General features: G+C 62.6%; 417 protein-coding genes, 5 tRNA genes, 1 other RNA gene and 35 pseudogenes (2 of these 458 cut by a window edge). 274 read left to right on the top strand and 184 right to left on the bottom strand.

What is annotated here, in order from left to right; all coding sequences use genetic code 11:
* The 3 genes from EKK97_RS15190 to EKK97_RS15180 all read left to right on the top strand — a co-directional run.
* Positions 1–8, top strand: partial view of a dicarboxylate/amino acid:cation symporter gene (locus EKK97_RS15190; RefSeq protein ID WP_159553133.1) — the 3' portion only. Its footprint begins 1288 nt before the window's first position; 8 of the gene's 1296 nt are visible here — the last part of the coding sequence; the start codon falls outside the window, past its left edge; its stop codon occupies positions 6–8.
* An 80-nt stretch (positions 9–88) separates the two neighbouring features.
* Complete coding sequence (cuyB, locus tag EKK97_RS15185) at positions 89–1546, top strand: cysteate racemase (protein ID WP_159553131.1); 1458 nt, start codon at positions 89–91, stop codon at positions 1544–1546.
* Positions 1547–1600: 54 nt separating this feature from the next.
* Positions 1601–2554, top strand: coding sequence for a LysR substrate-binding domain-containing protein (locus EKK97_RS15180; protein ID WP_159553129.1), 954 nt, complete (start codon positions 1601–1603; stop codon positions 2552–2554).
* A 7-nt stretch (positions 2555–2561) separates the two neighbouring features.
* Here the strand turns inward: EKK97_RS15180 and EKK97_RS15175 are convergent, their stop codons facing one another.
* Positions 2562–3938: a glutamine synthetase family protein gene (locus EKK97_RS15175; protein WP_159553127.1), complete on the bottom strand. Its 1377-nt coding sequence runs from the start codon at positions 3936–3938 to the stop codon at positions 2562–2564.
* Between the two features lie 233 nt (positions 3939–4171).
* Here EKK97_RS15175 and EKK97_RS15170 point away from each other — a divergent pair, with 233 nt between their 5' ends.
* From EKK97_RS15170 to EKK97_RS15160, 3 genes are read left to right on the top strand one after another with little or no spacing between them, the layout of a single operon-like run.
* Positions 4172–4933: a gamma-glutamyl-gamma-aminobutyrate hydrolase family protein gene (locus EKK97_RS15170; RefSeq protein WP_159553125.1), complete on the top strand. Its 762-nt coding sequence runs from the start codon at positions 4172–4174 to the stop codon at positions 4931–4933.
* 11 nt (positions 4934–4944) lie between these two features.
* Positions 4945–6402: an aspartate aminotransferase family protein gene (locus EKK97_RS15165; protein ID WP_159553123.1), complete on the top strand. Its 1458-nt coding sequence runs from the start codon at positions 4945–4947 to the stop codon at positions 6400–6402.
* Complete coding sequence (locus EKK97_RS15160; protein WP_159555813.1) at positions 6396–7901, top strand: aldehyde dehydrogenase; 1506 nt, start codon at positions 6396–6398, stop codon at positions 7899–7901. The genes EKK97_RS15165 and EKK97_RS15160 overlap by 7 nt, the downstream gene beginning before the upstream one ends.
* Before the next feature lie 77 nt (positions 7902–7978).
* Here the strand turns inward: EKK97_RS15160 and aguA are convergent, their stop codons facing one another.
* The 3 genes from aguA to EKK97_RS15145 all read right to left on the bottom strand — a co-directional run bounded on the left by aguA (position 7979) and on the right by EKK97_RS15145 (position 12079).
* Positions 7979–9001, bottom strand: a complete 1023-nt coding sequence (gene aguA / locus EKK97_RS15155; RefSeq protein WP_236551237.1) for an agmatine deiminase — start codon at positions 8999–9001, stop codon at positions 7979–7981.
* 106 nt (positions 9002–9107) lie between these two features.
* Positions 9108–10577, bottom strand: coding sequence for a Na+/H+ antiporter NhaC family protein (locus EKK97_RS15150; protein ID WP_159553121.1), 1470 nt, complete (start codon positions 10575–10577; stop codon positions 9108–9110).
* A gap of 92 nt (positions 10578–10669) precedes the next feature.
* Positions 10670–12079 (bottom strand): aminotransferase, encoded by a 1410-nt coding sequence (locus EKK97_RS15145; protein ID WP_159553119.1) that lies wholly within the window; start codon positions 12077–12079, stop codon positions 10670–10672.
* A 164-nt stretch (positions 12080–12243) separates the two neighbouring features.
* Between EKK97_RS15145 and EKK97_RS15140 the strand changes: the two genes are divergently transcribed.
* Together EKK97_RS15140 and EKK97_RS15135 are read left to right on the top strand one after the other, a co-directional pair.
* Positions 12244–13491, top strand: coding sequence for a M20 family metallo-hydrolase (locus tag EKK97_RS15140; protein WP_159553117.1), 1248 nt, complete (start codon positions 12244–12246; stop codon positions 13489–13491).
* Positions 13488–14987 carry an aldehyde dehydrogenase gene (locus EKK97_RS15135; RefSeq protein WP_159553115.1) on the top strand — a complete coding sequence of 500 codons (1500 nt, stop codon included), beginning with the start codon at positions 13488–13490 and terminating at the stop codon, positions 14985–14987. Before EKK97_RS15140 ends, EKK97_RS15135 begins: the two co-directional genes overlap by 4 nt.
* Positions 14988–15078: 91 nt before the next feature.
* On the opposite strand, the gene EKK97_RS15130 is transcribed toward EKK97_RS15135, so the two are convergent.
* Entirely contained in the window at positions 15079–15897 is an 819-nt protein-coding gene (locus tag EKK97_RS15130) for a helix-turn-helix transcriptional regulator (protein ID WP_111414303.1), read from the bottom strand.
* Between the two features lie 194 nt (positions 15898–16091).
* On the opposite strand from EKK97_RS15130, the gene rmuC reads away from it, so the two are divergent.
* Positions 16092–17468 (top strand): DNA recombination protein RmuC, encoded by a 1377-nt coding sequence (gene rmuC / locus EKK97_RS15125; protein ID WP_159553113.1) that lies wholly within the window; start codon positions 16092–16094, stop codon positions 17466–17468.
* A 36-nt stretch (positions 17469–17504) separates the two neighbouring features.
* Here rmuC and EKK97_RS15120 read toward each other — a convergent pair whose 3' ends face one another.
* The 5 genes from EKK97_RS15120 to gatC all read right to left on the bottom strand — a co-directional run bounded on the left by EKK97_RS15120 (position 17505) and on the right by gatC (position 23320).
* On the bottom strand, positions 17505–19199 hold the full coding sequence (locus tag EKK97_RS15120) for a methyl-accepting chemotaxis protein (protein WP_159553111.1): 1695 nt from the start codon (positions 19197–19199) through the stop codon (positions 17505–17507).
* Between the two features lie 230 nt (positions 19200–19429).
* Positions 19430–19981, bottom strand: a complete 552-nt coding sequence (locus EKK97_RS15115) for a cupin domain-containing protein (RefSeq protein ID WP_159553109.1) — start codon at positions 19979–19981, stop codon at positions 19430–19432.
* Positions 19982–20033: 52 nt separating this feature from the next.
* A complete protein-coding gene (gene gatB / locus EKK97_RS15110; protein ID WP_159553107.1) occupies positions 20034–21488 on the bottom strand; it encodes an Asp-tRNA(Asn)/Glu-tRNA(Gln) amidotransferase subunit GatB in 1455 nt (484 codons plus the stop codon).
* A complete protein-coding gene (gatA, locus tag EKK97_RS15105) occupies positions 21488–22948 on the bottom strand; it encodes an Asp-tRNA(Asn)/Glu-tRNA(Gln) amidotransferase subunit GatA (RefSeq protein WP_159553105.1) in 1461 nt (486 codons plus the stop codon). The genes gatB and gatA overlap by 1 nt, the downstream gene beginning before the upstream one ends.
* An 84-nt stretch (positions 22949–23032) precedes the next feature.
* On the bottom strand, positions 23033–23320 hold the full coding sequence (gene gatC / locus EKK97_RS15100; RefSeq protein WP_159553103.1) for an Asp-tRNA(Asn)/Glu-tRNA(Gln) amidotransferase subunit GatC: 288 nt from the start codon (positions 23318–23320) through the stop codon (positions 23033–23035).
* A 179-nt stretch (positions 23321–23499) separates the two neighbouring features.
* Here gatC and EKK97_RS15095 point away from each other — a divergent pair, with 179 nt between their 5' ends.
* The 8 genes from EKK97_RS15095 to tldD all read left to right on the top strand — a co-directional run bounded on the left by EKK97_RS15095 (position 23500) and on the right by tldD (position 33446).
* Entirely contained in the window at positions 23500–24537 is a 1038-nt protein-coding gene (locus tag EKK97_RS15095; protein WP_104201758.1) for a rod shape-determining protein, read from the top strand.
* Between the two features lie 129 nt (positions 24538–24666).
* Complete coding sequence (gene mreC / locus EKK97_RS15090; protein ID WP_159553101.1) at positions 24667–25542, top strand: rod shape-determining protein MreC; 876 nt, start codon at positions 24667–24669, stop codon at positions 25540–25542.
* A complete protein-coding gene (mreD, locus tag EKK97_RS15085; protein ID WP_159553099.1) occupies positions 25542–26033 on the top strand; it encodes a rod shape-determining protein MreD in 492 nt (163 codons plus the stop codon). Before mreC ends, mreD begins: the two co-directional genes overlap by 1 nt.
* An 11-nt stretch (positions 26034–26044) precedes the next feature.
* Positions 26045–26641 (top strand): Maf family protein, encoded by a 597-nt coding sequence (locus EKK97_RS15080; RefSeq protein WP_159553097.1) that lies wholly within the window; start codon positions 26045–26047, stop codon positions 26639–26641.
* Between the two features lie 53 nt (positions 26642–26694).
* Positions 26695–28158 carry a ribonuclease G gene (rng, locus tag EKK97_RS15075; protein WP_159553095.1) on the top strand — a complete coding sequence of 488 codons (1464 nt, stop codon included), beginning with the start codon at positions 26695–26697 and terminating at the stop codon, positions 28156–28158.
* Positions 28159–28165: 7 nt separating this feature from the next.
* On the top strand, positions 28166–31369 hold the full coding sequence (locus tag EKK97_RS15070) for a YhdP family phospholipid transporter (protein ID WP_236551236.1): 3204 nt from the start codon (positions 28166–28168) through the stop codon (positions 31367–31369).
* Positions 31366–31995 (top strand): YhdP family protein, encoded by a 630-nt coding sequence (locus tag EKK97_RS24845; protein WP_236551235.1) that lies wholly within the window; start codon positions 31366–31368, stop codon positions 31993–31995. The genes EKK97_RS15070 and EKK97_RS24845 overlap by 4 nt, the downstream gene beginning before the upstream one ends.
* On the top strand, positions 31992–33446 hold the full coding sequence (gene tldD / locus EKK97_RS15065) for a metalloprotease TldD (protein ID WP_159553093.1): 1455 nt from the start codon (positions 31992–31994) through the stop codon (positions 33444–33446). The genes EKK97_RS24845 and tldD overlap by 4 nt, the downstream gene beginning before the upstream one ends.
* Before the next feature lie 92 nt (positions 33447–33538).
* On the opposite strand, the pseudogene yjgA reads toward tldD, so the two are convergent.
* Positions 33539–34044: pseudogene (gene yjgA, locus EKK97_RS15060) on the bottom strand (ribosome biogenesis factor YjgA).
* A gap of 147 nt (positions 34045–34191) precedes the next feature.
* Here yjgA and pmbA point away from each other — a divergent pair.
* Complete coding sequence (gene pmbA, locus EKK97_RS15055; RefSeq protein ID WP_159553091.1) at positions 34192–35532, top strand: metalloprotease PmbA; 1341 nt, start codon at positions 34192–34194, stop codon at positions 35530–35532.
* A 128-nt stretch (positions 35533–35660) separates the two neighbouring features.
* On the opposite strand, the gene EKK97_RS15050 is transcribed toward pmbA, so the two are convergent.
* The 11 genes from EKK97_RS15050 to EKK97_RS15000 all read right to left on the bottom strand — a co-directional run bounded on the left by EKK97_RS15050 (position 35661) and on the right by EKK97_RS15000 (position 43839).
* Positions 35661–35930 (bottom strand): HPr family phosphocarrier protein, encoded by a 270-nt coding sequence (locus EKK97_RS15050; RefSeq protein ID WP_159553089.1) that lies wholly within the window; start codon positions 35928–35930, stop codon positions 35661–35663.
* Between the two features lies 1 nt (position 35931).
* Positions 35932–36852 (bottom strand): RNase adapter RapZ, encoded by a 921-nt coding sequence (rapZ, locus tag EKK97_RS15045; RefSeq protein ID WP_159553087.1) that lies wholly within the window; start codon positions 36850–36852, stop codon positions 35932–35934.
* Between the two features lie 46 nt (positions 36853–36898).
* On the bottom strand, positions 36899–37369 hold the full coding sequence (gene ptsN, locus EKK97_RS15040; RefSeq protein WP_159553085.1) for a PTS IIA-like nitrogen regulatory protein PtsN: 471 nt from the start codon (positions 37367–37369) through the stop codon (positions 36899–36901).
* 6 nt (positions 37370–37375) lie between these two features.
* A complete protein-coding gene (gene hpf / locus EKK97_RS15035) occupies positions 37376–37684 on the bottom strand; it encodes a ribosome hibernation-promoting factor, HPF/YfiA family (protein WP_159553083.1) in 309 nt (102 codons plus the stop codon).
* Positions 37685–37793: 109 nt separating this feature from the next.
* Complete coding sequence (locus tag EKK97_RS15030; protein WP_159553081.1) at positions 37794–39212, bottom strand: RNA polymerase factor sigma-54; 1419 nt, start codon at positions 39210–39212, stop codon at positions 37794–37796.
* Positions 39213–39366: 154 nt separating this feature from the next.
* A complete protein-coding gene (gene lptB / locus EKK97_RS15025) occupies positions 39367–40092 on the bottom strand; it encodes an LPS export ABC transporter ATP-binding protein (RefSeq protein ID WP_159555811.1) in 726 nt (241 codons plus the stop codon).
* A 7-nt stretch (positions 40093–40099) separates the two neighbouring features.
* A complete protein-coding gene (lptA, locus tag EKK97_RS15020; protein WP_159553079.1) occupies positions 40100–40627 on the bottom strand; it encodes a lipopolysaccharide transport periplasmic protein LptA in 528 nt (175 codons plus the stop codon).
* 13 nt (positions 40628–40640) lie between these two features.
* A complete protein-coding gene (gene lptC, locus EKK97_RS15015) occupies positions 40641–41246 on the bottom strand; it encodes an LPS export ABC transporter periplasmic protein LptC (protein ID WP_159553077.1) in 606 nt (201 codons plus the stop codon).
* A 12-nt stretch (positions 41247–41258) separates the two neighbouring features.
* Positions 41259–41816: a KdsC family phosphatase gene (locus EKK97_RS15010; protein ID WP_159553075.1), complete on the bottom strand. Its 558-nt coding sequence runs from the start codon at positions 41814–41816 to the stop codon at positions 41259–41261.
* 24 nt (positions 41817–41840) lie between these two features.
* Entirely contained in the window at positions 41841–42851 is a 1011-nt protein-coding gene (locus EKK97_RS15005) for a KpsF/GutQ family sugar-phosphate isomerase (RefSeq protein WP_159553073.1), read from the bottom strand.
* A 28-nt stretch (positions 42852–42879) separates the two neighbouring features.
* Positions 42880–43839: a calcium/sodium antiporter gene (locus EKK97_RS15000; protein ID WP_159553071.1), complete on the bottom strand. Its 960-nt coding sequence runs from the start codon at positions 43837–43839 to the stop codon at positions 42880–42882.
* A gap of 137 nt (positions 43840–43976) precedes the next feature.
* On the opposite strand from EKK97_RS15000, the pseudogene EKK97_RS14995 reads away from it, so the two are divergent.
* From EKK97_RS14995 to hisD, 9 genes and pseudogenes are all read left to right on the top strand, one after another.
* Positions 43977–44747, top strand: a pseudogene (locus EKK97_RS14995) (ABC transporter ATP-binding protein); the annotation flags it as partial.
* A gap of 37 nt (positions 44748–44784) precedes the next feature.
* Positions 44785–45566 (top strand): annotated as a pseudogene (gene mlaE, locus EKK97_RS14990) (lipid asymmetry maintenance ABC transporter permease subunit MlaE).
* A 37-nt stretch (positions 45567–45603) separates the two neighbouring features.
* Entirely contained in the window at positions 45604–46068 is a 465-nt protein-coding gene (gene mlaD, locus EKK97_RS14985; protein ID WP_159553069.1) for an outer membrane lipid asymmetry maintenance protein MlaD, read from the top strand.
* Between the two features lie 25 nt (positions 46069–46093).
* Positions 46094–46755 (top strand): annotated as a pseudogene (locus EKK97_RS14980) (MlaC/ttg2D family ABC transporter substrate-binding protein).
* Positions 46752–47084, top strand: a complete 333-nt coding sequence (locus EKK97_RS14975; RefSeq protein WP_159553067.1) for an STAS domain-containing protein — start codon at positions 46752–46754, stop codon at positions 47082–47084. The pseudogene EKK97_RS14980 and the gene EKK97_RS14975 overlap by 4 nt, the downstream one beginning before the upstream one ends.
* Positions 47085–47203: 119 nt before the next feature.
* Complete coding sequence (locus EKK97_RS14970; RefSeq protein WP_159553066.1) at positions 47204–47473, top strand: BolA family protein; 270 nt, start codon at positions 47204–47206, stop codon at positions 47471–47473.
* A 13-nt stretch (positions 47474–47486) separates the two neighbouring features.
* Positions 47487–48749, top strand: a complete 1263-nt coding sequence (murA, locus tag EKK97_RS14965; RefSeq protein WP_159553064.1) for a UDP-N-acetylglucosamine 1-carboxyvinyltransferase — start codon at positions 47487–47489, stop codon at positions 48747–48749.
* 42 nt (positions 48750–48791) lie between these two features.
* Entirely contained in the window at positions 48792–49445 is a 654-nt protein-coding gene (hisG, locus tag EKK97_RS14960; RefSeq protein ID WP_159553062.1) for an ATP phosphoribosyltransferase, read from the top strand.
* A 62-nt stretch (positions 49446–49507) separates the two neighbouring features.
* Complete coding sequence (gene hisD, locus EKK97_RS14955; protein WP_159553060.1) at positions 49508–50830, top strand: histidinol dehydrogenase; 1323 nt, start codon at positions 49508–49510, stop codon at positions 50828–50830.
* A 24-nt stretch (positions 50831–50854) separates the two neighbouring features.
* Here the strand turns inward: hisD and EKK97_RS14950 are convergent, their stop codons facing one another.
* The gene (locus EKK97_RS14950; protein ID WP_159553058.1) at positions 50855–52057 is read right to left on the bottom strand and encodes a Do family serine endopeptidase; all 1203 of its coding nucleotides are present in this window, start codon (positions 52055–52057) and stop codon (positions 50855–50857) included.
* 99 nt (positions 52058–52156) lie between these two features.
* Here EKK97_RS14950 and EKK97_RS14945 point away from each other — a divergent pair, with 99 nt between their 5' ends.
* Positions 52157–52918, top strand: a complete 762-nt coding sequence (locus EKK97_RS14945; protein WP_159553056.1) for a Nif3-like dinuclear metal center hexameric protein — start codon at positions 52157–52159, stop codon at positions 52916–52918.
* Positions 52919–52942: 24 nt separating this feature from the next.
* Here the strand turns inward: EKK97_RS14945 and EKK97_RS14940 are convergent, their stop codons facing one another.
* Positions 52943–53389 (bottom strand): Z-ring associated ZapG family protein, encoded by a 447-nt coding sequence (locus tag EKK97_RS14940; RefSeq protein ID WP_159553054.1) that lies wholly within the window; start codon positions 53387–53389, stop codon positions 52943–52945.
* A 210-nt stretch (positions 53390–53599) separates the two neighbouring features.
* On the opposite strand from EKK97_RS14940, the gene zapE reads away from it, so the two are divergent.
* The 8 genes and pseudogenes from zapE to EKK97_RS14900 all read left to right on the top strand — a co-directional run bounded on the left by zapE (position 53600) and on the right by EKK97_RS14900 (position 59919).
* The gene (zapE, locus tag EKK97_RS14935; protein WP_159553052.1) at positions 53600–54784 is read left to right on the top strand and encodes a cell division protein ZapE; all 1185 of its coding nucleotides are present in this window, start codon (positions 53600–53602) and stop codon (positions 54782–54784) included.
* 173 nt (positions 54785–54957) lie between these two features.
* The gene (gene rplM, locus EKK97_RS14930; protein WP_111414267.1) at positions 54958–55386 is read left to right on the top strand and encodes a 50S ribosomal protein L13; all 429 of its coding nucleotides are present in this window, start codon (positions 54958–54960) and stop codon (positions 55384–55386) included.
* Positions 55387–55399: 13 nt separating this feature from the next.
* Positions 55400–55789 carry a 30S ribosomal protein S9 gene (gene rpsI, locus EKK97_RS14925; RefSeq protein WP_159553050.1) on the top strand — a complete coding sequence of 130 codons (390 nt, stop codon included), beginning with the start codon at positions 55400–55402 and terminating at the stop codon, positions 55787–55789.
* Between the two features lie 212 nt (positions 55790–56001).
* Positions 56002–56595, top strand: coding sequence for a ubiquinol-cytochrome c reductase iron-sulfur subunit (gene petA, locus EKK97_RS14920; protein WP_159553048.1), 594 nt, complete (start codon positions 56002–56004; stop codon positions 56593–56595).
* The gene (locus EKK97_RS14915; RefSeq protein WP_159553046.1) at positions 56595–57854 is read left to right on the top strand and encodes a cytochrome b; all 1260 of its coding nucleotides are present in this window, start codon (positions 56595–56597) and stop codon (positions 57852–57854) included. The genes petA and EKK97_RS14915 overlap by 1 nt, the downstream gene beginning before the upstream one ends.
* Entirely contained in the window at positions 57854–58621 is a 768-nt protein-coding gene (locus tag EKK97_RS14910; RefSeq protein WP_159553044.1) for a cytochrome c1, read from the top strand. Before EKK97_RS14915 ends, EKK97_RS14910 begins: the two co-directional genes overlap by 1 nt.
* A 155-nt stretch (positions 58622–58776) precedes the next feature.
* A pseudogene (sspA, locus tag EKK97_RS14905) lies at positions 58777–59402 on the top strand (stringent starvation protein SspA).
* 52 nt (positions 59403–59454) lie between these two features.
* Positions 59455–59919, top strand: a complete 465-nt coding sequence (locus tag EKK97_RS14900; protein WP_159553042.1) for a ClpXP protease specificity-enhancing factor — start codon at positions 59455–59457, stop codon at positions 59917–59919.
* A 110-nt stretch (positions 59920–60029) separates the two neighbouring features.
* Here EKK97_RS14900 and EKK97_RS14895 read toward each other — a convergent pair whose 3' ends face one another.
* Genes EKK97_RS14895 through EKK97_RS14880 form a run of 4 tightly spaced genes read right to left on the bottom strand, consistent with a single transcriptional unit; the run spans position 60030 to position 63444 of the window.
* On the bottom strand, positions 60030–60611 hold the full coding sequence (locus EKK97_RS14895; protein ID WP_159553040.1) for a BON domain-containing protein: 582 nt from the start codon (positions 60609–60611) through the stop codon (positions 60030–60032).
* 5 nt (positions 60612–60616) lie between these two features.
* Positions 60617–61210 (bottom strand): phosphoheptose isomerase, encoded by a 594-nt coding sequence (locus tag EKK97_RS14890; RefSeq protein ID WP_159553038.1) that lies wholly within the window; start codon positions 61208–61210, stop codon positions 60617–60619.
* A gap of 49 nt (positions 61211–61259) precedes the next feature.
* Positions 61260–61628, bottom strand: coding sequence for a YraN family protein (locus EKK97_RS14885; RefSeq protein WP_159553036.1), 369 nt, complete (start codon positions 61626–61628; stop codon positions 61260–61262).
* Positions 61612–63444 carry a penicillin-binding protein activator gene (locus EKK97_RS14880; protein ID WP_236551234.1) on the bottom strand — a complete coding sequence of 611 codons (1833 nt, stop codon included), beginning with the start codon at positions 63442–63444 and terminating at the stop codon, positions 61612–61614. The genes EKK97_RS14885 and EKK97_RS14880 overlap by 17 nt, the downstream gene beginning before the upstream one ends.
* A 58-nt stretch (positions 63445–63502) precedes the next feature.
* Between EKK97_RS14880 and rsmI the strand changes: the two are divergent.
* The 17 genes and pseudogenes from rsmI to lpxC all read left to right on the top strand — a co-directional run bounded on the left by rsmI (position 63503) and on the right by lpxC (position 82416).
* A pseudogene (gene rsmI, locus EKK97_RS14875) lies at positions 63503–64359 on the top strand (16S rRNA (cytidine(1402)-2'-O)-methyltransferase).
* 54 nt (positions 64360–64413) lie between these two features.
* Positions 64414–64778, top strand: an RNA gene (gene rnpB / locus EKK97_RS14870) — RNase P RNA component class A.
* Between the two features lie 65 nt (positions 64779–64843).
* On the top strand, positions 64844–65800 hold the full coding sequence (rsmH, locus tag EKK97_RS14865) for a 16S rRNA (cytosine(1402)-N(4))-methyltransferase RsmH (protein ID WP_159553034.1): 957 nt from the start codon (positions 64844–64846) through the stop codon (positions 65798–65800).
* A 35-nt stretch (positions 65801–65835) separates the two neighbouring features.
* Positions 65836–66141 carry a cell division protein FtsL gene (ftsL, locus tag EKK97_RS14860; RefSeq protein ID WP_201296898.1) on the top strand — a complete coding sequence of 102 codons (306 nt, stop codon included), beginning with the start codon at positions 65836–65838 and terminating at the stop codon, positions 66139–66141.
* Positions 66138–67846: pseudogene (locus EKK97_RS14855) on the top strand (peptidoglycan D,D-transpeptidase FtsI family protein). The gene ftsL and the pseudogene EKK97_RS14855 overlap by 4 nt, the downstream one beginning before the upstream one ends.
* Before the next feature lie 31 nt (positions 67847–67877).
* Positions 67878–69385 (top strand): annotated as a pseudogene (locus tag EKK97_RS14850) (UDP-N-acetylmuramoyl-L-alanyl-D-glutamate--2,6-diaminopimelate ligase).
* Positions 69382–70747: pseudogene (locus tag EKK97_RS14845) on the top strand (UDP-N-acetylmuramoyl-tripeptide--D-alanyl-D-alanine ligase). Before EKK97_RS14850 ends, EKK97_RS14845 begins: the two co-directional pseudogenes overlap by 4 nt.
* A 9-nt stretch (positions 70748–70756) precedes the next feature.
* Positions 70757–71839, top strand: coding sequence for a phospho-N-acetylmuramoyl-pentapeptide-transferase (gene mraY / locus EKK97_RS14840; protein WP_159553030.1), 1083 nt, complete (start codon positions 70757–70759; stop codon positions 71837–71839).
* A 37-nt stretch (positions 71840–71876) separates the two neighbouring features.
* The gene (gene murD / locus EKK97_RS14835) at positions 71877–73259 is read left to right on the top strand and encodes a UDP-N-acetylmuramoyl-L-alanine--D-glutamate ligase (protein WP_159553028.1); all 1383 of its coding nucleotides are present in this window, start codon (positions 71877–71879) and stop codon (positions 73257–73259) included.
* Positions 73249–74508 (top strand): putative lipid II flippase FtsW, encoded by a 1260-nt coding sequence (gene ftsW / locus EKK97_RS14830; RefSeq protein ID WP_159553026.1) that lies wholly within the window; start codon positions 73249–73251, stop codon positions 74506–74508. The genes murD and ftsW overlap by 11 nt, the downstream gene beginning before the upstream one ends.
* A 29-nt stretch (positions 74509–74537) precedes the next feature.
* Positions 74538–75593, top strand: coding sequence for an undecaprenyldiphospho-muramoylpentapeptide beta-N-acetylglucosaminyltransferase (gene murG / locus EKK97_RS14825; protein WP_234286918.1), 1056 nt, complete (start codon positions 74538–74540; stop codon positions 75591–75593).
* A gap of 58 nt (positions 75594–75651) precedes the next feature.
* On the top strand, positions 75652–77064 hold the full coding sequence (murC, locus tag EKK97_RS14820) for a UDP-N-acetylmuramate--L-alanine ligase (protein WP_159555810.1): 1413 nt from the start codon (positions 75652–75654) through the stop codon (positions 77062–77064).
* The gene (locus EKK97_RS14815; RefSeq protein WP_159553022.1) at positions 77061–77990 is read left to right on the top strand and encodes a D-alanine--D-alanine ligase; all 930 of its coding nucleotides are present in this window, start codon (positions 77061–77063) and stop codon (positions 77988–77990) included. Before murC ends, EKK97_RS14815 begins: the two co-directional genes overlap by 4 nt.
* On the top strand, positions 77987–78709 hold the full coding sequence (locus tag EKK97_RS14810; protein WP_159553020.1) for a cell division protein FtsQ/DivIB: 723 nt from the start codon (positions 77987–77989) through the stop codon (positions 78707–78709). Before EKK97_RS14815 ends, EKK97_RS14810 begins: the two co-directional genes overlap by 4 nt.
* Before the next feature lie 196 nt (positions 78710–78905).
* Positions 78906–80188: pseudogene (gene ftsA, locus EKK97_RS14805) on the top strand (cell division protein FtsA).
* 33 nt (positions 80189–80221) lie between these two features.
* A complete protein-coding gene (gene ftsZ, locus EKK97_RS14800; RefSeq protein WP_159553018.1) occupies positions 80222–81394 on the top strand; it encodes a cell division protein FtsZ in 1173 nt (390 codons plus the stop codon).
* 111 nt (positions 81395–81505) lie between these two features.
* Positions 81506–82416 (top strand): annotated as a pseudogene (gene lpxC / locus EKK97_RS14795) (UDP-3-O-acyl-N-acetylglucosamine deacetylase).
* Between the two features lie 80 nt (positions 82417–82496).
* On the opposite strand, the pseudogene bioA reads toward lpxC, so the two are convergent.
* The 7 genes and pseudogenes from bioA to bioB all read right to left on the bottom strand — a co-directional run bounded on the left by bioA (position 82497) and on the right by bioB (position 88580).
* Positions 82497–83763 (bottom strand): annotated as a pseudogene (bioA, locus tag EKK97_RS14790) (adenosylmethionine--8-amino-7-oxononanoate transaminase).
* Between the two features lie 192 nt (positions 83764–83955).
* Positions 83956–84040, bottom strand: a tRNA-Leu gene (locus tag EKK97_RS14785).
* Positions 84041–84084: 44 nt separating this feature from the next.
* Complete coding sequence (gene bioD / locus EKK97_RS14780; RefSeq protein ID WP_159553016.1) at positions 84085–84786, bottom strand: dethiobiotin synthase; 702 nt, start codon at positions 84784–84786, stop codon at positions 84085–84087.
* The gene (locus EKK97_RS14775) at positions 84783–85589 is read right to left on the bottom strand and encodes a methyltransferase domain-containing protein (RefSeq protein ID WP_159553014.1); all 807 of its coding nucleotides are present in this window, start codon (positions 85587–85589) and stop codon (positions 84783–84785) included. The genes bioD and EKK97_RS14775 overlap by 4 nt, the downstream gene beginning before the upstream one ends.
* The gene (locus EKK97_RS14770; protein WP_234286883.1) at positions 85586–86320 is read right to left on the bottom strand and encodes an alpha/beta fold hydrolase; all 735 of its coding nucleotides are present in this window, start codon (positions 86318–86320) and stop codon (positions 85586–85588) included. Before EKK97_RS14770 ends, EKK97_RS14775 begins: the two co-directional genes overlap by 4 nt.
* The gene (gene bioF / locus EKK97_RS14765) at positions 86317–87471 is read right to left on the bottom strand and encodes an 8-amino-7-oxononanoate synthase (protein WP_159553010.1); all 1155 of its coding nucleotides are present in this window, start codon (positions 87469–87471) and stop codon (positions 86317–86319) included. Before bioF ends, EKK97_RS14770 begins: the two co-directional genes overlap by 4 nt.
* A 5-nt stretch (positions 87472–87476) precedes the next feature.
* Positions 87477–88580, bottom strand: a complete 1104-nt coding sequence (bioB, locus tag EKK97_RS14760; protein ID WP_159553008.1) for a biotin synthase BioB — start codon at positions 88578–88580, stop codon at positions 87477–87479.
* Between the two features lie 253 nt (positions 88581–88833).
* Between bioB and EKK97_RS14755 the strand changes: the two genes are divergently transcribed.
* Together EKK97_RS14755 and EKK97_RS14750 are read left to right on the top strand one after the other, a co-directional pair.
* The gene (locus EKK97_RS14755) at positions 88834–89568 is read left to right on the top strand and encodes a ComF family protein (protein ID WP_159553006.1); all 735 of its coding nucleotides are present in this window, start codon (positions 88834–88836) and stop codon (positions 89566–89568) included.
* Positions 89569–89621: 53 nt separating this feature from the next.
* Positions 89622–90608 (top strand): serine/threonine protein kinase, encoded by a 987-nt coding sequence (locus EKK97_RS14750; RefSeq protein ID WP_201296897.1) that lies wholly within the window; start codon positions 89622–89624, stop codon positions 90606–90608.
* 36 nt (positions 90609–90644) lie between these two features.
* Here the strand turns inward: EKK97_RS14750 and EKK97_RS14745 are convergent, their stop codons facing one another.
* Positions 90645–91220, bottom strand: coding sequence for a hypothetical protein (locus EKK97_RS14745; RefSeq protein WP_159553004.1), 576 nt, complete (start codon positions 91218–91220; stop codon positions 90645–90647).
* A 277-nt stretch (positions 91221–91497) separates the two neighbouring features.
* On the opposite strand from EKK97_RS14745, the gene folE reads away from it, so the two are divergent.
* The 4 genes from folE (at position 91498) to EKK97_RS14725 (ending at position 94457) form a co-directional block, all read left to right on the top strand.
* Positions 91498–92055, top strand: coding sequence for a GTP cyclohydrolase I FolE (folE, locus tag EKK97_RS14740; protein ID WP_159553002.1), 558 nt, complete (start codon positions 91498–91500; stop codon positions 92053–92055).
* Positions 92056–92120: 65 nt separating this feature from the next.
* Positions 92121–92531, top strand: a complete 411-nt coding sequence (gene folX / locus EKK97_RS14735) for a dihydroneopterin triphosphate 2'-epimerase (RefSeq protein WP_159553000.1) — start codon at positions 92121–92123, stop codon at positions 92529–92531.
* An 85-nt stretch (positions 92532–92616) separates the two neighbouring features.
* Positions 92617–92934 carry a DUF4190 domain-containing protein gene (locus EKK97_RS14730; protein WP_159552998.1) on the top strand — a complete coding sequence of 106 codons (318 nt, stop codon included), beginning with the start codon at positions 92617–92619 and terminating at the stop codon, positions 92932–92934.
* A gap of 65 nt (positions 92935–92999) precedes the next feature.
* A complete protein-coding gene (locus EKK97_RS14725; RefSeq protein WP_159552996.1) occupies positions 93000–94457 on the top strand; it encodes an NAD-dependent succinate-semialdehyde dehydrogenase in 1458 nt (485 codons plus the stop codon).
* Positions 94458–94573: 116 nt separating this feature from the next.
* Here EKK97_RS14725 and purH read toward each other — a convergent pair whose 3' ends face one another.
* The 9 genes and pseudogenes from purH to ppa all read right to left on the bottom strand — a co-directional run bounded on the left by purH (position 94574) and on the right by ppa (position 103324).
* Positions 94574–96154, bottom strand: coding sequence for a bifunctional phosphoribosylaminoimidazolecarboxamide formyltransferase/IMP cyclohydrolase (gene purH, locus EKK97_RS14720; RefSeq protein ID WP_159552994.1), 1581 nt, complete (start codon positions 96152–96154; stop codon positions 94574–94576).
* A gap of 73 nt (positions 96155–96227) precedes the next feature.
* Entirely contained in the window at positions 96228–96566 is a 339-nt protein-coding gene (fis, locus tag EKK97_RS14715) for a DNA-binding transcriptional regulator Fis (RefSeq protein WP_159552991.1), read from the bottom strand.
* Entirely contained in the window at positions 96563–97606 is a 1044-nt protein-coding gene (gene dusB / locus EKK97_RS14710; RefSeq protein WP_159552989.1) for a tRNA dihydrouridine synthase DusB, read from the bottom strand. Before dusB ends, fis begins: the two co-directional genes overlap by 4 nt.
* Before the next feature lie 86 nt (positions 97607–97692).
* Positions 97693–98605 (bottom strand): annotated as a pseudogene (prmA, locus tag EKK97_RS14705) (50S ribosomal protein L11 methyltransferase).
* A gap of 78 nt (positions 98606–98683) precedes the next feature.
* A pseudogene (gene accC, locus EKK97_RS14700) lies at positions 98684–100023 on the bottom strand (acetyl-CoA carboxylase biotin carboxylase subunit).
* Between the two features lie 27 nt (positions 100024–100050).
* A complete protein-coding gene (accB, locus tag EKK97_RS14695; protein ID WP_159552987.1) occupies positions 100051–100512 on the bottom strand; it encodes an acetyl-CoA carboxylase biotin carboxyl carrier protein in 462 nt (153 codons plus the stop codon).
* Between the two features lie 210 nt (positions 100513–100722).
* Positions 100723–102111, bottom strand: coding sequence for a protein-disulfide reductase DsbD (gene dsbD / locus EKK97_RS14690; RefSeq protein ID WP_422672682.1), 1389 nt, complete (start codon positions 102109–102111; stop codon positions 100723–100725).
* Positions 102030–102563, bottom strand: coding sequence for a protein-disulfide reductase DsbD domain-containing protein (locus EKK97_RS26145; RefSeq protein WP_422672680.1), 534 nt, complete (start codon positions 102561–102563; stop codon positions 102030–102032). Before EKK97_RS26145 ends, dsbD begins: the two co-directional genes overlap by 82 nt.
* Before the next feature lie 230 nt (positions 102564–102793).
* A complete protein-coding gene (gene ppa, locus EKK97_RS14685) occupies positions 102794–103324 on the bottom strand; it encodes an inorganic diphosphatase (RefSeq protein WP_159552985.1) in 531 nt (176 codons plus the stop codon).
* Positions 103325–103654: 330 nt separating this feature from the next.
* Between ppa and EKK97_RS14680 the strand changes: the two genes are divergently transcribed.
* Positions 103655–105310 carry a protein kinase domain-containing protein gene (locus EKK97_RS14680; protein WP_422673572.1) on the top strand — a complete coding sequence of 552 codons (1656 nt, stop codon included), beginning with the start codon at positions 103655–103657 and terminating at the stop codon, positions 105308–105310.
* Between the two features lie 64 nt (positions 105311–105374).
* Here the strand turns inward: EKK97_RS14680 and EKK97_RS14675 are convergent, their stop codons facing one another.
* A complete protein-coding gene (locus EKK97_RS14675) occupies positions 105375–106634 on the bottom strand; it encodes a 6-phosphofructokinase (protein WP_159552981.1) in 1260 nt (419 codons plus the stop codon).
* A 179-nt stretch (positions 106635–106813) separates the two neighbouring features.
* Here EKK97_RS14675 and mpl point away from each other — a divergent pair, with 179 nt between their 5' ends.
* From mpl to EKK97_RS14660, 3 genes and pseudogenes are all read left to right on the top strand, one after another.
* Positions 106814–108193, top strand: a complete 1380-nt coding sequence (mpl, locus tag EKK97_RS14670; protein ID WP_159552979.1) for a UDP-N-acetylmuramate:L-alanyl-gamma-D-glutamyl-meso-diaminopimelate ligase — start codon at positions 106814–106816, stop codon at positions 108191–108193.
* On the top strand, positions 108186–108803 hold the full coding sequence (locus EKK97_RS14665; protein ID WP_159552977.1) for a flavin prenyltransferase UbiX: 618 nt from the start codon (positions 108186–108188) through the stop codon (positions 108801–108803). Before mpl ends, EKK97_RS14665 begins: the two co-directional genes overlap by 8 nt.
* 72 nt (positions 108804–108875) lie before the next feature.
* Positions 108876–109498 (top strand): annotated as a pseudogene (locus EKK97_RS14660) (LysE family translocator).
* Positions 109499–109625: 127 nt separating this feature from the next.
* Here EKK97_RS14660 and EKK97_RS25925 read toward each other — a convergent pair.
* The 5 genes from EKK97_RS25925 to EKK97_RS14645 are packed head-to-tail and all read right to left on the bottom strand — an operon-like array spanning position 109626 to position 112865.
* The gene (locus EKK97_RS25925) at positions 109626–109805 is read right to left on the bottom strand and encodes a hypothetical protein (RefSeq protein ID WP_340162874.1); all 180 of its coding nucleotides are present in this window, start codon (positions 109803–109805) and stop codon (positions 109626–109628) included.
* Positions 109793–110521, bottom strand: coding sequence for a phosphatase PAP2 family protein (locus tag EKK97_RS25920; protein ID WP_340162873.1), 729 nt, complete (start codon positions 110519–110521; stop codon positions 109793–109795). The genes EKK97_RS25925 and EKK97_RS25920 overlap by 13 nt, the downstream gene beginning before the upstream one ends.
* Positions 110422–111027 carry a DedA family protein gene (locus tag EKK97_RS25915; RefSeq protein WP_340162872.1) on the bottom strand — a complete coding sequence of 202 codons (606 nt, stop codon included), beginning with the start codon at positions 111025–111027 and terminating at the stop codon, positions 110422–110424. The genes EKK97_RS25920 and EKK97_RS25915 overlap by 100 nt, the downstream gene beginning before the upstream one ends.
* A 43-nt stretch (positions 111028–111070) precedes the next feature.
* Positions 111071–112003 (bottom strand): diguanylate cyclase domain-containing protein, encoded by a 933-nt coding sequence (locus EKK97_RS14650; RefSeq protein WP_159552975.1) that lies wholly within the window; start codon positions 112001–112003, stop codon positions 111071–111073.
* A complete protein-coding gene (locus tag EKK97_RS14645) occupies positions 111996–112865 on the bottom strand; it encodes a hypothetical protein (RefSeq protein WP_159552973.1) in 870 nt (289 codons plus the stop codon). The genes EKK97_RS14650 and EKK97_RS14645 overlap by 8 nt, the downstream gene beginning before the upstream one ends.
* Positions 112866–112955: 90 nt before the next feature.
* On the opposite strand from EKK97_RS14645, the gene EKK97_RS14640 reads away from it, so the two are divergent.
* From EKK97_RS14640 to lipB, 11 genes and pseudogenes are all read left to right on the top strand, one after another.
* Positions 112956–114257, top strand: coding sequence for a glutamate-5-semialdehyde dehydrogenase (locus EKK97_RS14640; protein ID WP_159552971.1), 1302 nt, complete (start codon positions 112956–112958; stop codon positions 114255–114257).
* A gap of 68 nt (positions 114258–114325) precedes the next feature.
* Complete coding sequence (gene nadD, locus EKK97_RS14635) at positions 114326–114955, top strand: nicotinate-nucleotide adenylyltransferase (RefSeq protein ID WP_159555808.1); 630 nt, start codon at positions 114326–114328, stop codon at positions 114953–114955.
* A gap of 66 nt (positions 114956–115021) precedes the next feature.
* Positions 115022–115384: a ribosome silencing factor gene (rsfS, locus tag EKK97_RS14630; RefSeq protein ID WP_159552969.1), complete on the top strand. Its 363-nt coding sequence runs from the start codon at positions 115022–115024 to the stop codon at positions 115382–115384.
* Complete coding sequence (gene rlmH / locus EKK97_RS14625; RefSeq protein ID WP_159552967.1) at positions 115381–115848, top strand: 23S rRNA (pseudouridine(1915)-N(3))-methyltransferase RlmH; 468 nt, start codon at positions 115381–115383, stop codon at positions 115846–115848. The genes rsfS and rlmH overlap by 4 nt, the downstream gene beginning before the upstream one ends.
* A 42-nt stretch (positions 115849–115890) precedes the next feature.
* Entirely contained in the window at positions 115891–117798 is a 1908-nt protein-coding gene (gene mrdA / locus EKK97_RS14620; RefSeq protein ID WP_159552965.1) for a penicillin-binding protein 2, read from the top strand.
* 3 nt (positions 117799–117801) lie between these two features.
* On the top strand, positions 117802–118962 hold the full coding sequence (gene rodA / locus EKK97_RS14615; RefSeq protein ID WP_159552963.1) for a rod shape-determining protein RodA: 1161 nt from the start codon (positions 117802–117804) through the stop codon (positions 118960–118962).
* A 52-nt stretch (positions 118963–119014) separates the two neighbouring features.
* Positions 119015–120223: a lytic murein transglycosylase B gene (mltB, locus tag EKK97_RS14610; protein ID WP_340162871.1), complete on the top strand. Its 1209-nt coding sequence runs from the start codon at positions 119015–119017 to the stop codon at positions 120221–120223.
* Positions 120114–121111, top strand: a pseudogene (locus EKK97_RS14605) (septal ring lytic transglycosylase RlpA family protein). Before mltB ends, EKK97_RS14605 begins: the two are co-directional and overlap by 110 nt.
* Before the next feature lie 52 nt (positions 121112–121163).
* Positions 121164–122375 (top strand): D-alanyl-D-alanine carboxypeptidase family protein, encoded by a 1212-nt coding sequence (locus EKK97_RS14600; protein ID WP_159552961.1) that lies wholly within the window; start codon positions 121164–121166, stop codon positions 122373–122375.
* Positions 122376–122445: 70 nt separating this feature from the next.
* Entirely contained in the window at positions 122446–122760 is a 315-nt protein-coding gene (locus EKK97_RS14595) for an HP0495 family protein (protein ID WP_159552959.1), read from the top strand.
* On the top strand, positions 122760–123458 hold the full coding sequence (lipB, locus tag EKK97_RS14590) for a lipoyl(octanoyl) transferase LipB (protein WP_159552957.1): 699 nt from the start codon (positions 122760–122762) through the stop codon (positions 123456–123458). The genes EKK97_RS14595 and lipB overlap by 1 nt, the downstream gene beginning before the upstream one ends.
* Positions 123459–123532: 74 nt before the next feature.
* On the opposite strand, the gene lipA is transcribed toward lipB, so the two are convergent.
* The gene (gene lipA / locus EKK97_RS14585; protein ID WP_159552955.1) at positions 123533–124588 is read right to left on the bottom strand and encodes a lipoyl synthase; all 1056 of its coding nucleotides are present in this window, start codon (positions 124586–124588) and stop codon (positions 123533–123535) included.
* A 172-nt stretch (positions 124589–124760) separates the two neighbouring features.
* Positions 124761–125749 (bottom strand): annotated as a pseudogene (locus EKK97_RS14580) (LysR family transcriptional regulator).
* Between the two features lie 38 nt (positions 125750–125787).
* Here EKK97_RS14580 and EKK97_RS14575 point away from each other — a divergent pair.
* The 8 genes and pseudogenes from EKK97_RS14575 to EKK97_RS14545 all read left to right on the top strand — a co-directional run bounded on the left by EKK97_RS14575 (position 125788) and on the right by EKK97_RS14545 (position 135267).
* On the top strand, positions 125788–126795 hold the full coding sequence (locus EKK97_RS14575; RefSeq protein ID WP_159552953.1) for an ATP-binding protein: 1008 nt from the start codon (positions 125788–125790) through the stop codon (positions 126793–126795).
* Between the two features lie 156 nt (positions 126796–126951).
* Positions 126952–129402, top strand: a complete 2451-nt coding sequence (locus EKK97_RS14570; protein ID WP_159552951.1) for a DUF3141 domain-containing protein — start codon at positions 126952–126954, stop codon at positions 129400–129402.
* A 281-nt stretch (positions 129403–129683) separates the two neighbouring features.
* Positions 129684–132309: pseudogene (topA, locus tag EKK97_RS14565) on the top strand (type I DNA topoisomerase).
* 44 nt (positions 132310–132353) lie between these two features.
* Positions 132354–132769 (top strand): annotated as a pseudogene (locus EKK97_RS26140) (DUF6586 family protein).
* A 156-nt stretch (positions 132770–132925) separates the two neighbouring features.
* Positions 132926–133459: a 2-hydroxyacyl-CoA dehydratase gene (locus EKK97_RS14560; RefSeq protein WP_236551233.1), complete on the top strand. Its 534-nt coding sequence runs from the start codon at positions 132926–132928 to the stop codon at positions 133457–133459.
* A gap of 63 nt (positions 133460–133522) precedes the next feature.
* Positions 133523–133828 carry a hypothetical protein gene (locus EKK97_RS14555; protein ID WP_159552947.1) on the top strand — a complete coding sequence of 102 codons (306 nt, stop codon included), beginning with the start codon at positions 133523–133525 and terminating at the stop codon, positions 133826–133828.
* A 370-nt stretch (positions 133829–134198) separates the two neighbouring features.
* Positions 134199–134811 (top strand): annotated as a pseudogene (locus tag EKK97_RS14550) (L,D-transpeptidase family protein).
* Between the two features lie 192 nt (positions 134812–135003).
* Positions 135004–135267 (top strand): Lpp/OprI family alanine-zipper lipoprotein, encoded by a 264-nt coding sequence (locus EKK97_RS14545; RefSeq protein WP_149326529.1) that lies wholly within the window; start codon positions 135004–135006, stop codon positions 135265–135267.
* Between the two features lie 126 nt (positions 135268–135393).
* On the opposite strand, the pseudogene EKK97_RS14540 reads toward EKK97_RS14545, so the two are convergent.
* Both EKK97_RS14540 and mfd read right to left on the bottom strand, forming a co-directional pair.
* Positions 135394–136474 (bottom strand): annotated as a pseudogene (locus EKK97_RS14540) (L,D-transpeptidase family protein).
* 203 nt (positions 136475–136677) lie between these two features.
* Positions 136678–140126: pseudogene (gene mfd, locus EKK97_RS14535) on the bottom strand (transcription-repair coupling factor).
* A gap of 234 nt (positions 140127–140360) precedes the next feature.
* Here mfd and EKK97_RS14530 point away from each other — a divergent pair.
* The 21 genes and pseudogenes from EKK97_RS14530 (at position 140361) to EKK97_RS14430 (ending at position 159761) form a co-directional block, all read left to right on the top strand.
* Positions 140361–141824, top strand: a complete 1464-nt coding sequence (locus EKK97_RS14530) for a glyceraldehyde-3-phosphate dehydrogenase (RefSeq protein ID WP_159552945.1) — start codon at positions 140361–140363, stop codon at positions 141822–141824.
* Between the two features lie 365 nt (positions 141825–142189).
* Complete coding sequence (locus EKK97_RS14525) at positions 142190–143539, top strand: Na(+)-translocating NADH-quinone reductase subunit A (RefSeq protein WP_159552943.1); 1350 nt, start codon at positions 142190–142192, stop codon at positions 143537–143539.
* Positions 143539–144765 (top strand): NADH:ubiquinone reductase (Na(+)-transporting) subunit B, encoded by a 1227-nt coding sequence (locus EKK97_RS14520; protein ID WP_159552941.1) that lies wholly within the window; start codon positions 143539–143541, stop codon positions 144763–144765. The genes EKK97_RS14525 and EKK97_RS14520 overlap by 1 nt, the downstream gene beginning before the upstream one ends.
* Positions 144766–145578 carry a Na(+)-translocating NADH-quinone reductase subunit C gene (locus tag EKK97_RS14515; protein ID WP_159552939.1) on the top strand — a complete coding sequence of 271 codons (813 nt, stop codon included), beginning with the start codon at positions 144766–144768 and terminating at the stop codon, positions 145576–145578.
* An 11-nt stretch (positions 145579–145589) separates the two neighbouring features.
* Positions 145590–146258 carry an NADH:ubiquinone reductase (Na(+)-transporting) subunit D gene (locus EKK97_RS14510; protein WP_159552937.1) on the top strand — a complete coding sequence of 223 codons (669 nt, stop codon included), beginning with the start codon at positions 145590–145592 and terminating at the stop codon, positions 146256–146258.
* A 1-nt stretch (position 146259) separates the two neighbouring features.
* Positions 146260–146877, top strand: coding sequence for an NADH:ubiquinone reductase (Na(+)-transporting) subunit E (gene nqrE, locus EKK97_RS14505; RefSeq protein WP_159552935.1), 618 nt, complete (start codon positions 146260–146262; stop codon positions 146875–146877).
* A 62-nt stretch (positions 146878–146939) separates the two neighbouring features.
* Entirely contained in the window at positions 146940–148172 is a 1233-nt protein-coding gene (gene nqrF, locus EKK97_RS14500) for an NADH:ubiquinone reductase (Na(+)-transporting) subunit F (protein ID WP_159552933.1), read from the top strand.
* Positions 148169–148948 (top strand): hypothetical protein, encoded by a 780-nt coding sequence (locus EKK97_RS14495; RefSeq protein WP_159552931.1) that lies wholly within the window; start codon positions 148169–148171, stop codon positions 148946–148948. The genes nqrF and EKK97_RS14495 overlap by 4 nt, the downstream gene beginning before the upstream one ends.
* 17 nt (positions 148949–148965) lie before the next feature.
* Positions 148966–149232: a (Na+)-NQR maturation NqrM gene (gene nqrM / locus EKK97_RS14490; RefSeq protein WP_159552929.1), complete on the top strand. Its 267-nt coding sequence runs from the start codon at positions 148966–148968 to the stop codon at positions 149230–149232.
* Between the two features lie 51 nt (positions 149233–149283).
* Positions 149284–150674 (top strand): annotated as a pseudogene (gene sthA, locus EKK97_RS14485) (Si-specific NAD(P)(+) transhydrogenase).
* A 451-nt stretch (positions 150675–151125) separates the two neighbouring features.
* Positions 151126–152076 (top strand): glycosyltransferase family 2 protein, encoded by a 951-nt coding sequence (locus EKK97_RS14480; RefSeq protein WP_159552927.1) that lies wholly within the window; start codon positions 151126–151128, stop codon positions 152074–152076.
* Positions 152077–152089: 13 nt separating this feature from the next.
* On the top strand, positions 152090–153283 hold the full coding sequence (locus EKK97_RS14475) for a CDP-glycerol glycerophosphotransferase family protein (RefSeq protein WP_159552925.1): 1194 nt from the start codon (positions 152090–152092) through the stop codon (positions 153281–153283).
* Between the two features lie 301 nt (positions 153284–153584).
* Positions 153585–154004: a hypothetical protein gene (locus EKK97_RS14470; RefSeq protein WP_159552923.1), complete on the top strand. Its 420-nt coding sequence runs from the start codon at positions 153585–153587 to the stop codon at positions 154002–154004.
* Positions 154001–154756 (top strand): hypothetical protein, encoded by a 756-nt coding sequence (locus EKK97_RS14465; RefSeq protein ID WP_159552921.1) that lies wholly within the window; start codon positions 154001–154003, stop codon positions 154754–154756. The genes EKK97_RS14470 and EKK97_RS14465 overlap by 4 nt, the downstream gene beginning before the upstream one ends.
* Before the next feature lie 469 nt (positions 154757–155225).
* Positions 155226–155795: an NAD(P)-dependent oxidoreductase gene (locus EKK97_RS14460; RefSeq protein ID WP_159555807.1), complete on the top strand. Its 570-nt coding sequence runs from the start codon at positions 155226–155228 to the stop codon at positions 155793–155795.
* A 1-nt stretch (position 155796) separates the two neighbouring features.
* Positions 155797–156999 (top strand): glycosyltransferase family 4 protein, encoded by a 1203-nt coding sequence (locus EKK97_RS14455; RefSeq protein WP_159552919.1) that lies wholly within the window; start codon positions 155797–155799, stop codon positions 156997–156999.
* Positions 156950–157363 (top strand): hypothetical protein, encoded by a 414-nt coding sequence (locus EKK97_RS14450; protein ID WP_159552917.1) that lies wholly within the window; start codon positions 156950–156952, stop codon positions 157361–157363. The genes EKK97_RS14455 and EKK97_RS14450 overlap by 50 nt, the downstream gene beginning before the upstream one ends.
* Before the next feature lie 73 nt (positions 157364–157436).
* Positions 157437–157898, top strand: coding sequence for a hypothetical protein (locus tag EKK97_RS14445; RefSeq protein ID WP_159552915.1), 462 nt, complete (start codon positions 157437–157439; stop codon positions 157896–157898).
* Positions 157895–158167, top strand: a complete 273-nt coding sequence (locus tag EKK97_RS14440) for a hypothetical protein (protein ID WP_159552914.1) — start codon at positions 157895–157897, stop codon at positions 158165–158167. Before EKK97_RS14445 ends, EKK97_RS14440 begins: the two co-directional genes overlap by 4 nt.
* A gap of 110 nt (positions 158168–158277) precedes the next feature.
* Positions 158278–158928, top strand: a complete 651-nt coding sequence (locus EKK97_RS14435) for a sugar transferase (RefSeq protein WP_159552912.1) — start codon at positions 158278–158280, stop codon at positions 158926–158928.
* Positions 158925–159761 carry an aldolase/citrate lyase family protein gene (locus tag EKK97_RS14430; RefSeq protein ID WP_201296896.1) on the top strand — a complete coding sequence of 279 codons (837 nt, stop codon included), beginning with the start codon at positions 158925–158927 and terminating at the stop codon, positions 159759–159761. The genes EKK97_RS14435 and EKK97_RS14430 overlap by 4 nt, the downstream gene beginning before the upstream one ends.
* Before the next feature lie 125 nt (positions 159762–159886).
* Here the strand turns inward: EKK97_RS14430 and EKK97_RS14425 are convergent, their stop codons facing one another.
* The 6 genes from EKK97_RS14425 to leuS all read right to left on the bottom strand — a co-directional run bounded on the left by EKK97_RS14425 (position 159887) and on the right by leuS (position 166112).
* Entirely contained in the window at positions 159887–160312 is a 426-nt protein-coding gene (locus tag EKK97_RS14425; protein WP_159552910.1) for a DUF488 domain-containing protein, read from the bottom strand.
* Positions 160313–160337: 25 nt separating this feature from the next.
* Positions 160338–161288 (bottom strand): PA2778 family cysteine peptidase, encoded by a 951-nt coding sequence (locus tag EKK97_RS14420; protein WP_159552908.1) that lies wholly within the window; start codon positions 161286–161288, stop codon positions 160338–160340.
* An 11-nt stretch (positions 161289–161299) separates the two neighbouring features.
* Positions 161300–161692: a PA2779 family protein gene (locus EKK97_RS14415; RefSeq protein ID WP_159552906.1), complete on the bottom strand. Its 393-nt coding sequence runs from the start codon at positions 161690–161692 to the stop codon at positions 161300–161302.
* 182 nt (positions 161693–161874) lie between these two features.
* Positions 161875–162933 (bottom strand): DNA polymerase III subunit delta, encoded by a 1059-nt coding sequence (gene holA, locus EKK97_RS14410; protein ID WP_159552904.1) that lies wholly within the window; start codon positions 162931–162933, stop codon positions 161875–161877.
* A gap of 79 nt (positions 162934–163012) precedes the next feature.
* A complete protein-coding gene (locus EKK97_RS14405) occupies positions 163013–163507 on the bottom strand; it encodes an LPS-assembly lipoprotein LptE (RefSeq protein ID WP_159552902.1) in 495 nt (164 codons plus the stop codon).
* Between the two features lie 22 nt (positions 163508–163529).
* Positions 163530–166112, bottom strand: coding sequence for a leucine--tRNA ligase (leuS, locus tag EKK97_RS14400; RefSeq protein ID WP_159552900.1), 2583 nt, complete (start codon positions 166110–166112; stop codon positions 163530–163532).
* Between the two features lie 208 nt (positions 166113–166320).
* Between leuS and EKK97_RS14395 the strand changes: the two genes are divergently transcribed.
* Positions 166321–166836, top strand: a complete 516-nt coding sequence (locus EKK97_RS14395; protein ID WP_159552898.1) for a zinc ribbon-containing protein — start codon at positions 166321–166323, stop codon at positions 166834–166836.
* 4 nt (positions 166837–166840) lie between these two features.
* On the opposite strand, the gene EKK97_RS14390 is transcribed toward EKK97_RS14395, so the two are convergent.
* Positions 166841–168169, bottom strand: coding sequence for a hypothetical protein (locus tag EKK97_RS14390; RefSeq protein WP_159552896.1), 1329 nt, complete (start codon positions 168167–168169; stop codon positions 166841–166843).
* Positions 168170–168227: 58 nt separating this feature from the next.
* The gene (locus EKK97_RS14385; RefSeq protein ID WP_159552894.1) at positions 168228–169118 is read right to left on the bottom strand and encodes a LysR family transcriptional regulator; all 891 of its coding nucleotides are present in this window, start codon (positions 169116–169118) and stop codon (positions 168228–168230) included.
* Between the two features lie 398 nt (positions 169119–169516).
* Between EKK97_RS14385 and leuC the strand changes: the two genes are divergently transcribed.
* The 5 genes from leuC to EKK97_RS14360 all read left to right on the top strand — a co-directional run bounded on the left by leuC (position 169517) and on the right by EKK97_RS14360 (position 173951).
* Positions 169517–170962 (top strand): 3-isopropylmalate dehydratase large subunit, encoded by a 1446-nt coding sequence (gene leuC / locus EKK97_RS14380; RefSeq protein ID WP_159552892.1) that lies wholly within the window; start codon positions 169517–169519, stop codon positions 170960–170962.
* Between the two features lie 3 nt (positions 170963–170965).
* Positions 170966–171619: a 3-isopropylmalate dehydratase small subunit gene (leuD, locus tag EKK97_RS14375; RefSeq protein WP_159552890.1), complete on the top strand. Its 654-nt coding sequence runs from the start codon at positions 170966–170968 to the stop codon at positions 171617–171619.
* A 199-nt stretch (positions 171620–171818) separates the two neighbouring features.
* Positions 171819–172898 (top strand): 3-isopropylmalate dehydrogenase, encoded by a 1080-nt coding sequence (gene leuB / locus EKK97_RS14370; RefSeq protein WP_159552888.1) that lies wholly within the window; start codon positions 171819–171821, stop codon positions 172896–172898.
* A 97-nt stretch (positions 172899–172995) separates the two neighbouring features.
* Complete coding sequence (locus EKK97_RS14365) at positions 172996–173472, top strand: lasso peptide biosynthesis B2 protein (protein WP_159552886.1); 477 nt, start codon at positions 172996–172998, stop codon at positions 173470–173472.
* A gap of 206 nt (positions 173473–173678) precedes the next feature.
* A complete protein-coding gene (locus EKK97_RS14360; protein WP_159552884.1) occupies positions 173679–173951 on the top strand; it encodes a PqqD family peptide modification chaperone in 273 nt (90 codons plus the stop codon).
* A gap of 12 nt (positions 173952–173963) precedes the next feature.
* Here EKK97_RS14360 and EKK97_RS14355 read toward each other — a convergent pair whose 3' ends face one another.
* On the bottom strand, positions 173964–175781 hold the full coding sequence (locus tag EKK97_RS14355) for an ABC transporter ATP-binding protein (RefSeq protein WP_159552882.1): 1818 nt from the start codon (positions 175779–175781) through the stop codon (positions 173964–173966).
* Positions 175782–175832: 51 nt separating this feature from the next.
* Complete coding sequence (locus tag EKK97_RS14350) at positions 175833–176963, bottom strand: nucleotidyltransferase domain-containing protein (RefSeq protein ID WP_159552880.1); 1131 nt, start codon at positions 176961–176963, stop codon at positions 175833–175835.
* Positions 176964–177483: 520 nt separating this feature from the next.
* On the opposite strand from EKK97_RS14350, the gene asd reads away from it, so the two are divergent.
* The 18 genes from asd (at position 177484) to EKK97_RS14260 (ending at position 195162) form a co-directional block, all read left to right on the top strand.
* The gene (gene asd / locus EKK97_RS14345) at positions 177484–178596 is read left to right on the top strand and encodes an aspartate-semialdehyde dehydrogenase (protein WP_159552878.1); all 1113 of its coding nucleotides are present in this window, start codon (positions 177484–177486) and stop codon (positions 178594–178596) included.
* A gap of 159 nt (positions 178597–178755) precedes the next feature.
* Positions 178756–179664 (top strand): tRNA pseudouridine(38-40) synthase TruA, encoded by a 909-nt coding sequence (gene truA / locus EKK97_RS14340; protein WP_159552876.1) that lies wholly within the window; start codon positions 178756–178758, stop codon positions 179662–179664.
* A 247-nt stretch (positions 179665–179911) separates the two neighbouring features.
* Positions 179912–181678: an asparagine synthetase B family protein gene (locus EKK97_RS14335; RefSeq protein ID WP_159552874.1), complete on the top strand. Its 1767-nt coding sequence runs from the start codon at positions 179912–179914 to the stop codon at positions 181676–181678.
* Positions 181678–181824 carry a hypothetical protein gene (locus EKK97_RS14330; RefSeq protein WP_159552872.1) on the top strand — a complete coding sequence of 49 codons (147 nt, stop codon included), beginning with the start codon at positions 181678–181680 and terminating at the stop codon, positions 181822–181824. The genes EKK97_RS14335 and EKK97_RS14330 overlap by 1 nt, the downstream gene beginning before the upstream one ends.
* Before the next feature lie 133 nt (positions 181825–181957).
* Positions 181958–182227, top strand: a complete 270-nt coding sequence (locus EKK97_RS26135) for a lasso RiPP family leader peptide-containing protein (protein WP_422672661.1) — start codon at positions 181958–181960, stop codon at positions 182225–182227.
* A 201-nt stretch (positions 182228–182428) separates the two neighbouring features.
* Entirely contained in the window at positions 182429–183529 is a 1101-nt protein-coding gene (locus tag EKK97_RS14320) for a PqqD family protein (RefSeq protein ID WP_159552868.1), read from the top strand.
* 246 nt (positions 183530–183775) lie between these two features.
* Positions 183776–184588: a hypothetical protein gene (locus tag EKK97_RS14315; protein ID WP_159552866.1), complete on the top strand. Its 813-nt coding sequence runs from the start codon at positions 183776–183778 to the stop codon at positions 184586–184588.
* A gap of 12 nt (positions 184589–184600) precedes the next feature.
* On the top strand, positions 184601–185254 hold the full coding sequence (locus EKK97_RS14310; RefSeq protein WP_159552864.1) for a phosphoribosylanthranilate isomerase: 654 nt from the start codon (positions 184601–184603) through the stop codon (positions 185252–185254).
* Positions 185255–185317: 63 nt separating this feature from the next.
* Positions 185318–186532 (top strand): tryptophan synthase subunit beta, encoded by a 1215-nt coding sequence (gene trpB / locus EKK97_RS14305; RefSeq protein WP_159552862.1) that lies wholly within the window; start codon positions 185318–185320, stop codon positions 186530–186532.
* Positions 186533–186534: 2 nt separating this feature from the next.
* Positions 186535–187350, top strand: coding sequence for a tryptophan synthase subunit alpha (trpA, locus tag EKK97_RS14300; RefSeq protein ID WP_159552860.1), 816 nt, complete (start codon positions 186535–186537; stop codon positions 187348–187350).
* 82 nt (positions 187351–187432) lie between these two features.
* A complete protein-coding gene (gene accD / locus EKK97_RS14295; RefSeq protein ID WP_422672658.1) occupies positions 187433–188458 on the top strand; it encodes an acetyl-CoA carboxylase, carboxyltransferase subunit beta in 1026 nt (341 codons plus the stop codon).
* Entirely contained in the window at positions 188458–189765 is a 1308-nt protein-coding gene (folC, locus tag EKK97_RS14290; protein ID WP_159552858.1) for a bifunctional tetrahydrofolate synthase/dihydrofolate synthase, read from the top strand. Before accD ends, folC begins: the two co-directional genes overlap by 1 nt.
* Positions 189762–190475 carry an SPOR domain-containing protein gene (locus EKK97_RS14285; RefSeq protein WP_201296895.1) on the top strand — a complete coding sequence of 238 codons (714 nt, stop codon included), beginning with the start codon at positions 189762–189764 and terminating at the stop codon, positions 190473–190475. Before folC ends, EKK97_RS14285 begins: the two co-directional genes overlap by 4 nt.
* Positions 190476–190480: 5 nt before the next feature.
* Complete coding sequence (locus EKK97_RS14280) at positions 190481–191050, top strand: CvpA family protein (protein WP_159555804.1); 570 nt, start codon at positions 190481–190483, stop codon at positions 191048–191050.
* A 56-nt stretch (positions 191051–191106) separates the two neighbouring features.
* Entirely contained in the window at positions 191107–192630 is a 1524-nt protein-coding gene (gene purF / locus EKK97_RS14275; RefSeq protein WP_159552856.1) for an amidophosphoribosyltransferase, read from the top strand.
* Positions 192631–192641: 11 nt separating this feature from the next.
* A complete protein-coding gene (locus tag EKK97_RS14270) occupies positions 192642–193838 on the top strand; it encodes an O-succinylhomoserine sulfhydrylase (RefSeq protein ID WP_159552854.1) in 1197 nt (398 codons plus the stop codon).
* A gap of 145 nt (positions 193839–193983) precedes the next feature.
* Positions 193984–194538 (top strand): cytochrome b, encoded by a 555-nt coding sequence (locus tag EKK97_RS14265; protein WP_159552852.1) that lies wholly within the window; start codon positions 193984–193986, stop codon positions 194536–194538.
* A 39-nt stretch (positions 194539–194577) separates the two neighbouring features.
* Positions 194578–195162 (top strand): YceI family protein, encoded by a 585-nt coding sequence (locus tag EKK97_RS14260; protein WP_159552850.1) that lies wholly within the window; start codon positions 194578–194580, stop codon positions 195160–195162.
* A gap of 80 nt (positions 195163–195242) precedes the next feature.
* On the opposite strand, the gene EKK97_RS14255 is transcribed toward EKK97_RS14260, so the two are convergent.
* Entirely contained in the window at positions 195243–196037 is a 795-nt protein-coding gene (locus EKK97_RS14255; protein ID WP_159552848.1) for a 2OG-Fe dioxygenase family protein, read from the bottom strand.
* Between the two features lie 273 nt (positions 196038–196310).
* Here EKK97_RS14255 and EKK97_RS14250 point away from each other — a divergent pair, with 273 nt between their 5' ends.
* From EKK97_RS14250 to EKK97_RS14235, 4 genes are all read left to right on the top strand, one after another.
* The gene (locus EKK97_RS14250) at positions 196311–198152 is read left to right on the top strand and encodes a putative bifunctional diguanylate cyclase/phosphodiesterase (protein ID WP_159552846.1); all 1842 of its coding nucleotides are present in this window, start codon (positions 196311–196313) and stop codon (positions 198150–198152) included.
* 33 nt (positions 198153–198185) lie between these two features.
* Positions 198186–199556 (top strand): MATE family efflux transporter, encoded by a 1371-nt coding sequence (locus tag EKK97_RS14245; protein ID WP_159552844.1) that lies wholly within the window; start codon positions 198186–198188, stop codon positions 199554–199556.
* A gap of 81 nt (positions 199557–199637) precedes the next feature.
* Positions 199638–200108 (top strand): periplasmic heavy metal sensor, encoded by a 471-nt coding sequence (locus EKK97_RS14240; RefSeq protein WP_159552842.1) that lies wholly within the window; start codon positions 199638–199640, stop codon positions 200106–200108.
* A gap of 438 nt (positions 200109–200546) precedes the next feature.
* Positions 200547–201245 carry a hypothetical protein gene (locus EKK97_RS14235; protein ID WP_159552840.1) on the top strand — a complete coding sequence of 233 codons (699 nt, stop codon included), beginning with the start codon at positions 200547–200549 and terminating at the stop codon, positions 201243–201245.
* Between the two features lie 69 nt (positions 201246–201314).
* On the opposite strand, the gene EKK97_RS14230 is transcribed toward EKK97_RS14235, so the two are convergent.
* Positions 201315–202847: an NCS2 family permease gene (locus EKK97_RS14230; protein WP_159552838.1), complete on the bottom strand. Its 1533-nt coding sequence runs from the start codon at positions 202845–202847 to the stop codon at positions 201315–201317.
* A 197-nt stretch (positions 202848–203044) separates the two neighbouring features.
* On the opposite strand from EKK97_RS14230, the gene EKK97_RS14225 reads away from it, so the two are divergent.
* Positions 203045–203791 (top strand): Crp/Fnr family transcriptional regulator, encoded by a 747-nt coding sequence (locus EKK97_RS14225; RefSeq protein WP_159552836.1) that lies wholly within the window; start codon positions 203045–203047, stop codon positions 203789–203791.
* A 154-nt stretch (positions 203792–203945) separates the two neighbouring features.
* On the opposite strand, the gene EKK97_RS14220 is transcribed toward EKK97_RS14225, so the two are convergent.
* Entirely contained in the window at positions 203946–205133 is a 1188-nt protein-coding gene (locus tag EKK97_RS14220) for an amino acid aminotransferase (RefSeq protein WP_159552834.1), read from the bottom strand.
* Entirely contained in the window at positions 205134–205421 is a 288-nt protein-coding gene (locus EKK97_RS14215; protein ID WP_234286913.1) for a 4a-hydroxytetrahydrobiopterin dehydratase, read from the bottom strand. It abuts the gene before it with no gap.
* A gap of 162 nt (positions 205422–205583) precedes the next feature.
* On the opposite strand from EKK97_RS14215, the gene EKK97_RS24835 reads away from it, so the two are divergent.
* Positions 205584–205949, top strand: a complete 366-nt coding sequence (locus EKK97_RS24835; protein ID WP_236551231.1) for a hypothetical protein — start codon at positions 205584–205586, stop codon at positions 205947–205949.
* Entirely contained in the window at positions 205943–206197 is a 255-nt protein-coding gene (locus EKK97_RS24830; protein ID WP_236551230.1) for a hypothetical protein, read from the top strand. The genes EKK97_RS24835 and EKK97_RS24830 overlap by 7 nt, the downstream gene beginning before the upstream one ends.
* A gap of 10 nt (positions 206198–206207) precedes the next feature.
* On the opposite strand, the gene EKK97_RS14205 is transcribed toward EKK97_RS24830, so the two are convergent.
* Together EKK97_RS14205 and cfa are read right to left on the bottom strand one after the other, a co-directional pair.
* A complete protein-coding gene (locus EKK97_RS14205; protein ID WP_159552832.1) occupies positions 206208–207116 on the bottom strand; it encodes a GGDEF domain-containing protein in 909 nt (302 codons plus the stop codon).
* Between the two features lie 225 nt (positions 207117–207341).
* The gene (gene cfa / locus EKK97_RS14200; RefSeq protein WP_159552830.1) at positions 207342–208493 is read right to left on the bottom strand and encodes a cyclopropane fatty acyl phospholipid synthase; all 1152 of its coding nucleotides are present in this window, start codon (positions 208491–208493) and stop codon (positions 207342–207344) included.
* A gap of 182 nt (positions 208494–208675) precedes the next feature.
* On the opposite strand from cfa, the pseudogene pyrF reads away from it, so the two are divergent.
* Positions 208676–209376: pseudogene (pyrF, locus tag EKK97_RS14195) on the top strand (orotidine-5'-phosphate decarboxylase).
* Between the two features lie 3 nt (positions 209377–209379).
* On the opposite strand, the gene lapB reads toward pyrF, so the two are convergent.
* Genes lapB through EKK97_RS14180 form a run of 3 tightly spaced genes read right to left on the bottom strand, consistent with a single transcriptional unit; the run spans position 209380 to position 211199 of the window.
* Positions 209380–210567, bottom strand: a complete 1188-nt coding sequence (gene lapB, locus EKK97_RS14190) for a lipopolysaccharide assembly protein LapB (RefSeq protein ID WP_159552828.1) — start codon at positions 210565–210567, stop codon at positions 209380–209382.
* Positions 210568–210873, bottom strand: a complete 306-nt coding sequence (locus EKK97_RS14185; RefSeq protein ID WP_159552826.1) for a LapA family protein — start codon at positions 210871–210873, stop codon at positions 210568–210570.
* Between the two features lie 29 nt (positions 210874–210902).
* Positions 210903–211199, bottom strand: coding sequence for an integration host factor subunit beta (locus EKK97_RS14180; protein WP_104201932.1), 297 nt, complete (start codon positions 211197–211199; stop codon positions 210903–210905).
* A 200-nt stretch (positions 211200–211399) separates the two neighbouring features.
* Between EKK97_RS14180 and EKK97_RS14175 the strand changes: the two genes are divergently transcribed.
* Both EKK97_RS14175 and EKK97_RS14170 read left to right on the top strand, forming a co-directional pair.
* Positions 211400–211693, top strand: a complete 294-nt coding sequence (locus tag EKK97_RS14175) for an FAD assembly factor SdhE (RefSeq protein WP_159552824.1) — start codon at positions 211400–211402, stop codon at positions 211691–211693.
* A gap of 1 nt (position 211694) precedes the next feature.
* Complete coding sequence (locus EKK97_RS14170) at positions 211695–212045, top strand: hypothetical protein (RefSeq protein WP_159552822.1); 351 nt, start codon at positions 211695–211697, stop codon at positions 212043–212045.
* Positions 212046–212079: 34 nt separating this feature from the next.
* On the opposite strand, the gene nadB is transcribed toward EKK97_RS14170, so the two are convergent.
* On the bottom strand, positions 212080–213678 hold the full coding sequence (gene nadB / locus EKK97_RS14165; protein WP_159552820.1) for an L-aspartate oxidase: 1599 nt from the start codon (positions 213676–213678) through the stop codon (positions 212080–212082).
* Positions 213679–214223: 545 nt separating this feature from the next.
* Between nadB and EKK97_RS14160 the strand changes: the two genes are divergently transcribed.
* The 3 genes from EKK97_RS14160 to EKK97_RS14150 are packed head-to-tail and all read left to right on the top strand — an operon-like array spanning position 214224 to position 216141.
* On the top strand, positions 214224–214415 hold the full coding sequence (locus EKK97_RS14160) for a DUF1654 domain-containing protein (RefSeq protein WP_159552818.1): 192 nt from the start codon (positions 214224–214226) through the stop codon (positions 214413–214415).
* Complete coding sequence (locus EKK97_RS14155; RefSeq protein ID WP_159552816.1) at positions 214412–214858, top strand: LexA family protein; 447 nt, start codon at positions 214412–214414, stop codon at positions 214856–214858. Before EKK97_RS14160 ends, EKK97_RS14155 begins: the two co-directional genes overlap by 4 nt.
* A 2-nt stretch (positions 214859–214860) precedes the next feature.
* Entirely contained in the window at positions 214861–216141 is a 1281-nt protein-coding gene (locus EKK97_RS14150) for a Y-family DNA polymerase (RefSeq protein ID WP_159552814.1), read from the top strand.
* A 9-nt stretch (positions 216142–216150) separates the two neighbouring features.
* On the opposite strand, the gene EKK97_RS14145 is transcribed toward EKK97_RS14150, so the two are convergent.
* Positions 216151–216504: a hypothetical protein gene (locus EKK97_RS14145; protein ID WP_159552812.1), complete on the bottom strand. Its 354-nt coding sequence runs from the start codon at positions 216502–216504 to the stop codon at positions 216151–216153.
* Between the two features lie 431 nt (positions 216505–216935).
* Positions 216936–217106 (bottom strand): Arc family DNA-binding protein, encoded by a 171-nt coding sequence (locus tag EKK97_RS26130; RefSeq protein ID WP_422672649.1) that lies wholly within the window; start codon positions 217104–217106, stop codon positions 216936–216938.
* A gap of 85 nt (positions 217107–217191) precedes the next feature.
* Between EKK97_RS26130 and EKK97_RS14135 the strand changes: the two genes are divergently transcribed.
* Complete coding sequence (locus tag EKK97_RS14135; protein ID WP_267964129.1) at positions 217192–217455, top strand: Arc family DNA-binding protein; 264 nt, start codon at positions 217192–217194, stop codon at positions 217453–217455.
* A gap of 179 nt (positions 217456–217634) precedes the next feature.
* The gene (locus EKK97_RS14130) at positions 217635–219602 is read left to right on the top strand and encodes an acyltransferase family protein (protein ID WP_159552806.1); all 1968 of its coding nucleotides are present in this window, start codon (positions 217635–217637) and stop codon (positions 219600–219602) included.
* A gap of 58 nt (positions 219603–219660) precedes the next feature.
* On the opposite strand, the gene EKK97_RS14125 is transcribed toward EKK97_RS14130, so the two are convergent.
* The 44 genes from EKK97_RS14125 to EKK97_RS13910 form a co-directional block, all read right to left on the bottom strand.
* Entirely contained in the window at positions 219661–220197 is a 537-nt protein-coding gene (locus EKK97_RS14125) for a hypothetical protein (RefSeq protein WP_159552804.1), read from the bottom strand.
* A 9-nt stretch (positions 220198–220206) separates the two neighbouring features.
* The gene (locus tag EKK97_RS14120) at positions 220207–221337 is read right to left on the bottom strand and encodes a hypothetical protein (protein WP_159552802.1); all 1131 of its coding nucleotides are present in this window, start codon (positions 221335–221337) and stop codon (positions 220207–220209) included.
* Positions 221337–221987 carry a baseplate wedge 1 family protein gene (locus EKK97_RS14115; RefSeq protein WP_159552800.1) on the bottom strand — a complete coding sequence of 217 codons (651 nt, stop codon included), beginning with the start codon at positions 221985–221987 and terminating at the stop codon, positions 221337–221339. The genes EKK97_RS14120 and EKK97_RS14115 overlap by 1 nt, the downstream gene beginning before the upstream one ends.
* Positions 221984–223183: a baseplate J/gp47 family protein gene (locus tag EKK97_RS14110; RefSeq protein ID WP_159552798.1), complete on the bottom strand. Its 1200-nt coding sequence runs from the start codon at positions 223181–223183 to the stop codon at positions 221984–221986. Before EKK97_RS14110 ends, EKK97_RS14115 begins: the two co-directional genes overlap by 4 nt.
* Positions 223183–223539 (bottom strand): contractile injection system sheath initiator, encoded by a 357-nt coding sequence (locus EKK97_RS14105; RefSeq protein WP_159552796.1) that lies wholly within the window; start codon positions 223537–223539, stop codon positions 223183–223185. Before EKK97_RS14105 ends, EKK97_RS14110 begins: the two co-directional genes overlap by 1 nt.
* Positions 223536–224183 (bottom strand): Gp138 family membrane-puncturing spike protein, encoded by a 648-nt coding sequence (locus EKK97_RS14100; RefSeq protein ID WP_201296894.1) that lies wholly within the window; start codon positions 224181–224183, stop codon positions 223536–223538. Before EKK97_RS14100 ends, EKK97_RS14105 begins: the two co-directional genes overlap by 4 nt.
* Positions 224176–224469, bottom strand: a complete 294-nt coding sequence (locus tag EKK97_RS14095) for a phage baseplate plug family protein (RefSeq protein WP_159552794.1) — start codon at positions 224467–224469, stop codon at positions 224176–224178. The genes EKK97_RS14100 and EKK97_RS14095 overlap by 8 nt, the downstream gene beginning before the upstream one ends.
* Complete coding sequence (locus EKK97_RS14090) at positions 224466–224786, bottom strand: phage baseplate protein (protein ID WP_159552792.1); 321 nt, start codon at positions 224784–224786, stop codon at positions 224466–224468. The genes EKK97_RS14095 and EKK97_RS14090 overlap by 4 nt, the downstream gene beginning before the upstream one ends.
* Positions 224787–224812: 26 nt before the next feature.
* The gene (locus EKK97_RS14085) at positions 224813–225145 is read right to left on the bottom strand and encodes a phage baseplate protein (RefSeq protein ID WP_159552790.1); all 333 of its coding nucleotides are present in this window, start codon (positions 225143–225145) and stop codon (positions 224813–224815) included.
* Positions 225146–225148: 3 nt separating this feature from the next.
* The gene (locus EKK97_RS14080; RefSeq protein WP_159552788.1) at positions 225149–226072 is read right to left on the bottom strand and encodes a baseplate hub protein; all 924 of its coding nucleotides are present in this window, start codon (positions 226070–226072) and stop codon (positions 225149–225151) included.
* Positions 226069–226227, bottom strand: a complete 159-nt coding sequence (locus EKK97_RS14075) for a hypothetical protein (protein WP_159552786.1) — start codon at positions 226225–226227, stop codon at positions 226069–226071. Before EKK97_RS14075 ends, EKK97_RS14080 begins: the two co-directional genes overlap by 4 nt.
* Complete coding sequence (locus EKK97_RS14070; RefSeq protein WP_159552784.1) at positions 226227–227573, bottom strand: transglycosylase SLT domain-containing protein; 1347 nt, start codon at positions 227571–227573, stop codon at positions 226227–226229. The genes EKK97_RS14075 and EKK97_RS14070 overlap by 1 nt, the downstream gene beginning before the upstream one ends.
* Positions 227574–227756: 183 nt before the next feature.
* Positions 227757–228134: a hypothetical protein gene (locus tag EKK97_RS14065; protein WP_159552782.1), complete on the bottom strand. Its 378-nt coding sequence runs from the start codon at positions 228132–228134 to the stop codon at positions 227757–227759.
* Positions 228134–228538, bottom strand: coding sequence for a hypothetical protein (locus tag EKK97_RS14060; RefSeq protein WP_159552780.1), 405 nt, complete (start codon positions 228536–228538; stop codon positions 228134–228136). Before EKK97_RS14060 ends, EKK97_RS14065 begins: the two co-directional genes overlap by 1 nt.
* 4 nt (positions 228539–228542) lie before the next feature.
* Positions 228543–229718 carry a DUF3383 family protein gene (locus EKK97_RS14055; protein WP_159552778.1) on the bottom strand — a complete coding sequence of 392 codons (1176 nt, stop codon included), beginning with the start codon at positions 229716–229718 and terminating at the stop codon, positions 228543–228545.
* A gap of 77 nt (positions 229719–229795) precedes the next feature.
* On the bottom strand, positions 229796–230338 hold the full coding sequence (locus EKK97_RS14050; RefSeq protein ID WP_159552776.1) for a phage neck terminator protein: 543 nt from the start codon (positions 230336–230338) through the stop codon (positions 229796–229798).
* Positions 230335–230739 carry a hypothetical protein gene (locus EKK97_RS14045; RefSeq protein ID WP_159552774.1) on the bottom strand — a complete coding sequence of 135 codons (405 nt, stop codon included), beginning with the start codon at positions 230737–230739 and terminating at the stop codon, positions 230335–230337. Before EKK97_RS14045 ends, EKK97_RS14050 begins: the two co-directional genes overlap by 4 nt.
* Positions 230736–231335 (bottom strand): hypothetical protein, encoded by a 600-nt coding sequence (locus EKK97_RS14040; protein ID WP_159552772.1) that lies wholly within the window; start codon positions 231333–231335, stop codon positions 230736–230738. Before EKK97_RS14040 ends, EKK97_RS14045 begins: the two co-directional genes overlap by 4 nt.
* Before the next feature lie 2 nt (positions 231336–231337).
* Entirely contained in the window at positions 231338–231754 is a 417-nt protein-coding gene (locus EKK97_RS14035) for a DUF4054 domain-containing protein (RefSeq protein WP_159552770.1), read from the bottom strand.
* A complete protein-coding gene (locus EKK97_RS14030; RefSeq protein ID WP_159552768.1) occupies positions 231754–231894 on the bottom strand; it encodes a hypothetical protein in 141 nt (46 codons plus the stop codon). Before EKK97_RS14030 ends, EKK97_RS14035 begins: the two co-directional genes overlap by 1 nt.
* A 16-nt stretch (positions 231895–231910) precedes the next feature.
* Positions 231911–232312 carry a hypothetical protein gene (locus tag EKK97_RS14025; protein ID WP_159552766.1) on the bottom strand — a complete coding sequence of 134 codons (402 nt, stop codon included), beginning with the start codon at positions 232310–232312 and terminating at the stop codon, positions 231911–231913.
* Between the two features lie 2 nt (positions 232313–232314).
* Positions 232315–233247 carry a DUF2184 domain-containing protein gene (locus EKK97_RS14020; protein ID WP_159552764.1) on the bottom strand — a complete coding sequence of 311 codons (933 nt, stop codon included), beginning with the start codon at positions 233245–233247 and terminating at the stop codon, positions 232315–232317.
* 11 nt (positions 233248–233258) lie between these two features.
* The gene (locus tag EKK97_RS14015) at positions 233259–233777 is read right to left on the bottom strand and encodes a structural cement protein Gp24 (RefSeq protein ID WP_159552762.1); all 519 of its coding nucleotides are present in this window, start codon (positions 233775–233777) and stop codon (positions 233259–233261) included.
* The gene (locus EKK97_RS14010) at positions 233777–234964 is read right to left on the bottom strand and encodes a DUF2213 domain-containing protein (protein ID WP_159552760.1); all 1188 of its coding nucleotides are present in this window, start codon (positions 234962–234964) and stop codon (positions 233777–233779) included. Before EKK97_RS14010 ends, EKK97_RS14015 begins: the two co-directional genes overlap by 1 nt.
* Positions 234961–235827, bottom strand: coding sequence for a phage head morphogenesis protein (locus EKK97_RS14005; protein WP_159552758.1), 867 nt, complete (start codon positions 235825–235827; stop codon positions 234961–234963). The genes EKK97_RS14010 and EKK97_RS14005 overlap by 4 nt, the downstream gene beginning before the upstream one ends.
* Positions 235796–237373: a DUF1073 domain-containing protein gene (locus EKK97_RS14000; protein ID WP_201296893.1), complete on the bottom strand. Its 1578-nt coding sequence runs from the start codon at positions 237371–237373 to the stop codon at positions 235796–235798. Before EKK97_RS14000 ends, EKK97_RS14005 begins: the two co-directional genes overlap by 32 nt.
* A 20-nt stretch (positions 237374–237393) precedes the next feature.
* Positions 237394–239049, bottom strand: a complete 1656-nt coding sequence (terL, locus tag EKK97_RS13995) for a phage terminase large subunit (RefSeq protein WP_159552754.1) — start codon at positions 239047–239049, stop codon at positions 237394–237396.
* A complete protein-coding gene (locus EKK97_RS13990) occupies positions 239050–239619 on the bottom strand; it encodes a terminase small subunit (RefSeq protein WP_159552752.1) in 570 nt (189 codons plus the stop codon). It abuts the gene before it with no gap.
* 4 nt (positions 239620–239623) lie between these two features.
* Entirely contained in the window at positions 239624–240118 is a 495-nt protein-coding gene (locus EKK97_RS13985) for a 3TM-type holin (RefSeq protein WP_159552750.1), read from the bottom strand.
* 28 nt (positions 240119–240146) lie between these two features.
* Complete coding sequence (locus EKK97_RS13980) at positions 240147–240473, bottom strand: phage holin, lambda family (protein ID WP_159552748.1); 327 nt, start codon at positions 240471–240473, stop codon at positions 240147–240149.
* A gap of 65 nt (positions 240474–240538) precedes the next feature.
* Positions 240539–241168, bottom strand: coding sequence for a glycoside hydrolase family 19 protein (locus tag EKK97_RS13975; RefSeq protein ID WP_159552746.1), 630 nt, complete (start codon positions 241166–241168; stop codon positions 240539–240541).
* Between the two features lie 241 nt (positions 241169–241409).
* On the bottom strand, positions 241410–241850 hold the full coding sequence (locus EKK97_RS13970) for a hypothetical protein (protein ID WP_159552743.1): 441 nt from the start codon (positions 241848–241850) through the stop codon (positions 241410–241412).
* A complete protein-coding gene (locus EKK97_RS13965) occupies positions 241829–241987 on the bottom strand; it encodes a hypothetical protein (RefSeq protein ID WP_159552741.1) in 159 nt (52 codons plus the stop codon). Before EKK97_RS13965 ends, EKK97_RS13970 begins: the two co-directional genes overlap by 22 nt.
* A gap of 34 nt (positions 241988–242021) precedes the next feature.
* Entirely contained in the window at positions 242022–242507 is a 486-nt protein-coding gene (locus EKK97_RS13960) for a RuvC family protein (RefSeq protein WP_159552739.1), read from the bottom strand.
* On the bottom strand, positions 242504–242941 hold the full coding sequence (locus tag EKK97_RS13955; protein ID WP_159552737.1) for a DUF968 domain-containing protein: 438 nt from the start codon (positions 242939–242941) through the stop codon (positions 242504–242506). The genes EKK97_RS13960 and EKK97_RS13955 overlap by 4 nt, the downstream gene beginning before the upstream one ends.
* On the bottom strand, positions 242938–243126 hold the full coding sequence (locus tag EKK97_RS13950; RefSeq protein ID WP_159552735.1) for a hypothetical protein: 189 nt from the start codon (positions 243124–243126) through the stop codon (positions 242938–242940). The genes EKK97_RS13955 and EKK97_RS13950 overlap by 4 nt, the downstream gene beginning before the upstream one ends.
* Positions 243127–243382: 256 nt before the next feature.
* Positions 243383–243886 carry a hypothetical protein gene (locus EKK97_RS13945; RefSeq protein ID WP_159552733.1) on the bottom strand — a complete coding sequence of 168 codons (504 nt, stop codon included), beginning with the start codon at positions 243884–243886 and terminating at the stop codon, positions 243383–243385.
* Positions 243883–244170 (bottom strand): hypothetical protein, encoded by a 288-nt coding sequence (locus tag EKK97_RS13940; protein WP_159552731.1) that lies wholly within the window; start codon positions 244168–244170, stop codon positions 243883–243885. The genes EKK97_RS13945 and EKK97_RS13940 overlap by 4 nt, the downstream gene beginning before the upstream one ends.
* Positions 244157–244474, bottom strand: a complete 318-nt coding sequence (locus EKK97_RS13935) for a hypothetical protein (protein ID WP_159552729.1) — start codon at positions 244472–244474, stop codon at positions 244157–244159. Before EKK97_RS13935 ends, EKK97_RS13940 begins: the two co-directional genes overlap by 14 nt.
* Positions 244471–244770, bottom strand: coding sequence for a hypothetical protein (locus EKK97_RS13930; RefSeq protein WP_159552727.1), 300 nt, complete (start codon positions 244768–244770; stop codon positions 244471–244473). The genes EKK97_RS13935 and EKK97_RS13930 overlap by 4 nt, the downstream gene beginning before the upstream one ends.
* Positions 244771–244772: 2 nt before the next feature.
* Positions 244773–246164: a replicative DNA helicase gene (gene dnaB / locus EKK97_RS13925; protein WP_159552725.1), complete on the bottom strand. Its 1392-nt coding sequence runs from the start codon at positions 246162–246164 to the stop codon at positions 244773–244775.
* Entirely contained in the window at positions 246161–247081 is a 921-nt protein-coding gene (locus EKK97_RS13920) for a replication protein (protein ID WP_159552723.1), read from the bottom strand. Before EKK97_RS13920 ends, dnaB begins: the two co-directional genes overlap by 4 nt.
* Positions 247082–247083: 2 nt before the next feature.
* A complete protein-coding gene (locus tag EKK97_RS13915; RefSeq protein WP_159552721.1) occupies positions 247084–247284 on the bottom strand; it encodes a hypothetical protein in 201 nt (66 codons plus the stop codon).
* Between the two features lie 155 nt (positions 247285–247439).
* Positions 247440–247652 carry a transcriptional regulator gene (locus EKK97_RS13910; protein WP_159552719.1) on the bottom strand — a complete coding sequence of 71 codons (213 nt, stop codon included), beginning with the start codon at positions 247650–247652 and terminating at the stop codon, positions 247440–247442.
* Between the two features lie 109 nt (positions 247653–247761).
* On the opposite strand from EKK97_RS13910, the gene EKK97_RS13905 reads away from it, so the two are divergent.
* The 17 genes from EKK97_RS13905 (at position 247762) to EKK97_RS13830 (ending at position 256793) form a co-directional block, all read left to right on the top strand.
* Positions 247762–248472: an XRE family transcriptional regulator gene (locus EKK97_RS13905; protein ID WP_159552717.1), complete on the top strand. Its 711-nt coding sequence runs from the start codon at positions 247762–247764 to the stop codon at positions 248470–248472.
* Positions 248469–249149, top strand: coding sequence for a hypothetical protein (locus EKK97_RS13900; RefSeq protein ID WP_159552715.1), 681 nt, complete (start codon positions 248469–248471; stop codon positions 249147–249149). The genes EKK97_RS13905 and EKK97_RS13900 overlap by 4 nt, the downstream gene beginning before the upstream one ends.
* A 167-nt stretch (positions 249150–249316) precedes the next feature.
* The gene (locus EKK97_RS13895; RefSeq protein ID WP_159552713.1) at positions 249317–249694 is read left to right on the top strand and encodes a helix-turn-helix transcriptional regulator; all 378 of its coding nucleotides are present in this window, start codon (positions 249317–249319) and stop codon (positions 249692–249694) included.
* Between the two features lie 305 nt (positions 249695–249999).
* The gene (locus EKK97_RS13890) at positions 250000–250185 is read left to right on the top strand and encodes a hypothetical protein (RefSeq protein ID WP_159552711.1); all 186 of its coding nucleotides are present in this window, start codon (positions 250000–250002) and stop codon (positions 250183–250185) included.
* 349 nt (positions 250186–250534) lie between these two features.
* Positions 250535–250774 carry a hypothetical protein gene (locus tag EKK97_RS13885; protein ID WP_159552709.1) on the top strand — a complete coding sequence of 80 codons (240 nt, stop codon included), beginning with the start codon at positions 250535–250537 and terminating at the stop codon, positions 250772–250774.
* A complete protein-coding gene (locus EKK97_RS13880; RefSeq protein ID WP_159552707.1) occupies positions 250771–251001 on the top strand; it encodes a hypothetical protein in 231 nt (76 codons plus the stop codon). Before EKK97_RS13885 ends, EKK97_RS13880 begins: the two co-directional genes overlap by 4 nt.
* On the top strand, positions 250991–251287 hold the full coding sequence (locus EKK97_RS13875; protein WP_159552705.1) for a hypothetical protein: 297 nt from the start codon (positions 250991–250993) through the stop codon (positions 251285–251287). The genes EKK97_RS13880 and EKK97_RS13875 overlap by 11 nt, the downstream gene beginning before the upstream one ends.
* Positions 251284–251517, top strand: coding sequence for a hypothetical protein (locus tag EKK97_RS13870; protein WP_159552703.1), 234 nt, complete (start codon positions 251284–251286; stop codon positions 251515–251517). The genes EKK97_RS13875 and EKK97_RS13870 overlap by 4 nt, the downstream gene beginning before the upstream one ends.
* Before the next feature lie 97 nt (positions 251518–251614).
* Positions 251615–251818, top strand: coding sequence for a hypothetical protein (locus EKK97_RS13865; RefSeq protein ID WP_159552701.1), 204 nt, complete (start codon positions 251615–251617; stop codon positions 251816–251818).
* A gap of 72 nt (positions 251819–251890) precedes the next feature.
* Positions 251891–252640, top strand: a complete 750-nt coding sequence (locus EKK97_RS13860) for a recombinase family protein (RefSeq protein WP_159552699.1) — start codon at positions 251891–251893, stop codon at positions 252638–252640.
* 31 nt (positions 252641–252671) lie between these two features.
* The gene (locus EKK97_RS13855) at positions 252672–254252 is read left to right on the top strand and encodes a Heme peroxidase (RefSeq protein WP_159552697.1); all 1581 of its coding nucleotides are present in this window, start codon (positions 252672–252674) and stop codon (positions 254250–254252) included.
* Positions 254253–254304: 52 nt separating this feature from the next.
* On the top strand, positions 254305–254670 hold the full coding sequence (locus tag EKK97_RS13850) for a hypothetical protein (RefSeq protein WP_159552695.1): 366 nt from the start codon (positions 254305–254307) through the stop codon (positions 254668–254670).
* Entirely contained in the window at positions 254667–255059 is a 393-nt protein-coding gene (locus EKK97_RS25495; RefSeq protein ID WP_277987314.1) for a DUF2303 family protein, read from the top strand. Before EKK97_RS13850 ends, EKK97_RS25495 begins: the two co-directional genes overlap by 4 nt.
* Complete coding sequence (locus EKK97_RS25490) at positions 255047–255463, top strand: DUF2303 family protein (protein WP_277987313.1); 417 nt, start codon at positions 255047–255049, stop codon at positions 255461–255463. Before EKK97_RS25495 ends, EKK97_RS25490 begins: the two co-directional genes overlap by 13 nt.
* Positions 255464–255507: 44 nt before the next feature.
* Positions 255508–255789: a hypothetical protein gene (locus EKK97_RS13840; protein WP_159552693.1), complete on the top strand. Its 282-nt coding sequence runs from the start codon at positions 255508–255510 to the stop codon at positions 255787–255789.
* A 258-nt stretch (positions 255790–256047) separates the two neighbouring features.
* Positions 256048–256590, top strand: a complete 543-nt coding sequence (locus tag EKK97_RS13835; protein WP_159552691.1) for a hypothetical protein — start codon at positions 256048–256050, stop codon at positions 256588–256590.
* Positions 256587–256793 (top strand): hypothetical protein, encoded by a 207-nt coding sequence (locus EKK97_RS13830; protein WP_159552689.1) that lies wholly within the window; start codon positions 256587–256589, stop codon positions 256791–256793. The genes EKK97_RS13835 and EKK97_RS13830 overlap by 4 nt, the downstream gene beginning before the upstream one ends.
* Positions 256794–256817: 24 nt before the next feature.
* Here the strand turns inward: EKK97_RS13830 and EKK97_RS13825 are convergent, their stop codons facing one another.
* Positions 256818–257459 (bottom strand): hypothetical protein, encoded by a 642-nt coding sequence (locus tag EKK97_RS13825; protein WP_159552687.1) that lies wholly within the window; start codon positions 257457–257459, stop codon positions 256818–256820.
* 143 nt (positions 257460–257602) lie between these two features.
* Between EKK97_RS13825 and EKK97_RS13820 the strand changes: the two genes are divergently transcribed.
* The 8 genes from EKK97_RS13820 to EKK97_RS13790 all read left to right on the top strand — a co-directional run bounded on the left by EKK97_RS13820 (position 257603) and on the right by EKK97_RS13790 (position 263792).
* On the top strand, positions 257603–258850 hold the full coding sequence (locus EKK97_RS13820) for a DNA cytosine methyltransferase (protein WP_236551229.1): 1248 nt from the start codon (positions 257603–257605) through the stop codon (positions 258848–258850).
* Positions 258805–259404, top strand: a complete 600-nt coding sequence (locus EKK97_RS24825; RefSeq protein ID WP_236551228.1) for a DNA cytosine methyltransferase — start codon at positions 258805–258807, stop codon at positions 259402–259404. Before EKK97_RS13820 ends, EKK97_RS24825 begins: the two co-directional genes overlap by 46 nt.
* Before the next feature lie 24 nt (positions 259405–259428).
* The gene (locus EKK97_RS13815; protein WP_159552685.1) at positions 259429–260817 is read left to right on the top strand and encodes a helicase-related protein; all 1389 of its coding nucleotides are present in this window, start codon (positions 259429–259431) and stop codon (positions 260815–260817) included.
* Positions 260818–260825: 8 nt separating this feature from the next.
* Complete coding sequence (locus EKK97_RS13810; protein WP_159552683.1) at positions 260826–261716, top strand: DNA-methyltransferase; 891 nt, start codon at positions 260826–260828, stop codon at positions 261714–261716.
* Entirely contained in the window at positions 261713–261874 is a 162-nt protein-coding gene (locus EKK97_RS13805; protein ID WP_159552681.1) for a hypothetical protein, read from the top strand. The genes EKK97_RS13810 and EKK97_RS13805 overlap by 4 nt, the downstream gene beginning before the upstream one ends.
* Positions 261864–262406 carry a hypothetical protein gene (locus EKK97_RS13800; RefSeq protein ID WP_159552679.1) on the top strand — a complete coding sequence of 181 codons (543 nt, stop codon included), beginning with the start codon at positions 261864–261866 and terminating at the stop codon, positions 262404–262406. The genes EKK97_RS13805 and EKK97_RS13800 overlap by 11 nt, the downstream gene beginning before the upstream one ends.
* A gap of 202 nt (positions 262407–262608) precedes the next feature.
* Positions 262609–262932 carry a helix-turn-helix domain-containing protein gene (locus EKK97_RS13795; RefSeq protein ID WP_159552677.1) on the top strand — a complete coding sequence of 108 codons (324 nt, stop codon included), beginning with the start codon at positions 262609–262611 and terminating at the stop codon, positions 262930–262932.
* A 50-nt stretch (positions 262933–262982) separates the two neighbouring features.
* Complete coding sequence (locus tag EKK97_RS13790; RefSeq protein ID WP_159552675.1) at positions 262983–263792, top strand: tyrosine-type recombinase/integrase; 810 nt, start codon at positions 262983–262985, stop codon at positions 263790–263792.
* A 39-nt stretch (positions 263793–263831) separates the two neighbouring features.
* Here the strand turns inward: EKK97_RS13790 and EKK97_RS13785 are convergent.
* The 6 genes from EKK97_RS13785 to uvrY all read right to left on the bottom strand — a co-directional run bounded on the left by EKK97_RS13785 (position 263832) and on the right by uvrY (position 267399).
* A tRNA-Leu gene (locus EKK97_RS13785) sits at positions 263832–263918 on the bottom strand.
* A 39-nt stretch (positions 263919–263957) separates the two neighbouring features.
* Positions 263958–264031: transfer RNA gene (locus EKK97_RS13780), tRNA-Cys, on the bottom strand.
* Positions 264032–264125: 94 nt separating this feature from the next.
* Positions 264126–264200 (bottom strand) — tRNA-Gly (locus tag EKK97_RS13775).
* A gap of 70 nt (positions 264201–264270) precedes the next feature.
* Positions 264271–264819 (bottom strand): CDP-diacylglycerol--glycerol-3-phosphate 3-phosphatidyltransferase, encoded by a 549-nt coding sequence (gene pgsA / locus EKK97_RS13770; RefSeq protein ID WP_159552673.1) that lies wholly within the window; start codon positions 264817–264819, stop codon positions 264271–264273.
* A gap of 68 nt (positions 264820–264887) precedes the next feature.
* Complete coding sequence (gene uvrC, locus EKK97_RS13765; RefSeq protein WP_234286847.1) at positions 264888–266702, bottom strand: excinuclease ABC subunit UvrC; 1815 nt, start codon at positions 266700–266702, stop codon at positions 264888–264890.
* 49 nt (positions 266703–266751) lie between these two features.
* Complete coding sequence (gene uvrY, locus EKK97_RS13760) at positions 266752–267399, bottom strand: UvrY/SirA/GacA family response regulator transcription factor (RefSeq protein ID WP_159552669.1); 648 nt, start codon at positions 267397–267399, stop codon at positions 266752–266754.
* Between the two features lie 258 nt (positions 267400–267657).
* Here uvrY and EKK97_RS13755 point away from each other — a divergent pair.
* Positions 267658–267733: transfer RNA gene (locus EKK97_RS13755), tRNA-Ala, on the top strand.
* Positions 267734–267804: 71 nt separating this feature from the next.
* Here EKK97_RS13755 and EKK97_RS13750 read toward each other — a convergent pair.
* Positions 267805–268047: a hypothetical protein gene (locus EKK97_RS13750; RefSeq protein WP_159552667.1), complete on the bottom strand. Its 243-nt coding sequence runs from the start codon at positions 268045–268047 to the stop codon at positions 267805–267807.
* Between the two features lie 198 nt (positions 268048–268245).
* On the opposite strand from EKK97_RS13750, the gene EKK97_RS25485 reads away from it, so the two are divergent.
* On the top strand, positions 268246–270831 hold the full coding sequence (locus tag EKK97_RS25485; RefSeq protein WP_277987312.1) for an amidase: 2586 nt from the start codon (positions 268246–268248) through the stop codon (positions 270829–270831).
* A gap of 37 nt (positions 270832–270868) precedes the next feature.
* On the opposite strand, the gene EKK97_RS13735 is transcribed toward EKK97_RS25485, so the two are convergent.
* Positions 270869–272611, bottom strand: coding sequence for a diguanylate cyclase domain-containing protein (locus EKK97_RS13735; RefSeq protein WP_159552663.1), 1743 nt, complete (start codon positions 272609–272611; stop codon positions 270869–270871).
* 279 nt (positions 272612–272890) lie between these two features.
* On the opposite strand from EKK97_RS13735, the gene EKK97_RS25900 reads away from it, so the two are divergent.
* Positions 272891–273649 (top strand): PDC sensor domain-containing protein, encoded by a 759-nt coding sequence (locus tag EKK97_RS25900; RefSeq protein WP_340162870.1) that lies wholly within the window; start codon positions 272891–272893, stop codon positions 273647–273649.
* A gap of 17 nt (positions 273650–273666) precedes the next feature.
* Complete coding sequence (locus EKK97_RS25895; protein ID WP_340162869.1) at positions 273667–274890, top strand: GGDEF domain-containing protein; 1224 nt, start codon at positions 273667–273669, stop codon at positions 274888–274890.
* Between the two features lie 324 nt (positions 274891–275214).
* On the opposite strand, the gene EKK97_RS13725 is transcribed toward EKK97_RS25895, so the two are convergent.
* The 3 genes from EKK97_RS13725 to flgA all read right to left on the bottom strand — a co-directional run bounded on the left by EKK97_RS13725 (position 275215) and on the right by flgA (position 276459).
* Positions 275215–275664, bottom strand: a complete 450-nt coding sequence (locus tag EKK97_RS13725; RefSeq protein ID WP_159552661.1) for a flagella synthesis protein FlgN — start codon at positions 275662–275664, stop codon at positions 275215–275217.
* A complete protein-coding gene (gene flgM, locus EKK97_RS13720) occupies positions 275661–275942 on the bottom strand; it encodes a flagellar biosynthesis anti-sigma factor FlgM (protein WP_159552659.1) in 282 nt (93 codons plus the stop codon). The genes EKK97_RS13725 and flgM overlap by 4 nt, the downstream gene beginning before the upstream one ends.
* Positions 275943–276078: 136 nt before the next feature.
* The gene (gene flgA / locus EKK97_RS25480; protein WP_277987358.1) at positions 276079–276459 is read right to left on the bottom strand and encodes a flagellar basal body P-ring formation chaperone FlgA; all 381 of its coding nucleotides are present in this window, start codon (positions 276457–276459) and stop codon (positions 276079–276081) included.
* Positions 276460–276952: 493 nt separating this feature from the next.
* Between flgA and flgB the strand changes: the two genes are divergently transcribed.
* The 11 genes from flgB (at position 276953) to flgL (ending at position 287606) form a co-directional block, all read left to right on the top strand.
* On the top strand, positions 276953–277366 hold the full coding sequence (flgB, locus tag EKK97_RS13710) for a flagellar basal body rod protein FlgB (RefSeq protein WP_159552657.1): 414 nt from the start codon (positions 276953–276955) through the stop codon (positions 277364–277366).
* A gap of 34 nt (positions 277367–277400) precedes the next feature.
* Positions 277401–277808: a flagellar basal body rod protein FlgC gene (flgC, locus tag EKK97_RS13705; protein WP_159552655.1), complete on the top strand. Its 408-nt coding sequence runs from the start codon at positions 277401–277403 to the stop codon at positions 277806–277808.
* A 2-nt stretch (positions 277809–277810) separates the two neighbouring features.
* Positions 277811–278500: a flagellar hook assembly protein FlgD gene (flgD, locus tag EKK97_RS13700; protein WP_159552653.1), complete on the top strand. Its 690-nt coding sequence runs from the start codon at positions 277811–277813 to the stop codon at positions 278498–278500.
* Between the two features lie 55 nt (positions 278501–278555).
* Entirely contained in the window at positions 278556–279827 is a 1272-nt protein-coding gene (gene flgE, locus EKK97_RS13695) for a flagellar hook protein FlgE (RefSeq protein ID WP_159552651.1), read from the top strand.
* 20 nt (positions 279828–279847) lie between these two features.
* Complete coding sequence (locus EKK97_RS13690; protein ID WP_159552649.1) at positions 279848–280603, top strand: flagellar basal body rod protein FlgF; 756 nt, start codon at positions 279848–279850, stop codon at positions 280601–280603.
* A gap of 112 nt (positions 280604–280715) precedes the next feature.
* Complete coding sequence (flgG, locus tag EKK97_RS13685; protein WP_159552647.1) at positions 280716–281498, top strand: flagellar basal-body rod protein FlgG; 783 nt, start codon at positions 280716–280718, stop codon at positions 281496–281498.
* Positions 281499–281589: 91 nt separating this feature from the next.
* On the top strand, positions 281590–282255 hold the full coding sequence (locus EKK97_RS13680; protein WP_422673571.1) for a flagellar basal body L-ring protein FlgH: 666 nt from the start codon (positions 281590–281592) through the stop codon (positions 282253–282255).
* A 21-nt stretch (positions 282256–282276) separates the two neighbouring features.
* Positions 282277–283416 (top strand): flagellar basal body P-ring protein FlgI, encoded by a 1140-nt coding sequence (locus tag EKK97_RS13675; RefSeq protein ID WP_234286844.1) that lies wholly within the window; start codon positions 282277–282279, stop codon positions 283414–283416.
* Positions 283416–284561 (top strand): flagellar assembly peptidoglycan hydrolase FlgJ, encoded by a 1146-nt coding sequence (flgJ, locus tag EKK97_RS13670; RefSeq protein WP_159552643.1) that lies wholly within the window; start codon positions 283416–283418, stop codon positions 284559–284561. The genes EKK97_RS13675 and flgJ overlap by 1 nt, the downstream gene beginning before the upstream one ends.
* A gap of 61 nt (positions 284562–284622) precedes the next feature.
* Positions 284623–286290 carry a flagellar hook-associated protein FlgK gene (gene flgK / locus EKK97_RS13665; RefSeq protein WP_159552641.1) on the top strand — a complete coding sequence of 556 codons (1668 nt, stop codon included), beginning with the start codon at positions 284623–284625 and terminating at the stop codon, positions 286288–286290.
* 20 nt (positions 286291–286310) lie between these two features.
* Positions 286311–287606: a flagellar hook-associated protein FlgL gene (gene flgL / locus EKK97_RS13660; protein WP_159552639.1), complete on the top strand. Its 1296-nt coding sequence runs from the start codon at positions 286311–286313 to the stop codon at positions 287604–287606.
* Between the two features lie 179 nt (positions 287607–287785).
* On the opposite strand, the gene fliR is transcribed toward flgL, so the two are convergent.
* The 13 genes from fliR to fliF form a co-directional block, all read right to left on the bottom strand.
* On the bottom strand, positions 287786–288577 hold the full coding sequence (gene fliR, locus EKK97_RS13655) for a flagellar biosynthetic protein FliR (RefSeq protein ID WP_159552637.1): 792 nt from the start codon (positions 288575–288577) through the stop codon (positions 287786–287788).
* 25 nt (positions 288578–288602) lie between these two features.
* Positions 288603–288872: a flagellar biosynthesis protein FliQ gene (gene fliQ / locus EKK97_RS13650; RefSeq protein WP_159552635.1), complete on the bottom strand. Its 270-nt coding sequence runs from the start codon at positions 288870–288872 to the stop codon at positions 288603–288605.
* Positions 288873–288913: 41 nt separating this feature from the next.
* Positions 288914–289648: a flagellar type III secretion system pore protein FliP gene (fliP, locus tag EKK97_RS13645; protein WP_159555801.1), complete on the bottom strand. Its 735-nt coding sequence runs from the start codon at positions 289646–289648 to the stop codon at positions 288914–288916.
* A gap of 44 nt (positions 289649–289692) precedes the next feature.
* Positions 289693–290130, bottom strand: a complete 438-nt coding sequence (gene fliO / locus EKK97_RS13640; RefSeq protein WP_159552633.1) for a flagellar biosynthetic protein FliO — start codon at positions 290128–290130, stop codon at positions 289693–289695.
* Positions 290127–290705, bottom strand: a complete 579-nt coding sequence (gene fliN, locus EKK97_RS13635) for a flagellar motor switch protein FliN (RefSeq protein WP_159552631.1) — start codon at positions 290703–290705, stop codon at positions 290127–290129. The genes fliO and fliN overlap by 4 nt, the downstream gene beginning before the upstream one ends.
* Positions 290698–291744: a flagellar motor switch protein FliM gene (fliM, locus tag EKK97_RS13630; RefSeq protein WP_159552629.1), complete on the bottom strand. Its 1047-nt coding sequence runs from the start codon at positions 291742–291744 to the stop codon at positions 290698–290700. The genes fliN and fliM overlap by 8 nt, the downstream gene beginning before the upstream one ends.
* Before the next feature lie 18 nt (positions 291745–291762).
* Complete coding sequence (fliL, locus tag EKK97_RS13625) at positions 291763–292197, bottom strand: flagellar basal body-associated protein FliL (RefSeq protein ID WP_159552627.1); 435 nt, start codon at positions 292195–292197, stop codon at positions 291763–291765.
* A 151-nt stretch (positions 292198–292348) separates the two neighbouring features.
* A complete protein-coding gene (locus EKK97_RS13620) occupies positions 292349–293656 on the bottom strand; it encodes a flagellar hook-length control protein FliK (RefSeq protein WP_159552625.1) in 1308 nt (435 codons plus the stop codon).
* Positions 293657–293675: 19 nt separating this feature from the next.
* Complete coding sequence (gene fliJ, locus EKK97_RS13615) at positions 293676–294131, bottom strand: flagellar export protein FliJ (protein WP_159552623.1); 456 nt, start codon at positions 294129–294131, stop codon at positions 293676–293678.
* Positions 294128–295528, bottom strand: coding sequence for a flagellar protein export ATPase FliI (gene fliI / locus EKK97_RS13610; protein WP_422673570.1), 1401 nt, complete (start codon positions 295526–295528; stop codon positions 294128–294130). The genes fliJ and fliI overlap by 4 nt, the downstream gene beginning before the upstream one ends.
* Positions 295529–295543: 15 nt before the next feature.
* Positions 295544–296290, bottom strand: a complete 747-nt coding sequence (locus tag EKK97_RS13605; RefSeq protein ID WP_159552621.1) for a flagellar assembly protein FliH — start codon at positions 296288–296290, stop codon at positions 295544–295546.
* On the bottom strand, positions 296283–297287 hold the full coding sequence (gene fliG / locus EKK97_RS13600; RefSeq protein ID WP_159552619.1) for a flagellar motor switch protein FliG: 1005 nt from the start codon (positions 297285–297287) through the stop codon (positions 296283–296285). The genes EKK97_RS13605 and fliG overlap by 8 nt, the downstream gene beginning before the upstream one ends.
* The gene (gene fliF, locus EKK97_RS13595) at positions 297280–299019 is read right to left on the bottom strand and encodes a flagellar basal-body MS-ring/collar protein FliF (protein WP_159552617.1); all 1740 of its coding nucleotides are present in this window, start codon (positions 299017–299019) and stop codon (positions 297280–297282) included. The genes fliG and fliF overlap by 8 nt, the downstream gene beginning before the upstream one ends.
* Positions 299020–299330: 311 nt before the next feature.
* Here fliF and fliE point away from each other — a divergent pair, with 311 nt between their 5' ends.
* Entirely contained in the window at positions 299331–299660 is a 330-nt protein-coding gene (fliE, locus tag EKK97_RS13590; RefSeq protein WP_159552615.1) for a flagellar hook-basal body complex protein FliE, read from the top strand.
* A 3-nt stretch (positions 299661–299663) separates the two neighbouring features.
* On the opposite strand, the gene EKK97_RS13585 is transcribed toward fliE, so the two are convergent.
* The gene (locus EKK97_RS13585; protein WP_159552613.1) at positions 299664–300029 is read right to left on the bottom strand and encodes a flagellar protein FlaG; all 366 of its coding nucleotides are present in this window, start codon (positions 300027–300029) and stop codon (positions 299664–299666) included.
* A 295-nt stretch (positions 300030–300324) separates the two neighbouring features.
* Here EKK97_RS13585 and EKK97_RS25470 point away from each other — a divergent pair, with 295 nt between their 5' ends.
* From EKK97_RS25470 to EKK97_RS13525, 12 genes are all read left to right on the top strand, one after another.
* A complete protein-coding gene (locus EKK97_RS25470) occupies positions 300325–302847 on the top strand; it encodes an EAL domain-containing protein (RefSeq protein WP_159552611.1) in 2523 nt (840 codons plus the stop codon).
* A 109-nt stretch (positions 302848–302956) separates the two neighbouring features.
* Complete coding sequence (locus tag EKK97_RS13575; protein ID WP_159552609.1) at positions 302957–303973, top strand: OmpA family protein; 1017 nt, start codon at positions 302957–302959, stop codon at positions 303971–303973.
* Between the two features lie 149 nt (positions 303974–304122).
* Positions 304123–305892, top strand: a complete 1770-nt coding sequence (locus EKK97_RS13570; RefSeq protein ID WP_340162868.1) for a methyl-accepting chemotaxis protein — start codon at positions 304123–304125, stop codon at positions 305890–305892.
* Positions 305893–305994: 102 nt separating this feature from the next.
* On the top strand, positions 305995–307428 hold the full coding sequence (fliD, locus tag EKK97_RS13565; protein ID WP_340162867.1) for a flagellar filament capping protein FliD: 1434 nt from the start codon (positions 305995–305997) through the stop codon (positions 307426–307428).
* 178 nt (positions 307429–307606) lie between these two features.
* Positions 307607–308434, top strand: coding sequence for a flagellin N-terminal helical domain-containing protein (locus EKK97_RS13560; RefSeq protein ID WP_159552605.1), 828 nt, complete (start codon positions 307607–307609; stop codon positions 308432–308434).
* 193 nt (positions 308435–308627) lie between these two features.
* Complete coding sequence (locus EKK97_RS13555) at positions 308628–309845, top strand: FliC/FljB family flagellin (RefSeq protein WP_159552603.1); 1218 nt, start codon at positions 308628–308630, stop codon at positions 309843–309845.
* A gap of 317 nt (positions 309846–310162) precedes the next feature.
* The gene (locus tag EKK97_RS13550) at positions 310163–311485 is read left to right on the top strand and encodes an O-linked N-acetylglucosamine transferase, SPINDLY family protein (RefSeq protein ID WP_159552601.1); all 1323 of its coding nucleotides are present in this window, start codon (positions 310163–310165) and stop codon (positions 311483–311485) included.
* Between the two features lie 5 nt (positions 311486–311490).
* A complete protein-coding gene (locus EKK97_RS13545; RefSeq protein ID WP_236551226.1) occupies positions 311491–313047 on the top strand; it encodes an O-linked N-acetylglucosamine transferase family protein in 1557 nt (518 codons plus the stop codon).
* A 6-nt stretch (positions 313048–313053) separates the two neighbouring features.
* On the top strand, positions 313054–313614 hold the full coding sequence (locus EKK97_RS13540) for an acyltransferase (RefSeq protein ID WP_159552599.1): 561 nt from the start codon (positions 313054–313056) through the stop codon (positions 313612–313614).
* A gap of 56 nt (positions 313615–313670) precedes the next feature.
* The gene (locus EKK97_RS13535; RefSeq protein ID WP_159552597.1) at positions 313671–314432 is read left to right on the top strand and encodes a hypothetical protein; all 762 of its coding nucleotides are present in this window, start codon (positions 313671–313673) and stop codon (positions 314430–314432) included.
* 101 nt (positions 314433–314533) lie between these two features.
* Positions 314534–314728 (top strand): hypothetical protein, encoded by a 195-nt coding sequence (locus EKK97_RS13530; protein ID WP_159552595.1) that lies wholly within the window; start codon positions 314534–314536, stop codon positions 314726–314728.
* A 322-nt stretch (positions 314729–315050) separates the two neighbouring features.
* Positions 315051–315407 carry a hypothetical protein gene (locus EKK97_RS13525; RefSeq protein ID WP_159552593.1) on the top strand — a complete coding sequence of 119 codons (357 nt, stop codon included), beginning with the start codon at positions 315051–315053 and terminating at the stop codon, positions 315405–315407.
* A 94-nt stretch (positions 315408–315501) separates the two neighbouring features.
* On the opposite strand, the gene EKK97_RS25890 is transcribed toward EKK97_RS13525, so the two are convergent.
* Both EKK97_RS25890 and EKK97_RS25885 read right to left on the bottom strand, forming a co-directional pair.
* Positions 315502–316914 (bottom strand): putative bifunctional diguanylate cyclase/phosphodiesterase, encoded by a 1413-nt coding sequence (locus EKK97_RS25890; protein WP_479688640.1) that lies wholly within the window; start codon positions 316912–316914, stop codon positions 315502–315504.
* Positions 316915–316983: 69 nt separating this feature from the next.
* A pseudogene (locus EKK97_RS25885) lies at positions 316984–317577 on the bottom strand (transporter substrate-binding domain-containing protein); the annotation flags it as partial.
* Between the two features lie 536 nt (positions 317578–318113).
* Here EKK97_RS25885 and EKK97_RS13515 point away from each other — a divergent pair.
* Together EKK97_RS13515 and EKK97_RS13510 are read left to right on the top strand one after the other, a co-directional pair.
* Complete coding sequence (locus tag EKK97_RS13515) at positions 318114–320882, top strand: EAL domain-containing protein (RefSeq protein ID WP_159552589.1); 2769 nt, start codon at positions 318114–318116, stop codon at positions 320880–320882.
* A 14-nt stretch (positions 320883–320896) separates the two neighbouring features.
* Positions 320897–324292 (top strand): bifunctional diguanylate cyclase/phosphodiesterase, encoded by a 3396-nt coding sequence (locus EKK97_RS13510; protein ID WP_159552587.1) that lies wholly within the window; start codon positions 320897–320899, stop codon positions 324290–324292.
* Between the two features lie 159 nt (positions 324293–324451).
* On the opposite strand, the gene EKK97_RS13505 is transcribed toward EKK97_RS13510, so the two are convergent.
* Positions 324452–324955: a hypothetical protein gene (locus tag EKK97_RS13505; RefSeq protein WP_201296892.1), complete on the bottom strand. Its 504-nt coding sequence runs from the start codon at positions 324953–324955 to the stop codon at positions 324452–324454.
* 122 nt (positions 324956–325077) lie between these two features.
* On the opposite strand from EKK97_RS13505, the gene EKK97_RS13500 reads away from it, so the two are divergent.
* The 35 genes and pseudogenes from EKK97_RS13500 (at position 325078) to EKK97_RS13350 (ending at position 361105) form a co-directional block, all read left to right on the top strand.
* Entirely contained in the window at positions 325078–325308 is a 231-nt protein-coding gene (locus tag EKK97_RS13500; protein WP_159552585.1) for a DUF2835 domain-containing protein, read from the top strand.
* 203 nt (positions 325309–325511) lie between these two features.
* Positions 325512–326732: a GGDEF domain-containing protein gene (locus tag EKK97_RS13495; RefSeq protein ID WP_159552583.1), complete on the top strand. Its 1221-nt coding sequence runs from the start codon at positions 325512–325514 to the stop codon at positions 326730–326732.
* 82 nt (positions 326733–326814) lie between these two features.
* Positions 326815–327927, top strand: a complete 1113-nt coding sequence (locus tag EKK97_RS13490) for a hypothetical protein (RefSeq protein WP_159552581.1) — start codon at positions 326815–326817, stop codon at positions 327925–327927.
* 38 nt (positions 327928–327965) lie between these two features.
* The gene (locus EKK97_RS24800; protein WP_236551225.1) at positions 327966–328421 is read left to right on the top strand and encodes a hypothetical protein; all 456 of its coding nucleotides are present in this window, start codon (positions 327966–327968) and stop codon (positions 328419–328421) included.
* Positions 328418–329893: pseudogene (locus EKK97_RS24795) on the top strand (PAS domain S-box protein); the annotation flags it as partial. The gene EKK97_RS24800 and the pseudogene EKK97_RS24795, both read left to right, overlap by 4 nt.
* 206 nt (positions 329894–330099) lie before the next feature.
* Entirely contained in the window at positions 330100–330783 is a 684-nt protein-coding gene (locus EKK97_RS24790) for a putative bifunctional diguanylate cyclase/phosphodiesterase (protein ID WP_340162982.1), read from the top strand.
* Between the two features lie 85 nt (positions 330784–330868).
* The gene (locus EKK97_RS24785) at positions 330869–331675 is read left to right on the top strand and encodes a flagellar brake protein (protein ID WP_236551224.1); all 807 of its coding nucleotides are present in this window, start codon (positions 330869–330871) and stop codon (positions 331673–331675) included.
* A 119-nt stretch (positions 331676–331794) separates the two neighbouring features.
* Complete coding sequence (locus EKK97_RS24780; protein ID WP_236551223.1) at positions 331795–332559, top strand: HD-GYP domain-containing protein; 765 nt, start codon at positions 331795–331797, stop codon at positions 332557–332559.
* 173 nt (positions 332560–332732) lie between these two features.
* Positions 332733–334097: a flagellar filament capping protein FliD gene (gene fliD, locus EKK97_RS13475; RefSeq protein WP_159552579.1), complete on the top strand. Its 1365-nt coding sequence runs from the start codon at positions 332733–332735 to the stop codon at positions 334095–334097.
* Positions 334098–334171: 74 nt separating this feature from the next.
* The gene (fliS, locus tag EKK97_RS13470; protein WP_159552577.1) at positions 334172–334591 is read left to right on the top strand and encodes a flagellar export chaperone FliS; all 420 of its coding nucleotides are present in this window, start codon (positions 334172–334174) and stop codon (positions 334589–334591) included.
* 7 nt (positions 334592–334598) lie between these two features.
* Positions 334599–334976 carry a flagellar protein FliT gene (locus tag EKK97_RS13465; protein WP_159552575.1) on the top strand — a complete coding sequence of 126 codons (378 nt, stop codon included), beginning with the start codon at positions 334599–334601 and terminating at the stop codon, positions 334974–334976.
* On the top strand, positions 334973–335806 hold the full coding sequence (locus tag EKK97_RS13460; protein ID WP_159552573.1) for a hypothetical protein: 834 nt from the start codon (positions 334973–334975) through the stop codon (positions 335804–335806). Before EKK97_RS13465 ends, EKK97_RS13460 begins: the two co-directional genes overlap by 4 nt.
* Before the next feature lie 114 nt (positions 335807–335920).
* Positions 335921–336319, top strand: coding sequence for a flagellar hook-length control protein FliK (gene fliK, locus EKK97_RS13455; RefSeq protein WP_159552571.1), 399 nt, complete (start codon positions 335921–335923; stop codon positions 336317–336319).
* Complete coding sequence (locus EKK97_RS13450; protein WP_159552569.1) at positions 336300–336581, top strand: EscU/YscU/HrcU family type III secretion system export apparatus switch protein; 282 nt, start codon at positions 336300–336302, stop codon at positions 336579–336581. Before fliK ends, EKK97_RS13450 begins: the two co-directional genes overlap by 20 nt.
* A gap of 350 nt (positions 336582–336931) precedes the next feature.
* Positions 336932–337258, top strand: coding sequence for a flagellar transcriptional regulator FlhD (flhD, locus tag EKK97_RS13445; RefSeq protein ID WP_159552567.1), 327 nt, complete (start codon positions 336932–336934; stop codon positions 337256–337258).
* 1 nt (position 337259) lies between these two features.
* Complete coding sequence (flhC, locus tag EKK97_RS25880; RefSeq protein ID WP_340162866.1) at positions 337260–337967, top strand: flagellar transcriptional regulator FlhC; 708 nt, start codon at positions 337260–337262, stop codon at positions 337965–337967.
* Positions 337968–338002: 35 nt separating this feature from the next.
* A complete protein-coding gene (gene motA / locus EKK97_RS13435; protein WP_159552565.1) occupies positions 338003–338875 on the top strand; it encodes a flagellar motor stator protein MotA in 873 nt (290 codons plus the stop codon).
* A complete protein-coding gene (gene motB / locus EKK97_RS13430) occupies positions 338872–339822 on the top strand; it encodes a flagellar motor protein MotB (RefSeq protein WP_159552563.1) in 951 nt (316 codons plus the stop codon). Before motA ends, motB begins: the two co-directional genes overlap by 4 nt.
* Positions 339823–339872: 50 nt before the next feature.
* Positions 339873–341989, top strand: a pseudogene (gene cheA / locus EKK97_RS13425) (chemotaxis protein CheA).
* 2 nt (positions 341990–341991) lie between these two features.
* Positions 341992–342486 carry a chemotaxis protein CheW gene (locus tag EKK97_RS13420; protein WP_159552561.1) on the top strand — a complete coding sequence of 165 codons (495 nt, stop codon included), beginning with the start codon at positions 341992–341994 and terminating at the stop codon, positions 342484–342486.
* 81 nt (positions 342487–342567) lie between these two features.
* The gene (locus EKK97_RS13415; protein ID WP_159552559.1) at positions 342568–343908 is read left to right on the top strand and encodes a methyl-accepting chemotaxis protein; all 1341 of its coding nucleotides are present in this window, start codon (positions 342568–342570) and stop codon (positions 343906–343908) included.
* Positions 343909–344052: 144 nt separating this feature from the next.
* Positions 344053–346239: a methyl-accepting chemotaxis protein gene (locus EKK97_RS13410; protein WP_159552557.1), complete on the top strand. Its 2187-nt coding sequence runs from the start codon at positions 344053–344055 to the stop codon at positions 346237–346239.
* Positions 346240–346287: 48 nt separating this feature from the next.
* The gene (locus tag EKK97_RS13405; RefSeq protein ID WP_159552555.1) at positions 346288–348474 is read left to right on the top strand and encodes a methyl-accepting chemotaxis protein; all 2187 of its coding nucleotides are present in this window, start codon (positions 346288–346290) and stop codon (positions 348472–348474) included.
* 20 nt (positions 348475–348494) lie between these two features.
* Positions 348495–349336: pseudogene (locus EKK97_RS13400) on the top strand (CheR family methyltransferase).
* Positions 349337–349554: 218 nt separating this feature from the next.
* On the top strand, positions 349555–350616 hold the full coding sequence (locus tag EKK97_RS13395; protein WP_159552553.1) for a protein-glutamate methylesterase/protein-glutamine glutaminase: 1062 nt from the start codon (positions 349555–349557) through the stop codon (positions 350614–350616).
* Positions 350617–350680: 64 nt separating this feature from the next.
* Positions 350681–352447: a methyl-accepting chemotaxis protein gene (locus tag EKK97_RS13390; RefSeq protein WP_159552551.1), complete on the top strand. Its 1767-nt coding sequence runs from the start codon at positions 350681–350683 to the stop codon at positions 352445–352447.
* 80 nt (positions 352448–352527) lie between these two features.
* The gene (gene cheY / locus EKK97_RS13385) at positions 352528–352917 is read left to right on the top strand and encodes a chemotaxis response regulator CheY (RefSeq protein ID WP_104203809.1); all 390 of its coding nucleotides are present in this window, start codon (positions 352528–352530) and stop codon (positions 352915–352917) included.
* 39 nt (positions 352918–352956) lie between these two features.
* The gene (gene cheZ / locus EKK97_RS13380; protein ID WP_159552549.1) at positions 352957–353646 is read left to right on the top strand and encodes a protein phosphatase CheZ; all 690 of its coding nucleotides are present in this window, start codon (positions 352957–352959) and stop codon (positions 353644–353646) included.
* A gap of 206 nt (positions 353647–353852) precedes the next feature.
* The gene (gene flhB / locus EKK97_RS13375) at positions 353853–355049 is read left to right on the top strand and encodes a flagellar biosynthesis protein FlhB (protein WP_159552547.1); all 1197 of its coding nucleotides are present in this window, start codon (positions 353853–353855) and stop codon (positions 355047–355049) included.
* Positions 355046–357127, top strand: coding sequence for a flagellar biosynthesis protein FlhA (gene flhA, locus EKK97_RS13370; RefSeq protein ID WP_159552545.1), 2082 nt, complete (start codon positions 355046–355048; stop codon positions 357125–357127). Before flhB ends, flhA begins: the two co-directional genes overlap by 4 nt.
* Before the next feature lie 3 nt (positions 357128–357130).
* Positions 357131–358393: a flagellar biosynthesis GTPase FlhF gene (gene flhF / locus EKK97_RS24770; protein ID WP_236551222.1), complete on the top strand. Its 1263-nt coding sequence runs from the start codon at positions 357131–357133 to the stop codon at positions 358391–358393.
* A complete protein-coding gene (locus tag EKK97_RS24765; RefSeq protein WP_236551221.1) occupies positions 358339–359331 on the top strand; it encodes a hypothetical protein in 993 nt (330 codons plus the stop codon). The genes flhF and EKK97_RS24765 overlap by 55 nt, the downstream gene beginning before the upstream one ends.
* Complete coding sequence (locus EKK97_RS13360) at positions 359332–359925, top strand: hypothetical protein (RefSeq protein WP_234286832.1); 594 nt, start codon at positions 359332–359334, stop codon at positions 359923–359925.
* Entirely contained in the window at positions 359922–360344 is a 423-nt protein-coding gene (locus EKK97_RS13355; protein ID WP_159552543.1) for a flagellar protein FlhE, read from the top strand. The genes EKK97_RS13360 and EKK97_RS13355 overlap by 4 nt, the downstream gene beginning before the upstream one ends.
* A gap of 56 nt (positions 360345–360400) precedes the next feature.
* The gene (locus EKK97_RS13350) at positions 360401–361105 is read left to right on the top strand and encodes an RNA polymerase sigma factor FliA (RefSeq protein WP_159552541.1); all 705 of its coding nucleotides are present in this window, start codon (positions 360401–360403) and stop codon (positions 361103–361105) included.
* 172 nt (positions 361106–361277) lie between these two features.
* Here the strand turns inward: EKK97_RS13350 and EKK97_RS13345 are convergent, their stop codons facing one another.
* The gene (locus EKK97_RS13345) at positions 361278–362054 is read right to left on the bottom strand and encodes an EAL domain-containing protein (protein WP_159552539.1); all 777 of its coding nucleotides are present in this window, start codon (positions 362052–362054) and stop codon (positions 361278–361280) included.
* Positions 362055–362305: 251 nt separating this feature from the next.
* Between EKK97_RS13345 and EKK97_RS13340 the strand changes: the two genes are divergently transcribed.
* Together EKK97_RS13340 and EKK97_RS13335 are read left to right on the top strand one after the other, a co-directional pair.
* Positions 362306–363124, top strand: coding sequence for a motility protein A (locus EKK97_RS13340; RefSeq protein ID WP_159552537.1), 819 nt, complete (start codon positions 362306–362308; stop codon positions 363122–363124).
* Positions 363117–363800 (top strand): OmpA/MotB family protein, encoded by a 684-nt coding sequence (locus EKK97_RS13335; RefSeq protein WP_159552535.1) that lies wholly within the window; start codon positions 363117–363119, stop codon positions 363798–363800. Before EKK97_RS13340 ends, EKK97_RS13335 begins: the two co-directional genes overlap by 8 nt.
* Before the next feature lie 83 nt (positions 363801–363883).
* Here EKK97_RS13335 and argF read toward each other — a convergent pair whose 3' ends face one another.
* On the bottom strand, positions 363884–364804 hold the full coding sequence (gene argF / locus EKK97_RS13330; protein ID WP_159552533.1) for an ornithine carbamoyltransferase: 921 nt from the start codon (positions 364802–364804) through the stop codon (positions 363884–363886).
* Between the two features lie 158 nt (positions 364805–364962).
* On the opposite strand from argF, the gene EKK97_RS13325 reads away from it, so the two are divergent.
* Positions 364963–365313, top strand: a complete 351-nt coding sequence (locus EKK97_RS13325) for a Grx4 family monothiol glutaredoxin (protein WP_159552531.1) — start codon at positions 364963–364965, stop codon at positions 365311–365313.
* Positions 365314–365516: 203 nt separating this feature from the next.
* The gene (locus tag EKK97_RS13320; RefSeq protein ID WP_201296891.1) at positions 365517–366158 is read left to right on the top strand and encodes an HPF/RaiA family ribosome-associated protein; all 642 of its coding nucleotides are present in this window, start codon (positions 365517–365519) and stop codon (positions 366156–366158) included.
* Positions 366159–366172: 14 nt separating this feature from the next.
* Here EKK97_RS13320 and rnt read toward each other — a convergent pair whose 3' ends face one another.
* The gene (gene rnt / locus EKK97_RS13315) at positions 366173–366835 is read right to left on the bottom strand and encodes a ribonuclease T (RefSeq protein ID WP_159552529.1); all 663 of its coding nucleotides are present in this window, start codon (positions 366833–366835) and stop codon (positions 366173–366175) included.
* A gap of 230 nt (positions 366836–367065) precedes the next feature.
* On the opposite strand from rnt, the gene EKK97_RS13310 reads away from it, so the two are divergent.
* The 4 genes and pseudogenes from EKK97_RS13310 to EKK97_RS25870 all read left to right on the top strand — a co-directional run bounded on the left by EKK97_RS13310 (position 367066) and on the right by EKK97_RS25870 (position 369947).
* Complete coding sequence (locus tag EKK97_RS13310) at positions 367066–368286, top strand: argininosuccinate synthase (protein WP_159552527.1); 1221 nt, start codon at positions 367066–367068, stop codon at positions 368284–368286.
* A gap of 116 nt (positions 368287–368402) precedes the next feature.
* Positions 368403–368702 carry an HlyU family transcriptional regulator gene (locus EKK97_RS13305; RefSeq protein WP_159552525.1) on the top strand — a complete coding sequence of 100 codons (300 nt, stop codon included), beginning with the start codon at positions 368403–368405 and terminating at the stop codon, positions 368700–368702.
* Between the two features lie 100 nt (positions 368703–368802).
* Positions 368803–369156, top strand: a pseudogene (locus EKK97_RS25875) (DUF294 nucleotidyltransferase-like domain-containing protein); the annotation flags it as partial.
* A gap of 113 nt (positions 369157–369269) precedes the next feature.
* A complete protein-coding gene (locus tag EKK97_RS25870; RefSeq protein ID WP_340162981.1) occupies positions 369270–369947 on the top strand; it encodes a putative nucleotidyltransferase substrate binding domain-containing protein in 678 nt (225 codons plus the stop codon).
* Here the strand turns inward: EKK97_RS25870 and EKK97_RS13295 are convergent.
* Entirely contained in the window at positions 369936–371165 is a 1230-nt protein-coding gene (locus tag EKK97_RS13295; protein WP_159552523.1) for an EAL and HDOD domain-containing protein, read from the bottom strand. The two genes, EKK97_RS25870 and EKK97_RS13295, sit on opposite strands and share 12 nt — an antisense overlap.
* A gap of 508 nt (positions 371166–371673) precedes the next feature.
* On the opposite strand from EKK97_RS13295, the pseudogene EKK97_RS26125 reads away from it, so the two are divergent.
* A pseudogene (locus EKK97_RS26125) lies at positions 371674–371925 on the top strand (helix-turn-helix domain-containing protein); the annotation flags it as partial.
* 9 nt (positions 371926–371934) lie between these two features.
* Entirely contained in the window at positions 371935–372189 is a 255-nt protein-coding gene (locus tag EKK97_RS24760; RefSeq protein WP_234286830.1) for a hypothetical protein, read from the top strand.
* Positions 372190–372264: 75 nt separating this feature from the next.
* Here the strand turns inward: EKK97_RS24760 and EKK97_RS13285 are convergent, their stop codons facing one another.
* The 6 genes and pseudogenes from EKK97_RS13285 to EKK97_RS13260 all read right to left on the bottom strand — a co-directional run bounded on the left by EKK97_RS13285 (position 372265) and on the right by EKK97_RS13260 (position 379525).
* Positions 372265–373497 carry an EAL and HDOD domain-containing protein gene (locus EKK97_RS13285; protein ID WP_159552519.1) on the bottom strand — a complete coding sequence of 411 codons (1233 nt, stop codon included), beginning with the start codon at positions 373495–373497 and terminating at the stop codon, positions 372265–372267.
* A gap of 232 nt (positions 373498–373729) precedes the next feature.
* Positions 373730–376465, bottom strand: a complete 2736-nt coding sequence (locus tag EKK97_RS13280; protein ID WP_159552517.1) for a sensor histidine kinase — start codon at positions 376463–376465, stop codon at positions 373730–373732.
* A 4-nt stretch (positions 376466–376469) separates the two neighbouring features.
* A complete protein-coding gene (locus EKK97_RS13275) occupies positions 376470–376670 on the bottom strand; it encodes a hypothetical protein (protein ID WP_201296890.1) in 201 nt (66 codons plus the stop codon).
* Positions 376667–378729 (bottom strand): annotated as a pseudogene (locus tag EKK97_RS13270) (3'-5' exonuclease). The gene EKK97_RS13275 and the pseudogene EKK97_RS13270 overlap by 4 nt, the downstream one beginning before the upstream one ends.
* Positions 378729–379100: a response regulator transcription factor gene (locus EKK97_RS13265; protein WP_159552513.1), complete on the bottom strand. Its 372-nt coding sequence runs from the start codon at positions 379098–379100 to the stop codon at positions 378729–378731. The pseudogene EKK97_RS13270 and the gene EKK97_RS13265 overlap by 1 nt, the downstream one beginning before the upstream one ends.
* Positions 379101–379237: 137 nt before the next feature.
* Complete coding sequence (locus tag EKK97_RS13260) at positions 379238–379525, bottom strand: MotA/TolQ/ExbB proton channel family protein (RefSeq protein WP_159552511.1); 288 nt, start codon at positions 379523–379525, stop codon at positions 379238–379240.
* A 268-nt stretch (positions 379526–379793) separates the two neighbouring features.
* On the opposite strand from EKK97_RS13260, the pseudogene EKK97_RS13255 reads away from it, so the two are divergent.
* The 4 genes and pseudogenes from EKK97_RS13255 to EKK97_RS13240 all read left to right on the top strand — a co-directional run bounded on the left by EKK97_RS13255 (position 379794) and on the right by EKK97_RS13240 (position 383472).
* A pseudogene (locus tag EKK97_RS13255) lies at positions 379794–381466 on the top strand (carbon starvation CstA family protein).
* 14 nt (positions 381467–381480) lie between these two features.
* Entirely contained in the window at positions 381481–381783 is a 303-nt protein-coding gene (locus EKK97_RS13250; protein WP_159552509.1) for a cory-CC-star protein, read from the top strand.
* 205 nt (positions 381784–381988) lie between these two features.
* The gene (locus EKK97_RS13245; protein ID WP_236551220.1) at positions 381989–382945 is read left to right on the top strand and encodes an ArsA family ATPase; all 957 of its coding nucleotides are present in this window, start codon (positions 381989–381991) and stop codon (positions 382943–382945) included.
* Positions 382946–383061: 116 nt separating this feature from the next.
* On the top strand, positions 383062–383472 hold the full coding sequence (locus EKK97_RS13240) for a ketosteroid isomerase-related protein (RefSeq protein WP_159552507.1): 411 nt from the start codon (positions 383062–383064) through the stop codon (positions 383470–383472).
* Between the two features lie 55 nt (positions 383473–383527).
* On the opposite strand, the gene EKK97_RS13235 is transcribed toward EKK97_RS13240, so the two are convergent.
* The 7 genes and pseudogenes from EKK97_RS13235 to metG form a co-directional block, all read right to left on the bottom strand.
* Complete coding sequence (locus EKK97_RS13235) at positions 383528–384271, bottom strand: YdcF family protein (RefSeq protein ID WP_159552505.1); 744 nt, start codon at positions 384269–384271, stop codon at positions 383528–383530.
* Positions 384272–384283: 12 nt separating this feature from the next.
* Positions 384284–385081: a hypothetical protein gene (locus tag EKK97_RS13230; RefSeq protein WP_340162865.1), complete on the bottom strand. Its 798-nt coding sequence runs from the start codon at positions 385079–385081 to the stop codon at positions 384284–384286.
* Complete coding sequence (locus EKK97_RS25865; RefSeq protein ID WP_340162864.1) at positions 385027–385344, bottom strand: hypothetical protein; 318 nt, start codon at positions 385342–385344, stop codon at positions 385027–385029. The genes EKK97_RS13230 and EKK97_RS25865 overlap by 55 nt, the downstream gene beginning before the upstream one ends.
* A gap of 85 nt (positions 385345–385429) precedes the next feature.
* Positions 385430–386067 (bottom strand): annotated as a pseudogene (nth, locus tag EKK97_RS13225) (endonuclease III).
* Positions 386068–386092: 25 nt separating this feature from the next.
* Positions 386093–386878 carry an RnfABCDGE type electron transport complex subunit B gene (locus EKK97_RS13220; protein WP_159552503.1) on the bottom strand — a complete coding sequence of 262 codons (786 nt, stop codon included), beginning with the start codon at positions 386876–386878 and terminating at the stop codon, positions 386093–386095.
* 164 nt (positions 386879–387042) lie between these two features.
* Entirely contained in the window at positions 387043–388635 is a 1593-nt protein-coding gene (locus EKK97_RS13215) for a diguanylate cyclase domain-containing protein (protein ID WP_159552500.1), read from the bottom strand.
* Between the two features lie 228 nt (positions 388636–388863).
* A complete protein-coding gene (gene metG, locus EKK97_RS13210) occupies positions 388864–390906 on the bottom strand; it encodes a methionine--tRNA ligase (protein WP_159552496.1) in 2043 nt (680 codons plus the stop codon).
* Positions 390907–391138: 232 nt separating this feature from the next.
* Between metG and EKK97_RS13205 the strand changes: the two genes are divergently transcribed.
* From EKK97_RS13205 to EKK97_RS13185, 5 genes are all read left to right on the top strand, one after another.
* Positions 391139–391408: a hypothetical protein gene (locus EKK97_RS13205; protein WP_159552493.1), complete on the top strand. Its 270-nt coding sequence runs from the start codon at positions 391139–391141 to the stop codon at positions 391406–391408.
* A gap of 271 nt (positions 391409–391679) precedes the next feature.
* Positions 391680–392804, top strand: a complete 1125-nt coding sequence (locus EKK97_RS13200) for an alpha/beta hydrolase family protein (RefSeq protein WP_234286824.1) — start codon at positions 391680–391682, stop codon at positions 392802–392804.
* 78 nt (positions 392805–392882) lie between these two features.
* The gene (mepA, locus tag EKK97_RS13195; RefSeq protein ID WP_234286823.1) at positions 392883–393692 is read left to right on the top strand and encodes a penicillin-insensitive murein endopeptidase; all 810 of its coding nucleotides are present in this window, start codon (positions 392883–392885) and stop codon (positions 393690–393692) included.
* Between the two features lie 149 nt (positions 393693–393841).
* The gene (locus tag EKK97_RS13190) at positions 393842–394612 is read left to right on the top strand and encodes a hypothetical protein (protein WP_159552491.1); all 771 of its coding nucleotides are present in this window, start codon (positions 393842–393844) and stop codon (positions 394610–394612) included.
* A 5-nt stretch (positions 394613–394617) separates the two neighbouring features.
* Positions 394618–395541, top strand: a complete 924-nt coding sequence (locus EKK97_RS13185; RefSeq protein ID WP_159552489.1) for a LysR family transcriptional regulator — start codon at positions 394618–394620, stop codon at positions 395539–395541.
* Between the two features lies 1 nt (position 395542).
* Here the strand turns inward: EKK97_RS13185 and EKK97_RS13180 are convergent, their stop codons facing one another.
* Genes EKK97_RS13180 through EKK97_RS13170 form a run of 3 tightly spaced genes read right to left on the bottom strand, consistent with a single transcriptional unit; the run spans position 395543 to position 397567 of the window.
* Entirely contained in the window at positions 395543–396433 is an 891-nt protein-coding gene (locus tag EKK97_RS13180) for a hypothetical protein (RefSeq protein WP_159552487.1), read from the bottom strand.
* On the bottom strand, positions 396426–397370 hold the full coding sequence (locus tag EKK97_RS13175; RefSeq protein WP_159552485.1) for a phosphorylase family protein: 945 nt from the start codon (positions 397368–397370) through the stop codon (positions 396426–396428). Before EKK97_RS13175 ends, EKK97_RS13180 begins: the two co-directional genes overlap by 8 nt.
* Entirely contained in the window at positions 397370–397567 is a 198-nt protein-coding gene (locus tag EKK97_RS13170) for a hypothetical protein (RefSeq protein WP_159552483.1), read from the bottom strand. Before EKK97_RS13170 ends, EKK97_RS13175 begins: the two co-directional genes overlap by 1 nt.
* A 304-nt stretch (positions 397568–397871) precedes the next feature.
* Here EKK97_RS13170 and EKK97_RS13165 point away from each other — a divergent pair, with 304 nt between their 5' ends.
* The 4 genes from EKK97_RS13165 to EKK97_RS13155 all read left to right on the top strand — a co-directional run bounded on the left by EKK97_RS13165 (position 397872) and on the right by EKK97_RS13155 (position 402109).
* A complete protein-coding gene (locus tag EKK97_RS13165) occupies positions 397872–399134 on the top strand; it encodes a hypothetical protein (RefSeq protein WP_159552481.1) in 1263 nt (420 codons plus the stop codon).
* Between the two features lie 30 nt (positions 399135–399164).
* Positions 399165–399539 carry a hypothetical protein gene (locus EKK97_RS13160; RefSeq protein WP_159552479.1) on the top strand — a complete coding sequence of 125 codons (375 nt, stop codon included), beginning with the start codon at positions 399165–399167 and terminating at the stop codon, positions 399537–399539.
* 183 nt (positions 399540–399722) lie between these two features.
* Positions 399723–400571 carry a 3'-5' exonuclease gene (locus EKK97_RS24755; RefSeq protein ID WP_236551219.1) on the top strand — a complete coding sequence of 283 codons (849 nt, stop codon included), beginning with the start codon at positions 399723–399725 and terminating at the stop codon, positions 400569–400571.
* Positions 400514–402109, top strand: coding sequence for a DNA polymerase II (locus EKK97_RS13155; protein ID WP_236551218.1), 1596 nt, complete (start codon positions 400514–400516; stop codon positions 402107–402109). The genes EKK97_RS24755 and EKK97_RS13155 overlap by 58 nt, the downstream gene beginning before the upstream one ends.
* A gap of 33 nt (positions 402110–402142) precedes the next feature.
* Here EKK97_RS13155 and EKK97_RS13150 read toward each other — a convergent pair whose 3' ends face one another.
* A complete protein-coding gene (locus tag EKK97_RS13150) occupies positions 402143–403300 on the bottom strand; it encodes an AtpZ/AtpI family protein (protein WP_159552477.1) in 1158 nt (385 codons plus the stop codon).
* 294 nt (positions 403301–403594) lie between these two features.
* On the opposite strand from EKK97_RS13150, the gene EKK97_RS13145 reads away from it, so the two are divergent.
* The 3 genes from EKK97_RS13145 (at position 403595) to EKK97_RS13135 (ending at position 408218) form a co-directional block, all read left to right on the top strand.
* Positions 403595–403870, top strand: coding sequence for a hypothetical protein (locus EKK97_RS13145; protein ID WP_159552475.1), 276 nt, complete (start codon positions 403595–403597; stop codon positions 403868–403870).
* A gap of 242 nt (positions 403871–404112) precedes the next feature.
* Positions 404113–405147 (top strand): efflux RND transporter periplasmic adaptor subunit, encoded by a 1035-nt coding sequence (locus EKK97_RS13140; RefSeq protein WP_236551217.1) that lies wholly within the window; start codon positions 404113–404115, stop codon positions 405145–405147.
* A gap of 14 nt (positions 405148–405161) precedes the next feature.
* A complete protein-coding gene (locus EKK97_RS13135) occupies positions 405162–408218 on the top strand; it encodes an efflux RND transporter permease subunit (RefSeq protein WP_159552471.1) in 3057 nt (1018 codons plus the stop codon).
* Between the two features lie 20 nt (positions 408219–408238).
* On the opposite strand, the gene EKK97_RS13130 is transcribed toward EKK97_RS13135, so the two are convergent.
* The 3 genes from EKK97_RS13130 to EKK97_RS13120 all read right to left on the bottom strand — a co-directional run bounded on the left by EKK97_RS13130 (position 408239) and on the right by EKK97_RS13120 (position 413447).
* A complete protein-coding gene (locus EKK97_RS13130) occupies positions 408239–411418 on the bottom strand; it encodes a transglycosylase domain-containing protein (RefSeq protein WP_159552469.1) in 3180 nt (1059 codons plus the stop codon).
* A gap of 144 nt (positions 411419–411562) precedes the next feature.
* Complete coding sequence (gene thiI, locus EKK97_RS13125) at positions 411563–413047, bottom strand: tRNA uracil 4-sulfurtransferase ThiI (protein ID WP_159552467.1); 1485 nt, start codon at positions 413045–413047, stop codon at positions 411563–411565.
* A gap of 115 nt (positions 413048–413162) precedes the next feature.
* Positions 413163–413447, bottom strand: coding sequence for a hypothetical protein (locus EKK97_RS13120; protein WP_159552465.1), 285 nt, complete (start codon positions 413445–413447; stop codon positions 413163–413165).
* A 484-nt stretch (positions 413448–413931) separates the two neighbouring features.
* On the opposite strand from EKK97_RS13120, the gene EKK97_RS13115 reads away from it, so the two are divergent.
* From EKK97_RS13115 to EKK97_RS13070, 10 genes are all read left to right on the top strand, one after another.
* On the top strand, positions 413932–416163 hold the full coding sequence (locus EKK97_RS13115) for a TolC family outer membrane protein (protein ID WP_159552463.1): 2232 nt from the start codon (positions 413932–413934) through the stop codon (positions 416161–416163).
* A gap of 111 nt (positions 416164–416274) precedes the next feature.
* Positions 416275–418446 carry a type I secretion system permease/ATPase gene (locus tag EKK97_RS13110; protein WP_159552461.1) on the top strand — a complete coding sequence of 724 codons (2172 nt, stop codon included), beginning with the start codon at positions 416275–416277 and terminating at the stop codon, positions 418444–418446.
* A gap of 20 nt (positions 418447–418466) precedes the next feature.
* Positions 418467–419888: an HlyD family type I secretion periplasmic adaptor subunit gene (locus tag EKK97_RS13105; RefSeq protein ID WP_159552459.1), complete on the top strand. Its 1422-nt coding sequence runs from the start codon at positions 418467–418469 to the stop codon at positions 419886–419888.
* Complete coding sequence (locus EKK97_RS13100) at positions 419888–420499, top strand: response regulator transcription factor (RefSeq protein ID WP_340162863.1); 612 nt, start codon at positions 419888–419890, stop codon at positions 420497–420499. Before EKK97_RS13105 ends, EKK97_RS13100 begins: the two co-directional genes overlap by 1 nt.
* 184 nt (positions 420500–420683) lie before the next feature.
* Positions 420684–429806 carry a retention module-containing protein gene (locus tag EKK97_RS13095; protein ID WP_159552455.1) on the top strand — a complete coding sequence of 3041 codons (9123 nt, stop codon included), beginning with the start codon at positions 420684–420686 and terminating at the stop codon, positions 429804–429806.
* 255 nt (positions 429807–430061) lie between these two features.
* Positions 430062–436601, top strand: coding sequence for a retention module-containing protein (locus tag EKK97_RS13090; protein ID WP_159552453.1), 6540 nt, complete (start codon positions 430062–430064; stop codon positions 436599–436601).
* A 116-nt stretch (positions 436602–436717) separates the two neighbouring features.
* Positions 436718–438211, top strand: coding sequence for a type I secretion C-terminal target domain-containing protein (locus tag EKK97_RS25455; protein ID WP_159552451.1), 1494 nt, complete (start codon positions 436718–436720; stop codon positions 438209–438211).
* A 60-nt stretch (positions 438212–438271) separates the two neighbouring features.
* The gene (locus EKK97_RS13080; protein ID WP_159552449.1) at positions 438272–438751 is read left to right on the top strand and encodes a hypothetical protein; all 480 of its coding nucleotides are present in this window, start codon (positions 438272–438274) and stop codon (positions 438749–438751) included.
* 419 nt (positions 438752–439170) lie between these two features.
* Entirely contained in the window at positions 439171–443829 is a 4659-nt protein-coding gene (locus EKK97_RS25450; protein ID WP_159552447.1) for a DUF5801 repeats-in-toxin domain-containing protein, read from the top strand.
* Positions 443830–443918: 89 nt separating this feature from the next.
* Complete coding sequence (locus tag EKK97_RS13070; RefSeq protein WP_159552445.1) at positions 443919–444248, top strand: tryptophan synthase subunit beta like protein; 330 nt, start codon at positions 443919–443921, stop codon at positions 444246–444248.
* Positions 444249–444308: 60 nt separating this feature from the next.
* On the opposite strand, the gene EKK97_RS13065 is transcribed toward EKK97_RS13070, so the two are convergent.
* From EKK97_RS13065 to EKK97_RS24720, 10 genes and pseudogenes are all read right to left on the bottom strand, one after another.
* Positions 444309–446240, bottom strand: a complete 1932-nt coding sequence (locus EKK97_RS13065) for an EAL domain-containing protein (RefSeq protein WP_159552443.1) — start codon at positions 446238–446240, stop codon at positions 444309–444311.
* Positions 446241–446331: 91 nt separating this feature from the next.
* Positions 446332–446937 (bottom strand): transglutaminase-like cysteine peptidase, encoded by a 606-nt coding sequence (locus tag EKK97_RS13060; protein WP_159552441.1) that lies wholly within the window; start codon positions 446935–446937, stop codon positions 446332–446334.
* A gap of 383 nt (positions 446938–447320) precedes the next feature.
* Positions 447321–447872, bottom strand: coding sequence for a cation diffusion facilitator family transporter (locus tag EKK97_RS26260; RefSeq protein ID WP_479688630.1), 552 nt, complete (start codon positions 447870–447872; stop codon positions 447321–447323).
* Entirely contained in the window at positions 447851–448102 is a 252-nt protein-coding gene (locus EKK97_RS26255) for a cation diffusion facilitator family transporter (RefSeq protein ID WP_479688639.1), read from the bottom strand. Before EKK97_RS26255 ends, EKK97_RS26260 begins: the two co-directional genes overlap by 22 nt.
* Complete coding sequence (locus EKK97_RS26250; protein ID WP_479688629.1) at positions 448054–448506, bottom strand: cation diffusion facilitator family transporter; 453 nt, start codon at positions 448504–448506, stop codon at positions 448054–448056. Before EKK97_RS26250 ends, EKK97_RS26255 begins: the two co-directional genes overlap by 49 nt.
* A pseudogene (locus EKK97_RS13050) lies at positions 448503–449695 on the bottom strand (1-acyl-sn-glycerol-3-phosphate acyltransferase). The gene EKK97_RS26250 and the pseudogene EKK97_RS13050 overlap by 4 nt, the downstream one beginning before the upstream one ends.
* A gap of 25 nt (positions 449696–449720) precedes the next feature.
* Positions 449721–450650, bottom strand: a complete 930-nt coding sequence (locus EKK97_RS13045; protein WP_159552439.1) for a recombination-associated protein RdgC — start codon at positions 450648–450650, stop codon at positions 449721–449723.
* A gap of 301 nt (positions 450651–450951) precedes the next feature.
* Entirely contained in the window at positions 450952–451227 is a 276-nt protein-coding gene (locus tag EKK97_RS13040; protein WP_236551216.1) for an acyl-CoA thioesterase, read from the bottom strand.
* Between the two features lie 177 nt (positions 451228–451404).
* The gene (locus EKK97_RS24725; protein WP_236551215.1) at positions 451405–451614 is read right to left on the bottom strand and encodes a CBS domain-containing protein; all 210 of its coding nucleotides are present in this window, start codon (positions 451612–451614) and stop codon (positions 451405–451407) included.
* Between the two features lie 17 nt (positions 451615–451631).
* Positions 451632–451955, bottom strand: a complete 324-nt coding sequence (locus EKK97_RS24720) for a CBS domain-containing protein (RefSeq protein WP_236551214.1) — start codon at positions 451953–451955, stop codon at positions 451632–451634.
* Positions 451956–452602: 647 nt separating this feature from the next.
* Between EKK97_RS24720 and gyrA the strand changes: the two genes are divergently transcribed.
* The 6 genes and pseudogenes from gyrA to rpsA form a co-directional block, all read left to right on the top strand.
* Positions 452603–455347, top strand: coding sequence for a DNA gyrase subunit A (gene gyrA, locus EKK97_RS13030; protein WP_159552437.1), 2745 nt, complete (start codon positions 452603–452605; stop codon positions 455345–455347).
* A 175-nt stretch (positions 455348–455522) separates the two neighbouring features.
* Positions 455523–456606 (top strand): annotated as a pseudogene (serC, locus tag EKK97_RS13025) (3-phosphoserine/phosphohydroxythreonine transaminase).
* Positions 456607–456609: 3 nt separating this feature from the next.
* Positions 456610–457701, top strand: coding sequence for a prephenate dehydratase (gene pheA / locus EKK97_RS13020; protein WP_159552435.1), 1092 nt, complete (start codon positions 456610–456612; stop codon positions 457699–457701).
* A gap of 26 nt (positions 457702–457727) precedes the next feature.
* Positions 457728–460025 carry a bifunctional prephenate dehydrogenase/3-phosphoshikimate 1-carboxyvinyltransferase gene (locus EKK97_RS13015; protein WP_159552433.1) on the top strand — a complete coding sequence of 766 codons (2298 nt, stop codon included), beginning with the start codon at positions 457728–457730 and terminating at the stop codon, positions 460023–460025.
* A complete protein-coding gene (cmk, locus tag EKK97_RS13010; protein ID WP_159552431.1) occupies positions 460022–460711 on the top strand; it encodes a (d)CMP kinase in 690 nt (229 codons plus the stop codon). The genes EKK97_RS13015 and cmk overlap by 4 nt, the downstream gene beginning before the upstream one ends.
* Before the next feature lie 179 nt (positions 460712–460890).
* Positions 460891–461373, top strand: the 5' end (the start) of a protein-coding gene (rpsA, locus tag EKK97_RS13005; RefSeq protein ID WP_159552429.1) for a 30S ribosomal protein S1. It continues 1194 nt past the right edge of the window; only the first 483 of its 1677 coding nucleotides appear in the window; the start codon lies at positions 460891–460893; its stop codon lies off the right edge, out of view.

Here is a 461373-nt window from a genome sequence, read left to right as displayed (position 1 = left end):
TCACCTGAACCTCTAAAAATCCGTACTGGCAGCGTTGAATCGTGGCTGCCGGTACGGATCGATGTAGGCGTCAAAGGAGACAGCCGCCATGAGGCGTGAAGTATCCGGTTGCAGCTCTTCCGTCAGACCGGTAGTTCGCTATGGAGTCGTGGGTGGACTAGGGGCGCTTGGCAGTGCCGATGTGCTGATCAAGACAGTGCGGGCTGCACAGAACTGTAAGCCGACCGGTGGTGTCGATATTGCCTTCGAGCAGCGCCACTTCGACGACGGCCCCGGCATTGCCGATGAAGACTACAATCCCATTCGTCGAAAGTTTTATGTATACGATGTTCTAAAGGGTATGCAGGGAAAGGTTGAGAATGCCTTGGTCCCTTGCTTCCTGTCTCATACCTTCCTTTCCGAAATCACACCAGAAATAAGCTACAACGTTGTCGACATATTCGATGCTTTGCTGGATCACATTCGTGGAAAATATCCGGAGGCGCGCAAGATCGGGGTGCTGACTTCCAGCTATGTGAGGGCTTCGTGTCTCTTTGAACAGCGCTTCGAAGGCTGCGCTGAGATCGTGTATCCGGATCAAGTCGTGCAGCGCGATGCCCTGATGCAAGCGATCTATGGTCCTTCAGGCATCAAGAGCGGTCATCACGGGAGCGGGTGTCTGCAATTGTTGTTGGAGACCTGCGATAACCTCGTCACCAAGGGCGCCGACATCATCGTGCCGGGGCTGAGCGAGATACCGGTGCTGATGGCGTCATTGCAGTCCCTGACGCCGGTGCCCTTGTTGGATTCGAATCTGATTTATGCCGAGTATGCGCTAGGCCATGACCGTGAGCGTGAACGCCACTCCTTCAAGTTAGGCGTGCTGGGCGGAGTCGGGCCCGCGGCGACGGTCGATTTCATGCGTAAGGTGGTCAGCCTGACCCGTGCCGAACGTGATCAGGACCACCTCAAGATAGTCGTAGAGCAAAACCCTCAGATCCCTGATCGTACTGCCAATCTCATTGGTAATGGCGAGGATCCGAGTATTCCGATGCTGGCTACCTGCCAGCGTCTTGAAGCAGAGGGAGCCAACGCGATAGCCATCCCCTGCAATACGGCACATGCTTTCGTGGCACGGATTCAACCTTATATCGGCATACCCATCATCAACATGCTGACCGCTGTGGTCGACCACCTCGGTGCCGGCAACGAATCTTTCACCCGGGTGGGGCTGCTGGCGACCAGTGGTACCGTGGAGAGCCGCGTCTACCATGACATCATGTCGTCCTCAGGCCGTGAAACTCTGGTTCCAGCGCCGGAGTTTCAGGCGCGTGTCATGGAGGCCATCTATGGCAGCCGGGGGGTAAAGGCCGGGTATGTATCGGGTGAATGCAGCGAGCATCTGCACGCCGCCATTGATCACCTGCTGGAAAACGGTGCCGAGGTCATCATTCTCGGCTGCACTGAGCTGCCGCTGATCGAGCTTGACCCAGTGCGGTGTCAACACGTAACGCTTCTGGACCCGACTGAAATATTGGCTCACAGCTGTGTGGCACTGGCGCAGTAACCGGCTGCTTCCCCAAGGAAACATGAGGCTGGCGGCGAGGAGGGCATTGACGTTATGCTGGGACTCATGTCTCCCTGCGTTCTGGGCCATGCCGTGGAAATGAACTGGCTGGAAGATTTCCTCACCTTGGCTGCCACACGCAACTTCTCGCGCGCCGCAACGCTGCGCAATGTGACTCAGCCAGCTTTCAGCCGCCGTATTCGCAATCTCGAATACTGGGTCGGCGCCCCTTTGTTCGATCGCAGTGTTTTCCCTGTAGCTCTTACCCCGGTTGGGGAGTCCTTTCAGCGCACCGCACAGGATGCTCTCTCGTTGCTACGCGTCGGGCGTGAGGAAGCGCTGGGGTTTGTGCCTCAGATCGAGGAGGTCGTCTCCATCTCCGCCTCGCATACCCTGGCGGTCAGCTTCTTCGTGGACTGGCATGAGCAGCTGCAAAGTCGTTTAGGTAGTATCAGGGCGAGGGTCGTGGCCGATCACGTGGCAGGATGCGTCGAGGCTTTGATCAGCGGCAACTGCGACCTGATGCTTGCCTATAACAGCCCCTTGTTACCGACACTGACCGATATCGGACGTTATCCCTCGATAGTACTGGGCTCCGAGCGGCTGGTGCCGGTCAGCGCTGTGGGTAAAGCGGGACAGGCAATATACCCACTCGATGACGACACAACACCTCAGCCTTATCTCTGCTATTCCACGGACAGTTATCTTGGCCGCATGACGGCGCTGATCCTGGCGCGTGAGAATCTCTCGTCACGACTGCAGTTTTGCTATGAATGCTCCATGTCCGACGTGCTGAAGCGAGGTGCAATCGCCGGTAGCGGGATTGCCTGGGTACCGGAGCGTGCCGTGCGTGATGAGTTATCGACAGGACGGCTGGTTATTGTCGGCGATGCCTCCCATACCGCACCACTGGATATTTGTCTCTTCCGACATGCCGAACACGATCAGCCCATTGCGGAGCGAATCTGGCAGACGTGCTTGAAGATACAAGAAGAAGAGTTGCTGTAAGTCGCCACTACACGTGCCTGAGATACCAGGCATACTCCAACTGGCTCACCGTCTGCATGGCCAGGTCGCGCTCGGCGCGCCGATTGGCAACGAAAACGTGGACGAAATCGCGGCCCAGGGCATTCTGCAACGGCTCGCTGGCTTCCAGCAGGTCGAGGGCTCGATGCCAGCTGTTGGTCAAGGAGGGCTCGAACTGCTCGTAGGCGTTGCCGGTGACAGGGGCGGGCGGCGTCAGCCGTTCCGCAATGCCGTGCTCGATGCTGGCCAGCAGCACGGCGAGCAGCAGGTAGGGGTTGACGTCGGCACCGGCAACACGATGCTCGATACGGCGTGCGTCGTTGCTGCCCGAAGGAATACGCAGTGCCACCGAGCGGTTGTCGAAGCCCCAGGTGGGCGTCATGGGCACGTAGAGACCTGGCTGGAAGCGGCGGAAGGAGTTTAGGTTGGGGGCACAGATCGCCATCGACGCCGGCATCAGCGCCAGCATCCCGGCAACGGCCTGATGCAGGGTGGCGCTGCCGAGCGGATCGCCGTCGGGAGCGGCGAACACGTTGCGGCCGCTGGCGTCGAGCATGCTGAGGTGCACATGGGTGCCGTTGCCGGCCTCGAGGCCATAGGGCTTGGCCATGAACGTGGCCTCGAAGCCGTGATTGAGCGCTACGCCCTTGATCAGGCGCTTCAGCAGGACGGCGCTGTCGCACGCCCTGAGCGCATCGTCGCAGTGGCCGAGGGTGATCTCGAACTGACCCGGCGCGCACTCCTTGAGCGCCGTATCGAGCGGCAGGCCCTGGCACTCGGCCGCCCGCTGCACGTCTTCGAGAAAGTCGGCATATTCGTCGAGTTCGCCGATGGAGTAGAGCTGGCTCTGGCTGGCACGCTCGCCGCTGCGGGGCGAGCGCGGCGGTTGTATCAGTCCGTCCCCGGTGCGCTCGCGATCCAGCAGATAGAATTCCATCTCCACGGCGACAACGGGCGTCAGGCCGCGCTTGTGCAGTCGTTCCAGCTGGCGTGACAGTACCTGGCGCGGGTCGGCGAAAAAGGGGGTCTCGTCGGGCTCGACCATGGTCATCAGCAGTTGCCCCTGGCGGCCATTGCGCAGCCACGGCGTCGGCATCAGGGAGCCCGCCACGGGCCGGCAGACCCGGTCGCTGTCGCCGATGGCGAGTCCCAGCCCGGTGGCTTCGATGGTGTGGCCATTGATATCCAGGGCGAAGACCGATGCCGGAAGGTTGACGCCCTGCCGGCAGACCTTGTCCAGGTTGTCTCGCGGGATGCGTTTGCCACGCATGACACCGTTGAGATCGCTGATCAGTAGGTCGATGCTGTCGATGTCAGGGTGGCGCGCGAGAAATTCCCGGGCCTGATCGGCGCTGAGCGGCGGCATGGGGCACCTGTGAGTGTCGCTGGGTCGTTATTGACGTCTATCTTTCGATGATGAGTCAGTGTTGTCAAATCCTTTACGTTTGGCCGGGGAAAATCTCTTGCTTGGTTCGAGACGAGTCCTGTCTTTCATTGCTTGGTTGAGTGTCGGGCAGGGGCGGGCTGGATTTTTTTGCCTCGATAGTGGAAAGTTTAATCAACACTATTTGCGCCAATCTGATTTTCGAGGAGGCCGCCATGCCGAGCCGACCCCTGGTGGGCGTCATTGCCTGTCGCCGTGAGGTGGAGGGGCACCCCGCCCATGTGGTAACCGACAAGTACTTGAGTGCGCTGCGTACCTATGGCCTGGCGCCGGTGGTGCTGCCGGTTTGGCAGGACGCCGTGGACGGCGATCTGCTTGCTCATCTGGACGGTCTGTTGCTGACCGGCAGCTACTCCAACGTCGAGCCTGCGCGTTATGGCGCTGAGCGGGCACCGGAAAACACCCGCGACGATCCGCATCGTGACGCCGCCGCCTTGGCCTGGATACCCGCCTCCATTCGGCGCGGCCTGCCGCTGCTGGGGATCTGTCGCGGCTTTCAGGAGCTCAACGTGGCCTACGGTGGCACGCTGCACCAGGCGGTGCAGAATGTGCCTGGACTCTCCGACCACCGCGAGCCCGAGGCCGACTACGCGACCCGCTATGCCCCCGCGCATGACGTCGAGATTCGCGCCGGTGGCCGCCTGGCGACGCTGTATGCCGAACCGCAAACGAGGGTCAATTCACTGCACCAGCAGGGTATCGATCGCTTGGGTGACGGGCTGAAGGTGGAGGCGGTGGCGCCGGACGGGCTGATCGAAGCGATATCGGTGGCCGCAGCCTCGGCTTTCGCCCTGGCTGTGCAGTGGCACCCCGAATGGCGTACACAGGAGCACCCGCTCTACCACGCGCTGTTCGAAGGGTTTGCCAGCGCCTGCCGCGAGCACAGTGACGAGCGCTCACTGGCCTTGACGAGCTGATCGGGGGAGCCATGCATACCGAGACCTACCGCCAGTTGGATCGGGAGCACCACCTGCACCCCTTCACCGACTTCAAGGCGCTGGGCGATGAGGGTAGCCGTATCGTCATCCACGCCGAGGGCGTCTACATCCATGACAGCGAGGGCAACCGCATCCTCGACGCCATGGCCGGGCTGTGGTGCGTCAATCTGGGCTACGGCCGCGAGGAGCTGGTCGAGGCGGCCACCGCGCAGCTGCGAGAACTGCCTTACTACAACAACTTCTTCAAGAGTACCCATCCGCCGGCGGTGAAGCTGGCCGAGATGCTGTGCCGACTGGCGCCGGCGCACATGAACCGGGTGTTTTTCACCGGCTCGGGCTCCGAGGCCAACGACACCGTGCTGCGCATGGTACGTCGCTACTGGGCGCTCGAAGGCAAGCCCGACAAACAGTGGGTGATCGCCCGCGAGAACGCCTATCACGGTTCCACCGTGGCTGGCATGAGCCTTGGCGGCATGGCGCCGATGCATGCCCAGGGCGGCCCGACGGTGCCCAAGATCGCCCATGTGCGGCAGCCCTATTGGTTTGGTGAGGGAAAGTTTGCAGAAGGGCGGGTTGGAGAAGGGTGCGATATCAGCCCGGAAGCGTTCGGCCGCGAGTGCGCCGCAGCCCTGGAGGCGAAGATTCTGGAACTCGGCGAGGAGAACGTCGCCGCCTTCATCGCCGAGCCGGTGCAGGGCGCGGGTGGCGCCATCATTCCGCCGGAGAGTTACTGGCCGGCCGTCAAGGAGGTGCTGGCCAGGTACGACATCCTGCTGGTAGTGGACGAAGTGATCTGCGGCTTCGGCCGGCTGGGGGAGTGGTTCGGCAGCGTCCACTACGATTTGAAACCCGATCTGATGCCCATCGCCAAGGGGCTCTCGTCCGGCTACCTGCCGATCGGCGGCGTGCTGGTGGGCGACCGAGTCGCCGAGACCCTGATCGAGCGCGGCGGCGAGTTCTTCCACGGTTTCACCTATTCGGGGCATCCGGTGTGCGCTGCCGTGGCGCTGAAGAATCTCGAGCTGATGCAGGCCGAGGGCATCGTCGAGCGGGTGCGTGACGACGTGGGACCCTATCTCGCCGAGCGCTGGGCCACCCTGGCCGATCACTCCCTGGTGGGCGAGGTGCGCTCGCTGGGGTTGATCGGGGCACTGGAGCTGATCGACCCCGACACCGGCGAGCGCTTCGACAAAGCGCGGTTCCCCAAGGGCTTTGGCGTCGGCACCCTGTGTCGCGACATCTGCTTCGATCATGGCCTGGTGATGCGCTCGGTGGGTGATACGATGATCATTTCGCCGCCGCTGGTCATTACCCGCGCCGAGATCGATGAGCTGGTCCGCCTGGCCTGGGAGGCGCTGGACGAGACTGCAAGGCGACTGGCCGCACGCGAACAGGCGGATGGTCCAGCTATCATGATCCAGCCATCAATAGAGGAGTCCCGATCGTGAGCCGTACGCCATCCCCCCGCACCCTGGCCGATTGGCAGGCCAGGGCTGCCGAGCTTTCTTTCGAGTCGCGGGCCTTTATCGACGACACCTTCGTCGCTGCCGAGAGCGGCGACACCTTCGAGTCGCGCAACCCGGCCACCGGCGAGGTTCTCGCCCAGGTGGCGAGCTGTGACGAACCCGACGCCGCGCGCGCCGTGGCGGCGGCGCGCCAGGCCTTCGCCGGCGGCGAGTGGGCGCGCCTGGCGCCGGGCAAGCGCAAGAAGACCCTGCTGCGCCTGGCCGACCTGATGGAGGCCCACAAGCACGAGCTGGCGCTGCTCGACACCCTCGACATGGGCAAGCCCATCTCGAGCTCGCTGGGCGACATGGCCGGCGCCATCGGCTGCATTCGCTACCAGGCCGAGTGCATCGACAAGCTCTACGGCGAAGTGGCGCCCACCGGCGAGGAGACCCTGGCGCTGGTGCTGCGCGAGCCCATCGGCGTGGTGGCGGCCATCGTGCCGTGGAACTTCCCGCTGATGATGACCGCCTGGAAGATCGCCCCGGCGCTGGCCGCCGGCAACAGCGTGATTCTAAAACCCTCGGAGAAGTCGCCGCTCTCCGCGCTGCGTCTGGCCCAACTGGCCAAGGAAGCCGGCCTGCCCAAGGGCGTGTTCCAGGTGCTGCCGGGCTTCGGCCACACCGTGGGCAAGGCCCTGGCGCTCTCCCACGAGGTCGACTGCCTGGCCTTTACCGGCTCCACCGCGGTGGGCAAGCAGCTGATGCAGTACGCCGGGCAGTCCAACCTCAAGCGGGTCTACCTGGAGTGCGGCGGCAAGTCGCCCAACCTCGTCTTCGCCGACTGCAAGGACCTTGACCGGGTAGCCAGCCACGCCGCCGCGGCGATCTTCCACAACCAGGGTGAAGTGTGCATCGCCGGCTCCCGGCTGCTGGTGGAGAACACGATTCGCGACGACTTCGTCGAGCGGGTACTCAAGGCCGCCGAGAACATGCAGCCGGGCGATCCGCTGGACCCGGACAGCTTCATGGGCGCCATCGTCGACGAGGTTCAGCATCGACGCATCCTCGACTACATCCGCCAGGGCGTGGAAGAGGGCGCGCGGCTGCGCAGCGGCGGCCAGGCACTGGAGGGGCCGGGGCTGTTCATCCCGCCCACGGTGTTCGACGGCGTCACGCCGCAGATGACCATCGGCCGCGAGGAGATCTTCGGTCCGGTGCTGGCGGTGTTCGGCTTCGACACGGAAGAGGAGGCGGTGGCCATGGCCAACGACACGCCCTACGGCCTGGCGGCGGGGCTGTGGAGCCAGGACATCGACCGCATCCTGCGCGTGACGCGGCGGCTGCAGTCGGGCCAGGTGTTCGTCAACAACTGGGCCGGGGGCGACCAGACCATGCCCTTCGGCGGGGTCAAGCAGTCGGGCAACGGGCGCGACAAGTCGCACCACAGCCTGGAGGAGTATTCCGAACTCAAGAGCGTGTGGATGTCGCTGACACTATAGCGACACGCGGAACCGAACGACGGGCCGACCGCGCGCTGTGCGGTCGGCCCGTGTTGTTGCTGCAGCTTGCCTGTCGCTCACGGCAACCGGCGCTTGGGCTGTTGCTGGGTGATGCAGTGGATGTTGCCGCCACCGAGCAGGATCTCCCGGGCCGGCACGCCCACAATCCGCCTGTCGGGAAACAATCCTTGAAGAATATCGCGAGCCTGCTCGTCCCGGGTCGGGTCCAGTAGCGGCATCACCACCACCGAGTTGCCGATATAGAAGTTGACGTAGGAACCGGCCATGCGGTCGCCGGGGCGCCGCGGATGGGAGCTGCTCAGCCGGTCGATGCCGCTGGCCTCGTCCTCCTCGATGAACAGCGGACCCGGTTGGGGCAGCTTGTGCACAAGCAGCTTGCGGCCCTTGGCATCAGTCGACGATTCCAGCACTTGTAGGGCCTCCCGGCAGATGGCGTGCTGGGGATCGGTCTCGTCATCGCACCAGCTCAGCACCACCTCGCCGGGGGTGACGAAGCAGCAGAGGTTGTCGACGTGGCCGTCGGTTTCGTCCAGGTAGCAGCCCCGCGGTAGCCAGATGATCTTGTCGACACCCAGGGTCTCGTGCAGCACCCGCTCCATCTCGGTGCGATTCAGGCCGGGGTTGCGGTTGGGGTTGAGCAGGCACTCTTCGGTGGTCAGCAGCGTGCCCTCGCCATCGACATGGATAGCGCCGCCCTCCAGCACCACGGGAGCCTTGAAGCGCTCGATGCCGAGCATCTCGGCGATCTTGGTGCGGATGCGCTTGTCCTTGTCCCAGGGGAAGTAGAGCCCACCCTTGAGACCGCCCCAGGCGTTGAACTCCCAGTCCACCATGGCTAGGCGTCCGTCCGGGTGGGTCAGGAAGGTGGGCCCCACGTCGCGCATCCAGGCATCGTTGCTGGAGAGTTCCACCACCCGCACGTGGGCGGGCAGCTGATGGAGGGCATTCTCGTATTGGTCGTCGTTGACGCCGACGTAGACCGTCTCGCTTTCAGAGATGGCGGTAGCGACCTCGACGAAGGCCTGCTGGGCCGGCTTGGCTCCGAAGCGCCAGGTATCGGGCCGCTGGGGCCACAGCATCCAGCAGGCGTCGTGGGGGCGAACTCTGCCGGCATGGCGAATCCCCGGGCTCGGGGGAGGACCTAACAGTGTGAGAATCAATAAGTGGTTGGTTCATGATGCTTTCTCACAGGTGGCCTGCGACCAGGAAGATCGCGGCGGCGATGGCGGCGGCGATCAGCACGTAGGGCAACTGGGTCAGGGCGTGGGCCATGGGCGTGCAGCCGGCCCCCTGGGCGGAGAGCACCGTCGAGTCGCCGTAGAAGCAGGCGTGACTGCCGAAGGCGCTGGCCGAGATCAGGGCGCCGACCACCAGCGGCATGTGAGCATCGAGGCTGGCCGCCAGCGGCAGCACGATGGGCATGGCCACGGCGAACAGCCCCCAGAAGGAGGCGGTGGCGAACGCCAGGAAGGCCATGGTGACGAAGACCACCGCCGGCAACATTCCCGGCGTCATCAGCGGCTGCACGGTGCTGATCACATAGTCGGTGAGCCCCAGGGCGTCGTTGACCTCCTTGAGGCTGAAGCCGGCCACCAGGGTGCCCAGCGGCATGATCATCGCCTTGAAGCCGTCGAGCGCGGTGTCGAAGGTGTCGTGGAAGCTCAGCAGCCGTTGGCTGGCGATCAGTACCAGGGTCACGGCGAGCGCCACGATCACGCCGCGTAGGATATCGATGTCGTAGTACCAGGTGAAGAAGATCAGCGTGACGATGGGCAGCAGGAAGTTGAGCAGGTGCGGCCGCTTGCGTCCGTCGTCTGCCGCTTCCAGGGCGCTGTCGTCGACGCCCGTCGGAATCGGCTGGCCGGCCGCGGCGCGGGCCTCGGCGGCCTTCATGGGGCCGAGATTGGGGATCCAGCCCAGAGCCACCAGGGGGACCAGGGCGGCGGCCACCCAGGCGTAGAACATGAAGGGAATCGCCTCGATGTAGAGGTTCATGCCGTTGCCGGCGATGTCGTTCTCTTCCAGCAGGCCGGCAAAGAACACCGCCCAGGTGGAGAACGGTACCAGAATGCAGATTGGCGCGGCGGTGGAGTCCACCACGTAGGCGAGTTTCTCGCGCGAAATGTTGAAGCGATCAGTGATCTTCTTCATCGACGCGCTGATCGCCAGGGCATTGAGATAGTCGTCGACGAAGATCACCAGGCCCAGCAGCCAGGTGGCCAGCAGGCTCTGGCGGCGGCTATGGATATGCTTGGTGACGGCATCGCCGAAGGTCAGCACACCGCCGGTCTTGACCAGCAGGGCGATCAGGCTGCCGAACAGGCCGCAGACCAGGATGATCCAGGTGACGGTATCGTTGCCCAGCACCCCGAGCAGGATGTCGGAGCCCTGGGAGACCACGCTGGTGGGGTCGACCATCAGCAGGCCGACCAGGGCGCCCGCGAGCAGCGATTCGATGGTGCGTCGCGTGAGGATGGCCATGCCCAGCACCACGGTGGTGGGTAGCAGGCTGTAGATGCCGTAGTCGTCGCCGTCGAACAGTGCGAAGCCGCCGAGGCTGGCAATCAGCACGACACCGAGAAACAGCAGGCCACCCTTGGTGGCGCTGCCGAAGCTTTGGGGGTGGGCCGTCGGACCCGAAGGAGAGTGTGTCATGGTCGTTCACCTTTGTTGTTGTACATCGCACGATGGCTGGCCCCGCCGGGAAATGCCGAGTCATACATGCGCATGCGGCGGCTGCCGGCGGGTTACAGATAACCGTCCTTGCGTAGCGATGCCGTGGTGGCGGTGAAGGCCTCGTCGAGGATTGCCACTACCCGATCCACCACGTCACGATTCCAGATCAACGGCGGCGAGATGATGTTGAGGTGGCCCACCGGGCGAATGATCAGGCCGCGCTTCTGGGCCTCGGCGGCGACCCGGTCGCCGACCCGTGCCTCCACCGGCAGCAGCTCCTTGGAGGCCTTGTCGGCGACGTTCTCGATGGCCAGCATGAAGTGGCTGCCCCTCACGTCGCCGACGGTTTCATGATGCGAGAGCGTCTTGAGCTGCCGCTCCAGGTAGGGGCCCACCTCGCGTATGTTGGCGCAGATGCCCTCGCGCTCCATGATCTCGATGTTCTTGAGCGCCGCCGCACAGCTCACCGGATGGCCGGAGTAGGTGAAGCCGGTGCTCAGCACGCCGCCCTTGCGCTGGGGCGTGCCCAGCACCTCGTAGATCTCGTCGGAGATCAGGGTGGCGCCCAGGGGCGCATAGCCCGACGACAGCCCCTTGGCGCAGTTGATGATGTCCGGCTGGGTATCGAACACCGCCTCGGAGGCAAAGAAGTGGCCCAGGCGGCCGAAGCCGGTGACCACCTCGTCGGCGATATAGAGGATCTCGTGGGCGCGGCACACCGCCTGCATGCGGGCGTGGTAGCCTCGAGGCGCCATCAGCACGCCGCCGGCGCCCATGATCGGCTCGGCAATGAAGGCGGCGATGTTCTCGGCACCGATGCGCTCGATGGTCTCCTCGAGTTCGGCCACCAGATGGCCGCAGTACTCCGCTTCGCTCATCCCCTTCGGCCGGCGATAGAGGTTGGCCTCGCTCAGGTGGGTGACCAGGTGATCCAGGGTGTCGAAGCCCCAGTTGTTGCTCTCGATGCCGGTCAGGCTCGCTGCCAGGTAGGTGGTGCCGTGGTAGGCGTTGTTGCGCGACAGGATACGCTTCTTGTTCGGCTTGCCCAGGCGATTGAAGTAGTAGTGCACCAGGCGAATGGTGGCGTCGTTGGCCGCCGAACCGCCGCAGCTGTAGAAGACGTGGTTGAGGTTTGCCGGGGCCAGCTCGGCGAGCTTGGCGGCGAGCTCCGCCGCCGGGGCGTTGGAGAGGTTGTTGAAGGTGGAGAAGTAGGCCATGCGGGTGGCCTGCTCGGCCATGGCCTGGCCGATCTCGGCGCGGCCGTGGCCCACGTTGACGCACCACAGGCCGGCGATGCCGTCGATGAAGCGGTTGCCATGGATGTCCTCCACGTAGATACCGTCGCTGTCGACGATCAGGTCGCAGCCCTTGTCGTGGAACAGGCTGAAGTCGGTGAAGGGGTGGATGAAGTGGTCCCTGTCCTTCTGCCACAGCGCCTGGGCATCAAGGGGCCGGGGCGGAGTACGGGTAGCGGTGGTCATGGTCGGCCTCGCGTGTCCGATGTCATTGTTGGAGTGTGCTGCTTTGAGGTCAGGGCCAGACTAGCGAGGGGGCGGAAGCGGGGAATATATCCTGATTGGGGTATATCGGTTCCGCGACGGGTCGGCCTAGGGTTGGGGTATAAAGACAAAGGGAGGCAACCTGCATGAGCGTTTCCATCGACGGCCAGCGGCTCTGGGAAAGTTTGATGGCCATGGCCGAGATCGGCCCCACCGAAAACGGCGGCAGCTGCCGCCTGGCATTGACCGAGGAGGATGCCGCCGGTCGGCGCTTGCTGATCGAATGGTGCGAGGCGCTCGGCTGCACGCTGCGAATCGATCGGGTCGGCAATCTCTTTCTGCGTCGCTCCGGCAAGCGCGACGACCTCGATCCGGTGGCCATCGGCAGTCATCTCGACACCCAGCCCAAGGGCGGACGCTTCGACGGCATTCTCGGGGTGCTGGCGGGGCTCGAGGTATTCCGCACCCTGCATGACCGGGGCATCGTCACCGAGCGCCCGCTGGAGCTGGTGGTGTGGACCAACGAGGAGGGCAGCCGTTTCGCCCCGGCCATGGTGGCCTCCGGCACCTATGCTGGTGAATTCAGCGTCGAGTCGACCCTGGCTCGCAAGGATCGCGATGGCGTCTCCTTCGGCGAGGCGTTGTCCGCCTGCGGCTTCGCCGGCGAGCTGCCGGTGGGCGAACCGCGACTCGATGCCTTCTTCGAGCTGCACATCGAGCAGGGGCCGGTGCTGGAGGAGGAGCAAGAGGCCATCGGCGTGGTCACCGGCGTGCAGGGCATGCGCTGGTTCGACGTCATCCTGCGGGGCCAGTCGGCCCATGCCGGGCCCACGCCGATGCGCTATCGCCACGATGCCCTGGCCGCCGCAGCACGCCTGATCGATCGCCTGCAGGCTCTGGCCATGGCCGACGGCAGCGGCGCCACCAAGGTGACCTTCGGCTGCCTGGAGATCGACAGCCCCTCGCGCAACGTGATTCCCGGCGAGGTGCGCCTGAGCGTGGACCTGCGCCATGTCGACGAGGGTGAACTGGACGACCTGGAGGCCCGCTATGACCGGGAGCTGGCCGCCGCGGCCGAGGCCTTCGGCGTGGAAGCGACCAGCGAGCGCATCTGGGCGTCGCCGGTGGTCAACTTCGATGCCGGCTGTATCGAGGCCGTCGAGCGCGCTGCCCGCGCCCAGGGGGTGCCATACCGGCGGATGATGAGCGGTGCCGGTCATGATTCTGTATATGTATCGCGGGTGGCGCCGACCTCGATGATCTTCATCCCCTGCCGTGACGGTATCAGTCACAACGAGGCCGAATACGCCACGCCGGAACACTGTGCCCTGGGCGCCCAAGTGCTCTGCGATGCCCTGCTGGAACGAGCCAACCGTCAAGGAGGTGTGCAATGAGCATTGAGATTCCCAGAACCCGCGACGATTGGCACGCCCTGGCCGAGTCACTCGGCTTCGAGGCCCGTGCCTTTATCAACGACGCCTTCGTCGCTGCCGAAAGCGGCGATACCTTCGAGTCGCGCAACCCGGCCACCGGCGAGGTTCTCGCCCAGGTGGCGAGCTGTGACGAACCCGACGCCGCGCGCGCCGTGGCGGCGGCGCGCCAGGCCTTCGCCGGCGGCGAGTGGTCGCGGCTGGCGCCGGGCAAGCGCAAGAAGACCCTGCTGCGCCTGGCCGACCTGATGGAGGCCCACAAGCACGAGCTGGCGCTGCTCGACACCCTCGACATGGGCAAGCCCATCTCGAGCTCGCTGGGCGACATGGCCGGCGCCATCGGCTGCATTCGCTACCAGGCCGAGTGCATCGACAAGCTCTACGGCGAAGTGGCGCCCACCGGCGAGGAGACCCTGGCGCTGGTGCTGCGCGAGCCCATCGGCGTGGTGGCGGCCATCGTGCCGTGGAACTTCCCGCTGATGATGACCGCCTGGAAGATCGCCCCGGCGCTGGCCGCCGGCAACAGCGTGATTCTAAAACCCTCGGAGAAGTCGCCGCTCTCCGCGCTGCGTCTGGCCCAACTGGCCAAGGAAGCCGGCCTGCCCAAGGGCGTGTTCCAGGTGCTGCCGGGCTTCGGCCACACCGTGGGCAAGGCCCTGGCGCTCTCCCACGAGGTCGACTGCCTGGCCTTTACCGGCTCCACCGCGGTGGGCAAGCAGCTGATGCAGTACGCCGGGCAGTCCAACCTCAAGCGGGTCTACCTGGAGTGCGGCGGCAAGTCGCCCAACCTCGTCTTCGCCGACTGCAAGGACCTCGACCGGGTAGCCAGCCACGCCGCCGCGGCGATCTTCCACAACCAGGGTGAAGTGTGCATCGCCGGCTCCCGGCTGCTGGTGGAGAACACGATTCGCGACGACTTCGTCGAGCGGGTACTCAAGGCCGCCGAGAGCATGCAGCCGGGCGACCCGCTGGACCCGCAGAGCTTCATGGGCGCCATCGTCGACGAGGTTCAGCATCGACGCATCCTCGACTACATCCGCCAGGGCGTGGAAGAGGGCGCGCGGCTGCGCAGCGGCGGCCAGGCACTGGAGGGGCCGGGGCTGTTCATCCCGCCCACGGTGTTCGACGGCGTCACGCCGCAGATGACCATCGGCCGCGAGGAGATCTTCGGTCCGGTGCTGGCGGTGTTCGGCTTCGACACGGAAGAGGAGGCGGTGGCCATGGCCAACGACACGCCCTACGGCCTGGCGGCGGGGCTGTGGAGCCAGGACATCGACCGCATCCTGCGCGTGACGCGACGGCTGCAGTCGGGTCAGGTGTTCGTCAACAACTGGGCCGGCGGCGACCAGACCATGCCCTTCGGCGGGGTCAAGCAGTCGGGCAACGGCCGCGACAAGTCGCACCACAGCCTGGAGGAGTACTCCGAACTCAAGAGCGTGTGGATGTCGCTTTCGCTCTGAGGGCTCACCACGACAGGCTACCGACATCGCCTGTTAGGAAATCCTCGACTTGCCGGTTCTCCATGTCTGGGGTGCCGGCTTTTTACGCGTCTCATACCGCCTGCTGGCGTGATACCAGCGCCACATGATCGAGGAACAGCCGGAACAGTTGCGATTGGCTGGAGACCTCGAGACGTTGGTAGATGTGCTTGCGGTGTACCTTGACCGTACCGTCGCTGATGTCGAGTTCCCGGGCCGCCGATTTCGTCGAGTGGCCGGCCAGCAGCAGACGCACGATCTCCTGCTCCCTTGCCGTCAGTACCGCGGCGCCGAAGCTGGCGAGTGCGGCTTCCACCGGTTCCTGCTCCGCGAGACGCTGCTGGAACTGACTTCCCTGCCATTTCCAGTACTCGGTCAGCAGGGCCTCGGCAATGGGTGACACGTAGCGCAACGCCTGCAGCGCACGGCGGGTCAAGGGCGGCGACTTCGTCCCGAAGCCGAGCGACACGGCGATCACCACCTCCGCTTCGACCCGGCAGAAAATGCCGACTTCATCGACCAGGCCCAAGGCACGATAGTAATGAGCGTAGTACTCACTGGCTTCGAAGCGATCCGGGGCCAGCTCGCGCAGGCGATGGGCACCCTGATCCAGGCCATTGCTCACTGCTGCGAAGAAGGGATCGAGCAGATAGGCCTGGCTCAGGTAGCGCTCGACGCCCTGCTCGTGGCGATGTGGCGGGTAGTCGTCGTGGATCAGCAGCGGTTGCCGACGACCACGATAGGCGTTGATCAGCACGGTTTCGTGACCCACCAGCTCGCGCAGGGATTGATCGAGCCTGGCGGGGAAGTCGGGGGTCGCCGCCGTGCGCAGCAGGCGAGCCAACTGCTGGTGCCAGGCATGGCTTTCGGAGCGGGCAAGGAAATCGAGCATGGGTAGGTGCGTCAGTAGAGCCTGGCTTTCACGATAGCATGACCCTGCGTTGATGCCTGGATGCCGTTCGTTGATGGCTGAGCGGACGAAGAAACGATGAACGATGCCATGTTGGATGCGATGCAGGCCGTGACAAACTCAGCGGTATTGAGGAGACTTGCGAGCTATCCCTTTGCTGCAGCAGGAGAATGCCCTTGACCGATCTCACCACGCTGCTGGCCTCTCTTCCCCAGGATATTGCCCTGATGGCTGTCGCGTTGGCGGCGTTCCTGTTTGCCTTCGGCTTTTCCGGCTGGCTTGCCGCACGACGTCAGCGCGCCGATGCGGCGCGGCACGAGACCGCCATGAACGAGCTGCGCGAGCGGCTGGCCGAGCGTGAGCAGCGCCTCGAGCAGCTTCAGCGCGAACTGGGCGAGGTGCAGGTACGCGAGGCGCGCCTGGCTACGACCCTGGAGCAGAAGCAGCAGCACTTCGAGGCGCAGCTGGCCCTGCTGCGCGATAGCCGCGACCAACTGCGCCAGGAATTCGAGAACCTGGCCAACGAGATTCTCGAACGCAAGGGGCGCGCCTTCTCCGAACTCTCCCAGCAGCGCATCAGCGGCCTGTTGCAGCCGATCCAGGCCGAGATGAAGGGCTTTCGCGAGAAGGTCGAGACGATCCACCGCCACGATACCGAACAGCGCGCCGGGCTGCGCGCCGAACTACGCCATCTGCAGGCGCTCAATCGTGAGATCACCGACCAGGCCGAGCGCCTCACCCAGGCTCTGCAGGGGCAGAAGAAGGTGCAGGGCAACTGGGGGGAGCTGATGCTCGAGAACGTGCTCGAGGGCTCCGGCCTGCGCCCCGGCAAGGATTATCAGCGCGAGGTGAGCTTCGCCACGGCCGAGGGTCGCCGGCGGCCCGACGCGGTGGTCTACCTGCCCCAGGGGCGCCACCTGGTGATCGACGCCAAGACCTCTCTCGCCGCCTATGTGCGCTACGTCAACGCCGAGGACGAGGTGGAGAGAGGGCAGGCCCTGGCCGCCCATGCCACGGCGGTGGGCGAGCGTATCGCCGAGCTGGCCGACAAGCACTACTACGACCTGCCGGGCCTCAACTCGCCCGACGTGGTGATCATGTTCATTCCGGTCGAGTCTGCCTACGTCGAGGCGCTCAAGCACGACGAGACCCTCTACCAGCGTGCCATCGAGCACAATGTGCTGGTGGCGACCCCCACCACGCTGTTGACCAGCCTCAACGTGGTACGCCAGCTGTGGCGCTTCGAGGACCAGAGCCGCCACAGCGCCGAACTCGCCAGCCGCGCCGAGCGGTTCTACAACAAGCTGCGCCTGTTCCTCGAGAGCATGCAGGAGGTACAGGCGAAGCTCGACGGCGCCCGCGACAGCTACGACCGCGCCATGGGGCAGCTGGTCAACGGCCGCGGCAACCTGATCAAGCAGGCTGCCGAGTTCCAGGAACTGGGCGTAGCGGTGAAGAAGGAGCTGCCCGCCGAGCTGGTCGAGCGGGCCGGGCTTGAGCTCGAAACGGCGGCGTCGGCCAGGGGCACGAGGACGAATGACGAGACGCCGTGAGGCGATACCGGCCGCCCGCAGGCGACCGGCTCGAGCCTAGAAGCTCGCCCATTCGGGTTGGGTGGTTCGCTCCAGCTGGTGCAGGAGGGGGCGCTTCGCCTGGGTCGGCATGCTTACCAACTGGCTCGTGTGGCGCTCCAGGCCGGGGCCGTTCGCCGGCAATTGGAAGGCTGACATGGCCGTCAGCAGCTGTCGCGCCTGCTGACGCAGGTTGTCGGCTGCCGTGGCGCTCTCTCCCACCAAAGTGGCGTTCTGTTGGGTGACCCGGTCCATCTCGGCTACGGCGGTACCGGCTTCCTGCACGCCGGCGCTCTGCTCAACGCTGGCCTGGCTGATCTCACGCATCAACTGGTTGACCCGTGCGATGGCTGCGACGATCTCCTCCGTGGCCTGGCGTGCTTCCGTGGCCCTGGCGTTACCGCTCTTCACGCGCTCCACGTTGCTGGTGACCAGCTCATTGATTTCGCTGGCGGCATCGGCGCTCTTCTGGGCAAGTTTGCGCACCTCGGCGGCGACCACAGCGAAGCCACGGCCGTGTTCACCGGCACGTGCCGCCTCGACTGAGGCGTTGAGCGCCAGGATATTGGTCTGAAAGGCAATGTCATCGATGGTCGAGATGATTGTCGCGATCTCGCCGGCGCTCTTGTCGAGCTCATCCATCGTTGAGGCCATCTGTTCGATTGCAATGCCTCCCTGGCGGGCCGTATTCGATGCGTTCTCTGCCTCGCGGCTGGCCTGGCCGGCGTTCTCTGTGTTCTGCACCACGGTACCGTTGAGCTCCTCCATGGCCGAGGCGGTCTGGGTCAGGGCGCTGGCCTGCTGCTGGGTTCGTGATGCGAGATCGGTATTGCCCTCGGCAATCTGCTCGCTATTGCTGGCCACCGCTTCGGCGGCGGCTCGCACCTGTGACACGATGTCTTGCAGCTGGCGCGCCATCGCTACCTGGGCGGCCATTATGCTGCGCTCGTCGTTCTTGCGCAGGCGTCCGGTTGTCGCCAGCTCGCCGCGGCCGATTGCCTCGGCGAAGGCACGTACCTCATGCGGTTCGGCGCCCAGTTCGCGCAGCAGCTGGCGCGAGAGGAGATAGGCAATGGATCCTCCCAGGACCAGGGCCACCAGGCACAGCGCCAGCATCAACTTCTGGAAGCCGGCGGCGGTATCGCGCGCCAGGGCGGTATCGGCTGCGCTCTCGGCCTCCTGGTGATCGAGGAAGTCGTTGATACGATCGAGCCAGGCAAAAAAGGCCGGCCCAGCACCGCGCAGAAGGGCCTCTCTTGCGCCATCCAGATCGCCCTGGTCGCGGCGCTCCATTACCTGGCTGGCGAATTGCTGCGTGACATCGGCTTGTTGCTCGATGGCGGCCAACAGCTCGCGCTCGCGCGGCGTGACGCTATCGCGCGTCACATCGCTCATGCCGTCGGCGGCGAGGCGGTAGTCATCGGCCAGCGTCCGGTAGTCGCGCATGAGCGTGGCAAGGTCCGTCGGCGACTCGACGAGGGTCATGTCGCGCAGCAGGATAGCGCGGTCGTGCACGCTGCCGCGCCAGTCGATGGCGTGGCGCTGCTTGGCGCCATTGACCTCGTTGATGGTGGTCAGGCTGCGGTCGATGCGGTTGACCTGCACGATGCCGATGGCGGTGAGCAGGACGATCAGGGCGAGCACAGCGGAGAATCCGGCTAGCAGGCGGCTGCGGATGCCGAGCCGGACGAGGCGGGGCGGGAATGCCTTCATGGTTGTCGTTCCTTCTGCGTACGTGGAGGCGTGACCTCGAGACGTTCATTGTTGTACAGGTTGTACCATAAAACTTGTACATAAAATGTACAAATATTTTCAGCCTATCCTGACGATAGTCGCGTCGAAAGAAGTTCGTTGCGCTATGCAATGGGCACGCAAAAAGAAACCTGCCGCGTTGGGCAGGTGATGAAACTTGTACAGAAGGGCGGCTCGGAAAGGCGGCGTGGCTAGAAGGTGCGTGCCGGGGTGCAGCAGCTTACCAGTCGGCAGGGGATCTTGCCGGGGTTACGGAAGCGGTGCGGCACGTTGGTATCGAAGTAATAGGCCTCACCGGGGCCGAGCAGGCGGGTTTCAGGGCCGATGGTGATCTCGATCTCGCCCTCGAGCACCACGCCGGCCTCCTCGCCCTGGTGGGCGATCATCTCGCGGCCGGTATCGGCGCCGGGGGGGTAGGTCTCGATCATGAAGGCCAGCGCGCGGCTGGCGCGATTGGCGCCGACCAGCTTGTAGATGACTTCGCCGCTGCCCACATCGGCCAGTTCCTCGGCGGAGTAGAAGACCTGGTTACGGCTCTCCATGTCCATGGTGAAGAAATCCCCGACGCTGATGGGGATAGCGTCGAGGATCTTCTTCAGCGAGCTGACCGAGGGGCTGACCTTGCCCTGTTCGATCAGCGACAGGCTGGAGTGGGTGACCCCGCAGCGCTTGGCCAGCTCGCGCTGGGAAATGCCGCGCAGGGTGCGCAGGGCGCGCAGGCGCGTGCCTACATCGTCCGACATGCCGGTCTCCTCGTCCACGGCGTGCGCCGTCGACGACGGCGCTCCGACAGGCTCAGCAGAGGGCATCCAGCTTCTGCTTGAGCAGCTGATTGACCTGTTGCGGGTTGGCGGTGCCGCGCGAAGCCTTCATCACCTGACCGACAAAGTAACCGATCATCTTGCCACGCTTGTCCGGCTCGGCGTCGCGATACTGGGCCACCTGAGCCGGGCTGTCGGCAATGACCTGGTCGATCATCGTCTCGATGGCGCCGGTATCGGTGACCTGCTTGAGCCCCTGGGCCTCGATGATGTCGTCGGCGCTTGCACCTTGGCCGTTCCACAGCGCCTGGAACACCTGCTTGGCGGCCTTGCCGTTGATGGTGTCGTCGATGACCCGCACGATCAGCTCGCCGAGCTGGCGGGCCGACACCGGGCTGTCCTTGATCGACAGGTTCTCACGGTTCAGGGCTCCGGAGAGTTCGCCCTGGACCCAGTTGGCGGCCTGCTTGGCATCTCCACAGACGTCCCTCACCTCGTCGAAGTAGTCGGCCATCTCGCGGGTGGCGGAGAGCACGCTGGCGTCGTAGGCGGAAAGTCCCAGCTCGTTCTCGAAGCGGGTGCGCTTCTCGGCGGGCAGTTCCGGCAGGTTGTCGCGCAGGTGGTCGATATAGGCCTTGTCGAGCACCACCGGCAGCAGGTCGGGACAGGGGAAGTAGCGATAGTCGTTGGCTTCCTCCTTGGTGCGCATGCTGCGGGTCTCGTCGCGCTCGGGATCGAACAGGCGGGTTTCCTGCACCACTTTGCCGCCCTCTTCGAGCAGCTCGATCTGGCGCTCTACCTCGAAGGCGATGGCACGCTCGACGAAGCGGAAGGAGTTGACGTTCTTGATCTCGGCACGGGTGCCGAAGGTTTCCTGTCCCTTGGGGCGCACCGAGACGTTGACGTCGCAGCGCATCGAGCCCTCGGCCATGTTGCCGTCGGAGATGCCGAGATAGGTGACGATGGAGTGGATCGCCTTGAGATAGGCGGCGGCCTCTTTCGCCGAGCGCATGTCGGGCTCGGAGACGATCTCGAGCAGCGGCGTGCCGGCGCGGTTGAGGTCGACGCCTGTCATGCCATGAAAGTCTTCGTGCAGCGACTTGCCGGCGTCTTCCTCGAGGTGCGCGTGGTGGACGCGGATCGGTTTGGTGGTGCCGTCCTCCAGGGTGATCTCGACCACACCGGCACCGACGATGGGCTGGTACATCTGGCTGGTCTGGTAGCCCTTGGGCAGGTCGGGGTAGAAGTAGTTCTTGCGATCGAAGACCGAAACCTCGGGGATCTCGGCATGAATCGCCAGGCCGAACTTGACCGCCATGGCCACGGCGGCCTCGTTGAGAACCGGCAGTACCCCGGGCAGGCCCAGGTCGACGGCACAGGCCTGGGTGTTGGGCTCGGCGCCGAAGGCGGTGGAGGCGCCGGAGAAGATCTTCGAGCGGGTGGCGAGCTGGACGTGGACCTCCAACCCGATCACGGTTTCCCATTGCATCAGGCGTTCTCCTCGGCGAAGGCGGGGCGTTGACGGTGCCAGTCGGTGGCCTGCTGGAACTGATGGGCGACGTTGAGCAGGCGCGCCTCGGTGAAGTGGCTGCCCAGTATCTGCAGCCCGATGGGGCGGCTGCCGGCGAAACCGGCCGGTACGCTCATGCCGGGAATGCCCGCCAGGTTGATGGCAATGGTGTAGATGTCCTGCAGGTACATCGAGACCGGATCCTTCTTGGCGCCGAGGTCGAAGGCCGGCGTGGGCGAGGCCGGGCCCATCAGTACGTCGACCTCTTCGAAGGCATCGAGGAAGTCCTGGCGGATCAGGCGGCGTACCTGCTGGGCCTTCTTGTAGTAGGCGTCGAAGAAGCCTTCGGAAAGGGTGTGAGTGCCGATCAGGATGCGACGCTTGACCTCGTCACCGAAGCCCTCGGCGCGGCTGCGCTTGTACAGGTCGATCAGGTCGGCTGGGTTGGCGCAGCGGTGGCCGAAGCGCACGCCGTCGAAGCGCGACAGATTCGACGAGGCCTCGGCGGGAGCGATGACGTAGTAGGCCGGGATCGCGTAGTGGGTGTGCGGCAGGCTCACCTCGCGCACGCTGGCGCCGAGCGATTCATACACCTTGATGGCATCGCGTACCGCCGCCTCCACCTGCGGGTCGAGGCCGTCGCCGAAGTACTCGCGGGGCAGGCCGATCTTGAGGCCGGTGAGGGGCGTGTCGAGCTCCTCGGTGTAGTCGGGCACGCCGCGCGCCACGCAGGTGGAGTCGCGCAGGTCGTGGCCGGCCATGGCCCCCAGCAGCAGCGCGCAGTCTTCGGCGGAGCGGGCCATGGGGCCGGCCTGGTCGAGGCTCGAGGCGTAGGCGATCATGCCGTAGCGCGACACCCGCCCATAGGTGGGCTTGAGTCCGGTGATGCCGCAGAAGGCGGCGGGCTGGCGGATCGAGCCGCCGGTGTCGGTGCCGATGGCGGCCGGGACCAGGCCGGCAGCCACTGCCGCCGCGCTGCCGCCCGAGGAGCCGCCGGGTACCGCGGTGAGATCCCAGGGATTCTTCACTGCACCGTAGTGGCTGTTCTCGTTGGAGGAGCCCATGGCGAACTCGTCCATGTTGGTCTTGCCCAGGCTGACGGTACCGGCGGCCTTGAGCTTCTCGACCACGGTGGCGTCGTAGGGCGAGATGAAGTTGTCGAGCATTCGTGAACCGGCGGTGGTCTTGATGTCCTGGGTGCAGAAGATGTCCTTCAGCGCCAGGGGCAGGCCGGTCAACAGGTCTGCCTCGCCAGCCGCGCGTGCCTTGTCGGCAGCGTCGGCGGCAGCCAGGGCCTGGTCGTAGGTGACGGTGATGAAGCTGTTCAGCTTGCCGTCGAGGCGGTCGATGCGGCCCAGCAGGTGCTGGGTCAGTTCGCGGCTGGAAAACTCGCCGGCTTCGAGCGAACGGGCCAGTTCGGCAAGGGTCTTGTCATGCATGCGGCATGGCTCCATGAAGGCGTGCCGTGAGAGAGAAAGCGGATCCTGCGTTGACCGACGGCCGCTGTGGCGGCCGGCCGGGGCTCATTCGACGACTCGAGGAACGAGGTAGAGCCCGTTCTCCACGGCCGGCGCGCAGCGCTGGAAACGGCTGCGCTGGTCGCTCTCGGTGACTTCGTCGGCACGCAGGCGCTGAGTGACGTCCAGCGGGTGAGCCAGCGGCGCGACGCCTTTGGTGTCGAGACCCTGGAGCATGTCGACCATCTCGAGAATGCGGCCTAGGTCGTCCACGTAGCGGGCGGCTTCGTCGTCGGTCAGGCCGAGGCGGGCCAAATGGGCGGCCCGCTGCACGTCTGCGTGTTCAAGCGCCATGAGCTGAGTGTCCTCGCACGGATTAGAGTGTTATGCACAGCAGGAAAAGGTACCATATCCGACGCGTGGCGGGCACTCTTCTCGCACCCGCAGCGGTGCCATGTCGCTTGCTGCACGGGGGCCGCGATGATACCGTTTGCCTCCGCACTGGTCCCGGTCTGCACTAGGTAACGACGTCCATGTTCAAACGCTTGAGGGGGCTGTTCTCCAGCGATCTTTCCATCGATCTGGGTACGGCCAATACACTGATTTATGTCCGCGGTCGCGGTATCGTGCTCGATGAGCCGTCGGTAGTGGCCATTCGCCAGTCCGGCAACATGCGCAGCGTGGCCGCGGTTGGCGCCGATGCCAAGCGCATGCTGGGCCGTACGCCAGGCAACATTACCGCCATTCGGCCGATGAAGGACGGCGTGATTGCCGACTTCACCGTCACCGAGCAGATGCTGCAGCACTTCATCCGCAAGGTGCACCAGAGCACCTTCCTGACCCCGAGCCCGCGAGTGCTGGTCTGCGTGCCCTGCATGTCGACCCAGGTCGAGCGTCGGGCGATCAAGGAGTCCGCCGAGGGGGCCGGTGCCCGCGAGGTATTCCTGATCGAGGAGCCCATGGCCGCCGCCATCGGCGCCGGCCTGCCGGTGGATGACGCCCAGGGTTCGATGGTGGTGGACATCGGTGGCGGTACCACTGAGATTGCCATCATCTCGCTCAATGGCGTGGTCTACTCAGAGTCGATCCGCGTCGGCGGCGACCGCTTCGATGAGGCTATCTCCGCCTATGTGCGGCGCCACTACGGCAGCCTGATCGGCGAGGCCACCGCCGAGCGCATCAAGGAAGAGATCGGTTGTGCCTACCCCGGCGGCGAGTTGCGCGAGATCGACGTGCGCGGTCGCAACCTGGCCGAGGGTATCCCGCGCAGCTTTACCTTGAACTCCCATGAGATCCTCGACGCGTTGCAGGAAACGCTCTCTTCGATCGTGGCCGCGGTCAAGAGCGCGCTGGAGCAGTCTCCGCCGGAGCTTGCCTCGGACATCGCCGAGCGTGGTCTGGTGCTGACTGGCGGCGGCGCCCTGCTGCGTGATCTCGACAAGCTGATCGCCGAGGAGACCGGTCTGCCGGTCATCGTCGCCGAAGATCCGCTGACCTGCGTGGCGCGTGGGGGCGGGAAGGCGCTCGAGATGATCGACCGCCACACCTTCGAGCTGCTCTCGAGCGACTGACGGCTGCAAGGCCGCCTACCAGTGCGAATCGAAGTCTGAACAGGCGCAGCCAGCCGACGTGCTGCGCCCAGTGCGGGGGGGACGTCTATTAAACCGCTGTTCTCGCACGGTTCTGTGCCCGGCTACCGCATGCTGTTGTGTGCGGTGGCCGCTTCTGCTTTGATGTTCGTCGATCACCGCTTTACCCGTATGGAAGAGGTGCGTGCGCAGCTCACCACGGTCGTGGCGCCGATCCAATGGCTGGTGGCCGTGCCGAGCGACGTACTGGCCTGGGGGTCGCTGGCGCTCTCCGACCAGCGTGCCCTGGTGGAGGAGAACCGGCGCTTGCGTGAACAGGTGCTACACCTGTCGCACCGGGTCCAGCACATGTCGAGCCTGACCGCGGAAAACGTGCGCCTGCGTGAATTGCTGGGCGCCGCGGCACGCCTCGACGCCTCCTATATTACCGCCGAACTGCTCTCTCTCGACTCTGACCCGTTCACTCACCAGATGGTAATCGATCGCGGTCGCCGCAACGGTGTCTTCGTGGGTCAGCCGGTGCTGGACGCCTCGGGCCTGGTGGGGCAGGTGACGGCCGTTTCCGCCTATTCCAGCCGGGTCTTGATGGTGGCCGATGCCAGCCATGCGTTGCCGATCCAGGTCAACCGCAATGGGCTGCGTTTCGTGCTGCAAGGCAGCGGCCAGTACGATGCACTGCGTGTGATACATGTGCCGGACACGGCCGACATTCGCGTGGGCGATTTGCTGGTGACCTCGGGTTTGGCGGGGCGGTTCCCACCGGGATATCCCGTGGCGCGGGTCACCGAGGTGGTACACGATCCGGGACAGCCGTTCGCCCGGGTGACGGCCGAGCCGGTGGCGCGCCTGCAGCGCTCGCGTCACTTCCTGCTGGTGTTTCCGCCCGACCCCGTGCCGGTACCGGATGACGAGATGTGGGACCGCGAGCCGCCCGACGAACCTGAGGTCGATGCCGAACTGGCATCTGCGATGGAGGAGCTGGATTGATGCCAAGCGGACCGCGAACGGCACTGCCCTGGATGTGGTTCACCCTGCTGCTGGCACTGTGCCTGCAGGTGATGCCCTTGGCCGAGGGCTGGCAGATCTGGCGTCCCGACTGGCTCGGCCTGATGCTCATCTATTGGTGCATGGCAGCGCCCGATCGGGTGGGAGTCTTCCATGGCTTCGTGCTTGGCATACTGCTTGACCTCATCGAGGGGGCGCCGCTGGGTCAAAATGCCTTGACTCTGTCGCTGCTGGCCTTCCTCGCGGCGCTGGTCTATCCCCGCTTTCGCACCTACTCCCTCGTTCAGCAGTCTCTGTTGATCCTGGTGCTGCTCGGATTGGTGCAGTTGGTCGAGCAGTGGCTGCGAACCCTGTTCGGCCCTTTCTCGATGCACCTTGCCTTCCTGCTGCCTTCATTGATCGGGGCCGCACTTTGGCCTTGGCTGGCTACCATGTTCCAGGCTTTCGAGCGGCGCCTGGCGAGGAGCGACTAAGGAGCGACAGCATGAGCGATGCACCGTGTTCGCCCGCGCTCTGCCTGGCTTCGGCTTCTCCGCGCCGGCGTGAGCTGCTGGCCGGTATCGGACTCACCGTCGAGGTCCGGCCAGTGGACATCGATGAGACGGCGCTGCCTGGCGAGCTTCCCGAGGCCTACGTGGTGCGTCTGGCCCGGGAGAAGGCGCTCGCGGGTGGACGCCATTCGACGCTTCCGACATTGGGTTCGGATACGGCCGTGGTCTGCGATGGCCGGATTCTCGGCAAGCCTGCCGACAGGGCCGAGGCGGCCGCCATGCTGCGCCTGCTGTCGGGCCGCGGGCACGAGGTGCTCACCGCCGTGGCAGTGATGGGGCCGGCCGGGTTGCTCGAGACTTGCGTGGCGACGCGAGTCTTCATGAGGGATATCAGCGACAGGGAAATGGCGGCCTACTGGGATACCGGCGAGCCGGCCGACAAGGCGGGCGGCTATGCCATTCAGGGGCTGGCGGCGATCTTCGTCGAACGCATCGAGGGCAGCCACTCGGCAGTGGTGGGGCTGCCGTTGTTCGAGACGGCGCAGCTGCTGGCGCGACAGGGCGTGCCGATTTGGAATGGTGCTGTCTAGCCGCATCACTATGTCATAATGCGGCGAAGACTGAATTGGACAAGGACTTCCGCATGAGCGGCGAAGTACTGATCAACCTGACGCCGATGGAAACCCGCGTGGCGGTGGTGGAAAACGGCGTGTTGCAGGAAGCGCTAATCGAGCGTACGCGGCGACGCGGCATCGTCGGCAATATCTACAAGGGCCGCGTGGTGCGGGTACTACCCGGCATGCAGGCGGCCTTTGTCGATATCGGCCTCGACCGCGCGGCTTTCATTCATGCCCACGAAGTGATGCCGCCGGGAACCCCACCCGAGGAGCAGGCCTCCATCGGCCAGTTGCTCCATGAGGGCCAGGCTCTGGTCGTTCAGGTCACCAAGGATCCCATCGGCTCCAAGGGTGCGCGTCTGACGACCCACCTGTCGGTGCCGTCGCGCTACCTGGTCTACATGCCCGACTCCCCCCATCATGGCGTGTCCCAGCGTATCGAGGACGAGCGTGAGCGCGAGCGGCTGCGCGAACTGCTCGAACTCTGCCAGGCCGAGCAGGAGATCGAGATCACCGGCGGCTTCATCGTGCGCACGGCGGCGGAGAACGTGGGCAAGGACGAACTTTTCTCCGACATGCACTTTCTCCTGCGGCTATGGCGCAAGGTCAGCGAGCGCAAGGTGACCGCACCGGCGCCCAGCGTGATCTACGACGACCTGCCGCTGTTCATTCGTACCCTGCGCGATCTGATGCGCGACGAGATCGAGAAGGTGCGCATCGATTCGCGCGAGAACTACGTCAAGCTGCTTGAGTTCGCCGAGGAGTTCATGCCCGACTGCACGGCGCGCATCGAGTACTATCCCGGTGAGCGACCGATCTTCGACCTCTACAGCGTCGAGGATGAGATCCAGAAGGCGCTGGGCCGCAAGGTCCAGCTCAAGTCCGGCGGCTACCTGGTGATCGATCCCACCGAGGCGATGACCACCATCGACGTCAATACCGGCGGCTACGTGGGGCATCGCAACCTCGAGGAAACCATCTTCAAGACCAACCTCGAGGCAGCCAACGCCATTGCCCGCCAACTGCGCCTGCGCAATCTCGGCGGCATCATCATTATCGACTTCATCGACATGGAAGATCCCGAGCATCAGCGTCAGGTGCTGCGGGTACTGGAGAAAGCGCTGGAGCGCGACCATGCCAAGACCAAATGCACCGGCGTCACCGAACTGGGGCTGGTGCAACTGACGCGCAAGCGCACCCGCGAGAGTCTGGAGCAGACACTGTGCGAGTCGTGCCCCACCTGTGGCGGTCGCGGTACCCTGAAGACCGCCGAGACGGTGTGCTACGAGATCTTCCGCGAAATTCTGCGCGAAGAGCGTGCCTACAGCGCCGAGACCTATATGGTGCTGGCCTCTCAGCCGGTGGTGGATCGGCTGCTCGACGAGGAGTCCGCGGCGGTTGCCGACCTGGAAGCGTTCATCGGCAAGACTATTCGCTTCCAGGTCGAGGGCCATTACTCCCAGGAGCAGTACGACATCGTGCTGATGTGAGCGGCCGATGTCCTCCTCTCGTCAGATAGGACGCTGGGCCCTCACGCTCCTGGCCACGCTGTTGGCGCTGGCGGCGGTAGTGCTGTTGGCGCTGCGTGTGGCACTGTCCCAGGTCGATCAAATGGCGCCACGCGTCGAGCGGCTGCTCGAGGCGCGAACGGGAGCGGCGGTTCAGCTGCACGAGTTCAATGCCAGGCTGGCACGGCTCGATCCCGTGATCGAAGGGGGCGGTCTGTCGCTCAACACCCAGGAAGGGGACGCCGGCCTGCCTCTTCTCGAGGTCGAATACGCCCGGCTGTGGCTCGATACCTCCGCCAGCCTGCGTACCGGCGTGCCGGTGGTCGCTGATGCTCGCATGCGTGGGTTGACCCTTCATCTCTATCAGGATGAGCAGGGCGGCTGGCACTGGCCAGACCCGGCCAGGATTCCACCGGAGCTGCTCGAAGGCGAGTTCGATCTTGAGCGACTCGATTTCTGGGTCGGGTTACTGCTGCGCCAGCGAGCCTGGGTGGAGGACGTGCGGCTGGTGCTGCATGGTCGCGAGCGCCGGGTCGACATGCTGGCGCCGCGGCTATTGCTCACTGGTGATGAGCGGCGTGCCCATCTCGAAGGCGAGGTGCACCTGGAGGGACAAGAGGAAGCCTCGTTGCAGGCCGCGCTGGAGATTTTTCCCGGACCTACCGGCTTTCGCGATTTCAGCGCGGCGCTTCAGGCCGAGATGAAGCTCGACACGCTGATCGATCTGGTCGAGGTGTTCACTCCCGACGATCCCTTGAGGTTGGAGGATGCCAGCGGTGACGTCACCCTGTGGGGACGTTGGCACCGTGGTGCCCTGGCCGATGCGCGTATCGATCTCGACATCCCGCGGCTGGCGCTGCGCCGCGATGATGCACCGATCGTATTGGAACCGTTCAGGGCGCGTGGTCAGTGGTTGCGCAGCGACTCGGGCTGGGAGGCCTGGTTGCAGGGCGACGCCTCGGCCGCCGAATGGGCGGAGCCGGATGAACTCGAGCGTGAGCGAGAGCCGGCGCTGCCACACTTCTGGCACCTGCGCCATGATGGCGAGGGCTGGTGGCTGACCACCAGTCAATTCGAGCTGGCCTCGCTTGCCGCTTGGCGTGAACGCATTCTACTGCCCGAAGGGCTGGTGCGTACCATCGATGCCCTGGGGCCTCGTGGCCTGGTTTCGGGCTTGGGAGTCGGTCGGCGCAACGGGCATTGGGTGGCACAGGCCGCCGTGCATCAGGTCGAGGTGGAGCCCTGGGACGAGGTCCCGGGAGGCGGTCCGCTGGATGCCTGGGTCGAAGCACGGGACCTCTCCGGTCGGGTCGAGTTCGTCGGCGTGGGCGAGCCCGCCCTGAAGATACCGCAGCTCTATCAGGCTCCGATGGAGCTTTCCCATGCCAGTGGCGAGGTGCGCTGGACCTACGAGGGACCACGTACCTTCGTCAGTGGACGCAATCTCAAGGCCGGCTGGCAGGATGCTGAGGTCGAGGGAAGCTTCGGCCTAGCGATCGGTGGCGGCGTACATGGTGGCTTGGGCCTTGACCTGCGCTTCCGCGATGTAGATGCACTGGAGCGGCCGCTGGTGGACTGGCTGCCTGCCGATGTGCTGGGCGAGGAGCTAGACGCCTGGCTGGCGGCGGGCGTGGCCGGCCGCGTGCCGTCTGGCGAACTCAAACTGCATCTGCCGCTCCGACGCGGCGGCAGCGGCCTTGAGCCACGTCTTCAGCTCGACCTTGAAATCGTCGACGGCCGGCTGCCGTTCGATCCGCAGTGGCCGGTGATCGAATCGGTCGAAGGCCGGCTGCGTGCCGGCATCGGCACCCTCGATGCCGAGGTGCGCTACGCCGAGAGCCTGGGTGTCGAGGGGACCAACGGTCAGGTTGCCATCGAGGATGACGTACTCCGCGTGACTGGCGATCTGGCTGCCGATGCCGATGGCATCCGGCGCTATTTACGGGCGATTCCGGTCGACGGCATGGAGCAGGTCGACGATTGGCGCGGAGAGGGCCGCGCCAGCGGTAGCATCGAGCTTACTACCCTGCTGGGGGAGGATGACGGCTTTCGGCTCGACCTCGAAACCGACGTCGATATGCAGCGTCTCGTCTACCTGCCGCTGGAAGTGCCTCTCAGCGATGTGAAGGGGGCGCTCGCCTGGCGTCAGCGCGATGAAGAGGGTGGGCTCGAGGGCCGCTTGGAAGGGCGTTTGTTCGGCGGGCCGTTCAATGCTGAGATCGATACTCTGGCAGGCTACGTTGCACTCGATGGCGCCGCTGAGGTGGATAGAGTGTCGCAGCGCTTCGATGCCGGTGCGCTCGGCGCTCGGCTGTCGGGTCGCCTGCCGTGGCGCGGCCGCTTCGAGCTTGGCGAAACGCGCAATACGGTTCGCTTCGACAGCAGCCTGCAGGGTGTCGCCATCGACCTGCCGTCGCCGCTGGGCAAGGCGGCTGGGGAGAGTCGTCCGCTGTGGATCGAAGCCGATCTCGATCAACAGCGGGTGGAAGCCGAAATGGGCGGTGATGCCCGCCTGCGCTGGCGCGGCCTGCCGTGGTCGGATCTGGGCCAGGGTCAGTTCTGGCTTGGGCGACTGCCCGAAGCGCCCAGTTGGCCCGAGCAGGAGGGATGGTCGGGTACCCTTTACCAATCCCGTCTCGACCTGGTGGAGTGGAGTACGGCGCTGGCACCGATGCTTGGCAATGGCTCGCCGGATAGCGGTGCGGGCTCTGGGGCGCTACGTCGCCTGCGAGTGGAGACCGCCTGTCTCGTCGGTCCGCAGGATTGCCTAGGCACCATGACCGCCGATGCACGGCCGCACACCGGCGGTGGTTGGCGTGTCGGCCTGCGGGGAGACCTGCTCGAGGGTTACCTCGATTACCGTCCGTCGCTCACCGACCCCTTGGATATCGCACTAGAGCGTTTGACCCTCGATGGACTGCTCCCCGCACAGCCGGAAGGGGCCGGCAACCTGCTCGAGGAGCTCGACGTACCGCCCGATCCCACGCCGCTGCCTCAGTGGACCAGCGAGCTTCCCGATGGTCGCCTGCGTATCGCCGACATTCTCTACCAAGGACGCCAGATCGGTCCGTTGACCGCTCATTGGCAAAGTGGGCCGCAGCGGCTCAGCATCGTCCCTCTGGGACTGACCCTGGGCCAGATTTCGGCCCGGGGGAAGTCGTCTGGGAGTCCGCCGGTCCGGGCGACAGCTTGACTCGCTCGCGGCTCGATCTCGATGGGCGTGATCTGGGCACTGCACTGGAGCGGCTCGGTCAGCCGGTCTCGATCCGCAGCGGCGAGACGCGCGTGCGCAGTCAGCTGGCCTGGCCGGGACCGCCCTGGCAGTTCGCCCTGGCGCGTTCGCGAGGCAGTATCGAAGTCGAGTTGCGCAATGGCCGCTTCGTCAATCTGGAGTCGCCGACGGCGCGGGTGGTGGGGCTGCTCAACGTCGACAATCTGGTGCGCAGGTTGCGCATGGACTTTTCCGACGTGACCGGGCAGGGCACGGCCTTCGATCGGGTGAGTGGGGCTGCTACCCTGTATGGAGGCGTACTGGAAACCAATGGTCCGGTGCTCATCGATGGCCCGGCCACTTCCTTCACCCTGGACGGCACCGTCGATCTGGCACGACGGGAACTGGATCAGCGTCTGGGCGTCACAGTGCCAGTCAGTAGCAGCCTGCCGCTGGCCGCGGTTATCGCCGGTGCGCCAGTAGTGGGCGGTGCCCTGTTCATTGCCGACCGTCTGTTCGGCAGAGCCATCGACCGGGTCACCCGAATTCACTATCGCGTGCGAGGCCCCTGGACCTCGCCGGACATCACACTGGAAACCGCCGAATGACGACATCTTCACCTGCCTTGCTCGATACCGCCGTCGAGATCCTATTGCACCCCGGTGGGCTGGATATCGACGCCCTCGATGCTGGACTCGGCCACGTGCTGGCTCCGGGGGTCGATTATGCCGACCTCTATTTCCAGAGAAGCTGGCACGAGAGCTGGGTGCTCGAGGATGGCGAGGTCAAGGAGGCCGGCTACAACATCGACGGGGGCGTCGGTGTGCGTGCCATGGCGGGCGAGAAGACCGGCTTCGCCTATTCCAACCAGATCACTCTCGATGCCCTGGCGGAAACGGGGCGCACGGCCTCGGGCATCGTGCGCAGCGGAGCGCGTCTTCCGCTTGGTTCCCGAGTCGTGAGCCAGGGCGCGTTGCGCTATGCCGCAATCGATCCTCTCGCCGGCCTGTCGGCGGAAGAGAAGATTGCCATGCTCAAGCAAGCCGACCGGGTGGCGCGTGCCGCCGACCCGGCTGTCTCCCAGGTCAGCGCATCGCTCACCGGCGTGCACGAGGTCGTGCTGGTGCGTGCCAGCGATGGCACCCTGGCGGCGGACATTCGGCCGCTGGTGCGTTTCAACGTCAGCGTCATTGCGGTCCGGAATGGACGACGTGAGCGTGGCAGTGCGGGTGGCGGCGGGCGCTATGCCATGTCGCGGCTGCGCGATGACAACGCCGCCGAGCGCTTTGCCAAGGAGGCGGTGCGTCAGGCGCTGGTAAACCTGGAGGCAGTGGACGCTCCGGCCGGGCAGATGCCGGTGGTGCTTGGCCCCGGTTGGCCGGGGATTCTGCTTCACGAGGCGGTGGGGCACGGCCTGGAGGGCGACTTCAACCGCAAGGGCAGTTCCGCCTTTGCCGGTCGCATGGGGCAACGTGTCGCTGCGCCTGGCGTGACGGTGGTGGACGATGCCACCCTGGCCGATCGGCGCGGCTCCATGAGCGTGGACGACGAAGGCACACCGGGCCAGAACACCACGTTGATCGAGGACGGCATCCTCACCGGCTACATGCAGGACAAGCTCAACGCCCGGCTGATGGGCATGACGCCCACCGGCAATGCCCGGCGCGAGTCGTTCGCCCACATGCCGATGCCGCGCATGACCAATACCTACATGCTGGCTGGCCAGGACGATCCGGCCGACATCATCGGCAGCGTCAAGCGTGGTATCTATGCGGTCAGCTTCGGCGGTGGCCAGGTGGACATCACCTCGGGCAAGTTCGTGTTCTCGGCGAGCGAAGCCTATTTGATTGAGAATGGCAGGATCACCGTGCCGGTGAAGGGCGCCACCCTGATCGGCAACGGGCCGGAGGCGATGGGGCGGGTGTCGATGATCGGCCACGACCTGGAACTCGACACTGGCATCGGCGTATGCGGCAAGGAGGGACAGGGCGTGCCGGTGGGGGTTGGCCAGCCGACGTTGAAGCTTGATGAGCTCACCGTTGGAGGAACGCAATCTTGACCACTACGAGGGCCGCAAGCTTGTAGATCCTGCGGGCTGCGGGCTGCGGGCTGCGGGCTTTGCTCGTTGCCCGAGGCCCGTAGCTCGCCGCGCTATAGTCCGGCCGTATCGCGGATCAGCCGGAACAGTTTGCGGGCGTTGGCTGGGGGCTTGCCCCGTTCGCGCTCGCTTCTGGCGTTGCGGATCAACTGGCGAAGCGCCTGGCGATCGACATCGGGATAGTCGGCGATGAAGGCCTCCACGGCCTCGTCGCCTTCGTCGATCAGCCGGTCACGCCACTTCTCGAGACGATGGAAGGCCAGATCGCGGCGACGGTTCTCCTGCTCGATTTCGTCGAACACGGCCTGGATCGCTTCCAGGTCCTCGCGCCGCATCAGCTTGCCCACGTACTGCATGTGGCGCCGGCGCCCCTCGTGGAGCGGATGCGGGAGGTTTCCTCGACGGCGGCGAGCATGTCCTCGGAAAGCGGGAAGCGGGCACGTTCCGCGGGAGTCATGGCGATGATCTGCTCGCCCAGTGCCTGCAGCGCATGCATTTCACGCTTGAGCTGCGACTTGCTGGGTCTTTCGTCGGAGGGGGAGGGAATATCCTGGGTCATGCCGCATCCAAGTGGTAAGGGATTGGAATTCGGTTGGCCATCGCGCAGCGAACAGGCCCGAATGGCAGCAGTATATCAGGCCGCCGCCTTGCGGCGGGAAGTGACACTTGCGAGGACCGGCTTGGCCGGTGAATGAGGGAGACACACATGACCAAGGCTTTCGATGCCGCTGCCCAGCAGGCCCTGCTGGAGTCCCGCGCCGAGCAGGCGCTGCTTCTGGCGAAGCACCTGGGGGCGGATGCCTGCGAAGTGGGAGCCAGTGTCGATCAGGGAATCGGCATCAGCGTACGTGAAGGAGAGGTGGAGTCCGTCGAACTCTCCCGCGACCAGGGAATTGCCGTCACGGTCTACCTGCGCGGCCACAAGGGCAGCGCCTCCTCCACCGATGCCAGCGATGCCTCGATCCGTGAGGTCGTGGAGAAAGCCATGGCCATCGCGCTGTATACCGGTGAGGATCCTGCGGCGGGGCTGGCCGATGCCGAGTTGATGGCCACCGACCTGCCGGACCTCGACGTGCACCACCCCTGGTCGCTCTCCACCGAACAGGCCGTCGAGCTGGCACTGGCCTGTGAAGCGGCCGGGCGTGCCGAGTCCGGCATCCGCCAGTCCGAGGGGGCGTCGCTCTCCAGTGGCGAGGGGGTGCGGGTGTATGCCAATAGTCATGGCTTCCTCGGCAGTCAGCGTGGTAGCCGGCATTCGCTGTCCTGCATGTTGATCGCCGAAGATGAGGGCGGCATGCAGCGCGACTACGATTACACCAGTGCGCGCAATCCCCGCGACCTGTTGGCCGCAGAGGAAGTGGGCAAGCGTGCCGCCGAGCGCACCCTGCGTCGCCTGGGCGCGCAGCGGCCGGCCACTGGGCGCTTGCCGGTGCTGTTCGATGCCACCGTGGCCAGCGGTCTCGTCGGCCACCTGATGAGTGCCATAGCCGGTGGTGCGCTCTATCGCCAAGCGTCGTTCCTGTGCGACCGGTTGGGTGAACCACTGTTTCCCGACTGGTTCAGCTTGGGCGAACGGCCCATGGAGCGCGGCGCCATGGCCAGCTCGCCGTTCGACAACGATGGCGTGCAGACTCGCGACAACGTTTTCATCGAAGCAGGGCGCCTTGCCAGCTACATGCTCTCGGCCTACAGCGCGCGGCGTCTTGGCATGCAGACCACCGGCAACGCAGGCGGGGCGCGCAACCTGCGCATCACGGCCCCGCTCGAGTCGCGCGAGGCACTGCTCTCGCGGATGGGTCGAGGCGTGCTGGTCACCGAGCTAATGGGGCAGGGGGTGAACGGTGTCACCGGCGACTACTCCCGCGGTGCGGCCGGCTTCTGGGTTGAGAACGGCGAAATCCAGCATCCAGTGGAGGAGTTCACCATTGCCGGCAATCTCGAAGCGATGTTCAAGGGGCTGGTCGGCGTGGGCAGCGACATCGATACCCGCGGCAGTATCCATACCGGCAGTTGGCTGATCGACGAGATGACCGTGGCCGGCTCATGAGCTGAATGGGCGCTTTACGCTTTCCCCATTAAGTTATCGGGAATGAGCGAGCGATGGCCAGGCCAGGCGAAGCCCGACGGCACTGCGAAGAGGGCTTCAACACCGCATGGCCGAGCGCAGCCATTCCCCTAGTTATCCTCTTCGAAGCGGGCCTCGAACAGAGCCTCGATGGCCTCCAGGGCCGCTTCGGCATCCTCTCCTGCGGCGCTGACCTCGAGTTCGGTGCCGCAGGGTGCGCCCAGCATCAGCAACGCCATGATGTTGTTGGCATCGGCCTGCTGGGGGCCCCGGCTGACGATGATACGTGCATTGAAGGGCTGGCAGCACTGCACCAGCTTGGTGGCAGCGCGAGCGTGCAGGCCGCGTTTGTTGGTCAGGATCAGCTTGCGGCAGGGCACGCTACGATTCCTTGTGGTCAGGCGTCTCGGCGGTCGGCTCCTGTGTGGCGGTGACCGGCGTATGGATACCGAGTTCGCGATGACGCAGGCGCACGTCCGGCTGCTGCTGTGCCAAGTGGTGCGCGAGACGTTCGGCGAGATAGACAGAGCGGTGCTGGCCACCGGTGCAACCGATGGCGACGGTAAGGTAGCTGCGGTGAGAATCGCGATACGCCGGTAGCCAGCGTTCGACCCAGGCGATGATATCGTCGAGCATTTGCTGAACCAGCGGGTACTGCTCCAGGAATTCCACGATGCTGGGCTCCCTGCCGGTGGCTGAGCGCAGGCGGGGGTCCCAATAAGGATTGGGCAGGCAGCGCGCATCGAAGACGATGTCGGCATCGAGCGGCACGCCGCCCTTGAAGCCGAACGATTCCACGGTCAGGGTCAACTGGTCGGCGCGATGGCTGGCCACCTGCTCGGTGATACGGCCGCGAAGGTCGTGCACCGACAGCCGCGAAGTGTCGATGATCAGGTCTGCCAGGTTGCGAATGTCGCTCAACGTGGCGTCTTCCGACTCGATGGCTTCACCCAGGGTCATGTCGCGGCCACGGGTCAGGGGGTGGCGACGCCGGGTGGCGGAGTAGCGCTCGTGCAGGATCTTGGCATCGGTCGTCAGGTAGACGATCTGGCAGTCGACCTGCTTGGCGCGCAGCTCTTCCAGCAGCCGCGGGAAACGTTCCAGGGCATGAGGCAGGTTGCGTGCATCGATGCTGACGGCGATGGAAGTCTGGATCGTAGGGGAGTTACGTAGCTCATCGACCAGCGACCCGAGCAGCATCGCCGGCAGGTTGTCGATGGCATAGTAGCCAATGTCCTCGAGCGCTTGCAGTGCGATCGATTTGCCAGAGCCGGAACGGCCGCTGATGATCACAAGCTGCATGAGGGTTCTCCTGATCAGGGGCTGGCCGAACGGCGTAACGAAAAATTCAGGCCGAGGACTGTCGTCGTATCGCTTCGATGAGACGCTCGTGGAGTTCGCGCTGGCTCTCGCATTTGCGCAGCCGTGCACGTGTGTCGGCATCGTTCATCACGCTGGCCACCTGGCTCAGCAGCGACAGGTGGGTGTCGTCGGCCTCCTCGGGTACCAGCAGTACGAAGACGAGATCGACCGGTTCGCCGTCGATGGCGTCAAAATCGATGGGCTCCGCCAGTTTGAGAAAAGCCGCCACGGGGCTATGGCAGTGTGGGCTACGGGCATGGGGAATGGCGACGCCATTGCCGATGCCAGTGCTACCCAGCCTCTCGCGGCCGACCAGCCGGCTGAAGACTTCCTGGCTGTCGAGGCTCGGAGTGTTCTGCGCAATGAAGGTGCTGAAGAACTCCAGCACCCTCTTCTTGCTGCCTCCCGGAACGTCGAACAGCGCGCGTTCCGGGGGCAGGATGGTTTCCAGTGTCATGGCAACTCAGCGAATGCCGGCGCCCTGGGCGCGCGCCTGGGCTTTTTCCTTGTGTTTGACCAGTTGACGGTCGAGCTTGTCGGTCAAGGCATCGATAGCGGCGTACATGTCGGGATCGGAAGCTTCGGCATGCAGGTCGGCGCCGGCGGCATGTATCGTACAGGCGGCTTGTTGGCGTTCCTTCTCGATCGAGAGCGTGACCTGCACGTTGGTAATGTTGTCATAGTGGCGTTGGACGCGGTTCAGCTTCTCGCTCACGTAGTCACGCAGTGAATCGGTCAGCTCTACATGATGGCCGGTGATGTTGACTTGCATGACAAGCTCCTTCGTCCTTCGGGTGGTAGCTCGATTGTAACCCTTTTTACTGCCCTGCAAACCCCCTCGAGCCGCCGAGATTGTCTGGCGTCAACGTTACGTGGAGGCCTCAGCGAAAACGCTTGCGCTCGCTCGAGGAGGGAATCCCCAAGGCCTCACGATACTTGGCAACGGTGCGGCGTGCCACCTGAATCCCGTCGTCTGCGAGCAATTCCACCAGGCGGCTGTCGGAGAGCGGCTTGCGTGGCGGCTCATCGGCGATCAGCTTGCGAATGCGGGCGCGAATCGCCGTGCTGGAGTGGGCGTCGCCATCGCCGTTGCCGCCGACATGGCTGGAGAAGAAGTACTTGAGTTCGAACACACCGCGTGGCGTGTGGATGAACTTTTGTGTGGTCACGCGAGAGATGGTCGACTCATGCATCTCGACGGCCTGAGCGATATCGGCCAGCACCAGGGGCTTCATGGCTTCCTCGCCCTGCTCGAGGAACTCGATCTGGCGCGCCATGATTTCGCGGCCCACCCGTAGCAGGGTGTCATTGCGGCTCGCCAGGCTCTTCATCAGCCAGCGCGCCTCCTGCAGGTGATCCTTGAGAAACTGATTGTCCTGACTCTTGTCGGCGCGGCGCACCAGGGCAACGTAGTCGGGTTGGATGCGCAACCGGGGCAGGGCGTCGGCGTTCAGCTCGACACGCCAGCCGGACTCGTCATGATAGGCAACCAGATCCGGCGTGACGTAGCTGCTGCCGACCTCGGCATAGGCGCTGCCCGGGCGGGGGTTCAGCGAACGGACCAGGGCGATGACCTCGTCCAAGGCTTCGTCGTCCAACCCCAATCGGCGCTTGAGCAGGCGGCGATCGTCGGCGGCCAGGGCTTCGAGAAACTGGCGCACCAGGCGGCGGGTCTGGGGTAGCAGGGGCGTGTCGTCGGGCAGGGTGGCTAGCTGCAGCATCAGGCACTCGCGCAAGTCGCGGGAGAATACCCCGGTAGGCTCGAACTGCTGCAGTCGCAGCAATACCTGCTCGACTTCCCGTACGGTCAGGCCGTCGAGGCCCTGCTGGCGCAGTCCGTCGCGGATCTCCTCCAGTGTCTGGGCCAGGTAACCGGCACCATCGACGGCATCGATCAAGCTCTCGGCGATAATGTGCTGGCGCTCGCTCAGGTCGGTCATCGCCAGTTGCCAGACCAGGTGTCCGGCCAGGGTCTGCTCCGAGGCCTGACGCTCGAAGTCGGGGCCTTCGCCAGTGACACCCGAGCCGCTGCCATGATCGGGGTAGGTATCGGTCCAGTCGCTGTCGGTCGACAGCTCGTTGGGTATTTCGCTGGCCCAGTCTTCGCTTTGGGCTTCGCTGACGGCCTGTTCACCAAAGCCGTCGTCGAGCTCCAGCATGGGGTTGGATTCCAGCGCCTGTTGGATCTCCTGGCGCAGGTCGAGAGTCGAAAGCTGCAGCAGGGCGATGGCCTGCTGCAGCTGGGGAGTCATGGTCAGCTGGGTGCCGACACGCAGTTGCAAAGATGCTTTCATGGCCATGAGAATACGGGGCTCATTTGCCGGAAAACTCTACCCTAGACCGGCGTGCGATGACTTGCAAGCGAAATAACTGCAATAAGCATGCCATCGGCAATATTCATGCCTTTTGAGTAACTTTTAATTTAAATCATAGTGTTGCCGGGGTGGTTGGGGTTTAGAGCCGGAAATCCTCTCCCAGGTAGACTTCTCGTACCCGCTTGTTGGCGAGAATGGCCGCAGCGTCCCCTTCGGCGATGATCTGGCCGTCGCCGACGATATAGGCCGAATCGCAGATATCGAGCGTTTCGCGAACGTTGTGGTCGGTGATCAGGACACCGATGTTGCGTGCCTTGAGCTGACGGATGATGCCCTTGATCTCGCCCACCGAGATCGGGTCGACCCCGGCAAAGGGTTCATCGAGCAGAATGAACGCCGGTTCGGTGGCCAGGGCGCGGGCGATCTCGACACGTCGGCGTTCGCCGCCGGACAGGCTCATGCCCAGGTTGTCGCGAATGTGGGTGACGTGGAAGTCCTCCAGCAGGCGTTCGAGCCGCTCGTGCCGCCCGTGGCGGTCGAGGTCCTTGCGCGTCTCGAGGATGGCCATGATGTTGTCGGCCACCGACAGCTTGCGGAAAATCGAAGCTTCCTGCGGCAGGTAGCCGATACCAGCCTGGGCACGCTCGTGCATCGCGCTGTGCGAGAGGTCCTGGTCATCGATGTGGACTTCGCCAGCATCCGCTTTCACTAGCCCGACGATCATGTAGAACGAAGTCGTCTTGCCGGCCCCGTTGGGGCCGAGCAGGCCGACCACGCAGCCCTGCTCGATGGAGAGGCTGATGTCGTGTACCACGCGGCGGCGTTTGTAGCTCTTGGCCAGGTGCCGGGCATGCAGGGTCTTCATTGGCATCTCAGCGCTCCGGCTGCAGGGTCATGCGGATACGCTGGCGCCCCTCGACGCCTTCGCTTTCGGCACGGGCCTGGACGACGCGGCGATCGAGGAAGTACTCGAGATAGCCGCCGTCGAAGGTATCGCCGCCCTGGTGCAGTTCGGCGCGGTCGATCAGTTCCACCCGTCGTTCGGCCACATGATAGATAATGGTGCGCCCCCAGCCGCGTACCACGGGCTGCTCGGGATCGGGCTGCTGTTCGATGTAGGCGCGTTCGCCGCGTGCCGTGGCACGCGAGAGTTCGCCGGCAGCATTGCGTTGGAACTCCACCCGGTCGCCGGTCAGGCGCATGCTGCCCTGGCGAATATCGACATCGCCGGTGTAGACCGCCGTGCCGGCACGGTCGTCCAGGTCGAGCCGGTCGGCCTCCACTTCGATGGGCTGGTCGGCATCGCGCTGCTGCGCCATGGCCGAGCCGGCTACCCACGCCATGCCAACCAGCGCCAGGGTGAGCAGCGTTCGGGCGGTTGGGAGCTTGCATCGCTTCATGGCGTGAAATCCTCTAGGTTGACGGCTTCGGCGGCCTGCCCCGGCTGGGCCCCTTCCGGGGGTGGTGGCCGCGCACATTGTCGGTCAAACGCGCCCGGTTGTCATGGATCCAGGCATCGAAGCGCTCGCCGCGCATGCGCTGCGGCGGTTGCTGCAGCAGGGCGGGCGTATCGCTCCAGGCGTGTCCTACGTTGGAGTCGAAGTGCAGGATATCGGTGTCGAGCTGCCAGCGCTCCTCGGGGGCAAGGAGTCGAGCCTCGCCAGTGAGCGTCAGCGGGTTGCCGCTGGGGCCGAGCCGTCCTTCGGTGGCGTTGGCGATCCACAGTCGGCCCTCGCGGTCGATCAGGTGGGCCAGCGGCGTGACGGCGCGGGTGACGTCGTCATGAGGCGTGTGTACCAATCTAGGGCTCTCCAGGCGTTGATGAGCCCTGCCGCTGGCATCGAAGCGGGTCAGTTGCGCCTGCTCCAGGTAGTAGTCAGGCTCGCCGGCTTCGTCCGTGGGCACCGGGCCCGGCGCCGGCGCTTGCCAAGGGTCCAGCCAGGCGATTAAGCCGCCCAGGGCGACCAGCAGCAGGAAAAGCCAGACACGAAATGAGGGGCGCGGCAACCGGCGCAGCATATCCAGGTGGCCTCAGCGCTTGCCGTGGAGGTAGGTGTCGATCAGGGCGTCGCGATGCCCCTGGGCCTCGAGCAGCATGTCGCAAATCTCGCGCACCGCGCCATGTCCACCGCTGCGTTCGGTGACATGGTCCGCCAGGGCGCGGATATAGGACGGAGCGCCGGGAACGGTGATGCCGATGCCGGCGCGCTGGATGGGGGCCAGATCGGGCAGGTCGTCGCCACAGTAGGCGACTTGCTCAAGTTCGATTCCCTTGCGCTGGCATAGCTCGCGCAGGATGGCGAGCTTGTCTTCACAGCTCTGGAAGACATGGTCGACACCGAGGGCCGCGGCGCGATGGCTGACCATGGGCGACTCGCGTCCGGTGAGAAAAGCCACCTGGAGGCCGGCGCGACGCAGCAGCTTGATGCCCAGGCCGTCCTGAGTATGGAATGCCTTGATTTCGACGCCGTCGGATTGGAAGTAGAGGCGGCCGTCAGTGAGGATGCCATCCACGTCCAGCGCCAGCAGACGAATCCTGCGCAGGCGGTCGAGAAGGCGTGGATCGATAGTAGAGGTGGCCAGAGCCATGGGCTCTCCTTGGTCAGGGTGATGTCAGATCACGCCGCTTCGCAGCAGATCGTGCATGTGCAGGGCTCCGATGGGGTGGCCCTCTTCGTCGACGACGGCCAACGCCGTTATCAGGTTGTCCTCCATCATGCGCACCGCCTCGGCGGCCAGCACGTCGGGGGCAATGCGTTTGCCGGGGCGGGTCATGACGTCGTCCACTGTCAGCTTGCTGAGGTCCTGGTGCTGATCGAGCGTGCGGCGCAGATCGCCGTCGGTATAGACACCGATCAGTCGATTCTGCTCATCGACAACGCAGGTAAAGCCGAGCCCTTGTCGGGTGATCTCGAGCAGGGCGTCGCGCAGGGGGCTGCCCAGCGGTACCCGCGGCAGTCGCTCGCCTTGATGCATCAGGTCGCTGACCCGCAGCAACAGACGCTTGCCCAGGCTGCCGCCGGGGTGCGAGAGAGCGAAATCCTCGGCGGTAAAGCCGCGTGCCTCGAGCAGTGCCACCGCCAGAGCATCACCCAAGGCCAGAGCGGCCGTGGTCGAGGCCGTTGGTGCCAGATCCAGCGGACAGGCTTCGCGCGCCACGCCGGCGTCGAGATGGGCGTCGGCGTGGCGGGCTAGCGTCGAGTCGGGGCGCCCGGTCATGCTGATCAGTGGCGTGCCGATGCGCTTGAGCAGCGGCAGGAGCGCCGTTACCTCAGCCGTTTCGCCGGAGTTAGAAAGTGCCAGCACCACGTCGCCTGGCGTGATCATCCCCAAGTCGCCGTGGCTGGCTTCGCCGGGATGGACGAAGAAAGCCGGGGTGCCGGTGCTGGCGAGGGTGGCAGCGATCTTGCCGGCGATATGGCCCGACTTGCCCATGCCGGTCACCACGACGCGCCCCTGGCAGGCGAGCATCAGTTCGCAAGCGCGATCGAAGTGGCTGTCGAGCCGGTCGGCGAGCGCGGCGATGGCCTGTTCCTCGACTTGCAGCGTGCGACGGGCGCTGTCGCGCAACGCCGAGGAATCCTGGGCGGAAGGGGCGGGTGAGGAGGATTGGTCTGCGGTCATGACGATGATTGTTGCCTGATGTGAGGTTTCACTCAAGGGTGGCACCGCCGCTGAGTCCGAGCCAGACGAGATAAGCGGCGTAGGTGGCAAGAAAGGCAGCGCCGGCGACCCGGCCTAGACGGCCTTGGCGTTGCCACAGCAACAGGATGGCCATGGCCAGGGTCAGCAGCAGCATGACACGGTAGTCCCGTCCGGCGGCGTCCGGATGTGGTGCGCCGGGCGCCAGCACGGCAGGTATCGGCAGTACGGCCAGCAGGTTGAAGAGGTTGGAACCGATCACGTTGCCGATCGCCAGGTCGTGCTGGCGTTTCAAGGCGCTGGCCACACAGGCGGCCAGTTCCGGCAGGCTGGTGCCCACGGCAACCACGGTGAGGCCGATCACCAGTTCGCTGATGCCCAACCCTCGGGCCAGTTCGCTGGCTCCCCACACCAGGGCGCGAGAGCTGAGCGACAGCAGCACGAGGGTGAGGACGACCCACAGCAGGGCGTGCTTGAGCGTCATGTCCGGTATTGCGTCGCCCGGTATGGTGTTGGGGGTATCGGGAGTGTCGGCCCGCACCAGCCACCACACGCTGAAGATCATCAGCAGCACCAGGATCAGGGCGTCGAAGCGACCCAGAATGCCGTTGGCCAGCGCATAACCGGTGACCCCGGTGGCCCCGAGCAGTAGCGGTAATTCGCGACGTACCAGGGAAAAGGGTACCGGGATGGGGCGAACCAGGGCCGTGGCCCCCAGTACCAGGCCAATATTGGCGATGTTGGAGCCAAGGGCGTTGCCGGTAGCCAGGTCGGGAAGGCCATCGAGCGCAGCGAACAGGGCCACCACCATCTCGGGAGCCGAGGTGCCGAGCGCCACGATAGTCATGCCGACCAGCAATTCGCTCAGCCCGGTGCGCCTGGCAGTGGCGGCGGCGGCGTTGACGAAACGATCGGCGCTCCAGGTCAGAACGGCGAGGCCGCAGGCGACCGTGATGAGAGGTAGCAGCATGGCAGCGATCATGGCGATGGAAGGGGGCACATTAGACGTCTTCAGTGGTTCGGGTGCAAGCCATTGGACGGGTTGGGCTGGCGCCGGGCGGAAGAGTTAGGATACGATGTTCGATAATTTTTCCTGGACTTTGCGGCATGATCGATTCCCCCTTCGTGGAGGTGAGCAATCTGCATTTCTCGCGAGGCGAGAAGGTCATCTTCAGCGGCGTCGAGCTGCAGATTCCCCGTGGCCGGATCACGGCCGTCATGGGGCCCAGTGGCACCGGCAAGACGACGCTGCTCAAGCTGATCGGTGGCCAATTGGTTCCCGATGCCGGTCGGATCCTGATCGATGGTCATGACGTTCATGCCCTGTCGCGCAAGGCTCTGTTTACCCTGCGCCGACGGATGGGCATGCTGTTCCAGAGCGGTGCTCTGTTCTCCGATCTCAGCGTATTCGAGAACGTGGCATTCCCGCTGCGGGTGCATACCGACTTGCCGCCGACGATGATTCGCGACCTGGTGTTGATGAAACTCCAGGCCGTGGGGTTGCGCGGGGCGCGAGAGCTGATGCCTGCCGAGCTATCGGGCGGCATGGCGCGCCGCGTTGCTCTGGCTCGGGCAATCGCATTGGATCCTGAGCTGGTGCTCTACGACGAGCCATTCGTGGGCCAGGATCCGATCTCCAAGGGCGTGCTGGTGCAGTTGATCAAGCAGCTCAACGATGCGCTCGGGCTGACCTCCGTCGTGGTATCGCACGATATTCAGGAGACGCTCTCGATAGCCGATTATGTCTATGTCATCGCTGACGGCCAGGTCATGGCCCACGGCACGCCGGACAGCCTCGACATCGACGATGATCCGCGCGTCAGCCAGTTCGTGCACGGCGAGCCGGACGGTCCCGTGCCTTTCCATTATCCGCGCCCGACTACTTCCACGACATCCTCAACCTGGAGGGGCGGCCATGATCGGGCGCATCCTGAGTCTCGGGCGGCGCGGCTGCGATGTGCTCGAAGCGCTGGGGCGCTCGGGCCTGTTCCTCGCGCAGTCCGGTGTCGGCATCCCGTCCCGCGAGGGTTGGTACCTGTGGTTGCGCCAGATGCATTTCGTCGGTGTGCTGTCGCTGGCCATCGTGCTGGTATCGGGGCTGTTCATCGGCATGGTGCTGGCACTGCAGGGCTATACCATTCTGGTCGACTTCGGTGCCGAGCAGGCGCTGGGCCAGATGGTGTCGCTGTCGCTGTTGCGCGAGCTGTCACCGGTGGTGGCGGCGCTGTTGTTCGCAGGACGTGCCGGCTCGGCGCTGACCGCCGAGATTGGCCTGATGAAGGCCACCGAGCAGCTCACCAGCATGGAGATGATCGGCGTCGACCCTCTGCGCCGGGTGGTGGCACCGCGGCTGTGGGCCGGGTTCGTGGCGCTGCCGCTGCTCACTGTCGGCTTCAGCGTGATCGGGATCTACGGCGGCTACCTGGTCGGCGTCGAGTGGCTGGGGTGTTCGAAGGCTCCTACTGGGGCAACATGCAGGCCAGTGTCGATTTCATCGAGGACGTCGGCAACGGCATGGTCAAGAGCCTGGTATTCGCGCTAGTGGTGACCTGGATAGCGGTATTCCAGGGCTACGACCTGGTGCCGACGTCGGAAGGTATATCCCGTGCCACCACGCGTACGGTGGTGTATTCCTCATTGGCGGTGCTGGGCCTCGACTTCGTTCTTACCGCGCTGATGTTCGGAGGATTTTCCTGATGCCTGGTGACTATTTAACGCGTAACGGAGTGGCAGCATGAAGCGCAGCAAGACAATGGAGCTGGGTGTCGGCCTGTTCATGCTGGCCGGGATCCTGGGGTTGCTCTTCCTGGGGCTGCGGGTCAGCGGGCTGACTTTTTCCGTGCCGAGCGACACCTTTCGGCTCGAGGCCAATTTCGCCAACATCGGCAGTCTCAAGCCGCGTGCCCGAGTCACCATGTCGGGTGTCACGGTGGGGCGGGTGACGGCCATCGAGCTCGATCGTGAATGGTATGACGCGCGTGTGATACTCGAGCTCGACGCGGAACTGGAGGGGCAGCTGTCGCGTGACACCACGGCGGCCATCCTGACGGCCGGCCTGCTCGGCGAGCAGTACGTCGGCCTCACCGTGGGTGGGGATCCCGAAATGCTGAGTGACGGCGATATCATCCGCGACACCCAATCCGCCCTGGTGCTGGAGGAACTGATCCAGCAGTTTGTGTCCAATATGGTCAGCGACTGAGCCACCTATTTTTTGAGGTCGATCCATGAGCCAGATGACTCTTCCCTTCGTTGTGTTTCGCCGCCTGTTGCTCGGCCTGTGCCTGACCCTGACCAGCATGACGGCGCTGGCCGCTCCCGAGCGTAGCCCCGAGCAGGTCATTCGCGACAGCGTCGACGAGCTGATGGGGCAGATCGAAGGGCGCAAGGACTACTACGCCAGCAATCTGGATGAACTCAAGACGCTGGTCGACGACAGCCTCGAGGACATCGCCGATTTTCGTTACATCGGTGCCAGCGTGATGGGGCGCTATTTCCAGAACGCCTCCCCCAGCAGCGCTCCCGGTTCGTCAACGTGTTCCGCCAGACCCTGATCGATACCTACACCAAGGGGTTGGTGACCTTCGACTATCGCGAGCTGCGCGTGCTGGATAGTCAGCGTGCGCCGCGCCATGAGGATCAGGCATCCGTAGCCATGGAGGTTGTGGCGATGGACGGCACGGTCTATCCGGTCAGCTACACGCTGCGCCAGAGCGAGGGGCAGTGGAAGGTGGTCAACGTCATCGTCAACGGTATCAACCTGGGGCTGACGTTCCGCAACCAGTTCGACCAGGCCATGCGCGACCATGGCCGCGACTATGACGCGGTGATCGCCAACTGGTCGCCGGAAATCGCTACCGAGGAACTGGAAGAGGGCGGCAACGCGTGAGTCGCCTGCTCGAGCGTGGTGGCGTTCTGCTGGAGGCCGGCCCGGAGGGGTTGGCCGTCAGCGGCGATGTCGATTTCGAGATTGCCGCGCCGCTGGTCGAGGCGGGAACCGCCTGGCTGGTCGAACGGCCCGCCGGTACGCGCCTCGTGCTCGACCTGGAGGGCGTCGAGCGGGTGAGCAGTGCCGCTCTCAGCGTACTGCTTGAGTGGACGCGCCAAGCGCGTAAGGCGGGCGTCAAGATCAGCGCCGTGCGCCTATCCGAGCCGCTGGCTCGGTTGACGCGGGCAGCGGGGCTCGACGAGCTGCTACCGCTTGCCGGTCAGGCCTGATCGGCTCCGGCATCGCCAAGCGCGATGCTTTTCTTTACCATGTGGGGATTCTTGTTCTCGGCGGCGGCCCGTATGGGGCCGTGCGCCGCTCCATTCGTGCCACAGGAGTTCCGTTTTTCATGCAACCCAGTGATGTCAAGGCGCTGCTAGAGGCACGCCTCGAGGATTGCGAGTTTCATATCCAGGGTGAGGGCTGCAATTTTCAGGTCATCGCCGTGGGTGAGGTCTTCGACGGTCTGTCGCCGGTCAAGCGTCAGCAGTTGATCTATGGCGCGCTCACCGAGGAAATCGCTTCCGGAGCCGTGCATGCCGTGAGCATCAAGACCTATACGCCGGCGCAGTGGGCGAGCGCGCCGGAGAACGTGTCTTCACGCAGCCAGGGTGCCTGACGGTCTAACGCTCATGGACAAGTTGATCATTACCGGCAACGGACCCGTCGACGGCGAGGTCTGGGCCAGTGGCGCCAAGAATGCGGCGCTGCCCATCCTGTGCGCAACCCTGCTGGCCGACGAGCCAGTGACCATCGGCAATCTGCCGCATCTCCAGGACATCACCACCACGCTGGAGCTACTGGGACGCATGGGCGTCGAGCCGGTGATGGGCGAGAAGATGTCCATCCAGCTCGACGGCTCGCAGGTGCGCGATTGTCACGCTCCCTATGAACTGGTCAAGAAGATGCGCGCCTCGATCCTGGTTCTCGGACCGCTGCTGGCGCACTTCGGCCATGCTGACGTCTCCCTGCCCGGTGGCTGCGCCATCGGCTCGCGCCCGGTCGACCTGCACATTCGCGGGCTCGAGGCCATGGGCGCCGAGATTCGCGTCGAGGGGGGCTATATTCGGGCGCGTGTCGACGGCCGACTCAAGGGCGCCACCATCTTCTTCGACACCGTGACCGTTACCGGTACCGAGAATCTGCTGATGGCGGCAACCCTGGCGGAAGGCACCACGGTGTTGGAGAACGCGGCCCGTGAACCCGAAGTGGTGGATCTGGCCGAGTGTCTGATCAAGATGGGGGCGAAGATTCGCGGCCACGGCAGCAACAATATCGTCATCGAAGGGGTCGAGCGTTTACATGGCGCCTATCATGACGTCATGCCCGACCGCATCGAAACCGGAACCTTTCTGGTCGCCGCCGCTCTGTCGCGCGGCCGGGTCCGGGTACGCAACACCCGTGCCGACATTCTCGAGGCGGTACTGGCCAAGCTCGAGGAGGCCGGAGCCAGGATCGCCGTTGGCGATGGCTGGATCGAGCTGGACATGGAAGGCCGGCGTCCGCGCCCGGTCAATATCCGTACCGCCCCCTATCCCGGTTTTCCGACCGACATGCAGGCCCAGTTCGTGGCGCTCAACGCCGTGGCCGAAGGTACCTCCCGGGTGGTCGAAACCATCTTCGAGAATCGCTTCATGCACGTTCAGGAGCTGAACCGCATGGGAGCGAAGATCGCGCTCGAGGGCAATACCGCCATGATCACCGGCGTCGAGCGTCTTTCCGGCGCTCCGGTGATGGCCACCGATCTGCGCGCCTCGGCGTCGCTGGTGATCGCGGCGATGATGGCCGAGGGCGAGACCCTGGTCGATCGTATCTATCACATCGACCGCGGCTACGAGTGCATCGAAGAGAAACTGCAGCTGCTGGGAGCCAGGATTCGCCGCATTCCCGGCTGAGCGGGCGATGCGGGGCCAGCAGTTTCCGAATTAGGCGAGAGCATGAGCAAGCAATTGATTCTGGCCCTGTCGAAGGGCCGCATCCTCGACGAGACCCTGCCGCTATTGGCGGATGCCGGCATCGTTCCGGCCGAGGATCTGGGCAAGAGCCGCAAGTTGCTTTTCGACACCAACCTCGACGCCGTTAAGCTGGTCGTCATTCGTGCTACCGATGTGCCGACTTATGTACAGCTCGGCGCCGCCGATCTGGGCGTGGCGGGCAAGGACGTGCTGCTCGAGCATGGTGCCGAGGGGCTCTATGAGCCGCTGGATCTCGAGATCGCCAAGTGCAAGCTGATGACGGCAGGCATCGACGGCGCAAAACCGGCCCGTGCGCGGCGTCGCGTGGCCACCAAGTTCGTCAACGTGGCGCGTCGCTACTACGCCGAACAGGGTATTCAGGCCGAAGTGATCAAGCTCTACGGGGCCATGGAGCTGGCGCCGCTGATGAACCTGGCCGACGAGATCGTCGATATCGTCGATACCGGCAATACCCTGCGCGCCAATGGCATGTCGCCGCGTGAGCTGATTGCGCCGATCAGTACGCGCCTGGTGGTCAACAAGGCGGCCATGACCATGAAGCACGAGCAGCTCAAGCCGCTGGTCGCGCGCCTCGCCCAGGCGGTGGAGCGGCGCAGGGCGGATGCCGAGGCGTAGTCCCGGTAACTCGCCGCCGCTCGCGGCAACGGTACATTTTTCACGTGGAGGCGTATGCGACCATGAGCGACACCTTATTCGAATCCGTCGATATCGCCCGGCTGTCGACCGAGGCTGCCGATTTCGAGACCCGGCTCGATGCGCTGCTGGCCTGGGAGGGCGTTTCCGATGCCAATGTCCAGGCACGCGTGGAGGAAATCATTTCGGCGGTCAAGGCGCGGGGCGATGCGGCCCTGATCGAATTCTCCAACCGTTTCGATCGCTTGACGGCAGCCAGCATGAGCGAGCTGACGCTGGACGCCGGGCGTCTCGAGCAGGCGTTTCGGGGCCTGTCCGAGGAGCAGCGGGACGCCCTGGCCCAGGCCGCCGAGCGCATTCGCCTCTATCACGAGCGGCAGAAGCCAACTTCCTGGTCCTATACCGAGGCCGATGGCAGCGTGCTCGGCCAGCAGGTCACACCGCTCGATCGGGCCGGTATCTACGTGCCGGGCGGCAAGGCGGCATATCCCTCTTCGGTACTGATGAACGCCATTCCCGCTCACGTAGCGGGCGTGCGCGAGATCGTCATGGTGGTGCCTACTCCCGACGGGGTGCTCAACGAGCTGGTGCTAGCGGCGGCGCACCTGGCCGGCGTCGACCGGGTATTCACTATCGGCGGTGCCCAGGCGATAGCGGCCATGGCCTACGGCACCGCCAGCGTGCCGCGCGTCGACAAGATCGTAGGGCCAGGCAACATCTACGTAGCGACCGCCAAGCGGGCAGTCTTCGGCCAGGTGGGTATCGACATGATTGCCGGTCCTTCGGAGATTCTGGTCGTGTCGGACGGCGGAACCGATCCGGAGTGGTTGGCCATGGACCTGTTCTCCCAGGCCGAGCACGACGAAGATGCCCAGGCGCTGTTGGTCAGTTGGGACGAGTCCCACCTGGCGGAGGTCGAGGCGGCCATCGCTCGCCTGCTGCCGACGCTCGAGCGCCATGAGATCGTGCGCCAGTCGCTGGCGCGGCGCGGTGCGTTGATTCTCTGCCGCGACCGCGACGAGGCCGTGACGCTGATCAATCGCATTGCTCCGGAGCACCTGGAGCTTTCCATGGCCGACCCGGAGGCACTGCTGCCGCAGGTACGCCATGCCGGCGCTATCTTCATGGGGCGCTATACCGCCGAGGCACTCGGCGACTACTGCGCGGGACCCAACCACGTACTGCCGACCTCCGGCACGGCACGCTTCTCCTCGCCGCTGGGTGTTTACGACTTCCAGAAGCGTTCGTCGATCATCCACTGCTCCGAAAGCGGAGCCTCGACCTTGGGCAGGGTGGCCTCGGTGCTGGCGCGCGGCGAATCGCTGACGGCGCATGCCCGCTCAGCCGAGTACCGTATCAAGGATTGAGAAGGAATCGAGAAGGGGCGTTCGTCAGCGCTCGGGCCGGCGGCTCGGCGGCAGCGGGCGCTCTCCCACCTCCAGATCGACGGTGAACTTCTCGCCACTGCGTACCACGGTGAGGGGCAGTGTGGCGCCGGGTTCGATGGCGGCGATGTCGCTCATGGCGGCACGCGCATCGAGAATGGGGCGTCCATCGACCTCCAGCAGCACGTCGCCGGGGCGTAGCCCGGCCAGGGCCGCGGGTCCTTCCGGCACCACGGCCGAAATGACGACGCCACGTGGCGCCTGCAGGCCGAATGAGGCAGCCAGATCCTGGGTCATCTCCTGTGCCTCGATGCCGAGCCAGCCGCGAATCACGCGCCCCTGGGTCACCAAGGCTTCCAGGATGGAGCGGGCGAGGCGGGTGGGAATGGCGAACCCGACTCCCTGGGAGCCTCCCGAACGCGAGAAAATAGCGGTGTTGATACCGACCAGCGAGCCCTCTGCATTGATCAGTGCGCCGCCGGAGTTGCCGGGATTGATGGCGGCATCGGTCTGGATGAAATCCTCGTAGGCACTCAGCCCCAGATGGCTGCGCCCCGTGGCGCTGATGATCCCCATGGTGACGGTCTGGCCTACCCCGAAGGGGTTGCCGATGGCCATGGCGATGTCGCCTATCGCCACATCTTCGGTGTCGGAAAGCTGAATGACCGGCAGATTGTCCAGGTCGATGCGCAGCACGGCCAGGTCGCTTTCTGGGTCGGTGCCGATGACCTCTGCCAGGGTCTCCCTACCGTCGCGCAAGGCCACCTGAATCTCGTCGGCGCCATCGATGACATGATGGTTGGTCAGGACGTAGCCATCTGCGCTGACGATGACGCCGGAGCCCAGGCTCGACAGCAGGCGCTGCTGGGTCGGCAGGTCGTCGCCGAAGAACTGGCGGAAGAACGGATCCGACATCAGCGGATGCTCCTCGCGTGCCACCACCCGGGATGAATAGATGTTGACGACCGCCGGAGCAGCCTTTTCGACGGCCTCGGAGTAGCTGACCGGACCTTGCTGGCGAGCCAGTGGCTGCGCCTGCTGGAGTTCGGGCGAGGGGCGCGATAGCTGTTGCTGGAGTTCGCTCTGTGGCGCGGACGGAGAGGGCGAGGAAGGCCCTTGGAGTAGCTGCGGAAAGGTATTGAGCAAGACGATGGCCAACAGCACGCCGATGAGGACGGGCAGGGCATAGGCAATGAGAGAACGACGCATGCGGCGCTTCCTGGTCGGCGGGCGGTCGATGGCATCCCGCTCAGTCGTTACAATGGAGCCAATTGTAACATCGACACCGAAGCGCTGTCCGGAGGTGAGATGATTTTGCGCGATGACCTGGTACGGGCCTGCGATACGCTGCTCGGTGCCCCCACATTCAAGGACTATACCGTCAACGGTCTTCAAGTGGCAGGGCGTGAGGAGGTGCGTCGAGTGATGAGCGGCGTGACTGCGTGCCAGGCGCTGCTGGAGGAGGCGGTGGCATGGGATGCGGACCTGCTGCTCGTTCACCATGGTTATTTCTGGAAGAACGAGCCGGTGCCCATCACCGGAATCAAGCAGCGCCGCATCCGTACGCTGCTGCTCAACGACATCAACCTGCTGGCCTACCACTTGCCGCTTGATGCCCACGCGGAGCTTGGCAACAACGCCGAACTTGGCCGTCGGCTCGGATTCCGCGTGGAGGGCTGTGCCGACGGTGAGCTGGGGCAAGGGTTGGTATGGCTCGGGAGTGTGCCCGAGCCGACGGCGCCCAAGGCTCTGGCGAACCATGTGGGGGTGTGCCTGGGACGTGAACCGCTACTCGTCGAGGCGCCTGGCGGCGAGCTGGTGCGCTGCGTGGCGTGGTGTACCGGCGGGGCGCAGGACATGATCACCCAGGCCTGGGAGGCAGGTGCCGATGCGTTCATTTCGGGTGAGATCTCCGAGCGTACCACGCACCTGGCGCGCGAACTGGGCATCCACTACCTGGCCGCAGGGCATCATGCCACCGAGCGTTATGGCGTCCAGGCGCTGGGCGCCTGGCTCGAGCGTGAGTTCGGCGTCATGCATCGCTTCGTCGATATCGATAACCCGGCGTGACGTTCATCTTTCGCGGCGCAGGAATCAATAGCGCGGGGGCTGGGGGAGTTCGCTCTTCTCGGTGCTGGGTTTGAGACCGAAATCCTCGGATAGGGTGCCGCCAGAACCGTCGGCATAGTCGCGTGGCGCCGGTACGTCGTCGCTTTCGGTCAGGGCCGGCTGGTCGGCTGCCTTGAGCCGATTCTTGTCCTGAGGTTCGCAATGCAGTGTGCTGGCATCCTCGGTGATGCGGTGTTCGAGGGTACGCATCTCGCGCTGAATGTTGCTCACCATCATGCCGACTTGGGTGAAGTGCTCGTTCATGCCCTCCCGAAGGACGCTGAGTTCGCGTTCACGCTCGGCCACCTGGCGGCGCAGCTCCTGTAGCCGGGTGGCCGATGTGCCAAGGGCACGATAGCCGAAGACGCCGATGCCAAGGCCGACCAACAGGCTGACGATAGCTACGATCCAGTTAACATTGCCGTAATCCACGAAGTTCTCCCTGATGCTGATACACGCCGGAGTTAGTGCCGCTGCCCGGTTCGAGTCATGTCTGGCCGGCCCATTATAGAAGCCTTGGCTGTCGGCGGGTCAACGCTGGACGATGCGAAGCGCCTCATCCTTTTTTCTGCGCGTGGCGTGCAGGATGCGTATAATGCGGGGCCTGCAACGATACGAGCCAAGATCAGCAAGGAATCTCTCATGTGCGCGACCGTGACTCCTGCGGGATCCCGTTCGGCCGATGCCAGTACCCCGCTGGCGCGTTACCGGGCCGATCTCGAGCGCGACGACTTTCATTACGATCCTGCCCAGGAGCAGGCCGTCGAGCACTTGCAGCGCCTGTATGACCATCTCGTAGCCTCACCTCGGACCGAGCCGCGTGCCGTCACCACCGGGCGGGGGCTCAAGTCTCGCATGGCCGGTCTGTTCGGCAAGCGGGAAAGGGCGAGGGAGGCGCCGGCTCTACCGTCAATCCAGGGTCTCTACTTCTGGGGCGGAGTGGGGCGCGGCAAGACCTATCTCGTCGATACGTTCTACGAGTCCCTGCCGTTTCCCGACAAGATGCGTACCCACTTTCATCGTTTCATGCAACGGGTGCACAACGAGCTCGAGCACTACAAGGGCGAGAAGAATCCGCTGACGCTGATTGCCGGCAAGTTCGCCGCGGAGGCGCGAGTGATCTGCTTCGACGAGTTCTTCGTCAAGGACATCACCGACGCGATGATCCTGGCCAACCTGCTCGAGGCGCTGTTCGAGCGTGACGTGGTCCTGGTGACGACCTCCAACATCGTGCCCGACGAACTGTACAAGGATGGCCTGCAGCGCGCTCGCTTCCTGCCGGCCATCGAGTTGATCAAGCGCCACTGCCGCGTGGTCAATGTCGATTCGGGGGTCGACTATCGCTTGCGCGCCTTGCAGCGTGCCGAGATATTCCATGCTCCCCTGGACGAGGCTGCGGAGCGGGAGCTCGAGCGTAGCTTCCGCGAAATTGCCCGGCACGAAGGGGAAGCTGACGTACCGGTGGAGATCAACCACCGTGTATTGCGCGCGCGGCGCCTGCACGACGACGTGGTGTGGTTCGAGTTTCGTGAGCTGTGCGACGGGCCGCGCAGTCAGAACGACTATATCGAGCTCGCCCGCGAGTTCCATACCGTGCTGGTCTCCAACGTGACTCGCATGGGAGCGTCCACCGACGACCAGGCGCGTCGCTTCATCAACATGGTGGACGAATTCTATGACCGTGGCGTCAAGCTGCTGATGTCGGCCGAGGTGCCGGCCGAGTTGCTTTACGCCGATGGGCGCCTGGGCTTCGAGTTCCAGCGCACCCAGTCGCGGCTGCAGGAGATGCAGTCGCACGAGTACCTGGCTTTGCCGCACAAGCCGTGACGACGGGGAGGCGATAGGGCTTTAATTCGCGCGGGCAGATCATGTAGAATACGCCCTCCTCGACCGTTGTCGCCGCTGCTGCGGGTGGCAACCAAGAAAAATAGGGATGATCCCGGTTGTGCTTCGGGCACGTGGGGTCCAATACACTTGTTTGATTTTGTGGTGATTTCTCCATGAAAACGTTCACTGCTAAGCCGCAGTCCGTACAGCGCGACTGGTACGTCGTCGACGCGGCGGACAAGACGCTCGGCCGTCTGGCTACCGAAATCGCTCGTCGTCTGCGCGGCAAGCACAAGCCCGAGTTTACCCCTCATGTCGATACCGGCGACTACATCGTCGTGATCAACGCCGAGAAAGTGCGGGTCACTGGTAACAAGGCCAAGGCCAAGACCTACTACCGTCACACCGGCTACCCGGGCGGTCTTCGCTCCATGAATTTCGAGAAGATGATCGCGCACGCTCCCGAGCGCGTGATCGAGTCTGCCGTCAAGGGCATGCTGCCCAAGGGGCCGCTGGGGCGCGCCATGTATTCCAAGCTCAAGGTCTACGCCGGCGCCGAACATCCGCACGCCGCCCAGCAGCCGCAAGAACTGAACATCTGAGGGGATCATCACCATGGCACAGCAGTATTACGGTACCGGGCGCCGCAAGACATCCACTGCCCGTGTTTTCCTCAAGCCGGGCACCGGCAAGATTACCGTCAACAATCGTGAGCTGGACCAGTATTTCGGTCGTGTAACCGGCCGTATGGTGGTGCGTCAGCCGCTCGAGCTGACCGAAACTCTCGGTCAGTTCGATGTCTATGTCACCGTCAAGGGCGGTGGTGGTTCCGCTCAGGCCGGCGCCATTCGTCACGGTATCACCCGTGCACTGATGGAGTACAACGAGGACTTCCGCCCGGCGCTGCGTGCCGCTGGCTACGTTACTCGCGACGCTCGCCAGGTGGAGCGTAAGAAAGTCGGTCTGCGCAAGGCGCGTCGTCGCCCGCAGTTCTCCAAGCGCTGATCTCACTCAGTCGCTGGCAAAAAACCCGGGCATTTGCTCGGGTTTTTTATTTCTTATTTCAAGATATTGCGTCGAGAATTCCACCTTGGTCAGGACTGCCTTGTCTTGTGCGTGGCAGCTCGATTCCTTAAGATATGCCGGATTTGGTATCCGTGGTCGCGGAACTCATTCCGTGCTGGATCAACGGGTAAGCTGATGGGAGAAACCAGAAAATGGCAGACAACGGCGTGAACAAAGGGCGGCGCCGTCTCCTCCTGGGTGCCACCACCGTCGTAGGGGCGGTGGGGGCCGTGGGAGTGGCGGTTCCCTTTGTGGCTTCCTGGCAGCCGAGTGCCAGGGCAAGGGCGGCGGGGGCGCCAGTGAGCGCAGATGTCTCGAAACTCGAGCCGGGGCAGCGCATGACCGTCGAGTGGCGCGGACGTCCGGTCTGGGTCGTGCGGCGCACTCCGGACATGATCGAGCGCACCGAGAATCTCGACCCTGCCCGTCTGGCCGATCCGGACTCCCAGGAACCGCAGCAGCCAGCATACATAACGGGTCCGTTGCGTTCGGTACGCCCGGAATACTCCGTACTGATCGGCATCTGTACCCATCTGGGTTGCTCACCGTTGTTCCGCCCCGAGCCGGACGACGTCGACATGACGGCCTGGCCCGGCGGTTACTTCTGTCCCTGTCACGGCTCCTACTTCGACCTGTCGGGCCGTGTCTTCCGCAACGTGCCGGCGCCGCTCAACCTCGAGGTGCCGCCGTACCGCTTTGATGGCGACGCCGTGATCGTCGTCGGCGAAGATGAGGAGGCTGCCTGATGGGTAACCCGAATCGAGTCAAGGCAGAAAGCGGCATCATGCGCTGGGTGGACGACCGCTTCCCCGCCACGCAGATGTGGCAGGACCATCTGTCCAAGTACTACGCACCCAAGAACTTCAACGTCTGGTACTTCTTTGGTTCCCTGGCACTGCTGGTGCTGGTCAACCAGATCCTCACCGGCGTCTGGCTCACCATGAGCTACAACCCTTCGGCCGAAGGGGCATTCGCTTCCGTCGAGTACATCATGCGCGATGTGGAGTACGGTTGGCTGATCCGCTACCTGCACTCCACCGGGGCTTCCGCCTTCTTCGTGGTGGTCTACCTGCACATGTTCCGCGCGCTGCTGTACGGGTCCTACAAGGCGCCGCGTGAGCTGGTGTGGATCTTCGGCATGGCGATCTACCTGATGCTGATGGCCGAGGCCTTCATGGGCTATCTGCTGCCGTGGGGCCAGATGTCCTACTGGGGCGCCCAGGTCATCATCTCGCTGTTCTCCGCCATTCCCTTCGTCGGTCCTGACCTGGCCCAGTGGGTGCGCGGCGACTACCTGATCTCCGGCATCACCCTGAACCGTTTCTTCGCCCTGCACGTGGTGGCACTGCCCATCGTGATTCTGGCGTTGGTGGTACTGCACCTGATCGCCCTGCACGAAGTGGGTTCCAACAACCCCGACGGCATCGACATCAAGAGCAAGAAGGACGAAACCGGCAAGCCGCTGGATGGCATCCCGTTCCATCCGTACTACACCGTCAAGGACGTGTTCGGCGTGGCGGTCTTCCTGTTCGTGTTCGCCGCGGTGGTGTTCTATTTCCCCGAGGGTGGCGGTTACTTCCTCGAACGGCCCAACTTCGAGCCGGCCAACCCGATGGTGACGCCGGACCATATCGCACCGGTGTGGTACTTCACTCCCTTCTACGCCATCTTGCGCGCCATCACCTTCGATCTGTTCGGGCTCGATGCCAAGTTCCTCGGCGTGGTGTTCATGGGCGGTGCCATCGCCGTGCTGTTCGTGCTGCCCTGGCTCGACCGCAGCCCGGTCAACTCCATGCGCTACAAGGGCTGGATGTCCAAGGTGATGCTGACCCTGTTCGCCATCAGCTTCATTGTTCTGGGCGTTCTCGGGGCTCTTCCGGCCACGCCGATGCGTACCGCGGTGGCGCAGCTGTGCACGGTGCTCTACTTCGCCTTCTTCCTGCTGATGCCGTTCTACACCAGGATGGAGAAGACCAAACCCGTTCCGGAAAGGGTGACTGGCTAATGAAAAAGCAACTGTTCGCACTGCTCTTCGCGCTGGTGCCTTTTTCCGCATTCGGTGCCGGCGCCGTGGATGTGCCTTACTCGATGACGCCGGACCTGCGTAATGAAGCCTCGCTGCAGCGTGGCATGCAGCTCTTCGTCAACTACTGCATGGGCTGTCATTCGCTGGAGCATCAGCGCTTCGCGCGTGCCGCCGAGGATTTCGGCATGCCCCAGGATCTGGTCGAGGAGAACCTGATCTTCTCGTCCAGCCTGGCGTTCAACGACCAGATGCGTATCGCCATGGATCATGACGATGCCGCCAACTGGTTCGGCTCGGCGGCACCGGACCTGACCCTGCATGGGCGTCTGCGCGGTCCCGACTGGATCTATTCCTACCTGCTGACCTTCTACCGTGACCCGAGCCGTCCCAACGGGGTCAACAACGAGGTCTTCCCCATGGTGGCCATGCCCAACGTGCTTGAGCCGCTGCAGGGCGTTCAGGAGAAGGTCTGTGCCGAGACCGATCGTCCCGTCGAGGGTGCCGAGCTCGATCCGCTCACCGGCAAGTACCAGTCCTGTGAAGTGCTGCAGGTGACGCGTCCGGGGAGCATGGAATCCGAGGAATTCCAGGAAGCGGTCTATGACTTGACCAACTTCCTGACCTACGTGGGCGAGCCGTCCAAGCTGCAGGCCCAGGTGCTGGGACCGAAGGTGCTGATCTTCATCTTCATCTTCGGTGTGCTGGCCTACCTGCTCAAGCGCGAGTACTGGCGCGACATTCACTGATTCGGACGAATCGGTACGTCGTGCCGCAGGGGGCGTATGGCCAAACGGTGCCATGCGCCCCCTGTGCATTGTTCCCTGTTCGAGTATGCATGCCCCACCCTGAAGTCCGGTGCGCGTGCTATCATGCTGGTTCGAATTGATGTGAGGATTGTTACATGGGTGTAGTGGCCAAGCGGTCGTCGATGATCTTCTATTCGGGAGGCGATGATCATTTCAGTCATCGCGTCCGCATCGTGCTTGCCGAGAAGGGTGTGGCGGTCGATATCGTCGAGGTCAACGGCGACCAGCGTCCCGAGGAACTCGCCGACCTGAACCCCTACAACAGCGTGCCGACCCTGGTCGATCGCGACCTGGCGCTCTATGAATCCAAGGTGATGATGGAATACCTGGACGAGCGTTTTCCCCATCCGCCGCTGCTGCCGGTGTACCCGGTCGCCCGCGCCCAGAGCCGGCTGTGGATGCACCGCATCGAGCGTGAGTGGTGTCCTCTCGTCGAGCAGATCGAGAGCGGCAGCAAGAAGGACGTGGAGAAAGCGCGCAAGGAACTCCGCGAGAGCCTGGTAGGAATTTCTCCGATCTTCGAGGACGTTCCTTATTTCATGAGCGAAGAGTTCTCGCTGGTGGATTGCTGCATCGCCCCGATTCTTTGGCGTCTTCCGGTGCTTGGCATCGAGCTTCCGGAGAAGCAGGTCAAGCCCTCGTCGCTTACATGGAGCGCCTGTTCGAGCGCGATTCCTTCGTATCGTCACTGAGCGAGAACGAGCGCGAAATGCGCACCTGAACCTGGCGTCGGGCGTGCCCGGCGCCAATAGACTGGAGGAGGGCAGAACGTCATGTTGTCGAGCCGTCCCTATCTTGCCAGAGGCCTCTACGAGTGGCTTCTGGATAACGATCATACTCCCTATATCGTGGTGGATGCCGAACAGCCTGGTGTCAGCGTGCCGCGCCAGTTTGTGCAGAATGGACAGATAGTGCTCAACGTGGGACCCGCCGCCGTGCGGGACCTGCGCATCGAGAACGATGCCGTCAGCTTTCATGCCCGCTTCGGTGGGCAGCCCATGCAGGTCGTGGTGCCGATGCCGGCGTTGGTGGCGATCTATGCTCGCGAAAATGGAGTGGGCATGGTGTTCGGCCACGAACCGACCATGCCGGCGCCGCAGCCGGATGAAGAAGCCGCCAGCGAACGGCCTGGGCTCAGTAGCGTCGAGAGTGACAAAGAGGGCGATGCCGCGGCGAAGCCGGAGCGTGACAAGGCGACGTCGTCCAAGAAGCGGCCTTCGCTTCGCGTCATCAAGTAGCACCGTCCGGCTTTGGGCCCGAGGCTTCAGACGCAGAGCGACCAAACGCAGAACGGCAGGTCATTGACCTGCCGTTCTGCGTTCGGGGCCATGCCCTTCGGTGAGCGCGTTCAATCGAGATAATCGAACACCTTGACGATTCGCTGGATGCCGCCGACGTCGGCCACGGCCTCGACGATGCGGTCCGCTTCGGCGCGGCTGACCATGCCCATGATATAAACCGTGGCATTCTCGGTGACGAAGCGCAGTCGGCTGGTATCGATGCTTTGATCGGCAGCCAGCGTCGTACGAATGCGCGTATTGGTCCAGGTGTCCGAGAGGCGCTGGCTGGCCGGCAGGTTGGCGGCTACGGTCAGCTCGTTGTGCACGTCGCGCACATTGCGCACTTCCAGCGCCACTTCGTTGGCCTTCTGCTTCAGCTCTTCGCTCGGCACCTGGCCGGTGAGGAGCACGATGCCGTTATAGCTGTCGACGTTGATGCGCGCATCGCCGAGTCGTGCATCACTGCGGCGCAGGTTGTGCGCAATCTTGGTTTCGATGCTCTCGTCTTCCACTTGGGCGCCGAGCGTACGCTTGCCGTAGTTCTCGTCGATGGTGCCGGGGGTGGTGACGCCGGTGACCGTGGTGCAGCCGCTGAGGGCGAGGGTCAGGGCGGCCAGAAGGCAAACGAACAGTCTGGTTGAGGTCGTCATGAGAATTACTCGCTGCTGCCGAACAGTTGTTCATCGATGAGGTCGCACAGGCAGTGGATCACCAGCAGGTGAACCTCCTGGATGCGTGCCGTGGAAGTCGCCGGGACGCGTATCTCGCAGTCGTCCTGGCCGAGCAGGGAGGCCATGTCGCCGCCGTCGCGGCCGGTGAGGGCGACCACGGCCATGTCGCGATCGTGAGCCGCCTGGATCGCCTGGATGACGTTGCCTGAGTTACCGCTGGTGGAAATGGCCAGCAGGATGTCGCCGGGTTGGCCGAGGGCTCTGATCTGCTTGGAGAAGACCTCGCTGTAGCTGTAATCGTTGGCGATCGAGGTCAGCGTCGAGGTATCGGTGGTCAACGCGAGTGCCGGCAGGCTGGGGCGCTCGCGCTCGAAGCGATTGAGAAGCTCGGAGGAGAAGTGCTGGCTGTCGCCAGCGCTGCCTCCATTGCCACAGGCCAGTATCTTGCCTTCATTGACCAGGCACTGAACCATCATCTGGCTTGCTACCTCGATGAAGGGTGGCAATACCTCGCTGGCATAGGTCTTGGTGTCGATGCTGGCGTTGAAATGGCCGAGTATGCGTTGCTGAAAATCCATTCTGTGGTGTCCTGGCTGTGAAGTCCTGGTCGCGAGACGATAGAGCCGGTCAGAACGCTTCGAAGGCGCCCTGTACCCATTCGAAGTCGAGCGCGGGCGGGCTGCCGATCACGGCCAGCACGTCGAAACGGCAGGGACATGATAGCCGGTTGCGCGCCAGATAAAAACGCGCGGCATGGACCAGCCGGCGCTGCTTGGTGGCGGTGACGGTCTCGAGTGGGTGGCCGTGGCGTATGTCGCTGCGATGGCGGACCTCGACGAAGACCAGCGTCTCGCCATCGCTCATCACCAGATCCAGCTCGCCGCCCTTGAACTGCTGGTTGCTGGCGATGAGCGTGAGGCCCCGGGCCGAAAGCCACTCCGCGGCCAGGCGCTCGATGCGCGCACCGCGAGCGCGGGCGTCAACGGAGCTGGCCATTGCCGCCCAGGTCGCCGTCAAGCAGATCGAAGGTCAGGATGGGGCGCGGTACGCCACGCTCGAAGCGTGCCCAGGGCAGGCGACGCTCGATGCGTCCGTCATGCCCGGCGACCAGCAGGCCCGTGGCGCCGAACAGCTCGCTTTCGGGCAGTAACTGGAACTGCGGCAGTCGGCGTGCCAGTTCATAGGCGTCGACGCCCATCGCCATCAGTCGGAAGGTGGAGGGGTCGGCATCCTGATGCAGCTCCTGGAAGCTGGCAAGGTAGGGTAGTGCCTCCACTCCGCCCACTGCCGCATCGGGAATCTGCCAGGGGATGTCGACGAAGTTGACCTCGTCGAGGTCATGGTCGAGCAGCGGCTGTGGGCGCCCTTCATAGAGATGCGAAGTGGCATAGATGGGGAGGTCGGCGGCGCCGTAGTAATCGAGCGTCGGTGGTACCTGGCGGGCATAGCTGGGCAGGGCCAGCAGGAACAGCATGTCCGGACGGCCGCCGGCAAGCACCCGGCGAGTACTCTCGGTTGCCGAACCGCGCGGGTCGTAGGAGACGCTGTTGGTAATGGTGCCGTTGCGGCTGCGCCACTCCTGCTCGAAGGCACGGCCGACGCGGGCGCCCCACTCGTTGTTCGGCACCAGCATGGCGCTGCGGCGATGGCCGTCCTCGTAGGCACGCCGCGCGACCTGGCGCGCCTCGTCTTCGGCCGACAGGCCATACTGGAAGAGGCCTTCGGCCCGGTTCGACGAGCCGGCGCCATAGTTCAGCGCCAGGGTTGGCAACGGTACGCTGTCGCGGGCCTCGAGTTCGCTGACCTGGTCTTTGTCGAGCGGGCCGATGACGACCTGGGCGCCAATGTTGCGCGCTTCGGTGTAGAGGGCGTCGAGATTGCCGAGGCTGGCATCGAGAAACGAGAGCCTCACCCCGCCGTTGCGTTCGACGCTGTGCAGGTGATGGGCGCGTATGCCGGTGCGGATCGACTCGGCGACGCTGGCCAGAGGGCCGCTGTCGGGCAGAAAAATGGCAATGTGGCGGACTTCCTTGCCGCGCAGCTCGCGCAGTGCCAACAGTTCGGAAGGTACGTTGCGGGCGGCCGGGTGCTGGGGGTTGCGCTCGCGCCAGGACTCCAGTCGCGCGAACAGACGTTCGATGTCGCCGTCGCTCTCGCGTACCAGACTGGCAAGGCCGAGCCAGCCTAGGGTCAGCTCGTCGGCGTCCTCACGCAGGCTGGCCAGTTCGTTACCGTCGAGGCGGGACAGCGAAGTCCAGATGGCATCGTTGAGCGCCTCCCGCTCGGTGCGGGCCTGAACGTACATCAGCATTGCGGCCGCGGCGCGATACTCGTCTACCCGTAACAAGGCGCGTCCCATACGTTCGCGCAGGATCAGGCCGGCATCGCGCGGCATGTCGACTTCATCGAGCAATTGCCCGGCCTGGATCACGGCCCGGGGCTCTTCCAGCTCCTCGCCGAGTTCCGACAGCAGCATTGCCCAATGCAGACGATGCTCGCCAGGCAACTGGGCATCGTCGATTCCGCTGGCGATCTCCAGTGCCTGGGTGCGCTGGCCGCGGCGTGCTAGGATGTCGGCCGCCTCGAGCCGGCTGATGGCGGCCTGCTCGGGGGGCTGTTGCTGCGCCTGCTCGAGGAGATAGCCGGGATCGTCATCGGGTACACGCTCGACGATACCGGGGGGGCACAGCCGGCCACCAGGAGGGCGAATAGCGCAATGGCCAGCAGGCCGCGAGGCTTTTTCAGCATGAATCCTTCCTTGTCTGCAGGTCCCGAGCGGCAGGAATCGCTCCCTGAACCCGGCATTCAACATTACATTCGGCCAACGACATCACATTCGGCCAAGCCCGACAGACTCCGGAGGAGCCGCCATGTCCGACAATCATCTAGGCACATTGTACGTGGTCGCCACGCCGATTGGGAATCTGGAGGACTTGAGCCCTAGAGCGGCGCGGGTGCTGGGCGAAGTCGCCCTGGTAGCTGCCGAAGACACCCGCCACACGGCGCGGCTGCTGCAACATCTCGGGCTCGCAGTGCCCATGCTCTCACTGCATGAGCACAATGAGGCGGCCAGGGTCGATCAACTCGATGAGCGGCTGGCCCGCGGCGAGAGCATTGCCCTGGTCAGCGATGCCGGGACGCCGTTGATCAGCGATCCCGGTTTCGTGCTGGTGCGCGAGCTGCGCGCACGCGGACGACGCATCGTGCCGGTGCCGGGCGCCTGTGCCCTGGTGGCGGCGCTGTGTGCCGCTGGCCTGCCGACCGACCGGTTCCTGTTCCAGGGCTTCCTGCCGGCCAAGGGGGAGCGAGACGGCAACGCCTCGAAGGGCTCGTGGAAAGGGAAGAGACGCTGATCTTTTATGAATCGCCGCATCGCATCCGCGAGACGTTGGCCGACATCGCTACGGTCTGCGGCGACCGGCGCCTGGTACTGGCTCGGGAGTTGACCAAGTCCTTCGAGACCTTTCTCGACGGCAGCGCCGCGGCGCTGCTGGCATGCATGGAAGCCGACCCGAACCAGGCCCGCGGCGAATTCGTGATCATGCTGGCAGGCGCCGAGGCGCGCGAGAGCGCGGACGCTGCCAGCCTGGAGGCCGATACGTTGCTGGCGGCGCTGCTGGCCGAAGGCGTGGGGGTAAAGCAGGCGGCGGCGGTGGCTGCGCGTCTGCTGGGCGGCGCGAAGAAGGTGTGGTATGAGCGGACCCAGGCGCTCAAGGAGGCGCGCTGAACGGGGTGCCGAAAGACATTGAGAGGCCTCGGGCGCGCTGGTATTCTTGCGCTCGGAGTCGGCCAGACAGTCGCCGCCGGCAGCGCTTGCGAGTGCTGCGGGGGGAGGAAAGTCCGGGCTCCATAGGGCAGGGTGCCAGGTAACGCCTGGGCGGCGCGAGCCGACGGAAAGTGCAGCAGAGAGCAGACCGCCTACGTCTCCCGCGGGAGGCCGGCAAGGGTGAAAGGGTGCGGTAAGAGCGCACCGCGCGCCTGGTAACAGTGCGTGGCACGGTAAACCCCACCCGGAGCAAGACCAAATAGGAACCCAATGGCGTGGCCCGCGTCGGGTTCGGGTAGGTTGCTGGAGGGCCGCGGTGACGCGGCTCCTAGATGAATGACTGTCCTCGACAGAACCCGGCTTATCGGCCGACTCCCCGTATGAAACCCTCCGCGTCCGGCCGTAGCCGGTGCGTTCATTCAAGTTCGAGACATCGGGAAAGCGCATGCCGCCATCCGCAGCTGAACCGAGCCGACATGGCTTTCGTCATGCCAGCGTGCTGCTGGACGGCGCCGTGGATGCGCTCGTTCACGACCCCAGTGGGGCCTATCTTGACGGCACCTTTGGTCGCGGCGGCCACTCGCGTGCCATCCTTGAGCGGCTGAGCCCTGAAGGGCGCCTGCTGGCCATCGACCGCGACCCCCATGCCATTGCCGAAGCGCGGAAGCTGGACGACCCGCGCTTTGCCATCGAACAAGGTGAATTCGCCAAACTGGACGCTATCGCGGCGCGTCATGACCTGCATGGGAAGCTGGCCGGGGTGCTGCTGGACATTGGCGTGTCTTCACCGCAGTTGGACGATCCCGAGCGGGGCTTCAGTTTCCTGCGAGACGGCCCGCTGGACATGCGCATGGATCCGACCCAGGGCGAGAGTGCCGCCGAGTGGCTGGCCCGTGCCCGTGAAGCCGATATCGCCCATGTGTTCAAGGCCTACGGCGAGGAGCGCTTCGCCAAGCGCCTGGCACGAGCCATCGTGACACGCCGTGCCGAAAGGCCGTTCCTGCGCACCGGGGATCTTGCCGAGGTGCTCAAGGCTGCCCATCCTGCCTGGGAGAAGGGCAAGCATCCCGCCACGCGAGCCTTCCAGGCGCTGCGCATCCATGTCAACGGTGAGCTGGAGCAGCTCGACGCGGCGTTGACGGCCGCGCTCGAGGCGCTGGCGCCGGGCGGGCACCTGGTGGTCATCAGCTTCCATTCCCTCGAAGATCGTCGGGTCAAGCGTTTCATTCGCGAGCACGTGCGTGGAGATGCCGATCTGCCGCGTGGCATGCCAGTGCGGGAGGAGCAGCTTGCCAAGCGCCTGGAGATGCTGGGCAAGGCGCAACGGCCCACGGCGGAAGAGGTCGAAGGCAATCCGCGTGCCCGCAGTGCCGTGATGCGCGCGGCACGCAAGCGGTTCTGAGGAACGGCATGAGACAAGGAAGAGTGCCAACACGAATGCCGAAAGGCGTTGCCTGGCGACCCGCCTGGCGGCCCAGTTGGCGCCTGCTGCTGATCGTGGGGCTGGTGCTGGCATGCCTGGCCAGCGCCACGGCAGTGATCAGCGCGAGTCATCAGACGCGTGCTCAGTACGTTCGCCTGCAACAGCTCGAGCGCGAGCGCGATCAGCTGCAGACCGAGTGGGGGCAACTGCTACTCGAAGAGAGCGCTTGGTCGTCGCCGGCGCGCATCGAGCGCCTGGCCGTCGAGCGGCTCGATATGCGACTGCCTCATGTCAACGAAGTCGAGGTCATCCGACCATGAGCACGGACGTACGTGGTGGCGTGACCCCGCGGCGGCGGCCGCCCATGGCGCCGATGGGCGCGATGCGTTATGGCTTGGTGCTGGGTCTGGTGATCCTGGCCATGCTGCTGCTCGCGGAAGAATCGTGACGCTGCATGTCTTCGATCGCCCCTTTCTTCAGGGGCAGGGAGATGCCCGCACCCTGCGCACCGAATCGCTTACCGCCCACCGTGGCATGATCACCGACCGCAACGGCGAGCCGCTGGCCATCTCCACGCCGGTGGTGACGCTCTGGGCCAACCCCCAGGAAGTGCCCGACGATCGCATCCAGCGGTTAATGCTGGCGCAGGCGCTGGGTATGGGGCTGGACGACCTCGATGCCAGACTGGAGCGTTTCACCGAGCGCGAATTCATGTTCCTGCGACGCCAGTTGACGCCGGTTGCCGCCCAGAGGGTGCTCGATCTTCGTGTGCCGGGCGTTTACGCCCAACACGAGTATAAGCGCTACTACCCGGCCGGCGAGGTGGTGGCTCAACTGCTCGGTGTGACCAACGTGGACGACATGGGACAAGAGGGGGTGGAGCTCGCTTACCAGCCCTATTTGGCCGGCACTCCAGGCCAGCGGCGTGTGATCAAGGATCGACGCGGCCGTTTGGTGCGCGACCTGGCAGTACTGCGCGAGGCTCAGCCGGGCGGTGAGCTGACGCTTTCCATCGATCAGCGGCTGCAGTACATGGCCTACCGTGAGCTCAAGGCAGCGGTGGCCGAGCACAATGCCGACGGCGGCGTCGTGGTCATGATGGACGCCCGAACCGGCGAGGTGCTGGCCATGGCCAATCAGCCCTCCTACAACCCCAACAACCGCGCCGGCATCGACCCTCGCGGCCTGCGCAACCAGGCCATCGTCGACGTGTTCGAGCCGGGGTCGGTTATGAAGCCGTTGGCCATGGCGGCGATCATGGAGAGCGGTCGCTTCGACAGCGACGTGGTAGTGGATACCTCGCCGGGCTGGATGCGTATTGACCGCTTCACCATTCGCGACATTCGCAACTATGGCAGGCTGGACCTGGCGGGCATTCTGGAGAAATCGTCCAACATTGGCATGTCCAAGCTGGTATTGGAGCTCGACGACCCGTTGGTTCCCGATCTTTATCGTCGGCTCGGCTTCGGTCAGAGTACCGAAACGGGTTTCCCGGGCGAAGCCGTGGGGCACATGCCGGCTCCGGTGCGCTGGTCGCGCAGCCAGTGGGCAGCGCTCTCGTACGGCTATGGGCTGTCGGTCTCGGCGTTGCAGCTGGCTAGCGCCTATACCGCCCTGGCCAACGGCGGGGTACGCCTGCCACCCTCGCTGCTCAGGTTGGACGAGGCTCCCGCTGGTACGCCGACCATCGATCCGCAGGTGGCCCATGAGTTGCTACGCATCATGGAGCAATCCGTGCAGCCGGGAACCGGTGCCCGGCGTGCCATGGTGCCGGGCTACCGGGTGGCCGGGAAATCGGGTACGGTGCGAAAGACCGGCGCCGCAGGCTATCAGGAAAACGCCTACCGCAGTTTGTTTGCCGGGATTGCGCCAGTCTCCGACCCGCGCATCGTCACCATCGTCATGATCGATCATCCGCGGGGCGAGAGTTACTTCGGCGGTGCCGTGGCGGCACCGGTGTTCTCGCGCGTCACGGGTAGCGCTCTGCGCCTGCTCGATGTGCCACCGGATCAACGTGAGAGATGAACCCAGCCCTCCCTATGACTGAGGTGCGTCGATGCAGGTAAGTGCTTCACGTCTCCAGGCGGCGCTGCGCCGCTGTTGGCCCGGCCTGTCGATGCCGGAGTTCGACTCGTCCGTACCGGTTCGCCTGGTGCTCGACAGTCGCCAGGTCGCGCCGGGCGACGTCTTCGTGGCCGTGCCGGGAGTGTCCGGCGACGGTCGCTCATATCTGTCCCAGGCGCTCGAGGCCGGGGCCGCCCAGGTGCTCTATCACCTCGAGCCGGGTGAGGCGCCTCCCGCCGAGGCTTGCGATCGACCGGTGCTTGGCCTGCCATTCCTGCGCCAGCGTCTCGGCGAACTGGGTCGCCTGCTGTTCGAGGTGCCCGATGCGATGGAGCTGATTGGCGTCACCGGGACCAATGGCAAGAGTTCCGTCACCCACTACATTGCCGAACTGAGCGATGCGCTGGGCCGTGATGCCGGTCTCATCGGGACGCTGGGCGTCGGTCGCCCAGGACGGCTCGCGGATACCGGGCTGACGACACCGGGGCCGCTGACGCTGCAGGAGGCGCTGGGCGAAATGGCCGCGCAGAGCATCGGACGGGTGGCCATGGAGGTTTCTTCCCATGCGTTGGAGCAGGGGCGTCTCGACGGCTGCCATGTCACCGCAGCGGTATTCACCAACCTGAGCCGCGACCATCTCGACTATCACGGCAGCATGGCGGCCTATGCCGCGGCCAAGGCGCGCCTGTTCCGTCGCTCCGAGCTTGCACTGGCCGTGGTCAACGCAGACGATCCGCTCGCACGTCTCATGCTGGCCGGCGTTCATGCCGGCGTGCGTGTGCTGGCGGTCGGTGACGACCCGGCGGCGACGCTGCGCGTGATCGACTGGCAGTCCAGCGACAGCGGCCAGTGGGCGCTGGTAGCGACCCCTCAGGGGGAACGCGCCCTCGAGCTTCCGCTGATGGGCCGCTTCAACCTCGACAACGTTCTGCTGGCCATCGCGACCTTGTATGGCTTGGGGGAGTCGCTCGATGCGCTGTTCGCCGCGGCTTCGCGGCTCGAGCCGGTGCCGGGGCGCATGCAGCGGGTGGGGGGCATGGGCCGGCCGGTCGTGATCGTCGACTATGCGCATACACCGGAAGCGCTGGAGAATGCTCTGGGTGCGCTGCGCGCCCACTTGCCTGGCAAGGGGCGTCTGTGGTGCCTGTTCGGTTGTGGAGGGGATCGCGATAGCGGCAAGCGTCCGCTGATGGCGGCTGCCGCCGAACGGCAGGCAGACTGGCTGATCGTGACCGACGACAATCCCCGAAGCGAGGATCCGCAGCGCATACGCGAGCAGATCCTGGCGGGGCTCTCGGCCGGAGCCCGGCAGCGAATCCAGAACATCCCGGGCGCGGAGAGGCCATTGCGTGCACCCTGGCGCAGGCATCGGACGAGGATGTGGTGCTGATTGCTGGCAAGGGGCACGAGCCCTATCAAGAAATCGCCGGCGTGCGCCATCCTTTCAGCGATGTCGCCGAGGCCGAAGCCGCACTGGCTCGCCGCAAGGAGGAGCAATGAGAGGCTCCGGTCTGCAGACCCTGAACGCCATTTGCGAAGCGCTCAGTATTGCGGCACCCGAGAGCGATCTTCCCGTAGGCGACATCGTCAGTGACACCCGCCGGCTGACGTCTGGCAGCCTGTTCGTGGCGCTGCGCGGTGAACGTTTCGACGCGCACGATTTCGTCGCCCAGGCGCGTGAAGCGGGGGCGGTGGCGGCCCTGGTCGAGCACCGCGTCGACGACTCGCTGCCGCAACTGGTGGTTCCCGACACTCGCCTGGCGCTGGGGCTGCTGGGCCGTGCCCGGCGTCGCGCCTGGGGTGGCCCGCTGGTGGCAGTGACCGGCAACAGCGGCAAGACCAGTGTCAAGGAGCTGTTGGCCCAAGTGCTCGGCCAGCGGGGCAAGACCCTGGCAACGCTGGGCAATCTCAATAACGATATCGGTGCTCCGCTCACCCTGCTGGGGCTCACCGACGAGCATCGTCAAGCGGTGGTGGAGCTGGGGCCAACCATCTCGGAGAGATCGCCTGGACCGCCACGCTTGCCGAGCCGCAGGTAGCCATCATCACCAACGTCACCGGAGCCCACATCGGCGAATTCGGCGGCATGGGCCAGATCGCCCAGGCCAAGGCCGAGATATTGGTCGGCCTGGGGGCCAACGGCGTGGCGGTGCTCAATCGCGATGATGTGTATTTCCCGTTCTGGGCCGAGTTGGCCGCACCGCGGGAAGTACTCGACTTCGGTTTCTCCGAGCAGAGCCGGGTGAGGGCCACCGAGCTGGCCTGCGACGCCTTGGGGCGCTATGCTTTCACGCTTGTCGTGGATAGCCGCGATATCGGTCGGGTGCAGCTCGCGCTGTTAGGACGCCATAGTGTCGCCAATGCTCTGGCGGCTGCGGCGGGAGCGCTGGCGCTGGGTGGGAAGGCCACCAGGTGCTGGCTGGACTGGCAGCGGCAGAGCCGATGTCGGGGCGCCTGAGCCCGGTAAGCGGAATCCGGGAGAGCCGCTTGCTGGACGATAGCTATAACGCCAACCCGGGAGCGGTCAAGGCAGCGCTTGCGCTGCTGGCCGAGCTGCCTGGCCCCAGGTGGTGCCTGCTTGGCGCCATGGGAGAACTGGGGGTGGATTCGGATCGATTCCACGCCGAGGTTGGCCAATACGCACGAGAGCTGGGGATCGACGTGCTGATGACCTGTGGGGCGGCGGCACTGTCCGCGAGCCAGGCATTCGGTGACAACGGGCATCATTTCAACGACCACGAGGCGCTAACGCGCCATGTCCTGGACCATCTACCCACCGGTGCCAGCGTACTTATCAAGGGTTCGCGCAGCGCTGGCATGGAACGGGTTGTGGCGGCGCTACGAGCTGACGCATCAAGGTGAACGCAACACATGCTGCTTTTTCTGGCTAATTTCCTGGCGCAATACCAGAGCGCCTTCAACGTCTTCAACTATCTGACCCTGCGCATGATCCTCGGTACCATGACGGCGCTGCTGCTGTGCCTGTGGTTGGGACCCTGGATGATTCGCCGCCTGGTCGAAAGGCAGATTGGCCAGGCGGTGCGCGACGACGGGCCGCAGTCGCATCTCTCCAAGGCCGGTACGCCGACCATGGGCGGTGCGATGATCCTAATGGCGATCGCCGTCAGCACGCTGTTATGGGCCGATCTCTCCAACCGTTTCGTATGGATCGTGCTGGTGGTGACGCTGGGGTTCGGCGCGATCGGCTGGGTCGACGACTACCGCAAGGTGGTAGAGAAGAATCCTCGAGGGCTGCCGGCACGCTGGAAGTACTTTTGGCAATCGGTGATCGGTCTGGCGACGGCCCTGGTGCTCTACTTCACGGCGACCAGTGCGGTGGAAACCAGCCTGATCGTGCCGCTGTTCAAGGACATCGTGCTGCAGTTGGGTGTGTTCTACATCCTGCTCACCTATCTGGTGATCGTTGGCAGCTCGAACGCCGTCAACCTCACCGATGGCCTCGACGGCTTGGCGATCATGCCCACCGTCATGGTCGCCATGGGGCTGGCAATCTTCGCCTATGCCAGTGGTAATGCGGTATTCGCCAACTACTTGCAGATTCCCAGTATTGCCGGGGCCGGGGAACTGGCCGTGTTCTGTGCCACCATCGCCGGCGCCGGTCTCGGCTTTCTGTGGTTCAACACCTACCCGGCCCAGGTCTTCATGGGCGACGTCGGTGCGCTGGCGCTGGGAGCGGCGCTGGGTGTGGTCGCCGTGATCGTGCGCCAGGAGATCGTGCTGTTCATCATGGGCGGTATCTTCGTTCTGGAAACCATCTCGGTGATCCTGCAAGTCGGCTCCTACAAGCTGACCGGGCGACGTATCTTCCGCATGGCGCCGCTGCATCACCATTACGAACTCAAGGGCTGGCCGGAGCCGCGTGTCATCGTGCGTTTCTGGATCGTCACCGTGGTGCTGGTGCTGGTTGGCCTGGCCACTCTGAAGATTCGCTGATCCAGGGAGACCGAGCCCACCGAGCGAGGAGGCTGCAATGCCCAAGGTGGCGAAGGGGGTGACACTGGTGGTCGGGCTCGGCATATCGGGCCGGGCGATCTGCCGCCATTTGGCTCGTGAAGGAGTGCCCTTCATGGTGGCCGATACGCGCACGGCGCCACCCGGAGTCGACGAGTTCCGTGCCGCTCATCCAGGTGTGGCGCTGCACTGCGGAGCGCTCACGGCCCTTGACATGAGCGAGGCGGCCGAAATCGTGGTAAGCCCCGGCGTCGACCCGGCAACACCTGGGCTGGCCGAAATGCGCAGGCATCGTCGCGCGGACGGAGCGCCACTGTTGGTTGGCGAGATGGCCCTGTTCGTGCGCGCGGCGCGCGCACCCATCGCCGCCATTACCGGCTCCAACGCCAAATCCACCGTTACCACTTTGCTTGGCGAGATGGCCAGGTTGGCTGGCTGGCGGGTGGCGGTGGGCGGCAACCTCGGTACACCGGCTCTCGACCTGCTGGTCGACGTGCCTGATGCGGAACTCTACGTGCTCGAACTCTCGAGCTTTCAGCTCGAGACCACGCCATGCCTGGGTGCCGAAAGTGCGGCGTTTCTCAATCTGTCCGAGGACCATCTCGACCGGCACGGCGACATGGCGGGCTACCGCGATGCCAAGCTGGCCATCTTCCGTGGTGCAAGGCACGCCGTCGTCAACGCCGAAGATCCCATGACCTGGCCACTCGAAGCGCTGCCTGCCATCGACCGCTTCACTACCCAGCCGCCTGGGACAGAGGAATGGGGCATTGCGTCCCGCGAGGGACGCGACTGGCTGATGCATGGAGCGACGCCGCTGCTGCCCACCGACGAAATGGGGTTGGCGGGACGACATAACCAGGCCAACGCCCTGGCCGCCTTGGCCATGGGCAGTCATCTCGGTTTACCTCTCGAGTCGATGTGCGAGATGCTGCGCCGGTTCAAGGGGTTGCCGCATCGCAGCGAGCTGATCGCCGAGTTCGGCGGCGTGCGCTGGGTCAACGACTCCAAGGGCACCAATGTCGGCGCGACGCTGGCGGCCATCGCTGGGCTGGGGCCCACGCTACAAGGGCGCCTCGTGCTGCTGGCTGGTGGTCTGGGCAAAGGGGCGGACTTCACGCCTTTGGCCGCGCCCATGGCTCGCTATGGACGCGAGGCGATCCTGTTCGGAGCCGATGCCGCCAAGCTTGCCGCAGCCCTGCAAGAGAGTGTGCCTGTGACTCGGGTCGCCGATCTCGAAGCTGCCATGCAGCGCGCACGCGCAATCGCCGAGTCCGGCGATTGCGTACTGCTCTCGCCAGCGTGCGCCAGTCTCGATCAGTTTCCCAACTACTTGGCCCGTGGCGAGGCGTTCCGGGAGCGGGTACACGAGTACGTCGAGGAGGCGGGGCATGTCAGCTAAGGCCAAGCAGGCATCCAAGGTGAGATTCGCGCGCTTGCGGCGGCTGCGGGAACGGCTCTCTACTCGTGATCAGCCGTTCGATGGCTGGCTGCTGTTCGCCGCCCTGGCGTTGATCCTGATCGGCTGGGTCATGGTCACCTCGGCATCCACCGAAGTGGCAGCGAGTCTGACTGGCAACCCGTGGTACTTCAGTCAGCGACACGCACTGTTCGTGGCCATGGCATTGGTGGGGGCTGCCGTCGCGCTACGTTCGCCGCTGGCCTGGTGGCGCGCCAACGGCCCACTGCTGCTGCTGGTCAGTATCGCGCTCTTGCTACTGGTGCTGTTCGTCGGTCGCGAAGTCAACGGCAGCCGACGCTGGTTGTCGATTCCCCTGCTGCCTTTCAACCTGCAAGTGTCGGAAGTGGCCAAGCTGTGCCTGATCGTCTACCTGGCCGGTTATCTGGAGCGTTTCCTGCCCGATGTGCGCCGTCGCTGGGGCGCCTTCCTGCGCCCGCTGCTGGTAATGGGGGTCGTCGCCGTGCTGCTCATCCTCGAACCCGATTATGGGGCGATGGTGGTGATGACCGGCTGCGTGATGGGTATGCTGCTGATGGCAGGTGCTCCCTGGGGGCGCTTCGTCTTCATCCTGGCGGGTGTCGGCCTGCTGGGCTTCTATATCGCCATTGCCGAGCCGTACCGGCTGGCGCGGCTGACGAGTTTTTCCGATCCCTGGGCGGACCAGTTCGCCAGCGGCTACCAGTTGACCCAAGCCCTGATCGCCTTCGGACGCGGCCACTGGCTGGGGATGGGGCTCGGCAACAGCGTGCAGAAACTGTTCTACCTGCCAGAGGCGCACACGGACTTCGTCTTTGCCGTGCTGGCCGAGGAGCTCGGCCTGTTCGGTGCCGTCGGCGTGGTGGGCCTGTTCGCGCTGCTGATTTGGCGGGCAATGGCGGTGGGGCGGCGCGCCGAGCTGGCAGGATTGGCCTTTGCTGCCTATATCAGTTACGGCATCGCCATGGTGATCGGTGCCCAGGCCTTCATCAACATTGCCGTGAGTACCGGCATGCTGCCAACCAAGGGCCTGACCCTTCCGCTGCTCAGCTATGGCGGCTCAAGCCTGCTGGTGAGCGCTGCCATGGTTGCCTTGCTGCTGCGGGCGGATATCGACACTCGCCGGGTGCTGCGACGTGCCAGTCCTGCCGCACCGCGGGAGGTGGCGGGGCGGCGTGAGCCCAGGCTCAACCAACAAGAGGTCATGAAGTGAAGCAGGCAGCAAGGCGGCGTGTACTGATCATGGCAGGCGGCACCGGCGGACACGTGATCCCGGCGCTGTCGTTGGCTCGTGGCCTGCGGGATGAAGCGCTGGAGGTGCATTGGCTGGGTAGTCCTCAGGGCATCGAGAACCGCCTGGTGCCAGCGGCTGAGCTTCCTCTGCACCATATTTCGGTGGCCGGCCTGCGCGGTAACGGGGCGGCTGGTTGGCTGCTGGCCCCGTTCAATCTGACCCGTGCGGTATGGCAGGCGGCGCGAATCATCCGCCGGCTCGATCCGGTATTGGTCGTGGGCCTCGGCGGCTTCGCCAGTGGCCCTGGTGGGCTGGCGGCCTGGCTACTGCGCCGGCCATTGGTCATCCATGAGCAGAACGCCGTGGCCGGCTTGACCAACCGCGTGCTGGCTCGCCTCGCCCGACGTGTCTATGCCGCTTTCCCGCAGGCATTCGGCAGTCGGAGCGAGGTGGTCGGCAATCCGGTGCGCGACGAGATCGCCGCCTTGGGCGAGTCGCCGCGCGAGGCACAGGCGATGCGGGAGCGGCGCTTGCGAATGCTGGTCGTGGGGGGCTCCTTGGGGGCGCTTCCGCTCAATCAGCGCCTTCCCGAAGCGCTAGCCGCGCTGCCCGAGGAGCGCCGTCCCGAGGTACGCCACCAGGCCGGTCGCGACAAGGACGCGGCCACCCGTGAGGCCTACGCGGAGTATGGCGTCGAGGCCGAGGTGAGCGCCTTCATCGATGACATGGCCGAGGCCTATGCCTGGGCCGACCTGGTGGTGTGTCGGGCCGGGGCACTGACCGTGTCCGAAGTGGCCGCCGCTGCCAAGCCGGCTCTGTTCGTGCCTCTACCCCATGCGGTGGACGATCACCAGACCGCCAATGCGCGTGCCCTGGTGGAGTCGGGGGCTGCCCGGCTCATGCCGCAACACGAGATGACTGCAGCGGCGCTGGCCGAGAGCCTGACGACGCTGCTCGAACCCGACACTCTTGCCACCATGGCCCGGCAGGCGCGCCAATGCGCCCACTTCGATGCCGTCGAGCGCCTGGTGGCCGGTTGCATGGAGACAGCGCTTGAGCGATAGCACCTTGAGGCCGGTTCCCGGTCAGGCAACGCTGCCCCGCCATGGGCGGGGCCTGGGCATGCGCCGTATTCGGCACATCCATTTCGTCGGCATCGGCGGTGCCGGCATGTGCGGCATCGCCGAGGTGCTCGCCAACCAGGGCTATCAGGTCAGCGGCAGCGACCTGAAAGCCTCTCCGGTGGTGAGCCGTCTGCGTGAGCATGGCATTCGCGTCGCCATCGGCCACGCCGAGGACAACGTTGCCGGGGCCGATGTGGTGGTGGTCTCCACCGCCGTGGATTCGGCCAATCCGGAGATTCGCTGGGCCCAGGAGCATCGCGTGCCGGTGGTGCGCCGTGCCGAGATGTTGGCCGAACTGATGCGTTTCCGTCACGGTATCGCGGTAGCTGGTACCCACGGCAAGACCACGACTACCAGCCTGACGGCGACACTGCTGGCCGAAGGCGGGCTCGATCCGACTTTCGTCATCGGCGGCAAGCTGACCAGCGCCGGTACCAATGCCCGGTTGGGCGAGGGCGACTACCTGGTCGCCGAGGCCGACGAGTCGGACGCTTCGTTCCTCCACCTGCAGCCGATGGTGTCCATTGTCACCAACATCGACGCCGATCACATGAGTACCTACGGCGGCGATTTCGAACGGCTCAAGGGTACCTTCATCGAGTTCCTGCATAACCTGCCCTTTTACGGCCTGGCCATCCTGTGCATCGATGACGAGCACGTGCGTGGACTGCTCGATCGCATCCATCGACAGTTCGTCACCTACGGCTTCAGCGAGGATGCTGACTACCGGATTGCCGACTTCACCCAGCAGGGGGGAGAGGTTTCCTTCACCGCGCTGCGCCCCGATGGGCTGGCACCGCTGCAGGTACGCCTGGGCATGCCGGGTCGGCACAATGCGCTCAACGCCCTGGCGGCGATCGCCGTGGCAACCGATGCCGGCGTCGACGATGCCGCCATTCTGCGCGGGCTGGCCGGGTTCGCCGGGGTAGGGCGCCGCTTCCAGGTGCATGGGCATTTCGCGCCACCGAGCGGTAGCGGCGAGGTGATGCTGGTGGATGATTATGGCCACCACCCGCGTGAGGTGGAGATGGTGATCAAGGCGGTGCGGGCCGGCTGGCCCCAGCGACGGCTGGTGATGATCTACCAGCCGCACCGCTTCACTCGCACGCGCGATCTCTACGAGGACTTCGTGCGTGTGCTTGCCGGAGTCGACGTGCTGTTGCTGCTTGACGTCTACAGCGCCGGAGAGACCCCGATCCCTGGGGCCGACGGCAAGACCCTGGCGGGCTCCATACGTCAGCGTGGCACGCTCGATCCGATTTTCGTGCAGCACAAGTCGGAGCTGCCGGCACTGCTGGCCAAGGTATTGCGAGCCGACGACATCCTGATCACTCAGGGTGCGGGTGATGTGGGCGGTATCGCGCTGGGGCTGGCCGAGAGCCGACTGATTCTCGATGAGGTGGAGCTATGATGCGGGCAAGCGAGTTTGGGCGGGTCGCCGTACTGTACGGTGGAAATTCCGCCGAGCGCGAGGTATCCCTCAGAAGTGGCGCGGCGGTGTTGGCGGCACTCGAGCGTAGCGGCGTCGACGTGATTGGCTACGATCCCGCCGACGGCGGGCTAGTCGGTCTCGAAGCGCTTGCCCCTGATCGCGTATTCATTGCCCTGCATGGTCGGGGTGGGGAAGACGGCACCCTGCAGGGGGCGCTCGAGCTGCTCGGCATCCCCTACACCGGCAGCGGCGTGCTGGCCTCGGCGCTGGGCATGGACAAGCAGCGTACCAAGTTGGTCTGGCAGGCCGTGGGGCTGCCCACTCCCGAATCGCTGATGCTCGAAGCCGATTCCGATTGGGAAGACATCGTGGCCCGGCTGGGTCTACCGCTGATCGTCAAGCCGGTGCACGAGGGCTCTACCCTGGGCATCAGCATCGTCGAAAGCCGTGAGGCCCTGGAAGCGGCTTACCATGAGGCGGCTCGCTTCGATGCACGGGTCATGGCCGAGCGCTTCATTCGCGGTGAGGAGTACACGGTTTCGCTGCTGGGCGCGCGCGTGTTGCCCGCCATCCGCGTCGAAGTCCCTAGCGGCTTCTACGATTACGAGGCCAAGTACAATTCCAACGATACGCGCTACCATCTGCCCTGTGGGCTCGAGGCCACACAGGAGGCGGAGCTCGGCGAGCTGTGTCGCCAGGCCTTCGAGGCCATCGGCGGCGAGGGGTGGGGGCGCATCGACGTGATGTGCGATGGCGAAGGGCGCTTCTGGCTGATCGAAGCCAATACCTCGCCGGGAATGACCGACCATAGCCTGGTGCCTCAAGCGGCTGCCCATGCCGGCATGGGTTTCGACGAACTGGTGCTGCAGATACTGGCCACCACGCTGGAGCCACGCCGGGCATGACCACACGCGGCTCGACGTTGGGAATTCTGCTGCTGCTGATACTGCTGGGTGCCGGGGGACGCGCCCTGTGGACTTGGCTCGATCGTCCCATCGAACGGGTCGCGATTCGCGGCGAGTTGCAGCATGTCAGTGCCGACTATCTGCGCTCGCAGTTGGCGCCGCTGCTGCAGGGTCAGACCTGGCTGTCGGCGGATCTTCCCGAGCTGCGCCGCCGTGCACGCAACATCGACTGGCTGGCCGAGGTACGGCTGGCACGCGAGTGGCCCTATACGTTGGCATTCGAGCTGGTCGAGCAGGTTCCGGTGGCCCGCTGGAACGATGACTATCTGCTCAACCCCAAGGGCGAACCGTTTGCCTTTGCCCCGGTAGCGCCACCTGAAGATCTGCCGGACCTGGCCGGTCCGGTAGGTAGCGGGGCCGAGGTTCTGGCCTATCACGACCGGTTGAAGCCGCGCTTCGAAGCGCTGGGCTTGACCATTACCCAACTGCGGCTGGAGCCGCGCGGCGCCTGGCGCTTTCAGCTCGACGACGGTGTCTGGGTAATGCTGGGTCGTAGCGACCGTGAGGCGCGTCTGGCCAGACTCGCCGCCGCCTGGCAGCGTCAGCTCGGTTCGCAAGCGACGCATATCCGCTACATCGACCTGCGTTATCCCAACGGTGTGGCCGTGGCCTGGCATGGCGAAACCGAGATTGAGGAGGAGGGCGACGGTACAGGATGAAACCCGATGTCACGCACCGGCCTCATCTTGCAGCCGCCGCGCTATTTTCTTTGTCTTCAATAACCCGTATCGTGAACCAGGTTTTTCGCAATGGACTGGTGGTTTAACGCCAGTTGTTTCTATAATGGGCGCAATGACCATTTATCAGAATTAATGGAACGCTCAGCGGGTCAAGTTTCAGGAGACACTCCGGCGCATGGCTGTCACTTCCAACTCATCTAATATGGTTGTCGGACTGGACATCGGAACGTCCAAGGTAGTGGCCATCGTCGGACAGCCTACCGATGACGGCGGCATCGAGATTGCCGGGATCGGGTCGCACCCTTCTCGCGGCATGAAAAAGGGCGTGGTGATCAACATCGAGTCGACCGTGCAGTCGATCCAGCGCGCCGTGGAAGAGGCCGAGCTGATGGCAGGCTGTGACATCCATTCGGTGTATGTCGGGGTGGCCGGCAGTCATATCAGTTCGATGAACTCCGACGGCGTGGTTGCGATTAAAGAGCGCGAAGTGACGCCTTCCGATATCGATCGTGTCATCGATTCCGCTCGGGCGCGGGCCATCTCCGAAGGGCAGCGTGTCCTGCATGTGCTACCCCAGGAGTTCGCCATCGACACCCAAGGGGCATTCGTGAGCCGCTCGGCATGTCCGGCGTGCGTCTCGAGGCGCGCGTGCATCTGGTGACTGCTGCACTCAATGCGGTACAAAACATCGATAAATGTGTGCGTCGCTGCGGGCTCGAAGTCGATGCCATCATCCTCGAGCAACTGGCTTCGAGCATGGCGGTACTGACCGAGGACGAACGCGAACTTGGCGTTTGCATGGTCGATATCGGAGGGGGAACCACCGATATCGCCGTGTTTACCGAAGGTGCCATTCGGCATACGGCAGTGATTCCGATTGCCGGCGATCAGGTGACCAACGACATCGCCATGGCGCTGCGCACCCCGACCCAATATGCCGAGGAAATCAAGGTCAAGTACGCCTGCGCCCTGACGCAGCTGGCCGCCAGCGACGAAATGATCAAGGTACCGAGCGTGGGTGATCGACCGTCTCGCGACCTGTCGCGTCAGGCCCTGGCCGAAGTGGTGGAACCGCGCTACGAGGAGCTGTTCACGCTGATCCGCGACGAACTGCGGCGCAGTGGCTACGAGGATCTGGTGGCTGCCGGTGTAGTGCTCACCGGTGGCACCTCGCGCATGGAGGGTGTCGTCGAGCTGGCCGAGGAGATTTTCCATATGCCGGTGCGCATCGCCTGCCCTCATAACGTGCGCGGGCTTTCCGACGTGGTGCGCAACCCGATTTATTCCACCGGCGTAGGTTTGCTACATTACGCCCTTCAGGAGGCTCGGCAAGGGCATGGTCGCGGGGGTAGAGTGGTGGCAGCGCCGCCTAGGCGCGATGACGTCTCCCAGCGTGGAGGATGGGAAGGGATTCCGGCGCTGGCAAAACTCAAGGGCTGGTTGAAAGGAAATTTCTAATAGGGCCGCGGCGCGGTCCAGGAGACGGGGCTTATGTTCGAACTGGTAGATAGCGCACCCTCGAGCAGTGCGGTCATCAAGGTCGTCGGTGTGGGCGGCGGCGGCGGCAACGCCGTGAACCACATGGTCGAGAGCAATATCGAAGGCGTCGAGTTCATCTGCGCCAACACGGATGCCCAGGCGCTCAAGCGGGTGGCCGCCAAGACCGTACTCCAGCTCGGCAACGAGATCACCAAGGGGCTGGGTGCTGGCGCCAACCCCGATGTGGGGCGTCAGGCCGCCATGGAGGATCGTGAGCGTATCGCCGAGCTGATCAGCGGTGCCGACATGGTCTTCATTACGGCCGGCATGGGCGGCGGTACCGGTACCGGCGGGGCGCCGGTCGTGGCCCAGATCGCCAAGGAGCTGGGTATCCTCACCGTGGCTGTCGTCACTCGCCCGTTCCCGTTCGAAGGGCCGAAGCGCATGCGCGTGGCCGAAGAAGGCATGAAGGAGCTGTCGGAGCACGTCGACTCGCTGATCACCATTCCCAACGAGAAGCTGCTCTCGGTGCTGGGCAAGAACGCCAGCCTGCTGACCGCCTTTAGTGCTGCCAACGACGTGTTGTTGGGCGCCGTGCAGGGGATTGCCGAGCTGATCACCAGCCCCGGCATCATCAACGTCGACTTCGCCGACGTGCGCACCGTGATGTCCGAGATGGGCATGGCGATGATGGGCACCGGCGGCGCCACCGGCGAGAACCGTGCCCGCGAGGCCGCCGAGAAGGCCATCCGCAGCCCGCTGCTGGAGGATATCGACTTGCACGGCGCACGCGGCATCCTGGTCAACATCACCGCCGGCCCGGACCTTTCCATCGGCGAGTTCAACGATGTCGGTGCCACTGTTCAGGAGTTCGCCTCCCAGGACGCCACCATCGTGGTGGGCACTTCCATCGATATGGATATGTCCGACGAATTGCGGGTCACCGTGGTGGCTGCGGGTCTCGAGGGGCGCCAGGTCAAGGCGACTGCCGGGCGCGAGACCGTCAAGCGCAACGAAGGCAGCGAATATCGTCAGCGTGCGCAGCCGGCCATGCGCCAGCAGAGCGCGATGCCCAAGGCCGAGCCTCAGGAAGCGGCCAAGCCGCAACCGGAGAAGCGTCGTTCGCCTCAGGAGTTGGACGATTATCTCGATATCCCGGCCTTCCTGCGTCGTCAAGCCGATTGACAAAAGCTATTGCACGCTTAGGCAGGGCCAGGAGATGTTTTTTTGTTGAAACACTCGTTCGGTGTTATAGTGAACGGTGTTTGATAACATACAACGGCCTGGCTACTGCCCATGATCAGACAACGCACCCTGCAAAATACCATCCGCGCCACCGGCGTCGGTCTTCATTCCGGGAAGAAGGTCTACCTGACCTTGCGCCCGGCCCGGTGAACACTGGTATCGTGTTCGTGCGTACGGACCTGGAGCCTGAAGTCCAGCTTCCGGCCAGTGCCTCCTTGGTCACCGACACGACACTGTGCACCGCGCTTTCCCGCGGCGACGTCAAGGTGGCGACCGTGGAGCACCTCATGTCGGCATTGGCTGGGCTGGGAATCGATAACGCCTATATCGATCTCAGCGCTCCCGAAGTGCCGATCATGGATGGCAGCGCCGGACCGTTCGTGTTCCTGATCCAGTCGGCTGGTATCGCCGAGCAGGAGGCGCCCAAGAAGTTCATCCGCATCAAGCGTGAAGTGGTAGTGAAAGATGATGGCAAGGAGGCTCGCTTCCTGCCGCATCAGGGCTTCAAGGTGACGTTCGCCATCGAGTTCGACCATCCGGTCTTCGAAGAGCAGAAGCAGACCGCCGTGGTGGATTTCTCCACGACCTCCTTCGTCAAGGAGGTTTCGCGGGCGAGAACCTTCGGCTTCATGCGCGATCTCGAATACCTGCGCGCCAACAACCTGGCGCTGGGCGGTAGCCTCGACAATGCCATCGTGGTCGACGAGTATCGCATCGTCAACGAAGGTGGGTTGCGCTATGAGGACGAGTTCGTCAAGCACAAGGTGCTCGATGCCATCGGCGATCTCTACCTGCTGGGACATAGCCTGATCGGCGAGTTCCGCGGCGTGAAGTCAGGCCATGCGCTGAACAACCAACTGTGCCGGGCGCTGCTGGCCCAGCCCGATGCCTACGAGATCGTCACCTTCGAGAACGAGCGCGAGCTGGCGCCGATCTCCTACGCTCAGCCCGCCATGGCCTGACGCAGCGAGCTGCGCAACAGCCTCATGACGACAGCGCCGCCTTCGGGCGGCGCTGTCGCGTTCGGCCCGGCAAGCGCCTCTTATTTCAGGAACCAGCCCTTCATCGTGTGCGTGATGAGACGCATGTCCGCCTCGGGCGTGATGTAGGCCGGCATGGTGTAGAGCCAGCGCCCGAAGGGGCGCAGCCAGACGCCACGGCCACGGGCGAATGCCGCGGCGCCCTCGAGGTATGCGGCATCCGTCACTTCGATTACCGCAGTGGCCCCAGCACGCGAACGTCCGCAACCTGTGGGAGATGCCGCAGCGCTTCGTCATCCAGCAGCTCTTCACACAGCACGCGGTTGAGAGCGACGATCTTGTCCAGGTAGTTCTCTTCCTCGAACACGGCGAGGCTCTCCAGCGCCACGCGACAGGCCAGCGGGTTGCCCATGAAGGTGGGGCCATGCATGAAGGCGTGCAGGGGTGACTCGCCAATGAAGGCATCGTGCACGCGGTCGGTGGCCAGCGTCGCGGCATGGCCTAGGTAGCCGCCTGTCAGTCCCTTGGAGAGCACCATGATGTCCGGCGTGACAGCGGCGTGGTCGGCGGCGAACAGCCTGCCGGTACGGCCGAATCCGGTGGCGACTTCATCGAATACCAGCAGCACGTCGTATTCGTCGCAGAGTTCCCGCGCGCCCTTCAGATAGAGCGGTGAGGTCATGTTGAGGCCGCCGGCGGCTTGCAGCAGCGGCTCCATCAGCAGCGCGGCGATTTCATGATGGTGCCGTTCCAGTACGGCGCGCAGGGCGTCGAGGTCGCGCGCTACCGCGTCGGGTTCGGCATCATAGGCAGCCTTGGGCGCCGGGGCGAAGTGGTGGCGCGGCAGATAGCCCGAAAACAGGCTGTGCATGCCCTCCTCGGGATCGCATACCGCCATGCAGCCGCTGGTATCCCCATGGTAGGCCTTCATTAGCGACAGCATGCGATGCTTCTCTGGCTTGCCGCGCAGATGGTGGTACTGCACCGCCATCTTCATGGCGACTTCCATGCCCACCGAGCCGCTGTCGGAGAAGAAAACGTGGTTGAGCCCCGTTGGCGTGATCCTGACCAGTTCCCGGGCCAGGCGTTCGGCGGGCTCATGGATGAGGCCTCCCAGCATCACGTGGCACAGGGCGTCGGCCTGTTCCTTGATGGCGTTTACCAGGCGCGGATGGGCATAACCATGGATCATGCACCACCAGGAGCAGGTGGCATCGAGCAGCGTCTCGCCGCTCTCCAAGGTAAAACGGGGTCCTTCGCCGCCAACGACCTTGGGGCGGCTTGCTGGGTGAGCAGGTGGGCATAGGGATGCCAGACGGGAGATGTCATCGTGCCTCCGAAGCGGGCGAGGGGATGAGTTCGAGCGAGGAGGAGTGTAAGGATATTCCGTCTTGTACGTGTGAAGGACGCACGAAAGCACGGCGGCAGCGCAGCGCTGTCGCAAACGGGAACGCAGGAAACCGTAGAAAAGGGGGAAACCGTGGCGAAGACGTCACGAAACTCGGCAGGCGCGAGCCATGATGGTGCGGATGGGGAGACTTGAACTCCCACGCCCGAAGGCACCAGAACCTAAATCTGGCGTGTCTACCAATTCCACCACATCCGCAGGGCTGGGCAGGCGTCCACATTGTACGGACCCTCGGTCGCAAGTCAATCGCCTTCGGGTAGCTCGAGATGAGCCACGGCGGCTTCCGGGCGTCTGGCCGGCGCCACCCGGCTCAGGCGTGGCACTACCCCCAGGCATGGTGCATCGAGGGTGTGCTGCAGGGTGGCGAGGTTGTCGGCATAGAGCGAGGCGTCACGGGCGAAGTCGGCAGCCAGCAGGTTGCCGACCCAGCCAGCCAGCTTCGCCCCATCCGCGCGTATGGCCTCGGCCGTCAGGCGGGCATGATTGAGGCAGCCGAGCCTGAGACCGACCACGAGGATCACCGGCAGGTCGAGATGAGTGGCCAGCCCTGAGAGATCCTCGCTGTCGTTGAGCGGTACGCGCCAACCCCCGGCACCCTCCACCAGGATGAGGTCACGCGGCTCTTCCAGCAGCGGAGCGACATGTTCGCCAAGCTGGGCGAGGCTGATGTTCGTCCCCGCCTGGCGAGTCGCCAGGTGCGGGGCGATGGCCGGCTCGAAGGCAAAGGGGTTGACCGTCTCGTAGGCCAGTGCCGGTACGCTACGCGCCATCAGGGCGAGGGCATCGTCGTTGCGCAGGCCGGCGCCGGTACGCCGGCAGCCCGAGGCGATGGGTTTGAGCCCCAGGGTGCTCAGGCCGCGCGAGCGGGCCAGTGCCAATAGTCCGGCGGTCACCAGGGTCTTGCCGGCATCGGTGTCGGTGCCGGTGATGAAATAACGCGTCATGCTTCCGCTTCCTTGTCGAGAATGAGGGTCAGGCGCCGATAGCTGACCGGCAGTCCAGCTGGCTCGCGCAGTGCTTCGAAGCACCGCTGGGCCCGGGCCAGGTCGGAGCGGGTCAGACGCGTGGCGGGGCGTGGGGTCTGGGCACCGACCCCCTTGATCGAATCCATGACCGCTGCCAAGTCGGGATAGAAGAAGCGCTCGGTGACCTCGTGGCAGTGAACGTGGGCGAAGCCGGCCAGGTGTGCACAGGCCAGGTGTCGATCTCGCGAGCGAAAGTCGAGCAGGGCCTGGGGCGACGACCAGGCTTGGGCGACCTCGCTCAGTGTGCCGGGACCCAGAGTGTTGATCACCGCACGGCCGCCGGGACGCAGCACCCGATGAAGTTCCGTCATCACGCTATCGAGATCCGGGCACCACTGAATGGCCAGGTTGGAGAACACCAGATCCAACTGGCCGTCGGCCAGGGGCAGGGCGGCAGCGTCCGCACACAGCCAGTCGACATTGGCGGGTGTCTCGTGGCGAGCGGCCTCGAGCATGCCCGGGGCCAGGTCGAGACCGAACACGCGGCACTCCGAGCCGAACCGTGTTGCCAAACGCCGGCTCCAGTGGCCGGGGCCGCAGCCCAGATCGAGTACGCGGCTCGCCCGTGGAGGGAGCAGGGGCCAGAGTGACTCGCCCATCTGCTGCTGCGCCTTGGCCAGGCGGGTGTAGCGTTCCGACGAGCGCGAGAAGGCGCGTGCCACATGCCGGCGCCAGGCACTGGCTTCGCAGGGGGCGGTGGCGTATTGCAGAGCCCTCGTCATACGACGACCTCGCCGTCGTCCGGTAGAAGAGCGCTATCGTGCAACAGCATCAGGAGATGACTTGCCAGAGCGTCCGGGCGCGTCAACATCGGGCAGTGGCCGTTGTCGGCGAGGAGCAGGTCGGCCTCCAATTGGGCTGTCTTTCCCACCAATCTGTCCCGCTCGCCGACGAGGCGGTGGATCGGGCAGGGCGGCGTCCTGAGCTGTCTGGAGAGATCGAGCTGCGCCAGTTGGTCGAGGCCCAGGGCCAGCGTCTCGCTCGAAGCGCTGGGATGTCGACCCAGCAAGCCGAGCAGGCGGCGATGTGCCGAGCGCGGAGAAGGTTCCCCCTGCAACTGCCAGCGAAGGAAATGCTGCCAGGTGGCATGGGGCTCACGCTCGAAGGCACGGCGAAAGGTAGCCAGCTCCGCTGACGTTACGCCGTCTTCGCTGCAGAAGCGATATCCGGCCCCCACCAGTATCAGGGCGCGAGGTGTCGGCAGGTGCTCCAGCAATGCGCCGGCGAGCAGGCCGCCGAGCGACCAACCGACCCAGACAGCATCGCTCGGCAGTTCATGGCGCATTGCGCTTGCCAGCTCGGGCAGGGTTGTCGGTGCCGCTTCGCCGGCGCGGTTGCCATAGCCCGGCCAGTCGGGAGTGTTCACCTCGATGCCCGGCGGCCAATAAGGTGCTAGCGGCTGCCAGACCCTGGCATCGATCCCCCAACCGGAGAGCAATACGAGCTTGGTCACCCCGCTTCCTCCCCCTGTAGGCGTGAGAGATTCTCCAGCAGCCGGTCCAGCGCCTCCCGACCGTGCTTCGCGCAAAGGGTTATGCGTAGCCGGGCTTCGCCGCATGGCACGGTAGGTGGGCGAATGGCGCCGACCGCCAGGCCTGCCTCATGCAGCTCGACGGCCCAGCGCATGACCCGCCCGGTGTCGGCCAGCATGAGCGGCTGGATGGGCGTGAACGAATCGGCCAGCGGTAGCCCGAGCAGGGCTGCCTCATGGCGGAAGTAGTCGATGGCGTCACGTAGGCGCTCGCGACGCTCGGGTTCGCTGGCCAGTATGTCGAGCGCTGCGAGGGTGGCGGCGGCCACGCCGGGCGGCTGGGCGGTGGTGTAGACGTAGGGGCGGGCGAACTGGATCAGATGCTCGATCAGCGCCTCGCTGCCGGCAACGAAGGCGCCTCCGGTACCCAGTGCCTTGCCCAGGGTTCCCACCAGTATCGGGACGCGCTCGACGTCATGGGCGCGGCCAACGCAGCCGTCGCCGTGAGCGCCGAGTACTCCCAGGCCATGGGCATCGTCGATCATCAGCCAGGCGCCGTGCCGGGCGCTGAGGTCCGCCAGTGCGCTGATATTGGCGACGTCACCGTCCATGCTGAACACGCCATCGCTGACCACGAGCTTGGCTGCCTCGGCTGGTGTCCGGGCGAGCAGGCGCTCGAGATCGTCGTGGTCACGGTGATGAAAGCGCCGCGAACGGGCTCCCGACAGCTTGGCGCCGTCGAGCAACGAGGCGTGGTTGAGACGGTCCTGAAAGACGTGGGTGGCTTCGTCGCACAGAGCCTGCAGCGTTCCCAGGTTGGCCATGTAGCCGGTGGAGAAGAGCAGCGCACGGGGGCGTCCGACGAGTTCGGCCAGGCGCCGCTCGAGGACGTCATGCACTTCCAGATGCCCATTGACCAGATGCGAAGCCGCTGCCCCGGTACCGAAGCGGCGCGCCCCTTTCGCCTGGGCCTCGGCCAGTCGAGGGTCATTGGCCAGGCCGAGGTAGTCGTTGCCGGCGAAGTCGACCAGATCGGTGCCGCGCGTGCGTCGTTCGCGCCACAGGCCTTGGCCACGGCGCTCGGCCGCGGCCTCGGCGAGGCGCTGGGGCCACGCGGTCGAAAGCGTCGACATCAGCATCAGGCCTGGGTCGCGTCGTAGGCCAGCGCCGCGCTGAGGGCTTGCTGCGACTGGTGCGCCACGGCAGTCTCGAGAGCGGCCTGCTGCGCATCGTCGCCATGACAGGTGCTGCGCCGCTCAGGATGCAGACCGAGCTTGGCGAACAGGGCCTTGTCACGCGCGGCCTGGGGGTTGCCGGTAGTCAACAGCTTGTCGCCATAGAAGATGGAGTTGGCCCCGGCGAGGAAGGCCAGCGCCTGGGTCGACTCGTCCATCTGCTCGCGACCTGCGGAGAGGCGCACGTGGCTTGCCGGCATCAATATGCGTGCCACGGCGATGGCGCGTATGAATTCGATGGGGTCGAGATCTTCCACATCCTCCAGAGGCGTGCCGGGCACCTTGACCAGCATGTTGATCGGCACCGACTCGGGATGCGGATCGAGCCTGGCCAACTGCTGCAGCAGGGCGGCGCGATCGCGGGGTGCCTCGCCCATGCCGAGAATGCCGCCCGAGCAGACCTTCATGCCCGCCTCGCGCACGTTGGCCAGGGTCTCCAGGCGATCGGCATAGGTGCGGGTGGTGATGATCTCACCATAGTATTCCGGCGAGGTGTCGAGATTGTGGTTGTAATAATCGAGGCCGGCCTCGGCCAGGCGGCTTGCCTGGTCTGTGTCGACCATGCCCAGCGTCATGCAGGTCTCGAGACCCAATGCCTTGACCTGGCGCACCATCTCCATCACCACGGTCAGGTCTTTCTCGCGCGGGCTGCGCCAGGCAGCACCCATGCAGAAGCGACTGGCGCCGGCTTCCTGAGCGGCCTTGGCCTGGGCGACCACCTTCTCGATCTCGAGCAACTTCTCCTTGTCCAGCCCGGTCGTGTAGTGGCCCGACTGTGGACAGTACTTGCAGTCTTCCGGGCAGGCGCCGGTCTTGATCGACAGCAGCGTGGAAACCTGCACGGCATTGGCATCGAAGTGGGCCCGGTGCACCTGCTGGGCTCGGAATAGCAAATCGTTGAAGGGTAGCGCGAGCAGCGCCTCGATTTCGGCCAGCGACCAGTCGTGACGAATCGGCGCTTGATGGAAGGCTGGTGCGTTCGGGCCAGCCTGCGAGGCATCGGTCATGGTAGGCTCGTCTCGGTCAACTTGGGGGTGTTTCTGGGTTGACTGTGAGCGTACGTGAAATCGACTTTCTGTCAACCAGGAAGTGCTGGGGGGTTGACTGTGGCGTTGGCGGCCAGAGCGACCATAGCGGGTAGAATGTCGGTTTCGTCCCTGAAGCTGTACGGCGTAAGTTGCGAGGCGTAAGTTGCGAGGCAACGTTACATGGAACAGAAGCGGGCACGCCCCAAGGGGCGTGCATGACATTCCTGGGCGCATGCGACTAGGTGGCTGGCTGAGTTCGCTCTGGCATGGCCTCGACGCCACGCTACGCCAGGCGTTGCCGGGGCGCTGTGGCTTCTGCCTGGCGCCGGCCGAGCGGGATCGCTCCTGGTGCGAGGCCTGCTTCGAGTCGCTGCCGTGGAACCTGCCGGCTTGTCCCAACTGCGCCGAACCGCAGCCACCGGGGTCGCTGGCGGGCAAGCGCTGCGGCCACTGTCTGACCCGGCCGCCGCTGTTCATTCGTTCGCGAGTGCCGCTGCGCTACGAGGACGAAGTGGCCAGGTTGATGCAGCGCTTCAAGTTTCATGCCTCGCCGCGTGCCGGCAACGTACTGCTCGAGCTGTTCGAACTCGGCCTGTCGCCTGAGGCGCTGGCCTGGCCCGAGGCGCTGATACCGGTGCCGCTCCATCCCCGGCGGGCCCGGGAGCGCGGCTTCGATCAGGCCGACTGGCTGGCCCGACGCCTGGCAACGCGTCACGGCCTGGTGTTGGCGCGTGCGCAGCGGCGCCAGCATACCCGCTCGCAGCGCGGTCTTGATCGTGCCGAGCGTTACCATAACCTGCGCGGGGGCTTCGTGGTCAAGGGAACGCTGCCGTCCCGCGTGGCGCTGCTCGATGATGTCATGACCACTGGGGCTACGCTGGATGCTCTGGCACAAGCCTGCCTGGCAGCCGGAGCTCGAGAGGTCGAGGCCTGGGCAGTAGCGCGTACGCCGCTGGCGGGCGGGTGATCCCCTCATCCGCGTTTGGCTGTTACCATGACAACCCACAGTCGATTTAGAGCATGCAGAGCGTGACACATCCTTTCGCCACCCTTGCCCCTGCCCGTGTCGTGGCGGCCATCGAGTCGCTCGGCTTCTGGTTGCCCGGGGAGCCGTTCGCGCTGAACAGCTACGAGAACCGCGTCTTTTTGCTGTATGACGATGAAGGACAGCGCTGGGTGGCCAAGTTCTATCGACCCGAGCGTTGGAGTGACGAGCAGATCCAGGAGGAGCACGACTTCCTCGCTGAGCTGCGCGGGGAAGGCGTGGCCGTGGCGGTGCCCTGGCGCGACGAGGCCGGGCGTAGCCTGCATCACGTGGAGGGGTTTCGGCTGGCGCTGTTTCCCCACTTGCCGGGGCAGGCGCCGGAGCTGGAGAACCCCGCTCACCTGTTCGCCCTGGGCGAGCTGATTGGTGCCGTGCATGCGGTAGGGGAGCGCGGCGAGTTCCGGCATCGCATCAGGCTCGACCTGGATGACATGGTGCGCGAGGCGCAGGCACGCGTGCTGGCTGCGCCCTGGCTGGAACGGCGCCAGCGCCAGGCTTATGAACGCATCTCGGATGCGCTGCATGATGAACTCGCGGCATACGCCTGGTCACCCAGGCAGACGATCCGGACCCAGGGAGATTGCCATATCGGCAACCTGCTGGGGCGTGACGACAACTTCGCCCTGGTGGATTTTGATGACTGCCTGATGGCGCCTGCCGTGCAGGATGTGTGGATGTTTCTCACCGCCGAGCACGAAGCCGAGTGGCAGATGCAGCTGTCGGAAGTGTTGGAGGGCTACGAGCAGCATCGGGAGTTCGATCGTCGCGAACTGGGCTTGATCGAGCCCCTGCGTACGTTGCGCCTCATGCGCCACAGCGCCTGGCTGGTATCGCGCTGGGACGATCCGGCCTTTCCCTTGGCGTTTCCCTGGGTCACCGACACCGGCTACTGGGACCGACACCTCCGGGAGCTGGAACAGCAGCGCATGGTACTGGGGCGGGGGCCGCGCTGGCTGGCCTGAGCCGGACGCCCGCAGGGGCGCCCGGCGAAGGAGGGCTCAGTCCGTATCGGGGTCGGAGTCGGGATCGGGGCGCTCGGCTGGGATCGGGTTGGCGACGCCAGCCCCTTCGGCTTGGCGGCGTTGCTCGTTGATGCGGGCGGAGGGGTTGTCCTGCTCCTCGATCTCCAGCCGGCTGGCCAGTCGGAGCTGGAACAGATGGTCGCTGGGCAGTACACAGCGATCGGCATCGCACACGGCTAGCCCGTAGCTGCCATCCGCTTCATAGGCGGCTGCGGAGATCTCGCCGCTGTAGATGTCGCTCTCGCCGCCGTTGGTCTCGATGCAGGTCAAGGCCTTGGTGGTGAGGCGCAGGCGGTCGCCTTCCTGGCGGGCATCGCCGACGACGACACAGTACTCAGGAAGCTCATGGGTGGCCTCGGCAAGCCCAATGGCGGGGCGAAGCAGGATGTCGTCGCGGCGCCCATCGTCGCCTTCCACCACGACATCATCGATCACCTGGGCGCCGATGACGGCGTCGCTGGGAAGGGCAAGGGTGTCGGCCGAGGCGTGCAGGGGCAGGAGAAGAAGGGCCAGTCCGCTGGCGGTCAGTATGGCGTCCGGAATCTTGATCATATCAGGCTCTCGAGAGGACCAGGCTGCGCATGATCGGCAGTCTTCGATGGCCAATATTTTACCATAGCCACCTGGGCGACACAGTGGCACGAATGTCGCAGCTAATTGCGACAGATTGCGACACAGCGCCTGCGAGGAACCTACCGTTACGGTAAAATGGCGACCAGGGAAGTAAGAAGTTGTACAGAATGACTATTATGTATACTTTTTGTATGAAAGAAAAGCGATGGCCGGGCCATCACGAGACCAATGGCAACAGTAGTCGCGGGGCCTGACCATGAACGAAGAACTTGCCAACCATTATCGTCAGATCATTCTCGAGCTGGGGGAGGACCCGAGCCGGGAGGGACTGCGCGATACGCCGAAGCGGGCCGCCAAGGCGATGCAGTTTCTCACTCGTGGCTATTCCCAGACCCTCGAGGAGATCATCAACGGCGCCGTATTCGAGAGTGAGACCGACGAGATGGTGCTGATCAAGGACATCGAGCTCTATTCGATGTGCGAGCACCATCTGCTGCCCTTCATTGGCAAGTGCCATATCGCCTATCTGCCCAACGGCAAGGTGCTGGGACTCTCCAAGTTTGCCCGCATCGTCGACATGTATGCCCGCCGCATGCAGATCCAGGAGAACCTGACGCGACAGATCGCGGAGGCGGTGCTGCAGGTTACCGGAGCCCGCGGCGTCGCGGTGGTGATCGAGGCGCGTCATTTGTGCATGATGATGCGCGGCGTCGAGAAGCAGAACTCCAGCATGACCTCCTCGGTGATGTTGGGTACCTTTCGCGACAACCAGCCGACACGCCAAGAATTTCTCACACTGGTCAGCGGCCGCTGACCAGGGGAGGGGGCGTACCTTCCTGTCCCCTTGCGACTGACGTTTCTCACCTTGGAGCCAACGCGATGCCGCTGCATGCCCTGGACGACCAGCATCTCGATCACGACCTGGCCACGATTCGCATCAAGAATCTGCGCCTGCGTACCTTCATCGGTATCAAGGACGATGAGATCAACAACCGCCAGGACGTGGTCATCAATGCAGTGTTCCGCTATCGAGCCGACAAGGCGGTGGAGTTCAACCACATCGAACAGGCGCTCAACTACCGTACGATCACCAAGGAGCTGATCGAGCTAGTGGAGGGTAATCGCTTCCTGCTTCTCGAGCGCATGACGCGAGAGGTTCTCGACCTGATCATGTCGCACGAGCAGGTTCTGATGGCACAGGTCGAGATCGACAAGCCGCACGCGCTTCGCTTCGCCGATTCGGTCTCTATTACTCTCTCGGCTAGTCGTGAACCGCGTCGCAACCGCTGAGCCGTCTGTACCCGGGGTTGGTGACAACGGCGCTTTACGCTTAGCATGAGGGGCTACTGCTGAATCGACAGAGAGAGACGATTCGTTGGAACGCAACAGCTCCTCACAGGATTCGCCGCGGCGACGCCATGCCCCCTGGGCCATGACCGCCATCGTCACCGCACTCATCGCCCTGCTGTTCCAGGGTAGCCTGCCGCCGCTGAACATCGCCGCCGCCATCTTCGCCGTGATGGGGCTGCGCCAGATTCGACGCCAGCCCGAGCGCTACATTGGCCGGGCACTGTGTTGGATTGCCATCGCACTGGTCCTGATTCTTGCCATACTGAACGCGATGCTTCAGCCGCCGGTACCGGGCGACGCTCCCGTCACCGTTCCCGAGCCGGGTGCCGTACAGGAACAGTGAGCAGATCAGGGCTCGGCAAGATTCACTACTTGGATACAGGCCCCGCTGAGGCCAGGAGAGACAACATGGAAGCCCTCAAGGAAACGCAGCTCTATTGTCCGTTCGCCTACATCGACGGTAGTTGGGTGGCCGCCGACAGCGGTGAGCAGATCGACGTGATCAATCCGGCGACCGGCGAGACCTTCGGTACCGTGCCACGCCTGGGGCGTGCCGAGACCGAACGCGCCATCGCCGCGGCCGACGCCGCCCTAGTCGGCTGGCGTGCGCTGACCGCCCAGGAGCGTGCCGACATCCTGATGAAGTGGCACGATCTGATGTTCGAGCACCAGGACGACCTGGCGATGATCATGACCCACGAACAGGGCAAGCCGCTCAAGGAAGCGGCCGGAGAGATCGCCTATGCAGCCAGCTTCATCCGCTGGTTCGCCGAAGAGGCTCGGCGCATCTACGGCGAGACCATTCCCGCCGCCAAGCCCAATCAGCGCATCGTGGTCACCAAGCAGCCGGTGGGTGTGGTCGGTGCCATCACTCCGTGGAACTTCCCGGCGGCCATGATCACGCGCAAGGCCGGCGCGGCATTGGCGGCAGGTTGTACCATCGTCATCAAGCCGGCCAGCCAGACGCCGTTCTCGGCTACGGCGCTGGCGCTGTTGGCCGAGCGCGCCGGCGTGCCGCGCGGCGTGTTCAACGTAGTACCCGGTCGTGCCGGTGAAATCGCTGCGGCACTCACTGAGTCGCCGCTGGTGCGCAAGATCACCTTCACCGGCTCCACCGAGGTGGGGCGCGAGCTGATGTCGCGTGCCTCGCAGCATATCCAGAAGATTTCGCTGGAGCTTGGCGGTAACGCCCCGTTCATCGTATTCGAGGATGCCGATCTCGATGCCGCGGTGGAGGGCGCCATGGCGGCCAAGTTCCGCAATGCCGGCCAGACCTGTATCTGCACCAACCGCTTCCTGGTGCAGTCGAGCGTGATCAACGCCTTCTGCGAGAAGCTGGCCGTGGCGATGAACAGCGAGCTTAAAGTGGGTGACGGTACCGAGCCGGACATCAACATCGGCCCGCTGATCGACGGTAACGCGGTGACCAAGGTCAGCGAGCACGTGCATGATGCTGTCGACAAGGGGGCCGAACTGTTGCTGGGCGGCCATCCTCATCCGCTGGGCGGCAATTTCTTCACCCCGACGCTGATCAGCTTCGCCAACGGCGACATGAAGGTGGCCCAGGAGGAAACCTTCGGGCCGCTGGCAGCGGTGTTCCCCTTCGAAGACGAGGAGGACGCCGTGCAGATGGCCAACGACACCCAGTACGGCCTGGCCTCCTACTTCTACTCCCGCGATCTGGGCCGGGTATGGCGCGTCGCCGACGCGCTGGAGTACGGCATGGTGGGCATCAACACTGGCCTGATCTCCAATACCGCGGCGCCGTTTGGCGGCGTCAAGGCCTCGGGGCTTGGTCGCGAGGGCGGTCACCAGGGCATCGAGGAGTTTCTGGAGACCAAGTACCTCTGCATCGACCTGGGCTGAACGCCATAAGTCAATAAGCCGTAAGACGCGAAAACCCCATCGGTCATGACCGATGGGGTTTACTTATTCGAGTGGCTTGAGAAAACGGCTGGCCGAGAACCAGCGTTTTCCTCGCCTTAGTGTCTGAAGTGGCGCATGCCGGTGAAGACCATGGCAATGCCCGCTTCGTTGGCGGCGTCGATCACTTCTTGGTCGCGCATGGAGCCGCCGGGCTGGATCACGGCGGTGATGCCGGCCGCCGCCGCGGCGTCGATGCCGTCACGGAAGGGGAAGAAGGCGTCCGAGGCCATCACCGAGCCGGGTACGGAAAGGCCTTCGTCGGCGGCCTTGATGCCGGCGATCTTGGCCGAGTAGACGCGGCTCATCTGGCCGGCGCCGACGCCGATGGTCTGACCGTCCTTGGCGTAGACGATGGCATTGGATTTGACGTACTTGGCCACCTTCCAGGCGAAGGCCAGGTCGCGCATCTCTTGCTCGCTGGGCACGCGCTCGCTGACCACGGTCAGCTCGTCGCGACCGACCATGCCGAGGTCGCGATCCTGCACCAGCAGGCCGCCGGTGACGCGCTTGAAGTCGTGGGCGTGTTCGCGCTCGCCAGGCCAGTTGTCGCCGACATCGAGCAGGCGTACGTTCTGCTTCTCGGCGACGATGGCAACGGCGGCTTCCTCGACCCCGGGGGCGATGATCACCTCGACGAACTGACGGTCGATGATGGCGCGGGCGGTGTCGGCATCCAGCGCCCGGTTGAAGGCGATGATGCCGCCGAAGGCGCTGGTGGGATCGGTGGCGAACGCCTTGTCGTAGGCCTCGCACAGGGTCGCGCCAACGGCGACGCCGCAGGGGTTGGCGTGCTTGACGATCACACAGGCGATATCGGTGAAACTCTTGACGCACTCGAAGGCGGCGTCGGTGTCGGCCACGTTGTTGAACGACAGCTCCTTGCCCTGCAGCTGGCGGGCAGTGGCGACGCTGGCTTCGCTGGCGTCGGCCTCGACATAGAACGCCGCGCTCTGGTGCGGGTTCTCGCCGTAGCGCATGGCCTGCTTCTTGACGAACTGCACGTTGTAGGTGCGTGGGAAGCCGTCCTCGCCGCCGGGAACCCGCTGGCCCAGGTAGTCGGCGATGGCGGCGTCGTAGCCGGCGGTGTGCTCGAATGCCTTGACCGCCAGGTCGAAGCGCGTGGCATCGCTTACCGCGCCGCCGTGTGAGGCGATCTCCTCGAGTACGCGATCATAGTCTCCGGCATCCACCACGATGGTGGTGTGAGCGTGGTTCTTGGCGCAGGCGCGCACCATGGTCGGGCCGCCGATGTCGATGTTCTCGATGGCGTCTTCCAGCGTGCAGTCCGGCTTGGCCACGGTCTGGGCGAAGGGATATAGGTTGACCACCACCATGTCGATGGGCGCGATGTCGTGTTCGGCCATCACCGCATCGTCCTGGCCACGGCGGCCGAGGATACCCCCGTGGATCTTCGGGTGCAGCGTCTTGACGCGACCGTCCATGATCTCGGGGAAGCCGGTGTGCTCGGATACCTCGGTAACGGCAATGCCGTTCTCCTGCAGCAGGCGGAAGGTGCCGCCGGTCGAAAGCAGCTCGACACCGCGTTCGCTCAGGCCGCGGGCGAAGTCGACGATGCCGGTCTTGTCGGAGACGCTGATCAGCGCGCGGCGTACCGGGGTGGGGGAGGCTTGGGCCATGGTGTGGTGCAACTCTCTGTCGGAAGTGGATGTAAGGGACCGGGGCCATTCAGCGGGGCGTTGCCCGGCGGTTTCAGATCAGGTCGTGCTGCTTGAGCTTCTTGCGCAGCGTACCGCGATTGAGGCCGAGCATCTCGGCGGCACGGGTTTGGTTGCCCTGGGTATGTTCGAGCACACTGGCCAGCAGCGGCGCCTCGACCTCGGCCATGACCATGGCGTAGAGGTCGGTGACGGTACCGCCATCGAGATGGTCGAAATAGCGTCGCATGGCGGCGTCCACGGCTTCGCGCAGCGGCTGCTCCGCCAACGTGGCCGATGCGAGAGAGGGGCTGTCCAGGTCCGTCAGGTCGGCGCAGGGGCCATCCTCCAGGCCAGGCAGATCGGCGTTGGGGTCAAAAGCTTCACGATTCATGCGGCACTGATTCCGTTCGTTGCCCGGTAGAGGTCGGCATCGCTCGCCGGGCGAAAGAGGTCGTCGATGAAGTCAAACTGTTCGTCGGGGTATTCCAAGGCGTTGAAAGCTGCCCTCAGGGCGCGCTGCCGGCCGGCATCGAAACGGCAGTCGGCTGCCAGGTACCAGCCGAGATGCTTGCGCGCGATGCGCACGCCCATGTAATCACCGTAAAAATCATGCAGGGCGACCAAGTGTCCCCGTAGCACGCTGGCTCGCTCATGCAGGTCGGGAGGTGGGCAGCGGTGCCCATGACGCAGGTAATGGTCGACCTCGCGGAAAATCCAGGGATTGCCCTGGGCGCCGCGACCGATCATCACCGCATCCGCACCAGTATAGTCCAGAACCCGGGCCGCCTTGCGTGGAGAGTCGATGTCGCCGTTGGCAAAGACCGGGATGCGTACGGCCTGCTTGATGGCGGCGATGGTGTCGTACTCGGCCTCACCCTGATAGCGCTGCTGACGGTGGCGACCGTGGACCGCCAAGGCTTGGATCCCGGCGGATTCCGCCAGGCGCGCCACACGCACGCCATTATTGCTTGCGGCGCACCAGCCGGTGCGGATCTTCAGCGTTACCGGGACATCGACTGCTGCCACCACGGCTTCGAGGATCTCGGCGACCAGCGCCTCATCTCGCAGCAGCGCCGATCCGGCGGCCTTGTTACACACCTTCTTGGCCGGACACCCCATGTTGATATCGATGATTTCGGCGCCCCGGTCGGCGTTGAGGCGTGCCGCCTCGGCCAGCATGGCGGCGTCACCGCCGGCGATCTGCACCGCGCGGGGCCCTGGCTCGCCGCGGTGATCCATGCGCTGGCGCGACTTTCGGGTATGCCACAGCGCCGGGTCCGAGGTGACCATCTCGCCCACTACCAGGCCTGCCCCCAGGCGGCGGCAGAGCTGGCGGAACGGACGGTCGGTCACACCTGCCATGGGGGCCAGGATGACCCGATTGGGGAGGCGATGGTGGCCGATCTGGGGCAGAGGGCGACTATCGGGCATGGATCAGATTGGATCAGAAAACTTGGGGCTGCATATCATACGCCCCCGGAAGGGCAGGGTGAAGGCGCTTCGAAGGTCGGCGGCGCTCATGCCGGCCGGCGTCCGCTGAGCCGAACCCAGCCTTCGCGCAGCTGCGGCTCGTCCATGGTCAAGCCCTGGTCGCGATAGGCATCGAGCACTTCCTCGGTCTGACCTTCGAGAATACCCGACAGGGCCAGCCGTCCCCCGGGGACACGTGGCCGGCAATCGTCGGCGCCAGCTCCACCAAAGGGCCGGCCAGGATATTGGCGATCACCAGGGGAAAGCGGCGTCCTGCGGCGAGCTGCTCGGGGTAACAAAGTGTCAGTTCATGCTCCGCAACGTCGTTGCGTATGGCATTGTCGCGGCTGGCCTGCAGCGCCTGTGGGTCGATGTCGGTGCCGGTGGCCATCGCCGCCCCAGCTTGAGCGCGGCGATGGCGAGAATACCGGAGCCGCAGCCCACGTCCAGTACCTCGAGGCCATCCAACTCGCTAGCGACTGCCAGCCCATCCAGCCACTCGAGGCACAGCGCCGTGGTGGGGTGGGTGCCGGTACCGAAGGCCAGACCGGGGTCCAGGTGCAGGTTGACGGCGTCGAGGTCGGGCGGCTCGTGCCAGCTGGGTACGATCCACAGCCGCTGGCCCATGCGCAGCGGTTTGAAGTCCTCCATCCACTCGCGCTCCCAGTCGCGATCGGCGAGCAGCTCATGTTCGATGACCGGGCAGGGCTCCTCGGGCATGGTCTCGGCCCAGGCCGCGGCGAGGCGCTCCAGCATGGCCTCGAGCCCTTCGAGGTCATCGTACAGGCCGGTCAGTACCGTTTCGTTCCACAGTGGCGTGGTGCCGCGCTCGGGTTCGAACACTGGGTCGTCGTGAGCGTCCTGCAGGGTAATGGCAGTGGCGCCTTCGGCTAGGAGCAGTTCCTCGAGCAGTTCGGCCTGCTCGGGGGCGATACGGGCCTTGAGTTGCAGCCAGGGCATGGCAGTCTCCGTGCGTAACGCAAGCAGGGTGGCCGTGGCCACCCTGCCGGGAGCGATGTTCGTCCCAGGACCGGGATCCTAGGAGGCGAGCTTCTTCTCCAGGTAGTGAATGTTGACCCCGCCCTGCTGGAAATGGCCGTCGCGGACTAGATCCTTGTGCAGGTCGGTGTTGGTCTTGATACCTTCGACCAGCAGTTCGTCGAGGCCGTTACGCATGCGTGTCAGCGCGATCTCGCGGCTGTCTCCCCAAGTGATCAGCTTGCCGATCAGTGAATCGTAGTGGGGGGCACGGTGTAGCCGGTGTAGACATGTGAATCCATACGCACGCCCAGTCCACCCGGCGGGTGGTAGAGCGTGACCTTGCCGGGAGAAGGCATGAAGGTGCGTGGATCCTCGGCGTTGATGCGGCATTCGAAGGCGTGGCCGTTGAGCTTGACGTCTTCCTGGCGGATCGACAGCGGCAAGCCCGAGGCGATGCGCAACTGCTCGCGCACGATGTCCACGCCGGTCACCATTTCGGTGACGGGGTGCTCCACCTGTACGCGGGTGTTCATCTCGATGAAGAAGAAGCGGCCGTCCTCGTAGAGAAACTCGAACGTGCCAGCGCCGCGATAGTCGATCTCGATGCAGGCCTGACGGCACGCTTCGAGCACCTCGGCGCGCGCCGCCGGATCGATGCCGGGGGCGGGGGCTTCCTCCAGCACCTTCTGGTGACGGCGCTGCAGCGAGCAGTCGCGGTCATAGAGGTGGATGGCATTGCCCTGACCGTCGGCCAGTACCTGGACCTCGACGTGGCGCGGGCGCTCGAGGAACTTCTCCATGTAGACCGTGCCGTCGCCGAAGGCCGCGTGGGCCTCGGTGCGGGTCACGTTGATCGCCGAGAGCAGGTGCCCCTCGGTGTGCACCACGCGCATGCCGCGGCCGCCACCACCGGCGGCAGCCTTGATGATCACCGGGTAGCCGATGCGCCGGGCGATGGCCATGTTCTCGCCTTCATCGTCGCCCAGCGGGCCGTCGGAGCCGGGAACGGTGGGTACGCCGGCCTTCTTCATGGCCTCGATGGCGCTGACCTTGTCGCCCATCAGGCGAATGGTCTCGGCGCGTGGCCCGATGAACACGAAGCCGGAACGCTCCACCTGCTCGGCGAAGTTGGCATTCTCGGAGAGAAAACCGTAGCCGGGATGGATGGCGCTGGAGTCAGTGACTTCCGCGGCGCTGATCAGCGCCGGAATGTTCAGATAGGATTGCGCCGAGGGGGCTGGGCCGATGCACACGGCCTCGTCGGCCAGGCGCACGTGCATCAGCTCGCGGTCGGCCTTGGAGTGTACCGCGACGGTCTTGATGCCCAGCTCCTTGCAGGCGCGCAGGATTCGCAGGGCGATCTCGCCGCGGTTGGCGATGAGAACCTTGTCCAGCATAGGGAGTCCGCCAGTGTCGGTGAAAGATCAGGAAATGACGAGCATCGGCTGGTCGAACTCGACCGGCTCGCCGTCCTCGACCAGGATCGCCTCGATGACGCCGTCACGGTCGGCTTCGATCTGGTTCATCATCTTCATGGCTTCGACGATGCACACGGTCTCGCCCTTCTTGACGCTCTGGCCCACTTCCACGAAGGGCTTCGATCCCGGCGCCGGGCTGCGGTAGAAGGTGCCGACCATCGGTGAGGTCAGGGGATGGCCCTGGTAGGCGGCGGGCGCTTCTTCAGCGGGCTCCGAGGAGGGAGCGGGCGCGGCCTGGCTTGGAGCCGAAGGCGCGGGGGCATACTGGGGCATCGGGGGCTGGGGCCAGCTCACGCCGTTGGGATGGCGGCTGATACGCACCGATTCTTCGCCTTCCTGAATCTCGATTTCGCTGATGTTGGATTCTTCCAGCAGCTCGATCAGCTTCTTGACCTTACGGATATCCATATTGAGTCTCGACCGGTGGATAAATGGCGGTGGGCCGGGGCGCTGTCAACCCGAGCCAACTTTCAATAGATCGCGGCAAGATGACGAACATTGCCGACGCTATCGGCCTCGATAGGCGTTGTTGGCGGAGTGTGCCTAAAATCAGGGGGGATGTCCAGCCGATTGGGAACGGTGTTCGGGGCGCACCGTCAACGCGCTCGGACGGCAGGCTCAGGAGTGCCCGCGTTCGAGCCAGGCGAGCAGGTCCTGCAGATGGCTGGCGAGCTGGCCGGCCCTGACTTCGCCCTGTATGCGTGCCTCGCGGATCTCGTCTTCCCCGCTGAAGAATAGCAGGCTGGGCGGACCGAAGAGGCCGAAGTGATCGAGCAACTCGCGCGTCGTGGCGTCGGCGCGGGTCACGTCGACATTGATGCGGGCGAACTGGGAGAGCGGCTCGGCGACGAGCGGGTCGGGATAGACCTGCCGCTCCAATTGCTTGCACGAGATGCACCAGTCCGCAGTGAAGTGCACGAAGGCGGGTTGGTCCTGTGCCGGGCCAGAGCGAAGGGCGCTGCGCAGGGCCTCGAGGTCCTCCACGGTGGTGACCTGAACGCTCTCTGCGTTGCTGTTGGCGGCATGGAAGGAGGCCAGCGGGCGCAGCGGGTCGCTGCCGCCCATGGCGGCGCCCAATACCAGGGCAATGCCCCAGGCCAGCAGCATCAGGCCAACGGCCTGGCGCACCCGAGGCCAACCATGGGCCAGGTTGAACGAGAGCGCGCCCAGGGCCAGGGCGCTGCCGATGGCCAGCGCCGCCCACAGCAGCAGGCTCACGGCAGGCGGCAGCAGGCGCTCGACCAGCCACACTGCCACGCCGAGCAGCAGGATGCCAAAGGCGACCTTGACGCCGTTCATCCAGGCACCGCTGCGCGGCAGAGCGGTGGCACCGAAGGTGCCGACCAAGAGCAGCGGTACGCCCATGCCCAGGCCCAGGGCCAGCAGGGCAGCGCCACCCATCAGGGCATCGCCGGTGGAGGAGATGAACACCAGGGCGCCGGCCAGAGGCGCCGACACGCAGGGTGAGACCACCAGTACCGACAGCGCGCCGGCGCCGGCGAGGCCCAGTGGCCCGCTGCGCTGGGCCCGCGCCTGCCAGGCGTCGATGCGGCTTGTCAGGCGTGGTGGCAGGCGCATGTCGAAAGTGCCGAACATGGCCAGGGCGAAGACGACGAAGAGCAGGGCAAAGACGATCAGCACGGGAGCGGATTGCAGATGCGCCTGCAGGTTGAGTCCTGCGCCGAACAGGCCCATCAGTACGCCGACCAAGGCGTAGGTCAACGACATGCCGCCGACGTAGCTGGCGGAGAGCGCGAAGGCACGTGGGCGGGACGGATTCTGACCGACGATGATCGAGGAGAGAATCGGCACCATCGGTAGCACGCAGGGCGTGAAGGTCAGGCCCAGTCCGGCGAGGAAGAACAGTCCCAGCGCCATCGGCAGGCTGGCTTCGCCGATCAGACGGCTGAAGCGGCCATCTTCGCTCAGTAGCGCGGGCGGCGCGGTGGCGGGAGTGGCATCGCCCGAGCCGCCGCCATCGCGCCAGCCGGCGAAAGCGGCAGGCATGGCGCTGGCGGGAGCCTGGAGCTCGACTCGTTCGGGGGATAGCACAGCCCGGCGTCGGCGCAGCCCTGGAAGCGCACGGTGATGTCCAGCGGCCCCTCGGCGACGCCTTGTAGCGGCGCCTCGAATACCACGCGTTCGTAGAAGACGTAGACGTCGCCAAGAAATTCGTCGCTCTTGAACTCACCTGGCGGGATGGAGGGTTCGCCGACCTGAAGCTTCTCGTCGCGGCTCTCGACGCCGAGCTGGTGACGATAGAGGTAGTAACCCTCGGCATTCTCGAAACCGATGTAGAGCGTCTCGCCGTCATGCCAGGCACTGGGCTGGAAGGCCTCCGTGACCGGCAGGAAATCGCCTTGGCTGTTATTGGCAGAGGAGAACCACTGGGCCTGGGCGGCCAGCGGCAGCCATAGCAGCAGGCAGCAGAGCAGGCGTATGAGATGGCGACGGGTCAACGCAGAGGTCCTTGTGGCAAACGAAGGCTGTCGGTAGCAGCACGCCTCGGGTGCGGCGGCGCTCCCGGTTGACTCGCAAGCGTAGCGCCGAGTTCCCGGGGTCAAGGCTACGAACGGTTCTAGAATACCTCAGTCGGCTACAGCGTTAGAACCTTACGGCTGCGTTCTGATGTCGCATGAAAACAGAACGGGCCACCCCTGGGCGGCCCGTTCTGAGAAGGCGGCCTGGCTTAGGCCTTTTCGTAGGCGGCCACGGCCTTTTCGATGGCCTTGCGGGCGGCATCGGCACCTTCCCAGGATTCCACCTTCACCCACTTGCCTTTCTCGAGATCCTTGTAGTTCTCGAAGAAATGCGCGATCTGCTGGCGCAGGAGTTCGGGCAGGTCGGTGACTTCCTGTACGTCGTCGTACAGCGTGGTCAGCTTGGCGTGGGGCACGCACACCAGCTTGGCGTCCTCGCCGGCCTCGTCGGTCATGTTGAGGATGCCGACCGGGCGGGCACGGATGATGCTGCCGGCCTGGACCGGGTAGGGCGTGACCACCAGGGCGTCGAGGGGGTCGCCGTCGTCGGCCAGGGTGTGGGGGATGAAGCCGTAGTTGGCCGGGTAGAACATCGGCGTGGCCATGAAGCGATCCACCAGCAGCGCGCCCATCTCCTTGTCGATCTCGTACTTGATCGGAGCATGGTTGGCGGGAATCTCGATCGCGACGTAGACGTCGTTGGGTAGGTCCTTGCCGGCAGGGATGTGGTCGAAGTTCATCGTCGCTTCCTTCGTTGGCGAAAAGTGGAGACACCGCAAAATGCGCAGAATTATACGGATCAGCCTTGGCGATTACCAATGCGACATAGGTGCGGGGTGGTTTGACCTGTGTTGGATTGGGCGTTGGTCGACAGAGCTTGGCTTTGGTTGACAGGTTGTGGCGACAACAACCGTGTATGATGGCCGACGTCATGAGATTCGGCCAGCCATGCGGAGCGAGCGGTGATCAGTGGCGATATCTTGAAGGAGCGCGTCTTGCCGTCCAATCGACTGTCCCTGAGCGTCGGGCAGGCCTTCGTGGCACCGGACCGGCGGAATCATCGCAGCTCCATGTCGGTGCGCATTCCTGACGAGGCGGGGCAGTTCGTTGCCAAGGGCGCCTGTGCGGTGATCAGCGATACCAGCTCGCGCAATGCCATTGCCAAGCAGGCCGGCGATCTCAGCGTCAGGGGATTTGTGGCCGACTACTTCTCCACGCCGGACCACTGGGACGTCAAGACTTCGGCTACTCGCGTGCTGCGAGCGCTCAATGGCTGGTGTTACAGCCAGAGTACCTTCGTCGAGGGCGGTAGCTATGTCGCCTCGCTTTCCGCGATGGTCTATCGCGGGCGCGACGCCCATCTGTTCCACATGGGCGATACCCTAGTATTCCGCCTGCGCGGAGCCGAATTCGAGCAGCTCTCGCGAGACCATATCACCGACCTGGGCGGCTACCGCTACCCGTCGCGTGCCCTGGGGCTGGATGGCAGCATCGACATCGATTACATGCAACTGCCGCTCAAGCAGGGCGATATCTTCCTTTTCACCACCCAGGCCGTACGCGGTACCCTGATGCCGTCCGATTACGTCGGACTGATTCGCCAGGACGCCAGCGACCTCGATGCCGCCTGCGAGCGGCTGGCCGCGGCGGCACGGGAGCGGGCCCAGGAGCGGGGCTACGGGGCCGACCAGTTCTGCTTCCAACTGGTGCGCATCGATCAGTTGCCGGAGGCAGAGCGCGACCATCCGAGCCGTATTTACGGCGATCTGCCGATCCCGCCCGAGCTGTCGCCCGGAGAGCGCATTGACGGTCTCGAGGTGCAAGAGGTGCTGTCGCGCACCGCGCAGTCGCGTGTCTACCGGGTGCGCGACACCCGTACCGAGCGCGAAATGGTGATGAAGGCGCCGAGCCCCGAACTCTCCAACCGCAACGCCTATCTGGAGCACTTCCTGCTCCAGCAGTGGGTAGTGGAGCGGGTCAAGTCGCCGTTCGTGGCCCGGGTGATGGAGTCGTCGCGGCCGCGCCGCTACCTCTACTACCTGATGGTCTACGTGGAGGGCATGACGCTGACCGAGTGGGCGCTGCGCCATCCCCAAGCCAGCCTGGCCCAGCGCCTCGACATCGCCATGCAGCTGGGCAAGGCCATCCAGGCGCTGCATCATCGCGATGTGCTGCATCAGCGCGTGCACCCCGACAACGTACTGATCGACACTCACGGCCAGGTGGTGTTGACCGACTTCAGCGCTTGCCACATGCGCGACCTGGACGGGCATCGTCGCTCTCGTGAGCTGGCCCGCCAGACCGGCCTGTCCGAACACAGTGCGCCGGAATATGCCCTGGACGACAACGTCGGCCGGCGCAGCGACCAGTACTCGCTGGCCTCGACGATATACTGGCTGCTGACCGGTGAGCTGCCCTATGAGCTGAGTCCCGACCGGCTGCGCAGTCATACCGATCTCGAGCAGCTCACCTATCGCAGCGCCCGGCTTTTCAATCCGGAAATCTCTCCACAGCTCGACGACACCCTGCGTCGTGCCCTGGATCCCCAGCGCTCGCTGCGCTTCCGGCGAATGTCCGAGCTGCTCTATGCACTGCGGCAGCAAGAGGGGCGGGGCAAGCCAAGGCGCCGCGACCCGCGCCGCTTCCTGAGCGAGCCGGCTAATTTCTGGCAGGGAGTGGCCGGTATCCTGCTGCTGTTGCTAGTGCTTTCCTGGCTGCTGCGTTGACGTCATAGCCGAAACGACGAAGCCCTCGTCAGAGCGAGGGCTTCGTTGCGAGGCTGACGGCTGCTCAGAGCTTGAACTCGGGCAGCTTGCGCTCGACCTTGGCCAGCTTGAGATTGGCCACCTTGGGCAGGCCGTTCTCGTAGGGCGGGTAGTCCTCACCCTGGATCAGCGGCGACAGGTAGCGGCGACAGGCCTCGGTGATGCCGAAACCATCCTCGCGGATGAACTCGCGCGGCATGAACTTCTCACGATTGGCAACCTCGGCCAGGGGGGCGGACTCGATGCGCCACTCGTAGGGCGTGTCGCTGACCCGCTTGATTGCCGGCATCATGGCGTTCTTGCCGGCGACGGCCAGCTCCACCGCCTGTTGACCCACCGCATAGGCCTGTTCGACGTCAGTGCGCGAGGCCAGGTGGCGTGCCGCCCGCTGCAGGTAGTCGGCTACCGCCCAGTGGTACTTGTAGCCGAGGTCCTGCTTGACCATACCGGCAAGCGTGGGGGCGACGCCACCCAACTGGCGATGACCGAAGGCGTCGGTATTGCCCGAGTCGGCGAGGAAGGTGCCGTCCTCGTAGCGGGCGCCTTCGGAGACCACGATCACGCAATAGCCGTACTTTTCCACGCACTCCTCGACGCGAGCCATTACCTTGCTGCGCTCGAAGGGAACCTCGGGGAAGATCACCAGATGCGGGGGCTCGCCCTCGCCTTCGCCGGCCAGCGCGCCGGCGGCAGCGATCCAGCCGGCATGACGGCCCATCACCTCGAGCACGAACACCTTGGTTGAGGTGGCGCACATGGAGGCGATGTCGAGCGAGGCCTCCAGCGTCGAGGTGGCGATATACTTGGCTACGCTGCCGAAGCCCGGTGAGTTGTCGGTGATCGGCAGGTCGTTGTCAACGGTCTTGGGCACGTGGATGGCGGTCAGCGGGTAGCCCATCTTTTCGGAGAGCTGCGAGACCTTGAGGCAGGTATCGGCGCTGTCCCCGCCGCCGTTGTAGAAGAAGTAGCGGATGTCGTGGGCCTTGAAGACCTCGATCAGGCGCTCGTATTGGGCGCGATGGCTCTCGATGTCCTTGAGCTTGTAGCGGCAGGAGCCGAAGGCGCCGCCGGGGGTATGCCGCAGGGCAGCGATCGTCTCGTCCGATTCCTGACTGACGTCGATCAGGTCCTCGGTCAGGGCGCCGATGATGCCGTTGTGTCCGGCATAGACCTTGCCGATGCGATCGGAGTGTTGGCGGCAGGCTTCGATCACGCCGCAGGCGCTGGCGTTGATCACGGCGGTGACACCGCCAGACTGGGCATAGAAGGCGTTATGCTGGGCCATGGGGCTGCTGGGCTCCTGGGAAAGTTCCGTTTCATGCTTCACGACAAGGCGAAATATTCTAGCCGAAAGGTGTCGAACCTGCACGCCGCTGGAGAGCGCCTGCCAGGCCGTGCTAGTCTGCCGATTCCTTTCCGGCGGACGCTGTCCGCCTGCTCTACCTGGTGAAAAGGTCGGATTCCATGCACCTTCATATTCTCGGTATTTGCGGCACCTTCATGGGGAGCCTGGCCCTGCTGGCGCGCGATCTGGGGCATACCGTTACCGGCTCGGATACGGGCGTCTACCCGCCGATGAGTACCCAGCTCGAAGAGGCCGGCATCGGCCTGTATGAAGGCTATGCGGCCGCCAACCTGGCGCCGCGCCCCGACCTGGTGGTGGTCGGCAATGCCATGACGCGTGGCAATCCGGAGGTGGAGGCGTTGCTCGACCTGGGCCTGCCCTATACCTCTGGCCCGCAGTGGTTGGCTGAACACGTGTTGCCCGGACGCCGGGTCATCGCGGTCGCGGGCACCCATGGCAAGACCACTACGGCGAGCCTGACGGCCTGGCTGCTGGAGTCGGCCGGGCTCGAGCCGGGCTTCCTGATCGGCGGCGTGCCGCGTAATTTCGGCGTATCGGCAAGGCTCGGTGCTGCGAATGCCCCCTTCGTGGTCGAGGCCGACGAGTACGACACCGCTTTCTTCGACAAGCGCTCGAAGTTCGTGCACTACCGCCCCGAGATCGCCATTCTCGGTAACCTCGAGTTCGATCACGCCGACATCTTTTCCGATCTGGCCGCCATCGAGCGTCAGTTCCACCATCTCGTACGCACCGTGCCGGGACGTGGCCGGCTGCTGGTAGCGGATGGCGAGCCGGCGCTCGACCGCGTGCTGGGCATGGGCTGCTGGACGCCGGTCGAGCGCTTCGGCGACGACACCGAAAGTCCTTGGCGGCTGGAGCTGGAGCGGGACGACGCCTCGCGCTTCCGGGTGGTGCACCAGCAGGGGGAGGTGAACGAGGACGCCGTGGTCGATTGGACACTGAGTGGCCGGCATAACGCGCGCAATGCGCTGGCGGCCCTGGCTGCGGCGCATGCCTGCGGCGTCGACCTGGCGCGGGGCTGCGCGGCACTGTCACGCTTCGAGACCCCGCGCCGCCGCCAAGAGGTGCGCGGCGAGGTGGCGGGTATCCAGATCATCGACGATTTCGCACATCACCCCACCGCCTTCGCGGCCACCCTAGAGGGGCTGCGGGCCGCGACGCCGCGTGGGCGGTTGCTCGCCGTCATCGAACCGCGCTCCAACACCATGCGCCTGGGCGCGCTGCGCGAACGCCTGGCAGCGAGCGTCGCCGCCGCCGACCTGGCATTCTGGTATCAGCCGCCGGGGCTTGACTGGTCGCTGGCCCCGGTGGTGGAGGCCAGCCCCGTGCCGGCGCGGCTCGAACAGGATATCGATGCGCTGGTGGCGGCGCTGGTGGCTGAGGCGCGACCGCTCGACCGTATCGTGGTGATGTCCAACGGCGGCTTCGGCGGCATCCACGAGAAGCTGCTGGCGGCGCTCGAGGTGGCGCATGGCTGAGCAGGCGCTACGCCCTCCGGTCACGGTAGCGATCACCGGTGCCTCCGGCGCCCAGTACGGCCTGCGCCTGGTCGAGGCGCTGGTGGCTGCCAGGCACGAAGTTTGGGTGATGATCTCCAAGGCCGCACACCTGGTCATCGAGACCGAAACCGATACTGCCCTGCCGGCGCGGCCCGAACGGTTGGCCCTGGCACTTACCGAGCGCAGCGGGGCCGCTCCCGGCCAGATTCGCTGCTTCGGGCGCGAGGACTGGATGGCTCCGGTGGCATCCGGTTCGGGCGCGCCATCCGCCATGGTGATCTGCCCCTGCAGCACCGGTACGCTATCGGCAGTGGCCACCGGTGCCAGCAACAACCTGATCGAGCGCGCCGCCGACGTGGCGCTCAAGGAGCGCCGCCAACTGATTCTGGTGCCGCGCGAGACGCCGCTGTCGGCCATCCATCTCGAGCATATGTTGAATCTGACCCGCATGGGCGCGGTCATCCTGCCAGCAGCTCCCGGTTTCTACCACAAGCCCGAGAGGGTGGAGGATCTCGTCGACTTCATCGTGGCCCGAATTCTCAACCAGCTGGGCATCGAGCATCGGCTCTTGCCGCGCTGGGGGGAGTGACGTCGGGCCTAAGCCGACATCTTTTCGTCATCGGAACCTGACAGATTGAGTGCCTAAGGACGAGACTCTTTCATGATCAAGCTATCGCTGCTGTCGGTCTTCGTGCCGACGTTTTTGTTCGTTTCCCTGACTCCGGGCATGTGCATGACCTTGTCCATGGTGCTGGGCATGACCCAGGGGGTGAAGCGCACGTTATGGATGATGGCCGGTGAACTCGTTGGCGTAGGACTGGTGGCGACTGCCGCCGGTGCCGGCGTGGCGACGCTGATGTTGCGCCAGCCCGAGCTGTTCGCGCTGTTCAAATGGGTGGGCGGCGCCTATCTCGGCTACCTCGGCGTGATGATGTGGCGCTCCCGGGGCGCATGGCGATCCCCCTCGAGAGCGTCGAACTGGCCCCGGCATCGCGTGGCCAACTGGTGCTGCAGGGCTTTGTGACGGCGGTTGCCAATCCCAAGGGCTGGGCCTTTTTCGTTGCTCTGCTGCCGCCTTTCCTGGATGCATCGCGCCCGCTGGGCGGGCAACTGACAGTGCTGATCGGGGTAATCCTCACCATCGAGTTCCTGAGTCTGCTGCTGTATGCCGCCGGTGGGCGGGGGCTGCGGCGCGTGCTGGGCGAGAGCGGCAATGTGAGACTGCTCAATCGCATTGCCGGCACGCTGATGGTGGGCGTGGGAATATGGCTGGCCCTGGGCTGACCCGGCTTCGCCGGGAGCTATCAGCCATAAGTTATTAGCCAAAAACTATCAGCCATAGACTCCAATCCATGAGTGAAAAACCGTTCCTGCGGCTGGGCGGCTGGGTAGTCGCATCACGGCTTACGGGCTAGATCGGTGGCAGCCAGGCCACGCGCGCGGCGAGAAGCATCAGCGAGGCGACGGTCAGGGCCTGCCAGGGGCAGGGAGCCAGCGAACGGTGCGGCTGGCGCTGCCAGGCCAGTCGTACCAGGGCGCAGACCACCAGTCCCAGCAGTCCTCCGCCCAGCAGGTCGGTCAGCCAATGCACGCCAACCACCAAGCGTGACAGCGCCATGGCAGTGTCAGGGCGATGGCCAGCCAGTAGGCCCAGAAGCGCCGGTGCTGGGGCAGCTCCTGGGCGACGAAGGCGGCGGCCAGACCATACAGCACCACGGCGGAGGAGGCATGGGCGCTAGGGTAGGCCAGCGAGCCGGTGAGGTAATCCGGTGTATCCGGCCGTGGCCGCCCGATCAGTGCCTTGCCCAGGGTATTGAGCAGCGCGATACCGCCAAGCCCGGCAGCGATGTGGGCGAAAGCGGCCAGGTGCCGCCTGGCCAGCAGCCAGATTCCCCAGGGCAGGACCAGGGCCAGGATGCCAAGCATGTCCCCGATTCGCGCCAGGAGTTGACCCGCTTCAGGGAGTAGCGGCACGACCAGGATGTCGAACAGCGCGTGCACCTGCAGGTCGATGGGGAAGGGGCCACGTTGACGGATGACGGCGATGGTCAGCCCCGAAAGCCCACCGAGGGAGAAGATCAGCAGCAGCCAGCTGCCGAGAGGCACCTCTCTTCCGTTGCGCCAGCTGCGTTTCAGCCATGCGCGGCGCAATAGTGGGGAGCGGCGCGCGGCGCGCGCCAGTAGACGGTACAGGCGGCCGGCCCGACTCACCTGATGGCGCAGCCACGAGAACACCACTGCCAATCCCACCACCACGATGGCCAGCGTGACCAGCAGTGCCTCGAGCCCGGCAGGAACCGTGAGCAACTGCTGCCAGGTCTGGCCCAGCAGATAACCCGGCAGAACATAGGCCGGAGCCCAGAGTGCCGCTGAGGCCAGGTTGGCCCACAAGAAGGCTCGGGGGACATGTGCAACATGCCGGCAATAAGCGGAATCACGGGGCGAACCGGGCCGACGAAGCGGCCAAAGAAGACCGAGAGGCTGCCGTAGCGTTGGAAAAAGCGTGCGCCGCGTGCGAGCCACTCGGGATGACGTGACAACGGCCACAGCCGCGTGACCCGCTCGCGTTGGGTATAACCCAGGCTGAAGCTGATGCCATCCCCCAGCACGGCGCCGATGAAGGCTGCCAGCAGCAGCGAGGAAACCGCCATGTCCTGATGGCCGGCCAGCGACGCTGCTGCTGTGATCAGGACCACCCCGGGCAGCAGCAGGCCAACCAGGGCCAGCGACTCGAGCAGGGCGATGGCACCCACGATGAGGAGCAGCATCTGAGGAGAGGGGGCGAGTTGCAGCAGGGTCTCGGTCAGGCTCAAGCATCGACTCCTTGGTTACCAGCTCCCGGTTCCAGCATTCTTTTCACGACTCGCTGAGGTGCCGCGTCATGGCCAGCAGGCGCTGTTCGAAACGTGGCCAGCTCTCTCCCGGCAGGCGCTGACAATGGGCCACGCTGGCGCGTAGCGGTCCGGTATCCACCAGCACCGTGGTTTCCAGCGCCTGCTCGATACGCTGTTGTACCATCTGGGCGCCGCTCTGGCTGGTGTCGGGCAGCACCAGCCAGAACGTGGAGGCGCTCTGCCGCCCCAGGAAGTCGTGGCGTCGCGAGCAACGATTGATGGCCAGGCACAGGGCATCGAGCAGCGACTGGCGCGCTCTATTGCCGAACTGCTCGCTGGCCATTTCCAACTGAGGCAGGTGCAGCGTCAACACGGCGAACGGCTGTCCCAGGAACTGCGTGCGCTGGTACTCGCTGGCCAACAGCTCATGCAGGGCTTCACGGGCCAAGGCGTTACAGTGGGGATCGCGTGGGTTGGTGGCGTCCAGCAGCGCTTGCTGGCGGCGCTGTTCCCAAGGCACCAGAGCGACCACCAGGGCCATGGCGATATAGCTCAGCGCCAGATGGACATCCAGCCGGTTGTCGATGAGCAATAGCCAGACCGGAGCCAGCAGCAGGTTGAGCAGCATGGCGGAAGCAAGCGGTAGCAGCAGCACCGTAAGCAGGGGGGCGAATCCCAGCCACATGATGCCGGTCTCGTCCAGCCATGGCAGTTCGAGGGCCAGCATCAAATAGCCGACGATCAGCGCCAGGTAGGCGGACAGCCGCGTCTGGCTGGCGCGCGAGACGCGCATCAGGCAGGCAACCAGCATGACCAGGGCGAGAGAGGCGGGTAACAGAATGCGGTGGTAGTCGCCCATCAGGTAGCGCCAGATCGCATAGCCACCCAGCAGCAACGTAGCGATGGCATAGGCAACGACGAGGCGTAACGCATGGTTCCGGTTGTCGTCAGCCATGCACGCTCTCCGGCTCGACCTGGATGTCGTGTTGCTGGTGCTCGAGGCGCTCTACCATTTCCTCGAGCGAGCCGAGACTGCTCAGCGAGGCGAAGCGTACCTTGGCGCTGGGGCGCAATCCCTTGAGCAGGGCCTGGCGCCTTTCGCGTGCCTGTTGGTCGTCGCGGCTCAGCAGCAGCGTGGCCAGGGTGCGCTGGTCGAGGCGGTAGCAGTTTTCGAACTCATGGGTCAGGCGACACAGATCCTGCGCCAACGGCCAGAGTCGCCTTCTCGAGGTGCGCAGTAGCATCAGTTCGCCGTGTACGCCTTCGCGTCGGCAGCGCGCTCGCTCGCGGCGCAGGTCGGTGATGAGCTGCTGGCCGCTCCAGAGTGGCAAGCCCGGCACCAGACGAACGCGCTGGCGCGCGGCGGAGCGTGCCGGCAGCAGATGGCGGTTGCGTGCCAGGCCAAGCAGCATCAACGGCAACAGGACCAGGCCGGAGAACAGCGTCTGCTCGATCCCCAGCAAGTCGGCGAGCAGCCACCAGGTCAACCCCGCCAACAGGCAGGTCAGGGCCAGTACCCAGCCGGGCTGGGGCAGCATCAGCAGGGCAGGCCAGACCCATAGCCACAGGGCATGGCGCTCGGGATCGGCGACGAGCAGGCCCGCCAGCAGCAGGCTGGGCAGCAGTTGCCAGGGCACGGTGGCAGGGCGCCGATGGCTCATCTCGAGCAGGCTCGCGGTGACCATCAGCCAGACACTTGCCAGCACCAGCAAGAGCGCGCTGGAAAGCCGTTCCGAAAGGTATGCCAGCACGATCAGCAGTAGCGCCGCGGCCCAGAGATTCAGGCGCATCAGCCCGACTTTGTACTTGCTCTGCATGGTGCCTTACTATGGAGTCTGATGTGGTGTCGCGCCAGTATAACGTTCGCAGCGCCAAGTGGCGCTCTGCCCAGGAGAACTTCTTTTCGCATGTCCGTTCACGCCTCTCAACCCGCACGCACCGATGCCGAGGTAGGCGATGTCGCCGCCTACATGATTCGTCTGGGCCAGGCGGCACGTGCTGCTGCCACCCACATGCGGCGTGCCGTCACCGGTGACAAGAACCGTGCCCTGCTGGCCATGGCCGATCAGCTCCAGTCCCGCCGCAGCGATATCATCGCCGCCAATGCCGCTGATCTGGCACGTGGCCGCGACAATGGCTTGGAGCCGGCGCTGCTGGACCGGCTGGCGCTGAACGATGCGCGACTCGATGCCATGGTGGAAGGGCTGCAGCAGGTAGCGGCATTGCCCGATCCCGTCGGCGAGATCGAGGGAATGCACTTTCGCCCCAGTGGCATCCAGGTGGGGCAGATGCGGGTACCGCTCGGCGTGATCGGCATCATCTACGAATCGCGCCCCAATGTGACCCTTGAAGCCGCCAGCCTGTGCCTGAAGTCGGGCAATGCCTGCATCCTGCGCGGAGGCTCCGAGGCACGCGACTCCAACAGCGCCATTGCCGCTTGCATTCGCGAGGGGTTGCGCGAGGCCGGGTTGCCGGAGGACGCCGTGCAGGTCGTGGCGACCACCGACCGTGCCGCGGTGGGACAGCTGATCGCCATGCCCGAGTACGTCGACGTGATCATACCGCGTGGCGGCAAATCCTTGATCGAGCGTATCTCGCGCGAGGCGCGGGTGCCGGTGATCAAGCATCTCGACGGCGTATGCCACGTCTATATCGATGCCACGGCGGACTCCGAGAAGGCGCTGGCGATCGCCGTTAACGCCAAGACCCACCGTTACGGCACCTGCAACACCATGGAGACCCTGCTCGTCGATGCTCCGGTGGCGAAGAAGTTGCTGCCGAAGCTGGCCGCAGCTTATGCCGAGCATGGCGTCGAGCTGCGTGGCTGTGAGCGGACGCGTGCCATTCTCGAAGGTGTCGTCGCCGCCAGCGAGGAGGACTGGTACGCCGAGTACCTGGCCCCGGTGCTGGCGCTGCGTGTGGTCGACGGCATCGACGCCGCCATCGAACACATCGAACGCTATGGTTCGCACCATACCGATGCCATCGTCACCGAGAACTATGGGCTGGCGCGCCGTTTCATGGCCGAAGTCGATTCCAGCTCGGTGATGGTCAATGCCTCGACCCGCTTCGCCGATGGCTTCGAATACGGCCTGGGCGCCGAGATCGGCATTTCCACCGACAAGCTGCACGCGCGCGGGCCGGTCGGGCTCGAGGGGCTGACTACCCGCAAGTACGTGGTGTTGGGCGACGGCCAGGTCCGGCAGTGACCGCGCACCAGACCCGCACTCAACCGGCCGGTCGCGCGGCGCTTCCCCTGGAGCCGCCGCGTGTGGCAATGCTGGGCGGTACCTTCGATCCCGTGCATCTTGGACACCTGCGCAGCGCCCTGGAGCTACTCGAGATCCTGGCGCTGGACCGTGTCCATATGATCCCCGCCAAGATGCCGCCGCTACGCGATACTCCTCGTGTTGCTCCCGAAGAGCGCCTGGCGCTGCTGCGGTTGGGTATCGGCGATACGCCGGGCCTGGTCGCCGACCCACGCGAGCTGGAGCGTGACGGTCCGTCGTACAGTGCCGATACCCTGGCTAGCCTGCGCGCGGAATACGGTGACCAGGCCCGGCTGATCATGGCGCTTGGGCATGACGCCTTCCTGCGTTTGGCCGAATGGCATGCGCCATGGCGTCTCTTCGAGTTGGCTCATCTGGTGGTGATAGATCGGCCCGACTTCGAAGCTGCGTTGCCGCGTGCTCTGGCTGAACTGATCGAGGGGCGTGAGGTCGATAGCCCCGGCGCGTTGATGCAGCGCCCCGCGGGTCGTCTGCTACGCTTGGCGCTCCCGACACGAATGGCGATATCGGCAACGGAGATTCGCCGGCGCCTCGCATCGGATCGCAGCGTGCGTTTTCTCGTGCCCGAGGCCGTCGAGGCGAGGATTCTGGCCAACTCACTATATCGGCATCGCTGAACGCTGCCAGCGGCGGCCCAAGAGGCTACAATGGCGGCGACCAAGACTTCCCGTTGATGAGGGGCTATGCAGAACGATTCGCTCAAGACTCTGGTGGTAGAGGCATTGGAAGATCTCAAGGCCAAGGATGTCGCGCTATTGGACGTCTCACGCTTGACCAGTGTGACTGACCTGATGGTCGTGGCCAGCGGCACCTCCACGCGCCACGTCGCCGCGCTGGCCGATAACGTGGTCCAACAGGCCAAGGCCAATGGTATCCAGCCGCTGGGTGTGGAGGGGCAGGCGGGGTCCGATTGGGTCCTGGTCGATCTGGGCGATCTGGTCGTTCACGTCATGCTCCCCGAAACCCGCCAGCTCTACGACCTGGAACGGCTGTGGGCCGATCTGCCGAGCGATGCGGAACAGCAGCAAGAGCACGGTGGCGCATGAAGATCCGCCTGCTGGCGGTCGGCACCCGCATGCCGGGGTGGGTCAACGAAGGTGTCGAGGAGTACCGCAAGCGTCTACCGCGCGACTTCTCCCTCGAAATCGAGGAGATCGCCCCCGGTCAGCGCGGGAAGAATGCCGATACGGCCAAGGCGGTGGCGCTCGAGGCCAAGCGTATACGTGAGCGGCTTCGAGGGGATGAGCTAACGGTCGCGCTCGAGGTCGGGGGGCGGGCCTGGAGTACCGAGCGCCTAGCCCAGGAGGCCGAGGCCTGGCGCCTCGAAGGTCGCGATGTGGTGCTGCTGGTGGGCGGGCCGGACGGTCTGGCACCGGAGCTTTCCGCCTCTGCCGAGCGGCGCTGGTCGCTGTCTCCGCTGACCCTGCCTCACCCGCTGGTGAGGGTGATCCTGGCCGAGCAGCTTTATCGCGCCTGGACCCTGATGGTGGGACACCCCTACCACCGCTGAACGGCGGCTTTACGACAACCCTGAGTCGAGACCATTTCCGGCATGCGCGACCGCCGTGAGACCCTGAAGAATCCGGAACAGGAACTGCGCATCTTTCGTGTGCGTGCGTTTCTGGCCGTATTGACGATCCTGCTCTTGACGGGCCTGTTGGCGGGGCGGCTGGTGTATTTGCAGGTAGTCCAGCATGAAGTCTACAGCACTCGTTCCGAGAAGAACCGTGTACGGGTGGAGCCGTTGCCGCCGACCCGGGGACTGATCTACGACCGCAATGGCGTACTGCTGGCCGAGAATCGCCCCACCTATAACCTCACCCTTACCCGCGAGCGGGTCGACAACCTCGATGCGACTCTGGATCGTCTAGAGGAGCTGCTGGAACTGACCCCCGAAGAGGCCGAAGGCTTTCGCATTCGCGCACGCCAGCCCCAGCGTCCGTTCCAGCCCGCGCTGCTGATGAGCGACCTCGACGAGGTGCAGATCGCGCGGCTGGCGGTCAACCGCCATCGCCTGCCCGGGGTCGAGGTCGAGGCCCAACTGCTGCGCTACTATCCGGATGCGCAAATCATGGCCCATGCCCTGGGCTATGTCGGCCGCATCAATGCCGAAGAGATCAAGACGCTCGACCCGGGGCGCTATGCCGGTACTCATTTCATCGGCAAGACCGGCGTGGAGCGCTTCTATGAGGACGTGTTGCATGGCGAGGCCGGGTTGCGCCAAGTGGAGACCAATGCGCGGGGAAGGGTGCTGCGTGAACTCGGCCGCACCGACCCGGTGCCCGGCCAGAACCTGACCCTGACCCTCGACAGAGAGCTGCAGAACCTGGCCTACGAGCTGCTCGATGGCAGGCGTGGCTCCATCGTGGCCATCGTTCCTGCGACCGGTGAGATCCTGGCCATGGTGTCGGCGCCTGGATTCGACAGCAACCAGTTCGTGACCGGCATCGATTTCGCTTCCTATCGTGCGTTGCAGGAGGACATCGACCTGCCTCTGTTCAATCGTGCGATTCGTGGCCAGTATCCGCCGGGTTCCACCATCAAGCCCTTCCTCGCCCTTGCCGGCCTGGTGGAGGGCGTCATCACCCCGGATCGTACGATCAACGACCCCGGCTTCTATCAACTGCCCAACGACAGCCGGCGCTATCGCAACTGGCTGCGCTGGGGACATGGCCGGGTCGATATGGAGCGCTCCATCGCTGTTTCCAACAATACCTACTACTATTCGCTCGCCCACGAGATGGGAATCGACCGCCTGCATGAGCAGATGAGCGCCTTCGGTTTCGGTCAGCGTGTCGGTCACGACGTGTTCGGCGAGAGCGGGGCATTGATGCCGTCTCGTGACTGGAAGCGAGCTCGCTTCAATCAGCCCTGGTACCCTGGCGAAACGCTCTCGGTGGGCATCGGTCAAGGATATTGGCAGGTCACGCCGTTGCAGCTGGCAACGGCCACCGCGGTTCTCGCCAACCGGGGGCGATGGGTAAAGCCGCGCCTGGCGCGGCGGATCGGCGACGAAGACGTGCCGGTGGATCTTCCGGATACCCCTGACGACATCGTCATCAGCAACGAGGCGTGGTGGGACCGGGTGTTCGCGGGCATGGAAAAAGTACTCACCGGCCACGAGGGAACGGCCAGGCGCACAGGGGTGGGGCTCGAGTATCGCATGGGCGGAAAGTCCGGTACCGCCCAGGTCTTCTCGTTGGGACAGGATCAGAAGTATAACGCCGAAGAGCTTGCCGAACGGCTGCGTGACCATGCTCTGTTCATGGCTTTCGCTCCGTTGGAAGACCCGCAGATCGCTGTCTCGGTGATCGTGGAGAATGCCGGCGGCGGCAGTACCCATGCGGCGCATCTGGCACGCGCGATGGCCGATGCCTGGCTGTTGCAGGAGGAGGCTCCCGATGCCGAGGAGATACGCGAGGCGATGGAGAACGACAACAGCACCGTGGCGGGGAACTGAGCAATGGGGTTGATGGGCTTGACCAAGGGGCTGCGGGCACGTCCGGTACGTGCACCGGAGAGCGGTATCTCGCGGCGCAAGAGCCTCTGGGAACGCACCCACCTAGACCCCTGGCTGCTTCTACTGCTGCTGATGTTGCTGGTGGCGGGCCTCGGCGTGCTCTATAGCGCTAGCGGGCAGCGGATCGAGGTCGTCCTGGCGCAAGGCTCGCGCTTTCTGGTTGCGGCCCTGGTGATGGTGGTATTGGCGCAGCTGCCACCTGTCACGTTGATGCGCTGGGCACCGCTGGTCTATGGCGTCGGTCTGTTGATGCTGATTGCGGTCGAGCTGGTCGGCGATGTCGGCATGGGCGCTCAGCGCTGGCTGGTGATCCCCGGGGTGATTCGCTTTCAGCCCTCCGAACTGATGAAACTGGCCATGCCGCTGATGCTGGCGGCGTGGCTCAGTCGACGCGAGCTGCCGCCGCGCTGGAAGGACCTGCTGGTCTGTGCCGCGCTGCTCGGTTTGCCCGTGATGTTGATCGCCAAGCAGCCGGACCTGGGGACTTCCCTGTTAGTGGGATGCGCCGGTGTTTTCGTGGTTCTGCTGGCGGGACTTTCCTGGCGCTTCATTGCCTTCCTCTCCGTCGTTGCCGCAGCGGCGCTGCCGCTGCTGTGGATGAACCTGCACAATTATCAGCGGCAGCGGGTCCTGACCTTCCTCAACCCCGAGAGCGACCCGTTGGGCGCCGGCTGGAACATCATTCAATCGACCACGGCCATCGGTAGCGGCGGCCTGTGGGGCAAGGGCTGGCTGCAGGGAACCCAGTCACAGCTGGAGTTCCTGCCCGAGCGCCATACCGATTTCATCGTCGCGGTGCTCGGTGAAGAGTTCGGCCTGGTGGGCATGCTGATCGTGCTGTTGCTTTACCTGTTGATCGTCGTGCGCGGGTTATGGCTTGCCGCCGTCGCGCACGATACCTTTGGGCGGCTGCTGGGCGGCAGTATCATTCTGACTTTCTTCATCTATGTCTTCGTCAACGTAGGCATGGTCAGCGGCATACTCCCAGTGGTTGGCGTACCTCTCCCGCTGGTCAGCTACGGCGGGACCTCCAGCGTGACCTTGCTGGCGGGATTCGGTATTCTCATGTCCATTCATGGGCACCGCCGGCTGCTGCCGCGATAGCTGTTAGGGCGGGCTCGAACGATAGGGGTCCCAGTCAAGGAGTGGCACAAGCATGACGCCATTGAGTAAGTGGAAAGGGGCCGGCGCCGCGGCAGCGGCATTGACTCTTGGGTTGTTGGCGCCGGCTGTGTATGCCGCGGACTTTTCCCCAGCACGGCACGAGGGGGCCCGGCAGTTGCTTGAGGAACTCAGCGAACGCGGTATCGAAAGCGACTGGCTGGAGAGTGCACTTGGCGACGCCGTTTTCCAGCAGGGGGTGCTCGATGCCATGGCGGGCGCGGCGGAGCGCCGCCTGCGCTGGGACGAGTATCGCGAAATATTCCTGCAGCCCGAGCGCATCGCACGCGGCGTAGCCTTCATCGAAGCGCATGAGGAAGCCTTCATCCGAGCCCATGCCGAGTACGGCGTGCCGCCCGAAATCATCGCCGCCATCATTGGCGTCGAAACCAGTTATGGTCGCTTCACCGGGCGTCATCGCGTCATCGACTCCCTGGCCACGCTGGCGTTCCACCACCCGGTGCGTGGCAATTTCTTTCGCGGTGAGCTGGCGGCGTTTCTCGAGATCACCCATGAGCAGGAAGTCGAGCCCGGCAGCCTCAAGGGCTCTTATGCCGGTGCCATGGGCTACCCGCAGTTCATCCCCACCAGTTATCGGGCCTATGCGGTGGACTTCGATGGCGATGGGCAGCGTGACCTGTGGACCAATCCCGTCGATGCCATCGGCAGCGTCGGTAACTATTTCGCCGAGCACGGCTGGCGCCCGGGCGAACCCATCTATGCCGAGGCCGAGGGCCCTGATACGCCGCCCGGGGCGATCGACTTCAACCGCACGCAGCGGCCCTACGCCAAGCTGGATGAACTGGAGCGGGTCGGGATCGTACCCAAGGTGGCGCTGGATGAAGCGACACCGGTGATTCCGCTGGCGTTGGAAGTGGACGATACCGCCTGGCGTTACCGTCTCGGACACGACAATTTCTACGTCATCACTCGCTACAACCATAGCCATCTCTATGCCATGGCCGTGACCGAGCTGGCTGAAGCGATAGCGGATTCGCGCGACCTCGAGCCCTTCCCCTGTCAGCGTCGGTGGCTATGGAGCGGGAGGATTCGCCATGAAAGGAGCATGGGCGGTGCTGGTCGTGTCGGCGCTGTTGGCTGGCTGTGCCGGCAGCGGTTCGAGTGGCCCGGCGCGAGACGATGCGCCAAGGGCGTCCTCCGCGGCACCGGCCACAGGGGGCGGTCGTTATGCCATGAGCGGTGACGCTTATCCTGAAAACCCGCCCGATGTCAGCCAGATTCCCGATGCCGTGCGCGCGTGGAAGAGCCCTCCCGTGGTGGCAACCGCCCCGTCTACGAGGTGTGGGGCAAGACCTATCATGTCCTGCCGGATGCGCGCGGCTATGCGCGGCAGGGTACCGCCTCGTGGTACGGCGAGAAGTTCCACGGCTACGCCACGTCCAACGGCGAAATCTACGACATGTACAAGATGAGCGCGGCGCACCGCTCTTTGCCGCTGCCTACCTATGCACGTGTCACGAGTCTGGACAATGGCCGCTCGGTGATCGTGCGGGTCAACGACCGCGGACCGTTTCACAATGACCGCGAGATCGATCTTTCCTATGCCGCTGCCGCGCGACTCGATATCCTCGAACGTGGCACCGGCAGGGTAAAGGTCGAAGCGATCGATCCTGTGGTGTGGCTGGCCGAAAATGGTGGTGGCGGAGCGAACCAGAGCGCTACGCCTGCTGTCCAAACGGCGGCTCAGGCATCGTCACCGGCACAAGCATCGCCACGGCCCGTTGCGACCGCCAACACCAATCCCAACAACAGTTCCAGCAACAGTTCCAACACCATCGCCTCGACTTCCGGCAGCGGCGCCACTGATGCCGGTGCCGCCAGCCGCGGCGAAGGTGGTGACGGCCTGCCAATCTACCTGCAGATCGCCGCGTTGGGATCGGCCGACAACGCACGAGCGCTCAAGGCCCGCCTCGAGCGTGAGCTGTCACACCCGGTACGGGTGGCGGATGCAACTGGTATGTACCGGGTCCAGGTCGGCCCGCTGGCGCATGCCGGACAGGTCGAGCCCGTTCGGGCCGAACTCAGGCGTGCCGGTTTCGATCAGGCCTTTATCGTCAACGGTGCCGATTGATCGGCGCCAATATCCCTTGACCTTTCTCGACGTAGCGATGAGATCCATGCCCATGCGAGTGCTGCTTTCCCATTTCCGTGCGCGGCTTCTACCGTTGTCGCTGTTCGGCCTGCTACTGGTCGTTTCCCAGGCTCTGGCCCAGGCGGTACCCACGCCCCAGCCGCAGCCTCAGGCGATGATTCCGGCGCCGCCGCAGATCGCGGCGAAATCCTGGATTCTCATGGATGCCGACAGCGGCAGAGTGCTGGTCGAGCACAATGCCGACGAGCGCCTGCCGCCGGCTAGCCTGACCAAGCTGATGACCGCCTATCTGGTTGAGCGCGAACTGAATCGCGGCAATATCAACCTCGACGACAGGGTGCGCATCAGCGAGAACGCCTGGCGTACGGTGGGGTCCAAGATGTTCATCGAAGTCAATACGGATGTCTCTATCCGTGATCTGCTGCATGGCATCATCATCGCCTCGGGCAACGATGCCAGTGTCGCCGTGGCCGAACACTTGGCGGGCGGCGAAGCGCCCTTCGCCGACATGATGAACCAGCATGCATCGCGCCTGGGCATGCACAATACGAACTACGCCAACGCTACTGGCCTGCCGCATCCCGAGCAGTACTCTTCCGCGCGGGACATGGCAATCCTGTCGCAGTACATCATCAACGACTATCCCGAGCACTACGCCGTCTACTCCGAGAAGTACTTCACCTATAACGACATCCGCCAGCCCAACCGCAACCGCCTGCTGTGGCGCGACCCGACCGTGGATGGCCTCAAGACAGGCTGGACCACCGAGGCCGGCTATGGCTTGGTGGCATCCGCCAAGCGCGACGACATGCGCCTGATCTCGGTAGTCATGGGAACCAGTTCGGAGGAGGCGCGTGCCCAGGAGACCCAGAAACTGCTCAGCTACGGCTTCCGCTACTATGAAACCCTCAAGCTCTACGACCAAGGAGCGGTACTGAATACCCCGCGTATCTGGGGTGGCGAGAAGAACGAGCTGCGCGTCGGCGTCGATCGCGATGTCGCCATGACGCTGCCGCGGGCGCGCAACCAGGAACTCAGCGCGCGGCTGGACATTCGCCAGGACCTCACCGCACCGATCAGTCTCGGCGATCGTGTGGGCACCCTGGAGGTACGCCTTGGCGACGAAATCGTTGGCGAGCAGCCGCTGGTGGCCCTCGAGTCGATCGAGGAGGGCGGTCTGTTCAAGCGGCTGTTCGACCAGGTACGGCGCTTCTTCAGCAACCTGATCGGCGGCTGGTTCTGACGGTGTCTTGGTCGCCGGTCAGTAGTTGAGTAGAATACTCGGAAATAGCTTTCGAGACCTGAAGAGAACCATGTCACACGACAAATTGCGCGACCTGCGCCGGGCCACCGCCACAAGCGACCCGGCGTCGGCGCCGACGATCAGCTTTCCGTGCGATTACCCCATCAAGGTAGTGGGGGACGCCGCCGAGGATTTCACCGCCATGGTGTGCCAGGTGGTGCTGCGCCATGACGCCAGCTTCGATGCTTCCAGTATCCAGGTGGTGGAGAGTCGCAACGCGCGTTTCCAATCGGTGCGGCTGACGCTGCGTGCCACCGGCGAGGTCCAGCTCAAGGCGCTGTTCGAAGAGCTCAAGGCCACTGGGCGCGTACATATGGTGGTGTAATGTCCGATCGACGGGGCGCGAGTGCGCCGATCGCACTTCTATGCCTGGGGCGCCGTCCCTACTTGCCGGTCTGGCAGGCCATGCGTGAGCTGACCGACGGCCGCGATGAGGCCACCCCGGATCAGTTCTGGCTGGTGGAGCACGATCCGGTATTCACCCAGGGGCAAGCGGGGAAGCCTGAGCACCTGCTGATGCCGGGCGACATTCCCGTGGTGCAGACCGATCGTGGCGGACAGGTGACCTACCACGGTCCGGGGCAGGTCGTGCTTTACCCGCTACTCGACGTGCGCCGCTGCGGGATCGGTGTACGCGAGCTGGTCACGGCGCTAGAGCGTGCCGTGATCGAGCTGCTTGCCGAGTACGGCATCGAGGCCCATGCCCGACCCGATGCCCCTGGCGTGTATGTCGGTGAAGCCAAGATCGCCTCGCTGGGGTTGCGTATCCGCCGTGGCGCCAGTTTCCATGGTGTCGCCCTCAACGTGAATGGCGACCTCGCACCGTTCCAGCGTATCAATCCCTGTGGCTATGCCGGCATGGCCATGACGCGTTTGGCCGATCTCGTCGACCAGCCGCTCGCCGTCGAGCGTGTCGGCTTGCGGCTTGCCGAATGCCTGGCGCTGCAGTTGAAACGTGAGCTGGCTTCGACCGAGACGGCATTGCTTGCGCCGCTTGCCGTGAAAGAAGCGGGAGTCGATTGAGCGCAGAGAAAAGGCGACCGCAAGGGTCGCCTTTTCGCATGCTGCGCCATTGTCCCGCCAATGGCGATGTTGTCTCAGCCGACGTTGATTGCCTCGATTCGGTTGGGGTCAGGCGCCTGGCCCGGTACCTCGGCCGGTGCGGCAAGGCCCAGGTTGTTCTTCTCGAACACTCGGTCGGCGCGATAGCTGGAACGTACCAGAGGCCCGGAAGCCACTTCCATGAAGCCCTTTTCCAGACCCAACTGACGATAACGCTCGAACTCTTCCGGCGTGACCCAGCGCTCCACCGGCAGGTGGTTGCGCGTGGGGCGCAGGTATTGGCCGAGCGTGACGATGTCCACGTCGATGGCGCGCAAGTCGTCGAAGGTGGCGAGGATCTCCTCATCGGTCTCGCCGAGCCCCAGCATCAGGCTGGTCTTGGTCAGCACGTCGGGGCGATGACGCTTGGCATGGGCCAGCACGTCGAGAGTCTTGCGGTAGCCGGCGCGCGGATCGCGCACGTAATGGGTGAGGCGCTCCACCGTCTCGACGTTCTGGGCAAACACCTCGAGGCCGGAGTCGACCACTCGCTCGATGGCGGCCGGGTCGCCGTCGAAGTCGGGCGTGAGCGCCTCGACCACCACGGCTGGCGTATTCGCCTTGATCGCTCGGATGCACTCGGCGTAGTGCGTCGCTCCGCCGTCGGCCAGGTCGTCGCGGTCCACCGAGGTGAGCACTACGTAGCGCAGCCCCATCAGCTCCACCGACTTGGCGGTGTTGGCCGGCTCCTCGCTGTCCAGCCAGCCGCGCGGGTTGCCGGTGTCTACGGCACAGAAACGACAGGCGCGGGTGCATACCGAGCCCATCAGCATGATGGTCGCCGTACCGTTGCTCCAGCACTCGCCCATGTTGGGGCAGTGGGATTCGGCGCACACGGTGCTCAGGCGATGCTCGTTGACGTTGCGCTTCACCGCCTCGAAACGCCCGCCGCCAGGGATCTGCGCACGCAGCCAGTGTGGCTTGCGCCCTGGTTCCGGACGCTCGTCGACCTGGCTGCGCTGCAGCTTGATACCGTCCTTGATGGCGGCGAAGCCGTGTTCAGTGCGGAACTTGGCGCCGCTAGGCACGCGTTTTGAGGTGTTGTCGCTCATAGGGTGTGAGCCCCTCCACTCGGCGGCTGCCAGAACCAAGCCGCGGCGCGCCTCGTTACGGGCGGCAGCAGGCCACATGGCAGGCCATTGATACGATAGTCGCAGGCCCGTAATCTACCATATCCGCGACTGACTGGCACAGCGGACGCAGCCCGTGCAATTAGCGTGGGACTCAGCCCGGGGCAATGGGCAGGCAGACCACGCCGTGGTCGGGCATCGGCCGTGGCGGCGCCTTGAAGTGCGCTTCGATCTCGCCCAGCCGCTCGCGCACGAAACGCAGGAACAGCTCGGTCACCGGGGTGGGAAAGCGATCGCGGGATAGACCGTGCACCATGAGCGGCGCAGGGGGAAGCCCGGCAGGGGCAGCTCGGCCAGCAGCCCCGCGCCCAGCTCCAGACGTACGGCCAGCCGAGGCAGTACCGCCACGCCCAGGTGTGCCATCACGCCCTGCTTGATCGCCTCGTTGGTGCCCAGCTCCATGGTATGCTGAAGGGCGACGTCCTGCTCGGCAGCGAGCTGCTCGAAAGCGGTGCGGACCCCCGAGCCCGATTCGCGCATCAATAGGTAGTGCCGGGCCAGGTCCTCCAGCGTGGGGGCATGGGCCTCGAGCAGCGGATGGCCGGGCCAGACGATGGGAATCAGTTCGTTCTCGAGGAACGGCATGAAAACCAGTTCGTCGTCATCTTCGGGGACCATGGCCATGATCACCAGGTCGTCGCGGCGAGCCGCAAGCCGCTCGAGCGCTTGGCTGCGATTGCACACCTGCAGGCGTACCTGAACGTTGGGGTAGTAGGCGCGGAAGCGGGCAATCAAGTGTGGCACCACGTACTGCGCCGTCGAGACGGCAGCCAGATTGAGCTCCCCCGAAATCGTGCCGTCCATGTCGGAGAGCGTCATTTGCAGGCGCGAGACCTGGCCGAAGATGGCCTGGGTCGAGGCCGCCAGCGCATCGGCCGCCGGCAGCACGTGTAGGGTCTTGCCGGTGTACTTGAACAATGGCTGGCCCAGGGCCTGCTCGAGCTGGCGGATCTGCGCGCTGACTGCCGGCTGGGTCAGGCCCAGCAATTCGGCGGCTCGCGAGTAGGACTGCTGGCCATGCACGGCCTGGAAGACCTGTAGCTGGCGAAAAGTCAGGCGGTTCAGCAGCCTTGGCATCGTCATCGATCAATCCGCAAGCAAGAAGGGTGCAGGGAGGCCCGTTGAAGACCTCTTTTCATGCTATCACCGCCGACGGCCAGGGTCATGTCGGCGGGGCCGATGGAGAATCACGCTCCTTGCATGGGGCCTATGACGATGTACTGCGCCAGGGCCGCTGGCGTGGTGTCATGCTCGCCGGCAGCGGCCTTGCGGCACTGCGTGCCGGTCAGGCCTGTACCGAGCTGGAGCTAGCCTGGCACGACAGCGGCGGTGCCATGGGCGAGGCCCTGGTCGAACGCGCCCGACGGTGGGGCTGCGATGCGCTGCATCCCGGCGAGGCGACGGCCGAGGAGCAGTGGCACCTTGCACGCTGCTGCTCGCGTTCGGGACTGGCTTTCATCGGACCGCGCGAGTCTCTTATCGCTGCCATGTGCGATGACGATGCCGCCCGCCAATTGATGCGCGAGGCGGGGCTGCCGCTGGGAGAGATGTCGGAGCAGGCGTTGCGCGTGCACCTGCCGGTACTGGCCGACAGCCGCGGCCAGGCGCTGGCGTTGGTCGAGCATCAACTGCTCGGAGCGACTTTCGCCATGGCGCCGAGCGAACGGTTGACCCCCGAGCAGCGCGCTTACCTCGGACAGCTCGCCGTGCAGGGCGCTCGCTCCCTGGGGCTGGTCGGTCTGGCGACGTTGAGTTTCTCGCTGGCCGAAAATCGGCTGGGTTTCGTTAGCATGCGCCCGGGACTGACGGGTTATGAAGGCCTGGCCGAGGTGCTGAGCGGGCTCGACCTGGCGGTGGAGCAGATTCGTCTGGTGGCGGGCGAACGGCTCAGGCGTCCCGGGTGGGGCACATGGGATACGGTCCGGGCCGGCCTGGGCAGGCGCGTTGGCGCCTGCTCTTGCCAGGAGGCGGGCAATTGGGTGGAGGGCCCGGTGTCAGGCTCGACCGCCCCACTCCGGAAGCGGGCAAGACCGAGATGCGCCTGCTGGTATGGGGGCGAGACGGCGCGGAGGCCCGCCGCCGCGAGCGTCGAGCCTTGGCGGAGTGGTATGGGCGCCCAACTGGCGTAAGCGAAGACAGCAACGGAGCGGGCGAGTAAGCGCTTCACAAAAAATCGACAAAACGGCTGCATTGCAATGGCGCAGGACGTACTATGCTTGCTGCATCGCAGCATATTTTCTCCTTCCGCTGTCGAAACCCTATAGCGGAGACAACAGGAGCCGAGCATGAACGCACTCTTGCCGACACCCCCGACAGAAGTTCTCAGCTTCCTGGATCCATTCGGCTTCGGCCGTGCCGCCTTCGATTACTGGCGGGACGCCGTCGAACGTAGCGTGCTGTACATGGACGTGATGCGCGAGCGCGGCAACCAGTACCTCGAGCACATCGAGAAGACCAAGCCCAACGTGTTGGGCTTCGATGCTGAGGTGGTGATGGACGGTCGCGAACTGCCGCGGCCGGTCAACTATGAACTAATGCGGATTCTGCCTCCGGCCGGTGTCGAGGTCGATCTCCAGGCGCGCCCCTTCGTGGTCGTCGACCCGCGAGCCGGGCATGGGCCCGGCATCGGTGGGTTCAAGCCCGACAGCGAGATCGGCATCGCCCTGAGAGCGGGTCATCCCTGCTATTTCATCGGTTTTCTGCCTTATCCCGAACCCGGTCAGACGGTGGAGGACGTGGTCGAGGCGGAGATTGCCTTCCTGCGTCGTGTGGTCGAACTCCACCCGGAATCCTGCGAGAAGCCGATGGTTGTCGGCAACTGCCAGGCAGGCTGGCAGATCATGATGGCAGCCTCGCTCGAGCCCGAAGTCTTCGGTCCGATCCTGATCGCCGGAGCGCCGCTCTCCTACTGGGCCGGCGAGCGGGGCAAGGCGCCCATGCGCTATACCGGCGGCATGACCGGCGGCAGCTGGATGACGACCCTGGCCAGCGACCTGGGCGATGGACTGTTCGATGGCGCCCTGCTGGTACAGAACTTCGAGCGGCTGAACCCGGCCAATACCTGGTGGGACAAGCAGTATCGGCTGTATGCCAACGTCGACACCGAAGCCGAGCGCTACCTCAACTTTGAACGCTGGTGGGGCGGCCACGTGGTGCTGGGCGGCGAGGAGATCCAGTACATCGTCGACAACCTGTTCGTCGGCAACCGGCTCTCCACCGCACAATTGGTCACTTCGGACGGTCGTCGCATCGACCTGCGCAACGTACGCTCGCCGGTGGTGGTGTTCTGCTCCCAGGGCGACGACATCACGCCGCCGCCCCAGGCGCTGGGCTGGGTCAGGGATCTCTACGGCGATACCGACGACATCGTTGCCAGCGAGCAGACCATCGTTTACTGCGTGCACGACAGCACCGGTCACTTGGGCATCTTCGTGTCGAGCAGCGTGTCGCGCAAGGAGCATGCCGAATTCACCGCCAACATCGATTACATCGACGTGCTGCCGCCGGGGCTCTACGAGACCACGGTGACCAGTGCCAAGGAGCGTGACGATGCCGAACTGCTCGAGCGCGACTACCTGCTCGAGTTCAAGGCGCGCTCCATCGAGGGGCTCAACCGCGACGTCTTGCATCATCGCGAGGATGACGACAGGCGTTTTGCCACCGTGGCGCGGCTCTCGGAAATCAACCTGGGGCTCTATCGGCTGTTCGTGCAGCCCTGGATCCGGGCCACGATCACCCCAGAGGCGGCTCGCCTCATGCGCCGCCTGCATCCGATCCGGCTGGGCTACAAGCTCCTTTCCGATCGAAACCCCCTGTCCGTGCCGCTGCCGGTGCTGGCCGAGTGGGTGCGCGAGGATCGCCACCCGGTGGCCGAGGACAACCTCCTGCGCACCATGGAGAGGGCCGTGTCGGAGCAGATATCCCGTGGTCTGGATACTTGGCGCGAAATTCGCGATCAGAGCATCGAGCACACGTTCCTGACGGTGTATGGCCAGCCGTTGCTGCAGGCCATGGTCGGTCTGGGTGGCGACGCCCATGTCCACCGCCGCCAGCCCGGCAGCGAGCCGGAGCATCGCCGTTTTATCGAGCGGCGCCAGGACGAGCTGCGCCAGAGCGTGGCAGAGGGCGGCATCCACGAGGCCGTGATGCGCTCGGTAATCTATGTACTGGGCGGTGCCCCTACGACCGATGAGCGCAACTTCAAGCGTCTGCGCGCCTCGCGCGCCGAGTTGGAGCCAGCCAGCAGCCTTTCTGACTTCAAGCATCTGGTGCGCGAGCAGTTCTTTATTCTCAAGCTCGATCGCGAGGCGGCACTGGGCGCGATTCCCCAACTGCTAATGGGGGAGCGGGCCGAGACGATCCGCGCTTCGCTGGAGCATATCGAGCATGTCCTGGCGGCCAGCGGTGAACTCTCCGAGCATGCCCGCAAGCGCTATGAGCATATCCAGGCGCTCTTCGGCGAGGCATTGGAGCGTGTCGACCCGGCGGAGCGCCGCCGGGCGTTGGCCGATCTACACGAAGAGGTGGCGACAGGCGCCAGAGCTGAGGTTGCGGCGCGTAGCGAGGTAGAGAGCCTGTTCCAGGCAGAACCCGAGGTGGGGCAACCCGATCGAGCCAGCCGCTCTGCCGGCGCGAAGGCGTCAGCCAGGAAGGCGCGAAAGCCGGCTGCCAGATCGCAAGTCGATAGCCAGTCCGGCACCAAGAGCGAGACGACCCGAAAGCCGCGCAAGCGTTGAGCGAAAGTCCATAGCGGTAATTCAGCGCCTCTGACGTTTACGGCAGGGGCGCTGCGCTTTTTGGACAAGCGTCATGTCAGCTACCGCGGTATGGATGACTTGATGCTACTTTCACATTGCTGCTTTACTCCCGCCATGATGGAAGCGACTGGCGCGAAACGGGTTGCTGGGGTAGGGTAAGCGGATTTTTCACCCCGCGAGGAGCGTTCGCCGCTAATTCAGGGCGGGCCGGAACCGTCAGGTGGGGCCCAAGAACCTCGCCGTGCAGAATGTGGAGCACTATGGGCAAGTCATTGGTCATCGTCGAGTCGCCGGCCAAGGCCAAGACGATCAACAAATATCTCGGCAACGACTTCATCGTGAAGTCGAGCGTGGGTCACATTCGCGACCTGCCGACGAGTGGCTCGGGCAAGGCAGCCTCCGACCCCAAGGAGCGCGCACGCCAGGCGGCGGCGACCCGCAAGATGTCGCCGGAAGAAAAAGCCGAGTACAAGAAGCAGAAGGCCAAGGAACAGCTCATCCGGCGCATGGGAATCGATCCGGAGCACGGCTGGAGAGCCCACTACGAAATTCTGCCCGGCAAGGAGAAAGTGGTGGCCGAGCTGCAAAAGCTCGCCGAGAAGGCCGATGCCGTCTATCTCGCGACCGACCTTGACCGCGAAGGGGAGGCGATCGCCTGGCACCTCAAGGAGACCATCGGTGGCGAGGACGAGCGCTATCGTCGCGTGGTGTTCAATGAGATCACCAAGAATGCGATCAAGGAGGCGTTCAAGGAGCCCGGCACGCTCAACATTCCTCGCGTCGAGGCGCAGCAGGCAAGGCGCTTCCTCGACCGGGTGGTAGGCTTCATGCTGTCGCCGCTGCTGTGGGCCAAGATCGCCCGCGGGCTCTCTGCCGGCCGTGTGCAGTCGGTGGCGGTACGGCTCATCGTCGAGCGCGAGCGCGAGATTCGCGCCTTCGTGCCCGAGGAGTTCTGGGATGTGCATGCCGACCTCGTATCGAGCGAGGGCGAACCGGTACGCTTCGAACTGGTACGCCAGGACGGCAAGGCATTTCGGCCCACCTCGGAAGCCGAAACCCTCGAGCGTATCGCCGCGTTGCGCCAGGCATCGCTTGCCATCACTGCCCGGGAAGACAAGCCGACGCGTTCGAAGCCGGGCGCTCCCTTCATCACCTCGACCCTGCAGCAGGCCGCCAGCGGTCGCCTGGGCTTCTCGGTGAAGAAGACCATGACCCTGGCCCAGCGTCTCTACGAGGCGGGCTATATCACCTACATGCGTACCGACTCCACCAACCTGTCGCAGGATGCGGTGGCCATGGCCCGCGAGCATATCGAGCAGGAGTACGGCAAGCGTTACCTGCCCGAGTCGCCCAACCGCTATTCGAGCAAGGAGGGGGCCCAGGAGGCGCATGAGGCGATCCGTCCCTCCGACGTCAATCGTCGTGCCACCGACCTGGCTGGAATGGAGCGCGACGCCGAGCGCCTCTATGACCTGATCTGGCGGCAGTTCGTGGCCTGTCAGATGACGCCGGCCGAATACCTCTCCAGCACACTGACGGTGGAGGCCGACGGCTACGAGCTCAAGGCCAAGGGGCGGGTGCTCAAGTTCGATGGTTACACCCGGGTGCTGAAGCCGGCTGGCAAAAACGAGGACCAGGCCCTGCCGGATCTCGCCGAGGGCACGCCAATGCGGCTCGAGGCGCTCGACCCGCAGCAGCACTTCACCAAGCCGCCGGCTCGCTACACCGAGGCGAGCCTGGTCAAGGAACTGGAGAAGCGCGGGATCGGTCGCCCTTCCACCTATGCCTCGATCATTTCCACCATCCAGGATCGTGGCTACGTCAAGTTGGAGAATCGGCGCTTCTATGCCGAAAAACTCGGTGACATCGTCACCGAGCGGCTCAAGGAGTCCTTCCCCGACCTGATGGACTACTCCTTCACCGCACGCATGGAAGACAGCCTCGACGAGGTAGCCGAGGGTGAGCGCAACTGGCGCGAGCTGCTCGATGCGTTCTATGCCGAATTCCGCGAGGAGTTGGAGTCGGCCGAGAGCGAGGAGGGCATGCGCCCCAATCAGCCGGTACCCACCGATATCGATTGCCCTACCTGCGGTCGCAAGATGCAGATCCGCACGGCTTCGACTGGGGTGTTCCTGGGCTGCTCCGGCTACAACCTGCCACCCAAGGAGCGCTGCAAGACCACCATCGACCTGCTGCCAGGCGACGAAGCGGTACCCGCCGACGCTGACGAGGAGGCCGAGACCCAGGCCCTGCGCGCCAAGCATCGCTGTGCCAAGTGCGGCACGGCGATGGACAGCTACCTGATCGACGAGAACCGCAAGCTGCACATCTGCGGCAACAGCCCTGACTGCGATGGCTACGAGGTCGAACAGGGCAGGTTCCGCATCAAGGGCTACGAAGGCCCCACGATCGAATGCGACAAGTGCGGCAGTGAGATGCAGCTCAAGTCGGGGCGTTTCGGCAAGTACTTCGGCTGCACCAACGAGGCGTGCAAGAACACGCGCAAGCTGCTGCGCAGCGGCGAGGTCGCACCGCCGAAGATGGATCCCATCCCGATGCCCGAGCTAGCCTGTCAGAAGGTCGACGATCATTACGTGCTGCGCGACGGTGCCAGCGGCCTGTTCCTGGCTGCCAGCAAGTTTCCGCGCAATCGCGAGACGCGGCCGCCTCTGGTGCGGGAACTGAAGGCCCACGCCGGGGAGCTGCCGGAGAAGTACCGCTACCTGCTCGATGCGCCCAGTGAGGACTCCGAGGGGCGTCCGGCGCAGATCCGCTATTCGCGCAAGAGCAAAGAGCAGTTCGTCATGACCGAGGACGAGGGCAAGGCGACGGCTGGCGAGCGGTCTTCGAGAACGGCAGGTGCAGGTGGAGGACAAGCAAAAGTGAATCCGCGAGCCCGTACCAACCAGCTGCTCTACCAGGCCGAGCTGATGCTGGATGTCGCTTCCGGCGACGACGAGCATGCCGAAGCCCGGCGCATGGCGAGCGAGGAAGCGGCGCTGGCTTTGACCGAGCTGGCACTAGAGTCGTTGCTACGCGAGGTGACAGAGCACGCACGGCTGGCGCGGCACGACTGGCGGGAACTGCTTGGCAGCGAAGGGGCGGGCATCGCCGAACTCCATCGCCTGCGAGAGCTCGCGGCACGGCCGGAGAGTTGGCTGGCTGGCTGCTTCAGCGCATCGAGGCGCTGCATGACAGCACTGGAGCGGCACGTCGCCGCAGCGCTGCCCATGCAGGGCTCATCGCGGTGGGCAGCAGTGCGGCGCTGGGAGACGAGCTGCGAGCCTGCCTGCAGGAGGCCAAGCGTGAGATAGCCTCGCTACGCGAAACCAGTGAGGAATGGTAGCCGCCACCGCTCGCAACGCTTTACTCTACCGCACCTTGATGGCACCGCAGGTAACCATCGCTTGACGTAAGTCAAACGTCAGAAGCGGGCTTTGGCTAGGATGAAAGCAAGAGCCGGTCGTCAAGGCTGGCCGAGCGACACTCGAAGGGGGCTCGCATGCGCTTTCGTCAAATCAAGGAGCTGGTGAGTTGGGCGGCGGATTACCATGCCCGCCTGGCGGACAAGTATACCCGGCTGGCCGCCGAGGGAAGTGATGAGCGGGTCAGGATGGCGCTGCACTACTTGGCCGAACATGAGCGCAAGCTCGAAGCCGACCTGGTCGGCTATCTCGATGACGGCACCGACCATCGCAACGTGCTCGATGCCTGGTTCGACGACCCCAATGACTTCCCACATGCTCCGGTACTTGAACGTTTGCCGAAAGACGTCGATGGTGAAAGTGTACAGAGCGTGCTGGCCACTGCGCTGACTGCGCACAGGACTCTTCAGGACCTCTATGCGCATCGCGCCGACCTGGCCGGTGGCAGCGACGAGAGAGCTTTCTTCGAAGCGCTCTCGGTGGCCATGAAGCCGAGGTACGTCGTATCGCTCGCGACATGCAACGACTGGAAGATTATTGAGGAGGTCCCATGTCGGATCAGCTGCTCTCCCCAAGATGCTGGGCTACTGGACGCAGGATCAATTGCGTGAGGCTCCGGACGAATCGGGAATCTTCTGCGTCTATCGCGCGCACGCGATCCCGAGACCAATGAGATGGAGGTGCAGGAGCTGCTCTACGTCGGTGAGCATCGCAGTGCGCGCTATGGGCTGGAGCATCATCCTGATTGTGACAAATGGCATGCCTTCCTGCAGCCGGGCGAGGAGCTCTGGTACTCCGTCGGCCTGGCGGGCCACGCCAACCGCGAGCGTCTTGCCGCGGCGATGATCAATGCCCACAAGCCGCGCTTCAACAACCACAGCCAGTATCGCGACCACTTTCCTTTCGACGAGACTACGGTTCACATCTACGGCAAGAAGGACAAGCTGCAGAGCATTTTTACCGTGGAGCCTAAAGCCTAGTGCTAGTACCAGAGAGAGCGCCTAGGAGAGAGTCCTGGCGAGGAGCCCTAGAGAGAGTCCCTAGGCTGTATGGCCGACGCCCAACCATCGGAGCGACCGCCCATGCCTTTGCGGCAGCCCGCCGGAGGCCCTTTTCATGCAGCGGCAGGGGCGCGATCTCATGCTGGCCTGTGTGGTTTTTTGTAAGGTGGCACAAGAGACTGGTGCGCAAGCAGTTTGAGCGATGAAGTTGAGTGCGGCCTGGAGCGGGAGCCTCGCTTCCACCATGAGCTGGTCGCTCAGGCTCGGTTACGTTAAGTGAACTGACAGTCGTCGGCCGATGCGTTATAAGACGCTTAGTCGCGCATCGACCAACCCGCATGAGGAGCCGATGAGATCCGTTTCCCGCCGTCGCTTTGGTCAGCTAGCCTTGCTGGCACCCTTCACTCTGATGATGGGGCGTGAAGCACATGCCAACTTGATCGAAACCCTGCTGGCGCGCGCCCATGTGCCGCGTCATGCTGGCGAAACGTGGATTCTCGTCGACGATCGCGAGTCGGCACTGAGCATCTATCGCGGCAACCTGCTGCTCGAGCGCTTCGCTCCCATTTCGCTGGGGCGGTCGGGGGCGAGCATCATGCGCACCCGGGGTGGTAACGTGACGCCGAAGGGGAGTTTCGCGTCAATCGCTTCAATTGGGAGAGCGATTGGCACATTTTCATCGGTCTGGATTATCCTACGCCATCTCATGCACGCATGGCGTTGGAATCAGGGCTTTACACGGAGCAGGATTACGCAGATTATTTCGCCTACTATCGGCACCATGGTTATCCGCCCCAGCAGACCGTGCTGGGAGGCTTCATCGGTATCCACGGGGTCGGTAGGGGGACCCGGAGGTTCATGCTAGCTATCACTGGACTCAGGGTTGCGTGGCGGTGACCGACGAGCAGATCGAAAGGCTCTCTGAGCTAATCGACATTGGCACTCGCGTCGTCATCCGCTAGGCTCAAGATACGCAAGGGACGTTTCGAGCTATGGACAAGCGCCGTAGGGTATTATAAAACAGCGTTTGACTCCTGTGCTTGGCAGCAGTCGCTGCAAGAAGTCCTGCATTGAGCAGGGGAGCCTGGATCTCAGGCATCATTAACGCCGCTGTACTAACTGTGCAGTACCAAGGAAGACTCAAGGAGAACATCATGACTCTGAAGACCACCCTGAAGCTGACCGCCGCTGCTGCTTCTCTGGCCATCCTGGCTGGTTGTGCAAGCAATGCTGCTCTGGACGAAGTCCGCCAGACTGCTGAAGCTGCTCAGGCCGACGCTGCAGAAGCTCGCAGCATCGCCACTCAGGCTCAGAACACCGCCAACCAGGCTCAGCGTGACGCCCAGGCGGCTCTGCAGATGTCCGAGCAGAACCGCGAGGAAATGAACCGCATGTTCCAGCGCTCCATGCAGAAGTAATTCTGCTGAGCGCCGCATCGCCCTCGGGCGATGGCGGTTCTGCAATGAGAAAACCCCGCCTAGGCGGGGTTTTCTTGTTTCGGTACAGGCTCCAGCACGTCGTTTCGTCGCTTCCCGATGGAGGCGTTAGCGACGGTAGGCCTCGAGCTCGGTGAACAGGCCTGAGATCTGGCTGACCTCGATCTCGGAGAACAGCCCGTCGTTGAGTTCCTCTTCGCGGGTGTCGGTAGCGGGAGCCGGCTCCTCTTCGGCGGCCTGCAGCAGGGAGACCAGGCGGCCATCGGGGTTTTCCACCACGCGGCGCAGTTGAGCATAGTCGATAGGCGGGCGCTCCTCGCCAAAGGCGTTGGCCACCACTTCCATGGCATTGAGAATCGGCTCGAAGGTACCCTCGTTCTCCTCCAGCATGGGGAAGGACTGAGCGTAAAGTACACCGTCCGCCGACCAGGCGACCTTGAACGGCTGGTCGATGAGGTTGACCTGAGTGCCGCTCGGCACGCGCTCGTAGAGGGACTCGATATCCTCCGGGAACATGCGGATACAGCCGCGGCTAGCACGCATGCCGACACCGTCGGGGCGGTTGGTGCCATGGATCAGATAGCTCGGCAGGCCGAGCAGGATGGCATGCCGGCCCAAGGGGTTGTCGGGACCCGGTGGCACCACGGCGGGAGGCGGTTCGCCACGGGCGGCTGCTTCCTCACGCATGGAGCGCGGCGGTGACCAGTGGGGTCTTTTACCTTGACGGTGGTGCGGGTCACGCCCATTGGAGTGGCAAAACCATCACGACCGATGCTGATGGGGTAGGTTTCGACGATGCCGGGCTGGGAGTAGTAGTACAGGCGCATCTCTGAAAGATTGACCACGATGCCCTCACGTGGGCGTCCGGCAGGATGTGCTGGGCCGGGATCACCACTTCGGTACCGGGACGAGGTGCCCACAGGCTCACGTCTGGGTTCGCCATGCGCATCTCTTCATAACCGGCATTGTGGCGACGGCCAATGTCGAGCAGGGTTTCTCCCTCTTCGACGACGACCGTGTAGGCCTCGCCGATCACGTTGCCCTCATCGGGCAAATGGTAATGGCCCCTGGGCAGTTCTTGGGGACGATCGGAGCCCTCCTCGGCAAGGGTCGTCGTTGCCAGCAGGGCTGCGATACCGAACAGGGCAGCGCCAAGACCGATGCGCCTGGGCAATGTCGGATTCTTCATCAACGTCATGATCTCGTCATAAGGTCGCTGAGCGGCATGCCTCACGCAGAGGCAAGGGCCGCTTGGCGACGGTCATACGCCTGCCGGTGCGAGGCGGCGTCGGGGTTCGTGTCGAGGCTGCGATAAGACACTTGCGCATAGTATAGCGTTCCCGCCACTAGCGGGAGTCCCACCACAGTGACGAAGGAGGCCGCCTTGTCCTTTCAGGCGGCCTGGGCCTTGCGGTTGAGCGCATCCAGCAGTTGCTCGACGGCCTGGAAGCGGGCCTCCTCTCTTTCCATGTCCGCTTCGAAGCGCAGGGTGTCGGCGCCGTCGAGCCGATAGCGCTGCGGCTCGGCCTGGATCATCTTGACCAGCGTCAGCGGGTCGACCCGTGTCTGGCCGCCGAAGATAACCCGGCCGCGCTGGGTGCCGGCCTCCAGGCGCGCGATGCCCAGGCGTTCGGCACGCTGGCGCAGGCGGGTCTGGCGCATCAGGGTCTTGACCGCCGCCGGCAGCAGCCCGAATCGGTCGATCATCTCCACTTGCAGTTCCTTGAGTTCGGCCTCGTCGGCGGCGCTCGCGATGCGCTTATACATCACCAGGCGCTGCTGCACGTCGGGCAGGTAGTCGTCGGGTATCAGGGCCGGCAGGTTGAGGCTGATCTCGACGCCATCGCTCAGTGGTGTCTCGATGTTGGGCGTCTTGCCCGCCCGGATCGCGGCTACGGCGCGATCGAGCATCTCCATGTAGAGGGTATAGCCAATGGCTTCCATCTGGCCGCTCTGCTCCTCGCCTAGCAGCTCGCCGGCACCGCGGATCTCCATGTCGTGGCTGGCCAGGGTGAAGCCTGCGCCGAGGTCTTCGGCGGCGCCGATCGCCTCCAAGCGCTTGACGGCATCCTTGGTCATGGCCCGTGGTGGCGGGGCGAGCAGGTAGGCATAGGCCTGGTGGTGGCTCCTGCCCACGCGACCGCGCAACTGGTGCAACTGGGCCAGGCCAAACTTGTCGGCGCGCTCGATGACGATGGTGTTGGCGCTGGGTACGTCGATCCCGGTCTCGATGATGGTCGAGCAAACCAGCACGTTGTAGCGCTTGTGGTAGAAGTCCGACATCACCCGCTCTAGGGCGCGCTCGGGAAGCTGGCCGTGGGCCACCGCGACGCGCGCCTCGGGTACCAGCGTGCGGAGGGCCTCGGCGGCGGTCTCGATGGTCCTGACCTCGTTGTGCAGGTAGTAGACCTGGCCGCCGCGCAGGATCTCGCGCAGGATCGCCTCCTTGATGATCGACTCGTCGCGCTGCTGCACGAAGGTCTTCACCGACAGGCGGCGTGCCGGCGGCGTGGCGATGATCGACAGGTCGCGAATGCCGCTCATGGCCATGTTGAGCGTACGTGGGATCGGCGTGGCGGTGAGAGTCAGGATGTCGACCTCGGCGCGCAGCTCCTTGAGGCGCTCCTTCTGGCCTACGCCGAAGCGGTGCTCCTCGTCGATGATCAACAGGCCCATGTTGGGCAGCTTCATCGATTTCGACAGCAGCTTGTGAGTGCCGATCACGATGTCGGCCTGACCGTTCTCGATGCGCTTGAGCGCGGCCGCCTGACCCTTGCCGGCAGTGAAGCGCGAGACCAGCTCGATCTGTACCGCCGTATCGGCGAAGCGGTCGCGGAAGTTCTCGTAATGCTGGCGGCGAGCAGGGTGGTCGGTACCAGTACCACCACTTGGCGCTCCGAGTGCACGGCGAGGAAGGCGGCGCGCATGGCGACCTCGGTCTTGCCGAAGCCGACATCGCCGCATACCACGCGATCCATCGGCCTGGGTGCGGTCATGTCGCCGATCACCGCGGCGATGGCGGCACGCTGGTCGGGCGTTTCCTCGAATGGGAAGCTGGCGGCGAAGCGGGCATACTCCTCGTCGGGCGGGGCGCAGGCAAAGCCTTCGCGGGCCTCACGACGAGCGTAGACATCGAGCAGCTCGGCGGCCGTGTCGCGGATCTTCTCGGCCGCCTTGCGGCGTGCCTTGTCCCACTGCTCCGAGCCCAGGCGATGTAGCGGAGCGAGCTCGTCATCGGCGCCGGCGTAGCGCGAAATGAGGTGTAGGTTGTCCACCGGGACATAGAGCTTGGCGCCGTCGGCGTACTCGAGTGCGACGAACTCCGCGGCCTGGCCGCCGGCCTCCAGGCGTTCCAGACCACGGTAGCGGCCGACGCCGTGGGTCTGGTGCACCACCGGGGCACCCGGGCGCAGCTCGGCCAGGTGGCGAATGGCCAATTCGCCCATGTCGGTCGCCTTCTCGCGGCGACGGCTCTGGCGCACGACGTCGCCGAATAGCTCTGTTTCGGTGATCACGGCAATGTCAGGCTGCTGTAGCCATAGCCCGGTGCCGACTTCGCCCTCGGTGATGGCCAGACGCGAGTCGCTCTGGCGAAAGGCATCGAAACCCTCGGTATGGGGGAGTTCCAGGTGCAGCGGCGCCAGGGTTTCTTCCAGCGCCTCGCGGCGGCCACGCGATTCGGCAACGAACAGCACGCGTGTGTTGCCATACTCGTCCAGGAAGCCCCGTAGTGCGGCCAGCGGCTGCTTGGCACGGGCATTGACGGCCACCTCCGGCAGGGGGCGGGAAGCCGTCTCGAGGGCATGAGGATGCTCGCGGTCGGCGGTCAGCTCCACGCGTGGGTGGCGCTTGATGGCGGCGAATACCTCGGCGACGGGAATGAAGGCCCGGTGGGGTGGCAGCAGTGGCCGGGTGGGATCGACACCGAGATTCTCATAGCGGCTCTCGATGGCTTGCCAATGGTGTTCGGCGGCGGCGAAGGCCTCGGGGAGGAGTGCCACCCGGGTGCCCTCGGCCAGGTGGTCGAACAGCGTAGCCGTCTGCTCGAAGAACAGCGGCAGATATTGTTCCAGGCCGGGGGAGGGTATGCCCTTCAAGGCGTCGACATATAAGGGGCACTGGCGTGGATCGACGTCGAACAGGGTCTCGAAGCCTTCACGGAAGCAGGCAATGGCACTGCGCGAGAGCGAATACTCGTGCGCCGGCAGCAGCTCCACCCGTTCGACCTTGTCCTGGCTGCGTTGGGTGTCGGGGTCGAAGCAACGCAGGGTATCGATCTCGTCGTCGAACAGATCGATACGTAGCGGGCTTTCACTACCCATGGGGTAGAGATCGATCAGGGCGCCACGCAGCGCGTACTCGCCCGGCTCGTAGACCGTCTCCACGGCGCGGTAGCCGGCACGTGACAGGCTCTCGCGAAACCCTTCGCGATCCAGCCGCATGCCCACTTCAAGAGTGAGTACCCGGCCGGCAATGTACTCCGCCGGAGGCAGCCGCTGCATCAGAGTGTTGATCGGCACCAGTACGATGCCGTGCTCGCCATCCTGGAGCCGACGCAGGGTGCGCAGGCGAGCCGAGATGATGTCCTGGTGTGGCGAGAAGCTATCGTAGGGCAGCGTCTCCCAGTCGGGAAAGGGCAGCACGGGAACGTTGGCATAGAAATGTAGATCGTTCTCGAGGCGCTGTGCGCTGGCGGTGTCGGGAGTGATGACCAGCAGCGGCGCATCGTCGGCCAGGTGGGCCAGGGCCAGGGCGGCCGCACTGCCGGGCGGAGTCTGCCAGTAGAGGGTTTCGCGAGTTCCCGTGGGGCGGGGCGGATCGAGCGGCGAGAATGATTGCATGATGTCGTCGGGACGCTTCTGGAGTCGTGTGTGCTGGCCGTACAGGCCGTTCGCAATGCCAGGCTGGGAGCAGCGGCTTGAACAAAGAGGAATCATACCAGCCCTATGCGACGCTTGTAGTCAAGCCGCGATTCCTGTAATCCCCCTACAGCGCCTGCGACCATCCTTCGATTGCCCCACCGAAACGCGAACGGGATAATGAGCCTGAATTTTCGATTACCAGAGAGGCTTCACGTGAGTCAGCAACCCCTCGAGACCGTTTTTCAGGAGTGGCACGACAACCAGGCACTGGCCGAGCAGATGATTCCGCTAATCGGCAGCCTTTACCGCCACAACAACGTGGTCACCACCCTCTACGGGCGCTCGCTGTTCAATCGCTCGGTGATCCGTATCCTGAAGGACCATCGTTTCGTCAGGAAGGTTGAGGGCACCGAACTCTCGGTGCAGGATACCCTGCCGCTTGTCCAGGCCATGACCGAACTCAATCTCGGGCCTGCCCACGTCGACGTGGGTAAGCTGGGCGTGGCCTTCAAGAAGCGTGGCGGTGGTGACGCCAAGGCCTTCCTGCGCGAAGAACTCGCCGAGATCGTCGACGCTCATGATGCCGACGGCAACAACGGCCAGCCCAAGGACGTAGTGCTCTACGGCTTTGGCCGCATCGGTCGCCTGCTGGCGCGCGTGTTGGTGGAGAAGGCTGGCGGCGGCAACCTGCTGCGCCTGCGCGCTATCGTCGTGCGTGGCCGGGGCGACATCGCCAAGGACCTGGAAAAGCGCGCCAGCCTGCTGCGTCGCGATTCCGTCCACGGGCCCTTCGACGGTACCATCAGCGTCGACTACGAGGCGCGTACCATCACCGCCAACGGCAACATGATCCAGGTGATCTACGCCGACAAGCCGAGCGACATCGACTATACCGCTTATGGTATCGACAATGCCGTGGTGGTCGATAACACCGGTATCTGGCGCGACGAGGCGGGCCTGGGCCAGCACCTGGAGTGCAAGGGCGTGTCCAAGGCGCTGCTCACCGCGCCGGGCAAGGGCGATATCAAGAACATCGTATTCGGCATCAACCATGGCGATATCGCCGAGGACGATACCATCCTCTCGGCGGCCTCCTGTACCACCAACGCCATCGTGCCGGTGCTCAAGGTGCTCAACGACGAGTACGGTATCGAAACCGGCCACGTCGAGACGGTACACGCCTATACCAACGATCAGAACCTGATCGACAACTACCACAAGGGCGATCGTCGCGGCCGCAGTGCGCCGCTCAACATGGTGCTGACCGAAACCGGTGCCGCCAAGGCCGTGGCCAAGGCCCTGCCCGAGCTCTCCGGCAAGCTCACCGGCAATGCCATCCGAGTACCGATCCCCAACGTCTCCATGGCCATCCTCAACCTGACCCTGGGCCGCGAGACCGACGCCGTGTCGCTCAACGACTATCTGCGTCGCATGTCGATCGACTCCTCCTACCAGAAGCAGATCGACTATGTCGATTCGCCCGAGGTGGTGTCGTCGGATTTTGTCGGCAACCGTCATGCGGGTATCGTCGATGCCAAGGCGACCATTGCCAACGGTAAGCAGGCGGTCCTCTACGTCTGGTACGACAACGAGTTCGGCTACAGCTGCCAGGTGGTGCGCATCCTCCAGCACATTTCCAACGTGCGCTTCCTCAAGCTGCCGCGCGCCCAGGCCTGAGCCTGACGAGGTCAATCCCGACCTGGTGGGTCGGGAATCCCTGACTTGAGTCACTTTCCCGTCATCCGAGCCAGCCCCATGCCGGGGCTGGCTCGCTTCGTTCAGTACCTCGAGGCGGCCTGAAACCATGGCCTTTCAACGCCTATTGAACCCTTTCGAAGCCAGGCGCAGAGCGGCTTTATACCCCCTTTTGCGACCTTAGGCCGTGTGGCCTTTGGTCGCGCTTGTCTTTATAATACTGGGGATTTTTTCGGGGTGGTCCGAAGTCCGTTCGGGCCTGACTGGTAACGTACTGACTCAACAAGAATTCGAATCCATTCGAACCCCTTTCCTTCGTATTTCCGATCCATCAACTGGGCGAGACTATGATCGAAGTCAAGAAAGGCCTGGATCTCCCCATCATGGGGGCGCCCGAGCCGCGCATCGAGGATGCGCGACCCGTGCGTCACGTGGCCATCCTGGGCACCGACTATGTCGGCATGAAGCCGACCATGGAGGTCCGGGAAGGGGACAAGGTGAAACTAGGCCAACTCCTCTTCACCGACAAGAAGAACGAAGGCGTACGCTTCACGGCGCCGGCCGCCGGTGAGATCGTCGCCATCAACCGTGGCGAGAAGCGCAAGCTGCTCTCCGTCGTCATCCAGATCGACGAGAACGAAGAAGCGATCGAGTTCACGGCGCATGGGCGTGACAAGCTCGCGTCCCTCGAGCGCCGGACCGTCGTCGATCAACTGGTCGAATCGGGCCTGTGGACGGCACTGCGCACGCGCCCCTTCTCGCGCACTCCGGCCATCGACAGCGAGCCGGCCGACATCTTCGTCACCGCCGTCGATACTCATCCGTTGTGCCCCGACCCCGCCGAGATCATCAACGAGCAGGCCGAGGCCTTCGAGGATGGGCTCAAGGTGCTGTCGAGTCTAACCCAGGGCAAGGTATTCCTGTGTACTGCGCCCGACGCGCGAATTCCCGGCGGCGACGTGGCCGGCGTGCAGGTAGAGACCTTCGGCGGTCCTCATCCGGCCGGTCTCGTCGGCACCCATATCCACTATCTGTCGCCGGTCGCGCTGCACCGCAAGGTCTGGCACATCGGCTATCAGGACGTGATCGCGTTCGGCAAGCTCTTCTGCGAGGGCCGGATCGATGTCAGCCGGGTGGTGGCGGTGGGTGGCCCGCGTGCCGAAAAGCCGCGTCTGCTACGTACGCGAATCGGTGCCAGCACCGAGGAACTGTTGGCTGGGGAAATCCTCCAACCCGAAGATACGCGCGTGATCTCCGGCTCGGTGTTCTCCGGGTTCACCGCGGAGGGCGGACTGCGTTACCTGGGCCGCTTCCACAACCAGATCAGCCTGCTCGAAGAGGGCAACAAGCGCGCCTTCATGGGCTGGCTGTCGCCGGGCAACAACCGCCACTCCGTGCTGGGGATCTACCTGTCGAAGTTCAAGGGGCTCTCCAACTATGCGCCCAACACCTCCACCAACGGTTCTGAGCGGGCCATGGTGCCGGTGGGCGTCTACGAGGAAGTGATGCCGTTGGATATTCTGCCGACCCAGCTGCTGCGCTCGCTGATCGTCGGCGACATTGAGGTGGCCATGCAGCTCGGGTGCCTGGAGCTGGATGAAGAGGACCTGGCGCTGTGCACCTACGTGTGCCCGGGCAAGTACGAGTACGGTCCCATCCTGCGTGACAACCTCACCATGATCGAGAAAGAGGCCTGATGATGGGTATCCGACAGACACTCGACAATCTCGAACCGCATTTCCACAAGGGCGGCAAGTACGAGAAGTGGTACCCGCTGTACGAAGCTGTGGACACCATCTTCTATGCGCCCCCCAGCGTGACCAAGACCACGGCCCACGTGCGCGACGGTGTCGACCTCAAGCGCATCATGATCACCGTGTGGCTGTGCACCTTCCCGGCCATGTTCTTCGGTATGTGGAACGCCGGCTGGATGGCCAATGCCGCCATCGCCGACGGCTACGCCTCGATGGACGGCTGGCGCGAAGCCATCCTGATGATCCTGGCTTCCGGTCACAACCCGGACAGCCTGTGGGCCAACTTCGTGCTTGGTGCTACCTACTTCCTGCCGATCTACCTGGTGACCTTCGCGGTCGGCGGGTTCTGGGAAGTGGTCTTCGCCGTCAAGCGCGGCCATGAGGTCAACGAGGGCTTCTTCGTCACCTCCGTGCTCTACGCCCTGATCCTGCCGGCCACCATCCCGCTGTGGCAGGTGGCGCTCGGTATCACCTTCGGCGTGGTCATCGGCAAGGAGATTTTCGGCGGCACCGGCAAGAACTTCCTAAACCCGGCGCTGACCGGTCGTGCCTTCCTCTACTTCGCCTACCCGGCGCAGATCTCTGGCGACGCGGTATGGGTGGCGGCCGATGGCTATACCGGCGCAACGCCGCTCTCCATCGCTTTCCAGGAGAGCATGACCGAGCTGACCTCGCAGTACAGCTGGTGGGATGCCTTCATCGGCTTCGTCCCTGGCTCCGTGGGTGAGGTCTCGACATTGGCGATCTTCCTGGGTGCCGCGGTGCTATTGTGGACCAAGATCGCCTCGTGGCGAATCATGCTGGGCTGCTTCCTCGGTATGGCGGCGACCAGCGCGCTGTTCAACCTGATCGGCTCCGAAACCAACCCGATGTTCGCGATGCCCTGGTATTGGCATCTGGTCATTGGTGGTTTTGCCTTCGGCATGGTGTTCATGGCTACCGATCCGGTTTCTGCTTCGATGACCAACCCGGGTCGTCTGATCTTCGGTGTGCTGATCGGCGTGATGACGGTGCTGATCCGTGTGGTCAACCCGGCCTTCCCCGAGGGCATCATGCTGGCGATTCTGTTCGCCAACCTGTTCGCGCCGCTGATCGATCACTTCTTTGTTCAGGCCAACATCAAGCGCCGTCTGCAGCGCACTGGTGTGCCGGCCGAGGAGACCGTCTAAATGGCACAGGGCAATAACACCATCAAGAAGATCCTCACGGTGGCGTTCGCACTCTGTATCGTGTGTTCGGTCATCGTCTCCACCGCTGCGGTGGCGCTGCGTCCGATGCAGCAGCTCAACGAGGAACTCGACCGCAAGACCAACATCCTCAGCGTGGCCAACCTTTACGAGCCAGGCATGGATGTGGAGGCTGCCTTCCGCGAGATCACTCCGCGGGTGGTGGACATGCGCACCGGTGAGTACACCGATGAGTTCGATCCGCAGACCTTCGACCACTTCCAGGCCGCCCGCGATCCCGCCACCGGGCGCACGCTTTCGGGCGATCGCGACATTGCCGGCCTGACCCGTGTCGAGAACTTCGCCACCGTCTACCTGGTGGGCGATCCCGACGATCCCGAGCAGATCATCCTGCCCATTCGTGGTCAGGGCCTGTGGGGGTTGATGCGCGGCTACATGTCGGTCGAGGGCGATGGCAACACCATCGTCGGTATCACCTACTACGAGCACAGTGAAACGCCTGGGCTCGGTGCGGAGGTCAACAATCCGCGCTGGCAGGCCCAGTGGGAAGGCAAGCAGATCTTCGCCGATGCCGAAAGCGTGACACCGGCCATTCGCGTGGCACGGGGCAGCGCTGCCAACGAGCATCAGGTGGACGGCCTGTCGGGTGCTACCCTGACCTCCAATGGCGTCACCAACATGCTGCAGTTCTGGTTGAGCCCGGAGGGCTTTGGTGAGTACCTGGCGAGATTCCGCGCAGGCGTCGAACCGGGCGAGGCTCAGGAAGCCGACGTCGAACTCGAAGCTGAAGCTTAAGGAGCCTGAAAATGTCCGCTGTGACTCCCAAGGGCGTCCTGACGACCCCGATCTTCAATAACAACCCCATTGCCCTGCAGGTGCTCGGTATCTGCTCGGCGCTGGCGGTAACGACCAGCATGAGCGTGTCGCTGGTCATGACCATGGCCGTTATCTTCGTGACGGCCTTCTCCAACCTGTTCGTGTCGTTGATCCGGCATCACATTCCTTCGTCGATCCGTATCATCGTGCAGATGACGATCATCGCTTCGTTGGTGATCGTGGTGGATCAGGTGCTCAAGGCGTTCGCCTACGAGATGTCCAAGCAGCTCTCGGTGTTCGTCGGCCTGATCATCACCAACTGCATCGTGATGGGGCGCGCCGAAGGCTTCGCCATGCAGAACAGCCCGGGGCTGTCGTTCCTTGATGGCATCGGCAACGGTCTCGGCTACGGTTTCATTCTGATGACCGTGGGCTTCTTCCGTGAGCTGTTCGGTTCCGGCAGCGTGTTCGGTTTCACCGTGCTGCATCCGGTTCAGGACGGTGGCTGGTACGTGCCCAACGGCCTGCTGTTGTTGCCGCCCTCGGCGTTCTTCATCATCGGCCTGATCATCTGGGCACTGCGTTCCACGCATCCGGAGCAGGTCGAGGCGAATGAGTTCAAGATGAAGGAAAACACCAAGCCGAAGGAGGCCGTGTAACATGGAGCACTATATCAGCCTGTTCGTCGCCTCGGTCTTCGTCGAGAACCTGGCCCTGGCGTTCTTCCTCGGCATGTGTACCTTCCTGGCGGTCTCCAAGAAGGTTTCGGCAGCCTTCGGTCTCGGCATTGCGGTCATCGTGGTGCTGACCATCTCCGTGCCGGTCAACAACGTGATCTACAACGCGCTGCTGGCTGAGGGTGCCCTGACCTGGACCGGTATCGCCGGTGCCGAGAACATCGACCTGTCATTCCTGGGTCTGCTTTCCTACATCGGCGTTATCGCCGCCCTGGTGCAGATCCTCGAGATGTTCCTCGACAAGTACGTGCCGGTACTCTACAACGCGCTGGGCGTGTTCCTGCCGCTGATCACCGTGAACTGCGCCATCCTCGGTGGCGTGCTGTTCATGGTCGAGCGCAATTACGGCTTCGGTGAGTCCGTGGTGTATGGCCTCGGCTCCGGCGTGGGCTGGGCGCTGGCCATTACCGCCCTGGCGGGCATCCGTGAGCGGCTCAAGTACAGCGACGTGCCGGGTGGCCTGCAGGGGCTGGGCATCACCTTCATCACCGTGGGTCTGATGTCGCTGGGCTTCATGTCCTTCTCGGGCATCCAGCTCTGAGGCGCGTTCCGGCGGTGTTCGCACCGCCGGACAACAGGTCATACAGCAAATAGGAAACCGACATGGTTGGAACATCAGTCATCTTGCTCGGTGTGTTCATGTTCACCGTGGTCGTCATCGGCCTCGTCCTGGTGATCCTGGCAGCCCGCAGCAAGCTCGTCAGCACCGGTGACGTGACCATTGAGGTCAACGGCGACCCGGAGCACACCATTACCACCCAGGCCGGAGGCAAGCTGCTCAACACGCTGGCAGCCAACGGCATCTTCCTCTCCTCCGCCTGTGGCGGCGGCGGCTCCTGCGCTCAGTGCAAGTGCCGCGTGGAAGAGGGCGGCGGGGCGATCCTGCCGACCGAAGAGTCCCACTTCACCATGCGCGAGAAGAAGGAGGGCTGGCGTCTCTCCTGCCAGGTGCCGGTGAAGCAGGACATGAAGATCGAGGTGCCCGAGGAGGTCTTCGGCGTCAAGAAGTGGGAGTGCGAGGTCATCGGCAATCCCAACGTCGCCACCTTCATCAAGGAACTCAACCTCAAGCTGCCCGAGGGCGAGAACGTCGACTTCCGCGCTGGCGGCTACGTTCAGCTGGTGGCGCCGCCTTACGATATCAAGTTCTCCGACTTCGATATCGAGGAAGAGTATCGCGGCGACTGGGAGAAATTCGATCTATTCAAGATCTCCCACAAGAACACCGAGGAAGTCATCCGCGCCTATTCGATGGCGAACTACCCGGAAGAGAAGGGCATCCTCAAGTTCAACATCCGCATCGCTACGCCGCCTCCCGGTACCAATCATCCGCCGGGTCTGATGTCGACCTACGTCTTCAGCCTGAAGCCGGGCGACAAGGTCACCGTAATGGGGCCCTTCGGCGAGTTCTTCGCCAAGGACACCGATGCCGAGATGGTCTTCGTCGGCGGTGGTGCGGGTATGGCACCGATGCGCAGCCATATCTTCGACCAGCTCAAGCGGCTCAAGAGTCAGCGCAAGATCTCGTTCTGGTACGGTGCGCGTTCTTGGCGCGAAACCTTCTACAACGACGAGTACGATCAGCTGGCCGAAGAGTTCCCCAATTTCGAGTGGCACCTGGCTCTCTCCGACCCGCTGCCCGAGGACAACTGGACCGGCCCTACCGGGTTCATCCACAACGTGCTGTACGAGAACTATCTCAAGGACCATCCGGCTCCCGAGGACTGCGAGTACTACATGTGTGGGCCGCCCATGATGAATGCATCCGTGATCAAGATGCTGCTCGATCTGGGGGTCGAACCCGAGAACATCCTGCTGGACGACTTTGGCGGATGATCCCCCTCGCCTACGGGCGACTCACCGGGCTGGCCCTGCATGGGCCGGCCCGGCTCCTTCTCTCGCTGTTCCTGGTCGTGGCGCTCAGCGCTTGTCGTGACCCATCCAATGAGCATTTCTATCAGGGCACGGCTCTGGGAACGGGCTACCACATCACCCTGTATGCAGACCTCGACGCTGAACAGGCGCTCGAACTCGAGGCCGGCATACAAGGTGAACTGGCAAGCCTCGAACGGCAGCGAAGCGGCTTTCTGCACGCCGTGGATGCCGCCTTTGGCTGGTTGTGGCTATCTCCGGCGGCGTCGCTGAATCGGGAAATGGACCGTCTGGTTCATGCGTTGGCCGTCGATCGGCTGATGCTGTGGCTGGACGCTCATCGTTTCGCTCCCTCTGCCATGCTGGTCGAGGTGGGGGGCGTGGTGCGGGGTCAAGGTGTGCCGCCCATGGGAGGCTGGCGCCTGTCGCTGGAGCAGGCGGGGCTTCCCGATCCGGATGGCGCACATCGGTTACGCCTGGAGAATGCTGCATTGGTGCGCCGTTATGCGCAGCAGGACGGCATGCCCCTGGTCTCGCTGTCGACGCTATTGGCTGTGAGTGTCGTTGCGCCGAGTGCCAGCGAGGCCATGGAGCAGGCAAACCGATTGATGCATGCCAAGCCCGAAGAGGCGCTGGCGCTGGCCGTAGCCATGGATAGTGCCGCAAGAGTTATTGTCAAGACACCACAGGGTGTTGAAATCCATCATACTGCGGCCCTCGAGCCTTGGCTCGAGCCATAGCCGCAAGGAGTGACCTGATGACTACTTTCCTCGTCGTGCTGGGCTTCATGCTGTTGATCATGGCGGCCATGGCCATTGGCGTGATCATGGGGCGCAAACCCATTGCCGGTTCCTGTGGGGGGCTCAACAAGCTCGGCCTCAAGGAAGGCTGCGATATCTGCGGTGGCAAGGATGAGATCTGCGAGGAGGAAAATCGCAAGCGCAAGGGGGCGCCGGTCAGCGCGCGGCGCAGCAGTGACGAGAGCCGTGGGGCGGACCTGGGCTACGACGCTACCAAGCGCTGAGCGCGGGAGCCGGACGATTTAAACGACAAGGGAAAGGAGACGCGAGAACCCATGGCAGTTCATAACTATGACGTGGTGGTAATTGGCACCGGACCCGCCGGCGAGAGCGCCGCCATCAATGCCGCCAAGCACGGTAAGCGTGTCGCGGTGGTGGAGAAGCAGCCGGTCCTCGGCGGCAACTGCACCCATTGGGGCACCATCCCCTCTAAGGCATTACGCCACCAGGTCAAGCAGATCATGCAGTTCAATACCAACCGCATGTTCCGCGATATCGGCGAGCCGCGCTGGTTCTCCTTTCCCAAGGTGATGGAGCGCTCACGCATCACCATCGACCAACAGGTCGAGATGCGCACCAAGTTCTACGCTCGTAACCGTATCGACCTGTTTAGTGGTGTGGCGCGCTTCAAGGATGAGCATACGCTGCTGGTCCGCGATCGGCAGGAAGCGCTGGAGGAGCTGGTGGCCCAGAAGATCGTCATTGCCACCGGCTCGCGTCCTTACCGACCCGCCGATATCAATTTTCGCCATCCACGAATCTATGATTCCGACACCATTCTGAGTCTCTCGCATACGCCGCGTACCTTGATTATTTTCGGTGCCGGCGTGATCGGATGCGAATACGCCTCGATATTCTCGGGCTGGGGGTGAAGGTCGATCTCATCAATAGCCGCGACAGCCTGCTCTCGTTCCTCGACGACGAGATTTCCGATGCGCTCTCCTACCACCTGCGCAAGCACGGTGTACTGATTCGCCACAACGAAGAGTACGAGCGGGTCGAAGGGGATGAGTCCGGCGTGGTGCTGTATCTCAAGTCGGGCAAGAAGCTGCGTGCGGATGCCTTCCTGTGGGCCAATGGCCGTACCGGCAACACTGACGAACTGGGCCTCGAGAACATCGGTCTTGAAGCCAATGGCCGCGGTCAGCTGCAGGTCGACGACCATTACCGTACTGCCATCCCGCACATCTACGCTGCCGGCGACGTGATCGGCTGGCCGAGCCTGGCGAGTGCGGCCTACGATCAGGGGTTGAATGCCTGCGACGAACTGCTCGAGCGCGATTATCGCTATGTCAATGAAGTGCCTACCGGGATCTATACCATCCCCGAGATCAGCTCTTTCGGCCGCACCGAGCGCGAGCTGACCGAAGCCAAGGTGCCTTATGAGGTGGCGCAGGCTTTCTTCAAGGATACCGCCCGCGCCCAGATCACTGGCGATACCGTGGGTATGCTCAAGATCCTGTTCCATCAGGACACCCTGGAGATCTACGGTATTCACTGCTTTGGCGATCAGGCTTCGGAAATCGTCCACATCGGCCAGGCGATCATGCAGCAGAAGGGGGAGGCGAATACCCTCAAGTATTTCGTCAACACGACCTTCAACTATCCCACCATGGCCGAGGCCTACCGGGTTGCGGCCCAGAATGGACTGAATAGAGTATTCTGACTTTCTTCTTACTTTCCTCCTGATCCAAGCATCAGCTCTCCTCATTCCCGCCGGTCGCTAGACCGGCGTTTTCGTTATGCATGGCTGACTTCTGTCTCCTCATTATTCCTTCCCTTTTTCACCCCAGTTGCAGCAGCCAAGTGCCGGCTTTCTCAATCGTCTATATGGCGATTCGATCGCTCTTTCATGTTGCAGGAAGATGACAAAAAGATATCAGAAAAATGATATACGCAGCCGTGAGCGATATATGTGATCTTGTGTAACTGTGATGGCTGTTTCGCTGCCAGGCGCAATCATTGGATCACATTGCCGCTCAGTGCAGGAGAAACAAGGACAAAGAGAGCGGCATGGAGAAAGCCCCAGAACTCCTGGGCGGTAGCGTGGCAAATAGTCGGATATTGTTTCAAAATGTATCTGCGTTACTAGATACTTTGCCTTGGGAGATGACCCAATGGTGCATGTGACCCCTCCATTTTTCTCGGTCGTAGTGCCCGTCTATAACAAGGCCGAATACTTGGAGGAGGCGCTCGAATCTCTCTATGCCCAGCGCTACACCAACTTCGAGATCATCGCCGTGGATGACGGTTCTACGGATGGCTCCATGGAGATACTGGAACGTCATCATGCCCAGGGTAATATTCGGCTATATCGACGAACACGTCCTGGTCCCGGTGGCTATGCGGCAAGAAATCATGGCGCGCGCATGGCACAAGGTCGATGGTTGGTCTTTCAAGACGCCGACGATTGGTGTTCGAGTGACCATCTGGCTGAGTTCTACTCCAGTATCGTGAACACCCAAGGCCGAGGCATCAAGCTTTATGTCAATGCCTATGCCAAGCGGTGGGGGGATGTCATTCAACCGGCGGTCGCGTTTCCCCATCATGGGGAGTTGAGTCGGCAGCAGGGCCTCGAGCTTTTCTCACGCTCTGACTACATCCACATGAATGGAGCCTGCATAGACAGACGGGCTTTCCTGGATAGCGGCGGGTTTCCAGAGGGTATCTACCGTAGAGGCGGCGATGTCTACTACTGGATACGACTATTGGCTTCGATGCACAGGACGCATTACAACCGTAAAGTTACCAGCCACTGGAAAATAGATAACTGCGGAATCAGCAATAACCTTAACAATCTCATCAATACCCACCCAGCAAGAGATGCCTTGGGAGCGCTACCCCATGAGCTGACGTGGAAGGAAGCCTATTACGCCAAGAAGGCTGTCAACCGAAAGCTGATCTCCTGGGGGGTGGAAAAGAAACGCCATGGCATGGCGATTGCCGAGGATATAAAGTCCCTGCATCCCGAAGCCCTTTCTTTGAAACAGGTACTCCACTGTCTTACGCTGATGCTGCCTGACAATTTGTTCGCACATTGTCGAACGCTGGTAGGAAAGGCGTTGTGAAAAGGCCGTGACAATGCTTGCTCTGGTGCGACGCGGATTGACTGCGACGGTGTTTCTCCCCTTGGTGATGCTATCGTTCGTGGTGAGAAAGGATAGCTCTATATGGGTGTTCGGGGCGTGGAACGGTATGCAATATTCCGATAATCCACGCTATCTCTTCGAATCGCTGAGTGACCGGGAAAGTACCATCCATCCGGTGTGGATATCAAAATCCCACGAAGTGGTCGAAAAAGTGAAGTCGCACGGCCATCTGGCCTATCATTGGCTATCGCTGAAGGGAATCTTTTACTCGCTTCGTGCGAGCGTGGCCGTGGTCAGCCATTCAGCGGATGATGTCAACCCATTCGCTTCATACCGTGCCAAAGTTTTCAAGATCACGCATGGTACGCCAATGAAACGCATGGGGAGGGACAATGAAGCAGCCTGCCCCGGTTACCTGCCGCGAGGCTTTTACGATTACGTCCGATCCATCAGTCCACAGCGTAAATCACCCGTCATCGCCTTCGTTTCCTCCGAGCTTTCCAAGTGTCGCTTCGAGAGTGCCTATCGGGGCAGTTCCATTACCGTCGTCAATTCCGGCTACCCACGCTGGAAGGGGATCGTCGAGAGCCAAGGAATTCTTTGGCAGGTGATCGAGCGCGAGACGGGTATCCGCCGCGACGGTCGGTTCAGCAGAATCATCATGTACGCTCCAACGCGCCGCGCCAATCGTTCGTTCCAGCTAAAGTTGGGGCCGGATTTCGTAGACTTTGTCCGAATGGCGAATGAGCAGGACTATTTCGTCGTGCTGAGACCCCACCCCTCCCTGCTGATCGACATGGATGCCGAGGCCGGGCCGGAGCTGTCGAAGCTGGGCTTCCTGGAAGTTACCTGCCAGCAGATAAACGATATCAACTCCACGTTGCAGGATGTCGATGTACTGCTTACCGACTATTCGAGCGTGATCTACGATTTTTGCATCTTGGGACGTCCCTCGTTTCTCTATGCACCCGATCTCGAGGAGTATCTCGCCAGCGATACCGGGCTCTATGCGGCATATGGAGAAACGGAGCCCGCTCTGAAAGTCGACTCCCTGGCAGCGGTGCTGAATCCCGAGGTGCTGGAAGAAGCCGTGGCCAGGGCGGAACGCTTCCAACGGCTGCACGGCGGGGGAGATGGGATGGAAGCCTGCAGCACGATCGTGAAAAGAATCAAGGAACGGATCTAGTCGGAGGCTGCATGGACATCGGTGTTTTCCAGGGTGATGTACCTCGAACGGGTCGCATCCTTGCCGTCTCCGGGGTCGATGGTGCCGGGAAGTCGACCGTCGTGGAACGGCTCGCTGCGCGTTTGGGGCTACGGGGCGGATTGCACGAGTCAGCGCTGGCAAGCCGCAAGCGGCCTGGCTCGAGACGCTACGGCGCCGATGGCGTAACGGGGACGACACGGGGGAAGGCGGCGAGAAGAGTCGGGGCCAAGGCGGGTGCAAGGTTCGCCTGCGAGATGCGCTGTCCAGCCTGGTGCTCGCCGTGCTGCGCTGGCGCCTGTCCCGGCACGCGCGCCGTCTGGCCCGAGCCGGCGTTACCGTGGTGGCGGATCGTTGGCCGACGCTCGAGTACGGCAAGATGGATGGCCCCAGGATCGCCACGGGGCTGCCGGGGTTAAACGGTGCCGTGCTGCGGCTGCTGGCCGGTTGGGAGAGAGCCATCTATCGGCGCATCGAGCCAGCCGATATCGTCTTTCACCTGGTCGTGGACGAGCAAACGGCGATTGCCCGCAACGCGGCGCGGGTCAAGGCGGACAAGGAGAGCACCCAGGATATCGTGCGACGCTTCCGCGACAACCTCGACTTCCAGCCCATTGCGCACCGGGTCGAGCGCATCGACAACCTGGGTACGCTTCAGGAAGTCCTGGCGGTTGTCGAACGCCACCTGGAACAAGATCGATGATGGCGCCCTATATCGAGGCATTCGGATGCCCTGCGGTCGGCAAGAGCTACGTGACCGGGCGGCTGCTGGCGCTTCCCGAGGTGCGTCAAGCGGGCGTCCAGAGCGAACTCTTTCCCATCTCCAGGGGCCAACGGTTGTCCAGGGTACCCAGGAAGCTATGGCTCATCCTGAGCTATCTGCCAACCCTGCGCAGCGAATGGCGCCGGCTGACCTCGCTCGTTTGGCACACACCTTGGGTCAGTTTGCCGGAAGCGGGCCGCGCACTGTTGAACTGGATCCAACTGCTTTCAATGCTCCAGCGGCTGCACCGCCATGAGGGCGCGATTCTGCTCTGTCAGGGCGTCTTCCAGGCCATCTGGTCGCTGCGTTTCCGTACCAGGTCGGCAGGCCCGGCCTTTCCCTTGCAGGATTGGGTCGCGCTGACGCTCTCTTTGCTGCCCCCGCGGCCGATCGTCGTACTGCATGTCGTGGCCGGGGCGGAGGCGATTCGCCACAGGCAGCACAACAGGATGGGTGGGCAGAGCGTGCTGGATAGGCGGCACTCGGCCGTGCACAGCCCGAGCCAAGTCGTGCAAGAAGTGCTCGATGCCATTCGTGCGCTGGAATCGGCAGGCAAGTTGCGTGTGGTCACGTTCGATAACAGCGCCGCCAGCCTGTCCAACGAGGCGCTCTGCGCGCTGGCCCTGACCCTGGGACTGGGGCAGCCGTCGAGGCCGGATCTGGTACAGACCTCTTCCGCTGGGGTGGTGTAACCCAATGCTGGGCTGCTGAACCCGGTCAGAAGCGTGGCCTGGCGATCATGTTCCTCCCGATGGCTTCGAGGTGCGTCATGAAAGTGGGTCTCTGCTTTCCTTCACAGAGCTATGACGATTGGGAGCGGAAGATACGCTCGACCCTGACCGGGCTAGTGCCTGAGCTGACGCTGCTCGATTGCAGCAGGCCGGGCTCGCTGTGCGACCGTACGCCCGAGGTCGTGGTGGGGCACGAGGGCGGAGCGCTCATCGCTGATCTGGCGGCTCCTCCGGTGTCTCTGCGCTGGGTGCAGATCATGAGCGCCGGTGTGGATCGTCTCCTCGCAGCCATCGGTAACGATCCGGTGGCGTTTCGCATCACCAACGTGCGCGGCATACATGCCCGCGCCATGACGGAGTACCTGCTGGCGGTACTGCTGCACTTCGAGAAGCGGATTGGCACGTTCGTCGAAAACGCAGCGAGTGGACGCTGGGAGAGGCCGGTCCTGGGCCAGCTGTCCGGCAAGCGTCTGCTGGTATGCGGAGCGGGGGAATCGGCCTCCCCGTGGGGGCCGTGTTCGATAGCCTGGGGGTGTCGGTCGAGGCCATCGCACGGGGGACGGGGCCACGGGCACCGTTCCGGTATGTCCATCGCCTCGATGCACTGGCCGAGGTGATCGGTAGCTTCGATTACGTTTTTTGTGCCTTGCCGCTTACCCCCGAGACCCGCAACGTCTTCGAGCGCAACGTGATCGAGGCCATGAAGCCCGGTGCGATCTTCGTCAACGTTGCCAGAGGCGAACTCTTGGATGAAGAAGCGTTGATCGAAGCCCTGCATGCCGGACGCCTTCGCGGAGCGGTCCTGGATGCGTTTCGCGAGGAGCCCCTGCCGAACGATTCGCCCTTGTGGACCGCGCCGAATCTGCTTATCACGCCGCATGTTGCGGGTCGCTTCGACTCGGGCCATGAGCTTGGGTTGGCGGTACTCAGGGATAACATGGCCGCCTATCTCGCAGGAGCGCCGTTGCTTACGGAAGTCTTTCCGCAGCGAGGTTATTGACATGTCGAATGGCTCCGGTTTCGAGCACTCCAGTTTCGAGCACCTTGGTTTCGAACAGAAGGACATCCTGTTCATCGCGGCCAATACGCGATCGTTGGCGGTCAATCGGGGGGCGCTGATCCGTGATCTGCAGGAGCGTGGACTCAGCGTCGGTGCCCTGGTGCCAGACGAGGATTTTCTGCCGGAGGTGCGGGCATTGGGAGTCACCACCTGGCGCTACCATCTCGAGCGACACAGCATGGGCCTGCGAGGGGAAATCGCGCGCTTTCTCGAGTTGCGTCGGCTGATCCGGGCCATTGCACCACGTGCGGTGTTCGCCTATTCCGTCAAGCCGATCGTGCTTGGCATCCCGGCGGCAAGATTGGCGGGAGTGAGCGAGACCTATTGCCTGGCGACAGGACTCGGCTATCTCTACGGCTGGCAAGATCGGCGCACGCGCTTGATCCGTGCCATGGTCGGTCTCTGCTATGCCCTATCGGGTGGCTTGAGCCGAACGTTCTTCTTTCAAAATCCCGATGATCGCGACGAACTCCAGCAGAGTTTTCTCTTTCGTCGCGTCACACGCAGCGTGGTGGTCGATGGCTCTGGGGTGGATCCCGACGAGTATCCCTTTAGCGAACCGTCTTCCGCTCCGCTTCGTTTTCTCTTCATGGGACGCTTCCTGGAGGAGAAGGGCATTCGCGAATTCGTCGACGCGGCGCGGCGGCTCGCGCCGGATCATCCCGAGGTGGAGTTCATCGCCTTGGGCGATGTCGACGAAACCACGGTCAATGCGATTGGCACGGCTGAGGTAGCGGCGTGGCGCGAAGAGGGACATGTCACGCTTCCCGGCAAGGTTCGCGACGTGCGTGGCCATCTGCGTGCCGCATCGGTGATGGTGCTGCCTTCTTACTATCGCGAGGGGATCCCGCGCAGCCTGCTCGAAGCCATGAGCACGGGGCGGCCGATCATTACCTGCGATTCGCCAGGCTGCCGCGAGACTGTGGTGGAGGGGGGCAACGGCTGGCTGGTGCCCCCGGGCGATGCCGAGGCGCTAGCTGAGCGGATGCATGCCTTCATCCGCGATCCGAGCCTGGTCGGGCGCATGGGGCGAGCGGGTAGAGCCTTGCTGGAGGAGCGTTTCACCACCGCGCGCGTCAATCGGCAGATGCTCGATGAAATGTCGATCGCCCAGGTCGCGCGACCGTTGGAGGGTATGGCATGAATCCACACGACCAGGCAGCGCGCGGGGGGCGGGGCAGGGAGGTACGCCAGCCAAGCTCGCGCTGCTCGAAGCCCTGAAAGATACGATTCCCGACGGCACTCGCTGGGCCCTGCGCGGCGGCAAGAGCGGCCTTGCCGCCTGGCTCGCTGCCGACACGGTCAAGGATCTCGATCTTTGGGTCCACAGCCAGGACATACGCCCTTTCGTCCGTGCCCTGGCCCCCATTGCGGTAGGCACCGTCTCGCTGGAGTCCGACCCCCGCTGGTTGCGACACCTCGTGCTGGTGATGCCGCAGCGCTTCGGGGGCAACTGTTGGACATCACCTACGGAGACCTCAGAGTCGGGGGGCGCTGACCTGTCGTGAAGCGCTGATCCAGGTGCGTCCCGGTCGTCATGGCCCAGCGCTCAGCGGTGTGGCAGCGGTTTCCGACCTGTTGATGCGCAAACTGCTGCGTGGCAAGACGGTCAGCCCGAATCGCCTGGCCGAGTCCTGCCTGCAGTGGCATTCGGCTCCGGTCGGGCAGCGTGAGGCATGGCTTGGGGATCTTCGCGCAACCTTCAACACGGCGTTGCCTGACCGGGTCCAGGCGATCCTGTCCGGACGCCGTATCACTGGCTTCGTGCGTGCCACGTTCCTGCTGAGGGCAGGATGGGCCTCTCTGCGCGACGGCGGCGTGCCGCTTGCGTTTCGCCGTCGCCGCCGGTTCGTTCTGGGGCTCCGGCACCGGGTGCTGTTGAAGCGGCCGGTCGCGCCAGTGCTCTTCGAGGTGAGTGGCGAAGAGGCCGCCATGCTCGCAGCGCATATCGAGATGGTGCTGGCCGGCATGGGCGTGACGACGCAGCGCGTCGCCTCCGTCGCCGTTGGTCCTGCCGCCCTGTGGAGGCGAGGGGGCGGTTGATCAAGGCCGGGCTTTATGGCCATGCCGTCATCCTGTTCGCCAGCGACGAGACCCGGCTGCCGTGGATGGCGCGCCTGTGCGGTAAGCCGATCCTTGTCGATGCGCATGATGGAGGCGGCGATATCGTGAAGCGCTACTGCCTGGCTGCGCACCGCTGGTATATCGACGACCCGATGTTGGCGGGTCAGTTCGCCGGCGGTGAAAGCGCCATGGCGGAACGGCTGCTGCAAGCGGTATCGCCCCTCTCGAGCCAGCCATCCCACTCCTGATCGTCCACCGGACGCACACCGTTTCACCGTGAACCCGGCGCGATTCTCCACATGAGAGCCGCGACTGCGGCGACGCCAGGTGTCGGAGTCACTTCGTACAGGTAAGCCTCATGAATGCCGCCATCAAACGCAGCATCGATATTGCCGTATCCGCATCGGCCTTGCTGGTTCTGGCCCCGCTACTGGCGCTGATAGCGCTGCTGATCCGCTGCGATTCGCCGGGTCCGGCACTGTTCATTCAGCGTCGCGTAGGACGAAACCTTGCGCCATTTCGCATTTACAAGTTTCGCACCATGCAGCAGCGCGATGCCGCGGCGATCGACCCGCTGGCCGAAGGAGTGATTCGCTCGGGCCAGGATCCGCGCATTACCCGCATGGGGCGCTATCTGCGCGCGACGAGCCTCGATGAGCTTCCCCAGCTCTTCAACATCCTCAAGGGTGACATGAGCCTGGTAGGCCCTCGCCCGGTACTGATCGAGCAGGTCGAGGCCGTGCCGGATGAATACATGAAGCGTTTCACGGTGCGCCCAGGGCTGACGGGACTGGCCCAGGTGCAGGGACGCCGCAGCCTCGGCTGGCTGGAGCAACTGGCGCTGGACGTGCGTTACACCGAGCGGGCCAGCGTCGGGTTCGACCTGTGGCTCATGCTGGCCACGGCCTATGTCGTGCTGACCTTCAAGGATATCTACGGCAGCACTGAACGGAACTGGCGCCAATACAGGAAGAGTCGGCGCCAACATGACGTGGGGGAAGCCAAGTGAAACACTTGCACACCATGCTGATTACCGTCGTGCCTGAAATTGCCCTGCACGCCCAGGCCTGTGGCGTCGATACCCTCTTCATCGACATGGAGACTCGCGGTAAGGCTGAGCGACAGGGACATCTGGACACTCACAAGAGTGCGCACACCTATGCCGATGTGGCGCGTATCTCTGCCGTGCTCACCACGGCGGAGGTGATGGTAAGGATCAACCCACCCTGGGAGGGTACTTCGGCAGAGGTCGATGCGGCCATCGACGCCGGCGCCCAGCGGCTGATGCTGCCGATGTTTCGCAGTGTTGCCGAGGTGGTCGACTTCAAGCGCGCCGTGGCGGGGAGGGTTCCGGTCACGTTGTTGGTGGAGACGGCGGCGAGTCTGGCGCGCCTGCCGGTGATCCTGCCGCTGCTGGATGGCGAGGACCGCGTGCATTTCGGTCTCAATGACCTGTGCATCGACATGCACCTCGATTTTCTCTTCGAGGTGCTGGGGGGGCGTCTGCTCGACGGCCCGGCGGCGCTCTGCCGCGAGGCTGGGGTCATCTTCGGCATTGGCGGTGTCGGCAGTATCGGTCAGGGCACGGTGCCAGCGGAGTGGATCATCAGCGAGCATGCCCGGCTCGGGTCGGAGTGGGTCATCCTGTCGCGGGCCTTTCACGGCGGGGCGGAGAGCTTGGCCGTTCTCACGTCCCGTCTGGACCTGTCTGCCGAGTTGAATGCCTTACAGCGCTGCTATCAGGAGTTCACCTTGACCGTGCCGAGCGTTCTCGAGGCGAACCAGGCAAACCTGGCGCTGCGTGCCGCAGCCGTCAATATCCAGCCGCAGAAGGTGGCGTAAACATGGGCGGTTGACGATTTCCTGCCTGGGTGAATGGAATCCGGCCATTGCCATGAACGAAAAAACGCCTGACGGACTTGCTCCGTCAGGCGTTTTTTCGTTCATGGCGGGAGAAGAAGATACGCTCACTCCTCCTTGAACTGGTGCCGGTAACACGGCGGCGAGGCAGGCTCGAGGTCCCCCATGTCCTCATCTCGCAGTGCCTCCAGCAGGGCCTGCTGCAGCAATGGAAGGTAGGATTCTTCCAGGTTGCGTGCGGCGGAAAGCAGCGTCAACTTGCCCTGGCGGGCATAGCGCATCAAGGGTACGAGACTCGCCGGATCGTCGCGCAGCTCGCCGCGATAGCGCACGGCAAAGACAGCCGGACTGATCTCGCCCTCGTGGAGCTGCCGCCGCAGCAGAGGCGAGGGTGATGCATCACGATACCACTCGGTTAGATCGAGGCTCTCGCGACGTTTGCCGCGAGGCCAGAGGCGATCGACCAGAACCCGGGCGCCGTCGGTGGGTTCGCTCGGGCTGTAGATTCGCTTGAGTACGATCTCGTAGCTCACACCGTCTCCCTTTGCTGTCGAAACGCTACAACCGTTCCAGGGCCTCCCTGGCGCGTGGCTGCCAGTGTCCGGGCAGCTCAGCGGCACGCCCCAGTGCCTGGCGGGCCTCGTCGGTTTCCCCTTGAGCCAGCAGCACCAACCCGAGGTTCAGCCATGCTACGCCCAAGTCGTCTCGGTGTGCCACTGAAGTACGAAATGCCTCGATGGCGCCTGGTGTATCTCCTGTCGCGTAGCGGGCGTTGCCCAGGGCAAAGTGGCCCATGCCGGAAGCGGAAAAGCGCGCCGTGAAGGCTTCCCAGGCGGGCAACGTGGCGCCGGCTCCCTGAACCTGTTCGAAGGCAGAGATGGCCTGTAGGGCACGCTGCTCATTGACACCGCTGGGCAGTTCGCCGGGCGACAATGCGACGAAGGCCCAGCGATCGCTGCGCGCCCAGGTTGCATCGAAGCGGCGAAACGATTCGATGCGTTCCGCTTCCTCACCGCTGTGCAGGATCAGCTCACTAGCCTCCAGATCGTAGCCGATGGCGACGGCGTAATGCCACATCGGCCAGGCCGGCAGCGAAAGGTTCTGCATGACCACCACCGGATGGCCGGCGGCGATTTCGGTAAGCAGGGCATCGAGACTGTCGTTCAGAACGTAGGGGATGCGGCCATGGCGCCTGACGGTGGCGAGCATCTCGGGCTGTACGCTGCCCTCGCGGCCGGGGATGAACACCTGTGGTATCAGGCGTTCCATGGCCACGTCCACGCCGTCGTGGTTGAGCACCATGGCCAGTGAGGCGGGACCGCACTGGTATTCGCGCTGGGCGTGGAAGGGTACGCCTTCGATCATTGCCCCTCGCGGCAGAGTTTGCTCGGTGCTTTCGGCGAGGCGCGGCGTGGCGGCACAACCCGTCAGCATCAGCAGCCACAGGCTCAATAGAAGAACGCCCGCTAAGCGGGCGTTCTTGCAGACTGGCTTGAAACGGCCTTGCATGACGTTTCCCATCAACGTGTGAAGGGGAAGACGTTGGTCAGACCCAGGATATCGGTGACCAGCAGGACGAGGAAGACGAGCAGCAGGGCGCCGACGACACTGGCGCCGGCGGGCAACTGGTCGAGCTGCTCGGCCATCTGACGAGCCTCTTCATCGGAGAGTGCGGCCACGCGGGCTTCGACTTCGGCCAGGTCGACGCCCTGGGCGACGAGCTGCTCCTGGACCTCGGCCCGGGACAGGATCTCGTTGATGCGCTCCCGGTGGGCATCGCCACGCTCTGCCGAGAGAGCCGCCTGGGTGGAGACCAGTTCGCTGGTGGGAAGCGGGGCGGCCGAAACCGATACGCTGCCGAGCACCAGGGCCAGGATCAGCAGGGGACTGAGAAAGCGGCGGAGAGTTTTCATGATCAATATTCCTTCTTCTTGGGAAAAGGCTTCCGGCTCTTGAATGATCCAGCGCTCCCGGTTCAGTGAGCGCAGTCGTCCACGTGCTCCAACGATGCTTTATAAGTATAAGCAGAAAGCGCGTGAAATTTCATGCCCTTGCATAATCCAATATGCGAGATTCCGGAGCGGGGGCGGCCACCTCAACCTACACGGTAGGAAGAAGGCAATTCGGCAAGCAGGCCGCGGCCACCGGCCAGCGTCAGGGCCAGGTCGTGCAGTCCCTCCCACAGCGGCAAGTTGGCGGCTCCCTTGATCGAGAGGTCGAGGCGCTGGGAAAACAGCAGCAGCTTGTGTAGGCGTTTACGGGGCAGACGGCCGATGGCCTGCTGGTAGGCGGGGCGGCGCTTGTCGAAGATGGCCGGTTTTTGCGCCTTGCAGGCGTGTTCGAAGCTCTGGCCCTGATCGAGGTGCTGATGCAGCGACAGCAGGGTGCGTAGCTCACGATTCAGCGCCCACAGCACGATGGGGGCCTCGACGCCTTCGCCACGCAGGCCGTGAACGATGCGCGAGACGCGCTCGCGTTCGCCCTTGAGGCAGGCATCGGTCAGGGTGAAGACGTCATAGCGCGCACTGTCCTCCACACCACCCGCAATCTGGCTGGGGCCGATGCGGCTGCCGGGTGGCAACAGCAGGGCCAGCTTCTGCAGCTCCTGGTCGGCCGCGAGGAGGTTGCCTTCGGTGCGCTCGCCGAGCAGCCGGGCGGCATCCAGGTCGAGTGTCAGACCGTGGCGCTCGGCGCGGTCGCGTAGCCAGAAGCCAAGTCGCGCCACGTCCACCGGCCACACCGGGACGAACAACCCGAGCTTGTCGAGCGCCTGGAACCAGGCGCTCTTCTGCTGGCGGTAATCGAGCTTGCCCATGCTGACGAGCAAGACATTGTCGCGGTTGCCCGGGGCGTCGGCGTACTCCTTCAGCGCCTTGGCGCCCTCCTGGCCGAGGTTCTGGTTGCCCAGGCGCAGCTCGATCAACTTGCTCGAGGCGAACAGCGACAGGCTGGCGGCCGCCTCGCGCAGTCGCCCCCAGGCGAAGTTGGCTTCCACATGAAGAATGTCCCGCTCTTCGATGCCCCTCTCACGGGCCGCACTGCGTACGGCATCGCAGGCTTCCATGTGCTGCAGCGGCTCCTCGCCGGCCACGATCACCACCGGGGGCAGTTTCTTGGCCAGCGCTTCCGGCAGCTTGTCGGCAAAGACCTTCATGAGAGTGCCTTCATGAACCTATCTGAATGGAGTGCCTGCTGGATAAAACTCGCACGATTGAGATCACGGGAGCGCGTTTTCACGAGCCGTCGGTCAGTGAGCGCAGACGCTCGAACAAACGACGCTGGGCCTCCTGGCGCAGCTCCTGGCGTGCTTCCTCGCGGAGTTCGTCCTGGGCCAGCAGGTTGTCGTCGCTGACGGTGAAACGGGTCGATACCTCGAGGCGCTGTTCGGAGAGCCGATAGGCACCGTCGCTACGCCGTTGTACCGAGAAGGGCACCGTGAGCGACATTTCCCGCTCCTGCGGGCCGCTGTCGAGAACGCTCAGCTGGCGCTCACGGAAGGTCTCCGGGCCGAGGTTGAGCACCAGTGGGGCGTTGTCGTGCACCTGGGTACCGACTGCCACCAGGCGCTCTTCCACCAGGCGGGCCAGTTCACTGTCATCTCCCGCCAGAGCGAGTTCTTCCAGGGCCAGTCCCGGCGTATCGAAGCCGCGCAGGCGAAAGCCGCAGCCGGTCAGTGCCATGGCCGCTCCGGCGGCCATGGCAAGGTTGAGAAATTCGCGTCGCTGCATGAGGGCTCCCGTTCGGTCTGCGTCAGCTCACCACGATATTGACCAGTTTGCCCGGTACCACGATCACCTTGCGTACCGTCTTGCCCTCGGTGTGGCGCTGGACGTTCTCGGCGGCGAAGGCTTCGGCTTCAATGGCTTCCTTGGGTGCCTCGGCGGCTACCTCGATGCGGGCGCGCAGCTTGCCGTTGACCTGTACCACCAGCTCGATGGTATCGCGTGCAAGCGCCGATTCGTCCACCTTCGGCCAGGAGGCATCGATGGCCGGCTCCTCGTGGCCCAGCTCGCGCCACAGCGCATGGCAGGCATGCGGCGTGATCGGTGCCAGCAGCAGCACACAGGCTTCCACGGCCTCGCGGACCACGGCCAGTCCCTGTGGCGAAGTATCCTCGAACCTGGAGAGAGCGTTGGTCAGCTCCATCACCGCCGCGATGGCGGTGTTGAAGGTGGTGCGCCGGCCGATGTCGTCGCTGGCCTTCTTGATCGTCTCGTGAGTCTTGCGCCGCAGTTCACGCTGGGTGTCGTTGAGTGCAGCGGTGTCCAGCTTGCCCGGCTGGCCGGCTTCGAGATGCTCCGCGACCAGGCGCCACAGGCGCTTGAGAAAGCGGCTGGCACCCTCGACGCCGGAGTCGGACCACTCGAGCGATTGTTCCGGCGGGGCGGCGAACATCATGAACAGACGCACGGTGTCGGCGCCGAAGCGGTCGATCATCGACTGCGGGTCGACGCCATTGTTCTTCGACTTGGACATCTTCTCGATGCCGCCCATCTCCACCGGCTGGCCGTCCTTGATCAGCACCGCGCTGACCGGGCGCCCCTTGTCGTCGCGCTGGACCTCGACATCGGCGGGATTGAACCATTCCTTGCCGCCGTTCGGTGTCGAGCGGTAGAAGGTTTCGGCGATGACCATGCCCTGGGTGAGCAGGCGCTGGAACGGCTCGTCGACCTTCACCAAACCCAGGTCGCGCATCAGCTTGGTGAAGAAGCGAGCGTAAAGCAGGTGCAGGATGGCGTGCTCGATACCGCCGATGTAGAGATCCACCGGCAGCCAATAGTCGGCACGCTCGTCGAGCATGGCTTCGCGATTGTCGGCACAGCAGAAGCGGGCGAAGTACCAGGACGACTCCATGAAGGTATCGAAGGTATCGGTTTCGCGCACCCAGCCGTCGCCCAGGTCATAGAACTCGGGCATGCGCTTCAGCGGCGATCCGCTGGCGTCGACAGTGACTTCCATGGGCAGAGCCACCGGCAGCTCGTCGTCGGAGAGCGGCACGGTCTGGCCTTCGGGGCCGTACTTGACCGGGATTGGTGCGCCCCAGTAACGCTGGCGGGCCACGCCCCAGTCGCGCAGGCGATAGTTGATCTTCACCTCGCCGCGACCCAGCTCGGCCAGCCTGCCGGCGATAGCTTCGAAGGCGGCATCGAAGTCCAGGCCGTCGAACTCGCCGGAGTTGATCAGCCGGCCGTATTCCACGTAGGCGCCCTCGGAAAGATCCGGGGCCTGGCCGCTCTCGTCACTGATCACCGCTTCAATGGGCAGGTCGTACTTGGTGGCGAACTCCCAGTCGCGCTGGTCATGGCCGGGAACGGCCATCACCGCGCCGGTACCGAACTCCATCAGCACGAAGTTAGCCACGTAGACGGGCACCTCGTGGCCGGTCAGCGGGTGCACGGCCACATGCCCGGTAGGCATGCCGCGCTTCTCCTTGGTGGCCAGCTCCGCCTCGGAGGTGCCGCCGCGCGCGCACTCCTCGCAGAAAGCGGCCAGTTCGGCGTTGCCTTCCGCCGCGGCCCTGGCCAGCGGATGGCCGGCCGCCACCGCCACGTAGGTCACGCCCAGCAGCGTATCGGGGCGGGTGGTATAGACCGACAGCGGCTCGGCGGCGCTGCCGTCCGCGTTCCTGATGTCGAAGCTGAGCTCCACGCCGCGCGACTTGCCGATCCAGTTGCGCTGCATGGTCTTGACCTGCTCGGGCCACTCGATCTTGTCGAGATCAGCGAGCAGCTCGTCGGCGTAGTCAGTGATCTTGAGGAACCACAACGGGATTTCCTTACGCTCCACCAGCGCGCCGGAGCGCCAGCCGCGACCCTCGATGACCTGTTCGTTGGCCAGTACGGTCTGGTCCACCGGGTCCCAGTTGACCGTGGACATCTTCTTGTAGACCAGCCCCTTTTCCACCAGCTTGGCGAAGAACCACTGCTCCCAGCGGTAGTAGTCGGTATCGCAGGTGGCGAACTCGCGGCTCCAGTCGTAGGCGAACCCCAGCGCCTTGAGCTGGCTGCGCATGTAGTCGATGTTGTCGTAGGTCCACTTGGCTGGCGGCACCCGGTTCTGAATCGCCGCGTTCTCGGCCGGCATGCCGAAGGCATCCCAGCCCATGGGTTGCATCACGTTCTTGCCTTGCATGCGCTGGAAGCGCGAGACCACGTCGCCGATGGTGTAGTTGCGCACGTGCCCCATGTGCAGCTTGCCACTGGGGTAGGGGAACATCGACAAGCAGTAGAACTTCTCGCGGCTGGCATCCTCCACCGCCTTGAAGCACTGGTTCTTTTCCCAGAAGTCCTGGGCGTCGCGTTCGATTTCAAAGGGCTTGTACTGTGCGTCCATCGGCTTTCGAAATGACCTTAGAGTGTGTTGGCGCGGGAGCGCCGTGCGGTTGCGCAGAAAATTGTCCGACGTCATTGCCGGCCGGCAGCCATACGATAAAACGTTGAACTGACGGCGGGATGGCGTCTAAATGGTAACCAAGGATACCCCAGTAGGGCAGGCCCGGCCATGCCCGGTCCATGCCGAAAACCGCTTCGAGGAGATGACCATGAGCGAACGTCCCGACTCCCATCGCGAACATCGGCTGCGTGAGGGCTACGAGCGCATGCTGGCCAGGCTGCGTGAGGGCGCCGACGACCTGACCTGGGAGAACCTGCAGCGGGAACTGGATGAGGCGGTCGAGTTCGAGGCCGAGCTGGAGGACTTCACCAAGGATGAACTCGCCTTGCTGCGTGCCTGGGTCGAGCGCGACCTGATGGACATGCGGCGCTACCTGCGGGCGGGTGGGCGCGGTGTAGCCGCTTGGCTGGGCATCGACCTCGACCAGTTGTCGCGCAAGGTGGTGGATTCGCTGTTCTCCATCGCCGACCGCAGCATCGTCGAGAATGCTCAACTCAACGAAGACCTGGAGGCGGCCCGGGCCGATTACTGCGAGGGTGAGGTGGCGGCACCCGGGCGCATGGCCTGTGTGCACTGCGATGCGGTCGTCGACCTGGAGGGTGTGACTCGCATCGAACCCTGCCACCAGTGCGGCCATCGCTATTTCTACCGCATCTCCCAATGAGCCTTTACAACCAGGCATCGAGCGTGAGTATGGCCACCACCACCAGGCCGCTGAGCAGCAGGGCGTACCCCACGTTGTGACGCATCATGCGATAGCCGCTGACGCCGTAGCGACCCTGCAGCGAAAGATTGATTCCCGACAGCGGCCCCACCGATGTGCCCACCGCCCAGGAGGCCAGGGCGGTAAAGGCGAACAGTGTCTGCTCGCTGCCACGCAGGTCCAGCATCGAGGCCAGCACCGAGACGCCGATGATCGGATGCAGCCCGGCTACGGCGCTGACGACGATGGCGAGAAAGCTGGTCACGGCCTGGGCCGAGCCGAAGTGAGAGAACAGCCGCCATTCACTTCCCGTCGCGGCGGCGACGAAGGTGGAAAGTCCCAGGGTCAGCAAACCTGCCGAGAGGAACAGGGCAATCTCGCCGCGCATCGCCGGCAGGCGCGTCAGCGTGTGCTGGCGCACACGGTGCAGGGTCCAGCGCGGCCCGGCCGGGAGGTTGCTGGCCAGTGCCACCGCCGGCAGCAGAAACGTGATGATGCTGACGATGCCGAGCCGAGGCGTGAGCTGAAAGTGAAACAGCATCACCAGAATGGCCATCGATACCGGCATCAGCAGGCTACGCGGCGAGAGCGAGAAACCTGACACCTCGGCCAAGTCGAAGCGCCGCGACAGTTCTAGTGTCGTCAGGAGACCGCTGAGCAGTGCCAGCGGCAGCCCCACTGCAAGGATGCGGGAGTATTCCATGCCCGGGGCCAGGGTCATCACCACGCCCATGGAGGCGAAGAAGGGCGACCACAGCGCGGCGCTGGAGAGTCCTCGGTTCAGTGCCAGCAGTTGGGGCGTGGTTAGCGGGCCGCGACGGGCCAGGCGGTCGCCGATCATGAACACCGTCGAAAGATTGAGAATGGTGCCGAGCAGATGGACGCCGAGCCAGGTACCCAGGGTGCCCCGGCGCCCCGTTATCGGGCGGCCGAGCGGTCGCGTCCTGCCGCTGCGGTTGCCGATCAGCCCGATGAAGCTGACCCCTACCAGCATGGCCGCCACGTAGGTGTTACCGCTGGTGACGGCTGGCCAGGCAATCTGCGCACCATAGTGCCAGCGTGCGATCACCAGCAGGGCGAGACCGATGATTGCCAATGCTCCGGCCTGCCAACGGGTTCGCCGGGGAATATCACGCCACAGTAGCAGCGTGGCCAGCCACAGGGCGTAGCCGACCCCGTGCGGAAAAGGTAGCGCCCCGGTAAAACCGAGGATTTGCTGCACCAGCCCAAGCAGGATCAACACGCCCGCCAGGGCATGGCGCGTCGATGTGGCAGGAGAGTCGGGAGAGGACACGGTGGTGTAGGGCTCCAGGTGGAGTCGGTCTGATTGTGAGCAGTCTAACAATGTTTTCTCATGTTCGGCGACTCGCCGCGTCACGCGCCTCCTCCAGCAGCGCCAGCATCGCCCGTGCGGCATTGGAAAGCGTACGGCTGCGGTGCACCAGATAACCCAGTGAGCGGGTGATGGTCGGATGCTCCACGTCGAGTTCGTGGAGCTCGCCTACTACCATTCGCTCCGGCAGCAGGCTCCAGCCCAGGCCGATGGCGGTCATCATCTTGAGGGTTTCGAGATAGTTGGTGGAGAGAGCTACCGGCAGCTCGAGGCCGGCAGCGGCAAAGCGCGATTCGATCAACGTGCGGGTGAAGGTCATGGGACCGGGCAGTACGGCATCGAAGGCACACAGTTCATGCAGCGTCAGCCGCCCATGGCCGACCAGCGGATGATCATGGGCGCAGACGAAGCACATCCGGTCGTCCCATACCGGTACCACCTCGAGCTGCGGGTCGGGGTGGGGGGCCAAGGTGACCACGGCCAGCTCCAATTCGCCGTCCAGTACCCCCTGATAGGCCAGCTCCGAGTCGAGAAAGCGCAGGTCCATGCGTACCTCAGGGTGGGCCTGGGTATAGCTCTTGAGCAGCGGCGGCAGGCGATGCAGGCCGATGTGATGGCTGGTGGCGAGGGTCAGGCTGCCGGCCACCTGACCTTCGAGATTGGTCAGCGCGCGGCGGCTGTCGTCTACCATGACGAGGATTTGCCGGGCGCGGGGCAGCAGCACCCGGCCCGCCTCGGTGAGGGTGACGCGGCGGCCGATGCGGTCGAACAGCCGCGCGCCGATCTGGTCTTCCAGGGTGGCGATGCGCTTGGAAACCGCCGGCTGGGTCAGGTGCAGGTGCTCGGCGGCGCGGGAGAAGCTGCCGCTGTCGGCCACGGCGAGGAAGGCTTGCAGGCTTTGGGTGTCCATCGTATCGCTTGTATTCCTATTGGGAATCCAATGAATAAATAACATGAATTGCTTTTATGGGCGAGCCGCGCAAGACTTGATGACACCAAAGAGAGCCAAGCGTGAATCACCAGTACGGATAAGCTTGGCGGCTGCTGCAACGTGAGCGGCGCCGGGAACAGGCCGAAGAGGAGGTCCGATGCCATGGGTGAGGAGCATTGCTCCGAACGGGCTGGCCATGGATGGCCAGCACCGGTCCTGCAAGCGGAGCAGGATGCGAGAGCGAAGCAGGGCATCGGTAGCGTACAGGGAAGTATTCACAGCGCCTCCTCGCAGGTCTGTTGCCGGTAAAGCCGCGGTGCTGGGGCAACTCGGGACCGACCGCATGAGAAAAGGGCCATAGAGCCCGGGAGAACGATATGGCAGGCCAGACGCTTTACGACAAGCTGTGGTCGCAGCACCTGGTGAAGGAGCGCGACGACGGCACCGCATTGATCTACATCGACCGCCAGTTGCTGCACGAAGTGACCTCGCCGCAGGCCTTCGAGGGGCTGCGCCTGGCCGGGCGCAAGCCGTGGCGTCTCGACGCCAACCTGGCCACGCCGGACCACAACGTGCCGACCACCGTGAAGGAGCGTGCCGAGGGCAACGCCGGCATCAAGGATCCGGTGTCGCTGATCCAGGTGCAGACGCTTGACGACAACTGCGTCGAGTTCGGCATCGAAGAGTTCAAGATCAACGACCCGCGCCAGGGCATCGTGCATGTGGTGGGGCCGGAGCAGGGCGCCACCCTGCCGGGCATGACCGTGGTTTGCGGCGACTCCCACACCGCCACCCATGGCGCCTTCGCCGCGTTGGCCCACGGCATCGGTACCTCCGAGGTGGAGCACGTGCTTGCCACCCAGTGCCTGCTGGCGCAGAAGATGAAGAACATGCAGGTGCGTGTCGAGGGCAAGCTCGGCACTGGCGTTACCGCCAAGGATGTAGTGCTGGCCATCATCGGCAAGATCGGTACCGCCGGCGGTACCGGCTATGCCATCGAGTTCGCCGGCAGCGCCATTCGCGACCTCTCCATGGAGGGACGCATGACGGTGTGCAACATGGCCATCGAGGCCGGCGCCCGGGTCGGCCTGATCGCGGTGGATGACACCACTATCGAGTACCTCGCCGAGCGCCCCTTCGCCCCGAAGGGCGAGCAGTGGCAGGCCGCCGTGGCGGACTGGCGCAACCTGGTGTCCGATGCGGATGCACGGTTCGACAAGGTGGTCACATTGGATGCCGCCGAGATCGAGCCCCAGGTGAGCTGGGGCACCAGCCCCGAAATGGTCACCGGCATCTCCGGCGAAGTGCCCGACCCGGCCGAGCAGAACGATGACACCGTCAAGCGCGGCTACACCCGTGCACTGGAGTACATGGGGCTCGCGCCCAAGCAGAAGATCACCGAGATCAAGCTCGACAAGGTGTTCATCGGCTCGTGCACCAACTCGCGCATCGAGGACCTGCGCGAGGCGGCCAAGGTGGCGCGCGGCAAGAAGGTAGCCGACTCCATCAAGCTCGCCATGGTGGTGCCGGGCTCCGGCCTGGTGAAGCGCCAGGCCGAAGCCGAGGGGCTCGACAAGATCTTCATCGAGGCAGGTTTCGAATGGCGCGAGCCGGGCTGCTCCATGTGTCTGGCAATGAACGCCGACAAGCTCGGTGCCGGCGAGCACTGCGCTTCCACCTCGAACCGTAACTTCGAGGGACGCCAGGGTTACGGTGGACGCACCCACCTGGTCAGCCCGGCCATGGCTGCGGCCGCCGCCATTGCCGGCCACTTCGTTGATGTGCGTCGTCTCGACGCCCAGCCCGTTGCAGAGGAGGCCTGAGCCATGAGGAAATTCGAACGCACCGAAGGGCTCGTCGCACCGCTCGATCGGGCCAACGTCGATACCGACCTGATCATTCCCAAGCAGTTCCTGAAGTCGATCAAGCGCACCGGCTTCGGCGTCAACCTGTTCGACGAGCTGCGCTACCTCGACGAGGGGCAGCCCGGTCAGGACGTTTCCCAGCGTCCGCTCAACCCAGATTTCGTGCTCAACCAGCCGCGCTATCAGGGCGCGAGCGTGCTGCTCGCGCGGCGCAACTTCGGCTGCGGCAGCTCCCGCGAGCATGCGCCTTGGGCACTGGAGGACTTTGGCTTTCGCGTGGTGATCGCGCCGAGCTTTGCCGACATCTTCTACAATAACGCCTTCAAGAACGGCCTGCTGTTGATCACGCTGCCGGAAGAGACCGTGGATCGCCTGTTCCGCGAGGTGGAAGCCAGCGAAGGCTATCGCCTCGACGTGGACCTCGAGAACCAGCGGGTGATCACCCCCGCGGGCGAGATCCTCGAGTTCGAGGTCGACGCCTTCCGCAAGCACTGTCTGCTCGAAGGGCTCGACGACATCGGCATCACGCTGCAGGACGAGGACGCCATTCGCGCCTTCGAGAAGAGGCATCGCCAGGCCCGGCCGTGGCTGTTCCGCGATACCGCTCAGGTCTGAACGCTCTTAACTTTGCATCTGTCGCTGGTGCGGGGCCGATCCCCATCACCCCGCGGGGCTGATCCGGCGGCAGGCCTGCGAGGAGGCGCTGTGAACCCGTCCTTGGGCGCTACTTTTGCCATCCATGGCAAAAGACCTCCTCTCCGGCCTGCCCCCGGCGCCCCGCTTGCGACGTTGGTAGTTAACCAAGGAAGCAACGATGACACGCAAGATTCTGGTACTGCCGGGTGACGGCATCGGCCCCGAGATCACTGCTCAGGCCAGCCGCATCCTTGCCGCCTGCCAGGCCCGCGGCCTCGACATCGAGATCGAGGAAGGATTGGTCGGCGGTAGCGCCTACGACGAGCACGGTGAGCCGCTGCCTGCCGTGACCCTGGACAAGGCCAAGGCCGCCGATGCCATCCTGCTCGGCGCCGTGGGCGGACCCAAGTGGGACAAGCTCGAGGACCTCACCAAGCGTCCCGAGAAGGGCCTGCTCGGCCTGCGCAAGAACCTCGGCCTGTTCGCTAACCTGCGCCCGGCTATCACCTACCCACAGCTGGCCAGCGCCTCCAGCCTCAAGCCCGAGCTGGTGGCGGGCCTCGACATCATGATCGTGCGCGAGCTGACCGGCGGCATCTACTTCGGCCAGCCCCGCGGCATCGAGGCGCGCGACGGCCAGCGGGTCGGCTTCAACACCTATATCTATTCCGAGAGCGAGATCGAGCGCATCGGCCGGGTCGCCTTCGAGCTGGCGCAGAAGCGCGGCAAGCGCCTGTGCAGCGTCGACAAGGCCAACGTGCTCGAGGTCACCATTCTGTGGCGCGAGGTGATGGAACGGCTGGCGCCGGAGTACCCCGACGTCGAGCTCTCGCACATGTACGTCGACAACGCCGCCATGCAACTGGTGCGCGCGCCCAAGCAGTTCGACGTGATGGTCACCGGCAATATGTTCGGCGACATCCTCTCCGATGCCGCCGCCATGCTCACCGGCTCCATCGGCATGCTGCCCTCGGCCTCGCTCAACGAGAGCGGGCAGGGCATGTACGAGCCTTGCCACGGCAGCGCGCCGGACATCGCCGGCAAGGGCATTGCCAACCCGCTGGCGACGATTCTCTCGGTGGCGATGATGCTGCGCTACTCTCTCGGCGAGCCCGAGTTCGCCAGCCGAATCGAGACGGCCGTGGGCAAGGTGCTGGATGACGGCCTGCGGACCGCGGATATTGCCTCCGAGGGCACGCGCACCGTATCGACGAGCGAAATGGGCGACGCGGTGCTGGCAGCCTTCGAAGCGCTTTGATGGTTGATGTCAGGCAGCATTGATCCGCGGCGGAGGGCTTTTCGCTGAGTTGGGTTTCTCGACTACGCTTGTGACAAGTACGTCGATGGAACTCACCATGTTGAAGACCCTCCGCCGTTTCGTTCGCTTGCCTTGGCATCGCAAGGCTCTGCTACTGGAGAGTTCCCTGTGGTTGGCCTTGGCCTGGGTGTTGGTTCGCGGCCTGCCGTTTCGCTTCTGGTCGCGCTGGTTGGGCCACCAGGCAGCGGGGGAGGTTGAACTGGACGCCGTCGATCGCGATTCTCGAGCGCTTGAGATCTGCTGGTCGATAAGAGCCCTCAATTCGCGCATGGGTGAGCCATTTACCTGCCTCATGCTGGCCATGGCGGCTCAGTGGATGATGCATCGGCGACGGATATCTTCCTGCCTGGTGCTGGGCACCCTGACAGAGCAGGATGCCCAGCGCCGCCCCACCTTCAAGGCTCATGCCTGGGTAAGGGACGCCGGCGGGGTGATCCTGGGACACCAGGACGAACCCTACGTTGCACTTTCCAGTTTCGTGCGCTGCTACCCCGTCAGGGAGAGAGCGGCCTGATAATGGCACACCCGGCCACATGAGTTCTTGCCAGTCGACTGAGTGGTCTCGCCCACTCTCTCAGAGGGCTAAACCTCAGCCTGCCGATAGGGAATCTCCCACCTCTTCTGCCTAGTGCTAAAAGGTGGTGCGCCTTGCCTTGATGCGCCAACCCGAAGAAACAATTCTTCACGTATCGTCCGGCGCTATCAGGGAGTCAACGAAGAATGAAGATGACCACGGTGGTGAAGCGGCATCCGTCGTTGCTCGCTTCTCAGGTAAATGACGATCTGGTCCTGTTCAATGCCGAACGGGGCATGTACTACGGTACTCAGGCAGTAGGAGGACGTATCTGGAGCCTGATTCAGGACGAGATGAGCGTCTCTGGAATTTGCAACCAGCTCCTGGCCGAGTTCACAGTCGAGCGCGAAACCTGTGAGCGCGACGTATTGCAGTTCCTGGAGCAGCTCGAGACGGAAGGGCTGGTGGTGGCCTGCTGATCGGAGACGATTTCAGGCGTCCACTTCGCGATAGTGGTGGGCCTGTTGGTTGAACAAACGGCAGTAGATGCCTCCTCGCTTGATCAGCTCGTCATGGGTCCCACTCTCGTGGATCACACCTTGTTCCATGACGTAGATATGGTCAGCCATTCTTACGGTGGAAAGCCGGTGGCTGATGATGAGGGCGGCTCGGTGATCGATCCGTTCTCGAAAACTCTCGAACAACTTGAACTCGGCACCCGGATCCAGGGCGCTGGTAGGCTCGTCGAGAATGATCACGCTGGACTGCTGCATGAAGGCCCGCGCCAGGGCGACCTTCTGCCACTGTCCGATACTGATCTCCTGGCCGTCATCGAACATGCGGGTCAGGGGAGTATCGTAGCCGGCGGACAGCTCCTGTATGAAGCCATCGGCATCGGCCTTGAGTGCCGCCGTTTGCACGGCGGGGGTGTCGCAAGGCGCCTGGATATCGCCAAAGCGAATGTTCTCCCGTGCCGATTCGGCGTAGTGAGAATAATCCTGGAAGATAACGCTGAACAGACGACGGTAGGCTTCAAGCCCGTAGTCGCGTATGTCCACGCCATCCAAGGTAATCTCGCCTGTCGTTGGGTCGTAGAGACGGCAGAGCAGCTTGATCAATGACGTCTTGCCGGATCCATTGGTGCCTACTAGCGCCACGATCTGCCCCGGGGCGATGCTGAGATCGATATGACGTAGAACGGGAGTGGTGCATCCGGGGTAGTGAAAGCTGACGTCGTGAAACCGGATTCCCTCGCGCATCGGGTCGGGCAGGGGAACGGGGGAAGCCGGGTCGGCGATGACCGGGCGAATGGCCAGGAACTCGATCAGCAACCCCATGTAAAGGTGGTCTTCGTAGAGATTGGACAATTGATGGACCAACTCCTGCCCCATGGATTGGGCGCGCTGAAATATCAGCAGGAACAGAACCAGGTCGCCGACACTGTTGCGACCCTCTGCCGTTTGCCAGGCGAGGTAGGCCAGGGCACTGAAGAAGGCGATGGTGGCGATGGCACCCACAGCCACTTCGACTCGTGTGCGTCGCTGGGTGATGTTCAGGCGTTCCTGCCGGATCTGGCTGCGTAGCCTGCCGTAGCAGCCTCTTAGATGATCGCCCAACTGGTAGAGGCGCAGCTCCTTGGCATGGTGGTCAGAGGTCATCAGCCAATCGAGATAGCCGGCGCGACGCTCCATCTGCGTACGCCGATGCTGCCAGTCGTAAAGATGCCTGGTGAAATGCAGCCTCACCAGCAGTGCCGGAACGATGGCGATCGCCAGGACCGGTACCAGCAACCAATTGAGCGAAAGAATCAACGCCGCAATGGCCGTCAGCATGATGCAGTTGCGGACGAGCATCATGAGGTTGCTCACCACCTGGACCGGCCGATGGCTGCCCGCCTCCCGGGCGCGTTCGAGAGTGTCGAAGTAGCGCGGGCTTTCATAGAACGCGAGATCGGCCGTTACCGCCCTGGCATGTATCTCCTGGTCAATATGGTCAGCCACCAGCAACGACTGTATCTCCTTGGCGAGATTCGACAAGGCGCGTGCCGCTATGAAGGCAAGCGTCGTGATGCCGGTCAGGGCGACATACCACAATACGGGGGTGAAGCTGCCCGCCGAGGCAGCGTCGCCAAGAAGTTGGGTGACCACGTCGACCAACTGCTTCAGCAAGTAGAGAGTGGCGAGGCCCAGGCACGCTTCCATTGCCATGAACAGCGTGCTCAGCAGCGTCCACTTCCGGCTGCTTACCCACAGCAGGGGAAGAATGGCTCTCAGGGTATCGACGGGAGCCAGCAGCTTCCTGAGGTTCACCATTTTTGCCTGGCCCTGGTAGGAGTCATGGGTGCGACCTTCTCGATGTAATCAGGCTGCGCAGCTTCCGGCAGGGGTGCGTGACGTAATAGAGCCATTGCCAGCCTGGTGGCAGGGGGCGGCTGGCATAGTCAAAGTAGCTGGGTCGAAAGGGTTGTACCCATCGCCGTAAACGACTCCTGATCCGATAGTGACGGGTAGTTTGCCAGTCGAAGGCAAACTCGGGGCGGGCCGCTTGCGTCGTAATGTCAGTTCGGCCTCGAGCCCTCCTTGGAGAGTGGTTAGGCAGGCCTGATACAGCTCACGCCCCTGCCGACTGAGCTTGTCTATTGCTTCATCCAGATCGGGATTGGCCAGCGCGCTGTTGAGTTCCAGGCTGGCGTCTACGGTTGAGGTCAGGCCGCGCTTCCTGGCACAGGCGTAGACGGCAGTCAGGTTGAAGTCGGGATGACGTTGCAGTGCATCCAGGTCGACCAGCCAGTGCAGGTGCGACCAGTAGTGGCGCGTGTTGTGCAAGCAGAGATAAACGAACAGTTCGTTTGTCGGCATGACATGGAGGGTGGTGTCACCCGCTTGCAGTGTTTCCCGGGCCGCGAGGAGAGCCTCGGTATCATAGAGTGCGGCTTGCTTGTCCAACTGGCAGTGCACTTCCACCTCGATCCCCGCAGGAGTCAGGATGTTGATGACGGATTGGCGACCGACGGCAAAATCCAGCGCGGTCCTGTCTGAGGTCAGCCACGGCGGATCGCTGGGTTGATAACCACTCTGGAGAGCTGCGGCGAGCAGGTCGGGCATTCGGCTGCGGGGGACCAACAGGTCGATGTCGCCGCAGCATCTCATGCCTGGGTCATCGTAGTAGCGAGCGGCGAGTGCGGGACCCTTGAAAAAAAGATAGGGGACATCCAGTGGGACGAGGAGTTCATGCACGAGCCGTTTTTGCTCGGCCGCGATCCCCAGGTTTTGAGCCACGCTCATCAGGCATTGACTCCGCAGCTGCGCCATTTGGTTCTGGGGCAGGGAGGGCGGCGAGAGCCGGCTCAGGTGGTGATAGACGAGAGGCAGTACGAAAGTGTCCTGGGCAAGGCACGTCAGTTCCGTCCAGTCCTCAATGCGGGAACAGAGAGCGTTCGCTTCATGCTCCTGGAGCTTCGAGAGCTTTAGCCTGGCGAGGAGAAACAGCAAGCGTAGCGCCGGCGGGGGAGAGATAGGGCAGGCACTGTCGTGAAGCATCGCTGCGATCCTCCAGATGGTAGGCCTGGTGGTTCGGAAAGCCTGGTGGTTCGGAAAGCCTGGTGGTTCGAAAAGCCTAGTGGTTCGAAAAAAGAGTTCAGGCCAATGTTGTGCCAGCTGCCGGAAGGCATACTGTTACTTGATATGACACTTTGGGGGCTTTGCCAGGTAGCCGCGCTGCTGGCGGTCGCCTGGCGCTTGGCAGCACGGCTCACGCCACGAGTCCGATCGCCCCGGCGTCGAGTACCGCATGGGGAAAGTGCTGGACGAGAGCCTGCGGACGACGGATATTGCCACGGAGGGCATGCGCACCGTTTCCCCCCGCGAAATGGGCGGTGCGGCGCTGGCGGCTTTCGATGCGTGCTTAGCGCCAACTCATACCACTGCCGTTACCCTGGGCTCGGGCTCGCCTGCGAGGTGAGCCCGGGTCGTGTATACTATTGGCCTCATACTTTCCAGGAGGACTTCACACATGTTGAAAGTCGGTTTCGTCGGATGGCGTGGCATGGTGGGCTCCGTGCTCATGCAACGCATGCAGGAGGATGGAGACTTCGATGGCATCGAGCCCATCTTCTTCACCACCTCCCAGGTCGGTCAACCCGGCCCCGACATCGGCGTGGACGTACCTCCGCTGAAGGATGCCACCGACATCGACGAGCTCAAGGCGCTGGATGTGGTGATCACCTGTCAGGGTGGCGACTATACCAAGCAGGTCTACGGCGATCTGCGCGGCAGTGGTTGGAAGGGTTACTGGATCGATGCCGCCAGCACCCTGCGCATGGAGGACGAGGCGACCATCGTGCTCGATCCTGTCAACCGTCACGTCATCGATGCGCAACTTGCGCGTGGTGCCAAGACCTTCGTCGGCGGTAACTGCACCGTCAGCCTGATGTTGATGGGACTGGGCGGGCTGTTCGAGGCCGACCTGATCGAATGGATGACTTCCATGACCTATCAGGCCGCCTCCGGCTCCGGTGCCAAGCACATGCGCGAGCTGCTCAATCAGATGGGCGCACTGCGCGACGTGGTCAAGACCGAGCTCGACAATCCTTCCAGTGCGATCCTGGACATCGACCGCAAGGTGGCCGCGGCCATGCAGGGCCGTGATTTCCCGGTCGACAACTTCACCGCCCCTCTGGCTGGCAGCCTGCTGCCGTGGATCGACACCAAGCTCGACAATGGTCAGAGCCGCGAGGAGTGGAAGGGCAGCGTCGAGAGCAACAAGATCCTCGGTCTGCAATCCAACCCGATCCCGATCGATGGTCTGTGCGTACGCATCGGCGCCATGCGCTCGCACAGCCAGGCCTTCACCATCAAGTTGAAGAAGGATGTGCCGTTAGATGAAATCGAGGAGCGCATCGCCAAGCACAACGAGTGGGTGAAGGTGATTCCCAACGACAAGGAAGCCACCATTGCCGGCCTGACACCGGCCGCTGTCACCGGTACGCTGTCCATTCCGGTGGGGCGTCTGCGCAAGCTGAACATGGGCGGCGAGTACCTCTCGGCCTTCACTGTTGGCGATCAGCTGTTGTGGGGCGCAGCCGAACCGCTCAAGCGCATGCTGAAGATCCTGCGCGAGCAGTAATTCTCGTTGCAGTGGCATTGACGGGGCATCTCCTGCAGGAGATGCCCCGTTTTGGAGCGCGCTCGCCCGGTGCTGCAGCGTCTGTGCGGCGGGGCCGGGATTCCCTCCTGCGCGACGAGGCGCAGGTATTGTTCTCACATTATCGACTCTGACGGTGGCATGACCCTGTTCCGACCTCTCGACGATCGTCATCCCCTGAGTGGCCGTTTGGCCATGGGAGTGGAATATGACGGCAGCGCTTACTGCGGCTGGCAGCGGCTCAAGCATGCCCCCTCGGTTCAGGCCGAGCTGGAGCGAGCGCTCTCCAAGGTGGCAAGCCTGCCGGTCAAGGTACATGCCAGCGGGCGTACTGATACCGGGGTGCACGCTACGCGCCAGATCGTGCATTTCGACGCCCCTGCGCCTCGCTCGCAGAAGGCCTGGGTATTCGGTGTCAACGCCAACCTGGCGCGCGATATCGCGGTGCGTTGGGTGCGCGAAGTGCCCGACGATTTCCACGCCCGCTTCAAGGCGCTGGCGCGCCGTTATCGCTACGTCATTCTCAACCAGCCGAGCCGGCCGGTGCTGGAGCGCGCCAACGTAACCTGGTGCCGCGACCCACTGGATGCCGGGGCCATGCATCGCGCAGCCCAGGCGTTGGTAGGCGAGCACGATTTTTCCAGCTTCCGGGCAGCGGGCTGCCAGTCGAAGACACCCTGGCGCCATCTGCACTTCATCGAGGTGCATCGCCACGGTCCGTTGGTCGTCATCGACGTGCAGGGTAATGCCTTTCTGCATCACATGATTCGCAACATCGTCGGCGCCCTGGTCAGCGTGGGACGCGGCGAGCGTGGCGACGACTATCTGGCTGAGTTGCTGGCGCTGAAGGACCGCACCCTTGCCGATGTCACGGCGCCCGCCTGTGGGCTGCACTTCGTCGACTCGCTCTATGACGAAGCCTGGGGATTGCCGCAGGAGCCCCTGGGGCCGAACCTGCTGGCCTTCCTGGGCGAATGGACCGGAGGGCGCGAACTGCCGGACTGTCCTATGGTCGAGTTTCGGCGCGGTGAACCTCGGGTACTCGGGTAAAGGGGAACGTCCCTACCTGAGCGAGTTCACTGTTGCCCATGACGCATGGGAAGCTCCATGCTGGGTGCAACTTGGCACGGCGATCTTATTTGCTACATTGTGTAGCCATATGGTGAATTTGTGTGCCATGACCTGCATCCTTGGTGATTACCGGGTAGGCGGGGTGGCGGACCGTGTGGTGCCGGTCAGCCATCTGCTTGGTGTTCCTGAGGCGTTGCCTTAGCAGCCTGTGGGAGGTCCATCCCCGGTGAGCGGTATCTGCGGGATCATTCGTCTCGATGGCGTCTCGGTCAGTCGTGCCGAGCTGGAGCTGATGGCGTCACGGGTCGTCTACCGAGGCCCCGACGGTGTCGAGTATTACTGCGAGGGGCCGGTGGGAGTCGCCTGCCTGTCACTGGATACGACGCCCGACGGTACCGGTGCATGCCGCCCGGTGGTCGTGCCGGAGCATGGCCTACTGTTCGCGGCCGATGCACGCCTCGATAACCGCGATGACTGTGCCGGCGTGAGCCCCCATCTTCATGCCGGGGTGGCAATGGACGCCGAGCTCATGCTGGGTATGCTGCTCCATGCCGGCGAGCAGGGGGCCGCACGGCTGCTTGGGGACTTTGCCTATGTGCTCTGGGATGCCGGCCATCGTGAGCTGCACCTGGGTCGAGACCCCCTGGGCATGCGCTCCCTGTACTATCGGATCGAGCCAGGGCGGGTACTGTTTGCCACCGAGGTCCGGCAGATCCTGGCGGTGAACGGTGTGCCGCGCCGCTTGAATGAGCAGGCCGTCGGTTGGCACCTGTGCGGCATGCAGACGCCGCCGGGACAGGTCTTCTATGAGGGGATAGAGGAGCTCAAGCCCGCCGAGGAAGTGGTGATCGATATGGCGGGGCGTAAGCGCAGTCGGTGCTTCTGGGCTCCGGATCCAGAGCGACGCCTTCGCTACCGCAACGAGAGGGCCTATGCCGATCAGCTGCGCGAGCTGTTGACGGAGGCGGTACGCTGTCGCTTGCGTGCCCGGAGCCCGGTGGGCATGAGCCTGAGCGGCGGAGTCGACTCCACCTGTGTCGCCTCGGTGGCGGGCTGGCTCCGCCAGCAAGGGGAGGCCGTGCCGCCGATGCGCGCCTACAGTTGGATCTTCTCCGAGCTGCCGGAATGCGACGAACGCGAGAACATCTATCGTATTGCGGATCATTTCGGCATGCCGGTCCACGAGGTCCCGGCGGAGGAGACCTACCCCCTGGTCGAGGAGGCTGCCAACCAGCCCCATGAGGATGATCCTTTCTTCTCGATGTTTCAGCCCTTCCTGGACCGTTCCCTGGCTGCGGCGGCGGCTGATCGGGTCAGCGTGATGTTCTATGGCTCACGCGGTGATGTCATCTGTGGGGGAGCAGTCAGCGACGTGCCCGGTATGCTGCTGGCTGGCCATTTTCATAGGGCATGGCGTGAGTTGGAAGCTCTGTCGAGGATAACTTCGCTGCCGCGTGCCTCTACCCTATCCCGCTACTTGGTGCGGCCCATGCTGTCGGATCTCCTGGGGGGGAGCCGTCTCGCCCGTGGCTTGCACGCCGCTCGATGCTTCGGTTCATCGCGCAAGCCACGGCGGGGGCCGATAAGGCGCGCGGAGTCCTATGTCTCCCTGGGCTTTCTGCACCGGGCCGGATTGCCAGAGGTCGAACCCGTGCGAGCCGAGGCGGCGAACTGGTCACGCCGCGCCCCACGGGAGCGTTACATCCATGTCTTCTCGCCGCTGGTCCAGCAGGGGATGACTTACGCCGAGCGCATCACCGCCATGCATGGCGTGGGCAATGCCGACCCCTGGAGCGACAGGCGCATCGCCGAGTTCATTCTCGCCTGCCCCCAGTACAGTGTCGATAGTGTCATCGAGGTGAAACGGCTGGCGAGACGAGCCATGGCGGGCATCATGCCGATCGAAGCCATCGGCTCGATCGGCAAGGTTTCCCCGAACCCCTTTACTTCGCTGCGCTGCGTGACAAGGCCTACGACAAGGTGCTCGGCCTGATGACCCATAGCCGCTGTGCCGAGATGGGGTTCATCGACGAAGCGATCCTTCGAGACCGCTTCATGCGCTTCGTACGCGGCGAGGCGCCCAGCTTCGACCTCTGGCCGACCCTGTCTCTTGAAATCTGGTTGAGACGATTCTGGTAGGCGTACCACTTCGTTTAGGCAAGTGCGTGTGGCTAAGTCGCTATCTCATGAGTGATGAAAACCAGTCGGTAATTCATTGTAAACCAGCTTTTTTTTCCATGGCTGGACAATTGGGGGCTGGCCTAATCTGTCTATGCAAGGAAATGTTGGCTCTCGATGTGAGCTAACTAGTTGGGTGCATTTGCTATCCAACGACAGAACGGGTCGGAGGATGAGATATATGGACAATACCCAGGAAAGAAAGAGCGATGTTCGGCGTGAATATCGCAAGCCCCAATTGACACGCTGGGGAACTGTCGCCGATCTCACGCTGGTGGGCCTAACCAGGCCGGGGTCGGATGTATTCCCGGGGAATGCACCGCATTCGAACGGCAGCCGCAACCCGCCCGGGCACAACAGGTAGGCCCTGGTAAGGGGCTGGCATCGCACTGTCTCGACCCGTGGACAGAGAAAACGTGGACAGGGAAAACGTGGACAGGGGCATCGATGCCGTCCTGCTGCTCGATGGCCGGGAGGCCATCGAGCCGCTTCTTGCCTTTACCCAGCAGCCCGACCGCGAGTCGGCCTTGCGGGCGCTGGGCGAGGGAATTCAAGCCAACCCCCTGTGGGTCAGAATGAAGGGGGCCAGGCTCGTGGCGCGAGCCTGGCCCGAGCCTATGGTCGCGGCCTTCGGCCATTTCTCGGGGAGCAGCAGGCCCTGCTGGCGGATCTGGCTGTCCAACTCCATGAGATGCTCGAGCATCATCGCTATATCGATTACCCCGCCGCGGAGCAGGCGGTGGAGCGTCTCGCTACGGTCCTCCGGGCGCGCTTCGGCGAGGACGCCCTGTCGCACTTTCGTTATACCGCCATCCCCCGCGGAGGCTGGATCGTGCTCGGTATGCTCTCCTACTTACTCGACTTGCGCCCCGATCGGATCGGCGTGCCCGGGATGGCCGAGCGCGGGGAGTCGCAGCCCTGGGTAGTGGTGGACGACTGTGCCCTGTCCGGGGTGCGCTTCCAGCAGTTTCTCCAGCGCTGTGATACCCCGGCCGTCATCTTCTGTCCGCTGTTTGCCCCTCGGGAGCTGTGTCGAGCCATCGAGCGGGTCGAGTCCAGGGTCCTGGCCTGCCTCAATGCCGAAGACCTCAGGGATGTCGCGCCTGAATGGTTCGGCGAGGCCTATCCCCGTTGGCTCAGGGAGCGCCGGGAGCGGATCGGCGGGGATGCCTACTGGTGCGGGATCGCCGAGTACGTGGCCTTCGCCTGGTGCGAGCCCGAGACCAAGTACTGGGATGCGGGAACGGGGCGCTTCGAAGCCGGCTGGAACGCCTGGCCGCCGTCGCTGTGCCTCAAGCGTCGTGTCCAGGCCGCGCAGCTGCGGGCGGAGTCGGCTGGCCTGGCGGAGGGAGAGGCACTGGCGGGGATCGCGTTGCAGGCGGCGGAGTCTGGCCCCCTCAGGTCCGCCGATCGCGTGCTGTGGGTACCGATCGGGGAATCGATCGCGGTGGCACACTTCCCGGAGGCGGCCGCGGAGTCCGCTCCCTGTTTCCAGCTCGATCCGACGGCGGCGGACATGTGGCGAGCGCTGCTGAAAACCGGCAGTCGGGAAGGTGCCATCTCGGTGCTGCTGGAGGACTATGCCGTAGCGCCGGAGGCGCTGCGACAGGACCTGGCCTCGTTGGTGGTGGAACTCGAGGACATTGGTGTCCTGGTCCGACAATGAATCGTCCGGCGCTGAGTCGGCAACGGGGGCAGGGAACGTGGCATACCGATACCGGGTCTTTGGGCTCTGCATGGAAACGACGCATCGTTTTCGCTTCCCCTGAGTGCCGCACCCGCCACGGCGGAGTGCGACCTGACCTTTCATTGTGAGCTGGAGAAGGCGTGGCCCACACCCTCGAGCCGGGATGCTCTCTATTTGAGTCCGGCCAGGAACCGGTTCGGGGAACCTGATCTGGAGATATATGCCGTGACCGGCGGCAGCCTGATGCGCTTTCCCCGGGTAGCGGAATTCCTAGTCGCTCCCGGGCGGATCGACTGCCGGCTGCAGGACGGCGGAGCTGGCTTCATGGTCGATCTCTATCTGCTCGGGGACGTCCTCTCCTATTACCTCGAGCTGACCGGCGTGAGCGCTCTGCATGCCGGGGCAGTGGCCCATGATGGTCAGGCGATGCTGTTCGCGGCGGATCGCGCCGGCGGCAAGAGCACCCTGGTGGCCTCCCTGGTCGCGGCCGGGTTTCACCTCCTCGCTGACGATATCGCGGCGCTGGAGCCGGATGATGCGTGGGTAACCTGTCGGCATGCCTTTCCGCAACTGAAGTTGACCCCGGAGCAGGCGCAGCGCTTCGTCGGCACCGCCGAGGGTTTCGAGCCGGTCCATCCTTCCTTCCTGAAGCTTAGTGTGCCGGCCGAGAGAGTGGGGGACATCGCCTGGGAGTCACTGCCCGTGGCGAGGATCTACCTGCTGGAGCGCCGTGTCGTCACCGGGGACGACACGGCGATACGCCTGGAGCCGCTCGGTCCGGGCGAAGCGCTGATCCAGCTCGTGCGTCACTCCTTCCTGGCCGAGGAACTGGAGGGGTGTGGGACCGCGGGAGGGCAGGGCGGCACTGCGCAAGCGGACATGACACGAGCACGCTTCCATCGTCTCGCGGCCATTGCGCGGGCCGTGGCGGTCAAGCGTCTGTGTTATCCTAGCGGCTACCAGTATCTCCCCGAGGTGCACCGCGCGGTGCTCGCCGATCTCGGTGGGGCGCCGGCCGGCGAACGACAGGCAGGTTGAGCAAGGATGGGCATGATTGACGTACAAGCCGTGGGATGCCGTACCCGCATTAAATTCTGTGGTCTGACCCGCGAACGGGATGTGGCCGATGCCGTAGCTGCCGGTGCCGATGCGTTGGGGTTCGTGCTGTGGCCGGGCAGCAAGCGCTGCGTCGACGAGGCGCGTCTCGCCGCATTGGCAGCCCAGGTGCCGGCTTTCGTCACCCGGGTGGGGTTGTTCGTCGATCAGGACGCCGAACTCATCGCACGCAGTGCCGTTTACCTCGATCTGCTGCAGTTCCACGGCGACGAGACGCCGGCGTTCTGTGCCGGCTTTGGCCGGCCCTGGATCAAGGCGCTGCGCATGCGCGACGATCTCGATCTGCATGCCGCCGCCGCGGCCTATGACGGCGCCCAGGCGCTGCTGCTGGATGCCTATCGCCCGGGGATGCCGGGCGGTACCGGCGAGACCTTCGACTGGTCGCGAATCCCCGCAAGTCTTGAAAAACCTGTTATTCTCGCGGGTGGGCTGACGGCGGACAATGTCGCCAACGCCATCGAGTGCGTGCGCCCCTTTGCGGTGGACGTTTCCGGTGGTGTGGAGGCCGAGCCCGGCTGCAAGGATCCCCGCCTGCTATCGGCATTCGCCGCGGCGGTGGCCGAGGCGGATCGCAAGCGCCTGGCATGATCGTCTTTTGCCCAAGCCCGACCCAATCCCTGTCCCTTATGGCGACCCTATGAGGTGTCTTTAGTGAGCAAGTTCAGTGACCTGACCCGACTGCCGGACGCCCGCGGCCACTTCGGCCCCTATGGCGGCCGGTTCGTCTCGGAGACCCTGAGCTTCGCCCTGGACGATCTGGAGAAGACCTACCTGCGTCTTCGCGAAGATCCCGATTTCCAGGCCGAATTCGACTATGACCTGGCCCATTACGTGGGCCGTCCTTCTCCGCTCTACCATGCGGAGCGATGGTCGAAGCAGCTCGGCGGGGCACAGATCTGGCTCAAGCGCGAAGACCTCAACCATACCGGCGCGCACAAGGTGAACAACACCATCGGTCAGGCGCTGCTGGCCAAGATGAGCGGTAAGCCGCGAGTAATCGCCGAGACCGGCGCCGGCCAGCACGGCGTGGCAACGGCCACCGTCGCGGCGCGCCTGGGACTGAAGTGCGAGGTCTACATGGGCGCCGAGGACGTGCAGCGCCAGAAGCTCAACGTCTACCGCATGCGCCTGCTCGGGGCCAACGTGATCCCGGTGGAGTCCGGCACCCGCACGCTCAAGGATGCCATGAATGAGGCGCTGCGCGACTGGGTCACCAACGTCGACGACACCTTCTACATCATTGGCACCGTGGCCGGACCTCACCCCTATCCCATGCTGGTACGCGACTTCAACGCCGTGGTCGGCCGCGAGGCGCGCCGCCAGTCGCTCGAAGAGTTCGGCAAGCTGCCCGATGCGCTGATTGCCTGTGTGGGGGGCGGCTCCAACGCCATGGGCCTGTTCTACCCCTTCGTCGAGGATGACGACGTCGCCATGTACGGTGTCGAGGCCGGCGGCGACGGCGTCGATACCGGGCGCCATGCGGCACCGCTGGCTTCCAATGCGCCGCGTGGCGTGCTGCATGGCAATCGCACGTATCTGATGTCCGACGAGGGCGGCCAGGTGGCGGATACCCACTCGATCTCGGCCGGCCTGGACTACCCCGGCGTAGGGCCCGAGCATGCGCTGTGGAAGGACGTGGGGCGGGTGCAGTACGTGGCGGCCAACGACGACGCCGTGCTTGAGGCTTTCCGCGAGCTGACCCGGGTGGAGGGCATCATGCCGGCGCTGGAATCGGCCCATGCCCTGGCGCATGCCAAGGTGCTGGCACCGACCCTGCGGCCTGACCAGAACATCGTGGTCAATCTCTCCGGCCGCGGCGACAAGGACATCATGACGGTCGCCAAGATCGACGGCCTGGAGTTTTGACGATGAATCGAATCGATGAACGTTTCGCCGAGCTCAAGGCCCAGGGGCGTCGCGCACTGATTCCCTACATCACCGCTGGCGATCCGGCTCCGCGCTACACGGTAGGCTTCATGCACGCCCTGGTGGAAGCGGGGGCCGACGTGATCGAACTGGGGGTGCCGTTCTCCGATCCCATGGCCGATGGCCCGGTGATCCAGAAGGCCTGCGAGCGGGCGCTCAAGCACGGCGTACGCCTCACCCATTTGTTCGAGATGGTGCGCGAATTCCGTCAGCGTGACGACCAGACCCCGATCGTGCTGATGGGATATCTCAACCCTGTCGAGCGCATCGGTCTCGAAGCCTTTGCCGAGCAAGCCTCCGCCGCTGGCGTCGATGGTGTGCTGACCGTGGACATGCCGCCCGAAGAGGCCGACGAGTTCGGCCCCATCCTCAAGCAGAAGGGTCTGGCTTCGATCTTTCTGGTCGCCCCTACCACATCGCAGGAACGGGCCGCTACAATATGCGCCCATGGCGAGGGCTACCTCTACTATGTCGCGCTCAAGGGGGTGACCGGTGCCGCCACGCTGAATGCCGCGGATGTGGCCGAGCACCTGGCGCCGCTGCGTGGCTTGACTGAGCTGCCACTGTGCGTCGGCTTCGGCATTCGCGACGGTGCCTCTGCCGCCGAGGTCGGCAAGGTTGCCGACGGCGTCATCGTTGGCAGTGCCCTGGTCAACCGCATCGCTGAGCACGCCGAGCGACCGGAAGCGATTGCCGGAGAGCTCAAGGCCATTCTCGGTGAGATGCGCCAGGCTCTGGATGCGCTACCGGCGCGCTAGCCACGAGGCTATCCTTGCCCACGATTTCGACTCATGACGCCCGGTGCCGCCGGGCGCAACAGCATACGGAAGTCTTTCTGACATGAGCTGGCTCGACAAGATTGTTCCCTCCATGGGGCGGATTCAGCGCAAGGACCGGCGGGCCAGTGTGCCCGACGGCCTGTGGCGCAAGTGCCCGAAGTGCGAGGCGGTGCTCTACCTGCCCGAACTGGAGAAGCATCACAACGTCTGTCCCAAATGTGACCATCACCTGCGGTTGACGGCGCGCAAGCGGCTCGACTGGTTCCTCGACAAGGAAGGGCGGGAGGAGATCTCGGCCGACCTGGAGCCGGTGGATCGCCTCAAGTTCCGCGATTCGAAGAAGTACAAGGATCGCCTTGGCGCGGCTCAAAAGGAGACCGGCGAGAAGGATGCCCTGGTGGCCATGCGCGGTACGCTGGACGGCCTGCCAGTGGTCGTGGTGGCCTTCGAGTTCACCTTCATGGGTGGCTCCATGGGCGCCGTGGTGGGTGAGAAGTTCGTGCGTGCGGCCACCCTGGCGCTCGAGGAGCGTATTCCCTTCGTCTGCTTCTCCGCCTCGGGCGGGGCGCGGATGCAGGAGGCGCTGTTCTCGCTGATGCAGATGGCCAAGACCTCGGCGGCGCTGGAGCGCCTGCGCGTGGCCGGCGTACCCTACATCTCGGTGTTGACCGACCCAGTGTTCGGTGGCGTTTCGGCGTCGCTGGCCATGCTCGGCGATCTCAACGTGGCCGAGCCCAATGCCCTGATCGGCTTCGCCGGCCCTCGCGTCATCGAGCAGACCGTGCGGGAGAAGCTTCCCGAAGGCTTCCAGCGCAGCGAGTTCCTGCTCGAGCATGGCACGGTGGACATGATCGTTCATCGTGGCGAAATGCGTGACCGCCTCGGTGGCGTACTGCGCAAGCTGACCCATCAGCCCCCAGCGGCCTCGAAGAGGACATGCTTCTCGAGCCGGACCTGGTTGACGAGGCCGAACGCGCAGAGGCGGAAGAGGGCGAATACATCGATGCGGCCGAGACGGGTACGCCGGAGGAAACTTCGTCGTCCGAGAACCTCGATCGTGGCGACCCGGCGCGCTGATTGCCCGTGATGGCTGCGATTCCGTCTCGTACTCTGGAGGCCTGGCTTGATTACCTGGAGCGGATCCACCCGGTGGGCATCGACCTTGGCCTCGATAGGGTGGCCGAGGTGGCCCGCCGCATGGGGCTTCTGGCCAATCGCCTGGCGCCGCGGGTGATCACGGTCGCCGGGACCAATGGCAAGGGTTCGACCGTCGCCATGATCGAGGCGTTGGCCAGGGCGCACGGCTTGACTACGGCCGCCTACACCTCGCCGCACCTGCTGCGTTACAACGAAAGGCTGCGTCTCGACGGTGCCGAGGCAGACGATGCCACGCTCATTGCCGGCTTCGAAGCCGTTGAGGCCGCACGCCTGGCCGACGAGCCCGTCAGCCTGACCTACTTCGAGGCTGGAACCTTGGCGGCGCTGTGGGCCATTGCCCGTCACTCGCCGGAACTCGCCGTGCTCGAAGTGGGGCTGGGTGGCCGCTTGGATGCGGTCAACGTCATCGATGCCGACGTCGCCGTGATCACGACCATTGCTCTCGACCACGCGGCCTTCCTTGGCACCGACCTTGCGGGAATTGGTCGCGAGAAAGCCGGCATCATGCGTGCCGGAAGCCCCGCCATCCTGGGTAGCGGTGAGCTTCCCGATAGCGTACGCCAGTGTGCCGAGGCTTGCGGTGCTCCGATCCTGGCGCTGGGGCAGGAGTTTCGCTGGCAAGCGGGCGCTCCAGACCGCTTCCGCTGGCAGGGAACCGTTGACGATGACGCCTCGCCAAGCCTGGAAGACTTGCCCGACCCGGGGCTGCCGCTGGACAATGCAGCAACGGCACTGCAGGCCCTGGCGGCGGCCGGCATAGCGCTCGATGAAGTGAGCTGCCGGCTGGCTCTGCGTGAGTTGCGAGTCCCTGGCCGCATGCAGTGGCTGGGGCAGTGGTGCCTGGACGTGGGCCATAACCCGCATGCGGCGGGCTACCTTGCGGAGAGGCTCTCGACGCAGCCATGCCGTGGACGCACCTGGGTGCTGCTTGGCATGCTGGCCGACAAGGATGCGGATGGGGTCATCGAGGCTCTGGCCACGGTGGCGGATGGCTGGGTAGCGGTGACCCTGGCCGGTGAGCGGGCGCGTGCAGCTGCCGACCTGGCGGGCCGCATCGAGGATCAAGGCGGTCGTGTCGCTTACCAGGCCGAGTCACCCGAAGCCGGTGCCGAATGGTTGTCCGGGCGCCTGGCGCCGGACGATCGCGTGCTGGTATGCGGCTCCTTCTTCATGGTGGCGGCCATACTGGCATGGAAGCAGGCGCAGTCGGCCTGGCTGGGGCAGGAGGGCAAATGAAGTACGGAATGCGCGAACGAATCAGTGGGGCCGTCATCCTGATCGCCCTGGCAGTCATTTTCGTGCCGATGCTGTTCGACGAGCCGGCGCCCCGCGACGAGCGCCCCCAGCCGATGCTGACCATCGAGCAACCGGTGCCGGTGGAGCGGCGTAACGTGCCCGACCCGCAGCCGCCGGAGAGCCTGGGGCAGATTCGTACTCCCGAGACGAGTCCCGCACGGGTGGAGCCGCAACCGCCCCTTGAAGACGTCGAGCCCGATCCCGGTGAAACGACCCGCGTGGAGGCGGCCCCCGCCGTAGCCGTTCAGCAAGGTACGGCGAGTAGCGCCTCGGAGCCGTCTTCAGCGCCGGCCGAGACCTCTCGCCAGGATCCGATCGCCGATCTGGCCCAAGCTGCCTCCGAGCGGCTGGAGAGCAACCAGCCGGCTTCCCCCAGCCCCGAGCCTGAGCGCCAGACAGCCACCGTGAGCGCTTCGCCCGGCGGCGAATGGGCCGTTCAGGTGGGCAGCTTCGGTGAGGCGGGCAATGCCGAACGATTGCTGGCGCGGCTTCAGGAGCAGGGCTTCCCTGCCTATAGCCGGCGACGCGACAACAACATGACCACGGTCTATGTCGGCCCCTTCGACTCTTCGGAAGCCGGTGAGCGGGCCATGAACGCGGTGAAAGAACGAATCAATCAGCAGGGGCTGCTGGTTCGCGTGAGAGATTGATGGCAATGACGCTGACCTGGATCGACTGGGGTTTTCTTGCCGTACTGGCCGTCTCGACCCTGGCGGGCTTCATGCGCGGCCTGATCCGCGAAGGGCTGGGGCTGGCGGCTTGGATTATCGCGCTGCTGGCCGCCCGGCTGCTGGCCGAGCCGGTGGCCGAGCTGCTGTCCGGTCTGATCGATAACCCCGATGGCCGGCTGGTGCTGGCTTTCGTGCTGGTGATCCTCGGCGTGGTACTGCTTTGCGGTATCGTCATTCGCATGGTTCATGCCGCCGTGGAGTGGGTCGGCATGGGTTTCTTCAATCGTGTTGCCGGCGCCTGTTTCGGAGTCGCCCGAGGTGCGGCCATACTGGTAGTAGCCACCATTCTGATCAGCCTGACACCACTGGCCCAGCTACAGGCGTGGCAGAATGCGGAGCTGCGGCCCACTTTCGAGCAGCTGCGTGACTGGGCTGTGAGTCAGCTCGAAACTTGGGAAGGGCGTATGCCCGAGGCCACCGAGGGCTGGCGGAACATTTCGCTGCCCGAGCGTCGTGACGGGCAGCCGCCCGAGCCAGCCAACGACGCGCTGTGAACGACGGATTTTCCTTTGCCGACCCGGTCGGCACCCTGTAAGCGAGGTAAGGTGGAATGTGCGGTATCGTCGGCCTTCTGGCCAAGCAGACCGTGAACCAGGCGATCTATGACGCCCTGACGGTGCTCCAGCATCGCGGCCAGGACGCCGCTGGCATGATGACATGGAGCGAGGGGCGCTTTCTGCTGCGCAAGAGCAATGGCCTGGTACGCGATGTGTTCCACACGCGCCACATGGCACGACTGCAGGGCAACCTGGGCATTGGTCACGTGCGCTATCCAACTGCGGGATCTTCCAGCGAGGCGGAGTCGCAGCCGTTCTATGTCAATTCCCCTTATGGCATCGCGCTGGCACACAACGGCAACCTGACCAATTCCGAGCAGCTCAAGCAGGAGCTGTTCTCTTCCGACCTGCGGCATATCAACACCAGTTCGGATTCCGAGGTGCTGCTCAACGTGTTCGCCCATGAATTGGGCAAGCAGGGGCTGCATCTCTCTCCCGGCGACATCTTCGACGCAGTACGCCGCGTGCATCGCCGCTGTCGGGGCGGCTACGCCGCGGTGGCCATCATCAACGGCGTCGGCCTGGTGGCTTTCCGTGACCCCAACGGTATCCGCCCAGTGGTATTCGGCACCCGCGACGAGGGCAACGGACAGGAGGTGATGATCGCTTCGGAATCGGTGGCGCTCGACGTAGGCGGTTTCGAGCTGCATCGCGACCTGGCCCCTGGCGAGGCGATCTTCGTCGACATGGAGGGCGAGTTTCACACCCAGCAGTGCGCCGACGCGCCGCAGCTGTCGCCGTGTATCTTCGAGCACGTCTACCTGGCGCGTCCCGACTCGATCCTCGACGGTGCCTACGTCTACGGCACGCGCATGCACATGGGGCGCAAGCTTGGCGACCGCATTCGCAGCGAGTGGCCGGAACACGACATCGACGTGGTGATCCCGATTCCGGACACCTCGCGTACCTCGGCGCTGGAGCTGGCCCAGCACCTGGGTGTGACCTATCGCGAAGGTTTCATGAAGAATCGTTACATCGGCCGTACCTTTATCATGCCGGGCCAGACGCAGCGCAAGAAATCGGTACGCCAGAAACTCAATGCCATCGGCATCGAGTTCAAGGGCAAGAACGTGCTGCTGGTGGACGACTCCATCGTGCGTGGCACCACTTGCAAGCAGATCATCCAGATGGCCCGCGAGGCAGGTGCCAACAAGGTCTACTTCGCCTCGGCGGCGCCGCCGGTGCGCTATCCTAACGTCTACGGTATCGATATGCCGGCGGCTGCCGAGCTGATCGCCCATGGCCGCAGCGAGGCCGAGGTGGGTGAGCTGATCGGTGCCGACCGCATCTTCTACCAGGACCTGGAAGACCTGAAGGCCGCCTGTCGCGAGGTCAACCCGGGATTCGAGCATTTCGACTGCTCGGTATTCGACGGTCGCTACGTGACCGGCGATATCGATGCTGGCTACCTGTCGGCGCTGGAGGCGTCTCGCAACGATGCCGCCAAGCAGCAATCGAGTGCCGGGGCCCACGCGCTGGTGGGCATGCATAATCAGGACGACGACATCGACGACTGAGGTGGCCGAGCATGAATGATGAAATGAGCCCTGACGATAGCTGGGCGCTGGAGACCCTGGCGATTCGCGCGGGCCATCGGCGCACCCACGAGCAGGAGCATGGCGAGCCGATCTTTCCCACCTCGAGCTTCGTCTATGGCAGCGCCGCCGAGGCGGCGCGCAAGTTCGGCGGGGAGGAGCGCGGCAACGTCTACTCGCGCTTCACCAATCCCACGGTACATACCTTCGAGCGTCGCCTGGCGGCGCTCGAAGGAGGCGAGCGCTGCGTGGCGACGAGCTCCGGCATGGCGGCGATTCTCTCTACGGTGCTTGCCCTGCTGCAAGCCGGCGACGAGATCGTCGCCTCGCGCTCGCTGTTCGGTTCCACCGTCAGCCTGTTCGACAAGTACTTTGGCAAGCTGGGCATTGCCACGCGCTATGTGGAGCTCTCCGACCTGGCTGCCTGGGAGGCAGCGATCACGCCCAGAACCCGCCTGTTGTTCGCCGAGACGCCCTCCAATCCGCTCTCCGAAGTGGTCGACATTGCCGCGCTTGCCGAGATCGCTCACCGGCATGAAGCGCTGCTCGCCATCGACAACTGCTTTTTGACGCCTGCGCTGCAAAAGCCGTTGGCGCTGGGGGCCGACCTGGTGATCCATTCCGCCACCAAATATCTGGACGGGCAGGGGCGTGCGGTCGGAGGCGCCGTAGTCGGACGCAACAAGGAACTGGAGGAGGTGTTCGGGGTCGTTCGCACCTGTGGGCCATGCCTGAGTCCGTTCAACGCCTGGATCTTTACCAAGGGCCTCGAGACACTCTCGCTGCGCATGCGCGCCCACTGCGAGAATGCCCAAGCACTGGCCGAGTGGTTACAGGCACATCCGGCGGTAGCGCGGGTGCACTACAGCGGCTTGGCGGAGCATCCGCAGCATGGGCTGGCCCGCCGTCAGCAGAGCGGCTTCGGTGCAGTGCTGGGCTTCGAAGTGAAAGGGGGGCGTGAGGCCGCCTGGTCGGTCATCGATGCCACCCGCATGCTCTCGATCACCGGCAACTTGGGCGACGTCAAGACCACCATCACTCATCCTGCCACCACCACGCATGGGCGGCTTTCGCAACCGCAGAAGGAAGCGGCAGGCATCGGTGAAGGGCTGATCCGCGTGGCGGTGGGGCTCGAGGCCATCGAGGACATTCGCTCCGACCTGGCACGCGGTCTCGACGCCCTGATCTAACGCTCCCGATCTCACGGGCTGGGCCTCCCATCCCGTGAGATCGGGAATTTTTACGAACGTAGCGTTCGGTTTTTTCAGCGTAACTGCATGGTGCGTTGCGGTATGCTGCCCTCCATCGACGACGAAGCTCAACGGGAGCGACGAGATGTGGCGCAACACCCGATCAGGCTGGGGCCTGGTCAGCATCATCTTCCATTGGCTTAGTGCCCTGGTCATCGTTGGTCTGTTCGTGCTCGGCTGGTGGATGACCGACCTGGGTTATTTCGATCCCTGGTACAACCGTGCTCCGTGGTGGCATCGCTCCGTCGGCATGTTGCTGTTGTTCGCGACCCTGCTGCGTATCGTCTGGCGCCTGTTCCAGCCGACGCCAGTGGCGCAGGGCAGCCGTCTGGAGCGGCTTGCGGCGCATCTGGGCCATATCGCCCTATATGTGCTGATGTTGACGGTCCTGCTCAGCGGTTACCTGATTTCCACTGCCCGTGGACGTGGCATCAGCGTATTCGACTGGTTCGAGGTGCCGGCGCTGGTGAGCCATCTGCCCAACCAGGCAAACATCGCCGGTGAGGTGCACTGGTATAGCGCACTGGCCCTGCTCCTGCTGGCTGCAGGTCATGCGCTGGCAGCCCTCAAGCACCATTTTCTCGATCGCCACGATACCTTCGTGAGAATGCTGAATCCGGCACGTACGCGTCGCCGTTGAACGCCAGCGCCTTCGGGCGCTTCAACCAAGGAGAGACTCATGTTCAAGAAAGCCGCACTCGCTACTGCCCTTGGCGCCGCTTCCCTGGCCTTGACCGGCCAGGCCCTGGCCGACGACTACGTGGTGGATACCGAGGGGCAGCACGCCTTCGTCCAGTTCAAGATTAACCACCTCGGTTATTCCTACATTCTGGGTAACTTCGAAGAGTTCGAAGGCAATTTCCACTACGATCCCGAGAATCTCGAGGCATCAAGCGTGGAAATGGAGGTGCAGGTCAACAGCCTCAACACCAACCACGCCGAGCGTGATCGCCACTTCCTGAGCGATGATTTCCTCAGTGCCGACCAATATCCGACCGCCACTTTCGTATCCACCGGTTTCGAGCCGAATGGAGACGGTGAAGGCGTGCTCACCGGCGATCTCACCCTAAAGGGAGAGACCCGTGAAATCGAGATGCCGGTGACCCTCGTAGGTGAAGGCGAGGATCCGTGGGGTAGCTACCGTGCCGGTTTCGAAGGTTCGACGACGCTGACACTTGCCGACTTCGGCATCGACATGAGCGACTTTCCCGAAATGATGCATGAGCTCGAACTCTACGTCACTTTCGAGGGTGTGCGTCAGTAACGAGCCCTGGTCTTTAGCGGGAACACCCTCGGCTTGTGCCGAGGGTGTTCTGTTTTTGGGACGAGGCAGGTCAAGAGGGTTTACTTGGTTTCGTTCAATACTGCGTGGGGAAAGTGCCGGCGAAGGATGCGGTTCTGGAAATCGTCCACGAAACGGCTATTGATGATAATGATGAAGCGCTCGAACGGAGCCTCGGGATCCAGTTGGGAAATACCGTCGATGCTATGGTAAAGCCGGTCGTCGTGAAGATGGAGAATGTCGCCCTCTGCCAGTGTGGCGTCGAGTAGCGGCAACGTTCCATCGCCATCGGCAAACAAGTGATTGGTCCCTCCCGTGACGTTTTCGCGCTTGAGCACCAGAATGCTCAGTGCCTTGCAGCCATCGGCATGAATACCCTGGCCCTGCAGGGGGTCGACCAGACCCTTGCCGCGTACGCCGGTAATCTGCATCAGGATCGGTTCGTTGGGGCCTAGGCCCCACAGCCGGGCCCAGGCGCGTACGAAGTCCTTCACATCGCTCCGAGCGAGGAATTCTGGGGTAAGAGGCTCGTAGTAGCGCAGTCGATCCGCCATGCTTTCTGCCGCGTTGAAAGCGCCGCCTTGTGCCATTGGGCAATGGCCCATGTCTTGTACGTCGCCGTTGTCGTCCAGTGCCAGCCAGGACATACGCTTCCAGCGCCGGTTGACATAGGGATCGCGGGGCAGGTCGGCGAGGAACGTCTGCCAGGCTGGCAGGTCGATCCGTGAACGCACCTCGGTCAAGGCCCAGTGATGGTTTGCCAGCTCGCTGCTGATACCCGGTGCCCAATAGTGGGCCTGCGGGTCGACGGGCATGCCGGTATAGTCGTAGCCATGTTTGAGTGTGTCGAGCTTCATGTTGCTATCTCCAGGTGAATGGGCGGTATTGCCCGGTGTTGTCGGGTTGCCCCGCTCAACATGTAAGCGAAAAGAAACTAAATGTTAAGTATTGTAGTTGTGAATGGTAGCTGGTTAGCTAGAAGGCTGGGACAAACGCGGGAAGCGAAAGGGAGACTTTCGACCAAGGACGTAGGAGAATCCTGACAGTGCTGACTAGGATGTAACAAAAACGGCTCAATTGTTTCGTTCCGAGAGCAGTGATGCCGTCATGCCCCCTGACGAGGAAGTACTATGTTCCCCGAAGAGCGCTTCAGGCGATGGCTGCGCCGGTTTCTGGGGAGGCCTTCGGCCGTGGCGGCTGCGGACTCTGCGGAAAACGATGAGGCCGTAGCGCGTGTGCGGCGCCAGTATCTGGAAAGCGAGCAACGTTTCCGCGCGCTGCTCGAGAGCCTGCCCAAGGTGGCGGTGCAGGGCTATGATCGCGACCGCCGTGTCATCTATTGGAACGAGGCCAGCACGCGGCTCTACGGCTATACATCGGAAGAAGCCCAGGGCGGCCTGCTAGAGGATTTGATCATTCCCGATTTCATGCGCGAGGGAGTCGTCCAGGCGCATCGGGCCTGGATCCATGAGGGCATAGAAATCCCACCCGAAGAGTTGGAGCTGAAGCACAAGAGCGGCGAGCTGGTGCCGGTCTTCTCGCATCACGTGATGCTCAAGGAGCATACCGACGATCCGCTCATGTTCTGTGTCGACGTTGACTTGTCGGACCAGAAACAGGCTCATCGCGATCTCGAGTTTGCCACTCGTTACGATCGGCTGACGCAGTTACCGAACCGACATACCTTTGAGACCGACCTGGAACACGTGCTCGACGGCATGCGCCGGCGCGGCGTTGGCCTGGCGTTGATCTATCTGGATATCGATTATTTCGTCGAGATCAACGATGCGCTGGGCTATGAGCAGGGGGACCAACTGCTGGTGGAACTGAGTCGCAGGTTGCGTAAGGAGCTACGTTCGACCGATCTGCTGTCCCGGGTGTCCAGCGATGAGTTCGTGTTGGCCTTTCCTGGCCTGCATCGCGAGGAAGACGTGCTGCAGATAGTCAACAAGATTCACGGCTTGTTCAAACGCCCTTTCGGGCTGGATGGGCATGAGCGCCGTGTCTCGGCCAGCATTGGCGTTTGCCTCTTTCCCGACAACGGCGGCAGCGCGCGTGAGCTGATTCGCAATGCCGACGTGGCCAAGAACCGTGCCAAGCTGGAAGGGCGGGGCAGCATACGCTTCTTTCACCAACAACTGCATGACGAGTTGGTACGGGAGCATCGTTTGGCCGAAAACCTGGAGCGAGCCCTGAACGCTCAGGAGCTGACGTTGCATTATCAGCCCCAGGTATCGGCGATCAGCGGTCGTATCGAGAACCTAGAGGCACTGTTGCGCTGGGAACTGCCCGGTGGCATTGCGGTTCCTCCCCATGAATTCATTCGCGTTGCCGAACGCTCTGGGCTGATACACCGGCTGGGTGACTGGGTCATCGAGGAGGCGTGCCGACAGCGAGCGCAGTGGCGGGCTGCCGGTGTACCGCTGGAGCGCATCGACATCAACGTCTCGGGACGCCAGCTATCGCGCCCCGATATGTTCGAGCGTTTGCGCCAATGCCTGGCACGTCATGGGCTCGGGCCGCGGGAAATCGGTATCGAGTTGACCGAGAACGTGTTGATCGAAGCCGATGAACGCATTCTCAAAGGCTTATGGGAGCTTTATCACCTTGGTTTCCGCATTTCTATCGACGACTTCGGCACCGGCTATTCATCGCTTAGCTATCTTAAGCGTTTCCCGGTGACAGCATTGAAGATCGACCGAACCTTCGTGCGGGATGCGCCGGGAGAACCAAAGGACAGGGCGATCATGGAAGCAGCGGTGTTCATCGGTCATCGTCTCGGACTCGAAGTAGTAGCCGAGGGAGTCGAGGATGAAAGGCAACTCGAGCTGATCCGCGAGATGAAGTGCGATCTCGTGCAGGGCTTCTATTTCTACCGTCCGATGCCGGCGGCAATGACCGAACGCGTCCTGCTGGGGCTGGTAAGTGCGCCCAATGGCTTGCGGGCTGAGCGGGGACGCGCTTTGACGTAGAATGCAGCTCCCCTTGACCGATGGAGCCGCCGGATGCCTCCTGCCTCTGCCGCTACTTCCCTGGGCGCAACGCTTTGGCGCCAGACCTGGCCGATGGCCATCGGTGTGCTGGCATTGTTGGGCTTCCAACTGGTAGACAGCGCATTTGTCGCTCGTCTGGGTACGGCGCCATTGGCGGCGCAGTCGTTCACCTTTCCGCTGAGCTTTCTCATCATTGGCGTTCAGGTTGGGCTCGGTATCGCCATAGCGGCGCTGATCTCCCGCGCTCTAGGGGCCGGCGAGGCGCTGCGGGCCCGACGCCTGGGCTCGCTGGTGTTGATGGTAGGCAGCGCGACCATTGCCTTGCTTGCTCTGGTGCTATGGTGGACCCAGGCGCCAATCTTCTCGCGTCTGGGGGCCGATGCGATAACGCGCGCCCTGATCCGCGACTATTGGGCACCGCAGCTGTTCGCGGCTTGGTTGGGGGCGGTGCTCTATTTCGTCTACAGCCTCTTTCGCGCTCACGGCGATACGCGACTGCCCGGCAAGATGATGGTGATGACGAGCCTGGTCAACCTAGTGCTCGATCCGCTACTGATTTTCGGCGTTGGTCCCTGGGAGGGGCTGGGGTTGCCCGGGGCGGCCTGGGCCACGGCGATTGCTTTCGGTTGCGGGTTACTGATGGCCATCAAGCGATTGCGGCGCAACGACTGGCTGGCACGGCATGGACTCAAGCTGGAGCTTGCCGCTTCGCTGCGTCCCTTTGCGAGCATCGCCGGGCCAGCGATGATCAGCCAATTGATGCCGCCGCTAGCGTCGATGCTTGCCGTCTCGGTGGTGGCGGATCTTGGGGGCTCCGCCGTGGCGGCCTGGGGCCTCGCAAGCCGCCTGGAGACGCTTGCCCTGGTCGTGGTGCTGGCCATGACCATGTCGTTGCCGCCGTGGCTAGGACGCTGCTACGGCGCCGGCGACTGGATTCAGATCAGGCGCCTGATCGGCTTGGCGTTGAAGGTCGTGGTGGTATGGCAATTGAGTCTGGGCATGATACTGGCATTGCTCTCGCCCTGGGCGGCACATTTGCTGGCGGGGAGCCCCGAGGTTCGTGACGATCTGACGGTGCTGATCCGTTTCCTGCTGCCGAGCTATGCCGCACTTGGCGTCTGTATGCTGGTGGTCTCCGCCGGCAATGCGCTGGGTTGGCCACTGCGTGCCATGCTCATGTCGGCAGCACGACTCTTCCTCTGCTATCTCCCCGGCTTGTGGCTGGGGGCTTCGCTCGGTGGTCTTGCAGGACTGGCCATAGGAGCGGCGCTCGGTAACGTGCTGGCTGGCATGGCGGCCTGGCAGTTGATGCGCCGCATGCAGGCGCGGAGCGAAGCCAGCGAGCATGGCGAGCCGAAACTTTTCTCTCGTGAGCGAACCTGACGCTCGAATTGCTGTCAGGGGTAGGACGTAGTGGTCCGTTAGACTCGGGCCATGAAAGCAACTCATGGAAGGGAGTAGGAAATGAAGCTCACCAAGTTTCTGGCAACGATCGTGTTCGCCCTAGGTGTTGCAGGCGTAGCCGTTGCACAGCAGATGCAGGCTCCGCCTCAGGGCGATCAGGTGGATCAGCTCGATCAGTTGCTCGACCTGGACGAGAATCAGCAGCAGGAGATCCGCAGCCTGCTGGACGAGGCCGAGCGTCAACTGGCACCCAAGGAGCAGGAGGCCCAAGCGCTACAGGCGCGCCTGGGCGATTACGTTGGGCCTGACTTCGATGAGAACGCCATTCGGCAGGATGCGGCAAGGCTTGGCGATCTGACTGGTGAGATCACTGCCGAGACGGTGTTGCTGCAGTCACGTATCGAAGCGGTATTCACCGAGGAACAGCGTCAGCGCCTGGACGATGCGATTGCCCAGCAGCAACAGCAGATGCAGGACCTGCAGGACCAGATGCAGCAGCAGGAAGGGCAACCCGCCCAGCCAGCACAGTAAGTCTAAGTCCTGCTTTCTGACAGCGGCTTCCTGAGGGAGCCGCTGTTTCACGTCTGTACTAGTCAAATCTCATGACTCAAGGTGGCGATCTCGCGCTTCGACGACAGGATTCGCATGGGGCGTCGCCGAGCTGACATCCTACGACCCAAGCGGCCTGGATGTGGCGTCGTAAAAAGCAGACGGCAGGCACCCCGATAAAGCCACTGATTCCTCCCTCCCTTCCGTTTTTTCGTTGCCTGGTCGCGACATTTTTGACGCTATTGGCAATGTTTGGGCGAATTCATAGAACGGTGTTTTCTTATAACACCTTGTTTCACAGAAAATTATCCCGCTATTGGCATGGCGCTCGCTAGGTTGATGGTGCGAGTGGGCTCGCCTGGCGGGTCTGCGAAGGAATCTCACCGAAGTTGCCCCAGGGAAAACGGGATAGGAGGCGCTATGAAGCTCAAGACACTGACTGCCAGTATGGCACTGATCTTTGCCGGTCTGGCCGGTACTTCGCTGCATGCCGAGACGCAAGGGTGGCAGGGTGATGACCTTTCCTCCCTGTCGGCGAGTATGAGCGTCGAGTCCTCTTCGTTGCTGCTGGCCCAGGCGGGAGATGCCGAAGGTGGTGTCGAAGGTGGCGTTGACGGCGGTGTCGAAGGCGGCGTCGATGGCGGCGTCGATGGCGGTGTCGAAGGCGGCGTCGATGGCGGTGTCGGAGGCGGTGCCGAAGGTGGCGTCGATGGCGGTGCCGAAGGTGGCGTTGACGGCGGTGTCGAAGGCGGTGCCGAAGGTGGCGTCGATGGCGATGCCGAAAGCACCGATACCGGTGTCGATGGCGAAACCGAGGGTGACATGACTGGGGATGTGGAGAGTGACATGGATGCCGAGAGTGACATGGATGCCGAGAGTGACATGGATGCCGAGAGTGGCGTGGATGCCGGTCACGAATCAGAGGTAGCGGCCGATGCCGAGACAGAGGCGGAGGTCGAAGCCGACAGCCGCACCAAGGCGCCTGGACTGGATCGGGCGATGGAGCGGGCCGCCGAGCCGGCGCAGGATCGCATCGAAGCGAATCGGGATCGTATCCGCGGATCCGCAGAGGGGACGTGGAAGCCGAAAGTACCCTCGAAGCCAACTGATCCGTTTTGAGTCGCCAATATCAGTGCAAGAGCAATCAAGGGAAAGCGGGGGCGCCATGGCGCCCCCGAAGCGTTCGAATCAGTCGGCTGCGGGAGGGGCTGAGGCTGGGCGCGACGATGATATGTGCGGCGCTGCGAGCTTCTCCTGCTGCCAGGCGAAGTAGAGGAACAGGGCACCCATCACCAGGTAGCCGAGGGTGAAATCCCAGGCGGCGTTTAAGGCCAGTTCCGGTGCGTGCATCAGGCCGACGAAGGAGAAGGCGGCTGCGACGCCGGCGAAGATGGCAGCACGGCGGAACTGGTGATCGATGACCGAGACCGTCATGGCGCCGATGAAGATGGCCATGAACATCGCCCCCTGGCCCATGGCGACGATGCCGCCAGAAATATCCGCCACCACGTCGCCGGCACCACGATTGAACCGGGTCATCACGTAGTTGGCGAAATAGGGCAGCATGGCCAGAGCCACGGCAGGGTAGTAGCGGGTGTCGTTGCTCTGGAAAGCGGTGGCGATCATCGACATGCCGACGAAGACCAGGATCGGTGCGACCACCGAAACGGGAATGATGGCTGCCAGCGCGGCGATGAGACCGAACATGGTGGCAACGGCATAGACGGCGCCGTTGAGAATGCTGTAGCCGCGTCCCGCTCCCATCCACTTGGCGCCCACGGTGGCGATATAGACGGTGGTGGGGAAGACGCCGCCGAACAGTGCGCCGATCATGGTGCCTGCGCCATCAACGGCCTGGCATTCGCGCACATCATACTTGTCGCCGGCGGCCTCCATCGCCTCGACGTTGTTCATGGTCTCGATGGCGTTATACAGCGTGATCGGCAGTACTACCGTGAGTACGGCCAGCATGCCGGTGAACAACAGCCCCAGGCCCTCGAACCAGGCGAGGTTGGGCAGCAGCGGATAGAACCCGAGGTGGGTGAAGGCGTCGCTGAAACGCTCGCCGCCGGCATCACCGATCAGGTAAGCCATGGCGGTGCCGATGACGATGGCGAACAGCGAGGTTGGCAAACGGAACGGCATGCTCACGCGGGCCACCAGGCCAACGATGATGATTGCCAATACCAGCAGGCCGATGACGGGCATTTCCAGTGTCTTGAACAGCATTTCACCGGCGATGAAGGTCAGTGCAACCCCCGCCACTGCCCCGAGCATGGCGGCTCGCGGCAGGTGGTACTGCACCCAGCGGCCTATCAGGCTGACGGCGGCTTCGATGGCGCCACTGATGAAGCAGGCCGCGACTGCCACTTTCCAGGCCAGCTCGGCATCGCCGGTGAGTTGCTTGGCAGGCAGCAGCACGCCGAACAGGAAGACGAACATCACGGGAGTGGAAATGCCGTAGGAGAGGGCCGTCACATCGGTGCGGTTCTCCTTGCGCGCCAGGCGGGCTGCCGACCAGGCATAATAGAAATTGCCCACCATGACGGCGACCGCAGCGCCGGGCAGCACCTGGCCGAACACGATGGAGGCAGGAAAGCCCATGCCCAGCATGGTAATGGCAATAATGACGAAGTTCGCGATATTGTTCTGGAATAGTGCGAAGAAGGCATCGGTATCCTCCTTCTTGTACCAGGGATAGTGCACAGGGGAAGCCGCCATGGTAAGCCTCTTGTGTGTTGGGTTTGTATCAAGGCAAGGCCAGTTTGGCCATGACCTGACTGTTTGGTCAAGGCTGCCTTTGTCGTATTGCCCGCGAGGCTACCAGGTCAGGGAGTTGCCTCATGGTGGAAAGCCGTTGTGCTATTGCGCAGAGTGGCATAGCGCACCCATGCAGCCAGCGATAGAGGTGATACTCGATGAACCCAGATGAGAGTTGCATCGTCCGCCATTTCGATCGGTACTTTCGTCTCTCCGATGACGACAAGGCGTTGCTGGTTCGACTGGAGGATAGCGCCTCCCCAGTAAAGGCAGGAACCTCTCTCTGGGAAGAACGGGACGAGGCCTATGAGTTCTGCACCCTCAAGCGTGGCTGGGCGTTCTCCTATCGTGACCTGGAGAACGGCTCGCGTCAGATTCTGGAGATCTACCTGCCTGGCGACATCGTCGGTCTGCGTGAGTTCGCTTTTTCGCAGCGCCTGGCCGGGGTGCAAATGATCGAGGATGGCGAAGTCTGTTTCTTTCCCCATCGCCACCTCATCGACATCTTCCGCCAGTCGCTCACGCTTACCTCGATCATGTTCGCCATAAGCAGCCGTCAGCAGGTGATGATTACGGAGCGGCTGGTCAACCTGGCGCGTCGTAATGCGCGACAGAAGCTTGCCCATTTCCTGCTGGAGATGTGCCAGCGTGTCAAGCAGACGCAGAGCGATGGCTGCGAGAGCTTTCGCCTGCCGCTATCACAGGAACTCCTGGCCGATTTGCTGGGGCTGAGCCCGGTTCATATCAGCCGGACCTTTACCGCCTTGAATGAGGATGGCCTGGTCTTTCGGGATCGCCACAACGTAACGATACCGGACCTGGAGGCGTTGAAGCATGAGGCAGGGTTCGATGACCGCTATCTGATCGAGAACATGCGGCCGCTGTTCCATGAGGCCAATGTTTGAGCAATGCTTTCTGAGAGGTGCTGTCTGAGAAGCGCTGTCTGAGAAGTGCGTCTTTCCCGTCGTGTTTAGGCTTGCCTTTCGCTTCATTTCTTTGGCCATACACGCAACGCCCCGGGCAGGAGCCCAGGGCGTTGCGTGACTGCCGAGAGTCGTCTCAATTGACCGCGGCGATGGCCTTGGCCAGGTAGGGCAGGTTCTCGTGGGAGAAACCGGCCACGTTGGCCCGTCCCGAGCGCACCATATAGATGCCGAACTCGTCACGCAGGCGGTCGACCTGCTCAGGCTGCAAGCCGGTATAGGAGAACATGCCGCGCTGTTCGGCTACGCAGGCGTACTTCTGGTCGAGTCCGTACGGCTTCAGTGCCTCGACGAAATCGCGACGCAGGGTATTGATACGGTCACGCATTTCGGTAAGTTCCTCGCGCCACAGGGCTGCCAACTCGGCGGAATGGAGGATCTCGCTGACGATCGCACCACCATGGGCCGGCGGGTTGGAGTAGTTCTCGCGCGCGACGATGGCTACCTGCGAGCGAACGTTTTCCATCTGCTCGTTGGTTTTGGCCACCATGATGAGGCAGCCGGTGCGTTCGCAGTAGATACCGAAGTTCTTGGAGCAGGAGCTGGTGATGATCACCTCGTCGAGGTTTTCGGCCAGCAGGCGCACGCCGTAGGCGTCTTCGTCGAGGCCTTCACCGAAGCCCTGGTAGGCGAAGTCGATCAACGGCAGCAGGCTGCGCTCACGCACCACCTCGAGGATCTGCTGCCACTGCTCACGATTCAGGTCGAAGCCGGTAGGGTTGTGGCAGCAGGCGTGCAGCACGATGACGTCACCGGCTGGGATCTGCTTGACGGCGGCCAGCATGCCCTCGAAATCGAGGCGATTCTCGGCATCGACGTAGGGATACTTGTGCAGCTCGATGCCAGCAGCCGTAAAGATACCGTGGTGGTTCGGCCAAGTGGGGTTGCTTACCCAGATTCCCTTACCGGGAAACTGGGTGCTGATGAAGTCCGCTGCCAGCCGCAGAGCGCCGGTGCCGCCGGGGGATTGGGTTGCACTGGCGCGGCCGGCTGCGAGCACCGGTGAGTCCTCGCCCAGCACCATCGGCAGAACCACTTCGCCATACTCCGGCGCCCCGTGGGAGCCAATGTAGGTCTTGGTGGTCTCGTTCTTGAGCAGTCGGGCCTCGGCTTCCTTGACGGCGCGCATCACCGGGGTGTTGCCCTGGGCATCCTTGTAGACGCCGACGCCGAGATCGACCTTGTGAGGATTGGTATCCTTCTTGAAGGCCTCGATCAGGCCGAGGATGGCATCCCCGGGAACCCGCTCAATATGTTCGAACATTTATTTCGCTACCTCGTCGGTTCTGGCGGCAAGTATGAAGTCGTTGCGATGCAGGCCCTTGATCTTGTGTGTCCACCAGCTCACGGTGATCTTGCACCATTCGGTCAACAGTGCTGGATGGTGGCCAGCGGTTTCAGCCAGCCCGCCCACGCGATTGGTGAAAGCCAGGGCTTGGCGAAAATCGGCAAAGGTAAAGACCCGCTCCAGTTGCATGATGCCATTGCGCTCGACGATCTGCCACTCGGGAGCTTCGGGTTTGAACAGCTGGATTTCGGCTTCCGTGATGATGAGATCTTACCTTCGATAGGCCTCGCAGGACTGGCGTGAGAGCCGTGTCATCGTGCCTCTTGGGGCGGTTGGCCTGGGTGGGGCTATGCTGGTCGGTAAGGCTGCTCGAACACTGGCCCGGCGCAGGGAGAGGTGGAATGCGCGCTACGCATGGGGAGTCCGATGCTTCATCAGAATCGCGCCTTGCCGCTCTGGCTCAAGCTGCTGTTCTCGGCCTGGATCCTGTTCTGGGCGCCCTCGTTTGCATTGATGCTAGGTGTGCAGAACTATTTCTGGCTATGCAACGTCGCCAGTTTCCTGATCCTCGTTGGGTTGTGGTGGGAAAGCCGCCTCCTGCTCTCGATGCAATGGCTCTCCGTGGCGTTGGTCGGTGCCTTTTGGACCTTGGACGTGGGTGTCGCCTGGTTGACCGGAGTGCATCCCATCGGCGGCACGGAGTACATGTTCGACCCGGAACATCCCCGATTGGCCCGGGGCTCTCGCTCTATCATCTCATTCTGCCGCTGGTGGCGGGTTTTGCGATGGTAAGGCTGGGCTACGATCGGCGTGCCTTATGGTGGCAGACGGCGCTGACATGGTGGCTGCTGCTGCTCACCTTCCTGTTCGCCGAACCCGAGCGCAACATCAATTGGGTCCAGGGACCTTTCGGTGCGCCACAGGAAATCCTCGAACCGCTGCCATACCTGATCATGCTGGCCGTGGCCTGGCCGCTGTTGCTCTACCTGCCGGTACACGGAGCCATGTGCTGGCTGCAGGGGGCCCGCCGGTTACGTTGAACATCGCCTTTCAGGTAACGACCCTGTTACGGCCTTGGCGCTTGGCTGCATAGAGGCTGCGATCTGCCCTGTCGATCAGCGCATCCCTCGGTTCGCCCAGGCGATATTCAGCCAAGCCGATGCTCACCGTGACCTGTCCGTTGGCAATGGAGAAATCGTGATCGGCGATGGTGCGCCGGAGCCGCTCGGCCAAGGGGTGGCTGGCGACCAGCGGCGTCTGCGGCAGGACCACGGCGAATTCCTCTCCGCCCAGGCGCCCGATGACGTCTTCCTCGCGCAGCAGGCGTTGGCACAGGGTGGCGAATTCGGTCAGCACCTGATCGCCTTGGAGGTGGCCCCAGGTATCGTTGACGCGCTTGAAGTGGTCAAGGTCGATGAGCATCAGCGAAAGCGGACTGCCGTGCCGATTGCTCTTGGCAATCTCTTCGTCGAGACGCGCCATCAATCTGCGACGGTTGGCCAGGCCGGTCAGGTCATCGGTATCCGACAGCCGCCGCAGCCGCGCTTCTTCGGCCATCTGTTCGGTAATGTCGATCATCAATCCATGCCAGAGCACGCCGGTGGCCGAATCCTCGGGTTGGGCGCGTAGCGCGACCCAGCGGCAGCGTCTGCCCGACAGCCGGATGCGGAATTTCGTGGCGATAGGGATGCGCCAGCGAGCCGAGCGCTCAATGGCGGCCATTACTCGTGGATGATCCTCTTCATCCAGGCGGTCGAGCATGTGACGAGCATCCTGCCTCAGGGCATCGCGGTCGATTCCTGGCAGGCTGGTACCGCTTCCGGCGAGGAAGGGGAAGTGCATGTGCCCATTGTGGTCACGATGAAACTGAAAGACGACGCCGGGCAGGCGTTCCGTGAAGTTACGCATGCTGATCGGCTCATTCAGCCCCCCTCCCGTCATGGCATTCTCTTCAGGCATGCGGGCGTCCCTTGTGGCCTGCGGCAGGCAGGCGCAATCCTGCTGTTGTTATGTAACGGCTCACGGCATTGCCATGGGCATGCAGGGGTTCAGCGGGAAGCTTCCTGCCACCAGAAGGGAGCCGTTGAAAGAATGACTAATATACGTAACGGTGCGTAAATCATCTAGCGAAGTATGTAAGATATTGCCGATACCGCTTGTAAGACATAACCGCCACGAGGAAGCTCATCGCGGTGCATCGTAGCGGGAACGTCTCCCGCGCGAGAAGACGACCTGCCAGAGTTGAATGTCGCGGGCGCGAAAGGCTCCCGCGCATACCGACAGATAGTAGCGGAACATTCGCTCGATGCGCTGACTGTAGCGTTCAGCGATCTCGTGCCAGTGGGCATCGAAGTTGTCGCGCCAGGCCAGCAGGGTCCTGTCGTAGTCGGGGCCGAAGTTGTGCCAGTCCTCCAGCAGCAGCAAACCCTCGCTGGCATCGGCGATATGACGCGCCGATGGCAGAACCCCATTGGGGAAGATATAACGATCGATCCACGGGTCGACGCTGATCTCGGAGCTGTTCGAGCCGATGGTATGCAGCAGGAAGAGGCCATCCACGGCCAGCAGTCGTTCCACGGTCTGGAAATAGATCGCATAGTTGCGATGCCCCACGTGCTCGAACATGCCGATGGAGACGATGCGGTCGTAGCTCCCGCTGAGTTCGCGGTAGTCCTTGAGTTCGATCGTTACCGGCAGGCCGGCGCAACGTTCCCGAGCGAGTTCGGCCTGCTCCTTGGAGATGGTGATCCCGGTGACGGAGACTCCATAGTGGCGGGCAGCGTATTCTGCGAAGCTGCCCCAGCCGCAGCCGATATCGAGTACGTGCATGCCGGGGCGCAGTTCCAGCTTGCGGCAGGCCAGCTCGAGTTTGGCGAGCTGGGCTTCGTGAAGGGTCCTGGCCTCTTTCCAATACCCGCAGGAATAGCACATGGTGGGGTCGAGCATGCGCTCGAACAGGTCGTTGCCCAGGTCGTAGTGCGCTTCGCCGACGATATAGGCTCGGGCCTTGCTTTGTAGGTTGAGCAGGCCGGCCTGGAGGCGATACATGATGCGGTCGGAAGGGGGGCGAGCACGTTCACCGAGGCCATGCTGGAGCAGCCGGCAGGCCATTTCGTCGATACGTTCGCACTCCCACCAGCCGTCCATGTAAGACTCTCCCAGCCCGAGCGAGCCTTGGCGCAGGATCCTTGAGCAGAAGTCAGGATGGTAAATCTGTGGATCCCAGGGTGCGTCGCCGTTGAGGGTCACGCCGGAACCTTCCAGCAAGGAAGTCAGTACTCGCTGGGCTCGGGTGTCAGGCAGGACGATCGGGCCAATGCGTTGTTCGCTTGTCATGGAGTCCTCCCGGTCCATCGATTCAAGGCATGGTCGTTGAAGCCTGAACTGCTGGGCGCGTCGTGCGTGCGCAAGCTGCTAGGTAAAGCTTAGTTCAGAGGATAGTCCAGCCTGGAAAGAACGGTTAACCATCCTCGACTGGTATACTCGGAGCTTTCATCCCGCAGCCGGAGCTCGTCAACGTGTCTAGCGATTCGCCGCTGATCATCGCCCTGGATCACCCCTCCCTCTATGCCGCCTTGTGCCTGGCCGACCGGCTCGACCCGAGCGTTGTCGCGTCAAGGTGGGCAAGGAGCTGTTCACCCGCAGTGGCCCGGAAGTGATCGAGGCACTCCATGGGCGAGGTTTTCAGGTTTTTCTCGATCTCAAGTTTCATGACATTCCCAATACCGTCGCCGGGGCCGTGCAGGCTGCTGCCGAGCAGGGCGTATGGATGGTCAATGTGCATGCCGGCGGTGGCAGACGCATGATGGAGGCGGCACGTGAGCGGCTGGACCGTCATGGTCTGAATACGCATCTGATTGCTGTCACCGTATTGACCAGCATGTCGGCGGAGGACCTCACAGAGGTGGGCGTCACCGCAACGCCGGCCGAGCATGTCGAACGCCTGGCCGTGCTGGCACATCAATGCGGTATGGATGGAGTGGTCTGTTCGGCGCAGGAGGCAACCAGGCTGCGTGAGCTTTGCGGCGAGGCGTTCCTCAAGGTCACACCGGGTATCAGGCCGCGCTTCGCCGAGCAAGGCGATCAGCGTCGCGTGATGACGCCGGCCGAGGCAATGGCGGCGGGCAGCACGCACTTGGTCATTGGCCGGCCGATCACTCGGGCGGATGATCCCATGGCGGCATTGACGGCCATCGAGCAGGAACTCGCTGGAGGCTGAGCCTCATTCCCCCTCAATGCCGGTAATTGGACGGGTAGTGCCCCAACTGCGGCAACTGGGGCATTGCCAGTGTAGGGGCTGGCCGGCAAAGCCGCAGCGCTGGCAACGGTGGCGAGGCCGTGCCGTCAGCAGGGTATGGGTGTGCTGCTTGAGGAGTTGCAACCGGTTGTCGGGTGGGCCCTGCTCCTGCTGCTGGTGCTGATAGAGATCGAGCAAATAATCTAGCGCTCCCAGGCTCGGCGCACGATTGAGTTGCTCACTGACCAGTTCGATGGCCACCTGCAAGCCATGTCGCTTGCGCTGGGTTTCCGCCAGCAGAATGATCAAGCTGGTCACGTGGGCACGTTCCAGCAGGCGTTGCAGGCAGTCGACGAGCCCTGCTTCATCATCGAGCATGGCATAGGCGTGGTGAAGCGGCTCCAGGATGATCGGCATCATGTCGAGATCCTGGTCCGGAATACGCATGAGTATCCGGATGGCCTCGCGATAGTGCCCGGTATCCTGAGCCAGTGCCGCCAATAGCAGGTTGGCGCGCACGCAGCGTGGGTCAATGGAGAGCGCGCGGCGCAGATGCTTGCGGGCCAACCCGGGGCTTGCCGAGCGACGCTCCTGGTCGGCCATCTCGCATAGCCAGTGGGCCGCCGCCCGGCGGATGTCCTCATGCTGGCGTATCAGGTTGGGGTAGGCCACGTCGAAGGCGGCTTGCCATTCTCCTTCGCGATCGAAGAGGTCCGTCAACAGGCGCTTGGCGGCATGGCGGATGTCGTCGTGACTGGAGTCGTTTATCAACTGCTGGAGCAGGCGCTCGCTGCGGTCGAACAGTCCCAGGTGCAGAAAGTCCCGGGAGAGTTCGAGCTGGACCTGATCGCTCTGCAAAGCCGTCAGGGTAGGGCGTGCCAGCAGGTTCTGATGGATCTTGACGGCGCGATCGGCTTCGCCGCGAGTGCGGAACAGGTTGCCCAGGGTGATGTGAGTGTCGACGGTTTCGCTATTGACCTCGAGCGCATTGACGAACGTCTCGATGGCGCGGTCCGGCTGCTCGTTGAGCAGGTAGTTGAGACCGACGAAATAATCCCGCGACAGCGTATTCGGTGGCGCGGGGTCATGGCTGCCCTGTCGCTCACGGCGGCCTAGCCACCAGCCAATGGCAACGGCAGCCACCAGCAGCACAAGCAGCAGGGCATCGGGCATTTAGGGAAGTTCCTTGAGCTCCTGAACGCGAAGACGGTCGAGTTCCTTGCGCTGCTGTCGGTTCAGGCGCTGGGCGCGGGAAAGAGCGGTGCGTAGCCTTAGCCAGACCCCTGTCATCGCCAACATGCCCAGCACCACGCCGCAGACCAGTGCTGCCAGGAGCCAGACGGAAAGCGAAATGGCCGGTAGTTCCACCCAGATCAGGTTGAGCGGTACCGTCTGCTGGTTGTTGACGGCGAACAGAATGCCGACAAGCAAGACCGCCAGCAGGATGATGGCCAGGATCAGGCCTTTGAGCCAACGCATGATTCTATCCCTTGTAAATGACGAAAATGTTAATAGCCGAGGGCGCGGCTGGCATTGACCTGCTCGCGAAGCTCCTTGCCAGGCTTGAAGTGTGGCACGAACTTGCCATCCAGCGCGACCGGTTCGCCGGTCTTGGGGTTACGGCCTACCCTTGGCTCCCGGTAATGCAAGGAAAAGCTGCCGAACCCTCGGATCTCGACCCGGCCCCCTTCGGCCAGCGTATCGGTGATGTCGTCGAGAATCAGGCGCACCGCGGATTCGACTTCCTTGATCGAAAGCTCTGGCTGTCGCATGGCGATCTGTTCGATCAATTCGGATTTGGTCATCGGGTCATCTCCAGGCGATTCCCGGTCCGGTGGGACCCGGGCGGCATTCTTATTCTACCGTCAGCATACTGCTCAAACCGAGATAAAACAACGCACTACGACCATGGTCAAGAAAAGATGGCAAAGCTGGTCGAAGCGCTGCCTCATTTTCACGGCTCCGGTATACTGGACGACTCATTCTTTTATCACCGAGGCCGACGTTGAGCGAAGCGAATACCTCCGATGCCGCAGCCCTACGCAAGCGGCTCTACTGGCACTCCCGGCGTGGAATGTGGGAGCTCGATCTGCTGCTGATTCCCTTTCTCGAGCACTGCTATGACGCGCTTGCTGCCGAGGACCAGGCGGCCTATCGGGCCCTGATCGAGGGCGAAGACCAGGACCTCTTCGCCTGGCTGATGCAGCGTGAAACGCCTGCTCCCGAGTTTCGTCGTATCGTGTCGCTGATCCAGGCTCATGCCGAGAACGCCGACAACGATCCACGTCGTCCGGTCTAGGTTGGCCTGGTGCAGCCAGGGGCTGCTCGGGCTGGTCGTCACCGGTAGCGTATTGAGCCATGCCCCTGGCTGGCTGACGTTGCCGGTTCTGGCATGGCTCGTGCCGCTTGGTTGGTGGGCGTGGCGCGGTCAGTTCCGTGGTGAGCTGCTCATGCAGCCGGAAACCGGGGGAGGCTGGCGCTGGTCGTGGCGCCCCTTCACCGCTACAGAAGCCTTTCCCGTCGAGTTGCGCTGTGTCTACCTCGGCCCATGGCTGATCGGTCTGGAGGTCGATCGCCAGCGGGCATGGCTATGGCCTGATAGCGCATCGCGCGAAGCGCTGCGTCAATTGCGGCGCGCCCTGGCTCGCTAGGCTCAAGGCTTTTTGCTATAGGCGGGCAGGGCTTTCAGGCGAAAAGGTCGTCCAGATGAAGCCGGGAAGGGCGGGGTGCGAGGCCGGTTTCGGTATGGGGCGGACAGTCGGGGTTGAAATGCAGGCCGCGCGACTCGCGGCGCTGGCGAGCCGCAAGCACGGTCAGGCGGGCCAGTCTCACGGCATGCCATAGGCTGGCCAGTGCCGTATTGGGCGCAGCGCTTTCGAAAGCGGCCTGTACCTCTCGGCTCAGTTCGCTCAGCTCGTGTGAAGCGGTATCCAGGCCGGCATCACGGCGTACGATCGCCACGTAACGGCTCATGATGTCACGCAGGGCCGTACGCCACTGCTGAACGTGTCGAACCTCCACGACGCCGGCTCCCGGTTGTGTAGACGCCGTGGGGGGCGTAGTCGGACCACGTTGCGTGGCGAGTTTCGCCGCGCAGCTGCGCGCATAGACCAGGCACTCCAGCAGTGAATTGCTGGCCATGCGATTGGCACCATGCAGCCCGGTGCAGGCAACCTCGCCGATGGCGTACAGGTGCGGCACGCTGGAGCCGCCGTCGAGGTCGGTTGCAACGCCGCCGCAGCTGTAGTGAGCGGCGGGTACGACGGGAATCGGCTGTCGGGTGATGTCCAGTCCGCGCTTGAGGCAGTGGGCATGGATGGTGGGGAAGTGATGACGTATGGCTTCGTCGCCGAGGTGGGTCACGTCGAGCCATACGTGAGGCGAGCCGGTACGCTGCATCTCGGCATCGATGGCACGCGCGACGATGTCGCGCGGAGCCAGCTCGGCACGCTCGTCGAGTTCGAGCATGAAGCGGCGTCCGTCGGTGCTCAGCAACCGCCCCCCTTCGCCGCGCACTGCCTCGCTGATCAGGAAGGGGGGGCCGTCCGGATCGTATAGGCAGGTGGGGTGAAACTGCTGGAACTCCAGGTTCATCAACTCGGCCCCCAGTTCGGCCGCCATCATCATGCCTTCACCACTGGCCGGGTGGGGGCTCGTGGTGTGCCGATAGATACCGCTGGCGCCTCCAGTGGCCAACACGGTATCGCCGGCCACCAGTTCCTGCAGCTGGCCACGACTGTCCAGGCAGCGGGCACCGCGGCAGCGCTGCTGAGCATCGGCAAGCAGGCCAATGGCCACGAGATCGTCGCGGATCGTGATATCCGGATGTGTCTGGGCATGATGCTTCAGCGTGTCGAGTACGGCACGTCCGGTGGCATCCTCGGCGTGAATGATGCGCCGCGCACCGTGCCCGCCCTCGCGGGTCAGATGATAGGGGTAGTTGGCCGTCGGGCTGGTATCCCTGGTGAACGGCACGCCAAGCGAGAGCAGCCACTCGATGGCACTGGGGCCTTGCTCGACGGTGAAGCGCACGGCTCGCTCATCGCACAGGCCATCGCCAGCGACCAGAGTGTCGGCGACATGGGCATCGAAGTCGTCCTGGGGCGAGAGTACGGCGGCAATGCCGCCCTGGGCCCAGCGGCTGGCCCCCTGATCATCGCTGGCGGGGCGCACCAAGGTCACGCGGCGTGTCCCGGCGACGTGCAAGGCGAGCGTCAGGCCGGCGACGCCACCGCCGATCACCAGTACATCATGCTCGCTACGAACCAGTGTGCTTGGGGGCATGGGCAGTCTCGCTGAAGCCTATTGCATCAGCCAGCTAGGCTCGAGGAGTGTGCGGCGGAATCGTAACGAGGGCGCGATAGCGAAGAGTCTGGTGCCCGGAGCCGGGCTCGAACCGGCACGGTGTTGCCACCGAGAGATTTTAAGTTCGTTTCCAGACTAAACGGGGCTGCGCTTGCACCGCTGTTTCCTGTCACTTCAAGCACTTAGCTGGCTGATATGTTCGAAAGTTGCGCGATTGTAGCATGCAGTTTGCGACCAGTCTGCGACCACTATGCGAGTGCTACCTGTCAAGCCAGCCTTGGCAGGTGGTTCTCTACCAACTGCGTAAGACCAAACACACGAAGAGCCCGACCGTTTCCGGCCGGGCCCATCCCGTTGCGCATCGCTCCCTGACACACTCTCAGCGTGGCACCTGGCTTCACTCACGTCTTGTGGGTTTCTGTAAGCGATCGCCCATTAGCCTTGTACGATATGGCTTACATCTCTGGCGCGTTTCCCTAAGCGTACTGTATAAATATCAGTATTGGACAACAGGGAGACCCATCATGGCCAAGAAGCCCAAGGCGGTGACGCCTCCAGCTCGATCGAAGCATATTATCCTTGAACGGCAGCCCGGCGAGAGCGCTGTGCAATGGGAGAAAACCCTGGCGGCGATTGCGCAGGGCGGCGCCGCCACGGTGACGCGCCAGTCCGACGGAAGCGCCCTTGTGGAGTGGCGGGCAGGGACGACGCCATGACCATCCAACTGCAAATTCTCGGTCGTGCCGATGATGCTGCACCGGCACTTGCCTTGCCTTACCCACTGGCCCTAGGCCGTGCCGGTCTCTCGGGCTTCCCATCACCGGCACAGGACTATGAGGGGCGAACGCTCGACCTCAATAAGAGGTTCATCAAGAGGCCTTCGGCCACGTTCTTTCTGTCCGTTACCGGTGACAGCATGGTCCGGCTGGGGATTCAGGAGGGCGATACCCTCGTCGTCGATCGCTCTCTCGATCCTCGGCCGGGGCATATCATTGTCGCAATGGTGGATGGCGAGATCACGGTCAAGCGCTACGAGATGGTAAACGGAGTGCCATGCCTATGCTCCGGCAACCCGCGCTACGCACCGATACCGCTCATCGACCTGGAGTGTCAGGTCTGGGGAGTTGTCAGGTCTGTTATCCATGAGTATACGGTGTGAGCATGATCGGTCTCGTGGACTGCAACAGCTTCTACGTCAGCTGCGAGCGCGTGTTCCAGCCGCGGTTGCGCGGCCTGCCGGTAGGCGTGATGTCCAACAACGACGGCTGCGTGATCGCGCTCTCGCCCGAACTCAAAGCCATCGGCATCACCATGGGAACGCCGGCTTTTGAGCTGCAGCACCTGGTACGCCGAGGGCAGATCCGCCTGCTATCGTCGAACTACGAACTCTACGGTGACATGTCGGCCCGGGTGCAAGCAGTGCTCGAGGAGTTTTCCGCCGGCGTCGAGCCCTACAGCATCGACGAGATGTTCGTCCGCTTCGGTGGCTTCACGCCCGACCAACTGCTCGAGCATGCCCGGCAGCTGCATGTTCGGGTGCGTCAGTACACCGGCATTCCGGTCTGCGTCGGCGTCGCTCCGACGCACACCCTGGCCAAGTTCGCCAACCGGGCCGCCAAGAAGATCCCCGCCTATCGAGGCGTCTGTGTGCTCCAGGCCGGTACCGCAGAAACCAAGGCGTTGCTGCAGCGGTTCGAGTTGGGGGACCTCTGGGGTGTCGGTAGGCGACTCGTGGAGCGCCTCGCAGTTATCGGCATCCGTACCGGCTGGGACCTCGCCCAAGCCGACCCCAAGCGAATCCGACGGCAGTTCAGCGTCACGCTCGAGCGCACCGCCCTGGAGTTGAGGGGCATCAGTTGTATCGAGATGAACGACTTTCACGAACCACGGCAGCGCATCATGACCAGTCGATCGTTCGGCAAGCTGACCAACAACCTGGGCGAAATCCGAGAAGCCATGCGGCAGCACGGCCAGCGCGGAGCCGAGAAGCTGCGCAGCCAGGGCAGCCTCGCGCGCGCAGTGCTGGTGTTCCTCAAGACCAACCCCTTTAGAGAGGACCTGCCGCAGTACTCGCCCAGCGTAGCCGTCGAGCTGCCCCGTCCCACTGATGACAGTCGAGAGATCCTCCGCGCAGCAGGTCAGGCCCTGGAGCGAATCTATCGGCCACACTATCTCTATCAGAAGGGTGGAGTGATGTTGCTCGACCTGATCGACGCAGATCGGCAGCAGCTCTCGCTGCTCGACACGCCCCAGAGCGATGCCGACAGGCAGCGCAGCGCGAAGCTTATGGGCGTGATGGACGAGCTGAACCAGAGGATGGGCCGAGGCACCGTCAAGCTCGGCACGCCCAGCCCCGGAGCGGCCTGGCACCTGCGCTGTGCTAACCTCACTCAACGATACTCGACCCGTTGGGATGAGTTGCCGGTCGCGAACGCGCGCTAGTCATACCGATCACGCTGCTCGCATTACCCCGTCCAGCACCTGGGTGATCGCCTCTCGTGCGCGTTCGATCCAGTGCGCAATCTCCGCCAGCGCATCCGCCGTCCAGGCGGTCATGGCGATAACGCCATTTTCCCAGTGGGCCCGAACGACCTGCAGCAGGGCGGCCAGGGTACCGAGCCTGAGCGTCACGTATCCATCGAGGACCTCGGTGTCGTTGGCGTCGATGGCCTTCCGGGCAGCATCTGCATACTTCGTGAGAAAGAAGGCCGCGGCAGCCAGCGCAGGCTGGCGTTTCTCCTCAACAAGGTAGAGCCAGGATAATGACTGTGCGGCTCCTTCGAGGTGCCGAACGATGTCGGCCATTGTCGACTGTTTTTGGCCGCTGGGCGGACGTGGGCTAGACTGCATGGTGTCTCCACTCCTAGCAGATTGGTTGACATTGAAGCCCTCGAGGATGCGACCCTCGGGGGCTTCTCCTTTTGTAGCGGAAAAATTCAGCCTTTTCCAGGAGAATGAAGTCTCCACTTTTTGTGGAATTATCCACCGTTAGTTGAGCAACGGTTGATTCTTGGAGCTCAACTGGCGCGGCGGGTCGCTCAGGAATGAGAAAGCACTACCCTAAACAGAACAGTGGGTTGTATTGCCATCTATTGACATTGCGTCAGGTTCACGCCTGATATTGCCAGTAGATTGTCAGGTTGATACCTGACAACACTTTCCCTCATTTTTGAGCGTGATCTCTCTTCAAAAATTCAGGGTCTTTCCACATGAAGCTTCCGCTTCCAGCAACAGGGTCAACCACCTTCCCGCGCATGCCTCTCCCTCTGCTCCTGCTCCCGTCTGGATCGCTCTAGCCGAATCGCCACCTCGGCGCTGTAGCTGCGCCTGTTCCTCCTCGCCTCCTCCTTCAGCCACTTCACGATACCTCGCGGCAGCCTAACGTTGGTCTGAACAAAACCGTCCATGCATGGCCTCTTTGCATCATTTTGCTTTATCAATGTAGCAGAGTGATGCATTGCCCGATGTAGCAAACTGCTACATTCTCGGCGCATGGACGACTCAGATACTCAATTCAACCTGCGCATGCCGAAAACGCTCCGCGAGCGGATCGAAGAGGCAGCAGAGCGCAGCCGTCGATCGGCCACGGCCGAGGTGCTCGTTCGTCTCGAGGAAAGCTTCAGGCGTGAGGGCATCGATCCCGCCACAGGCGAGCCGATAGGGGAGGAGAGCCTGGCGAAGGTCATGGCGGATCTGTCAGCCAGGCTGGAGGTGGTGAGGGGGCTACTGGAGGTGGGTCGCGATGGGGATTCGTAAGAGGCCGTCACGACGCAGGTCTGACGCCCATACCTTAGCCACACTCAGCAGATCATCGGCCGTGCGCCCGGAGTAGACGCGATAGAGGTTAGTCTTTACGATCTGCTTTCGTTCAGCGGGAGGCGTTGAGATGTGACATTATCCTCCCCCTCAATCAATGCAATGAACGGAGCGTAGGGATGGGTAGCCCGCACTACAGGCCAGACATAGATGGGTTAAGAGCAATTGCGGTGCTGTCTGTTATTATATACCACGTAAACAATGAGTGGCTTTCGGGCGGCTTCGTTGGCGTAGACATGTTTTTTGTCATATCGGGTTATTTGATAACCAGCATAATTTACAAATCTGCTGAAGATGGGTCATTTTCTTTTATTGATTTCTATGCTCGTCGTATTCGTAGAATAGTCCCTGCCTCCTTCTTTGTCACCCTGGTCACTGTTATAGCTGGAAGTGTCTTATTCCTTCCTGAGGACGCTCAATCACTATCTGAGTCGGCAATAGCTACAGCCCTTTCAGTCGCGAACGTGTATTTCTGGCTTTTTTTGGATACTGACTACTTCGCTGCATCGTCAGACTTATCACCTCTCTTGCACATGTGGTCGCTTGGTGTAGAAGAGCAGTTCTACCTAATATGGCCTGCCGTGCTAATATTTGCTTTGTCTATTGGTGGAAAACGAGCGGTAATTATAGCAAGCGTGCTGGTAACAGTAGCTTCATTCGCCGTCGGCGAATACTACTTAGATAAGGATTCGCTTTTTTCCTACTACATGCTTCCATCGCGTGCTGGTGAGCTAATGATTGGTGGCCTAGCATACTTTATTAGCGACAGAAGGGGCATGTTTTCGTCATATTTCGCTTCTACTCTGGCCGGATTTGCAGGGGTCGCACTAATCACTTATTCTCTCTGGATTATTGACTCAGCAACGGGCTTCCCGGGTTTTGCTGCGATCCCGGCCACAGTAGGCACTGCATTATTGATTCTGGCAGGAGTCAATCAAAAAACAATTGTTTCGAAAGTCCTCTCAATTAAGGCAATGACTAGCATTGGACTACTGTCGTTCTCGCTTTATCTTTGGCACTGGCCTGTATTGTCTTTCTATAGATATGCGTTTGGCGACCCGTATAAAGGCTTGCCACTTATCATCTGCCTATCGCTTATTGTCTTCCTTTCTACCGCTTCGTATTTTTTGATTGAAAAGCCTTTTAGGGGGCAGCGTAGTGGGTCGTTGTTAAATAGGTCTGCGCCATACGCATCGTTAACAATCATCCTGTTAGCATTCTCCAGCCTAGTAGTAGCGAAGAATGGATTTGTAGCTTCGCTTTCTCCAAATGACTATTTGGCTAGACTAGAGAATCTTAACGACAATACGCTTGCTGCAAATAGATACAGGTACAACTGCCAGACCTCGAATTTTAATGCATCACTTATACGACATCCTCGTTGTGTCAGTGATTTTGGTCAAGGAGATCCTTCCATATTGTTATTTGGGGACTCTAACGCAGCGCACTATCTAGGTTACTTTCGAGAGCTAGCTCGTGATGAGGAGCTTTCAATCATGAATATCTCTCACTCGTCGTGTCCACCTATATTTGGTTCGGGGTGGGAATATGCGAGAGCAAACAAGTCTTCCTGCAGATCATATCTCCAGGAAGTGGAGCGTATAGTGTCCGATTTTTCTGTTGTAATCATTGGGGCGAACTGGACAGGATTTGTAGGCGAAGATTATAGAGAAGATGTGTCAAGAACGATTGGTTTTTTGAGCGATAATGTTAGAAATGTTGTTATTGCTCTGAAAGTGCCAGTTTTCCCGCTGTACGACAGGTACTGCTCTAGTAAAAGCCTAAAGATACCATGGATGAACTGCTCCGAACGAAGTTACATCAGGTACGGTAGCGACCATGACATTAACAACTTCTTAATTAGCCTGGCTTCCACTTACGAGAATGTCAGGACTGTGTCCATTAGAGAGCATGTTTGCGGATCCAGTGGATGCTCCGCCTATCTTAATGGCGATCCGATCTATTTCAACCCTACTCATCTCAGCATGAAAGGTTCTGAGGCCCTGGGTAAGATTGCTATTTCGACTGGCAATATATTCACCGAAATTGAGAATTCTGATAATCTAGCCTACAACATTCATGAGTAAAGGGGTGTCCGCATTCATTCCTGCGGGCCCCGATCTTGTCTTATAGACACCTTGGCTGTTACCAGTTAATGGAATTGATCGCCTCTCGCTTGGCATCGTTGTCAAGGCTGTCTTCATGTTCAATAGCGACGATCTGGTCTCTCAGGGCCTGGCGGCGGCCGATCACTGCGGCGGCGGCCTGCTGATAGGCGTCGGCTTTTGCGATGATGCGGCTGATCAGCTCCTCGATGGCCACTCCGCGAGCATCGGCTATGGCTTGAATCAACGGTCCTCCACCTTCGCGCGCTTCGCGCTCTTGGCGCTCCCAACTCAGTTGCTCGTAGTCGGGGTAATCTCTGCGCACTTGGTCAAGTTCTGCCACCGAGGCGGCATCGATCACTGCGCGGCGGTCGGCGGCGAGATCAGAAACCGACGGCCCGGTTACCGGCGGGATCGGCTCGTATACCCACCCACCATCGACGAAGACGACACGGTTCCCCGCTTTCGGCGGAAGCGGCTCCTGGTCAGTGAAGCCGGGCGGTATAGGACTGTCCGCATCGATCAGCATGCAGGCGTTGCGGTCGCCCGACGATGTTGCGTAGACCTTGATTTTCATAGGGCACCTTTAAACGTTGGGCTTCCAGCGGGACTCGATCCTACCGACTGGACGGTAGTTACGGGTGTTACCTTGTTGCACTGGACCAGCGACAATCAACGTCATCTCTTCGGCATTGCCACCTTCGGTTGAGCCAATCTGTGGATTGGTTAATACGAAGAGATAGTTATCGTCTGATGCTGACGCGATAGACCATTCCTGCCGGATTTCCTGGCCGCTCAAGATGGCAACTGGCAGTTGTGCATTGAGCGCAGGGGTAGCATACATACCCCCTAGAGAGTTATTACGCTGAACTTGAAATTGAGATGGAATTACATGTGAGACCATCCTGCCGCTGGCGCACCTGTAAATCCTTCCTCTGGAGTTTTGTGACCACGAGGGCTCAGGTAGCCGCATCAGGCGCCATCGCCCGCTCCCTTCATGCACGAAGGTCAATTGCTCATGCAGCGCGGCTCTGTGCCCTAGTGCGTCGTTGGCATCCGGGTAGGCCTGGTATGTATAGAGCGTACTGGCCCCGTCCTGTCGAGCATTGAGTGTCAGATCTAGTCCGGCCCCACTGGCCGCATGCAGGAACTGAACGTAGTTGCCGAGGGCATTGGCTGTGCCGCCAGTGTTAGCAATCGAACGAGGGATATACAGCGTGATCTTCCAGCCGATCGGGCAGGCGCTGCCGAAGCCGGTTATTTCATGATTGGATGCACCATGCCCTTGCAACACGAGGAATCGGCCGCGAGCCTCCGTTAGCTCGATGGTTCCGTCATTGATTTCTGTGACAGAAACTTGACCTGGCGTATTAAGTGCAGTTGCATCGCGCGGGATCCAATTATCGCCACTATCAAGGGCTGGGTCGTTTCCCGTATTTTGACTTGAGATTGATTTGTAATAGATCCCGTCGCTTCCTCGGGCTTGACCTCCGATCCCGTAGATCGCCTCGGCATGCCAGTCCATCACGCCGTAGCGCTCGATCTGCTGCATGGCGGCATCGACACGGTTATGCCACCAGTTCTCCCACTTGGCCTCAGGAAGCTGGCCTTGAGCGCCACCCACCCAGCCACTGGCGAAGGTGCCGGCAGGCGGTTTTTCGAACTGGTCGGGATCGGGGTTATTGGCCCACTCTTCATTGAACGGCTCACGTGCCATCAGTTCGGCTCCTTATACGGCGCTACGCCGTAGTTGCGCGCGTTGAACGTGCCGGCATAGCCAAACGCCGGGACTGTCTTTTCCACGCGGGTGATCTTGACGCCCTGGGGGCGGGGGATGAGGTCGAAGTTCTCGATGAGCATGCGGATCGTCGGGCTGATATCGCCCTCGACCCACACGGTCTGAACGGTCATGTCCTGCCCGTCGATGACCGTCGAGTTCTCACCGAGGATGAAATCGACGGCGGTTTTCACGTCGTCGATAGTGGTCTCGGTGTTGTTTCGGAAAATCTTGGCTTTAATGATCAGCCGGAACAGCCAGTCCGGGGCAGGGATCGAGGCGGGATCCTCGGTCGGCGACTTGTAGGGGCCGACACCGTAGTTCACCGCGCCTGGCGTGCCGGCGTAGCCAAAGAACGCCACGTCATCGGATAGGATGGTGGGCCGCTGGTCGATGCCGGCGATGCGCCCACAGATGTCGAGCTGGTCGCCGACTGCGTTGTCGAGGTTGATCAGGTTCACGACCTGGTCGGCGGCGGTGGTGATCTGCTCCTCGGCGATCTCCGGAAAGTGCGCGATCCACGCCCGGAACTTCTGCCCGTTGCGGTACTGCCAGACGATCCGATCCAGGGCCTTGTCGGTCAGGCTCATGTGACGTACTCCACCTCGATGTTGGCGACGTCGAACACGGCGAGCTGGTTGAAGTCGATCGGCACCACGGCGCCGGTGGGATCGGGGTCCGTGCCGACTGTGATCGACTCGGTCGCGCCCTGGTCGCCGACGATGTTGTTCACCGGGGTGTAAAGCTTGCCGGCGGCGACGCGCTCGCCGATGCGGAAGCCACGCTTCGTAAAGCCTTCGCCGGGAATGAAGCCCTCGAGCGAGAAATCCACGATGGCCTGCTTGATCGTCTCCTTCGTGGCCTCGCTCATTTCCGTGGTGTTGATCGTGACTACGTCATAGATACTGATGAGCTCAGGGCGGAAGAAGGTGATGTTGACCGGGTTGCCCAGCGGGGTGGTGGTGTCCTCGCTGATGGTGTTCGGAAACCCCGAATATCGGTTCATGCCGCAGCCGGGGTTCTTATTCGCGGCAATGGCCTCTAGAATCGCCTCCACCTCTCCGCCCTGAACGAAAACCGCGATGCTGTGCGGCGCCAGGCCGTTGCTGTCTGTAGTCGGCTCAGGATTCTCATAGACTCGAACCTGAGTCACGCCGTCGACGTTGCTGACGGCGGCGAAGATGTTATCCACCTGGTTGCGGCCGGGTAGGGCGACAGAGCGGTTACGGCGTAGGCGGAATTGGTTGTCACTCTCCTCGTCGCGCCCGATGGCTGCAGCCTCGTCGTTCGTCACCGACTGCCAGCCGGCTACGGGGTCGGCGATCTCGGTCAGCGTTCCGATAGCGGCCGTCAGCGCGCCGCGCTCGGTGGCAGTGGCGTTGGCTGTGGTGGGGCCGTCGATCTCGACGTCCTCATCAAGCGCCCACGTCGTGCCGGTGTCACTGTTTCTCACCCGGGAGCCTGCCTGGATGACCGTGCCGTCCACACCGGTGATGACCACAGTAGCGGTGGAGAACGTCGCGTCCTGACGCTCCAGGCCGGCATAGGCGGCAATGTCGTTGAGTGCCTGGCCGGTTGCCGTGGCCGGGTCACGGCTCATGTAGGCGTACTGGACCTGCTCATCTAGCAGCGCCAGGGTCTCGGACCAGATGCTGATGGCCTGTCCGTCCGGCGATTCCGGCTCAATGTTCCAGTCGGGGTCGATGGCCTCGTAGCGCGCCTGGATCTCGGCGAGGTACTCCTGCAGCGTGGTCCCGGTGATGCCGTCGGCGGTGATCTCAGCCATTACAGGAAGCCCTCATCAAACAGGATACGGATCGATTCGTGGTTCACGTCGAGCACGGTGGCATCCACGGTGATGCGCCGGCTGGCGGCGTCGGTGGTGAACGAGAACGAGGTGATTGACACCACGCCGGGGGCGGTCAGGATGCGTTGCTTCAGCGTGAGCTCGGCGAGATCCTGCGGGGCCTTGCCGAGGATGGACTGAAACCACGCAGTGCCCTCGGTGACGTCCAGCCAGAACTCGCCGAAGAACAGCCGCAGGCGGTGGTAGATACCCGCGGCCGTGGCTTCCTTGCCTGTCAGGAAGGGCTCTCCCCGCGTCGCCATGTCGCCGTTGTCTCGGTTCCACTCGCGGATCATTTCGGCCCTCCGGTGTCCTGCTGGCTATCGCCCGCGCTGTCGTCGCCCTGCGGGTGCGAGTGCGTGTCGCCGACGTTGGTGCCGTTGTGGGTCAGGGACTCGCCATTGATGGCCACCCCCGAACCATCGACGGTGATCGTCGATCCGCCGGCCTTGATGACGATGGCACCGGCGGTCAGGTGGATGCGCGTGGTGCCGCCGTAGTCCGACAGACCGCAACCCTCGTTGACGAAGCCGGGAATGGAGCCAGGGTTCGAGCGATAGCCCGGGGCAAAGAAGGCGTCCTCGGCGGCGAACATGCGAAAGTCGGCCGGGGTGGCCGGGCCGCCCTGCGACAGCCAGGTATCGACTGCTCGCTGCGAGAAGTGGATGTATCCCTCGGTGCCGGGGGTGATCTCGTGCCAGGCATACCATTGGTCGTTGCCGGCGAACTGTACCGGCACGTTGGAGATGACAGGCAGGGTGACTGGCTGACCCTCGACGACGCGACGGATGCCACACTGCACCTGAGCGCGCTGCAGCTCGGGATCGAACGCCACCACGCGCCCCGGCATGCCCACCATCAATTGACGCAATAAGCCGTTGAACGCTTCGCCCAACATGTGCGAGAGCGGGTTCTGGCCGGCTTCCCGGGGATCAATCATCGGCCGGCTCCTCGTAGATCAGCCGATTGCGGCGGCCGAGGTTGTCGAGCGTCGGCTGTCGGCCTTCCAGCATCAGCGTGCCGAGGCCGGTATTGAGCCCGGCCAGCAGGTTGATGCCCGGGTGCAGGCCGCGACCCAGGGTGATGGGGTCGCCGCCCTCGAGGATGTCGATGGCATAGAAGCCGTACTGGTGCAGCCAGCGCAGGCGCAGCGTAATGACGCGCTCTGACAGCGTGACGGTCATGCGCTGATAGGCGCCTTGCTCGAGCGGGATCTCGTATCTCATGGCAGCCGCTCCACGCTGACGCGCCCACGGTCTCGAACCGATGACGCCATGGCGGCGGCCGGGTCGTTCGGGGCGACGATGCCCTGCTGACGCAGGGAGCTGTACAGGATGTTGAGCTGCTCCATCTCGACCACCAGCTCCAGACCGCCCTCATTGCGCGGGTTGGTGGTGCGCCGGGTGTTGGTGATCAGCACGTTCTGGTAGCTGGCCTTCTGCGTGACGACGGTGATGACCTCTCGGCTGCTCTGCAGGGCGCGTATCTCCTCAAGGACAGAAGCGGAGCGGGAGAGCGCCTGGCCTACGGTATTGGTCGCCACCGATGCGCCAAGGCCGACCGCGGCGGCTACCCCAGGGGCAGGGGGCTGATAGCCCGGCCCACGCCGATGCCTACTCCCGCCCGGAGGATGCCGGCCGGAAGGTTGAGGTTGTTGAGTCGCTCCAGCGCATCGCCCTGGGTGGCCTGCGCGGTAGCCGAGCGCACTGGATTGTCCGAGAGCGCCACGAACATGGTGATGCGCGCGTTGCGGTTTACGGCATGGTCATTGCCTTCGAAGCCGGTCTCGACCGGGTAGCGCGTCACGTCCGTCTGCAGCTCGTCGGATTCCTCGAGCGTGGCGTCGAAAAAAATCCCGCCGATGCTTGGGCGGGATCTGGTGAAGATGCCAGTGATGGCCATGGCTCACTCCGGGTCGCCGGGCCGCCTCACGCTGGGCTCCCGAGGGTTGAAGCACTCGATGACCGTGGACCAGTCGTCGCCGTAGAAGTCGCCTGAGTGCACCACGCTGCGCGCCACGTAGCGGCCGACGCCGATGGTGCCCTGGTAGGTCAGCACGCGGCTGGCAAAGGCCAGGTCGCCGGTGGCGTTCTCGACGATGACCTCGTCCAGTGGCTTTAGCGTGGCGTCCATCAGTACGCGCACGTCTAGGCCGCGCTCGTGGATCTGTGGCGAGCCGATCATGCCGGTCTCGGCGCTGTAGCGGTGCTGAACGTCGCGCATGGAGTCGTCGTTGGAGATGACGAGCTCGTCGTTCTCGATATGCCAGGTGAAGCGGAAGGTCTGGCCCAGGCGGCGCAGGAACGACCGCGCCGTCTGCGAGATCGTCATGCCACCCTGGGTCCGCCCGAGATCACCCATATCACCGACATAGGTAGTGGGGATGCCCATCTGCCTGGCCGCGGCCTCGATCAGCTCTCGCACCGGTGTGTTCGGCCCAAACGACTGATTGAGGAAAGCGAAGTCGTAGGGCCGTCCACCTGCCGTGCAGAGCAGGGTGATGAAGCTGTCCGGTCCGTCCCGCCCGATGCCGACGTTGTAGACGGTGCCGCTGAAGATCTCTCCGTGGCGATCGGCAAACCCGGCCGTCAGCCGTACCCGGTCGTAGCGGGTGTACGCCTTCATGCGGCTGGCGTAGCTCAGGCCGTAGACGGTGATCTCGGCCAGGCTCTGGTAGCCGGTGATGTTGTGCACCACGCGAAAGCGGATCTGGGCGGGCTGGCTGGCAACGCCACCCGAGAACCGACCCGGGTCGAAGCCGTCCAGCAGCAGCGTCTCGCCCTCGTCGCCGATCTCGAGGCGGTAGACGCGGCCGAACAGTTGGCTCATGCGTAGGGCTCCTGCCAGTCGCGGGCGGCCTGCGAGGCGTGTTGCGCCAGGACGCGGTTCACTTCCTCGCCGATCTCGCGCGCATTGGTGCCGGTGATGTACCAGTTATGCGTCTGGCTGTTGCCTTGGTACTGTTCGGGGAACTGGTCGCGCATCAGGCGCAGGTTTCCCTCACGCAGCTCCGACCGGTTGCCCGGGGGATCAGTTCGTCCGGACTGGGCTGGTAGGCCAGTTCGTCGGGCATGAGGTCGCCATGCGGCATGCGGCGAAGCTCGTCCAGCACCTTGGGCACATACTGCAGCGTTTCATCAGGGGCGTGGTGGCGCCAATCGTCGCCGTGCTGCATGACATTGCCCGGCCCCCAGTTATAGGCGGCGAGCGCCTTCTCCATGTCGCCATCGAATTGATGGAGCAGGGCGGAGAGGTATTCCTCGGCAAAGCGTCGATGCTCCGCCTCGCTGTCGTTGCGCAGCGGGGCCACGCCGAAGCCGGGAGACATGCCGGTCGCCGGCATGATCTGGTAACGGCCGAGCGCACCGGCAGGGCTCTGGGTCAGGTTTCCGCTGGCGTCCCGGTGCCTGCCGCCAGACTCCACCCGGGCCAGGGCTTCCATCACTTCGGGGGAGACCGTGGACGAGGTATCCCGGCCCCGCGGCAGCAGCTTGGGGGCATCATCGCTGCGGATCAGCATGCGAATGAAGTTCGCAATACGCCCTGTGGAGTCGGTTTCCTCGCCGCCGAAGCGCTCCCGGAACTGCTCGACCGACTCCCCTTCCTCTCTGGAGACCATGCGCGTCATCAGCTGGGTGGCGTCGATCAGGCGCGGGATGGTGCGCAAGCTGATCTCGTCGGTCAGCCCTTTGAACGCGCGGCGCAGACGCAGTGTCTCGTCGTTCAGTTCAGCAGAGAGCTCAGCATGGCGGCGAGTCATGGGCGCCAGTTGCTCTGCCTCGGCCATGTAGTCACGGATGGCCTGGGAGCCGCCGGCAAGCAGGGTCATTTCTGCCTGTGAGCCGAGCCCCAGGGCATTGAGCACGTTCTGGCGCGCCATTGGGCTCATGCCGGCCGTGGCGTCGGCAATGCGCTCCAGGGCGTCCGCCATGCTGGTGGCTTCAAGCACGGCGGACGGGTCGAATCCCCAGCGCGCCGCTTCCTCGAGTGCGGCCGTGTCGCCCATGCGAATACCGGCCATGAGGTCGGTCAGGCTCTGGATGGTGCGGAAGGCATCCGTGGCATTGCCACCGCTGCGCTGCAGGGCGTGGCCGAGGCCGTCGACGAGCTCGACGGAGACGCCGAGGTTATCGGCAAACTTGCCCACGACATCGTTTGCACGGGCAAAGCCGTAGGTCATCTGGTGCGCGGTGGCCACGCCACCGACGGTTGCACCCAACTTGAGGGCCGCCGAGCGCAGGTTGTTGAACAAGCCCTCTGCCTGGCGGAACGACCGAGCATCGGTTTCAAGGCCCAGCTCCACGAGCAGGCTGTCGATCTTCTCAGACATTCCGCGACTCCTCGGCATGCTGCTTGATGTCGTCCATCACCTGATGCATCTGCTGGACGTCTTCGATCGTGAGTGTGCCGTCGAGCATCTGCGACCACTGGGAGAGGGGCGGGACCAGCCCGGGGATGCCCAGGCAGGGGCGCCACAGGTACCAAGGTACGCCGGGCTTGGCTTCCTGCGTCTCTACGGCTTCGCGGCCTGCTCGGCGCCGGCGTTTTTCTGGCCGCGAAGCGCGTAAAAACCCGCCAGGTTCTCGCGGGCCGCCAGCCCGATCAGCAGGGCGTAGTTGGCTGGATCGTCACGGAAGAGGTTGCCCGCCACTGGTGCGTCGTCTTCCGCCCGCTTGATTTTCTCCTTGACCAGCAGCGACTCCAACCGCTGCAAGTCAGGCCAGTCCAGCGCCAAGAGGGAGAGCACCAACGCCTGGTCGGAAACACCTTCCTGCATGCCCACCAGCAGCCGGGAGTTGGCGGCGATGTGCAGCGCCTGGAACTGGTCCCGGGCGCTGGCCGTCTCGCCGACGTACTCGACGCCGGCTACCTCGATCTCGAAACGGGCCATCAGGTCTCCTCGCTGTCGGCGAACTCGAAGATGAATGTTTCGTCCGAGACGTTGGTCTTGCCGGCGCGGCCCATGGAGCCGCGGGTGATCAGCACGCCATCGAACATGGCCACCACCTCGGCGGTACCGGTCTGGCGAAATGTGGCCGTTGCATCGACGCCGGACTTCTCGGCGGCGAGGATCTGGCGCACCTCGTCGGAGCCCGGTAGCAGGCTGATGGTCAGCCGCTTGGGCCGGGTCTGGTTGTCGATGCGGTTGGACGTACCGCCGATGCCGCGCTTGAGTGTCGAGCGCTGCTCGATGTCCTCAATGGTGATAGCCGGATCGGTGTCGCCGAATTCCTCAATGGGGATGCCGAACACGGTAAGGTTCGCGCCGTCGGCGCCGTAGCGGTGCATGGCCATGCGGTTACTCCACAGTCACGTTGATGGTGGCGGCGTGGCCGGCCCGGGCCAGGATGGCCAGGATCGACGTCTCGGGGTACTGGCGCGCGCGCTTCTGCGCCTGGGTGAGGCCAAACACGTCCTCGGGCTGGCCGAAGTTGACGAAGCCGTACTCGGCGATCTTCTCCTGCCCGTCCACAGGGTCGGTGTAGGATGCCTCGCCCAGCACCCCGTTGTTGTAGAACTGCTTGCAGGTCTGGCTCAGGGTGTCGAGCAGGCCGGCATAGCCGCGGGGCGTCAGGCCGCGCTTGGTCGGTGTGCCGGTGATGTAGTTGTAGCCGTCCACCTGCAGGTAGTTCTTGAGCACGTCCAGGTTCACCACGTCATCGATGAACTCGCCGAAGCTGGACATCGACTTGGAGTTGATGACGCGGCTGTTGTCGATCTGCCCCTTGAGCTCCACGGCGGTGAAGAACACGACGCTCTTTTCCTTGAGCGCGTTGTAGGCGGTGGTGTTGAGCTGGTCGCGCGCGCCGACGACACCGGGCAGCACCTGATACTCGGCGGTGATCGCCGTGCGGTCGCCCAGCGGCCGGAACTTCTGGAAGCTGGCGGCGAGCTGCACCATGGCGTACTGCTGGCTTGGGTTGCTGTCGATGATGGATTGCGGCACGTAGCCGACCATCATGTGGCGGTTGCCCTGGGCCTGCAGCACGCTGGCAAGATCCGTGTCGCTCTGCGGGTCGATCACGGCATTGCCAGTCAGGGTGATCGGTACCGGGTGCTCTGTCGCATCAGACCAGTCGGAGAGCTGAATGGCCGTGGCCTCGTCCTCGTAGACGTCAGCCGGCACGAAGTACCAGTAGCGCCAGGCTTCGTTGTCGGCCTTGTTCAGGGTCTGAATGATGGTGTCGCCCTCGACCTCATCGTCATCCCACATCCACACGCTGATCTGCAGCGGCTTCGGGATGTTGGCAAACCAGCGCGTGGCCATGAGGTAGACGGGGGAGTTCTCGGCGAAATGCTCGCCCACTTCGTCTACGCCGGCATAGTCGCGGTAGGTGTCGACATCGAAGGTCACGCCGTCGAGAAGGTCGGCCTGGCGGGCGATGATGAAGCCGGTGGCGAAGTTGGCATAACCGATGCCCGCCGGCGTGAGCAGCAGATTGACGTTGAGGATATTGTCGACGGGATACGCCATGGTTCAGCTCCTGGGTTCGACAGGCAAAGAAAAGCCCAGCGCGGTGGCTGGGCTTCGTGGTTGGGGTAGGGCGTGGGTTACGGGGGCGAGAGCACGTTGCCGTTCTCGTCTTCGATCTGGACGTTGAAGCCGGCGGCTCTCAGCACGGTGTCGGTGATGCTGATCTCGACGAACATGTGCACGTCCACCTGATGGCGGCTCTGGATCTCGGCCGACTCCAGCCCCGTCAGGTTGCGCACCGGCCCGATCTCCCGGCACGAGATGCCGTTGTGGTAGAGATACTCGCCGATGGGCTGCCGGAAGTAGCAGTCGAGCATGCGCGTCGCCGCGTTCTTCGATCCGTCGTTGAAGAAATTCAGACTGAGCAGCAGCTCGAGGTTCGAGATCGTGACCTCTTCGAAGTCGGTCCACTCGAAGTCCGGCACCGGCTCCACCGCAGGGACTTCGTTGCGCAGGCGACGAGGGTGGCCGTAGGCGCGAACCGGCATCGGGTTGTAGGTGGCGTAGAGTCCAGAGGGACGGTCGCCGCCCTGGTTGGCCAGGATGGCCAGCGGCACGCCTGACGCATCCCGCACGAGCTTGGCGAAGACACCGTTCAGCTCATCGATGCTCTCGATCATGTCCTCACCCGCTCGACGATGGCGTGGCAGTAAGTGTGCCACGGCCGGTTGTCTGCCTGCACCACCTTCCAGGTACGCACGGCAAGCCCGTCCGAGAACTCCAGCCGGTCGGCTGCTCGCCCGTCGTCTTCGGGGTAGAGCATGGTGCCGTCGTTGATCCAGAGCTCACGTAGGTCGCGCGGATTGGCCGTGCCGCCGATGCCGATCATCATCTCGACCGTCTTCTTGCTGGCTGGCTGGATGCTGACGTTCGACAAGGTGCGGGGCGGCTGCTGGGTGGGCGGCACCCAGATGCCGTCATCGTCGTAGTAGCCGTCCGACTCGGAGCCGAGCAGGGTCACGCCGCCCTCGGGGCGGGACGCGAACATCGGATCGACGAAGCCGTACATGTCGAGGCTCATGACAGCTCCTTCGGGTTCTTGATGACCCAGGTGATGGCCTGGCGAAGATGCCCATCGCGGATGAGCGGCTTGCTCGAGCCTTTCTGACGCACTGTCGAATCTGCGTTCGGCGGGCCAATCCCTGCCGAGATGGCTTCCTGGCTCACCGATGCCGCCTTGGCGCCGATCTGGTCCAGTGCCTGCTCAATGGTCAGCTCGCCTCGGGCCACCTTGGGCATGATCTGCCGGAAGGCCTTGGCGAACTCCTTCTGGTTGGCCCGCAGCGGCACGCGCAGGAATGAGCGCTCAGGGATGGTGATCTTGTGGGGCCCAGTCTCGCCCAGCACCATGAAGCCCTGGCCATCCTTGAGGAAGCGCACCTTGCCGTCTTCGGCTTCCTGCCGATTGCGGTAGCCGTACTTGGTGCCGCCCGGGTGGTTGATGGTGCCGCCGAACTCGTTGATGGCCCCGATCACCACCAGGGGAGTGCCATCCTCGCTGTTGCCCGAACCCTCGGGCAGGCCGACATAGACCCGTTTCTGGTCGGTCAGGCGCTGCTGGATCTCGCGCAGCCGGCGGGAGACACCCTGGCCGCCACGGATGCGAGACTTGATCATGGCTACACCATAACCCCGCCCATGGCCGCCCGCTGCCGCAGGCGGATGAACTCCAGGCCGTAGATTGTGGTGAGCAGGTCCCCGTAGCGCTCCTGCTCAGCCGCAGAAGGTGTCGGCACCGCGAAGGATGCCGACTCGCCGCCGATGGACTTCGAGGCCAGCCGGGCAGGCGCCGCCGGCGTGCCGCCGTTGGCGACGGCAATGTCTGCCGCCTTGGCCAGCACCAGGCGGTGGGCAGCAAAGGCGAACATGCCGCGCTTCTTGATGCCGCGCGCGCCGTATTCGCCCCAGCGCTTGCCGGTCTCGTCGTCGGCCTCTTCCAGGTAGCGGGTGACCGTGGCGTCAGGCCAGTCGTCGGCGTCGGCAAAGCCGGGGTAGTAGGCGCGGAAGGCGCTCACGATGTCGGGAGTGATGTCCATCAGAACGGTCCTTCAATCTTGATCGCCCAGCGCGGCACCCAAGGGCGCCGGCCCAGTCTCGTCTGGATCAACCACAGGGGCAGCAGCATCAGCGCCGCCTTTCGCCTCACTGAGATCTTCATGGTGAGCTGCTTTGCCATGGCTGCCGCCCCTTGGTTATTCCTCGCCGCCTTCCGCCTCGGCCTTGGCCTTGGCTTCCTCGTAGGCCTTCATGCCGCCACCGGTCAGGGTGCCGTCCTCACGCACCTGGTTCTTGGCGGGCTGGAAGGTCACGCCGTCACTGGCCTGGACAGTGAAGACACCATCCTCGCCGGTGACATCCTCGACGGTGATCGGATCATCACCCGAACCACCTTCCGGCGCCTTGGGCTCGGCCTTGGCCTTGCCGCCCTCGAACTTCAGCCAGCCAGCCTTGACCATCGGATGCTTCGAGAAGTCGCGCTTCACCTCCGCGCTGCGCCCTGGCTCGATGTGTACCAGCTTGTGCTTCTCCTTGGGAGAGTCGGCGTCATCGTAGACGCCGACACGAGAGGAGTGCTGATTTGTGAGCTTGCCCATGGTTACACCCCGTCTGCGTATTGGCCGGCCTTCGGGATGCGCCATTCGGTACCACCGGTGCGCACGAGAGCCGGAACCTTGAAATTCACGTTATCGGCGGTCGCCGGCGCGAGGAAGCGGATCGGCATGACGTCGTGGCCTTTCACGACGCGCAGGTCGCGCTTGTAGGTCACCATCCGATCAACGCCACCGGCGCCCGCACCCTTGAGCAGGATGTCGTCCACGAAGGTCATGTCCGGGAAGTTCTTCTTGAGGAACTCCAGCAGGGTGACATTGGAGGCGTTGTCGGTGGACAACAGGGTGCGCATCAGCAGCTGGTACTGCTCCGGAGGCAGGGCAAAGGTGTTCGGACGATGCACCGTGTTGGTGTTGGTCAGATACACCTTATTGTACTCGCCGCCGAAGAAGTCGAGGATCGGCTGGGCGCCGTTAGTGGGAATGTCAGCCACCAGCGAGGCCAGCGTCCCGGCTGCGCTATCGGTCGGCACGCCACCGGAGGTATACAGGCCCTCGCCGATGCCCTCGCGGCCTAGCAGGTAGATGCGGTTCAGGTCCTGCTCGACCACGTCGCGGGTAGCCTGGGCTTTCTCGCCGTCGAGGTTGACGTTGTTCAGCATGGCGAAACCCAACTCCTCGATGGAGTAGGTGTAGCCAAGCGCCGCGGTCTTCACCTCGTGGAAGCCTTGCGAGGCCGCGATGTCCACTGTCGGGATGTCGGTGGAGTTCGGGCCGAAGACCTTGAGTTGGCCGCGTGCGTCGAGCGCACGGAACATCACCACCTTGGTCCAGTCGGGAGCCGAGCTGTCCAGGGGCACCAGGTCGGTGTACTTGAACTGCGGGTACTCCAGGCGGTAGACCTCGGCCTCGATGTGCGCGGCCTGCTGCTGCAGGAACGACAGCGCAGCGGCCGGGTTCGTATCGAATGTCGCTTTCATGCTATCGCTCCTTAAGCGGTGGTCAGGATGCCGTCGATCTGGATCTCGCCGATTTCGCCGTCAACGACGTCGTCGATCCAGCGGACCTGGTTGAGTTCGATGGTGTTGGTGCTGTCGGCCGCCCCGCGCAGCTGGCCCAGCTCTTCGCCGCCCGCGGTGTTGATCACCACGTGCACGGTGTCGCCAGCGGAAGCGCCGCCCAGACAGGTGGCGTACATGCGACCGTCGCGGATGACGGAAGCGACATGGCCTTCCTGATAGCCGGTCTCGTAGTTGTCCGGGTTGGCCGGGGGCGTGTTGCTGAACTCGGCCAGGGAGCGCACGGCAAAGCCGATCACATCGCCAGCGGTGGACGCGCCGGTTACCGGGGCACAGGAACGTGTGCCAGTGCCGCGTACGGCGGCACGGCCGAACTGGAGCAGGCCATCCTCGACGGTGCGCGACACGACATCGCTGACGTCGATGGTGGAGACCTGGCCGTCATAACCGCGGCCCCGGAAGGTGTTGAAGTCAGACTGTGCGATCGCCATTACGCGGTCTCCTTCTTGCCGTAGCGCTTGTCGAGAAACGCCTGGTAGTTGGCATCACGGGTCGCCTGAGCATCCCCGGTCTTGGTCTTGCTCTTGGCCATGTCGTCGGCGAAGCGGCGGTGGGAATCGGAGGTGCGCTTCTCGTGCTCCTCTTCCTCCTCGTCCTCGGCTTCCTTCTTCTCGACGGCCATGTCGATTGCAGCGACCACGTAAGCCTCGGGTGCCTTGTCCCAACTCTCATAGCGCTTGCAGGGGGCTTTAGCCGAGTCGAGGGCGGAGCGGTAAATCACAACCGGGACCACGGAGTCGCAGGTGAACTCATCACCAGCGACCTTGCGGGCGGAGTCCATGGCGGAGATAACTTCAGTCACGCGGGCTGAGATGGCATCGTCAGACGCCTTCTTCTTCAGCTCCTCGTTCTCTTCGTCGGCAGCATCGGCCTTGGCCTCGGCCTTCTGCTTCGCCTCCTCGGCGTCCTGAACGGCTTTCTGTGAGTCGGCGACCTGCTTGCGGAGGCCGTCCAGCGTGGACTGGATCAGGGTCTGGGTTTGCTCGTCGGCAACCTCCACCTTGACGCCATTGTCCAGAGTTACCTTGTGAGTCATGACAGCCTCCTGGGCTGGCTTGTGGTCGAACAGACGAGCCTCTCGGCCCGCTCGGGCGTGATCGCACAGGGCGATATGGTTCACGGCGATGCCGCGTTGGATGAACTCGTAGGGCGTCCCGTCGGGCGTGACGCCGGGTTGGTGCACGTACTCGGCGAGGTAGCCGGCGGAGAGCTCGACGGTGCCCGCGTCGATGGCCTTAATCGCCTCCTGGTCCTTGATCAGAAGATCCACCACCACCCAATCGCCTTCCTGGCGGCCGGCGGAGATGGCATGGCCAACCGACACTCCCTGCCACGTCACAGCCGTGACCAGGTCGTCAGGGTGCTGGACCGTGATGTCGGAATTGTCGTAGGTGGAAAGCGAGTCTGGTGCGAACACGCTTTCAGGCGGCCGGTAGACGTTGACGATCTCGTTCGGGCCGCGGTCGGTCAGCTCGAGCTCGCTGGCCAGGTACTGCTGGACGTTGCCGGCGCGCGCGACACGGCCGGGTACGCGCAGATAGCCCTCGTCCGTCACGACACGGGCGGACCCCGGCGCCAGGGGAATGCCGGCCCGGTCCTTCAGCAGGATCTTGGTCATCGCTTCCTCTCGGGCAGCTCGAATTCAAAGACAGGGGATCGGGTACAGCGGCAGTTCGGCCGCTTGGCGTTGCCGGGCTGGCCCTCGGGCGGTTCGTAGCCCACCGGATAGACGCCTGGGCCAAAGCCGATGTCTCGCCGGGCGGCGAGGCGGTGGTCTGTGCCCACGCGCTCATCCTTCGACGTGACCCAGCGCCAATACTGTATGCCGGCCTGCTTCTGCCGGCGCTCCGTCACCTGGCCGCTGATCTTGGCCAATTGGTCGCGGGCGATGAACCGGGCCCGGCGGTCGGCCACACCGGTCTGCTGCTGGATCTGACGCATGATGCTGGTGATCGATTCGCCGTCCATCGCGCCCTGGAGCACGACGGTGCGCAGGCCCTTCAACAGCTCCTCGGGCACCGACTTGATCAAGCCGACGTTTTGGGCAATCGCGGCGTTGAGATACTCGGCCATGCCGCGCTCACTGAGCACGGCCCGGTAGTCCACACCGATGGCGCGCCTCACCGACTGGATGAAGGCGCCGGTCGTCTCGTCGTTGGCCTGCATGACCACGGCGGTGGCCAGGCGGCGAACCTGTGCGGCGAAGGAGGCGCTGGTGTATTCCTCGGCCAGGCGGTCAAGCTCGGAGGCGACACGCTCGCTCCACTGGTCGCGGGTGAGAATGGCATCCTGTGTGTAGTCCGAGCCCTTCAGGATCGGCAGCACGCTCTCCTGCACCTGTCGGGTGATGCGCCGGACCAGCGCCCGCAGCTGGGCCCGGTACCGGCGCTCGACGTCGTCAGGGTGGGGGATGGGCTGCGCCGGCCGTCGGCGGCGACTGGCGGCTTCCTCATTCGCTGCCGTCAGGGCTTCCAGTGACATTGCCTTCCTCCGGCAGCGCTACGCCTTCCCTCACCTCGGACACAATGTCCTCGGCCTGATCGATAGAGAGCGGGAAGGACGCGGCGATCAGCTTGGCGGCAGTGCCGCGCGTGATCTGGCCCTCACGAACCCGGGCGACGATCTCCAGCATGGCCGTGACTTGGGCGCCGTTGAGTGACTCGTCCGGGTCGGCGCTTGCAGCTGCACCGGCAGCGTCGGGTAGATCGAAGTCAAGATCGAGGTCAGGCTCATTGGCCCCGATGGGCTCGCGCTCAAGGGCGGCCTGCGCCTCGATCTCTTCATCGCTGATGGCATAGACGCCCTGGCTCTGCAGCTTGCGCATGATCTGCGAGCGGCGAACCACGCCCTGCTGCAGGCGCACGTCGTCGGCATTGGCGAAGCCCAGCTCCTGCTGTGCCAGCTCGGTGTCACTGGGTTGGCTGAGTGGGTTGAACTCGAACTCGCAATCATCGGGCATGTTGCCCAGAGCAGAGCGGATCAGCACTTCGTCGATGCGCTCGAGGAAGGGTCGGTAGTCGGCCTCTTGCCGGCCGCCGATCGCTGAGTAGTAGTTGCGGCTGTCACCCTCGCCAGAATCGCCGATGCCCTTTGACTGAACGCCGAACAGGCGCGTCATCGGGATCTCGGCGGCACCGGAGACCCACTCCATGAGCGAGCGCAGCACCTCACCCAGCCCGCCGAAGCTGGCCGGGTGGCGATGGTATTCCTCGCTGCTGTCGAGCAGCCCCAGGCGGAACAGGCTCTTCATCATGCCGAACAGGCGGTAGCGCTCTGCCACCTGTCCATCCATGTCGCCGGAGCCCAGCGCTTCGGCCAGGCCTTCCTTCTGGATGATATCGACGTTGGCTTCCTGGATGAGCGAGGCAATGCCGCCTTTGGCCGCGACTGCATCCTTGATGTCTTCCATGCAGCGGCGCAGCTGGCTGTCATCCCAGCCGCCGTTGATCATGCGAATGCGAAGGGGCAGCTTGGCGCCCGGGGCACGCACGAAATGTGAGTGGTGGATCTCCTGCACGCCGCCGGCGACACGGTAGACCTCGGGCAGCATGTAGTTCGGGCTGAGGGGGTCGGTGACGTTGTAGCGTTGACCGGCGAGCAGCATGCGGTCGAGCACCATCAAGCGCTTGAGCGAGCCTTTCTTGATCTTGGTGACGTCCAGCGGTGCATCGAGGGGCTGGTCGGTGATCATCAGCACGCCGGCGCCGCCATACAGCCCGGCCCACTTGAAGGCCTCCTGCGTCACGCCCTGCAGGTTGAGGCGCTTTTCCTCGCGCTGGATCTCCTGCGCCTCCTTGCAACTGAACGAGCGCCACTCGCGGGTGGCGTCATCCACTGGTACGTCGATCACCTGGCGGGCAATCCAGTTCTCGCTGTACGCCGCCTCGAGCTCGGCGAAGTCCTGGTAGATGCCATAGGCGAACTTCGAGAACGAGCGCATGTCGCGGTCGGTACCCATGCCGCTAACCACGTTGCGCAGTCCGTCGCGCATGAGTACGGAGCCGTCCGCCGTGAAGCGAAGGCGCATTTTGGTGTCTTCGCTCATCGTCATACCCAGTTGAAGCCGCCGGCGCCGCCCTGGATGAGCTCGCGGTCGATGGCATCCATGATCGTGTCCACGATGTCGTCGTGGTCGTGGCTGTCGTCAGCCGAGAAGTCGGCGAACTCGGATAGGGCGGTCACCACCCAGTCGGTACCGGCAGCAGGCGTGCCGTCGTGGTAGCAGACCCGGCTGATCTTGTTGCCCTCGGCGTCGTGCGTGGCCGGGATGAAGACCTGGCCGCTCTTGATCTGCGGGACGCAGTTCAGCGCCCGGACCAGCTTGTTCTGATCGGCACCTCGAGGAATCTCCACCACCGGGATCTGCAACAGCTTCTCGCCGGGCTTGGGCTTCTTCTTGAGGGTGGTGATCAGGCCTTGGCCGGCCTGCTTGTCCTCGATGCCCATATGGCGCAGCGGCATCGGCTGCCGGTGGTCGAACGGCCGCCACTTGGCCCACAGCTCGCGGGCCTTGTCGAGCAGCTCCTCGGGGTCCCAGCGGCCGCGCACGACGTCGATGACGTAGAGGTTGCCGTCGTCCTTGCCCACGCCGACCAGGGTGAACACGGTGTAGTCGAGGTAGTCGCCGACCTTGCCGCTGTTGGTGTCGACGTACACCGCCCGATGGCTGAGCCGGGGCAGGGTGGTGTACTCCTGGAACCATGACGTCTCGAACACGCCGCCCGTCAGCTCGTGGGGCTGCTGCTGGTACTGCGACATGAAGACGTACAGGTCGCGCTCCCACAGCGCGATGAGGTCGTCCACGGTCTCCTTGGCGGGCCAGTACGACCAGTAGCGCGTGCCGTTCACTACCCGGCTGGGCGAGTCCTTCACGTCGGCCCAGCACAGTTCGCGGATGTCCTCGGGCAGGCTCTCGATGTACTCCTCATCGACCAGCGCCGGGATGTTCACGTGATCGAAGTCCATGCCGAGCTTGCCGCTCAGGGCGAAACCGCTGGCATCCTCGGTGTGCAGCCGCTGCTGAACGATGATCACCGGCGTCGTGGGCAGGGCCCGGCGAGAGCGCACGGTGTTGACCAGCATCTGGTTGGAGTTGGACCGCTTCACGTTGGAGAGCATGTCCACCGGCTTCTGCGGGTCGTCCAGCATGATGTGGCCGGAGTAGCCGGGCACCATGTACCCACCCCGGGCGCCAGTGACCTGGCCGGCCAGTGATCGGGCGAACGCCTGGAAGCTGACCTTGCCCTGCTCGTTCAGCAGAGTGAAGTTCTCGGCGTTGGTCCGTCCGAACGCCCGCGGCCACAGCTCCTGGAACTCGGCGCTGCCCAGCAGGGCCTTGACCCGGTTGGCGTGCTCGGTGACCAGGGCCTTCGAATACGAGAGCTGCAGGATCCGCACGCGGTCGAAGTTCACGCTGGCGAAGGCCGGCAGGAAGATGCACCAGGCTTCCGACTTCGAAGAGCCGGGCGGCTGGTTGACCACCACGTTGGTGCGCTCGCCGACCAGGACGTCATAGAACACCCGGCCCACGTAGACGTGGTGCCAGTTGCTCAGGAACTGCTGGCCCTGGTCATAGCGGAACCAGATGCGGGTGAACACGTTGCGGTAGATCGACTCGCGCGCCGTATCCAGGCCATGGCGGAAGGGCTCGCACGCCCCCTTGATCCGAGCCTTGACCTCGGGCGGCGTGTCTTCCCAGTCCATTCAGAACCCCGAGATGAAGTCGTCTATCTCTTCTTTGGTAACCTTGTGTTCGTGCTGGATGGGGCCGCCACCAGGGGCGGAGTGCTCGTGCCGCTCGGTGAACATCTTCATGTGCTTACCGATCAGCTCAAGCGGCTTCACCTTGTCCGTCAGCTTGATCTTGTGGATGTACTCGACCTCGGGCTCTTCGTCGCCCATGCCGGGGATGGTCTTGGTGACGACCTCGATGCTGGCGATAGCCGCGGCGATGTCGTCGGGCAGGTCGGCAACGCTGCGGAGTTGTCCAGCAGGCGTGAACAGCTTGCGGATGTCGGAGAAGCCCAGGCGCCCCAGCTGCTGTAGAACATCATCGGAAGTGATCTGCGTCCGCTCTTGCTGCTTCAGCAGGCCATCATCTACTCGCCTGCGGATCTCAACATTTTTCAACAGCCGCTGACCTTGGGAGTACGCGGTTTTCGCACTATAGCCAGCACGCTCTGCCGCCTTGGTGGCGTTCTGGTCTACGAGATATTCATCGACGAATCGAGACTGCTTGGGGGTCAGCTCGACCGCCTCCGCAGTCTTGGTCATGTCGTTACCTCTTGATCCGATCCATAAACGTCTCCGCCACACCCCGACCAGAGAGCGTCTTGGTGATCTTCTCGGCAGAGCGCCCTGCGATGTACCCAGCCAGGCCGTACTGCACGATGTCGAACAGAGCCAGGACCATGGGCTCGCTCAGGTTGTCAGGCGTGAACCCGAGGAAGTGGGCGCCGACGAGGATGGAGAGCCAGAGCATGACGATCGGTCGCCAGTTGCGCTGCAGCCAGGACTCGCCCTGGACCTCAGCCGTAACGACTCTGGCTTGCGCGTCGATCAGGGCGCGTCTTGCCTCTGCCTCGATCTCGGCCAGCTTGGTAGCCGCTTCCGGATCGCGATGAATGGCCTCAGCGACAGCGTCAGGAGATGCCTCAACGCCAAGCGCACGAGCTGCCATGTGACCCACCACAGCACCACCTGGACCCGCCAGCGCAGCACCCACGGCAGGCGCCGCTTTGCCGATTGTTTGTGCGACATCGCTCCACCTCATGACGCGCTCCTGGCTTGAGTTGAAAGGGTTACTTGCCTACCCATTTTTCGATGAGCCGGCGCGCAACCGTGTCGGCATGGCGCCGGAACCAATCGACGCCGAGAAAGGCAATGGCCGCGCCAATCGCGACCGCCAGGTCTCTCGGCAACCCGAAATAGTCGAGCAGCGGGACCAGGGCGAGCGTCAGGCAGCCACACAGGACAGCCTCCAGGAGGCTCTTCACCGGCTTGCCGCCGGCATGGATGCCGCGGATCAGCGCAATGGCAAAGGCCAATCCCGCTGCGTACAGCGACGGCCAGAGGCTGGCGACGACCGATAACAGCCATCCCCAGTTGTTCGGGTCGCGTCCCGGCATGGGCGATTTCTCGTTTCGTAGGGCATTCATGGCGCACCTCTGGGGCGGGCCTGCGTACTCAAGGTTTATCTGTGATGGGCCAGGATGCGCTCGTAGCGGCGCTTTCTGTCGTCCAGGCCGTGGCGTCCACCGTTCACCTGCTTGGTGACGGTTATGATGTCGGCGCCCGGGGTAACCCGGTCGAGCCAGTACCAGGCTGCCGCCATCGCCCCATATCGGGGCATGGTGGCCAGCAGGTCGGGGTGGGTGATCAGCTTCAGGCCGGTGGCCTTGGCGCAGCGCGCGTAGTTCTCGCGACCAGTGAGCTGGATCGGTCCGCGGCCTCGGAACCGCCATCCATCTCCGGGCATGGTGTTGCCCATCCGGCCGCCGTAGGTGTGGTTGGCAAGCGCCTTGGGGTTCCGTGCGTATGGGGCGGCGGCCTCGAGCGTTGGGTACCGACGGGGCCACACTTCGGTAAGGCGCTTCGCCGTGTAGTTCATGTTCTCCTCGAGGCGCGTCAGGTCGCTGGACTCATGGCCGACCTGGGCCAGGAACATCGCCACTTCAGCCTTGTCGCGGATCTTCGCCCACGCCAGCGCCTCGCTCAGCTCATCCGCCCACTCTTCGACGTCTGGCGCGCCAGGCATGGCCGCACGCAGCAGATCGACAGACACGGCAGGGCGCGCCAGTTCGAGCTCGTCGTACCAGTGCATGGGCGCACCTCAGAAGAAAAGGCCCGCACGAACGGGCAAACGCCAGGCGGCGCTATCGCGAAATCAGGGGTGGCCGTCCGTGGCCGGGAGAACACGCATGGGGGTACGTGTGGGGTCTGCGTCTGGCGAGGGGCCAGAAACGCGAAAGCCCCGCCGGGGAGGGCAGGGCCTTTAAATCAAGGGCTGGAAGAGCGCATCTGGTCCAGCTTAGAAAATACGGTATCAATTGACCTTCAATTAGTCAAGCTGCATTTTTCAGGTCGTCACGCATTGCCCGGTTGGCCTCCCTGGCCACCCGCGCCACCGGTGCCATTGCCTCATCCTCGAGTTCGGAGATGATCCGCCCCAGCTGAGCCCATACCTGCTCCCAACCATCGCGCTGCCAGTTGTAGCTGACAATGGTCACGCCCACCCAGCCGGCGACGAACTCGCAGATCTCCAGGGGCTGCCACAGAGGCCTGCTGCCGTCCATGTCGTTGCGGTCCATCGCCAGCCGAGCCTGTACCAGGGCCTCGACGCGCTCTCGCCGCGCCTTGCGGTAGGTGGCCCATTCGGGAGTGGCCACGATATAGCGCGTCAGCACCGTATCGGCGACGTCATCCAGGTACTGGTTGGCCTCGCCGGTGTCTGCCAGGCAGAGCCAGTGGCCCACGGCAGCGATCACCGGCTGCTCGCGCTCCATGCGTCGGATGACGGAGTAGACCGGGTGTAGTGATCGCCGTAGCAGTTGCCGCCCTTGGCGCCGCTGGTCTGGACTTTGCTGCCGGCCTCGGCCAGGTCGGCGGCGGCCTGCGTCCTGATACCGGACTCGAAGGCCATGGCCCAGGCCACGCGGGGTTGTGATCGATGTAGCTCATTCGGCCTCCCGGGTCATCAGTTGGCGGCCGTACTCGGCCAGGCATACGGCGTCAGCAATGCCGTCTTGAGGGGTTCGGCATCGCCCGGGCATCAGGTCTACCAGCGGGTAGGCGCGATGCACGAATTCGATGGCTGCCGCCTTGTCCTTGGCCGTGCCTTTGAGCACCACCGCTTTCCATGTCTGGGGGGTGACCAATCGGTGAGGGATACCCATGGCCTCGAGCACGCCGAGCAGCTTCCCGAAGCCGGTGCCGAACGTGAACATCGAAGTGCCTCCTTGGGGCCGACCATTCACCCGGGCAGCGCCGACCTTCTCAACGATTACCAGCTCCGGGCCGACGCGGCGCAGCCACTGGGCCAGGTAGCGGCCGTCAATCTCCTTGCCGACCAATGGCATCGGCAGGCCACTGGCGCCGGTAGGCGTGATCAACGCCACGCCACCAGCTTTGCCCGGGTCTATCCCCACTACTGCCCGCATCACGCCACCTCTTTCGAGTCGATGAATGCCCAGGCCCGCAACAGGGCCTCTTTGATGTCGCCATCGAACTGGCGAACGCCAAGCGAGATGACATGCCGCAACCAGGTCGGCTGCCAGCGCTGCAGCTCGGGCGATTCGTGAATGGCCCGATGGCATGCGCGGCAGACCGGCATGGCGAATGAGTCGGGCGCCGTCATGCCCATGCCGGACAGGCCCCAGTGCAGACCGATGACGTGATGCGGATCACCACCGGGGCCGCCGCAGTTGCAGCAGGGAAGCGACTTGATCCAGCCGATGTAGGTCTCGCTGCGCCACTGCTCGTCATTTGCAGCCTTGGCCGGCCGGCGCTTCGGCGATGTGCGATTCATGGGCGTGCGTTTGAGCGGGGCGCCCTGGGCGAGAGGTGTCTTGCGCTTGAGTGTGCCGGAACGCTTCATGCAGCCTCCGTACGCTTCTCTGTTAGCCGCATTTCATCAAGCAGGCTGGGATTCAAATACGTGACCTCGCACCGAGCCAGGTCGCCAGATGGAAGCGCATCCGAGGTGTATGCCTGAACACCTTCCCGGCCCTCGTTGGGGTCGATGACGCTGTAGCCTTCGTCATCGAGGACCACCACTACCATGTGAAGCTTCCCAGGCAGGTTCAGGCTGGGTGTTGATACTAGGTATGTCCCAAAGAACGGGAACTCATGAAGGTTCCCGGTGGTGGGGTGTGGAATATTCCATGCTCAATGAGCACCGAAACCTCTTCCTTGATTCCTAGGGGGCGATCTCCAAACCGATCAATAAGTGAGTCGATAGACACGCCCGTCACCATGGCGAGGCAGGTATGAACACAGGTTCTCGGTGTCGGCTGCTGCAGTTTTCTGATTTTGATAGTCACGCTGCCTCCTTGTACTGGCTAGGATCCATGCCCTTGAGGTTCGGATCGGTCAGGCGAAAGCCCAGGCCGGTGAAGTGCGTCCACATGGCATCGAGGTACTCGCCCTTCTGCGCGGTGGTCATCAGCCGGGTTACCTGGAAGTCCAGCGGCTCCATCATCAGTTCGAGCTTCTCGGCGTAATCGCGCGGCCGGATGAGGCGGTCGTAAACCTCGCGGAAGGCCTCGCTATCACGGCGCAGGATCGGCACGCCGAAGTGCAGCTTGCAGTAGCCGCGGTACTCCTCGGCGGTCATGTCACCTTGGGCGGCGGCCTCTTTGCACCACTTCCGCTGGAGTTTGTTCTGCTCTTGGCTGCGGTGCTTCTCGCGCTTACGCACGATGACCTCGATCTCACCCCAACGTGTGATGGCTTCGGCCAGGATCCAGGGAAGCTTGGCTACGGCAGCCAGGGATTCCTGCAGGGTGCTGGCCCGGCTGACGTATTGCTTGGGCAGGGTCATGCCGGCAACTCCTGGTCCTGCTCAGTGGTGACGCTCTCGTCTTCGCCGCCGTCGATGCGCATCAGGTTGTGTTCAGCGACCGTGTAACCAACGCTCGGATCACTCGCCAAGTCGACACGCCAGGCGTCGCAGCTGAAGGTCGTTTGCCTCTCGCTCTCCCAGGTCCTATCTGGATGGATCGTGAAGGGCTGATTGGCCGGGATCTTCTCCACCGCCGTGCAAACGTGATTGGCCATATTCCCGCGCAGGATCAGTGCCAGACATCCAGGCTCAATGGGCTTCATGGGGCACCTCCCCAGCCAGGTACCGTTCCAACACCGCCAGCCGCTCGTCTGGTATGGCGTGCTTGGCCATATCCCAGTTGCGAATGACCATGGGCCGAAAGCCTATAGCTGTAGATAGGGCTGAAATTGAGCCGGCTTTCTTCAGCGCCTTGGCCAGAACTTTGCGGCGGCGCTGCTTCTCCTCGCCCGAGAGATTGAACCGGCGGTTGATGTGCGGGCAGGGCTTGGCGTTCGGGCCGCTGCCCGGGGCTGGGAACAGCTCGGCGGGCGTCTTCTTGCCCTGTTCGTAGGCGGTGAGTTTCATGCCGCAGCACCTCCATCCCAATCCGGCACCAGCCGGTACTCATGCGGGCGGGCCGCACCCTTGCCCGGTACCTCGCGGCTGACAATCGTCACGCCCAGGCCACGCAGTTCACGGATGCGGGCTGAGATGGCGGCATGGCTGTCCATGCGCTGGAAGCGGCTCAGGATGGCCTCGCCGATCTCGTGGAGTTGCATCCAGTAGGTGGCATCGCGCAACACCATGTGCACGCGGCCGAGCTGGCCCTCTGGGTTCTCCAGACGATTGGGGCTGGGCTTGATTTGAGTGACGGTTCCCATGATCAAAACTCCGCCATGGCCGACTTGCGCCGCGGCGCTTCCGGCACGGGTGGTTGGGATAGCTCGTGGATCTTCTCAGCAGACAGATCATCGAAGCGGTTAAGCTCGAGCCTGGCGGCGGTGTAAACCGTGCCCAGGCGCCCCTCGCGCTGCTTGCCGATGATGATTTCGCCAACGCCCTTGCTGCGCTGGTCGTTCTCGTCGTAGACCTCGTGGCGGTACAGGAACAGGATCAGGTCAGCGTCCTGTTCGATCGCTCCCGACTCCCTCAGGTCGGACATGCGCGGCCGACGGTTCTTGAGGTCGCGGTTCTCGAGGTTTCGGTTGAGTTGGGAGAGCACGACGACCGGGCACTCCAGCTCTTTGGCAAGGGCTTTCATCGCGCGGCTGGCCTCGGCCACTTCCTGCTCACGGTTGCCGTGGCGGCCCTCGGCTTTCATCAGGCCCAGGTAATCGACCACCACGACGCCCATGTCACCCAAGTACTGCTTCCAGCGCTTGGCGGCGCCGCGGATCTGGCTGGGGGTGAGGGCGGGGCGGTCATCGATGACGAGCTGGGTGTCGTGCAGCAGCTGGTTGCCCGCGGTGTACTTATCCCAATCCCCGGCTTCCATCGTCGTGGGATCGCGCAGCTTGTCGAGCGGCAGCATGCCGGAAGCCGCCACCAGGCGCGTGGTGATTGCCTCGGAGCCCATCTCCATGGAGAAGATCATGGCCGGGCGCCGGTTGTGGGTCAGGACGGCGCGCAAGATGTTGAGCGAGAACGCCGTCTTCCCCATCGATGGGCGGGCACCTACGACGATCATCTCCCCGGCCTTCATACCCATGGTCATGCGATCGAGATCGGTGAGGCCGAACGACAGTCCCATGGAGGACTCTTCGCCGCTGCTCTTCCGCTCTACGGTATCGAGGAGTGACTTGAGAGCATCCTTGATCATCACGGCGCCTTTCTGCTCGCCACCGACCAGGGAGAGCAATTGACCCTGGGCCTTGTCGATCAGGTCGGAAAACGCTTCTCGGCTGGTTGTTGCCTCTTCGGTCAGATTGGCCAGGCTGGCGACCAGGCGGCGGCGCTGCGCCTTGTCCCTTACGATGCCGGCGTACACCTCGGCATTGGCTGCAGACGGGGTGTTCTTCGTAATCTCGGCGAGATAACCGACACCGCCGGCAGCGTTCAGGTGGCCGTGCTCTTCGAGGTGTTCGCTCACGGTGACGATGTCTGGCTTCACGCCCAGCCGGCAGGCGACGTGAACGATGGCGCTCCAGATGGCAGCATGGGCTGGGTCGTAGAAATCCCCGGCGCTCACGATGTCAGCGAGGCTATCGATCACCTTGCTGTTCAGCATGGCGCCGCCGATCACGGACTGTTCGGCTTCCAAGCTGAAATGACTCATTGGGCCATATCCTCGTGGTAGCTCAGCTCCATGATCTTGGTGAAGTTCGTCTTGTTGACGACCCAGTCGAGCTTGAACCAGCGATGGTCCTGCATCAGGAATTCGGATTTGCGCAGGAACTTGAAGAACCGGCCCCACCAAGCAATTCCCTCTTCGCGATTGGTGTACAGCGGCTTGCCAGTGCGCTCGTGCTTAATCGAGAACCCGGCCTTCCAGCGAGCAGCGAGGTTGCGCGCGCGCTCAGTTCCAGCCCACAGGTTTTTCGCGGGCTGCGGTTTTTCAGGCATGACCTCGCCCCAGAGATCAATGATCTCGTTGTGAGGGCAGTTCGGCAGGGCAGGAGCCTTCGGGCGTTTGATCGGGAAGTGATTCAGACGCAGATCGACAAGCGCGTTCGGCGCCAGCCGATGCGCTATGAATACGTAAGTATTCATATGAGTGTCTTTCTGTCTTTTGTGTGTCTCCGTTTTGCTGACATTTTGTGTCAGCATTTTGCTGACACTGTCAGCATTTTGTTTTTGCTTTGGAGCGGGTGCTTTTTTCTTCGGCTTCGCAGAGAAATCCCACTCGGCGTAATGCTTGTTGATGCCCAGCTTACGGCCATCCAGAACCAGAACGTGCATGTCGATCAGCTCGTTCTTGGCCTTGTTGACCATCTGACGGGGGAGCCCGGTATCAGCTGCAAGCTGGGTGTCGGCAATACGATCGAAGGACTTGTTGAACCCGTAGGTGCGGCGAATCACCGCATGAATGACACGCATCTGGCGGATCGTAACCGGGCACGTGTGGACGTTGTTGACCACCTCGTACAGCTCGTTGGCGATCCGGGTATATCCGTCTTCCACTTGAGGGCCCCTTGGTGTCTCGGCGGGCACCGACTCCGGTTCGTGTCCTGGCAGGTAGGCGACGTTGCTCATGATCACAGCTCCAGCTCGCGAGTCAGGCGAGCAATAAACTGGTCGTAGGTCTCGGTCATCACGATGCCGGCCGCCTCTCGGCCCTGGCGGATTCGTTTGGCGTTCTCGTACCACTGCCAGCGCTGCTGTTCGGGCAGGTGTCGAAACGACCGGTAGCTGGGCTCTGAATCTGCTATCGCCTTGCGGCAATCTGGTGGTTGCATTAAGATTTCCTCATCCATCGAATGGATTTGAAGCCCGGCATATGCTCCCCAGCAGCGCCGGGCTTCGCCGTTTACATTCCTGTACATCCGACCAGACCCATCGGGGTCGATGCTTCCTGGCCTATATCCGCTTATCCTTAAAAGCAGCTGGAAGGTCAGGCGGCATCAAGGCCTTCCAGCCGGGGACAAAGCTCGGAAGCCTTGATCTTTCCTTTGGTAATCCGCTCAGCCTTGAGCGCATTGAGTTCCGACACGCCATGCTTGCCACTCGCCCAGCCAGCAACGGTAGGCTGCGAGACGCCCATGGCTTTGGCGGTCTGGTCCTGCGTGCCAAAGAAGGAGATCAATCGAGAGATAGGTGAATCCATGGGGACGGCCTGTTCGGATAGGAATGCCTATATAGTAGGCACAGGAACTCCTTTTTGCAACGCTATAGGCTCGCCTATACTGTTGGCTGGTATGACCATCGGAGAAAGGGTGCGCCGCGCCCGCAAATACGCAGGCCTGACCCAGAAGCAGCTGGCCGAAGCTGTCGGTATCCGCCAGCCCACTCTGTCTGACCTCGAGAAGGGTGATTCCCGCAGTAGCGCCTACCTGGTGCAGATCGCGCGCGCCTGCAAGGTAAACGCTGACTGGTTGGCGACCGGCCGGGGCGAGATGGAGGCATCAAACAACGTCACCGAGCTACACCCCAAGCCTGTAAGTAGCGGCGACGATTTGGTAATACACGATACCGAGATCACGGAAGGGGAAGAGCCACTCCGCCCCGACGAGGTGGAGCTGCCGTACCTGCGCGAGGTCGAGTTCGCGGCCGGTGATGGCCGCACCCAGGTCATCGAGAACCACGGCCGTACCATGAAGTTCAGCCTGCCCAGGCTGCTCCGGGCAGGCGTCCAGCCTCATAACGCTGCCTGCGCCACGGCTTCCGGTAGCTCAATGGAGCCCACAATTGCCGATGGCAGCCCGATCGCGATCGATCGCGGCTGCACGCACATCATCGACGGCAAAATCTACGCGCTCGACCACGGCGGCATGCTCCGCATCAAGCGTCTTTACCGGCTTCCGCTGAACCGCGTCCGGCTCGTCAGCGACAACAGCGACGAGCACCCCGAAGAGGTTTACAGCATGATGGGGGACGAGGCGCCTCAGATCCTTGGGCGCGTGTTCTGGTGGGAGGTGTTCGATTGATCCGATTGGCAGCTGTGGCGGCATCATCGTTGTTAACGGTACTCCCTCCAGATGCCGTTGCCGGTGACTGGCTCGCACATGCCCGAGAGGGCTACATCGAGCAGGCAGTCGAGCTGAACAGCTACTCAGGTTTCTGTGAAAACGTTGCTCAGGCGGGATTCACTGCTGCCCTAAATGCACGTCGCGGCATCCCTTACCACCAGTCCCTTGCCAGGGCTCACGATGGTCAAAGCTACGATCATCCCCTGATAGACGAAAGCACCTTCATTGAGCACGCCGTCAATTTCGCCTACCAAGACGGCGGGAGCCATGATCTCGTCAGTGCCATTCTTGGGCAGCAATGCCGGCGTGGAGAGAGTGTGTTTGCAGAGGCTCTCCATGCCTACCAGCATGGACTGACGGCCCCTGACCCCACACCCGAAGAGGTTCTCGAGTTCGCCTGCCAGCGCGGCTATGGGCCGAAGGCCTATCTGCTACATCACTCTATGTACGAGGTAGGCCTTGGCGTTCCGCAGATCATGGAGCGCTCGATCTCCACCAGCCCCGTCATGACCCGTCAGATGCAGCGCGACCTGGTCGAGCACCTGGCCAGCGAAAGGTCAGCATCTGCTGAGGCAGCCAGAGAGTCGGTTACAGCCGACTGCATGGCCGAGAGAGGCATTTTCACCCGAAGATAAGTCCCAGGACCCCACGAGCCCGCCCATCGAGGCGGGTTTTTTTGTGACCGTAAGGTATAGACGCAAAAGCGGAATATAGGAATCGGGTAAAAAATATAGGGACACCTGTTGACGAGATAGATAGGTATGCCTATATTTGTGACATAGACAGAGAGCGAGGGGCAGACATGGAGATCACTTTCGGCAACTGGGCGGCACAGGTCGATGAGACCCGCGGAAGCCAGGGCCTGACTCCGATGGAAGCCCGTTACCTGCTCTGTGTCGTCAACGGCATGACGCAGAAGGAAGCAGCGAAGGCCACCGGCCGCCAGCCCAACACCGTGAAAAAGGGCCTCGAGCGTGCCTACGCCAAGCTTCGCGTCTCCCGGGCAACTGCCGCTGTGGCACGAGCCCAGGCGCTCGGATGGATCCGACCCGTTGCACGCACTCTTCTCTGCGCCGTGCTGGCCATAGCGATCGGTACCGGCGGAGAGGAAGGAATTCGGAGGGGAGGGCGGACGCATCGCCTGACTCGCCGGGAAACGGAAGTACAGATTTTCGCTTGAAGCAGTAGAGGTACCCGAGCCACCGGGCAATGTGGCCGACGCTTCGACGCCCCAAACGTCTGACACATAGGGGTAGCGGCTCGGAAGAGCCCCGCAGAACGATTGCGCAGCCGAGGGCGAGCTGGACTGAGTTGCCAGTAGCCGAGATGGGCCGGACTGAACCGGCCATGACGTTAAACGCTGGCCATCGAGCGTATCGATGGCCATCGGAGAGCGCCTTCAGTGCCGATGAAGGCCGTCACGGTCTCCATGCCGGAGATGGTTGGAGGCGAGGGCGCTCTACCGATGCCAACAAGGAGAACGCCATGCTGATGATCTGGCTGGTACTCCTGGCATGGGTGGCGGGACCGAGACCGCTGGAACTCAAGCCTCCTGCAGCTGCGCGAGCACAATCGCTGCCGGGGCGCTATGAGCCACCACCCAGCCAGGAAGGCAATATCGAAGCGCCCCAGCTGCCGCGACTCGGCGCGGTCTGGACGCAGGCGCAATGACAGAAGTGTGCGACCAGAGTCCACGAGCAAGTCTGAGAAAGGCGCCCTGGTGAGCCAGGGCGCATCGATAAGCAGGTTCCGTGCTCAAGCGAGCTGCACCGTCGGGATAGGAAAGACCGGGGAAACGTCCTGTGTCCGAATTGGCGGACGTGCACGTAAAAACCACGGCCCGGAAGTAAGCGAGGGTAGCGCCTCGGTGGAGCCTGCTTATCGATGCACAGCATCCGCGATCCACTGCGTAGTGAGGAGCATGGCCACCGCTGGCGGGCCGAGAATACGCCAGCAAGTTCCCTGCGTATTGCCCGGCACCCGCCGGGCTTTTTTTACGCCCATTTCCAGGAGGTTCGCCATGATCCCCATCAAGAACGGCGGCAACGTCGTGATGTTGGTAGACGAGCGCGTCCGCGTGGCGGACCTCGTCAAGTCTGGGCAGCGGCTGCGCTGGCTACGGCCGGCCGCGCGCCGCACCGCTGAAGACAAGCCCCTCAGCGTGGCTGAGCGAGAGAACGCCAGGCGTGAGGCGGACTACATCGCTCGCCGAAATGGCGTGAAGCCCGCCCACCTGCAGCTGTGGAGGTTCGATTCATGAACATGTCGGATCGCAGACAGCAGCAGCGTCGTGCGGCCGACACCCCTCGCCACATCGCCCAGGCCGCACTGATCCAGCAAATGCTTTTGGACCATGGCCGCGACCGGGCCAGCGAGCCGGTGATACACGATCGCCGCATGTACCGCATCACCATCGAGTTGGTTCCTGTCGATGAGATTGCGGACGAGACACGTCGATTCATCGAGGAGAGCGGACATGACCAATGAGCAGATAGCGCTGCTGGCCGGCATCACAGCCCTAACGCTGGCATGCCGGGACCAGACCGGAATTCGCATCTACCACGAAGTGCAGGCATGGCCCGACGGCCATACCTGGAGCCAGGTACGAGCGCTGGGCGGCAACTGCGATCCGATCTTCGGCACCCTCATTGATATCCAGGCGGATGGCAGCGAGGTCCGGGTATCCGGCGCAGCGGAGATCACCACTCTTGCCCAGCAGCGCGACGCGCTTGCCAGCTGGATCGCAGAGCATCGGAAGGAGAAGGCGGCATGAGCAACGCAGACATGCCGGCAATGCCGGTCACTCAAGATCAGGACACTACACGCACTATCGGTCTCACCAAGCGCGAGCACTTCGCCGCCATGGCGATGCAGGGATACCTATCTGGGCAGCTGGCTTGGTGCGGGAACGGTGAATTCCTCACCGTCTCGGACAAGGAAGCTGCCAAAGAGGCGGTCGCTTACGCCGATGCCCTTCTGGCCGAACTGGAGCGCACATCATGAACGCAATCCCCAACATCCCCACCCGCGGCCGCCCCTTCGACGTCAGCCAGCGCGCCGCCGTGATCGCCCAGGCCGTCGATGACTGCAACCCGCCGCAATGCTGTCGTTCGCCACCCATGTGCGCGACGAAGGGCTACTCGGCTGCTGGTACGACAACCTCTCGCTGGGCACCACCGTGGCGCACCTGATCGAGCGATACATCCAAACCGATGATGGCCGGGCGGAGTTGCGCGCCTGGGCGACACAGGTGGCAGAGGATCAGTTCGAAGAGGCGATCAGCTGCCAGTACGAGGCGGCATAAAGAAGGCCCCGCCCTGGGCGAACGGGTACGGGGCCGGATCCATTGGGCAATGAATCAACAAGGAGAATACACATGACAGCACTGACACGGCAAGGCGGCAACGGCTTCGCCTTGCAGCCCACCAGCATGGGCGAGGCCATGCAGATGGCCGAGATGCTGGCCCACAGCCAGATGGTTCCCAAGTGCTACCAGAACCGGCCTCAAGACACACTCGTCGCCATGATGATGGGCTCGGAGCTGGGCCTGAATCCCATCCAAGCATTGCAGAACATCGCAGTGATCAACGGGAAGCCGGCGATCTACGGCGATGCCTTGCTCGCCCTGGTGCAGAGCCATCCCCGTTTTGGCGGACATGAGGAGAGCTTCGACGAGGCCAGCATGACCGCCACCTGCACGGTGTGGCGCAAGGGTGACCCGGCCCGGCATACCGTCACGTTCAGCAAGGCCGATGCTCAACAGGCAGGCCTCTGGGACAAGGCGGGGCCATGGAAGCAGTACCCGAAGCGCATGCTCATGTGGCGAGCCAGAGGCTACGCCCTACGCGACAAGTTTGCCGACGCCCTGGGCGGCCTGATCACCGTCGAGGAAGCGCAGGACATTCCGCAAGAGCGGGAGATCAACCCGGCGCCACAGCGGCAGGAGCCGGCAGCGCTGCCGTATTACCCCGCCGAGTCGTTCGACGCCAACTTGCCGAAGTGGCAAGCCGCCATCGCGGCTGGCAAAGCCACGCCCGAGCAGATCATTGCCAAGGTCGAGAGTCGTGCGTCGCTGACTGACGAGCAGAAACAACAGATCGAGAACATTGCCCAGGAGGCCGCATGAAAATCCAAACCGTCCGCCAAGGCACCGAGGAGTGGCATGCTCTGCGTGCCAACCACTTCACCGCCAGCGAAGCCCCGGCAATGGCCGGGGTCAGCAAGTACCAGAGCCGCGCCGAGCTGCTCAAGCAGAAGTACACCGGCGAAATCCCGAGGCCAGCACTGCCCAGCAGCACCTGTTCGACAAGGGCCACGCCGCCGAGGCCGCGGCGCGCCCTATTGCCGAGGGGGTCATTGGCGAGGAGCTCTATCCGGTCACCGGTACCAGTGAGGATCATCCCCATCTGCTGGCCAGTCTCGACGGCTGCACCCTGCTCGAGGATGTGCTGTTCGAGCACAAGCTCTGGAACGAAGACCTGGCCGCCGCAGTACGTGCCGAGGATCTGCCCGAGGCCTACAAGGTGCAGATGGATCAGCAACTGCTGGTCAGCGGCGCAGAGAAATGCCTGTTCATGGTCTCGGATGGCACCGAGGAGCGCTGCGTCTGGTGCTGGTATCACGCGGACGAAGATCGCTTCAAGCGCCTGCTGGCAGGCTGGGAGCAGTTCCGCCAGGACCTGGCCGACTACCAGCCCACTGATGAAGTGGTGCGCCCCGCTGGAGAAGCGCCTGAGGCGCTGCCGGCACTGCGTATCGAGCTGACCGGCGACGTGCAGGCTAGCAACCTGCCCGACTTCAAGGCCGGCGCCCTGCGCATGATTGAGGGCATCAAGACCAAGCTGGTCACCGACAAGGACTTTGCCGATGCCGAGAGCACCGTCAAGTTCCTGCAGAAGGGCGAGAAGCAGCTCGAGGCCAGCAAACAGGCCGCACTCGAGCAGACGGCGAGCATCGCCGATCTGTTCTCCACGATCGATGAGCTGCGCGAGAAGATGCGGGCCAAGCGCCTGGAGCTCGACAAGCTGGTGAAGGCCGAGAAGACCAACCGGCGCAACGAGATCCAGCGGCAGGCCGAACAGAACTTCCAAGCCTGGCTGGGCAGCCTCACTTCACCGGTACCGCCCGCGCACACCCTGGACGTTGCCGGCGCCATGAAGGGCAAGAAGACCATCGCCACTCTGCAGTCCGCCGCTGATGACGAGGTAGCCCGGGCCAAGGTTGAAGCCCAGCAGGAAGCCAAGCGTCTGGCCGACAACAAGGCACTGATCGAGCGGGAGCAGGGCGACTACGCCTTTCTGTTCAGCGATTGGCGTGAGCTGGTCCAGAAGGATGCCGAGTTCATCAAATTGCAGGTCGAGAACCGCATCGCCCACCACAAGCAGGAAGAGCAGAAGAAGCTCGATGCCGAGCGGGAAAAGATCCGGCAGGAAGAGGCGGAGAAGGCCCAGGCCGAAGCTGCCAGGGCACAGCAGTCTGCCGAGCCAACCAAGGTCGAAGTCCAGAGCGCAGAGGACCCACGCTGGCCGATCGACACCAGCCGACTGAACGCCGCTGCCGACCGTGGCGCCGCACTCAAGCCGGCCAGCCAGATCGCCCAGCCGGAGACGGTCACCATCTCGAAGAAGGAATACGAGCAGCTGCTCGCCGACCAGGTGAAGCTCTACGCTCTGCTGGATGCCGGCGTGGACAACTGGACCGGCTACGACGATGCCATGGCCTCGCTCAAGGCTGCCTGATCACCCACCCGGGGCCGCCAGGCCCCTCACTCCCCACCCGAGAGGGAACACCATGTCGAAACCGACAGATGTTTCCAGGTTCTTCGAGGACCTGGACGGCGGCGTATTGGCTGAACGCCTGGGCACCATCCTCAGCCATGCCGCAGGCGCGGCCACCAACAACCCGACCAAGAAGGCGAAGGTCAGCATTGACCTGATCGTCTCCAATATCGGCAAGGGCTCGCAGGTGGCCATCATTCATAAGCTGGCCTTCAAGATCCCGACCGAGCACGGCGACCAGGCCGAAACCCACACCACCGAGACGGTGATGTACGTCAACCAGGGCGGCGAGATGACGCTCGAGCCAAAGAACCAGCTCGACATGATCGGCCACGCCCACCGCAAGCCCACCCAACAGCGCCAGGAGAATGACCAGTGAGCCTGACCAAGGAAGCGCTTCAGCATATCGAGCAATCGCACAAGACCGGCACCGAGGTCGCGGGCGGCAACGCCCTGATTCTGGGTGAGCAGTTCAATCTCGCCGACCTTGAGCAGTACCAGGACCACCGCCGCCGTTTCCGCGGGAAGTACCAGACCCAGGACCTGACCGCGTTCCTGCGCTATGTCGAAATTTGGGCAGAGTCTGGTGTGCCGGTCTTCATCGACCAGGACCGCATGGCCGCGCGCAGCTTCCTCGACATTGGCGGCCAGGATGCGCCGGGGCATTGCGAGCACAGCGCCACGCTGACGCTGCCCAAGACACCCGACTTCCTCGCCTTCCACGGCGCCGACGGCTCTATCTATGACCAGGAGGGATGGTCGAGCTGATCGAGGACTGGGGCCACCTGATGGAGTTCACCAACTCCAAGGGCGAGGCGCTGGAGAAGAGCAAGGTCATTCACGCCTTCCGCAAGGTGTCGATCGACGACCTGACCAGCATCGACAGCGAGAAGCAGGAGCACAGCTCGCAGATCGGCGTCATGAACAAGGTCACGGTGAAGCAGGCCGAGCGACTGCCCACTGTCATCACCTGGACGCTGCAGCCCTACGAGGGCCTGGCAGAGCGCCGCTTCGATATGCGTGTGGCGACAATCACCAAGGGCGGGCCGAGCTTCCGCCTGCGCGCCATGGCCTTGGAAGCCACCGAGAAGGAGATCGCCAAAGAGTTCGCCGGCGACATCACCCGCACTCTGCCCGAGTGCGAATGCCTGCTCGGCATCTTCACCCCCTGACGACACCGGGCCCTGCGGGGTCCTTTCTCATTCCGGAGGCCAGCATGCCCGCTTCCCCCGTTCACACCGTCACTGATCCTGCGACAGGCGACCAGGTCAGCCTGCGCGTTCTAGCTCGCCGTCACGGGCTTGGCTACTACTGCGTAGCCCGGCGTCACTGGCGGGGGCTGCGAGGATGGGCCTTGGTCGAGCCGGTGAAAGATGTTCGCCGGCGGATCGGCATCGCCTGGGCAGAGGACAGGCTACGGCGCCAGGCTGAGGCCGAGCAGGCACGCGACCTGGCCGAAGCCACTGAACATCCCCTGAGCCGAATCCGGCTCTCCTGATACGCACATCCGGCCGTCACCGCGCTGCTCGCTCGGACGGGCACGGCCGGTGGGTCACCTGTACGGAATATCCACGAGCAGCGGCGATACGCCGATCTCCCTTGCTCTACCTCGCCAACGCCGGCATGGGGCCGGCTGAGGCGTGATGAGCGGCACCGCCAAGCGGTAGGCGTAGGCAATGCCGACCGGGGCACGTCACGCCCCCTCGAATTCAATCTGCCCTGGCAGTGCCGGGGCTTTGCATACCTGGAGATCATCATGAGCAGAACAGAAATCTTCCTGCTGCAGCCCAACGGTGGCGTCCACGTGCTCGAGTTCAGGAATGCCTGGCGAGGAGCCATGTACGTCTGGAACGACATTGCCAAGCGCTACTGCGGATTCGAACGCTTCCCTTTGGGCTTTGACGATAAGGGGAAAGAGCAGCAGATGGATGTCTGGAATTACGGCAACCGCAACCCCGACATGCCGGAGCACGATGCCATCGTTCTGCTGAGCACCATGGACCACGCTCTGCTGGAGCCGGACCAGTGGGAGCGCTTGGCCGAGGCGTTCGAGAAATACGGTTCCGAGCACCCGGACAGCAGCTACAGCGAGCAAGCTGCCGCGTTGCGCCAGGCAATGGAATCCGAGGCCGGGAAGGACGTGACAGGCATCGGGTGGTTGCAGACGAGCGTATGCGATACCGAGTGGCTGATATGGGACGAGGATGGCGAGGAGCGCCGCAGCTACGACCCGAGCAAGGATGAAGGCCACTTATGGATCTTGGCTCAGATCGACGAGACGAGAGCGGAGGCCGCATGAACATGCTCACCAGGCTCTCCGCCGCCAGCATCTTCGCCTCGCTCGGCGCTCTCACTGCTCCGCTTGGCTTCCCCATCCAGCGCCACCAGGCGCCGCCCAAGCCGCGATTCGGGGGCGTGAAGCGGCAGAAGAGGGCGGCAGTTATTTCGATACGCAAATTTGATCTAGACGATAATAATTTTTGCGATACGCATGTTTTATAATTGTAATTAATGGCCGTAATTTTGTTATTGTTTTAGCGTCTTGGCCATGCGCTCAAGGTCATCAGCAACAGCACTATAGCCAAAATAGTTAGTGGGATGTTCATACAGCATGTCTATGTGTTGGTCTAGTGGTTCGTAATCCGGCATGCGAGATCTATATTCATCCCTTAGCAGGATTGCATCAATCCTAAAGCGGCGTTCGTATTCAGCATTTCGTTCGCTACCGAGTCTCATCATCTCGTTAGTGAAGTAATCCCAGGTAGCATTTTTCTCTTCTTCGGTTTTGGCTTTTCGCATTGCCGCTTGCTGAGCCTGGCTGTTGTGTTGATCTTCACGCTTATGTCGCTCACTAAACTCTCTTATCGATTTAACTAATTCTAGGGCCCGCTCTCTCAAAGAGATTGAGTCTGATTCAATTACCTTCTGTACTTTATCATCGTATTTTAGCGCTCTTTCCTTATAGGATTCGGCCTGCTCAGATTTTAGTAACAATCTTTCTCTTAATGTTTCGTTAGCAGCCTTTGTTTCATTCAGTGTTCCAGTGAAATGCCATTTGGAAACCAGATAGACCAATCCAAAAATAATTGCTGAAATAATTAAAAAAGCGAATGGTGCCTGGGAAACTACGCTCCATTCTTTCGCCATGTATTCGAATAGTTTTTCCACAGCCATACCCATCGTTATCGAAGATTTTGCTTAAGTAATCCATCCTGCGCGAATGAAGAATGTTCAGGGTAAAAGCAAACAATATCTCCGCTCATTTCCTGTTTTCTCACCTGCCACCCTCATGCCGCCTTTAAGGAGACATTATGATAGAAACACGAGAAGTTAGACACTTCCACCTCTTCTGCGGCCTGGGTGCCGGCGCCAAGGGCTTCAACCGTGGCCACGCCCGCGTTGGCAGTATGGAAGCGCGATTCCGCTGCATAGGCGGCGTGGACGTGGATCCGGCCGCCATCGCCGACTTCGGCCGGCTGACCGGCACGCCCGGTACTGTGCTCGACATGTTCGATCGTGACCAATATCGGGCTTTCCATGGCACAGAGCCACCCGTCGGCTGGCGTGAGGCGACGCCGGCAGACATCCAGGCGGCAGCCGGCAATGAGCGCCCTCACATAATCTTCCTGTCAGCGCCGTGTAAAGGCTTCTCCGGACTGCTGAGTCAGAGCCGTAGCACCACGCCCAAGTATCAGGCACTGAACCGCCTTACCCTGCGCGGGATGTGGCTGGCCCTCGAGGCCTTCGCCGACGATCCGCCCGAGTTGTTCGTCTTCGAGAACGTGCCGCGCATCGCCAACCGTGGCCGGCCGCTGCTCGACAAGATCGTGGCCATGCTCGAGCACTACGGCTATCACGTCGCCGAGACCACGCACGACTGTGGGGAGCTGGGCAACTTGGCACAAAGCCGCAAGCGCTTCCTGCTGGTGGCCCGTCATGCCGAAAAGGTGCCTCCGTTCCTCTACGAGCCGGTGAAGCGCCCATTGCGCGCCGTGGGCGAGATTCTTGGCGATATGCCGTTGCCGGGTGACGAGCTCGCTGGGCCGATGCACCGGGTGCCGCGCTTGCAGTGGAAAACGTGGGTCAGGCTCGCTTTCGTGGAGGCCGGCAGCGACTGGCGATCGCTCAACAAGCTGGCGGTACAGGACGGCCATCTGCGCGATTACCTCATCGTGCCGGAATACCACTCTGGCTTCATGGGCGTGAATGCCTGGGAAGAGAGTATGGGCGCAGTGGCCGGGCGCAGCGGCCCGACCAACGGAGCTTTCAGTGTTGCCGACCCTCGCTTCGATCAGTCAGCCCACTGGAACCATGGCCAGGCCTACGGCGTGCGTCGCTGGAGTGACACTACGGGCGCGGTGACTGGCCAGCAGTCGCCAGGACAAGGCCAGTTCAGCGTGGCGGATCCGCGACCCACAGGCGTGCGACACAACAACGTCTTTCGTGTCGCGCCCTGGTCGGAGCATAGCCCGCGATTACCGCCGGAACCGGGCCCACCGCTGGCGGCTTGGCCGTGGCCGACCCTCGTGGCAGCACCTTTGCCGGCAAGTACCGCGTGACGCCATTCGACCAGGCGGCAGGAACGGTCATCTCGGGCAGCACCACCGGACAGGGGCCATTCGCTGTGGCCGACCCGCGCCCGGGCATGGTTCGCAGCAAGGGCGATCACTACCTGACTGGCGGACACTACGGCGTGGTGCCCTGGTCCTCGAGCTGTGGTGCTGTCTCGGCCTCGGCCCGCCAGGACAACGGCTTCTGGTCAGTGGCCGACCCACGACTGCCAGCGGCAACCGACAAGCTCGTTGCTGTGATCCGTGCACTGGACGGCACCTGGCACCGCCCCTTTACCACCCTGGAACTGGCCGCCCTGCAGGGCCTTGTTGATCCCGGCGAGCTACTCGAACTCGACGGCCTTAACGACAGCGATTGGCGCGAGCGCATCGGCAATGCCGTGCCGCCGCCAGCTGCCGAGGCGATTGCCGGCGTTATGGGTACCACCCTGTTGCTGGCCTGGTCTGGCGAAACCTTCGCCCTTGGCTCAACGCCGATCTGGGTGCGCCAGGCCGCCGCCGGCCTATCCCTCAACCGACCCGATCAACCCGCCGCCCGCTGAGGCGGCTTTTCTTTGGAGGCTCGCATGAACGTCGAATACCTCGAGTTCGTAAAGCGCAAGACAAAGCTGGACGAGCCGTCCGGTTTCGATATTCACGAAGCTGATGTTGGCTTCGGCGGAATGCCGCTAAAGGACTTCCAGCGCCACATCGTGAAGTGGGCACTGCGTCGCGGTCGCGCGGCTACCTTCGCCAACACCGGTCTGGGCAAGACCGCGATGCAAACCACATGGGCCGGCCATGTGGCTGAGCATGCTGGCGGGGCGGTGCTGATTGCCGCGCCGCTGTGCGTTGCCCGACAGACTCAGCAGGAGGCCAAGAAGTTCGGCGTCCATGTCGAGTACGTCAGGGAGATGCCGGCCGACCCACAAGGCGTCTACGTCACCAACTACGAGATGCTGGATGAATTCGAGCCCGAGGCGTTCGCCGGCGTCGTGCTGGACGAGTCGAGCATCCTGAAGAACCGGGACGGCAAGACGCGAACCCGCATCATCAATGACTGGAAGCGCTGCCCCTACCGCCTGAGCTGCACCGCCACGCCTTCTCCCAACGACTACATGGAGCTGGGCAACCAGAGCGAGTTCCTGGGAATCATGGGCATGGACGAGATGCTTGCCATGTTCTTCACCCATGACGGCGGCGACACATCGAAATGGCGGCTCAAGGGGCATGGTCGCAAGAAGTTCTGGCAGTGGCTCGCATCTTGGGCGGTGACGATTCGCCTGCCATCAGATCTCGGATTCGACGATACCGGCTACATTTTGCCGGCGCTGCACATGCACGAGCACCTAGTCGCCAGCCAGTACGGCGACGACATGTTCACCAGCATTGCGCAGAGCCTCACGGAGCGCCGACAGGCGAAGAAAGAGACGCTGGAACAGCGAGTGGCAAAGGTTGCCGAGATCGTGGCTCAAGAGCCGGGGGAGTCCTGGTTGATCTGGTGCCACACCAACGATGAGGCCGACCTGCTGCGCAAGTCGATACCCGAGAGCGTCGAGATTCGCGGCAGCGACCATCTGCTGCGTAAGGAAGATGCTATCAACGGGTTCCTCGATGGCACCGTCCGAGTGCTGATCACCAAGCCATCAATTGCCGGCATGGGCCTGAACCTGCAGCACTGCGCCCGCATGGCATTCGTTGGCCTGGATGACTCATTCGAGCAGATGTACCAGGCCGTGCGGCGCTGCTGGCGGTTCGGCCAGGCCCGTGAGGTGCATAGCCATATCGTCAGCGCTGAGAGCCTGGGCGCGATCAAGGCCAACGTCGAGAGCAAAGAGCGCCAGATGGAAGCCATGCAGGCCAGCATGGTCGAGCACATGGTCGGCATGATGCAGCGAGAGGTGCAGTCGGCTGGCGTCGAGAAGGCCGAGTACAACCCGACACAAGACATGGTGCTGCCCGCCTGGGTGGCATAGGAGACGACATGAAGAACAAGGTGCTGAATCAGGAGTTCGGCCAGGATTGGGCCATGTATCACGGCGACTGCGTGCACGTCATCGGTAACATGCCGAATGACAGCATCGACTACACCATCTTCTCACCGCCATTCGCCTCGCTCTACACCTACTCCAACAGCGACTTCGACATGGGTAACGTGCAGAGCGACGAGGAATTCAGCGAGCAGTTCCGCTTCCTGGTTCGCGAGCTGATGCGCGTCACCAAGCCGGGCCGCCTGCTGTCCTTCCACTGCATGAACCTGCCGGCGAGCAAGGTGAGAGACGGCTACATCGGCCTCAAGGACTTCCGCGGCGAGCTGATCAAGGCCTTCATCGCTGAGGGCTGGATCTTCCACTCCGAGGTCTGCATCTGGAAAGACCCGGTGACCGCCATGCAGAGAACCAAGGCCTTGGGGCTGCTGCACAAGCAGATCAAGAAAGACAGCGCCATGAGCCGGCAGGGCATCCCCGACTATCTGGTGACGATGCGCAAGCCTGGCGAGAACACCGAGCCTGTTACGCACACCAACGAAACCTTCCCGGTGGAGCGGTGGCAGCGCTACGCCTCGCCGGTATGGATGGATATCAACCCCAGCCGGACGCTGGCATTTCGCGACGGACGCGACCCGGACGACGAGCGCCACATCTGCCCGCTGCAGCTCGATGTGATCGAGCGAGCGATCGATCTCTGGACCAACCCCGGAGACACGGTGCTGAGCCCCTTTGGCGGCATCGGTAGCGAGCCGGTAAGCGCAATCAAGATGGGTCGCAAGGCCGTCGCCGTTGAGCTCAAGGAGAGCTATTGGCAGCTGGCTGTTCGGAACCTGCGTGATGCTGAGCAGGAACCCATGGACATGTTTTCGGGAGCTGCTTCATGACCACGTGCGACTACTACTGCCCGACCTGTGCCGATAAGTGGCCAGGAACCTATACCTGCGAGCATCGCTGCACCGTGTGTGGCGATGTGATCAAGGCGAAGGAGCCGTGGCGGGAAGACGAGAAACAGCAGAGCGAGGAGGTGGGGAATGTCGCCTGAATTCAAGCAGTGGGTAAACCAGGTCATCGCCAAAGGCGATAAGGGTGTCGCCGAGGCCATACTGGAGATAGATCAGGAAGGTCGCTATGCCTACGTCCACGTAAATGCTGCTTGGCGGGCCTGGCTCGCCCAACAAGAGAAGATCGAAGCCCTGGAGGCGCATGTGGAGGCGGTTGCCGACGCCATTGGTTTCCCGCCGCGCAACGAAAACCGCCGCAGGACCAGCGTTGTCGTCACGAACATCGAGAACGCTCGTCGTTTCGCCGACTACCTACATGCCGCGGAGCAAGAGTTCCTCATGGTGCCTGGCGAGCCTGATGACGACTATCCAGACGACGAACCGGAGGACGATTGCCTCGTGAACAGTTGGGGCGCCAAGAGCCGGGAGGATTACGTCGAGCAGTTCCGAAGGGCGCTCGACCGCCTCGTCACGCAGAAATTGCCGGTGTGCTCAAAGCGAATCGCCGAGCTTGAGAAGGAAGTCGCCGAACTCCGCCGCCAAGCCGAGGACCAGCCGCCATGCTCACCTTGAACCGCCACCGACAGGCCTCGACCGTTCCGGCCATTCGCCAAGGCTGGAGGCCAATCAGCACCATGCGTGCGAGAAAGCTTCGCCGCCGCGGCGAGGATGTCCGATGGCGGCCCGACCTGGGCTGCTATGCCTGGCTGCCCTGAGCCGCCACACCACAGAACACGCCGCCTAGTGCGGCTTTTCTTTTGCCTGGGAGATTGCCATGCAACCACTCATGACGCCCGGCGAGGTCGCCGAGCTGCTGCAGGTCAGCCAGCGCAAGGCTTATGCCCTCAAGGACGAGATCGGCTATGTCGAGCTCGGCGGCAACGTGAGATTTGAGCGTGACGCCGTGGAAGCATACATTGAGCGGTGCAAGCGCAGCCCCAGGGATAGGGGAGAGACACAATGGGAGTCACGGTCAGGTACCGTGCCGCCCGGGATCGGTGGGTTGTCACCGAAACGGGTGAGTGCGGCCGACATCAATGCACGTTTACAACAGAAGAAGATGCAGAAGAGTACGCCACGAAGCGACGCGCTGAGCTGAACGAGGCGCGCTTCAATGGCGTGATGGGCAGGGCTCGGCGCAAGACGTTCATGGAAGGGCTGTTGCGCTGGGTCGAGGAATACGACACGGAGAGCCAGGCGCCCAGCATCAACTGGGTGGCGCGGTGGTTCGATGTGCACGCGCCGGGTGTCTTGCTGGGACAAGAGACGCTCGACGGCGCTCGGCGAATGGTGAAGGAGATGCGCAAGGCTCGGCTCAGCCAGAGCACGATCAACAACCGCGTGCAGGTGGTGAAGCGGGTCTTGGGTCTGGCGTTCAAGGAGTGGGATTGGATCGACCAGCCGCTGGGCGCGAAGCTCTCGAAGCCGGCGCCGAAGAACGAGCGGCACGTCTACCTCACGGCGGACGAGATCCGGGCGCTGGTCACCGCGGTACCGGAAGGCAAGGAGGTCGAGCGAAAGGTGATTCTTCTGGCCTGCCTCACCGGGCTGCGGAAGGGCGAGCTGCTCAGTCTCGAGCGATCGAACCTCCAGGCCGGGCGCATCGTGTTGCGACCAGGGCAAACCAAGAGCGGGAAGGCGAGGGTGATCCCGTTGCCGGAAGATGGCCATGCCCTGGTGGAGCAACTGCCTTTCGACACCAGCGAACAACGGCTACGGTCGGCGTTCGAGAAGGCGAGGGCGGCAGTAGGTCGGCCTGATTTGCGGTTCCACGATCTGCGACACACGTATGCATCACTGCTGGCAGAAGCCGGCGAGGTGATGACGACGGTGCAGGCGCTATTGGGTCACAGCAGTCTGGTGGTGACGAGCCGATACGCTCACATGTTCGATTCGAGACTGGACCAGGTCGCAGGGAGGCTGCCGAGGTTCTGCGACCAAAATGCGACCACGCACTAGGTCAACAAGAGATTGGATGACGTAAGGGCTTGAAAGGATTGGTGCCCGGAGCCGGGCTCGAACCGGCACGGTGTTACCACCGAGAGATTTTAAGTCTCTTGCGTCTACCAATTTCGCCATCCGGGCGGCACGGTTTCGAGCAGTCAGCTGAAAGGAAACGGGAAATGGAGGCTGGAGTCGGAATCGAACCGGCGTACACGGAGTTGCAGTCCGCTGCATAACCACTCTGCCATCCAGCCTCGAAGAGTCGCATGGAGCGGAAAGAGATCGATCGGAGCAGAGACTCATGATCTTCTCGATGCCGCCTCTCCCATGGGGTATCCACAAGAGAGTTGGAGCGGGAAAGGAGATTCGAACTCCCGACCCTCGCCTTGGCAAGGCGATGCTCTACCACTGAGCTATTCCCGCTTGACTCGAGTGCGAATTATACGGATAAGCTCGCTGATGTCAATCACTTGATGGCGTTGAGTGGCCTCGATCACATCGAGCGCGACAGGTGGGGCCAGGCGGCGCGCAGGTACATGGCCATCGACCACAGCGTCATGATCGCGGCGACATGCAGCGTGACCACCCCGAGGTGGGCAAGCGCAGTTCCCGGGGCAAAGGCCAGCAGCAGCAGCAAGGCAACCATCTGCAAGGTGGTCTTGACCTTGCCCAGCCACGAAACCGCCACGCTGCCCCGCTTGCCCATTTCGGCCATCCACTCTCTCAGCGCCGAGATCACGATCTCGCGTCCGATGATCACCAGCGCCGGCAGGGTGAGCCAGAGCGTATCGTAGCGTTCGATGAGCAGGGCCAGTGCCACGGCAACCATCAGCTTGTCGGCCACCGGGTCGAGAAAGGCACCGAAGGGCGTGGACTGATCCCAGCGCCGAGCCAGATAGCCATCAAGCCAGTCGGTGACCGAGGCCAGGGCGAACAGGCCTGCGGCGACGGGCATGCTCCAGGAATGGGGGAGATAGAAGAACACCACCAGCAGCGGGATGAAGGCGATTCTTGCCAGCGTCAGGATGTTGGGGATGTTCATTGACGGGATTTCCTCGCCTAGGTCTGGACAGCCGAAGTGGGGCCCCATTCTATCTGTACCGGGCGTCATCATCCATGCAGGGAGCGATGAATCGTCTCTGCCAGGGCAGCGCTGATCCCGGGCACCCGGGCGAGCTCCTCCCTGCTGGCCTGCTTGACGCCCTGCAGTCCGCCGAAGAAGCGCAGCAGTTCCCTGCGACGCTTGGGGCCGATCCCAGCAATGTCTTCGAGTGCCGAACTGCGGCGAGCTTTGTCGCGTCGGTTGCGATGCCCTGTGATGGCGAAGCGGTGTGCTTCGTCACGGACGTGCTGGATCAGGTGCAGGGCCGGCGAAGCCGCCGGCAGGTCGAGCGTGCGATCGATGGTTTCGATGAACAGCGTCTCGAGGCCGGCCTTGCGAGTAGTGCCCTTGGCCACGCCAAGCAGCCGAACATGGGCAAGGCCCAGCTCACCGAGTACCTCGCGCGCCAGGTTGAGCTGCCCCTTGCCGCCATCCAACAGCAGGATATCCGGTGCGACGCCTTCGCCCTCGGCGAGGCGTCGGAATCGGCGAGTGAGGGCCTGGCGCATGGCGGCATAGTCGTCGCCTGCGGTCACTCCTTCGATGTTGAAGCGTCGGTAATCCGATTTTCGCGGTCCATTGCGATCGAAGACCACACACGAGGCAACGGTCGCCTCACCGTGACTGTGGCTGATGTCGAAGCATTCCAGGCGTTCGGCCGGTGTATCCAATACCAGGGCCTCTTGCAGCGCGTCGAAGCGTCGATCGAGTTCGTTCTGGCTGGCCAAACGGCTGGCCAATTGCTGCTCGGCATTGGTCCGGGCCAGTTCGAGCCACTGGCTACGGTGGCCGCGTACCTTGTGGGTCACGCGAACGCGCCGCTCGGCCCGGCTGCTCAGGGCGCTTTCCAGAATGTCGTCGTCGGGAATCGGCAGACTGGTGATCACTTCGCGCGGAATTTCACGACCCTGGCCAAGATAGAATTGGCTGACGAACTCGCCCAGCAGTTCGGCCGCGTCCAGCCCCAGGCCGTTGTCCGGCGAATGGTGGCGTGCACCCAGCAGCCTTCCCTGGCGTACCGCCAGCACCGAGATGGTGAGCACCCCTTCGCGTTCGGCCAGCGCAAAGGCATCGGCGTCGCCGCCTTCGGTGTCGACGAACTGGCGATGCTGCAGTTGGCGCAGGTGCTGGATCTGGTCGCGTAGCCGGGCCGCGTCCTCGAAGGCCAGGTTGCGGCTGGCGGCTTCCATGGCCTCGGTCAGCTCCTCGGTTACCTGCTCGCTGCGCCCCTCCAGGCACATCACGGCATGCTCCAGGTCGCGCCGGTAGTCCGCTTCGCTGATATATCCGACGCAGGGAGCGCTGCAGCGTTGGATCTGATACTGCAGGCACGGGCGCGTACGGTGGGCGAAGACGCTGTCCTCGCAGTTGCGGATTCGAAAGATCTTCTGCATCAACGACAGGCTTTCGCGTACCGCACCGCTGCTGGGGTAGGGGCCAAGATAGCGTCCGTCGTCGTGGCGCCGGCGGGCCCGCTTGTACTCGAGGGCGGGGTAGGGGTGGTGGTCGGTGACGAAAACGAAAGGATACGACTTGTCGTCGCGCAACAGGATGTTGTAAGGCGGGCGCAGCTCCTTGATCAGGGTCTGCTCGAGCAGCAGGGCCTCGATCTCGCTGCGCGTCACCGTGACCTGGACATCCGCGATGCGTGCCACCATGGCCTGGGTCTTGGCATTGAGCGCCCCGCGGAAATAACTGGCCAGGCGGGCTTTCAGCCGCTTGGCCTTGCCAACGTAGAGCGTGTCGCCGCGCTCGTCGAGCATTCGATATATGCCCGGCGCCTGCGTGAGATTGGCAAGGAACTGCCGCGAATCGAAAGTCATGGTGCTGTGGCTGTCTGGCATGGTGGCATAGCTTACCAGAAGCGCGCGTTCAGTTGGTGGCGTCGAACCCGTCGACCAGGCCATGTTTCAGGCCCAGGTGTGTCAGCTCCACGTCAGTCTCGATGCCGAGTTTCTCGAAGATCCGGTAGCGGTAGGTATTGACGGTCTTGGGGCTGAGAAACAGCCGGTCGGAAATCTCCGAGACCCGCTGGCAGTTGACGATCATCATGGCCACCTGTAGTTCGCGCTGCGAGAGCTTGTCGAATGGGTTCTCTTCCGAATCGAAGCGGGACAGCACCAGGCGCTGGGCGATGTCGGGGCTGATGTAGCGATGCCCGGCGAAGACGCTGCGAATGGCCTCGACCATGTCGGGTACGGGAGTGTCCTTGCTGATGAATCCGCCGGCACCGGCTTCGAGCATGCGCTGGGCGAAATTGTCTTCCATGAAACCTGTCAGCGCCAGGATGCGAACATCGGTATTGTTGCGCATGATCTTGTGGGTGGCCTCGAGACCGCCGATGCCTGGCATGCGCAGGTCCATCAGGATGACGTCCGGTTTGAGCTTGCGGCACAGAGTGATGGCTTCCTCTCCGCTGGCAGCCTCGCCCACTACGTCGATGTCCTCTTCATTCTCGAGCAGGTGAGCAATACTGGTGCGAACCAGATGATGATCGTCGACAATGAGCACCTTGATCAAGGCTGACATTCCTCGTCATTACGGATAGCTTGCGGCAACGAGCAGAGCCGCTGCGGAGCTTGAAGCGAGTTCCGCGATGCGATACCGAGAACCCAAGCTGTTCAGGGCAAGCTTGCCATACTCGTGAGGCGAGGGAAATTGAATGGGTGTCCCGATTTCTCCTTCTTTATCAACGAAGGCAAAGTTCCGCGACTTGCTCTTGACGGGCCCCGCCGCAGTAGGTAAAGTACGCCTCGTTCTCGCCGGGCGAGAATATGTGGGGCCTTAGCTCAGCTGGGAGAGCGCAACACTGGCAGTGTTGAGGTCAGCGGTTCGATCCCGCTAGGCTCCACCAACAAGCCTATACGAATCAGCCGCTTGGCGCATCGTGCCAAGCGGCTTTTTCTTTATCTTCGCCGCGAGGTGCTACCTTTCCGCACACCATTGTGCATAGGTGCCCTGTTCGTCAGGGTGGCCGAGACGCCACTTCGGCGCGACATCGAGCATTTCCTCCCTGTACCACTGCTCGACCTTCTCGCAGTAGCGCTGTTGGTCCGGTGTGAGATCCTCCGGATCGACCGTGACCGCCTGATCCCTTGCAGTGTTGAGCAGATGGACACCGGCACCGATGCCGGCCAGGCAGACGGCAGCCGCCAATGCCTTGTTCATGGCTTTTGCCTTGTCATTGGTTAAGTCTTCTTTACTTAGCGTAGTTCCTGGCAACGCTTCGATACAAAGCCGATGACGCTTCGGCGGGCTCTGCATGCCCCCGTCGACTACGTTGGGAGCATGTTGAGCATGCTGGCGAGTAGGGCGGAGCCGGCGGGCACTGGCAACGGAAAGAGGTCTTCAAGGAGGAGAAGCGGGATGAATATGCCTGAGCTGAGTGGCGAGGTTGTGGTGTTGACGGGGGCATCGAGTGGCATCGGCCGAGCCACTGCTTATGAGTTTGCTCGGCGTGGCGTGGCGCTGTTCCTCGCGGCGAGGGATCGGCAGGCGCTGCATGATGTGGCGGAAGCGTGTCACCGCTTGGGAGGGCAGGCCAGGATCTTGGTTGCCGATGTCAGCCAATTCGGCGAAATGGAGCGACTGGCAAGGAATGCGTTCGAGACAGCGGGTCGCATCGATGTCTGGGTCAACAACGCAGGGATTGGAGCATTGGGTGTGTTCGAGGAGATTCCCTTCGAGGCGCACGAACAGGTGGTCCAGACCGATCTATTGGGCGGCATGCGCGGGGCCCATGCGGTGATTCCTTACTTCAAGCGTCAAGGGCACGGCATTCTCATCAACAATGTGTCGCTGGGCGGCTGGGCACCACAGCCTTATGCCGCATCCTACAGTGCGGCCAAGTTTGGCATGCGCGCCTTCGCCGAAAGCTTGCGTGGCGAGCTGCGACGCTGGCCAAGGATCCACATCTGCAATGTCTATCCTTCGGTCATGGATACGCCAGGGTTTCGCGATGGGGAAATTTCACCGGTCGCAATGTCAAACCGGTGCCTCCAGTCTACGATCCGCGTCGTACGGCCAGGGCGATCGCGAGACTTGCCCGACAGCCACGGCACAGCGTTTATGTCGGTCTACCCGCCTTGTTGTCGCCGTTGGTGCAGTGCATTCCGGCTACAGCCTGCTCAACGGCAGCCTGGTAGATCTCTCGCTACGTCGGGCTCGGCCACAATCGAGGTCATCGGGCAATCTGTTCGCGCCACCCGAGGGAGAGCGGCGCATCGATGGCCGTTATCGTTCGCCACGGCTGCACCAAGGCATGCTGGCAGTAACGGCCGCCGCTGCTGGTCTGGCGGTAGGCAACTGGTTGGTGCGCAGGGGCAGGTGATCGCTCAGCGCTACGACCTAGGGCGTGAACTCGTCGGCAAGGTTCATGATCGCTGCCTGCCAAGGGGTGGGTTGCGTGACAAGGTCGAATCGTTCGAGGACTGCGTCAATTTGCCCTCATGGGCGGCTTTTTCCCACAATCGTAGAGGACTCACTGGGAAAACGGAGGTTCTTGTGAGCGACACCGATCTTGGCATCATGGATGCTGGGCAACTACGCGAACTCTTCGAGCGTGGCGAAGCCTCGCCGCTGGAAGCCGCCCGTGCTGCGCTCGAGCGTATCGATCGTTTCAACGACACCGTCAATGCCTACGTTGTGGTCGACAGGGAAGGGGCGCTAGCCGCTGCCGATGCTTCGACCCGGCGCTGGCGCAAGGGCCGCCCGTTGAGTCACCTTGATGGCGTGCCCGTTTCATTGAAGGATTTGACCGAATCGGTAGGGCTGCCAGCGCGGAAGGGTTCGTTGACGGTATCCGAAGCTCCCTGCGAACGGGATTCTCCTCCGGCACGCATGTTGCGTGAGGCTGGAGCTGTGATTCTGGGCAAGACCAATACCCCGGAATTCGGCTGGAAGGCCATCACCGACAATCGCGTATTCGGTGCCACCGCCAATCCGTGGGATACGCGGCTGACGCCTGGCGGCTCGTCAGGAGGTGCCGCGGTGGCGGCGGCGCTCAACATGGGAGTGTTGCACCAAGGAGGAGACTCAGGCGGGTCGATTCGCATCCCTGCATCGTTCTGTGGCGTGTTCGGCTTCAAGCCCACTTTCGGCTGGGTGCCAGAGTGGCCGCGGTCGAAAGAGGCGTCGCTTTCTCACCTGGGGCCGCTGACGCGCACCGTATCCGATGCGGTGCGCATGCTCAATGTGATAGGTCGCTACGACTATCGCGACCCTTATGCGCTGCGTGGCCAGCCGGCTGACTGGGGAGAAGAGCTTGGCTTGGGTTTGGAGGGTATGCGCATCGCTTTTTCACCCACGCTGGGTTATGCCCGGGTGGAGCCGACGGTTGCCGAATGCGTGCGCCAGGCCGCATGCCGCCTTGAAACGTTGGGTGCTGTGGTCGAGGAAGTAGATCCTGGCTTTGAGTCTCCCATACGCATCTTCAATACGCTCTGGTTCACCGCCTCACTTGCCGTATATCGCGAGCATGACGAGCGACAGCGTCGGCTGCTCGATTCCGGTATGGTGGCAGACGCGAAGCGCGCCGAGAGGTTGAGCGCGCTGGACATGTTCTATGCGCTAAAGGACAGGGCGCGGCTGACGGAGAAGCTCGAGCACTTCAATCAGCGCTATCACTTGGTCATGACGCCTGCGGTGGCGGTGCGCCCTTTTCCCTTGAACCATGACGTGCCGCCAGGTAGTGGCATGCGTGACTGGGAGGAGTGGGCGCCCTTTTCCTACCCGTTCAACTTGAGCCAACAGCCTGCCGCATCCGTGCCCTGCGGCTTTACGCCGGATGGCCTGCCCGTGGGGTTTCAATTGGCGGGTGGCAAGCATGACGATGCCAGGATACTGCGCGTTAGCCATGCCTACCTGGCGGCATTTCCTCCGGCCTTTCCCGAGAAGCTCGATCTTGCCCGAGCCCGATCTTGCACAGATAGTCCGGAGCCGTATCGGAGTTGAGGTTGGTGCCGTCCTGTCCGGCACAGGGTGCCTGGCGTCATGCGCTGGGCGGCTGACGCCCGTCAAGCCATGTTTGCAGCGCCTCGGGAGCCAGGGGAGGACAATAGTGATTGCCTTGTACCAGGTGAGCCGAAACTGTTTTCAGCCGATCTGCTAGGTTCTCGTCATGGATGCCTATGAGCACGGGTTCGATGTCGAGTGCGTTTAACATTCGGCATGAAGCCTCTATCTGGCGCAATCCATGATGGGTCTCGATTGGGCGAACGTCGATGCTTGCCTTGTGCAGAGGCAGGCGAGATAGCCAGTTCAGGTCGATGGGGCTGCTGCCGAAGTCTTCTACGGCGAGGCGGATACCGAGTTGCTCGAGCCGCTTGAGCATATGCGTTGCCGTGTCTAGGTCGTTACCAAGACCCTGTGCGGGTACTTTCAGCGTCAGCCATTCGAAGGAGTCCATGTCCTGATGGCGCAGGAAATGGTCCAGCGGTCGGCGATCGAACGTGTCGTGAGACAAATGAGATTCACACAGGTGAATGGATATCGGCAGTTGGCTCAAGGGGGAATCATCCGTGAGCCACTGGCGATGATCGGCAATGACCTTCTGGATCATCCAACGATTGAGGCGTACGCCAAGGCCCTGACGGGCGATCATCTCGAGGTAGTGCGCAGGTGAATGCTGCCAGCGCTTGGGCTGCTTCCAGCGAAGTATGGCTTCCAGGCCGGTGCAGCGAAGATTGTCATGCCGATCCAGCTCCGGCCGGTACTGTAGTGCAAAGTGCTGGTCCGGCATATGGATGGCTTCGCTGAGCAGGCTCTCGAGGCGGTGCTTTTCCTTGAGTCGTGTCGTCAGCCGGTGGTCGACGAAAGCTACGCGACCGGGGCCTTTCTTGCGGGCGATGTACATGGCGCTGCGTGCCGCCGTCAGCAACGTCTCGTCATCCTGAGCGTCAGTGGGATACAGCGCGATACCGATCGACGCCGTCATCAGCAGGTAGCGATCCCCGGAGGTGAAGGGAGGCTCCAGTGCCTCGTGCAGGCGTTCCGCCACCGCCTGCGCCGCTTCGGCGGCGCCTTCCTTTTCCAGCAGGACCACGAACTGGTCGCTGCCAAGCCTGGCTAGAGTATCCTTGCTGCGCACTACGCGCTGAAGGCGTTGAGCCAGTTCGCCAAGCATGCGATCGCCTTCGATGTGCCCCACCGCATCGTTGACGGCCTTGAAGCGGTCGATATCGATGAATAGCAGGGCAAGAGTGGAATCGGAGCGCTCGGCCTGGGCCAGGGCGTGATTCAGGCGATCCCTCAGCAGTAGCCAGTTGGGCAGGCCGGTCATTGGATCAAGGTGGATCCAATGACGATCCTTGAGCACCTCGCCGCTGGGAGTGGTAAGCAGCACGAAGGTATGCACCAGGTGACGCGGCTTCTTATGTTCGTCGAGCAGGGTGTCGACCGTCATCAGTACCGGTACCGACTCACCATCCGCCCTGCGGCAGAGCACTTCCTGTTGCCAGGAGTGCGCCAGGTTCCGCGGGGTATCGGCCGTCATCGGCAGTTGCCAGGGGGTGCGCAGGGAAACGTAGAAGTGCTCGATCGGCCAACCCGTCGTTTCGGATCTGTCGCTTCCGGCGATATGGCAGAAGGCGTCGTTGACCAGCACGATACGCCCCTCGGCATCGGTGATGGCCATGCCGATCTGGCTCTGCTCGAAGGCTCGCTGCACGAGCCGAGCCGGATGTTGGGCAAGGACGGGGACGTGCTTGCCGGTTAGTCTATTGCCTTTGGTCATTTGAGCCGTTTCATAAATGGAATTCGGGTCGGTTGGAAACATTATCGTCCCTTCCGGCCAGGACTTGAGCTGTAAGGCTCCTTTCGTTGAGGGGCGAAAGTGTCAAGTTGGGTAACATGGTTTGATGCGTTACCTAGTCTCAAGTTCGCTTCGGCAATGCCGATAATCAAGCTAGCTCATCCGCTTTGTATGCGGGGCTGTCAGAGGAAAGGCGGCACATCTCATCAATCCGGAGCTGACAGGCCGTTTTTTACCTCGACCAAGGGGAAAGTTCTGCTCGTGACGGTACCTATCGCGTCCCTGGCCCGCTCGATCTGCTCGTTGCAGGGCCGCCTTCTCGCCGGATTGGCCATGACCTGGCTGATGATCGTCGGCATTGTCCTGATGCTGGCCTGGCAGTTCGGGGAGGAATTGGTCGACGAGGTTAACTTGACTCACTTGCGCTATGAGTCGCAGTTGATCGCGGATGGCTTGAGCGAGCAGGTGGAGCGGCGACTGCGCGCATTGGAACGACTCGAACAGGGCTTGCGTGGGGTGGAGGAGGACCAGTTGCATGTCAGGCTCGAGAACAGCCAGGCTCTGCTGGAGTGGTTCGAGGGGTTGATGCTGACCGATGCCGATGGCCGCGTGCTTGCGGACTGGCCCATCGTGCCGGGGCGGGCGGGGCTCGAGACTGCCGAGACGGAGTATTTCCGTAGGCTACGACACTCGCCGTGGCCATATGTGAGCCGTCCCTTCGTCGGTAGGGCGAGCGGCGATTCCCTGGTGCTCATGCTGGTGCCGCGTTTCGACGATCAGGGGAGCTTCGCCGGTATGGTCGGAGGCATGATCAACCTTACCAGTGGTGGTCTGTTCCGTCGGTTGGAAGGCATAAGGTTGGGAGGGGGGGATATGTATCGGTATTCACCGCGACGGGCGAGCCGCTGTTTCACCCGCGTCGTCGCCCGGCGCAGTCTGACGCCAGTCCCTTTGGCGATGCCGACACACTCGCGTTGGCGCTCGACGGTTGGCAGGGTGAGGCCGTCGCCTCGGTCGTAAAAGGACAGGCAGCCCTGGTGTCTTATCGCCAGATCTGGCCGGCTGACTGGATCGTCAAGGTGGCCATCCCTCAGGCGCAGGCTCAGGAGCCTCTGGGAGACTTCCTGAGTCGTCTGTGGTGGGCCTGGCTGGCGCTGGCCATTCTGTTATTGATAACCATGCGTTGGCTGGTCAGGCGGCTGTTACGCCCCCTGCATCGACTCGAGCGCCAGATCGCTCAGGTTAGTGCGGGTGAGCGGCGTTATCTCGAGCTTTCCACCAATATGCATGAGCTGCGCCAGGTGGCCAGCAGCTTCAACCACCTGGAACACGAACGTCTGGCGGCGCTGGAGCACATGCGTGACCGGCAGGCATTCCTCGATGCGGTGCTGGGCTCGACCCCCATCGGCATGTTCGTCGCCGATCTCAAGGGGCAGTTGAATTACCTGAATCCAGCTCTGCTTGAGCTGCTTGGGCTTGACGCGTGGAATAGCGCCAGGGAGTGGTGGCAGCGTATCCACCCGGCTGATCAGGAAGGAACCCGGGACATGTGGCGCCATACCTTGGCGACCGGTAACGATTTCGTGCGACAGATGCGCTTCCTGCGCAACGATGGCATTACGCTGTGGGTCGAGGTGCATGCCAGCCAAGTGCTGGGGAACGAACAGCCGCTGGGCTTCGTGGGCATGGTCAAGGACATCACCGAGCGGCGCCAGCAAGAGGCGCTGCAGCGCTGGGAGGCGGAACACGACCCGTTGACGGGGCTACTCAACCGGCGCGGTTTCGAGCGGCGTCTCGAGGAGGCGTTGGCCGAATATTCCAAGACCGGCACACCCTCGGTACTGATCCTGTTCGATCTTGACCACTTCAAGCCGATCAACGACGAGGGTGGGCATGCCCTGGGTGACGAGATGCTGCGGCGCGTTGCCCAAGTGGTGGCCTGGGAAGTGCGGCGTAGTGATCACGTGGCCCGCCAGGGTGGGGATGAGTTTGCCGTCCTGCTGCCTAGCTGCACGCTGAAGCAGGCAGGCGAAATTGCGGAATCCCTACGCCGTGCGGTGTCTGAAGTCACCGTGACCCATGAGGGCAAGACATACAATATCACCCTAAGCATGGGCGTTACGGCGCTACAAGAGGGCGACGAATCGGTCGAGACTGTATTGGCTCGCGCTGATGAGGCGAGCTATAAAGCCAAGGCTGATGGGCGCAATACCGTGGTGATCACCACTGTTGACGACGACCTGATCGACAGCCTGTGGTAGCGAGCGGTGCGGCATTGCGCGCAGCGCTGACGCAAGGGACGACTTTCGCAAGGGGGTTTCACAAAGGGGTCTCACAAAGGACTTTTGCAAAGAACTTTCGCAAAGAACTTTCGTGGCGCTCGGATTCGAAACCTAACAGGCCAGCTGACCATGGGCCACTCGGCCTGCCTTGGCAGCTGGGAGGTGGGGAGGGGGAGTCGAAACAATGACCAGGGCAATGGCCAGAGAGAGCGGGGCCAGGAGTTGGAGTCGTTGGCGAGTGCCCTGTCGTGAGGTCTAGGTCAAGCAGGGGCTGATACGCAGACAGGGCAGGGACGAAAGCGCCTAGACCGATGCGTCGATACGGCCTGACTGGGCGGCGACGCGACCGCTGGAGCGGTACGTGGTCTTCTCGGCCACCCGGTGAATCATGTCGAGCAGGTTCGTGTTCTGCTCCATGCGCAGGCTGACCAGCTTGCCGTTCAGTGCATTGAGGCGCTGAGCCTCGCGAGTCAGTTCCAGGGTTTGCTTCCAGGCCTGCCCGCAGCCGGCGTCGACGGCTGCCTGATGGGCGCCCGCCGCTCCGTCCGCGTAGCCGAGCCGACGCTGTACTCCCTGGCGCAGCGTTTCGCTGGCTTCCACCCGCGACAATAGCTCCTGCTTGCGCTCGGCGATATCGGCAAGCGCCTTGCCATCGAGATCGGCATCGGCCAGCAGGGTGCGCTCACGCTCGAGTAGCTCGATGATGCCGCCGAGGCGCCGCTGCTGCTCCTGAAGAAGTTTCGCCAGGCTCATTCCGTGCGGCTCTCCGCCGCCAGTGATTCGATCAGGGCGTCAGCGATACGCTCGGCCCGAATCTCCAGCCGTCCCTCGCGAATGGCCTCACGGATCTCCTCGACGCGTGCCATGTCGATGTCGCGTGAGGAATCGGCAGCCTTCTGGCTGAGGTGAGTGGCGGCTGACGGACCGGGTTCCTGACGACCCGAGGGCGTGGCGCCCTTGACCGGCTGGGCTTCCTCGCGCGGAGCCGTCTGGGGCGGGCGAGTCAGGGGATTCTGGCTGTTGATCTTCACGATAGTTGCCTCATGGCCGAATGCTTTTACCGGTTATCGGCAGTCCGGCAGATAACTTTAGGCTTTTCAAGCGATGCCCTTCTTAGGCGCGGCTCTCAGAGCGCTTCGAAGCATCCGTCAAATGTGCTGGGCGATGTCAGAAGTCTACGACAAGGACACCCTCTCCGACCACCTCTGCCGTTACCACTTCGCGGTTATCGAAGCGGACTCGAACGCGGTCGCCCAGTCCGCCTGGCTCCAGCGCCTGCCCTTCACGTGAGATGCGAAATGCCGCGCCTCGGGCTTCGACCACGACTCGTTGATTTCTCTCCACCAGGGGCAGGCTGCGGAACTGGTGGGCCTGCAGCGGTTGGCCGGGCGGCAGGGCGCGGGTTGCCACCTGGCCCACGATCTCATCGGGATCGAGCAGGGTTCGGTTAGGCAGTTCGGCCAGGTTGCCTGATCGCGAGGCGAGATGGTCGCGGCGCACGGTTTCCCCCGCTGCTAGCGGAGCGGCAAGGACCGGATAGTCACCCATGACCCCAACCTCCGCCTGCAGGTAGCGCACCTGGCGTCCATCGCTGCCGCAGCGTACGCCGACGGAGACGCGGCCCAGGGGAACTTCTCCCGGGCGCGTGAGGAAGGGCTCGGGCGATTCGCAGGCCGGCAGTCTGGCGGAAGGGGGCGCAGTTCGATGATGAGTTCGTCGCCCAGCGTGCGGGCCTCTTCGTGCAGGAAGCCGTGTACGACTTGCAGTAGTTCGGCGTCTTCGGCCGAGGCGGCCGGTATCGCCAGCCAGCCAGCCAGAAAAAACGAGAGCAGCGGGGCGAAGCGGGTCAGGCGCATGGGGCAATGCCGTCCAGCAGGAAGGTGATGGCAGGATTCTAGCTGGCGGTACGCGGCTGAAACAGCGGAAATGAACGAGGAAAACCGGCCTGTTCCTGCCATTGAAATGACAGCGGCGTCGCTATTCTTCAACCTCAAGAAGTTCCGCATGTCTTCCATCTGGGTTTCGCACGGGGAGCGCCGGCATGATCGACCAGCTCGAGGCCGCCTTTAATTACCACCAGCAGGCGCTGGGCTTACGCCAGCAGCGTCACCAAATCCTGGCGAGCAACATCGCCAATGCCGACACGCCGAACTACAAGGCGCGCGACATCGATTTCGCCAGCGAGCTGAAGAAGGCCGTCGAGCAGGGCCGCCCGACTGGCGGCGGGTTGTCGCTGGCTCGTACCTCCGAGCGGCATCTGGCGGGCCAGGCTCCAGCAACGCCCAGGCAGGATCTGCTCTATCGCATACCCGACCAGCCGAGCCTGGATGGTAACACCGTGGACATGGATCGCGAGCGTACCCAGTTCGCCGACAACGCAGTGCGCTACCAGGCTGCGCTCACCATCATGAACAGCCGCATCCAGGGGCTGAAGAACGCCATGCAGCCGGAGTGACAGGCCGGATCAGACAGAGGAGAGAAATCGTACCATGTCGATATTTTCCGTGTTCGATATCGCCGGCTCGGCCATGAGCGCCCAGTCGCAGCGAATGAACGTTACCGCCAGCAACCTGGCCAATGCCGACAGCGTGGCCGGGCCGGATGGGGAAGCCTACCGAGCCAAACAGGTGCTGTTCGAGTCGCGCCTGCAAGGTGGGCATGGCATTGGCGGTGTCGGCGTGCGCCAAGTGGTTGAGGATCCCTCGCCGCTGCGCATGGAGTACCGTCCCGAGCATCCGCTGGCCAATGAGGAGGGCTACGTGTCCATGCCCAACGTCGAGCCGGTGCATGAAATGGTCAACATGATCTCGGCGTCACGCTCCTATCAGGCCAACGTGGAGGTCATGAATACGAGCAAGCAGATGATGCTCAAGACGCTCACGCTGGGTGAGGGCTGATCATGTCCAACACCATCGATTCCAATGTCGTTTCGAGAGTGAACGCGGGCAACTCTTTTCGCGATGCCAGTCAGTCCGCTGAGCTGCGCAACAATTTCATGACCCTGCTGATCGCGCAGATGCAGCATCAGGATCCGCTCAATCCCATGGATAACCATGAGATGACGACTCAGCTGGCCCAGATCAACACCGTCAGCGGCATCGAGGATCTCAACAAGACCCTGAACGGTATCACCGAGCAGATGAATGCCGGCCAGACCCTGCAGGCCACGGCCCTGATCGGCCAGGGCGTGCTGGTGCCGGGCGACCGACTGCTGCTCGAGCATGGTGAAGATGGCGAGTTGCATACCACGCCGTTCGGCATCGAGCTGCCCCAGTCGGCCGACAACGTGCGTGTGGTAATCACCAATGCCAGCGGCCAGGTGGTCAACCGCTACGACATCGGGCCGGCCAAGGCGGGGGTGGAATCCTTCACCTGGGATGGACGCACCAGTGAGGGCGAAGCGGCTGCTTCGGGCTCCTACCGGGTTCGCATCGAGGCCACCAGCGGTGACAAGAACGTGGACGCCACCACCCTCAACTATGCCGTGGTCGGAGGTGTGACGCCGCCTGACAAGAACGGCGGCGTGAAGTTGGATCTGGGTGCCGTCTATGGCCAGGTCGGACTCGACCAGGTCAAGCAAATACTCTGATTTTTAAAAGAACCGCGCATAGCGGCATATTTAGCCGTAGGCAGAGGAACGAAAAATGAGTTTTTCACAAGCATTGAGCGGCTTGAATTCGCAGTCGCAGAAGCTGGGAGCGATCGGTAACAACATTGCCAACTCCCAGACGGTGGGTTTCAAGGGCTCCAACGTCCAGTTCTCCGACGTATTCGCCAACTCTCGTGTCGGTCTGGGTACGCGGGTCTCTGCGGTGCTGCAGAACTTCAACGAAGGCAATATCGAGTCTACCAATCGCAACCTGGACCTTGCGGTGGCTGGCAACGGCTTCTTCCGCTTCATGGATACCAGCGGCGAAGTGGTCTATTCGCGTAACGGTCAGCTCACCATGAAACCCAACGGCGATCTGGTGAATGCCCAGGGCTTCCAGATTATGGGCTATGGCCTCAATGCCGCCGGCCAGGTGCAGGTGGGTGGCCAGCCGGTGCCGCTCAACGTCTCCTCCGAGGAGCTGGCCGCTAGCGCCACGACACGTGTCGGCACTACGCTAAACCTGGATGCACGCATGCAGCCGGGCTCCGACGATATGAGCACCGTCGAGGCCCGTGACGTAAATGGCGATCCGGTATCGATCGATTACCACTATTCGAACAACTTCACCGTCTACGACTCGCTGGGCAACCCACGCAATATCTCGGTCTATTACGAGAAGGTCGGTTCCAATGAATGGACCGCCAAGATGACACTGGATGGACAAGCCTTGGGTGGGGCGACTCCTGATACTGCTACTACATACACGTTGGAGTTCGATGCCAACGGTAAGCTTGTACATGGCGGAGGCAACGTAGGGGCTAACGGCGCGATTGCTGGTATACAGTTTCCTACTAATGAATTCTTCAATGGTGAGCCGTTGGATCTTGAGTTCGACCTCAATCTCGCCGGTTCCACCCAATTCGGCAATAGCTCCACCGTCAGCAGTCTGACTCAGAACGGCTATACCTCCGGGACCCTGGTAGGCATCACCATCAACGAGGATGGCACTGTCATGCGTAACTACTCCAACGAGGAGTCGCGCCCGGCGGGCCAGGTCGCCCTGGTTAGCTTTCGTAACCCCGAAGGCCTGACACCCGCCGGCGACAACGTTTGGCGGGCCTCCAACGAATCGGGCCAGGAGCTGGTCGGTGCTCCAGGCACCGGCCTACTGGGCAGCGTGGTTTCCGGCGCGGTCGAAACCTCCAACGTCGACATGGCGCGTGAGCTAGTCAACATGATCGTGGCGCAGCGGGCCTACCAGGCCAACTCGCAGACGATCAAGACCCAGGACGAACTCCTGCAGACCGCGATCAACCTGCGCTAAGACGGGACGGAGCCTGAGTCATGGATCGCATCCTCTATACCGCCATGAGCGGGGCCAAGCAGAGCATGGACCAGCAGTCGGTGGTCAGCCACAACCTGGCCAACGTCTCGACCAGCGGCTTTCGCGCCCAACTGCACGCCATGCGCGCGGTGCCGGTGCAGGGCGACGGTGCGCTGCCGACCCGCGTCTCGGTTGCTGCGACTACTCCTGGCAGCGATTTCAGCCCGGGGCCGATCACCCGCACGGGGCGTGATCTGGATGTCGCCGTGCAGGGTGATGCCTGGCTCGCCGTACAGGCTGCCGATGGTAGTGAGGCCTATACCCGACGCGGCGATCTCGAAGTGGACGGCGATGGTCTGGTGACCGTGCTGGGCCGGCCGGTAATCGGCGAGGGAGGTCCGATCATCGTGCCGCTGGGGTCGAGCGTCACCATCGGTGCCGACGGCACGCTCAGCGCCATCGGCGAAGGAGAGGGTCCCGCGGCGCTGGTCGATGTCGGCCGGCTCAAGCTGGTCACGCCGGAGCGGGCGCTGCTGCGAGGTGAAGATGGCCTGTTCCGCATGCCGCCGAATGCCGAAGGCGAGGTGGCGGCGCTCGAGGCCGATGATGATGCCCGAGTCGTCAGCGGTGCGCTGGAAGGTAGCAACGTGAGCGCGGTGGAGGCCATGGTGGCGATGATCGACGTGGCTAGACGCTATGAAATGCAGATGAAGGTCATCAGCACTGCCGACGAGAATGCCCAGCGGGCCAACAACCTGCTCTCTATTCAGGGCTGAGGGCTCTTTATTCAGGGCTGAGGGCTCTCTATACAAGAGCTGAGGGCTCTCCGCCCAAGGCTAAAGGTACCCAAACTCGGGCTGACGGCCCGTAGGGTCGAGGAAACGTATCATGATCAAGTCACTATGGACGGCCAAGACCGGCCTGGAGTCACAGCAGGTCAAGCTGGACGTCATTTCCAACAACCTGGCCAACGTTAGCACCAACGGTTTCAAGCGCTCGCGTGCGGTGTTCGAAGACCTGCTGTATCAGAACCTGCGTCAGCCCGGTGCGCAGAACGACGTACAGAATCGCCTGCCTTCGGGCATGCAGGTGGGTACCGGTGTGCGCCCAGTGGCCACCGAGCGCCTGCATACCCAGGGCGGTCTCGAGCACACCGAGAACTCCCGCGACCTGGCGATCAACGGTAACGGCTTCTTTCAAGTGCTGATGCCCGATGGCACCACTGCTTACACCCGCGATGGCAGCTTCCAGTTGAACGAGAACGGCCAGATGGTGACCGCCAATGGCTACCCGCTGGAGCCGGCCATCATCATCCCCGACAACGCCCTGTCGATCTCCATCGGTGAAGACGGCATCGTCTCGGTGACCCAGCCCGGCGTGAACCAGGCACTGGAAGTGGGCCAGATCACCATCTCCACCTTCGTCAATGCGACCGGCCTCGAGAGCATAGGCGGCAACCTCTACCTGGAAACCACCGCTTCGGGTCCGCGCAACGAGACCATGCCGGGCATGAACGGGGCCGGTCGGCTATTCCAGGGCTATGTGGAAACCTCCAACGTCAACGTGGTGGAGGAGATGGTCAGCATGATCCAGACCCAGCGGGCCTATGAAATCAACAGCCGTGCCGTGCAGACCAGCGATGAGATGCTGGCGCGCCTGAGCCAGCTGTGATCGTCGACACATTGAACCTCCTGGACCACGAGAGTAGGGCCGGAAGCGAGTGAGAATGAAAGGTACGAGTTTGGCGGCCCCGCGAGTGGCCATGGCGATTCTTGCCATTGCGATGTTGGCCTTGGGTGGGTGCGCCCAGGTGCCGCGCGCCTCGGTGGTGGGGGAGCAGGAGCAGATCAATATTACCGAGCCGCCGCCGCGGCTGGCCAACGGCTCCATCTATCAGTCTCACCGCGGCTCGCAGCCGCTGTTCGAGGATCGCCGTCCGCGCATGGTGGGCGACATCCTGACCATCGTGTTGGATGAACAAGTCAGTGCCAGCAAGAACTCACAGTCCAACATGAGTCGCAACGGCTCGGCGGGGCTCGATCTTTCAGCGCTGCCCGATGTGCTGGAGCGCTTGGCCGAGCGTGGCGTCGACCTGTCTGCTGACCTTTCCGGCAACAGCAGCTTCAATGGCGGCGGCGGCTCCCAGGCCAACAACAGCTTTACCGGCACTATCACCGTATCGGTGCTCGAGGTAATGCATAACGGCAATCTGCGGGTACGTGGCGAGAAGCAGATCGGCATCAACCAAGGGGTCGAGTTCATTCGTTTCTCCGGGGTGGTCAACCCGCGCACCATTACCGGCCAGAACACGGTGCCCTCGACCGCAGTGGCCGATGCGCGTATCGAGTACGTGGGCAACGGCTATATCAGCGAGGCGCAGCATATGGGCTGGCTGCAGCGCTTCTTCCTGAACATATCGCCTTTCTGAGCGACCGCGAGCGAGGCGACCATGACGACTCCCATGAAGTTCAAGCCAAACCGTTCTCCTTCCTTGGTGGCGAAGCTCCTGTTGCTGGCATGTCTATGCCTGCTGGCGCTGCCGGTCCAGGCTGAGCGCATTCGCGAGATCGCCAATTTCGCCGGCGTGCGCGACAACGTTCTGGTCGGCTATGGCCTGGTGGTCGGGCTCGATGGTACCGGCGACCAGACCATGCAGGCTCCCTTCACCGGTCAGAGCCTGACCAACATGCTGTCTCAACTGGGCATTACCGTGCCACCGGGCACCAATATGCAGCTGCGCAACGTGGCGGCGGTCATGGTGACTGCCGACCTGCCGCCGTTTTCGCGGCCAGGGCAGCGGCTGGACGTCAACGTATCCTCCATCGGTAACGCCCGTAGCCTGCGTGGCGGCACCCTGCTGATGACCCCGCTCAAGGGCGCTGATGGCGACACCTACGCGATTGCCCAGGGCAACCTGCTGGTAGGTGGGGCCGGGGCAGCTGCGGGCGGTGCCCAGGTGCAGGTCAACCAACTGGCGGGCGGGCGTATTGCCGGCGGGGCCATGGTCGAGCGCGAGGTGCCGCTCGATCTCGGTGCCAATGCGGGGCTGCTCGAGCTTGAACTCAAGGAGGCCGACTTCGGCACCGCGCAGCGGGTGGTCAATGCCATCAACAACGAGTTCGGTCGCCCCGTGGCGGCGGCACGCGACGGCCGGGTGATTGCCCTCGATGGCCCCATGAATCCCAACTCTCGGGTCAACTTCATGGCCCAGGTGGAGAACATTCGCGTCACACCCATGGAGGCTCCGGCCAAGGTCATCTTCAATGCCCGCACCGGTTCCGTGGTAATGAACAGTGCCGTGACACTGCGGCGTGCCGCGGTGGCGCACGGCAACCTGTCGATCGTCATCGATACCCGCTTCCTGGTCAGCCAGCCGGCCCCCTTCGGCGAGGGCGAGACCGTGGTCGTGCCCGATACCGAGATCGAACTTCAGGAGCAGGATGCCTACCTGCGCGTGGTCGAAGGAGCCGATCTGGTGGACGTGGTCAATGCGCTCAACGCGCTTGGCGCCACGCCCAGCGACCTGATGGCGATTCTCGAGGCACTCAAGGCAGCCGGCTCGCTGCGTGCCGACCTGGAGATCATCTGATGAGCATCCAGGACATGAGCAGCCAGTTCGCCCTCGACGTGCAGGGGCTCGAACGGCTCAAGCATACCGCGCGCAACGACGAGGCGGCTGGCCTGCGTGGCGCTGCCCAACAGTTCGAGGCGCTGTTCCTGCAGATGATGCTCAAGAGCATGCGCGACACGATTCCCTCGGGTGGGCTGCTCGACAGTCAGCAGGCCGAGTTCTACCAGTCGATGCTCGACCAGCAATGGGCGCAGACCATGGCGGGGCGGGGCATCGGCCTGGCCGACCATCTCGTTGCCCAGCTGGAAGGACAGTTGGGAACTTCGTCTTCACGTACTAGATTGGCGGATCGTGAGCTTGGCGAGCTGATCGCCGGTATTCCTCGCGGTACACCCCGGGTACTACAGGATGCGCTGCAACCCGCAGGCCCAGAGGAGGCACGCCGTGACGCGCGTGAGTCCTCAAGGCCTGTGCAAGAGGCCGAAGTGGCAACCATGCCGGCCAACTTCCTTGAAGAACTCGAGGCGGTGCGCGGTGGGTTCATGACCGCGCTCGACGCGACGCTGCCCGGCGCGGCATCAGGTACGGGAAATGCCAGCTCGGCCCAAGGCAACCTGACGTCAGCCCGACCTGCTCCAACTGGCACGCCGGCTAGCGCACCGGCCGGCGAACATGCCAAGCGCTTCATGGAGCGTCTCTCGGCACCCGCCCAGGCCGCCAGTCGCAAGACCGGCGTGCCGGCCGAGCTGATCCTGGCCCAGGCGGCTCTGGAAACCGGCTGGGGACGCCATGAAATTCCCACCGCCAACGGCGGCAACAGCTACAACCTGTTCGGCATCAAGGCGGGCAGTAGTTGGAAGGGACATACCACGGACATCGTCACCCATGAGTATGTCAACGGTCGCCGCACGCGTGTGGTCGATACCTTCCGCGTCTATGGCTCCTTCGAGGAAGCCTTCACCGACTATGCACGGCTGATCGGTAACAATCCCCGCTATGCCGCGGTGACGACGGCAGGCAGCCCGGAGCAGGCGGCCAGGGCGCTGCAGTCTGGCGGTTATGCCACCGACCCGGCATACGCCGACAAATTGATCGCGGTAATGAACAGCATGGGACCGATGCAGCCGCAGCGTGGCGACTCGCTGGTCTTTTTCAGTTATTGATTTCCTAAAGTTCCGGTGACTCAGGCCGATATACCAGGCATTGGCGAAAGGAAACGACACCATGAGCATCATTTTTTCCGTCGGCCTGAGCGGCCTGAATGCCGCCCAGAACGCGCTGAACACGACCAGCAACAATATCAGCAACGTCTATACTCCCGGCTACAACAGGGAACTGACGATTCTGGGCCAGAGCCGCGCCGATGCCGGGGTGCAGGTCAATGCCATCCAGCGTCAGTTCAATCAGTTCGTCGCCTCGCAGCTCAACGCCGCGACCAGCGTTTCCAGTGCGCTGAAGGCCTACGAGAATCAGATCAGTCAGATCGACAACCTGCTGGCCGACCGCGAGGCCGGCCTGGCACCGCTGATGCAGAACTTCTTTTCGTCGCTGGAGGATCTTGCCGGCGCGCCTTCCGATCCTGCCGCACGCCAGGGGCTGCTCGGCACTGCCGATACCCTGACCGCGCAGTTCCGCGCCTTCGACAGCTACATGCAGGACATGCAGGAAGGTATCAATGGCCAGATCAAGGATGAAGTCACCCAGATCAACAACGTGACCGAGCAGCTCGCGACCCTCAATCGCGAAATTGCCCTGGCCCGTGCACGCAGCGGCGAAGCGCCCAACAGCCTGCTCAACCAGCGCGACCAGTTGGTGGCCGAGCTCAGCGAGCGCATGGATATCCGTCTCGATATCCAGGATGGCAAGAGCTACAACATCAGCCTGCCCAACGGTCAGCCGCTGGTGTCCGGCACCAATCACTATCGCTTGGAGGCGATGGATGCGCCCAACGATCCGCAGCGCACCGTATTGGGGTATCGCGACTCCGGCGGCAACCTGGTGGCACTGCCGGAAAACACGATCAAGGGCGGCACTCTGGGCGGCCTGATGACTTTCCGCGCCGAGACGCTGGACAAGACCCAGAACCAGATCGGCCAACTGGCGGTGTCACTGACGGTGGGCTTCAACGAACAGCATCGCCTGGGCATGGACCTCAACGGTGAACCAGGCGTCGATTTCTTCGGCATTGGTCAGCCTCAGGCCTACTCGCATACGCGCAATACCAGTGGTGAAGAGGTGACGGCTGCCAGCTTCGATGCAGCGAACATCGATAAGCTGCGCGCTACCGATTACACGGTGCGCTTTGCTGGCGGCGAACCGCAGGTGATTCGCAAGGACAACGGACAAGCCATGCCGGCCGATGAGATCGACTGGGATGCCGGTTCCTCTACACTCAGCTTTGGCGGTATTACGCTGGAATTCAGTGGCACACCAGCTGACGGAGACCGCTTCGAGGTGCAGCCGGTCCGTCGTGTCGCAGCCAATTTTGAGTCCCAGATCAGTGACCTGGACAAGATCGCGGCTGCCCAGCCGCTCAATCCTGAAGACGATCCGGCCGACTGGATCATGTCCGGCACCGGCGACAACCGCAATGCCCTGGCGTTGCAGGACCTGCAGAGCAAAACGTTGGTAGGAGGGCGTGCAACGATCAGCCAAGCTTACGCAGGTATCGTCAGTGACGTGGGCAACCGCACCAATATCGTCAAGGTCAACCTCGATGCACGTCAGGGGCTCACCGATCAGCTCAAGGCGGTTCAGCAGTCCGAGTCCGGCGTCAACCTGGACGAGGAGGCCGCTAATCTGATCCGCTACCAGCAATACTACATGGCCAATGCCAGGGTCATCGATACCGCTTCCACGCTGTTCGATACCATCCTCGGCTTGCGTAACTGATCTTCAGGGAGTCCAGTACGATGCGTATCAGCACCGTGACCATGTTCGATCAGAGCGTGGCATCCATGAACCGGCAGCAGAGTGACTTCCTCAAGGTCGGCCAGCAGATCGCCAGCGGTCGTCGGGTCGTGAACCCCTCCGACGACCCCCAGGCGGCCTCTCGCTCGGTCGGTGTCTCCCAGGCCATGGCGGTGACCCAGCAGTACGCCGATGCTCGGGTGACGGCGCGCAATTCTCTGGCCCAGGCCGAGAGCGTGCTCAATAGCGTCGCCGATGCCATCACCAGTGCCAAGACACTGCTGGTACAGGCGGCAAGCGACACCCTGAGCGATGTCGATCGCCAATCGGTAGCCTCGGAGCTGCGTGGCATCTACGAGACATTGATCGGCCAGGCCAATGCTACCGATGGCAATGGGCGCTACCTGTTCGGTGGCTATCAGGACAACTCTCCGCCTTTTGCCCGTACTGCTGGCGAGGGAGTTTCTGGCGTCAATTACGTTGGCGACACGAACACGCGTGAGCAGCGCATCGACGCCTCGCGGTTGATGCCGGTAGCCGACAACGGCAAGACCATCTTCCAGAGCGTGCCGTCCGGTGCCGGCTACGTGGCACGGGCGGAGAAAGCATCGCCAGGCAATATTAGCATCGGCACCCAGCCTGATCATGTTCGGAACGAAGGTTCGGTGGCTTTTACCAGTGGCCCGAACCGGGTGGACCCGAACAACGCCGACTTTGGCAAGCCGTTCGAGCTGGAGTTCTCGAGCGATGTGGATGGCAATCCGGTGTATTCTGTCAGTGTCGTCGAGGAAGACGGTACGCGAACGCCTATCGTCACCGATGCCACCTATGTGTCTGGAAGAACCGTCAGCTTCGGTGGTGTCAATATCACCCTGGAAGGCACGCCTGTCGATGGTGATCAGATCCAGCTGCGCCCGGCCAACAATGAAAACGCCAACCAGGACCTCTTCAAGTCATTGAAGGATGCCATCGACCTGCTCGAGCTGGACCAGGGAGGCATGGACGATAATCGCGCACATTTCCGCAACACCGTTAATACGGTGATGCGTGAACTCGACAATAGCCTTGACAACGTTCTTACCGTTCGCGCCTCCATGGGAGCGCGTCTCAACGAGCTGGATGTGGTCGACGCCGTTGGCGGTAACCGCATGATGAACTACGAACAGACGCTTTCCGATCTGGTCGACCTTGATTACAGCAAGGCAATCGCCGAGTACAGCCTGCGCCAGGTGGGCCTGCAGGCGGCCCAGAAGGCCTTCGTCGACGTCAAGGGCTTGTCGCTGTTCAACTTCCTATGAGGTCGTCGGCAGGGATGCCAAGGGACGCTTCGAAGAACACCACTTCCCTGCAGACCTTATAGGTGCCAACCCATATGGTCTCTTCTCGCCGCTCCGGCTTGCCGGAGCGGTTTTTTTTCGACCCTCTAGTTCGCACCAGTTATCGGTTGGGTTCGATCAGGAAGGAGGAATGCAGAGAATCAGGAGAGTGGTGCCAATGCTTCGATCAGCGAATAGAGGAACTGGATGCCATGGCTGAACAGCCGTTGCAGGAAGCGCCCCATGTCGGTCATCAATACCATTAGCAGTATCAAGCCGACTGTCAGTGACGTAGGGAAGCCGATATTGAACACGGTCAGCTGTGGCGCGGAGCGATTGAGAATGCCCATGGCCAGGTTGATGATCAACAGCGAGCCGACCAGTGGGAGGGCGAGTGACATGCCGGCGACGAAGATGGTGCCGCCATAGCGTACCAGCATTTCGAAGGCGGCGGGATTGAAGGCGCCGATGCCCACTGGCAAGCCATGGAAACTCGAGACCAGCGCCTCCAGCACCATTAGATGCCCGCCCAACGCCAGGAACATCAGCAGGGTGATCATGAAGAACACCCGCGACAAGATCATGGTGTTAGTGCCGCTGCCGGCATCGAAAAAGGTAGCGAAAGCCAGGCCCATCTGCAGTCCGATGAATTCACCGGCGGCCTGGACCACGGAGAAGACGACGTGCATCACCAAGCCAATGGCAATGCCGATGAGCATCTGTTCCACCATCAGCCCCAGGCCCGCCCACGACATGATCGGCACGTCGGGCATGGGTGGTAGCACCGGGGCGATGACCAGAGTGACCAGAAAGGCCAGTCCGACCTTGGCCTGCCTGGGCACGCTCGAATGCCCCCATAGCGGGGCGGCGGAGAAAAACGCCAGGATGCGCACGAAGGGCCACAGCAGGATCACCAGCCAGCCGTGCAGTTGGGCGAAGGTCACTTCGACCATGCGTAGCTCACCTCAAGAGTGTGGCTCACATCAACATGCTGGGGATGCTGGTGAAGAGGTTGCGGGTGAAGTCGACGATCAGTCCGAGTAGCCAAGGGCCGGTGAGCACCAGCACGGTGAAGACCCCGAGTATCTTTGGAATGAACGAGAGGGTCATCTCGTTGATCTGAGTGGCGGCCTGGAAGAGGCTCACGATCAAGCCGGTCAACAGTGCCGTGATCAGTAGCGGGCCGGCCAGGAACAGCGTGACGCGCATGCCCTGGTAGGCGATGCCCATGACCATTTCCGGTGTCATCTTGACTCCTCGCCGAGCCTGGCTCGGCTGCGTGTGCCGAATTAGATGTAAAAGCTTTCCGACAGCGAACCGATGACCAGCTGCCAGCCGTCGACCAGGACGAACAGCATCAGTTTGAACGGCAGCGAAATCGTTGCGGGCGGCACCATCATCATGCCTAGCGACATCAGCGTGCTGGCGACTACCAGATCGATGATCAGAAACGGGATGAAGATGGTGAAGCCGATCTGAAACGCCGTCTTCAACTCGCTCGTCACGAAGGCCGGCACCAGGATACGCAGCGGTACGTCTTCCGGACCCTGCATCGGGCCGACTTCGGCCAGGCGCGCGAAGAGCGCCAGGTCGGGCTCACGAGTCTGGGCCAGCATGAACTCGCGGAACGGTTCCTGGGCCAGCAGCAGAAACTCTTCGAAATTGATGTCATCCGTGGTCAGCGGCACCCAGGCGGATTCGTAAACCATGCCAATCACCGGCGACATGATGAAGAAAGTCAGGAACAGGGCGAGCCCCAGCAGTACCTGGTTGGGCGGTGTCGCCTGGGTGCCGATGGCGGTGCGTAGCAGACTGAGCACGATGATGATGCGGGTGAAGCTGGTCATCATCAGCAGCGCCGCCGGCAGGAACGCCAGCGAACTCAGCAGTAGCAGTGTCTGCAACTGAATCGACCATTGCTGACCGCCGTCCTCGAGCGGCCGGCTGACGATGCCAGGGATCTGCTGGGCCTCGGCGCCTAGCGGTATCGACATCAGCAGAAGAGCGATGAGCGGAAGCGGCATGCGAAGCCACTGGGCTTGCCGGAGCGCGGGGAACATCTGGCGAATCATGAACCTCTCCGCCCGTTGTTGCCCAGGCCGGCGTTTTGCTTGAGTGCCCGAGCGAAGCGCGTGGCGAAGCGCTCGCCCTCGGCAGCGGATGGGGAGAGATCGCCTGACGGGCGAGCGGGAGCCGGAAGCTCGTGAAGTTTATTGACTTGACCGCCGCCGACGCCGAGTACCAACCAGGTGCCTTCGACCTCGACGATCACTACGCGCTCGCGACTGCCAAGCGCGGCGCTGCCGACGACCTGAAGATGGCCGCCGGCGGCGCGCCGCTGGGGTCCCCAGCGGCGCAGTAGCGCCGTGCATATCAGAATGATGGCGATGACCAGCGCCAAGGCTGCGGCCGTCTTGCCGAGGGTGGCCATGCCCACCAAGGCATCGCCACCGACAGCGAGGGACTCGAGCCCTGAGGACGTCTCGGGGGAGGGGGTGTTGCTCATCGGTTGAGTTTTTGCACCCGCTCGGAAGGGGTGATGATCTCTGTGATACGGATGCCGTACTTGTCGTCGACCACGACCACTTCGCCCTGGGCAATCAGGTAGCCGTTGATCAAGATATCCATCGGTTCGCCTGCCAGGCCATCGAGCTCGATGACCGAGCCCTGCGCCAGCTCAAGTAGCTGCTTGATGGTCAGCTTGGTACGGCCTAGTTCCACGGTCAACTTGACCGGGATGTCCATGATCATCTCGAGGTCGCGTGGAGCACCGCTCTCGCTGCCCCTGTCGAGGGGACGAAATACGCGATCGCCGGCGGATTGGGGCGCAGAGGCCTGAGCGTTGGCCGCAGCCGGTGCTTCATCCGCTGCCGCTTCGACCGCTTCCTGCTCGGCCAGGGCTTCTGCCCAAGGGTCGTCGTCGCTTCCCTCGCTTGCCGTTGCCTCGGCAGCTTCCTGCTCGGCCATGGCCTCGGCCCAGGGGTCGTCGTCGACAGTGGAGTCGTTGTTCTCCTGCTCGGACATGGCGGCGGCCCAATCGTCGTCGGAAACGTTCTGATCGGGTTTCTTGGGATCAGTCATGCTTGGATTCCTTGGCTTGAGGCGCTGCGCCCTTGATGAAGGCGTCCTTCGACACCGGGTTCTGTGCACCGTGGTCGATGATGCGGATGACACGCAGAGCGCGCTGTTCGTGCTGGCTACCGTAGTCGCACTCCATCACTGGTACGCCATCGACGCTGGCGGTGACCGTCTCGGGCAATTCGAGAGGGAGTACGTCACCCACCTTGAGCGCCATGACATGGGCGATACGGGTAGGGATGTCGGCAAAGTTGGCGATCAGTTCCACCTCGGAGCGGCGAATCTCACCGGCCATGCGCTTGGTCCAGGAACCGTCCTGGTCGTGATGATGATCGCTGAGCGGATTGGCCAGCAGGTCGCGCAGCGGCTCGATCATGGAATAGGGAATGCAGATCTGGAAACTGCTGGAGAGATTGCCGACCTCGATGTTGAAGTTCGTGTTCACCACGATCTCGTTGGGCGAGTTGGTGATATTGGCGAACTTCGCTTGCATCTCCGAACGCAGGTAGCCGATCTGCAGTGGATACACCGACTTCCACGACTCCTCGTAGGCGTCGATGGCAAGATTCAGTAGGCGCTGGATGATGCGCTGCTCGGTATTGGTGAATTCGCGGCCTTCCGACTTGGTCAGGAAGCGCCCATCGCCACCGAACAGATTGTCGACGACCATGAAGACCAAGTTCGGCGGAAACACGATCAGTGCCGAGCCGCGCAGTGGCTTCATGCCGATGATGTTGATGTTGGTCGGTACCGGTACGTTGCGCGAGAACTCGCTGTAGCTCAGGTAACGTACCGAGTCGATGGTGATATCGGCACTACGACGAAGCAAATTGAACAGCCCCATGCGAAAGTGCCGCGCGAAGCGTTCGTTGATGATATCCAGCGCTTGTAGGCGCTCGCGGATGACGCGATGCTGGGTCGCCGGGTCATATGGGCGTACGCGTGAGTCGCCATCGCTGCGTGCAACGGGCTCGTCATCGCCGCTGACACCCTTGAGCAGGGCGTCGATTTCATCCTGTGACAGCAGATCGTCTTGGGACATGGTCGCCAGGGCACCCGGTTATTGCACGATGAACTCGGTGAACAGCACGTCCCGGATATCCAGGGGCGGCTGCGGCTCGGTCAGCGGCTCGGCCAGCGTGGCGATGACCTCGTCGCTCAAGCGACGCTTGCCTTCCGGCGTGGTCAGCTCATTGGCACGCTTGCCCGAGAACAACATCAGCAGGCGACTGCGCACCTGGGGCATGTGTTCGGCAAGGATCTCGCGCGTTTCGTCGTTGCCCACTCTCAGAGAAATACCGGTATAGAGCAGGCGCGAGCCGAAATTATCGTCGGCGAGATTGACTGTGAACGGATCGATCTTGACGAAGATCGGCGCCTGGCGCTGAAGCTGCTGGGTCTGGACGCTGCCTTCACCGCCGCTGTTGCGGTCGTTCATGACCATGTAGATGGCCGCTCCGGCAGCTGCCGTGGAGAGCAGTACCAGCAGAATCATCAGCCACAGGAGCTTGGGGGAGCCCCCGTCGATTTCGCCATTGCCTTGCCTATTCTGTGTGAACCAGCGGTTGAAGAGTATTATGTCGGAGTCGCGCGGCGCCTGATGACAGGAACAAGCCGCGCGAAAGGGGTTATCTTGGCTTTTTGTCTCAAGCGTAGAGATTCACCCGGCCATCCAGCGGCAGCGTAGCGGAGGAGGGCGTCACGCCATTCTCTTCCATGCCCGGCAGCGCTGCTGCCTCGTCACCTTGGGATGAACCTCCCTGGCCGCGCCGACCGTCGTTTCCGGCAAATGCCTGGGCATCCTGGCGACGCTGTTCTCCCACGGAGGTATCACCCAGGCTGATGCCTTGTTCGGCAAGCGCCTCGCGCAGTTGGGGGATGGCCTGCTCGAGGACCTGGCGAACCTGAGCATGGGCAGACAGGAACTGGGCCTGCGCGCCTTGTTCGGTCATCTTCAGTGTTACCGAAAGCGGTCCCAGCTCGGCTGGGTTCAAGCGCATCTCGACTTGCTGCTCGCCACCGTGGCGAGCGAACTGCACCAGCTGCTGGCCGAGTTGGTTGGGCCAGGCGGGGCTCTGCAGCGGAGCGGTAAGGCTGGCCTGGGTGGGCTGCTGAACTGCCTGGCCCGGTATGCTGGTCGTGGTGGAGGTGTTGGCGCTCGGCTGTGTCATGGAGGCAGCCTCCGGCACGAAGCCTCCACGCGGCTGATCGGCTGCCATCGTGCGAAGTTCAGGGGCACCGGACTGAGACTTGGCGAACACAGTGGCCGGATCGATGGCACGTGATGCGCCGTTCGTGTTGCGCTCGGCATCGGTGATGTTGGCATCAGGCGTCGTGGTGCCGTTACCCAATTGGGCTGCAAGCGGATTGACAGATACAGCCCCCGCGGAGGCGGCAGGCATGTCAGGCCGCGCTATGCCCGCTGTAGGTTGAGACTCGGCAGGGCGAAGGGGATTCGCTGCCGCCGCAGCAAGGGCGGCCACTTGAGGCTGCTCATCAAGCGGCATTGCCGTGTCGACAGTCGGTGTCATATCGCTAGTCGATGCCATGGCGGGCAGCTCAGTGTCATCCGGCGGCGGCAAGTCGGTAACCAGCGACTGCAGATTGGCATCCAGCGGAGCATGGCCGTTGCCTTCGATCAGTGCGAGCCTGGCCATGATCTCGCTCAGTTGAGCATTGGGCTGGGCAAGCTCGATCCCTTCTTCAACAGGCTTTTCCACATGGGTATTCAAGGCCTGGAGCAGCGCTTGCTGTGCTGCCATGGTGGACGGGAGGCCTTCGCGCCATGCACTGCTCAACTGGGTTGGCATGTGGTTGGGCATGGCTTCACTGCCTGCCTGTGAGGCGTTGGCTGCCTGAGTCAATGCCAGGGCAAACTGGCCTTGACCCGTGCCGGATTCCAGCTTGCCGGAGGGCTGGGTCGGCAGAGCGGACAGGATCATCTGAATGTTCATAGGGGTCTCCTCTACCGAATCAGGGGGCATATCCGGCGCGCTGGCGCAGTAGCCGCCCGGCCGCCATCTCATCGTTGATGCGTTGTTCGCGGCGGGCCTCCTGGCGCTGCCGCTCGGCATCCCGGCGCGATACCAGAGTATCGAAGGCCGAGAGCCGTTGTTGTTCCTGCCGCCACTGCTGCTGGCTCTGCTCGACCCGCTGCTGTTGCGCGTCAAGCGCCTGACGGGCTCGTTGCAGTGCGGCATCCAGCGAGGCCAGGAATTGCTGATAGTTGTGCATGCTGGCTGGGTCGATGCCTTCGCGCATGGCCTGCTGCAGACGCTCGGCATACTCGAACCGGTAGCGGTTGAGTGCCTCGAGCTGGGAGGCTACCTGACGCTCGCTCTGGCGTTCACCGGCGAGCAATTGACTTGCCTGGTCGCGTGCATCACGTGCCAGGTCGCTCAGCATGGCGAGTTGTGACGATGCACTCATTGCCTGACTCCTAAGGTCTCAGCAAGAAGCTGTCGGGAAGCCTCTATCGAGGCGTTTTCATTCATGCCCTGTTGGAGAAAGCGTTCCAGCAGAGGGTAGCGCTGCACGGCCTCGTCCAGCTGCTGATCATGCCCCGGGCTATAGGCGCCAACGCTGATCAGGTCGCGATTACGCTGGTAACGCGAGAACAGGCGTTTGAACGCCTGGGTCATGGTCAGCTGCTGGTCGTCGATGATGTGGGTCATCACGCGGCTGATCGAGGCCTCGATGTCGATGGCCGGATAATGGCCAGCCTCGGCCAGGGTCCGTGACAGTACGATGTGACCGTCGAGGATGGCGCGGGCCGAATCGGCAATGGGATCCTGCTGGTCGTCGCCTTCGGTCAGCACGGTATAGAACGCCGTGATCGAACCGTGGCCGCGCTCGGCATTGCCGGCGCGCTCCACCAGGCTCGGGAGTTTGGCGAATACTGAGGGCGGGTAGCCCTTTGTGGCCGGTGGCTCGCCGATGGCCAGGGCAATCTCACGTTGGGCCATGGCGTAGCGGGTCAGCGAGTCCATGATCAGCAGTACGTTCTTGCCCTGGTCGCGATAGCCTTCGGCCAGGCGTGTGGCGTAGGCGGCGCCCTGCAGGCGCTGCAGCGGCGAGGTGTCGGCCGGAGCCGCCACTACCACGGCGCGGCGACGGCCTTCCGGACCCAGGATATTGTCGATGAAGTCCTGCACTTCGCGGCCACGTTCGCCAATCAACCCCACCACGATGATGTCGGCGCCGGTGTAGCGAGCCATCATGCCCAGGAGTACCGATTTGCCCACGCCGGAGCCGGCGAACAGGCCCATGCGCTGGCCCCGGCCGACACTGAGCAGGGCGTTGATGGCACGAATCCCGACATCGATCTGTTCATTGATCGGTGCCCGCTTCAGCGGGTTCAGCGGCGGCGTGGAAAGGGGCGCGCGGGGTGCGCTGTCCAGCGGGCCAAGGCCATCCAGCGGCTCGCCGTTACCATCTACCACGCGGCCCAGTAGTGACTCGCCGAGCGGGAAACGGCGGGCGGCATGATCCGGGCCATCGCCAAGCGGAAAGACCCTGGCTCCGGGCATCAAGCCGCTGATTTCCGAGAGCGGCATCAGCAGCAGGCGCTCACCGTTGAAGCCGACTACCTCGGCTTCGGCAAAGCGTGGTGGTTCGTTACCACCGGGGGAGAGCAGTTCGATACGGCAGGCATTGCCAAGCGCCACGCGCAGGCCAACCGCTTCGATCACCATGCCGGTGGCGCGCAGCACCCGGCCGCTGGTGCGGTAACCGGGTACCGTTTCCACGCGCTCACGGACGCGCTGCAGCGTCTGCTGCCAGCGTGTCCGATGCGCGTTGGGTGTTGGTACCGCGGTGTCGATCATGTCCATGCCTCGCTGCTATTCGTCATTGGCGTCATCGTTGGATGTCGCCGAATGCCGCCTTCTGACTTGAGCCTTGACTGCCTGCCAACGGGTTTCCCAGGTGGCGTCCAGTTCGCCGTTTGCGCTCGTCACTCGGCAGCCGCCGCGTGTGAGCTGGGCGTCGGGTTGCAGCTTCCAGCCGGCAGCCGCCAGCTCAGCGCCAAGGTGCTCCTCGACCAGCTTGTGATCCAGGGGGTGCAGCCACAGGCGCTGCTGACCGACCAGCGGGGGCTCGGTGTGCAGCAGAGCCTTGACCAGCTCCAGTACCTGACGCGGCCGTGCCTTGAGCGCTTCGCCAGCCAATTGATGGCCAGTTGTTAGGGCCAGCTCCACCAAGTCGGTGGCGATCTCGTCGTCGAGCTGCTCCAGCGCGCTGCTGAATTGCTCGGCCAGCGGTGCGAGCGGCTTGACGGTTTCGCGGACCTGCCGCTCAAGCTCACGCTGGGCTTCCTGACGGCCTTCTTCGAGACCCTGTGCATGACCTTCACTACGGCCGCTCTCGAAGCCGGCCCGATAGCCTTCTTCGCGTGCTTCCTGCATCACCTTCTCGCGCAGTGCCTTCAGTTCTGCCTGGCGCTGGAACTGCTCGCGACGCCTTGCCTGCTCGGCGGGATCCTGCTGGGGAGCTGTACGCTCGCCCGCTTCCTCGCTGTGCAGCTCGCCCATTTGCCAGCGCTGCCAGGGCGCATGACGAGCGGACGAGGAGGGCGCATGCTCAGACATAGGTGTCGTCCCCACCGCTCAGCACGATCTCGCCGGAATCCGCCAGGCGGCGTACCACCTGGAGAATGGCCTTCTGTTCGGCTTCCACCTGGGAGACGCGGATCGGACCACGGGCCTCCATGTCCTCGCGCATGAGGTCGGCGGCACGCCGCGACATGTTGCGCAGGAACTTCTCCATGAGCCCTTCGGGGGCTCCCTTGAGTGCCACCACCAGCGAATTGGTGTCGATCTCCTTGAGCACCAGTTGAATGCTGCGGTCGTCCAGGTCCATGAGGTTCTCGAACAGGAACATCTCGTCGATGATCTTCTGGGCCAGATCCTCGCTGTGGGCGCGTACCGTCTCGATGGCGGTCTCCTCGAGGGAGGAGTTCATCAAGTTGAGAATCTCGGCGGCGGTTCTTACGCCACCCATCTTGCTGCGCTTGAGGTTCTGGCCATCGAGCATGCCGGAGAGTACCTCAGTGAGTTCCTGCAGGGCGGCTGGCTGCACGCCGCTGAAGGTTGCGATGCGCAGTACCACGTCGTTGCGCAGCTTGTCGGTGAACTGCTCCAGGATATCCGCGGCCTGGTGGCGCTCCAGGTGAACCAGGATGGTGGCAATGATCTGCGGATGCTCGTCGCGGATCAGCTCGGCCACCATGGAGGCTTCCATCAGGTTCAGCGAGTCGATGCCGCTGCTGCTGCCCTTGCTCTCCAGGATGTCCTCGATCAGGCTGGTGGCGCGCTCGCTGCCCAGCGCCTTGGTCAGCACCGAACGGATGTGCTCGCTGGAATTGAGGTTCAGCGCGATGTACTCCTCGGTCTCGCGATGGAACTCCAGCAGTACCTGCTGCATGTCCTCGTGAGATACCTGGGCCATCTCGGACATTTCCATACTCAACTGCTGGATCTCCGAGGGCCCCAGATACTTGAACACCTCGGCCGCGCTGTCTTCGTCGAGAGCCAGCATCAGGATGGCGCTGCGGCGCAGGCCGCTCATGGTCTTGGCGCTACTCATTCTTGGTCATCCAGTTGCGGACGATCATGGCGATCATGCGTGGATCCTCCTGGGCCATCTCGCGCAGGTCGGCGAGATGATCTTCGTAAGCGGAGGAGCGGCGTTTGCGCTTCGGCTTCTGGTACGGACGCAGTTCGTCGTCTTCACCACCGGCCGCTTGTAGTTCACCCTCGGTCGGTTCGTTGTCGTCACCCACGCGGACCTGCAGGCCGGTACCGGGTGCTGCGGCCAGCACGGGGCGCTCGGTGTGGCGCTTGATCAACGGGCGCAGGACGAGCAGGTAACCCAGCAGGATACCCAGTGCCACCAGCAGGTAGCGGCCAATGGTGAGCGCCAACTGATGGATCTCCGGTGACTGCCACCATTCGAGCTCTTCGGTTTCGTCGACTGCACGGCTGAACGGACTGTTGACGACCTCTATCTCGTCGCCGCGCGCCTGCGAGAAGCCAATCGCTTGGCGCACCAGCCGCTCGATCTGGGCAATCTCGGTCGCGCTAAGCGGGACGCGCTGCCACTCGCCCTCTTCGTTGCGTTCCTCGCGATAATCGACCACGACCGCGGCGGTCAGGCGCGTCACCTGGCCCTGGCGGTGCTGAATGTGCTGTATGTTGCGGTCGACCTCATAGTTGACGACATCGTCCTGGCGCAGGTTGTTGAGCGCCTGCAGGCTCTGTTGAGCCTCTTCGGTCAGCTCGCCTTCCTCGTCGGTAGGCAGCTCGATGGGGGAGGGCGCGACGCCCGGCGGAGTGTTGCTCAATGCGCCGGGGATGCCCAGGGCCAGATCGTCGCCGCCGTTATAGGAAAGGCTCGACTGACGGCTACGCACGGCCGCTTCGTTGGGCGGCTGGTTGGGGCCGAAGCGCTCGGAGGTCTCCTCGCGGCGGGAGAAGTCGATCTGAGCGGCCACCTGGGCGCTAATGTTCTCGCGGCCGAGGATCGGAGCCAGAATGTTCTCGATGCGTTGCTGGAAGGAGCGCTCGACCTCGGCGATATAGTCGAGTTGAGTGGCGTCCAGCCCGCGTCCCTGTGAGTTGGGCTGTGACAGCATGCGACCGTTCTGGTCGACCACGGTGACGTTCTCGGCGGACAGGTCCGGCACGCTGCTGGAAACCATGTGCACGATGGCGGCGACTTGGCCATCGCCGATGACCCGGCCGGGCTCCAGGGTGACGATGATCGACGCCTTGGCGGGCTCGCGGTCGCGCACGAAAACCGAGGAGCGCGCCATGGCCAGGTGCACCCGGGCGCGTGATACCGGGCCCAGGGATTCGATGGAGCGTGACAGCTCTCCTTCGAGGCCGCGCTGGAAGTTGACCTGCTCGGCGAACTGGCTGACGCCGAAGGCTTGGTTATCCATTACCTCGAAGCCGACGTTGCCGCCGCGCGGCAGGCCCTGCTCGGCCAATTGCAGGCGCAGGCTATGCACGGCATCGCCTGGTACCAGTAGTGCGGTACCGCCCTCGCTGAAGCGGTAGGGCACGCCCCGGCTCTCCAGTTCGCTGATGATGCGACCGCCGTCGGCTTCGGTGAGGTTGCTGTAAAGGACGCGGTACTCGGGGGCACGCGCCCACATCAGCAAGGCCACCACGATCGCGATCATGGCGGCGCCACCGATCAGAATGGCGATCAGCGGGTTGCCGCGGAGCTGCTGCTGGAGTCGCTCGAACAGGGCCGCGGAAGACGCGCTGTTGGTGGAGTCCTGACGCTCCTGCGTCGTGGCGCCGTTGCTCATGCGTCCCCCCGCAGGAGGGCGCCGCTGGCCGCATGGAAGATGTTGCTGGAAGATGGCATCGACTGCATCCGTTCACCGCGTTCTGGCTGCCCGCAGGGGGCGCAACTGTGATGAACGCTATTATGCGAGCCGCCATCCAGTCCAAAGGCGGGAAAAGCCCTGCTTTTACCTTCCATTTGGTGGTTTGGTAAGTGCGTGTAAGCTGTTAGCCTTGCTCTACATTCGCCGGAGCCCCGCTTTGTCGGGCCTCATGCGGCGAGCCATACGCATAATGAAGTATGTAAAACGAAGTCGCCAAAGGGGCACGAATCATGAGTTCACCCGCCATCCAGTCGGCACTGGCACAGATGCAGACCCTGGCTGCCCAGGCGGGCAGTCAGGTCGGCAAGGGGCAGCAGGTTTCCACGCAGGTGGGGCAAGGCGGCTTCGCCGGCGAGCTACAGGCCTCGATACAGCGTATCAATCGCCTGCAGCAGGCATCCGCAGCCAAGTCCATGGCCTTCCAGGCGGGTGATCCCAATGTCGAACTCAACGACGTCATGGTCGACATGCAGAAGGCCAGCGTGGCGTTCCAGATGGGTTTGCAAGTCAGGAATCGCCTGGTAAGCGCCTATCGAGATGTCATGAACATGCAGGTCTGATCATCACACCTTCAGGCTGATCAAGCTGCCTTGCAGTTCATTCAGCCTCTCCGCGATGGCGAGCACTTCCTCGGCGGGAATCTGGCGCAGTACGTCGCCCGTTTCCCGATCCACGATGCGAGTAACGATCCGGGATGGGTCGTTGAGTTCGAATTCCACACCATACTGGCGCAAGACTTCATTGATTCTCTGTATCGGCTCTACCAGGTCGGCCTGGCTTGGTGACTGACCATGGCTCGTGGCCTGGGCCAGCATGCTGCCGGCGGTAGGCAGCGAGGAAAGCACGGCTTCCTTGCGCTGACGCGGCGTCAGGTCGTGCAACGCCGATGTGCTCAAGGTATTGGTGGCATCTGTCAGTGGCGAAGACATAGTGCGTTTTCCTTATTGGTACCCAGCATCCTCCCCAAGGCTGTCAGCCGGACAGCCTCTCCCACGAAGGCTATCGGCCGACGTTTCGATATCTTTAGTCTCCCGCCTATCTTTTTTTCCCTCACGTTGATGCAAAGTTAGATCAAGAGGATAAAATGCGGTTACGGATTGGCTACATTTCGAGAGTTCGATCCTGAACGGGCAAGGAGCTTGAGCGGGGCAAGGAGGCAAGCGGGTTGCTCTTGGGCTCGGTGCATCCGAGGCTCAAGCAGCCGTGTCCAGCCAGCGAGGCGCCATGAGCCAAGAGCTACCTATCGAACGCATCATGCAGACTGGGCTGCTGACATGTGAGCCCGATACGCCACTATGGATGGCCGCTGAGCGCATGGCGGCGCGCCAATGCAGTTCGGTCATCGTGGTCAAAGCGGGGCAACCGCTGGGGATATGGACCGAGCGCGATGCACTTGCCGTCAATTTCTCCGACCCCGATGCTGGGCGTCTGCCAATCTCCCAGGCCATGAGCCAGCCGGTCGCCAGTCTGCACCGCACCACTACCATCAGCGAGGCGGCGCTGCGCTTCGGCGCCGAGCGGCGCCGGCATTTCCTCGTCGTCGACGATGGCGGCACGCCGGTTGGTATTTTGTCGCAGACCGACGTCGCCTTGAACCAGGGGCTCGAACCCTACCTTCGGCTGCGCGAGGTGCAGGCTGCCATGCGTCAGCGAGCCTTGGTGCTGGAGGGAACGCAATTGCTGGCGCAGGCCGCGCGCTCGATGCGGCTGTCGGAATGCGATGCCGTGGTGGTCAAGTGTGCCGATGGTGAGCTGGGCATCCTGACCGAGCGCGATCTGGTTCGTTTCGTGGCGCGACACCCTGGCAATATGCCCATCGAGGGACTGGCCAGTCGTCCTCTGCTGACGGTGCATCAGAATGACACCCTGATTGCCGCGCGGGACCTGCTGATGAATCACCGTGTGCGCCATCTGGCGGTGCTAGATGAGGTCGATGAGGTGATCGGGTTGCTGGGTTTTCGCGACATGCTGGCCGGGGCCGAGCATCTTTACATGCAGGATCTGCGCAATGCCCTGGAGCAGCGCGATCGCGCTCTCGCCCAGTCGCGAGAGAACCTGCAGTTGGCCGAGCGGATCATCGATGCATCGCTGGATGGCATCATCATCACCGATCCCAGTAACCGCATCGAGTTCGTCAATCGTGCCTTCACCCATATGACCGGGTATACCGCGGAAGAGGTGATCGGCAAGACGCCCGAGATTCTCTCGTCGGGGCGTCACGATGCCGCTTTCTATCGCCAGATGTGGGATAGCCTGAAGCGCAGCGGCTACTGGCGTGGCGAGATCTGGAACCGGCGCAAGAGCGGCGAACTCTTCCTGGAGCTGTTGACGATCACTGCGATCAGCGATGAAAGCGGTGCGGTGACCCATTACGCGGCGCTGTTCAGTGACATCACGCACCTGCGCGAGAACGAAGAGCGTATCCGCAAGCTGGCCTATTATGATGCCCTCACCGGGCTGCCCAACCGTCGCCTGTTGGAAGATCGCCTGGAACTGGCGATACGCCACGCTCATCGAAACCAGACCCGGCTGGCGGTCATTTTCGTCGACCTGGATCATTTCAAGGAGGTCAACGACGCGCTGGGCCATGCCTTCGGCGACGAACTGCTGGTGATGATGGCCGAGAGGCTGCAGCTGCGCCTGCGTGAGGACGATACTCTCGCCCGCCTGGGCGGCGATGAGTTTCTCGTACTGCTTCCCGACCTGGAGGAGGTCGACGAGATCACCCGGATCGCTCGACGGCTGGTGGAGGCCGTTCGCGAACCCTGCGTGATCGAGGGGCAGGAGTTCCGCCTCGGCTGTAGTCTGGGCATCAGCCTCTATCCGGACGATGCCTCGACGGCGGAGTCGCTGGTACACAATGCCGATGTCGCCATGTATCGCGCGAAGCAGGAAGGGCGCAACGGCTATCGTCTCTATCGCAACGAAATGAACCTTCAGGAGGACCGTCAGCGGGCGCTGGAAACCGCCTTGCGTGATGCTTTCATCAGTGGTGAAGGTTTGCAGCTGCACTATCAGCCCGTCTTCGAACGTGAAGGTGAGCGGCTGTATGGCGCCGAGGCGCTGCTTCGCTGGCATCACCCTCTGCTGGGCAGCGTGCCGCCGGCCGATGTCGTGACGTTGGCCGAGCGTGCGGGCCTGCTGCCACAGCTGGATGAATTCATCCTCGAGCAGATCTGCGGGCAACTTGCGGCCTGGGGTGCCGTAGGGGCCGGGCCGGTACCCATCAGCATCAACCTCTCTGCACGCCAGTTCTGGCAGCATGACCTACCGGTGCGCGTGGCCACCAAGCTGAAAGAGCACAAACTGCAGCCGGGCCTGCTGGGCTTCGAGATCAGCGAGCGCACCCTGCTCGACAAGCCCCATCAGGCAGCCGTGGTGCTCAAGCGGTTGCGGCGTCTGGGCGGTTTGGTCGCGATCAATGACTTCGGTACTGGCTATGCCTCTCTCGGCTATCTCCAGGAACTGCCCGTCAGCATGCTCAAGATCGACCGGCGTTTCGTGCAGCGCCTGGACAGCGGCCAGCGGGGCAGCGCGGCCATCGTGGCCGCGGTAGCGGGAATGGCTCGTGAAATGGAGTTGCGCCTTGCTGCCGTTGGCGTCGAGACCGAGGCTCAGCGCGAGATACTGGCTCGCCATGGCGTTGAGCTGATCCAGGGATACCTGACCGGCCAGCCGGTACCGGCTGATGTCTTCGCCAGTCGCTATCTGGACTCCCGGAGCGATGTCACGCCGCAGGACGCCTGAACGCCGTGGCCTGGCGCCGAAGAGCCAGCTTTGTCTAACGCTTTTCTTGGCTTCACCCAGGGGCGCGATCCATTAGGCTAGGTGTTTGTCCGGACCAGCAGCCGTTTCGATGAGCCCTCTTCACGCCAGCAGTGGCGATCATCGTGGCCCCATGCGCCATGAGTCGCTGATGCCGACCCATCACGATCAGGAACAGGCCAGCACCTGGATGATCGGCTACCTGGATATCATGACCCTGCTGGTCGCTCTCATGGTACTCATCTTTACGCTTTCCAGCTTCGGGCGCTCTGACAGTGAGGCCGCGCCACCTACCGCGCGCGTGCCCTTCGCCGTGCCGCTGCCCAGCGAAATGGCTCAAATGTTGCCTGCGGTAGCCGAGCCGCGTCCGACCCCCGGACAGCTGAATCGAGCGGCCGTTTCCGCAGCGCTGGGTGTGGCGGGTCTGCCGCGCCGTAGTGACCCGCTCGTGCCGTCCGCACCGAGTGAGGCAGTGGCCTTTGTCGCCCCCACGCCTCTGGCCTTGCTGGAACGGCGCACGCCACCACCACTGGCATTGCCTCGGCCGCTAGTGACATCCAACGGTGAAATACCAATGCCCATGGCCGATTTTGTGCTGGTGCTGACGGATCGCCCTCCAGCCGCCGTACGCGAGCTTGACGCCGAGGCCGTGGCGAGTTCGGCGGCGCTGAGCCAGGCATTGAGCGAGCGTCTCGAAGAGGCACCCTACCTGGCCGACCTGGAGGGCGTCGAGGTATCGCGCGTCGCCGAGGGGATCAAGCTGCGGGTGGAGGATCGCTGGCTCTTCCCCACCGCCACCGCCGACCTCACCGAGGATGGCGAGTCACTTATCCAGCGCCTGGTGGAAGTGATCCAGCGGCACGAAGGCGAGGTAGCCGTGGAGGGGCATACCGATGACCGGCCTATTCAGACCAACGAGTTTCCTTCCAACTGGGTGCTCTCCAGTGCGCGGGCAATTGCCGTCGTTCACGCGCTAGAGCGCTCAGGTGTGGATTCGCAACGCCTGCGTGCAGTGGGTCTGGCCGATACACGGCCACTGGCGAGTAACGACACTGGAGAGGGGCGGGCACAGAACCGTCGCGTCGAGGTCATCATTCACGCGCGCTAATTATAACTAAAGTCTTGGTTCCAGCGGTCGATAAGCCATGCAGCCCGAGGCACAGGACGTGCTCGGATCTGCATCCAGCTTATCGTGAGAACCTCATGCTTTCTTCCCTTCGATTCCGACTTCTGTTGGCTACGGCGTCGGTCATTGCCGTGGCGTTGCTCATCAACGCCGCCATCAGCTACTTCACATTCCAGCACCATAACAACCGCCAGGTGGAGCAGAACCTGGCGGCTGAGGCGCGGGGTAACGCACTGGCCATCGGCGAGTGGCTGCAGGCTCGCGCCAGCATGCTCGAGGCACTGGAGCCCGCCGTACAGAGCGGCGACCCGTTGCCGGAACTGCGCCAGGCGGCCACCGCCGGCGGCTTCATTACCGCCTACCTGGCCGATCCCAGCGATGGCAGTGGTATCTTCTCCGACGGCTGGGAGCCGCCGGCCGACTACGATCCCCGCGAGCGCCCTTGGTATCAGAAGGCGGTGGCGGAGGAATCCACCGTTATCACTGAACCCTACGTGGATGCCAGTACCGGTGGCCTGATCGTCACCATCGCCACGCCGTTTTACCGTAACGGTCGCCTGGCGGCCGTGGCCGGTGGCGATATAGCCATCGACAAGGTGGTCTCCATCGTCGACGCCATCGCCCCCACGCCGGCCAGCTTCGCCTTCCTGGTTACTGCCGACGGCACCCTGGTAGCCCATCCTGACGCCGAGCTGACCCTGGAGCCGGCCTCTCGTCTCAGCGACGCCTTCAATGGCAATATCTTCGCTTCGGCCATCGGGGCCGAGCGTCCGCTGCGCCTGGCCCTGAAGGGCGGTGACAAGCGGTTGCGCGGCATGTTAATCGTTGGTACCGACTGGCAACTGGTCATCGCGCTGGACGAACGCGAGGCTACCGCCGGGCTGCGTGCAGTGCTGGGTAGCTCGGCCGTGACTCTGGTGCTAGTGGTGCTCGGCACCTTCGTAGTGCTGGGAACCCTGCTCAAGCTCATGTTCCGCCGCCTGCAGACGGTGCGCGATGCCATGACCGACATCGCCAGCGGCGCAGGCGATCTCACCCAGCGCTTGCCGGAGGACGGTCACGACGAAGTGGCGCAGATCGCGGCAGCCTTCAATCGGTTCGTGTCGCGTATCGAAGATGTCATGCTCACGATTCGTGATGCCAGTGAGTCGGTCACGGTGGCTGCAGGCGAGATCGCCACCGGCGGACAGGACCTTTCCCGGCGTACGGAAAATGCCGCTTCCAGCCTGCAGCAGAGTTCGGCCTCGATAGAACAGATCACCAGTACCGTCGAGCACACCGCAGATTCGGCTCGGCACGCCAGTGAGCTGTCGCAATCTGCCTCCGATGTCGCTGCTAGAGGAGGTGAAGTGGTGGGGCAAGTGGTTGCCACCATGCAGGAAATCACGACCTCATCCGAACGTATCGGCAACATCGTCAAGGTGATGGATGGCATTGCCTTCCAGACCAACCTGCTGGCACTCAACGCGTCGGTAGAGGCGGCCCGGGCCGGCGAGCAGGGCAGGGGGTTTGCCGTGGTGGCCGGCGAGGTACGTCAACTGGCGACGCGCAGCGCCGAAGCCTCGCGCGAAATTCGCGGACTGATCGAAGCGTCCGGCCAGAAGGTGGCCTCGGGGACCGAGCTGGTGCAACGTGCCGGCGCCACCATGGAAGAGCTCGTCGCCGGTGTCGGTCGCGTGGCCAAGGTATTGGGTGAGATCAGCTCAGCGGCGGGTGAGCAGAGCGACGGCATCGGCCAGGTCAACATCGCCGTAGCGGAGTTGGACCGCATGACGCAGCAGAACGCCGCCCTGGTGGAAGAATCCACCGTCGCCGCCGAGCAGCTCAAGGAACAGGCCGATCGCCTGGCCGAAGCGGTGGGTGGGTTCAAGCTAACTGAGCGTCGCCTGGCCTGCACTTAGGTTAGGTGCGGCAGAAGCAGGCTGGCTGCAGGGACGCGGCCATGAAACTCCACCATTTTTTTCTCCAAGGCCTAAAGTTATTTGATTGGCTGCCGAGTAAGAGTGGTATCAGGAGGCAAATACACCGACACAGGGCAGTTCCTCATGGCTAGTATCTCATCGCTCGGCATCGGCTCCGGGCTCGATCTCAACGGGCTTCTCGATCAACTCAATGCCGCCGAGCGCGGCAAGCTCAAACCCATCGAGAGCCAGATCAAGACCCAGCAGGTCAAGATTTCCGCCTACGGTGAGCTCAAGGGGGCGCTCTCCGCTTTTCAGACCGCGGCCAATGCGCTCAACGATGCCTCGCTCTACCAGAGCCTTTCTACCTCCACTACTGGTGAGGCCATACAGGCCGCTGCCGGCGCTGACGCGAGCCTTGGGCGCTACGAGGTCGAAGTCGAGACCCTGGCTTCTGCCGGCAGCTATGCTACGGCGCGCCTGGAAGGAATCGAAACGCTCGATGATTCCGTAGTGAGCGGCGGCGGGACGTTGCAGTTGCAGTTCGCCCATGCCAATGGCGGAGATGGGGAGAGCGTGCCGATCAGTATCGACGACAACGCCACGCTGGCGGACATTCGCGATGCGATCAACGCCGAGCAAGCCGGCGTTACCGCTTCGATCGTCAATGATGGAGATGGCTACCGGTTGGCGTTGATGTCCACCGATACGGGTGAGGAAGCATCGATCACCGGAATGGACTGGTCCGGCGTCGATCTGGAGGCAGGCGTCAGCTTCAGCACCACAGCCACTGCCGTTGAAAATGTCGGTAAGGATGCCGAGCTTACCGTCAACGGTATCGCGATCAGTAGTCCTTCCAATCAGGTGGAGGGAGCCATCCAGGGCGTCACGCTCAACCTGACCGGTGAGGGCAGCAGCACCGTCAAGGTCGAGCAGAATACGCGCGCGGTGCGCGAGGCGATCACCGGTTTCGTCGAGGCCTTCAATGCGTTGAAGGGCACCATTGGCAAGCTGACCGCTTTCACCGGTGATAGCGAAACCGCAGGCGATCTGCTGGGTGATAGCGCAGTGCGCAGCATCGAATCGCAGTTACGTAGCGTATTGGCCGGTGGTGTGGCGGCGGAAGAGGGTGGCTTTGCCATGCTCAGCGACATCGGCATTTCGTTGAAGCTCGACGGCACGTTGGAGATCGATCAGCAGCGCCTGGACGACGTGATCGCCAACGACCAGGATGCCTTAAGTGCCTTCTTTGCCGGCGACACTGCCACGGGCGGCCTGGCAGGCCAACTGAGCGAAGCCATTACCCAGCTGAACGGCAATAACGGCGCTTTGGGCGGTGCCATCAGCGGCGCCGAGAGCCGTATCGAAAGCCTCAACGAGCGCTACGCGCGCATGGAGCAGAGCATCGACGCTACCATCGCCCGTTATCGCACCCAGTTCGGGCAGCTCGATGGCATGATCGCTCAGATGAACCAGACCAGCGACTATCTCTTCCAACAGTTCGAGATGATGAACGCTCAGCTTGGGCGAAAGTGATCGTCAACTGTCGAGTATTCAGCCGCCCCATAGTGGGCGGTTTTTATTTGAATGGTTGGCAGGGCTGACGCAGCCGGTTGGTGTAGTGCTACGAAGCTAGCGCCACCGGGTTAAAGTCTTATTCATCGAAGCCGATAACCCCTCCACCGGTGCATATTGCCCGGCGGAGGGCATTTGCGTGGCCGTTATCAATACCAATATTCTCTCGATGATCGTGCAAGCCAACCTGCGCGGCAGCCAGAAGGCCATGCAGAGCGCCATGCAGCGTCTCTCTTCGGGCCTGCGCATCAACAGCGCCAAGGACGACCCGGCGGGGCAGGCCATTGCCAACCGCATGACCGCACAAATCCGCGGACTCAACCAGGCGGCACGCAATGCCAGCGATGGTATCTCGCTGGTACAAACCGCCGAAGGCGCGCTCAATCAGGTCAACGACAACCTTCAGCGCATCCGCGAACTCACCGTGCAAGCCGGTAACGACACCTTGAGCCCTTCCGATCTCGCCGCGATTCAGGCTGAGATAGACCAGCGCCTCGACGAGATAGATCGTGTCGGGCAGCAAACCGGCTTCAACGGTGTTTCAGTGCTAGGCGAGAACCGCAGCCTGCATATACAGGTGGGCGCCAATGATGGTGAGACGATCGCCATTTCCCTCCAGGTTGTCGATCGCCATTCCCTGGGCCTGGGTGGATTTCGGGTCGTGGATGACGGCAGCAGTACTACCACCGAATCGCCGCTGGATGCCCTCGACGAAGCACTCAAGCGAGTCGACCGTCAGCGCAGCCAGCTTGGCGCGCTGCATAACCGCTTCGAAGCGGTGATCGACAATATTCACTCCTCCGTTACCAATCTCAGCGCAGCCCGCTCGCGCATCATGGATGCCGATTACGCCAGGGAAGTTTCCAATCTGGTACGCGCCCAGATCCTGCAGCAGGTGGGCTTCGCCATTCTGGCCCAGGCGAACCGTCAGCCGGAACTGGTTCTGGAGCTGCTGCGCCAGCGCTGAATCTGGCTCGTGGCACGATGCGTCAACACGTGAGCGAAAATTTTTTTTCTTTCCCCCTAAAGTCCTGCCGACAGGTGCCGTTAAACAGGGTAACGGCCAACGGCGCCGTTGAGGTAGGCCCGAGATGCTGGGCCAGGAATGAAGGTTCAGTGGGCCCGCCAATGGAGCCCTCAACGCAAGAAGGAATGACACCATGTCAGTGATCAATACCAACATTACTGCAATGATCGGTCAGGCGAACCTGACCAAGTCGCAGAACTCCCTGTCTACCGCCATGGAGCGTCTCTCCTCCGGCCTGCGTATCAACAGTGCCAAGGACGACGCCGCCGGTCAGGCCATCGCCAACCGTATGAGCAGCCAGATCACCGGTCTGGCCCAGGCACAGCGTAATGCCAACGACGGTATCTCCGTCGCGCAGACTGCCGAAGGTGCCCTGAACCAGGTCAACGACAACCTGCAGCGCATCCGTGAGCTGACCGTTCAGGCTCAGAACGGCACCAACTCTTCCGATGACTTGGCATCTATCCAGGCTGAAATCGACCAGCGTCTGTCTGAAATCAACCGTATCTCCGAGCAGACCGACTTCAACGGCGTGAAGGTGCTGGCTGAAGACACTCAGCTCACCATCCAGGTGGGTGCCAACGATGGTGAATCCATCAATGTCAGCCTGCAGAAAATCACTGCTGGCACTCTCAACCTGGCCAGCTTCAACGTCAACGGCGCGCAAGGCGATCTGACTGAGCTTTCTGGGGCTGGTGGTGCTACAGCAACTGCTGCCTTCCAGAAAGCCTTCGGTGACACGACACAGATCACCACTACGACTGTTGCGCTCAATGCAACTGACCTGGGCAACCAGCTTGGCATCAGTGATGGCGCCATCAGCGTTGCCACCGCGGCTCAGGTGGATGCAAACGGCAACTGGTTTGCGACTGTCACCATTGAGACGACCAATGCTTCGGAGTTGACAGCGCTGGAGCTGCAAGGTTTTGATGTCGAGGCAATCCAAGCTGCAGGTGGCGCTAGCTTCCAGATTGCATTGGAGCCGGCAGATGCTGATACCACTACAGCCGCCGATACGGCTGCATTTACGGTTGATGCAACGAAACTCAGTGCCAATGATCTGTTGAGCAAGGCTACTGCCAACCCCATGGCGCAGCTTGATGCAGCACTGAAGCAGGTGGATGAGCTTCGCTCCGACCTGGGTGCGATCCAGAACCGCTTCGAGTCGGCCATCACCAACCTGCAGACCAACCAGACCAACCTCTCTGCGGCTCGCTCACGTATCGAAGACGCCGACTATGCGGTCGAAGTCTCCAACATGACCCGTGCGCAGATCCTGCAGCAGGCTGGTACCTCTGTTCTGGCCCAGGCCAACCAGGTTCCGCAGAACGTCCTGTCCCTGCTGGGTTAATCCCGGGAAGCGCCTGGCCAGCTTCAAGCTAGAGCTGTGTCAGGCGCTACGCAGCAGCTATCCGAAGGCAGAGCCACCCGAGGCTCTGCCTTTTTCTCGTGTGGCAGAGGCTTATGCGGCGAGTCCGGAATGGCTGTTGGGGGAATCCTGAGCTCCCTGCACATACAGCTTCACTTGTGATGAATTTGTCCTGCGCCTGTGAGGCGGCCACGAGCTTGCATAAGCGTGCGACTCCATGCCTTTTTTGACGCTTAGAGCCGCTCCAGCCCTGATAGACTCGAGGTATTGACCTTAGTATCCATAAGCACGGGTAGACCATGAGCAAGCCAAAGCGCCGCTTTACAAACCGTCGTCATGCTGACCAAAACCCGGCTGCGGCTAATAAAACACTTGCTGAAGCCGAGGCGAAGGTAAGGCAGTACCCCGGCGACTCCAGCGCTTGGGAAGCACTGGCGGATGCCTGGCTTGCTCAACAGGAATATCTCAAGGCTTCGGAAGCCATCTCTAAGGCTATAGATATGGATGGCTTGAATCCGGAGTTCTACCGTAAGTTTGCAGCTGCTGTTTATCATCTAGGAGAGCGGGAAAAGGCAGAATCTCTTCTGCAAAAGGCTTTGGAATTGAGCCCGAAATTTGGCGCTGCACATCATGCAATGGCTTACCTCTTGTTTAATAAAAACAACCATACTGAGGCGCTTGAGCATGTAAACTCTGCGCTTGAAAGTAAAAGGAGTGCAGAAAGCCTTTCTCTGAAAGGAGCGGTGCTGAAAGAGCTACATCGACACGCCGAAGCCTTGGAAGCCTATGAAGAGGGGCTTCGTCTCCAGCCTGGCTTGTCCACTCTTTGGAATAATTACGGTAATACTTTACAGGCTCTTGGTCGCCTTGATGAAGCTGTAATTGCGTATAGAAAAGCATTGGATAATTCTGATGGCGCTACGACGCATCCTTTTTCCAATTTGCTGACTACCGCTCATTACCATCCCGGCTATAGCCAGGATGATATTTTGGCTATAGCGAGACAATGGAACCAGAAGTTTGCTCCCAAAGAAACGCCGGTCCGGCCTTGTCATGACAATGTCAGTCCAGAAAAATGCTTGCGAATAGGCCTGATTTCAAGTGGCTTTCGCAATCATCCGGTCGGGCGTATGACTGTTGCCGTGCTTGAGGAATTGGCGAATTATGACGTTGAGTTGTATTTTTATAGTACAACTAATCATGAGGATTTCGTTACCAGTCGATTCAAGACTCTGGCAGCCAATTGGATGTCCGTTGAGCATTTGGATGACGCCCGCTTTGCTCAGCAAGTGCGTGATCATAAAGTAGACATTCTATTTGATCTGGCTGGGCACAATAGTGGCAATCGCATGCTTGCCATGGCTATGGAGCCTGCGCCGCTGTTGGTCAAATGGGTAGGTGGGCTGATCAATACCACGGGCATTGAGGCCATGGACTACTTGATCAGTGACTCTATAGAATCACCTAGAGGGGTTGATCAGGATTATGTGGAAAAACTGATTCGGCTTCCAGATGATTATATCTGCTATACGCCTCAGGAATATGCTCCAGAGGTGAGTGAGCTCCAGCATTTAAAAATGGCTATGTTACATTTGGTTGTTTTAATAACGCAACCAAGATAAATGAGGTGGTTCTGTCGCATTGGGCTGGTATTATGCGAGAGCTGCCAAAATCCCGACTTTTTCTCAAGAGTTTGCAGTACAATAGTGAGGAGCTCTGTCAGCGTGTGCGTGAAATAATGGCAGGGCATGGGGTGGAAGCTGATCGCTTGATTATTGAAGGCCCATCTCCCAATTTGGAACTGCTGAAATCATATAACCGAGTTGATATAGCTCTTGACCCATGGCCTTACTCAGGAGGGCTGTCTACCTGCGAGGCATTCCTTATGGGAGTGCCAGTGGTATCTCTGCCTGGGCCAACCTTTGCTGGTCGCCATAGTGCTACTCACTTAGTGAATGCCGGTATGCCTGAGCTGGTAGTGAATAGCTGGAATGAGTACCGCGAACGCGTATTGGAGCTGGCATCTGATCTTGATAGCCTGAGTACCATTCGCCAGCATTTACGTGATGTGTTGCTCCAATCTCCAGTGTGTGATGCTCCACGATTTGCCAAGCATTTTGCTACCGCTATACGTGCCATTTGGCAGCGCTATTGTGAAGGTAAGGCACCAGCTGCGCTTACGTTTGATAAAGATGGCAAGGCTTGGTTCGAAGATGAGAGCCAACCTATCGATATCGTTTGTACTCCAAATGCCAGTAAAGCTGGATTCAATTGGCAATTGACTGGCAAGATTATTGCTATCGATAATAGCGCCAAATTGTTACAGCAGAGTGGGTTCAAGGAGCTGTTGTCGCTGAAAGCTTTCGGTGTCGTGGCTTTCGACCCTGGCAGCCGTGTCGAAAATCCCAGTCGCTTTGAAGGTAGCGATGACGTACAACTATTCCCTCATGCGGTGTTGGGTGATGGTCAGCCAGCTACGCTGTATGCTTGCCTGGACCCCGAGATGAGCAGTACGCTGGCGCCACTGCCACCAGAGCAACTACCGGAAGGCAAGCGCCAAGGCGCACAAGTGCTCGCCACACTGCCTATCAATACCATTGCGCTTGATAGCATTGAAGGCTTGGAAAGTCTGGATTGGCTGATTCTGGACGATCTTAACGATGCAATGGCTGTCTTGGAGAATGGCGAAAACGCCTTGAAAGACACGCTATTGATCCAAGTGCGTATCGCGTTTCAGCCTACTCACAAGCGCCAACCCAATCTCGCTGAAGCGCAGCATTGGATGGCGCGTCACGGGTTCCGTTTCTACCGCTTCAACGATATGCAGTATAGCTGTTACCTGCCCGACGACGTACCTTCGGAGCAGCGACAGGCGACGGAGTTGGTGGCGGCTGATGCTCTGTTTCTGCCAAGTCACGAGCGCATGGACGTGATGCAGGAGGCACAGCTCAAGAAGCTTGCTTTCCTTTTGCACACAGTTTTTTCTATACGTGACATGGCTTATGTAACATTGAGAAGGTTTGATGAAATTTACGCATCAAATTACTTGCAGGCTATGGGGATAAGAAAAAAATTAAACCCTCTAGAGGAAGGGCTTGATATGGCCGACAACTTCTCCGAAGCGGATGCCAAGGGAAAGGGTGATGACTCAATATCGTCGATGCTGGATGATCTGCTGAGGTAACCTTCGATGCTTAAGATTCAGAACGAGACTGCAAGCCGCGAGGCTGTCGAGAGCACGGCCCAAGAGGATACGAGCGGAGAAAGCCAGTTTCTCACTCTGTTGCGAACAGCAAAGAAAAAAGAGCTCGAGGCCTTGGCCAAGCTGCTCATGCCCTACATTTCCGTTTTGGACATGAGTCATCCGAAGGTCTGGGGGGATCGTAACCGCTTGCATATTGATAGGGCTACGATACCCATTAATGATCTCCTGATAAACACGCGTTCGGGGCATGTCACCATCAAGGAGGACTGTTTTTTCGGACATCGTTGCATGCTCCTGACAGGAACACATGACTACAGGGAAACCGGTATGAGGCGGTTGAAGGCCGTTCCCGATAGCGGCCGGGATATTGTGCTGGAAAGGGGCGTTTGGTTGGGTTCCGATGTGACAGTGCTGGGGCCGGTCCATATCGGTGAGAACGCAGTTGTAGCTGCTGGCAGTCTGGTGACCAGAGATGTACCGGCTAATACGATCGTTGCGGGCCGTCCAGCAAAACCGGTAAAAAAGATTGATGGGTCTGACGTATGAACTTCCAAGACAAGAATGTGATTTTCACTATAACGCATGGGCGGACTGGAACCACCATGTTGACGGAAGTGTTCAAGATTTTTGCCGATACACGTAGTGAGCATGAGCCAGAACCCAATTATGCAAGAGCGCTTCCTGATGTAAAAAAGGATCCTCGCCATGCCGTCGCCTTCTTGAAAAATAAAATAAAAACAGTGGAAGGTTATAAGGAGAAGAACTATGTTGAGACGAGCAATGTTTTCGGCAAGGGTTTTTTTATTCCCTTGGCTAGGATGGGCTTCTTTCCTAAGTTGATTTTTCTCAATCGTGAATTTAGAAAAGTTGCTGGTAGCTTGTATAAGCGTGGAAGTTTCCCCATGCGAACCAAAATGGGTCAGCATTTTTCTTCTGATCCGTCCTACCCTGGAAGTCTTCCTATATTCAAGCCGGCCGGGTTGACTGATTATCAGCTGTGTTATTGGGGTGTGTTGGATTCGTTTTATCGGCAATTGCAAGCTGAAGCAATCTATCAAGATGTAGGGAAGGAGTATGTGTGGGCATCGGCTAGCGATTTCAATGACTTCGATTTGACTTGCTCAATAGGAGAGAGGTTAGGGCTGAGTCTTGCTGACAAAGCAATGGCTGAGCGCCGTCACAAGGAAATTGCAGGCCAGCATCACAATCCTAACAAGAGTGATAATGGTCCAAGAACGGAAGTCAATTTTGATCGGGAGGAGGCTGAGGTACTGGATAGAATCGCCTTTTACGATCCACTCTTTGTCGATAAAGTAATGAGTTCTAAATTTTTTTCAAGAGAGTTGGCCATAAAGCTATCTTGATATCCTAATGGCTGGTCTCCCTCTAGTTGTAATCCTTGGATGCAGGGAGGCCCCACTGGTCTTTTATTGTCGCCGACTCATCCGCGGCAATGGAGTTTGTCATGACCGCAACTGAATATCAGCATGTCATTGAGGAGCTCGAACGGCTGGTCTGCGAGACACGCCACACTCTTGCACGCTTCGAGGCCACCGGCATGCACGAAAAGATGCCGGATGACTACACCAGGCTCCACGAGATCTATGCCAAGGCAATTAGTGACCAGCGGATCTACACTTTGGCCATGCTGAACCTCTAATACACTAGACGAATATTGGCTTCTTTTTAGCCCTTCTTTTAATTTCTATCTTTTTTCGATGCCGTCAATAGGCAGACATCACCTTCACTCACTGTTACCAATGATACTGCGCCCTCCTCGTTGAGCATGTCGATGAACCGGACGCTATCGATCTGATGCTGTCCACAGCAGGCTGGCAGCAGTATGCGGCTCAGGCGAACGTAATCCCGGCCAATGTATTGGCATTGTTGAGATGATCTTATTTTAGTAATGTTGGTGTTAGCGTGAAACCTCGCTTTTGGTAACAAATGCTCACGGAGCCTCTGTTCTTGGGAAAAGTAGCATGACGAAATTCAATTTTAGCCTATCGGCAAGGGAGGTGATCGATGATCTCGTCCCGAAGCTCAAGGCTACCGAACGCTTCCTCGGCAATACGCTTGCAGCCAAGATCGCGGCTTGCAACGATTCTGGTGAGGCGCAGCGGCTTCAGACCCTGCAAGCCGAGTTCGAGCTTGAGATCGCCATGGTTCATATGAACCTGGAGCATCTTCTCAAACGGTATTCGGAACAACTTGCCGATGCAGTTCACGACCCGGAAGGAAAGGGCGGCATCATGCTGACATTAGATGAGCATGAGGCGGTTGCTATTGAGAGTATTCGCCGGCTTTATCAGCGTTCGCATGAACTCCAAACGGCGTGAAAGCCAAGGAAGGGAATGCTTGATAGAGAAATTTAATATCTTTTAGTGAATTTTTCGTTGGCAAGCTCGGCCCTGCACCGGTAACTCAAGTTTTTTAAGGTGGCGTTTCGCTGAAATGCCGGCGCCCAATGAGCTGGTGTAATTCCCGTTCGGCGATAGGCTTTGAAATAACGTAGCCTTGGGCCGTATCACAACCCATCGCGGCCAGCTTGCGAAGCGTGGCGGTGTCTTCCACCCCTTCCGCCGTTACCTGGAGTCCAAGCTCATGAGCCAGAGAAATGGTTGAGGAAATAATGGTGCGGTGCCTCCTGTTTTCCAGCATGTTGCTGATAAAGCTGCGATCCATCTTGACCTCATCGACTGAAAAGGCACTTAGATAAGACAAGGAGGCGTAGCCTGTGCCGAAGTCATCCACTGCACAGCTGATATTGGCTTCATGAAGCTCTTCAATGACCTTTTGGGCATGTCCCTGGTCCTGAATGACTCCTGTTTCGGTTATTTCCAGGCAAAGTGCCTGTTTATGTTCAGAAATTTCTCTTTGCTTGATAAAGTCGACCAACGTGGAACCTTCCATCAAGTCTCTAGAAGAGATATTGACGCTAATACAAAAATTCTTGTCGTATGCTCGGCATCGTTCGGCTGCATGCATCGCTTCTTCGATGACCCAGTAGGTTAGCCGAGTAATTAATCCCGTCTCCTCCAGCAGAGGAATAAAGTGTGCGGGTGACACATTGCCTAGCTGCGGATGCTCCCAACGAATGAGTGCCTCGGCTCCTTTGATATAACCGCCTGCCAGGTCGAGCTTGGGCTGGTACAGCAGGTGCATGTCTCGTGTGCCATGTCGACGAAAGTCCTGCAGTAACAGTAGATCGTTGGGATCGGGTTCAAGGTCGGGATTGTAGGTGCGCCACGGCCGGCCGGTTTCGGTAGCAGAGGAGTAGGCCGTCATGGCGCGGCGTACCAGTTCTTCTGCCTCTGAGGAGGTTTGTCCTTCTCTCTTGACTCGACCCTCACAGATCCCCATGGCGACATGTACATCGATACTGATCGTATCTATGGTAAGAGATTTATTTACGAGGAGTGCGATCTCTTCATGGCACATATCCTGCTTGAGCAGAATGGCGAAGACGCCTGAACCGAAATGACCGACCTGAGCGAAGTTCAGCGATTCAAGGTGCTTGGAAAAACCAATGAGCAGAGCTTCGTGGCCAAAGTGGTAACCGAACATGCTGGTAAGTTGGTCGATATTCAACAAACGCAAGAGTATTACCGTTGGGTCCCAATCACGCTCTTCCTGAAGGCGCCGATCCAGGCTCTCGATGAACGTAGTGCGACTGGGAAGTCCGGTAAGGGTGTCATGCTCGGCTTGATAGCGCAGTTCCTCTTCCAGCCGGCTGCGTGCTTTCAGTTCCTGCGAGAGCAAGCGCGTGCGCAGGGAAACCTGGCGCTTCAGATACCAAGAAAATGAAAAGCCCATGAGAGCCATGAGGAGTAGAATGGCAAACACCCAGGCGAAGGTGCGCAAGCTGTCGATGATGCTGGGCTTCCGCCACTCCAGCTCGGGTCGCCACTGCTGGTAGATGTCGTTGAAGGTACCGTCGGCCATGACCACGGCCAGCTGGTGCTCCAGCCAGTCCAGCATGGCCGTATTCCCCTTGCGTACCCCGAACACGTAGGGTTGCGGCCAGAAAGGGGGGCTCGACTGGCGTACATTCATTTCAGCGGCATGGCGCATCGAGGTGAGCGAGGCCTCGATACAGGCCTCCGCCTGCCGGGCCTGCACCGCGCGCAGGCAGTCGTACTCGGTGGCGACCGGCACCAGCGGGATATCGGGGTACTCCTCCGCTAGCCGTGCTGCGGCATGGCTGCCGGCGACCACGGCGGCTCGGTGCCCCTCCAGGGCCGCCAGGCTGCTGAAGTGCTCGCCGTCGTCGTGCGAAAAAATGCCGTGAAACAGATAATAAAAGGGCTCGGTGAAATCGAGGAAAGGGGCACGTTCTTCGGCGGCGAACAGCGCAATGGCGTCGGCCTTGCCGTCTTGTACCTCCTGCAGGGCGCTATCCCACTCCATCAGCCGGTGTTCGGCGTCGATCCCGGCGTGGCGTGCCATGCTCTCCTGCAGATCGATGACGAAGCCTTTCGCCTGGTCGTGCCGGTCGAGCCACTGGAACGGGGGTAGGTCGCGGAGCCGGCGAAGACCAGCTTTCCTTGGCGCCCGGGGTTGCTCTGACCGGCAACCTCATTCGGAAGAGCAGCCAGCATTAGCAAACCACCCGCCAGGGCCAGGCCGATGGCCGCCTTGGCGCTTGACTGCTTCATTCGGCCCCCTCTAGGTCCCTTTGCGGGTTAGTTATGGTCAGTCAGGTCAACCCCATTTCATACCAAATTGGTAGGAAAATAAAGCCACGGCGCTGTATCCGCCCGCCTACTGTCACTGCTCCGGCCCTCAGCGGAAGATTTGCTCACTGTACGCATGCGCTGGCTCCACTTTGAGCCCTTCGATCGTGACGAAGGCTCTTGCCAAGCGCGTGCGGATATCAAAGACCTGTAGGAATTCCTCTCCTTGTATCCATATTGCGCAGGCAATGTCTGAATTGCGCTGCTGAACAGCCGGCCGGGCTCCGGTCTTTCGCTTCGCTGCCGATAGAAAGGGTGAAGAGAAATCTCAAGCATCTAACGACTTGAAGGAAAAACTGCCGTCTATCTATGAGTTTTTCTTCTGTAGTGGGCGTTAATAAAAATGTTTTCTGTCAAGGAAAGAAGATGCGCTTGAGTGGGTTGAGATACAAGGTGATGATGGCGGTGGCGACAGGAATGTTACTCTTGTTCGCCGTACAGTTTGTCGCTGGGCGATTGGTGCTGCTGGAGGGATATAGCCAGCTGGAGCAGGATAAAATGCTGACCAAGGTCGGCAGCGCGATGAGTCTGCTCGAAGAACAGGTCCGTCAGCTTGGCAGCATCACTGTTGATTGGGCACATTGGGATGATACCTATCAATACCTGGCGGCGCCTAATCAGGAGTATATCGATTCCAACTACACCGATGATACCTTCGCCAATCTCAACATTAGCGCTATTCTGCTGGTCGATGCCGATGGTAGTATCGTGTTCAAAAAAGGCATAGTTGCTGGGCAGCCATGGCCTTTGCCGGTAGGGCTCGAGCAAGCAGCATCGAAAGGCGGTGCGCTGATCGATACCTCTAATGGAAAGAATCATGTCTCGGGATTTTTCTGGATCCCAGGAGATATTCTGGTGGTGGCCGCCTTTGATGTACGCCCCAGTGGGAATGCTGAAGGTGAGCGACGTGGCACACTGATTATGGTGCGGCATCTCGATCAAGATCTACTTAGCCACGTTAGCCAACTGCTCGGTATAGAGATCAACGTTGAACGTGCAGAGGGGCAGCGGCTTGCAGCAGATCGGCTGGATGCGTTAGCGATGCTGCAGGTCCACGGCGGTATAACGGTAAAACCGCTAAGTGATATTGAAATGGTCGGTTATGCCTTGCTGGATGATGTGGGTAATGAGACGCCATTGTTAATGCGGGTGGTCGATGACCGTAGCATTTTCGAGCGTGGGCAATCCAGCCTGAATTTTCTGCTCTGGTCTACAGCCCTGATCGTGCTTGTACTTGGCATTTTTCATTGGCTATTCGATCGGCTCGTACTGGTGCGGCTGGCACATCTGAGTGAATATGTAGGCCGTATAGGTAAATTTCCGAATATCGCAGTTCGTATCCCGGCGCTACGCGGAAACGATGAACTAGCCAGATTGTCCCACAGCATCAACAATATGCTGGAACGGCTCGATGAGTCCCAACTTGCCCTTCACTATGAGAAAGAGCGTGCGCAGATCACGCTGGCTGGGATTGCCGATGCCGTCATCACCAGCGATGCGGCCGGTGACGTCATATACCTGAATGCAGCGGCGGAACGTCTTACTGGGATCACGTCAGGCGAAGCTCGTGAGCAGTCGATGCAGTCACTGTTTCGTCTGATGTCGTTGGAAAACAGGGCCGTGCCGATGGACAGTTTCTGGCTGACTGATCCGGCGACTAACCAGGAAGAAGCGATACTGCAGCGGAACGATGGCGAGGAGTTATTCATACGTAAATCAGCCGCCGCATTGCATGACGACAATGGCAATAGTCTTGGCTTTGTCACTGTATTGCACGACGTCACCATGTTACGCGTGCTATCAGGACAACTCAGCTTTCAGGCACGTCATGATGCATTGACGGGGCTTGTCAATCGCTATGAATTTGATCGGCTGGCACAGGCTGCACTGGAGGATGCGGTTCAGGGAGAGCGTACACACTGCATTGCCTATATCGATCTGGACCAGTTCAAGGTCGTTAATGATACCTGCGGCCATATGGCTGGCGATACCCTGCTTTATCAACTGGCAGGTCAGTTGAAAGCCAAAGTGAGAAGTTCTGACACTTTGGCCCGCGTGGGTGGTGATGAATTTGCTCTGCTATTAATGGGGTGCACCCTGGATAGGGCCCGGGTCGTTGTGGAAGGTTTGCTGAAAATTGTTCGAGAGTATCGATTCGTATACGAGGAAAAGATATTCAGGGTGGGTGCGAGCATCGGCCTGACAGAGATCTCTCCAATGCATGACTACACCTTGAGCGAATTGTTGAGCACGGTGGATTCAGCCTGCTATGCAGCCAAGGATGAAGGCGGCAACCGTATCCATGTTTATTGCCCCGGAGACCAGGATATGCAACAGCGTTACAGTCAGCTCGAATGGGTGGCAAGGATACACCAGGCGCTGGAAAATCAGCAGTTCGTTTTGTATTACCAGCGTATGCAAGGCCTGACAGACGGTGCCGAACCGCATTGTGAGGTATTGATTCGCATGCGTGGCGACGACGGTACGCTATACCCGCCAGGCTATTTCCTGCCCGTGGCGGAGCGCTTTCACCTGATGCCGCAGCTGGATCGCTGGGTGGTAAGCGAAGCGTTTTCCATCATGGCTCGCAAAGGGCTGGACTTTCCTTATGTGTGTGCCATCAATCTCTCGGGACAAACTCTATCGGAAGAAGGGTTTCTCGATTATGTCGTTGGTCTTATCCAGCATTATGAAATAGACCCAAGGCGCTTCTGTTTCGAGATTACCGAGACATCCGTGATCGCCAACCTGGAAAAGGCACGTCAGTTCATGTCCACGCTGCGCGAATTGGGTTGCAGTTTTTCGCTTGACGACTTCGGAAGCGGTCTCTCTTCCTTCGCTTACCTGAGGAATCTTAACGTCGATTTTCTCAAAATAGATGGAATGTTCGTCAAAGGAATCGATAACAGCCTGATAGATCGTGTAATGGTCTCCTCCATCAGCCAAGTGGGTCAGGTGATGGGGTTGCGCACGATCGCTGAGTTTGCTGAAAACGAAGAAATCATCAGTATCTTAAGGGAAATTGGCGTGGATTATGCTCAGGGGTATGGTGTCGCCAGGCCTGAATTGTTTCAGTGACCGGAAATATTCCTATGACAAAAAAATCTCAAGCCTGGTATCCGGAAACAACACTAGCCAGACTGGAGGAGTTGGAGCGCGAAAACGAACTACTTCGCAACATGTCAGAGCGGGCTGCCGATTTTGTCATCTTGATACATGATTCAACTGAACGAGGAAAAATTATTTTTGCCAACGATGCTGTCTGTAAGCATTTTGGTGCCGACAAGAAAACGTTGCTGAGCTGGACTCCGTTTGATTTTGATCCGAATTGCGATGAATTGTTTTTCAAGAAATTGGCCGAGAGAATGCAGGTAGGGGAATCGATAACGTTTGAATCCGAACATCGTAAAGTAAATGGGGACCTGGTTTCTGTCGAGGTTGCCGTGCACCCGTTCGAGCAGAATGGAAGAATGCTAGGTGTCAGTTACATCCAGGATATTAGTGAGCGTCGTAAAATAGAGGCGCAGCGTTTGCGTTATGAAGCTCTTGTCACCAAAAGGAAAGTTGAGGAGCATTATCGCAGTCTGGTCGAGACGTTGCCGGATTTTGTCGTGCGGCTCGACACGCAAGCCAGATACGTCTATGTCAACCCGTCGATGCTGAATAGCATTGATCGCGAAGAGAGTGCATTCCTGGGCCTGACGGCGGTGGAAGCGAATGTGACAGACAGCCCGGAGAGTAACCGCCGGTTGTGCCAGGAGGCATTACGTACGATTGAGAGTGGAGAGCCTAGTGTTTATCAGGATTGCCTGATGCTGGCTGGCCGCAAAGCCTGCTATGAGATTCGCCATATTCCTGAGAAGGATATTTCAGGGAAAGTCACGAATGTATTGGGTATTGCTCGTGACATCACCGAGCAGGTGAAAATTGATGATGCGCTCAGATTTATCGCTCAGCGCGGCTGGTCATTGGTTGGTGAGCCGTTCCTGACGGCATTGGCTCGCTATCTTGGTGATTCGCTGGGTGTCGATTGTACGATAATCGCCAGAGTGGCTGACGATCTGGATGAGGCGGAGGTAGTGGCAATTTTCGCCAAGGGGGAGGTTCGCTCCAATCTCCGTTATGCTATCAAGGGCACGCCTTGTGAAAACGTAATGAACGGGGCGATGTGCTGTTATCTGAACGAAGTTCGGCAGCGCTTCCCTGATGTTGGCGTGTTGGATGAAATGGGGGCAGAAAGTTATATCGGATTGCCGTTGTGGGGCTCCGATGGAAACGTCATTGGGCTGATCGCAGTACTGGATAGCCGGCCGATCAAGGATGAGGCTTCGGTGAGTGGGATGCTGCATTTGGTTGCTACCCGAGCTACGGCGGAATTGGAGCGTGAGCGCTCGGAGCGGGCGCTGAAGGCACGCGAGCAAGATTACCGTCGTCTGTTAGATGACTCACCTGATGTCATTATCCGTTACGACCGAAATTGTCGCCGTACATACAGCAACGCTGCTCATCGCAGGACACTGATAAAACCCGCATCTGTGGGAACAACGCCTATAGAAGAGTGGGGCTTACCCACAGGGATTGATATAGCAAAGGCTTATCAGGCCCATGTGCGTGGGATAATTGAAAGCGGGATGCCGGACGAGTGGGAATTATCCTGGAATGATGCTGAGGGTAAGCCTACCTGCTTTCTGGTCCGGGGAACGCCGGAATTGGACCAGCAAGGCAAGGTGACTGGCGTACTCGTCGTCGGAAGAGATATTTCGGCGCGAAAGCGGCTTGAGGTAGCCATGCTGGCGCGTGAACAGGAGTTCAGGGCTTTGGTTGAAAACTCTCCGGATTTCATTACCCGCTTCGATAGCCAGTGCCGATGTGTTTATATCAACCCCAGCATCGCCAATGCGGTTGCGGCTGAGAATGGGCTGGGGAAAACGCCCACTGAATGTTATTCGCATCACGAGCCGGCCAAGCGCTACGAGGCAGAGGTACGTGAGGTTTTGGAAAAAGGAGTGGAAGGGCAGTGCATGTTCAGCTTCACTGGCAAGGATAGGCAGCACTACTGTTACGAAATGCGTATTGTGCCGGAATACGATGCCGAAGGAAGAGTCGTGAGTGCTTTGTCAATTGGTCGTGATATTAGTGAACGACTCCGCCTGGAGAAACAGTTGCGGCATCAGGCTACCTATGATGCGCTGACTGGGTTGCCTAATCGCTGGTTGGCGGGCGAGCGGCTGCGTGAGGAGCTTGCCAAGGCTGAGCACGTTGGTGACCAAGTCGCTCTACTATTCATCGACCTGGACCGCTTCAAGGAAGTGAATGACACCCTGGGTCATGAAATCGGTGATCAACTGCTGGTCGAAGCCGCACAGCGAATCCGCTCATCGGTCAACCGGTCTGACGTCGTTGCCAGGCTGGGAGGTGACGAATTCGTTGTCATCCTGACGGGCGTGCCGAATATTCTTGGACTCGACAGTGTGGCACAGAATATTATCAATGCATTGACTCGACCTTATAGATTGGCTGAGCGACAAGCATATATATCCGCGAGCATTGGCATTGCCGAATACCCCAAGGATGCCGGCAATGCCGATGTACTACTGGCCTGTGCCGATCAGGCTATGTACGCAGCGAAAGAACAGGGGCGTAACGGCTTTCGGCATTTTACACCTTCAATGCAGGAAAAGGCTGAAAATCGAATCCGTCTTGCCAATGACCTTCGGTTCGCATTGTCGAGCCAGCAGTTTCAGGTTCACTACCAGCCTATCCTCGATACCGTTACTGGGCAGGTGGTGAAGGCTGAAGCCTTGCTGCGTTGGCAGCATCCTGAGCACGGTTTCGTGTCGCCAGACCTGTTTATCCCGATAGCAGAAGATACAGGGGTAATTCATGAGGTTGGTAACTGGGTGTTTCGTGAAGCAGCCAAGCTGGCTTCGCGTTGGCGAAAGCAGTGTCCCGCCGCCTGTGGTCAGGTAAGTGTCAATATTTCGCCACGTCAATTCATGCATGAGAAGACGGTTGATGCATTGCTGGGCTGCTTAACCGAAATGAATATGCCGGGAGAGTGCATGGCAATTGAAATTACTGAAGGGCTGCTGCTTGATGATCAAGATCATGTCAGGGAAAAACTGGTCAGCCTGCGCGAGGCCGGTATTCGTGTGGCGCTGGACGATTTTGGTACCGGTTATTCAGCAATGGGCTATCTTAAGAAGTTCAATATTGATTACTTGAAGATAGACCGCTCTTTCGTTCGGGACTTGGCTCGCGATGAAAGTGATCGTGCCATCGCTGAAACGATTGTCATTATGGCGAAAAGATTGGGTATGAAAACCATCGCTGAAGGAGTGGAAACGAATGAGCAGCGAGACATACTCGCTGCGGTAGAATGCGAATACGTGCAAGGTTACTTGTATTCTCGCCCGCTACCTGCTGCTGGATTCCTGGAGTATGTCGCTGAAAATATGCGGGCAGGGTGTTCTGTTAATGGGGGGTGACGGCTAAAACCTGCCCTGCGTAGACGATAAGGGTAAACGCAAAACTGGTAAAGCGCTTCAAGATCTAGGTTAGGGCTGGTTCGTAGTTCGTATATGTATAGACATAGGCTGAGCATGGCGGTGGGCGTGCCGGCTGCCCACCGCTTGGAGTCAGGTGGCTCAGTGGGTCGGATTCAGCTCGGTGATCTTGAGTGTGGCGGGCTGCATTTGATTGCTGCCGTGCACGCCGACCCAGATGTTGTACATGCCGCTGGGTGGGTTCTGGAACATCACCAGCGGATTCAGGCCGATGAAATCGTCGTTGCAGTACCAGCGCCCATCGGGGGCGTTGATCACCAGGGTGGTATCGGCACTGGATTCGACGGTGATATAGAGCGGCATGCTGCCAGCCGTATAGTGCAGGTCGAGATCGGGGGCATCGGCCATGATGTAACCGGTGCAGTTCGGTCCCAGTTTGCCATTCACTTCTGTGGAGCCGCCTGCCTGTAGGCTCTGTGACCAGGGGTCGGGCGTGAATCCGGCGGAGAGGTGATGGCTGCCGTAGCTGGGAGTGGCGGTCCAATCGGGCTCTTGAGCCAGTGCCGTGCCGGCTGCCAGTGCCAGGCCGACCAGCAAGGCAGTGCTACCCGCCATGGCGGGGCGGAAAGGAGAGGGTGCGTTCAAGGCATTGTTCCTGCGCAATCGAGCGTTGGGCTCTTGTCATTGGTAGGTGTGAACCTGCTATCGGTTCCTTCTTATGGAAGGAGTAGAATAAGGCCGATGGATGTAGATGAGAAGTCTCAGACATGCCGAGTATCGATGTTGTGGTTGAACTTTCCGCCGAGGCCTGCCTTGCTCACTACGAAGGCAGGGTAGGGCAGGTGATGGCCCGCAGTCTCGATGGTCGTCGTGTGGTGTTTCCTGCCGAAGCGCTACGCCGCGTGGTGTCCCGGGATGGCGTTCATGGCACCTTTCGTCTCTCTTTCACCCCCGAGGGACGTTTCCTGTCGATAGAGCGTCTGGGTCGACGTGGCTGAAACATGGCCTGGCAAGCTGAACGTGAAATAGCCCAGGAATGGCCCGGTGTTTGACGTATATCGGATCCGGCCCTCTCGTTAGGCTGACTTTGCTCTGCTATAACGTCGATTCTGCATAGTTGCGCGTTGCTGCGGCAACGCGCAACTATGCAGCGCTTCCGTTACCGGTCATGTGATGTGCGGCCGCCCGACAAGGCCTTACCATGCATTTCAGCAAGTCACGAGAACCTCGCGAGTACCAGAATCGCCGCCTGGATGCGCTGGCCGAGCCGCCCGAGGTGGGGCATGAGCTGTTCGTCGGGCTCAGCGCCCTACGTGACACCTTGAGCAGCCGCCATCATTCGCGGGATTTCACCTTCGCCCATGCGCGCTACCTGCGTAGCCGGGTGCTGGCCTTGGGGCTCATCTTCGCGCTGCTTTCTCCGCTGTGGATCGTGGTCGATTCCCTGGTGCTGCCGACCGAGCTGCTCAGGTATACCCTGCTGGGTAGGGTCGTATTGCTGCTGGGGCTGGTGGGAGTGTTGGCATTGGCCTATTTCAGCCGTGAGCGGATAGGTCGTATTCGCTTCAGTGCCGGCATGCTACTGGCGCTCCCGGCGGGGTTTTATTTGCTGGTGCTGAGCATGCTACCGCCTGAGCAGGTGCATAGCCTGGTGGGCTATGGCTTCATACCTTTTCTGCTGGTAGCGGCGCTGAGCGTCTTTCCCTTCACCTTGCTGGAGTCGTTGGCGGCCGGGCTCGCCATGCTGGGGCTACTGGCGTTCTCTCAGACGGTTGACGGTAGCTGGCTGACCGGTCGCGGGGTGGAGAATTTTTGGCTGCTGTCGAGCCTTTTGGTGGTCTCGCTGGCAGCCAACCACTTCCAGCTCAGCCTGTTGCTGCGCCTTTATCGCCAAGCCACGCACGATCCACTGACCGGACTCTTCAATCGTGGCGCGCTGGAGGTTCACCTGGAGAAGATCCAGGCCTGGCAACGCGAAACCGAGGGGCAGGATAGCCTGGGGCACGTGCCGTGCTCCTTGTTGATGCTCGATCTCGATCACTTCAAGCGGATCAACGACAGCTACGGCCATTCGGTGGGTGATGGCGTGCTGTGCCAGTTTGCCGAGCTGCTGGTACGTCAAACCCGCCGGCACGACTGTGTCGCGCGCTACGGCGGTGAGGAGTTCGTCATCATTCTGGTGGGCAGCGGTCCGGCGCGAGCACTAGAAGTTGCAGAGCGGATCCGCTTCGCCGTGGAGAAAACGGAGTTCAGAGGGCATGACGACGAGCCCATTCCCGTGACGACGAGTATCGGGGTGACCCGGCTGGAGCAGGATGAGCCGCCTCGAGAGGCGCTCCGGCGGGCCGATGAAGCGCTTTACCGCGCCAAGCGGGAAGGGCGTAATCAAGTGATCTCTGCCATGGGGCCTGCGTCGCCATAAGTCTAAGCAGGCTTGCATTGACCTCAAGTTTCGCGATTTTCAGCCGATAGATCGGATAAGAAAATCCGCGAGCGAGGGCCGAATGCCCAACAATTCACAGCAGGTAGCGTTGCATACCTGGCTGGTACTGGTGCCGGTACTGCTGCTGGTCATGGGGGGCGTCAACGGTCTGGCCACTTGGCAGCTGCCGGGCGAATGGCAGCCCCCTTGGGTCAGCCTGCCCATCATGCTGTTGGTTGGGGGCGGCCTATTGGCCAGGCTGTTGGGCAGGGTGCGTATGGCGCAGCTGTGCGGGGCGCTGTTATTGCCAGTCGGGCTGTATGCGCCGGTGATGGCTTGGTTGCCGTCCGGTCTAGTGGAGCCGTTCGGCCTGGGGCGGGAGGCACTGACGCCAGCCACCAGTATCGCAGTGCTGATCGTGTCGGTTTGTCTAGTGGCGGGCAACGACTCACCGCGTGCGCGCGTTGCCTGGTGGCTTGGTGGGGGAGGGCTGTTCGTGGTGGGCGGAATGGGCGTCGTGGCCGGTGTCTGGCCCGAGCGGCTTTTTTCCAGCCCTTGGGGAGTAGCCTTCACGACACCTTTCACTGCCTTGCCCGCATTGTTGTGTGGCACGGCGATGCTGCTGATGGCGCGCCATCCGACCGTGGCTCCATCATTGAACCGCGCCATGATATTGGCCTTGACCGGTGGTGTATTGGCCAGCGGCTTCGTCTGGTATGCGCTCACCTGGCAGCAGTACGATGCAAAGCAGCGGCATGCCTCGGAGCTGTTCTTTACCTTCAAGGTTGGTGCCGAACGCGTCGTGGATAACAAGCAGCGTGAGATCCAGCGCATGGCGGCGCGCTGGGTGGAGTTCGGCGGACTGCCTCCGTTGAGCTATCGCGAGGCGGAAGTCGACAACTATTTCCGCGACACGCCGAGCCTGATGTCGCTGCACTGGCAATCGGGGCGGGACGAGGAGTTCCGCTGGGGACGCGAAAGAGACGCTGGCTTCTTTCCCAGGTGGGTGGAACGGCACGACTGGTTGCTGGACTGGTTGGCAGTAGGAGGACCCTATCCGCGCTGGGTACTGCCCGACGAGCAGCGTCCCGAGCTTGCCCTGGTGGCGGTGCCCTTGTCTCTGCCCGCGCATGGCACGCTGGTTGCCGTGCTGGACCTTACCAGCTCTTTCACCAGGAAGTCCGCTCCCTGGTAACGCCGCTGCGGCTCTCCATGCAGCGCAATGCGAGCCTGATGGTAGCCAACCATCAGCAGAAAATCGGCGAGGGGGTGGAGCTGAGCCGCGGCTGGGTGCTGCTGCCCGGCGGGGCAGCCATGGAAGTAAGCGTCCATGGCGATGGGCCGCTGACGGCGGACTTGGCCGGCCTGATGCCGCTGGCCGTGGCCGTGGGCGGCCTGGTAATGAGCTACCTGCTGGCCTTCAGTCTGGGTATGGCCGGATTGAGCCGGCGCCGCTCTCTGGCGCTGGCACGCACCCAGCGCCACCTGCGTGCGCAGCAGCGTGTGCAGACGCTGATCGCGCGCGACCAACCCCTGGAAGACATTCTCAAGGCCATCTGTCGAATCGTCGAGGCTCAGGTGCCGGGCGGCATCGCTTCCATCATGCTCTGCGACGAAGCTCGGTTGCGCCTAGAGCGGATCTATAGCGTCAGCCTGCCGCAAGCCTACTGCGATGCGGTCCGGGGGTGAAGATCGGGCCGAAGAGCGGCGCTTGCGGCAGTGCCGCCTATCTGCGCGACTGCGTGGTTTGTGTCAACATCGCTCACGATTCCCGTTGGCAAGGTTTTCACGAGCTGGCGACGCAACACGATCTGGCTGCCTGCTGGTCTTATCCCGTGATTGGCAGTAACGACTGCGTGCTGGGCACTTTTGCCATCTATTACCGTCAGCCGTGCGAACCCTCACGGAGCGATCGCCGACGCGTGATCGAGGCGACCGAGCTAGTGTCGCTGGCGGTGGAGCGCGAGCAAAACCGCCAGGCGCTGCGAGAGAACGAGCAGCGCTACCGCTCTCTTTTTACCTACCATCCCGATGCGGTGTTCTCCCTCGACTTGAAGGGACACTTCACGTCGGCCAATGCCGCGTGCAGCCATGTCACCGGCTATTCTCTGGAGCTATTGCTCGGCTCGCATTTCTCGGCATTGGTGCAGCCAGGCGACCGGGAGCGGATCGAAGCGCTCTATCGCGATGTCGACCAGGGCGAAGCCTTCCGCTACTCGGTCACTATCCAGCATCGCGAGGAGCGCAGCGTCTATCTCGACGTGACCAATCTACCTATTGTCGTCAACGACCGCATCATCGGCTTCTACGGCATTGCCAAGGACATGACCGAGCGACATCGGCGCGAAACGGAGCTTCGCATACTGCAGCGAAGCGTCGAGGCAAGCATCAACGGCGTCGTTATTGCCGATGCCCAGCAGCACGACTACCCCATCGTCTACGTCAATGAAGCCTTCGAACGCATTACCGGCTACAGACGCGACGAGGTGCTTGGGCATAATGGCCGTTTCCTGCAAGGCAGGGAGACCGATGCGGAAGCCATGGCGCAGTTGAGGCAAGCAATCTCCGAACGGCGCGAGATCAATGTCACGCTATGCAACTACCGCAAGGACGGGACCCCCTTCTGGAACGACCTGTACCTGGCCCCGGTCAAGGACGGCGAAGGCGCCGTCACCCACTTCGTCGGCGTTCAGCATGACATCTCCGAGCGCAAGTCCTATGAGGCGAAGCTGTCGTTCCATGCCAGTCATGATGCCCTGACCGGGCTCGCCAATCGGTCGTTGTTCGAAGATCACCTGCTGCATGATGTGCAGCTGGCACAGCGTCATGGCCGCCACTTGGCCGTCCTGTTCGTCGATCTGGATGACTTCAAGCCGATCAATGACAGCCTCGGGCACGAGGTGGGCGATCAGGTGCTGATTCAGGTGGCCCAGCGCCTAATGGAGGAATTGGACCCGGGTGATACTCTGGCCCGTTTCGGCGGCGATGAGTTCGTCATCCTGCTGCCCGAGCTGGATCGTGAAGAAGAGGCCATCTGCCTGACCGAGCGGCTGTTGTCACGCGTCGGACGCCCTTATCGGGTCGACGATCATGAACTCTACATCGGGGCCAGCGTGGGAATTGCCTTTCTCAAGGAAGGCGTGGAGAACCCGGTCGAGCTGATCCAGCAGGCCGACATGGCGATGTACCGGGCCAAGCAGAAGGGACGCAACGCCTGGGAGTGCTTTACCAGCGACATCAACGATGAGGTGAGCATGCGCATGGCGCTGCGCAACGACTTGCAAGAGGCAATCGAGGCGCAGAATTTCGAACTTCATTACCAGCCCTTGCTGGGGGCTCGTAGCGGAGAGGTCGTGGGTTCGAGGCGCTGGTACGCTGGAAACATCCTACCAAGGGCTATCTCTCCCCGGGCCTGTTCATACCGTTGGCTGAAGAAACCGGTCAGATCGGACCTATCAGCGAATGGGTGTTGCGTCAGGCATGCCGCGACATGTGCCGCTTGGCTGCTGAAGGCTATGGTCGTTATCGCGTGTCGGTAAACCTTTCCCCATTGCAGTTCCGCCGCAGCAATTTTCTCAGCAGTCTTCAGCAGGCCCTGCTGGAAACCGGTTTGTCGCCGGACTGTCTAGAGCTGGAGCTCACCGAAGGCATTCTGATGATCGACACCGTGGCGGCAGTCGAAACGTTGCATCGCCTTCGTGACATGGGTGTGGAGGTCTCCATCGATGATTTCGGCACTGGCTTCTCGAGCCTGAGCTATCTGAAGCAGCTGCCTATTGGCAAGATCAAGATCGATCGCAGCTTCGTGCGCGATGTCACCGCCAACCGTCATGACAGTGCCATCGTGCAAGGGATCATCTCCATGGCCCACCATTTGGGGCTGGGAGTGGTGGCCGAGGGCATCGAGGAAGCCGCGCAGCGAGATTTCCTGGCGGCTCATGGCTGTGACGTGTTCCAGGGATTCTTTTTTGCGCGTCCGATGCCGCTCGAGAAACTCAAGGTCTACCTGAAGGAGCGGGCCGCAGAAGCTGGTTCGACTCAAGTCCTGTAACGCAATGCCGATAACGGGTCGTTGGCAAACGTGCCATCATGGCCAGCGGTGATTACCAATAGCTCAAGAGGGTGGGGTGGCGCGGATGGCGCAGGTCCAGGATGCATTTCTTCGGGTGGGGAGTCCGACAGAGGTCGAAGCGCTGCTGGAGAGGTTGATCCAGCCCGGTGGAGCTTCGTTGCTGCTCGATAAACCCGATGCAACCCCGCTGCCGGTGGTGGTGATGGAGCAGAGGCCGTTGGAATCGCTGCTTCTCGACATCACGGCGGTACGGGAGATCGCCAGCGAACTCAAGCGTGGCGTGGGCTTTCGCTTGCTGGGCCAGGTGCAGGGCAAGATGATCCGCACGCCGGTGCTCAAGTCCCGGCAGGCCGATACGCAGGATGGGCGGGTTCACTGCCAGTGCGAATACCCGCACTATCTCGAGGAACTGCAGCGGCGCGAGTCCTTTCGTGCGCGCTTACGCCTGGGCATGGAGGTCGGCGCCATCGTGCGCGGCGTGGAGGGAGATGGCGAAACGACAGTACAGGGCGATCTCAAGGATCTCTCTCAGCAGGGCTGCCAGCTCGAACTGCCTTCTTCGGCGGCAACGCTGCTGGCTGAATCCCTGCTGGTGGAGATAGAACTCTGCTTTCCCAACGATACACGCTTCACGGTTCAGGCCGCTGCGCGTCACAAGGTGGCGGATAGTGACCGCCAGACCCTGCGGGTAGGGTTCCATTTCGAGAACTGCACCGCTGAGCAGGAACGCAAGCTGTGGTTCTTCGTGCGTGAAATCGAACGCGAGTCGTCACGCTACGGCGACGAACCGATGTCGGCCGCCTGCCTTCGATGCTGTTCCAGAACCAGTCAGCGGGGGGCGCCCCGCCCGTCGGGCGTCGTAACCTTTTGACCTACCCTACGCCCATGGCGCGGCGTTTGGCCAGGGTGGCTGGTTATCTCGATGCGCAGCTACTTGAGCTGCAGCAAGGCGACCGAATCGATTCCGTACAATTGTCCCGGCATGCCGACATGCTGCTTCAGCTGGCGGAAGAGGATATCGAGGCTTTGCTCTTTGCCACCCGTTGCCTGGGACAGGAGCCGCTTGTGGTTCGCCATGGGCTAGGTGTCGCCGTGCACATGCTGGCCTTGGCCGGTAGCGGCTCGGTGCCGAGGGACGTGCGCAAGGCGTTGGCAGCCAGTGCCATGGTGCACGACCTGGGCAAGGGGCTCCTGCCCTCAACACTGCTGGCAGCGAAGTCGCTGGGGCCCGAGGAGCGGGCTCATCTTCATGAGCACGTGGAGCGGCTTCAGCAGTGCCTTGCAGGTTGCCAATGGTTGGCGGCGGGGGTCAGTACGGCGGTAATAGCCGGTGCCAACGAGCGGCTCGACGGCAGTGGATACCCGACCGGAGCATCAGGCGACGATCTGTCCGAACTGGCCCGCATGAGTGCAGTAGTGGACGTAGTGGATGCCATGCGCCGCAGCCGGTCCGATCGTCCCGCTTGGCGTATCGATGCGGTATACCGTCACCTGCTCACTTCGCCGCATCTGTTCGATCCGCGCTGGGTGAAGCGGTACGTACAGCGCTTTGGGTTGCGCCCGGTAGGATCATTGGTGCGCTTCTCCAGCGGTGCGCTGGCCTGGATACAGCGGCTCGACCAACAGGGTAAGCCCTTCCAGGTGCAGCTTGCCGAAGAGATTGCACCGCCCAGCGAGGCCTTGGGGGAAGTGCTGCGTGGGGACGTCACGGGTCGGCTGGGCGAGGTGGTCGAGGAGTTGCCCGTCTCGACGTGAGGGAATCGGCCATGCAGGGCTGGCCAGTCAGATTGGATGGCAGCGAGGCCTTGGCCTCCCTAAAGTTGGCGCATCCTGTGCCGATAATACGAAATAACCCCTTGGTCGCGGGCTTTTCACCGGAAACGTTGGCGCGAAGCCTGCCAAAATAGCGGCATGAAGAAGGAAATCTCATGGCTACGATAAGCTCGCTGGGCGTTGGTTCGGGACTGGATCTCAACGGTCTGCTTGATAAGCTCAACGCGGCCGAGCGCAAGAAGCTCGAACCCATCAAGCTGCAGCAAAAGAACCACCAGGCCAAGATCTCGGCCTATGGCAAGCTGCAGAGTGCACTGACCAAGCTGCAGGAGGCGGCGGCAAAGCTCAACGATCCGAAATTCTTTCAGAATGTCTCGAGCAATGTGACGGGTAGTGGCCTCAAGGCAGCGGCACAGTCCGATGCGCCGCCGGGGCGCTACTCGGTGAATGTCTCCCAGCTCGCCACGGCTCAGAGTATCGCCGCCAATGGGGTGGAGAGCCGCACCACCCAACTGGGTGGTGGCAATGTCAGGTTGACGCTAGGCGATGGGGAGCCGATCGATATCGCCATCGAGCCGGGCAAGAGTTCACTCGAAGACATCCGCAAGGCGATCAACGACAGCAAGTCGGGCGTGACGGCGACCATCGTCAATGACGGCTCCGGCACGCCCCATCGCCTCGTGATCACGTCCAACGTGACCGGCACCGAGGCGGCGGTCACGGCGGAATTCTCGGGCGGGCTCGAGCAGCATCTGGGGGCCTCGCCCGAAACGGTGGTCGAGGCGAAGAATGCCTCGTTGACGGTCAATGGAATCGCGATCACCAGCCAGACCAATCGTGTTGAAGGCGCGATTCAGGGCGTAACGCTCGACCTGGAGGAGACCACCGCGGAAGGCAGTAGCGTCACCGTAGTGATCGAGCGCAATACCCTGGCCATTCGTGAAGCGGTCAGCGGCTTCGTCAAGGCCTACAACGATCTGCGCAACACCACCAAAGGGCTGACGAAATTCAATGCCGATACTGGTGCGGCCGGTGAGCTGTTGGGCGACGGTACCCTGCGTACGGTCGAGTCGCGCCTGCGTGGCGTGCTCAGCGGTGGAGTGGGGGAGGGTGAGTTTCGCGTGCTCTCGCATATCGGTATCACCTTGCAGCGCGACGGGACTCTCAAGCTCGATGAGGAAAAGCTGAGCGGTATCGTGGCCAGCGACCCCCAGGCTTTGGCGGCCTTTTTTTCGGGCGAGAGCAAGGCGGGCGGTCTGGCGGGCAAGCTGGGCGATACGCTGGACCAGGTGCTGCGCGACCGTGGTCTGCTGGACAACGCCAAGCGTGGGCTGGAGTCACGCATTACCGGGCTGAAGGATCGCCACGAGCGCATGGAGAAAAGCATCGAGCAGACCATGCAGCGCTATCGCGCCCAGTTTGGCCAACTCGATGCCATGGTTGCCAACATGAACCAAATGAGCAATTACCTGTTCCAGCAGTTCGATATGATGAACGCCCAGCTTGGGCGCAAGAAGTAAGGCGCATGCGTTTGGCCGGGCCGGCAGCGTGATGCCCCTGTAATCAGGTCATGCCACCATAGGAGAATTTCGCCATGACTGTCATGCGAGGTGCTGCCGCTTACGGCCGTGGTGCCGGGGCCTATGCGCGGGTCGGAGTGGAAAGCGGCGTCATGTCGGCCAGCCCTCATCAGCTGATCGTCATGCTGTTCGATGGCGCTCAGGGCGCCATCCGCGCGGCCCGTATTCACATGCAGGCGGGTAATACGGCAGAGAAGGGCAAGTCCATCTCCAAGGCGCTGGATATCGTCAACAATGGCTTGTTGGCTGCGCTCGATACCGAGAAAGGAGGCGAGATTGCTGAGCGGCTCGGTTCCCTCTACGACTACATCGGCCGGCTGCTGCTCTCCGCCAACCTGCACAACGACCAGGAGAGTCTCGACCAGGCCGAAAGCCTGCTGGACGATATCGCCTCGGCATGGCGGGAGATCGGCAATAGCGGAGCGAAAGGTTGACATGGCCATGTCGTCCTCTCGTGCTCTGCTTGACGGCTACGTCCGGCTCAGGCAACAGGTTGCCATCATGCTCGAACTGGCGCGAGCCGGTGAGTGGGATGCGCTGATTGAACGCCAGTCCGATTATCTGCAACTCGTCGATCGTATCAGGCACCTTGACCAGGAGGCGGTGCTCGACGATGAGCAAAAGCGCTGCAAGGCCGATCTGCTGGAGGCCATCCTCGACGATGATCTGGCGATTCGCGAGCAGTTGATGGCGCGACGCAGTGAGCTTGGCCACCTGATGGATACCAGCCGGCGCCAGCGCGACCTGCACCGCAGCTATGGCAAGCAGGCCGCTTCCGTGTTCGATGCCGCTGACAAGTTCGGTCCGGAAACGTCGTGAGTGGTATCACGCCGCTACTGGATACGCTGCTCCACCAGGTGCTGGGCAAGCGTGTCGATACGGCACCTCCGCGAGAGCTGACCGAGCCAGTTCGGCCGGTCGATCCAGGTGAGGGCCCCAGGGCGCTGCACAGCGACTCTCGCCTGGAGGGGCGTCGGCCGGCCACGGCGCCCCTCCAGGGAGCGTCGACTCATGCGCAGCGCGGTGATGGCCAGCTGTTGCGGGGTGACACTCCCCAGGCTCCTGCTTCCTTTCAGACCCACTTCAGCCCTTCGGCGCGCACCATCGCTGACCTGCTGTTGCGTTTCCCGGCTCCACCTTCGGTATTGAGCGCCAAGGCCCCATTGATGAATGCGGGTGAGACGCCTGGCGCGTCCACGCTGGCCGACAGGCTGCAATCCAGTGTGCGCGACAGCGGGTTGTTCTACGAGTCCCACTTGGCGCGCTGGTATCGTGGCGAGATGAGCCGTCAGCAGTTGGGGAACGAGCCGCAGATGCTGCGTACGCAGCGCTTCGCGCCGGCTGTATCGACGACAAGTGGCGCACCTATGCAGGCGGCGAATGCTGCAGTTGCAGCATCGAACGCCCAGAGCCAGGTTTCGGCGGGGCAGATGCAGTCGGGGCAGTGCCTGGCCAAGTACAGTCTGGCCAAGTGCAGTTTGGACAAGCACAGTTTGGACAGGTGCAGTCTGGCCAATCGCTGCCTGGGCAGGCAGCTTCCATGGCCAATACCTATGCCGCTACCGAATCCTTGTATCCCGCGGCGGCTCGCGGCGAGCGTGCCGGCGGGGAGGCCCCCACGTCTGCGGCCGCTCAGCCGCGTGACATGACGCCAGCCGGTATGGCGCGGGCGAGGGTGCCGAGTCGAGCGGGCGCGAGGGTGGCGAGCAATTGGTGCGCGCACGTCCCGCAGGGGCGAGGTTGTACACGAGAGCCTGCAGGGAGTGGTGCGGCATCAGCTCGAGATGCTGGTCACGCCTGTGCTGCGCTGGGAGGGGGATGTCTGGTCAGGGATCTTCATGGCATTGATGATCCAGATGCCAGCTGGCTCCCGGCGTGAGGAGCACGGAGAGGGGCAAGAGGGGGAGGAATCGCAGCAAGGGGCCTGGCACTCCGAACTCCAGCTCTCGGTGCCAAGCCTGGGCGATATTCGTGTGGCGATGTGGCTACAAGACCAGCAGGTGCGGCTGCAGCTCCTGGCGCGGGACGAAGATGCCCTGAGAGTCTTGGAGGGTGGGCTGCCGCAATTGGAGCAGCGCTTGCGGAATGCCGGGCTTTCGACAGTGCTGATCGATGCGCGTCCTTGGGACAGGGGGGAGGCGAATGACGGAACCGAAGCCTGAGCGCCGCCGACAGGCAGTGGCGTTGGCCTATCGCGAGGGTGACGATGCTCCTCGGGTGCTGGCCAAGGGATATGGCGACATGGCCGAACGGATCCTGGCCGAAGCCAAGCGTCAAGGCATCTACGTCCATGATGCCCCTGAACTGGTGTCCCTGTTGATGGGTCTGGACCTGGATGAACGGATCCCTCCCATGCTCTATCAAGTAATCGCCGAATTGCTCGTATGGGTACATGAGCTGGCCGAGACGCAAGGGAAGCGCTGAGCGCACAAGTGGATTTGACTTGTTTTTTCGTAAAAAATTGTAACTGCAATATTGAAGAAACGGCTTTGTCAAGGTCCGGCTGTAGTCTTTTTTATGTTTTCGCACAAGGCGTTAACAATTTAGTGCTAAAGGCTTAGCAGGCTCAGCTTTTTTGCTGAATGCTGTCACCCCGCAAGGCGCTTGGCAGCGTGAAAAACAGTAGTCACAATGGGTCGCGTATGAGATATGTCCTTACACAGGTACTACCTGGTCGCAACAATGGGCTGCATGACGTATCTCTAGGCTAGTCCTGACAAGAGCGTTACAAGAAAATAAAGGACACGCGAATCAACAGCGTGCAGGGAACCCAAATGAAGAACACGAACCACCTGGATGAAATCCAGGAGCTCAACCTCGCCTATCTGCTGCTGGCTCAGCGGCTGCTCAACGACGACCGTGCCGCGGCCATGTTCCGCCTCAAGATCGATGACGAAACCGCCGATCTGCTCGTGTCGCTTGGTGCCGCCCAGCTGACCCGCCTGGCCCGTACCAACCAGCTGCTCTGCCATTTCGGTTTCGAGGGTGCCGAGCAGCTGCGCCAAGTGGTCGACAACCCCCGTGACAATGGACTGTCGCAGTTTCACGCCGCTCTGCTGATGGCGGGTCGTGAAGCGATGTCCATGTCGCGGGGGGTGTGAAATGACCCAGAAAAGCCTCGTTGAGGAGATGCAGCAAGTCCAGTTGGCCATCGAGCTGATCGAGCTGGGCGCTCGCCTTCAAGTGTTGGAGACCGAAACGGACCTGAGTCGTGCCCGCTTGATTCGCCTGTTCAAGGAGGTGCGCGGCATGTCCCCGCCGAAGGGGATGCTGCCCTTCTCGACCGACTGGTTCATTACTTGGCTGCCCAACGTACATGCCTCGCTGTTCTACAACATCTATCGCAACCTGCTCGTCGGGCAGAAATGCGAACGGATGCAGGCCTTCGTCACGGCGTATCGGCTATATAACGAGCAGGTCAGCATCGATCAGGCCGAGCCAGTGCTGGGGCTGACCCGCGCCTGGACCCTGGTCAGGTTCTTCGAAAGCGAGCTGTTGCAGCTGTCCACCTGCACTCACTGTGGGGGCATTTCGTCGCTCATGCGCATTCGCCGGACCATGACTATGCCTGTGGTATCTGCATGCCGCCTTCCCGTGCCGGCAAGACCCGCAAGCGCCGCGAGCGCGAAGCGGCGATCGACGACTGCACCATGCCGAGGGTCAGGCAGGTCGGTTGACGCTCGCCTGCCGGCGTGTATCGATCGCCTATCTCACAAGACGCCGCCTTCGGGCGGCGTCTTGCCGTCCGGATCCATCATTTCTTTTGAACCAAGGGCTCAAGTGTCGCGACAGTCGGCCGATAAGCAGTGATAACGACGGCTTACATCCAATGAAGGGTATCGGTTGTGCTGATTCTGCTGGGTTACCTCGTAGTCATAGTGTGCGTCTTCGGCGGCTTCGTGCTTGCCGGAGGCTATCTTGGGCCACTCTATCAGCCGACCGAGCTGCTGATGATCGGCGGGGCGGGGGTGGGTGCCTTCATTGCCGCCAACAATGGCAAGGCCATCGTCGCGACGTTCAAGATATTCCCCAAGCTGCGGCGTACCAAGAAATACAAGAAAGACATGTTCATGGAGCTGATGGCGGTGCAGTTCAAGCTGCTTTCGAAGATCCGTCGCGAAGGCATGCTCGGCATCGAGCGCGACATCGACAGCCCCGAGGAAAGCGCCCTGTTCCAGGAGCACCCCAAGGTGCTCGCCGACCCGCTGATCATGAACTTCCTGACCGACTACCTGCGCCTGATGGTGGCCGGCGGCATGGATCCGATGGAAATCGACGAGCTGATGCTCCATGAGATCGAGACCTTCGAACAGGAGGCTCACATTCCCGCGGATGCCATTGCCAAGGTGGGTGACGCCATGCCGGCGTTCGGTATCGTGGCGGCCGTCATGGGGGTGGTCAAGGCGCTGACCTATGCCGATGCCGGGCCGGAGCAGATGGGCCAGATGATCGCCCACGCCCTGGTCGGTACCTTCCTCGGCATCCTGTTGGGCTACGGCTTCATCAATCCGATTGCCAGCAGCATCGAGCGCCAGGCCAAGGAGGCGGAGAAGATGCTCCAGTGCATCCGAATCACGCTGCTGGCCAGCCTGCACGGTTATGCGCCGCAACTGGCGGTCGAGTTCGGGCGCAAGGCGCTGCACAGTTCTGAGCGCCCCGGGTTCACCGAGCTCGAGACCTACGTACGTAATGCCAAATCGGGTGCGACAACGGAATGAGTGCAGGCGGCGACAAGCGCCCGATCATCATCCGGCGCAAGAAGGTAGTCCACAGCCATCATGGCGGCAGCTGGAAGATCGCGTTGGCCGACTTCATGACGGCTCTGATGGCGCTGTTCCTGGTAATGTGGATCTTGTCGGTGGCAAGTCCGGAAACCCGGGAGGGTGTCGCCGACTACTTCAGTACCCCCTTGGTCAGCGCCGTGACCGGAGGGGATCGTTCAGGCAGCACCCGGGCCATTCCCGGTGGCGGTCCCGATCCCTCCCATAGCGATGGCGAGCGGGCACGTATCGACACCCGGGAGTTTTCGCGCCCAAGTGAGCAACAGCGGCGTTTCTTCATGGATCTGCAGCGCCGCATCGAGGCGGTGATCGAGGCCGACCCCGAACTGCGCGAGCTGCGTCAGCAGATGCGCTTCGACCTGACGCCCGAGGGGCTGCGTATCCAACTGCTCGATACCGAGCAGCGGCCCATGTTCGATATCGGCAGCGACCGCGTCGAGCCCTACATGCGCAACCTGCTGCGTACCATTGCGCCGCTGCTCAACGATCTGCCCAATTACCTCAGTATCGGCGGACACACCGACAGCCGGCCTTATGCAGGCGGCTATCGGGGCTACAGCAACTGGGAGCTTTCCAACGATCGGGCCAATGCCTCGCGTCGTGAGCTGGTTGCCGGTGGGTTCGATTCGGACAAGCTGCTGCGTGTGTCCGGCTTCGCCGACCGCGTGCTGCTGCCCGATACCGACCCACTCGACGCGGACAATCGGCGCATCGAGCTGCTGGTACTGCTGCCGGAGGTAGCAGAGTACATTCGCCGGCCAAGCATTCTGAATGGTCCGGGCGTGCCGAGTCCGATGAGCACTCGCCTCGAGAGCGAGATCGATCTGGCACCCGTACAACAGTTCACAGAAGGTCTGCGCCGTGCCCTCAATCCTGAAGAATAGGACTGGGCACGACAGTCAGGAAACCCATTAGACACCAGGTGGTAAAGCGCATGGATATCACGGATTTCTATGACACTTTCTTCGAGGAAGCCGAAGAGTTACTGGCCGACATGGAGCGCTACCTCCTGGAGCTCGACGTGGATGAGCCGGATACTGAGCATCTCAACGCGATTTTCCGGGCGGCCCACTCGATCAAGGGGGAGCAGGCACGTTCGGCTTCGACGTGCTGCAAAAGACCACACATCTGTTCGAGAACCTGCTCGACCATACCCGCAAGGGCGAGCTCAAGCTGCGCCGGGATATCGTCGATACCTTTCTGGAAACCAAGGACATGCTCAGCGATCAGCTAGACGCCTATCGTAACGGCGACGAGCCCGATCAGGAGGCCTTCGAGCGTATCTGCAAGACACTCCAGCAGATAGCGCTCGAAGAGATCGGGCAGGATCTGGATGGGGGGGCGGCTCCGGTGCCGGCTCCCGAGCCCGAGCCTGAACCGGAGCCCGTTACGCCAAGTGAAGGCGCCGGCGGGGCTGGCCGGCGTATCGTGACGCTACTCAACGTCGGCGAGAAGGACCGACAACTGCTCGTCGAGGAGCTGGGACAGTTGGGCGAGGTCGTGACGCATGGCGGCGATGAGGCGTGCTATGAAGTCACGCTCGCTTCGACCATCGACAGTGACGACATCGAGGCCGTGATGTGCTTCATCGTCGATGCCGATCAGGTCAAGATTCGTGACGCCGAGGATGGCCAGGCGTCCGAGGCCGCTCCCGTGAAGAGCGAGCCGGCAGCAGCGACGCAGCTCCAGGAGAAGCCGGCGGCAACAACCGCTGAACCAGCCAAGCCCGTCGAGCCAGCACGGCCCTCCGCAGCCGCCAAGCCTGCTGGCGATGCCAAGGCCGCCAAGGCGAAGGGCAAGGCCAAGGGTGGCGGTGAGTCGACTTCGATCCGGGTTTCGGTCGACAAGGTCGACCAGATCATCAACCTGGTGGGCGAGCTGATCATTACGCAATCGATGCTCGACCAGACCGTCAGCGAGATGGAGGGGGCCGCTGATAGTGCGTTGTTGAATGGCATGAGCCTGCTTCAGCGCAACGCGCGGGACCTGCAGGAATCGGTGATGTCGATTCGCATGATCCCCATGGATTTCGTCTTCAGTCGCTTCCCGCGGGTGGTGCGTGAAACCGCCGCCAAGCTGGGCAAGGAGATCGAACTTACCACCGAAGGGGAGTCCACCGAACTCGACAAGAGCCTCACCGAGCGCATCATCGACCCGTTGACGCACCTGGTGCGCAACAGCCTTGACCACGGTATCGAGCCGCCTGACGTCCGCGAGGCGGCCGGCAAGCCGCGTACCGGCAAACTGGTGCTCTCGGCCAAGCACCAGGGTGGCAACATCATCATTGAGGTGATCGACGATGGTGCCGGCCTCAACCGTGACAGGCTGCTGGCCAAGGCGCGTGAAAATGGCCTGCCCGTTGCCGACACCATGAGTGACGACGAGGTGTGGCAGCTCATCTTCGCTCCAGGCTTCTCCACGGCAAAGGAAGTGACAGACGTTTCGGGCCGTGGTGTCGGCATGGATGTGGTCAAGCGCAACATCCAGGGCATGGGCGGTCATGTACAGATCATGTCCACGCCCGGCGAAGGCACCACCATTCGCATCGTCCTGCCGCTGACGCTGGCGATCCTTGACGGTATGTCGATCAAGGTTGGCAATGAGATGTTCATTTTGCCACTGTCGGCCGTCCTCGAGTCGCTGCAGCCGGCCAAGGAGAACCTCTATGCCATGGCGGGCGACGATGTGGTGTTGAAGGTACGCGACGAATACCTGCCGGTCGTGGCGGTGCACGAGGCCTTGGACGTACCGAACGCCAGGACGGAGCTTACCGAGACGATCGCCGTGATCGTTCAGGGAGAAGGACGCCGCTACGCGCTGTTGGTGGACGACCTGGTCGGCCAGCAGCAGGTGGTGGTCAAGAATCTGGAAACGAATTATCGCAAGGTGCCGGGGGTTTCCGCCGCCACCATCCTCGGCGATGGCAGCGTGGCGTTGATTCTCGACATCACCGGACTGCACCGCCTGAGCCGGGCCAAGAAGGAGAAGCGCCGGCCTGAACGGGGATTGCAGACACTTGAAGCCCTCACCGAAAACGCGCTGGAGAACTGAACATGAGCCAGACGAACGATGCAGCCCTGGCTGCGGCCGAAGCCCATAACCGTGAATTCTTGGTGTTCTCGCTGGGCGACGAAGAGTATGCCGTCGATATCCTCAAGGTGCAGGAGATTCGCGGCTACGAGAACGTGACACGCATCGCCAACGCACCGGATTTCATCAAGGGCGTGACCAATCTGCGTGGGGTGATCGTGCCCATCGTCGACCTGCGCATCAAGTTCCATCTCGACAAGGTGGAGTATGGCGGCCAGACCGTCGTCATCGTGGTCAACGTCGAGGATCGCGTGGTCGGCATCGTCGTGGATGGCGTTTCCGACGTGATGACGCTGTCACCCGACCAGATCAAGCCGGCGCCGGAGTTCGGCGTCACGCTGTCGTCGGATTTCCTCAGCGGGCTGGGCAGTCTCGAGGATCGCATGCTGGTCATCGTCGACATCGACAAACTGTTGACCAGCGACGAGATGGAGCTGGTGGAGCGCGTGGCCGAGTAATTGGCGAACTCAAGTTCGCCTCGTTCAAGCCGATGATAGATAAAGCCGCTTCCTTACGCCTGTTGTTCATGAGGGGATGACGTGAAGTTACTCGACAACCTTACGGTTCGGGCCAGTTGGTTCCTGGTGTTGCTGTTTTTCGGCGCGATGCTCATCGTGCTGAGTGCCCTGGGCCTCTACGCACTGCAGCAGGGGAGTCATGCCGTTGCTGCGATGGCGCCGCATGCCGGGGAATCGGGTGCCGCCTACCAGGCGTCGTTCTCCGCCACGGCCGACCTGATGCGCCTGGCCATCGTTGCCGTGCTGGCGGGCTCGGCTGTGGTGATGGGGGTCGTGGTGTGGGGTATCAGTACCAACGTGCTGCGGCCGCTGGCTCGCCTGGTAGGGTACTTCGAGAGCTTGGCGCAAGGCGATCTCTCCCAGCCGGTGGAAAATCGGGGCAATAACGAGATTGGACGGCTCTTCACTTCGCTCAGGCGCATGCAGGACGGCCTTTCAGGCACCGTCGGTACCGTACGCAGCAGCAGCGAGGGGATATACGTCGGCGCCCAGGACATTGCCGAGGGCAACGGTGAGCTGTCGTCTCGCACAGAGCAGCAGGCAGCCTCGTTGGCCGAGACTGCCTCGAGCATGGAAGAGTTGGCCTCCACCGTGGAGCAGAATGCCGACAATGCGCGCCAGGCCAGCCAACTGGCCGCCGAGGCATCGCGCACCGCCGTCCAGGGCGGCGAGGTGGTCGGTGAAGTGGTCGCGACCATGCATGACATCAGCGAAAGCTCGCACAAGGTGTCTGACATCATCGGCGTCATCGACACCATTGCCTTTCAGACCAATATCCTGGCGCTCAATGCTTCGGTCGAAGCGGCGCGAGCCGGCGAACACGGTCGTGGTTTTGCCGTGGTGGCTCAGGAAGTGCGCAACCTCGCCGGGCGCAGTGCCTCGGCGGCGGGAGAGATCCGCACCCTGATCCAGGCCTCGCTCGAAAAAGTGGACGTGGGCACGGCACGAGTGGATCAGGCGGGCCAGACCATGAACGAGATCGTGGCGGCCGTTCAACGCGTCAGCGACATCATGGACGAAATCGCCTCGGCCTCCCTGGAGCAGAGCAACGGTATCAGCCAGGTCAACCAGGCCGTGACCCAGATGGATCAGGTGATCCAGCAAAATGCTGCGCTGGTGCAGCAGGCAGCCACGGCAGCGACCCAGCTCGAGGCCGAGGCCGCTCGCCTGCGTGAAGCCGTATTGCGCTTCCGTCTGACGGGTCAGCACGGCGAGCCGGTTCGCGCCGCCGCGACCAAGCGTAATGCTGTCAAGGCGCTGGCGGCACCTGTCGGGCACGATCCGCGGCCGGCCGAACGCAAGCCGCGCGGAGCCATGAATACCAGCAAATCGAACGAAGAAGAGGAGTGGGCCTCCTTCTAGGGCTTCCCTGGTGGACAGGGCACCACTCCCGATTGAGGTGCACTCCCGATTGTGGAGCGCTACCGATCATGGGGCAGAAGGGGACGCAGTGGCCGATCGGCACGTCGCCCCCCTGAACGAGTCGAATCGGCAAGGACTATAACGATGCGCAACAATCAGCCGGTAACCCAGCGAGAATATCAATTGGATGATCGGCAGCTGCTGATCAGCCGTACCGATCTCGAGGGAAACATCACCTATGCCAACTCGGCGTTCGTCGAGGTCAGCGGTTTTCGTCATGACGAGTTGATTGGCTCACCGCATAACATCATTCGCCATCCCGACATGCCGCAGGAGGCCTTTGCCGATCTTTGGCGGACGATCAAGGCCGGCGAAACCTGGCAGGGGTTGGTCAAGAACCGGCGCAAGGATGGTGACCACTACTGGGTTCGGGCAACAGTCACGCCGATCCTCGAGAATGGCAAGTGCCTGGGCTATACCTCGGTGCGTAGCGCCATCGAGCAGGCTGCTGCCGAGGCCGCCGAGCGCGCCTATGCGCAACTGCGCGAAGGTCGCTCCGGCCTGACCGTTCGCCAGGGGCAACTGATTCGCCGTGGCCCGCTGGGCTGGCTTTCGCGCATCAATCTGCACTCGATACGCGCGCGGCTCTCCATGTTGACGTTGTCGGCCTTGCTGCTGCTCGCCATCAGCAGCGGGGTCGGGCTCTATGGCGTGAATGCTTCGGGCGAACGCCTGGCGGAGCTGAACCGCGATGGCTTGCAAGATGTCATTCGCCTGCAGCAGCTAGGCCAATTGGTGAGCGAGGGGCCGCAGCGTCTGAGTGCCGAGCAGCGCATGGAGATCCTGAGCGGTCGGCATCAGCATGCCGAAGCGTTGTCGGACATCGGCGAGCAACTGTCGAGTCTGTGGGCCGAATATCTGGCTCGAGAGGTCAACCGCACCGAGGCGGCGATGGAATTCGATGCCGCTTTGACGGGATTCCTGGCGGAAGGCCTGATCCCCATGGCCGATGCCCTGGGTGGCGAGGAAGCGTTCGATGCCATGATGGCGCTGAACAACAATACCTCGGCACTGCGGGAGCAAGCCGAAGCGTTGACGGTACTGGTGAACCAATTGATCGATCATCAGCGCATTGCGGCGCTGGGTATGGCGCAAGAGGCCGAGCGCGGGCAACAGCAGGTACTGGCCGGTCAACTGGGGTTCATGGCGATTGGCTTCGTGCTGCTGCTGGTCATCAGCGCATGGATCATGCGGGCAATTACCCGTCCAGTGCGCCGAGCTGCGGATTTCACCTTGCAGATCGCCTCGGGCAACCTGGCTGTCACCACGCCGAAGCAGACCCGCGACGAGATTGGTGCGCTGCTCGGCTCGCTGGATACCATGCGCAAGAGTCTCTATGGCACTACCGAGAGCGTGCAGCGCGGTATCGACGTGGTGACCCCGGCCAGCCGCTCCATCGCCCGGGGCAACGAGGACTTGTCGTCGCGCACCGAGCAACAGGCCGCTTCGCTGCAGCAGACCGCTTCCAGCATGGAGGAGATGACCGCCACGGTGCAGCAGAACACCGACAATGCCCGCCAGGCCAGCGGGCTGGCGCTGGACAATGCCAGCCGCGTGCGTGATACCGGCGAGCTGATGCAGGGCGTGGTGCAGACCATGGAGCGCATCACCGCGGGCGCCGAGAAGATGAAGGACATCATCAACGTGATCGACTCGATCGCCTTCCAGACCAACATCCTGGCGCTGAACGCCTCGGTGGAAGCGGCGCGGGCGGGCGAGCAGGGTCGTGGCTTCGCGGTGGTGGCCGGTGAGGTGCGCAACCTGGCGGGACGCAGCGCGGACGCCGCGCGGGAGATCCGTCAATTGATCGACGGCTCCGCCAGCGAGATCCACGAAGGTGCCAGCCAGGTCCAGCGTGCCGAGAGCGCCATGGCCGAGGTGGTGGCGGCCTCGCAGCGGGTCAACGACATCATGGGCGAGATCACTGCGGCCTCCGAGGAGCAGAGCAGTGGCATCGGCCAGATCAACCAGGCCATCACCGAGATGGACCAGGTCACCCAGCAGAACGCCGAGCGGGTGCAGCAGAGCGCGCGGGCAGCCGCCGATCTACAGCATCAGGCGGAGCGACTGGCCCAGGCTATTCGCGTCTATCGCCTGCGCGACGCCGGTCCCGAGACGGTACCCGCCGCAGAAGCCGAAGGTATTTCGTCAGCCGGATTCGAGAGCAAGCCGGCGCCTGCGCCGACTGCGCAGCGCGATCCGCTTCCCACCAGGCGGGCCGCGGCTGGCACGCACAAGCCAGCGGCCGAGGAAGAATGGGAAACGTTTTGACCATGAGCGACATGCGTAACTGACCCGGGGCGAAGAAGGATAATAACGATGCGCGACAATCGGCCGGTAACACAGCGTGAATACACGCTGAGCGATCAACACTTGCTCATCACCCGTACGGACCTCGAAGGTCGGATAACCTATGCCAACTCGGCGTTTGTGGAAGTCAGTGGGTATTCCCATGAGGAGTTGATCGGGGCGCCCCACAATGTGATCCGGCATCCCGACATGCCGCAGGAGGCCTTTGCCGATCTCTGGAGCACGATCAAGCGGGGCGACTCCTGGCAGGGAGTGATCAAGAACCGGCGCAAGGATGGCGACCACTACTGGGTCGAGGCCACGGTCACCCCGATTCTCGAGGAAGGGAAGTGCCAAGGCTACACCTCGGTGCGCACACGGGTCGAGCCGGCCGTTGCCGAAGCGGCGGAGCGGGCCTATTCGCAGCTGCGCGAAGGGCGTCGCCGGGTGACCTTCCAGCGTGGCCAGCTCATGCGGCGCGGACTGTTGGGAACGCTGTCGCGCCTCAACGTGCATACCATCCGCGCCAAGCTGGTCATGCTGACCCTGGTGCCGGTGCTGCTGCTGGTACTCAGCGGGGCCTTCGGTCTCTACGGCCTCAAGGTGTCGGGAGATCGAGTTGCCTACCTCAACAATAACGGCGTCCAGGATATCGCCGACCTGCAGCGTATCGACCAACTGCTCAGTCAGTTGATGACGGACCTGGAGCGACCAGTGCGCAACCCCAGGGCGCTGCGGATGGAGCAAATCAACCAGCTTGCCGAGGAGGTCGAGGGCACCATCGTTACCATTGAGGCCTCTTGGGAGAGCTTCCTCGAAGGCGAGGATACTGAACTGGCTGAAGTGACGGCACTTGGTGACCGGCTCGGCGTGGCTGTCGAAAACGGTATCCGGCCTACCTTGCAGGCACTGATCGACGGCAGCGGCTTTGCCGCCTACGAGGCCTACAACGACGTGCTGAGACCCGAGGTCGATGCCATCGGTCAGAACGTCAACGTACTGATCGATGGCAAGCTCGACTATGCCAACCAATTGGCTGAGGATGCCGCGCGTGGCCAGGCGATGATGCTCACCGGGCAGGTCGTGGCGCTTTCGGTCGGTATCCTGTTCCTGCTGCTGTTGGGTGTCTGGACCATGCGGGCGATCACCCGCCCGGTACGCCGTGCCGTGGATTTCACCCTGCAGGTCGCTTCGGGCAACCTGGCGGTGCGTTCACCGGACCGTACCCGTGATGAAATCGGTCTCTTGCTCGGAGCGCTCAATACCATGCGCAAGAGTCTCTACAGCACCACCGAGAGCGTGCAGCGTGGCATCGACGTGGTAACCCCGGCCAGCCGCTCCATCGCCCGGGGCAACGAGGACTTGTCGTCGCGCACCGAGCAACAGGCCGCTTCGCTGCAGCAGACCGCCTCCAGCATGGAGGAGATGACCGCCACGGTGCAGCAGAACACCGACAATGCCCGCCAGGCCAGCGGGCTGGCGCTGGACAATGCCAGCCGCGTGCGTGATACCGGCGAGCTGATGCATGGCGTGGTGCAGACCATGGAGCGCATCACTGCGGGCGCCGAGAAGATGAAGGACATCATCAACGTGATCGACTCGATCGCCTTCCAGACCAACATCCTGGCGCTGAACGCCTCGGTGGAAGCGGCGCGGGCGGGCGAGCAGGGTCGTGGCTTCGCGGTGGTGGCCGGTGAGGTGCGCAACCTGGCGGGGCGCAGCGCGGACGCCGCGCGGGAGATCCGTCAGTTGATCGACGGCTCCGCCAGCGAGATCCACGAAGGTGCCAGCCAGGTCCAGCGTGCCGAGAGCGCCATGGCCGAGGTGGTGGCGGCCTCGCAGCGGGTCAACGACATCATGGGCGAGATCACTGCGGCCTCCGAGGAGCAGAGCAGTGGCATCGGCCAGATCAACCAGGCCATCACCGAGATGGACCAGGTCACCCAGCAGAACGCCGAGCGGGTGCAGCAGAGCGCGCGGGCGGCCGCCGATCTGCAGCGCCAGGCAGAGCTGCTCGACCGAGCGATCCGTGTCTTCCGCCTGCGCGGTGCAGGGCCTGAGCAGGTAGCCAGTCATGAACAGGGGCGAGTCTCGGAGGATCATGCAACATCCTCGCGAACCGCTCCCCCTGCCTTGCGGCACGATCCGCTTCCCACGTCGCGGACTGCGGACAAAGCCAGCAAGGCATCAGCCGATGAAGAGTGGGAAACATTTTGACGAAGGCACAGAGCCCTGGAATGGAGCCGGGGCAATGGTCCGGGCTGGGTCACCTCGAGCGTGACCTGATCCTGACCGATGAGGATTTCTCCCGCATACGCCAGCTGATTTATCAGCGTGCGGGCATCGTGCTGGCGGAGCATAAGCGCGAGATGGTCTATAGCCGCCTGGCCAAGCGCCTGCGCCATCATGGACTGACGCGCTTCAGCGATTATCTGGAGCGGCTCGCGCGCCAGCCCGATGCCAGGGAATGGGAAGCGTTCACCAACGCCCTGACGACCAACCTCACGGCCTTCTTTCGGGAAATGCACCACTTCCCGCTACTGGCCGAACACGTGCGCAAGTCCAGTGGACCCGTGCGTGTCTGGAGTGCGGCTGCCTCGACTGGGGAAGAACCCTATTCGATCGCCATGACACTACAGGAGAGTCTTGGTCCTCGGGCTGCGGAGGCACGTGTCGTGGCAACGGACATCGATACCGAAGCCCTGGCGCGTGCTCGTGCCGGTGTGTATCCAGTCGAGCAGGTACGCAAGCTCGACGAGGAGAGGGTAAGACGCTTCTTCCAGAAGGGGCGGGGGCAGCATGAGGGGCTGGCCAGAGTACGGCCCGAAGTGTCGTCGATAGTCGAGTTTCTCTCCATGAACCTGCTGGCACCACAGTGGTCGGTCAAGGGCCCTTCGATGCCATCTTCTGCCGTAACGTGATGATCTATTTCGACAAGCAGACCCAGGCGCGGATTCTCGAGCGCTTCGCTCCCTTGCTCAAGCCCGATGGCCTGCTGTTTGCGGGCCACTCGGAGAACTTCTCATACATCAGTAAGGTGTTTCGCCTGCGGGGGCAAACGGTGTACACCCTCGCCTAGCAGCCGAACTTAACGCTGATCTGCTGCGAAATCCGAATTTCTCGCGACGATCAGTCAAGACCGACAGGCTGTTAAGCGGGTTTGCAACGTTGGCGGGCGTAGCCCATTTCAGGCAGGGCTCGAGAAAAACTCTAAAGTTTCTGCCGGTTGCGCCGATGTCCATCACATACGTATTTGCCTCGGGTCGCAGTGACTCCCCGTGACACAGGAGACTTGCCTTGGGATCGAACAGGATCAAGGTGTTGTGCGTTGATGATTCGGCACTGATTCGTGACCTGCTCAGCGAGATCATCAATTCGCAGCCGGACATGGAAGTAGTGGCCGTAGCGCCGGATCCACTCGTGGCGCGGGACCTGATCAAGCGCCACAACCCCGATGTGTTGACGCTGGACGTCGAGATGCCGCGCATGGATGGCCTCGATTTCCTCGAGCGCCTGATGCGCCTGCGACCAATGCCAGTACTGATGGTGTCATCGCTGACGCAGGCCGGCTCGGAAATTACCCTGCGCGCGCTGGAGCTGGGGGCGCTGGATTTCGTCGCCAAGCCTTCGCTGGGGATACGCAACGGCATGCTGGAGTATGCCAACGACATCGCCGAGAAGATTCGGGCCGCCGCCAAATCGCGGCCTCGCCAGGCGCGTCAGGACAAGGCAGCGCCGCGAGCCACCCTGAAAGCACCGCTGGTATCGAGCGAGAAACTGATCATCATCGGCGCCTCCACCGGAGGGACCGAGGCGATCCGTAGCGTGCTCGAGCCGTTGCCGGCCAACAGTCCCGCCATCCTGATCACCCAGCACATGCCAGGTGGCTTTACCCGTTCCTTCGCGGAGCGCCTCAACCGGTTGTGCAACATCACCGTGAAGGAAGCCAGCGACGGTGAGCGCGTGCTGCCGGGGCATGCCTACATTGCGCCGGGCGATGCACACCTCAAGCTCGCGCGCAGCGGGGCGAACTACGTCGCCAAACTCGACGACGGCCCGCCGGTCAACCGGCACCGCCCTTCGGTGGACGTCCTGTTTCACTCCGCCGCCACCCAGGCTGGCCGCAATGCCATTGGGGTGATCCTGACTGGCATGGGCAAGGACGGTGCCGCCGGCCTGCTCGAAATGCGTCAGGCCGGCTCGTCCACGCTGGCTCAGGACGAAGCAAGCTGTGTCGTCTTCGGTATGCCGCGGGAAGCCATTGCCCTGGGGGGGGCAGTGGAAGTGGCGAGCCTGGATGACATACCCGAGCGCCTGATGGCGCTAGTGGCGGCATCGGGCCGCGCGCAGAGGGTTTGACTGCAATATCAAGACAATACCGAACGTTACTCACAGTGCCTGTTTCATCGCGAGGAACGCCAGAATGAGCCGCTTGTTACGCAACATCAGCATTCACGCTACCGTGATTGCCGCCCTGGTCAGCTTTGCCGTGCTGATCGGCGTAGTGTCTTTGCTCTCGCTCATGTCCGACCGACAGGCGGCTCGGATCATGGCGGATCTCGACCGCATCAACGTGCAGCAGCTCAACGAGATCAACCGTGCCGACGCCCTGCTCAACGTGGCCCGGGTGAGTCTCGAGGTTGCCTCCAACCAGATCATGCTGGGGCGCATGGGCGAGGCTAACGAGCAGCTCGATATCGCTGCCGATCGCATGGAGCGTGCCGAGGTGCGCTTCAACAACTTCGTTGCCGCACCCAAGTCGGAGCGAGCCCAGGAGATCTCTCAGCCGCTAGAGCAGGCCTTTACTGCGGTTCTCGCCCTGGTACGCCAGCAGCATCAGGCGCTCGACGAACTCAACACGCCTGGATTCGGCAATCTGCGCAACGAGTTGAGCGAGCCGAGTGCGGCCCTGGCCAGCAGTATGACCGAGTTCGTGGCTTACGGCTTCAGCAACGCCCGGGCGATGACCGCCGAGTACCACGCCCAGTCGGATCGCTTTGTCTACGTCATTCTCGCAGCGCTGTTAGTCGCCGCGTTGGTGCTGGTGCTGGTCTACGTGGGGCTGCGTGCCACGGTGATCCGGCCGCTCGGCTCCGCTGTCAAGCATCTGCAGACCATCGCCAAGGCCGACCTGACCGGCAAGATTCCCGAGGGCAGCCGCAACGAGATCGGCACGTTGTTCAATGCCATGCGCAATATGCAGCAGAGCCTGACGCGCATCGTCAGCCAGGTGCGTGACAGCAGCAGCTCGATCCATATCGGCACGCGCGAGATCGCCAATGGCAACGTGGATCTTTCCTCGCGTACCGAGCAGCAGGCGGCCTCGTTGGAGGAGACCGCATCTAGCATGGAGGAGATCACCGCCACGGTGCGTCAGAATGCCGATAACGCACGCCAAGCCAGTGGGTTGGCCCTGGATGCCTCCACTACCGCCGAGCGTGGCGGCGAGGTGGTGGATCGCGTGGTCAAGACCATGGGGGGCATTTCGGCCAGCTCACAGAAGATCAGCGACATTACTAGCGTGATCGATTCCATTGCCTTCCAGACCAATATCCTGGCGCTGAATGCCTCGGTGGAGGCGGCGCGAGCCGGTGAGCAGGGCCGTGGCTTTGCCGTGGTGGCCGGCGAGGTGCGCAATCTTGCCAGCCGCAGTGCCACGGCAGCCAAGGAGATCAAGGAGCTCATCGAAGGCTCGGTGGCTCAGGTGAAGGAAGGCTCGACCCTGGCCGAGCAGGCGGGTGAGACGATGGACGAAGTGGTCAAGGCGGTTCGCCGCGTGACCGACATCATGGACGAGATCTCGGCGGCATCGCAGGAACAGAGCGACGGCATCGAGCAGGTGAGCCAGGCGGTGGGGCAGATGGACCAAGTGACCCAGCAGAACGCGTCGCTGGTCCAGGAGGCCACGGCTGCCGCAGCCTCTCTCGAGGAGCAGGCGAGCCGTCTCGAGCAGGCCGTTGCCGTGTTCCGCCTGTCAGGCGATGCGCAGCGCGAGCACAGCCATCGGCAGGGCGAGAAAGACGGCCTGAGCGGCAAGACTTCCCCAGCCCAACGCACTGGCGTCCCTGCACTGACCAATCCGAGCGCCCAGGCGCGACCGACAGGACGCGAGCCAGCCGAGATCGACCCCAAGCCCAAGCACAGGTCCCGCAGCGAGGCGGTGGCCGAGGGCGACTGGGAAGAATTTTGAATCCATCCATAAGACGAAGTCTACGACGGTCCCATGTGCTGTTGACGACGATCATAGCCTGACAGAAAAGAGGAATACCGATGGCTGACAAGAACATGAGCTTCCTGGTGGTAGACGACTTTCCGACCATGCGTCGGATCGTCCGCAGTCTGCTGAAGGAGCTGGGTTACACCAACGTCGAGGAGGCAGAGGATGGTCAGGAAGCCTTGACCAAGCTGCGTTCCGGCTCCTTCGAATTCGTGGTGTCGGACTGGAACATGCCGAATCTCGACGGGCTCGAGATGCTCAAGCAGATTCGTGCCGATGCCGCGCTCAAGGAGCTCCCGGTGCTGATGGTGACCGCCGAGGCGAAGAAGGAGAACATCATTGCCGCCGCCCAGGCGGGAGCCAGCGGCTACGTAGTGAAGCCATTCACCGCTGCCACCCTGGAAGAGAAGCTCAACAAGATTTTCGAAAAACTGGGCAAATGACGCCGGCAGGCGAGTCCCGCTTGCGGAGGAGATAACGAGATGAGCGCAAACGAGCAGCCTGACCAGGCTCAAGCGCCCGGCGCCGGTGGTGAGGATCTGGTTCAGCGTATTGGGCAACTGACCCGCATGCTGCGTGAAAGCATGCGTGAGCTGGGTCTGGACAAGGAAATCGAAAAGGCCGCTGAGGCGATTCCCGACGCACGGGATCGACTGAGCTACGTGGCGACCATGACCGAGCAGGCCGCCGAGCGTGCGCTCAACGCCATCGATCGTGCCCAGCCGCTTCAGGATTCCATCAGCAGTGGCGCCGAGTCGCTGGACAAGCGCTGGGCGGAGTGGTTTGCCGAACCCAAGGAACTCGACGAGGCGCGCGATCTGGTCAAGCAGACACGCTCCTACCTGGCCGAGGTGCCCGACAAGACCCAGGCGACCCAGAAGGAGCTGCTCGAGATCATGATGGCCCAGGACTTCCAGGACCTGACCGGCCAGGTGATCAAGAAGATGATGGATGTCATCCGCGAGATCGAGCATCAACTGGTTCAGGTGCTGATCGATAACGTGCCCGAGGGCGAGGCTCGCGAGAACATGCAGCGTAAGGCCAACGATCAGTGGGAGAACGAAGCCCGTCGTCAGGAAGGGTTGCTCAACGGTCCGCAGATCAAGCCGGGGGTGGATATCGTCACCAGCCAGGATCAGGTGGATGATCTGCTCGATCAACTGGGCTTCTGAGCGACCTCGTCAGTCGTAGGCAGCCCGGCCCGAGCCCTCGCTCGGCACCCGTTGCCTGATACCTGAAAACCATACATTTCGTTCAGCGAACGTTTCCGCGCCGACGGTCGTAGTCGATAAGACTACGATCATCGGCGCTTTTTGGCGTATCGCCAACCCGCCGTTGACGCGACAATGGCCAGCGTGAGAAGAACTGTGCGGGTACCATGGCGGACGAAAGCAGCGATCAGGAAAAGACCGAAGAGGCCACGCCACGACGCCTGGAGAAGGCGCGTGAAGAGGGCCAGGTCGCCCGCTCCCGTGAATTGACCACTTTCATGCTGTTACTGGGCGGGGTGGTCGGCATGTGGTCGATGGGCGCGCTGCTCTACGATCAACTGGGCCTGGTGATGGAACAGGCCTTCCTGTTCGAGCGTCGTCAGGCCTTTGAAACCGGTCCTATGCTGAGCAATGTGCTCGATCTTGCCAATCGCACATTGCTGACCATGCTGCCGTTGTTCGTGCTGCTGACGGTAGTGGCACTGGTTGCGCCGGCCCTGCTGGGAGGCTGGCTGGTCTCGGCCAAGTCACTCAAGCCGCAGATGTCGAAGCTCAACCCTTTCAAGGGATTGAAGCGCATGTTCGGCACCCAGGCGCTGGTGGAGCTGTTCAAGGCGGTGGCCAAGTCGACGCTGATTGGCGGGGTCGGCATGGCGTATCTCTATTTCCATCGCGGGGAATACCTGTCGTTGATGGATCAGCCGACCTCGCAGGCGCTGGCTCGAGCGCTGATGATGGCGGCCGAAGCCTGCGGGTTGATGGTGCTGACGCTGCTGGTGGTGATTCTGATCGACGTGCCCTATCAGCTTTGGAGCCATGCCAAGAAGCTGCGCATGTCGAAGGACGAGGTCAAGCGCGAGCACAAGGAATCCGAGGGCGATCCTCACGTCAAGGCGCGGATTCGTTCCCAGCAGCAGGCCATGGCGCGAGGCCGCATGATGAGCAAGGTGCCGGAGGCCGATGTGATCATCACCAACCCCACTCACTATGCCGTGGCGCTGCAGTACGACGAGAAGCGCATGGGGGCTCCCCGCGTCGTGGCGAAGGGGGCCGATATGGTGGCGGCACGTATCCGCGAGCTCGGTGAAGAGGCTGGTGTGCCGCTGCTCCAGGCTCCGCCGTTGGCGCGAGCGCTGTATCATCACGTCGATCTTGAACATGAGATCCCATTGGATCTGTACACTGCTGTGGCAGAGGTCCTGGCCTGGGCCTTCCGTCTCAGGCACGTAACACGAGAGGGGGGAGAGGTGCCGCCTACACCCGAGAACTTGCCTATACCGCCGAACCTGGAAGTGCCCGCCGCCGATGCGAGCGGCGCAGCCGCTGACCCAAGTGCGGCCGGACCCGGCGGAGTGCGTCGATGAAATCTCTCAGTCATATCATCGGGCGTCGCGACCTGCTGGGTGACGTGCGCATGAAGCTGCTGGCCGGTCCCGTCCTGATCATCATGATCCTGAGCATGATGGTCGTGCCGCTGCCGCCATTCGCGCTGGATTTGCTCTTCACCTTCAACATCGCGCTGGCGGTCATGGTGCTGCTGGTCAGCATGTTCACCCAGAAGCCGCTGGATTTTGCCGCTTTCCCCGCCGTCCTGCTGTTCACCACGCTGCTGCGTTTGTCTCTCAACGTCGCTTCCACCCGGGTGATCCTGATGGAAGGCCACCAGGGCGGCGACGCCGCAGGCAAGGTGATCGAGGCATTCGGCCAGTTCCTCATCGGCGGTAACTTCGCCGTGGGCCTGGTGGTGTTCCTGATCCTGGTGATCATCAACTTCATGGTCATCACCAAGGGTGCGGGGCGTATCGCCGAGGTCGGCGCGCGCTTCATGCTCGACGCCATGCCCGGCAAGCAGATGGCCATCGACGCCGATCTCAACGCTGGCCTGATCGGCGAGGAAGACGCTCGCAAGCGGCGTTCCGAAGTCGCCCAGGAAGCCGACTTCTACGGCTCCATGGACGGTGCCAGCAAATTCGTGCGCGGCGATGCCATGGCCGGCCTGGTGATCATGGTGGTCAACGTCATCGGCGGGCTGTTGATCGGCATGCTGCAGCACGGCATGGGCTTCGGCGACGCCGCCAGGACCTATACCCTGATGACCATCGGCGACGGCCTGGTGGCGCAGATTCCCGCGCTGATCATTTCTACCGCCGCCGGCGTTACCGTCTCGCGCGTCAATACCGAGCAGGACGTCGGCCAACAGATGATCAGCCAGCTGTTCGTCAACCCCCAGGTCATGGTGCTGGCGGCGCTGGTCATGGGCCTGCTGGGCCTGGTGCCGGGCATGCCCAACCTGGTTTTCCTGCTCTTCACCGGGCTGCTGGCCGGGCTGGCCTGGATGCTGACTCGTCAGAAGGAACAGCGTCTGGTGGAGCAGGAGCTCAACGCCGAACCGCCACCCCAGCCCGAGGCGCCCGAGGCCAGCTGGGAGGATGTCCAACTGGTGGACACGCTGGGGCTCGAGGTCGGGCACAGGCTGATCCCGCTGGTCGACCAGCGCCAGGACGGCGAGCTGCTGGGAAGGATCAAGAGCGTACGCAAGAAATTCGCCCAAGAGGTCGGCTTCCTACCCGCCGTGGTGCATATCCGCGACAACCTGGAGCTGGGGGCCAACACCTACGTGATCACCCTGAAGGGTGCCGAGATCGGCCGTGCCGAAGCGTTCCCCGGCCAATGGCTGGCCATCGATCCTGGCCAAGTCACCGGACAGCTTCAGGGCACCCCGACTTCCGATCCCGCCTTCGGCCTGCCGGCCATCTGGATCGACAGCGGGCAGCGCGAGCATGCTCAGGTCTACGGCTACACTGTGGTCGATGCCGGTACCGTGATCGCGACTCACCTCAACCACTTGTTGCATCGTCACGCAGCCGAAATGCTGGGGCGGCAGGAAGTGCAGAAACTGCTCGACAAGCTGGGCGAAGAGCAGAAGTCGCTGGTCGAGGACGTGGTGCCCAAGGCGATCAGCCTGACGGCTCTGCAGCGCATTCTGCAGAGCTTGCTCGACGAGGACGTCTCTATCCGCGACATGCGCACCATCCTGGATACGCTGGCCGAACATGCACCGCAGCAGCAGGACATCAACGAGCTGACGGCGCTGGTGCGGGTCGCACTGGGGCGGACCATCACCCAGCAATGGTTCCCTGGGCGCGATACGCTGAACGTGATCGGTCTGGACGCCCAGCTCGAGCAGGTCCTGCTACAGGCAATGAATGGCAATGGTGCGCTCGAGCCTGGGCTCGCCGAAACTTTGATGCACCAGACCGAGCAAGCCGTGGAGCGGCATGAGGCAAGCGGTGAGCCGCCGGTGCTGGTGGTACAGCACAGCCTGCGTCCGCTGCTTTCCCGGTTCCTGCGCCGGCGCATGCGCCACTTGGTGGTCATGTCGCAGGCGGAACTGCCCGACGATCGTACACTGCGCATCGTGACGCTGGTAGGAGGTCGATAACCGATGAGTGTCATGCGTTTCGTTGGCGTCAACAGCCGCGAGGCCATGCGCCAGGTCCGTGCGGCCCTGGGCGATGAGGCATTGATTCTGGCCAACCGGCATACCGAGCAGGGTGTCGAGATCCTGGCCATGGCCGAATCGGCGGCAGCCGAGAGTGGCGCCGAGGCGGTGACGCCACCCGCCGCTGAGCCCCAGCAGCAGAGCCCTGCCGCACCTGTGCATCAGGACCCGGCCCAGGCTTTCGAGACCATGAGCGCGCGGCTGCTCGAAGAGATGCGCGACATGCGCGCCATGCTTGCCCGTGAGCGCAGCCAGGCGGAACCGGCCAATACGCTGGGCGAACGTCTCATCCTCACTATGCGGGAAGCCGGCTTCGGCCAAGCCCTGGCCGAAGAGGTCGTGGCAACCCTGCCCGAGGAGCTGGCTGCTGGTAGCGCCCTGGATGACCGGGCACTTTCCTGGCTGACACGCCAGTTGGTCAAGCGGCTCGGCGGCCTGGATGACGAAGCCGGGTTCATGGATCGTACCGGCATCGTAGCCTTGATCGGACCCACCGGGGTAGGCAAGACCACCACCACCGCCAAGCTGACAGCACGCTACGTCATGCGTCACGGCACGCGTCCGGTGGCACTGGTGACGACCGACAGCTTCCGTATCGGCGCCCATGAGCAGTTGCGGATCTACTCGCGCCTGCTCGACGTGCCGATGTATGCGCTCAATGCCGACCAGCCGGTATCGGAGCTGCTGGGGCGTATGAAAGGCAAGTCCTGGATCATCATCGACACGGTGGGCATGAGCCAGCGCGATCAGCGTGTCATCGAGCAGGTCAGGCACCTGCACGGTGGCGACTCACCGGTTCGCCTGGTACTGCTGCTCAATGCCGCCAGCCAGCCGGAGACCCTCGAGGAGGTGGTGGTGCGCTACCGTCAGGCGGCACAGGCTGCCGGTGGCGAGCTGCACGACTGCATCATCACCAAGCAGGATGAGGCAGGCCGGTTGGCGCCGGTGCTGGACATCATCATGCGCCATGGGCTGCGACTGCTGTTCGTCTCGCATGGTCAGCGGGTGCCGGAAGACATGTCGCTTGCCGATCCCGCAGCCCTGATCGAGCAATCTTTCGCCGAGCGCGTACCGCTGACCGCGCCCCTGGCTCGTCCGGTGGCGGAGCCGGTCGCGAGGGGGCGGGCAGCTTGCTGGGGCAAGGGCGCCGCTTGGCGACGCTGCTGCGCACGCTGCGCCAACGTCTGCCGGGATTCGATCGGCTAGAGGAAGTCTGGAATCTGCCGGGGCTGCCCGTTTCGATCCAGCAGCAACGCCTGGATTCGCTGCTGGCGGAATACCCTCACTCCGGCCAGGCACTGGGAATGCTATGGAGCGAGCGGCGTCGTGTCGCGGGTGAAGCCTGGTCGATGCCCGATGTGGCACTTAGTCCGGAAGGCACCTGGCTGGCGCTGCCGCTGCTGCAGCATCGCCAGGTAGCGGGGCAACAGGCGCGCCTGGAGGCGGCACTGGAGCAGTGCGAGATTGGGGTGCATCTGTTGAACGGCCTGCCCGACGGTGAAGCCGGCGCGTGGCTGGAAGGCCAGGCACTGAGCTGGTGCAGCCAAGTGCGGGGTAGCCAGCGGGTCGAGCATGCCGCCGAACGCCCATCGTTGGCAATGCTTGGCGCTGTAGGAGAAACCGCCGGGGAAATACGCTGTCGTTTCCGCGGAGTGCCTGGCCGCCTCGAGCTTGCCACGTTGCCTGTTGGGGTCGCGCTCAAGGGTAACCGGCGCGAGAGCCTGGACGCTCATGCCTGGTTCGGCGTGATTCGCGACGAGGAGAGCGGCAGGATCCTGGCCAAGCGCTATTGGCTCACTCCGGCGCGACTGGGCCGTGGGCCGCAGCCGCTACTGCTGGCCTTGTTGCAGGGGGAAGTCCTGCCGCAGCTTGCCCGCCGTGCCTGGCGGCGCCTCGACCCGGATGCATTTGGGGAGCTGCGTGCCGACGTGCGTCTGCTGATGGCAAGTGGCCTGGCAACGGTGGCGGCTCATCTGGATATTGCCGAAGACGAGGGGGCGATGGACCTTCGGGCGGAACTGCTGGGACTCGGCGGTGGGCGTCGTCGGCGTCGTGACGTCGCTTTGCTCGAGTCGTTGGTACAACTCTTCATGGTGCGCGATTCCATTCGCCACCTTGGCCTTGGTGAACGGGAGACAGGCTAGATGGGATGGGACCAGGCCGCTGGACTGCGCCAATGGGCAGCAAAGGGAGCCTCGCAGGAGGATTGCCCGGCACATGTGGCCGAGATGCTGGTCGAGCTGGCTTCCGCCGGAGGCGCAAGCAAACCCAGGCCGCAGGCTGCTGTGAAGCCGCCGGCCAAGCCGGCTCCGAGCACGACCGCCGCGCCTCCGCGCACGGCGCGCAACGCTCAAGAGGTGACGTTGATGGTGCTGGGCCTACCGGGCACTGCCGAGCGCCACACTGCCAGGGTGACCGAATTGTTGGAGTGCTGGGCACGCGAGGGTCGCCGCTGGGTCGGCGACCCGCGTGCCTGGCGCGTCGTGGCCCTGCCCATCAGCAGCCCGCACTTGCCGGTGCTGGCTGCTCAGCAATCGCACTGGGCGCTATGGGTGGATGACGACCTGGAGGCCTTCCGGCGTGGTTATCGCATGCTCCGTCAGATCGCCGAGCGGGGCGGTCCGCAACGCTTGATTGCCGTGCATCCTCCAGGAGTGGGGCGCCAGGGCCTGCTGAGCAACCTGCAGTACGTGGCGCAGGATTATTTCGGCATCGAACTGTTGGTATTGGCGAGATGAGATATCGCAGGAGCCGTTGGATCGCGGCCATCGCAGCGAGTGGTCTGTGGGTGGGCATGGCACAGGCTGCCGGCAGTTGGGTAGCCACCGCCCCAGCGTTGACGGTGGCCATGGTCGAGCGTCCGATGATGTCTACCACCATGCTGCCACCTACGCCCGAACTGGCGAGTGGGCAGATCATGGGACGGATCGGCTGGCAATATCAGGCCCCGGTGGGTAGCGAGGTGAACGCCTGGTTGTGCCACCCGGGAGACTGCGTGCGCCTGCCGGGGCCACGAGGGCAGACCGACGCCATGGCCGGGCTGCCGGCCGATACGCCACTGCATTTTCAGTTTTCACTGCAGGATCGCCGCCAGCGTGCCGCGACCCTGCAAGGGCTGCAGGTGATCGTCAACCATGAACACCCGCAACGTCCCTGACCCGTCGAGCCATCGAATCGAAGCTCGAGGGAATCGTCAGCCGTGAGAGCAAGCGCATGTACACAGCACGAGGCAAGATCGAACAGGCAGACCTGCTGGATGAGTACCTGCCGCTGGTAAGGCGCCAGGCGCTCTCCATGCAGGTCCGGCTACCGGCGAGCATCGAGCTCGATGATCTGATTCAGGCCGGCATGGTGGGGCTGCTCGAAGCCCTGGGGCGCTTCGATGCGACCCAGGGAGCCAGCTTTGCCACCTTCGCCAGCCAGCGTATTCGTGGCGCCATGCTGGATGAGCTACGCAGTCGCGACTGGTTGCCGCGCAGCGTCCGGCGCAACGCCCGAACGGTAGACGAAGCCGTGCGACGTCTCGAGCAGCAACTGGGGCGGCCGGCCGAGGAGAACGAGATCGCCGCCGAACTCGACATGGAGCTGGAAGAGTACCGCCAACTACTGAGCGACACCAACAGCGGGCATCTGTTGCCCTTCGAGGTGCTGATGGCCGAGGGCATCGAGCCAGGCATCGAAGATGCCTCCGTCGATACCCCCTACCGCGTGCTCGTCGACGAGGAGAAGCGACAGCAGTTGGCCGAGGGCATCGAGGCGCTTCCCGAGCGCGAGAAGCTCTTGATGGCGCTCTATTACCAGGAAGAACTCAACCTCAAGGAGATCGGTGTCGTGCTCGGCGTGACCGAATCACGTGTGTGCCAGTTGCACAGCCAGGCGGTGAGCCGGTTGCGGGCGCGCCTGACGGACCCTGATTGAGGAAGCACGAATTGGTGCCGTGCGCGGCACACAACCCTGTGGATCGCACGGCAAAAATCGACGAGGAGGCGGAGTTTACGCGGTGTAAATGAGTACTTTGAGCCGATTTTTAACACCGTATGGGCAAGCGCAGGTACTTTTCGTACAGTGCCTAGTGATCGCAGCGTATTCCCTAGATCGCCTGACGCAATGCCGCCAAGGCCGGCTCCAGTCCAGGGGTCAGGCTTTCCAGGCCGGGGCGGGCATAGAAGAAGCCCTGCTGCAGACTAATGCCGCTACGGGCCAGCCACAGCGCTTCCTCGCGGGTTTCGACACCTTCGGCGATGAGTTCGATGCCAAGCTCGTGCCCCAGGGCGATGATAGCGCGCAGTATGGCTTGGCGTCGCGAGTCGCGGTCGCAGCTCGACACCAGCATTCGGTCGATCTTGAGACGGTCCGGATGCAGCCCCACCAGCAGGTCGAGATTGGCGAAACCATTGCCGAAGTCGTCCAGGGCGGTGGTGAATCCCGTGGCGCGGTAGGCCTCGATGATGCTGTGCAAATGCTGCTGATCCTGGACCTGCTCGCTCTCGGTGACTTCGAACACCAGGCGCTCGAGTGGCCATCCCACTTGTGCGGAAATGGCCAGCGTTGCCTGGATGCAGGCCATGGGTTCGTAAACCGCATTGGGCAGAAAGTTGATCGACAGGCTCTCGGTCATGCCAAGTTGGCTGGCGAGCTCGATGGCGCGGATGCGGCAGGCCTGGTCGAAGCGATACAACAGGCGCGGCGTTACCTGCGCCAGGATGCTGCCGGCGGATTCTCCTGCCGGACCTCTTACCAGCGCCTCATAGGTGGTGACACGGGCCTCGGCAAGGTCGACGATCGGCTGAAAGGCCATGGTAAAGGCGAACGGCAATGGTCCTTCGCAGCGTTCGCAATGCCCTTCCTTCTCGGCGCATCGGTGCATGATGGCTCCTTGCGGGCCGGTGTGGGCCAGTGGGGTGTCGAAAGGTCGGTTGGCGACAATACACGCATGATAGTGATATCGGCCGCACATCATAGAACTTTAATAGAAGACAATAAACTTGACCTGAATCAATTCGATAAGAACATTTCCCGGACGCGGCTAAAGTATCCACGGCCGCAGCCGAACTATCCCGTTAGGCTTGGACTGAAAACCCGGGCCAGGCTCGATGCCCCGTACGCTCAGGAGCTTCAATGAATCCGTCTACCATCATCGGCATGATTGCCAGCACGATACTGCTGGTCAGCGTGCTCTTCTTCACCGCCGAGTCGCCGCAGAGTTTCATCAACCTGCCAGGGCTCGCCATCGTGCTGGCAGGCACCATGGCGGCGACGTTCATCAGCTACCCATTGAAGGAGGTCGTCCGGGTCGTACGCCTGGTGGGGCTGGTGTTCCGGCGCGAGAACACCTACATACGCGATGACATCAAGGAACTGGTCGACATCTCGCGGCTATGGTTCAAGGGCGACGTGAGAGCCGTCGAGGCGGCGCTGGACAAGGCACGCAATCCCTTCCTGCGCACTGGCATTCACCTGGTGATCGCCAATACCAAGGAAGAAGAAATCTTCGACCTGCTGCGTTGGCGTATCGCCCGGCTCAAGGCGCGCGAACATGCCGAAGCGCAGATTTTTCGAACCATGGCCACCTATGCGCCGGCCTTCGGCATGATCGGGACCCTGGTGGGGCTGGTCAACATGCTCGAAGTCATGGAGTCGGGTGATCTGCACGTCATTGGGCCGCGCATGGCGGTGGCGCTGCTGACCACCTTTTATGGCATCCTGCTGGCCAACCTGGTGTTCAAGCCGATTGCCGTAAAGCTCGAGCGACGCACGGAAGAGCGGCTGATTGCCATGAACATGGTGCTGGAAGGAATCTCGCTGATCACCAAGCGCCGTCTGCCCTCGTTCATCGAGGAGACCCTCAACTCCTTCGTCGCCAACTATCACGACGAGATTCGCGATCCGGTCGTGACCAAGCGCGACGCTCCCGACGGACAGGCGCAAAATGCTTGATCGCAGCACGCGCAACGTGCTGCATCCTCCTCCCATCGAGCCAGGGGAGAATGAGGGCTGGCTGGTGAGTTATCTCGACGTCTTGACGCTGCTCATCACACTGTTCGTGCTGCTGCTCTCGCTGGCGGGCAACGGCCTGGCGATAAAGGGTGATCGGTACGGCGGCGAAGTGGCCGCACTGGTGACGCCTCAGGCCGAGGCCGCTGCTCGCATGGTGGCGGGGGTGGGGCTCATGCCGAATCACAATGGCCTGCAGCCGCGTTTCCCGGGGCTCGAGATCGAAGGTGTGAGCGTCCTGGAGGATCAGAAAGGCATTACCCTGCGCATCGACGACAATCTGCTGTTCGATAGCGGCCAGGCCATTCTTACCATGCAGGGGAGAGAAGTGCTGGGACGCTTGCGTGATGTCCTCGCCTCCTTCGAAGGTGAGGTGTCCGTGGAGGGGCACACCGACAGCATGCCCATTGCGACCTCTCGCTTCCCGTCCAACTGGGAGCTTTCCTCGGGACGCGCCATTGCCGTGCTGCGTTACCTGTCCGAACTAGGCGTGCCGGCCGAGCGGTTGCGGGCGGTGGGCTATGCCGAGACGCGACCGCTGGAGAGCAACGAGACAGCGGCAGGGCGAGCTGCCAATCGGCGCGTCGAGCTGTTGCTGCATCAGGAAGCGAACGGCTAAGTGCGACCTCAGGCGGCTCGCTCGAAGGGGGCGGAGGATCCGCCGCAGCGTCGCGGGATAGGGCACGACGGTGCGGCGAGAGCTCAGTGGTCGACGCGACCCAGCAGCAGGAACTCGATCAGTGCCTTCTGTGCATGCAGGCGATTGCCGGCTTCCTGCCACACCACAGCGCGCGGGTCGTCGAGCAGGGTCTCGCTGATCTCCTCTCCGCGGTGAGCCGGCAGGCAGTGCAGGAACAGCACGTCCGGTTTGGCCTTGTCGAGCAGCGCTTCGCTGACCTGGAAGCCGGCGAAGTCGGCCTCGCGCTTGGCCTGCTCCTCCTCCTGGCCCATCGAGGCCCATACGTCAGTAGTCACCAGGTCGGCGCCGGCGACGGCCTCGGCGGGGTCGTGCAGCAGGGTAACCCGATCGCCAGCGGCCTCGAGGATGTCCTGGCGCGGCTCGTAGCCTTTGGGACAGCAAACGCGCAGTTGGAAGTCGAACTGGCGTGCGGCGTTGATCCAGGAGTGGCACATGTTGTTACCATCGCCGATCCATACCGCCGTGCGCCCGCGCACGCTGCCACGCAGCTCGGTCCAGGTCATCACGTCGGCCAGCAACTGGCAGGGGTGATAATCGTCGGAAAGCGCATTGATCACCGGCACCGAGCTGGCAGCGGCGTACGCCTCGAGGCCGGCATGAGAGAAGGTGCGTATCATCACGATGTCGACCATCTCCGCCAGGACCCTTGCGGTATCCTCGATCGGCTCGCCCCGGCCAAGCTGGGTGTCCCGCGGCGAGAGGAACAGGGCGTGGCCGCCGAAATGGGCCATTGCCGTTTCGAACGAGACCCGTGTTCGTGTCGACGATTTCTCGAAGATCATGGCCAGCGTGCGGTTGGTGAACGGCGCGTAGGTCGGCCCCTGGGCACGCAGGCGGTTCTTGATCGTGATGGCGCGCTGGATCAGGTAGTGCAGCTCTTCGGGACTCAGGTCCAGCAGGGTCAGGAAATGGCGTGTCGCCATGGCGATCTCTCCGCGCGAAAAAACCACCATCCTATCCAGCCGGCGGGGGATGCGCAATTCGCCCGTCATCAGTAGAATGGGACCAAGAGCAAAAGGCCGAGCGCGGTACTCGGATATTACCGGCACCCTCGGCATCCACGATCCAACCTGGAGCGCACATGAGCACTACCCTCGAGAACATTCAGCGCCAGATCAGCGAGAACCCCATCCTGATCTACATGAAGGGCACTCCCCAACTGCCCCAGTGCGGCTTCTCCGCCCAGACCGTGCAGGCCCTGATGTCCTGTGGCGAGCGCTTCGCCTTCGTCAACGTGCTCGACAATCCGGACATCCGCGCCGAGCTGCCCAAGTACGCCAACTGGCCGACCTTTCCCCAACTGTGGGTCGAAGGCGAGCTGGTGGGTGGCTGCGACATCGTCGTCGAGATGTACCAGAGCGGCGAGCTGGAGAAGCTGATCAAGGACGCGGCGGCACGTACCAAGGCCAAGGAGGAGGGCGGCGAAGCCTGAACCCGCCTCGATACGGCATGGCCCCGACAAGGCCCGCGAGCTTCGGCTCGCGGGCCTTGTCGTTTCCGGGCTGTGTCCACAGGCCTGATACGTTAGGAAACCAAATGACGAAGCAACGGGTTTGAAATCCCCTTCGGGCACGACCACGCTGACAGCTGAATGGCCGAAATGGATTCAGGCATGCACAAGCCAGGGAGGTAAAGATGCAGACACCCTTGGAAATCACCTACCAGCACGTTTCACGTTCCGACTGGATCGATGAGTACGTTAGGTCGCGCGTGGCCAAGTTGGAGCACTTCAGCAAGGATATCGTGTCATGCCGCGTCACTATCGAGCAGACCCAGAACCCCCACAAGACGGGGAATCCATATCGCGCCCTGGTCGAGGTGTCCCTACCGGCCAAGGGAGAACTCGTTGCTGAGAAGAGCGATAAGGTCGTCGACCCACATGTTCAACTGCGTCCCATCATTCGTAACGCCTTCGAAGCCATGGAAAAGCAGCTCAAGAAGCAGGCGGCGAAGCGTGATGGCAAGGTCAAGCAGCATAACGATGAACCGATACCTCCAGTGGCGACGGTAGTTCGCCTATTCGAGAAGGATGGCTACGGCTTTCTCAAGAGCCTCAGTGGTGAAGAATTCTACTTCCACAAGAACTCGGTACTGCACGATGATTTCAAGCGCCTAACCGTAGGCACCCGGGTACGCTTCGAACCCGACGAAGGAGAGGAGGGGCTGCACGCCAGCACCGTGCAGATCATCGACAAGCCGGGAGTTGGCGGCACGCCAGGCGAAGATGACCTCGACATGCCCGCCGGCTGGGAGCAGGACACCGGCACCCGCCACTGAGCATCCGCTGGACCTTACAGGTCCTCCAGGCCCTGTTCCCGCTGCGCCAGCGCCCAGCCGCCCAGATCCTTGTAACGGTTGACGATGGCGCAGAACAGCTCCGCGGTGCGCTCGGTATCGTAGCGTGCCGAATGCGCTTCGTGGTTGTCGAAGGGAATGCCCGCTGCGCGGCACGCGCGGGCGAGGACCGTCTGGCCGTAGGCCAGGCCCGACAAGCTGGCGGTATCGAAGCTGGAAAAGGGGTGGAAAGGGTTGCGCTTGATCCCGCAGCGGTTGACCGCGGCATTCAAGAAACCATGGTCGAAGGCAGCGTTGTGGCCGACCAGTACGGCGCGGGTGCAGCCGTGAGACTTGATCGCCTTGCGAACTGGGCGAAAGATCTCGCCCAGGGCTTCGGCTTCGGAGAGCGCCACCCGCTGGCGCAGAGGGTCGTCGAGCTTGATGCCGGTGAAGTCCAGTGCCGACTGCTCCACGTTGGCCCCGGAGAAAGGCTGCACATGGTAGGCGTAGGTCGCGTCCGGCATCAGATTACCTTCGGGGTCCATGGTCAGCGTCACGGCGGCGATTTCGAGAATGGCATCGCGCTCCGGATTGAATCCTCCGGTTTCCAGATCGACCACCACCGGCAGGAAACTGCGAAACCGCTGTGCCATCAACTCGCGAGTCGCCTCGCTCATGCGCCTCTCCTCATCACGCGTCACGCGCCTCTCTCTGTCGTCGTCAGTTGTCGTTGCCCGCCTGCCGTTTCGGCATCGGCTTGCTGCCGGCAGGAGTTCCCTGTCCGGCCGGCAGTCATGAGCAAAAAGTCTATCAGCTCGGAGGCGATACGTCCCGCCGCCGGTATTCGCCGGGCGGCAGCCACGCTATACTGGACGCCTTGTGACGCTTATCTGAAAGGAGCCCCCGAATGTCCGATGTCAAGAAGGTCGTGCTTGCCTATTCCGGCGGCCTGGACACGTCCGTCATCGTCAAGTGGTTGCAGGAAACCTACAACTGCGAGGTCGTGACCTTCACCGCCGACATCGGTCAGGGCGAGGAAGTCGAACCCGCGCGTGCCAAGGCCCAGGCCCTGGGCGTGAAGGAGATCTACATCGAGGACCTGCGCGAGGAGTTCGTTCGCGACTACGTCTATCCGATGTTCCGCGCCAACACCATCTACGAAGGCGAATACCTGCTGGGCACCTCCATTGCGCGCCCGCTGATCGCCAAGCGCTTGATCGAGATCGCCAACGAAACCGGCGCCGACGCCATTTCCCACGGCGCCACCGGCAAGGGCAACGACCAGGTGCGCTTCGAGATGGGCGCCTACGCGCTGAAGCCCGGCGTCAAGGTGATCGCCCCGTGGCGCGAGTGGGACCTCACTTCCCGCGAGAAGCTGATGGCCTACTGCGAGCAACACGACATTCCCGTCGACTTCTCCAAGAGCAAGAAGAAGTCGCCGTACTCCATGGATGCCAACCTTCTGCACATCTCCTACGAGGGCGGCATCCTCGAGGACCCCTGGGCCGAGGCCGAGGAGGACATGTGGCGCTGGAGCGTGTCGCCGGAAGCCGCTCCCGACAAGCCCACCTACGTCGAGCTGACCTATGAGCGTGGCGACATCGTCGCCATCGACGGCAAGCCGATGAGGCCCCACGAAGTGCTCGAAACCCTCAACAAGCTGGGCGGCGACAACGGCATCGGCCGTCTCGACATCGTCGAGAACCGCTACGTCGGCATGAAGTCCCGTGGCTGCTACGAGACCCCGGGGGGCACCATCATGCTGCGCGCCCACCGCGCCATCGAATCGATCACGCTCGACCGCGAGGAAGCGCACCTCAAGGACGAGCTGATGCCCAAGTACGCCAAGGTGATCTACAACGGCTACTGGTGGAGCCCGGAGCGTCGCATGCTGCAGGCCGCCATCGACGAGACCCAGAAGAACGTTTCCGGCGTGGTGCGCATGAAGCTCTACAAGGGCAGCGCCACCGTGGTGGGCCGCAAGTCGGAGCAGTCACTGTTCGACGAGTCCATCGCCACCTTCGAGGACGATGCCGGCGCCTACAATCAGAAGGATGCCGAGGGCTTCATCAAGCTCAACGCCCTGCGGTTGCGCATTGCGGCCGGAAAGGGCCGCCAGCAAGGCTGATTGCCTGTCGATCTGCTTCGAATGCGCCGGCCAGTGGCCGGCGCTCTCGTTTGGTAGGTTCGCATTGAAAGAACTCGTAGGGAAAAATTCGTAGGGAAGAGCTGTAGGAGAGAACAATGCTGAAGAAACTGTTGGGTGGGTTGTTCGGAAGCGGCGAAGCCAAACCGGGGAATGCCAAGGCCGCCGAGCCGGTCGAGTACAACGGCTATCAGATCGTCTCGGAGCCGGCCGAGCAGGGCGGGCAATTCCGCGTCAGCGGCTGGATTCGCAAGCCGGGCGGGAATGGCGAGATACGAGAGCACCGCTTCGAGCGTTCCGACCTGGTTCCGGGGCGCGAAGCCTGCGACCAGTTGATGGTGAGCAAGGCGCAGCGTTACATCGATCAGGTCGGCGACGACATGTTCGAATCGCGCTGAGGCGGACTTGGCCGCGAGGCGGCTTCATCCCTTGGCCCAAGTGCCTCGCGGGCCTTCTCTCGTTACACTCGCTTGATGTGGTCGGGCGACGGGAGACGACATGCGTGTGCTGCATCGGGCTTCACCCTGGCGGGAGCTGTTCGCAGGTGATGGCGAGCCGGAGCCGGCGGCTCTGCTGGCCCCGCTGCGCGCAGCGCTGGACGAGTTGGGGCCAAGCCCCGATCTGCCTACCGCCCATGCCTGGCAGCTGCGTCTGGTCGAAGCGCTGCAACGACTCGACCTGCCTGCCTGGCGCATCAGCCAGTTGATCAGCGATCACAACGACCTGCTCTATCGTCGCGCCATACAGCTCTCGCTGAACGAGATGCAGGGTCAAGGGTGGGGCAGTCCACCAGTGGCGTTCTGTGTGCTCACACTGGGCTCTGCCGGCCGTCACGAGAGCCTGCTCGCCCCCGATCAGGACAACGCCATGATCGTGGCTGACTACCCAGACGCTCGTCACTCAGAGATCGACGGTTTTTTTCAGGCCCTGGGGAGCGTTTCACCACACGTCTCGACGAGGCTGGCATCCCGCTGTGCAACGGCCATGTCATGGCGCGCTGGCCTATGTGGCGCAAGCGCCTCTCCGAATGGTGTGAGCAGCTCACGCTGTGGACCCGGGAGCGTCGCGTCAAGCGTGTCCAGCAGAGCAATATCCTGCTCGACTTCCATCCGGTATTCGGCGATGCCAATCTGGCCGACGCGCTGGCGGGGCATGTCGCGCAACTCATGCCACGGGCCGGTCTGTTCCTCGATGAAATGGCGCAACTGCTCGATGAGCTACCCGTGGCCCTGGACCGTTTCGGCCGATTGTCCGGAGACGATGAGGGGGCGCCTCACGAGAACGCTCTCAATCTCAAGCGACAAGGGCTGCTGCCATTGGTCAATGCGGTACGTCTGTTGTCGTTGCGCCATGGCGTCAGGGTGCCCGATACGCGCCGGAGATTGTCGGCACTAGTGCTCAAGGAAGCGCTCACGGCGCGCCAGGCGAGGGCGGGTATCGCTGCGCTGGACCGTCTTCAGGAGCGGTTACTGACGGAGCAGTCGATCAACCTGAAGGCGGGGGAGCCGCCGATGGATGGATCGACGTCGCCAGGCTCGAGGATGACCACCGACTGTTGCTGCGGCACGACATGCAGGCGATTCGAAGCCTGGTCAGACTGGCACAGGGGAGCACCGGCAGGTAATTCCAGTTCACTTCTTTGACGTGGGCGTGAGGGCGGCCAGGAGCTCATAGGCCTGATGGTGAGCCTGTTGGTAAATATCGAACAGGCGGGAATTGCCATCGTATGGTGTCATCTGGCGCATGGCGAACTGCCGCTCCGTTCCTTCGATGCGCTGCAGCAAGTTTCCGTAAACCCCTTCCCGGCGTAGTATGGCATCGCTGGTGGCCGAGTCGAGTTCCAGACAGCCGAGAAACTCCTCGCGTGGGATGCCCAATAGCAGCTCGGCTGTCGATAGCAAGCCGATGAAATAGGCATCCTGGCTGTTCAATTGGTCCCGCTGGGCCAAGAGTTCGCAGGCCTTGGCGCGGGTCAGCGCCAGCTCCGCGTATTCGGACGGTGCGTTGTCGAGCAACCCGAAGAGCGTCACCCAACTGGAAAGCTGCCGGAAGCCAAGGCGGGTCACTACGTCCTGGATCGAGCCGATGGGCGAGAGCGGATGGTAGTAGGCGCTATTGACGATACGGATCAACTTGATGGCCAACTCGGGATCGGCCTGAATCAGGCGGATGACTTCACCGGTGTCCGGTTCGGATCGGCAAAGCTCCTTGAGAAGGTGAGTTGCCTGCAGTGTCGCGGGAGGGATTTTCTTGCCATACACTGGCGCCGGCCGTGCGTAGAAGTACCCTTGGAAGAGTTCGAATCCAAGTTCGAGGTAGGCATCGCGCTCTTCTCGGGTTTCGATCCGCTCGGCTATCCACGCCGCCTCGAGATGCGCGAAACGCTCGCGGTACGCGCGTGCTTCCGCCAGGGACGACACCTGGATGTCGATCTTGATGTAGGAGGCGAAGGGAAGCAGAGGGTCCCACTCCGGAGCAAAGGCGAAATCGTCCAATGCAAAGCGAAAGCCCTGCTGGTGCAGCCGGCTGACGGCCTCGACCAGGGCGGGTGTGGGCGTTATCCGCTCGACCAGCTCGATCACCACATGCGCCGGGGAAACCGGCAGAAAGTGGCGTGCCAATAACAGATCGGCGGATACGTTGATGAAGGCCGGTGCCCGGTAATGAAGGGCTTTTTGCGATATGGCCGTACACAGCTGGTAAACCACTTCCGCCGTAGCGTGATCTTCACCGACATCCAGTGCGCTCAGGCCCTGGTCGTCGCGATAGAGCAACTCGACTCCACGCACGTTGTCCGCGCGATCGAAAATCGGCTGCGAAGCCAGTAAGAGGTCGTCTGCACTATCCGGTCCCTGTGTCATGCCTTGACCCTCGGACTCTTATCTTCCCGTTATCGGCAGCGCTTCGAGAATTCTTTAACTTGGATTTAAGCAAGCGTGTCGATCGGCTCATGAGTGCGCCGGGCGAATCCATGGGCAGGCGGGGTGCCTTTCAGCATCGGAGCATCGTCGTCCGGGGGCGGCCGCCCAAAGAGGCGAAGGTTGGCACTGCGCTGTCTTGCCGACATTGCGGGAGGTGCGGGCAATGTTATCCTGTCGGTCTATGCCATCTATCGACAGTCCTTGCCATCGGAGCGGTAGGATGCCGAGTTGCGACGCCACTTTGTCGGCAGGCAGCAGGGCTTGGGTGGCGGTATCGAACGCCATGGCTACGCCAAAATACCCATCTCTGCCAGCTAAATGGGTTGATGTCACAGATATTAGCCCATTAATGCCAAATTAAGCAAGCCCTTTTGAAGCTGTGTTGGAAATAAGTGCGTACCTATCGAAGTGGCATCGCTTCTATATAATTATCAGCGGCTTACTGGAAATGCGACACGTGGAAAAGAGAAGTGCTACGCACGACGCCCCTTCAGGTGCAGCAGAGCTCGGCAGCACACTAAGCGACAGGCTACGTGCTTGTGCGCGTATCGCAGGGAGTGGCAATGCCTTGGCAGATAAGGCCGGAGTAGCCAGACGGACGCTCGAGAATTATTTCAGTGGGCGGAGTGAACCCAAAGGGGCAGCGCTCGCCTCAATCGCCAGGGCCGTAGGGGTGAGCGGCCATTGGCTTCTGACTGGTGAAGGGGAAATGCTGCTTGAGGAGTCGGCCAGCCCGCAGCGGGACCCTGCCGCTGGCAGCGGCCAGGGGATTGCCCACGACTTCGACACTCTGGAGGAGATCATTGCCAAGACGTGCGCCATGTTCAAGGCCAAGGGCATCAAGCTACGACCCGAGGCCGAGGCCAAGGTGATCCGGTTGATGTATGAGTACTACCTGCGCCATGGCGACGCCATGGATGAGGCTACCATGGAGAACGTCATCGCATTGGCTGCCTTCCGCTGACAGGGAATTAAAGGTAGACCGCGACAAATGGATGCTGTCCATGCTGCGGCTTCGCGAGCGATTTCTGCGGTTTGCCTACTCGGTAACGGTTTCCTGCGAGAGCGTGGCCAGCAGTTCGAGTGCTGCATGCTGCGCTTGGTAATACAGATCTGACAGTTTCTCTTCCTCGATATTGCGGACCGGCTGCCGCTGGGCATGGCGACGCTCGGTTTCCTCTATGCGATTCAGAAGGCTTCCATAACTCCCTTGGTGCAGCAATACTGCCTCGCGGATCGTGGTGTCGATCTCCAGATCGGCGAGGAACTCATTGCTGGGGATGCCGGTCAGCAGGTCGACCGTGGAGAGCAGACCAATGAAATAGGCGGTTTGGCCGTCCAATTGCTCCTGATGTGCGAGATGCTCGCAGGCCTTGGCGCGTGTCAGTGCCAACGAGGCGTATTGGGAGTGGACGTGGTCGAGCAGGCCAAAGAGTGTTACCCAACTGGAGAGTTGACGGAAGCCGAGACGCGCGACGATCCCCCGGATCGAGACGATGGTGCCATAGCAGGGGTAGTAGGCGCTGTGAGCGATACGTGTCAACTTGATGGCAAGTTGTGGGTCGGATCCGATAAGGGAAACGATCTCAACGGTATCGGGCTCGGGTTGCATGAGTTGACTGAGTATTTGCATGGCTTGGAGTGTCGCCGGCGGGATCTTCTTGCCGTAGACCGGAGCGGGACGGGCGTAGAAGTAGCCCTGAAAAAGGTCGAACCCCAGTGCCAGGTAGGCGTCATGTTCTTTACGCGTCTCCACACGCTCGGCAATCCACTGCACGTCCAGGTGGGCGAGGCGAGTGCGGTACTGCTTGGCTGTCGCGAGGGGCAGCGAGGTGATGTCAACCTTGATGTATGAGGCCAGTGAGAGTAGCGGGTCCCAGTCGGGAGTAAAGGCAAAGTCGTCCAGGGCGAAGCGAAACCCCTGGCCGTGCAGGCGGCGCACGGCATTGATTAGTGTGGGGGTGGGGGTGATGCGCTCGACGAGTTCGATGACCACCCGGTCGGGTGGCAGCGGAAGAAAGGGTTCGGCGAGTAATAGCTCGGTGGAGACGTTGATAAACGCCGGTACCCGAAGCAACTCGGTTCTGTCGATGATGGCAGTGTTGAGGTGGTAGATCAGCTCCGAGGTGGCAATATCCTCGCCGACTTCGAGTGCGCTCTTGCCCAGATCGTTGCGGTACAGCAACTCGACCCCATGAGCAGTATCCTGACGGTCGAAGATCGGCTGCGCTGCCAATAAGAGGTTGCCCATTTCCTTTGTTGCTGGTGTCATCCTGGCTGCCCCTTGTACTTCCCTGCCATCCCTTTCGTCGTCTTGCCGCCGGTTGCATGGGCCTGGGTGCGCTAATGACCTTGATGCAGTGAGCCGGGCAGCTGACAACCTAGCTTGTTTGTTCTATGGTTGGCAATATTTTTCTTGACTGGCGTGGTAAAAGTTGCGTGTGGCATTCTACTTCACCATCACGAGAAGGGCTGGGTTTTGTCAGGCCCTGGGCGCGTACCGTTTACGCTGCCGGTGCCTCTGGCAACTCCATTACCAGGCAGGCACCGTTCAGCGTCGGGGCATCGTCGACCCAGAGCCGGCCGCCCAGGTGGGCGACGATACCACGGCTGATTGGCAGGCCCAGGCCGCTGCCGCGGGGGCGGCCGCGGGCCTTGCCGCTGACGCCGCCGTAGCGCTTGATCTGGTGGAATTTCTCGAACACCCTCTCGCGCTCCTCCCGAACGATGCCTGGGCCGTTGTCTTCCACGCTCAAGCGGAAATTCTGCTGATGGCGGGACAGGTGGAGCCTCACTTGCGGATTTTCGTCGGCGGCGAACTTGCCAGCGTTGTCGAGCAAATTGATGATCACCTGCTCCAGGCGGTCGGAATCGCCGATCACGGGAGCTTCGTCGAGTTCCAGGTCGACCTTCAGTTCTACGCCGCGATCCTCCTGCAGCCGATGCACCGCGTCCACGCTGTGGCGTACCAGTGCCACCAGGTCGAGCCGCTGCGGCGTCAGGGTCAGCCGGCCGCTCTCCAGGCGTGCCAAGTCGAGGATTTCCTCTATCAGGCGCGAGAGCCGTTGGCTCTCCAGTACCACCACCTCGAGGAAGTGGGTACGTTTCTCTTCCGGCAGGTCCTTGCCGTCGCGCAGGATCTCGGCGAAGGCGCGAATCGAGGTGAGCGGCGTGCGCAGCTCGTGGCTGACCATGGCGACGAATTCGTCCTTGAGCCGGTCGAGTTCGCGCAGGCGCTCGTTGGCGGCACGCAGTTCCTCGCCGATCTTGGCCAGCTCGTTGGATTTCTGCTCGAGGCGACGGTTGTATTCCAGCGTCTGCGAGGTGGTATCGAGGATGCTGAGGATCGATTCCAGGTCAAGCGCCTCGCCACGTACGACGGAATTGATCAGCACCCGCGCCGACGCGCTGCCCAGTGCACCCGACAAGGCTTGCTCGGCACGTGCGATCAGGGTTGGCGGTGCGGGCGCATCGTCAGCCTGGGTGCCCTGTGGGTCGGCCAGGATGCGAGCCGTGGCACTGGCGCCCAGGTAGCGGTTCAGCAGGCTCTTGAGTTCGCCACGGGTGGTTTGGCCGCGCCACAGCGAAGTGTGCTGCAGGCCGGGGTTCATGGCTTCGGTGAACAGTGCCGCCTGGGTCTGCTCCACCGGGCTCTGGCGAGTGAACAGCGAAATGCCGACCAGCAGGCCAACGTTGGCCAGCAAGCTCCACAGCAGGGCATGGCTGTAGATATCGAAGCCCTCGAGGCCGAACAGTGCGTAGGGGCGCAGCCACTCCAGGCCGAAGGGGCCCTGCACCAGGAAGGTGGCATCGAGCCAGCCTGACTGGGCGAAGCCTGGCAGCAGCAGGGTATAGATCCAGGTAACGAAGCCTGCGAGCAGCCCCAGGCTGGCACCGGACCGGGTCGCGCCGCGCCAGTACATGCCGATCAGCATGGCCGGGGCGAACTGGGCCGCACCGACGAACGACACCAGCCCGATGGTCACCAGGCTATAGGAATCACCGATCAAGGCGTGGTAGAGATAACCCAGCAGCAGGATCAGCACGATCGCCACGCGACGGATGCCCAACAGCCAGCCGGCCAACTCGCCCTGGGAACTCAGGTGGAGCCGTTTGGAGCGCAGCAATAGCGGCATGATCAGCTGGTTGCTGACCATGGTGGAGAGTGCGATGGTTTCGACGATCACCATGCCGGTGGCCGCCGAGAGGCCGCCGATGAACACCAGCAGCGGAATGCCTTCGATGCCCGCCGAGAGCGGCAGGGTCAGGACGAAGCTGTCGGGATCGCTGTTGCCCGCCGGTAGCAACAGGCCGGCCATGGCGATGGGAATCACGAACAGGTTGATCGCGACCAGGTAGAGTGGAAACAGCCAGCTGGCACGCGCCAGGTGGCGCTCGTCGACGTTCTCCACCACCAGCACCTGGAACTGGCGCGGCAGTGTCAAAAAGGCGAGGAAGGCGAGCACCAGGGTGCCGGCCCAGCCGATGGCGCCGCCGGGCACCGCCTCGAGTCCCAGCGCCCCGCTAATATGGGGGCTGTCGGCAACCTGACGGAACAGGTCGAAGGGGCCGTTGAAGAGCACGAATACGACGAATACCCCAACGGTGAGGAAGGCCACCAGCTTGACCAGCGATTCGAAGGCAATGGCCGCCACCATGCCTTCGTGGCGCTCGCTGGCGTCCAGGTGCCGGGTGCCGAACAAGATGATGAAGACCGCCAGCACCAGCGCGACCCAGAATGACTTGTCGACCCAGAAGCTCTCCTCGACCAGGCGAAACTCGGCGGCCTCCGGGTAGTTGACCAGCACCGCATGGCTCAGGGTGATCGCCTTGAGCTGCAAGGCGATATAGGGCGTGATACCGATCAGCGCAATCAGTGCCACCAGTGCACCGAGACTGGAACTCTTGCCGTAGCGGGCGCTGATGAAGTCGGCGATGGAGGTGATGCGCTGGGTGCTGGCGATACGCACCATCTTGCGAATCAGCAGCGGCGCCATCAGCATGGCCAGCGTTGGGCCCAGGTAGATCAACAGGAAACTGGGGCCGAACTCTGCCGCACGACCCACGCTGCCGTAGAAGGTCCAGGCGGTACAGTAGACCGCAATGGAGAGGGCGTAAACGGTGGGTGAACCAATTACCGAGCGGCCCTGTTCGGCGCGGCGGTCCCCCCAGGCGGCGATCACGAACAGCAGCGCCAGGTAGCCGAAGGCGACCGTCAGTACGACCGGGTCGGTCCTCATCGTGTCAGCTGTCCTCCCGACGATGCTCCATCAGCCAGGCGGCCAGGCCGATGACCAGCAGCCAGGCCACGAACAGATAGAGCGGCAGCCATGACAGGCCGGCGGTGGAGGGCCGGTCGAAGATCAGTACCAGTGGCGGCGAGAAGAGCAGCGTGGCCAGGCCGATCAGTGCGACCAGCCGGGCCTGGGGGCCGGAGGCGCTCATGTGCACGCGTCCTCCCGGTCGAAGGCGGTGGCCTGCAGCGCCAGCGCTTGCTCCAGGGTCTCGATGCCGCGTGCCTCCAGCCGCGGCAACAGTGCCAGCCACAGCTCGGCCGTCATGCGCGCGTCTCCCAGGGCGGTGTGGCGGGTGCCGGGCGGAAAGCTCAGGTCGTAACGATCGGCGAGGGTGTCCAGGTCATGGCCATCCAGGCTCTCGTCCAGGGCGCGTGAGATCAGCAGCGTATCCAGCACCGGCATCTCGAGGATGACGCCGGTGCCGGGAGTCTGCAGGGCCAGCAGGTCGAATGCCGCATTGTGGGCCAGTATCACGGCGTCGCCGATGTAGTCGCGAAAACGCGGCAGAATGACCGGCAATGGTGGGGCGCCGGCGACATCGTCGTCGGTGATACCATGAATCGCCGTGCTGGCGGGAGGGATCGGCTTGCCGGGGTCGACCCGTGCGTCGAAGATGTCGCTGGCCAGCAGGCGTGAATTGACGATCCGGCAGGCGCCGATGCTGATCACCGTGTCGCCACGCCGCAGCTCCAGGCCAGTGGTCTCGGTATCGAAGGCGACGATTTCCAAGGCACGCAGCGGGCAGCGGGCCAGCTCGGCATCGGGCGGCGGCAGATCGGCGATGCCGAAGTCGTGGAACTCAGGGCGCGGCGGCAACTGGCTGGGCGGGGCGCCGACGCGGTCCACGGCGGGTAGCGGCAGGCGCAGGCGGGCGTGCCGACCATCGTCGTCAGCCAGGCTCCAGGCATCGCTGGCGTGCTGGCGCAGCAGGTCGCCGATCCGGGGGAAAGCGGCAATGCGGCAAGCTTCTGTTCGCACCAGGTGGCCAGTGTGCGCTGCGGTAATGGGCTGCCTGGCCAGATCAGGTCGAGATAGACACGGCGATTGCCGAGCAGGATCTCGCCCTCGAAATGCGTGGTGCCAGCCTCTTCGCTCAGGCGTTCCAGCAGCGCTTCCAGCATCACCAGCAGGGCGGGAGCATCGCCTTTGAACCAGGCCGGCATGCCGATGGGGAGCACTTCGATCGGTCTGTCGCCCAGCCGCTCGTTGAGCGATTGCCAGAGGTCGTTGGACCACAGCGGCACCAGCCGCTCACCCTGCTGCTGCATGTCTTCTATCAGACGCCCAAGGCCTTCGATCTCGTTGCCCAGTGCGCGGCTCTCCTCATCGATGACCGCTTCCAGGCGTCGACGCAAGGTATCGTCGATATGCCGGGCATGGCGTACGCTGCCCAGCGCTTCGGCGGCGCTGGCCAGGCTTGCGCCGTGCCGGCGCAGCGGGGCGATTCGGTCGGCGAGGTTGGCGCGGGCGCCCATCTCGCTGTTCCACACGGAAGTGGCATCGGTCAGTGTCAGCAGCGTTTCACCATTGCTCTGAGGGACCCGGCGCAAAATCACATGCAGCCAGCGCTCATTACAGGGCACCAACAGCTCGCGAGGGGAGCCGTCGTCCGGCAGCTGTCCCAGAGAATCCTGCAGGCTTGCGATTGGCAGCAAGGCGTCCAGACGCTTGCCTAGCCCAAGCCCCGGGTGATTCGCGAACAGCTTCTCGGCGGCTTGGTTGAACAGCAGCAGGCGGCGATGGTGATCGCAGAGCAGCAGCGGTGTATCCAACACCTGCAGTAACGTCTCGAGCTCCTGGCGGATACGCGCTGCACTGCGTGCCCCTTCGGCATGCGCCGTGGCCAGACGGGCGCGATCGCTGCGCCAGGCCTCGCGTACACGCACCAGGTCGGGGCCAAGACCGCGCAGCCATCCTTCGGGCGGATAGTCGTCACGGGCGTCGGGATTGGCGACCAGTCGTGCGAGCTGCACCTGAAGATGGCGCAGCGGGGTGAAGAGCATGCGTTCGAGCAGCAGACCGATCAGAAAGATGGTGCCGCCGCCAGAAAAACAGCCCAGCCACAGCACCAGGCGAGCGAAGCCTTGGGGCTGGAACAAGCTGTCCAGCCAGGCCGCAAAGATGGCGCCCCCCAGCAGGCTGATGCCGCTGAGCAGCAGCCACAGGCCGATCAGGCGCTGGCGCTTGGGCAACTTGCGCCCGAACATCAGGCATCCTCGGCGAGCAGGGCTTTCACCTTCTCGACCAGGGCCTGGGTCGAGAAAGGTTTGGTCACGTAGTCATCGGCACCCAAGGCCAGTCCCTTCTCCCGTTCCACCTCGCGCCCATGGGCAGTGAGCATGATGATCGGGAGCCTGGCATGGCGGGGATCGTGGCGCAATTGCTCCAGCACGTCGAAGCCGCTCAGGCCGGGGAGGCTGATGTCGAGCAGGATCAGGTCGGGCGGCGACTGCTCGACCTCGGCCAGAGCGCCTTCGCCATCCTCGGCCGTTGTCACTTCGAAACCGGCCTGCTGCATAAGGAACTCCAGCGAAAGGACGATATTGGGCTCATCGTCCACCACCAGCACCTTGGCCATGCATCACTCCTCGAGCGTCTTGTATGTTATTGATCATTAGTCTAGTGCGCGTGTAGGGAGCGGCAAAGACGACCTTGGCAGAAGAGGCAGCCGCTAGGAACTCTACTACCACGAGCTGGCCGTCAGCGCCACGGGCTCTAGCGCGGCTCGTCGCTGTCTTTCTCGAGTCGCCAGCGCTTGGGCCCCAGCGGGCCAAGCCAGAGCCACACCTGCAGCAGCACCAGCACCGGTAACAGCCAGGCCGGAGCGCCGGTGGTGCGGGTCAGGACGTAGTAGATCAGGTAGGCGGTTACGCCGGCGGCGAGCCCCACCAGCGTGAACAGGAAGGCGCGTGCCTGGCCTGGCCGGCGCGTCACGCGAAAAAGCATACCGATGAAGGCGCCAAAGGCGCCGGCCATGGTGAGTTGGAGCAGTGTCTCTTGCATGGGCGTCTCGTCTTTCCACAGGCGGACTTTCTTCCGGCAGCGTAACGTGCCCGTTCAGCCGGTGCTGTAAGACTTTTGATCGTTGGAGGGAATCATACGACTTTAGCTGTAAATCGTTAGCGCGAGAAGGTCGCGAATTGGACTTAGGGCCTCGCTCTGCGCAGACTTTCCTGGGCAGAGTCCGGCCTACTGCCGGACCTGGCGCGTCGCGTAACATGCGAGCCGCCCAGAAAGATAAAGGACAATCCTTAAAAAGGAGCTGACCAGAATGAGTGCCATCATTTTGCTGATTCTTGGTCTTGGCGGTATGGCGGCGGGGTACTTTCTCTATTCCCGTTTCATAGCCACCAAGATCTATCGTCTCGACCCGATTTCAGAACGCCCGCCCACGAGTACGAGGATGGGGTCGACTTCGTGCCGACCAATCGCTACATCCTCTGGGGCCACCATTTCACCTCGGTGGCAGGGGCCGCCCCCATCGTCGGGCCGGCCATCGCGGTCATCTGGGGCTGGCTGCCCGCCTTCCTGTGGGTAGTCCTCGGGACCGTGTTCTTCGCCGGCGTGCACGATTCCGGCGCCATCTGGGCCAGCGTGCGCAACAAGGCCAAGTCCGTCGGTGCGCTGACCGGCGACGTGGTCGGCGCCCGGGCCCGCAGCATCTTCATGATCGTCATCTTCCTGGTGCTGCTGATGGTCAACGCCGTGTTCGCCGTGGTCATTGCCGGGTTGATGATGAACTTTTCCAGCGCCGTGGTACCGGTGTGGGGAGCCATTCTGGTCGCGCTGATCATTGGCCAGTTGATCTATCGCCGCATTCTGAGCCTGCCGGTGGTATCGATTCTCGGCGTCATTGCCCTGTACGTGCTGATCTTCATCGGCCCCTCGGTACCGATCCAGATGCCGGCCGAGGTGGGTGGCCTTTCCGGTAACGCGGTGTGGATTCTGATCCTGTTTGGCTATGCCGCCATCGCCTCGATGCTGCCGGTATGGGTACTGCTACAGCCGCGTGACTACATTAATGGCCTGCAGCTGTTCATCGGCCTGATCGTGCTCTACGGTGCCATTCTGCTGCTCAACCCCAGCGTAGTGGCGCCGATGATCAATGGCGACCTGCCGGCAGGCACGCCATCGATGCTGCCGCTGCTTTTCGTCACTATCGCCTGCGGTGCCATTTCCGGCTTTCACGGTCTGGTTTCCTCCGGCACCACCTCCAAGCAGCTCAACCGCGAAACCGACGCGCGTTTCGTCGGCTATTTCGGCGCTGTGGGCGAGGGCATGCTGGCGCTGGCGGCCATCCTGGCCGCCACGGCCGGTTTCGCTACCTTCGCCGACTGGCAGGCGGTCTATACCGCCTTCGGGGCCGGCGGTGTCAACGCCTTCGTCGAAGGCGGCGCCTACATGATCCACAACGGCCTGGGCCTGCCCGAAGTGACCGCAGCGACACTGCTGACCGTGATGGCCGCGCTGTTCGCCGGCACCACCATGGATACCGGTCTGCGCCTGCAGCGTTACATTTTCCAGGAGTGGGGCGTGATCTATAACCTCAAGTGGATGACCAAAAACGTACCGGCCACGCTGCTCGCCGTGGGCAGCTGCCTGCTGTTGGCCTTCGGCGCCGGAGGGGCCGACGGTACCGGCGGCATGATCATCTGGCCGCTGTTCGGCACCACCAACCAGCTGCTGGCGGGTCTGACCTTGCTGGTGGTCACGGTGATGCTGGTGCGCCTGCGCCGTCCCATGTGGTACACCCTGGCGCCGCTGTGCTTCCTGCTAGTGATGACTATCGCTGCGCTGCTCATACAGCTGCGCACCTTCTTCAACGAGGGCAATTACTTCCTGCTCTTCGTGGACATCGTGGTACTGATTGCCGCGATCCTGGTGGCCATGGAGTGCGCCTCGGCGCTGAAGCGCTCACGGGCGGAAATGGCCCGCCAGGAGTGAACCGGAGGCATGCAATGAGCGACGATCATGACAAAGAGCATGACCCTCGTCGCGAGCGGGTTAGGGCCTGGCTGAGCCAGGCCCGGTTCGTCGCCGAAGAGTTCTACAGCGCGCGCTATCGCGGCGCCATTGCCCGCGCCAGGCGCGACGAGGACGACCTGTTCATGCTGCTGGTGTTCTCGGAGATGATGGGGGTACCCAACCCGGCTGCCTACTACACCCTGGAGCTGCAACCGCTGTTGCTCGAGCGCTTCCACGAGTGGCACCGGCGCATGGGCATGGAGCGCTCGCCCCTGGATCATTTCAGATGTTGCTAGCGTCCGGACCTCGAGCGAGCGGCGCAGGGGACAGGCCGCAGCGGGGTCTTCTTCCAGGGATGGAAGAAGTAGCGCCCAGGGAAGGGTTTACAGCGCCCCCGCATAGGCCTGTCGTCGGATTAGCCGCGAAGCCACCATGCTTCATAGGATGTGACATGAGAGAGTTACTCGACAAACACCTGCTCTGGGTGGGCGGCAAGGGGGCGTGGGCAAGACCACGGTAGCGGCATCGCTGGCGGTACTGGCCGCTCGCCGCGAGCGCCGGGTGCTGGTCGTCTCCACCGACCCGGCCCATAGCCTCGGCGACGTCTTCGACCGCGAACTGAACGATGCGCCGCGGCGCCTGCTGCCCAACCTGGACGCCATGGAGATCGACCCGGACGCCGAGGTCGATGCGCACCTGGCCCGGGTGACCGAGCAGATGCGCCGTTACGCCGCGCCGGAAATGATGGCCGAGCTGGAACGTCAGATGCGCCTGACGCGGCAGTCTCCTGGCGCGCAGGAGGCCGCGTTGCTGGAGCGGCTTTCACGTATCGTCAGCGACGATACGGCGCCCTACGACCTGGTGATCTTCGATACCGCGCCCACCGGGCACACTTTGCGTCTGCTGACCCTGCCTGAAGCCATGGCGGCCTGGACCGACGGCCTGCTGGCGCACAGTCGCAAGTCCGAGGAGTTGGGCAAGGTGCTCTCGCATCTGACGCCCAAGCGTGGCCGTGACGTGGCCACACCCTTCGACGACCCCCAGGAAGACCCCTTGAACGATCTCGACGAACGCACGCGTGACGTGGCGCGCACGCTGCTCGAGCGACGGCGTTTGTTTCATCGTGCCCGGCGACGCATCGAGAACGCACAGGAGAGCGGCTTCCTGTTCGTGATGACTCCCGAGCGACTGCCGATTCTCGAGACGGCACGTGCCGTGCAGGCGCTCGAAGCAGTCAAGATTCCGGTGGCAGGTACCCTGGTCAACCGGGTGCTCCCCGACGATGCCGACGGTGAATTCCTGCGTGCCCGACGCGAGCAGGAGGCCACGTACCTGGCCCGCATTGACGAACAGTTCGCTCATTTGCCCCGTCCGCGGTTGACGCTACTGCCGAGCGACGTGCAGGGTATCGCCGCTCTCGAAGAGCTTGCCAGCCGGCTGGAGAGCGCTGGCTTCTGATCGCATCCGTTGGCCGTCATTGCTGTATGGCAATGATCAAATGCATTCTCACCGGCTAATGCCTCGCTGCCCGGGCGTTTACACTGGCGCCTGAATTTCTCCAGGAGAGCCTGACGATGTCCGAAAGTGGGCGACTGATCCAGCGATACTATGACGCCTTCAACCGTGGCGACTGGGCCGCCATGCTCGAATGCCTCGATGCCGAAGTGGCACACGACCTGAACCAGGGGCCACGCGAAACAGGACGTGACGCGTTCCGTCAGTTCTTGGAGCGCATGGATCGCAGCTACGTGGAGCGGCTGGCAGACATCGTGATCCTGCCCAGTGCAGACGGTTGCCGGGTAGCCGCCGAGTACACGGTACACGGCGAGTACCGAGCTACCGACGAGGGGTTACCGCCGGCGACTGGACAGCGCTACGTGCTGCCCGGCGGTGCCTTCTTCGAAGTGGCTGAGGGGCGGATCACCAGGGTGACCAACTACTACAACCTGCAGGAGTGGCTGCGCCAGGTGGGCGCCGAAGTATAAGGTGACACTGATGAAGCGGTGAGCGCCCCTTGGTGCGGCCAAGGGGCGAACGGCGCTACGGCAGCAGGTCGCGTAGCGACTGACCGGCACGCCCCAGCCACTCGTTCAAGGCGCGTGTGCTCTGGTTGAGGTGATAGGCCCGGGGTAGCCAGGCCTGGAGCCCTTCGGGCGGTGGACTGGTGAATTCGGTTGGGGCGGGCACCACGACCAGACCCTGGGCTTCGAACTCCGCCACGGCACGCGGCAGATGCCAGGCCTGAGACACCAGCGCCACCCGGGCGATACCCTCGGCGCGCAGCATGTCGGCACTGAAACGAGCATTCTCCGCCGTGCTGCGGCTCTCACCCTCCAGCCAGCGTACCGGTACGTCGAAGACGTCGCGCAGGGCGACGGCCATCAGATTGGCTTCGGCGCTTTCTTCGTCATGTACCCGCCCACCACTGACCAGCAACGGCAGTTCGGTCTGCCGATGGAGATGGGAGGCGTAGGCTAGTCGGCGCCAGGTGGGATTCGCTGGCGCGTCGCCCCAGCCGAATTCCGGGGCCACATAGTCACGTCCACCGCCAAGGATGACGATTGCCTCGGCGCTTTCCAACTGCGAGGTGGACGGCGTGGAGTAGGGTTCCAGCCCCTGACGCAGGGTATGGCTGGCCATTGGCGTGGCAAGCAGCAGCAACCCGAACAGACCCAGCATGATCAACAGGGCGCCGAGGAAGCGCCTTGGGCTCAGGAGCAATCCCAGGAGCACCAGCAGCACGTTCAAGGTGGGTGGCAGTAGCAGGATCTTGAGCAATGTCATCGTCGTATTCCGTCAAACGTGATCGAGAAGTTCCAGTCTGCGGCTGGGCCAATGGACGACAGCTGTGCGGGAGATCATGCCGGCCACCAGCCTGGGATGTTCGCGAGCGATGACCTGGGCCGCGAATTCCGACAGGAAGCGGGATTTGAGTTCAGCGCGCGCGCGGTCAACGCCGATCGCTTCATAGGGCGTCGAGGCAAGCAGGAGGAAGCCGTCGTCGGGGACACGTTCCGCTTTCATGTTGGCATCGATGATCGCTGCGGCCGTACTGATGGGCTGGGACAGGTCGGGGCTGTAGGGCCCGACGATCAGCGCGGTATTGGGCAGGTGCAGGAAATCGAAGCCGCGACCGACGCAGATCACCCATTCGCGGTGTTCGATATCGAGTTCGCGGGTGATGCCGCGCAGGGAGTCGACATGCTGCAAGTTGCCCTTCAGTAGCGGTAGCAGGTCACGGCGTATGTCGCCTGGCATGTCGGGACACAGGCTGGCAATACGGCGCTCGAGCTCACCCTCCTGGCTGGGCTGCAGCGCGCCGATGTCGAGTGTGGCGTCATCGATACCGTGGACGATGAGTGCGTCGCTATCCGTCTCGAAGCCGCACACCAGGGGATAGACGTGGCGGTGGTCACGGCCGAAGATGCTCTCGGCCTGACGGCGTATCTCATGGGCGTGGGCCAAGGCGGCAGCCACATCGCAGTCGAAGCCGGCACAGCCGCGGTTCCGATCGCCGCGGGAGAAATGGTAACTGATGATCAGCAGTACGCCGCTGCCGCCATGGATAGCTTCATCGACGGCGTCGGTGAGCATCTCGCCGAGGTACGGCCAGCCCAGGTGAAAGATGCCGCCCAGGTTGCGGAAGGGGGTGATGATACCCAGGGGCGTGCGCGTGACGTGGGGAGGTGGATGCGACCGTCCATGCACTTCATGGCCAGGATGCGCGTGGGGTGGTTGGCCAGGTAGCGTTCGCGAGCCAGCCAGGCCGAGGGGCTGCAATAGATCTCGGCATGCTCGTGCGACAGCGCGAGCAGGGCGTCGACGCGCTTGTCGATGGGATGATCGTGCAATGGCATGGTACGGCTCTGGTTATTGTTGTGTTGTTATCCTCCCTGACTGTGCCGAGTCATGCAAAGTCATCATTAGTCTCAGGCGTTTGCCTCAGGCCAGGTCCACCTTCTCCTTGTACTCGCAGAGATCCTCTATCACGCAGCTGCCACAGCGCGGTCGGCGCGCTACGCAGGTATAGCGGCCATGCAGGATCAGCCAATGGTGTGCATCGCGGCGAAATTCCCTGGGCACGTGGCGCAGCAGTTTCTGTTCGACCTCGTTCACGTTCTTGCCGGGAGCGATGCGGGTGCGATTGGAGACGCGAAAGATATGGGTGTCCACGGCGATGGTGGGTTCGCCAAAGGCGGTATTGAGGATCACGTTGGCGGTCTTGCGCCCGACCCCCGGCAACGCCTCGAGCGCCTCCCGGGTGCGCGGCACCTCGCCGCCGTGCTGTTCGACCAGCATACGGCAGGTCTTCATCAGGTTTTCGGCCTTGGTATTGTAGAGTCCGATGGTCTTGATGTGCTCCTTGAGAGCCTCGAGGCCTAGGTCGAGGATGGCCTGGGGGTGTTGGCTACCGGGAACAGCCGCGCGGTGGCCTTGTTCACGCCGACATCGGTAGCCTGAGCAGAGAGCAGCACGGCGGTGAGTAGCTCGAACGGCGTGCTCCAGTCCAGCTCCGTTGTCGGCTCGGGGTTGTGCTCGCGCAGGCGAGCGAAGATTTCGTAGCGTTTTTCGGCATTCATGGATATATCGGGCTCAACGGTCGAGTCATGGCGACGGGTTCGAGGCCAGGGCGGCACGGGCTTCTTCGAGCAGGGCGGTGGCACGCTCCAACTGGGCTTCGGCCAGGCGACAAGCTTCCTGGTCATCGCGACGCTGGGCGCTCTCGAATTGCATGTGTGCCCTGCGTACCGCCTGCTCGGCCGCTTTCACCGCCATGTGTCGCTGACGCTGAGGCGGGGTCGGGCCAGGGCCGCCATGCGAGCCGCGCGTACCTTGCCGGATCAGACGACGCTGCCGCTCCAGGCGCTTTTCCCGCTCCAGGCGAGCCAGCCGCTGTTGGCGCGCCTGGTGGCGCCGGCGTCCCAGGCGGGCTCGGCGTGCCAGATAGGCCTGGCGTTCGGCTGCATCGGTGGCGGCCTGCCAATCGGGATGGGGCACGAGATCGATACAATCGACCGGGCAGGGCGCTACGCACAGCTCACACCCGGTGCACTCGGCGGCGATCACGGTATGCATGCGTTTGCTGGCCCCGAGAATGGCATCCACCGGACACGCCTGAATGCATTTGGTGCAGCCGATGCACTCCGCTTCGCGTATGACCGCCGCCAAAGGCATCTGGGCCGGTTGCTCGAGCGGCAGGGATGGCTCTCCGGTCAGCTCGGAAAGGCGCGCGATGGTCTCCTCGCCACCAGGAGGGCAGCGATTGATCGGTTCGCCCTCGGCAATGGCCTCGGCGTAGGGTCGGCAGCCTGGATGCCCGCACTTGCCGCACTGGGTTTGCGGCAGCAGGGCATCGATGGCATCGATCAGTGTGCTGTGGCCCGTTGTCACATCGTCTCCTGGGAGGGCTCGGATTGGCCGCCGGCAAGCGGTTGGCGACCCAGCATTATACGCTGCCAGGTCGATCCGGGCATCCCGCTGGCAGCGGGCTCGATGAACGTGGGCTGGCCGATAGGCGGCAGGCCGGCGAGCACAGACCGTTTTTCCTCGAGCGCCTAGCGGTCGATCGGACTGGGCTGGTCATGGACATGGTAGGCCTGGACGCGATTGCGACCGCTGGCCTTGGCCTGGTACAGGGCCTGGTCGGCGGCACGCATGATTTCCGAGGGGGTTGTCAACTCCGCATGATGCGCGGCGACCCCGATGCTGACGGTCACGCTGTCGTCGGTCGGGGAGAGCGCATGAGGGAGTGCCAGGTCGTCGATTGCCTCGAGTAGCCCCTGAGCATGCAACAGGGCATCATCCAGCGATGTGCCTGGAAGCAGTACGCTGAATTCCTCGCCCCCTGTGCGGGCCAGTAGGAAACCATGATCGCTGAGCCGCCGCCTCATGCATTGGGCCAAGGCCACCAGGCAGGCGTCTCCGGCCTGGTGGCCGTAATGATCGTTGTAGAGCTTGAAGTGATCGATGTCGATCATCATGGCGGCAGCGCGAGGCTGGGGGCCAGGTCGGTTCAGAGCCTGCTCGAAACGCTGGTCGTACAGACGGCGGTTGGCCACGCCGGTCAGTGGGTCGTGTAAGGTCAGTTCGATCAGTTGCTCGGACTGTTGCTGCTGATGTTTCAGCAGGTTGTTGAACTCGCGGGCCAGGGTGCCGATCTCGTCGCGGCGCGCCACCAGGTTCGTTGGCAGGGCAGGCCTGGCGATTTCCTGATGGAGGCGCTGGGTATAGTGGGCGAACTGGCGCAATGGCTGCAGCACCATGCATTCCAATAGCCAAAGAACCAGCAGCAGCGTGACGATGAGCACGCCGCTGGTCCAGTAAAGGGCGAAGCGAAACGTCTCCAGGCTGGCCTGGTAGCGTTGACGGGGCAACAGGGCCTCGATGTGTACGGCGTGGCCCGCCGGCAGGGCCGGGATGAGGCGATTGGCCAGCATGTGCGTCGGCGAGATCCGCGCCAACTGCTGGGACGGGGCTTCCTGACCCGTCGCGGGGCTCAGCTCCAATTGGATACCAGTGGTATCCCGCAACTGCTCGAGCCAGGGCTCGTCGAGCGGACGGACCATGGCGAGCCAGCCGGCTGGGGGCGATTTTTCACGACTCTGATGAATTGGCGACAATGCCGCCATGCCGAGCTCGGCCCGGGCCAGCAACCAGGTGTCGGTGGCATCGTCCGACTTTCGTTCGATATAGCGACCGAGGAAGGCCACGGCTGGTGCTGCCCAATCGCAGGGAGGTTCCACTCCCGGACAGGAGACATACTCTCCTTCTTCGTCGAAGCCGGCTACCCAGTGCGCGCTGAGGTCGGCATCAAGAAAGAGCATCATATCGAGATCCAGCGTCTCGAGGGTATCCTCATAGAGATTTGAGTCAACGTACTGAGGGCGCTCTCCCATGACGAAATCGTAGCTGTCGTCCCAGTAGGCCCAATCCTCCACCAGGCGGCGCAAATGATTGAGTTCCCCGCCCAGGGCCCGCTCGGCCCGGTCGAGCTCGGCATTGGCGAAGTGCTCTTCGTCTTCCAGAAGAATGGGCATGATCTGGTAGCGCGCGATCAGGACCAGGGAGAGAAGAGCCAGACACAGCACGCCACATAATGACAACAGGAAACGGTTGCGCAAGGAGCTGAGCGTGAGCGTCGATGTCATGGGGGCGCGCCTGTCTGCTGTGCCGCCACCCAGGTGTCAAAGGGGTCGGCACCGGTGTAGGTGATTGCTTACAAAATATATCGGCTTGAATTCACGAAGCTTTAATTAAACTAAGATTTTGATCGCAAAGTGCCAACGCGTGCCCATGCGGCGTCAAGGATTGGCTCGATGTGCCCATTCTGCAAAGAAAAGCGCGACCGAAGCCGCGCTGTTGTCCATGCCGGGACATTACCTGACGCGCTGGCCAGGTTCGGCGCCGGAGTCTGGGGAGAGCAGGTAGATGCCGTCGTCGTTGCCGGCAGCTAGCACCATGCCCTCGGATACGCCGAAGCGCATCTTGCGCGGCGCCAGGTTGGCAACCATCACGGTCAAGCGTCCCTCCAGAGCCTCTGGAGCGTAGGCGGAGCGAATACCGGCAAACACGTTGCGCGTTTCGCCGCCCAGGTCCAGAGTCAGCTGCAGTAGCTTGTCGGCGCCCTCGACGTACTCGGCCTTGGCGATACGGGCAATGCGTAGGTCCACCTTGGCGAAGTCGTCGAAGGCGATCCGTTCGCCGATGGGGTCGTCGGCAAGCGGCCCCTTGGCCGCTTCCTTGAGCTTCTGTTCTTCCACCAGATCCTCCTTCGATGCCTCGATCATGGCATCGATCTTGTCCCGCTCGACACGGGTCATCAAAGGCTTGAACTTGGCGATTTCGTGGTCGAGCAGTACCTCGTGCCGGCTCTCCCAATTGAGCGAGCCAAGTTTCAGGAACTCGCGTGCCTGCTCGGCCATGGCCGGTACCACCGGGGCCAGATAGACCATCAGCTGGCGGAACAGGTTGATACCCACCGAGCAGATTTCCAGTACCTCCTGCTCGCGTCCTGCCTGTTTGGCCAGTGCCCAGGGTTCCTTGTCGGCGATGTAGGTATTGGCCTCATCGGCCAGTTCCATGATCTTGCGCACGGCGCGACCGAACTCGCGCGCCTCGAAGTCCTCGGCAATGGCGTCGCCGGCGGCGATGAAGCGCGCCACCAGCTCCGGCTCGGCGCAATGGGCCGAGAGCCTACCGTCGCCCAGCTTCTTGACGAAGCCGGCGCAGCGACTGGCGATATTGACCACCTTGCCGACCAGGTCTGCGTTTACCCGGGCGGCGAAGTCTTCCAGATTGAGATCCAGATCGTCGACTCGTGAAGTGAGCTTGGCGGCGAAGTAGTAGCGCAGGTATTCCGGGTTGAGGAATTCCGCATAGGTAGCGGCCTTGATGAAGGTGCCGCGCGACTTCGACATCTTGGCCCCATTCACCGTGACGAAGCCGTGGCAATTCACTGCCGTGGGGGTGCGGAAATCGGCACCATGCAGCATGGCCGGCCAGAACAGGGCGTGGAAGTAGACGATGTCCTTGCCGATGAAGTGATAGACCTCGGCCTCCGAGTCCTTCCTCCAGTAGGCGTCGAAGTCGATGCCGGTACGGTCGCAGAGGTTCTTGAAGCTCGCCAGGTAACCGATCGGTGCATCGAGCCAGACATAGAAGTACTTGCCCGGTGCATCGGGAATCTCGAAGCCGAAGTAGGGGGCATCGCGGGAGATGTCCCACTCGTTGAGCCCCGATTCGAACCACTCCTGCAGCTTATTACCGATCTGGGTCTGCACGTGGCCGCCACGGGTCCACTGCTTCAGGAAGTCGGCGAAGTCCGGCAGTTTGAAAAAGTAGTGCGTGGAACTGCGCACTTCCGGGGTGGCACCCGAGATCGCCGATACGGGGTCGATCAGCTCCGCCGGCGTGTAGGTGGCACCGCAGGCCTCGCAGTTGTCGCCATACTGGTCGGGAGTCTTGCACTTGGGGCAGGTGCCCTTGATGAAGCGGTCAGCCAGGAACAACCCCTTCACCGGATCGTACATTTGCTCGATGTCGCGGGTGGCAATGTGGCCAGCGTCGCGCAAGCGAGTGTAGATGAGTTCACTGTAGTAGCGGTTCTCTTCGGAATGCGTCGAGTGATAGTTGTCGAAGGCGACCCCGAAGGTGGCGAAATCCGCCTGGTGCTCCTTCGAGACCCGCTCGATCAGTGCCTCGGAGCTGATTCCTTCCTGCTCGGCGCGCAGCATGATCGCGGTGCCGTGGGCGTCGTCGGCACATACGTAATGGCACTCGTGGCCGCGGCTCTTCTGGAAACGCACCCAGATGTCGGTCTGGATGTACTCCAGCAGATGGCCAAGGTGGATCGAGCCGTTGGCGTAGGGCAGGGCGCTGGTGACCAGGATCTTGCGCGGGGCGCTGGTGGAGTTCGACATATCGGCTCTGGAATTCCCAAGAAAAACAGACTCTCGATTGTATCTGTCTTCCCCGCTCGCTGCATCTGCCATGGGGCAAGGTTGGCACCCTGGAGGGAGGTTGGGGTAAGATGAGGTCATCCGCTGACGATTGGTCAAAGGGATGGACCGTCGCGGCAGGACTCAACGCAAAGCCCGTTACGCATCATCCGAAAAACGAACGAATGACTGAAATTTTCGTGAGGATGATACGATGAAACTGCGACTCACTCTGCCCCTGCTACTCATCTCCGCCCTGCTGGTAGGTTGTGGCGCCAATGCCGTCGCTCCGCGTTATAGCAGCGAAAACCCCGATATCATGCGGATCGGCAACGATCGTCCCGCCGACCCGGAGCGCAGCGTCGAGGACCTCGGCTCCTACTGTGTCGAGGTGACGGAAACCTGGAATTCACACGGTAGAACGCCCGATGGCCAGACCCTGTGGGCCAAGGACACTCATCGTGCCGTGGTACCCTGTGACTAAGTTCACGTAACCGATACGCGGTACTGCCCGAATGTGCGACAGCACGACGGCAGATCGACCGGCCCATGCCTTGGCATGGGCCGGTTCGTCAAGAGCGCCTGGCAACGCCTGGCTCGACAACTAGACTGGAGGAGACAACGCCAAGGAACCTGTCGCTGTCAGGAGGTATGCCATGGAACACAAAGGCGCCACTTCCCCATCCCGCATGTTGCTCCATTCCCTCCGTTCGGCTTCGGCCGCTCGCTATCCATCTTGTAGGGCTGCTACCGCCGTGCAAACGGGCAGTTTGGCATTGCTGCTGGCAGCGCTGTCCGTCGGCCTGCAAGTCAGCATTGGCTTGGCGCAAGCGCAGGAGCCCGAATCGAAACGCTTGTTGGGTATCGAAGCGGCAGGCGAGACCGAGGAGAGCGGACTGGAGCATCCCAGCGAGCACCTGGTCGTGACCGACTTTCCCGGTGAACTCATCGATGCCGATCTGGAGGTGTGGCAGGAGCACGTACCCGAGGTTGAGGACATCACCGTGCCCGCTTCGGCGGACGATTACGATCAGCCGGCCTTGTTCTACGCGCCGGAGAGCGAGGAGGAGCGCCCGCTTCTTCTGGTGCTGCACAGCTGGAGTACCGATTACCTCCAGAACATCGACATTCCTCTCGCGCAGTTCGCCGTGGCCAATGACTGGGTCTTCATGCATCCGGATTTCCGCGGTGCCAACGATGGTCGTCCTGAGTCGACGGCCTCCGATCTCGTCATCTCCGACATGGAAGACGCCTTGGAATACGCCCGTGAGAATGCCAACGTGGATGAGTCGAGAATCTATCTGCTGGGCTATTCCGGCGGTGCCATGAATGCGCTGCATCTGGCCAGCCGTCATCCCGGTACGTTCGCCGGCGTAGCCGCCTGGGTGCCGGTCTACGATCTCGTCAACTGGTACGAATGGAACGATCGCCTGGGCGAGAAGTATGCCGAAGAGATCGCGGAGGCCTGTGGCGGTGCGCCGGAGGAAGGCAGTGAAGCCCATGACGAGTGCATGCAGCGCAGCCCCAGGGCGCATATGTCCGATGCCGCGGGCGAGATCCGTGTGCTCATCGCCCACGGCCTCGACGACGAGACCGTACCGGTCGAGCAAGCGCTGCATGCCTACAACGATCTGGTCGAAGAGGAGGCGCGTCTATCCCAGGAGCAGATCGAGGAAATCATGGAGAGCGGGGAAATTCCCGAGGCGCTGCTCGAGTTGTCGCTGCACGAGCAGCGCGATTACCCGTTCTTCGACGAAGCCGAGGCACCGGTTCTGCTGCATCTGCAATCGGGTCCGGCCGAGCTGGCACTGTTCGATGGCGAACACGACATGCTCTATCGCCCCGGCCTCGAATGGCTTGCCCTGCAAGAACGCGATTGAGGAAATCCACCGTTTGGCAAGGATGAATCTTCGATGTTGTTACGTTCTTTCACCCGACGCCCACGCATAGTGGGCGTCATGTTGTCAGCCGCCCTCATGACCGGCGGTATGTCGGCCGCCAAGGCCCAATCCGGTGACTCGACGCTCACCACGCCTGCGGACTGGTCGGAAGTCAACGAGCCTCTGGCCGGCCTGCCGCGTGTGGTTGGCCCATACGATGGAGGCTGTATCGCTGGTGCGGTACGACTACCCGAAGAAGGCATCGGTTACCAGGCGGTGGATCTAGAACGCAACCGCCACTACGGGCACCCCTCGCTCATCGACTATGTCGAGCGCTTGGGCGAGCGCATCAACCGGGCCGGCTTCGGCCCGATCCTGGTGGGCGACATGGCCCAGCCACGGGGTGGGCCGATGCCTTACGGTCATGTCAGCCATCAGACCGGGCTTGACGTGGATATCTGGTTTCGCCTCGACCTGCCGTTTCTCGAACGTAGCGAGCGCGAGGCGCTCGAGCAGCCAATTCTGGTCGATCCGCGCACCCAGCGCCTGGATGAGCGTTGGACGGATCGGCATGCTGAACTCATTCGCTTGGCGGCCGACGACCCGCGGGTAACACGAATTTTCGTCGACTCCGCCGTGAAGCGTGACCTGTGCGAACGGGAGTGGGACGACCGCACCTGGCTGCGTGTGATTCGCCCCTGGCATTCTCACGACGAGCACTTGCACGTGCGCCTGCGCTGTCCACCGGGTCAGGCGGAGTGCGTCAACCAGCCTCCGCCGCCTCCTGGCGACGGTTGCCAGGCACTGGCACCGACACCTCGTCCGGAGACCTACCCACTGCCGAGCCGTACCCTGCCGCCAGCCTGCCGTGCGATACTGGAACACTAGCGCTGGCAGTCGTCTCGACATGGCGCACCGTATCACTCCCGCAATTTTTTGCCGTCAACCTGTGATTCATCCAGGTGACTGACGAACAAGAAGTGAGTGTGATCGGGGGAGGCTGTGAGCACAGGAAGGCGAAGAGCAGGGAGAGTGGCATGACAAAAAAAGAAGAAACCCATGCGGTGCGGGTGTGGCTGGGCTATGCCCTGCCGGAGTTGGCCAGTGGAACCGGTCGGGAGCGTTTTTACCAACACATGGGGGAGATATTCATCCCCGCCACCGTGCAGTCGATGGCCCCGCAGGGCCTGCAAGCTTATGTGCCGTCGATACTGCCGCCCTGCGGCCATCCCAAGGTGCCGGATGAAGTCGCGCTGGTCTTCTACCCCAGCCGGCAGTGTTACCAGCAGGCCAGCCATGCCAGTGTGGCAGGGCGTGCCTACGGAGCTTTGCATGGCACCGTGTTCAGTTTCCAGGCCTGGCAGGACAGGCCCGCCAGTCATAGTGACTTCCCCGTTCCCTTTGAAGGCCAGCCGGAGCAGTCGGGCCCGGTGCAGTTGTTCGATTCCGGGGGAAATTGGCAGCAGGGAGACGTGTGCAGCGAAGTCTGGTTGCGTGGCGGGCAAGGCGTAGCGGCTTTCCGGCAGGGGGTATGCGAGGCGATGAAGAACTTGTATGCCCGGCCGCGGCAGGGGCTGCTGGGCGTTTATTACTATCTTGATGACGACCTGCTGGTGGCCTGGTCCCATTGGCAACAACAGGGCCAGGTGTTACAGGCTGACGACATCGGTGAATTGGTGTGGGCCGGCAGTGCCACAGCGGTAACGGTGCCGTCGTCTCCCTTTGCCGACTATGCCGGACTGACGGTGGGCCCGGGGCAGGCCTTCAATCTGCAATTTCCGCTGTCACCCGTGGCCAATGAGGGGTGACGCCAATGAGCTTTTCCAACCGGGATTTCATGTTGCTGGATCAGCGTCTGTTCAAGGCCTTCATGGCAGCGGCGCAGACCCAGAGCTTCACCCATGCGGCTACCCGGGCCCACATGACCCAGTCTGGGGTCAGCCAGCATATCGCCAAGCTCGAAGAGCAGATCGGCGTCACCTTGTTCAAGCGCATCGGCAAGAAGGTGGTACTCACTGACGCAGGTAAGGCCTTGATGAGTTACGTGCGCCAGCAGATGCATAGCACCCAGCAGTTCATGGATCGGGTGCATGCCATGGAGACACGCGTGGCGGGGCTGGTGTCCTATGCCATGCCGCCCAGTTGCCTGATGTCGCCGCACTTTCCCATGCTGCTGGAGCGGCGCCGGGCACACCCGGATATCGAGCTGAACATCACGCTAACCTCCACTCAGGAAGTGGTACGCATGTTGCTGGATAATCAAGCTGACTTCGGTTTCGTCACGGAGAACAACAATCACCCGCTGCTGCGTTACCGGCTGTTCTGCCAGGAGGAGTATGTGTTGGTGTCCAGCGATCCGGCCTCGCTGCAGGACCTGACCGACAGTTCCATTCTGGAGCAGCGCTTCATCTGGTATCCCGGCTCCAGTTATTACTATGATCGCTGGCTCAAGCATGTGTTTCCCCAGCGCTGTAACCTCAACACTTATTCGCTGACCTATGCGGGAGAGATCAATTCCATTAACGGCGCTATCGATATGGTGGCCGGTGGGCTGGGAATGGCGGTCATTCCCTGCCATTGCGTGGCATCCCTGCTGGAGAAGGAGCGGCTGTACCGCCATCAGGCCAGCCAGCCGCTGCTCAACGATATCCATATCATTACCATCAAGGACCACGAATATCCGCGCCGGGTGGAGCAGGTGATCGACTGGTTCTTCGATATGGTGGCCGATAAATGAATCAGCCGTACAGGGCCAGCAGAGATTTGCCGCCGCCGCAGGGAATGGCGAGCAGATGCGAGTAGTCGCGCCCGGCCTGTAGCTGGGCCTGTTGTTGCCAGCCCTGGCAATCGCTGTGGAAGCGATTGACGGTCAGCAGGCCGTTGTCTGCTCGATACCCGGCAAAGCCGGGCCCCTCCTGCAAGGTGAGCGTTGCCGCCGCGCTGGTTTCCTGGGGCAGCGGCAAGCCAGTGCCTACCGGGTGAGACCCCTGGGCAGGGTCGTCCATGTAGTGGTCGATATTGACCGCCTGGTAGGCGGGGTTGTGCTTGAAGAAGAAATTCTCGCCGCCGAGTTGGAAAAAGCAGAAATCCTGCCAACCTTTTGCCCACTCACTTTGCCAGAGCAGGCTGATACTCAGCGGGGCCTGGGGTGGTACCTGAATGCCATAAATCCGGCTGGTGCCGGTGTTGGAGTTGTAACCCATGAACAGGCACCGGTCGCGGTAGCCGAAGGCATGCACGGTGGTAAAGCCTATGGTGGTGTCGCCATAGGTGCGTTGATAGCGGTACAGGTGCTGAAGATCAGTGGCGCTGACCCGGAAGAAATCGAGGATACCTCCGTCCCGGGTGTAGGCCAGCAGGTGCAGCTGTCCACCCAGCCAGAAGGGGCTAAGGGTCTGGTAGGCCAGGCTCGCATTGACTTCCGCCCCCGGCGTGAAGGCCAAGGTGTCAGGGTTCAGATCAAGTGCGGCCAGGTGGCCCTGGACGCTGCTGACGAACAGCTTGCTGCCGTTACTGGCCAAGGCACTGGCCTGATCGAGAAAGCCGACCCCGCTGGGGCTGACCGGGGTCAGCCGATACTGATTGCGCTGCGGCTCGGGGCTGAGCTGATACCAGCTGGACTTAGTCATGGTGCGCCTCCTTGCGGTCGGCCTCGGCGGCCAGCAGAGCCCAAGTGGCCAGGGCACCGTTGTAACTGGTGTACAGCCCCTGTTCCTGATAGATGTAGCCGGCCCAGCTGTCCTGCAGGGAAGCCGGTAGTTGGCCATTGATGACCGGGTCGGACACGTTGCGGACGAAACCGTAAGCCACCTGATGCTTGTCGCAGGCCATGCCGACCACGGCATCGTCCATTTCCACGATGCAGCCGTACTCTTGCAGGCCGTTGGTCGTGGTACCGAACAGGAAGGTGTCGGTGGTAATGATGGGCTGGTTGGTGACCACCTTGATGCGGCTGTTCGGCGCATCCGGACTGATATGGGCGTCGGCGGGGTATTGCGGGCTTACCGGCAGTATTTCGGGGCCGGAAACCTGGATCACGCCTTCCTGGGCCTGGGGCAGGTAGTGCTCGCCAGGTTGCCAGTGCGATCGCACCGTGCTGTGGTTGAAGGCGGCGTTGGCGAAATTTTTCAGGCAGTGAAAGTAGGCCTGGTTGGTGATCAGCGCCGAGCCCAGGGCATCTTCCTCACGTACGCCGCCAGCGGTGCCGATGGAGAGCACCAGTCGTGGCTGGGCCTCCAGGCACAACTGGTCGATCAATTGAACCAGGGGCAGGTCTGTGCCGTCCTGGGCCAGGTGCATAGCGGATTTCACCAGCAGCACTTTCAGCTCGCCGACGGTCACCATCCTCACGCTGCCCCACGCTTGGTCATACAGGGAGGGGGCGCCGCCCTGGTAGGTTTTCGCCACATCCACCATGTACTGATGAATCTGGCAGTAGTTGCGCTGGTATTTTTCCCAGCCCTGGCGCCAGTCGTGGCCCTTGGCCTGCTCCGGGGTGAGTGGTTCGCGGCGATTGGTGAGCACCTGGTTCATGGCTGCCCACTCGGCGCTGGTCCAGGTGATCACTACCACATCCGCTTGGGGAAAGGGGAGTTGGCTTGCCAGCCGGTGAGGGGTGTCACGCTGGGAATACGGTTGTCCGCTACGCCCAGTGTCTGCCAGTCCACGGGTGGCAAGGCGTGCTCGCTGCTGGTGGGCAGGGCGGCCATGCGTTGGGCGTGAAGTAAGGTGTCCGGTAGCGCTGCGGATGATTCCATGATCATGACGGCATCCTTTTTATGGTTAGTTGTGAAACTGGCTGCGAAAAAACGACAGTTCCCTCAAGGCAGCTAAGTAGTCTGAATGAGACCATTTCTCATACTAGTCGGTTTTGGCATGGTGAGAAGTGTTTAATCATTATGAATGATAATGGTGATAATCACAGTAGATAATTCATGCTTCATGATGATGACCATCAGTAGTGATAATTTCACTTAGGCTGTTTCTTGCTCATACATTGGTATTGCCGATTTACTGATCGGTTGACTGCAGGGATAAAACTCCCCTTAACCTATTAGGAGCAAGACAATGAGCGACATGACAAAAACGCTTTGGGGCCAGTTCATGACCGCCTTCAACGAGCAGATGAAGATCGAAGGCGTTCCACAAATGCTGACCGGGCCGCAACCCTGGAACTGGGGTGGCAAGAATCCACCGATCGGTTCCATTCCTTACCAGCAGGTGCAATTCCTCAATATCGTACCGGCCAGTCCTCTGGTGGATCCCAACACCTATGGCATGAAGCTGAGTTTCGGGCAGCAGTACAAGGCATTCCTGAATTCTCTGATGGTGACAGATGGCGGGGATGAGGGACAGAAACTGCAGCAGAATATCATCAATGCGACGCAGAACCTGGGGACGGTGCAGGCCAGTGTGAATGTGGCCTACCAGAATTTCCAGCAACAGACCGGTAGCACCGAATCCTACGCGGATTGGTTGAAAAATGAAGGCATCGCCGTGGCTGCACAGCTTCAACAGGCGACAACGGCATACCAGAATGCCCAGTCGACTTATGACGAGTATATGAAAAAGTTGAAGGGGCCCATCACCGATGCCGTGAAGCAATATAACGACAATTTGTCCACGGTGGTGGGGCAGGCGGGTACGACGCTGAAAGACCAGCCGGTGTTCCAGCTCAGTGAAACTCCCTGGAGTTACATCCAGCGTATCACCAATGACAATTATGGCAGCGATGCCTCTGCTGGCTCAGCTCGCACTTTCTCCTTCAGCTCGTCTACCCAGGAGTGGTCGGATAGCACCGTTTACTCCGAAGGGGAGCTGGGAGGCCTGTTCGACTTCTTCGGCTTCGAGGCCGCTGGCCGGGTGGAGAAGGTGTCCACCGAGCATTTCTCCAGTGAGTACGATATCACCTTCGCCTTCCAGGATGTGTCCGTGGTGAACGTGACCCCGGAGAACTGGTTCGATGCGTCGATGCCGAGCAACTACGTGAATGGTCCCTTCATGCCTGGCCATTCGGGCTTCGAGCATGGCAATGACGTGTACTACTTCGGCAAGGGCGGTAACTTGGCGCGCATCGTCTCGCAGATGATCGTCGGTTACCGGCCCACGATCACCATTAATGCCGGCACGGATTTCGCCGAGGAGGTGAAGCAGAAAGTCAGTGGAGAGGGCGGCTTTTTCATCGGGCCGTTCGAGTTCGGTGGTGCGGGAGGCTCCGACTCTGACAAGGGCACCGTCAAGGTGGACGGGCAGACCATTACCTGCACTTCCAACAGCAACTGGGGGACGATAATTGGGCTGGGCACCAACTGGATCGTCAACCCACGCTGATAGCCCTTCGCCAAGTCAATGGAGACGGCCATGTTACAGCTACAACGTCAGGGCCCGATGCGCAACGCCTACGGCAATATGAACCAGACCCAACATGGTGATGCGGTCACGGCCATCAACAGCTTGACCGATACCGCGATCTGGCGTGGGGCAGGTACCATCATTAGCCAAGGTACCGTACGTATCGACGTGCAGGGTTACACCAGTGATGGCGATCTTAACCTTCAGGTTCAGATCAATGGAGTGAGCGGCAATAGTACCGTGGCTGCGATACTGGTGGCGCCCAGCGTGGGTGAGGCCAATACCCAGGCACAGCATGTCTATGCCACCCGCAAGCTGAAGAATGCTCTCTTCGAGAGCATGAACGACGGCGATATCTACCGGGTGTTCGGCACTCCCGTGTGACCCTTCACTGCCACCTCGACCGCCGACCTTGCACAGAGGCAAGGCCGGCGGTCGCTTCGTTTGCGCCAGTGCGTAATGCAACTCACGAGCCCCGACTGGTGTCCGTTCGCGCTGGTGACTGGCCATACGGCGACATTCCAGCCGGTACTGAGTAACATGGCCTATGATCCAGCAGGGTGAGAGATGGCGGTGGAAGAGCAGGGGTTCGTGCTGACACGGCACTGGCGGGACACCCCCGCAGGTTGCGAGGTCGGGTTCTGGTTGGCGACCGAAGGAGGTCCACGCTACCTGCGCCTGCCACCACAGCCAGTGGTGGCTTTTCTGGCCGCCGAGCAGCGTCGGCGCGCACAGCGCATCCTTCAGGGCGAGCCGGGCGTTGAACTCAAACCCCTGGCCCTGCGCGATTTCCGTCAGCGGCCGGTAGTGGGGCTCTATTGCACGCAATATCGCCAGCTGCAGCAGCTGGCTCGACGCCTGGAGGAGTCCGGTATCGAAGTCCTCGAGGCCGACGTGCGCCCGCCGGAGCGCTACCTCATGGAGCGCTTCATTACCGCGCCGGTATCATTTACCGGACGGCAAGCCGATGACGGCTCCCTACATGATGTGCAGCTCCGCCCTGAGGAGGGATATCGCCCCCGGCTCAGGCTGGCCTCGCTGGATATCGAGACCAGCGCGCAGGGCGATCTCTACTCCATTGCGATTGCGTGTGGCGAGCAACGCCAGGTGTTCATGCTGGGCTCGCCCGCCGGCGGGAATGGCGAGGATGGCGAGATCGAGGGCTCGCCCGATTTCGCGCTCGAATACTGTGACAGTCGGCGTGCGCTGTTGGAGCGACTCAACGCCTGGTTCGCCCGGCACGATCCCGATGCGATCATCGGTTGGAACCTGGTGCAGTTCGACCTGCGCCTGTTGCAGCGTCATGCCGAGCAGTTGGAAGTGCCTCTGCGCCTGGGGCGGGGTGGCGAGCCGCTAGGGTGGCGCGCCCATGGCAGCAACCCCAACCACTTCTTTGCCTCGGCGGCGGGCGGCTGATCATCGACGGTATCGAAGCCCTGCGCCAGGCTACCTGGCGCTTTGCCTCGTTCAGCCTCGAGCACGTCGCCCAGGAGCTGCTGGGCGAGGGCAAGGCCATCGACAATCCTTACCAGCGCATGGACGAGATCGAGCGCATGTTCGCCGAGGACAAGCCGGCCCTGGCACGCTACAACCTCAAGGACTGTGAACTGGTCACACGGATTTTTGCCAAGACTGAGCTCATCGATTTCCTGCTCGAGCGTGCCAGCGTCACCGGGCTGCCGGCTGACCGCAGCGGCGGCTCAGTCGCGGCCTTCTCGCACCTCTATCTGCCGCGCATGCACCGACTGGGGTTCGTGGCGCCGAGCCTTGCGCAAGGGCGCGGCGGGGAGGATAGCCCGGGCGGCTTCGTCATGGATTCCCGGCCGGGACTCTACGACTCAGTGCTGGTGCTCGATTTCAAGAGTCTCTATCCCTCCATCATCCGCACGTTCCTGGTCGATCCGGTCGGCCTGGTGGCGGGCCTGAGCGAGCCCGAGGTTCAGACGGTACCGGGCTTTCGCGGCGCACGCTTCTCGCGTACCCGGCACGCGCTACCCGACATGGTGGAGCGGGTGTGGCAGGGGCGCGAGGCCGCCAAACGCGAAGGCAATGGACCGCTCTCCCAGGCGCTCAAGATCATCATGAACTCGTTCTACGGTGTTCTCGGCTCGCGTGGCTGCCGCTTCTTCGACCCGCGACTGGCCTCGTCGATCACGCTGCGCGGCCATGAAATCATGCGGCGTACCCGTGAGCTGATCGAGGCCGAGGGCTTTACCGTGATCTATGGCGACACCGATTCCACCTTCGTCTGGCTGGGGAGCGCCCATGAAGAGGATGAAGCTCTTGCCATCGGTCGGCACCTGGCGGAGCGGGTCAACCGCTGGTGGGCACAGCACCTCGATGGTGAGCTTGGCCTGACGAGTGCGCTGGAACTGCAGTTCGAAACCCATTTCCGGCGCTTCCTGATGCCGACCATTCGCGGTGCCGAGGAGGGCAGCAAGAAGCGCTACGCGGGGCTGGTTCGCAACGAGAAGGGCGTTGAACATGTCGTGTTCAAGGGCCTGGAAACGGTGCGTGCCGACTGGTCGCCGCTGGCCAAGATCTTCCAGCAGGAGCTCTATCGCCGCGTATTCGTCGGCGAGGCCTACCGGGATTACGTGCGTGACTACGTCAATCGCACCCTGGCCGGCGAATTCGACGAGCAACTGGTTTACCACAAGCGGCTGCGCCGCCGGCTCGACGAGTACCGCCGCAACGTACCGCCCCATGTGCGTGCCGCGCGCATGGCCGACGAACTCAACGACCGACTGGGACGCCCACGGCAGTACCAGCATGGCGGCTGGATCCGCTATGTCATTACCGTGGCCGGTCCCGAGCCGCTCGAGGCACGTCGCTCTGCCATCGACTATCAACATTACCTTGCGCGGCAGCTGCAGCCGGTGGCCGATGCCATTCTGCCCTTCCTGGGAGATGATTTCGCCAGTTTGGTCGATAGGCAGCTTGGGCTGTTCTAAAGAGACCATCTGCCTCAAGAGAGACCTTCTGCCTCAAGCGTATGCCTGCGCCGATGTCGAGTGACTACCGCGTTGGCCGATACGCTGCCCATTCATGAATTGCCGCCGCCATCGACGGATTTTCTCGGCCGGGTAAGCCATGTCGCAGGCTTCGAAGAGTTCCTCGAGGAAGCGTTTGCGTTTGCTCCGGCATCTTCCGACGATCACGGTGGCAGTGATCAGCAAGTCGAGTACACGATGTTTTTCTTGCCGCTCCAGGCGGCTGAGGGCGAAGCGTTGCTGGGGCCAGTCGACTTCGATGCTGTGCTCCTGAATCCCAAAGGTCTCGAACAGGCGCAGGAGAAGGTAAACGTGATTGGGATGGATGTCCTGATTGGCCATGATCAGTGCGCCAAAAGAATGCAGTACGACTTGGCGTGCCCGTTCGCTAAGTGGGTCGCGCTCGAGCGATTCCATCTGAGCCTCGATGGCGAAGGGGCCCAGTGCCTGCTCCCTGGCCTTGTTCAGGATTCGCCAGGTGATGATGGCATTCCAAGCGGCATAAAGCGGGCCCATGACCAGCGGCAGCAAACCGCGCAGTGCAACCCGCCCCAGTACGCGGCGCAGCAATACGCGCAGCAGGAAACTGCTGACGCCCACCTTCATGCGGTACATGACTGCCATGACAGAGAGTTTCCAGCGGCTCATTTGGGCATAGGGATCGATGCCGTAGATGCGATGCCGCGGGCTCGGAAATTCGAGTGCCACGCGGGTCAAGCCCAGCAGTACCAAGCGTGCCTTCGGGCTGGCGTGGAGGGGCGCGCCGGCCTGGCGACTGATGGTGCCCACACCGCGCAGTGCGTTCCAGTAGAGAAAGGCGATCTCCACTGCGCTGATCACACCGGCGACAACGAAGAAGCCCGTCCAATAGGGAAGTTGCTCCCTCAGGCTCATTCCCTGCATACCGTCGAGCAAACCCTCGCGCATGTACCACTCCATGGCGCCAATGGCTCCGCCCGAGAGGATGCCGGCGAGCATGGACCACGCCACGCTGCGGTGCAGGGTGCGCCGGATGGCATCGAGCTGCTGGTCGTCCCGAGCCCGTCGCGGAATAGCTTGGTGACGATTGTGGCGCTGCAAGTAGCGAGCGGCCCAGCGCTCGAACACACTGGGCTGAGGTGCGTATTCCCGATCCGGTCTTGCTTCGGCCATGAAAGTTGATCACATCCTGACTGTGCCTGATGCCTTCAGCGTAGCGTCGTCGGCCAGTCAGTACGAGTTGCCAATCTCATACGTTAGCGTGGCTCATGCAACCAGGCTGTTCCGCTGGGCGATGGCTTGCAGCCAATGCCTCGGCAGAGCGGCAATGAAAAGGCGTCCACGCGCTTACTGCCGGGAGTGAACAGTGTTCGAAAAAGTGATTGACGCCACTCGCCGAGCGGTGATATCTAGCGCTACCGGCAATGCCTGCCGGAGCGATATCGACACTTTCGAGGGTTTGTGAACATGCCTCTGCGCCGCTGTTTGCCCGCTGTACTGGTAGCCGCCGCCCTGATTGCCGGCTGCGCCAGCAACTCCACCATTGCTCCCCGCTATACCACCGAGAATCCCGATCTGCTGCGTATCGGTGGCGAGCGTCCTTCCAACCCCGACGTACGCACCGAAAACGCCGGCTCCTTCTGCATGGAGATCACCGAGCGTTGGAACGAGCATGGCAAGACACCGGACGGTCAGGTGCTCTGGGCCAAGGACACACTGCGCAAGGTCGTGCCCTGCCAGTAATCGATATCACGGATGTTTCCCTGAAGGGGCCCGGTGTGAACCACCGGGCCCCTTCGTTTTCTCGGTTCGACAAGAATCGAATTTCAAACGTATGCTTGAATCAATGACGCAGGTCAGGTGCGGCTTACCTACGCCGTTGTATGGTCTATGGTTAGTCGTTCAGGCAGTCTCTGCCTGCCACTGCCTGCCGCTGACGCGTGATTTCACAGGGAGGTCGGTCGATGAAGCGAGCTGTAACGCTCATGGCGCTCCTCGTCCTGGCTCTGGCCGGTTGCGACCGGGAGCAAGTCGATGAGGAAGAGTCTTCTGTCCGGGTGGTAAAGCTCGTCGAGGTGGGCGAGCGCAGCCTCGTGCCAAGCCGCCGCTTCGTCGGTCGCGTGGAGGCCGTGCGTACGGTCGACTTGTCGTTTCGCGTAGGTGGGCAATTGACCGAGATGCCGCCGCGCCAGGGGGAAGTAATCGAGCAGGGCGAAACGGTTGCCCGGCTGGATCCGGCCGATTACGAGCTGGCCGTGCGGCGCGCCGAAGCCGAATATCAGTTGGCCAGGCGCGAGATGGAGCGTACCCGGCACCTGCTTGATAACAACTCCATTTCCCAGTCGGCATTCGACGAGGTACGCACCCGCTACGAGCTTGCCGAAGTTCAACGCGACAGCGCCCGACAGGATCTCTCCTATACCACCATCGAGGCACCCTTCGATGCGCTGGTGACACGGCGGCTGGTCGAGAACCATAGCAATGTGCAGCCCAATACGGCCATCGTGCGTGTGCAGGACGTGACCGAGCTGCGAGTCAAGATCAACGTGCCCGAAACCCTGGTGCGTCATGTCAGCGACCCCGAGCGCTTCCAGGTCGAGGCCGAACTGCTCGCCGTGCCCGGCGAGCGCTTTCCGCTCGAATACCGCGAACACGTCACCGAACCCGATGTGGTGGCGCAAACCTACGAGGTGGATTTCGCTATCACCGAGCCTGCCGAGGTCGGGGCGTTGCCGGGCATGACGGTGTCAGTAGCCGTCTCGCTGATCGATGCCATCGACCATGGAGCGCTGAGTATCCCGCTCACGGCGCTCGACAAGGACAGCGAAGGCGGCTTTCGGGTTTGGGTGTATCATGCCGACGACCAGCGGGTAGAGCCGCGCAGGGTACTGGTCGGCGCGATACAGGGCGAGTCAGTGCCGGTTCTGGCTGGCCTGCAAGCGGGGGAGAGCATCGTCGCCGCCGGCGCTCACCTGCTGCATGAGAATGCGCGGGTGCGTCCCATGGAAGCGACTCTTTAGCCCGGGAGCAGGATATGGATATCGCCAAGTCGTCCATCGAACGGCCGGTCGTCACCTGGCTCATCGTCGTCATCTGCCTGGTCGGTGGCATTTGGGGCTTCAATAACCTCGGCAAGCTCGAGGACCCCTCGTTCACCATACCCAATGCCATCATCAACACGCCTTACCCCGGCGCGACCGCCCAGGAAGTGGAGGAGGAGGTGACCGAGCGCCTGGAAATGGCCATCCAGGAGCTGCAGCAGATCGACGTGATCGAGTCGCTCTCCATGCCTGGGCGCTCGGAGATCGAGGTCGAGGTGGCTTCCACCTACCGCAGCCACCAGCTACCGCAGATCTGGGACGAACTCAGGCGCAAGATCAACGATACCCAGGCGGCATTGCCCGAAGGTGCCTCGCCCTCGCAGGTCAATGACGATTTCGGCGAGGTCTACGGCATCTTTTACGCCGTGACGGCACCTGGCTACAGCGAGAGTGAAATTCGCGATGTGTCGCGCTTCCTGCAACGGGAGATCCTCACGGTGCCCAATGTGGCACGGGTCGCCACGGCCGGTGAGCGAGAAGAGGCGATCTATATCGAGATTCCCAACGAGCGGCTCACCACCCTCGGAATTCCCGTCGATCATGTGATCAATACCATCCAGACCGAGAATCAGGTTGCCGATGCCGGCTCGATGCGCATCGGTGACGATCATGTACGCATCGTCGTGCGCGCCGGGGTCGACAGTGTGGCCAATATCGAATCGATTCGTATCGGCCGTCCCGGTACCACCGAGCAGATCTCACTGGTCGATATCGCCACGGTAACGCGTCAAGCCGTCGAGGTGCCTGGCCATTTGATTCGGCACAATGGCGAGCCCGCTTTCACCCTGGCCGTGGCCGGTGTGGCCGAAGCCAATATCGTCGAGGTGGGCGAAGCCGTGGAGCGACACCTCCAGGCACTGGAAGGGCGCATACCGCTTGGCGTCGAGCTGCAACCCATCTACGAGCAACATCGCGTCGTAGACGAAGCAATCAACGATTTTCTGCTCAACCTAGCCATGTCGGTGTCCATCGTCATCGGCGTACTGTGTCTGTTCATGGGCTGGCGGGTCGGCATGGTGGTTGGCGCAACGCTGCTGCTCACGGTTCTCGGCACGCTGTTCTTCATGTGGGTGTTCGATATCGAGATGGAGCGGGTTTCGCTCGGCGCCCTGATCATTGCCATGGGCATGCTGGTAGACAATGCCATCGTGGTGGCCGAAGGCATGTTGATCAACATGCAGCGTGGCAAGGCGGTCAAGGAGGCTGCCAGCGAAGCCGCCGGCCGTACCCAGATACCGCTGCTTGGTGCCACGGTCATCGGTATCCTGGCTTTCTCGGGTATCGGCCTGTCGGATGACGTGACCGGCGAGTTCCTGTTCTCTCTGTTCGCAGTCATAGCGGTCTCGCTACTGCTGAGCTGGGCGCTGGCCGTCACCGTCACGCCGCTGTTCGGCTACTACCTGTTTCGTAACGCACAGCTTGGCAGCGACAAGGATCCGCATGGTGGGCTGATCTATCGCCTCTACGCCCACTTCCTGTCGCTGGCGCTGCGCCTGCGTGTGCTGACCGTGACCCTGTTGGTGGGAGTGACGGCAGCCTGTGCCTGGGGATTCACCTTCGTTTCGCAGTCGTTCTTTCCCGACTCGAACACACCGATGTTCTACGTCAACTACGAGTTGCCCCGGGGTAGCGACATCCGCGCCACCCGGCGCGATGCAGAGCGTATCGAGACTTATCTGCTGGACAAGGCCGGCGTCGAGGCGGTGTCGACCTTCATCGGTCGCGGGGCGACGCGTTTCATGCTGACCTATGCCCCGGAGCAGCCCGATCCCGCCTACGCCCAGTTCATCGTGCGGGCGGAGAGTCTCGAGCGCATTGCCGAACTCGATAGCGAAGTTTATGCCGAACTACAGGCGTTTTTTCCCGAAGCCCGGGTACGTACCCAGCGTATTCAGTTCGGCCCCGGCACCGGCGCTCAGATCGAGGCGCGTTTTCACGGCAGCGACCCGGTCGTACTTCGCCGCCTGGCGGATGAGGCCAAGGAAATCATGCGTGGCAATCCTGCGCTGATCGACATTCGTCAGGATTGGCGTGAGCAGGAAACCGTCGTGGCGCCGCAGTTCAACGAGGAGCGGGCGCGGATCGCCGGCGTGAGCCGCGACGAACTGGCTCAGACCTTGCAGTTCGCCTCATCGGGAGTTCGGGCAGGGACCTACCGCGAAGGCGACAGCTTGATCCCCATCATTGCCCGCCCGCCGGAAAACGAGCGGCGGAATGTCTCGCGGCTGGCCGATCGCATGGTATGGAGCAGCGCCGAGCAGCGCTTCATCCCCATCGCCCAGATCGTGGATGGCTTTGCGACCGAAAGCCAGGAGGCGCTGATCCATCGGCGCAATCGGGTACGGACCTTGACGGTTCAGGCCGATCCTGCCGAGGGATACACCGCCAATGCGGCCTTCTCGACCGTACGCGGGGCCATCGAGGACATGACGCTTCCGCCCGGCTATGCGCTCACCTGGGGAGGCGAATACGAAAACTCCAGCGATGCCCAGGAGTCCCTCGCCCGACAGTTGCCGTTGAGCTTCGTTGCCATGCTGGTGGTCTCGATCCTGCTGTTCGGCAAGCTGCGCCAACCCTTGATCATCTGGCTGGTGGTGCCCATGTCGATCTGTGGTGTGGTGATCGGCCTGTTGCTCACCGGGTTGCCGTTTTCATTTACCGCGCTGCTGGGCATGCTCAGCCTTTCAGGCATGTTGATGAAGAACGCCATCGTGCTGGTCGACGAGATCGATGCTCAGATCAAGACCGGCAAGGAGCGTCTGAGCGCGCTGTTGGATGCCAGCACCAGCCGTCTGCGTCCGGTAACGCTGGCTGCCGGCACCACCATCCTGGGCATGCTGCCGCTATTGTTCGACGCTTTCTTCAACAGCATGGCCGTGACGATCATGGGTGGGTTGGCCTTCGCCTCGTTGCTCACGCTGATCGCAGTGCCGGTGTTCTACTCGCTGCTCTTCGCCATCCCCGGACATGAGAGCCAACGCCAGGACTAGTGTAGAAAACGGCGCCAGGGCTAGCGCAGGGCCAGGCCGGACGACACGGCAGGATCCTCGCCCGAGGCATCGGGGGAATGATCGACTTCGTCCTCGGCGAAGTGGTACTCACCGCTCGGAGCGGGGCGGCAGGCGCCGCCGTCCGTTGATAAATAGGGACGCAAGATCGGCTCCATGCCCTTGAGCACCTGAACCGGCAGCGCCGAGGTGAAGCGGAAGTTGTCCGAGGCGCTGCCGGGTACATAGGCGGTAAGGGTGCCGAAATGATTTTCGCCGAGATAGAACACGAAGGTTGCCGTGCGGTTGCGCGCCCGGGAACTGATGACCTGGCCGCCGCGACCCACCGTTTCGATCCGGTTGTTGCCGGTACCGGTCTTGCCGCCCAGTACCAGCGGTGAGCCATCCTCGAGCGTAAAGCTGCCCTGAAGGCGTCTGGCGGTACCGCCTTCGACCACCTGCGACAGCGTTTCACGCAGCACCGCGGCCACTTCGGGAGCCATGACGCGCTGGGCTCGCCCGCCGGCCGGCAGGAAGCGTGTCTCGTAAGGGGTGTTGGCGGCGAAATGCAGCTCGTCGATGCGCAGGGTGGGTTGCCTCACGCCATCGTTGAGGATGATGCCCATCAGCTCTGCCAGCGCCGCCGGGCGATCGCCCGATGAGCCTATGGCAGTGGCCAGCGAAGGTACCAGATGGTCGAAAGGATAGCCCAGGCGCTGCCAACGCTCATGGATATCACTGAACGCCTCGACCTCTAGCATGGTGCGGATACGCACATCACGGGCACTGCGATGGCGTGTCCTGAACAGCCATTGATAGACCTCCTGGCGCTCGTCCGCGCTGGCGGAAGCGGCTTCGCCGAAGCTCGCATCGGGGTAATCGAGCAGATAGCCCAGCAGCCACAGCTCCAGTGGATGCACCTTGGCGATATAGCCCTGGTCGGTGAGCGAATAGTTTCCCGGCGCGTAGCGCTCGTAAAGCGTATCGATCTCGCGCTCGTTCAAGCGGGTGGTGTCGGGTAGCCAAGTGGTAAGAAAAGCGGCGAAATTATCGCGGCTGGCTTCGGGAAACAGGTAGCGATGGACGGCGGCAAGTCGTGGCGCCGAGACGTTGAGCCCTTCGAGGAAGGTAACGAGTCGCTGGTCGTTCTCCATATGCCGGTACTTGCGCCAGAAACGCTGCAGGTAGGTGCGTCCCTCGCTATCGGCAAACCGGCGCAGGTACTCCAGGCGCCGTGGATCGCCATCGTCCTCCAGCAGTTGGCTGCGAGGTTCGTTGCGATGGGTGCTGTAGCGTACCAAGTCGCGCATCAAGCGTATGAAAGGCAGGTTGAGCGATTCGCGCATGGCTTCGGCCAGGGTCGGGTTGCGCCCGTTGTCCTCACGACGGAAGTTGTTGAACGTGTGTCGTCCGCCTCCGGTGAAGAAGGCTTCCCCCGGGCTTGCCGAATAGCGCCGCTCCATGGCCATGTGCAAGAGTTCGTCGAGCCTTAGCTCGGGGGACTCGATGAGCCGGTCCAGGACCCAGCGGCTGAGCACGTCCTGACGATCGGTCTCGATCGCACGTAGCGCTTCACGGCTGCTCCCTGCGTGGCGTGCATGCAACTCGGCGATCACTTCCAGGTAGGTGGCCAGTACCCTCAGTTTGGCGGTGGACCCGAGTTCGAGTTTGCTGCCCTCGTTGATGTCGAACGGCTGATCGGTATTGTCGGTCTGCACGCGAACCATGAAGCCCTCTTCGCTGCGCTCGAACAGGGTGAAGCTGTAGCGCACGTCCTGGGTCCGGTCGGGTGACAGCAAACGGTCTCCCAACAGGCCGACTTCACCGGCGAACTCGGGGTCCGCCAAGCGATGCAGATAGCGAGTCACTTCCCGCTGAAGACTGGCGTCGAGAGTCGTGCGAGCGCTGAGGTCGAGACGGTCGAGGTCGTAGAGCGACATGCCCAGCATGCCGCCCAGGCGCTGGCGTGCGACCTGGATCGCCTTGTCGGCTTCCACACGCAGGCTGAAGGGCGTCTCGGTGTAATCACGAAACGTCAAGCGTTGCTCCAGCGCTGCCTGGGCGAGCGTATCCGGTACCACGCCTTCCTGGCGCAGCAGTCGCAGGTAGCTGTCGGTCAGGTCCTCCAGCGCCCGCCGACCGCCGGTGAGATACCATGAGGGACGTCGCTGCGCGATCATCAGCGCCACGACCTGACGCAGGGCAAGCCCCTGCTCGGTGCGCTCGTCGACCGCGTCGAAGCCTATGGCCAGACGACGATTGAACGTATCGAAATCGGTACCGAACCAAGCCCACAGGCCATCGCCGATACCATGCACTTCGCCATAACCGGGAGCGGCCGATAGCGGCACGGTATTGAGGTAGTCGAGCGCCACGTCCTGGCGAGCCGTCATGGTCTGGGGGCCGTGTCGGTAGCTGCGTACGCTGGCCGACACCATCTGGCGCAATTTTTCCCGGGGCGAGTAGGTCAGCCCTTGGGGAGAGTGGCGATATTTCTCGAGCTGAGTGGCAAGCGTGCTGCCGCCGGCGGCCTGGCCGGGCAGATCCAGGGCACGACCCACCTGCGACAGGGCCGCTTTGGTGAAGCGCGGCCAGTCGACGGCGGGGTTGGCGTAGGGCGTGCTTTCGTCCAGCAACTGGCGGTTCTCGATGAACAGCAGGACGTCCAATACGAGCGGTGGAATCGAGTCGAAGCTGGGGTACTGGCGCCCTGGATAGCGGAAGTGATAGAGCGTATCGCCCCGGCACTCCTCGATGAGCAGGCCGCCCTGGGTCTTCTCTGCATAGGGCGGGAAGAAGCCGCGGCGAGTGTAGTCGAGCAGGGCAGGCGAGAAGCGTGCCTGCTCGGTGACCTCATAGCCGCGAACCAACAAGCGTGACTCGAACTCGGGAAGTAGGGTATAGCCCAGGCGCTGATCGAAGGGACCGTGGCTGGGAAACTGTATCTGCTGGCTGCGACCGGGCTCTACCGAATAGCGCAGCGTTGCGGCATAGCGCGAGAGTTCCTGAGCCTGGAAGTGCGAGGTCTTGGCTTCCGCCACCAACAGCGTGGCGAGCGTCACGCCGAACAAGAACAGCAGAATACCCAGGCCCAGGTAGAGATAGCGATGCGACGGTGGCGCCTGAGGCGCTGGCGCGAGCGCCGGCTCCTGGACAAGGGGCGAGCGCCTCTCCAGTGACTCGCCTGGACCGAGCCACGCCACGGTCGACGAATTCCGGCGTGACGAAGAACCGCGCGCACCCATACGTCACTCCCACTAACCGCAGCCTGTTAATTTTGTTTTAGCGCAGTCCGGCGGAGCGATAAAGTGGTTGCTAAAAAAGAATTTGTAACAAGGCAGGGCACCCTACCTGGCGCGATAGATGCCGAAATGCCTCAACCCCCGGTCATGCAGGTGCAGGGCCTGCATGCGGCTCATCACGCCCTGGTCGCAATAGAGCAGGTAGCGGCGGTCGTCGGGTAGCGTTTCGGCGCGCGACTGGAGTTCGAAGAAAGGAATTTCCAGGCACTCCACCTCCCCAAGCATGAGCGGTGCGGCTTCGCGTTCCGCCGGAGGGCGAATGTCAATCACGCTGACCTCCGTTCCATCGGCCGTAGACAGGTCGGTCACCACCTCCAGGTGCGGTTCGTTGCCGGACTCTTCAGCTGGCAGAGCGTCCAGCAGGCGGTCGGAACGGGTTTGTACGGCATGCTCCACGGCGGCATCGAGCACGCTGAAGTCGAAGTTCGACTCGGCCGCAACGACCTTGTCATGGCGGGCCTGGGTATTGGGGCGTTGGGATACAGCGCCGCACACTTCCGGCATGCCCTCGGCGAACGGAGCAGTGCCGATCTGGCGAGCAGTATCGATGATCGTCTGCTTGTCCTCGGCAATCAGCGGTCGCAGGATCGGCACTTCGCTGGCCTCGTCGATGAGCACGAGGTTAGTGAGACTCTGGCTCGAAACCTGAGCGATGGCATCGCCGGTCACCAGCATGGGAATGCGCGAGCGTGCCGCAATACGGCTCGCTGCCCGGACCATCATGCGCTTGAGCACGACGCCGATGAGGCCGTCGGGAATGCTGCGCTGCAACTCCGCCACGACGCCCTCGAAGGGCACCGAGATGAACCTGACCCGATGGGAGCGTGAGTAAGTCTCCCACAGATGGTATGCCACCTTGCGCACGGCTGCCTCGTGGCCGGCGCCACCCAGTTCGAAGAACAGAAAATGGGACTTGATACCGCGACGCATCATCTTCCACGCCGCAACGGGGGAGTCGTAGCCGCCCGAGATCAGCGTCAGGGCCTGACCCTGCAGTCCCATGGGATAACCGCCGAGCCCAGGCCAACGCTGGCGCACGAGACGCAGGCGGTCCTCTATCACCTCGACTCGAACGTCCACGTCAGGAGCCTTGAGGCGAACCCGGGCGCCGGGAGCGGCGTCGAGCAGTACCTGGCCAAGGTAACGCTCGAGCTGTTCGGAAGAGAATTCGTGCTCACCGCGGCGTTTCGCTGTTATGCGAAAGGAACGTCCAGCGATCGCATCCCGCCATACCGGCAGCAAACGTTCAGCGGTGTCCTCGAAGGAGACGAAGGGAATCTCCTCGACACACTGTACCTCGTGGATACCTGGAATACGGCACAGCATCTCTTCCAACTGATGGCGCCATTCGAAGGCTGCATCGTCCGAAATGCGCACCTTCAACTCATCCCAGCCCCCTTGAACGTGAAGCGTATCGCCGAGCGGGCGCAGCACGTTGCGAATGTTGCCGACCAGGCAGCGTGTCATCTGGCGCCGCACGGAGCGTGACTTGATGGTGATCTCGGGGAATAGCTTCAGCAAGTAATACATTGGCAATGCACTTGTAAAAGATTTGAAAAACAATTGCTTGCCATTATACCAGAGGATGCGGCGCGCAGTGGGAGGTCGTCGATGGGCGCCCCTGGGGCGCCCAGACGGCAATGGCTTAGTAGAGGGCCTGTTCCTCGCTGACCACCTCCTTGAGCAGTTCCAGGAACAGTTTGTCGGCTTCAGAGTGCTCCTGCGGGTCTTCGGGGATGTGCACGCTCGTGGTGTCCGAGATCTCGTTGGCGATACGAGTCAGGGCGTCTTCAGGGTTGCCTTCGCCGAAGTGCCGGCGCGCGATATCGAGCGACTGCTCGAGGATGCGGGGGTCCTGAAGCAGCTTCTTGATGAAACCGCGCAATTCGTTGATGACACGCGTTTTCTGAATTTCGGATGAGGCTGACATGACGTCTCTCCTTATGCTGATGGCTCATGTCGATGATGGGCTGACGATAGCATGTTTGGAGGTTGTCGGGAGAGTGGCGGATGGCTTACGAGAGCCGCCCAGGATGCAGGTTCAGTGGGCTCATGCTCGATATAGGTCGTACCCATACGAAAGGTTGAAAAACAGCGATCAGAAACTATTGGACTTTTCAGTCGCCTCGGTTACGCTAGTTTACAAAAGTGAGAAAAAGGCCTGAAAAAGACCTTAGGATTCAGCTTCTGAAAGTAATCTTAGGCGAATCTGTATCGTCCTTTGCTTACATACTTGTTACAATTCGCGCCGCAAAGGGCACTCGCTTCGGCAGGCCACGGTTTTTGAAAGGGAATCGGGAATGGATGCACCATCCGGTCTTTCCGGATGAGCCCCGCAATAACAAAAACATGTCTCCACAACTCGACGGATTGCCTGTGTAGACGGGGCATCCGAATCATGAAAGGGAACACCCATGACACATGCTACTGACCTCTCTCGTGCCCGACGTATGGCCAAGGCCATGATGGTGGGTTCATCGCTTGCGCTGCTCCCCCTGTCCGCCGCGGTGGCCCAGACCCTGCCGCCCGGGCTGGCTGCGCCGGGCTCCGCTGACATCCAGCAAGTGGTGCGCCAGGCACTCACCACCAATCCAGAGGTCAAGGCCGCTCTGAACGGCTTGAGCGCCGCTGGCCATGACGTGGGCGTAGCGCGTGGCAATTACCTGCCAAGCATCGACCTGGCGGCTGGCATCGGTCGTGAAGAGCGCGAAGGCGATGGGCGCGGCAGCTACGATACCGATTTTGCCGAACTGCGCCTGACCCAGATGATCTACGACGGTTTCGCCACGCGCAGCGAGGTCGAGCGTCTCGATCGTGCTCAACTGGTGCGTTACTACGAGCTGCTGGGTGCCAGCGAGAACGTGGCGTTGGAAGCCACGCGTGCCTATCTCGACGTCAGTCGCTATCGCGAGCTGGTACGCCTGGCCCAGAACAACTACGCCGATCACCTGCGCGTCTTCAACCAGATCGAGGAGCGCGTGCGCTCCGGCGCCGGTCGTGGGGTCGATCTCGAGCAGATCAGCGGCCGTCTGGCCCTGGCCGAATCGAATCTGATGACCGAGGCATCGAATCTGCACGACGTCACTGCACGCTACCAGCGTATCGTCGGCGACCTGCCTGCGGAGAATCTGGCGCCGGCCCCCCAGCTCGACAGCCGCCTGCCGCCTTCGGTTGCCGAAGCGGTCAACCTGGCGTTCCAGGGCAACCCCGACTTTCATGCCGCCATCGAGAACATCGAAGCGGCCAAGGCCGAGCAGACTGGTACTCGGGCCGGTTTCCAGCCGCGCCTGGACCTGCGCGGTCGTACCGGCACCAATAACAACGAGAACGGCTTCGATGGCTTTGGGCGGCGCGACCGCCACAGCATCGAACTGGTTGCCAGCATGAACCTGTATCGTGGCGGCAGCGACCTGGCTTCGTTCCGGGCGGCCAGCGATCGCGTGGAGCAGGCCATCGATCAGCGTGACCTGGCTTGCACCAACGTGCGCCAGACCACCCAGATCGCCTTCAACGACACCCAGCGCCTGCGTGAGCAGATCCGCTATCTCAACGACCACCGCCAGTCGATCGATCGCGTGCGCGGCGCTTACCAGCAGCAGTTCGACATCGGTCAGCGCACCCTGCTCGACGTGCTCGACAGCGAAAACGAATACTTCGAGGCAAGCCGGGCCTACACCAACGCTCAGTACGACATCGCCCTGGCCGACGCTCGCACGCTGGCTGCCATGGGCCAGTTGATGCAGGCGCTGGGTGTGATGCGCGACGACATGCCGACCCTGGCCGAGCTGGGCAGCGACGGCGTGGCGCTCGACCCCAGTATTCTCTGCCCGGTCGACGGACCCATGGGCTACACACTGGCCGACTTCACTCGCGGCATCAGTGCCCCGGCTCCGACTCGGGCTCCCGACATCACGCTCTCAGCCGATGCCCTGTTCGCGGTCAACAGCGCCGAGCTGGGCCCCGATGCGCGTCAGGAACTCGCGGACCTGGCGGGTCAGATCCGCAGCCGAACCGACCTGGCCCGAGTGTTCATCGCCGGTCATGCCGACAGCACCGGCAGCGATGCCATCAACGATCCGCTCTCACAGCGGCGGGCCGACAGCGTGGCGGACTACCTGGTCAGCCAAGGCGTCGATCGTGGCCTGATCCAGACTCGCGGCTACGGTTCCCGTCAGCCGGTTGCCTCCAACGATACGGTGGAAGGACGGCGTCAGAATCGCCGTGTGGAGGTTACTCTCGAGCGCGTGGGCGAGAACCTCGATCTCGGTGCGGCATCTCAGTGGACGAGCGATATGCACCAGGCGAGCGGCGCCGAGGAGCAACCGAGCATCGCCAGCGTCTGGGCCGATACCCAGCCCGTGGCAAGCCTCTACGGTGAGCTGGAAACCGCAGCACAAGACGAGCGGCAGACAGTGAACGTCGAGCAGGGCACCTACCTGCAGGTCGTCGCACTGCGCAGCTCCGAGCGTGCGCAGAGCGTAGGCCATCAGCTCAGCGATACGCTGGCTCAGCCGATGCGGTTGGTCAGCACTGCCGACCTGCATCGGGTGCAGCTTGGCCCCATCGGCGATCCCGGCGAACTGGCGGCCCTCCGGGCCGAACTGAAGCGCCTTGGCTACGCCGATAGCTACGTCGTACAAGGTTGAACGACCTGGGGTAAATGCCGTCTGTTCCGGGTTCGCTCAGTTCAGACGGTGAACGTTATCTAGCTCGATCCCGTCCGGCATTGCCGGGCGGGCCTCATCCCCGAGGTCCCCGTGACGCAGCAAGAAGTACTGGATTCCTCATTAGAGGCTCCCCGCTCGGCAATTCGTGACGAACTGCTCGAGTGCTTGCAGACCATTACCCTGGCCCACGACCATGCGGTGACGCCTGATTCGTTGACCGCAGGCTTGCCGTTGGAGGAAGGGCGTCTCACCCCGGGTGTGTTCCCCAGGGCGGCTGCACGAGCCGGCATGACGGCGCGCATCGTCAAGAGCAGACTGGTGCAGCTCAATCCGGCACTCTTTCCCGCCGTGTTGTTGCTGGAGCCAGGTCGTGCCTGCGTGCTCGTGGCGCTGGATATCAAGGCGCGCCGTGCCAGGGTAATCTTCCCGGAGCTTGGCGATGCTGCCACCGAAGTCGATCTCGACGGACTGAGCGAGAGCTACAGCGGCCAAGCCATCTACGTGCGCCCGCGCTTCCGCTTCGACGCGCGTGGTCCGGAAGTCGGCAAGCAACGCTCACGCCACTGGTTTTGGGGCGTCATACGTGAAAACCGACGGCTCTATCGCGATGTGATCGCCGGCTCCGTCATCATCAATCTGTTTGCCGTGGCCATGCCGCTGTTCGTGCTCAACGTGTACGACCGCGTGGTCCCCAACCACGCTACTGAAACGCTCTGGGTGCTGGCCGCCGGCATCTTCATCGTGCTCTGTTTCGATCTGGCGCTGCGCATGATGCGCAGCGCCTTCGTCGACCTGGCGGCGAGCCGGGCCGACGTCAAGCTATCCTCGAGGATCATGTCCCAGGTGCTGGGGCTGCGCATGGAGGCCAGGCCCGCATCGACGGGATCGTTCGCCTCGACCCTGCAATCCTTCGAGTCGGTGCGCTCCTTCATCGGTTCGGCCACGGTGGTGGCATTGGTTGATCTGCCTTTCGTGTTGTTTTTCGCCGCCATCATCGCCCTGATCGGGGCGCCGCTGGCGCTGCCGGTGTTGGCAGGTATCGTCGTCGTGCTGCTCTACGCCATGGCGGCCCAAGGCAAGCTGCACGAGCTTTCCGAAACCACCTGGCGAGTCAGCGCCCAGCGCAATGCCACGCTGGTCGAATCGCTGTCACACCTGGAAACGGTCAAGACCCTGCGGGCCGAGAGTCGTCTCCAGGGAAGCTGGGAGAAGGCGACGGCTTTTCTCTCCCGCACCTCCGCCCAACTGCGTCTGGTCAGCACCTCGGTTTCCAACGTGGCGATGTGGGCCCAGCATACCGTGGCGGTCTGCGTAATCCTGATCGGGGTCTACCTGATCATCGACGGTAACCTCACCCAGGGTGGGCTGATTGCCGCCTACATGCTGTCGTCGCGCGCCATGGCGCCGGTAAGCCAGGCCGCGGCACTGCTGGCCCAGTACCACCAGTCGTCGACTGCGCTGAAATCCCTCAACGATGTGATGCAGCGCCCGGTGGAGCGGCCCGATGGCAAGTCGTTCATCTCGCGGCCGGTCATTCACGGTGAGATCCGCTTCGACAAGGTCTCCTTGCGCTATCCGGACGAAGAGCGCGATGCGCTGCGCGATATCTCGCTCAAGATCGAGCCCGGCGAGAAAGTGGCGCTGCTGGGGCGTGTCGGCTGCGGCAAGACTTCGCTCAACAAGCTGCTGCTCGGGCTTTACGTGCCCACCGCAGGCTCGGTGATGATCGACGGTGTCGACCTGCGCCAGTTCGACCCCGTCGAGCTGCGGCGCCACATCGGCTACGTGCCGCAGGACGTGAGCCTGTTCTTCGGCTCGTTGCGCGACAACATCGTGGCCGGCGGTGGCAGTGATGGGGTCAGCGACGAGGCACTGCTGCGCGCGATCAAGCTCAGCGGCCTGGAAAGTCTGGTCAATAGCCATCCCCACGGGGTCGATCTGCAGGTCGGCGAGCGTGGGCAGATGCTCTCCGGCGGACAGCGTCAGGCCGTGGCCATCGCCAGGGCGCTGGTACACGACCCCCAGGTCCTGCTGCTCGATGAGCCCACCAGCGCCATGGATCATGCCAGCGAAGAGGCCTTCAAGAGCAATCTCAAGCAGTACGGCCAGGGCAAGACGCTGGTGGTGGTAACCCATCGCACCTCGCTATTGTCACTGGTCGATCGCATCATCGTCATCGATGCCGGCAAGATCGTCGCCGACGGCCCGCGCGACAAGGTCGTGGAAGCGTTGCGCAAGGGCCAGATCGGGAGGGCCAGCTAATGACGGTCATGAATCCCAAAATGAAAGGCAAGAGCGCAGAGCAGCAGGGGTTCGAGGCGATCGGTCGTTTCTCCGAAATGGGCGGCAAGCCGTTTCGCCCCTTCATCGATCGGCTCTTCTCCAAGCGCGTCACCTCGGCCCACCTCAATCGCGACTGGGCCAGCGATGCCGACTGGGCGCGCATGCAGCAAGATCCGATCAGGGCGCGCCTGTTCCTGTATACCGTGCTACTGGCTTTCGCCGCGCTGATCGCATGGGCCTACTTCGCTTCGATCGACGAAGTGACGCGCGGCACCGGTCGGGTGATTCCCTCGAGTCAGTTGCAGAAGGTGCAATCGTTCGATGGCGGCGTGGTGCAGCAGATCCTGGTTAGGGAAGGAGAACTCGTCGAGATGGGGCAGGTGCTGATGCGTATCGATCCTACCCGCTTCATTGCCAACTTTCGCGAGAACCGTGCCCAGGCCCTGGCGTTGCGTGCTCGCGCCGAACGGTTGCGCGCACTATCGACCGACACGCCGTTCAATCCCGACGACGAATTGCGTACCGAGGCACCGGAGATCGTGGCCCAGGAGCGCGAAGTCTACGAGAGCCGGCGCGAGGAGCTGCGCGAGCAGGAGAGCATCCTGCGCGATCGCATTCGTCAGCGCGAGGAAGAGCTCAATGAGGCCAAGGCGCGGCGCGATACCGCCCAGCGTGAAGCCAACATGGCCAGCCAGGAGTTGAATCTGACGCGGCCACTGTTGGCGTCGGGAGCGGTCTCGGAAGTCGATATCCTGCGTCTCGAGCGTGAAGTTTCCCGCGCCACCGGCGAGCGTAACCAGGCGACTGCCTCGGTGGCACGCCTCGAAGCAGCCGTGGAAGAGGCGCGCACTCAGCTGCGCGAAGTCGGCGTGGAACGGCGCAGCGGCTGGCGTAACGACCTGGCTGATACCCTCGGTGACCTCGGCGCGCTCGACGAGTCCAGTGCCGGCCTACAGGATCGGGTGCGCCTCGCCGAGGTGCGTTCGCCGGTGGATGGCGTGGTGCAGCGTTTGGGGATCAACACCCTGGGTGGCGTCGTTCAGCCTGGTCAGGAAGTGGTAGACATCATTCCCAGTGACGACCAGTTGCTGGTCGAAGCGCGAGTCGCGCCCCAGGACATCGCCTTCCTGCGCCCCGGCCAGCCCGCCACCATCAAGCTGACCGCTTATGACTTTGCCATCTACGGTGGTCTTGCAGCCGAGCTGGACCACATCAGTGCCGACACGATTACCGACGATAACGACAACACCTTCTACTTGGTGCGCGTGCGAACGCTCGAAGGAGAAAACCTGGGCAGCGACATTCAGGTCATTCCCGGCATGACCGCCCAGGTCGATATCATGACCGGCAAGCGCACCGTGATGCAGTACCTGCTCAAGCCCGTGCTACGGGCCTGGAGCGACTCCATGGGGGAACGATGATGGCAGTTCTGTTCATCAGTCAGAAGCGTGCTGATATCCCACGCCTGCGCAGCGCCTTTCCTGATCTTCGGCAGGTCGGCCCTGAGCAGGCGCGTCGTATCGCGAAGCGCGGCGACCAAGCCTGGCTCATGACCGACCATGCAGAGTGGCCTGCCTTGGCAGCAGCCTTGGCCTCACAGGGCGCCACCATCGTCGTGATGTCCCTAACACCGAGTGAAGCGGAAGCGCTTCAGGCGCTGCAGGCCGGTGCCAGGGGTTACCTGCATGCGCTTTCCCCTCCTGAGTTGCTGGCCCAGGCAGCGCTGGTCACTGGCAATCAGGGCGTTTGGGTGCCGGCCGAGCTGTTGAGCAAGGTGATCGGTGCGGCATTCACGACCCTTGGCGGGCGCGAGAACTTGCCGGTGGATAGCCTGGCCATGCTGACGGAGCGTGAGCGTGCCGTGGCATTGGCGGTGGCGGAAGGGCGCAGCAACAAGGAGGTCGCCCGCCTGCTCGACATCACCGAGCGTACGGTCAAGGCGCATCTCGGAGCGATATTCCGCAAGCTTGGCGTACGCGATCGCATGCAGTTGGTGCTCAGATTGGCCAAGCAGGATGAAAACGTGGCCTGAAAGTTAAATATTCTTTAGTAAAAGGCTTATCGGAAACGATAAGCCTTTTTTTATCCGTATTGCGCATATTTAGGCCTGAACTGTCCATCGGTTCAATGTTCCTTGATCTTCCTGCGACGTAATTTGTGCCGAAACGTTCATCGGGGCGTTTATCCCCAGTCAAGAAGACGAAACAGGAAGCACAATGGTCAAAGTCATTTCGATTACGGGTCAGGCTTGGGCGCGCGACGCCGACGGAAACCTGCGCGAACTGCGCGTGGGCGACACCATTCAGCAAGGCGAAGTGCTGATCACCTCGGATGGTGGAAGCGCTCAGCTCGACTTCGGTGACGGGCTGAACCCGACGCTGGTCGAAGGTGACGAGCAAGTGGTCATGACGCCCGAGCTCGATGGCGACGAACCCACCGATGCCTCTGAGTTCGCCGCTCTCGATCAGGACATCGAGGCGCTGTTGGCCGCATTGGACGACGACAGCATCGATCTTCTCGACATACTTGATGCGACTGCAGCGGGTGCTGGCCCTGGCGGTGCCGCCGATGGTGGCCATGGCTTCGTGCGGCTGGCGCGCATCGCCGAAGACGTCAACCCGCTGGCGTTCGAATATGGCCTGGGGCTGGCCAGCGAGCTGCCCGAAATCGAGGGAGGCGCCTTTCTGGCAGGAGAAGAAGAAGCAGAGGCGCCAGCTGAGATCGAGCCGCTTCCGCCCGGCACCATTACGGTCTCCATTCAAGACTTCAATAGCCAGAATGTGACACAAGTCTTTCTGGTCGGTACGACGACCAATGTCCCCGCGGGCAGCATCGTCACTCTCGTCATTACCGATCAGGCAGGCAATACGGTGACGACGACGGCAACGGTGGATGCCGAGGGCAATTACCAGACCGAAGTCGATCTCAGTGAATTGGTGGATGGTCCCATCTCCGTTGAGGCCCGTGTCGTGGACCAGATCGGAGAAACACGGACGGCCGAAGACGACGCGGTCAAGGATACGTTTGCCGAAGCGACGATCACCATCGATACCATTGCCGGCGACGACGTAATCAACGGCGAGGAGGCCCAGGGGCCCGTCACCATCACCGGCAGCGTGGGCGGCGACGCTCGTGAGGGCGACACCGTCACCCTGACCGTGGGCGGCGAGACCTTCACCGGCACCGTGACCAGCGACCTGACCTACGTCATCGAGGTGCCGGGCAGCCTGCTGGCCCAGCACGACAACGTCGAGGCCAATGTCAGCGGCAGCGACGAGGCCGGTAACCCCTACAGTGCCGACAGCGAGCGTCCCTACCAGGTCGTGCCTGATATCGTTCAGGTGGGACCGGAAGCCGATCCTGCTATCGGCAACGTGACCGTGACCGAAGGTGAATCCGCGCTGTTCAAGGTCGTCCTTTCCAACGCCAGCCCGCACAGCAATACCTATACGCTCGAACTCGAGAGCGGTACGGCCACGCTGGGTGAGGACTTCACCGGCGACCTCACCTTCAGCAACGGAGTGACTTACGATCCGTCCACCGGCCTGATCACGGTGCCGGCAGGCGTGGCCGAATTCACCGTAACGGTACCCACCATCGACGACGATCTGGTGGAAGACTCCGAGACCTTCACTCTCACCGTGGGGAATGTCACGGGAACTGGCACCATCCTGGACAACGACGTCGCCGATGGCGGTGAGACGGTCACTACCCTGGAAGACACGCCCCTTTCCGGCAATGTCCTCGACAATGCCGAATCCAACGTCGGTGAACTGTCGGTGACCGGCTTCGAGGTGGAAGGCGTTACCTACGCACCCGGTCAGACGGCCGTGCTCGAGGGCAAGGGCACGCTCACGTTGGAAGCGGACGGTTCCTATCACTTCGAACCGTACCAGGACTACAGCGGCCCAGTTCCGCCGGTCAACTACACCGTCACCAATGGCCTCAAGACGGTGAACTCCACGCTCGATATCAGCGTCACGCCGGTGGCCGACACGCCCGAGGTCAGTGTGAAGCTGGCCCAGAGCGGCACCGTGGAACTCACGCTGGGTGGCCCCAACGTGAATGATCCACAAGGCTTCAGCGTCGAAGCGTTCAAGAATGGTGGCGCTGGCGAGATCAGCATTCGCTCGTCGGGTTCACCGACCGGCTTTGGCGTCGCCGGTCCTGCATCCGACGGAGCAGACAGCGAAATCGGCAACGGCGAATCGCTGTTGGTGACCCTGGATACACCCGCGCAGTCGGTCTCCTTCCAGCTTGCCTGGCTGGCAAACGGGGAATATGCCAAGACCACCGTCCACTACACGGATGGCTCGTCCGAATCGTTCGTCATCAGCGGCAACAGTGCGGAAGGCGGTTTCGACGGTATCGGCGAGGCTGCTACCCGTCAGGCGCCCGAGGGCAAGTGGATCGCCGGGATCGAGTTCAGCACTCCCGCGGAAGGCGAGGAGCACTTCAGCGCTGGCAACGACTACCTGGTGCACCAGGTGAGCTATGTAGCTGCCACGACCTACGATGTTGAGATCGTCGCGACACCGACCGACATCGACTTCTCCGAGTCGATCGTCGCGGTGGTGGTCGAGGTGCCGGAGGGCGTTACGCTGTCTGCCGGCGAGCGCAACGAAGATGGCACCTGGACGCTGCCGCTGGAAAGCGACGGCAGCTACACGGTATCCGTCGATCCGGTGACTCAGGAGGTAACGATCGGCGGGCTCGTCATGATCGTGCCCATCGATTACACCGACCCGGTGACATTGACCGTGACCGCAACGGCCCAGGATGGTGCCGACACGGCGGATGGTACGGCTTCGCTGATCGTTCCGGTCGCCACCATCACCATCGACACCATTGCCGGCGACGACGTGATCAACGGTGAAGAGGCCGAGAACCCGGTCACCATTACCGGTACCGTGGGCGGCGACGCCCGCGAAGGCGACACCGTCACCCTGACCGTGGGCGGCGAAACCTTTACCGGTCTGGTGGGCGAAGACCTGACCTACGCCATCGAGGTGCCGGGCGAGCTGCTGGCCGAGAACAGCCAGATCACCGCCGAGGTAACCGGCAGCGACAACGCTGGTAATGCCTACCGCGCCGACAGCGCACGTGGTTACGGCATCAATCTTAGCGCCGAAGCGACGATTACCATCGACACCATTGCCGGTGACGATGTGATCAACGGCGAGGAAGCCACTCAGCTCATTACCATCACCGGCAGCGTGGGCGGCGACGCTCGCGAGGGCGACACCGTCACCCTGACCGTGGGCGGCGAGACCTTCACCGACACCGTGACCGGCGACCTGACCTACGCCATCGAGGTGCCGGGTGAACTGCTGGCCGGGAACAGCCAGATCACCGCCGAGGTAACCGGCAGCGACGACGCTGGCAACCCCTACAGCGCTGACAGCGAGCGCCCCTACCAGGTCGTGCCCGATATCGTCCAGGTGGGGCCGGAAGCCGATCCTGCTATCGGCAACGTGACCGTCACCGAAGGCGAATCCGCACTGTTCAAGGTTGTCCTTTCCAACGCCAGCCCGCACAGCAATACCTATACGCTCGAACTCGAGAGCGGCACGGCCACGCTGGGCGAAGACTTCACCGACGCGCTGACGTTCAGCCACGGCGTGACTTACGATCCGTCCACCGGCCTGATCACGGTGCCGGCGGGTGTGGCCGAGTTCACCGTCACCGTGCCGACCATCGATGACGCGCTGGTCGAGAACACCGAAGCCTTCACCCTCACCGTGGGTGGCGTCGAGGCGACCGGCACCATCCTGGACAACGACACTGCGACCATCACCCACGTGGGCGATGCTGACGGCGACGTGGCCGGCGTGACCGTCACCGAAGGCGAGGCGGCGGTGTTCACCGTCAAGCTCTCCAACGAGAGCGTCAACGACGAGACCTTCAGCCTGACCCTGGCCAGCGGCACGGCCACCCTGGGCGAAGACTTCACCGACGCGCTGACGTTCAGCAACGGCGTGACGCTGAACGCCGATGGCACCCTCACCGTGCCGGCGGGCGTGATCGAGTTCACCGTCACCGTGCCGACCATCGATGACGCGCTGGTCGAGAACACCGAAGCCTTCACCCTCACCGTGGGTGGCGTCGAGGCGACCGGCACCATCCTGGACAACGACACTGCGACCATCACCCACGTGGGCGATGCTGACGGCGACGTGGCCGGCGTGACCGTCACCGAAGGCGAGGCGGCGGTGTTCACCGTCAAGCTCTCCAACGAGAGCGTCAACGACGAGACCTTCAGCCTGACCCTGGCCAGCGGCACGGCCACCCTGGGCGAAGACTTCACCGACGCGCTGACGTTCAGCAACGGCGTGACGCTGAACGCCGATGGCACCCTCACCGTGCCGGCGGGCGTGACCGAGTTCACCGTCACCGTGCCGACCATCGATGACGCGCTGGTCGAGAACACCGAAGCCTTCACCCTTACCGTGGGTGGCGTCGAGGCGACCGGCACCATTCTGGACAATGACGTGGCCGATGGCAGTGAGACGGTTACTACACTGGAAGACACGCCCCTTTTCGGCAATGTCCTCAGCGATGCCGAATCCAACGTTGGCGAACTGTCGGTGACCGGCTTCGAGGTGGAAGGCACGACCTATCAGCCCGGCGAGACGGCCGTGCTCGAAGGCAAGGGTTCGCTCACGATCGGAGCGGACGGTTCCTATCACTTCGAGCCGTACCAGGACTACAGCGGTCCGGTGCCACCGGTCAGCTACACCGTCACCAATGGCCTCAAGACGGTGAGCTCCACGCTCGATATCAGCGTCACGCCAGTGGCCGACACTCCCGATGTCAGCGTGGCACTGAGCAAGAGCAGTCCGACCCTCCAAGCCGTGGATCTGTCCAGTGCTCTCAAGCCGGCCGGTTTCATGGTCTCCGCGCTCAAGGACGGTGAACCTGGCGAGCTCAGCATCAAGGACACCGGAAACCCGACAGGCTTTGGTGTCGCGGGTCCGGCATCAGACGGTGATGGCTCGGAAATCGGCAATGGCGAATCGCTGTTGGTGACCCTGGACACGCCCGCGCAGTCGGTCTCGTTCCAGCTCGCCTGGTTGCGCACGAGCGAGTATGCCAAGACCACCGTTCACTACACGGATGGCTCGTCCGAATCGTTCGTCATCAGCGGCAACAGTGCGGAAGGCGGTTTCGACGGTATTGGCGATGTCGTAACCCGCCAGGCGCCCGAGGGCAAGTGGATCGCCGGGATAGAGTTCAGCACTCCCGCGGAAGGCGAAGAGCACTTCAGCGGTGGCAACGACTACCTGGTGCACCAGGTGAGCTATGAGGCTGCTTCGGCCTATGACGTTGAGATCGTCGCGACACCAGCCGACATCGACTACTCCGAATCGATCGTCGCGGTGGTGGTCGAGGTGCCGGAGGGCGTTACGCTGTCTGCCGGCGAGCGCAACGAAGATGGCACCTGGACGCTGCCGCTGGAAAGCGACGGCAGCTACACGGTATCCGTCGATCCGGAGACCCAGGAGGTAACGATCAGCGGGCTCGTCATGATCGTGCCCACCGATTATACCGACCCGGTGACATTGACCGTGACCGCAACGGCCCAGGATGGTGCCGACACGGCGGATGGTACGGCTTCGCTGAACGTTCCGGTTGCCACCATCACCATCGACGAAGTGTCCGGTGACGATGCGATCAACGGTGAAGAAGCCCAGGGCGACGTCACCATCACCGGCAGCGTGGGCGGCGACGCCCGTGAAGGCGACACCGTCACCCTGACCGTGGGCGGCGAGACCTTCACTGGCCTTGTCGGCGAGGATCTGACCTACGCCATCGACGTACCGGGCGAGCTGCTGACTCAGCACGATAACGTCCAGGCCAGCGTCAGCGGCAGCGATGAGGCAGGTAATCCGTACAGCGCCGACAGCGAGCGGTCCTACCAGGTCGTGCCCGATATCGTCCAGGTGGGGCCGGAAGCCGACCCCGCTACCGGCAACGTGACCGTGACCGAAGGCGAAGCCGCGCTGTTCAAGGTCGTCCTCTCCAATACGAGCCCGCACAGCAATACCTATACGCTCGAACTCGAGAGCGGCACGGCCACGCTGGATGAGGACTTCACCGGCGAACTCACCTTCAGCAATGGAGTGACTTACGATCCGTCCACCGGCTTGATCACGGTGCCGGCGGGTGTGGTGGAATTCACCGTGGCGGTACCCACGGTCGACGATACGCTGGTGGAAGACACTGAGACCTTCACGCTCACTGTGGAGAATGTCACGGCGACCGGTACGATCCTCGACAATGACACCTTCTCCGTCTCCGGCGTCTCGCAGGCATCGGATCGGGATGTCAATAGCAACCAGGATGGCAGCTCCGAGACGGACATCGTTTACAAGGGGAGCATCGAGGGTGAGTTCTCACCGGAGGTAACGCTGGCCATCGATGGTACCGAGGCATCCGGACTGACTTCCAATGGTGAGTCGATCGGCTATAGCTGGGATGCCGATAGCCAGACCTTGACCGCCAGCACGGATTCCGGCGTCGTGTTCTTCGTAACGCTGGATGCATCGAACGGTGAATATTCCTATCAGCAGTTCCAGGCTATCGATCACCCGGACATTGCGGGAGCCGATCACAGCATGGATATTCCGCTGACCCTAGTGGCGCTGGATGTCAACGGCAATGTCATTACCGACTCGAATTTCACGATCACGGTATTCGATGATGCGCCGGTGGTGTCAGGTAATCTGGTAATCGAAACCGAGAACGACGGAGACTTCGCAACGTCGGGTTACCTCTCCCAGGCAACGCTCTCTAACGATTTGACCAGTGTCTCCTGGAAGACCGACGGTCTGCCGCAGCTTGTCTTCGATGGCCTGCCGGTGAACTACGTCGACCATGGCGATGGCACGCTGACCGGCGAACTGGAAGACGGAACGCTGATTTTCCGTGCGCAAATCGATACGAGTCAGGCCAATGCCGACAATAGCCCGCGCTACAGCTTTGAACTCCTCAATTCGTTTGGAAAGCTCGGTGCCATGGAGGGCGTCACGGAGTACACCGATATCTCTGGCGGCAACAGTGCTAACTATGTAGTGAGTTTCGGTGATTTCCTCATCAATAGCATGATGGCAACGAATGGTGAGGCGGCAGAGTCCACGGTAAATACGAATAACAACTGGATTGGTGTCGGCGGCAACTGGTTCAATCCAGGTGAGAAGCTCACCATGGCGTTTGCCGATCCCGACGACAATCAGGGGCAGGTTCGCGGCATGGGCCTGTCCGTGCAAGGCCAAGGCGGTGGTAGTTACACCCTGCATTGGGAGGCCACTGGTGTCGATGCCGCAGGCAATAGCGTAACCTGGTTCGGAACCTTCGACGGCTCCGGCAATAAGGCAACAGATTTCACTATTGCGCTGGATGGTCGGGCCGTCTATTTCTCCAATCTGGTGATCACGGGCGTGTCCGGAGAGTTCCGTATCGGCCTGAAAGGCGTTGTGGCCAACAACTACAACGACGATATCCCGTTGGATTTGGCCTACACGCTCACCGATGCCGATGGCGACACGGCCGAAGGTGGTATCAATGTGACCTTGACTGGGCCGGCAACGTCACCGGACGGGCCTGCCAACCCCGACCCGCTTCCCGAAGCCGCGGGTGGCCAGGTGGAAGGCAGTGAGGATACTGCGCTGGTACTCCAGTGGCAGGATTTTGGAGCCGCCGCCGATACGGCACTCGATATCATCATCACCCAACTGCCCGAAGCCGGCACGCTGGAGGTTCGCGATGCCGGTGGCGAGTGGCACCCGGTCGCCGAGGGCGAACGGTTCAGCCAGGCAGGCATCGAGGCTGGAAACCTGCGCTTCATGCCGGAGGCCAATGAGTCAGGGTTCGACGGCTACGGTGGCGATGGTGTCGGCAACCTGCAGGCCGACTACGCCCATATCGGCTTCAAGCCGGCGGTGGGTGATAACGTTGGCGAGGAGGCAACGCTGCGGGTGGATATCACCCCGGTCGCGGATGCGCCGGACGTTGCGCTGACGGTCACTGCGGGTGAAATCCATGGCGGAGACAGCGCCGAGATCATCAAGGTCAATGGTGGCAGTGAAGTCGCGGGTGGCTTCGACGTCCAGGATGGCCAAATCGTCCGGATCGGTGATGGTGTGCGGGTGTGGCTGACGGAAGGCGACACAGTGCCGGAAATCGCCAATCCAGGCTCCGCCAATGCTGGTGTCGTTGCTTACTACACGCAGGGTAATCACGGCGGAGAGGGCCAATATGCCGATATCTTCGTGGTGCACTCGAACAGCGGCTGGTACTACAGCCAGTCGGACTGGAACCACAGCGAACTGCGTGGTTTGGACTCGGTGCATGGCAACCGGACCGAGGATGGCGATGATGCCCTTAGGGATTACATCTTCGTGGTTCAGGAGGAAGGCTTCGAGTATCAGGTCGGGTGGAGCACGAACAACAATGCGAACACACACGTCAACACGCTAGATGGTGTGTGGGTGGGCTACGTGAGCCAGAGCGGATCGGGCTCGCTGATCAGCCAGGTCAGCAATAACCTCGATGGCGTGATCTTCGGCGACGGCAGCTATGCCACACCCAATGCGCCAGAAATCGAGACCGTGTCTGGCGGTGAGGCTTACCAGGAGTTCTTGGTCGACATCTTTGCACAACTGATCGATACCGATGGCAGCGAGATTCTTGCGGATATCACGCTGACCGGGATTCCTGCAGGCGCCAGTGTCGAGCTGGTCACGGCTGCGGAGGGCGTGTCGGTAGCGCCGGGAGCGGATGGCAGCTGGGTCCTGACCCACTCCGACCAGACAGCGCTGACCGATCTATCGCTGGTGGTTCGGGTGCCGCTTGAGGATGCTGGTGCATTCAGCGTGGTTGCTCATGCCACGGCGCAGGAAATGGTCGGTTCCGTTGTCGTGGACGCTGCCACAACGCTTGTCGGTAGCAACGGCGATGACATCCTCATTGGCGGTGCCGGCGACGATATCCTGATCGGCGGCTTGGGCGACGACGTCTTCCAATGGAGCTTCGGCGATCAGGGAAGCGAAGGCGACCCCGCTAAAGATACCGTCAAGGACTTTGGCACGGGGCATAACGTGCTGGATCTGGCGGACCTGCTCCAGGGGGAGAGCGAAGGCAATATCGATGGCTTCATTGTCGCGGAGCAGGAGGGCGACGATACCGTGCTCTACATCAAGCATGACGGTGGGATTGAGCCGGATGGTAGCAATGCCGATCAGAAGATCGTGCTGGAAAACTACGCGATGGGAGAGATGACTTCCGGCGAGTTCCTCCAGCAGCTGCTGGAGCAGAACCAGCTGAATATCGACCCCTAATACAGATCCGATAATCCTGGCTTGCCCCATCCAGCGCTGCTGGGTGGGGCCTTTTTGTATCCAATATTTCAACGGCTTGCCCTCATGGCAGGCCTCTTCTTCGCTCCTTTTTCGCTTCCGTCGGCCTAAGTCAGCCTTGTCCTTCAGTCCAATAGGAAAGTAACGCTACGTAACATAATTTCCCTTGACTGTACTGCAAGGGATTGCCCTTGGGGTGCACTACTAAACAATACAGACGAAACAGGGAGTCGAGTCATGGCCATTGCCACGGTTATTTCCATTACCGGTCAAGCCTGGGCGCGCGACGCCGAGGGCAACCTGCGCGAACTTCGTGTAGGCGATACCCTTCTGGAAGGCGAGACGCTGATCACTTCCGATACCGGTAGCGCTCAGCTCGACTTCGGTGATGGACTGAACCCGACGCTCGTCGAAGGTGATGAGCAAGTGGTCATGACATCGGAGATCGATGGCGACGAACCCACCGATGCCTCTGAGTTCGCCGCTCTCGATCAGGACATCGAGGCGCTGTTGGCCGCATTGGACGACGACAGCATCGATCTTCTCGACATACTTGATGCGACTGCAGCGGGTGCTGGCCCTGGCGGTGCCGCCGATGGTGGCCATGGCTTCGTGCGGCTGGCGCGCATCGCCGAAGACGTCAACCCGCTGGCGTTCGAATATGGCCTGGGGCTGGCCAGCGAGCTGCCCGAAATCGAGGGAGGCGCCTTTCTGGCAGGAGAAGAAGAAGCAGAGGCGCCAGCTGAGATCGAGCCGCTTCCGCCCGGCACCATTACGGTCTCCATTCAAGACTTCAATAGCCAGAATGTGACACAAGTCTTTCTGGTCGGTACGACGACCAATGTCCCCGCGGGCAGCATCGTCACTCTCGTCATTACCGATCAGGCAGGCAATACGGTGACGACGACGGCAACGGTGGATGCCGAGGGCAATTACCAGACCGAAGTCGATCTCAGTGAATTGGTGGATGGTCCCATCTCCGTTGAGGCCCGTGTCGTGGACCAGATCGGAGAAACACGGACGGCCGAAGACGACGCGGTCAAGGATACGTTTGCCGAAGCGACGATCACCATCGACACCATTGCCGGCGACGATGTGATCAACGGCGAGGAGGCCCAGGGGCCCGTCACCATCACCGGCAGCGTGGGCGGTGACGCCCGCGAGGGCGATACCGTTACCCTGACCGTAGGTGGCCAGGAATTCACCGGCACCGTGACCAGCGATCTGACCTACGCCATCGACGTTCCGGGCGAGCTGCTGGCTCAGCACGACAACGTCGAGGCCAACGTCAGCGGCAGTGACGAGGCGGGCAACCCCTACAGCGCCGACAGCGACCGCGACTACGGCGTCAACCTCAGCGCCGAAGCCTCGATCACCATCGACGTGATCGCCGGCGACGATGTGATCAACGGCGAGGAGGCCCGGGGGCCCGTCACCATCACCGGCAGCGTGGGCGGCGACGCTCGCGAGGGCGATACCGTTACCCTGACCGTAGGTGGCCAGGAATTCACTGGTGCGGTGGAGACCAATGATCAGGGTGAGCTGGTTTACGCCATCGACGTTCCGGGCGAGCTGCTGGCCCAGCACGACAACGTCGAGGCCAACGTCAGCGGCAGCGACGAGGCCGGCAACCCCTACAGCGCCGACAGCGAGCGCGACTACGGTGTCAACCTGGAAGCCAGTGCTACCATCACCATCGACGTGATCGCCGGCGACGATGTGATCAACGGCGAGGAGGCCCAGGGGCCCGTCACCATCACCGGCAGCGTGGGCGGCGACGCCCGCGAGGGCGACACCGTTACCCTGACCGTAGGTGGCCAGGAATTCACTGGTGCGGTGGAGACCAATGATCAGGGTGAGCTGGTTTACGCCATCGACGTTCCGGGCGAGCTGCTGGCCCAGCACGACAACGTCGAGGCCAATGTCAGCGGCAGCGACGAGGCGGGCAACCCCTACAGCGCCGACAGCGACCGCGACTACGGTGTCAACCTGGAAGCCAGTGCTACCATCACCATCGACGTGATCGCCGGCGACGATGTGATCAACGGCGAGGAGGCCACTCAGCTCATTACCATCACCGGCAGCGTGGGCGGCGACGCTCGCGAGGGCGATACCGTTACCCTGACCGTGGGCGGCCAGGAATTCACTGGTGCGGTGGAGACCAATGATCAGGGTGAGCTGGTTTACGCCATCGACGTTCCGGGCGAGCTGCTGGCCCAGCACGACAACGTCGAGGCCAACGTCAGCGGCAGCGACGAGGCCGGCAACCCCTACAGCGCCGACAGCGAGCGCGACTACGGCGTCAACCTCAGCGCCGAAGCCTTGATCACCATCGACACCATTGCCGGTGACGACGTGATCAACGGCGAGGAGGCCCAGGGGCCCGTCACCATCACCGGCAGCGTGGGCGGCGACGCCCGCGAGGGCGACACCGTTACCCTGACCGTGGGCGGCCAGGAATTCACCGGCACCGTGACCAGCGATCTGACCTACGCCATCGACGTCCCGGGCGAGCTGCTGGCCCAGCACGACAACGTCGAGGCCAACGTCAGCGGCAGCGACGAGGCGGGCAACCCCTACAGCGCCGACAGCGAGCGCGACTACGGTGTCAACCTCAGCGCCGAAGCCTCCATCACCATCGACGTGATCGCCGGCGACGATGTGATCAACGGCGAGGAAGCCACTCAGCTCATTACCATCACCGGCAGCGTGGGCGGCGACGCCCGCGAGGGCGATACCGTTACCCTGACCGTGGGCGGCCAGGAATTCACTGGCCTGGTGGGAGAAGACCTGACCTACGCCATCGACGTTCCGGGCGAGCTGCTGGCTCAGCACGACAACGTCGAGGCCAATGTCAGCGGCAGTGACGAGGCGGGCAACCCCTACAGCGCCGACAGCGAGCGCGACTACGGCGTCAACCTCAGCGCCGAAGCCTCGATCACCATCGACGTGATCGCCGGTGACGACGTGATCAACGGCGAGGAAGCCACTCAGCTCATCACCATCACCGGCAGCGTGGGCGGTGACGCCCGCGAGGGCGATACCGTTACCCTGACCGTGGGTGGCCAGGAATTCACCGGCACCGTGACCAGCGACCTGACCTACGCCATCGACGTCCCGGGCGAGCTGCTGGCCCAGCACGACAACGTCGAGGCCAACGTCAGCGGCAGTGACGAGGCGGGCAACCCCTACAGCGCCGACAGCGAGCGCGACTACGGCGTCAACCTCAGCGCCGAAGCCTCGATCACCATCGACACCATTGCCGGTGACGACGTGATCAACGGCGAGGAGGCCCAGGGGCCCGTCACCATCACCGGCAGCGTGGGCGGCGACGCCCGCGAGGGCGACACCGTTACCCTGACCGTGGGCGGCCAGGAATTCACTGGCCTGGTGGGAGAAGACCTGACCTACGCCATCGACGTCCCGGGCGAGCTGCTGGCCCAGCACGACAACGTCGAGGCCAACGTCAGCGGCAGCGACGAGGCGGGCAACCCCTACAGCGCCGACAGCGAGCGCGACTACGGCGTCAACCTCAGCGCCGAAGCCTCCATCACCATCGACGTGATCGCCGGCGACGATGTGATCAACGGCGAGGAGGCCCAGGGGCCCGTCACCATCACCGGCAGCGTGGGCGGCGACGCCCGCGAGGGCGACACCGTTACCCTGACCGTGGGCGGCCAGGAATTCACTGGTGCGGTGGAGACCAATGATCAGGGTGAGCTGGTTTACGCCATCGACGTTCCGGGCGAGTTGCTGGCCCAGCACGACAACGTCGAGGCCAACGTCAGCGGCAGCGACGAGGCCGGCAACCCCTACAGCGCCGACAGCGACCGCGACTACGGCGTCAACCTGGAAGCCAGTGCTACCATCACCATCGACGTGATCGCCGGCGACGATGTGATCAACGGCGAGGAGGCCACTCAGCTCATTACCATCACCGGCAGCGTGGGTGGCGACGCTCGCGAGGGCGATACCGTTACCCTGACCGTGGGCGGCCAGGAATTCACTGGCCTGGTGGGAGAAGACCTGACCTACGCCATCGACGTTCCGGGCGAGCTGCTGGCTCAGCACGACAACGTCGAGGCCAATGTCAGCGGCAGCGACGAGGCCGGCAACCCCTACAGCGCCGACAGCGAGCGCGACTACGGTGTCAACCTCAGCGCCGAAGCCTCGATCACCATCGATACCATTGCCGGCGACGATGTGATCAACGGCGAGGAGGCCCAGGGGCCGGTCACCATCACCGGCAGCGTGGGCGGCGACGCCCGCGAGGGCGACACCGTTACCCTGACCGTGGGCGGCCAGGAATTCACTGGCACCGTGACCAGCGACCTGACCTACGCCATCGACGTCCCGGGCGAGCTGCTGGCCCAGCACGACAACGTCGAGGCCAACGTCAGCGGCAGTGACGAGGCGGGCAACCCCTACAGCGCCGACAGCGAGCGCGACTACGGTGTCAACCTCAGCGCCGAAGCCTCGATCACCATCGACGTGATCGCCGGTGACGATGTGATCAACGGCGAGGAAGCCACTCAGCTCATTACCATCACCGGCAGCGTGGGCGGCGACGCCCGCGAGGGCGATACCGTTACCCTGACCGTGGGCGGCCAGGAATTCACTGGCACCGTGACCAGCGACCTGACCTACGCCATCGACGTCCCGGGCGAGCTGCTGGCCCAGCACGACAACGTCGAGGCCAACGTCAGCGGCAGCGACGAGGCGGGCAACCCCTACAGCGCCGACAGCGAGCGCGACTACGGCGTCAACCTCAGCGCCGAAGCCTCGATCACCATCGACGTGATCGCCGGTGACGACGTGATCAACGGCGAGGAGGCCACTCAGCTCATTACCATCACCGGCAGCGTGGGCGGTGACGCCCGCGAGGGCGATACCGTTACCCTCACTGTAGGTGGCCAGGAATTCACTGGCACCGTGACCAGCGACCTGACCTACGCCATCGACGTCCCGGGCGAGCTGCTGGCCCAGCACGACAACGTCGAGGCCAACGTCAGCGGCAGTGACGAGGCGGGCAACCCCTACAGCGCCGACAGCGAGCGCGACTACGGTGTCAACCTCAGCGCCGAAGCCTCGATCACCATCGACACCATTGCCGGCGACGATGTGATCAACGGCGAGGAGGCCCAGGGGCCGGTCACCATCACCGGCAGCGTGGGCGGCGACGCCCGCGAGGGCGACACCGTTACCCTGACCGTGGGCGGCCAGGAATTCACCGGCCTGGTGGGAGAAGACCTGACCTACGCCATCGACGTTCCGGGCGAGTTGCTGGCCCAGCACGACAACGTCGAGGCCAACGTCAGCGGCAGCGACGAGGCGGGCAACCCCTACAGCGCCGACAGCGAGCGCGACTATGGCGTGGCCGCACCCGAAATTACTGGCCTGAACTCTGGTGGGGCCGATATCGTCGTGGATGAGCAACACCTCCAGAATGGCTCGAATCCGAACCCTGGTGAACTCATCAAAACTGGCACTTTTGGTATCAATGCCGTGGCTGGCATCGCTTATATTACAGTGGCGGGTCAAGAGATAACGATTGAAGAATTAATTGGACTGGATGGAACTGCAGCCATTGAAATTGCAACGCCGGGAGGAAATGTCATCCGTATTACCGGATATCAGGGTGATGTTAATTCCGGCGTCGTGATGTATGAGTTTGAATTGACGGCACCTGTTGAGCACATAGAAGGTGGTGGCCGAAATGAGTTCGATAAGGACGGGCTCGAACTCTCGGTTGCTGATCAGAGGGAGCAAGTGTCCTCATCGGAAATCGACATTACCATCGTGGATGACGTGCCTAGTGATTTCACTCCGGAAACCGGCAGCCTAGAAGATGGGTTTGTAGGTTCTATCGGTTTCGAAACCAAGGCAGGTGCCGATGGGGTCGGTAATGTAGTGTTTACAGTGGAGGCTGGTACGCCCGCTACGGATATCAATGGGCTGCAACTATTCCTCGATGGCGAGCCGCTCTATTACAGCTATGATGATAACGACCAGTCTGTGTTGCTTGCCAAAACAGCTGGTGGTGAGCTTGGCTTCAAGATTGTGCTTGACTCCGGTAGTGACACGTACACCATTACTACCTACGGTAAGGTTCTTAACGGAACAGAGTTTAGTGCTACTGCAACAAGTGGGGTGTCGGGTGGTAATAGTAGTGTTTACGGACTGAACCTTGGTGACGATATAGACAATAATGATGTGCTAGTCTCTACCCGTGCAGGTGAAACCGTCAATACCAGCACTGGAAACGGTATCGGAATATCTAACGGAAGTAGCATAAGCAAAGGGGAGGTGGCCCGCTTCGATTTTGTCGCTGGGTTGAGTCTCGGCAGTGGTGGAGCCAGCTGGGACGAAAGTTTGAATGTTACGCGGTTCGCCCAAGAAGTCAGTGTGCGTGGTGGTGGTGGTAATACGGCAACGCTGACAATAAAAGCACTGTCTTCGGTATCAGCGACCGGTATCCCTGCCAATGGAGGTATTGAAGGCAATGGAGATTATCTGCCGCTTACGGTGGAAGATATTCGCATCTACGATGAAAATGGTGCTGATGTCACCTCCAGCCTGACGATCACTCAGAATGGCAACGGTATTCAAATTTCCGGGATCAAGAGTGGCTATGCTTATGAGCTGAGCACCAGCTCACCCTTCCAAGCGATCGAAGTGGTGGGAGGGGAAGGTAGCAACTTCAATCTTGGTGACTTTACCTACTTCCAAGGTGGTACGGCGACAGATATTGAACTGGGCCTTCCCGTTCAGGGATAGATGGAGATGGAGATACCGTTGACAGCTCACTTGAGATTTCTGCGCCTGTTGCAGATACGCTCTATGTCGGTGGCAATGTCGACAATACCTTCGAGAGCGGCGATGGCAGCGACGTATTGATTGGCGATGTAGGTGGCGGACAAACCATTATTCAGCCGGGACAGAACTATAATATCTCGATCATGGTGGATGTGTCGGGAAGCATGCGTGACCCGTCGGGCACGTCAGGCCTGAATCGGATGGATCTGACCAAGCAGGCATTGCTGAATCTAGCCGAACAACTTAAGGAGCACGATGGCATCGTCAATGTTCAATTGGTGGAGTTCTCCACCCATGCCAATACTACAGCCAATATCTCGAACCTTACGTCAGACAATGTTGGTGACTTGATTGCAGCGATCGAGGCCCTGTCAGCCAATGGCGGTACTAACTATCAGGCAGCGTTCGAACAGGCGGTGGATTGGTTCAATGCCCAGCACGGTAGTGGTGCATCGCCACAGGATGGCTTCAAAGATTTGAGCTATTTCCTGACGGATGGAAACCCGACTCAATATTATCCGGGAGGAACCGACAAGTGGGGTAATCCTAATGTCGGGGGGGCGGGAAATTCGACGGATTATGACACTTTGTATGCTTCTATTCAGGCCTTTGCCGAGCTTGGAAATATCAGCTCCGTGCATGCAATCGGTATGGGGGGGGATATAACTGAGAACTATCTTCGTTTCTTCGATAACACCGATGTTATTGGAGAGAGGACAGAGACGTTCAATGACGGCGGTATGTATGGTGATAACAGCTCGGTGACTGCTCCTGCCGGGGTGCCTAATATCGTGCATACAGCCGAGGAATTGCAGGCAGCACTCCAGGGTGGATCGGTAGATAAAGATTTTGCCGATCTAGGCAGCAATACCCTTAAAGGAGGCGGTGGAGACGACATTATCTTTGGAGATACCGTCAATTCCGATCATCTTTCCTGGACGAACGGAAATGGGGAGCACTTTGTAGCTGGTGAGCACGATGGCATGGGTTATATCGGTTTGATAGAATACCTGCGTTGGAGTGTTGAGTTCGGAAATAGCGGTAATATGCCGTCCGAGGAACAGGTTATCGATTATGTGAGAGAAAACTGGGAGCAACTGGCGCAACCGCAAATATCTGCAACGCCTGGGCAGAACGATCTCTACGGAGGCGGAGGGGACGACGTTCTTGTAGGTGGGGCGGGTAATGATACCCTGAGAGGTGGTGAAGGTAACGATACTCTCTTTGGTGGTCTTGGTGCAGATACCTTTGTATGGAAGCTGGGAGACCAGGGTGAAGCTGGTGACGTATTCACTGACACCATCATGGACTTCGACACTAATGACGGAGACGTCATCGACCTGTCCGATCTGTTACAAGGACGTGATAGTGACAGTGATATCAGCTCCTATCTTCGGATGGAAGATGATGGAGAAGGTGGTACCATCATTCATATCAGCACGACAGGAGGTTTCGAGAATGGTTATGATGCCGATCTTGTCGACCAGAATATCATTCTGAAAGGGGTGGCATATAACGATAGCCTTCTCGAGAACATGCTAAATGAAGGATATATCAATATTGATCAATAAATAACTCGTGATGTATTAGGGGTGCCTTGACGGGCGCCCCATTTTGCTATGGAGTTGCCAATGTACTTAAAAGAGGATCAGGTTTCAAAATGGGTGAAGGGCAATGCTTCGGCTGCCGAATTTCTCCATATGGTAATTAACATTTCACATGTGTGGGATGATTTGATCGACAAGGATAAGTCGCTGGAGGATGAGGCTGTCAATCAATGTTTTTTCGATGCGTTAGTTCGTTTGCCGAGGAACGAATTTTATCGAAAAAATTTTGATCACCTTAATTCGATAATGATGAATTCTATATCCAATTGGTTGATAGCTACCGATATGGAGCGTGAAGGAGGGGAGCTGCAGCTGAATATCGCCTTCATCCTTCGCTCGTCGTACGTGGATCTCATTACCCAGTCCGCCCTGTTGATTGGAGGGCAAGCTTGGGCCAGTCAAGTCGGGAAAGAAGTGCGTAAACTAACGCACCATGAAAGGTACGAAGGCTACCTGAGAACTTTGGATGAAGAAAAGAAGGCGCGGCAAGCGGCAGCGAGATGAGAAATATAATTCGCAGCCGACCTCGAGGCGCTGAAATCGAGTCTCAACATCGAATGAGTTTCTTCTAGGCAGCACCACTAACGCCCGGCTTCGCTGGGCGTTTTTCTTTCTCTGCTAATAAGTTCAGGGAAGAAAGGGCGGCCTCAATTTTTTCTTACCCTGTACTACGGTCCAATATCGCGCCGTAGGCCTTGAATCATACTTAGCATTAAGCACGCCCCTCCAGGCACGGACCGTTTGGCCGTGGCGAGCCTCGTAAAAAATTCCACTTTGCGGGGTATTACCCTCATGACTATTGCAACCGTTCTGTCCATCTCCGGTCAGGCCTGGGCGCGTGATGCCTCAGGCAACCTGCGTGAACTGCGTGTCGGAGACACGCTGCAGGAAGGAGAAACCGTAGTGACATCCAATGGAGGGGTGTGCAGCTCGACTTTGGCGACAACCTCGATCCCACGCTGATCCCGGGTGGTGAGCAGGTAGTCATGAGTCCGGAGCTGGATGTCGAGCAGCCGGTCGAGGCGAGCGAATTTGCTGCCCTGGATGAGGACCTCGAAGCCCTGCTCGCTGCGTTGGATGACGACACCGTCGATCTTCTCGACGTGCTTGATGCCACGGCTGCGGGCGCCGGGCCTGGTGGTGCAGCCGATGGCGGCCATAGCTTCGTACGCCTGGCCCGCATCGTCGAGGATGTGAATCCCTTGGCGTTCAGCTTTGGCATGAATGCTCTCGGTGGCCCGCCGGAGGAGCAGGGCGGCGCTTTTGTGCTGGCGGAAGCGGAAGAGGTGGAGGAGCCGCAAGAGCCTGTCGTCATTCCACCAAGCGCCGGCAGCTTCGAAGCGACGCTTTTCGACATCGAAACACTGAGCGGTTCCGGTTCAGTAGCCAGTGGTCTCTTGCCTGTCTCCTTCGGCTCCGGCAGTGGCGGCAGCGTGACCTTTGCCGCGATGGACGGTGTAACCCAACAGGTGGGCGGTGAGACGCTCACGTTCATATGGAATGCTGGCACCAATACTCTACACGCGATATCCGAAACGCGTGGCATCACGATCTTCACCGTTGAACTCGACCCAGCAACAGGCGCGTTCACCGTCACTCAAGTGAACAACCTGCTGCATGGCGAGGGCATGGACGAGGCCCTTCTTGGCCTCGTTTATACCGTGACCAGCAGCAGCGGTAGTGCAACGGGCACACTGCAACTCACCATCATGGACGATCAGCCCAGCCTGGAGCTGGGTAGCGTCAATCTGAGCGGCCTCGAGCTCACCACCTTCGACCACGAAACCTCCAACGGCGGCCTCTCCACTGCGGGCGGCAGCGTGGCCGCGGCCTTTATCGCCGCCGTCAACGCCAGCTACGGCGCCGACGGCGAGGGCAGCACGGTCATCGACGGCTACGCCCTGAGCCTGGGCAACGTCGAGCACGGCCTCACCAGCGGCAACGTGCCGATCGTCTTCACCCTGGTCGATGGCGTCGTCATCGGTACCGCCAACGGCAGCGAAGTGCTGCGTATCGCGATCGACGCCACCACGGGCGAGGTCACCGTGACCCAGTCCGGCCCGGTGGATCACCCGGCCCAGGGCGCTGACAGCCTCTCCCTGCCGGCCGGCCTGGTGAGCGTGAGCGCCACGGTCACCGTGACCGACGCCGATGGCGACACCGCCAGCGACACGCTCACTGCCGACCTCGGCGGCAGCATCACCATCGTCGACGACGTGCCCGGCGTCGAGCTGGGCGAGGTCGACCTCGGCGACCTCGAACTCACCACCTTTGACCACGAGACTGCCAGCGGCGGTACCTCCACCGCGGGCGGCAGCGTGGCCGCGGCCTTTACCGCCGCCGTCAACGCCAGCTACGGCGCCGACGGCGAGGGCAGCACCGTCATCGACGGCTACGCCCTGAGCCTGGGCAACGTCGAGCATGGCCTCACCAGCGGCAACGTGCCGATCGTCTTCACCCTGGTCGATGGCGTCGTCATCGGTACCGCCAACGGCAGCGAAGTGCTGCGTATCGCGATCGACGCCACCACGGGCGAGGTCACCGTGACCCAGTCCGGCCCGGTGGATCACCCGGCCCAGGGCGCTGACAGCCTCTCCCTGCCGGCCGGCCTGGTGAGCGTGAGCGCCACGGTCACCGTGACCGACGCCGATGGCGACACCGCCAGCGACACGCTCACTGCCGACCTCGGCGGCAGCATCACCATCGTCGACGACGTGCCCGGCGTCGAGCTGGGCGAGGTCGACCTCGGCGACCTCGAACTCACCACCTTCGACCACGAGACTGCCAGCGGCGGTACCTCCACCGCGGGCGGCAGCGTGGCCGCGGCCTTTACCGCCGCCGTCAATGCCGGCTACGGCGCCGACGGCGAGGGCAGCACGCTCATCGACGGCTACGCCCTGAGCCTGGGCAACGTCGAGCACGGCCTCACCAGCGGCAACGTGCCGATCGTCTTCACCCTGGTCGATGGTGTCGTCATCGGTACTGCCAACGGCAGCGAAGTGCTGCGTATCGCGATCGACGCCACCACGGGCGAGGTCACCGTGACCCAGTCCGGCCCGGTGGATCACCCGGCCCAGGGCGCTGACAGCCTCTCCCTGCCGGCCGGCCTGGTGAGCGTGAGCGCCACGGTCACCGTGACCGACGCCGATGGCGACACCGCCAGCGACACGCTCAGCGCCGACCTCGGCGGCAGCATCACCATCGTCGACGACGTACCTGGTGTCGAGCTGGGCGAGGTCGACCTCGGCGACCTCGAACTCACCACCTACGATCAGCAGAGCGTTGAGGAGAATGGCTCGGTGGCCACCGGCAGCGTGGCCGCGGCCTTTATCGCCGCCGTCAACGCCAGCTACGGCGCCGACGGCGAGGGCAGCACCGTCATCGACGGCTACGCCCTGAGCCTGGGCAACGTCGAGCATGGCCTCACCAGCGGCAACGTGCCGATCGTCTTCACCCTGGTCGATGGCGTCGTCATCGGTACCGCCAACGGCAGCGAAGTGCTGCGTATCGCGATCGACGCCACCACGGGCGAGGTCACCGTGACCCAGTCCGGCCCGGTGGATCACCCGGCCCAGGGCGCTGACAGCCTCTCCCTGCCGGCCGGCCTGGTGAGCGTGAGCGCCACGGTCACCGTGACCGACGCCGATGGCGACACCGCCAGCGACACGCTCAGCGCCGACCTCGGCGGCAGCATCACCATCCTCGACGACGTGCCCAATATCACCCTGGAGCTGGGTGATGAGAGCATCGGTCTGATGACGAAGGATGCCGATACCGTCAGTGAAATCGGCCGCGATTCCGCTAGCTTCGCCGCCGCTTTCGTCATCGCCACCTTCAGTCATGGTGCCGATGGTGAGGGAAGCATTAGCTGGGATTACTCATTGGCACTTGCCGAGGGAGTGGTAAACGGGATGGATTCGGGCTTGAGCAGTGGTGGTCAGCCGATCTACCTCTACCTCCATGAGGGCAGCATCGTTGGTTCGACAGCTACGCAGGCCATTGATATTGCGTCCGGCAATACGGTGTTTACCATCTCCGTGGATGGCGATGCCAACGTCACCTTGACCCAGCACGCTGCCATCGATCATGACAGCGCGGACAACGGCGATTACGCCAGCGACACCGTCTCGCTGGCCAATGGCCTGGTGGTACTGACCGGTACGGCCACCGTTGTCGATGCCGATGGTGATACCGCCAGCCACAGCGTGGCGCTGGATCTGGGTGACAACATCGTCTTCGCGGATGACGGTCCCAGTCTTTCCAGCCTCAACCTCGCCATTGCTAACGTGGCGGGCACGTATGAGGGCACCTACGAGTTCGATGTTGGAGCGGACGCACAAGGCTTCCTTGACAGCTTCGGTGAGGGAGCACTCATCTGGATCGGTATGCCCGAAGGCTACGAACTGGTCGTTACCGATACCTCATCGACTTCGATTACCTACACCGCGAAATCGGGCACTTTCGAGTTCTTCCATCTCACGTTGAATATGGATGGTACCTACACCTTCGAACTGGTATCGCCCGCGCCTGTGGTAGAGACGACCATCGATAGCCTGCTGAGCGCCTTCGACAAGAGCAACTTCTACAAGGAAGGCGGCAAGGATGCTTATCTCTTCACGGCGGATGTTTTCGACGGCAAGTTTGCCTTGGCGGTAACGGCCTATAGGAACGGTAAACTCGAAGATGTGAGCATGTCCGCGACCGACCTGGGCGTGAAGTCCAACGTGGTCCAGGGCAATCAGAATGAGAAGCTCAAGTTCGATGTGCTTCCTGTGGGTAGCCAAGGGGCGATAGGTGTTTCGTCGTTCACGTTTAGCGTCTCTGGAGCCTCGGGCTCTAGTGCGGGAGACAAGGCGATACTTACCGTCTACGACGTGGATGGCGTTGCTCACCAGTACTTTGCTACCTTGCTGACTGGCAATGGAGAGTTTGTCTTCCATATCGACCCTATGCTTAATGTCGATTACATGGAGCTGGCACCGGCGGGCAACAACAGCTTCAAGATCGACGGCATTTCCACCAGCTACATCACCCAGATCTTCCCTGATGACTATCAGCTTGATTTCGTGCTGACAGGGTCGGACGCCGATGGCGACACAGCCACTGCCGACTTCTCGGTCTTCGTCAAGACGACTGACAGCGGCACTTATGAAATCTCCGGCTCCGATAGTGATGACGTGATACATGGTACCGAGGGTAACGACATCCTCATTGGTGGCGCAGGCAACGACACCCTGATCGGCGGTGAAGGCGATGATGTGTTCCAATGGAACCTGGGCGACCAGGGCCAGGTGAACGCACCGGCCGTCGATACGGTGAAGGACTTCGACCTGGGCGACAACGTGTTGGATTTGGCCGATCTACTGCAGGACGAGAGCGCTGGCGCCATCGGCGATTTCATCTTCGCTGCCCAAGAGGGGACCGATACCGTGCTGTACATCAATCACGAAGGCAATGTAGGGGTAGATGGCAGCAACGCCACGCAGGTGATCGTGCTGGAGAATTACAGCATGGATGGGGCCAGCTCCGCGGATTTCCTCCAAGGCATGCTGGATAGCGGACAGCTGCACATCGACCAGTAACATCGCGTTGAGCGATACCCGTCGCCCTGCCTGGAGACACCTGGCAGGGCGTTTGTTACTCTACGTAAGGACATCCGAAGGGCAGAGCCATGTACATCAAGCGTAACGAGTCGGGGCAGGTCGTACAGGTCAGCCGAGAAGCGACGGAAGAGTGCCGCGAATTCGTGTCGCCCGGTGCGCCCGAACTGCAGAGCTTTCTGTCAGGAGAAAAGGATGCCGACAGCCTGGCGCTATCGAAATCCGACCTGGCCTTCGTACGGGTGCTCGAAGACGTAATCAACGTATTGATGGACAAGGGCGTGATCAGCTTCACCGACCTGCCCGAGCCCGCCCAGCAGAAGCTGCTGGAACGTCAGTCGTTGCGTGAACGCAGGAATAGCGTAGGTCTGATGTCGGATACCGATGACGACATCATCTGATACCTCTCCACGAAACGATTGGCAGAAATGACGAGGCCGGCAGTTGCCGGCCTCATGCACTCATTCTCCGCTTTCTCCACTCCCGCCGTCTTCGGAATGCCGGATCCCGGGCCCGGTTACGCCATCCAGCCCCAGCTCGAACAGGGTCTCGGCGGCCTCCTGGTTCTCCACCCCCTCCGCAATGGCCGTGATGCCCAGCGAATGAGCCAGCGTCGCCATGCCACGTAGCAGGCTCTGCTGGTCACTGCGGTTCTCGATTTCCTGGCTCAGCGCGCCATCGATCTTCATGAAGCTCAGCCCCAGGTCCTGCAATCCCTCGATCTTGCCGAACTGCGTGCTGACATGTTCGAGGCCGACCCGGCAGCCCAGGCCAAGCAGGGCGTGGCACAGTGTCTTCAGGGCCTGTGGCTGTTGCATGGCCGCGGATTGCGGCAGCTCGAACCACAGCTTGTCCGCAATCGCCTGGTGGGTACGCACGCGAGAAAGCAGCTCGCCAACGAAGTGGCCATCGTTGAGTGATTCGGCGGAAAGATTGACCGCCACCGCCTTGCCACTCGTTTCGACGTCGGCTATCGCCGCCGAGACGACGGACAGGTCGAGGGTCGGTGCCTTCGCCAGGCGTGAGATCCAGGGCAAGAAGACCCCGGCCGGACGCCATTCGCCTTTCAAGCGCAGGCGCGACGGGACCTCGAAATGGATCAGCCGCCCCTTGCTGTCGAGCACGGGATAATGAGCCAGGGAGATGCCCTGCTGAAGCGCATCGTCCAAGGCCTGGCGCCACTCGTCGTGGCGCGTATAGAGCACGCTGCTGGCGGGCAGATCGACGACTTCCTGAGCGTTGTCGCCGCGAGCTTCCGCCGCCGCCAGTGCCCCATCCAGACTGGCCAGCAGCTCGGCCCGGCTCTCGCCCTGGCTGTACTGGCACAGTGCGGAGGGCAGGGAAGCGCTAACCGCTTGTTCGCCACTCAGAGTTTCGAGATGTTGCCTGAGTGTCCTGCCGATTGCATCGTGATCGTGCTGACGCGGCAGGATGACGGCGAAATCGCTGCCGTTGAGGCGACCCACCGTGCCCAGGCCATGAGTGCCGGCGAGCTGTTCGAGTCGACGTGCCAACTGGGCCAGCAGGGCATCGGTTGCCGCGTGGCCGAGCTGCTGGTTGAGTTCGGCCAGGCGGGCGACGCGCACCATCGCCAGGGTGCCGCTGGCATCGTCCTTCTCGCTCTTCAGGTGCGCTTGCAACTGATCGAGGAAGGGCGCGCGCGTGAGCGTGTCGGTCACCGGATCGTGCTGCATGCGTCGGCGCAACTGGTCGAGCTTGTCGCTCTCTTCACCCAGCATCTGACGTACCGCCTGCGAGAGCTGGTTCATCGCTTGTACCACTTCGCGCAGTTCGCGGGTGCGCGGCTCGCTTGCCATGGTGAAACGCCGCTGGCCAATGGCCTGGGCCTGGCTCACCACGTTGCGCAACGGACGGCGAATGGTGCTCACGATCCAGCTCGCCAGCAGCAGGCTGATGACGCCGGCAACGGCAAACCAGCCAGCCAGTTCCAGGCTGCTGCGCCACAGCGAGCGGTAGGCAAAGCTATGCTGGCTGGCCAGCTCCAGGGTGCCGTACTGCTGCCAGCCATCCTGCACCACCGCACGGCCGGGAGGAACGTCGAAACGTACCAGTTCGACGAACCACCCCGGCACGTCGTCGATATGTTCGGAGGCAACACGCTGTTCGATGAGCTCACCCTGGGGATCGCGAAGCGCGATATGCTGGTAATGGCCGGTATCGAACTGGGCCGCCAGCAGCAGCTCGAGAATGACGGGGTCCTTCTCCATCTGGCTCATCGAGAGCGCCAGGGCATTGGCGTTGTCGTTGTTCTTGATGCGTACTTCCTGCTCGATGTAGTGACGACTGCTCGTCACCCCGATGAGCAGACTGCCCACGAAGGCCAGCAGCAGCAGAACCGCAATGGTCAACCAGAGCTGCTTGATCAGTGACATGTCTTCGTTCCCCCTGGGAATGGACGTCCTTGCTCGTCCGATTGCGCGTATGGTGTCGCTATTGTTGTTCGCCTGCCGGTTGTCGCCATCATCACAGGAATCCTTGCTGCTCCATGCGCTCGATCACGCTTCGCCAGCGCGACAGCCGGGCCACCGGGTCCGCCCGCGACTGGCTGGAACTACCGGCCCACAGGCCTGCGCTGTTGAAGCTGAATACGGGATCGAGATCGGTACGCTGGGTAGCGGGCGTAATGGAAGGCACCAGATTGTCGAGCACCAGCGGTACGGCGGAAGGTGTCTCGTAGTAGCCCAGCACCATGTGGGCCTGGGTGATCTGGCTGCGCCCGATGCGAGCACGAACGTAGATCATGCGCAGCCGAGAGCCCGGCACGCCCAGTTCCTTGAGCGTCACATACTTGGCGATCGAATAATCCTCGCAGTCGCCCTGGCGCTGGCCCATGGTCTCCAAGGGTGTGGCCCAGTGATCCTCGGCGCCCCAGTTGTCGATGTCATCGACCCAGCGCACGCGGCGGTTGAAGAAGTCGTTGACCTCTCGCAGCTGGGTATCGAGGTCTGCACCCTGCAGCCGGTCGAGCAGGGCGAACCACTCCTCGAGAATGGCGAGCCCAGAGCTGCCGTAAAGGCGCTGCATGCTGTTGCGTAACCTGGCGCGATCGATGCGCGCCTCGAGCGGCATCGGTGAAAGCCCCAGCCCCCGGCCAGCAACAGCCCGCCCAAGCCGGCCAGAAAGCGGCGACGACTGGGGCTGGAGATAGAGCTGCAGCCATGAGGGGCAGGGCGTTGCGTCATCTAATGCGCCGCAAGAGTGTTAAAGAATGTAAGCCATGGGGCGAGTATAGAGGAGGAGAAAGGTCATACGATAGGTAGGACATCCAACGGATGCCGCGTGACCAAGCGCAGCCGGATTTCGATAAGCCAAGGCATCGTCTGAAAACTCGGCGAGCGAAGGCCAGACAAGGCAAAAATCAGCGAGAAGACGGAGTTTACGCAGTGTAAATGAGTATTTTGAGCTGATTTTTAACGCTGTATGGCCAAGCGCAGCCAGTTTTCGGGCGATGTCTAACCTTTGCCGGGCCCTTGCCACACCCTAAGCCGCCCCACCCAAGTCAGCTCGTGCGAGGCGTCGCGTAGCTCCTTGGCGGCGGTATCGAGTGTCTGGCCAGCCGGCAACTGCCTAACGTAGACGGAAATATCGATCTGCTCGGCCAAGTAGTGCAGGTCGAGGGCGACACGGTCCTGCCAGACGCTGCATTCCTGCCAGGCTTCGTCGAGCATGCCTTCCACGTCTTGGCGCAGCGGCAGCCCCGGGCGCAGGCTATGTTCGATCTGGTTCGAGTCGTCCTCGGGGTCGATATGGAAGGTCACGTCGGCCAGCTCAGGATAGGCCTCGCGCAGCTTACGGCTTACCGCATTGCCGATTTCGTGCGCTTCGGAAACCGTCAAGCGCGGTGCCACTACGATATGCAGGTCGAGCACGACATGGCTGCCGACCGAACGGGTGCGCAGGTCGTGCACGCTATCGACGCCGGGTATCGATTCTGCGACGGACTTCATCTTCTGCTGATCGGCTTCGGGTAGGGCGGTGTCGATCAGCTCGCGCCCGACTCCCACAATAGTTTCCAGCCCACCTGGCCGACCATGATGCCCACCACGATGGCGGCAAGCGCATCGACCCAGCCGGCGCCGAACTGGGCGGCTATCAGGCCAACCAGCACTACCCCGGTGGAGAGCGCATCCGAGCGTGAATGCCACGCGTTGGCCTCGAGCAGCCGCGAGCGTATCCGCTTGGCCACTACCATCGTGTAGCGGAAAATCCACTCCTTGGCGGCCAGGGACAGCACGGCCACGCCGATGGCCCAGATGCCGGGGCGGGAATGGGATCGCCGGTAAGCAGGCGGGAGAGGCTGGCCCAGGCAATGCCCCCGGCCACGAAGATCAGCACGCTGCCCAGCCACAGCGTGGCCAACGTCTCGATGCGGCCGTGACCGTAGGGGTGATCGCTGTCCGGTGCCTGTCGGCCGAAATGGGTTGCCGCCAGCACGAAGCCGTCCGTCACCAGATCGGAGAAGGAGTGGATGCCATCCGCGATCAGTGCCGCAGAGCCGACCAGCCAGCCGGTCACGATCTTGAGTACACCGACCAGACAATCGATGACGGCACCGATCAGCGTAACCCGATGCGCTTCGCGGGCCTGGGCCTCGCGACTCAGAGTGTCTGGGATCGGTGGCGGTGATGTCGCGTTCATCTGGCTGAAGGAATCTCGCTGTCAGTGAGCCGCTCGGCCTTGTTGCGTACCGGATTGGCATATTGCGCCAACCACCAGGTGCGCAGCTCCGCGGGCACTTCGTTCAGGCGTGCCTGGAAGCGTGCCCGGTCGACATCGCTGACCTCGCTCATGTCCAGGAGTTCCGGCGCATCGCCCAGGGCTTCCAGGGCCAGGTAATGGGTCGGGAACAGGTGGTAGCCATCGATCACCTGACGGTCGATCTCGGCGGCCACGGCTTCCGGCGTGTCGAAACCGGTGCCCAGCGGTTCTCCAAAGCGTAGCTCCACGCGCCCCTTGTGGCCGGTAATGCCGGCCACGATGGACTGGATGTCTTCGTATTCGCTCTTCTCGTAGCGCCCCTGGCTGTGAATGGCGTGCAATTCGCGCGCCTTCTGCAGATCGCAGGATCGTACTCGTAACTGATCGAGACCGGCACCATGCGCAGCTCGGCAATGGCGTCGCCGATCGGGGCGTTACGCTCTTCCTGGCGGCGTGCCATGGTCAGCATCTTGATGATGGCCGGATCGGTGCGGTCGATCCCATCCTTGGCACGGCCTTCGCGCTGCGCCATCCAGATCGAATGATTGTCCTCGGTGATCGAGTGACGAATATAGCTCGAGAGGTTCTGGTAGGCGGCCAGCATGGCGCGCTTGCCGCGCAGCGCTCGCGGCACGATGAAGCTCTTGTTGAGCCGCATCAGGTCGGTCACGTAGGGCTTCTTCAACAGGTTGTCGCCGATGGCGATGCGCACCGTATCGCGCCCCGCCTGATGCAGGGCATAGTTGACGAATGCCGGGTCCAGCGAGATGTCGCGATGATTGCCGATGAAGAGGTACGCGGTGTCCGGGCTCAGGTTCTCCAGCCCTTCGACGCGAAAGTCGTCGGTCGAGGTGCGGATCATGCGGGCCATGTAATAGGCCACGCGCATCTGGAAATCGCGCACGCTGGTGACGTCGCGAGTCTCCCGGCGAATGACATGGGAAGCCAGCGCGCGAGCCAGCCATGGCAGCGCTCTGCTCAGCCGCGGCAGACGGTAGCGTGTCAGGGCATCGAGCAGTTCGCGGTTGCTGGCCAGATTGGCCAGTACTGCGGCCACCTCGTCATCCCGGTAGGGGCGGATGTCGGCCCAGGGATCCGTTGCAGTCGTGCCTGTCAGGGTATCGGTCATCGGTTTTTCTTGGTTACCGGTTCGGTCATGTGGCCTGGGTGGTGGCCTGGTTGGCCTCGCCACCCAGCCAGTCGATCAGTCTTTCTACCTCTTCGGCCAGCGCCTGGGCCATTAGTATGAAGTCGGCCTCGAGACGTACGATGGCATCGCCATCGTCCTCTGTCTGGCCGGCTTCGTCGATCAGTGCGTCACTGAACCGCAGGGACTTCAGCGTCAAGTCGTCGTGCAGCACATAGCCAAGGCGGCCTTCGATCTCGACCCCCATGCGGCTGGCCTGCCTGCCGGCGGCAAGCAACTGCTGGATTTCGTCGCTGTCCAGGTCCACCTGCCGTGCGCGCAGCACACCGTCGTCGCCCTTGGCCTTGAGCTCGACCTGGTCGCCGAGCTGCAGGCTCGCCGGGCGCGAGCCCTCGTCGGCAAGCCACTGGGTCATGGCGCGCATGGGCAGGGTCTGGGTGGCCAGTGGCGTCACCTTCAGGCTGCCCAACGTCTCGCGCAACAGGTCGAGAGCTTCTTCGGCGCGCTTGCGTGAGCTGCTGTTCACGGCGATCAGGTTGCGCCGGGTATCCCACCACAGGTCGACCTTCTGGCTGCGGATGAAGGCACGCGGCAGCAGTTCCTCGTAGACCTGTTCCTTGAGTTCCTGCTTTTCCTGGCGGCGCAGCTTGCGGCCCTCGCGGGCTTCGATCTCGGCGCTACGCTCTTCTACCTCCTCGCGCACCACGCCGGCTGGCAGCAGCCGCTCATGGCGCAGCATGGTCAGCAGCCGCTGCCCTTGCAGTTCGTGCAGCAACGCGGTGCCGGCGCGACCGGCGGGCGGGCACCAGCCCACGCGCCTGGCCTCCTGGCTGCCGGGAGTGCGGGCCGCCTGCTCGGCCAGGGCCGCTTCCAGGTCGGCGGCCGGAATCGCCGCTGCCTCGTGCAGGCGGTAAAGGTGCAAGTGCTTGAACCACATAGCGCAATTCCCTGAGCAAAAGGACGCATATTATGGCGAAGGGCGAGCGGGGGTGCCAGTGGCGTTGTGGGTCCATGATTCACTCGAACGCTCGTTCGAGGCTCAGGGAGTATGGGGGAATAGGTCCAAGATTTGCTTAGGGCCGGCGTTGAGTTGCTCTTACTCCAGCACCAGGGAAAGGAGCTTGTCGCGTAGAGGCCCGTCGATGGCTGGGGTTGGTTGGAGCGCATATCGAGCAACACGAAGGTGAGGGTGGCCCGGCTGATCAGGGTATCGTCGCCGAGGCGATGGATCTCCTGGGTCATCTTCCGCTGCGGGTGCCGATGGCAGACAGGCGGCTGCGGATCTCGAGATCGTCACCAGCCACGGCGGCGGCACAGTAGTCGATGTTGATGTTGACGGCGACGAGAGCGATACCGGCTTGCTGGAGTGGGGCACTCAGATCGGAGTGTTCGTCGAAGTAGGCCCAGCGTCCTTCTTCGAGAAACTCCAGGTAGCGGGTGTTGTTGACGTGGCCATAGCCGTCGAGGTGATAACCGCGTACGCGCAGGGTGGTGCGGGAGATGCGAGGATCCATCCGGTACTCCTTACTCGCTTGTGTGGGTGGCGGCAAAAAGGAAGCGTTCTGGATTCTAGTCATTCAAATCTATTTCAAGCAAACGATTGTTTAAATGTCGAGAAAGGCTTGTGCCGAGAGCCGCTTGTGCCGAGAGAAGAACGATGGCGGCCAACGGCCGCCATCGTCATACGGGGGTCAGGCCTTCAGCACCTCCATGATGGAGGCCTTGGGCTTGAGCGAGAGACGACGATGCAGTCGTTCGGAGAGTTCGCTCACGGAGATCAGTCCGCGAATATGATGCTCGCCGTCCCTCACCAGGCAGTAGGGTTCGCCGGCCTCGCGGAGCGTGACCACCAGGTCGGCGACGGTAGCACTCGCCAGGACATCGTAGTCCAGGACGGGCATGGCAGCCCGGGGCTGCATCAGGTCGCTGGCAGTGAGGCTGTCGCGGTCGACACCGAGACGGTGCAAGGCCACCAGGATGTTCTGCTCGAGAGCCGCTCCAAGGTCAGCACGCCGACCAGTTCGCGCTGGCGATCGACCACCAGCTTGCCGCTCAGGCCCTCCGCCACCATCTGCCTGGCCACCTCCAGGGCGGGAGCCGAGGCGCTGACGGCATGGGGCCAATGCTGGCGGAAGTCGGTCATCAGGCTCAGCGCCGGGGAGTGTTCATCGATATCGGAGAACGCTTGGGGGGTAACCAGATGGTCGGCGGTGTCGAGTCGGGAGAGAGGGAGTGTTTTCATTTGGCAAACCTCTGAAGGCGCCGTCATCCAACGGATGCGCAGCGACCGAAAATGACGGCTCGATACGAGCCAGGATTCGGGGCGTGGCGTTCAGAGGCAATGCGGTGGAGCGCGTACGGGGGGTAGCGTGACCTGACGGCAGGCGAGCGCCGAGCCGCCGGGCGAAACGCTGAGGCGCGCGGGGGCAGGGCGCCGAGAGTGACTAGCGATACCGAACCGATCTCATCGGTATCCGCATCGAGCGACGACAACGACGGGGAGCCGTCGTGGTGGGCGAGTCCGGCCAGCGCCTTGGCGGGACCCTGCAAGCCATCCTCGACTGCCTGGGAGGCCGATATCGGCAACCCGACGAGCAGAGCGGTAAGGGCAATTAGCAGGAGTCTTTGCATTGGGCTTCTACACGGGACCATGGTCATGGCGGCTGGGGCGGAAACGCGTCCATCGACACAACCTAGCCCACCAGAGCCGGGATGGCTACCGTTGCGAATGCGTAAAGCCCTGCGGGGTTGCTGGATGGCATTACCTCAAGCTGCCTTTGTGCCGTCCGGAGTGGTATGATGGCAGGCTGTAATGGCGCGCCACGCCTCGGCCACGGCTTGGCTTGAAGAGCGCACCAAATCGTTGTAGCGCAAAGGATTCGACGACCCATGGGTGACATCGCCAGAGAGATTCTGCCAGTCAACATCGAGGACGAGCTGAAGCAGTCCTACCTCGACTACGCGATGAGCGTGATCATCGGCCGTGCGCTGCCGGACGTGCGCGACGGGCTCAAGCCGGTGCACCGGCGCGTGCTGTTCGCCATGCACGAACTCGGCAACGACTGGAACAAGCCCTACAAGAAGTCGGCCCGTGTCGTGGGCGATGTCATCGGTAAGTACCACCCACACGGTGACAGCGCGGTCTACGACACCATCGTACGCATGGCGCAGGACTTCTCCATGCGCCACGTGCTGGTCGACGGCCAGGGCAACTTCGGCTCCATCGACGGCGACAGCGCCGCGGCCATGCGTTACACCGAGGTGCGCATGGCCAGGCTCGCCCACGAGCTGCTGGCCGACCTCGACAAGGACACTGTCGACTGGGTCGACAACTACGACGGCACCGAGCGCATTCCAGACGTGCTGCCGACCAAGGTGCCCAACCTGCTGATCAATGGCTCCTCGGGCATCGCCGTCGGCATGGCCACCAACATCCCGCCGCACAACATGGGTGAGGTGATCGATGGCTGCCTGGCGCTGATCGACGACTATACCCTCACCGTCGACGATCTGATGGAGTACATCTCCGGCCCCGACTTCCCGACGGCAGGTATCATCAACGGCCGTGCCGGCATCCTCGAGGCCTACCGTACCGGCCGCGGGCGCATCTACGTACGTGCCCGCCACACCATCGAGCATGACGACAAGACCGGCCGCGACCACATCATCGTCACCGAGCTGCCGTACCAGGTGAACAAGGCGCGGCTGATCGAGAAGATCGCCGAGCTGGTCAAGGAAAAGAAGATCGAAGGCATCGCCGAACTGCGCGACGAGTCCGACAAGGACGGTCTGCGCGTGGTGATCGAGGTCAAGCGCGGCGAATCCGGCGAGGTAGTGGTCAACAACCTCTTCGCCCAGACCCAGCTGCAGAACGTCTTCGGCATCAACATGGTCGCCATCGAGGACGGCCAGCCCAAGATCCTCAACCTCAAGGAAGTGCTCGAGGCCTTCATTCGCCACCGCCGCGAAGTGGTCACCCGGCGCACCCTGTACGAGTTGAAGAAGGCTCGCGAGCGCGGCCATATCCTCGAAGGCCTGGCCGTGGCCATCTCCAACATCGACGAGGTGATCGAACTGATCAAGGCCTCGCCGAGCGCCGCCGAGGCTAAAGAAAAGCTGCTCGACAAGGTGTGGCCGCCGGGTCAGGTCACCGCCATGCTGGAGCGTGCCGGCGCTACCTCGTGCAAGCCCGAGGATCTGGAAGAGGGCTTCGGCCTCAACCCCACCGGCACCGAATATCGTCTCTCGCCGGCCCAGGCCCAGGCCATCCTCGAGCTGCGCCTGCACCGCCTGACCGGCCTCGAGACCGAGAAGCTGCTCGACGAGTACCTCGGCATCCTGGAGAAGATCGCCGAGCTGATGGCCATTCTCGCTTCCAGCGAGCGTCTGCTCGAAGTGATCCGCGAAGAACTCCTCGCCGTGCGCGACCAGTTCGGTGACCCGCGCCGCACCGAGATCCAGGCCAGCCACCTCGACCTTTCCATCGAGGACCTGATTGCCGAGGAGGACATGGTGGTCACGGTGTCGCGCACCGGTTACGCCAAGACCCAGCCGCTCTCCGACTACCAGGCCCAGCGTCGCGGCGGTCGCGGCAAGTCGGCGACCAGCATGAAGGACGAGGACGTCATCGAGCACCTGCTGGTGGCTTCCACCCACGACACCGTGCTGCTGTTCTCCAACAAGGGCAAGGTCTACTGGCTCAAGGTCTACGAGATGCCGGCGGCCAGCCGCGGCTCGCGTGGCAAGCCGCTGGTCAATCTGTTGCCGCTGGACGAGGGCGAGTCGATCAACGCCATCATGCCGGTGAAGGACTACAGCCCCGACTGCTACATCTTCTTCGCCACCGCCAAGGGCACGGTCAAGCGTACCAGCCTCGACCAGTTCTCGCGTCCGCGCAGCGTCGGCCTGATCGCCATCGACATCGAAGAGGGCGACCGCCTGGTGGGGGCCGCCATCACTTCCGGCAACGACCATGTCATGATGCTGTCGTCCAATGGCAAGGCGATCCGCTTCGAGGAGAGCAACGTGCGCGCCATGGGCCGTACTGCCCGCGGCGTACGCGGCATGAAACTGCTGGGCGATGCCGAGGTAATCAGCCTCATCATTCCCCAGAGCCAGCAGATCGATGCCGACGCCGACAGCGAGACGGAAGGCGAAGAGGGTGCTGCGCTGGAGAATGGCAACGGCGGCCAGATCTACATTCTCACTGCCTCCGAGAACGGCTACGGCAAGCGTACCCGGCTCGAGGAGTTCCCGCTGCGCGGTCGCGGCGGCCAGGGTGTCATCGCCATGCAGACCAGCGAGCGCAACGGCTCTCTGGTGGCGGCCATGCAGGTCTACTCCGCCGACGAGATGATGCTGATCACCGACCGGGGCACCCTGGTGCGTACCCGCGTCGACGAGGTCTCGATCACCTCGCGCAATACGCAGGGTGTGATGCTGATCCGCCTGGGCAACGACGAGAAGCTGGTCAAGACCGTGCGCATCGACGAGCCTGAAGCGGAAAGTGAGACTGAGGCGGAGATCGAGCCTGAGAATGGTGTCGAGAACGCGTCGGAAGATGCGCCGAAAGCCGAGCGGCAGAGCGGGCCGGACGCGGAAGACGGTGTAAACGAAAGCCAGAACGACGAATAAAGCGTTTGCAATACCGGAAAGCGATGAGCTGTTCCGGCGACAAGCCTCGCGAGGGCGCTGTAAACCCATCCCTGGGAGCTACTCTTGCCATCCATGGCAAAAGACCCTCGCTACGGCTTGCCCCCGGCGCTCATCTCGCCTGGCCACGACATGAGTAGAACGGAACACCACGCTGATGACACGCCACTATAACTTCTGCGCCGGTCCCGCGGCGCTGCCCACCCCGGTGCTCGAGCGCGCGCGGAAGAGCTGCTCGATTACCATGGCCGTGGGCTTTCGGTGATGGAGATGAGCCACCGCTCGTCGGAGTTCATCGCCATCGCCGAGCAGGCCGAGGCCGACCTGCGCGAGCTGCTCGCCGTGCCCGAGAACTACAAGGTGCTGTTCCTGCAGGGCGGCGCCAGCCTGCAGTTCTCCATGGTGCCGATGAACCTGCTGGGACAGGGCGGTACGGCCAACTTCCTGTATACCGGGATCTGGGGCAAGAAGGCGCTGGCGGAAGCGAAGCAACTGGGATTCGCGGTGCATACCGCAGGCAGCAGCGAGTCCAGCGGCCATACGCAAGTGCCGACCCAGGCGGATATCGCACTCTCCGCCGATGCCGCCTACCTGCACTACACCGCCAACGAGACCATCGGCGGGCTGGAGTTCGACTATATCCCCGACGTCGGCGTGCCGCTGGTGTGCGACTACTCCTCGAGCATTCTGGCCGAGCCGCTGGATGTCTCTCGCTTCGGCGTGATCTATGCAGGTGCCCAGAAGAACATCGGCCCGGCGGGCCTGACCCTGGTGCTGGTGCGCGACGACCTGCTCGACCGCCGCTGCGAGCGCATCCCCAGCCTGTTCGACTACAAGGCCGTGGCCGAGGCGGGATCCATGGTCAACACCCCGCCCACCTACGCCTGGTACCTGGCGGGGTTGGTGTTCCAGTGGCTCAAGCACGACATCGGTGGGCTCGACGCCATGGCGGCCATCAACGCGCGCAAGGCGGCCAAGCTCTACGCCGCCATCGATGCCAGCGGTTTCTATTCCAACCCATCGCGCCGCGTAACCGCTCGCGCATGAACGTACCCTTCGTGCTCGCCGATGAGCGTCTCGACAAGCCGTTCCTGGCCGAAGCCGAAGAGGCTGGGCTGCTCAACCTCAAGGGGCATCGCAGCGTCGGTGGCATGCGGGCGAGCCTCTACAACGCCGTACCCGAGGCGGCCGTCGATGCTCTCATCGACTTCATGGCCGACTTCGAGAAACGCAGGGGATAAGCCATGACCGATACCCCTATCAATCTCGACTCGCTGCGCCAGCGTATCGATGAGCTGGACAGCGAGATCCTGCGCCTGATCAGCGCCCGCGCCGAGTGCGCCAAGCAGGTCGCCGAGGTCAAGACCGCCAGCGACCCGGGCGCCGTCTTCTATCGCCCCGAGCGCGAAGCGCAGGTGCTGCGACGGATCATGGAACTCAACCCAGGCCCGCTCAACAGCGAAGAGATGGCCCGGCTGTTCCGCGAGATCATGTCCGCCTGCCTGGCGTTGGAGCAGCCCACCAAGGTGGCCTACCTGGGGCCGGAGGGGACTTTCACCCAGCAGGCCGCCCTCAAGCACTTCGGCGCCAGCGCGGTGAGCATGCCCATGGCGGCCATCGATGAAGTCTTCCGCGAAGTGGAGGCCGGCGCCGTCAACTACGGCGTGGTGCCGGTGGAGAACTCCACCGAAGGCGTAGTGAGCCATACCCTGGACTCCTTCATGGACTCCTCGATCCACATCTGCGGCGAGGTGGTGCTGCGCATTCACCATCATCTGCTGGTGGCCGACACCACGCTGCGCGACAAGGTCTCGCGCATCTACTCCCACCCGCAGTCTCTGGCGCAGTGCCGCAAGTGGCTCGATGCCCACTACCCCCGTGCCGAACGGGTGCCGGTATCGTCCAATGCCGAAGCGGCCAAGATGATCAAGGGCGAGTGGCATAGCGCGGCGATTGCCGGCGACATGGCGGCCAAGCTCTACGGTCTCGAGAAGATCGCCGAAAAGATCGAGGATCGTCCCGACAACTCCACGCGCTTCCTGATCATCGGCAGCCAGCACGTGCCCATGTCAGGCGAGGACAAGACCTCCATCGTGGTGGCCATGCGCAACCAGCCCGGTGCGCTGCACGACCTGCTCGAGCCGTTCCATCGCCACCAGATCGACCTGACCCGCCTGGAGACGCGTCCCTCACGCACCGGCGTGTGGAACTACGTGTTCTTCATCGACTTCAAGGGACACGTGGATGAGCCTCGCGTAGCCGCCGTGCTCGAGGAGGTGCGCCTGCGCGCCTCCGAGCTCAAGGTGCTCGGCTCCTATCCCGTAGGCGTGCTGTAAGCGTGGTGGAACGTGGCAACGCAATCGTGACGCCGAACGAAGCGCGAATCCTGATCGTCGGCCTGGGGCTGATCGGCGGCTCCCTGGCCGCTGCCCTGCGTGCTGCCGGTTATAAAGGAACCCCCACCGGCGGCTTTGGGCCGGTTGAAATCGTTGCCTGCGACCCGGACCCCGGCGAGATCGAGCGCGGCATCGAGATGGGCCTGATCGACCATGGCGATACGCGGCTCGCGCCGCTGGTGGAAGGCGCCACGCTGATCGTGCTGGCGGTGCCGGTACTGGCCATGCGCAGCGTGATGACGGAGTTCGCCGCCGCGCTGCCCATCGAGGCGGTGGAAGGCGAAGCCCCGCGCGTCGTCATTACCGATGTCGGCAGCACCAAGGCCGCCGTGCGCGACTGTGCCCTGGTAGCCTTTGGCCGGTTGCCGGCGGGCCTGGTACTCGGTCATCCCATCGCCGGCTCCGAGAAGAGCGGTGTGGCGGCCTCGAACCCCCAGCTCTACGTCAACCACAAGGTGATTCTCACCCCCGGCCCCGAGACCGCGCCTGCCGCCGTGGCCCGGGTGCAGGCGCTGTGGCGTGCCTGCGGCGCCGAAGTGCTGGAGATGGACGTGGAGCGCCACGACCAGGTGCTGGCGCGCACCAGCCACCTGCCGCACCTGCTGGCCTTCTCCCTGGTGGACACCCTGGCACGGCAGGACGAGCGGCTGGAGATTTTCCGCTACGCCGCCGGTGGCTTTCGCGACTTTACCCGTATCGCCGGCAGCGACCCGGTGATGTGGCGCGACATCTTCACCGCCAACCGCGACGCCGTGCTGGCCTCCCTCGACGACTTCGAAGCCGGGCTTGGGCGGCTGCGCCGGGCGGTGGAAGCGGGCGACGGCGATGCTATGCTTGCCGTTTTCGACCGTGCCAGCCACGCACGTCACTATTTCGACTCTCTCCTGAACCAGACCAGTTATCAGGCGGAATACCAGATGCAAGAACAAGGCAGACTCACCTTCCGGGCCGCGCCCGGTGGCCGCGTGGCCGGACGCATTCGCGTGCCGGGCGACAAGTCGATCTCCCACCGCTCGATCATGCTCGGCGCGCTGGCCGAAGGCGTGACCGAAGTGAAGGGTTTCCTGGAGGGCGAGGACAGCCTGGCCACGCTGCAGGCGTTCCGCGAAATGGGCGTGGCCATTGAAGGTCCGCACCAGGGTCGCGTTACCGTGCACGGGGTCGGCATGCACGGCCTCAAGGCGCCTTCCGGTCCGCTCTATGTGGGCAACGCCGGCACCGCCATGCGTCTGTTCGCCGGCCTGCTGGCCGGGCAAGCCTTCGATACCGAGCTGATCGGCGATGCCTCGCTGACCAAGCGCCCCATGGGGCGCGTGGCCGATCCGCTGCGGCTGATGGGGGCGGTGATCGACACCGCCGAGGGCGGACGCCCGCCGCTGAAGATCCACGGCGGCCAAAAGCTCAAGGGCATCACCTACGACATGCCCATGGCCAGTGCTCAGGTGAAATCGTGCCTGCTGCTCGCCGGGCTCTATGCCGAAGGCGAAACCCGCGTGCGTGAACCGGCGCCCACCCGCGACCACACCGAGCGCATGCTGGCCGGCTTCGGCTATAACGTCGGTCGCGAAGGCGATACCTGCTGGCTTACCGGCGGCGGCAAGCTCACCGCCGCGCCGATCGACGTACCCTCCGACATTTCCTCGGCGACCTTCTTCCTGGTGGCCGCCGCCATTACGCCGGGTTCCAACCTGATTCTCGAGCACGTGGGCATCAACCCCACGCGCATCGGCGTGATCAACATCCTCAAGCTGATGGGGGCCGACCTTCACCTCATCAACGAGCGCGAGGTGGGCGGCGAGCCGGTGGCCGACCTGCATATCCGCTATGCGCCGCTCAAGGGGATCGATATTCCCGTCGACCAGGTGCCGCTTGCCATCGACGAGTTCCCGGCGCTGTTCGTTGCCGCCGCCTGTGCCACCGGTACCACCCGGCTGCGCGGCGCCGAAGAGCTGCGGGTCAAGGAGTCCGACCGCATCCAGGCCATGGCCGACGGCCTGGCGACACTGGGCGTCGAGCACACCGTGCTGGAAGACGGCATCGACATCGTCGGCGCTGGCGATCGCGAAGTCGCCTACGGCGGCGGGCGCATCGACAGCCTGGGCGACCATCGCATCGCGATGTCCTTCGTGGTGGCTTCCCTGCGTGCCGGCGAGGAGATCGTCATCGACGACTGCGCCAACGTCGCCACCTCGTTCCCCGGCTTCACGGAACTTGCCAGGGTCGTGGGGCTCCGAGTCAGCGAAGAGCAAGAGGAGCGCGCATGAGTGACACGGCCAAGGTGCTGACCCTCGACGGACCCGGTGGTGCCGGCAAGGGCACCATCAGCCGCCTGGTCGCCGAGCGCCTGGGCTGGCACCTGCTCGACAGCGGCGCCCTCTACCGCCTCACGGCGCTGGCGGCCATGCGCCACCAGGTGGCGCTCGACGACGAAGCGGCACTCGAGCGGCTCGCCGCCGGGCTCGACGTGGTGTTCCTGGCCGAAGAAGAGAGCACCCGCGTGCTGCTCGAAGGCGACGACGTCAGCCGCGAGATCCGCACCGAGCAGGTGGGCGATGCCGCCTCCCAGGTGGCGGCGCTGAACGGCGTGCGCCAGGCGCTGCTGCAGCGCCAGCGGGACTTCCGCCAGGCCCCCGGTCTGGTGGCCGATGGGCGCGACATGGGCACCGTGGTTTTCCCCGATGCCGAGCTGAAAGTATTCCTCACTGCAAGCCCCGAGGAGCGCGCGCGCAGGCGCCACCTTCAGTTGCAGGAGGCGGGGGTAAATGCTAATCTATCGAGTCTTTTGAAGGAAATTCAGGCGCGCGATGCACGTGACATGCAGCGCAGCGTGGCTCCGCTCAAGCCGGCCGATGACGCCATCACGCTTGACACCACGAGCCTGAGTATACCGGAAGTGGTGGAACGGTTGACGGAGTGGCTGGCCGAGCGCGGCCTCGTCCCCGGAACTTGATCTCCCTTGCGGCGCCCTCGAACGGATGTCATGGCATGGTCGGGCAACTCCATTACTTGCAAGCCCGGCTAGGTCCAACCAGCGCTAACATCCCGGGGGTTTGGTAAATAAGGCCCGCACTCGCTGGTGGTGCGGAGAAGGCGGCAACGCCTCAACACCGTTGATCACGTAGGAAAATCATGAGCGAAAGCTTTGCTGAACTGTTTGAACAGTCACTGCAGGACATCAACATGGAGCCGGGCGCCATCGTCACGGCTACCGTCGTCGACATCGAAGGTGACTGGGTCACTGTCAATGCCGGCCTGAAGTCCGAAGGACAGATTCCCGCGGCGCAGTTCCGCGACGACAACGGCGAGCTGACCATCGCCGTTGGCGACGAAGTCAGTGTTGCCCTGGAAGCCGTCGAAGACGGTTTCGGCGAGACCCGCCTGTCTCGCGAGAAGGCCAAGCGTGCCGAAGCCTGGAAGGTGCTGGAAGCCGCCTTCGAGAAGGAAGAGATCGTCAAGGGTGTGATCAACGGCAAGGTCAAGGGCGGCTTCACCGTCGACATCGACTCCATCCGTGCATTCCTCCCGGGTTCCCTGGTCGACGTGCGTCCGGTGCGCGACACCACGCATCTCGAGCACAAGGAGCTCGACTTCAAGGTCATCAAGCTCGACCCG

This window comes from Billgrantia tianxiuensis (assembly GCF_009834345.1).
GTDB classification, from domain to species: domain Bacteria; phylum Pseudomonadota; class Gammaproteobacteria; order Pseudomonadales; family Halomonadaceae; genus Halomonas; species Halomonas tianxiuensis.
The sequence above is the reverse complement of the archived record's forward strand: the minus strand, read 5'-3'. Positions and strand labels throughout refer to the sequence as shown.

Coding starts and splice junctions, on each gene's coding strand:
- cuyB (WP_159553131.1), top strand. CDS start 89: ATGAGGCGTGAAGTATCCGGTTGCAGCTCTTCCGTCAGACCGGTAGTT.
- EKK97_RS15180 (WP_159553129.1), top strand. CDS start 1,601: ATGCTGGGACTCATGTCTCCCTGCGTTCTGGGCCATGCCGTGGAAATG.
- EKK97_RS15175 (WP_159553127.1), bottom strand. CDS start 3,938: ATGCCGCCGCTCAGCGCCGATCAGGCCCGGGAATTTCTCGCGCGCCAC.
- EKK97_RS15170 (WP_159553125.1), top strand. CDS start 4,172: ATGCCGAGCCGACCCCTGGTGGGCGTCATTGCCTGTCGCCGTGAGGTG.
- EKK97_RS15165 (WP_159553123.1), top strand. CDS start 4,945: ATGCATACCGAGACCTACCGCCAGTTGGATCGGGAGCACCACCTGCAC.
- aguA (WP_236551237.1), bottom strand. CDS start 9,001: ATGCTGTGGCCCCAGCGGCCCGATACCTGGCGCTTCGGAGCCAAGCCG.
- EKK97_RS15150 (WP_159553121.1), bottom strand. CDS start 10,577: ATGACACACTCTCCTTCGGGTCCGACGGCCCACCCCCAAAGCTTCGGC.
- EKK97_RS15145 (WP_159553119.1), bottom strand. CDS start 12,079: ATGACCACCGCTACCCGTACTCCGCCCCGGCCCCTTGATGCCCAGGCG.
- EKK97_RS15140 (WP_159553117.1), top strand. CDS start 12,244: ATGAGCGTTTCCATCGACGGCCAGCGGCTCTGGGAAAGTTTGATGGCC.
- EKK97_RS15135 (WP_159553115.1), top strand. CDS start 13,488: ATGAGCATTGAGATTCCCAGAACCCGCGACGATTGGCACGCCCTGGCC.
- EKK97_RS15130 (WP_111414303.1), bottom strand. CDS start 15,897: ATGCTCGATTTCCTTGCCCGCTCCGAAAGCCATGCCTGGCACCAGCAG.
- EKK97_RS15120 (WP_159553111.1), bottom strand. CDS start 19,199: ATGAAGGCATTCCCGCCCCGCCTCGTCCGGCTCGGCATCCGCAGCCGC.
- EKK97_RS15115 (WP_159553109.1), bottom strand. CDS start 19,981: ATGTCGGACGATGTAGGCACGCGCCTGCGCGCCCTGCGCACCCTGCGC.
- gatB (WP_159553107.1), bottom strand. CDS start 21,488: ATGCAATGGGAAACCGTGATCGGGTTGGAGGTCCACGTCCAGCTCGCC.
- gatA (WP_159553105.1), bottom strand. CDS start 22,948: ATGCATGACAAGACCCTTGCCGAACTGGCCCGTTCGCTCGAAGCCGGC.
- gatC (WP_159553103.1), bottom strand. CDS start 23,320: ATGGCGCTTGAACACGCAGACGTGCAGCGGGCCGCCCATTTGGCCCGC.
- EKK97_RS15095 (WP_104201758.1), top strand. CDS start 23,500: ATGTTCAAACGCTTGAGGGGGCTGTTCTCCAGCGATCTTTCCATCGAT.
- mreC (WP_159553101.1), top strand. CDS start 24,667: ATGCTGTTGTGTGCGGTGGCCGCTTCTGCTTTGATGTTCGTCGATCAC.
- mreD (WP_159553099.1), top strand. CDS start 25,542: ATGCCAAGCGGACCGCGAACGGCACTGCCCTGGATGTGGTTCACCCTG.
- EKK97_RS15080 (WP_159553097.1), top strand. CDS start 26,045: ATGAGCGATGCACCGTGTTCGCCCGCGCTCTGCCTGGCTTCGGCTTCT.
- rng (WP_159553095.1), top strand. CDS start 26,695: ATGAGCGGCGAAGTACTGATCAACCTGACGCCGATGGAAACCCGCGTG.
- EKK97_RS15070 (WP_236551236.1), top strand. CDS start 28,166: ATGTCCTCCTCTCGTCAGATAGGACGCTGGGCCCTCACGCTCCTGGCC.
- tldD (WP_159553093.1), top strand. CDS start 31,992: ATGACGACATCTTCACCTGCCTTGCTCGATACCGCCGTCGAGATCCTA.
- pmbA (WP_159553091.1), top strand. CDS start 34,192: ATGACCAAGGCTTTCGATGCCGCTGCCCAGCAGGCCCTGCTGGAGTCC.
- rapZ (WP_159553087.1), bottom strand. CDS start 36,852: ATGCAGCTTGTGATCATCAGCGGCCGTTCCGGCTCTGGCAAATCGATC.
- ptsN (WP_159553085.1), bottom strand. CDS start 37,369: ATGACACTGGAAACCATCCTGCCCCCGGAACGCGCGCTGTTCGACGTT.
- hpf (WP_159553083.1), bottom strand. CDS start 37,684: ATGCAAGTCAACATCACCGGCCATCATGTAGAGCTGACCGATTCACTG.
- EKK97_RS15030 (WP_159553081.1), bottom strand. CDS start 39,212: ATGGCCATGAAAGCATCTTTGCAACTGCGTGTCGGCACCCAGCTGACC.
- lptB (WP_159555811.1), bottom strand. CDS start 40,092: ATGAAGACCCTGCATGCCCGGCACCTGGCCAAGAGCTACAAACGCCGC.
- lptA (WP_159553079.1), bottom strand. CDS start 40,627: ATGAAGCGATGCAAGCTCCCAACCGCCCGAACGCTGCTCACCCTGGCG.
- lptC (WP_159553077.1), bottom strand. CDS start 41,246: ATGCTGCGCCGGTTGCCGCGCCCCTCATTTCGTGTCTGGCTTTTCCTG.
- EKK97_RS15010 (WP_159553075.1), bottom strand. CDS start 41,816: ATGGCTCTGGCCACCTCTACTATCGATCCACGCCTTCTCGACCGCCTG.
- EKK97_RS15005 (WP_159553073.1), bottom strand. CDS start 42,851: ATGACCGCAGACCAATCCTCCTCACCCGCCCCTTCCGCCCAGGATTCC.
- EKK97_RS15000 (WP_159553071.1), bottom strand. CDS start 43,839: ATGCTGCTACCTCTCATCACGGTCGCCTGCGGCCTCGCCGTTCTGACC.
- mlaD (WP_159553069.1), top strand. CDS start 45,604: ATGAAGCGCAGCAAGACAATGGAGCTGGGTGTCGGCCTGTTCATGCTG.
- EKK97_RS14970 (WP_159553066.1), top strand. CDS start 47,204: ATGCAACCCAGTGATGTCAAGGCGCTGCTAGAGGCACGCCTCGAGGAT.
- murA (WP_159553064.1), top strand. CDS start 47,487: ATGGACAAGTTGATCATTACCGGCAACGGACCCGTCGACGGCGAGGTC.
- hisG (WP_159553062.1), top strand. CDS start 48,792: ATGAGCAAGCAATTGATTCTGGCCCTGTCGAAGGGCCGCATCCTCGAC.
- hisD (WP_159553060.1), top strand. CDS start 49,508: ATGAGCGACACCTTATTCGAATCCGTCGATATCGCCCGGCTGTCGACC.
- EKK97_RS14950 (WP_159553058.1), bottom strand. CDS start 52,057: ATGCGTCGTTCTCTCATTGCCTATGCCCTGCCCGTCCTCATCGGCGTG.
- EKK97_RS14945 (WP_159553056.1), top strand. CDS start 52,157: ATGATTTTGCGCGATGACCTGGTACGGGCCTGCGATACGCTGCTCGGT.
- zapE (WP_159553052.1), top strand. CDS start 53,600: ATGTGCGCGACCGTGACTCCTGCGGGATCCCGTTCGGCCGATGCCAGT.
- rplM (WP_111414267.1), top strand. CDS start 54,958: ATGAAAACGTTCACTGCTAAGCCGCAGTCCGTACAGCGCGACTGGTAC.
- rpsI (WP_159553050.1), top strand. CDS start 55,400: ATGGCACAGCAGTATTACGGTACCGGGCGCCGCAAGACATCCACTGCC.
- petA (WP_159553048.1), top strand. CDS start 56,002: ATGGCAGACAACGGCGTGAACAAAGGGCGGCGCCGTCTCCTCCTGGGT.
- EKK97_RS14915 (WP_159553046.1), top strand. CDS start 56,595: ATGGGTAACCCGAATCGAGTCAAGGCAGAAAGCGGCATCATGCGCTGG.
- EKK97_RS14910 (WP_159553044.1), top strand. CDS start 57,854: ATGAAAAAGCAACTGTTCGCACTGCTCTTCGCGCTGGTGCCTTTTTCC.
- EKK97_RS14900 (WP_159553042.1), top strand. CDS start 59,455: ATGTTGTCGAGCCGTCCCTATCTTGCCAGAGGCCTCTACGAGTGGCTT.
- EKK97_RS14895 (WP_159553040.1), bottom strand. CDS start 60,611: ATGACGACCTCAACCAGACTGTTCGTTTGCCTTCTGGCCGCCCTGACC.
- EKK97_RS14890 (WP_159553038.1), bottom strand. CDS start 61,210: ATGGATTTTCAGCAACGCATACTCGGCCATTTCAACGCCAGCATCGAC.
- EKK97_RS14885 (WP_159553036.1), bottom strand. CDS start 61,628: ATGGCCAGCTCCGTTGACGCCCGCGCTCGCGGTGCGCGCATCGAGCGC.
- EKK97_RS14880 (WP_236551234.1), bottom strand. CDS start 63,444: ATGTTGAATGCCGGGTTCAGGGAGCGATTCCTGCCGCTCGGGACCTGC.
- rsmH (WP_159553034.1), top strand. CDS start 64,844: ATGCCGCCATCCGCAGCTGAACCGAGCCGACATGGCTTTCGTCATGCC.
- ftsL (WP_201296898.1), top strand. CDS start 65,836: ATGCCGAAAGGCGTTGCCTGGCGACCCGCCTGGCGGCCCAGTTGGCGC.
- mraY (WP_159553030.1), top strand. CDS start 70,757: ATGCTGCTTTTTCTGGCTAATTTCCTGGCGCAATACCAGAGCGCCTTC.
- murD (WP_159553028.1), top strand. CDS start 71,877: ATGCCCAAGGTGGCGAAGGGGGTGACACTGGTGGTCGGGCTCGGCATA.
- ftsW (WP_159553026.1), top strand. CDS start 73,249: ATGTCAGCTAAGGCCAAGCAGGCATCCAAGGTGAGATTCGCGCGCTTG.
- murG (WP_234286918.1), top strand. CDS start 74,538: ATGGCAGGCGGCACCGGCGGACACGTGATCCCGGCGCTGTCGTTGGCT.
- murC (WP_159555810.1), top strand. CDS start 75,652: ATGCGCCGTATTCGGCACATCCATTTCGTCGGCATCGGCGGTGCCGGC.
- EKK97_RS14815 (WP_159553022.1), top strand. CDS start 77,061: ATGATGCGGGCAAGCGAGTTTGGGCGGGTCGCCGTACTGTACGGTGGA.
- EKK97_RS14810 (WP_159553020.1), top strand. CDS start 77,987: ATGACCACACGCGGCTCGACGTTGGGAATTCTGCTGCTGCTGATACTG.
- ftsZ (WP_159553018.1), top strand. CDS start 80,222: ATGTTCGAACTGGTAGATAGCGCACCCTCGAGCAGTGCGGTCATCAAG.
- bioD (WP_159553016.1), bottom strand. CDS start 84,786: ATGACGCGTTATTTCATCACCGGCACCGACACCGATGCCGGCAAGACC.
- EKK97_RS14775 (WP_159553014.1), bottom strand. CDS start 85,589: ATGACGAGGGCTCTGCAATACGCCACCGCCCCCTGCGAAGCCAGTGCC.
- bioF (WP_159553010.1), bottom strand. CDS start 87,471: ATGTCGACGCTTTCGACCGCGTGGCCCCAGCGCCTCGCCGAGGCCGCG.
- bioB (WP_159553008.1), bottom strand. CDS start 88,580: ATGACCGATGCCTCGCAGGCTGGCCCGAACGCACCAGCCTTCCATCAA.
- EKK97_RS14755 (WP_159553006.1), top strand. CDS start 88,834: ATGCGACTAGGTGGCTGGCTGAGTTCGCTCTGGCATGGCCTCGACGCC.
- EKK97_RS14750 (WP_201296897.1), top strand. CDS start 89,622: ATGCAGAGCGTGACACATCCTTTCGCCACCCTTGCCCCTGCCCGTGTC.
- EKK97_RS14745 (WP_159553004.1), bottom strand. CDS start 91,220: ATGATCAAGATTCCGGACGCCATACTGACCGCCAGCGGACTGGCCCTT.
- folE (WP_159553002.1), top strand. CDS start 91,498: ATGAACGAAGAACTTGCCAACCATTATCGTCAGATCATTCTCGAGCTG.
- folX (WP_159553000.1), top strand. CDS start 92,121: ATGCCGCTGCATGCCCTGGACGACCAGCATCTCGATCACGACCTGGCC.
- EKK97_RS14725 (WP_159552996.1), top strand. CDS start 93,000: ATGGAAGCCCTCAAGGAAACGCAGCTCTATTGTCCGTTCGCCTACATC.
- purH (WP_159552994.1), bottom strand. CDS start 96,154: ATGGCCCAAGCCTCCCCCACCCCGGTACGCCGCGCGCTGATCAGCGTC.
- fis (WP_159552991.1), bottom strand. CDS start 96,566: ATGAATCGTGAAGCTTTTGACCCCAACGCCGATCTGCCTGGCCTGGAG.
- dusB (WP_159552989.1), bottom strand. CDS start 97,606: ATGCCCGATAGTCGCCCTCTGCCCCAGATCGGCCACCATCGCCTCCCC.
- accB (WP_159552987.1), bottom strand. CDS start 100,512: ATGGATATCCGTAAGGTCAAGAAGCTGATCGAGCTGCTGGAAGAATCC.
- dsbD (WP_422672682.1), bottom strand. CDS start 102,111: ATGCCTGCCGCTTTCGCCGGCTGGCGCGATGGCGGCGGCTCGGGCGAT.
- ppa (WP_159552985.1), bottom strand. CDS start 103,324: ATGAACTTCGACCACATCCCTGCCGGCAAGGACCTACCCAACGACGTC.
- EKK97_RS14680 (WP_422673572.1), top strand. CDS start 103,655: ATGTCGGTGCGCATTCCTGACGAGGCGGGGCAGTTCGTTGCCAAGGGC.
- EKK97_RS14675 (WP_159552981.1), bottom strand. CDS start 106,634: ATGGCCCAGCATAACGCCTTCTATGCCCAGTCTGGCGGTGTCACCGCC.
- mpl (WP_159552979.1), top strand. CDS start 106,814: ATGCACCTTCATATTCTCGGTATTTGCGGCACCTTCATGGGGAGCCTG.
- EKK97_RS14665 (WP_159552977.1), top strand. CDS start 108,186: ATGGCTGAGCAGGCGCTACGCCCTCCGGTCACGGTAGCGATCACCGGT.
- EKK97_RS14650 (WP_159552975.1), bottom strand. CDS start 112,003: ATGGCTGACGACAACCGGAACCATGCGTTACGCCTCGTCGTTGCCTAT.
- EKK97_RS14645 (WP_159552973.1), bottom strand. CDS start 112,865: ATGCAGAGCAAGTACAAAGTCGGGCTGATGCGCCTGAATCTCTGGGCC.
- EKK97_RS14640 (WP_159552971.1), top strand. CDS start 112,956: ATGTCCGTTCACGCCTCTCAACCCGCACGCACCGATGCCGAGGTAGGC.
- nadD (WP_159555808.1), top strand. CDS start 114,326: ATGCTGGGCGGTACCTTCGATCCCGTGCATCTTGGACACCTGCGCAGC.
- rsfS (WP_159552969.1), top strand. CDS start 115,022: ATGCAGAACGATTCGCTCAAGACTCTGGTGGTAGAGGCATTGGAAGAT.
- rlmH (WP_159552967.1), top strand. CDS start 115,381: ATGAAGATCCGCCTGCTGGCGGTCGGCACCCGCATGCCGGGGTGGGTC.
- mrdA (WP_159552965.1), top strand. CDS start 115,891: ATGCGCGACCGCCGTGAGACCCTGAAGAATCCGGAACAGGAACTGCGC.
- rodA (WP_159552963.1), top strand. CDS start 117,802: ATGGGGTTGATGGGCTTGACCAAGGGGCTGCGGGCACGTCCGGTACGT.
- mltB (WP_340162871.1), top strand. CDS start 119,015: ATGACGCCATTGAGTAAGTGGAAAGGGGCCGGCGCCGCGGCAGCGGCA.
- EKK97_RS14600 (WP_159552961.1), top strand. CDS start 121,164: ATGCGAGTGCTGCTTTCCCATTTCCGTGCGCGGCTTCTACCGTTGTCG.
- EKK97_RS14595 (WP_159552959.1), top strand. CDS start 122,446: ATGTCACACGACAAATTGCGCGACCTGCGCCGGGCCACCGCCACAAGC.
- lipB (WP_159552957.1), top strand. CDS start 122,760: ATGTCCGATCGACGGGGCGCGAGTGCGCCGATCGCACTTCTATGCCTG.
- lipA (WP_159552955.1), bottom strand. CDS start 124,588: ATGAGCGACAACACCTCAAAACGCGTGCCTAGCGGCGCCAAGTTCCGC.
- EKK97_RS14570 (WP_159552951.1), top strand. CDS start 126,952: ATGAACGCACTCTTGCCGACACCCCCGACAGAAGTTCTCAGCTTCCTG.
- EKK97_RS14560 (WP_236551233.1), top strand. CDS start 132,926: ATGCGCTTTCGTCAAATCAAGGAGCTGGTGAGTTGGGCGGCGGATTAC.
- EKK97_RS14555 (WP_159552947.1), top strand. CDS start 133,523: ATGGAGGTGCAGGAGCTGCTCTACGTCGGTGAGCATCGCAGTGCGCGC.
- EKK97_RS14545 (WP_149326529.1), top strand. CDS start 135,004: ATGACTCTGAAGACCACCCTGAAGCTGACCGCCGCTGCTGCTTCTCTG.
- EKK97_RS14525 (WP_159552943.1), top strand. CDS start 142,190: ATGATCGAAGTCAAGAAAGGCCTGGATCTCCCCATCATGGGGGCGCCC.
- EKK97_RS14520 (WP_159552941.1), top strand. CDS start 143,539: ATGATGGGTATCCGACAGACACTCGACAATCTCGAACCGCATTTCCAC.
- EKK97_RS14515 (WP_159552939.1), top strand. CDS start 144,766: ATGGCACAGGGCAATAACACCATCAAGAAGATCCTCACGGTGGCGTTC.
- EKK97_RS14510 (WP_159552937.1), top strand. CDS start 145,590: ATGTCCGCTGTGACTCCCAAGGGCGTCCTGACGACCCCGATCTTCAAT.
- nqrE (WP_159552935.1), top strand. CDS start 146,260: ATGGAGCACTATATCAGCCTGTTCGTCGCCTCGGTCTTCGTCGAGAAC.
- nqrF (WP_159552933.1), top strand. CDS start 146,940: ATGGTTGGAACATCAGTCATCTTGCTCGGTGTGTTCATGTTCACCGTG.
- EKK97_RS14495 (WP_159552931.1), top strand. CDS start 148,169: ATGATCCCCCTCGCCTACGGGCGACTCACCGGGCTGGCCCTGCATGGG.
- nqrM (WP_159552929.1), top strand. CDS start 148,966: ATGACTACTTTCCTCGTCGTGCTGGGCTTCATGCTGTTGATCATGGCG.
- EKK97_RS14480 (WP_159552927.1), top strand. CDS start 151,126: ATGGTGCATGTGACCCCTCCATTTTTCTCGGTCGTAGTGCCCGTCTAT.
- EKK97_RS14475 (WP_159552925.1), top strand. CDS start 152,090: ATGCTTGCTCTGGTGCGACGCGGATTGACTGCGACGGTGTTTCTCCCC.
- EKK97_RS14465 (WP_159552921.1), top strand. CDS start 154,001: ATGATGGCGCCCTATATCGAGGCATTCGGATGCCCTGCGGTCGGCAAG.
- EKK97_RS14455 (WP_159552919.1), top strand. CDS start 155,797: ATGTCGAATGGCTCCGGTTTCGAGCACTCCAGTTTCGAGCACCTTGGT.
- EKK97_RS14450 (WP_159552917.1), top strand. CDS start 156,950: ATGAAATGTCGATCGCCCAGGTCGCGCGACCGTTGGAGGGTATGGCAT.
- EKK97_RS14445 (WP_159552915.1), top strand. CDS start 157,437: ATGCGCAAACTGCTGCGTGGCAAGACGGTCAGCCCGAATCGCCTGGCC.
- EKK97_RS14435 (WP_159552912.1), top strand. CDS start 158,278: ATGAATGCCGCCATCAAACGCAGCATCGATATTGCCGTATCCGCATCG.
- EKK97_RS14420 (WP_159552908.1), bottom strand. CDS start 161,288: ATGCAAGGCCGTTTCAAGCCAGTCTGCAAGAACGCCCGCTTAGCGGGC.
- EKK97_RS14415 (WP_159552906.1), bottom strand. CDS start 161,692: ATGAAAACTCTCCGCCGCTTTCTCAGTCCCCTGCTGATCCTGGCCCTG.
- holA (WP_159552904.1), bottom strand. CDS start 162,933: ATGAAGGTCTTTGCCGACAAGCTGCCGGAAGCGCTGGCCAAGAAACTG.
- EKK97_RS14405 (WP_159552902.1), bottom strand. CDS start 163,507: ATGCAGCGACGCGAATTTCTCAACCTTGCCATGGCCGCCGGAGCGGCC.
- leuS (WP_159552900.1), bottom strand. CDS start 166,112: ATGGACGCACAGTACAAGCCCTTTGAAATCGAACGCGACGCCCAGGAC.
- EKK97_RS14395 (WP_159552898.1), top strand. CDS start 166,321: ATGAGCGAACGTCCCGACTCCCATCGCGAACATCGGCTGCGTGAGGGC.
- EKK97_RS14385 (WP_159552894.1), bottom strand. CDS start 169,118: ATGGACACCCAAAGCCTGCAAGCCTTCCTCGCCGTGGCCGACAGCGGC.
- leuC (WP_159552892.1), top strand. CDS start 169,517: ATGGCAGGCCAGACGCTTTACGACAAGCTGTGGTCGCAGCACCTGGTG.
- leuD (WP_159552890.1), top strand. CDS start 170,966: ATGAGGAAATTCGAACGCACCGAAGGGCTCGTCGCACCGCTCGATCGG.
- leuB (WP_159552888.1), top strand. CDS start 171,819: ATGACACGCAAGATTCTGGTACTGCCGGGTGACGGCATCGGCCCCGAG.
- EKK97_RS14365 (WP_159552886.1), top strand. CDS start 172,996: ATGTTGAAGACCCTCCGCCGTTTCGTTCGCTTGCCTTGGCATCGCAAG.
- EKK97_RS14360 (WP_159552884.1), top strand. CDS start 173,679: ATGAAGATGACCACGGTGGTGAAGCGGCATCCGTCGTTGCTCGCTTCT.
- asd (WP_159552878.1), top strand. CDS start 177,484: ATGTTGAAAGTCGGTTTCGTCGGATGGCGTGGCATGGTGGGCTCCGTG.
- truA (WP_159552876.1), top strand. CDS start 178,756: ATGACCCTGTTCCGACCTCTCGACGATCGTCATCCCCTGAGTGGCCGT.
- EKK97_RS14330 (WP_159552872.1), top strand. CDS start 181,678: ATGACCCATAGCCGCTGTGCCGAGATGGGGTTCATCGACGAAGCGATC.
- EKK97_RS26135 (WP_422672661.1), top strand. CDS start 181,958: ATGCAAGGAAATGTTGGCTCTCGATGTGAGCTAACTAGTTGGGTGCAT.
- EKK97_RS14310 (WP_159552864.1), top strand. CDS start 184,601: ATGATTGACGTACAAGCCGTGGGATGCCGTACCCGCATTAAATTCTGT.
- trpA (WP_159552860.1), top strand. CDS start 186,535: ATGAATCGAATCGATGAACGTTTCGCCGAGCTCAAGGCCCAGGGGCGT.
- accD (WP_422672658.1), top strand. CDS start 187,433: ATGAGCTGGCTCGACAAGATTGTTCCCTCCATGGGGCGGATTCAGCGC.
- folC (WP_159552858.1), top strand. CDS start 188,458: ATGGCTGCGATTCCGTCTCGTACTCTGGAGGCCTGGCTTGATTACCTG.
- EKK97_RS14285 (WP_201296895.1), top strand. CDS start 189,762: ATGAAGTACGGAATGCGCGAACGAATCAGTGGGGCCGTCATCCTGATC.
- EKK97_RS14280 (WP_159555804.1), top strand. CDS start 190,481: ATGACGCTGACCTGGATCGACTGGGGTTTTCTTGCCGTACTGGCCGTC.
- purF (WP_159552856.1), top strand. CDS start 191,107: ATGTGCGGTATCGTCGGCCTTCTGGCCAAGCAGACCGTGAACCAGGCG.
- EKK97_RS14270 (WP_159552854.1), top strand. CDS start 192,642: ATGAATGATGAAATGAGCCCTGACGATAGCTGGGCGCTGGAGACCCTG.
- EKK97_RS14265 (WP_159552852.1), top strand. CDS start 193,984: ATGTGGCGCAACACCCGATCAGGCTGGGGCCTGGTCAGCATCATCTTC.
- EKK97_RS14260 (WP_159552850.1), top strand. CDS start 194,578: ATGTTCAAGAAAGCCGCACTCGCTACTGCCCTTGGCGCCGCTTCCCTG.
- EKK97_RS14255 (WP_159552848.1), bottom strand. CDS start 196,037: ATGAAGCTCGACACACTCAAACATGGCTACGACTATACCGGCATGCCC.
- EKK97_RS14250 (WP_159552846.1), top strand. CDS start 196,311: ATGTTCCCCGAAGAGCGCTTCAGGCGATGGCTGCGCCGGTTTCTGGGG.
- EKK97_RS14245 (WP_159552844.1), top strand. CDS start 198,186: ATGCCTCCTGCCTCTGCCGCTACTTCCCTGGGCGCAACGCTTTGGCGC.
- EKK97_RS14240 (WP_159552842.1), top strand. CDS start 199,638: ATGAAGCTCACCAAGTTTCTGGCAACGATCGTGTTCGCCCTAGGTGTT.
- EKK97_RS14235 (WP_159552840.1), top strand. CDS start 200,547: ATGAAGCTCAAGACACTGACTGCCAGTATGGCACTGATCTTTGCCGGT.
- EKK97_RS14230 (WP_159552838.1), bottom strand. CDS start 202,847: ATGGCGGCTTCCCCTGTGCACTATCCCTGGTACAAGAAGGAGGATACC.
- EKK97_RS14225 (WP_159552836.1), top strand. CDS start 203,045: ATGAACCCAGATGAGAGTTGCATCGTCCGCCATTTCGATCGGTACTTT.
- EKK97_RS14220 (WP_159552834.1), bottom strand. CDS start 205,133: ATGTTCGAACATATTGAGCGGGTTCCCGGGGATGCCATCCTCGGCCTG.
- EKK97_RS24835 (WP_236551231.1), top strand. CDS start 205,584: ATGCTTCATCAGAATCGCGCCTTGCCGCTCTGGCTCAAGCTGCTGTTC.
- EKK97_RS24830 (WP_236551230.1), top strand. CDS start 205,943: ATGGTAAGGCTGGGCTACGATCGGCGTGCCTTATGGTGGCAGACGGCG.
- EKK97_RS14205 (WP_159552832.1), bottom strand. CDS start 207,116: ATGCCTGAAGAGAATGCCATGACGGGAGGGGGGCTGAATGAGCCGATC.
- cfa (WP_159552830.1), bottom strand. CDS start 208,493: ATGACAAGCGAACAACGCATTGGCCCGATCGTCCTGCCTGACACCCGA.
- lapB (WP_159552828.1), bottom strand. CDS start 210,567: ATGCCCGATGCCCTGCTGCTTGTGCTGCTGGTGGCTGCCGTTGCCATT.
- EKK97_RS14185 (WP_159552826.1), bottom strand. CDS start 210,873: ATGCGTTGGCTCAAAGGCCTGATCCTGGCCATCATCCTGCTGGCGGTC.
- EKK97_RS14180 (WP_104201932.1), bottom strand. CDS start 211,199: ATGACCAAATCCGAATTGATCGAACAGATCGCCATGCGACAGCCAGAG.
- nadB (WP_159552820.1), bottom strand. CDS start 213,678: ATGCCCCCAAGCACACTGGTTCGTAGCGAGCATGATGTACTGGTGATC.
- EKK97_RS14160 (WP_159552818.1), top strand. CDS start 214,224: ATGGCCAAGAAGCCCAAGGCGGTGACGCCTCCAGCTCGATCGAAGCAT.
- EKK97_RS14155 (WP_159552816.1), top strand. CDS start 214,412: ATGACCATCCAACTGCAAATTCTCGGTCGTGCCGATGATGCTGCACCG.
- EKK97_RS14150 (WP_159552814.1), top strand. CDS start 214,861: ATGATCGGTCTCGTGGACTGCAACAGCTTCTACGTCAGCTGCGAGCGC.
- EKK97_RS14145 (WP_159552812.1), bottom strand. CDS start 216,504: ATGGCCGACATCGTTCGGCACCTCGAAGGAGCCGCACAGTCATTATCC.
- EKK97_RS26130 (WP_422672649.1), bottom strand. CDS start 217,106: ATGGACGGTTTTGTTCAGACCAACGTTAGGCTGCCGCGAGGTATCGTG.
- EKK97_RS14135 (WP_267964129.1), top strand. CDS start 217,192: ATGGACGACTCAGATACTCAATTCAACCTGCGCATGCCGAAAACGCTC.
- EKK97_RS14130 (WP_159552806.1), top strand. CDS start 217,635: ATGGGTAGCCCGCACTACAGGCCAGACATAGATGGGTTAAGAGCAATT.
- EKK97_RS14125 (WP_159552804.1), bottom strand. CDS start 220,197: ATGAAAATCAAGGTCTACGCAACATCGTCGGGCGACCGCAACGCCTGC.
- EKK97_RS14120 (WP_159552802.1), bottom strand. CDS start 221,337: ATGGCACGTGAGCCGTTCAATGAAGAGTGGGCCAATAACCCCGATCCC.
- EKK97_RS14115 (WP_159552800.1), bottom strand. CDS start 221,987: ATGAGCCTGACCGACAAGGCCCTGGATCGGATCGTCTGGCAGTACCGC.
- EKK97_RS14110 (WP_159552798.1), bottom strand. CDS start 223,183: ATGGCTGAGATCACCGCCGACGGCATCACCGGGACCACGCTGCAGGAG.
- EKK97_RS14105 (WP_159552796.1), bottom strand. CDS start 223,539: ATGATCCGCGAGTGGAACCGAGACAACGGCGACATGGCGACGCGGGGA.
- EKK97_RS14100 (WP_201296894.1), bottom strand. CDS start 224,183: ATGATTGATCCCCGGGAAGCCGGCCAGAACCCGCTCTCGCACATGTTG.
- EKK97_RS14095 (WP_159552794.1), bottom strand. CDS start 224,469: ATGAGATACGAGATCCCGCTCGAGCAAGGCGCCTATCAGCGCATGACC.
- EKK97_RS14085 (WP_159552790.1), bottom strand. CDS start 225,145: ATGGCCATCACTGGCATCTTCACCAGATCCCGCCCAAGCATCGGCGGG.
- EKK97_RS14080 (WP_159552788.1), bottom strand. CDS start 226,072: ATGAGCCAACTGTTCGGCCGCGTCTACCGCCTCGAGATCGGCGACGAG.
- EKK97_RS14075 (WP_159552786.1), bottom strand. CDS start 226,227: ATGCGCGACCAGTTCCCCGAACAGTACCAAGGCAACAGCCAGACGCAT.
- EKK97_RS14070 (WP_159552784.1), bottom strand. CDS start 227,573: ATGTCTGAGAAGATCGACAGCCTGCTCGTGGAGCTGGGCCTTGAAACC.
- EKK97_RS14065 (WP_159552782.1), bottom strand. CDS start 228,134: ATGGCCCGTTTCGAGATCGAGGTAGCCGGCGTCGAGTACGTCGGCGAG.
- EKK97_RS14060 (WP_159552780.1), bottom strand. CDS start 228,538: ATGGCCATGCACCGCTACGGCGCCGACGGCGCGAACCTTACCGTGTTC.
- EKK97_RS14055 (WP_159552778.1), bottom strand. CDS start 229,718: ATGGCGTATCCCGTCGACAATATCCTCAACGTCAATCTGCTGCTCACG.
- EKK97_RS14050 (WP_159552776.1), bottom strand. CDS start 230,338: ATGATCGAGAGCATCGATGAGCTGAACGGTGTCTTCGCCAAGCTCGTG.
- EKK97_RS14045 (WP_159552774.1), bottom strand. CDS start 230,739: ATGAGCCTCGACATGTACGGCTTCGTCGATCCGATGTTCGCGTCCCGC.
- EKK97_RS14040 (WP_159552772.1), bottom strand. CDS start 231,335: ATGATCAAGTCTCGCATCCGTGGCGGCCAGGGTGTCTCCCGCCGGCTG.
- EKK97_RS14035 (WP_159552770.1), bottom strand. CDS start 231,754: ATGGACATCACTCCCGACATCGTGAGCGCCTTCCGCGCCTACTACCCC.
- EKK97_RS14030 (WP_159552768.1), bottom strand. CDS start 231,894: ATGGCAAAGCAGCTCACCATGAAGATCTCAGTGAGGCGAAAGGCGGCG.
- EKK97_RS14025 (WP_159552766.1), bottom strand. CDS start 232,312: ATGGGCAAGCTCACAAATCAGCACTCCTCTCGTGTCGGCGTCTACGAT.
- EKK97_RS14020 (WP_159552764.1), bottom strand. CDS start 233,247: ATGAAAGCGACATTCGATACGAACCCGGCCGCTGCGCTGTCGTTCCTG.
- EKK97_RS14015 (WP_159552762.1), bottom strand. CDS start 233,777: ATGGCGATCGCACAGTCTGACTTCAACACCTTCCGGGGCCGCGGTTAT.
- EKK97_RS14010 (WP_159552760.1), bottom strand. CDS start 234,964: ATGACCAAGATCCTGCTGAAGGACCGGGCCGGCATTCCCCTGGCGCCG.
- EKK97_RS14005 (WP_159552758.1), bottom strand. CDS start 235,827: ATGTCACTGGAAGCCCTGACGGCAGCGAATGAGGAAGCCGCCAGTCGC.
- EKK97_RS14000 (WP_201296893.1), bottom strand. CDS start 237,373: ATGCGCCTTCGCTTCACGGCGGACGGCTCCGTACTCATGCGCGACGGA.
- terL (WP_159552754.1), bottom strand. CDS start 239,049: ATGGACTGGGAAGACACGCCGCCCGAGGTCAAGGCTCGGATCAAGGGG.
- EKK97_RS13990 (WP_159552752.1), bottom strand. CDS start 239,619: ATGACCAAGACTGCGGAGGCGGTCGAGCTGACCCCCAAGCAGTCTCGA.
- EKK97_RS13985 (WP_159552750.1), bottom strand. CDS start 240,118: ATGAGGTGGAGCGATGTCGCACAAACAATCGGCAAAGCGGCGCCTGCC.
- EKK97_RS13980 (WP_159552748.1), bottom strand. CDS start 240,473: ATGCCGGGACGCGACCCGAACAACTGGGGATGGCTGTTATCGGTCGTC.
- EKK97_RS13975 (WP_159552746.1), bottom strand. CDS start 241,168: ATGCACTGGTACGACGAGCTCGAACTGGCGCGCCCTGCCGTGTCTGTC.
- EKK97_RS13970 (WP_159552743.1), bottom strand. CDS start 241,850: ATGGAGCGCGAGCAGCCGGTGATCGCTGCCGTGGGCCACTGGCTCTGC.
- EKK97_RS13965 (WP_159552741.1), bottom strand. CDS start 241,987: ATGGCCTTCGAGTCCGGTATCAGGACGCAGGCCGCCGCCGACCTGGCC.
- EKK97_RS13955 (WP_159552737.1), bottom strand. CDS start 242,941: ATGAAGCGTTCCGGCACACTCAAGCGCAAGACACCTCTCGCCCAGGGC.
- EKK97_RS13950 (WP_159552735.1), bottom strand. CDS start 243,126: ATGGTAGTGGTGGTCCTCGATGACGAAGGCTACAGCGTCATCGACCCC.
- EKK97_RS13945 (WP_159552733.1), bottom strand. CDS start 243,886: ATGACCCTGCCCAAGCAATACGTCAGCCGGGCCAGCACCCTGCAGGAA.
- EKK97_RS13940 (WP_159552731.1), bottom strand. CDS start 244,170: ATGAAGCCCATTGAGCCTGGATGTCTGGCACTGATCCTGCGCGGGAAT.
- EKK97_RS13935 (WP_159552729.1), bottom strand. CDS start 244,474: ATGAAACTCACCGCCTACGAACAGGGCAAGAAGACGCCCGCCGAGCTG.
- EKK97_RS13930 (WP_159552727.1), bottom strand. CDS start 244,770: ATGGGAACCGTCACTCAAATCAAGCCCAGCCCCAATCGTCTGGAGAAC.
- dnaB (WP_159552725.1), bottom strand. CDS start 246,164: ATGAGTCATTTCAGCTTGGAAGCCGAACAGTCCGTGATCGGCGGCGCC.
- EKK97_RS13920 (WP_159552723.1), bottom strand. CDS start 247,081: ATGAGCAACGTCGCCTACCTGCCAGGACACGAACCGGAGTCGGTGCCC.
- EKK97_RS13915 (WP_159552721.1), bottom strand. CDS start 247,284: ATGCAACCACCAGATTGCCGCAAGGCGATAGCAGATTCAGAGCCCAGC.
- EKK97_RS13910 (WP_159552719.1), bottom strand. CDS start 247,652: ATGGATTCACCTATCTCTCGATTGATCTCCTTCTTTGGCACGCAGGAC.
- EKK97_RS13895 (WP_159552713.1), top strand. CDS start 249,317: ATGGAGATCACTTTCGGCAACTGGGCGGCACAGGTCGATGAGACCCGC.
- EKK97_RS13890 (WP_159552711.1), top strand. CDS start 250,000: ATGCTGATGATCTGGCTGGTACTCCTGGCATGGGTGGCGGGACCGAGA.
- EKK97_RS13885 (WP_159552709.1), top strand. CDS start 250,535: ATGATCCCCATCAAGAACGGCGGCAACGTCGTGATGTTGGTAGACGAG.
- EKK97_RS13880 (WP_159552707.1), top strand. CDS start 250,771: ATGAACATGTCGGATCGCAGACAGCAGCAGCGTCGTGCGGCCGACACC.
- EKK97_RS13875 (WP_159552705.1), top strand. CDS start 250,991: ATGACCAATGAGCAGATAGCGCTGCTGGCCGGCATCACAGCCCTAACG.
- EKK97_RS13870 (WP_159552703.1), top strand. CDS start 251,284: ATGAGCAACGCAGACATGCCGGCAATGCCGGTCACTCAAGATCAGGAC.
- EKK97_RS13865 (WP_159552701.1), top strand. CDS start 251,615: ATGCTGTCGTTCGCCACCCATGTGCGCGACGAAGGGCTACTCGGCTGC.
- EKK97_RS13860 (WP_159552699.1), top strand. CDS start 251,891: ATGACAGCACTGACACGGCAAGGCGGCAACGGCTTCGCCTTGCAGCCC.
- EKK97_RS13850 (WP_159552695.1), top strand. CDS start 254,305: ATGTCGAAACCGACAGATGTTTCCAGGTTCTTCGAGGACCTGGACGGC.
- EKK97_RS25490 (WP_277987313.1), top strand. CDS start 255,047: ATGGTCGAGCTGATCGAGGACTGGGGCCACCTGATGGAGTTCACCAAC.
- EKK97_RS13840 (WP_159552693.1), top strand. CDS start 255,508: ATGCCCGCTTCCCCCGTTCACACCGTCACTGATCCTGCGACAGGCGAC.
- EKK97_RS13835 (WP_159552691.1), top strand. CDS start 256,048: ATGAGCAGAACAGAAATCTTCCTGCTGCAGCCCAACGGTGGCGTCCAC.
- EKK97_RS13830 (WP_159552689.1), top strand. CDS start 256,587: ATGAACATGCTCACCAGGCTCTCCGCCGCCAGCATCTTCGCCTCGCTC.
- EKK97_RS13820 (WP_236551229.1), top strand. CDS start 257,603: ATGATAGAAACACGAGAAGTTAGACACTTCCACCTCTTCTGCGGCCTG.
- EKK97_RS13815 (WP_159552685.1), top strand. CDS start 259,429: ATGAACGTCGAATACCTCGAGTTCGTAAAGCGCAAGACAAAGCTGGAC.
- EKK97_RS13810 (WP_159552683.1), top strand. CDS start 260,826: ATGAAGAACAAGGTGCTGAATCAGGAGTTCGGCCAGGATTGGGCCATG.
- EKK97_RS13805 (WP_159552681.1), top strand. CDS start 261,713: ATGACCACGTGCGACTACTACTGCCCGACCTGTGCCGATAAGTGGCCA.
- EKK97_RS13800 (WP_159552679.1), top strand. CDS start 261,864: ATGTCGCCTGAATTCAAGCAGTGGGTAAACCAGGTCATCGCCAAAGGC.
- EKK97_RS13795 (WP_159552677.1), top strand. CDS start 262,609: ATGCAACCACTCATGACGCCCGGCGAGGTCGCCGAGCTGCTGCAGGTC.
- EKK97_RS13790 (WP_159552675.1), top strand. CDS start 262,983: ATGGAAGGGCTGTTGCGCTGGGTCGAGGAATACGACACGGAGAGCCAG.
- pgsA (WP_159552673.1), bottom strand. CDS start 264,819: ATGAACATCCCCAACATCCTGACGCTGGCAAGAATCGCCTTCATCCCG.
- uvrC (WP_234286847.1), bottom strand. CDS start 266,702: ATGACTTTCGATTCGCGGCAGTTCCTTGCCAATCTCACGCAGGCGCCG.
- EKK97_RS13750 (WP_159552667.1), bottom strand. CDS start 268,047: ATGAACAAGGCATTGGCGGCTGCCGTCTGCCTGGCCGGCATCGGTGCC.
- EKK97_RS25485 (WP_277987312.1), top strand. CDS start 268,246: ATGAATATGCCTGAGCTGAGTGGCGAGGTTGTGGTGTTGACGGGGGCA.
- EKK97_RS13735 (WP_159552663.1), bottom strand. CDS start 272,611: ATGACCAAAGGCAATAGACTAACCGGCAAGCACGTCCCCGTCCTTGCC.
- EKK97_RS13725 (WP_159552661.1), bottom strand. CDS start 275,664: ATGAGCCTGGCGAAACTTCTTCAGGAGCAGCAGCGGCGCCTCGGCGGC.
- flgA (WP_277987358.1), bottom strand. CDS start 276,459: ATGGGTGACTATCCGGTCCTTGCCGCTCCGCTAGCAGCGGGGGAAACC.
- flgB (WP_159552657.1), top strand. CDS start 276,953: ATGATCGACCAGCTCGAGGCCGCCTTTAATTACCACCAGCAGGCGCTG.
- flgC (WP_159552655.1), top strand. CDS start 277,401: ATGTCGATATTTTCCGTGTTCGATATCGCCGGCTCGGCCATGAGCGCC.
- flgD (WP_159552653.1), top strand. CDS start 277,811: ATGTCCAACACCATCGATTCCAATGTCGTTTCGAGAGTGAACGCGGGC.
- flgE (WP_159552651.1), top strand. CDS start 278,556: ATGAGTTTTTCACAAGCATTGAGCGGCTTGAATTCGCAGTCGCAGAAG.
- EKK97_RS13690 (WP_159552649.1), top strand. CDS start 279,848: ATGGATCGCATCCTCTATACCGCCATGAGCGGGGCCAAGCAGAGCATG.
- flgG (WP_159552647.1), top strand. CDS start 280,716: ATGATCAAGTCACTATGGACGGCCAAGACCGGCCTGGAGTCACAGCAG.
- EKK97_RS13680 (WP_422673571.1), top strand. CDS start 281,590: ATGGCGATTCTTGCCATTGCGATGTTGGCCTTGGGTGGGTGCGCCCAG.
- EKK97_RS13675 (WP_234286844.1), top strand. CDS start 282,277: ATGACGACTCCCATGAAGTTCAAGCCAAACCGTTCTCCTTCCTTGGTG.
- flgJ (WP_159552643.1), top strand. CDS start 283,416: ATGAGCATCCAGGACATGAGCAGCCAGTTCGCCCTCGACGTGCAGGGG.
- flgK (WP_159552641.1), top strand. CDS start 284,623: ATGAGCATCATTTTTTCCGTCGGCCTGAGCGGCCTGAATGCCGCCCAG.
- flgL (WP_159552639.1), top strand. CDS start 286,311: ATGCGTATCAGCACCGTGACCATGTTCGATCAGAGCGTGGCATCCATG.
- fliR (WP_159552637.1), bottom strand. CDS start 288,577: ATGGTCGAAGTGACCTTCGCCCAACTGCACGGCTGGCTGGTGATCCTG.
- fliQ (WP_159552635.1), bottom strand. CDS start 288,872: ATGACACCGGAAATGGTCATGGGCATCGCCTACCAGGGCATGCGCGTC.
- fliP (WP_159555801.1), bottom strand. CDS start 289,648: ATGCCGCTTCCGCTCATCGCTCTTCTGCTGATGTCGATACCGCTAGGC.
- fliO (WP_159552633.1), bottom strand. CDS start 290,130: ATGAGCAACACCCCCTCCCCCGAGACGTCCTCAGGGCTCGAGTCCCTC.
- fliN (WP_159552631.1), bottom strand. CDS start 290,705: ATGACTGATCCCAAGAAACCCGATCAGAACGTTTCCGACGACGATTGG.
- fliM (WP_159552629.1), bottom strand. CDS start 291,744: ATGTCCCAAGACGATCTGCTGTCACAGGATGAAATCGACGCCCTGCTC.
- fliL (WP_159552627.1), bottom strand. CDS start 292,197: ATGATTCTGCTGGTACTGCTCTCCACGGCAGCTGCCGGAGCGGCCATC.
- EKK97_RS13620 (WP_159552625.1), bottom strand. CDS start 293,656: ATGAACATTCAGATGATCCTGTCCGCTCTGCCGACCCAGCCCTCCGGC.
- fliJ (WP_159552623.1), bottom strand. CDS start 294,131: ATGAGTGCATCGTCACAACTCGCCATGCTGAGCGACCTGGCACGTGAT.
- fliI (WP_422673570.1), bottom strand. CDS start 295,528: ATGATCGACACCGCGGTACCAACACCCAACGCGCATCGGACACGCTGG.
- EKK97_RS13605 (WP_159552621.1), bottom strand. CDS start 296,290: ATGTCTGAGCATGCGCCCTCCTCGTCCGCTCGTCATGCGCCCTGGCAG.
- fliG (WP_159552619.1), bottom strand. CDS start 297,287: ATGAGTAGCGCCAAGACCATGAGCGGCCTGCGCCGCAGCGCCATCCTG.
- fliF (WP_159552617.1), bottom strand. CDS start 299,019: ATGAGCAACGGCGCCACGACGCAGGAGCGTCAGGACTCCACCAACAGC.
- fliE (WP_159552615.1), top strand. CDS start 299,331: ATGAGTTCACCCGCCATCCAGTCGGCACTGGCACAGATGCAGACCCTG.
- EKK97_RS13585 (WP_159552613.1), bottom strand. CDS start 300,029: ATGTCTTCGCCACTGACAGATGCCACCAATACCTTGAGCACATCGGCG.
- EKK97_RS25470 (WP_159552611.1), top strand. CDS start 300,325: ATGAGCCAAGAGCTACCTATCGAACGCATCATGCAGACTGGGCTGCTG.
- EKK97_RS13575 (WP_159552609.1), top strand. CDS start 302,957: ATGAGCCCTCTTCACGCCAGCAGTGGCGATCATCGTGGCCCCATGCGC.
- EKK97_RS13555 (WP_159552603.1), top strand. CDS start 308,628: ATGTCAGTGATCAATACCAACATTACTGCAATGATCGGTCAGGCGAAC.
- EKK97_RS13550 (WP_159552601.1), top strand. CDS start 310,163: ATGAGCAAGCCAAAGCGCCGCTTTACAAACCGTCGTCATGCTGACCAA.
- EKK97_RS13540 (WP_159552599.1), top strand. CDS start 313,054: ATGCTTAAGATTCAGAACGAGACTGCAAGCCGCGAGGCTGTCGAGAGC.
- EKK97_RS13535 (WP_159552597.1), top strand. CDS start 313,671: ATGTTGACGGAAGTGTTCAAGATTTTTGCCGATACACGTAGTGAGCAT.
- EKK97_RS13530 (WP_159552595.1), top strand. CDS start 314,534: ATGACCGCAACTGAATATCAGCATGTCATTGAGGAGCTCGAACGGCTG.
- EKK97_RS13525 (WP_159552593.1), top strand. CDS start 315,051: ATGACGAAATTCAATTTTAGCCTATCGGCAAGGGAGGTGATCGATGAT.
- EKK97_RS13515 (WP_159552589.1), top strand. CDS start 318,114: ATGAGTTTTTCTTCTGTAGTGGGCGTTAATAAAAATGTTTTCTGTCAA.
- EKK97_RS13510 (WP_159552587.1), top strand. CDS start 320,897: ATGACAAAAAAATCTCAAGCCTGGTATCCGGAAACAACACTAGCCAGA.
- EKK97_RS13500 (WP_159552585.1), top strand. CDS start 325,078: ATGCCGAGTATCGATGTTGTGGTTGAACTTTCCGCCGAGGCCTGCCTT.
- EKK97_RS13495 (WP_159552583.1), top strand. CDS start 325,512: ATGCATTTCAGCAAGTCACGAGAACCTCGCGAGTACCAGAATCGCCGC.
- EKK97_RS13490 (WP_159552581.1), top strand. CDS start 326,815: ATGCCCAACAATTCACAGCAGGTAGCGTTGCATACCTGGCTGGTACTG.
- EKK97_RS24800 (WP_236551225.1), top strand. CDS start 327,966: ATGGTAGCCAACCATCAGCAGAAAATCGGCGAGGGGGTGGAGCTGAGC.
- EKK97_RS24785 (WP_236551224.1), top strand. CDS start 330,869: ATGGCGCAGGTCCAGGATGCATTTCTTCGGGTGGGGAGTCCGACAGAG.
- EKK97_RS24780 (WP_236551223.1), top strand. CDS start 331,795: ATGCTGCTTCAGCTGGCGGAAGAGGATATCGAGGCTTTGCTCTTTGCC.
- fliD (WP_159552579.1), top strand. CDS start 332,733: ATGGCTACGATAAGCTCGCTGGGCGTTGGTTCGGGACTGGATCTCAAC.
- fliS (WP_159552577.1), top strand. CDS start 334,172: ATGACTGTCATGCGAGGTGCTGCCGCTTACGGCCGTGGTGCCGGGGCC.
- EKK97_RS13465 (WP_159552575.1), top strand. CDS start 334,599: ATGTCGTCCTCTCGTGCTCTGCTTGACGGCTACGTCCGGCTCAGGCAA.
- EKK97_RS13450 (WP_159552569.1), top strand. CDS start 336,300: ATGACGGAACCGAAGCCTGAGCGCCGCCGACAGGCAGTGGCGTTGGCC.
- flhD (WP_159552567.1), top strand. CDS start 336,932: ATGAAGAACACGAACCACCTGGATGAAATCCAGGAGCTCAACCTCGCC.
- flhC (WP_340162866.1), top strand. CDS start 337,260: ATGACCCAGAAAAGCCTCGTTGAGGAGATGCAGCAAGTCCAGTTGGCC.
- motB (WP_159552563.1), top strand. CDS start 338,872: ATGAGTGCAGGCGGCGACAAGCGCCCGATCATCATCCGGCGCAAGAAG.
- EKK97_RS13420 (WP_159552561.1), top strand. CDS start 341,992: ATGAGCCAGACGAACGATGCAGCCCTGGCTGCGGCCGAAGCCCATAAC.
- EKK97_RS13410 (WP_159552557.1), top strand. CDS start 344,053: ATGCGCAACAATCAGCCGGTAACCCAGCGAGAATATCAATTGGATGAT.
- EKK97_RS13405 (WP_159552555.1), top strand. CDS start 346,288: ATGCGCGACAATCGGCCGGTAACACAGCGTGAATACACGCTGAGCGAT.
- EKK97_RS13390 (WP_159552551.1), top strand. CDS start 350,681: ATGAGCCGCTTGTTACGCAACATCAGCATTCACGCTACCGTGATTGCC.
- cheY (WP_104203809.1), top strand. CDS start 352,528: ATGGCTGACAAGAACATGAGCTTCCTGGTGGTAGACGACTTTCCGACC.
- cheZ (WP_159552549.1), top strand. CDS start 352,957: ATGAGCGCAAACGAGCAGCCTGACCAGGCTCAAGCGCCCGGCGCCGGT.
- flhB (WP_159552547.1), top strand. CDS start 353,853: ATGGCGGACGAAAGCAGCGATCAGGAAAAGACCGAAGAGGCCACGCCA.
- flhA (WP_159552545.1), top strand. CDS start 355,046: ATGAAATCTCTCAGTCATATCATCGGGCGTCGCGACCTGCTGGGTGAC.
- flhF (WP_236551222.1), top strand. CDS start 357,131: ATGAGTGTCATGCGTTTCGTTGGCGTCAACAGCCGCGAGGCCATGCGC.
- EKK97_RS13360 (WP_234286832.1), top strand. CDS start 359,332: ATGGGATGGGACCAGGCCGCTGGACTGCGCCAATGGGCAGCAAAGGGA.
- EKK97_RS13355 (WP_159552543.1), top strand. CDS start 359,922: ATGAGATATCGCAGGAGCCGTTGGATCGCGGCCATCGCAGCGAGTGGT.
- EKK97_RS13350 (WP_159552541.1), top strand. CDS start 360,401: ATGTACACAGCACGAGGCAAGATCGAACAGGCAGACCTGCTGGATGAG.
- EKK97_RS13345 (WP_159552539.1), bottom strand. CDS start 362,054: ATGCACCGATGCGCCGAGAAGGAAGGGCATTGCGAACGCTGCGAAGGA.
- EKK97_RS13340 (WP_159552537.1), top strand. CDS start 362,306: ATGAATCCGTCTACCATCATCGGCATGATTGCCAGCACGATACTGCTG.
- EKK97_RS13335 (WP_159552535.1), top strand. CDS start 363,117: ATGCTTGATCGCAGCACGCGCAACGTGCTGCATCCTCCTCCCATCGAG.
- argF (WP_159552533.1), bottom strand. CDS start 364,804: ATGGCGACACGCCATTTCCTGACCCTGCTGGACCTGAGTCCCGAAGAG.
- EKK97_RS13325 (WP_159552531.1), top strand. CDS start 364,963: ATGAGCACTACCCTCGAGAACATTCAGCGCCAGATCAGCGAGAACCCC.
- EKK97_RS13320 (WP_201296891.1), top strand. CDS start 365,517: ATGCAGACACCCTTGGAAATCACCTACCAGCACGTTTCACGTTCCGAC.
- rnt (WP_159552529.1), bottom strand. CDS start 366,835: ATGAGCGAGGCGACTCGCGAGTTGATGGCACAGCGGTTTCGCAGTTTC.
- EKK97_RS13310 (WP_159552527.1), top strand. CDS start 367,066: ATGTCCGATGTCAAGAAGGTCGTGCTTGCCTATTCCGGCGGCCTGGAC.
- EKK97_RS13305 (WP_159552525.1), top strand. CDS start 368,403: ATGCTGAAGAAACTGTTGGGTGGGTTGTTCGGAAGCGGCGAAGCCAAA.
- EKK97_RS13295 (WP_159552523.1), bottom strand. CDS start 371,165: ATGACACAGGGACCGGATAGTGCAGACGACCTCTTACTGGCTTCGCAG.
- EKK97_RS24760 (WP_234286830.1), top strand. CDS start 371,935: ATGCTGCTTGAGGAGTCGGCCAGCCCGCAGCGGGACCCTGCCGCTGGC.
- EKK97_RS13285 (WP_159552519.1), bottom strand. CDS start 373,497: ATGACACCAGCAACAAAGGAAATGGGCAACCTCTTATTGGCAGCGCAG.
- EKK97_RS13280 (WP_159552517.1), bottom strand. CDS start 376,465: ATGAGGACCGACCCGGTCGTACTGACGGTCGCCTTCGGCTACCTGGCG.
- EKK97_RS13275 (WP_201296890.1), bottom strand. CDS start 376,670: ATGAGCGCCTCCGGCCCCCAGGCCCGGCTGGTCGCACTGATCGGCCTG.
- EKK97_RS13265 (WP_159552513.1), bottom strand. CDS start 379,100: ATGGCCAAGGTGCTGGTGGTGGACGATGAGCCCAATATCGTCCTTTCG.
- EKK97_RS13260 (WP_159552511.1), bottom strand. CDS start 379,525: ATGCAAGAGACACTGCTCCAACTCACCATGGCCGGCGCCTTTGGCGCC.
- EKK97_RS13250 (WP_159552509.1), top strand. CDS start 381,481: ATGAGCGACGATCATGACAAAGAGCATGACCCTCGTCGCGAGCGGGTT.
- EKK97_RS13240 (WP_159552507.1), top strand. CDS start 383,062: ATGTCCGAAAGTGGGCGACTGATCCAGCGATACTATGACGCCTTCAAC.
- EKK97_RS13235 (WP_159552505.1), bottom strand. CDS start 384,271: ATGACATTGCTCAAGATCCTGCTACTGCCACCCACCTTGAACGTGCTG.
- EKK97_RS13230 (WP_340162865.1), bottom strand. CDS start 385,081: ATGCTCACCGACGCCGTCGATGAAGCTATCCATGGCGGCAGCGGCGTA.
- EKK97_RS25865 (WP_340162864.1), bottom strand. CDS start 385,344: ATGCCATTGCACGATCATCCCATCGACAAGCGCGTCGACGCCCTGCTC.
- EKK97_RS13215 (WP_159552500.1), bottom strand. CDS start 388,635: ATGACATCGACGCTCACGCTCAGCTCCTTGCGCAACCGTTTCCTGTTG.
- metG (WP_159552496.1), bottom strand. CDS start 390,906: ATGTCGAACTCCACCAGCGCCCCGCGCAAGATCCTGGTCACCAGCGCC.
- EKK97_RS13205 (WP_159552493.1), top strand. CDS start 391,139: ATGAAACTGCGACTCACTCTGCCCCTGCTACTCATCTCCGCCCTGCTG.
- mepA (WP_234286823.1), top strand. CDS start 392,883: ATGTTGTCAGCCGCCCTCATGACCGGCGGTATGTCGGCCGCCAAGGCC.
- EKK97_RS13190 (WP_159552491.1), top strand. CDS start 393,842: ATGACAAAAAAAGAAGAAACCCATGCGGTGCGGGTGTGGCTGGGCTAT.
- EKK97_RS13185 (WP_159552489.1), top strand. CDS start 394,618: ATGAGCTTTTCCAACCGGGATTTCATGTTGCTGGATCAGCGTCTGTTC.
- EKK97_RS13180 (WP_159552487.1), bottom strand. CDS start 396,433: ATGACTAAGTCCAGCTGGTATCAGCTCAGCCCCGAGCCGCAGCGCAAT.
- EKK97_RS13170 (WP_159552483.1), bottom strand. CDS start 397,567: ATGATCATGGAATCATCCGCAGCGCTACCGGACACCTTACTTCACGCC.
- EKK97_RS13165 (WP_159552481.1), top strand. CDS start 397,872: ATGAGCGACATGACAAAAACGCTTTGGGGCCAGTTCATGACCGCCTTC.
- EKK97_RS13160 (WP_159552479.1), top strand. CDS start 399,165: ATGTTACAGCTACAACGTCAGGGCCCGATGCGCAACGCCTACGGCAAT.
- EKK97_RS24755 (WP_236551219.1), top strand. CDS start 399,723: ATGGCGGTGGAAGAGCAGGGGTTCGTGCTGACACGGCACTGGCGGGAC.
- EKK97_RS13150 (WP_159552477.1), bottom strand. CDS start 403,300: ATGGCCGAAGCAAGACCGGATCGGGAATACGCACCTCAGCCCAGTGTG.
- EKK97_RS13145 (WP_159552475.1), top strand. CDS start 403,595: ATGCCTCTGCGCCGCTGTTTGCCCGCTGTACTGGTAGCCGCCGCCCTG.
- EKK97_RS13140 (WP_236551217.1), top strand. CDS start 404,113: ATGGCGCTCCTCGTCCTGGCTCTGGCCGGTTGCGACCGGGAGCAAGTC.
- EKK97_RS13135 (WP_159552471.1), top strand. CDS start 405,162: ATGGATATCGCCAAGTCGTCCATCGAACGGCCGGTCGTCACCTGGCTC.
- thiI (WP_159552467.1), bottom strand. CDS start 413,047: ATGTATTACTTGCTGAAGCTATTCCCCGAGATCACCATCAAGTCACGC.
- EKK97_RS13120 (WP_159552465.1), bottom strand. CDS start 413,447: ATGTCAGCCTCATCCGAAATTCAGAAAACGCGTGTCATCAACGAATTG.
- EKK97_RS13115 (WP_159552463.1), top strand. CDS start 413,932: ATGACACATGCTACTGACCTCTCTCGTGCCCGACGTATGGCCAAGGCC.
- EKK97_RS13105 (WP_159552459.1), top strand. CDS start 418,467: ATGAAAGGCAAGAGCGCAGAGCAGCAGGGGTTCGAGGCGATCGGTCGT.
- EKK97_RS13100 (WP_340162863.1), top strand. CDS start 419,888: ATGGCAGTTCTGTTCATCAGTCAGAAGCGTGCTGATATCCCACGCCTG.
- EKK97_RS13095 (WP_159552455.1), top strand. CDS start 420,684: ATGGTCAAAGTCATTTCGATTACGGGTCAGGCTTGGGCGCGCGACGCC.
- EKK97_RS13090 (WP_159552453.1), top strand. CDS start 430,062: ATGGCCATTGCCACGGTTATTTCCATTACCGGTCAAGCCTGGGCGCGC.
- EKK97_RS13080 (WP_159552449.1), top strand. CDS start 438,272: ATGTACTTAAAAGAGGATCAGGTTTCAAAATGGGTGAAGGGCAATGCT.
- EKK97_RS13070 (WP_159552445.1), top strand. CDS start 443,919: ATGTACATCAAGCGTAACGAGTCGGGGCAGGTCGTACAGGTCAGCCGA.
- EKK97_RS13065 (WP_159552443.1), bottom strand. CDS start 446,240: ATGTCACTGATCAAGCAGCTCTGGTTGACCATTGCGGTTCTGCTGCTG.
- EKK97_RS13060 (WP_159552441.1), bottom strand. CDS start 446,937: ATGCCGCTCGAGGCGCGCATCGATCGCGCCAGGTTACGCAACAGCATG.
- EKK97_RS26250 (WP_479688629.1), bottom strand. CDS start 448,506: ATGAACGCGACATCACCGCCACCGATCCCAGACACTCTGAGTCGCGAG.
- EKK97_RS13045 (WP_159552439.1), bottom strand. CDS start 450,650: ATGTGGTTCAAGCACTTGCACCTTTACCGCCTGCACGAGGCAGCGGCG.
- EKK97_RS13040 (WP_236551216.1), bottom strand. CDS start 451,227: ATGGATCCTCGCATCTCCCGCACCACCCTGCGCGTACGCGGTTATCAC.
- EKK97_RS24725 (WP_236551215.1), bottom strand. CDS start 451,614: ATGCCCGTCCTGGACTACGATGTCCTGGCGAGTGCTACCGTCGCCGAC.
- EKK97_RS24720 (WP_236551214.1), bottom strand. CDS start 451,955: ATGAAAACACTCCCTCTCTCCCGACTCGACACCGCCGACCATCTGGTT.
- gyrA (WP_159552437.1), top strand. CDS start 452,603: ATGGGTGACATCGCCAGAGAGATTCTGCCAGTCAACATCGAGGACGAG.
- pheA (WP_159552435.1), top strand. CDS start 456,610: ATGACCGATACCCCTATCAATCTCGACTCGCTGCGCCAGCGTATCGAT.
- cmk (WP_159552431.1), top strand. CDS start 460,022: ATGAGTGACACGGCCAAGGTGCTGACCCTCGACGGACCCGGTGGTGCC.